Consider the following 458,087-nt stretch of genomic DNA (forward strand, 5'->3'; position numbering starts at 1 on the left):
CATCGCCAAAGTCGGGCTGGGCGATATCGGCGATGCCCAGCAGCGCCGGCTCGCCGACATGCACCGGGGCGCCATGCACGCCGGGGTAGCGCGCGGTGATGCGCGCAGCGTCTGCCACACGCTCCGCGGGTACCGGGCGCATCGACACCACCATGTTGCCCTGCAGGCGGCCGGCTGGGCGGCAGGCCCGGTTGCTGCGGTACATCGGCACGTTGCAGCCTTCGCTGATGTGGCGCACATCGATGCCGGCTTCGAGCAGGTCGTTTTCGAAGGTGAAGCTGCAGCCGATCAGGAAGGTGACCAGGTCATCGTGCTCGGCCCACAGTTCACGCACGTCGCTGACTTCTGCTGCCAGTTCACCATCGCGCCACACCCGGTACAGCGGCAGGTCGGTGCGCAGGTCTGCATCGGCGGCCAGGAAGGTGCTGAACTCGCCAGGCTCGGTCACATCCAGCACCGGGCAGGCCTGGGGGTTGCGTTGGGCGAACAGCAGAAAATCATAGGCCCAGTCGCGCGGCAGGCAGATCATGTTGCATTGGGTCAGGCCGGGGGCGTGGCCGGCAGTGGGCGACACCAGCCCGTCACGGTAACGGGCGCGGGCGGCAGCGGCGGCTTCGCGGGCTTGCTGGAATGGGTTCATGGGCGAGCTCCGGTGAATGCGCGCAGGGTGGTGCCGGCTTCGAGCAGGCGGCTTTTGACGGTGCGGGCGATGCCGACGGCATCGGGGCTGTCGCCGTGCACGCAGATCGAATCGGCGTCGAGCTTGATCAACTGTCCATCTTCGGTCTCGATCACCCCGTCACGCACCAGGCGCAGCATGCGCTGGGCGATCAGCTCGACATCGTGCAGCACAGCGCCCGGGCGACTGCGCGCCACCAGCGTGCCTTGGGCGGTGTAGGCGCGGTCGGCGAAGGCTTCGGCGACGCAGCTCAGGCCGGCTTCAGTGGCCCAGCCGATCAGCGGCGAATTGGCCAGGCACACCAGCTTCAGCTGCGGGTCGACACGCAGCACGGCTTCGATCACCGCAGCCGCTTGCACCGGGTCCTGGGCGATGGTGTTGTACAGCGCGCCATGGGGTTTGACGTAGCTCACCTGGGTGCCGACGCTCCGCGCCAGGCCTTGCAGGGCGCCGATCTGGTAGATCACGTCGGCGCGCAGCTGCGCGGCGGGCACCGCCATGTTGCGCCGGCCGAAACCGACCAGGTCGGGGTACGACACATGGGCGCCGATGGCCACGCCGCGGGCGGCGGCGGCTTCAAGGGTGGCGAGGATGCCGGCGGGGTCGCCGGCATGGAAACCACAGGCAACGTTGGCACTGGTGACGATGTCGAGCATCGCGGCATCGTCGCCCATGCTCCAGGCGCCGAAGCTTTCGCCGAGGTCACTGTTGAGGTCGATGGCAGGCATGAAAAAGGTCTCCGTGGCAGTCTCAGGCTGCGTTGATGAAGGCGAAGATGGCACCGGCGGACTTGAACGCCATGTACCACGACAGCAGGCAGGTCAGCACGCCCAGTACCAGCAGCCAGCGCGGGTAGTGGTAGCCGTCCATCAGGTCCGAACGGCGCCAGCCGACGTACATGAAGATGCTCAGGCCCAGCGGCAGAATCAAACCGTTGAAGCCACCGGCGAACACCAGCAGGGCGGCCGGTGGCTTGCCTGCTGTCAGGTATACGGCGACCGCGACCAGAATGAAACCGACCGTGGCCAGGTGGCGGGTGCGCTCGGTGATGCGGCTGGAGAATACCGTGATGAACGACATCGACGTATACGAGGCGCCGATCACGCTGCTGATACCGGCTGCCCACAGCACCAGGCCGAAGACCATCAGGCCGGTTTCGCCGGCGGCGGCGCCGAAGGCTTGCGCGGCCGGGTTGGCGCCTTGGCCCGAGACGTCGATGACAACGCCGCTGGCAACCACGCCGAGGATGGCCAGAAACAGTACGTAGCGCGCGACACCCGTGACCAGGATGCCGGTCAGCGCGGCCTTGGACACCACGTCGATGTTCTCCACGCCCACGGTGCCCTTGTCGAGCAGGCGGTGGGCGCCGGCGTAGGTGATGTAGCCGCCCACCGTGCCACCGACGATGGTGGTGATGGCGGCAAAGTCGACGAAGTCCGGCCACACCGCCTGGCGCAGCGCCTCGCCCAGCGGCGGGTGGGTGGAACAGGCGGCGAAGATGATCAAACCGATCTTGAGCGTGCCGAGCACGATCATGATGCGGTCCATGGCAATGCCCGCGCGGTGCGAGGAGAAGATGCCGATGGCCACCAGCGCGCTCAGTGCGCCGCCCCATTTAGGGTCCAGGCCGATCAGGGCATTGAGGCCCAGCCCGGCGCCGGCAATGTTGCCCAGGCTGAACACCAGGCCGCCGAAGATCACCAGCACGGCCAGGACGTAACCGGAACCCGGGATGGCGGTGTTGGCAAGGTCGGCGGCGCGCATGCGGGTCAGGGTGACGATGCGCCACACGTTCAGTTGCACGACGAAGTCGATCAGGATCGAGGCCAGGATACCGAAGGCGAACGCGGCGCCCAGGGTGGCGGTGAAGGTGGCGGTCTGGGTCAGGAAACCCGGGCCGATGGCCGAGGTGGCCATCATGAAGATCGCGGCGATCAGCGACGATCGCCGGGCCTTGCTGAACTCTAAAGCGGTCTGTGTCACGGCAGCATTCCTACAATGAGAGATGGTTTGGCTGAGCAAAGGCCATGCCATTATTCACAAATATCGCTGAAAGTTAGGGTTTACGCGGCTTGGATTGTTGAACAATCCAGTGTGCATGAGTGAGCATTGTGCGCCAGATTGTTACACTTTCACTCAGCAGTGCTACCTTTTGGAGCACGTAACCCCCCTTGGGCCTTGCCTCGCGCACAGCTCTCGGGGAACATCCACAGGGTTACCTTCACTCAGGACTGCACATGAACGACACCGCCGGCGCCCTCCCTAAAACATTGGGCGAGACCATCACCCAGGACATCCGCCGGATGCTGGTCGAAGGCGAACTGGTGCCGGGGCAGCGCCTGTCCGAGGCGGCATTGGCAGAAACCCTGCAGATTTCCCGCAACACCCTGCGCGAAGCGTTTCGCGTGTTGACCCGCGAAGGCTTGCTCAAGCACGAACCCAACCGCGGCGTGACCGTGGCCGAGCCGGACATGGCCTCGATCATCGACATTTACCGGGTGCGCCGCTTTATCGAATGCAAGGCCATCGCCCAGGGCTTTGCGCTACATCCAGGCGCGCTGAACATGCGCCAGGCGGTGGATGCCGGCATGCAGGCGCGTGAAGCCCGGGACTGGGTGGGCGTGGGCACCGCGAACATGCTGTTCCACCGGGCCATCGTCGAGCTTGGCGACAGCCCGCGGCTGCTGGTGTTCTATGAGCAGATCTCGGCCGAACTGCGCCTGGCGTTCGGCGTGCTCAACGACCCGGAGTTTCTGCACCTGCCGTACCTGGACATGAACGCCGCGATTCTGCGCTGCGTCGAGGAAGGGCGGTCGGAGGAGGCCACGCGCATGCTGGAAGGGTATCTGGTGCAGTCCGAGCGGATTGTGCTGGCGGCGTATGAGCGGCGGGTGAAGCGCTGAGCCTTGTCGCTTCACAGAGACTGAGCCGCTGGTGACGAATCTCTACGCTTCCGCCACTAATTTCCATTAAAGCCCTGATTTTTTCGGGGCTTTTTTGTGCCTAGACGTTTTTGGTCCCCCATCTGGTCCCCCATTTTGGAATTGGATTCAACGAGCGTTCTGCGGAACACGACGGACGGACAAGGCATAGTTTTTAGGCAAATGTGGGTGGCAGGAAGCTCCTACCTACACCTGCTCGGTGACAGTCGCATGCTTGTAGAAGGATTCTGCCTCGAATTGGTGATCAGCACTGTATCAATGCTGATGCGGACTCTTGTCTCTGGGCGAGACGTCCGCAGCATTGGTGAATCTAGAGCTGGGAGGGGCGTGACGACTATCAAGTCCAGGGTCACGGATGTCTTTCGTATCCAGCTCAAAGGGACTTGCTCATCGTCGATTTCAGCAGACGGTGAGTTCATCTCGGTGGCTTTAAGGCCTTGACGGTTAGGTACTACAATCGTGTGGTCGTTTCCGAATTTCTAGTGATCTGCGATTTATTTGTGAATGAGGATCCGGTTGGTTGCACCCCGCATAATGTCATGGGGTCATGAGGTGCCTATCATACACGCCTTTCATGAGTAGTCTTCAAATCGAAATAAATCGTACGAAACTACAGGCAAGGCGTTCTCGTGCGCCATTAGTCGACCTTTTTCTTTCTGGGTTTTGGAGTCTTCGATGACATCGAAGATGGAGAGGTGAGATTGCCGGGTACTCTGAAAATAATCAGGTGGCGCGCGACACTGCTGTTTATTGGCACTACGGCGTCGTACCAGATACATTCCTCAAGACTTGGTGGCGGGCCTATGCGATCCGCAATCTCCAGCACACCTAAAAATCCGAGTTTGACGTTTGTGTTCTGATAGCTGGCTGCTTGGTTGCAATAATCTCTCGCAGTAGTACGATCCACATGTCCATGATGGCGCTTTAACTCGATGACGAACCTATGTCCACCGAAGCCGGCGTAGAGATCCGCTCGGCCTGTCGCTATACCTTCTACCTCATCAAGTATTTCTCCATGGCGAAAGTTTCCAGATAACCATTGCCATAGGTCTTGTTGAAGGTGGAACTCTGTAGCATCTCGGTCACGCAAATATTTGCCCCGGTCCCGCAACTCTTTTGTTCCCCCATCTTGACGGCTTTTACAGAAAAGGATGATCTGAGCCAAAAGCTCATTGAAATGGAATTTTATTTCTCCTGAGTAGTCCCCGCAGGATGCGAGATTTGATGTGGCTTCCTGAAGAAGTCGCTGTATCACAGGATTGCTGAAATCGTGCGACGGATTGTAACGGTCCTCCAGCGCCGTTTCTAAAAGTTGCAACACATCGGAAGACCAATCAGAGGGAATCTCGGGGGGCCCGAGCAGCCGCTGCAGAATTGGGTAGCTCGCGTTAGCCGAATACTTTCCCAAAGTAATCCCTTTGGCCTCCATTTGGGTGATGCAGGCACGAAGGGCAAGTGCTGTATTCTTATGTTTTGGTTCCCACTCTGGCTCATCAAGTAGTTCGTCAAGATGCGCTAACTGTCCCCTTTCTCGTACGAAGCTGGCTTCTATCTTGGGACGAAGAAGCTGACCAAGCCCACCTCTTGTTCCGAAGCTGCGGTCAGCGTCAAAGACTTCCAGCAAATTTTCAATGACTGCGCCTGCTTTTAACCAGCTTGGACGCGTCAAATCTTTGCAAGCCTGTTGCACCGACCTAACTAACCGTATCCATTGAATTTCACGGTCAGCCCGTGGAAGCAGCCAATCCGGAAGGTACTGTTTATCTAATACCACCGCGCGGTCCTGAACGGCTCTGGCAAGAGCCTCCATACGTTCATTCATGAACGCCGCTTCTGCACTTGCGTGAAATCCTCTAATGATGTCTATGGCTGCTGTATAAGCAGCAGCGTCGGCTCGGTCTTCGTCTGCTGCTTGGGCGTCACGCAAATATACTCTTGCAACTTCGAGGTGCTGATTGATTTCTTCGAGGGATCCGGCATCCAACGCTTTGGATAGGTTAGCCAGTGCAAGTTCGAAGGCTGCTTCTCCCTCTACGCCGTCAACTTTTCTCAGCTCGTTCAGAGCGTTGATTAAGTCTGGCTCTTGCCAGGTACTAAACGCAGCGCCTGCTAGCTTCGTCGCATGCAATGCATATAGGCTGTTGATTTCTGGTTTAATGCAGGCCAGGATCTTGAGCGGGATAAATTTTGTGATACAGGAGGCCAGGGCAAGGCGGAACAGCGCCTCAAGTGCGTAGGCAGCTATAAGTGCCTGTTTATCATTATTCTGAGTTTCAATGCGTTGTTCCAGTATTGCGGCAAGACGTGCGCTGACTCGCAGGCGCACTGGGGGGGCGCAGATTACGATATCTGCCGCAGCACGAATTGCGCAAGGATCTTGGCAATTCGCAAAACCTTCAAGTAGCAGACTGTCCATCTCCATCGCCTCATCAGACAGCGCGCAGCATGCTAGTTCTGCGAGTACGTCAAGGAACGGAGATGCCACGAGCGACTTGGCCTGTGCCATCAGAACAGCCATCCCTCCCAGAGACTCAATCGTCAGTGGTGTGTCTGATGTTAGATGTCTCTCTATGATATCTAACAGACGGGGATGCTCGTTACCAGACATAGCCGCCTTCCGGCGCCACTCGGCATTGGCTTTCTCCTAAGGCATTGATTACAGCGGGCGCGTTCGCACTTGCAATGAATATCTGCAGTCCTTGCGTTTCATTAGCAACCCGTCGAAGTTCGGTCAAAAGTTTGGCGAGGTCCCCCTCGCTTGTTTCTTCGGATCCAGGGGAGTCGATGATCAATAGACCAGGATGACGCCCGACACCTAGGCTCTGGCCAACCCGTAGTAGTGCGATGGCCGTCGCAATGCGAAGCCTGAGGCGCTCACCAGGAGTCAGCTTACTAAACGGTGACTTCTGATTTCCTTTGCCTACAGTCATTTTTGCGTCGGATCCAAGCTCAATGGACTCGAGTCCCAGCGCACCAAACTCATTTGCCAGTCGAAGGATCTCCTGGTTGAGTTTAAACATCAGATCAACCTTGCCCCCATCAAAGGCTTTTCTTGCGGTTTTTAAAGCAATATCAATCAAACCGGCATCTTCGGGCAGCTTAGGCGCCTTAAGGGGAGTGTTATGTGCTTGGAGTTCTCCCTCCAGACGCGCTACGAGAATTTCGGCAGTCCGCTGTTGCTGATAGCTCAGACTGTTGCTCGCGTTTGTTAGAGCTTGTTGGGCAAGAGAGAGTTGATTCGACGCCGATTTGACCTTGGATTGAATATCCTTGTGGATCGCCTTCGCTGCTTGATAGGCAGCTTGCGAAGCTGCTGCCCGCGTCTCTGCTGCACTCAACCGTTCGGAGCTATCGTCTTGCTCGTCTAGGCTAATAGGCTCTGAGCACAACGAGCAACTCTGCTCTACACTTTCTCGCTTGATCCTTGTCTGTGGCACTGCTTTCTCACAACGAGGGCAGCAGCTAGGCTGTAAGCCTGTGAAGAAGGCTGTAGTGACTAGATGCTCTCGCAGGTCTCGAAGAGCTCGTTGGTCGTTATCTGATTCGCTTCTAAGTATTGCTAGCTCCGCCGTAGCTTGGGCTTCTGCTTGCTCAAGCTGTAGCGTCTGAGTGGTTATCTCCCTCGCGTCTTTAGTCAACTTATCTAGAACTTCTGCAGTAATGGCTGTGCTACTGAGGGAGGCGAGATCGCGACGGGCCTGCTCAAGCTGAGCTGAGATTCGCACTCTTGACTCTGTCGATTGATGATTTTGAGCGAGATGAGTTCGATTGGCATAAGCTAGTTGCTGCTCGATTTCCTTCTTGGCAGTACCTGCTTGCATCACGGTGCTCGCCCACGGTAAACCGATATACAGTTGGAGCATGCGTGCGGGTAGTCCCGCCATCAGCACGTCACCCAGAAGTGCCTTGTGGTCCCCGCCAAAGTAAAGCGCCCCGGATAGCGCTGGCCATCCATGGGAGACGGTGCTGCCGCCTTCATTGCTATCCTTTCGCGATGGAATCGACTGAAGATCAAAGGCGCTCATCATGAAGCGAGACATAGCTGCAGCAAACCCATCATCGCTGCTAAATCGGTCTATGGTGTCGGTGACTCCATTAGGCCGGGTGACTTTGAGCACCCCATTGGGCCTTTTATCTTTGACGTCGAACTCAATGATGTGGGGGCGATCATCAAGATTGAAGCTGAGTTTCACCCATGAAAGCCAACTGCGAACATCCTCCTGCAGGCCTTTCACCTCACCCCGTAGACACCAAAGGATGATTTCGAGGACGCTCGATTTGCCCACAAGATTGGACTTTCCAAGACTTCCGTGACTGGTGACGGCCCATACGCCAGGGCTTAAGTCTGTCCAGCTGAAATCGATAGCGCCTTCGACTTTTCCGACCTTTTGACCTTTGAATGCAATAGCCGTCACGCTTAGCTTTGGGGTCGGTCTGACGGGCCGATCTACGTAAACACCACGCTGCTGAAGGCGTGACTCTGCGTCTGTTACTGACAGTCCGGCGTCATTGGCGACTGTTTCAAGCCAACTCATGGTCATGCGGCATTTCCTTGCAAAAGAGCTTCCAATCGTTGACGTACGCGGTCCGTAATCGGTGCAATAATGTGCTTTAGTGCTGTGTCGGCGTACTCAGCCTGAAGATACTGGCGGTCCTTTAGTGCCTTACCTCCCGCACCACCGGCTATTCGGGCTACCACGCAGGCCCTATCTCTATACCAGGCGATCTCCTGAGACATGCCAGACAGCTCGTTCATTGCATTCCTACCTTTGAGTGTCAACAGGTAGATATGCTCTTGCACCTTACCGGGAATTCCGTGACGCTTGATTTTGATGAATTCGGCAGCGCGCAGAATTGATAGCGCGTTATCCAGCGGTTCAAAGGCGCCAAAGCGATAGCGGATCATCGGAACACGGCTCAAGTCCGGCTCGCGGGAATTAAGTATATTCTGCGCCAGAACTAATGACGCCGGATCACCACCTGCCTCGAACTCGGTGAGCAACTCGTTGGCAAGATAGTCAGGATTTCGCATCCAGAAATCTAGGGCCTGAAGACGCGATTGAGCACGCAGGGCTGCGACAATTTCGCTCCCCCAGGAGTCATCGGTGACGTCAGTGGACCCGGCGTCAATGCAAGCAAGCAGTCGTACGGCGCTCTGGCGATCGCTGGCTACGTGAATAGAACTCAACGGAAGGTGCCTCCCTATTACACCAGGCGCGTCAATGCGCAGATGATTTCTTGGCTAAGGTCTACTGCCTGGTGGCACATTAGCATGATTTTGTAGGGATCTGTCAGAATGGGGAGACTGAAGGATGATTTTGAAATTAGAACAGGCTGCAACCAGCTGTACCGACCGTTTGGCCCGGCCTTGCTCGTAAGAAACTATGCTCGCGATTTCCAGCAGGCAAAGACCATGGCACACGAGGGGCTCTGTTCTCGCCGTCTGGATGTTCAGAGTTCAGGGCATCAACGTCAAAAACGGATTATTGGCGGGGAGCTCACTCGAAATTGACCTGGCGTCGCGCAGCAAGTAGCCATTCAATGGGCTGGCTTTTCGGGGGCCTCTAACTCTGCAGATCCAAATATTCCGACCATTAGGCTTTCTCAGATGAACATCCAGCTTCTCAAATTGACGCTGTAGGCGTCGCCAGGCGTCGATTTGAGGATCTGCTTTGGTCAACACTGGGTGTTCGGCTACGTAGCGTTGGAAAATGCTTGGGGTGACCAGGAAAAAAGTGCCGTCCACGGTGTGGACCTTGGCTTTGCTGTCGTTGATCACCAAGCGATGACTGAGAACTCCTTTGCGCAGCCATTCGAGGAAGGCCAGCCCTTCGGCATCCTTGGGTGACGCAGTGGTGGATCGCAGGCCTCCAGCGCATGCTCCAGTCTCGACCTCGCTCGGTTCTTGGTAAGCGCTCCATGAACCCCACATTCAAAGCGCTTACCTGATCCTCGATGCTGTGCTCCCGATTTCTTTCTGGAGCTCGCCGACCATGATGCGACCCGACGCCAAAGTCGAAAAAGTGTACCTCTACCCCAAGCCTGTCGACTTTCGAAAATCCATCGATGGCCTGGCCGCATTGGTCGAACTCGATATCAAAGTGGCGGTGTTCGACCCAGTGCTTTTCGTCTTCCTCAACAAGCCGCGCAACCGCGTGAAGATCCTGTATTGGGAACGCAACGGCTTCTGCCTCTGGCTCAAACGCCTGGAGTCCGAACGTTTCAAAACTTCACCTGATCCGACTGACGTCGCCATTGTCCTGACCGTTCAGGAACTGAACTGGCTACTCGATGGCTTCGACCTCTGGCGCAACCGTCCGCATCAGGTTTTGACGCCTCGATACGTCGCCTGATTCGGTATAATCCGCGGCATGATTTCCATGCCCGAAAACCTCCCTGACGATCCTGTTCTGCTCAAGCAACTGCTTGAGCAGATGATCCACGAGCGCGCGTCCGACAAGGGCAAGATCGTTCATCTCGAAGAGGAAGTTGCGCTGTTGCGCCAGCGCTTGTTCGGGCGCAAGACCGAGCAGACTGGCGATACGGCGACACCACAGTTGCCACTCTTCGACGAAGCGGAAAGCCTGGCCGAGCCCTTGGATGAGGCTGACGACGAAGAAGTCGTTGCGCCAACCAAACGCCGTGGCAAGCGCAAGCCGCTGCCAGCTGATTTGCCGCGTATCGAAGTTGTCCACGAACTGCCCGAGCATGAACTGACCTGCGCTTGTGGCTGCCGTAAACATGCCATCGGTGAAGAAGTCAGCGAACAACTTGAAATCGTCCCGATGCAGATTCGCGTCATCAAACATGTTCGCAAGGTGTACGGCTGCCGGGACTGCGAGTCAGCGCCCGTAACGGCGGACAAGCCCGCCCAGATGATCGAGAAAAGCATGGCCAGCCCGAGTGTGCTGGCCATGCTGCTGACCACCAAATACGTAGACGGCTTGCCGCTTCACCGCTTCGAAAAAGTGCTGGGGCGTCACGGTATCGATATCCCGCGCCAGACCCTGGCACGCTGGGTGATTCAATGCAGCGAGCACTTTCAGCCGCTGCTGAATCTGATGCGCGAAAGCCTGTTGAACAGTCGGATCATCCACTGTGATGAAACACGTGTGCAGGTGTTGAAAGAGCCTGGTCGTGAGCCCAGCAGCCAATCCTGGATGTGGGTGCAAACCGGCGGCCCACCTGATCGCCCGGTGATCCTTTTCGACTACGCCACCAGCCGAGCGCAGGAGGTGCCGGTGCGCCTGCTGGACGGCTATCGCGGCTATGTCATGACCGACGACTACGCCGGTTACAACGCGCTGGCCGCACAGGACGGGCTGGAGCGATTGGGCTGCTGGGCGCACGCGCGCCGCAAGTTCGTCGAAGCGCAGAAAGTACAGCCCAAGGGCAAAACAGGACGCGCTGACATCGCATTGAACCTGATCAATAAGCTCTATGGCGTCGAGCGCGACTTGAAGGACAGTGACGACGAAGATCGTAAGGTTGCCCGCATGGAGCGCAGCCTGCCATTGCTGACTCAGCTGAAAAACTGGGTAGAGAAAACGCAACCTCAGGTCACGACGCAGAATGCCTTGGGCAAGGCCATCGGTTACTTGGCCAGCAACTGGAGCAAATTGGAACGCTACGTCGAGCACGGCTACTTGCCGATGGACAACAACGCGGCCGAGCGTGCGATCCGCCCGTTTGTCATCGGGAGAAAGAACTGGTTGTTCAGTGACACGCCCAAAGGTGCCACTGCCAGCGCACAACTTTACAGCTTGGTAGAAACGGCCAAAGCCAACGGCCAAGAACCCTATGCGTGGCTGCGCCACGCACTGGAACGCCTGCCGCAGGCGTGCTCAGTCGAAGACTACGAAGCGCTACTGCCATGGAATTGCACACCTCACATACACAGCTAGGTGCGCTGCCCATCTTTGGTTAGGTGGGGTTTATGGAGCGCTTACGGTTCTTGCAACATTTCCATAAAATCGTCGAGATAGTCGAAATCCTGATTCATGTGATTGGCAATTAGCTGTTTCTCTTCCGGGACTGGTTGCAGCTGATCCGGGGCCGACTCGCTGGTTTCACTAGTCGGCACGGGATCGTCCATCATCGATTTAACCGTGCCACTGAAACAGTCTGGCCGTGATTCATAGGCCCAAACCAGGCTCGGCTGCAGGCGGAGGAAGGTAAAGCGATGTTGCCAGTCACCGTCTACTACGGTGGCGTTCCACACGGCTTTCCCTTCCGGTGTTGCGTCGACCAATCCATGTGACTGCAGCTCATCGAACAAGGCGATGTTGGAGGAGGGAATGCCGTCCACCGATTGGGCCAGTAAGTAGGCACGCAGCTTGTCGGTAGCAGTTTTGCTGACCAACCACAGATGGTCCGGGGTGAGCCAGCCGGCAGCGCCAGGCTGGTTGAGCTTGAACTCGTTTTTGACCAGGTAGCGTAGCCCCATGAGCAGGTGATGCTGCAGCGAATATTTAGGTGCCTGCAGTGCTTTGGTGGGGTTGGCCCCGATGTTCTGTGCCGTGGATACCCGGTCTGCTTGCAGGACCAACTCCCCGAGTGTGCCGGCGTGCTCGTAGTGGTCGGCCAGCAAGGACAGCAATTGTCTCCACAATTCTGGGTAGCAGCTGAGCCAGTCGAGTAGGCCAGGCCTCAGGATCTGCATATACAGCAGCCCTGCGGCGGCACCGTGTAGTTGGTAATCCCGGTCGGGGTCGTAGCGGAAGCGGTAAGGCTGGTTCAGGGGGCCGTGCCAGGGGTGCCAGCGTTCACCATTCTGGAACTCCACCTGGAGATCGACGGCAATTTTACCCACGTCATGGAGCAGGGCGCCGTAGGCAATGGCGGCGCTCCAGGCATCAGCCTGCGCGGCCTGGTCTTCCGGTGCGGCACCACTGGGGAGCAGGTAGGACTGGCGCAGCTTCAGGCTGCACGCCACCAGCTCCAAGCCGTGGTCGAGCATGCCACCTGGATAGGCATGGTGATGGCTCTCACTGGCCGGTAGTTGCTGTACATAGGTGGCGTAGCGACGAATCGGTTCGAGGTAAAGTTGTTCGAACTGTAGCGGGGAGAGTGCTGTGTATTGCCAGATGCGCTCGAGCAGCCTTTTCCGGTGGCTGGCAGCGAGCAGTGATTCCGCCGACAGTGGTTGATGAAAGCCCTCGGCGGCGGGGGTGGTCTCTTCGGGAAGGCCTTTTTGCGGTTTGAACCACCAGCGTTTCATCGCAGTACCTGCCTTGCGTTCTAAAGGTCCTTTTGCCTTTTCGGATAAGCCTCTTACCCTTGCGCCCCCTTCCATTGACGCCATTACCCTTTACCGCCTTGGCCTTTTTCGCGAGTGCGATAATCCGAAGTCTGGCGCGTCGGGTTAGCCGGCCGATCGGCATAGCCGACCCTTTCGCGTGGGGGTAGACTGCCCGGCATCATATTTCTGAGCTGGGGCGCTGATGACGCTGAGTGATGCTGTATTGATCGTGCTGTTGGCGGACCGAATTCATGGCACAGATGCTGCCATTCGGTCTGCCGCCAAGCGCTGTGCGAAAAAGATGCCGCGCAGCCAGCGAGACATCATGTTCAAGATTGGCAACAGCGCGGCGCCTCGCGAAGTGGTGGCGCACCTCTGTCAGAACTTGGCTGACTGATTTGTCACAGAGTTCTGCAAGTAATGAGCATGAAATGACTCTTAGATTGGGAATTAATACTCGGATATCGAGTGTTCCTCAGTTACCATGCCTTCACATGTCTCATACCTAGGAAAGATTTCTCATGTCCAAACTTGCCGAATTCAAAGCACTGGAAGCGCAGCTGGCCGCACAACTTCAACAGCTGGATGCGATGAAAAACGATTCCGGCCTGAAGCAGGAAATCGAGTTTGAACAGAAGCTCAAGGCCTTGCTGGAAGAGTACGGCATGAGCCTGCGTCAGGTGATCACCATTCTGGATCCGTCCAAAGGCGTGAGCGTGAGTGCGGCTAGCGCGTCGAGCGGCGCTCAGCGCAAGCCGCGCGAGGTCAAGCGCTACAAGAACCCGCACAGCGGCGAGGTCGTGGAAACCAAGGGTGGCAATCACAAGATCCTCAAGCAGTGGAAGCAGGAACACGGCTCGGATACCGTCGAGAGCTGGCTGCAGTAATCGACTGCGCATTTTCAGTGGCCGATACTTGGCGCTGCAGGCAAAACAAAGGCCCCAAGCGGGGCCTTTTTGCTGGGTGCGCCAGGCATGGCGCGTTGCGCGTCAGCGCAACCCGCTTGGTTGTGGTGACCAGGCGGGTGACTTGGAGGTGGAAGTCCTCTACACACCCGGCAAGGGGAAGTGTTAGCCAGAGGCAAGGGTGTCGCGGGTGACTGCGAATCTGAAGGAAGCCCGAGGCAAAATGCTGGCCTGACGAACAGGAAGCGGATAGAGGCGGCACAGCGGGGTAAGGCGGCCCAAATCGTCGAAGCCCAATACTTGCACGGAACGCTGTGACGTAAATCCGACAGGCATAAGCAGGAAGGTCACGCGAATTACCCTGGGAGATCTGCACACCTGCCTTTGTGCTACCGAGCGTCGAGAGGCGACGGGATGGGCGTGCAGAAGTCAGCCGAGGCCGTAGTAAGTGGCGGTTAACCACGCTACCAAGGGCCGAACAGGTTATGCCGCCAGTAGGCGTCACTGTCTCGTTGGTAGCCGTAATGCAGAAATTTCCCACAGCGGAAACTATCATCCTGAGTCCCGGCCAGAAGCCGAGGATGATGCCTGACAGTGCAAAGGTATCGATGGCGTCAGTGGCGTGGACGAGCGCGGAGTCGGGCACGCTGATGGAGCGGGTGCTTGCACCGGCCAACCTCAGGCGTGCGTATCAACGCGTAGTCAGCAACAAGGGGGCGCCGGGTGCCGATGGCATGACGGTGGCCGACTTGGCGGGCCACGTGAAACAGTATTGGCCAACACTCAAGGCCAGGTTGATGGCCGGTGAATACCATCCTCAAGCAGTGCGAGCGGTTGAAATTCCCAAGCCGCAGGGCGGCACACGGCAACTGGGAATCCCCAGCGTCGTAGATCGCCTGATCCAGCAAGCCCTGCAGCAACAGCTTACGCCAATCTTCGATCCGCTGTTTTCGGACTACAGCTACGGCTTCCGTCCGGGCAGAAGCGCTCACCAAGCTGTCGAGATGGCCCGCGCTCATGTGGCGTCGGGGTATCGCTGGTGCGTGGAACTCGACCTGGAGAAGTTCTTCGATCGGGTCAACCACGACATCCTCATGGCTTGTATCGAGCGCCGTATCGGAGACAAGGGCGTGCTCAGGCTGATACGTCGCTATCTCGAAGCCGGTGTCATGTCGGGCGGTATCGTCAGTCCGCGGCAGGAGGGGACGCCGCAAGGCGGCCCGCTCTCGCCGTTGCTGTCGAACATCCTCCTGGATGAACTCGACCGCGAGTTGGAGCGACGGGGTCATCGCTTCGTACGCTACGCCGATGATGCGAGCATCTATGTTCGCAGTCCTCGGGCAGGCGAGCGGGTGTTGGCCAGCATCGAGCGCTTCCTGTGCCATCGTTTGAAATTGACGGTGAACCGGAAGAAGAGCCAAGTGGCAGAGGCCTGGAAGTGTGACTATTTGGGCTACGGGATGAGCAGGCACCAGCAACCAAGACTGCGCGTGGCAACGATGAGCCTGGGGCGCTTACGCGACCGACTCAGAATATTGCTGCGCAGTGTAAGGGCCCGCAAAGTGGCGACTGTCATCGAGCGAATCAACCCTGTCCTGCGAGGCTGGGCTGGCTATTTCAAGCTCAGCCAGAGCAAACGCCCGCTTGAGAAATTGGACGGCTGGGTCAGGCACAAACTTCGCTGCGTCATCTGGCGCCAATGGAAACGGCCCTCAACGAGGGCGCGCAACCTGATGCGCCTGGGCTTGGGCGAGGAACGTGCCTATAAATCGGCCTTCAATGGCCGAGGCCCGTGGTGGAATTCGGGGGCATCTCATGTGAATCAGGCGCTACCGAAGAAACTATGGGATAGACTCGGACTGGTCTCGATACTGGATACAATTAACCGGCTTAGCCGCATAACCTGAACCGCCGTGTACGGAACCGTACGCACGGTGGTGTGAGAGGACGGCGGCTGTGAAGCCGCCTCCTACTCGATTTGATGGAAATTACGCCGTGAGTCGCTCCGTCACTTCAATGGTGTGATCGGCCTGCAGCGCCAGTAGATACTCCGAGGCCTCACGGGCCTGGCCACTGGCGCGGAAGATCGCGCGCTTGTCTTCCTTGAGGATCTTCAGCCAGGAGGCTAGATACTCCTCGTGGCGCAACTCTCCCTGGGTTCCGGTCAGCGCGCAGAGAAACGCTGCACCCATTTCCGCGACCAGTTCCTCGAAGGCATAGGCTGCGGAACCGAACGCGTGCCCGCCGGTGATGCCATCGCGGTTCAGGCGCGATCGGTGACCCGACCAGTGAGTCAGCTCATGCAGGGCAGTCGCATAGTAGCTGCCGACGTCCTCGAACTGGGCCTTGGTGGGTAGTTGGATGCGATCGCGCAGCGGCTGATAGAACGCGCTATCGCCGTAGCAATGCTCGATCTGCGCGCGGCTGGCTAGCAGCAGTTGCTCGGCCGGGGCATGGTCGATAAACGCGGGCGGCTCGATGTGCTCAGCTGGGTCTGATTCCTCGTCAGGCAAGCCCTCGGTCTGCTCGATGTTGAACAGGCAGTGCGTTCGCAAGAGGGCAAACTGCACCATCTTGATATTGCCCTGGTCATCGCGAACGACCTGGCCGTCCTCGTCATGCGCCTCCTTGCTCATCGGTTTGTACAGTACCGCGAGGGTGGATTGCTCGCCCTTGCGTACGTGGCCACCAGCTTTGCGTGCCTGGTTGAAGGTCAGCCAGCGATCCTGGCTGAAACCTCGCAGGCGCGCCTCGGCCCACAGCAGTGGAATGTTGATGCCGGCGTAGGGCCGTCGGGTGATGGCGTTGATGGGAAAAGGGGAGTCAGCACTTGAACCAGTGGTGGTCCAGGGTTTGATCCAGGGGATCACGCCTTGGCTCAATGCGCTGACGATCTTGTTAGTGACATCCAGATAGATATCGGACATGGCGTTCTCCGGGCATGTAGGGGGAACGCTGCCCAGCCGGGAAGGGTTCCCGGTGGGGTAAGTGAGGCAGTAGCGGTGCTGACAGGGTCAGAGGGCGGCGATGTCTACTACGATTTCGCCGGATAGCCGGATAAGCAGAAAAGCCGGGCCGCTGCGTGGCGTGATGCGAGCCAGCTGAAGCTGCGGCAGGTGAGCAGGCACTGAAGTGCCGTTGCTCCACGAACGGTCGAGTTGCAGCTCGATGGGGCAGTGTGAGGTACGCGAAGCCGAGGTCAGGATGCTGTTGAGCAGGTCTGCCAAGCGCAGGCCTGACTGTCCGATCGGCTCCTCACCTGTGGCAGGTGCAATGAATTGCTGCCAAACGCCTGGGCTCAGTACAACGGCGTTGGAAAAGCGCTTCATCCTGGGCATTGGGACCTCCGCGTAGCTAATCCCGCGACACCTGTAGTGAGCTTCGTGCGCGGACCTGCTCAATCCGAACAAGGCATTGAGCAGGGGACGTCCATGTATTAAACCGAGCTTGGCCGTGAGGTCAATCTCCGATCCCTAACTCCAATGGAGGTCTCTATCCAGGGTGTTCCAGGGGAGACTTTCGGCCTTGAATTCCTGACAAACGGCGCTCTTCAATTGACTGAAACGTGATGCGAGAGGCGTCCAGAGAGGCACGGTTAAGGTGCCGCTCTGGATGCGCGTGGAGCTCGCTTGTGCGTTCAAGATTTGCCTGCGGGGTCAACCTCGGCGGCCAGGTACAGGTGGGTGGGGGTGGCCTCCACCACTAGCGATCCCGCAGTACCGCGAAGGCTGGCGAGGACAGGATCATCGATGTCGAAGTACTCGGCAAAATCATCGCCGCCGAATTCATCGCGGGCGCGATTCCACCAGGTGTCGAAGTCGTCGACGTTGGGGTTGCAGCCGGTGGCATAAGCAACGCGTTTGCGGACACCGCCATCCGGTTTGCTTTCGCCGATTTCGGACATGAGGTAAACACCGTGGTCCTTCACCAATATCAGTCTGCAACCATTGATACCGGCCTCGGCCAACACAGCGTGAAGTTCAGTGCCTGTGAAACGCAGCATGATGAGATCCTCCAGAGGGTGCGGAGGAACGCCATCCCGTGTGGGAGAGTTCCCAGCACTGGAATGGATGTGAGTAGGGTGCAACGAAAACGCAGGTTCAGTGAACCCGGGGGAGTAGAAAGCGTTCATCACCGGGGAACGGTGACCATGCGAGCTGCCGAACGCGAATCGCATTTCGGGGTAACCATCACATGCGTGACGTAGCCTCAAAGGTCATGGCTACCTGGGATGCTGGAGAACCAGCGATTGCATAATTGGTTTACCAAGCGAACCGATATAGCGTCAATGACGTTTTTCAGTGGAGGCAATGTTCCCTATCCAATGAGCGCCACCGGCGATAATTCGCGTTGTCCAAGTGATCAACGGTCATGGAATTTAGCGACGGAGGAGTAAGCTAAAGCTTGGATCCAAATTAGCAGCAGCGGCTTGGTCTCGATCGCAGTGACGGGTAAGGGAGGCAATCCAATGTCGACTCCAGCATCTTCGACTTCTGGCCGGACCGGCGTCGGCAGGCATCTCATCAGTGCTGCGATTGGTGCTGGTCGGATGGTGCGCCGCCTCGAATTGTCAGTGTTGCACTCCAACATATTGGCTTCAGTGCCGTTCAAATATCGGCAAATCGCTTTGCAGCTTTTCAAGCTGCTCCTGTTGCTCGCTGTTGCGTCATTTGCGTTGGTCATAGCAATCGGAATGGTTGCTTTGTGGACCATAGCGGCACTGCCTATTTCTGCACCCGACAATGAGCCCGATTTCTTTGAGGTAAGCCATCCTCGTCATCGTTTCAAGTATCCTGAAATGTACGATGATCACGGATCACTTCGTTAGTTTTCATTACTTGAGCTTTTGGGCGCCTCCAACGATTTGGGACGATCCTTTTCCTGCTTGGAGTTTGGCGCTTTCTGCGCCTTGAGTTAGCAAGCTTTGAACGTTGCTGCCAACGTTGTAACCCGCCCAGCTCATCGCGCCGAGAAAAAACATCGGTAGTACCAAAAACATTGCGCCCATGACGTATTCGATCACCTGCGCGGTAACTGTCCCGTCCATGAAGCCTGCTGTCGGCAACGACAACAGCGCCTGGTCTGTGGCCGATACCTGGTTGTACAGCGTTTCCAGCATGCTCGAGTCGATCCAGCGTGCGAGCTCCCACCAGAAGGTGAGCATGTGCAGGGTGAACAGCGCGAACGTGATCGTCATGAGCGCCTTGAGCTGGTAAGTACTGATCAGCAGCACCAGCGGCAGACTGATGATCGTGCCCATGATCAGAAAAGCCTGGACCATCGGCAATGCCGCGCGTAGCGCATTCATTGCCGGGAAGTTGCTGAATGAGCCCAGGGCCAGGCCGGTGTTGGTGGCTAGGTTGTTCAGCCCTTGCGTCAGCGAACCGCCGCGGGCGCTGCTGCCGTAGTCCTGGAACACCTGCCCAGGCGCCATGCTCAATGACTGCTGCCGTGGGCTCACCAGCTCGCGCAAGGTGGCGTCTTCGACCTCCGCAGAGGTGTGCCCCGTCAGCCAGCCGCGCAGTTGCGATAGCAGCGATGGATCAATCGCGGCCACCAAACGATAACGCAGTCCGATCGTGCCGTCGCCCCACCACTGCTTGCAGGTGGGGTAGCCGGCGCCGTTGTCGAGCCGGGGCAGGGAGGTATCCCGCGTCTCGTCGTATGGCCAATCCACTCGGGGCATTCGCGATCGGTCGGTATCGTAGTAGCCCGGCGTGTTGAGCAGGTAGGTCGAGCCTATCCAGGACGCATCGTAGCTTTGCGACTCGTCCAGCTCGGGGCGATTGGTAAACAGCCGCGAGCGCGAAAAGCCGTAGCAGTCCCGCGTGAAGTCGGCGACTTCCTGCAGCAGTACCTGGTCGTTGATCCGCGAACTGTCGATCTCCATGCGCATTGCACGGATATCGGGTGCGCAGGGAATCGACGCGGTCGCTGCGGCGGTGATGCCTTTGCTCATGGCATGCACGAGAAACCACCACACCGGCACGTTCGCTGACTTCTCGCCGATGGTGTTGAAGGTCGTGGCCCAAGCCGTGTCGGCGGGCCTAGCCATGGATACACCACAGCGCTGGCTCGCGGCATCGTCGAAGGTCACGGATGAAAGGCTCAACGGGAAGAACGGCATGCAGCCGAACAGAATGACCACGTAGCTCATCCACAGCCGGTTCTCGACGCGAGGGATCGACAGCAGGCCCTTGTTGCCTTCGTCGGCCCCCTGTTGGCGGGCCGACAGCCATTCCTGCAGGATGATCGCACCGAAAGGGGCGGCGAACAGCCCGGTGTCCGCCAGCGTGTTCCAGATGCCGTTGTTGATGATCCAGGCCAGCAGCGACAGGTAGTACTCGAGGTAGCTGTTGGTGCTCATGTTCATGGCTGCACCTCACACGCGAGACAGTTCGACCAGGATGATCGAGCTGAAGCCAATCAATCCCAGACGCTTTAGCCGTTGCTGGTCCACAGGCGCAGGCCGCATGCGCAACGCTGCGGTCCAACCGGTGAAGATCAGGGTGTACAGCAGGACGCGCCACCACGTGAAGTAGGTGGCAGTTGCCCGCGTTGGTGCGAGCCAATCCAGTTGGGCGGCGGGCAGTTGTAGTGCCATCCAGGCAATCAGCAACATGATCAGCATGGTGCCGAGGATCAGCAGCACGTGGGCGATCATGGACCTCACAGAAATCGGCATCATGGCTTGCTCCTTTCCTGTTCAGCCCGACGCAGTCGATCCGGTACTGGGTCGCGCTGATCAATGCTGCGTGAGGCGTCGGCGCCTCCGGCGTGGCGATCGAGGACCAGGCTGGCGGTATTGGTGGCCAGCGACTGGCGTACCTGCAGCTCGGTTTGCAGCAGGCGGATCTCCCGTTCCAAGGTTTCGACGTTGCTGTTGAGGGCGGTGGTGGCGGGCTGCGCCGACGCCACGTTCGGTTCGTGGCTGCCGGCGAATAGCGTGCGCTGTAGCAGCATCGCCTTGTAGATCACGCTGGACAGCGCGGTCTCACTGGCCAGGCGCCGGGCCAGCAAGTTTTGGTCGGGGTCATCGCGCAGCCCCTCGATAACGCCGCGCGAGACCTGCAGCAAGGGGCTGGAGACCTTGCTGAGGTTCTCTGAGGTAGGCTGGTCGGCGCCCGAGACCATGCGTTGCAGGCCTTCCAGGTGTTCCGTGTAGGTTTCCTGGATCAGCGGCGACAGGCCCATACCGGCGGTGACGCGCAGCGTCTCGCAGTCATCGCAGGTTTCCACCTCGGTTTCACCGAGCACCCGTGTCGCCCATTCCGAGGCCTCCTCGGAGCTCGACCAGGCTTGGCAGATGGCACCATTCTGGCAAGCCGACCCGACGGCGGAGGTGTCCTCGACGGCCCGGTTGTGCAGCAGGTTGTAGCCGGCCTTGACCACGTCCGATGTCACCCGGATGGGTTGCTGGCCGTTGCCGCCAGCTTTCTGCCCACCGACCCAGCTGACGCCGTTGTTGCCGTTGTTCGACTCGGTATCCTTCACCGCCATGACGGCATCGCCGCCGGACTGCTCAAGGTTGTGCTGCATCTCCTGGTTCTGCGCCAGCGCACCCCATCCGGCCTGGTCGACCTTGTCGGCCATTTTTGCCGCCATCGCCTGGCAGGTGAGCTTGGAACGATCGAAGTCGATGCGCCCCTGAAGCACGCCATTGCTCAGCAGCTCATACAGCCCCGGATTGGCGCGCTGGATGATCATTGCCGGCAGCGACATGACCGCCTGCGTGGCGTTCTGGATGACATTGCCCATGATCTGCTGGAAGCCCTGGGTGGCGCCATTGAGTTGGTTTTGCAGGGTGTTCGAGAGGTTCATGTTTCCGCACATCATGTTGGCGCGCCAGGACATGCCCACGCCGAGGCCATTGGGACGGTAGAGCGAGGAGGGCGCACCGGCTGCTGAGCCGCCACCGATGGTGTACATCACGCGGTCGTCCAAGACCGGTGCCTGGTCACTGAGGTGGTAGCCGTTCTCTGCGGCATGGCCTGCGGCACACACAAGGAAGCACACCAACCCGAGCGCGAGGTTATTCATCACTAGCCTCCATCAAAGTCGATGCTGAACAGGAACGTCTGGCCCATGCGCTGGCAGCAGCGGTAGGGCCGCCACAGCGACCAGGCATAGGCGCCGTCGGCGCTCTGGATCGTTGGGCTGGGGAAGATGGCGCAGGTGTTCTGGATCACCGGAGTGAGTAATTGCCAGCGGTGGTTGTTGACGTTGTTCTCCATCACCGGCTGCGGCGGCCAATAGCCGGGAGCTGGCATCGGCTGCAGCGGCAGATAAACGTGCGGCTGGCCGACGCGGGTAATGAAGTCGCTGGCGCGCTGGGCCATCACGGCAGCCGCCTTGAAATCATCAGGCTGCACCAGAAAGCCGTGTCGCGGATACACGCTGCCCCACATGTCTCCGAGTGCCTGGTCGCCGATCTCGCGCATCCCCGGGACCAGTGCCTGTGGGTAGACGGACTCGGGGATCGCCTGGCGCCACGCCAACGGGTCGAGCGTGCTGAGGTAGTAGGGCGCAAACGGTACGGCTCCGCTTGGGCACGCATAACCGAATGTATGCGCGAGAGCTGTGAGGGCTGCCCCGCCGGGATGGCCAATGCCGTCAACATTCTTGAACCTGGGCAGGTTATCGCGCTGCGGCGAAGGCGTGATCAGGTTGCCACCCCCTTGCGACGCCGGCGTCGGCATCGACAGCGCGGCCATCTCGCTCCAGGGATTGGCCCCGGTGTCGGCATAGCTCGATACCACCAACTCGGGAATGAAGTGACGGATCTTCGGTGAAGTCCGCACCGTGCAGCCGAACGGTGTGCAGAGCAGCCAGTAGCAGATGCCGACGACCCGATACTCCAGGCACTGCGGTGAAGTGACGGAGGCGATAATGGTAGGCGTGGTCAATGCCAGGCACTGCTCGGCGGCGATCAGTAGAGTTGCTGCGGTGAAGGCACGGCCACGGCGAACCGTTCTGGGTTTCGGCGCTTTGCTTCGGGTGAAGGCGGTGACGTTCATGGGCAACGCTCGGCAGGTGGCAGCGGTGTGCGTCCGTGCGCCAAGTTTCAGCATCCCGGATCCGGTGCTGGAGGAGGGCGGACAAACCGAGTCCGGGGTGATCGGTTTCGTCGGGGCTAGATTTAGCGGCGCGAGATGAGCAAACTGCCAGTGGAGTACAAATGTACTCTTTCCGATTTTTACTGAGCAGAACGGCTCGGATAGCCCTGACGGTGTCGTTCACGAGATGCCGCGCAGACGATCAATCTCCGCCGCGACCTGCAGGGCGGCTTCCAGCTCGGACTGCTGGTGCTCTTCCATCAATCGCCAACGCTGGGCTTTTTCCTCGGGCTCGGTCATGGCCAGTGCGAGGTATAGGCTCGGTGGTACCGCGCGGAACAGTGTCTCCAGATTTTTCGACAGGACCACGCCTTCGGTGTATTTGCCCGAGGCCTTACTCGCGGAGAGCAGCAGCGCCTTCTGCGCCGGCGTGAGTTTTTTGAAGCGGGCGATCTCCTCGATCTCCGCTGGTGGCATGTTCAAGCAGATCCACCACTCGATCATGTTGAGCATGGTCTCCGCCGCATCGGGCAAGTCGGCCATATTCTGCGTTGCCAGCCAGAACCAGGCGCCGAGCTTGCGCCACATCTTCGTTCCCTTGACCACAAAGGGTGCCAGCAGCGGATTCTTGGTGATGATGTGGCCTTCGTCGGTGACCATGATGATCGGGCGGCCGAGGTACTGGTCGCGCTCAGCGATGTTGTTTACCGTGTTCATCAGGCTGATGTAGCTGATCGACATCTGCGCCTCGTAACCCTCACGGGCATAGGTGGCGAGGTCGACGATCGTCACGTCGCTCTCCGGCCAAGGTGTGCCGGGCCGGTCGAACAAGGCACCTTCGAAACCCTGGCAGAACAGGTCGATCGACTCGGCCATCTCCTGCGCGCGCTCGCGGCGTTTGTCAGGCAGGTGGGTGTCGCTGGCGACCTTACGCAGGGCGTCGCGGACATGCCGGGTCAGCACTTGCTGCTCAGTCGTCGCGCAGTGGCGGGCGGCATCAAGGATGCACTCGCGGATCAGGCTGCGGTCCGCCCGGGTCAGGCGCGCCTCTTCCTTGGCTTCGCCGCCGGTGATCATCAGTCGCGCGGTGATCTCCAGCTCGCCCAGCACATCGCGCTGCTCGTCACTGTCCGGCGCGGCCTCATCCAAGTCTTCGGTCGACAAGCTGGCGACTTGGTCCGGATGGTCGATCAGGCGCCGGGCATGGGCGAACGGTGCCAGGCTCACATCACTGCCTGGTTTGAGCTGAACCTTGTTGACGGTTAACCCGAGAGTGGCGAAATAGTCGCCCTGCAGGCCAAAAGAGTTGCCCGCTTCGACGATAAACAGTCGTGGCCGGTACACGGCCATGACCTGCATGAGGATCGAGACCAGGGTTGCCGACTTGCCGGCGCCGGTCGGGCCGAACAACAGCAGGTGGCCATTCATCGAGCGGTCGAAGCGTGACAGCGGATCGAACGACAGCGGTGCGCCACCACGGTTGAAAAAGGTGATGCCCGGGTTGCCTGTACCGATGCTGCGGCCCCAGAGGGGAAGTAGGTTGGCGACGTGCTGGGCAAACAGCAGTCGGGTGTACCAATTGCGTGTGTCCCGCGCGGGGTTGTAGACCATCGGCAACCAGCGCAGATAGCTGTTGCAGGCGGCCACTTCATCACCCTCGCGTACCGGCTGCAGGCCGGCGCCGAGTAGTACGTTGGCAGCCTGGACCGAACGCTGGCGCAGCTGCTGTTCATCGGCACCGCGCAGGTACAGCGCCAACGTGCCGCGGTACAGTTTGTGTTGGCGGCCAATCAGCGCGCGGGCCTCTTCCACGTCCTGGCGGGTCTGGGTCGAGGCGAGGTTCTCGCCGATGGCTTTGCGCGCCAGTCGATTGAGCTGCTCCTCGAGCACATCCTGGGGCGTTATCACCAAGGTCAGGCTCATCACCGCCTGCTCGGGCAACTGATCGAACAAGGCATTCAAGGCCTCGCCCTTGCGCGTTTCGCCGGTCAGTTGGCCGATATGCGGTGGCCTGCGCAGCTTGTCGACCACCATCACCGCGTGGGGCTGCTGATCGAAGTACCACAGACCCTGCTCACTATCGGAGCGCGGTTCTTGGAAGAACAGCCGCTCGGCGAAATCGTGGTCGAACGGCAGTGGGAGATCCTCGCCGTCATCCACCTCCGGGTAGGGCACGCGCCGATAGAACGCGGCAGGGGATTCGCCAGTGAGGGCAGGAGCGGGATTAAACCAGGGCAGCAACCAGGCGTAGAAATCGCGCCCGGTCAGCCGTCGAGGGCTGACCCCGCAGACCTGCAGCGAGGCCACTAGACGATCGCAGGTGCGGCTCAACAGTTGGGCTGGACTCTGCCCATCCTCGTCGGCCTGCTCCCCGAGCCAGCGGTAGACCACCAGGCGAATCCGCCGATTGCTGCCGCGCCAGGGTAGGTGGGACACCACATGGTCGTCGAACAGCCCGCCCGGTTTGCTGACGGCGTCGAGATGACGCTGCATCGACGCGAGAAAGGCCTCGGTGAACGGCGTACCTCGTGCGCGCGGCGCGATGTAGCGCTCCAGGCCTTCAAGGTACGGGGCAAAGTCACTGTCGTCCTGGCAGAAGAACTGCACCACCCAGGGCGCCTGATCGAGCTCGTCGAGGCTGTCCTGCAGCGCATCTTCCAGCGCATCGCGAGCGGCCATCAACCATTCGGGTTCACGCCCCTCAGTCCCGATCGGCTGCAGCTCGAACACGGCGCCCACAGAGCGGTTGTCGTCGAGCAGAAAGCACTGCTCATCCTCGAGGTATTCGACCCAGGGCAGGTGGTCGGCGAAGCTGGGGTTGTGCGCATACTGGGCAGCCTCGTCGGTCAGCGTGGCGCGCCGACGCTGCGCCGCGCGCCAGGGCTTCCAGCGGGACGGATTGCTACTCGCGTCATCGTCCATCACAGATCATCCAGGCGCTCGCCGGGCAGCGCGTACTGGACCTTCTCGTGCAACGGGAATACGGTGGAGTAGCCAGGCACCGGCGTCTGTTGGGTACCGGCCAGGTGCGGGTAGACGTACATGACTAGGTCTGGGTTAGGCAGACGCGGAAACTGGGCACGGATTTCGTTGGCCGCCGTGCGCGTATAGGCGCTTTGGTCGTTGATCAGGCGCTCGGGACCCAGCACCGGGCGACGCAGTTCCCCACGCGCCTCCAGCAGCTGTTGCTGAGTACCGACCGAGCCACCGCCGTTCCAGATATCCAGCATGGTGTGATCGCCATGGGGCAGCATTTCCTCCTTGCTGGTGGAGCAACCGGCCAGGTGCAGGCCGAGCAGCAGGCTAATCCAGATCCAGTACCGAGACGGATGGGCTTTCATGGTTCACTCTCCGGCCTTTGGGTTCGTAGTCGATGCTGATTTCGTGGTCCAGGTGTAGAGCCACCTTGGCCCCAGGGGGCACGTAGATAGCGGCGAAGGCTTCGCCGTAGAGCTTGTTGATCCACTCACGGATGTCGCCAATGCCCCCGCTGATCACCGAGTTCAGCGCGCTGTTGCCGCTGTTCTGGGTCAAACCCAGGCTACCGCTGGCCGAATTGATGAACGAGGTGTTGGTCTGCTCGCTGCCCAAGGCTGCGGCGAAGCCGGCGCCGGCTGCAGTGATCAAGCTCTGGCTGCCCAGGTATTGCTGGGCGTTGGAGCGGCGCTCGCCGGAAATGCAGGGAACACCGTAGGGGTCGGAGATGTAGCCCAGGCCGCCGCGGATCTTCTCGGTGTCCGAGGTCTGGGTGCTGCTGCGATTGCGGCTGACGACTTTCTGTGGCTGCGGCACCGTGCGAACGGTGCCGTCGCCGAAGACAAAGGTGATCGACTCGACCTGACCACGCACGCAGGACAGCGTCCAGTCACCGGCGGCGGTGCCGCTCATGACCGCGCCAACCACGTTCGGCAGCTCGATGCCGTTGGCAGTGAGGTTATCCGGCCCCACCAGCACCTTGAACGGATAGGGATCGTTCACTGTGCCGTCCACCGGCACCCGGCCAATCAGTGCTGTCATGGCGATCGAGCCCATCAGCGTCGAATTCTCGGGGATGGTGTAGACGGGCCGGGCACCTTCGGTACGGTCCTGAACGTTCTCCATGTCACGTTCGCCTTTGGCGACGGCGCGCAAGCGGTCCTGGCCACGGTCGATGGCGTTGTTGTCCAGGCCGTGCAAGTCCTTGAACTTGGCTGTCAGCGACGACAGCGGCCCGTCGGCTTTGCCGATGTCCTCTTGTCCGGCGCGTGCATTCGACGGTTCGATCCACTGCATCGCATCTGCGGGTGCCTGAGCACCGGCAAACTGCTGCTCGTCGCCCGGCTCAAGACCGAAGCCCGCAGGTACATCCGACTTTGCGGCTGGCTTGCCGGTGAGCTGGTCCTTGAGTCTGGAGAGCAGCCCCTGGGTCTCGCGGTGCTGCTGCTCGGCCTTCTGCCGGGCATCGTTGGCCTGCTGGCGCTGCTCGGTGACCTGTTGGGTGACACTACTCAGCGTGCTCTGGATGCGCGTGTCGATGTTGCCTTCGCGTGTGCGCAGCCGGCTGTTTTCAGTCTGCAGCGCATCGTTGCCTTTCTTCAGCGTCTGCATCTCGCTGCGCATCGCTTTGACCTGGCCGATCAGCGTGGCAACGGTATCGCGCGGGGTGTCGCCGGCGATGCCCAGGGCCTTGGCCTGTTCCGCGCTGAGCGTGGCATTCTCCGGATCGTGAGTGGGCTGGCCATCCGGGGTGGTCACCCAGGACTTGATGATGATCAGCACGATGCCCAGCAAGACCGCAGGCACACACCATTTCAGCAGGCCGTTAGCTTTCATGATCGGCAGCCTCCGGTTTTGGCGGGGGCAACAGCAGCGCGTGCTTTAGATCGCCGCCACGGGTGACGAGGTACGCCACGGTGGTATCTTCAGGTGTGCCGGTGATACCTAAGTCCGCGTGCTGGAAGGTTGCGGCGAACAGCGTGGCCTGCAGGTGGCGCGGGTCCAGCACCACCTTGCCAGGACCGCGATTCACGATCTTTACCGCCGTTACCCAGTAGTCGCCCAGCCGCCAAGCCGCGAGGGCCTTGATCGAAACCCGCTCGGTCGGCAGCAACATGCTGAACGCGGCGGAGTCGCTCAGCGGCACCCGCCGCACGCCGGGCAGTGGCGCCACGGTACGCAGCGGCGCATAGAGGTTTTGCGCCGCATAGCGGGTGAGTACCACCGGTACCGGTGTCGCTGCAGGTGCTGCATCCTTAGCAGTTTCCATGTCCGATGCCGGAGCCTGGGCCACGATCTTAACCGGCTCCAGCACCTCTTTGCCCTCAAGCGCCTCGATGTCGATCAGGATGATGTCGCCTGACTTCACCGACTGCAGCTGCAGCCGGGTAGGGGGAAGGGCTTCAGCAGCACGCAAGTACACTGTGCCACCGACGGACTGCACACGAAGATTACTGGCGATCGCACCCGGCACTCCCACGCGCACGTCCTCATCCAGCATCAGGACGCGCTCCTGGCCCACCGCTAGTGGAACGGCCAGCGGCAGGCGGTCCCAGTATTTGACCTCGACCGCACCGACTGCAGAACACCAGCCTGCGGCTACCGCCAGCATCATGATCAAGACTCGCATCATCCCCCACCTCCAGGCAGCGTCAGCTTCTGCGGCGTGCCTTCGTAGCAGTCCAGGGCCAAGCCCCACTTGTTGTGCTCGGGGTCGACGTCGAAGCGCACCACGCGCAGCGGGTAGCGCACGACCACGCGCTTCACCGGCTCGGCGGCGTAGTACTCGTCGGCGTTGAGGTCGAGCTTGACCAGCCAGCTGTGCTTATCCAGCTGCTTCACCCGCAGGTCGGGGTCGTCGCTGTAGCCGCGGCCCAGCACCTCGTATACGCCGCGCACCCGGCCGCGCAGTTCGCCGGCAGCCTTGCGGTACTCGAAGTCGCCGTCGAAGAAGGTTTTGCACGCCGGTGTCAGGTAGGGCTGCAGGGCAAAAATGGCGCGGTGATAATCGACCTCGCCGTCGGTGGGCCAGCGGTTGAGCTGGCCGAAGATGTACAGCGCGAAGGCGTAGATGTTTTCTGGCGGTACATCCCACCATTTACGTGTGCTGCCGGAACGTAGATCGGGCGGCACATGGATGGTCAGCTCGGAGGGCGCGGACTGCCAGCCATACCACAGTCCGCAGCACAGCAGTGCCAAGATCGAAACGGCCAGGCGCAGGCTGAAGATATGCGCCTGTTGCGCATCCACCTTGTTGCGGAAGCGGCTCATGGGGTGGCCCTCGCATGCCGACGAGTACGGCGGACGGTCCAGGGCCCCGAATGCAGGATTAGCTGGTGGGTACCGATGCCCCAGTGCACCGCCAGGTGCCACTGTAGGCGTCGGTACAACCAGGTTTCCGGGCGGGCGCGCTTGGCTCGGCGCATCAGCTTGCCGCCTCCCAGCAACACCAGCGCCATGCAGATGAACATGCAGGTGGGGAGGGTCGCGATGGAGACGGTGGCCACGGCCAGCGGCGCGCCGAGAATCACACCTAGCCCAGCGCCGATGATCAGCGCGACCCACATCTCGTCGTTGGTGAGCCCACGGAGAACGGCCGGGTCACGATTGAGGCGCTCTGGGAGGAAGGTCAACGTACCGTCAGGCAGGGTGGCAGGGGTGTCGGACATGGTGACCTCACAGGATCGTCGCGGCTTTGGTGAGAAACCACAGGATCACTACCACCAGCAGCGCGCCTACTCCGACCACGGCGCCGAGGTCCTTCCAAGTCTTGCGCTGATTTTGCACGTCGGCGTAGACGGTGAGCGAATGCCAGGCCACACCGAGGAAGGCGAGGGTGGCGATCAACAGGCCGAGTAGGATGCCGCCATCGTAGGCGTAGTTTTTGATGGTGTCGATCAACCCAGAGCCTTCGCCGCGAGAGGGTGCCTCCATGGTCGGCAGGTCAGCCCAAGCCAGCGTCGAACTCAGCAGCACCAGAATACCGAATAGGACTCGGGAACAGGACTCCCGCAACAGAGCGAGCGGGCGATGGCAACGAAGGGAGAGGTTCATGGCGAGGTCTCCTGGTTACGACAGCATGAAAAACATCAGCACGATCAGGGCGAGGGCCAGGCGCAGCGTGCTACCGCCGAGCGCACCAAAATTGAGGTTGCCGGCCGCCCAGCCGCGGTAGCCGGTCCACAACGTCCAGGCGCACCAGAGCAGCGCCAGCACCAGCACTGATGAGCGCCACAGCACCGAGCAGAGCTGCGGAGTAAATCCGGCAACGGCCGAGAACGCGCTGAGTTGGGCGTTAGTCATGTTCATCGGAGGGTCTCAAGTGAGGCGCTTCAGCGCGGTAGTCACCGGTGAGCTCGACCAGGTCAGTTGGTTGCGCGCGGGAAGGCGAAAGGTACTCGTGGATGCCTCGACGCATACGCTTGAGGTCCGCAGCGAGCCTCGAGTAATCGAATCGATAGCGGGCCCCTGCGGCATCGACTGAGCTACTACTTGCGCGGTCGGCCAACAGTTGGATGGACGTGATCTGCCGCTGCGCGAGGTCCAGATCAGAGCGCTCGGGCGCGTCTTGAGCGGCGGTACCGAGCGACACTAGGCAGACAAGCAGCAGGGTGGAAGAGGTGGTCTTCATGGCGATATCCAGCCGGGGTAACTGGTATTCACCCTGAGGAGTCAGGCAGCTTTTGGCATGGAATAAAGGGATCTGCGAGCCTTCGCTTTAGATGCGAAGGCTGCAGAGAGTGCGTCGCGTGCCACTGGGGCCACTGTTTGGGATCGGCTACGAACTACTCACCAATGTCTGCAATCGCCCCAGGCTGTATGAAAACCTCCCGACCGATGTGGCTGTTCAAAAAACATCCTAAAAATCGCGCGTCTACGAAAAGTCTGGGTCTGCTGAGCAGCTATCTCTTTTCAGATTTCACGTACGAGCGCGATCATCGAAAAGCTGCGGGGGTTTTCACACAGCCTGGACCCAAGGCTGCTGTTGGCGGAGGGCAGCTCACGGCTAGAAGCGGACTCTGGGCTTTCCACTTAGTGCAATAAGCAGTGTTGACTACTGAAGAATTCGCTTCAATTTTTACGCATTGCCCACCATGTTGCAGCCCCGCTTGGGCGGAAATTTATTACCGCTCAAGCGGGGGACCATATCAGCCAGGATGACTTAGTTCATTGAGCAACTTATATAAGTCGGCCACTCCCCACTTTGCTGCATGTGAGCGGATGAAAGTTTTTCGACCATCTGCAAAGCCTGTTCGTGAGGGGAAGCGTTGAAGTCAAAGCCCATCTGATCCCTGTACGGCATCCGTCCACGCCAGTAGCCCATGCCCTGATCCAGCAGGATCTTGCTGATCTTGCCCGACATCCAGTTCACAGTGATGACTCTGCAGTGCAGCAGATCGCGGGGGCTGTTCATAACGTGGATGCGCGGAGCGATATCGAACTGACTCTTCAGCCAGAGCTCGAGAATCGCCTCTTGATCGTCTACGCGCATCCAGTCATGGCTGAGAAGATAGCTTGGCTGGCTACCGCTCGGCGCCAGAGTCTGCACGGCTAGCGACTGCAGCTGATCATTCCGGAAAAGTTCCAGGAAGCTGCTCAGGAGCATCAGCGACCAGGGCGACTTCAGGTAGCGATCCGAGTAGCTTACGGAGACGGCCTGATCATTGGCGAGCAAAGAGGCCAACTCCGGCATCTGGTCGTCGATTAACGTGGCGATGCGTTTTTTCAGAGTGTTGACGGGGCCGTCGAGCTGAGAAGTGACTTCGACGATGCGCGCGCCTTGCGGAGGCTGGCTCCAGTCGCTGCAGTTGATGCTGTTGCCCGCAATCGCAGGCATCAGTTTGCTGGTAGCCCAGACCACATCGGCATGTCCTTTTAGCCAATCGGCTCCGGGCACTCCGACGTTGTTCATGTTGCTGTAAAGGCTCCGGGCGCCAGCCTGGGATGACACTTGGGCAACCAGATAAGGAGCTTGCAACGTTCCGGTTTGCAACTCGACTAGCTCAACGCCCAGACGGGCAAGTAGTGCCAGGGTTTCTTTTTGCTCCGCGTTCAACCGTGCCGACCCAGCAATACCGAGGCGGACCTTGAGTCGTTCGGCAATGGCCCAGGTCAGCACCTGTTCCCGGAAACGAGGATGGTCGAGATCCCAATCCGCACAGTCGCCGTGGAGGCACAGCAGAATCGCTGCTGTCGGATCTCGGCGATCCAGCAAGTTGATGGCGGCACTCAGTTCGCGCAGTGGGCCAACCGAGCAATAGCGTGCGCCATGCAAGCCAGCAAATGTATCGGGCAGCCCCAGATGCTCAACCAGCCGGGATTCGTACAGCCACCGCAGTGCCAGCTTGCGATCCAGCTCTTCACGCTCGACACGGCTGTCCTGGCTGGCCAGGCAGTGCGAGCAGACATTCTCGCAGTTGGCCGGGCACTGCAGCCGATCCAGAGCCTTGCCCAGCAGCAATGCGATATCGCTCAGGCCAGCCAGCACGAATCCGGCCCCCCCGCTGACTTCATCGAACAGCTGAATGACCGAGCGGCCTTGCCGGGTGTCACGGTCGCGGTCGAGGCGATGGCTGAAGCCCATTTCGCTGCTGGCGATACCGAGCCGGTCGGCGATCACGTCGCGCATGGCAACGCCGAGCGTTGTCGCAATCAGACGGCCCTCGGGAGTGTCGGGAAGCCATTCACCTGTAAGTGGATTCCTGAGGAAGACCTCCAGCACATCGGTACGGATCTGGTAGCCCAAGTGCAGGCTGGCCTTGACCGCTTCGCCCGAACAGTCGCGTTCCTTGCGGCTGCCGGCCAGTCCACCAACCGGGCGATGAGCTTTATCGGGTTGCAGATCTCTGGGCACTTCGCCCGAGGCAAGCATGGATTCCGCGCGTCCACAGGTCATGCAGACGGCATAACCCATTTCATGTTCGCCGGACGAATGATGAAAGACGCTGCCGTCATGGCCGAAGCGCATGAAGCCGCAGCGCTGGTCGGGTAGGGCGATGCTTTCGCCATTCAGCTGGATGCGCGGTCGCTCGACGCGGATGAACTTCTGCGAAGTGACGTCGTTGGTGGTTTCCTCGTAGAAGTCGGTCACGAAGCCACCCGGACGCAGCACCATGCGGCGCTCGCTGGGTGGAATGGGAGTCGTGCAATGCGAGCAGGACAGCCCCTCGTTGTTGGCATAGGCGTTTTCGATCACTCCCGTGTTGCCGCATTCAGGGCAGCGCCAGGCGATGTCGAATTTCTGTGCTTCGTTGACCTGCCCGTCGGCATGCCACTGCAGGCTGACACCGGCAGAGCGGTATACGCGGCCATCGATCACCACCTGAGCGCCGGGAGCATATTCGCGAATGGCGATGTTCAGGCTGCGCGAGGGCATTTCCTTGTTGTCGAAGATGCTGTCCTCGCGACTGGCATCGCTTTTCTGCTGCTGATGCAGGAAGTCCTCGACGTTGTAGGTCTTGAGGCTCACCACGTCAGTCGGGAAGCCATAGCCCGGCAGGAATGCAGACGACGCTAGATAGCGGAGCAGGTACTCGTTTTCGTGGCGCTGCTTCTCCAGCGCCAGGGCCTTCTTGTATGGCCCGTCGCTGGCGGCCTGCAGCTTGTGGTTGATATTGCGATACTCGCCCAGCCAGCGCTCCTCGAGGTCGCGCAATGCCAGCCGAGTTTCGCCGGTGATCGAGCTGAGCGAGCGACCTTCCAGGCAGGTGCCGCGCACCAGCTGCTTTACGGCACGGTCAAATTCATTGGGGCTTGCCGCGAGCCAGGCCATGAACTGCTGAACGGGTGAGTCGTCTGGAGCAAAGAACCAGTGCAGGGTCAGCTTGGTACGGTCGCCATCATTGCTGCTGTGCATGCGCAGGAATAGCGCCAGTAACAGCGAGTTGACGTGCCGCTGCACGATCCGCGCAGAGTTGAGGGTGATGCTCGGTGCCGGAATAGCAGTCACGAACGGCCATTTGGGATTGGCGAAGGCGCGCTGGTTATGCGGATCGGCCTTGCACAACGTATAGGCGATGGCCCGAGCCTCGCTGCGTCGCCCTGCTCGACCGGCGCGCTGCAGATAGTTGGCCGGATGTGGCGGCAGGTTGTTCATCACCACGGCAGAGATGCCGCCGATATCCACGCCCATCTCCATGGTGGTGGAGCAGTTCAGCACGTTGATATCGCCGCGCTTGAAATCCTCGACATAGTCATCCAGCCGTTTTGCCGACTGCTGCGCCGAGTGTTCTGCGGTTCGGTAGTAGAAGCCACCCTCGACCGTGCGGTCGCTGATATCCGTCCACAGGCTACCCTGGCGCAGCTGGGCAATGACGGGATCTCTTGCGACCAACTGACGGATCTGTACCTGCTTGGGTACCGGGGAGCCGTCCGGCATCAGTGTACTCAGGGCGGGAAGCTGGATCTTTTGGCAGCGGTAGTCCTGGCTCAGCAGTTTTTGCGGCAGATAGGGTGTCAAACCACGGAAGGTGGTATCGAAAATGCGCCGGGTCAAGGGGCAGACCCAGCCCTCGTTAGGCAACGAGAAGGTGAGGGTTTCCAGGCGCAATCGATGGCCGGTGTCGGAGGACTCCAGAATGCCGGCATTGACCAGCGCCAGCCACGCTGCTTCGAGCCAGCTGTTGATCTTGTCTGCATCCGCATTCATGGCGCGATTCAGGCCGGTTGCCAGTTCGAGCAGCTTGATCAGGCGGTGGGGCGTGCCCGTCTTGATCTGCGGCCACTTCCTGATGGTGCTGCTTTCCTGCACGTCGCTCTTGGGCGAGTAAAGCGCTTTGGGACTGAAGCGGCTACCCATCCAGCGGCGCATCTTGTTTTCCATCGGGATGAAGGTGTTCTCGCGGACGTAGAAGTCGAGTGCCACCTTGAGGAAGTCGCGCCAGTCGTCCAGCGTCAGAGCACTTCTGGAATCATTTGCAGCGCCCAGGGCGGGAATGGCGCGGGTATCGACCCACAGCGGTGGAGCCGTCGACACCTTCTCCAGCCCCTGGTAGCCGACCTTGATCAGTCCCAGTGTTTCCGTGCTGTTCTGGTTCTTGGGGCGCCGGGAGAACTCGCGGGCCAGCAGCAGGCGCGCCATAGTCAGACCACCTTCACTGCCATCGAACAGCGCCGGATTGGCATAGCGGTTGTAGCGCAGGATGAACTTGTCGATATCCCTGGCTGCCGCGATGGTGTCGGCCATCTGCGGCCAAGGAATGGTCTCGGCCTGATTGGTAGGCGCAGCGCCGCTCTGCAAAAGTTCAGCCTGGTTGCGCAGTACTGCCGCCATGCCAGCCAAGCCTTGTTTTTCCAGATTTTCAGCCAGAGTGAGCAGTTCGGCTGGACTGCCGTTGGGAATGTCCCTCGGAGCGGCATCGGCCTTGGCCTGCGCATTCCTCAGTGTTTCAAATACCAGCCCGCGTAGCCGGGAGCGCTCCGCTTCCTGTTGCATCCTCACCGCAATGCGTGCGGTGCCCTGGCGGCTGTCGGTGAAGGTGATCAGCTTGCGCCCGCGTCCCGGTAGCTCTTCGGGTGAGCGGCCTTCGCAGTCTTCCTTGTCAGGATCAGGACAGAACTCAAGAACGGTCGGAACGGCGTTGGCGATGTAGAACGGTGCACCAAGGTAGGCCTTTCTCAGGAAGTCGTTGGTGCCAAATGACGAGTTGTCGCAGAGGCTGCAACAGCAGTCCTTTTCCTCAGTGAGCATAATGCCGATGTTGCGGGTAGCATTCACTGCTCCCAGCTTCTGGCTTTCCAGATCGAGGCTGATCGAGAAATAGGGGCCATGCGCCGCCGGCAATGCGGCAATGATCAAACGCGTGCTCATGGCATTCGCCGTCAGCAGTTCGACTGGCGCGTCTTCGCCACCGATTTCGTGATTGAGGGCGAACTCATCGCCGGCGTAGGGGCTGGGCTGGTGCAGTTCGCCATTGCGATCTTCTGCCAGCAGGTGCGGCGTCTTGCAGTCGTCGCAGAAGCCCAGCTCGTACACTGGGGCATTGCACTCGCAGCGCGCACGCTGGGTCACATAGACGTTACCGAAGGGCCAGTCCTGCAGATGAGCAGATTTGGCACTGCACTGTGGGTCGACGCAGGACCAGAGGCCATGCAGCATACGCTGGAACAAGTGGGCTCGCAGCTTAAGGAACGGCAGCTGCTGCTCGGCCGGATGAGTACCGGTCATGGTATCGAGCCAGTCGAGCACCTCCTGCTGCTGCTCGAGGGGGCTGCCTCCCTGCAATTGGTTAGAAACTGCGCTAATCAGGTCATCAAGATCTAGGGGTTTGCCGGAGCTGACTACTGCATGGCGCAGGCTCCTAGCGGTGGTGCTATCGCATAGGGCCTTGAAGCGTGCAGCGGACACTGCCGTTTCCGGCTCAATGTCCCTGATAGCCTGCAAGGCGATATTGTTGCCTGGCGAATCAAACTCAAGGTCGGGCCAGACACGCGATCCACCAATTACTTCTACCTGGTCAAGCGGGACGCCCGCCAGGTTGGCCAAATAGCGTTTCAGTCGATCTTCCGCATCGGCCCCGGCGATGGTCGCCGATGTGGCGATGAAGCGAATCTGCTCGGATTGCCGGCCGAAGGCCTGGACCACCCTGCGCAACAACAGAGACATTTCGGCCGCCTGGGAGCCCACATAGGTGTGTGCCTCGTCGAGGACGATCCAGCGTAACGATTTCTGCTGCCTGGAAATCTCCAGAATCGAGTTGTCGACCTGACGCACCAGCATGTACTCCAGCATGGTGGCGTTGGTCATCAGAATCGGTGCAGGCTCCTTGCGCAAAAGTTCCCGCGACAGGATCTGGTTGAGCTTCTTTTGCTGCTCCTTGCGGACCTTGTCGGCGCGCTCTTCAGTCTTGCCGTTGTACAGGCAGAAACGGATGTTGCTGCCGTATTTTCGAGTCCAGGCGTCGAGACGCTCCTGTTGGGAGTTGATCAGGGCATTTAGCGGGTATAAGAATAGAGCGCGAACTCCCACTAGGGCTGCCTCGTTTCGCTCTTGCTCCCGGATCAGATCCTCAAGGATCGGCACCATAAAGCATTCGGTCTTGCCCGAACCGGTGCCGGTGGTGATGACCGCCGAGTGTGGTGTTTCGTCGAGTAGAGTGCGCCAGGCTTGTAGCTGGTGGACATAGGGGTGTGCCGTTTTCGGGAATCGGTAGGCTGGCGCACATGCCAGTGTGTCGAGCAGGCTGGGCGACAGCAAGCCCTCTGACGGCAGATCCTGCAGGCGCAGCTCGGCTTCCTGCCAGCCAAAGGTATGCTCGAATACCGGCGGGGCAAGGAAGCAGCCCTCAGCCCCCAATGTGTTCACCATGCTTTCGTTCAGGTGACGACGTAGGCCCGGATGATTGATGCCCAAGACCCCGAGCGTTGCCTCACGGGTGCGCTCAAGGCTTTGCTCGATCAGATTCCTGAAAAAGCGCATTGCAACTCCTTATGCCTCATCCTGCGAGGCGAGCAGATAGGACACCATCAGGGCGTGCACCGGTATAAACCAGCCCTGACGGTCAAAATCGGAAACCAGGCGAATGGCAAATTTCAGATAGGCCGGTGTCGCCGGGAGGTCGGTGATTCTAGCTTTGCCGGCGGTGACGAAGGCCATGAAGATCGGCAGGTAGGCCACGGCGTCGGTGAACTCCACCAGCGAAAGGGCTTTCACCAGAGGGGGGAGCCGCTGCCTGTCAACCCATCTGGAAAGCTCGCTGCCGAGCAGGGTGGGCCAGTTCCGATTGGACTCGTGAAGACGCCGCAGATCCTGGTACCAGATAGGCAGAACACTTTCCGGTGGCAGCTTGGTCAGCGACCTGCGATTGCCGGTGCTCAGATAGTCGCCCAGGTAGTCGAACCCGGAAACGATGCAGCGCAGCACGTTGGTCCGGTTCGAGACGAGATTGTTGACCAGCGTTTCAGGAAGCCCGGTCAGGCGCATGCTGTCGTGGAAGAGTCGGTAGGCCTGTACCCATAGCGGAAGCGGGACGGCCTCCCAGATGACAGCAAGCTCGTCGCGTATGCGTGCGCAGAACCACTCATCCATTTCCAGCCGGAATACCGCAAAGCTCAGCGCCTCCCGATTGCGCGACAGGACTTTCCAGGTTTCGAATGACGACAGCGGCAGGTGGCGGTAGTGCTGCTTCAGGTCGGCCAGATACTGCCAGCCACTGTGGTTGAAGTTGGCCGCCATGGCGGCAATCTGCTGCTCGATGACATGCGGATTGTGCTGAGGGTGGAAAAGCTCGGCGGCGCGGTGCAGCGAGCACACCTCCGACTCGGAGTCGAAAATGTTGTCCGGCGTGATATACAGGCCCGGACGGAAGCGAACGCTCGACTGTTCGCCCGGATAGATCAGCCATGGCCCCTGAAATTGCATTTTTTGCGGAATATCGAAGCATCCGGTGCCCACCGTCTCGCTGGTCTTTTCGGTCAGATGCAGCGGCGTGCGCTTGGGATCGGACAGCAGCATTGCCTCGGCCTGAACGCCATCCAGCATTGCGGCATTAGAAGTATTGCAGATATAGAAGGCATACCGTCCCTCCCACTGGAGTTGCCCGCCATAGCGGCGGATATCGAGTTTCAGCAGTGGTTGCTCGGTTTCCAGGGAAAGCCTGATATAGGCATCCTGTTCGTCAACTGCGCTAAGCATGTTCTGCATGTCGCTCAGGTAGCTGAACAGGTTGAGCATGACAGGCGCCGTGCCTACCCGGATGCTGAAGGCGCGTTTCGGGTGCGGTTGCTCCGTACAGATCAGCTCCAGCTCCATGTGGAATGTCTGGCCCTGTGGAAGACCGGAGGTCAGCGCGATGCGGTAGCCGATCAGCTCGACCAGTGTCAGCTCGCGGGTCCGCGACGGATTGCCGTACTGGTCCAGAAGATGTGCCCCCTGGTAGGGGTAGGGTAGACGGAGCTGAATGGGAGGCAGGTCCTGGCCGGCCTCCAGAATGAAGGTCGTGGGGGGATTCTCCTCATGGTGGCGCAAGTGCAGAGCATGTTCGGATTGCTCCACTGCCAGGCTTTTGCTGACGACCTGCAGATCAAGCAGCTGCGCGCCTTTGGGTAGGAGGCGTGCGGACTGCTGTCCCAGTCCAAGGAACAGGGAAAGGCTGAACTCCTTGGGTAGGACGCCGAAGCGGCGCTGCAGCAGCGTTTTGCCAGAGCGGTTGCGCAGGGTGTAGCGGGCGAGGCCATAGCTGCTGTTGCGCTGGCGGTCCAGCAGCTCGCCGTTAACGAACTCGACCAGCTCATCCCGGGGGTGGGGGTAGCCTTCGGGCAGCTCAAGGCGTGGCCAGCCCAGGAAGACGATCGAGGGGGAGCTTTCGTAGAGTGCGAAAACGCCCGTCAGGGTGGGTTTCAGGTCGTCGCCGCCTGCTCGATTCAGCTCTATCTGGTAGTGGTCGGCCCCCTTGGCCAGAGACAGGTCTGAGAGTATCTCCAGCCAGCGACCATTCTCCGCGTCCTGTGCTAGAGTGTCTGGCGCGGCACCTTCACTGGTGATGAAAAAATCCTCAGGAATACGAAGCCGAGCCAGTCCGGAGACCACCGAGCAACTGGAGGTGGCCACCAGTTGCCAGCGCTCGGAGCGATTCTCGAAAACCAGGGGAGCCTCCCGGTAATCGAGTGCGCTACCGTCGAAGAACAGGCAATGGACCGTGCGGCCGTTTTCCAGCAGGCGCAGGCTCAGTGGCTCCTCGAGCGCGCGCCGCTCCACGGTGACCTGAGGGTTTGCGAAACGGACCTTGATACCCTCTACGGTGAGCTGGCCATAAACGGAACCACCACGGGCCAGTAGCCGGTCACCTTCGTAATAGGCTAGCTCCAGGCGGGTGCTGCCCAGAGTCGTCGGATCTACCGCAAATGTTTCTTCGGGTGGAAGGGTCAGATCGGTGCGTATTGACCATTGGGGGAGCGAGCCATGCAGAAAGTGCTCGCAGATAAACGCCTGCCTCTTCTCGAGAGCCTCCTTGCGCTCCTGACGTTTCTGGCCGGCATCGCGTAGCCAGTCGTTGAGCAGCGTGCGGGCATTACTTTCATCCAGCGGGATCGGGAAGGCATCCGTCCAGCCGGGAGCCTGCTGGTCGAGGTGGCTGACTGGGTCGTGGTGATCCTTGAGGGGATAGTGCTCAACCAGATACATGAGCTGGTCGACGATGCCTGCCAGCAGCCGGCGCGTTTCCAGGTTGCGGAAAGCGGTCGGAAGGCCCTCCTCGAAGTCGGCCATCAGATCAGCCGTGGTCCTACGATTGCCCTCGGTCCGGTAGAAGTGTTTGATGCCCCGGCGTACAGCCCGCCCGAAACCATGTGACTCGCTTTGCACCAGCGGCCAGGGCAGGCCGCCCTCGGTGAACAGCGAACCCAGCCAGTCTCGGCCACTGTCCCGGAAACGTATCGGTCTCTTCCAATAGGCCAGCCCATCGTTGGTCAGCGCTGCATGCTGTTGCGGGGTCAGCGAAATCCCTAGTTCCGTCTCGGCCCCGGACCAGGACCATAAGCTGTTGTAGTTTCGGCGATATTGTTCACTGACGAAAAGGCAGAAACAGGCCCCCAGATGAATGGCATGCAAGGGGTTGCCCACTCTTCTGAGTTGCTCTTTCAGCAGCTCAAGGAGTGATTTGTACTCTTCCTCGGACACTTGATAGCTATAGAGGGGCTTGCCATGTGGTCCTTTGAACAGCTCACGATCGAGTAGGAACTCGCTGATCCAGGCTTTAAGTGGATTTGGAGCATTCGACGTTTTTGTTGTAAGCATCAAGGAAGTCCTTTTGGAATCCATGAGTCCTGAAGGACTCATGGGATCACTTGTCCGAAAACGGTGAACTTATATTCATCTGGTCAGGGGTGAGCGATCCTGCCACTACAACGTTTGCCGTGGCGAGGTCAGCTCTGCTCTGATTAAAATCTCCCGAAATGAGACAATATGCCAGCATTCAGTTGGAAGCGTTACATTTTCACCATACAAATGCTCTCTCTGCAAAGGCTCACCAGACATGGCTAGCTCATCCCTCCCTTCAGCCTCTCACACCAGGAGGCATGTGGCTTGCGCAGGGCTGCAACTGCCACTCAACTAGGTTGCGGCTCTAGATTGGTAGTTAGAAATGCAGCGGTTTCAGCTGGATATGCAAGTTGTAAATAGTATTCCGGCGGTAGAGGATGGTATGCGTTTGTACCCAAGAGTCAGCATGTGCCTCGAGGTTGACCAGTGCGCTCCGGGGGCGCCGAAATAGTCCTGACGCGGCTGTCCGCTTTTGACCGTTAGCGGCGCTTCGCCACGTGCCGCTGAGGGTCGGAGCAGACGGTCAAAGGTATTTTTTGAACGTGGCGGCCGTGATTGCCACCATCCATCCAAGTACCGCAGCGCATGGTAGTAGAACCCAAAAGGGATTCACCGATAAGGGAAGGGAGAGGTAGATCACCCAAGGACTTACCATCAGCGGCAGCAACGTACGCTTCGCTCGGTGGTACACAAAACTGCTCTCCCGGCCTGCTCCGAACTTGCGCAAATCACGACGCATCAGCCCATCGACCGCGCCGGTGATCACCGCAAGCAAGAACAGAGGGGTGGCCAAGGTTAGAACGGCCAGTCGTACGACGAAAGTAAAGACCGTAAACAAGCCAGCCAGCAGATAGTCCTGTATCACAACGTAGACCTGCGCGAACTGCCCCTGCATTGACGCTTCTCGACTGAGCAGTTTCAGCTGTGCGTCGGAATGCGCCCATCCAGAGCGCACTACGACCCAGTTGTTGAGGTATTCGAGGACCTTGGCGGTCGCTTCCGCCGGTTCTTGCACGAGCAGCGAATTCTTGAAGTGATAGCTGAGCCAGCCGAGTTCACTCAGCCACATGGCATGGCTGTGATGCCAGCCCTGCTCGGGCCACAACCAGAGCATGCCCACGAACTCCAGCACGATGGAGAAGATCAACGAAGCGAAGAGCAGGCCGAGCAGTCGCAGACACAGCTCGAGCATGCCGAAGATGAGCCCCGGACTTCGCTGCGGGGGAGGTGTGCTGGCTGGGGTGGTCGACATATAGGCTCCAGAGTATCCGGTTGCACACAGCGTGCTCATCAGGAGTGCCTGCGCCCGGGTGGAGGCATCTCGGGATCAAAATCGACTGTCGGCGCACCGCCAGCGCTGCTCCACCAACTCCCCGCATTGGCGTTGTAGGACTCGCGCATGCGCGCGGCCAGGGCCTGCAGATCCGCAGGCATCGCATCGTCGCTAGCAGGCTTCGGTAGCGGCATACGCACTTTCCATAGCTGTCCCCCTTCCTGGAACGAGAACATCTGCCCCTTGGGCAGGGCGATGATGTGCGCCGGTTCGATCAGTGGCACGGCTGTCGTGGTAACCCGGTCCTGCGAGGAGGAGGTGAAGTCAGTCCTGGCATCAGGATCGGCGGTGTCCGTCGCGCCGGAGACCAGGGTGCGGGTCTGCACATTGACCTTGGGCAGCTGGTTGGTCAGCAATTGGGCGGTGGCGGTTTCCCGCACGCGAAGCATCTGCAGGGTGTTGAAATTGCCGATGACCTGGCCGGCCTTGGCCCGGTTGCCGATACGCGCCTCAATGTCGCTCAAGGTCTGGGTGTAGGCGGTGACCTGGATACCGGCGCCACCACCCTTGTTGATCAGCGGAATGAACTCGTCGCCCATCAGTTCGTTGAACTCGTCGGCGTGCAAGTTGATCGGCACCTTGTCCGCGGCGCTGGAGGAGCCTGGCAGGCCGTGGTCAATGCCGTGCTTGTAGATATGGCCGGCGACGGAGACCAGGTCGGCAAACATCGAGTTGCCGACGGCAGCCGCCACCTCGGCATCGGACAGCGCATCCAGACCGACGTAGACAATGCCGCGTTTGCGGATGACCTGCAGCCAGTCAAAGATCGGCCGCGGATCGTCGAGGTCGGTGTAGTTGGGGGCGAGCAGTTGCGCTGTCTTGCCGCTGGTGAGCTTTTCCAGCAGCGGCAACAGCGAGGCTACGATCTTGTCGAAGTAGGTGCGGTCGTAGCGCACCGCCGAGCGCAGGCCGTCCATCACCGGATCGAAGATGCGCTTGGCGGTCAGGTACTGCTCGATGGCGACCACACGCTTTTCTCGGCCGATCATGTGCCGCGGGATGTTCTTTTCGTTCAGGCGACCTTCGATTTGCACGATGGCTTCCCAGGCCTGTGGATCATGGCGGGCGAAGAAGTGCTGGGCGTATTCGACGAACAGCGCATCGATGTTCACCACGTGCCGCTGGATCTGCAGGTAGTCCGGGCGCCGGCCGAGCTCGATCAGGGCCCGGGCGATGATGTTGACGAAGCGCCAGGCAAACTCGCGAAACGCCGCTGAGTTGCCTTCGCCGCTGAGCTGGCCGGCGATCCGAGTGGCGACTTCGGATATGCGGCCGAAGCGGCCGATGGCGTTGTAGCGGGCGGAGATCTCCGGCCAGCCTAAGTGGAACACATAGAACTCATGTTCGCGGCCGGCGCGTCGCGCTTCCACGTACGTGCGCTTGAGCAGGTCGGCATCGCCCTTGGGGTCGAATACGATCACCACCTCCTGGCTGGGTCGGTGGATGTCCTGGGTGATGTACACCTCGGCCAGGCGCGTCTTACCGACCCGCGTGGTGCCCAGCACCAGGGTATGCCCGACGCGTTCGCCCAGCGGCAAGCTGGCTTCCTGTTCCATTGGCTCGACGCCGTGCAGCAATGGTGAACCACCCACCGGCGGCAGTGGCCGTACCGGGTTAAATGGACTATCCCAGGCAGTCAGGCGGGGCAGCAGCGACAGCCCGGGTGGGGCCTTCTCCAGCAAGTGTTCCATCCGCCGCGCCCACTGGTGGGCAGCCGATTGATTGACGTAGCGGGCCAGCGCCGGGTCCTGCGCCTCGAGCAGGCGCTGGGTGTGCAGGCGGGACCAGCGAAAGCCGCGGCCCATGAACAGGCGCTTGCCGCTCACCGGAATCTGGCGACTGGTCAGCGCATAGCGCGGCAGGCGGCGGATGTTGCGCCGGTAGCGCAGGACGATCCGTGCCTCGTTAAGCCGCTTCAGGCCGAATGCGGTGTAGGCCAGGGCCATGCCTGCGCCTACCTCGGGCGACAGGGCTACTGCCCAGGGCGAATACAGGCACAGAGCGCCGGCACCGGCGCAGATGCCCACGGTGTACAGTTCCACCGCAGGGCGCAGCAGGGATTCCATCGCATGCTCGCCCATGGTTCACCCTCACTGTTCCAGGCCGGTGGGCGTGATCAGCACCGGGTAGTACTGCAGCTCCAGGCGTTCGGCGATGTCGTTACCACTCACCGGCCAGATTTCCAGCCCCGGGGCTGACGCCTGGATGCGGCGCAACGCCTCGGCGTCGGCCACTTCAACCGCCAGGCCGCTGGCGCCCAGCTCCTGCAGCCTCTGTGCATGCTGTGCCAGCCATTCCATGGACGCGGGGTCTTGCCCTACCAGGAACAGCGGCGTGAACCCTGGCAGGTTTAAGGTCCTCGGCGGCACGGCACCGGGCGACAGGCGTGTGCTGTGTACGGGCAGGGCCCACGTCAGCGCGCGGGGATCGGGCCGCTGGCTGGGGGCCGCGAGCGCGGCAAACGTCCACCACAGGCACGTGCACAGCGTTACCCAGCACCGACGGTTCATGGCCGTGGCCCTCTCGGAGATCCCACAACTGCCTGAACCCGCTGCCAGTGCTGGCTGAACTGTCGGCGGTACTGCGCTGCGGGTTTACCGCCGGCAGGACGGTGATAGCGGCCTGCCGCCACGACCCAGTCACCGCTGTCGGCATAGTGGGCGCGCAGCAGCTCGGCAGTCACAGCTAGGTTGGCGCGAGGATCGAGAGCCTCGCAGGCACTGCGGTAGCGGTCCGGGTGGTAGCCGAGGTTGGTCTGGCCCAGACCGACATCGATTCGCTTGGGGTCGTGGCTGATCAGCGCCTGCTTGAGTGCGGCACACGCCTCATCACGGCGGGCGAAGCGCAGCGGTGTGCCGGCGACATTCAGGGTCCAAGGCCAGGGCATGAGGTGACCCCGCAGCGGCGTACCGCTCTCCTGCAGGGCGATGGCGAACAGCACTGACGCTGGGATGCCAGCGCGCTCGGCGGCCAGTTGATACGCCGGAGGCGGCAGCGAGCCCGCATGAACGGCCGTAGTGCCGGTCAAGGCCAGCGCCAGGATCAGTCGATACGCTGCCATTTGCCGTCCACCTGCTGGAAGCGCGCTGGCAAGGGGCGGCTGGCGCCCAGGGCGAACCAGCGGCCGCGGTCATGGTTGAGGGTGACCTGGCCACTGCTGACCTGGGCGGGGGTAATGCCGGCATCGCGTGCCCACTGGCGTAGACGCCCATCGTCACCCTGGCTGCCGACCAGGTACACATCGAGGTGTGCGCCGCTACGCAGCCACTGCTGGGTGTTGGTGGCGCAAGCAGTACAGTGTTCCTCCACAAACAGGGCAAAGCGGCCGGCAGGGGTAGCCGCTGGATCTTCGGCCATGCCCTGCACGGGCAGCATGCCCGGGAACAGTCGTGCCCAGGCGGCGGTGTAGGCCTTCTGGTAGGCCAACTCGCGCTCGGCACGTTTGGCTTCGAGACGGACCTGCAGCTCGGCGTAGCGTTGCCGTTCCTGGTCCGAGTCGGCCTCTACGCCAAGGGTGGTGAGTGGGTCGAGCTGCGGTGACCAATAGTGGCGAGGCCCAGCCTGCAGGCGCTCGAACTTGGCCCACTCATCATCGGTCAGCCCCCAGGCCTTGGCCCGAGCCGCAGCGGATACGTGTCGATCCAGCGGCGTCTGTTCGCTGAACTGCGGGGCCGAGTCGACCAGCTCTGGCGCGCTCCACGCCGCACCTGAAAACAGGTAACTGGGGAGCAGGATGAGCCAGAGAAAGGAGATCCGAGTCATACGCACCTCGTCACGGCAGTGGCAGTGTGAGGTCGCCCTGCCCGGGGACGTGGAACACCACCTGGTCTGCGCGAATCGCGCGCAGTTGCCAGCTGTTCAAGCTGTCGCCAGGCTGTAGCAGGTGTACGGTCGTGAGCGAATTGGCGCCGGCGGGTAGGGCTGCCACGAACCTGACGTCACCTCGGGTCTCGATACCCAGCAGGGTGAAGGGCGGGGTCAGAGGCTTGGCCTTGGCTTTCTCGCCCCTGAAGGCCTGCGACTGTGTGTTGGTGGCCGCAGGCGCAGCAGGGTGGACCGACAGTTGCTCTAACGTCGCCTCTGCCGAGACCAGCCGTTGTTCCAGCGCCTTCAGATCGTTGCTGCTTGGACCTGCCGGTGCTGCCTGGAGCGTCTTGAGCGAGGTGGCCAGTTCATCCTGCTGCTGGCCGAGGGCGACCTGCGACGCGGTGTGTCGACCTTGCGCCTCGCTCAGCGCAACGACCTGCGGCTGCAGCGTCGTGAACTTGGAGGACAAAGCATCGATATCGCGGCGCAGTGCTGGCGCTGGATCCGCCGGGGCATTACGGGCCTCGGCTTGAAGTTCGGCCAACTGCTGGTGATGGTTGTACGTTTCGGCGGCGAGCACCGCAGCGCCCAGGCACAGGGCACCGACCACCAAGGCCTGAAAATGGAGGACCTTCATGGCGTGAGCTCCAGGGTCGAGAAAGGGGGAACGGGCGACGGCACGCGCAGGGCATAGCACACGCTCCGTTCGACTGGATCGATGTCGAGTTGCCAGGCTGGGCCGCCGATGATGGTCAGGGCGTCCAGCAACGAGATCGGCCCGAGCTGGTGCTGCACCGCGGGCAGCGGGCGACGGAACAAGCGATCCACCACTGGGCTGTCGGCACACAGCGCGTAGCCCGAGCGGTGCAGCACGTGACGCAGGGCTTCACCGACGGTGGCATTCAGGGCTGGCGCGATCTGCACGTTGACCAATTGATACAGCGGCTGGCGCTGCTCCAGCGTGGGACGCGTGGTGACCAGGGTGTAACGGTCCTGGCGGACCCAGGCCGGAAGCTGGGTTTTCGGCTTGGGCGATGTCGCCGGCAAAGCGGGTGGTGCTGCGGGTGCAGGAGCCGGAGGTGGGGTGCTGCAGCCAGCCAGGGCGATCAGCAGACCGAGGGTGGGAAGTAGGGATGTGTCCATGACCGAGTCTCGACAAATGTTGCCGATACCATGGCGAAGGCGCGAGGCGAGTCCCCACTGGAAAACCGAATCTGTCGAGCTAGTTTTTCTATCAGCCACCACAAAAAAGGCGCCCGGGAGGGCGCCTTGGTCAGTCTTCGGTGAAGAGCGGTAGCTCCGCCAGTGGTGCGGCGTCAGGGTCAAAGATCAGCAAGCGGGTGTCTGCCTGGCCTGCCAGCATCAGCAGCTGGAGTAGCACCGGCGGGACATGGTCATCGCGCATGCGCGCACAGACTTCGCTGGCGCCCCAGCCGATCCTGCTGGCTTCATGTACCGCTACCCAGGGTGTCGAGTACAGCTTGCACCCCACGGCATGGTTGCTGTTGAGCTCGAAGCACTCGAAGAAGCTCGCCGGTGAATTGCACCAAGCGCGCACCTGCAGGTACTCGAAGTCGTCTGCGGGCAGGTGCGCGCTGCTGATTTCCCAACTACGGCTGTAGTGCCCGGTGGCAAAGGACAGTTGTTCGATCAGGTTTTGCGCAGCCTCGACGTTGCCGAGGTCGCCGATATGCATCGGGCGTCCGAGCTGATTGCCCAGGATCTGGTAGAGCACCGTGCTGACCAGGCCGTCGGCAGGGCAGCGCATGCGCACAAACTCGGGTACGCATACACCGTCGGTGATCACCGCGACGTCGTCATCGAACAGGCACGGTTGCAGGCTAATGACCTCATCGGGCAGCTCGTTCTGAGCCGGGTGCAGCGCGCGGTAGCACGGTGGGCAATCGTCGGCATAGCTGATCTGCAGGATACGCTCGTAGCGCAGGTCTTGGAAACCGCGAAGAAACGGATTGGTAAGGGAAGGGGGCATGGTTGTTCTCCGAAAGCGCCGAGGCCACCCCGAACGGGCGGTGACCTCTGGGGCAAAGTGGGCTGTCAGATCCAGCCATACTCGGCCAACGAAAGCGGAGTGCCTTCGCCGACGATGATGTGGTCCAGGACGCATACCTCGACCAGGGCCAAAGCCTCGGTCAGGCGGGTGGTGAGCACCCGATCGGCGCCGCTCGGTTCCGAGCAGCCGGAGGGGTGGTTGTGGCTGAAGATCACGGCGGCGGCATTGTGTTCGAGTGCCTTGATCACCACCTGGCGGGGATACACGGATGCACCGTCAATGCTGCCGGTGAAGAGGATGTCGAAGCTCAGCACACGGTGGCGCGAGTCGAGGCAGATCAGGGCAAACACTTCGTGGTGGTAAGGGGCGAGTTGCAGTTTCAAGTAGGCTGCGGCATCGGCGGGGGTTATCAGCACCTCGCCGCGCTGGAAGTGACGTTGGTCCAGCAGCTGCAGGGCCTCGCTGATCAGCGCATCCTCACGGACGCGTTGAGCCAGTACGGGATCGATCGGGTCGACCAGGTTCAAGGCGGGGTTCATGGGCAGTTCCTCGTGGCTAATGGAGCGCCCCTGGGGGCTTGCCCCAGGCTGGTTAAGGTGTGTGATCAAAGGCGCGTGAAGCGATGTCGCGTGCCGTGCAGTGGGCTTAGGCAGCCTTCGCACGGTTGCGTGGACAAGGCCTCGATACCGGCGCCGGTATGGGGATCGAAATCGGCGCTCAGGGGTAGCAGGGCCTGCAGTTGGGTGCGCATAAGGGCGATGCGTTGCTCGACGTCAGCCTCGCTGTAGTACAGCGACAGCGCGCTGAAGTCGTCGTAGGCGACCGCCTGTAGGCAGTCATCACAGAGCCAGAAGCTTTCCATGGCGACCTCCGACGTGAATGAACAACAGGCGCTCATGAGAGCGCCTGCTGCGGGTGGTCAACCTGCCTTAGGCAGACTGACGTGCGGCGGTGGATTTACGTGCAGCGGGTGGGGTGGGCTGGCCTTGGTCAGCGCTACCGTCAACCTGTTCCGACCCTGCTGATTCAGCAGCCTCAGGGGCTGCAGCAGCGTCGGTCCGAGCCGGCGCACGGTAGCTGAACTGACCGTCGACCTTGATCCACTCGATGAAGATCAATCGGCCTTTGAGGCTGGCGCCGGGTTGCCCCTTGCGCTCGCCTTTCTCGTACATGAACGGATCGACCCAGAGGTCGCCGATGCGAAACGCGATGAGGACTTTGCGTTCGGCACGGACGTCTTCCAGGTGTTCACGGATCAGCCGGTCGGCCTCACCGCTGGCGACCTTGCAGTCGAAGCGGGTGTACTCGACGTCGTCCGAGGCACCGTGCAAGGCAGCGATGTCACAGGCCATGAACGCTTGGCCGCGGCGAACCGGGACTTCGCGAACCCGGTTCAGGTAACCGATGCCTTGGGTGTGCAGGTTGAAGTAGGTGGTGGGGGCGTTATTGCTTGCAGTAGTCATGATGGAGCTCCTGTTCAGCAGAACGCGGACATCCACCGGCCCTGGCGGCTGGTGAGTTCCGCAAGGGGAGGTGCAAACACATGATCGGTTGAGAAGGCGCTCATCACCGATGGGGCGGTGACCGTGCGAGCTGCCGAGCGCGAGTCGCACTTTGGGGGAGAACCACCCGAAACGGGCGTAGCCTTGAAGGTCCCGGCTACCTGGGTGCTGTCAACGACAGCGAGGTGCAGCTCATCTATAAAACGCTCCAAAAGACCCGTCAACGGTGTTTTTCAGGCAGTCTAGGAGGGCGGAATCGGGTGGCTTGCTATGGATTCTCGGCGGCGAAAAAATAGCCCGACGGTCATCAGGCTAGGAAGAGTTGGACCACCCTTGACCGGCGATGTGGCACCGGAGTCCGTCGCAGACCCCCACTGCCGATCCACCTGGATCAACCGACCCTTGTCGTGGCCTGGGTCGGAATCAACTGGCACGCATCCGCGCACAAAAGGTGCCCAGTGTTTCGCCGGCGGGCACCGGAGCTGAGCATCGTCGCCGAAGCGGATGACCCCTAAGGCCTGGGACAAGCCGCACGGGTCATCCACCTGGGAGACTTGCAACGCTGAGAAGTCATCCGCAGATGCGCTGAAGTGTGGCTCCGAACTCTAGGAGTCTGACCGAACTGCCCGGAGCGAATCGGTCTAAGTCGCCAAGCGGCGAGGGGCCAGATCACTACACCAGCGCTGTGGTGTGCCGTCAAGTCATGCGTTTTTTCGCCCGTTTGGATTTTGCCACCGGTTTGGTGCCCTTGCATTCGGGGTAGCGGATACACGACCAGAAGCTGCCGGTGCGACCTATGCGCTGGCGCATGGCGCTGCGGCAAACCGGGCAGAAGGGCCCTTTGCTGGGGGGCGGGCGCAGGGTGAGCGTGGCGTTAATGCGCACCAGTCGAGTCAGCCACTCTGCCTGCTTGGCGAGAAAGGTCTCGACGCTCAGCTGGCCCGATTCGATGCGGTCCAGCGCCTGCTCCCACAGCGCAGTCATGATGGGGTCGGCCACCTCTGGTGGCACCGCTTCGATCAAGGTATGGGCCGCAGCTGAGGCAGCCAGGCTGCGTTTCTTCTTGGTCAGATAACCGTGGTCGATCAGGCCCTGGATGATCGATGCCCGGGTTGCCTCGGTACCAAGACCGCAGCTGTCCTTGAGCTTCTGCTTGAGCCGCGGTTCGGCCACCTGATTGGCGATGGTCTTCATCGCTTTGACCAGCGTGCCTTCGGTATACGCCTTGGGCGGTTGTGTGCGCTGTGCGTTGAGCGTGGCGTCGATCAGCACTGCCGTCGCGGATTCACGCAACGTCGGCAAACGCTGCGCCTGTTCGGCCGGCTCGGTGCCGTCGGCCTCGTTGATCACTGCCTTCCAGCCGCGAACCAGGATCTGCTTGCCGCGCGCCAGCAAATGGTCGGACTGGCTGTGCAAATGCGCCTGGGTTTTCAGGTACTCGTGCTCGGGTATGAGCTGCGCGAGATAGCGGGCGCGAATCAGTGTGTAAACCGCCCGCTCGCGCTCGGAGAGCTGCGCCAAATCCAGCGTGACGGCGGTGGGAATGATGCCGTGGTGCGCGGTGATCTTGCTGCTGTTCCAGGCACGGGAGCGGCGGCTGGGGTCGACTTCCTTGAGCACTGCCCCCAGCGAGGGTGCGGCTGCGGCCAGGGCGTGAAGCACGCGCGGCACCTCATCGAGCATACTCTCTGGCAAGTAGCCGCAATCCGTCCTCGGGTAGGTCGTTGCCTTGTGGGTCTCATACAGGGCCTGGGCGGTGGCCAAGGTCTCCTGTGCACCCAGTCCGAGCTTGGCCGAGCAGATCTCCTGCAGCGTGCCCAAGTCGAACGGCAGTGGCGGACCTTCGCGCACGCGCTCGACTTCGACGCTGTCGACCTGTGCGCTGCCAGCTTGAGTGAGGCGCCTGAGCGCCTGCTGCGCGGCGGTTTCGTCGATACAGCGTCCAGCCGCATCGCTGACCGCGGTCGGGGCCTGCCAGCGCGCTTGAAAGCGGATCCCGTCCTGCTCCAGGTGTGCATCGACGGTCCAGAATGGCTGCGGCACAAAGCTGGCGATCGCCCGGTCGCGCTCGACCACCAAGCGCAGGGTGGGCGTCTGTACGCGTCCCACCGGCAGCAGTCCATCGAAACCAGCGCGGCGGCCGAGCAGGGTAAATAGCCGGCTGAGGTTGATGCCGACCAGCCAGTCGGCACGGGAGCGAGCGAGGGCACAGTGGTACAGCGACAAGGTCTGCTCTCCTGGTCGCAAGGCGCTCAAGGCCCGTCGGATCGACGCTTCATCCAGTGCGGACAGCCATAGGCGCAAAATCGGCCCCTGGTACTGACAGCGATCGAGGATCTCCCGGGCGATCATCTCGCCTTCGCGGTCAGCATCGGTAGCGATGACCACCTCGCTGCAGGTGCGCAGCAGATGACTAATCACTTTAAGCTGACTGGCGACCTTGGGCTTGGCCACCAGTTGCCAGCGGCTGGGAATGATTGGCAGATCGTCCAGCGACCAGCGCTTGTAATCGCCATAGGTTTCAGGCGGCGCGGTCTCCAGCAGATGGCCGACGCACCAGGTGACGGTGACGTTCTGACCCTTCAGGCAGCCATCACCGCGATTGCTGGCCTGCAGCACCCGGGCGATATCGCGGGCTTGGGATGGTTTCTCGCAGATGAACAGGCGCATACACGTGCCCTCTCGGTGGGTACCGACAGGGTGGGGGTGTGGTTGCGAAGCGCCAGGGGAAATCCGAAGGTGCCGCGTTCATATCGGCGGACGGGTGTTACTTGCGTTGCGCGAGGTGGCTCGCCAGCGCTTTCAGAGACTCCAAGGCGAACTGCTTATCCGCTTCATCCAGCTCTTTGATGATCGAGTTGATTTGCACGCCCAGGTCCTGCGGCCGAGGGCTGATCGCCAGCAGCAACTCATCGGCGGGGCAGCCGTACAAGTCGGCCAATTGCAGCAGCTTGGACACCGAGAGCTCAACGAAGCCTCGCTCCAGGCGCGACACCGCTTCGCCGGAGATCTGCAGGTGCTCGCCGACCTGCGCCTGGGTCAAGTGCTGGGCACGACGATACTTCGCCAGCTGGCGACCAATGTGATGTGGACTAGGCTCTTTGACGGGCAATGGGGGCGCTCTCCAATTCGACCTATATGGTCGAACAGCACCCCAAAGATATGAACGACTCAGAAGGTTGACTAACAACCTTACGGGGCGTATTACCAAGAATAAGATGGATGACTCGACCGTCACCACGGAGGCAACAACTTGCACGGAACCCACCAGAGTGAGGCAGATGCGTTAGCGATCAAGGCCTATGAGCTGTTCATGGCCACCCATCTGGAACCGGACAAGGAGCAGGCTCGCGCCCGGCTGATTGCATGGGTTCAGGAGAGTCCGCTGCACTGGCGGGCGTTCCTTGCCCTGGACCAGTATTTGGCGGAAGTGAAGCAAATGCTTGAGCATGAGCGGAAAAAGAGTGCCCGGCGGGAGTAAAGCAACGGCAGTAGCCAATGTTGCCCGCTGAGCTGACTGTATGGCTCCAGTGATATCGCGCTGCGGGCGGCGATTCCACTGAGTACCACGCACTTACCCGGACTTGCGTGGCGCTTTATTGCCTCCCCCTTTGCGCGATGAGCTGGCGTTGTCGCTGGCTTTCTCGCGCATGGTCACCGAGGCCAGGCGGTGCGGCAGAATACCGATGCGCCGCGCTTCCACCTTGAACGTCACGCGCGCGTTGTCCTCGCTGTCCTCCCATTCTTCCTTGACCGTGCGCCCTTCAACCAGAACGCGCATGCCTTTCTGGTACAGCGTGGCCCAGTGCTCGGCGTCGCGGTTCCAGAGCTCGACGGGCGCCCAATAGCCGCCGCGATCCTCGTAGCCGCCTTCGCGAGGTACCGGGTTGTCGAAATAAACGTTCAGCCGCAGCAGGCGCCGCGGTTCATCCGGATTGGTGTTGAACTCCTGGTACTCCGGCACACTGCCGATGTTGCCTTCACCAACAAACAACGTACTCATGGGGGTTACTCCTCGGTGGGGGAACGGGTTACGGCGAGCTCGGCGGCCTCGAGCTTGCTGACGCCGGTGATGGCCTGGCGATACAGCGACTGCAGGCTGCTCATCTGCAGGTTCAGCACCACGCGATTGGTCTCCAGCTGATACAACGCCTGCCGCAGTTCCGGGTGCAGCCGCGGCTGAACCACGGCCTCCTGCCACACTTGCACGCCCATGCGCAGAAAATCCGGGCTGCGCCAGCGCAGGAAATCAGTGCCCGTCGCGCTGTGCTGGACGACCAGGCGCAGCTCCAGCAACGAGAAGGGTGGCTGGGCCATGATCGCCAGCATCACCGCCATCAACTCGGCGACCTGGGTGCGTAGGCGCAGGATCGTCTGGGCGAACTGCTGCAGCTCCCCCTTACCCTTAAAAGGCTTTAAAAGGCCTTTTAGGGAGGCACCTTGTGCGAATTCGCGATAGGCATCCGCTGACAAACGCCGGGTGATGGCTTCGGCCAAGGTCATGCCTCACCCCCGTCGTTCGCGGTGTCCGCTGTTGGCTGCTCCTCGGCTTCCGGCGGATTCGGGCCTTCGATCTCGGAATGCGCGTGGCTGCGGGCAATCGGTGGGGCGAACTGAGAGCGGCGCGTCCCTTCGAGAATGTCCTGCGGCAGGGTGCCGAACTTGTCGATGGCGTCGCGGGCGCGGGCGTTGTTAGCGGCCATGTCGTCGCGGCTCACCCCGGCCAGGCGGTAGCGCTGCGCCAGGCCGAACAGGCTGCGCAGCAGATGCGCGCCGCCATCGATCCAAGACTCCATGTCGGCTCGGCCGATCAGCGCCGTATGGTGGGCAAGCAGCACCCGCCGGACCAGGGTGTCGTAGTCGGTGAGCAGGTAGATCGCGAGAAAGCCCAGCTGGCTGCCAATGAACAGCGGCAGGGTGACGGGATGGATGTTGAGGTTGTCGCCGACATCGACCTGCGTGGGCAGGGCCCGTTCCACGCGGCTCATTTGCTGCGTCAGCGTGGCCATGTCCAACCTGGCTTGCAGCAGCTTTTCCTCCAGTTGCAGCATGAACCAGTCTGCATACGGATCACCCTGGCTGCTGGCGTGCTTGAGCAGGTTGGTGACGCTGATGTAACCAGGCATGCCCAGAATCGGGTGTACCCCATCGCGGCCGCTGCGCCCCTGCCACAGCCGCGCCGCATGATGCGTGTGCAGGGTGAGGGTGATGCTGCTGCGCAGGGAGCCCAGGTTGAGTTGGTAGTGATCGACCATCGCCAGTACCTCGCCGTCGGAATGACGCCGACGATGGGCCTAACCCTTGCCGGCGACGCGAATCATCGCGAAGGTGGATTGCTCGCATTTTCCCGAGAGTGGATCTCCATGGAAACGATGGCATCGACATTAGATCCACCGAGTTCCAGCCCTATGTAGCCGCAGTGATCCCTCGGCAGCGTTGTTTCAGTTCCTCCAGGCAGGAGAGGGCAAGTGGCGACGCGGTGCGCTGACCGCTGCGCTTGGATCGCTCGCGGGGCGGTTGCTCCGACGTAGGCTTGGCTGTGCGTGAGGGAGGGGTTGAGGATTTCTCTTCCTCGGTACGCGCGGCCCACAGGGTGAACTCGCCCTGGCAGGCGCGCTTGATCAAGCCCATCAGGTAGGCGACGGGTTTTCGGATCTCACCGCGGGCGCAGCGCACCGCCGCTTCATTGATCACCGCTTGTTGCTGTTCCGGCTCGAGCTGACGCATTGCCTGGGAGGCCATGCGCCGCTCGTTCGGGTTCAGCGGTAAATCTTCGGGCCATCGCGCACGACCAAACTCCACCTGCCCCAGTACCGTACTTTTTTTGCTTTGGTCTTTCTGTACTGTACGGCCAGCGTCGGCATTCCGAACCACAGCCAAATCCGCTGCATTGCCGCAGGGTTCGGGATCTGTTGCGCCAGCCGAAGAATTCCGAACGAGGTCGTGTGCGCCAGGTTCGGAATCCTCTGTCTTTGTTTCATCGTTCATCAGCGGCAGTGTTTGCTGTTGGACTAGCGGCAGCGAGCCGAGCCTGTCCTTGTCGAGCTGGGACACCTGGGGGTCGGCCTGGATTTCGGCGATCACATGCTGCGCCACGTCCCGGACCCCTTTGGTGGCATGAGAGAGGTTCTGTCGCAGCAGCGCCGCATAGCCGCTGTCCAGCTCCAGTTGCTCGGCCGCGGTCAACGGATCACCGTGCAGCACGTAGACGCAACCGCGCAGGCAGCCGTTGGCATCGCGTGAGCGCTCCACCAAGCTGAGCCAGCGGGTGCTGCGCAGGACATTGAGTGCGCGGGCGATGGTTTCCCGCGAGGCCTGCGCGCCGCAGGGACTGGTCGCCAGGTAGGGCTGCAGGTCCTGGTAGCGTGGCGTCTTGACCTTGCGTTCGGTGATCAGCCAGCGCAGTACCTGCCAGGTGTTGCGCTCCAGTGGCGTCAGGCGGCGGTCCAGCAGCAAGGTCTGCGGCAGCGGGTTGTTGTCGCCGTAGTAGATCGTCCGCACCGCGGGCTCCTGGGTGGGGACAACCAGTTTGCCGTTCGCCGCGTACCACTCATTTCGGCGCCGAAGGGCGTCGTAGCACTGACGCACCACGTCCTGCCAGTCGACCTCGTAAAAGCTCAGCATGGTGTGCCTCCGTACAGTTCGACCTGTTGCCAGACCAGGGTCAGGCTGATGTGTTGCTCCTCGGCCAGCATCATCATGGTGTCCAGCGGATCGTTGTCCGGATCCTCTGTGCGCAGCTGGCTCCAGCGATTCCACACGGCATGCTCCTGCGCTTCACTGAGCTGGACCGGCCGACCGCGGTGCGTCTCGATCTTCAGCACACGGCGGCGCAACGCGGTCTCCGAATGGTCCAGGCCGAAGCAGCGGTACATGATGTTGGAGCTTGCGCCCAACTTGAGCGCCCGGTTGATCAAGCGCTCGTTCTGTTCGTCGCGCTCGGCCTGAACGATCAGGCGGCGCAACACGGTGATGTCGACCTTCACTTCGACCCAGGCGATCGACGAGTGCGCCAGGTGGGACAAGGTGGTCGGCGGCAGCGACTGCAGCACCTCGATGTCTTCATCGGCTAGGCCCAAGGCTTTGCAGCGCTGTAACCGGCCAAGGCGCAGCTCATGCAGCACCTGGTTCAACATGGCATGGTTCAACAGATTGAAAGTCGTGTTCATGAGGTAGCTCCTCACGTTATCGAGTGGACGACAGCGTCAGTTCGATCAACTGCCGGGCGTGGCGGATCAGCGTGAACAGCTGCTCCAGCTGGGCATCAGGAAGGCGTTTAAGGCCCACCGTCAGGGCTGGGCGGTCGGTGAAGGGCAGGTCGTAAACGCCGATCAGCAGCTGACCAAACAGTGCTGCCGGCAACTGCTGGCGTTCCTTCCAGGCCACGTCGTCCTGCAGGCGCAGCAGGGCCGAGAGCAGCAGCTGGATACCGGTGTGCCGCGGGCTGAGTCGCTCGCCATGCCCCGGTGAAAGCGTGAAGCCCAGGCCGTCCACGAGCGGGCTGATCATGTCGCGGGCGTCTGCGTAAGCGGCAAGGTCGGCAGCCAGGGCGGCGCATCTCGCGCGCAAGTCGCTGATATCGTCCAGTGGCCCGGGGCATGATGGTGACGCGACGATCGGGCTCGGAGCATCCTCGAGCTCTTCCAGGGGCTTGTCTGGCAACGGTTCGTCACCCAGCGCTTGGCGTATATCGGGTAGGCGTGGTGCCTGCAGTGGCTGGAGGGCCTCAGCTGGCTCCGGATCTGGCTCTAGCTTGGGCGCCGTGGTCTGTCTTCCCGGCGCATGGACAGGTGTTGGTGAGGCTGCTGGGGACTGGCCAGACAGGGCGGGTAGCGAGGGACGTTGTCCCTGGTGCAGCTCCAGTGCCAACAGACGAGGTGTTTGCTCCAGGCTCACTGCCATCCTGGCAATCAATTCGTCCTGCAGCTCACTCGAGTCCAGCTCGGGCTTTTCACCGTCGAACGCTGATAGCACTTCAAACCACAGCAGCGGGAACTGCTCGGGGCTGCCGAAGTACCGGTTCCAGATCGCCTCAGCCCGCCGTCGCAAGCTGATGAGGCGCCCGATGGCGTTTTTGCCCAGGCCCGCGTACAACACCTGCGGGATGACGGGGAGCAGGTACTCGAGTGCGTCGAACATGCGGCTGATGTGTGACTGCGAGATGGGATAGCCACCCTCGCTCAAGCGCGTCGCGAGTTCGCGCTGGGTGAGGTGGGCGTCGCTGGGCTGAAACATGTCCTGCAGCTTCGCCACGGCCAGCGCCCGCTCGATAAACGTCAGCTGGCCATGCAGGTCACTCTCGGCCAGGTGCCCGAGCAAGGCATGCGCTTCCGATTGCCAAGGGCGGAACAGGCAATGGATGCGGAAGAACCGCTCTTCGCGCGTTTCCTGCCACAGCTCACCGAGGATGCTCAGGCGAGTGTTGCCGCCATTACGGATGATGAAGTGCGATTCATCGGGCCGGCGGGTGATGGCGGGCGGTTGATCCAGGCCGCGCTCACGAATTGAAGCCTTGATATTGTCATACAGCGGGTTGCGCACCACACGCGGGTTGAGCTCGTAGGGCCGCAGTTGCTCGAGACTGACCACCATCGGTGTATCGCCGACGAGGACTGCCGGGAGGTCGCGTCCGTGCTTCTGCGGAAAGTGCGCCTGCTGCAGTTGGCGTGTAATGTCTTCGGAGGTCGGCGGCTTCATCACTTATTCTCCGGTCAGCCGCGGCGGATCAACTGGTGCTCGGCGGTGGCCGGGCGGCCAGATGCAAGCGCGGTAAGAGCACCGAGCTGCTCGGCCCATTGCGGGAACAGCTCAATGGCCAAGCCACACATGATCTCGGCGGCACAGGGGTTGCGGCTGCCGGGCGGTGGAACTGGCTCTACGCGGTGCACAGGCAGGCCGAGCGAGGCGGCATTGGGATAAGCCACGCGGTCGGGGAGCACCGAACTGCAGACGCTGACATGGGGATCGTCCTGAAAAGAGGCTTGCAGGCTTTGCATGATCAAGCGCGTATCACGGCGATTGGCGTTGACCTGGTTGAGCAAAAGCTTCACTGACGGCAAGGCAATGCCCAAGTAGCGGTAGGGCTCCAGCTCTTCGAATAGGCCCAGCGTGCCGCGACGCAGCTCGCGCGCGGCAAGCATTTCTGGAGGGACTGGGCACAGAGCGCAAGCGGAGGCGAGGATGACCATTTCCACCACTACGCTGCGTGCGCCTTGGGTGTCGATGATCAGCACATCGTAATGATTCTCGAAGGTGGGTAGCAGGTTGCGCAGGCGCAGACGGCCATCGGCCGCGTGCAGCAGCAGGGTGCTGATGTGCCCGGCACGGTCGTTGGAGACGATCAGGTCCAGGTGCCGGATGACTGTGGTGGAAATGATCTGCTCAGGCGCCGTGAGCCGTTGAGCGATCAGCTCGTAGCTGCCGGCACCACGGGACTCGCTCAAGGCGTAGTAGCTGGATAGCGTCGGTTGGCTGTCCAGGTCCAGCAGCAGGACGCGAAGGCCGGCATCGGCGAGCACACCGCCTAGGTTGGCGGCGACGGTGGTCTTACCCGCGCCGCCCTTGGTCGAGATCAGCGAGAGGACGTCCATGATTCAGTCCCTCGTGGAGAGCCGGTCTTGGACCCACTGTTCGATTTCCAGTGAGTCCCAACCGACGGCGCGCGTGCCGATGCGCCGGCACTGCGGGAACTGACCAGCCTTCATCAGGTTGTAGATGTGCGAACGCTTGAAACCGGTTTTCTGCTCTACTTCGTCGCGGCGCATGATGTGGCGGTCGGCAGGCAGAGGGGCAGGGCTGGTCGGTTGCATGATGTCACTCCGTAGCGCCGGGTGGCGCGTGGTGGGATGTGACAGTCAGTGAAGGCCGGCAGTGGCGGAAAAGCATTGCCAGGCAATGCTCGGCATTGCCTGGCAATACGGCTTCAGCCCTGTAGGGCTTGGGCCAAACGACGACGCGCTTCGGCAAATCTCCGATCAATGGTGTGTTTTCTAAGGCCGCTTACGCCGGGAAACCGGAGGGTAATGGCCGCGACCAAGGCGGCCTGGCTTGGATAAATCGACAGCACTTGGCCGCTCTTCGATTTGCCCAGCGTGACCTCCAGTACGGCGCCGACGAGCAGGTCGTGCGTGTCTTCAGTTACCTCGGAGGATATCCCCCTGGACTCAAGCCGGGCTGACAACTCGTTATTGAGTGCGGTGAGAGCCGCCAGTTCTTCTGTCGTCGTGGAATACGTTTGCTGCATCCTTTCTATCGTACGCTGGGCAACTTCTAGCTCTGCTTGCTGAGCAAGATAGGTATCCAGCCTGATGCAACTTGAATGATCAACACTCTGCGGGAACAGGAACGCGGGCCTCTCATCCGGAAAGGTGCGTAGGAACCAAACCAGAAGATCGGCACGTCGAATGGACCAGTACAAACGGTGCGCCTGGTTCTCCGAAGAGATCGGGCGCCCCAAGTAGGTCGCAGGTAGCTCACCGCAGACGATGGCGTCGTAGATGTATTCCGCATACTTGTGCAGAGAGGGCCATTGCGGGAAATGCTTGAGCAGGCTGCCGGGGTGTGAGAGATCGACACGCAAAATCTCCTCTTCATAGTCGGCAAGGTCACACCAGAGAATGGCGGCATCGATAGGGTGGTAACAGCTTTTGATTGAGATCATGGCACACAGCCTCCTGCTGCGTTCGTCCTAGAATCGCCGGCGGGGGCGTTGCTGGGCCTTCGTCGAGCGAGCCAATTACCAAGAGACCATTTTCAGATCCAGTGCAGGAGACCTTGCGAGGGACGATTGGTTCGGTGCGCGCGATTTTGGTGCGACAAGTTTTGACGCGAAGGTGTTTATTGGGACTGAGGCACAAAGATAGACCATCACTGACCTGGAATACCTGATGCTGGAGGGTAGCTTCGTCCGAGTTCATCAGCATGGTACCGCAAAAAAACAGCACAAGCCGCCGAGACCATGGGGAAGTCCCGAGGTGGCTTGAGCACCAAGATTCACGCAACTGTGGGTGCTCTCGGTAACCCCGCAGTATAGCCTTTGTGTTGAAGTGCCTGCTGCAGCCAGCCACCCAGCCACCCACCCACCCCACGCCCCTGCCCCTGCGCTCTGGGTGCAGGGGCGTGGGGTGGGTGGGTGGCTGGGTGTGTTCAAAGTTAAATATCTCAGGTCAGCGTCTTGACGACTCATTCGAAGCGTGCTCTCAAAACGCCCCGCCGCACTAACCTTTGTCATCGAACTCCATCATGCGCTGGGCAACGAATTGGTCGCTTGCTAGAGCTGATCAGCATTTCCCCTCTTTCTTAAACGGCTAAGTCAATGCCATAGTGGGGCTGGTCATCGTGCTTTGCTGGGGAAAGTTAAGTTCGCAAAATCATCGCTGGCCAAGTGCCACGATTTTCATCCGATTTTGGCCGTTGAGCTTCTTAGGCTGGTTCAATTACACCGCTTCCTGGGACACTATCAGTGAAACCGACCGTTTGTTGTTGGATTATGCATTTCCGAGGGGCGCTGCTATGTTGATTCGAGGTGTGGGCCGCGCCGTGGGGGATATCTTCTACCAGCGCTGTTTCTATTTGTTCCTCATGCTGATGGCCTTCATTGCCGTGGTGTCGTTCATCGAGCCGACGCCGGTGGGCCGCATCACCATCGCGGGCGCCAATGCCTTCCTGATAGTGGCGACGGTCGCGTCGGTCGGCCGCACCACGCTCTCTTTCGTGCTGGCGCTGGTGCTCGCCGTCCCGGCACTAGTCTATCAATGGGTTGCTCTGCGATCAGGTGATCTGCACGCGCTGATCGTGTCGCGCTGGATTGCTGTTGCGCTCTATGCCACCGCGATCGGTTACCTGATGCGTTACGTGTTCCAGCGCGAGGTGATGACGGCTGATAAACTGTTCGGCGCTGCCTCGATGTACCTGTTGATCGGCATCTTCTGGGCGTTCCTGTATGCGATGGTGGACAGCTACCATCCCGGGTCATTCACGTTGGGCGGCCAGACGACGACCCCCGACTTTTTCGACTTCGTCTATTTCAGCTTCACCGTATTGACCAGCACCGGCTTCGGCGACTTCGCGCCGCTCGGCCGGCAGGCGCGTGGCATCTGCACGGTGGAGCAGATTGTCGGATCGTTGTTTGTGGCGATACTGATTGCGCGGCTGGCCGGGGTTTACCCCCCGGGGGTGAAGGCGCAGTGATTGTGGCGGTGTCGAAGAGTGGATGAGAGCCAGCCATTGCGCGGCTTGAGTTCAAAAAACTACGGGCTGTAGGTATCGTGAAACACTAACGTCCGGTCTTCTTGGCAATGTCCAGCTGCGCCAGCTAGTGTTCTGTCTCCGATAAAACGTTCTCTTTGTTCTCGCGCGCCATGGCCTTTCGGGCAACCTGGATCTTGCGCAAGATGTCTTCACCTTTCGCGCTCCAGACGTACCGGCAGGGCTGGGCGTTGTGCAGCGCTAAAAACGTGGTAATGGAGCTGGCCAGTTCACGTGTGGAACTGAAGCTGCCGTCGCGCAGGTAAACGGTGATATCCCGGAAGAAGCGCTCAAGCATGTTCATCCAGGAGCTTGAGGTCGGGGTGAAATGCAGGTGGAATGGTGGATGCCGCTTAAGCCATTCCTTGACCACCGGATGCTTGTGAGTGGCGTAGTTTTCCACGATCAAATGCAATTGAAGGCCTTTGGGTGTTTCTCGGTTGATCTTTTTCAGGAAGGCCAGTCACTCCTGATGCCGATGCTGGGTTTCGATGCTGCTGATCAACCGACCTTGCAGATAGTCCATGGCGGCGAACAACGTTCGCGTGCCGTGACGGACATAGTCATGGGTTTGCGTGCGGATGTGGCCGCTGCCCAATGACAAGCCTGGTTGCGTGCGTTGCAGAGCTTGAACCTGGCTCTTTTCATCACAGCAGAGCACCAATGCCTTATCCGGTGGCGCCAGGTACAGGCCGATAACGTCCCAGAATTTTTCTTCGACTGAGGATCATTGGATAGCTTGAAGGTGCGGGTGAGGTATGACTTGATGTCGTTGGCAGCCCAGATCCGCTGAACGCTGGCAGGAGAAATGCCAGCGACACGCGCCATGCTACGGCAGCTCCAGCGTGGCTGACCGATGCGCGGTTGAGTGACCTGCTCGAGTGTTCGCTTCAAGGCTTCGGCAGGCAATGAAGGCTTGCGGCCTCGCCCCGGCAAATCCACCAAACCCTGAAGACGCAGTGCTTGAAACCGCTTGCACCAGCGCGTGACGGAAACCACGGAGAGGCCCGTCAGTTCAGCGATTTCATTACGTGAATGACCTTGAGCGGCCAGCAAAATTACACACGCTCGACGGCCATCGCGTTGCCTGATGGTGGCAGACCGAACTCATCGGCTCAGCTCAACTTGTTCATCGTCACTGAGCACGATGTCTTGAGAATTCATCGCTCCCCCCCGCGTCCTATCTGACCAAGGAAGCCCACTCTAATTGGATACTTATTTTTGAGACAGAACACTAGGGCCTGCGATCAGGAGGGGCTTTCTTGATTTGGAGTAAGTGCATCTCAACGTTAGCTGCTATGGTGCATGACCATCATCGGTCTCATTCTCCAGCTTGATGATCTCATGCTCTATTGCTGTCATCTGGAGCCGAAGGTCAGCAAGCTTTCTGTACAGAATTTCAATATGCTCATCTTTGCTTTTCGGAGGAGTTCTTTTTGCCAAGTCATCAATTTTACCGATGTTCGTGGCAGAATTTTTGCTGTGTGAGGCGATGGTGCTATCAGCAATCCATGCCTTCATAACCTGATAAGACGGATTACCTTCTTGCTTGCAGAAATTGCTCAGGGATATGCGAGAGTTGCGGAAGTTCTCTATCGCAGCGACACGTTCTTTATCGCTATATCGTTTGGCTTGCTTGGCGGTCGCGATCAGTTTTACGGGCGTGTCACAGAGGCTCATTTGGTTGTCCAACTTGGTGCAAGTGATCAGATAAACCAGTGTAGCAGTACCGTTATTACGGTCACGCCTAGCAAGGCCGCAACGATGAATACCCAATCTAAGAATGACAGATGATTGCCCATATCAATTGCACCTCGGACGCGTCGATGGCCATCCAGATGAATAGGGCGGCAGCTGCGATTGCGATAAATGCGTAATACAACTCATTCTTATCTGTCGATGAGTTCATGATTAAAGCTCCATTCAGATTGAGCAATTGAAGTGGAACTTTCAAAGCGTAGCACTGTCTCTCCGTCTCGGCATTACAATCGCTCATCAAAAACCGAGCGAGACTCATGGCTGCAAGTCGTAATCGAAGTAAGAATCACCCAATTTTTTGTGAAGAGAACCGCCTGTAACGTGCTGGTGCTCTAAGTAGTGAGCGTTTGCATTAGCTCTCATTACCAGATAAAGGTGCATTGCCCGGACATTGGAGTCTTGGCAACGTCTCCTCTGCCAGTACAAGCCAACGTAATTTCATCGCCCGGCTTTAGAGAGACTGCGAATTTCTCGTCACTTTCTGCGATTGCAAACTGCGGCTCCTGAAAGCGATTCGCCCCGCCCTTCATGGTGACGTAGGGCTTGCCTCGGAAATCGGTATTGATGCTAGCCACAGTGCCCGTAACCTTGAAATCTCTTCCTTTGAAGGTCTGGTCGGCTGCGTAGGTGTTCTGGCTGTACGCTTTGGCAATTTCGGATGCGGTGAATGACTCCAATGCAGCAACCCGCTCTGCCTCAATCTGCCGCTTCTCCATACCCGCCATGACAGCCTGCTTAACGGGGTCAACCTCAACGGATTGAGTGCTAGTAGCGCGGGTGTCAGGAGCATTAATCATGCCCTTAACGACGATGTACGCACACCCTACTGCAAGCGCAATTCCGATTTTTCGCTTCAATGACACAACACTTTCCTGGATTTGGTGGTAACGGGACATGGTGTCATAGCAACATTGCGCACGTCCAGAGGCGGCGGAAAAGCACAGCAGGACGGTTTGCCAGCACCTTCGTTACCCCAGTCTTCCCTTGTATGCTCTACTGCTGGCTCAGTTTATCGCGAGGCAAACGGCCATGGGTTTGCTAGACGCTTGTGAACACTTCGACAAGGCGCTGGTCAGCTTGCTGGGCATGAATGACATTCTGCGGGAGGACTTGAATGCACTCCTCGACGCTTTCCCAGATCAGTCCAGTCAAGTGCTCCGGCGTAGTTTTGTTCAAGCATCGTGGGCTTATGTTGAGGCCATCACGCACGCTCTTAAACTCATGGCGTCGATCATGGTGGATGCAGCGACATGTAGGCTGGAGGCTGACGAGATAGCGTTTCTCAGGGCTCAGCGAGCGGGGACGCTTTGTAACATCAAGCAGACAATCCATGTAGTTACCAAGGTCTTCGGTCTGCGTGAACGTAACCTAGGGGGCGGGAGCGACTGGCGACTAGTAAAACCGAGTATTAAAATTAGAGATCGCTTGGTTCATCCCAGGGCCGTTGAGAGCTTGCAGGTGGGAGACACCGACTAACCAAAGAGAACAACTGCTCCGAGGCTTGGAGCAGGGCGCCCAGGCCGCATCCGACGGCACCAATAAGGATGAGGTCAGACAGAGCTGCACCTGCCATCCCGAAGGAAGCTATACGTATCCCATTGGAGGCTCCGTTGCTGAGCGCCAGGAGCATCGATGGTCCGGGCGTGATCATCACTGCGCTGACCGTAATGACGTAAAGAAAAAGCGTAGAGGCGTCCATCCAATAAATGCTCCTGCGGCCATGTGAGTGCATGCAAGACCGGCAATTTAACCTGGCGCTGATTCGGCAAGCAACGCTGCCTGGGCGAGGTCGTGCCTCAATCGTTCATGAGTTTAGCTACACCGCGGGTGATGAACTCCAGGTTGTCATCCAGCTTCGCCAGTGACTGACGGATCTTGATCGACCCGTCGGCGGGCCCATGAATTTGCTCGATCCATTTGGAAAGCTCTTCGACGGCTTCGGCGATGGCGAGTTGGTTCTCGTTGAGCTTGAAGATGAGAGAAGGGATGAGGTCGTTGGTAGGCATGACGCGATCCTCCATGTGGCAAGGAAAGCGTAGCAGGCATAAAAAAGCCCACCGAAGTGGGCAGAGAGGGATCTTTAGCCTGGTCAGCTCAATCTGTTTCGTCGCTCTGGCCATCAGGTTTCCACCTAGCAATTAGGTCCACCAGCAGCTCGGCTATGGCGTCACTGTTATCCGAAAGCACTTCAAGATGCTCGCTTATCCGCTCGGACGTATCAATCGATCCCCGCTGGTCGATCCAGATTCCAATCTCCTCGATTGCGGCGCCGAGAGCATTGATGTTTTGGTTTAGTCGGCCGAGGAGGGCTGGAGTCGGATCATCGGGAAGGTCGGTCATAGTGGCTACTCATGGTGATGAGGGAAGACTAGCAGGCAGGGAAAACCAGCGGTAGGCCGGCCTTTCTGTAAGCGGGTCTGATGGTCAACTGATCGGCGGCAGTCGGTCGACCACCTCAGACATGAGGTCCGCAATGATCTGTCCGTTGCTTTCAACCAAGCGGAGGTGCTCCAGGGTCTTTAGGGATGTCTGGATGTCACCGCCGTGCTCGATCGACATACGAATCTCATCTACGGCAGAGCCTAGCGCCATTACGCTTTGATTCAGACGGTATAGAACAGCAGTAGTAGGGACGGCTGGCATCTCTGATCCTCCATCTAGATTGAAGGTTAACAGGGCTAGCAGAGTTGGCAGCCTGCTCAGAAATGCTCAGATCTGAGCTGACCTACAGGCGAGCCCGGCAGTCGTCAACATCAGTCATTCATCAGTCTAGCGACACCACGAGTAATGAACTCCAGATTGTCGTCCAGCTTTGCCAGTGACTGACGGATCTTGATCGAGCCGTCGGCGGGCCCATGAATCTGCTCGATCCACTTGGAAAGCTCTTCGACGGCTTCGGCGATGGCGAGTTGGTTCTCGTTGAGCCTGAAGATGAGAGATGAAATGAGGTCGTTGGTAGGCATGACGCGATCCTCCATCTGGCAAGGAAAGCGTAGCAGGCAGACAAATCGCTGCCGAGTCTCAATTCTGCGCGATCAGACTCTGAGGCGATCAATGCAGCTTGCCTTGCGTGTTGGCTAAGTCAATGGATGTCCTGATCTGGGCGATCAACGCCTCGATCTGCTCCAGAGCCTCGGAGATTCTCTGAAGATCCTCATCAGGGTACCCCTGACATGCAGTCGTTACCCCTTTCATCAAGGTGGCCAGCTCCAATTGAGCATCAGCCAGGCGCGAAAGCAGCGCCAGTGTGAGTTTGTCCGTGACCATGGCTTAAACCTCCAAGGGTCACGACAGGATAGCAGGCATGAAAAAGCCCGCTCAATGGCGGGCTCTCTGCGAAGCGCGCTGATCTCTCTACCGCTGGACTTCTCTAGCTAGGGATACCAGATCAAGCGCGGCGTACCTGTCGCTTGCTTTTACCGGGTAGGTTGAATAAACATAATCAATGAAAGAGCTGAAATACTATTGACTTCGTTTTTTCAATTACAGCATCCAGTATTTCTTCATCCCTGTCAGAAAGATCAATATCCCGAGCGTCGCCACAAAAACTCTATTAAGTGCTTGGAGGAGTCGTAATGGTTTTCTTGGTGAAGGATATTGAAGGATCGAATACCTTTGGCTGAGTCAATTACGTCATCTACGTATGGGTCGTAGTGATTAAATGCCCATCGGATATCGGTTGGCTGTTCGTCGTCAAGCAATGCGGAAAACCAATCAGCCAAATACACTGGATTTGTGAGTCTGGCTTTGGATAGCTCGTGCTTGTACGGGTAATTGCTGCAGAGCTAGGCCACTATGTTTTGAAGTCTGTTCATTTGGCGCCTGCTTTTTTGAAGTCTTTAACAAAGTCTTTCTCTGCTGAGTTCGGTGCAGATTTAATGTGCGCCTTTCTGCTCAGCTCTAAGCCATCACGCAGGAATTTTGAATGTATTCCTTGGTGCTCAGAGCAATAAGCGATAATCTCGGTTTCGATGCATTTTTCTGAGAAATTTAGATAATTCTCGTTGGTGCTTTCAAAGACGATAACCCCTGTATGAGAGTCTGCATCAGCATATAGCTATGGCCACATATCTGCAGCTCTTCATGGCGAAACCTAGGGCTTGAGGCTCCTTAAAACCGTAGGTTTTCCATGTGCTCAAGGTAATCTGCCCGGTTTTGGTATCCGGGGCAATGCCTTTCGACGTGCTGCTGGTGCTGCCAGGCCTGACCGATGACCCCTTGGTTAAGGGCGTATTTTTGCCTGTGGGATTTTGCGTAAACCGGATTTTTCGAATGCCTTGCGAGAAGATAGAAGTCATTTCCATGCTCATAATATATTGACACCCGGTCATGAGTTGTTAGTCCTAGGCTCTTATAAGCGGCCTTTAGGTGAGTTGTAACCAGCTCTGTATGTAAGGTCTGAGCGAAGACTTAAGTGGCTCTATGGTTTCTTGGTAGCTGATTATTTCATTATTCAGGTCGGGGATGGAATTATTTTGTGGTTTTAGAGATTCAGTAGTGGGTCTCAGGGCGTTCGAATCGATGCAGTTACCTATTCCTCCAAGCACGGAAAGCCCTGTGACTGCTATCATCCATGCTACAGGGTAACGAAAAATCACTGAGGTATAGCTCCACAATGTAGTCGTCCCCCCCCCCCCCCCACACACACTCTCTCTCTCTCTCTCTCTCTCTCTCTCTCATCGTCAATCTTAAACCCGCTGGCAAATGCACCGCCAAAGGCCAATGGCACGGTGCCGATCACTGTCATGGCAATATATAGGCTGCCATTAAGCTTCGTGCCAAGATCTCCTAGAAGATTGCTTTCTCCAGCAAATCCAAAGGCTTTAAAAAATCCCTTTATTATGGTTATTCAGGTTCTGTTAGTCGGCTTTGTCTATCTATCTGGGTTTGGTTTCAGGTATTAGCAACTCCGACCAATCAATGTGCTCCAACCGATCTTCCCGAGCCTGCATCACCTGGCAGATCCGACTATTGATCGTCATCTTGCGAGGCGTGCGGTGCTGCTTCAATCTCATCTGCCAGCCTGTCGCTGAACGATCTGACTGGTATGCCGCTAATCTCCTCGAACGCTAGTGCAATCGCTATGGTAAGCGGTCGCTTTCCAGTCAGGTAGTTGCTCACCGTCATAGTACTGACGCCCATCGCTTCTGCCAGCTTACGCAGTGTGATTCGATCAGCTGGCGATGCCGCCTGGTTGAATTCATCGAGAGCCTTACGCAATGCATTGCGTTCGTCCTCTTCCCAAATCCACAAATTTTCACGAGCCATTGATCTCAATATTCCTGACTATGAGCATCAATGGCTCGACCTGGGCGTCGCGCCCGTATCCGATTGGGTTCGGTCTCGCAGCTATGCGCATTAGTTCGACCGCCGAGCGCAGCTGCTGGTTGGGCTTGGTGAGGGGCATATGAACCTCCTAGAAAAACGAAGCACCCCAGAAAACTCGGCCGATAATCGATCTCTTCATCGACTAGTTGCTCTGCTGTGTACTCCTCGTCTGGGTGTTCATCACGGTTGAAGCTGCGCAAGCGCAACCCCCCGCGCGCCAGTCTGTATAGCTGCTTAACTCGGACGTGCCCGGCATGGTTCAACGCGTACATCTTTCCGTCGACCACATCAGCCACCTTGTTTTTGCCTCGATCCACCGCAACGGTCCCGCCGTTTTGCAGTACCGGCTCCATAGAGTTTCCTGAGATCGACACACATACGGCCTGGTCTGGCTGAACGCCGAGATTGCGTACGGTGTATTTGCCAAATCGCAGCTTCCTGGTTCCGCTTACCTCGACCACTGTCTTACCGCCTCCTGCAGACAGCTCAACTTCCTTTAGGAATGGCAGTTCGATCTCGTCATCATCCAGCGGCGTATCATCCGCCCACTGATCGATGCCTTCGGATTCGATCCTGGCATTCGTCTCAACAGGTCGCTTGCCAGGGGTGTGGTCGTGCGGCTGGTCAAGCCACCCATGCTCAAGACCCGCGGCCGCCTCAATCTTCCTGGGCAGCTGCGGACCCAGGTTGCGCTCAGGGTTTGATGAAATGATCAGGCTGATTACGGACGGCGCCGTACCGCACGCCGCAGCGAATTCAGCCTGAGTGGGAGAGCGCGCCGCAAGGGCTCGCAGGTTTTCGCGTCGAATGGTGTTGGTATCCATGCGCGGATGATCGCCGCTTTTATCCATGTGATAAATAATCTTCTTGATCAATATTAGGTCGCCTATAAATTATCAAAGAGATAAATTTGCTTTATCTCCTGGAAAGGTAACTCAGATGAAAACCCCCAACCCTGAAATGCAGACTTGGCTGTCCAGCGCGAGCGCAGATGAGCGTCAGCGCGTGGTCGATGTTTCGGGTATCTCGGTCGGCTACCTGTGGCTGATTGCTGGAGGGCATCGGAAGCCATCCAAGGACGTCGCCTGTCGGCGCTGATTGAAAATTGAGGCGGGCGTCGATGTGCTCGGTCGGTTTGAAACCCAGCATGAAGTCGACCAGGGTGTAGCCATCCTGCTCGATCATGTAGGTGGTGCCCTTGTTGTAGATGCGGTTCTGATGATACAGCGAGGTCACTACGCGCCACTGATTGAATTGCCCAGGCAGGGTGTAGGAGGTGCTCATCTTGAACAGATGGCGGGGAATGTCTGTGTCGAACAGGCGGCCTTCGTTCGCCTTGTTGACATCCTTGAGATACTTGGCCTCGGCGAAGGTATAGCCAGCGGCCAATTCCCAGTTCGGGGTCAGCTGGCCCTGCACCTCCAGCTCAATACCCTTGCTGCGCACCTTGCCCGCTGCCTCGTAGCACGAGGCGGTAGGATAGGAGGGGCACAGGCTTTGGTCGGTGATGGCCTTGGCGCGGTTTTCCTGGTCGATCTGGAAAATCGCCGCCGATGCGTTCAGCGCGCCGTCGAAGTATTCGCCCTTGAGGCCCAGTTCATAGTTCTTGCCAGTGATAGGCGATATGGTGTTACCCGAGGTATCCAGGCTGCTCTGCGGTTTGAAGATATCGGTGTAGCTGACATAGACGCTGTGATGCTCATCCAAGTCGTAGATAAGGCCGGCGTACTTGGTGACATGTCGAGTGACCTTCAGCTCGCTCTCGGTTCCCTTGTAGGGCGCGCCGGTCTCGTTGTCGTACCAGTCCAGTCGGCTGCCGAGAATCAGTTTCAACGGGTCGGCCACGCTAAGTCGGGTGCTGGCATAGAAGCTATTGAGCTTGGCATTGGTGTTTTGCCAGCCGTATTTGTCCTGACCCTCCGGTTTCGGTGTGGCGCCGGAATCCCTGTTGTAGATGTCGATGTTGCTCTTCAGCAGGATATTGTGGGGCACGTCACCGTTGAACACCACGCGCCGGTGGCTGGCACCTACCACCAGTTCGTGATCGCGGTCCATCAGGCGAAATGGGCCACTGGCGTACGCGTCGAAGCTGTTTTGGGTTTCCCGGTAGTGCCCGGCACCGACGAACTGATCATAAGTTTGCGTGGCGGTGCGGCCGAGCAGGTAGGTGCCGAGCATGTCCAGATCGGCCCAGGTCTTGGTGGCAGAGACGTTGAGTTTCCATCCGTTGTCCAGGATATGCTCCAACGCGGCATAGGCTGAGGTGCTGGTCTTGTTCCAGTACTCCAATCATTGCTCAACGATGTCGAGCGAGATAGGTGCAGGTCGCTGCCGTCGAAGCCAACCGGCAGGCCGGTCCATCCGTTGCCGTTGTTGTTTGTCCTGCTGTCGTGAGGCACTCAGGCTCAACGTGGTGTTGTCGTTGAGGTCGGCTTCCATGATGCCGTAAAAAAGGCTGCGCTCGTTGTCCAGCGTATCGCAATAGCTGTTGCCGGTCTGGTGCGCCGTCACCATCCTGCCGCGAACGGAGCCCGTGTCGTTCAGGGCGCCGCCCACATCGACCTCGGTGCGGTACCGGTCCCAGGTCCCCATGCTGCCTTCCATGCTGGCCTGGAACTCGCGGGTCGGTAGCTTGCGGATCAGGTTGATGGCCGCCGAGGGATTTCCCGCCCCTTGCATAAGGCCGGTGGCGCCGCGCACCACTTCGACCCGGTCATACATAGCCATGTCTGCTGACAGCAGATCCTGGGACACCTGGGAGCTGTCGAGGCTGGTGGGTAGGCCGTCGTACATAATGTTGTCGAGGGAGAGTCCACGGGCGTAGTACGAGGAGCGTTCCGGCCCGGTGCGGCGAAGGGTGAGGCCAGGGGTGTTCTGCACCACCTCATTGAGATTGGCCAGGCTCTGGTCTTCGATGCGTTGGCGGGTGATGACCGTCACCGATTGCGGCGTCGCGCGCAGCGACATTGGTAGCTTGGTCGCGCTCGCCATGCGGCCAGTAGTGTAGGCGCCAGTGTCCTCGGTAACTTCGCCCAGCCCCTTACTTGAAATGGTCGTGCTGCCCAAGGTCACCGCGCCTTTCGGGATGTTGGCTTGGCGCACCAGTTGGAATTCTCGCTCGCCGGTGCGCACAGCTTCCAAGTCAGTGCCCGCCAACATTTGCTCCAGTGCCTGCTCCACGCTGCTGTCTGCAAAGTGGGGCCGAGCACGTCGCCAGGGTGATGGGCAGTAGTCACGACCTGACCAATACCACTGCAACCCGACTAATGCTCACGTTCATGGCAATCGCGGCAAACAGCGCAACCCAAGCCAGCGCTAGGCGTGCGTTCCCCCCGATCATCATTGGCCGGGAGTATCAGGGATTTCAGATGAGTATATATACTTGCTTGGTCACCGAAGGCGAGTTGGTCAAGCTGGCCTACGATGCATTCGGCGTGCTTCTCCGCAAGGAAGCCAGTCATGATGAAATCGATTAGACGCAGAAGAAGGCCATCTAAAAACAGTTGGAGAGACTGTCCCAAGAAGAAGGGGGCTTGCTCGACTTGTCCAGATAGAGAAGTAGCTGAGAGGGAAAAACATTAGCTCGATAGTTGGCTGCCACCAGTCGGATGGCGTGGGGCAGCGCATAAAGGTAATGGGTAGAGTGGTAATGTTATATAATATCCAGTCGTTGGAGTTTACGGGAGGGCATTTCTATACTTCGGCCTGTTGATGGCGGTCATTTCGCTGTTGAGTGAGTGAACATGACCGTTTTCAGGTAGCATCATTACAAATTCCCGGAATTTTCTTCTGTATGCTTGCTGAGACTCAACCGCATGCGCTATTCGGTCATGGTATAGGAGCAGAACTGATATGTCCCTACTATTTCTAAAGTTAATATTTTCGGCGAGCATTGACGCCGTGGTACAGTCCGATATTTTCATGCGCGAGCCAGTCATAGGGCGCCAGATGCAGCGCCTGGCGGGTGTAGAGCCTTGAGCTTGACCCTTAATGAAATCCTGCACCTGCCCGGCTTGGAGGGCATGAGGGTCCGCGCAGGCGAGCGTTACTTGCAACGTCGAGTATGCTGGTCATACGTGGCGGGCAATGAGGGTATCACCGCGTGTAAAATGGGCGGCGAACTAGTATTTATCTCGGAAATCAATTACCTATGTGACGAACTCAAGCTGCTCACTTTGGTCGAGGTTGGTGCTGTGTCGGGCATTGCCGGGATAGTGGTTCTTACTGGTGGCTCGTTTCCCCAGTGCATTTCGTCCTCAGTGATCGTTCGTGCTGAACAGTTGGGCTTGCCGCTGATCGAGCAACCCTCTCCGCTGAGGTTGGTGTTTGTGACCCACCTGATCGATAGGGCCCTGATGCATATGACTCAAGTACGACACTCACGCAACCACATTCTCGGCCAGTTGCTGACCGGAGATTACTCGAGCTTAGCCATTGCACGACAGCGGGCTGCGCATTTGCAACTGACGCTTGATATCCCACGGCGACTGGTAGCGCTGCGCTTGTTTGGTATCGAGACACTGTTTGAGCGCCAAGGCCTGGCTCAGGGCGAGCAGTTGTGGCAAGCCACTCGGCAGGCCTTGGAAGACCAACTTGAAGCCTGGAGCCGCAGCCGCCCAGGAACGGTGACGGTAGAGATGCCAGGCGACCTCTTCGTGCTGCTGCTAGTGGATGCCGATGACCTGCCGGCAGCCTTGACCACGTTGCGTCAGCAACTGATCGGAGTGGCAGGGGAGTTGGAGGTGTACATGGGCCTGTCGAGCCTGGCTGAAGACTGCGGACATTACCGCCGAGTGCTCAACGAAGCGCGTCAGGCGCTGAATGTGGCACAGAACCTGCGCCCGGACAGCGGTTACTGCGATTTCAACGAGTTGGGCGTGCTGGGTTTGCTGCAGGGGATAGTCGACCACACGCTAATCGATGACTTCGTCGAAATGACACTTGGCCCGCTGTTCGTGCCCGGCCGTAAACACTCTAATGTACTCGTACATACCCTCGATGCTTTGCTCAAGGAAAACGGCAACGGACTCAAGGCTGCCCAGCGCCTTGGACTTCACCGAAACACCATCAATCAACGTATCCAGCGCATCGAACAACGGAGTGGGAAATCCTTGGGCGATCCACTTTTTCGTATGAATGCTTCGATCGCTATTATGGTATGGCGCATGTCTGTAGCTCGAGGTAAGGAATAATGACATGAATATCATCAATGCGCGCTTGCGTGGCAAGCGTAGTCCGCTTCGCCCTGAATGGCATGACATCTAGCCAGATCGAAGTGATAGCGCAAGTCAGGATGGGATGACCTCGATTTCCGGGAGAACAATGGTGGTGGCGCCTTCATGGAGCGACATATCCTGGATGTCCCCCCGCATTGCAGGTCAGCTGAGGGGGGGGAGCATGGCGAGGGCCCCTGGACCGCGCGAAAAAACTAACGACAGGGTTGTTCAGTGATGTGAAGAGGCTTCCTTTTTCCGCTCGCCGATGGGGGAGACACCAAAGAAGCGACTGTAGCACTTTGAGAAATGCGCTGGCGAAATGAAACCACAGGCGAGGGCGATATCACGTACTTGGGATTCACTGTGTAGCAATAGTTGCCTGGCCCGTGTCAGGCGTAGTTCCAAGTAATACTGACTCGGTGTGTTTTGAAGATGCTTGTGGAACAAACGCTCCATTTGCCGAACCGAGATCTCATTCAGTTCTGCAAGCTCTTCCAAGGTCATCGGGTCTTCAAGGTTGGCTTCCATGATTGTAACAATCTGACTGAGTTTGGGCTGAGAGGTGCCGAGCTTTTGCCGCAAAGGCACGCGCTGGCGCTCTTGCGATCCACGTACTCGATCACATAACAGCAGTTCAGCCGCATGACTGGCAATGTCCCGCCCGCCAGGTTCTCGGGCAATCAGTTGTAGGATCATGTCCATGGACGCCACGCCGCCGGAGCTCGTGAAACGGTCACGGTCAAGCTCAAACAGTTGGTTGGAAATGATAATGCCGGGAAATCGCTCTTTTAGCGCCTCGATATCTTCCCAGTGGATGGTACACCGATAACCAGTGAGCAGATTGGCGCGTGCTAGCAAATGGCTGCCTGTGCAAATACCGCCCAATGGCACCTGGTCATGTGCCAACTTGCGAAGCCAGTTGAGGATGGGGCGGGTATTGTGGTCGGAGACTATCGGGTTTGGCCCCACCACGAACAGCATGTCCAGCTTTGGGGCATCCTTGATACTGAAATCGGGCAGGATGCGCATGCCGTTACTGGCACTCACTGGCTCCATGTCGGCTGCAATGATCAGGGTCTGGAACATGGTTTTGCGTGCTGCCAGGTTGGCCATGCGCAAGGTTTCCACCGCCGAGGCGAAGCCAATGGTGGTGAAATTGGGAATGATCAGGAAACCGACGACTTTCAGCGGCGGGGCATCATTGACAGGGTATGCCGGTGCCAACGGCGAGGATTTTAACGTACCCATCAATACGACTCCTTGAATGCAAAAAAATGACGTGCTCTGCGTCTGGTTGCCGTAAATCGGCAATTCATTGTGTTTAGGTTGATGCATTTGTCAGAGTGATAGTACACGCAGTGCCTAAGCATTGGGAGGCGCCCCGGTGAAAAGCAAAAACCCTGCGAAAGCAACACCTTCACAGGGTGGGTAACGACTCGGCCTGGTCAGGCAGGCTTGCTCGCCACGGTGGCCGAAGTGCTCTTTTTAGACGAGAAAATGGCGCTCACGCAGACGATGGACAGCGCCAGCGCACCAGTTGCCACCACTTCCATGCGATGCCCTGGCATCACCAGCATCATCGTCAAGATACTGATGATGGAGAAGATGACCAGGTAGCTGAGCCAGGGGAACAGCCACATCTTGAAGTCCAGCGCAGTACCTTGGCTATCCATCCGATTACGCAGAACCAATTGCGAAACAGCGATTGCCAGATAGACTAGAAGCGCTACCGCCCCCGAACTTGCCAGCAGGAAGGAAAACACCTCGTCGGGAGCGAAGTAATTGAGTGCTGTGGTCAAGAAGCCCACTGCGGTGCTGGCTAGCACTGCAATCACTGGCACGCCCGTCGCTGAGGTGCGCTGCAGAACGCGAGGACCGTCGCCGCGCTTGCTCAGCGAATAGACCATGCGCGATGCGGTGTAGATGGCCGAATTGAGGCAACTGGCAACGGCAATCAGCACGACGATATCGACGATCATCTTGGCGTGCGGGATGTTCATCAGCTCAAGGGCCCGTTGATAGGAGCCGACCTGTACTAGCATGGGGTCGTTCCAGGGCACGATGGAGATGATCAGGAACACCGAGACGATGTAGAAGATCCCCATTCGCCACACCACGGAATTGGTGGCACGGGTGATTTGCTTGGAGGGGTTTTTCGACTCGGCGGCGGCAATGGTGACAATTTCAGTACCCATGAAACTGAACACGGTGGTGAGCATGGCACCGATGACAGCGGTCATGCCGTTGGGCATGAAACCACCAAACTCATGACTCAGGTTGACCACGCCGCTAACTGAAATATCGGGCAGCGCGCCTGTCAGTGCCAATGCACCCAGAGCAATGAACCCTAGCACCGCGATAACCTTGAGCATCGCAAACCAAAACTCGAATTCACCGTAGCGCGCCACACTGAACAGGTTAGTTACGGTCAGCAAACCGGTAACCACCAGTGCGAATTCCCAGGTTTCTATCGCAGGGAACCAGGCATGCAGAATGGCCGCTGCTGCAATGGCTTCGATTGGAATGACCAGCACCCAGAACCACCAGTACAGCCAGCCAATGGTAAAGCCTGCTGTACGTCCCATTGCGCGCTCGGCGTAGGTGGAGAATGACCCGGTATCTGGCGAGGCCACCGCCATTTCTCCGAGCATGCGCATGACCAGAACGACCAGTGTGCCAGACATGATGTACGCGAGAATTGCCGCAGGACCGGCTGCAGCAATGGCATGCCCCGAGCCGATGAAGAGGCCGGCGCCAATAGCGCCGGCGATTGACAACATGGTGACGTGGCGCTGCTTGAGGCCGGGGGCCAGAGTTGAGTTGCTGGACATGCTAATTACCCTTTTTATTCTTGAAGGAGGGTGAACTGCGAACGGCGGTGCTGCTCTGGGCTGGAGATCGGTGTTATTTCTGCAGGTCGAAGGCCTCCCGCACAGCGCTGCTAATGCCCTCTACGCAAACTCGCAGAATCAACTCGCCTTTTTCTCGGTTGGCGCCCTTAGGCGAGGAAAGCGTTCCGCAGGCGGGGGTGCGTTCAGGGATGATGGGGAAGACATCGTAAGGTGGGAATTTTGCCGGAGGGTGGTCGACGGCGCGGCTCAGGTCGACCTTTTCAGGGTGCAGGGCCAGCATCAGTGACGTTTCGAAAACGCCACCGTGTTCGATGTCCCAGCCGAGGAAACCTTCGGGGTAGAGCTCTTCGATGACCGCCGGCGCGTTGACGAAATCCCAGTAGGACAGAACGACCACCTTGAAATCGGTGATACCGCCATAACGCAGTTCGCGCAGCGCCAGGTCGATGCCTTCGACGATGAACATCGAGTTTTCATAATGGCCATTCATCAAGACCAGCTTGCGCGCCCCATGCCGGGCGAGTTCGCGGATGATGTCCTGGATGGTATGGGTCAGTGTTGCGCCATCCAGGCTGGTGGTGCCGGGAAAGTGGTTGCCACCTCCCGACTTCTGCTGTGACTTGTAGCCATAGGCCAAGGCGGGTAACACCAAGCCGTCGACTTCTCGCGCTACTGCCTTGCACAGGGCGGTAGGCAATAGCACATCCACCTCCATGCACATGTGATGACCGTGCTGCTCCAAGGCGCCCACCGGCAAGAAAATCGTGCTGCCGGAAGCTACCTTCTGTGCGTACTCAGGCCAGGTGAGTTCGCCAACCACTACGCTTTCGTTCATCGGTTATCTCTCTTTATTCTTGTATTCGTTGAAGTAGTCCGTTTGCAGCGAGCCAGTACATGCAACGATTTGATCAGATCACAACGACATTCACTTGTCAGTTCCCGACCTGAATTTGACAAATGCTGACGGACCTGCGATCCAGGTGGGTCGGGTGGGGCAGGGGGCGAATTTGACAAATTACAGGTCGGAAAAACACAACTTGCCCTGATGGCAATCTGCTGCAATCGGTAATCACACAGGCGGTGAAAACCTTGGGGAAGCGGGGCGAAAGCGCGGCTGGGCCAAGGCACTTTTGATTACCGAGGGTATCTCCATGACGCGTCGCGCCGATTTTTCACGCCGTACATTCATCAAGAACAGCAGCATTTTGGCCGGTGTGGCGGCGCTCTCCGGGGTACTTCCGAACAGAACCTTTGGCGCAGCCGAAAAAGAACTGGTGATACTGGCGTGGGCAGGCCACGCCGCGCCCGACATCGTCGCGGATTTCGAGCGCGAGCATGGGGTCAAGGTGCGGGCCAAGTACTACACCGGCGGCGATAACATGCTGGGGCTCATTTCGCAGTCACCACCGGGCACCTTCGACCTGATCCTGTCGGATGCCGAGTATGTGCAACAACTCAACGCCGCCGACTATATCGAGCGACTGGACCTTGCCGATTATCCCTTCGATGACTTCTACCCAGAGTTTCAGCACTTTCCAGGGCACTGGCAGGGCGATGAACTGTATTCGGTCATGGTCCGCTTCGGCTTTCTCGGTATCGCCTTCAATACCCAGTTGCTGCCGGAGTCCAAGGCGAAAAGCTACCAGGTGTTCTGGGACGATAGCCTCAAGGGCAAGGTCGGCCACTTCGACTGGCACCTGCCAAACCTGGGCCAGATCAGTTTGCTCAATGGCAACAGGCTGCCCTACGACATCGACGCGGCGCACTGGAAGAGGCTCCAGGACAAAACCATGAGCCTACGCGGACAAGTGGCCGGGTTCTTCGATTATGGCGGTACCTTCTCCTCCCTGAAAAACGGCCAGATCCACGCGATGTGTGGCATTGGCGACTGGATTACCGGGGTCTTGCAGCGTGCCGGGGCACCGGTAAAAACAGTGATACCCGAGGAGGGCGGCCTGCAATGGACCGAGTCTTATTGCATCGCCAAGAAAGCCCACAGCCCGGAACTTGCGAAGAAGTTCATTCAATACATCACCTCCCCTGAAGGCCAGGTGAAGTCGGCGAAGATGGAGGCTTACCCGGCGCTGATTCCCAATAAGCGCGGCTGGGAGTTGCTGAACAAGACCGACCTTGCCGAAGCCAGACGCCAAGGCATGGTACTGGGCCAGCGCAATGTCATGGACGACATCCGCGAGGGGCGTATTCAGTATCGCGCGCTCCCCGTGCAGCAGAGCCTGGAGGACTGGAACGACTTCTGGTCGCAGTACAAGGGCGCTTGATGGCGCCTACACAGGAGCGGCGTAATGATTTCGAACAAGCTATCGCCCCCACTGCCCGCCAGTGAGGAGCCTGCACGCACGCGTGGGCAGTTCGGCAAGCGCACCTGGCGCTTACCGGGGTATGGGCTGATCCTGTCGCTGCCGATACTGGTCTGGCAGCTACTGTTTTTTGTAGCGCCCTTGCTGTTTCTGCTGACCATCAGTTTTTGGCTGGTGCGCAACTTTCGCATGGTCCCTGCGTTCGAGTGGCTGAACTGGAAGTACCTGTTCAGCCGCGAGTACTTCTGGGATGCCTACTTGCACACCTGGGCGATGGCGGCGGGGGCCAGTGTGCTGATCAGTGCCGTAGCCTTTCCGTGCGCCTATACAATTGCCTTCAAGTTCCGCGAATCGACCCGGCAATGGTTGGTGCTGTTGTTGATCACGCCATTTTTTACCAGTTACCTGGTGCGCACCTATTCCTGGCAAGTCTTTCTCAGTGACCAGGGGCTGCTCAATAGCGCCCTGGCGTTGCTGGGGATTGGGCCGTTGCCCTTGCTCAATACCAGTTTTGGTAGCTATGTGGGTTACTTCACCCTGTGCCTGCCGCTGGTAGTGTTGCTGCAGTTGTTCAGCCTCATGTACATCGACCGCACGCTGATCGAAGCTGCCCACAACTTGCGCGCGGGCCGTCTGCGCACGGTATTTGGGGTAGTGATTCCATCGGCGCGGGTCGGCATCGTCATCGCCGCACTGTTCTGTTTCATCATGACCTTCGGTGACTTTGTCAGCCCGCTCTATCTAGGGGGCGGCCAACCACCAACCTTGAGCACCCTGATTACCGACACGACCAAATCGGGGCAGCAATGGCCACGCGCGGCGGTTATTGCCACGACGATGATCGTGACCTTGCTGGCCACGGCGTTCCTGATGGTTCGCCACGCCTACAGGAGGCGCGCATGAACGAACATCGTGTCATCAACTTCATGCTGCGCAGCTTCGTCGTCCTGGTGTTCTTGTTCATCCTCACGCCTATCATTGGCAGCTTCGTGTTTTCCTTCAACGTCGACCGCTTCCCATCCTTGCCCCTGGGTGGCTTCAGTTTGCGCTGGTACGAAGCGATTGCCGCCGACCCGCAAGTCTGGCAAGCCTTCAACAACAGCCTGGTCGTCGGTGTGGTGGTATCGCTGGTTTCCACGCTGCTGGGCTTCACTGCCGCCTATACCGACTTTCGTTATCACTTTTTTGGCAAGTCGGTGTACATGGCATTGGCACTGCTGCCTCCTACCATTCCGGTGGTGATTCTGGGCCTGGCGATGCTCGCGTTCTTGTCGCGAATCGGCCTGTCCGGCGAGCTGTATGCCGTCATGATCTGCCACATCGTCATGTGCTCACCATTCGCCATGGCGGTGATTCGCATGCGCCTGGCGCAGATGGCCCCGCAACTGGAGGCCGCCGCCTGGAACCTGAGCGCCAGCCAATGGCAGGCCATGCGCTACGTGATCCTGCCGTTCACCGCCCCGAGCATTTTCGCCGCACTGTTCGTGACCATGGCCGTGTCGTTCGACGAGTTCGCGGTGGCCTGGTTCGTTTCGGGCCTTAACGAGACAGTCCCGGTACGCATCCTCAATACTTTGCAAGGGCAGGTCAGCCCGACCATCAATGCGATAGGCACGATCGTTTTCATCACCACGATCACGCTGACGATCGTTGCCCAGGTTTTGCTCATGCGCCGGCAGAAGAAACCGGCTGACGGCAAAAAAAGCTGAACATCCCATGCCGACGCAGGAGCTCCCCATGACTCAACCGTTAGTGGTATTCGATAACGTGACCAAACAATTCGGCAGTTACGTCGCTGTCGAACCGATGAACCTGGAAATCTACAAGGGCGAGTTCGTCGCGATCATGGGCTCCAGTGGCTGTGGTAAAACCACCACGCTGCGCATGCTTGCCGGGCTCGACAAGCCCAGCAGCGGTGAAATTCGCTTGAACGGCGAGCGCATCAACGACCTGTATTCCTGGCAAAGGGACACCCCGCTGGTGTGGCAGAACCTGGCGCTGTTCCCCTTTCTGAGCGTGCTTGAAAACGTTGAGTTCGGTTTGCGCATGCGCGGCATGGGCAAAGCTGAACGGCGCAAAAAAGCCCTGCACTGGCTAGAGCGCCTGGACCTGGGCGAGTTTGCCAACCGTGATATAAGCATGCTTTCTGGCGGGCAACGGCAGCGGGTGGCGCTGGCGCGTTCACTGGTCACCGAGCCCCCGATACTGCTACTGGACGAACCGCTCAGTGCCCTCGATGCGCACTTGAGCGTGCGCATGCAGGCGGTGTTGACTGGGTTGCAGAAGGACCTTGGCATCACCTTCGTCTATGTCACCCACAGCCAATCCGAAGCCTTCGCCATGGCTGACCGCGTGGTGATCATGAGCCGTGGCCGGGTTGAGCAGATTGGCACGCCCAAGGATATTTTCTTCGAACCGCACAACCGTTTTGTCGCTGAATTCGTCGGCGGCAAGAACATGCTTGGCGGCGTTGTGCTTGGCTTCGACGACACCGGGCTGGTGCAACTGGACTCGGCGTATGGTCGCTTTCTGGCACGCTTGCCCGAAGACCGATCTGTTGCGGTAGGGGAAGAGGTCACCCTGTGCATCAGTGCCGAACATATCAACCTCGCCGCGCAACCGACCACAGCCAGCCGCCTGGCGTGTACCGTGATGGGGGAGGAATTCATTGGGTCAATGGTCAACATATACCTGGAAGTCGCCAACGGGCTGGAACTGCAAGTGCAGAAGCCGTACGCGGATTACGACCTACTTGGGCTCAAGAGCGGGCAGAGGGTGCATGTCGGGTGGGACGATGCGCGGGCGCTGATTTTACGTGGCAATTAGAGGTCGATATCTGACATCTGCGCAGGGGCGGCAGCGTGGACAATTGTAGACGTACCCACGCCCAGTTGACCCGAAGGAGGCAGTACATGCAGCAATTGACTGAAACCAGCGAAAACCTGGCCAGCGCCGTGCGTATTGGCTTCCTGCTGGCCGAAGGGTTCGATTTCTATGCCTTGGCCGCTGCGCTGGAACCCTTGCGCCAAGCCAACGACGTGGCCCGCTGCGTGGTCTGCGAATGGCAGATACTGAGCCTTGAGGGCCAGCCGCTGAAGGCCAACAATGGCATCGTGGCGGCCACCGTGCAACTGAGCCAGGCCAAGCCCCTCGATGTGCTGATTCTGTGCCTTGGCAGTGAATTGCAGTTGTGTACCGACGACAGTGTCCGCGAATCGCTGGCGCTGCTGACCAAACCGACCTGCCGCACGCTCGATGTCGGCGAATTGGCCGAATTCATCGGCGTTGCCCGGTTGTCCCCGTAGCGCGTGTTCACCCGCTACCAGAGCTGAACCTGCCTCGATAATTATCTTGATCCGCGCCTGCAATGGGCGCGACATCGCGCGTTTCCTCTCCTTCATTCCCCCTCATCTATACCTCTGCCTGTTCTTGCCGCAGCGAGGCCTGTACGGCAGTGGCGGGCAATATTGTCCTTTCCATAGCGGCGTTTACAGCAAGGCGGATCTGATCATCTAGGGGTCGGATTCGCGCAAAAAAGGCCGCCTTTTATCTGTTCGAATGATCTCCAGTGGCACCCAAAACAGGGCCTCTCTACTGATCACCTACCAAGGACTGAAGACATGCAAATGCCGAAAACAATACAGATTCACAACGGCGAAAAAGTTAAGCCGACGTTCTCGCACCAGGAATACGCCAACCGTCAATCCAAGTTGCGCAGCTACCTGGCCCAGAACAATATCGATGCCGCCGTCTTCACGTCTTATCACAACATCAACTACTACAGCGATTTCCTGTATTGCTCGTTCGGCCGTCCTTATGCCCTGGTGGTGACTCAGGATGCCGTGGTGTCGATCAGCGCCAACATCGACGGTGGCCAGCCATGGCGGCGTACCGTGGGCACCGAAAACATCATCTACACCGACTGGCAGCGCGATAACTACTTTGTCGCGATTCAACAAGCCTTGCCCAAGGCCGGACGTATCGGTATCGAGTTCGACCACCTCAACCTGGTCAACCGCGACAAACTGGCCAGCCGCTATCCGCAGGCCGAGCTGGTGGACGTTGCCGCGCCGTGCATGCGTATGCGCATGATCAAGTCGGCTGAAGAACACGCCATCATTCGTCACGGCGCCCGGGTTGCCGATATTGGTGGTGCAGCGGTGGTCGAGGCCTTGCGAGACCAGGTGCCTGAGTACGAAGTGGCGCTGCACGCCACCCAGGCTATGGTTCGTGAAATTGCCCGCACCTTCCCCGATTCCGAACTGATGGACACCTGGACCTGGTTCCAGTCCGGCATCAACACCGATGGCGCGCATAACCCGGTCACCTCGCGCAAGGTCAACAAGGGCGACATTCTGAGCCTCAACTGCTTCCCGATGATCGCCGGTTACTACACCGCGCTGGAGCGCACACTGTTCCTCGACCATTGTTCCGATGAGCACCTGCGCCTGTGGGAGGTCAACGTCAAGGTCCACGAGGCCGGCCTGAAGCTGATCAAGCCTGGCATGCGCTGCAGCGATATCGCCCATCAGTTGAACGAGATTTTCCTCGAGCACGACCTGCTGCAATACCGCACCTTCGGTTATGGCCATTCGTTCGGCACCCTGAGCCATTACTACGGTCGTGAAGCGGGCCTTGAGCTGCGCGAAGACATCGACACCGTGCTTGAACCTGGCATGGTCGTGTCCATCGAGCCGATGATCATGCTGCCCGAAGGCCTGCCGGGTGCCGGTGGTTACCGCGAGCATGACATTCTGATCGTCAACGAAAACGGCGCTGAAAACATCACCAAGTTCCCATACGGCCCGGAACACAACATCATCAAGAAGTAAGCGAGCACGCCGCACAGGAAACTGTGCGGCTTTTTTTATCTGCATGGCTTTGTCATTGCCCAAGGTTCAAGGAGTACACGCGTGGAGCACACAGCAGCGCACGCTGGCAATGAACAGGAGCTGCCGCAACCTGGCGCAATTGCCAAGGGCTCGCGGCTTTTTTATTTTGCCTGCGGCATTATTTTCGTAGCCTTCAACCTTCGCACTGCATACCCAAGCCTTGCGGCTGTGCTTGCCGATATATCAAGCAATTTGGGCCTGACGCCTGCCGCCGCCAGTGCAATCACCACGCTGCCGGTACTCTGCCTGGGGTTGTTCGCGCCCGTGGCACCCTGGCTTGCCCGCAAAATGGGCACAGAACGCACGATATTGGTGTTGATGGCGGCGTTGTCCGTAGGGCTATTGATACGCGGCGTTGGGAACGTCAGCGGCCTGGTGGTCGGTTCGATCGTTATCGGCAGCGCCATCGCCATCATCAACGTATTGCTGCCTGGGCTTATCAAGCGCGACTTCGCCAAGATTACTGGGCTGATGGCCGGCCTATACTCCATGGCGCTGTTGAGCGGTGCGGCGACTGCCGCAGGGTTCACCCTGGCGCTGCAAAGCACCTTGGGCGGTGGCTGGACGACGGCGTTGGCGCTGTGGTCCGTGCCGGCAGCGGCAGCCTGTGCCTGCTGGTTTTTCCAACTGCCCAAGGGAACGGCGCTGGCACCCAAGGCTGCGCCGCGCGTACGAGGGGTGTGGCGCTGCGCGCTCGCCTGGCAACTCACGCTGTTCATGGTGCTGCAAGCGATGTATTCGTTCACCGTGTTCGGCTGGCTCGCCCCGTTTCTGAATGGCCGGGGGATGACGCCGCTACAGTCCAGCGTCATCGTCTCCAGTTCAATCCTGCTGCAAATGGTCGCTTGTCTGCTCGGGCCGCTGATCGCCACACGCTTGCCGAATCAATCCTGGTTCAATGTGCTTGTGGTGGTGCTCACCACGGTCGGTTTCCTTGGATGCCTGTCCGCGCCGCTCGACACGGTATGGCTGTGGGCCGGGGTACAAGGCGTCGGGCAGGGTGCCTTGACCTCCATCGCCATCACCATGATTGTGCTGCGCTCGGCAAACGCACAGGTAGCGGCGGAGCTTTCGAGCATGGTGCAAGGCATCGGCTACAGTCTGGGTGCACTCGGGCCGTTGCTCGTCGGAGTGCTTTATACGCCGGCCATTGGCTATGCGCACGTTGAGATATTTCTTAGCGTGGTAGGCGTAGCGATGCTGTATTTTGGATATACCTCAGGTCGACGCCGGCTCGTGGCAGCTCATTTTTAGCGCCATCTTCAAGCTGACACCTGGTCACTGTGGCGCCCCCAGCGGTAAGAAACACCATTCCGCGGCGCCTTTGGAGAACAGCGGCGATGGCTTGCGCCTGGGCGAAAGCATGCAACATGAAAGCGAAGAGACTGTCTGCAAGCGTACCAATAGCCTGGACTTGGGTTTGGTCGAGGCGCTGACGCAGCAGATCCTGCTTGGGCGGTTTCCCCCTGGTGAAAACTACCCTCAGTGACCGCAGTTGTAAGTGAGCATGGGGCCAGTCGAATGGTAGTGCGCGAAGATGTTTCCAAACTGCAGGCGTCTGGTTATTCCGAGGCTCGTCATAATATCGGTACTTTGTACTAGGGCGGGAGAGTCAGTTAGGTCTTCAGCTGAAACTCGACACTGCGGCCAGTGTCAGGGCGTTGCTGGGGAAATTTATGTCCACAAACTCAACGCTAGCCAAGCGCCACGATTTTTATCCCCTTTCTCCCGCAGGGCGTCCTCGGCTGGTTCAATTACACCGATTCCCAGGACGCAATCAGTGAAGCCGACCGCTTATTGTTGTGTCATACATTTCCGAGGGGCGCTGCTATGTTGATTCGAGGTGTGGGCCGCGCCGTGGGGGATATCTTCTACCAGCGCTGTTTCTATTTGTTCCTCATTTCATTGCCGTGGTGTCGTTCATCGAGCCGACGCCGCTGGGCCGCATCACCATCGCGGGCGCCAATGCCGTACCTGTTGATCGGTATCTTCTGGGCGTTCCTTATGCGTTGGTGGACAGCTACCATCCCGGGTCATTCACGTTGGGCGGCCAGCCGACGCCCCCCGACTTTTTCGACTTCGTCTATTTCAGCTTCACCGTATTGACCAGCACCGGCTTCGGTGATTTCGCGCCGCTCGGTCGGCAGGCGCGTGGCATCTGTACGGTGGAGCAGATTGCCGGATCGTTGTTCGTGGCGATACTGATTGCTCGACTGGCCGGGGTTTACCCCCCCCTCGGGGGGGGGGGGGGGTGAAGGCGCAGAGATTGAGGCGGTGTCGAAGAGTGGATGAGAGCCAGCCATTGTGCGGCTTGAGTTCAAAAACTACGTGCTGTAGGTATCGTGAATCACTAATTCCGGTCTTCTTGGCAATGTCCAGTTGCGCCTGCTAGTGAGCAATCCGGTTGTCCAGCTTCTCTTCCTGGCGCTCGAGCTGTTTCAAGCTCAAATCACGACTTGAGGACGCGACCGCCTGATACTTACTGCTATCAGTTGCGATTAGGTCATCAGCAATCAAGCCGGTAGTTGGGCAGAACAGTATGAAGGCTTGGCAATCGGACACCAACGTGGCTGCGATGTTTGATAACCGGTTCTGGATGAGCTAGTCCGCGATCTCTTCCATGGCGCGCCAAGCTTGGAAGTCGACCGGCCAAGTCATCTGGTTGGGGAGCAATGAAGCCATTGCCAACCCTCGAGAATGAGTCCAGAATCAAGGCTATCCCAGTTTAAGGGATGGCTAAAAAGCCTTAAATTTCAACGGCTCGGAAGGCGGATGTGAGTCTCGTTTCCCGCTCCAAATAAAGATCTACAGGTTTCACTCGAAGTCTGTAAGTCGTTGAAAAAAGGCCCTTCGGGGCCTTTTTTCGTTCGAATGCATTCTGCCTCAATCCCCTCCCTCCACGAAATTCAAGTACAAACACCACAACGCGGCGCCCTGGCCGTGACGCCGTGGGCTACCTGGACATATCGCTGATCACGTCAGCGGGCATTTCAAAAATCTCGGGTGCGCTCAACAGGTCCACTGCGGACAGCAAGGCATCGGGATCGATTGGGTCTTCCAGGATCAGGGTGTGCTGGGTGTGATTGTCGGTCAGGCGCAGCGTGGGGGTGGCGTTGAATCCGTTCTCCAAGGCTTGCGCTTTTTGCGTGTCCACGACTTGGGCAGCCCGTTCGCCGGCCAGGCAGCGTTGCAGGGACGGGCCGATGTCCGGATAGTCGTGTCCAGCAGCCAACCCACGGCCGTTGCCTTGGGTATGCAGGTAGACCCAGAGCATCGCCCCCCAAACGCCTTCGCGACCCTCTCGCTGGCCCATGCATTCGATCAGTCGCGCTTCCCGACTGGCGGCCGGTTCATGCTGGGGGAGGGGCAGGTGATGCCAGGCCAGGTTGACGTGATCGTTGGTGACGATCCAGCGCTGCAATTGCGGCAGGTAGGCCTGGCAGTGCGGGCATTCAAGTTCGGCGTAGAGGGTGAGGGTGAAGCGCGCTTCGGGGTTGCCGTAGATCCGCGGCGGGCCATCATCGGCGGTGGAGCGAAAAGGTAGCGGCAGCCACCAGCACAGTGCCAAAACCGCGGCTGCGAGCCAGCCGCAGGCCCACTTTAGGTTGGTTGCACTCATCCGTTTGCGCATGTTGTTGCTCCTGGCAATTCCAGATCGAACGGCTCGAAACCGTTGAGCCGTCTCCATCCTGAGTCATGCGGATGGCGGCATCGAGTCCACTGATGCCGAGTTGCTGCATGAGGCTATGACGCTGGCTTGCTCTTCAGGTTCCGTCATCGCCAGTGCCAGATATGAACGGGTGGCACGGTGCGGAACAACGGCTCCACCTTTGTTTCAACGATGGACGCCGCGGGGTTAAACGCTTTCGATCGAAGTGGCGCCGCGGCGGTTTGGAAGTAAATTCACACAATCTCCCTCTACCCCTTGAAACGCATAGCCTGCAGGCAGCATGCGTCAGCGCAGGTGCAAGCCTGAACCTGGGAAGCCCTGCTCAATCAGCCAGCTTTTCTGAGCTTCGGTTTTGCTGGCGAGGGGATTCGCGGTTTGATTCCTCAGGTAGGCCAAGGCGAATCGGGCAAGCGGCTGAAGCGTTACTCTCTGGTCCTGGGCCCTTGTCTTGCGTATCTGGATTGACGCACGAATCAACGGATTTTCCAGGCGATGACGGCGAGCAGATGATTGTGCAGGTTCTTAAGGAGCATGGCATTCTCGCTGATGTTTGCCATTGCCACTTTGGACGCCCCCCTATCCTGAGCGAGTTTACTGGTGCAGTACGGAGAGTCCGCCTTGCATTGAGTATGTAGGACCTCGTCGTGCACCGCATCACGCTCGAAATCGCTGATCACCCGGCCGTTCAGGTTGATTTGGTGCAGGTGCCCGCTGCCGTAGTACAGGTGGTTGAGTTCGCGTTGGTCGGGCAGGACTAGCGTCTGCAGGTTGCCCAGTTCGTCGTAGCGGTACTGCAGCAAGCCAGCACTATTGGTTTCGCTGAGCAGTTGTCCGTTGGCGTCGTAGGTGTAGTCGAGTTGCTGTTTTTCTCCTTTGTTGTTTGTGAAGGTGATGGACAACAGATTGTCGGCCGCGTCGTAGCGGTAGTCGGTGGTGCCATCTTCGGTGCGCTTGCTGACAAGCCGGCCGATTGCGTCCCGCTCGAAGTCGTGGCGGATGGCGGTCGTTCGTTTGGGGCATTTTATACATGCCCCGAAATGGGCTGGCGAGTCGTGGTGCCTTACGATTTTTTACGCGGGGTAGCGACGAAATAGGTTAGGAAGTTATTAGTTAGATATTTACCATTGTCGCCATTGTATTTTTCTGCAGCGTCCGGCCATGCAAAAAAATGGAGTTCAGGTTTGTCATCTGTCTGTCCGGTTTTACGATCTACTAGATAAACTCTTCTGGCTCCTGTTCTTAGTATTCTGAATGTTTCTTTTACAAAATAGTGAGTCTGCGGGTCAGTTTTTGGATCGTAGGATGATGATAGGCGCCCATTGCGGAGGGAAAGATTATCATAATCTGCGATGCTCGGTCTGATGTACTGAATTAGGCCAGGTCCAATAGTTGCTCCAAAGTAGGCATTATTAGTTTCGTTGTGAAAAATAAAATTTTCTATGTAATCGGTTGTGGGTAATATTGCTTTGTTCCATATGGAGTGCTGGGGGCTATCGCTACTGCAATCGCCTAGAGTGTTTTTCGTGAGGGGTTTTTTTGTAGGCCAGTCACCGATGTTAAGAAAGGTTATCTCGGGTAAGGTTGAGACTAATGCCTGAGAGAACTTGGCCTCATCCACTTTAGTCATGAATATTAGAAGGGTTGGGGTTTGGTTTGCCATGCGCGGTTACCTTATAATTATTTGGCCCGTAGGCATGTTTGTAGTATTTAGCGTGCCGCTCGGCACAACCTTCCCCTTGATGACGGTAATTACAATGGAGTTTGGGTCTTGTTGGATAATTCGACTTGCATTATCCCATTCGCGTTTGGACATTCCGTTCACACTCCCTTTATCAACTGTTTGAATGTATACTGTTCTGCCCTTGGAGTCTATGAATGTCATGTCTGTGTAAGAACCGCCGCTTCGGCCGGGGCTGCCGTGAAGGGGTCTCAAATATGTTTCTCTCAGCTCAATACCAGTGCCTACCTGTCGTCCACCTTCAGAGTGGTGGTGTGGAGAGAGTTTGTTGTCACGCAGGAATTGGTCTCTGACAGCATCCATATGTCGTTTGGTTGCTGCATTTCCTCGACGACACAATCCAAGCGGGTCAATCCACGTGAGTGGGTTGGGAGCATATTGATAAAGGTTGAGCCCGCCGCTGAGTCCTATCGGATCTGTAGTAGCGAATCGACCAATGTCAGAGTCATAGAATCTGAGTGTATTGAAGTGTAGCCCAGTCTCACGGTCATAATACTGCCCTTGACGATGCAAGTTTTGCTCGCTGGCTTGTTGCAGGCTATGCCACTCATCAAACGGTTGTCCCCAACCTTTAAAGTCACTTCGCCAGATCGCGTTGCCAACAGAATCAGTCAGTTGTACCGGCAGGCCGGCCAGGTTGGTGTGAAAGTAATGTGTCGTTTCACTACCCAATTTGCCGTCTATGCGTGCCAGCGGTTCATAGCTATCCCGATTCGCATACACATACAAGCTAGCCAGCCCACTCTGCACTTCTTGCAGCAAGCGCAACCCTTGCCAGTGAAACAACACCCGCCGACGCGGCTCTGGATAGTCCTTCTGATAAACCTCCTTGCTGATCCGCCTCGTAGCGGTAGTCGGTGGTGCCATCTTCGGTGCGCTTGCTGAGAAGCCGGCCGATGGCGTCCCGCTCGAAGTCGTGGCGGATGGCAGTCGTTCGTGTCGGCGGGGCATTATCGGACAGGGGCGGCTGCTCGTCAGGCGAGGGCACATGGGTAAGACGAATGACCTCATCCAGCACGTTGTAGGCATAGAGGCGGCCACTGCCATCCAGGTCTTTTTGTGCCACCAGCCGGTCCAGTTCGTCCCAGCCGAAGCGGTATGACTCGTCATTCTCGTTGGTGAGTTGCAGTAGCCGACCATAGGCGTCGTAGCGGAACTTCACGCTGTAGCCCATGGCGTCCGTACGCTCGACCAACCGGCCGCTGGGGTCGTAGCGAAATTGCAGGGTTTTCTGTGCAGGGTCGACGTAGCGCGTCAGCTGGCCGGCAACATCGACCTCATAACGGTCAATGCGACCGTCCGGACGTTCGCTTTCGACCAGATAGCCACGTGCGTCGTAGCGAAAGTGGGTGTGTTCACCCCGGGCATTGATGCTTTCACGCAAGCGGCCATGGGCGTCGTAGTGATACAGCGTCTGCGCATTGCTGCAGTCGCGGTAGCTGAGCAACTGACCGCACGTGTTCCAGCTCAGGTACTTGCTCTTTTCGAGGGCATCGGTGACCTGGGTGAACTCGCGGCATATCTGCTAATTTCTTCGACTGCCTTGGATTTGAGTGTAGAAATCTAAAAAGCTTGGTGCTACTAATATTGCATTGTTGGGGCCTATATCATCTTCCATCGCGGTGTATTTCACACTGCCGGTTACGGTGTCAAGCCAGAAGTCATTGTCTCCGCAATTTCCGGCGAACGGGATGTTGTTTTGGAAAAATTCAGGGTTTCGTGGATAGCTGATTTTTTTGTTGTTAATAACCTCGGTTATCGACAGGAGTCTTGGATGTTGGAGAATGCCTGGTGTCTCAATGTAATGGAAAGACTCTATTTCAAAAAGATTGGGATCTTTGGTTGTTATTTTGTAAAATAAATCTCTGTATATGAATGCTCCTCCATCAAAGTATCCTCCGTTGTACCTTGAGTAGAAGTCGATAAAATGCTCCCTGCCTTTAAATTTTGAGGGTAGCATTGACTCAATTGTGGTGATATCCAGTCCTGGGTAAGAGTCGTTGAATGTAAGTTTGTTAAGGGCAAATATTTTTGGCTGTGCCATGCTGTGCTCCTTTCGGCCTAGTGTAGGTGGCGTTTCTTTTTGTTGCCTCAGCTATAGCTTCGGCTGTTCCATATTTAAAGCCAGTGATAAAGCTGAATTCATGTGCGCCACCTATGTGGGGATGCCGATGATACTTTGGATTAACAAGTTGCATGGACATTTCATTGGATTTTGGGTGATATTCAATGTGGTGGCCGATCCATCGTGAAGACATTGGTTCATTGATTTTTGCCTTTTTGTAGAGAGCTGCCTTATCGTCAGCATAATTTCCAGTAGCTTTGATTTTGTAAATCCCTTCCGGATTACCAGGGTTAACTGACCCCGGATGAAGAACATCTCCGCCTTCGGGAAGGAAAATTATCGGTAAGCGGTTGAGTCCGAGTGGGTCGATATAGATTAAGCGGTTCGGCCCGTATTGGTAAAGATTTGTGCCTCCCTTGAGGTGTATGGGGTCAGGTTGTGTAAAGCGTCCTATGTCTGAGTCATAGAATCTAAATGTATTGTAGTGTAGAGCTGTTTCTCTATCTAGATATTGGCCTTGAAGTCGTAAATTCTGCTCTCGCGCCTGCTGCGGGCTGCCCCACTCATCAGGTGCTTTTCCCCAACCTTTATAATTGCTCTGCCAGATAGTCAGGCCACTAGGATCAGTTAGCTGCTCTGGTAGACCTGCCAAGTTGGTGTGAAAGTAGTAAATCGTTTCGCTACCCGATCTACCGTCGACCCGTGCCAGCGGCTCATAGCTGTCCGGAGTGGCATACACATACAAGCTAGCCAGCCCACTCTGCACTTCTTGCAGCAAGCGCAACCCTTGCCAGTGAAACAACACCCGCCGACGCGGTTCTGGATAGTCCCTCTGATAAACCTCCTTGCTAATCCGCCTCCCCAACGGGTCATAGGCAAACACCACCCGCTCACGCTCGCCACTGCGGTACTGCTCCACGCAAACCAGTCTCTGCTCGGCGTCATACTCGAAATACTGCACCCAATTGCTGCCGATCCGCTTCTCGCACAGCCGCCCAAAGCGGTCGTAGCGGTAGCGCTTGCGGGTTCATGCAGAATGGCATCCATCTGCTTGCTGAGGACCCGATCCAGCTCGGCAATCATCTGGTCGACGCGATGTTTGTTGATCAATTGATCTGGGTCATGACTTTTTAGAATTTCGGCAATGAAGGCGGATACACCCTGCCTGGCCACTTGGTAACCCTCTTGTGTGGGAACCAACTTGGTCTCTGCCATGATCTGGTCGAGCAAGGTGGCATTGCTCAGTGTTTCGGCCTGTGTTTCAACAGTGACAGTTGTGCTTGGCTTTGGCATGGGGACGCTCCGTTGTCTCAGTCGGCTTTTGGCGCTTCAAGCACCAGGTCCAGTTCTTGCGCGAGTTGCTTGCGGGCATGCGCGTCGTTCAGAAGGTGCTGCAGCTGTTTGCGGAAGGTGGGCACGTTGCCCAGCGGGCCTTTCAGGGCGACCAGCGCTTCACGCAACTGCAGCAGCTTGTTCAGCTCGGGCACCTGGCGTGCGATGCGGTCTGGCCCGAAGTCCTGGATGGACTTGAATTGCAGGTTGACTGCCAGCTCTGCATCCGGAGTAGCGCCAAGCGCGGAGGGCACCGACATGGCCAGGCTCACATCGGCGTCGTTCAACACGTTGTTGAAGGTGTGTTTATCGATGCGCATGACCTGACGGTCTTCGAGGGAGCGGCTGTCATCGAGGCCGAAGTCGCCCAGCACCATCATCTTGTGCGGCAGCTCTACCTCGGCCTGCTCGTCACCGGTGGCGGGCACATATTTGATGTTGATGCGTTCTTTGGGTGCAACGGAGTCGGAGGGTTTAGTCATGGTTATATATCTTTTTTAGTGTGGGTTTTATATGCAGGACGCTTCCTACAAGTAAGCTTGCGCGTTAAACGCTTAATAAACATGATTCCTGAGGTTTGAATTGTGCGTTGCGTAAAAACCATGCGCTGGATAATCGTCGAGCGTCGAGTTCAAATATGTAACAAAATAATTTCTTGAATAAAGTTGAATGTATGTACTAGCCTCTTTTTCGCGGTTGGAATGGCCGGGTTAATGCAGGGGCATGTGTACGATTGAGTGGGAGCGTTAAGGTGCGATGATTATTCGTTATGCAGGTGGCCTCGGCGTTTCATTACTGTTTTTATTAATGCCTGCCTTAACCTGCGCATCGCAGGACTGCCCACGGATCGTGTCCAATATTGAGCGCCTGGCGTGTTTCGATCAGGCGGCGGGTACGCCGGGATTCACGCCGCAGCGACAGTGGTCAGCGCAGGAGCTGGAGGCGCCCACGGTGCGTCGCGTATTGATCCATGAGACGGGGCGGGCGCCCGAGGACTTGATGTTTCGCCTCAGGTCTGAAGAGGGCGGGCTCCTGATCTCAGCACCTGCGATTGCTTCAGTTGCACCGCACCCCTACCTGATCATCAGCTGCGTGCAAAACATCTCGAGGTTGCAACTGGTCACCGCCCAACCCGTCGATGCCAGCCGAGTGCAGGTGCAGTTGCGCGGGGAGCGGGGCGCTACTGCACCCACACCGTGGCAAGTGATGGAAAACGGCCAAGTGCTCGACGCCGGCAGAGGCTTGCCGGGTATCGAGCAGATCAAGCAATTGATCGGGGCCCATCGCATTCACGTAGAGAGCGACAACCCTGCTGTTGATGGGCTCGTTTTTGACGCTCAGGGGCTGGACCCGCTTATCGACGAGGCTCGCAAGACATGTCGCTGGTAGCTGAGGTCGAGGCGCAAGAAATCACACGCTTGCTCGCACCCATTGATACCCAGGTGCCGGCGGGGCTGTTCGATGTGGAAGACGAAACCTACCAAGCCATTGACCAGGAGATGGTCAAGCTGGGTGGGCTACAGGAAGCCTCTATCGATTGGGACTACATCGAGGAGGCCTCTGGTCAGTATCTGGAGCGACAGTGCAAGCATCTGCGGATCGTCGCGCACTTGAGCGTTGCGTGGCTGCGCAGTGGTTGTTGGGAGCGCTGGGGGTTCACCTTGGCGTTACTGGGCGGAATGATCGAGGGCTATTGGGAAACCGCTCATCCAGCGCCTGGTCCGAAGGGCTTCCTGACCAAGCGCAAGGTCGTTGGCCTGGTGCTCAATCGCTTGATCGATGCGCTGCCGCGCCTTGATCGTTTCACGTACACCCCGGCTCACGCCGCAGCGGCGAAGGGTGCATTGGCCCGTTTGCTACGTCAGCAGGAAGCCGCCCAGCTTGACCCGGCTGTTCTGGTTGAGCTGGAGCGCCTTTTGCACAAACACACGGCGCTTGCCAACGGTATTGGTGAGTGCGATGCGCCCAAGGCCCCGGTGGAGAGCCCCCAACCTGCGCCGCTGGCGGATGTCATCGCCACCCCGAAACCCTGCTTGTCGGGCGGTAACGAGCGCGAGACGCGCCGAGCCATCTTGAGCATGGCCGAGCTGATCAATCAGCAGGACCCTTACGACCCGACCGGCTATCAACTGCGGCGCTTTGGTCTGTGGGCCCACATTCAGGCCGCACCGCAAACCCGGCAGGGCAACCGTACAGAGTTGATGGCAGTGCCGCGGGATATTGCCAGCGACTATGAGGAGGCCATCGCCGGCACGGTAATCGACGCAGCGTTGCTCCAGCGGGTCGAAAAAAGTGTGTCGGCTTCGCCTTTCTGGATTCGCGGCAGCTTTCTTGCCGCAACCGCCGCGTCGCGGCTGGCGATGGGCGAAGTGGCTGAGGCCATCCGTGCGGCGACCGCTCGTTTCGTGCTGCGCATGCCAGCGCTGCAGCAGCTGTGCTTCAGCGACGGTCGGGTGTTTGTCGACGACCAATGCCTGGCCTGGCTCAAAGGGGCAGACGGGCAATCCGGGCAAGCCGGAGCTTCCCAAGCGTTCACCAACCTTCGCGAAGAACTGGTCAGCCAGCTGGAAAGCGGCGGCGTAGAACCGGTGTTGCTAAGGCTGCAGGGGATGCAGGCAGATTTTCGAGCCCCTCGCGAGCGCTGCCATACCACCGTCATCGCAGCTGACCTGTTGGCCGCACGAGGCGTGTCCTGGTTAGCCCAGGACCTGTGCGCTGGGGTAGTGCGCACGATGCAGCAAACCACCGCCAGCGACTGGGAGCCCGAGGTATTTGAGCGGCTTCAACAATACGCGTCCTCCCACGTGCTGGCCGATAGGAACAAGGAGCAGGAGCCTCGATGAATCAACTCTGGAAGTACCTCAAACGTTGGGGCTGGCCGCTGATGACCCGTATCGGTCTGGCAATGCCGCTGCTACTTGGGCTTGGCGCTGTGCTGATGCTGGTCGCCATCTGGTGGCTCGGCCCGCAATGGACATGGCGCGATCAGCAGTCGTTGGCCAGTGTGGCGCATCGTAGTGTGGCCAGCCTGGTGTTCGTGTTGGTGGCGCTGTTGTGCTGGCTGATCGTGTTGAGAACGCGCTTTCGCCGGTTGCAAGCAGAGCGTCAGCAGGCGATGGCTGCCGAGGTGGATCCGGCGCAACCGTTCGTTCATGCACAAGAGAAGGCGTTGAGCCAAGCGCTTGCACGCTACCTGGACAATGCCGGTGGGCGTCGCGCGCTGTACCGATTGCCGTGGTACCTCGTGCTGGGCGCCAGGCAGGTCGGCAAGAGCAGCTTTATTGACTGCACCGATCAAAGTTTCTCGTTGACCCGCATCGACAAGGCGCAGGCACGGGGCCGGTCAGCGCAGGCGCTCGCCTACCCCGTGGGGTGGTGGATCAGCAATGATGCGGTGATCATCGACCCGCCCGGTGCCTTTATCAGCCAGACCGGCCTCGTAGATTCGCTGGGCAGTGACTCCACAGACGTTGAGTCTTCGGTACCGTCTGGAACCCAAGCCAAATTGTGGCAGCATCTGTTGGACTGGCTGCAGCGCAATCGAAGCCAGAGAGCCCTCAACGGCCTGGTGCTGGTTGTCGACCTGCCCGCGCTACTGCACGGTACCGTCGAGCAACGCACGGCACTTGCCCACCTGCTGCGCACACGTCTTTATGAGGCGAGCAGCCAGTTGGGCTCGCGCTTGCCGCTGTATGTCGTGTTGAGCAAATTCGATCTGCTGGACGGCTTCGACCCATTCTACAGCAAGCTTTCGGCCGACAAGCGCAACAGCCTGTTTGGATTCACGTTCAAGCTGGATGCCGTCGACACCTTCGACGCTTGGCTGGGCGAGTATGGCGAACATTACGATCGGTTGCTGGAGCAGCTGTTCGAGTAGGTGATCGATCATCTGGACGTGCAGGGTAGCCCTGGGTTGCGTTCACGTCTCTACTCACTGCATAGGCAGTTGCTTGGATTGCGTCCAATCCTGTTGAGCTTTCTGCGCGAGACCTTGGCAAGTGACCGTTTCACCACCCCGGCGCTGGTGCGCGGTGTGTATTGGTCGTCGGTCGTACAGCACGGTGACGTGCGCAACGCCTTTGTCCGTGAGGCGGCGCAGCCTTACAAGACCAGCCTCCCCTTGCTTGAGGGCAAGCCGCAGGCCAAGGCGTTGGCCTACTTCATTCAACAGGCCTTTGGGCGGGTCATCTACAAAGAGGCCGGCCTTGCCGGCGACAACGTCAGGGTGGCACGGCGCAAGCGACAATTGCTGTGGGTGGGTGCTTCTGTAGGCGTCCTGGCCTTCTGCGTCGCCATCGCCAGCTGGCATCGTTACTTCGACATCAATGGCGTCAAGGCCGCCAGCGTGCTGGCCAAGAGCCGGGAATACAGCCATCACGAAGTGGATCAGCGTCTGGACCCGACCGGGCGCAACTTGCTGGCGCCGCTGGACCAGATCCGCGATGCGGTAGCAGTGTTTGGCGACTACCGCGCTGCGTGGCCGGGTGTTGCTGATCTGGGGCTGTATCAGGGCCGTGCCATCGGGCCTACCGTGGATGAGGCGTACCTCAGTTTGTTGTCCAGGCGCTTCCTGCCTGCGTTGGCCAGTGGCGTGATCGATACCATGGATGCGGCGCCCCCCGGCAGCGAGCAGCAAATGGCCGCGCTCCGGGTTTACCGGATGCTCGAGGATCGCCGGAACCGCCGAGCGGAATGGGTCGAGGAATGGATGGCGCGACAGTGGCAACAGGCCTTCCCCGGCCAGGGGCAGCTGCAACGTGACCTCATGCGGCACCTGAAGTATGCCCTGGCCTACGCGGATACCGACCTGCCGCAGTATCGCCAGCGGGTCAGCGACGTGCAGCAGACCCTGCGTAAGGTGCCGTTGCCACAACGCGTGTATGCGGGCCTGAAGCAGCAGGCCCAGGAGCAGTTGCATACTGGTCTGGACCTGCGTCATCAGGTGGGCCCTGCGTTCGATGTCGTTTACCAGCCGTCTTCCGGCTCGAGCCAGGGCGACAACGGTGTTTTGCTGGCGGCCATGCTCACCGCCAAAGGCTTCAAGGAGTATTTTGAACCGCGTAGTCAGCGCTTTACGGAAATGGCAATGATCGACCAGTGGGCACTGGGGGAACGTGCTCAACTGGACTACTCCGATGCCGACCAGGCTGCGCTGAACGAGCGCCTGCGCAACCTGTACAGCGCCGACTACATCGACAGCTGGCGCCGCGCCTTGAACGCATTCTCCGTGGCGGATTTTCGAGACCTGGATCATGGCGTCACGATCCTTGAACAGTTGGCCGGGCCAGCGGCACCGGTGCACCGATTGCTGGAGACGGTTCGCGACAACAGTTCGCTGTCATCACCGGTGAATGTTGGCGTGGCGGATGAGGCCCCCTCGCTTGTTTCGGTCAACAGCAAGCCCGAGCAACAACACGCGCTGGCCATCCAGCGGGCGTTTGCAGGCTTGAGCGCCATGTTGCACGCTGCAGGCGAAAAACCGAGCTACTACGATGAAATGCACGCAGCCATAGCCGCCGTCCACGACTATGCCAAGGCGGTACAGGGTAGCCCAGACCGGGGCAAGGCCGCGCTGCACGCGGTGCATCAGCGCTTTTCAATGACCGGGCACGACCCCATCGGCACCTTGCAACGCATCGCCACTGGCTTGCCGGAGCCAATCAACCATCACGTCAGAAAGGTGGCAGAGCAAACGGCGCAAGTGCTGAACGTTGAAGCGCTGCGCGAGCTGGAGCGACGGTGGGATGCTGAAGTCTACAGCTTCTTCCAGCAGCGCCTGGCCGAGCGCTACCCATTCGTCGTCAGGGCACCCGACGCTTCGCTGGAAGACTTTGAAGCGTTCTTCGGACCGAAGGGGCGACTGCAGCATTTCCAGGATCAATACCTGAAGCTTTTCCTCAAGGACAATCTGGAAGCCTTGCAGGCTGGTCTGCAGGGGCGTTCCCTGATCCGTCCCGATGTGATCGAGCAGCTGGCACTGGCTGATCGCATCCGCGAAACGTTCTTTGATCAGCGCGGTAACCTCAGCGTGCAGTTCAGCATCGAGCCTTTGGGGCTCAGTGCAAATCAACGCACCAGCCTGCTGGATCTGGATGGCCAGCTGATTTCCTACACCCACGGCCCAAGTCAGATCACCGGCATTGTCTGGCCCAATACCTTGGGGCAACACGTGCGCAGCAACCTGACCCTGCTCAGGCAGAACGGCAATAGCAGCAGCCTGGAGTATCGAGGGCCTTGGTCGATGTTCCGCCTGCTCAGCCGCGGTTCGCTCAATGGACGTACGGCAACCAGCGTGGACCTGAGCTTCAGGACGGGTGATGGTGTGATGCGCTATCGGCTGAACGCGGAAAAGGCCTTCAACCCAATTACTCAACAACCGTTCAAAGGTTTTCGGTTGCCCCGAGGGTTGTTGCAACAGCCAGCCAGGGTGGCGTTGGTCGAACAGGCGGATGTGCCTGTCATGTAAGCAGGAGGCGGTGCGAAACGAAGAGCGCGTCCAGGCACTGCATGACTGTACCCACGCTATCGAGCAGCTGAAGTCGGACATGCGCACGGTGCATGCTCAGGGGCGGGGACGTACAGGCATGCTGAAGCGCTGATCAAGCCCAGAACCCAACCAGCACCAACGCCGCCACACCCAGCCCGACCGCAACCGAGCAGCCACCCAGCGACAGCGCCGCCCGGCCTTGCCGATACCAGCCGTCATGGCCCAGTTGCCGTGCCGGCGCCAGCAGGCTGCGCCACCGCAGTTCCGTATCGTGAAACGCCTGCAAGTTTGCCGTATCGGCATCCAGCCAGCGGCGGAAGTCGATACGCTCGCACGCCGTCACCTGCGGGCTCTGCAAGCGCACATACCATTGCCCGGCCACGCTCGCCAGCACATCCCGGCGCGAGCGGCCAGCCTGCAGCGCCTGGCCCATGTTGCGCTCGATAGTCGCCAGTGGCAGGTCAAGGCGCGCAGCGATGCTGGCGAAGTCCAGCTGATCGAGGCGGTTGAGCAGAAATACTTGCTGTACGCGCCGTGGTAGCCGCTTCAGTGCATGCAGCAGGGCATCGTCGGCATCGTGTTCGGCAGCAGGCGTGGGGTGCTCAAGGGGCAGCAGCAGACGGGTCATGGACAGCTCCTTGCTCTGTAAAGGGGAGGAGGGGGCATCTTCCTTGATGCGGAAACAGCGTAGGCGAAACGAGATTGATTCTCAAGTGCTGATTCCGCAAAGTTTTGTAACGAGCGTTCACGCCCTGAAACACCTTTGCTATCATGCGCGCCATCACGATCTTCATTAGCCTGAAGAGCCAAAAAAAAGACCCGGCAAAAAAGCCGGGTCAAAAACCGTGATTAGCCTGATGAGGAGATAATCTGAGAGCGACCTAAGCTTTCAGGTTATCCAGCGGATCTCGCGATCAGCTGAGTGCAATAATAATCGTTATCATTTGCCAGTCAAATGAATTTTCGCTAATCCGGTAAAAAAGTTTTACCGGCGCGCTTCCTTGTCCCGGCAATCGGGGCCTTTGCCGTTACCTGGCCATCACGTTCTCTCCCTTCTTTTTTGTCTATAAACCCGCTCACTCGGTGCGTTTGTGCTCCAGCAGTGCGCGAGCCATGTCCATCATGTGCATCAACGCGAACGTCAGTTCTCGCTGGCTGCCGTGCTGGTGAGTGGCGGTTTCCTGGGCGGTGGCTGCAGCGCAGCGCAGCAGGGCGATGGCGTGTTCCTGGGCCTGGTCGCCGGTTACGCCTTCGTGCAGGGTCCAGATTCTGTTGTCCAGGGTGGGCCGCGGTGGGTTGGGGTTGAGGTAATAGTCGAGCGCGCGGCGTGCGGCTTCGCTGTCGAGATCTGTTTCGTCGTTTTTCGATGGTTTCATGGCAATACCTGCTGATTTCCCTTCAAGCACACTGGAATCACAGAATAGGTCAAGCTGTACTATGTAGTGCCAAATAAATAATTCAGATTGTGTATTGCAGCGGTTAATACAGTCCGTATTGTTGCCGCTCATGGAAAACTGGAACGCATTTCTCAAGCGCTACAAGCGCGAACATAACCTCAGTCAGCTCCAACTGGCCGAGCGCCTGGGCATGACGCAGGGGGGCGTGGGGCATTGGCTGCGTGGCACGCGTCGGCCGACGCTGGAAACCATCAATGAAAAGCTGGAGAAGCTTGGGCTGGTGTTTCTGGAAGCCCAGGTCATGGTGGTCGAGCGCGACATCGTGCGTGAAGCGCAAGGGCTCTATACGGCCGAGCAGCCGGTTTCAGCCGAGGCGCTGCTCTATGCCAGCTTCCGCTTCCCGGTGCTGAGTTGGGCTGACCTGCAGGGGCCATTGCCTGAAACGAGCACGTCCCATGAGCAGACGGACTATATGCCCGCCGGCAATGCGTTCTGGCTGGTGGTGGAAAACGACTCGATGAACGCGGCCAGTGGTAAGAGCGTGCCCGAGGGCATGCGCGTGCTGGTGGATACCGGGCTGGAGGCACAGCCCGGCAGGTTGGTCATTGCACGGCAGCCGGGGCGCCCGGCGGTATTGCGGCAGTTGGTCGAAGAGGGTGGAGACAAGATGCTCAGGCCACTGAATACGCGCTATCCGACGGTTTTGTGTGAAGAAGGCTGCGCGTTTCTGGGAGTGGTGGTGCGGGTACATGGGGCCTTCTAGGCTGCCGGGTTGCTGCGAAGCTGTGTCACGCCACAAGGCCGCTATACGTGAGGGGCATGCCAGCCATGAACATGGATAAGTGGATTGCCCTCGTTCGCGACCGGATGGAGGAATTAGGGCTTACCCAAGAGCAGCTTGCCGAGCGCGTAGGCGTGTCGCAAGGCAGTGTAGGACATTGGGTGAACAAGCGGCGCCAACCGAAGCTCGAGTCGATGAACCGCACTTTGGTTGAGATTGGCATGCCCCACTACTGCGTCCGCTTGCAATTGCGTATTCACGGGCAGGCTGATGGTGAACGTTGTGTTTCTGGGGGGGATGACGATGATGACGAACCCGACCTCATGCGATACATCGTCTGCTTCCGTTACCCGGTGCTGGGTTGGAGTGAGTTAGAGGCTGCAACGGCTGTAGAGCCTGCTGTTTTCGAGCAGACTGACTACCTGGCACAGGGCAAGGCGTTCTGGCTAACCGTGGAAAACGATGCCATGAGCGCTGTCAGTGGCCGCAGTGTGCCGCAGGGCATGCGGATGCTGGTGGACCCAGGTGTAGAGGCTGAGGCGGGGCGTTTGGTTATCGCTCGTCAGCCCGGCAAACCGGCGATTTTCCGCGAGCTGGCCGAGGAAGGTGGGCAGCGTTATCTGAAGGCATTGAACAGTAACTACCCGGCGCTGTTGTGCGAAGAGGGTTGCGAATTTCTTGGGGTGGTCGTGCGGGTGCATGGGGCCTTTTGAAAGGGTTTGAGTAGCGGCGGCAACGGTGAACGGCGGATGGAGATTGGCCAGCAGGCACGGCCTCTTCGCGGGTGAACCCGCTCCTACAGGACGGGCTGTGTCCAACCTCCGGTGTGTGTCCACCACCAATCTGCGTAGGAGCGGGTTTACCCGCGAATACGGTAGCGGCGGCAACCGTGAACGGCGGGTGGAAAAGGCCAGCAGTCACGGCCTCTTCGCGGGTGAACCCGCTCCTACGGGCTGTTGCAGGGGCGGCCTTGTGTTGCGTTAGGGCCGCAAAGCGGCCCTACGGCACCGTTATTCCACCAGTTCGACCAGCACAGTCCCTTCGCTGACCATGTCCCCCTCCAGGCAGAACAGCGCCTTCACTGTGCCGGCATGCGGCGCACGAATGCTGTGCTCCATCTTCATGGCCTCCAGTACCACCAGCGCAGTACCGGCTTCCACCACCTGCCCAGGTTCGACCAGCACCCGCACGATACTGCCGTTCATGGGCGCACCCAGCCCACCCTGATGGCTGTGGCTGGCTTCGGCCTCGGCAATCGGGTCGAAGGCTTCGATGGCATGCATTTCGCCATCCCAGTGCAGGTACAGCGTGCCACCCCGACGGATTGCCAGATGCTGGCGACGCACGCCGTTCTGGTCATGCACCAACTGCTCACCTTGCAGCTGCCAGGTAGAAGCAGCGCTGCGTTCCAGGGCCACTGCCTGATCGTGCCCAGCACTCACCAGATGCAAGCTGCTGCGTGCCGGCAGGCCCAAGCGCAGTCCATTACGCCCGCTCCACGGCGAATGGCGATCGTCTTCGCGCTGATGCCCCGCCTGGCCCTGCAGCCAGGCTTCGGCTGCCGCCTCCCAAAAGCCGGCCGGCAGCGCACGTGGCGCCGGCAGCAGCACATCCTGGTGGCGGGGAATGAAGCCGGTGTCCAGCTCTGCCGCCGCGAACGCAGGGTGCGCGAGAATGCGGCGCAGGAAGGCGATGTTGGTCTTCAATCCGCCAATGGCAAACTCGTCGAGCATGGCCAGCAAGCGCAGGCGTGCCTGTTCGCGGTTTTCACCCCAGGCAATCAGCTTGCCCAGCATCGGGTCGTAGAACGGCGACACCACATCGCCTTCGCTGACCCCACTGTCCACCCGCCGACCTTCGCCAGGTGCCGATTCACGGTACAGCGCCAATTTGCCGGTCGCGGGTAAAAAATCGTTGGCCGGGTCTTCGGCATACAGGCGCACTTCGATGGCATGGCCGATCAGCGGCACCTGTTCCTGTGTGATCGGCAGGGCTTCGCCGCAGGCCACGCGAATTTGCCAGGCAACAAGGTCCAGGCCGGTGATGGCCTCGGTGACCGGGTGTTCCACCTGCAGGCGGGTGTTCATCTCCATGAAGAAGAATTCGCCACGTGCATCAAGCAGAAACTCCACGGTGCCAGCACCCACGTAACCGATAGCCTGGGCGGCACGCACCGCCGCTTCGCCCATGGCCCGGCGCAGTTCGGGCGACAGGCCGGGGGCAGGGGCCTCTTCCACCACCTTCTGATGGCGACGCTGAATGGAACAGTCGCGTTCGTTAAGGTACAGGCAGTTACCGTGCTGGTCGGCAAACACCTGGATTTCGACATGGCGCGGCTTGAGCACGTACTTTTCCACCAGCATGCGCGCATCGCCGAACGACGACTGTGCCTCACGCTGGGCCGACGCCAGGGCGTCGGCCAACTGGCTTTCTTCCTCGACCACTTTCATGCCCTTGCCACCGCCGCCAGCGCTGGCCTTGAGCAGCACCGGGTAGCCGATGCGTTCGGCCGCGGCGCGGAAGGTGTCCAGGTCTTGGGCCTCGCCATGGTAGCCCGGTACCAACGGCACGCCGGCGGCCTCCATCAGCGCCTTGGCTGCCGATTTGCTGCCCATGGCGTCGATGGCGCTGGCCGGTGGGCCGAGGAATATCAGCCCGGCCTGCTCGATGGCGCGGGCGAAACCTGCGTTCTCGGACAGAAAGCCATAACCTGGGTGGATGGCCTGGGCGCCGCTGGCCTTGGCGGCGGCCAGCAGCTTGTCGACCAGCAGGTAGCTTTCGGCAGCCTTGGTGCCGCCCAGGTCGACGCGGATGTCGGCTTCGCGGCTGTGACGGGCGTCACGGTCGGTGGCGCTGTGCACGGCGACAGTGGTCAGGCCCATGGCCTTGGCGGTGCGCATCACCCGGCAAGCGATTTCGCCGCGGTTGGCGACCAGCAGGGTGGTCAAAGCGGGGCGGCTCATGGGCGCGGCTCCTTCTTGTCAACGGTTTGCCAGGCAGGGCGGCGTTTTTCCAGGAAAGCGCGCAGGCCCTCCTGGCCTTCGGCGCTGACGCGGATACGGGCGATGGTGTTTTCGCAGTAACGGCGCAGGGCCGGGCTGAGTTCGCCGTCGTCCACTTCGCGCAGCAAGTCCTTGGTGGCGCGCAATGCTTGTGGGCTGTTCTGCAGCAGGTTGCTTACCCAGGCTTCGACGTGGTCGTCCAGTTCGCTGGCGGGGTACACCTCGGCCAGCAGGCCCAACTCGCGGGCGCGCACGCCAGTGAAGCGCTCGGCGGTGAGGGCGTAGCGGCGCGCGGCGCGTTCGCCAATGGCCTTGACCACGAACGGGCTGATGACCGCCGGTGCCAAGCCGATGCGCACTTCCGACAGGCACAGCTGGGCGTCTTCGGCGCCGATGGCCATGTCGCAGCAGCTGATCAGGCCCAGCGCGCCGCCAAAGGCTGCGCCTTGCACCACGGCCAGGGTCGGGGCCTTGAGGCGATGCAGGGCGTACATCAGCTCGCCCAGTTCGTGGGCATCATCCAGGTTGGTGTTGAAGTCCAGTTGCGCCGACTGCTGCATCCAGGCCAGGTCGGCACCGGCGCTGAAATGCCGGCCACGGCCACGCAGCAGCACAAAGCGCAGGCTGGCGTCTTCGGCCAACTGGTCGATGGCCACGATCAGCTCGCGGATCATCTGCGCGTTGAAGGCGTTGTTCTTGTCCTCGCGGCTTAACCACAGGGTGGCAAAGCCGCGCGGGTCGCGGATCACTTCAAGGGTGCTGAAATCGCTCATGGGTCACATCCGGAAAATGCCGAAGCGGCTCTGTTCGATCGGCGCGTTCAGCGCGGCAGACAACGCCAGGCCGAGGACGTCGCGGGTCTGTGCCGGGTCGATGACGCCGTCGTCCCACAGGCGGGCGCTGGAATAATAGGGGTGGCCCTGACGCTCGTACTGGTCGAGGATCGGCTGCTTGAGCCTGGCTTCGTCTTCGGCACTGAATGGCTGGCCGCTGCGTTCGCTCTGCTCGCGCTTGACCTGTGCCAGCACCCCGGCGGCCTGTTCGGCGCCCATCACGCCAATCCGTGCGTTGGGCCACATCCACAGGAAGCGCGGGTCGTAGGCGCGGCCGCACATGCCGTAGTTGCCGGCACCAAAGCTCCCGCCGATGATCACCGTGAACTTCGGCACCTGGGCGCAGGCCACGGCGGTGACCAGCTTGGCGCCGTGCTTGGCGATGCCGCCTTCTTCGTACTTCTTGCCCACCATGAAACCGGTGATGTTCTGCAGGAACAGCAGCGGGATGCCGCGCTGGCAGGCCAGTTCGATGAAGTGCGCACCTTTTTGCGCGGCCTCGGCGAACAGGATGCCGTTGTTGGCCAGGATCGCCACCGGGTAGCCATGCAGGTGGGCGAAACCGCACACCAGCGTGGTACCGAACAGCGCCTTGAACTCATCGAACACCGAGCCATCGACCAGGCGGGCGATCACCTCGCGCACGTCGAACGGTTGCTTGGCATCGGCCGGCACCACGCCGTACAGCTCATCGGCCGCATACAGCGGTGCCACCGGTGCCAGGCGTTGTAGCTTGCCCTGCTTGTGCCAGTTGAGGTTGGCCACGCTGCGCCGGGCCAGGGCCAGGGCATGTTCGTCGTTGTCGGCATAGTGGTCGGCCACGCCGCTGGTGCGGCAATGCACATCGGCGCCCCCCAAGTCTTCGGCGCTCACCACTTCACCGGTGGCGGCTTTTACCAACGGCGGCCCGGCGAGGAAGATGGTCGCCTGCTGGCGCACCATGATCGCTTCGTCGGCCATGGCCGGCACGTAGGCGCCGCCAGCGGTGCACGAGCCCATCACCACGGCGATCTGCGGGATGCCTTGCGCGCTCATGTTGGCCTGGTTGAAGAAGATGCGCCCGAAATGCTCGCGGTCGGGGAACACTTCGTCCTGGCGTGGCAAGTTGGCGCCGCCGGAGTCCACCAGATAGATGCACGGCAGGCGGTTCTGCAGGGCGATGGTTTGTGCACGCAGGTGCTTCTTCACCGTCAGCGGGTAGTACGAACCGCCTTTTACCGTGGCGTCGTTGGCCACGATCATGCATTCCACGCCTTCCACGCGGCCGATGCCGGCAATCACGCCCGCCGCTGGCACGTCTTCGCCGTACACCTCATGGGCGGCCAACTGGCCGATCTCGAGGAACGGCGAGCCCGGGTCCAGCAGGCGGTCGATACGCTCGCGCGGCAGCAGTTTGCCACGCGAGGTATGCCGTTCCTGGGCTTTGGGCCCGCCGCCCTGGGCAACCTGGGCGAGCAAGCCGCGCAGGGCCTGGACCTGTTCGAGCATGGCCGCGCTGTTGACGGCAAATTCTGCCGAACGCGGGTTGATCTGGGTGTGCAAGGTAGCCATGTGCGCCCGTCCCTTATGTTCAGCGGGTTTCGTTGAACAGTTCGCGGCCGATCAGCATCCGGCGGATTTCGCTGGTGCCGGCACCGATTTCGTACAGTTTGGCGTCGCGCAACAGGCGCCCAGCCGGGAATTCGTTGATATAGCCGTTGCCGCCAAGAATCTGGATCGCCTCCAGGGCCATTTGCGTGGCGCGCTCGGCGGTGTACAGGATCACCCCGGCAGCATCCTTGCGGGTGGTCTCGCCACGGTCGCAGGCCTGGGCCACGGCATACAGGTAGGCGCGGCTGGCGTTCAGCTGGGTGTACATGTCGGCAATCTTGCCCTGGATCAGCTGGAACTCGCCGATGCTCTGGCCGAATTGCTTGCGGTCGTGGATATACGGCACCACCAGGTCCATGCAGCTTTGCATGATGCCGGTCGGGCCGCCGGACAGCACCACACGTTCGTAGTCCAGGCCGCTCATCAGGACGCGCACGCCGCCGTTAAGCTGGCCCAGAATGTTCTCTGCCGGCACTTCCACGCCGTCGAAGAACAGCTCGCAGGTGTTGGACCCACGCATGCCCAGCTTGTCGAACTTGTTGCTGCGGCTGAAGCCCTTCCAGTCACGCTCGACGATGAACGCGGTGATGCCGTGCGCACCCTTGTCCAGGTCGGTCTTGGCGTAAATCACGTAGGTGTTGGCGTCGGGACCGTTGGTGATCCAGGTCTTGCTGCCGTTGAGCACGTAGTGATCGCCGCGTTTTTCTGCGCGCAGTTTCATCGACACCACGTCGGAGCCGGCATTGGGCTCGCTCATGGCCAAGGCGCCGATGTGCTCGCCGCTGATCAGCTTGGGCAAGTACTTGAGCTTCTGCTCGTGGGTGCCGTTGCGGTTGATCTGGTTGACGCACAGGTTGGAATGGGCGCCGTAGGACAGCGCCACCGAGGCGGAGCCCCGGCTGATTTCTTCCATCGACACCACATGGGCCAGGTAGCCCAGGCCAGCGCCACCGTACTCTTCCGGTACGGTGATACCCAGCAGGCCCATGTCACCGAACTTGCGCCACATGTCAGCGGGGAACAGGTTGTCGTGGTCGATCTGCGCGGCACGCGGGGCCAGTTCGGCGGCGACGAAGGTGCGCACCTGGTCGCGGAGCATGTCGATGGTCTCGCCCAGGGCGAAGTTCAGGGAGGGGTAATGCATGCTGGGGCACCTTCTTGTTCTTGGAAATTGGGTAACACCGTAGCTCAAAGCCTAACCGCCGACCCCTGTAGGAGCGGGCTTGCCCGCGAATGCGTCAGCAGGACCACCGTCATTGCCTGGGTGATCGCATTCGCGGGCAAGCCCGCTCCTGCAAGGGTCGGCGTCATGCCGGAGGTTCCGGTATCGTTCATCACCTTTACGTTAACGTAAACCTGCGGGGAGGCACTGTCAATCCACTCGTCACCTTTACGTAAACGTAAATCTGCGCCAGAGTATTCCCGCTTGCTTCAGCCGTGCCCAAAACAACCACAAGAAGGGACACCCATGAGTCAACCGAGCTATACCCGCGGTCGCCAGGACCGACCCTTGCTGACCCAGACCATCGGCCAGGCTTTCGATGCCACCGTGGCCCGCTGTTGCGACAGCGAGGCCCTGGTGTCCCGCCACCAGGGCCTGCGTTACAGCTGGCGGCAGTTGGCCGAACAGGTCGAAATATATGCCCGCGCCCTGATCGCACTGGGCGTGAACACTGGCGACCGTGTTGGCATCTGGTCGCCCAACTGCGCCCAGTGGTGCATCTTGCAGCTGGCCAGTGCCAAGGTCGGTGCCATCCTGGTCAACATCAACCCGGCCTACCGTGTGGGCGAACTGGAATACGTGTTGCGTCAGTCCGGCTGCCGCTGGCTGGTCTGCGCTGAAGCCTTCAAGACGTCTGATTACCACGCCATGGTGCAGGCGCTGGTACCTGAGCTTACCAGCGCCCGGCCTGGTGAGCTGGCCAGTGAATGCCTGCCCCAGTTGCGTGGCGTCATCAGCCTGGCCGCCAACCCGCCTGCCGGTTTCCTGCCCTGGCACGCACTGGCCGAGCGGGCAGGGCAGACGTCTGCCGAAGCCTTCACCGCCCGTCAGCAAAGCCTGCAATTCGACCAGCCGGTGAACATCCAGTACACCTCAGGCACCACCGGTGCGCCCAAAGGTGCCACGCTCAGTCACTACAACATCCTCAACAACGGTTTCATGGTGGGTGAAAGCCTAGGCCTGACGGCCCGCGACCGTATGGTGATCCCGGTGCCGCTGTACCATTGCTTCGGCATGGTCATGGCCAACCTCGGCTGCATCACCCACGGCAGCACCATGATCTACCCCAACGACGCCTTCGACGCCGAGCTCACCCTGCGCGCCGTGGCCGAGGAGCGTGCCAGTATCCTGTACGGCGTACCGACCATGTTCATCGCCATGCTCGACCACCCGTCGCGCGCGCAGATGGACCTGTCCACCCTGCGCAGCGGCATCATGGCCGGCGCCACCTGCCCGATCGAGGTGATGCGCCGGGTCATCGACCAGATGCACATGGCTGAAGTGCAGATCGCCTACGGCATGACCGAAACCAGCCCGGTGTCACTGCAGACCGGCCCGGACGACGACCTGGAGCTGCGCGTGACCACCGTCGGCCGCACCCAGCCGCAGCTGGAAAACAAACTGGTGGACGCCGATGGCTGCATCGTCGCCCGCGGCGAGATTGGCGAGCTGTGCACCCGCGGCTACAGCGTGATGCTGGGCTACTGGGACAACCCCCAGGCCACGGCGGATGCCATCGACCCGGCCGGCTGGATGCATTCGGGTGACCTGGCGGTGATGGATGAGCAGGGCCATGTGCGCATCGTCGGGCGCAACAAGGACATGATCATTCGCGGCGGCGAGAACATTTACCCGCGTGAGCTGGAAGAGTTTTTCTACACCCACCCGGCGGTGGCCGATGCGCAGGTGATCGGCATTCCGTGCAGCCGCTATGGCGAAGAGATCGTCGCCTGGATCAAGCTGCACCCAGGGCACAGCGCCACGGCCGAGGAGCTGCAGGGCTGGTGCAAGGCGCGCATTGCCCACTTCAAGGTGCCGCGGTATATCCGTTTCGTTGACGAATACCCGATGACAGTGACGGGCAAGGTGCAGAAGTTCCGGATGCGGGAGATCAGTGTCGCAGAAATTTCGGCTGTTTCTGCAGGTTGATGCACTGGGTTATCCGGCCTCTTCGCGGGTGAACCCACGATGAGGCCAAGCCATGCCAGCATCAGATTCCGGATCTATTACATTGGCTCGATATTGAGGTCACTGCATGCCAGGAATATGGCGATGTTGCGCGTGCACCTGATGTAGAACTGGTTCGGTTACAGCGATCCTGCGATGGAGGAAGCGCTGTACGAACCCCCCATCCTCAACTTCCGTCGTCTGCTGGAGAACCATAAGTTGGCGTACGGAATTCTGGCCGTGATCAACGGCCACCTGGGGGATCGCGGCGAGGATTGTCAGAGAATGCGGCACAGATGGTGACGCTGTTTGCCCTGTCGAATCTGTGGATGGCCCGCCGACATTTGCTGGCCAACGCAGCAGAGGTGTGCCTGGCGCTTTTGAAATCGGCAGATACTGCAGTCAGCCAGAAATGTATGACTACTTCAGACTATCCTTAACTCCGCGGTAAAGTGGTGAATCACCGACATCGAGCAATAATTTAGCGTCCCTTATTGCCCATTGTGCCAGGAACAGGGGTGTATCCCTTATCCCCTCAATATGGTACCCAGGATGGTACCAGTCGCTCTGATGCTCCCGGTACGGAGCGTAGGCACTTACCAATGCTGAATCGAGGGTGCTCAGGTATTTTCTATGCGTATCGGTTAAAATAACATCATCAGCATACCGTCGCCTCTCGCCGGCTAATACATTCTTCATATGGTCTGTAAACGCCTCAGTACGAGCCTTGATGAGCTTTTCCCGGACGAAGGGGTTTCTACGAACGGCGGTATTATCCAATTTTTTCAGATCCTTTGTCACGGCATTGAATAGATCAACTTTATGATCTAAGAGGTCCAGAGCGATATCGACTCCCTGCACCTTCTCATTCTCCCGCATTGCGTTCCTATAGGATTTTACTTGATGCGATGTGTTGCCAATACCAAATTGCCCTTTCGCGGTGACCCTCCCAGAACGAGGGGTGTTCCCAGTCCGCCCAATCGGCACCCCGGCTGTGCCCTGGGGGTCGCCGTAGTTAACAGGGTCGCCATTACAATAGGCATACGCGTTCAGTCCACCGAGCCCAAACGGGCTCAGGCTATCGGGGCTGGAGAATCGCATTAACCCAGGAAAGAATGCCCGATAGCCCTGGCCTAAGTGGTAGCAATTGGCGTGAATATCAAACGGAACACCATTGAAACCAGTGGCGATGGCCGCGTCGCCGATCCCCCCACTGTGGCCATAGGGGGTAAAGCATATCGGCTGAGGGCTTTGAGTGTGTGGCGTTGATGGGGGCATTCATGACTCCTTTGCTTCGCGCAGTTGTCGGCTTGCTTCTTGAAAGTGCTGTGATTTCGCCTCGGTCTATGTACGGCCAAGCCAAGCCGCTTTTAGTAGGGTAATCACGGGAAGCATGCTCTAAAGTAGAGCACCTGTGCTACTGGCAGAAATGTCAGTTGTATTGAACTCTGTGTAAATCCTAGGCTAATGGATTTAATAGCCGTCGCGACTCAGTGATCCAGTAACGGTCACTCGTAGCGGCGAGCACAGTTAAACCGCGTCAACATGGATGATGTGCTGGGCTGTCCGGCCCCTATTTCGCGGTTAAACGTGCACACAATGATCGCGCTCGACCCAGGCCACCGCGGACGCTATCGACCCGGCCGGCTGGATGCATTCGGGTGACTTGGCGGTGATGGACGAGCAGGGCTATGTGCGCATCGTCGGGCGCAACAAGGACATGATCATTCGCGGCGGCGAGAACATTTACCCGCGTGAGCTGGAAGAGTTTTTCTACACCCACCCGGCGGTGGCCGATGCGCAGGTGATCGGCATTCCGTGCAGCCGCTATGGCGAAGAGATCGTCGCCTGGATCAAGCTGCACCCGGGGCATAGCGCCACGGTCGAGGAACTGCAGGGCTGGTGCAAGGCGCGCATTGCCCACTTCAAGGTGCCGCGGTATATCCGTTTCGTCGACGAATACCCCATGACAGTGACGGGCAAGGTGCAGAAGTTCCGGATGCGGGAGATCAGTGTCGTGGAGTTTATGGTGGGATCGACCGAGTAACGTTGTAGCGGTGCCGGTCCGCAGGGCAAGACCCGCGAATGGCCGGCACAGCTAGCCCGTTTTGGTCAAGCCATCCTAACTAAGACCAGAGTTCCGGATGTTCCAAGATACTACGAATAATATTTATATGTCCCATTAACTTTCTATATCGCTCCTGTGGGCTGATATAGTGATCTGAATCTCCGAAATAACTAGGGTTTTGCATTTTTCTTACCTCTGCTTCTATTTTGTCAAGGCTGAATATATCTGCTATGGTTAGCAAGCCATCGTTCCGATAGTCGGTTACTTCTCCACCCATGATGTTTGCAGCTTGTTTCAAATATCTTTCTGTTGTGATGCGGTGGACGATTCTTGGCGTTACACCGGTTTTGAAGGGGTCTGAGGCTGCTGCTGCTGCGGTTAAATCCCCAGGTGCTAAATATTGGCCTATTTTTTCTACTAGGTGGGGGGCCGGCTTGGAGAGTTTATTCAGTATGCGTAGGCCGTCTCCCATAGCTATCAACCTGAGCCGTGCAGTTTCTTCAGGGCTTTGGCCGGGGAGCTGTACATTCTGCTTGTTAAAATTAACGTTTATATTTGGTTTTTTGAAAAAGATTTTGTATGCCCAATTCAGGGGGCGTAAAGCGAGATGAGCGAGTCGAGCGAAAGCAACGGCTCCACTTGGGTCTGTGCGGTTGACTGGATCGCCATTGCAATAGGCGTAGCTATTAATTCCTCCACGTCCAAAGGGGCTAATACGATCCGGGGAGATGAATCTCATTAGTGTAGGGCTGAAGGCGCGATAGCCTTGTCCCAAATGGTAGTAATGTGCGTGAGGGTCAAAATGTGCGCCATTAAAGCCGGTTAGGCGAGGTTTCAGGGTCAGCGCTTTGCTGTAGCCGTAAACGCAGTAGCTGACATGAGTGTCAGGGATGACAGTGTTGGATGCTGACATGGTATTGCTCCGTGTGAAAATCAATATTGTCGAAACTTCAGTCTAGTAATGAGGCGTCTGACAAGTTTTATTGGCGCTGAATAGGTGGTGTTCATCGGTTCGGCGAGTTCACGAGTTTGAGCAACAAGGCGGTGGTCGCTCTCCCGACGGGTGTTGTGTGGTTTATATAGCGCAAGCAGCGATCTTACGAAACTGGTAAAAATAACAGTTGTAAAAGGGGACCACAGATCCCGCGTTGCGCGGGCGTCGAAAATAATTGCCCTGATGGGGCGAAGTGCATGCCGCCGCACGCCTACCGTATAGCGTAATTCAAGCAGCGATAACGTATAGTCCAGATTGCCCGGGATGAACCCGCGACGCCAAACTGCGAAAGTTGGCCCCTCACGTCATCCCGTGCTACTTGATGTAATCGCGCGCTTCTGACATGACTCAACCACCTCCGGTTTGAGGAGGCCCGATGATCATACGAGCTCCAGTTGAACGCAACTGACAGACATATCAGTTCCGTGGTCTACCCTTAAGCCTTCACCGGTGGGTCCTGGCTCGGTGGGTCGCCCACTGTCGGCGGCACGGTCGGCTTGATCGGCAGCTCGTCCGGGTCTTCTTCCGGTACGGGTGGCGGCAAGCTCGGGTCGTCGATGTTGGGATCGGGTGTCTCCGGTGGAATGGGAATGTTCATGGCCTGACCTCGCGTGGGTGGGTGAAGAGGTGCTGTAGGCTCTGACCGCTGGCAGCTGCCGTTCGCTCAATTATTTTGAACCCCCCGCCTGTGCCCGGCTCTGAACCCTTACCGCCACCAGCCTGAGGGAGCAAGGTCGATGTCACGAAACGAGCCCTTTGAAAGCGTGCCCATGGCGAACGATCACCCGGACCAGGCCATTAGCCTGGCCCAGGCGCTGTTGGCGCCACGCATCGTGATCGAAGACACCCAACCCGTGCTCGACGCCGGCAGCTTCGCCGCCAAGGCCGTCAGCGGCCAGCCTGTGGCAGTCAGCACCAAGGCCTATAGCGACGGCCACGACCGCCTGGCGGTGATGCTCAACTGGCGCCAGGCGCACAGCAGGCGCTGGCATTGCGTGCCGATGCAGGCGGCGGGCAACGACCTGTGGCAGGCCGAATTCACCCCCACCGAGCTGGGCCCGCACTTGTTCAGTATCGAGGCCTGGATCGACCCGTTTGCCACCTATTGCCACGACCTGGAGAAGAAGTACCACGCCGGCGTCGAGGTGAAACTGGAGCTGGAAGAAGGCCGTTTGATGCTGGGCAAAGGCATCGAGCTGTGCAGCGGCGCCCTGCGCGAAGAGCTCGAGGCCGTGGAACACCGCCTGGCCACCCTCAGTACCGATGACCAGGTAGCCGTCTTTCTCGACCCGACCACCGCCCGCCTGATGGGCGAAGCCGAACACCGCAGCTACCTGACCCGCAGCCCTGAGTTTCCCCTTGATGTCGACCGCCCGGCCGCCCTGTTCGCCAGCTGGTACGAGCTGTTCCCGCGCTCGATGACCGACGACCCGCAGCGCCACGGCACCTTCAACGACGTGCACGAACGGCTGCCGATGATCCGCGACATGGGCTTCGACGTCCTGTACTTCCCGCCCATCCACCCCATCGGCATGCAGCATCGCAAGGGCCGCAACAACGCCCTCAAGGCCGAGCCGGGCGACCCGGGCAGCCCTTATGCCATCGGCAGCCCGGAAGGCGGCCACGAGGCGATCCACCCGCAACTGGGCAGCCGCGATGACTTCCGCCGTCTGGTGGCGGCGGCGGCGGAACACGGCCTGGAAATCGCCCTCGATTTCGCCATCCAGTGCTCCCAGGACCACCCTTGGCTCAAGGAGCACCCGGGCTGGTTCAGCTGGCGCCCGGACGGCACCATCCGCTACGCCGAAAACCCGCCGAAAAAGTACCAGGACATCGTCAACGTCGATTTCTATGCGCCAGAGGCCGTGCCTTCGCTGTGGCTCGCCCTGCGCGATGTGGTGGTCGGCTGGGTCGAGGAGGGCGTAAAGACTTTCCGCGTCGACAACCCGCACACCAAGCCGCTGCCGTTCTGGCAATGGCTCATCGCCAATGTGCGCAGCCAGCACCCCGACGTCATCTTCCTTGCCGAAGCCTTTACCAAACCGGCGATGATGGCGCGCTTGGGCAAGGTCGGCTACGCACAGAGCTATACCTATTTCACCTGGCGCAACCACAAACAGGAGCTGCGCGAATATTTCGAGCAGCTCAACCAGCCGCCGTGGAGCCAGTGCTACCGGCCCAACTTCTTCGTCAATACACCGGATATCAACCCGTTTTTCCTGCACACCTCAGGCCGCGCAGGTTTCCTTATCCGTGCCGCGCTGGCGACCATGGGCTCAGGCTTATGGGGCATGTATTCGGGCTTCGAGCTGTGCGAGGGCACGCCGTTGCCGGGCAAGGAGGAGTACCTGGATTCGGAGAAGTACGAAATCCGCCCACGCGATTTCACCCAGCCCGGCAACATCATCGCCGAGATCGCCCAGCTCAACCGTATTCGCCGGCAGAACCGCGCCTTGCAAACCCACCTGGGCGTTGCCTTCTTCAATTGCTGGAACGACAACATTCTGTACTTCGCCAAGCGTACGCCCGAGCGTGACAACTACATTCTGGTGGCCGTCAGCCTCGACCCGCACAACGCCCAGGAGGCGCACTTCGAGTTGCCGCTGTGGGAGTTGGGGCTGGACGACAACGCCGAAACCCAGGGTGAAGACCTGATGAACGGCCACCGCTGGTCGTGGTACGGCAAGACCCAATGGATGCGCATAGAGCCCTGGCACCTGCCGTTCGGCATCTGGCGCATCGAGAAAGCCCGTTAACAAGGCTCAGACTTTGCCCCTGTAGGAGCGGGTTTACCCGCGAACACCGGCGAAGCCGGTGCCATGCACCTCGGCACCGCGGTGTCATCTTCGCGGGTAAACCCGCTCCTACGGGGGATCGAGCAAGCTCGGATGTCTGTGCATGCAATTGAAAGGAGTCGCACATGGCCAAGCGTTCCCGCCCGGCAGCCTTCATCGACGACCCGCTTTGGTACAAGGACGCTGTCATCTATCAGCTGCACATCAAGTCATTCTTCGACTCGAACAACGATGGCATCGGTGATTTCGCCGGCCTGATCAGCAAGCTCGACTATATCGCCGAGCTGGGCGTCAACACCCTGTGGCTGCTGCCGTTCTATCCCTCGCCACGCCGTGACGACGGCTACGACATCGCCGAATACAAGGCCGTGCACCCCGACTACGGCAGCATGGCCGACGCCCGCCGTTTCATCGCCGAGGCCCACAAGCGCGGCCTGCGGGTGATCACCGAGCTGGTCATCAACCACACCAGCGACCAGCACCCGTGGTTCCAGCGCGCCCGCCACGCCAAGCGCGGCAGCAAGGCGCGTGAGTTCTACGTGTGGTCGGACGATGACCAGAAGTATGACGGTACGCGCATCATCTTCCTCGACACCGAAAAGTCCAACTGGACCTGGGACCCGGTCGCCGGCCAGTACTTCTGGCACCGGTTCTATTCCCACCAGCCGGACCTCAATTTCGACAACCCGCAGGTGCTCAAGGCGGTGATCGGCGTCATGCGCTTCTGGCTCGACCTGGGTGTAGATGGCCTGCGGTTGGACGCGATCCCTTACCTGATCGAGCGCGACGGCACCAACAACGAAAACCTCGCCGAAACCCACGACGTGCTCAAGGCGATCCGCGCCGAGATCGACGCCAACTACCCCGATCGCATGCTGCTGGCCGAAGCCAACCAGTGGCCGGAAGACACGCGCCCGTACTTCGGCGAAGGCGACGGCGACGAGTGCCATATGGCTTTCCACTTTCCGTTGATGCCGCGCATGTACATGGCCCTGGCCATGGAAGACCGCTTCCCGATCACCGATATCCTGCGCCAGACCCCGGAAATCCCGGCCAACTGCCAGTGGGCGATCTTTTTGCGCAACCATGATGAACTGACCCTGGAAATGGTCACCGACCGCGAGCGCGACTACCTGTGGAACTACTACGCCGAAGACCGCCGCGCGCGCATCAACCTGGGCATTCGTCGGCGCCTGGCGCCCCTGCTGCAGCGCGACCGTCGGCGCATAGAGCTGCTGACCAGCCTGCTGTTGTCGATGCCCGGCACGCCAACCCTGTATTACGGCGACGAACTGGGTATGGGCGACAATATCTATCTGGGTGACCGCGATGGCGTTCGCACACCCATGCAGTGGTCGCCAGACCGCAACGGCGGTTTTTCCCGCGCCGACCCGCAGCGCCTGGTGCTGCCGCCGATCATGGACCCGCTCTACGGTTACCAGACCGTCAACGTCGAGGCGCAAAGCCACGACCCGCATTCGCTGCTGAACTGGACCCGGCGCATGCTGGCGGTGCGCAAGCAGCAGAAGGCCTTTGGCCGCGGCAGCCTGCGTACCCTCACGCCCAGCAACCGGCGCATCCTTGCCTATATCCGCGAGTACACCGACGCCGACGGCAATACCGAGGTCATCCTCTGCGTGGCCAACGTGTCCCGCGCCGCCCAGGCTGCCGAACTCGAATTGTCACAATACGCCGACAAAGTACCGGTGGAGATGCTGGGCGGCAGCGCGTTCCCGCCAATCGGCCAACTGCCGTTTCTGCTGACCTTGCCACCTTATGCCTTCTACTGGTTCCTGCTGGCCAGCCGCGATCGCATGCCCAGCTGGCACATCCAGGCCACCGAGGGGTTACCCGAATTGACCACATTGGTACTGCGCAAGCGCATGGAAGAACTGCTGCAAGCCCCCGCAAGCGATACGCTGCAAAGCACCATCCTGCCGCAGTACCTGCCCAAGCGCCGCTGGTTCGCCGGCAAGGAAGGGCCGATCGACGCCGTGCGCCTGTGTTACGGCGTACGTTTCGGCACCGCCGCCACGCCGGTGTTGCTCAGCGAAATCGAAGTACTCAGCGACGGCACGGCTACCCGCTACCAGCTGCCTTTCGGCCTGCTGCGTGAGGAACAGATCCACACCGCGCTGCCGCAGCAGCTGGCGTTGTCGCGGGTGCGCCGTACCCACCAGGTTGGCTTGATCACAGACGCCTTCGTCCTTGAGCCGTTCATTCACGCTGTGATGCAAGCCTGTCAGGATGGCCTGCGTCTGCCGTGTGGCGACAGTGAGGGTGAATTGCGCTTTGAATGCACAGAGCAGCTGGCCGGCCTGGCGCTCGACGACGAGAGCGAAGTGCGCTACCTCAGTGCCGAGCAGTCCAACAGTTCGGTGGTCATCGGCGACCGCGTGGTGCTCAAGTTGATCCGCCGGGTCAACCCGGGCATCCATCCAGAGCTGGAAATGAGTGCCTACCTGACCGCCGCCGGCTTTGCTAACATTTCGCCGCTGCTGGCCTGGGTCAGCCGGGTGGACGAGCAACACGCGCCGCACCTGCTGATGATTGCCCAGGGTTACTTGAGCAACCAGGGCGATGCCTGGGGTTGGACCCAGAACACGCTGGAACGGGCCATCCGCGACCAGATGGAGCCAACCCGCAACGACGCCGAAGCGCACACTGACGCGTTGGCCGAACTCAGCGGCTTTGCGGCCTTGCTTGGCCAGCGTCTGGGCGAGATGCACCTGCTGCTGGCCGCCCCCACCGAAGACCCGGCCTTCCAGCCGCGCCCCAGCGATGCGCAGGACAGCGAGCGCTGGCGTGCACAGATCAGCACCGAACTGACCCACGCCCTCGACCTGCTGGCGCAGCATCGCGACACGCTGGACAGCGACAGCCAGTCCTTGGTCGACGACCTGCAGCAACAGCGTGACGGCCTGGCCCAGCACATCGACACCCTGAGCAAGCAGGCTCAGGGTGGCCTGCTGATGCGTGTGCACGGCGACCTGCACCTGGGCCAGGTGCTCGTGGTGCAGGGTGATGCCTACCTCATCGATTTTGAAGGTGAACCCGCCCGGCCCCTTGAAGAGCGCCGGGCAAAACACAGCCCCTACAAGGATGTCAGCGGCGTGCTGCGTTCCTTCGACTATGCTGCTGCGATGATCTTGCGCAGCGCGTCTGCGGTGGACCTTTCCGAGCCGGCGCGGCAAGCCCGGCAGCGGGTTGCCCGGCAGTACCTGCACCAGTCCCGGCATGCCTTTGTCGAAGCCTATGGGCTGGCCACCGCCGCCATGCCTCACGCCTGGCAGCACGCCGAGGGTGAGCGCGCTGCGCTGGAATTGTTCTGCCTGGAAAAAGCCGCCTACGAGATCACATACGAAGCCGAAAACCGTCCGAGCTGGCTGGCCGTGCCTTTGCATGGTCTGCATGGACTGATCAGTACCTGGGGAGAGTCAGAATGAACGTTACAACGCGTGAAAACGGTGGCCTTCGGCAACGGGACCTCGACGCCCTGGCCCGCGCCGAACACGCCGATCCTTTTGCGGTACTCGGCCCCCACGGCGACGGCGCAGGCGGGCAGGTGGTCCGCGCCTTTCTGCCCAATGCCCTGAAAGTGCGCGTTCAGGCCCGGGATGACGGGCGGGTCCTTGCCGAAATGGAGCAGGGCAGCCTGCCTGGGTTGTTCAGTGCGCACCTCGATGAGGCACAGCCCTACCAGTTTCATATCGTCTGGGCCGGTGGCGAACAGGTTACCGAAGACCCCTACAGCTTTGGCCCGCAACTGGGTGACATGGACCTTCACTTGTTCGCGGAAGGCAATCACCGCGATTTGTCCGGGCGCTTCGGTGCCCAGCCGACTCAGGTCGATGGCATCGACGGTGTGTGTTTCTCGGTCTGGGCGCCGAATGCCCGGCGGGTGTCGGTGGTGGGTGATTTCAACAACTGGGATGGCCGCCGCCACCCCATGCGCCTGCGGCATGGCGCGGGGGTGTGGGAGCTGTTCATTCCGCGCCTGGGCGTGGGCGAAACCTACAAGTTCGAAGTGCTTGGCAAGGACGGCATACTGCCGCTGAAGGCCGATCCGCTGGCCCGTGCCACCGAGCTGCCGCCGAGCACGGCGTCCAAGGTAGCCGGTGAACTCAGCCACGCCTGGCAGGATCATGACTGGATGGCGCAACGCGCCCAGCGCCATGCCTACAACGCGCCGTTGTCGATCTACGAGCTGCACCCAGGGTCATGGCGCTGCGAGCTGGACGAAGCGGGCGAAGTCGGGCGTTTCTACAACTGGCGCGAACTGGCCGAACGGCTGGTGCCCTATGTGCAGGAACTGGGCTTTACCCACATCGAACTGCTGCCGATCATGGAACACCCGTTCGGCGGCTCCTGGGGCTATCAACCACTGTCGATGTTCGCGCCCACCTCGCGCTATGGCAGTGCCGAGGATTTCGCCGCGTTCATTGACGCCTGCCACCAGGGAGGCATTGGTGTGCTGCTGGACTGGGTGCCGGCGCATTTTCCCACCGACGAACATGGCCTGGCGCGCTTCGATGGCACTGCGCTGTACGAATACGATAACCCCCTGGAGGGCTACCACCAGGACTGGAACACGCTGATCTACAACCTCGGGCGCAATGAAGTGCGCGGCTTCATGATGGCTTCGGCGCTGCACTGGTTGAAGCATTTCCACATCGACGGCCTGCGCGTCGATGCGGTGGCCTCGATGCTGTACCGCGACTACTCGCGCAAGGCTGGCGAATGGGTACCCAACCGTCACGGCGGGCGCGAGAACCTGGAAGCCATCGACTTCATCCGCCACCTTAACGGCGTCGCTGCCCACGAGGCCCCGGGTGCGCTGATCATCGCCGAAGAGTCCACCGCCTGGCCTGGGGTCAGCCAGCCTACCCAACAGGGCGGCCTGGGTTTTGCCTACAAGTGGAACATGGGCTGGATGCACGACACCCTGCACTACATCCAGAACGATCCGGTGCACCGCACCTACCACCACAACGAGATGAGTTTCGGGCTGATCTATGCCTATTCCGAGCACTTCATCCTGCCCATTTCCCATGATGAGGTGGTGCACGGCAAGCATTCGCTGATCGACAAGATGCCCGGCGACCGCTGGCAGAAGTTCGCCAACCTGCGTGCCTATCTCACCTTCATGTGGGCACACCCGGGCAAGAAGCTGCTGTTCATGGGTTGCGAGTTCGGCCAGTGGCGTGAGTGGAACCACGACAGCGAACTGGACTGGTACCTGCTGCAGTATCCCGAGCACCAGGGCGTGCAGCGCCTGGTGGGTGACCTCAACCGCCTGTACCGCGAAGTGCCGGCGCTGCACGAGCAGGATTGCCAGCCGCAGGGCTTCCAGTGGCTGATCGGTGACGACGCGCAAAACAGCGTGTACGCCTGGCTGCGCTGGAGCAGCAGCGGCGAGCCGGTGCTGGTGGTGGCCAACTTCACCCCGGTACCCCGTGAGGGTTACCGCATTGGCGTGCCGTTCGGCGAGCGTTGGCAGGAGCTGCTGAACAGCGATGCCGAGCTGTATGCCGGGTCGAACGTGGGTAATCTGGGGGCGGTGGCCAGTGAGGCAGTGGCCAGCCACGGGCAGCCATTATCGCTGGCCCTGAACCTGCCGCCGCTGGGGGTGTTGATCATGAAGCCCGCCTGATCGGTTGGCTGTACGGGCCCTTTCGCGGGTAAACCCGCTCCTACGCAGGCCGCACCCGGCGGTGATCGTTGTAGGAGCGGGTTTACCCGCGAAGAGGCCGGCCCTGCCTACCACCGCATCCGCACCCCAAGGCTGCCAATCAACCCGTTCAGGTCATTGTCATCCACATCGCTGCTGTAATCGGCGCTGACGAACATGGCCACCGAAGGCGTCACCCGCGCCACCAACCCCAACCCTAACTCCACGGTAGTCGAGTAGCGCGAGCTGGAAATTTTGTCGACCTGGTCCAGCTTCACCTCATCGGCATTGCTGAAGTCATACCACACGTTGGTCCGCACATAGGGTTCGATGGGCATGCCGCGCACTTCGTAGCGCCCGGACAACTTGGCACCGACCCGGCCGCTCCAGCTCGGCTGGCTGTCGAAGGCTTGCAAGGTCTCCTCCTGCACCTGGTTGCCAGGGAAGAACTGCTGGTTGATCAACTGTGCCTGGGGTTCGATGACCCAGTTGCCACCCAGGCGGATCGGGTAACCGCCCTCTACCGAGAAGGTCATTGCATGGCCACTGTCGTCCAGGCGCTGGCCGTTTTCGCCACGGCCCATCACGTCGATCCGCGAGCCCATGGCCACGGCATCCAGGTGCCAACCCTGTTCATGGGTCATGCTCCAGTACACCCCCAGGCTTTCTCCGCTCAAGTTCACCGCTTTGCGCTGCTTGTCGCCCAGCAGAGGGCGCATGCCTTTGAAGCTGCTTTGCAGGTTGTTGTGCCCCACGAAAATCCCTGCGCGGTGCACATCGCCCGCTGCAGTTTCACGCACGAACAGGTCCGGGCCGATCATCAGTTGCTGGCTGGGCGCCTCCAGCTGTGCCGGGGGCAGCGCGCGGCCGCGCGCACGGGTGGGGAAGAACTGCGCCCATTGACTGGCAATCAGGTCGGGTGGCGCCTGCCGGTGGCGTTCGCTCATTTGCTGCGAAAACGCATTGAGGGTGCCGAGGCTCAACCCACTGGCACTGAGCCGGTCGAGCGACAGTTGCGCCGCCACGGGTTGCTGCAGAAAGCCGGGGGAGGTGGGGTCACCCTGCAGTTCGTACGCGATCGTTTCCACCGGGGTTGCCAGAAGCAGCGACGTGGAAACCGCGTAGAAAATGCTGTCGAAGCGCAAGGGGTTCGAGGTGCTTTTCATGGCGGATCTCCTTTGTTTTGGTGGTGCAGCCCGAGAAAACTGGCCTGTTGTCACGAGCTGTACGGCAAAAACAGTGGGCGACCCAAACCAGTACGCCAGTTATCGCAAGCGCGCACGAAGGCGCGAGCTAGAGGCCCGGCGCAAGTTTTTTACAGCTTGGTATCGTTCAGCTAAGGAGAGGTCACCGCTTGCGTCAAGAAAGCGTGAAGGAAGTGTTCAAGGTATGTCGTAACGCTCAACCTGTTGTTTTATTGGTAAAAACAGCAGGGTATAGCGGGGATCGCTATTTGCCGTGCCGTGGCTATGAAGAATGATTGCTAAAGGCGCACTTCCACTGCCAGTGGCAGATGATCTGACAGGTGCGACCAAGGTTTGTGCCCCAGAATCCGCGGCCCATGGCTTTCGGCATTACGCAGGTAAATGCGGTCCAGTCGCAGCAGTGGCAGGCGGGCAGGATAGGTGCGGGCGAGGTGGCCGTGGTGGCGTTCGAAGGCTTCGTGCAAGTCGCGTTGCAGGCCAAGGGTGCGGTTGCCGTGGCTTTTCCAGTCGTTGAAGTCGCCGGCGATGATCACCGGGGCGTTGGCCGGCAGGGCGTCCAGCAGTTTACGCAGCAACTGCAGCTGCTTTTGCCGGTGGCTTTCCAGCAACGACAGGTGCACGCAGACCGCATGCACCTGGCCTTGCCCCGGCACCTCCAGCACACAGTGCAACAGGCCGCGGCGTTCGGGGCCGGTGATCGACACGTCCAGGTTGCGGTGCTCGATGATCGGGTATTTGGACAGCAGCGCATTGCCGTGGTGGCCGTCAGGGTAGACCGCGTTGCGGCCGTAGGCAAAGTCGCTCCACATGCTGTCGGCGAGGAATTCGTACTGCGAGGTCTGCGGCCAGCCGGGGTAGCGCGCGGCGTGGCGGTCGTGGCTGCCGAGCACTTCCTGAAGGAAGACAATGTCGGCCTGTGTGCTGCGCACGGCCTCGCGCAGCTCCGGCAAGATAAAGCGCCGGTTGAAGGCGGTGAAGCCCTTGTGGGTGTTCACCGTCAGTACCCGCAGGCGTTTCACGGCTGGGGCCTGGCTGACGCTGGCGAAACCATTACTGCCGGCTTCGAGGCTCACAAATCCTCCTGAAGTTAACCCTGCCTTACTGTCGCCGCTAAAACCTGTGGCAGCGGGCAAACCCGCGCTCACAGGTATGGCGTAGCGATCAAAACGTAAGACCTGCCTGGGTTATCACGGTTCACTCCTCGTCGCGCTGCAACACCATCAGCAGCATCGACCGGCCCTTCACCTCGAAGGTACTGTCGAACTGCAGGTGCTGCCCCTTGCGCAACTCCGGCCGGTCGGTATCGACCAGGCAGCTCCAGTAATCGCCTTCGGGCACGGCCGGCAGCTTGAATGGCACCACGTCATGGTGGGCATTGACGATCAGCAGCACGGTGGCCTCGGCACCTGGCCGGGCGATACCGCTGACCTGTGCCCGGCCATCTATCAGCATGCCCAGGCAACGCCCGTGTGGGTCTTCCCATTGCTCAACACTCATCTCGTTGCCATCGGGTGCCAGCCAGGTCACGTCCTTGACCCCAATTGCCTCATTGTAGTCACCCACCAGAAAGCGTGAGCGGCGCAGCACCGGGTAGGCCAGGCGCAGACGCGTCAGGCGCTTGACGAAGGCCAGCAGCTCCTGGCCTTCCTCGTCCAGGTCCCAGTTCACCCAGCCGATCTCGCTGTCCTGGCAGTAAGCGTTGTTGTTGCCGTGCTGGGTGCGGCTGAACTCGTCGCCGGCAACGATCATTGGCGTGCCCTGGGCCAGCAGCAGGGTGGCGAAGTAGTTGCGCATCTGGCGCATGCGCAGGGCATTGATCGCCGGGTCGTCGGTCGGCCCTTCGACGCCGCAGTTCCACGACAGGTTGTTGTCGGTGCCGTCCTGGTTGTTTTCGTCGTTGTCTTCGTTGTGCTTGTGGTTGTAGGACACCAGGTCGCGCAGGGTGAAGCCGTCGTGGGCGGTGATGAAGTTGACCGAGGAATAGGGCCGGCGCCCGCGGTTGTTGAACATGTCGCCCGAGGCGGTCAAGCGGGCGGCAAAATCGGCCAACTGGCCTTCGTCGCCTTTCCAGAAGGCGCGTGCGGTATCGCGGAAGCGGTCGTTCCATTCCGCCCAGCCCGGGGCGAAGTTGCCCACCTGGTAGCCGCCGGGGCCGCAATCCCATGGTTCGGCAATCAGCTTGACCTGGCTCAGCATCGGGTCCTGGCGGCAGGCGACCAGGAAGCCATGACGCTCGCTGTAGCCATCGTGGTAACGGCCAAGGATGGTCGCCAGGTCGAAGCGAAAGCCATCCACGTGCATTTCGCCGGCCCAGTAGCGAAGCGAGTCGGTGACCAACTGCAGCACGCAGGGGTGGCTCAGGTCCAGGGTGTTGCCGGTGCCGGAGTCGTTGATGTAGTAGCGCTTGTCGTCCGGCATCAGGCGGTAGTACGAGGCGTTGTCGATGCCGCGCATCGACAGGGTCGGGCCGCGCTCGTTGCCTTCGGCGGTGTGGTTGTAGACCACGTCCAGGATCACTTCGAGCCCGGCGTCGTGCAGGTGCGCGACCATCTCCTTGAACTCGGCGATCTTGCCGCTGGCCAGGTAGCGCGGGTGCGGGGCGAAAAAGGCGATGCTGTTGTAGCCCCAGTAGTTGTTCAGGCCCTTGTCCAGCAGGTGCTGGTCGTTGACGAAGGCGTGAATCGGCAGCAGCTCGATGCTCGACACGCCAAGGTCCTTGATGTGTTTGAGCAACTCGTCGTTGGCCAGGCCGGCGAAGGTGCCGCGCAGTTCTTCAGGCACAGCCGGGTGGCGCATGCTGATGCCGCGGGCATGCGCTTCATAAATGATCGTGCGCTCCCATGGGATCTGCACGCGCTGGTCGCGGCCCCAGGTGAACGCCGGGTCGATGACCTTGCATTTGGGCACGAAAGGCGCGCTGTCGCGCTCGTCGAACGACAGGTCACCGTCGGGGTGGCCGATGGTGTAGCCGAACAGTGCCTCGGACCATTTCAGGCTGCCGACCAGTTGCTTGGCATACGGGTCGATCAGCAGTTTGTTGGGGTTGAAGCGGTGGCCGTTTTCCGGCTCGTAGGGGCCGTACACCCGGTAGCCATAGACCAGGCCGGGGTGAGCGTCGGGGAGGTAGCCATGGTAGATCTCATCGGTGTATTCGGGCAGCTCTATGCGCTCGATTTCCTGCTCGCCGGTGGAGTCGAACAGGCACAGCTCGACCTTGGTGGCGTTGGCCGAGAAGAGGGCGAAGTTGACCCCAAGGCCATCCCAGGTGGCGCCGAGGGGGAAGGGCATGCCTTCGCGGATGCGCGATGGTGCGACCGAGCGGGTTTTCTTTGGGGTGCGGGGGCTCATGACGATCCTCGAGTGGCCGTGATGGAAGGGGAATTGTGCTGTCCTGCATTGGCCTCTTCGCGGGTAAACCCGCTCCTACATGCGCCTGTGATGAACCTGTAGGAGCGGGTTTACCCGCGAAGAGGCCCGGACAGGCTTAACCGGCAGTAGGCTTTTTCACCGCCCGGGGCTTTTTCGCTGCAGCGGGTTTAACCCCCGGCAGGGCAGCCGCCTTGGGTTCTGCAGGCGCCTTCGGTTTGGCCGCTGCTTTCTTGCGCGGGGCTGCCTTGGGCGCCAGTGCTTCGGCCTCGGCCAGCTTGCGGGCCATTTCCCAGTGGCGTTCTTCCTCTCCTACGGGCTTACCTTCGGATTCCCAGATCTGGTAGGCAAATTCGCGAATACGCTTTTCATCGACACTCATCATGACGCTCCTGATGCTCAAGATTGTTGTATCAACACGTTGACCGGAAACTCCGCCAGCACGGCGCTCAACAGCAACTCCTTTGAAGAGCTGACCGCCGCACAGGCGAAAAGTCCCGTCGAGTTGGCAGGTGACAAGGCAAACGGCAATACCAGCCGGGTGTCGTCCCAGTTCTGTGCCGGGATCAACGGTGTAGCGGCACCTCCGAGCAGGCCGCTGGCCAGGCGCGGGGCGACGACGATGGCGTGCTCGCCTTCCCACAGGCGAGCAAAGGCAATGACCTTGTCAGCGTGCCGGCCCTGTACGGTCAGTGGCAGGTAGGCACCGCGGCGGAACAGCTCGGCGTGGGCCTGGCGGCAGTCCAGCACCCGCGCGATCAAGGCCTGTTTGACGCGGCCGTCGCGCCAGTGCGCCAGCAGCTCGGCTGCCGGCGTGGCGTCGTCCAGCGTGCGACGCCTCGACGCGTAGTCCACGGCACGGCGGTTGTCCGGGTCGACCAGGCTGAAGTCCCAGTATTCGTTGCCCTGGTAGAGGTCGGGCACACCGGGTGTGGTCATGCGCAACAGGGCCTGGACCAAGCCATTGAGTGCGCCGGGGCAGGCCAGCAGCTGCGCCGCGTCGGCCAGCGACTTGCGCAGTTGCTGGTTCTCGCTGTCCAGCAGCAGGCCGTCGAGGTAATGAGCACAGGCGCCTTCGTAGGCCTCGTTCGGTGCGCTCCAGCTACTGCGCAGCTTGCCCTCGCGCAGGGCCTTCTGCTGCCACTGGCGAACACGCTCGGCGTATTGGCGCAGGGCATTGTCGTCGTTCAGGTCGAGGTCCAAGGGCCAACTGCCGAGCAGGGTCTGTAGCAGCATCAACTCGTCGCCGGGGCTGGGTGCCAGCCCGTCGTCCAACTGCGCGCGCAGGGGGGCGGCCAGCTCACGCCAGTGCTCCACCCGGCTGGCCAGCCACGTGCCGCGCTCGCTGAGTACGGCCAGGCGTGCACGCGTGTCTTCGCCGCGCTTGTGGTCGTGGGTGGCGGTGGTCAGCAGGTTGTCGGGGAAATCGCGCAGGCGCCGCTGGGCCTCGTTGTGGAAATGCATGGGGGGGGCGCTGAAGCGCTCGGCGTCGAAACCCACGTCGTTGCGCGACAGCAGCCGCGCGCTGCGATAAAAGGCGGTGTCTTCCACGGCTTTGGCGGCGCTGGGGGCAGTGAGCTGCTGGAAGCGCACGCAGGCGTGGCGCAGTTGCTTGCGGGCGCGCCCGGGTGGCAGGTGCCGCCAGGCTTGCCCGCCCAGCCACCGTTCAAGTTGGTCCAGTAGCGGCCAGTCGGCTTCGGCAAGGTCTTGCCGGGCGTTGGTCAGGGCCTGCTGGAAGAACGTTTCGTCCTGCGCCGGGCGCCCGCAGGCATTGAAGTAGGTTCGGTAAACCGGGTAATGCGCCACCAACGCCTGCAAGGCCCGGCGAATCGCGCCCAGGGTCAGGTCACGGGTCATCAGGTCGTTGCGCGCCACCTGCAACAGTGCCTGGGCCACCGACTCGCAGTCACCGGCCAGGCTGGCGTTGAGCACCAGGTGACGGGCCTGGCGCACTTCTTCGGTGAACGCCGGGCGCTCGCTGACGTTGCTCCACAGTTCGCTCAGCGGCGCTTCGCCGGCCGGATCATGTTGCAGCAGCGACACCTGGTTCATGAACTCGTAGCCGGTGGTGCCGTCGGTAAGCCAGTCGCGGTGCAGGTGCTCGTCGGCACCCAGGATCTTTTCCACGTACAGGGGGAAGTGCTCCAGCCCTGCATTCAGCGGCCGCCGCGTCAGCAGGCCATCAACCCGCCGGCGCAGTTTGCGGCAGTAGCCACGCGGGTCGGCAAGGCCGTCGATATGGTCGATGCGCAGGCCGTCCACCAGGCCACGTTCGATCAGTTCGAACAGCTTGGCATGGGTGGCTTCGAACACCACGGCGCGCTCCACGCGCAGGCCGCCCAGCTCGTTGATGTCGAAGAAGCGCCGCCAGTTGATGTCGTCGGCGGCGGTGCGCCAGCTGGCCAGGCGGTAGGTCTGGCGCTCCAGCAGCAGGTGCAGGCGCTTGAAACCGGCCTCGCTGCGGCTGTCGAAGGCCACCAGGGCCGATTCGAGGTCGGCACCTTCGCGCACCAGGCGTGCCAGTTCGGCTTGGAGCGGCAGGCTATCGGCCAGCGGGGTGGCCGAGTCGCCCAAAGCAGTGAAGCGTTCGGCCAGAGCCTTTAGCGCAGGCTCTGGGCTGAGCGCGAGAATCCAGCCGTAATCGACCGGGCAGATCGGGAAACGATGCGCGTAATGGGCCACCTGCAGCAGCCCCTGCTGTTTGTCGAACTGCAGCGGTATCTCACCCTTCTTGAGCGCCACGCCGTAGTCGCTGCCGAGGAACGGCAACAGCAGTTGCCCGGCCAGCAGTGGGTCGCTGGAGTGCCACTGGATGTCGAAGAACGCTGCATACGGGCTGCGCCGTCCCCAGGCCAGCAGGCTTTGCCACCAAGGGTTGTCGGCACCGCCCACGGCCATGTGGTTGGACACCGTGTCGAGGATCAGCCCCATGCCATGCTGGCGCAGGGCGGCAACCAGGCGCTCCAGCGCAGCCTCGCCGCCCAGCTCCGGGTTGACGCAGGTAGGATCGACCACGTCGTAGCCATGGCGCGAGCCAGCGCGGGCCTTGAGGATGGGCGAGGCATACAGGTGGCTGATGCCCAGCTGGGCGAAATACGGCACCAGCGGTACAGCGTGATCGAGGGTGAAGTCGCTGTGGAATTGCAGGCGCAGGGTCGCGGTCAGTGGCTTCATCGGTCACGCTCCCACGCCTGTTCGCGGGCCTGGGCCAGCAGCTCCAGGCGCCGTGCGGCGTCCTCATCGTCGAGCAGTTCGCGTACTGGAAGGGCAAAGCGCCGCCGCCAGTTGGGATGGCCATTGGTGGTGCCCGGCAGGTTGGGTTGCTCGTCGCAGCCCAGCAGGTCTTCCAGCGGTACCAGCACCAGCGGCGCACGGGTATGGCCAACGAAGCGGATGGCCGCATCGATCAGCGCGTCGTTGTCCTTCAGTTCGCCGTAGTTGGCCTCCAGGATGCGGCGCAGGCCGTCGCGTTCTTTCTGACGCTCGTGTCGCCAGTGCAATTCGGCAGCAGCATCAATCAGTTGCAAGCGGTGTCTCCAGTCGATGTCGCGGTTTGCCAGCCAGCCGGCCAGTGGCGCCAGGTCGTGGGTGCCGGTTGTGGCCAGGGCGTTGTCTGGCCAGTCGAGAATCGGCTTGAACTGGCCCGGCTGGGTCTGCTCGAACGGCAGCACGCGCATGCCCAGCACCGCCTTCTCGGCCAGCTTTTCACGCAGGCTGTCGGGCACGGTGCCCAGGTCTTCGCCGAGGATGATCGCCTGGTGACGCACCGACTCCAGCGCCAACAGGCGCAACAGGTCGTCTAGCGGGTAATTGAGGTAGGCGCCTTCGCTGGGTTTGGCCCCCTGCGGGATCAGCCATAGCCGGCGCAGGCCCATCACATGGTCGATGCGCAGGCCGCCAGCGTGGGCGAGGTTGGCCCGCAGCATCTCGATGAAGGCGCGATAGCCATTACGCTTGAGGCCCTCGGGCGAGAAGGCGCAAATGCCCCAGTCTTGCCCGACGTGGTTGAGGATGTCGGGCGGCGCACCCACGCTCAGGCCGGCCAGCAGTTCGTCCTGGCGGCTCCAGGCCTGGCTGCCGGCACCGTCGGCGCCCACCGCCAGGTCGGCGATCAGGCCCACGGCCATGCCATTGCTGCGGGCCGCTTCGTGAGCACGTTGCAGGCCACGTTCGGTCAGCCACTGGCAGAACGCGTGGAACTCGACCTTGGCCGGGTAGGCATTGGCTAAAGCCTCCACTTCCGGGTGGTAGGGGTCATGCCAGGCTTTGGGCCAGTTGCGCCAGTCGGCACCGAGGCCGTGCTCCACCGCCTGGGCCTGCAGCACCTCGAAGCGGCAGTGGTGCTCCAGCGTCTGGCCGCCGGCTTCGCGGAAGCTGTCAAAATCAGTGCGTAGTGGGTGGTCGCCTTGGCTGAAGCCTTGATAAAGCGCTTCAAGCAAACGCAGCCGGGCGCTGGCGGCGCGTGGCCAGTCGACCAGAGGGCGCTGCTCCAGCTCTTCGAGTTGTTGCTCCAGCCCGCAGGCTTCGATGGCCATGCGCACCTCCCGTTCACCCAGCAGGGCTGCGGGGCTGGTGTACAGGGTGTTGAGCAGCAGGCGACTGGAAGGTGAGTAGGGGCTGTAGTGTTCCTGGTCGATGGCCGACAGGGCGTGAATCGGGCTGATAGCCAAGGCATCGGCGCCGCGCTCGGCGGCCGAGCGGGCCAACTGCTCCAGCGCCAGGCAGTCGCCGAAGCCACCATCGCCGGGGCGGCGCAGGCTGTACAGCTGCACTGCCAGGCCCCAGTAGCGTGGTGGCGGCTGTTGCACCTTGTCTTCCAGGCTGTGGCAGCGTGTTGGCGCCACCGCCACGGTGAAGCGGCGGCTGTCGATCTCCACCTGGTGATAGCCGATGGGCAGCTCGCCGGGCAGGCGCGCCTGGTCATCGAGGCTGAGGGTGACCGAGGTGTGATCTTCCAGGGTGCAGTGGGCCACGCTGGCGGCACTGAAGTAGCGCACCAGCGCTAGCGGCTGGCCTAGGTCGGCGGTCAGCAAAGGCGGCAGGTGTTCGCTGTCTTCGGCGGTTTCCACCGCACGCAGGCTGGCGGCAACGGCTGCGTCATCGCCGGCCGGGTGGCCAAGGCCTTCGAGGACGTTGCGCAGCACGTCGTCGCTGACACGCTGGGGCCTGGCATTGGCGTCAATCCAGTCGCGGTTCAGCCCGACGCTGGTTGCCAGACGGTGCAGGGCGGTTTCGCTCATGGGCGCTCCTGGGCAGGGGGAAGCAGGCTGACCACGCAGCTGTAGGCAGCCAGGTGGGTATCCGGGTGGCGGGTGTCGCTGCTGTCGAACAGCCGTGTGGTTGGCGCGGGCAGTTCGACGGCCTGCGGGGTGTCGGCCAGGTTCAGGTCGATGCGCAATGTGTTGCCATTGCCCAGCCGCCAGCGCGCGGTCAGCGCTTTGTCTGCGTGCACCTCGGCGCCCAGCGCACGGCTGCCGGGCAAGTGCGGGATGACGTGGCGGCGGCGCAGGTCGAGCAGTTGCTGGTAAAGGCCGTGCCAGCCGGCGATCACCGCCTTGTTTTGCGGGCGTGAGGACGCGAACGTCTGTTCGGCATTGGGGTCGGGAATGTGCTCACGCTGCGTGGGGTCGGCGAACGCGGTGAAGTGGGCGAACTCGCCACGACGGCCTTCGCGGACGGCGTCGGCCAACGCGTCATGGAAGTCGGTAAAAAACAGGAACGGCTGGCAGCTGCCGGCTTCGTCGCCCATGAACAGCAGCGGAATCATGGGGGCCAGCAGCAACAGGCCGGTGGCTGCACGCAAAGCTGGCGCGGGGCATAGGCGGGTCAGGCGCTCACCCAGCGCGCGGTTGCCGACCTGGTCGTGGTTCTGCAGGAACAGCACGAAGGCACTGGGCGGCAAATGCCCGCTGGGTTCGCCGCGTGATTTGCCATGCCGGTTGGCCTGGCCCTGGAACACGAAACCTTCGCCAAGGCACCGGGCCAGTTGGTCGATGGGGCGATGCTGGTAGTCGGCGTAGTAACCTTCGGTTTCACCAGTCAGCAGCACGTGCAGGGCATTGTGGCCGTCGTCGTTCCACTGGGCATCGTAACCCTGTTCCAGCAGGCCTGCCTGGTTGTGCTCGTTCTCCAGCACCAGCCACACGTGCCGACTCGGTTCTACGGCGGCGCGTACCCGTTGGGCCAGTTCGATCAGGAAATCGGGCTGGTCGATGGCATGCACGGCATCCAGGCGCAGGCCGTCGCAGCGGTAGTCGCACAGCCACATCAGGGCATTCTGGATAAAGTACTCGCGTACCTGCGGGCGGCGAAAATCGATGGCCGCGCCCCACGGTGTCTGCCGGTCTTCACGGAAGAACGGGCTGGCGTACTGGTGCAGGTAATTGCCGTCAGGTCCGAAGTGGTTGTACACCACATCGACCAGCACCATCAGCCCGTGGCCGTGGGCCTGATCGATCAGTGCGCACAGCTGCTCGGGGCTGCCGTAGGTGTTCTGTGGGGCGTAAGGCAGTACGCCGTCGTAGCCCCAGTTGCGTTCGCCGGGGAACTGCCCCAGCGGCATCAATTCGATCGCGCTGATGCCCAGTTCGGCCAGGCGCGGCAGTTGCCGGGCAACCCCGGCATACCCCCCGAGCAGGCCGACATGCACCTCCTGGATCACGGCCTCATGCCAAGGCCGGCCCTGCCACGGGTGCTGCCAGGCATAACCGGCCACATCCACTACCTGGCTTGGCCCCTGTACGCCGTCGGGCTGGTAGCGCGAGGCCGGGTCGGCCACCTGCAGCTCGCCGTCGATACGGTAGTGGTAACGGTCACCGGCCTTGCATGGCACTACGCCGCTGTACCAACCCTCATCATCCGGCAGCAGTTCGATGGCCGGCTGCTGCTCCAGTTCCACGCTCACGCTGCGCGCATCCGGCGCCCAGAGGGCGAAGCGCGCCGACGTGGCGTCCAGCAAGTGTGCGCCATGTCTGTGCATCTTCTGACCCCCGCTCAGTAGTGGCTCAGTTGTGTCTGCTTGACCAGGTCCTCGTACAGGCGGGCATAGGGTTCAACCGCCTGGCACCAGTTGAACGGCTGGGTCATCGACAGGCAGCGCATGGCGTTCAGCAGGTCCTTCTTGCCGTAAACATAGAAGGCGCGGCTGAGTGCGTCGCGGTAGCTCTCGACGGTGGACTCGTTGAACAGGAAGCCCGTCACGCCGCACTCGATGGTGTCGGCCAGGCCACCGGTATTGCGTGCTACCGGCAGCGAGCCGAAGCGTTGCGCGTACATCTGGCTAAGGCCGCACGGCTCATACCGAGACGGCATCAGCAGGAAATCGCTGCCGGCGAACATGCGCCGGGCATCGGTTTCATTGAAGCCGATACGCACACCGATGCGGCCCGGGTGACGCAGCGCCAGCTCGCGCATGGCCTGTTCTTCTTCCGGCTCGCCGCGGCCGATGATCGCGATCTGCCCGCCTTGCTCGACGATGTAGTCGGCCACGCCCAGGGTCAGGTCCAGGCCCTTTTGATAGACCAGGCGGGACACCACGGCGAATAGTGGGCCTTCGGAATCTTCCAGGCCGAACAGCTCGCGCACCTCCTGGGTGTTACGCGCTTTGCCCTCCCAGTCATTGATGCTGAAGTTGTGTTGCAGGTGCTTGTCGGTAGCCGAGTCCCAGCTTTCGTCGATGCCGTTGGGGATGCCACCGAGCAGGCCTTGCTGGGCCTTGCTGGCGAGGAAACCGTCCAGGCCGCAGCCGAATTCCGGGGTGGTGATTTCCCGGGCATAGGTGGCGCTGACTGTGGTGATGTGGCTGGAGTAGGCCAGGCCGGCCTTGAGGAACGACAGCTTGCCGTAGAACTCCATGCCTTCTTGCTGCATGGCATGTTCGGGTATCGCCAGCTCCGGGCTGCAACCGCGGCTGTACACCCCTTGGTACGCCAGGTTGTGGATGGTGAACAGCGTGGGCGTATTCAGGCCACGCCAGTGCATGTAGGCCGGGGCCAGGCCGGCCGGCCAGTCATGCGCGTGCACCACTTCCGGCGTCCAGTGGATCTTGCCTTCGCCGGCAGCGATTTCGGCGGCAGCCAGGCCCAGGCGGGCGAAGCGGATGTGGTTGTCGGGCCAGTCGCGGCCATTGTTGGCACCATAGGGTGTGCCGTCGCGCTGGTACAGTTCGGGGCAGATCAACACATAGATGACCAGGCCGTCGGCCATGTCCATGCGCCCGATCTTGCAGGGCGGCAGGGCCGCGTGACCACCCAGTTCACCCACGATATGTATAGGGTTGTCGCTTTCCATCACCTGGCGGTAGCCGGGGATAAGTACCCGCACATCGTGCAGGTGCGCCAGGGCACGGGGCAGGGCAGCGGACACGTCACCCAGGCCACCGGTTTTCACCAGATCAGCGATTTCCGAGGTCACGAACAGAATCTTGCGCATGTTCGGGTTTTGCTGGCGCTGGGCGCCGGGTGCCTTGCCTGTCGTGGCGAAGTCCGGGGTGAGCGGCTCGCGGTTATCCGGTTTGAAAGCGTCTACGTGAGGCTCGACAGCGGCACTGATCATACTTCTCTCCGTCCCTATGCTTGGTCGGGTGCTGGCACCCGTGGCGATGTTTCGTGCTGGTTCTCTCTAGTTTGAATCTGCTTAGTGCGTTCCATGCCCCAGGGTCGTGCGCGCAGGCACTACGCGATCAGCATTCCGGCCGAAGGCGCTTGGACTGGTTGGGGTGTGTGGGCCGAGGATCGGGAATAGCCCAATGCGTCTGGCCTACTTATGTTCATGACCTGCCGGGTTTCCTGAAAGTTCGACTTTTTTGGGGTCACTCTTCCATTGAGCAAATGGCGGGCCGAAAACTGAGTGTAGGAGAGAAAGTGCTAAAAAGGTGACCCACTGGTCACTATTGTTATGTGCGCAATAGACGCAAACGTTGGCGTTTGTGACGGGTTGCGAAAAGGGGGGGGCGAGTGTGGGGCAGAGGGGTTTCGAGCTGCGCCAAATTGTGGCTCGTTACGCGCAATGCACCTTTTGGGTGCGTAGGCGTAAGCGTGGCTTTAGGCTGCGAAGAGGTGGGTATGGGCGCAGGATTCTGCTTTCAGTGCTGGCCCTTTTTGGGCACAAGGCCGCTTCGGTTGCCCGATAGGGTTCAAAGACGGCGACTGGATTCAGGATCGGGTGGGAGCCATGCAGCCCCCACAGGCGAAAAAGGAATCGATCAGAGGCTGACCGCTTTATCGCCAGCGCGTTGCTGCGCCAACAGCAGGTTCAACTGGGCGACCTGCTGACGCAACTGGTCACGTTCGTCCTTAAGTTTACGCAGCTCATCACGGCGCACGGAGACATAGAGGGTCTGGGGTGGGGTTGCAGGCATCAATGTACCCATGAGCACACCTCGCGGTTTTGGCTGGTGACAAGTCAAAGCGTAGACGCTTCACGCGGTGCGCATTCTGAATTCTTTCACCGGGCTTGGGAACTTTTTTGTTTATTGTGGTCTTGCCGTTCGTCGCTGAACCCTCGGGCGGCATGCTGGACTAATCTGAAAAGCTGGACTGTCGTCATCCATTTCGAAAAGGGAGCATTGGCTCATGCAACTGGGAATCATCGGGCTGGGCCGTATGGGCGGTAATATCGCAAGGCGCCTGATGCGCGCCGGTCACCGCACCGTGGTGCACGACCGCAACCGTGAAGCCATCACCGGCCTGGAGGGCGAAGGCGCCCAGGGCGCGCATGACCTCGGTGCACTGGTGCAAAAGCTGAAAGCGCCGCGCGCGGTCTGGGTGATGCTGCCGGCTGGCGACGCCACCGAGCAGACCATCGCCCAGCTGGCCGAATTGCTGGAACCGGGCGATGCGATCATCGACGGCGGCAACACCTTCTACAAGGACGACATGCGCCGCGCCGCCGAACTGGCCAAGCGCGGCCTGCATTATCTGGACGTCGGGACTTCCGGCGGCGTGTGGGGCCTGGACCGGGGCTACTGCATGATGATCGGCGGCGAAAAGGACGTGTTCGAGCGCCTCGAGCCGCTGTTCAAGGCGCTGGCGCCGGGCGTGGGCGACATCCCGCGTACCCATGGCCGCAGCGGCGAGCACCAGCGTGCCGAGCACGGCTATATCCATGCCGGCCCACCGGGCGCCGGGCACTACGTGAAAATGGTGCATAACGGCATCGAGTACGGCCTGATGCAGGCCTATGCCGAAGGCTTCGACCTGCTGCGCAGCAAAGGCGGCAACGAGCTGCCCGAAGACCAGCGCTTCGACCTGAACGTGGCCGAAATTGCCGAAGTGTGGCGACGCGGCAGCGTGGTGACCTCGTGGCTGCTCGACCTTACCGCCGATGCGCTGGTGGCCGACCCTCAGCTGTCGCAATTCAGTGGCTCGGTGTCCGACAGTGGCGAAGGCCGCTGGACCATCGACGCCGCCGTCGAGCAGGCGGTGCCGGTGCCGGTGTTGTCCAGCGCACTGTTCGCGCGCTTCCGTTCGCGCCAGCAACAGGGCACCTACGGTGACAAGATCCTCTCGGCCATGCGCCTGGGCTTCGGTGGCCACGTCGAGAAGAAAGGCGAATGACTAAACAGACCCTTGCGGCCGCCCCTCCTTGTACCCTGTTCCTGTTCGGCGCCAATGGCGACCTGGTCAAGCGCCTGCTGATGCCCGCGCTGTACAACCTCAGCCGCGACGGTTTGCTGGACCGTAACCTGCGCATCGTCGGCGTTGACCATAACCCGGCCAGCGCCGAGGATTTCGCCGCGCGCCTGCACGCGTTCATGGTCGAGCGTGACAAAGGAAGCGAGGGCAGCGCCAAGTGCCTGGACGAGAAACTATGGGCCCGCCTGGCCAAGCGCCTGGATTACCAGACGGGCGACTTTCTCGATCCGGCCACCTACCAGGCCCTGGCCAGGCGCATCGAAAAGACCCGCCACGGCAATGCCATTTTCTATCTGGCCACGTCGCCGCGCTTCTTCCCCGAGGTGGCGCAGCGCCTGGGGCAGGCCGGCCTGCTGGACGAGTCTGCCGGCGGCTTTCGCCGGGTGGTGGTTGAAAAACCGTTCGGCACCGATCTGGCCAGTGCCGAGGCGCTCAACGCCTGCCTGCTGAAGGTGATGGGTGAACGGCAGATCTACCGCATCGACCATTACCTGGGCAAAGAGACGGTGCAGAATATTCTGGTCAGCCGCTTTTCCAACGGCCTGTTCGAATCGTTCTGGAACAATCACTACATCGACCACGTGCAGATCACCGCAGCGGAAACCGTTGGTGTCGAGACCCGTGGTGCGTTCTATGACAGCACCGGCGCCCTGCGCGACATGGTGCCCAACCACTTGTTCCAGTTGCTGGCGATGGTGGCCATGGAGCCGCCGGCCGCGTTCGGCGCTGATGCGGTGCGCGGTGAAAAGGCCAAGGTAATCGGCGCTATCCGCCCATGGTCGGCAAAAATGGCCCTGAAGAATTCCGTGCGAGGCCAGTACAGCGCTGGCAAGCAGGGGCGCAAGCCGTTGCCAGGCTACCGTCAGGAGGCCAACGTCGCGCCGGATAGCCAGACCGAGACCTACGTGGCGCTGAAGGTGATGATCGACAACTGGCGCTGGGCCGGCGTGCCATTTTACCTGCGCACCGGCAAGCGCATGAGCGTGCGTGACACCGAGATTGCCATCTGCTTCAAGCCCGCACCGTATGCGCAGTTTCGTGAGTCGGAGCTGGAACGGCCCAAGCCCAACTACCTGAAAATCCAGATCCAGCCCAATGAAGGCATGTGGTTCGACCTGCAAGCCAAACGGCCCGGGCCAGAGCTGGTGATGGAGAATGTCGAGTTGGGTTTTGCCTACAAGGACTTCTTCAAGATGACCCCGGCCACTGGCTACGAGACGCTGATCTATGACTGCCTGACCGGTGACCAGACCCTGTTCCAGCGGGCTGACAACATCGAAAACGGCTGGCGAGCGGTGCAGCCGTTTCTCGATGCCTGGGCCCAGGGCGGCGAAGTGCATGAGTACTCGGCTGGCGAAGATGGGCCTGAGGCCGGCAATGAATTGCTGACCCGCGACAAGCGGGAGTGGCACCGGTTGGGGTGAGAGTTTTGCAAGCCTGTGCCGGCCCTTTCGCGGGCAAGCCCGCGCCTGCAGGGCATTCCATTCCCTCAGGCACCTGCGAAGAGGCCAGCACAGGCAACCACTCAAAGGAGACTCAATGCCTGCCCACATCGAAGACTACGCTCTGCTGGGCAACTGCCGCAGTGCGGCGCTGGTCAGCCGCGATGGCGCGCTGGACTGGCTGTGCCTGCCACGCTTCGACGCCCCCGCCGTGTTCGCGGCCCTGCTGGGCAACGAAGAAAATGGCCGCTGGCGCCTGGCCCCTTGCGACCCGGTAACGCACAGCAGCCGCCAATACCTGGGCGACACCCTGGTGCTGGAAACCACCTGGGTCACCGCCAGCGGTCGTGCCCGGGTGCTCGACTTCATGCCCTTGGGCGAAGTCAATTCGGTGGTGCGCATCGTCGAAGGCTTGTCCGGCGAAACCCATTTCGAAATGGACCTGGTCATGCGCTTCGACTACGGCCGCAGCGTGCCCTGGGTGGAACGGCTCGACCCACTGACCCTCAGTGCCGTCGCCGGCCCTGACCGTTTGATCCTGTGCAGCACCGTGCCCCCGCAAGCCCGCGACCACCATACCGGCTGCCGCTTTCGTGTCAGCACGGGCCAGCGCCAGGTCTTCAGCCTGCGTCACCAGCCCTCGCACTTGCCGGTGCAGCCTGACTGCAACATCGACCATGCCCTGGCAAACACCTGTGAGCAATGGCAAGCCTTCGCCGACCGCTGCCCGCAGGTAGGGCCATATACCGCCCTGGTGCGTCGTTCGCTGCTCACCCTCAAGGCCATGACCTACGCCCCCACCGGCGGTATTGTCGCTGCCGTCACCACGTCGTTGCCTGAGCGTGTGGGTGGCGAGCGCAATTGGGACTACCGCTTCTGTTGGCTGCGCGACGCGACCATGACCCTGCTGGCCTTCATGAACCTTGGTTACTTCGACGAGGCCCAGGCTTGGCGTGAGTGGCTGCTGCGCTCGGTGGCCGGCAACCCTGAGCAGATGCAGATCATGTATGGCCTGGCTGGCGAGCGTGACCTGCAGGAGTACACCTTGCCGTGGTTGGCCGGTTATGAACATTCACAGCCGGTGCGGGTGGGCAACGCCGCCTCGGCGCAGACACAACTGGACATCTATGGCGAACTGGCCGATGCGATGACTCAGGCGATCAGGGGCGGGTTGCCCCGTCACCCGCGCAGCGCCGCCATTTCGCGCTTGATATTGCCTTATGTCGAACGCATCTGGCGCGAGCCGGACGAGGGCATCTGGGAAGTGCGTGGCGGCCGGCAGCAGTTCGTGCACTCCAAGGTGATGGCCTGGGTCGCCTTCGACCGCGCCGCAGGGCTGGCCGACACCACAGAAGAAGGCCGCGAGCGCGGGCAGCATTATCGCCAGGTGGCGGACGAAATTCACCGCGACGTGTGCGAGCACGGCCTGGACCCCAGCGGCCGGTTCTTCGTCCAGGCCTATGGTTCGACCGAAATGGACGCCAGCCTGTTGCAGATCGCCCTGACCGGCTTCCTGCCGGCGGATGACCCACGCTTCATGCGCACCCTCGAACAGATCGAACAGCGTCTGATGAAGAACGGCCTGCTGCTGCGCTATGACAGTGACAGCTGCAGCGACGGCCTGACGCCGGGAGAGGGCACCTTCCTGGTGTGTTCGTTCTGGCTGGCTGACGTATATGTATTGCTGGGGCGCCAGGCCAAAGCCGAAGCGCTGTACCAACACCTGACCGGCCTGTGCAACGACCTCGGCCTGCTGGCCGAACAGTACGACTCGGCCGGCCAGCGCATGCTCGGCAACTTCCCCCAGGCCTTCAGCCAGATAGGCATCATCAACACTGCGCTGAATCTGCACCGCGCACAGTGCCCGGCACGTGACCGGGCGCGTTGTGGGTAGCGAATGAGTAGGGCGACTGCCTTGACCGGAGTAGACTAGGCCAAACCCTTTCGGCACGGAGCATACATGGGCATTCGCGGTACTGACCGGCAGATCGACAATATCGAGTTCAATGTCAGCGACATCTCACGGAGCAAGGCCTTCTATGGCAGTGTGTTTGGCTGGGCGTTCACCGACTACGGGCCGACCTACACCGAGTTCAGCGATGGCCGGTTGACGGGTGGCTTCACCACGGGTGAGCCGGTGCGCCCGGGCGGGCCGCTGGTCATCCTGTACGCTGACGACCTGGAGGCCACGCAGCAACGGATCGAAGCTGCCGGGGCGAAAATCAGCCGGGCGACCTTTGCCTTCCCCGGCGGGCGGCGCTTTCATTTCATCGACCCGGACGGTTATGAGCTGGCGGTGTGGACGGCGCAAGCCTGATGGCCAATCACAAGATCGAAATCCGCCGACGCAATATCGAAAAAATCCTGCAAGCGGCGGAAAAGGTGTTTGCAGAGAAGGGCTACGGCGCCACCTCCATGGGTGATATCGCCGAGCAGGCGGAGCTGCCACGCTCCAACCTGCATTATTACTTCAGCACCAAGGACGAGCTGTTCCGCGCGGTGCTGCAGGACCTGCTGGATGTGTGGAAGCAGGACGCCCTGTGCTTCGAGAACTTCGACGACCCGCGTGTGGTGCTGACCAGCTACATCCGGGCAAAGATGGGCCATTCGCGCTCGCGGCCGCTGGGCTCGAAAATCTGGGCCGAAGAGATGCTGCACGGGGCGCCGGTACTGGGGGTGAACCTCGACGAAAGCCTGGTGCCCTGGGCGAAGATGAAAGAAGCCAAGATCCGCTGCTGGGTGGAAGAGGGGCGTATTCTGCCGGTAGAGCCTTCGGCGTTGCTGTACATGATCTGGGCGTCTACCCAGCACTATGCTGACTTTGGTTACCAGGTGCAGTTGCTCAACGGCGGCGAGGCGCTGTCTGACATGGCCTTCGAGAATGCGGTGCAGACGGTGACCAGCGTGATCTTGCGGGGAATAGGGCTGGCGCCGTGAACCGGCATTCCAGGTGGACGTGGTCTTTTTGTGGGAGCGGCCTTGTGTCGCGATTGGGCCGCGAAGCGGCCCCTCGATGTCTGTATCGCGGCAAAGACTGCTGGGGCCGCTGTGCGGCCCAATCGCGACACAAGGCCGCTCCCACAGGGATCGCGCCAGCTTTTAGAAATTGAGCAAGACAGTTGCTCCCACAGGGGGCGCGTCAGCTGTTCAGGCGGTGACCCGCTTCAACTGGCCTCACGGTAGGGGTTACGCGGATCCTGCGTCCAGTTCAGGTACGGCTTGCCGGTGTCCTGTGCCTCCATTTCGATGCAGTTTTCCACCGGGCAGGTGATCTGGCACAGGTTGCAGCCTACGCACTCCTCTTCGATCACACTGTAGGCATGCGTGCCGTCAGCCTTCAGCGTGCTGGCAATCGCCTGGTGCGAGGTATCCTCGCACGCAATGTGGCAGCGCCCGCAGCCAATGCACGCCTCCTGGTCAATGTGCGCGACCGACTTGTAGTTGATGTCCAGGTATTTCCAGTCGGTGGTATGCCCCACCGCTTGCCCGCGGAACGCTTCGATAGTGGGGTGCCCATGCTGGTCCATCCAGCGTGCCAGGCCGTCCTGCATGTCCTCGACGATACGGAAGCCATGCAGCATCGCCGCCGTGCACACCTGCACGGCGCCACTGCCCAGGGCCATGAACTCGGCGGCGTCACGCCAGTTGCCGATGCCGCCAATGCCACAAATCGGCAAGCCCCGCGTTTCCGGGTCGCGGGCGATTTCCGCCACCATGTTCAAGGCGATCGGCTTCACTGCCGAACCGCAGTAACCGCCATGGGTACTCTGGTCCCCGACAATCGGGTGGGCCACCATGCGGTCCAGGTCGACGCTGGTGATGGAGTTGATGGTGTTGATCAACGACACCGCATCGGCCCCGCCCCGGTGCGCGGCGCGGGCCGACTGGCGGATATCGGTGATGTTCGGCGTAAGCTTCACGATCACCGGCAGCGCGCAGTAGGTCTTGCACCAGCGGGTGACCATTTCCACATATTCCGGCACCTGGCCGACGGCCGCCCCCATGCCGCGTTCCGGCATACCGTGCGGGCAACCGAAGTTCAGCTCGATGCCATCAGCCCCGGTGGCTTCCACCAGCGGCAGGATGAACTTCCACGACTCCTCTATGCACGGCACCATCAGCGAGACGATCAATGCGCGGTCGGGCCAGTCCTTCTTCACCTGGGTGATTTCACGCAGGTTGATGTCCAGTGAGCGGTCGGTGATCAACTCGATATTGTTGATCCCCTGTACCTGACGGTTGGGGCCATAGTGCGCCGAGTAGCGCGACGACACGTTGACCGCCGCAGGGTCTTCGCCCAGGGTCTTCCAAACCACGCCGCCCCAGCCGGCCTCGAAGGCGCGGACCACGTTGTAGGCCTTGTCGGTTGGCGGTGCTGAGGCCAGCCAGAAGGGGTTGGGTGCCTTGATGCCGGCAAATACGATAGACAAGTCGGCCATTTACGCTGCCTCCACGTTGAGCATGAGTTGGGCATGGATGGCTTCGGCGGCCAGCTTGCCGTGTTGCACGGCCTGCACGGTAAGGTCCTGCCCCAGCGCGGTGCAGTCGCCGCCTGCGTACACGCCCGGCAGGCTGGTCTGCAGGTTTTCGTTCACGCGGATGCGCTCACCCTCGCGGGCCAGTTGCGCAGCCACCGGGTCGCCGAGGCTGGCATCGTCAAAGCGTTGGCCAATGGCCTTGAAAATGGCGTCCGCGGCCAGCTCGAAGGTTTCGCCGGTATCGCGCAGGCGGCCTTCCGCCAGCTCGGTGCGGGCAAAACGCATGCCGCGGACCTTGCCGGTGTCATCCAGCAGCACGGCATCAGGGCGGGCCCAGGTGTGCAGGCGTACCTGGTTGGCCTTGGCAATGTCCTGCTCGTGGCCGGTAGCGCCCATGTCGGCGTGGCCACGGCGGTACACCAGGTTGACGTCGCGGGCCCCCAGACGGCTCATCTGCACAGCCATGTCGATGGCCGTGTTGCCAGCACCGATCACCAGGCAGCGGTCGGCCAACGGTAGCTGGCTCAGGTCATCGGCCTGGCGTAGCTCACGGATGTATTCGGTGGCGGCGACCACACCGGGTGCTTCCTCGTCGGGCAGGCCCAGCTGGCGCACGGCATTCAGGCCGAGGCCCAGGAACACCGCGTCGTACTGATCGCGCAGTTCGCCCAGGCTGAGGTTGCCACCCAGGCGCTGGCCATGGCGGACTTCGATACCGCCAATGCCCAACAAGAAATCCACTTCACGTTGGGCATAGTCGTCTACCAGCTTGTAGCGGGCGATGCCGTACTCGTTGAGGCCACCGGCTTTGTCGCAGGCCTCGAACACCACCACGTCATGGCCGTGCATGGCCAGGCGGTGGGCGCAGGACAGCCCTGCCGGGCCGGCGCCGACCACGGCGATTCGCTTGCCGGTGGCTGCCGAGCGCTTGAACGGGTGTGCGCTGAACTGGGCGTTGTCCAGGGCGTAACGCTGCAACTGGCCGATCAGCACCGGCGCGCATTCCTGGGCATTGTTGCGCACGCAGGCTTGCTGGCAGAGGATTTCGGTGGGGCACACGCGGGCGCAGCTACCGCCCAGAATGTTGGCCGAAAGAATGCGCTCGGCGGCGCCTTGCAGGTTTTCGTCACTGATGCGGTGTATGAACGAGGGGATGTCAATTTCGCTGGGGCAAGCGTTGACGCAGGGGGCGTCGTAGCAGTACAGGCAGCGTGCACTTTCCAGGGCGGCCTGACGCGCGGTGAGGGGTGGGGCCAGGTCGCTGAAGCGCTCGGCCAACTGGTCGGCGCCGGCCCGGGGGCGCGGCAAATGGTTCAGGGCGTTGGTCACGGTTGTAGCCTCTCTATTTTTTTTGGTGCAGGCGACAGGTATTGCGGTCGATTCTGGGGCCGCTCCCACAGGCGATCGCGGTCCTTGTGGGAGCGGCCTTGCGTCGCGATGGGCTGCACAGCAGCCCCAATGGCTTCAGCGCTGAACAGGCATCGGCCGCTGATGCTCGGCCCGGCGCCCCAGCACCTCATACACCGACGGGTACGCCGGCCGTTCCACATACCGCCCCGCGCCCGGCTCGGCGCGCAGGTCGCCATCGGCCCAGAGCACCTTGCCCTGGCTGATGGTGTGGCTTGGGATGCCGCGCACGGTGCGGCCTTCGAAGATGTTGAAGTCCACCTGTTGGTGGTGGGTTTTGGCGGAGATGGTGCGGGTGCCCTGCGGGTCCCACAGCACCAGGTCGGCATCGGCACCCACGCGGATAGCGCCCTTGCGCGGGAACAGGTTGAAGATTTTCGCCGTGTTGGTAGAGGTCAGCGCGACGAATTCGTGCATCGACAGACGCCCGCTGTTGACCCCGGCATCCCACAGTACTGCCATGCGGTCTTCGATGCCGGCGGTGCCGTTGGGGATGCGGCTGAAGTCGTCGCGGCCCATGGCTTTCTGCTCGGCGCAGAAGCAGCAGTGGTCGGTGGCGGTGGTGTGCAGGTTGCCCGATTGCAAGCCGCGCCACAGCGCCTCCTGGTGCTCGCGTGGGCGGAACGGCGGGCTCATCACATAACCGGCGGCGGTGGCCCAGTCCGGGTCACGGTAGACACTGTCGTCCAGCAGCAGGTGGCCGGGCAGCACCTCGCCATACACCGGCTGGCCCTTACCTCGCGCATAGGCGATTTCATCCAGTGCCTCGCGGCTGGAAATGTGCACCAGGTACAACGGCGTGCCGAGGGTTTCGGCAATGCGGATGGCGCGGCTGGCCGCTTCGCCTTCAACCTGCGAAGGGCGCGACAGCGGGTGGGCTTCCGGCCCGGTCATGCCCTGGGCGAGCAGTTTTTTCTGCAGGTGGTACACCAGCTCGCCGTTTTCGGCATGCACGGTGGGCACCGCGCCCAGTTGCAGGCAACGCTCGAAGCTGGCCACCAGGGTATCGTCGGCGGCCATGATCGCATTTTTGTAGGCCATGAAATGCTTGAAGCTGTTCACCCCGTGCTTGGCCACCAGCTCGCCCATCTCTTCGGCCACCTGCTCGCTCCACCAGGTGATGGCGACGTGGAAGCCATAGTCGCTGGCGCTTTTCTGCGCCCAGCCACGCCAGGTGTGGAAGGCCTCCAGCAACGACTGCTGCGGGTTGGGAATGACGAAGTCGATGATCGAGGTGGTGCCGCCAGCCAGGCCCGCAGCGGTGCCGCTGAAGAAGTCCTCACTGGCCACCGTGCCCATGAACGGCAACTGCATGTGGGTGTGCGGATCGATGCCCCCGGGCATCAGGTACTGGCCGCTGCCGTCGAGGATCTCGCAGTCGGTGGGCGGTTCGAGGTTTTGCCCGATGGCACGGATCAGGCCATCGGCACACAGGACATCGGCGGGATAACGCTCTTCGTGGGTAACCACGGTGGCGCCACGGATCAACAGGGACATGCCGTTTTCCTCGCAGGCTGACCGGTCTTGGCCGGTTCTTTGCATTGTCATGGATGCCAGGGCGGGCAGGGCGGTCAATCCTGTCAGGCCTGACAAGATTCGAGGCTAGATGCTGATTCTGGATTCAGCAAGAAAATTTTCCCATTAAATCTGTGGTTTTTAAGTTACTGATATTTAAAGGAAAAAATTAACGAGCGAATGGGCGACGGGGTTTTCAGGGTATTTGACTAACTTGACAAGATGAAAATCTGGTCGAGATTTCTAAGCACAATTCCGCGTGCGAACTCCGGTCATCGAATCAGCCTGATGAGCGAAAAAATAGAAGAAAAAACTGGAGAAGGGCCTATGCAACAGAGCAGATCGGAAGTGGTCGAGCAAGATGGCCTGTTAGAGCTGTCCGAGGGCAGCGATGTTCTCGACAGCCCGCGCTACAACCCCGACATAGCACCGACCAAGGTGCACCAGCGCACCTGGAACAAATGGCACATCACCGCCCTGTGGGTGGGGATGTCCATCTGCGTACCCACCTACACCCTCGGCGGTGTCCTTACCGCCTACTTCGGCCTCAGTGTTGGCGAAGCGCTGCTGGCGATCCTGCTGGCCAACGTTATCGTGCTGATACCGCTTACCCTCAATGCCTTTCCCGGTACCAAGTACGGCATCCCGTTTCCGGTGCTGCTGCGTTCGTCGTTCGGCATTCTTGGCTCCAACGTACCGTGCCTGATCCGCGCAGTGGTTGCCTGTGGGTGGTTCGGTATTCAGACCATGTTCGGCGGGCTGGCCATTCACCTGTTCCTGGGTTCGGTGTTTGACGGCTGGAAGGCGCTGGGCGGGACAGGCGAGGTGATTGGCTTCATGATCTTCTGGTGCCTGAACCTGTGGGTGGTGCTGCGCGGCGCCGAGTCGATCAAGTGGCTGGAAACGCTGTCGGCACCGCTGCTGGTGGCAGTGGGCGTCGGTCTGCTGTTCTGGGCCTTGCCGCACATGTCGATGACCGAACTGTTGGCACAGCCGCCCAAGCGCCCAGAAGGGGCGAGCGTGGTCAGTTACTTCTGCGCCGGGCTTACGGCCATGGTCGGCTTCTGGGCCACACTGTCGCTGAACATTCCCGACTTCAGCCGATACGCCCGCAGCCAGAAGGACCAGATTCTCGGGCAGATCTTCGGCCTGCCGCTGACCATGTTCCTGTTCGCTGCGCTGGGTGTGGTGCTGACCGCCGCTTCGGCGTCGCTGGTGGGCGAGACGGTGTCCGACCCGGTCACCCTGATCGGCAAGATTCAAAGCCCGTTCTGGGTGGCCCTGGCCATGGCGCTGATCGTGATTGCCACGCTGTCGACCAACACCGCGGCGAACATCGTGTCGCCCACCAATGACTTCCAGAACATTGCCCCACGCCTGATCGGCCGAAGCCGCGCGGTATGGCTGACCGGCTTTATCGGCCTGGCGCTGATGGGGCATGAACTGCTGAAGAAACTGGGCCTGATTGTCTCCGACCTTAGCCTGGAGAGCGTGTATTCCAACTGGCTGCTGGGCTATTCCAGCTTGTTGGGGCCCATTGCCGGCATCATGGTGGTGGACTACTTCCTGATCCGGCGGCAGAAGCTGGACCTGGCCGGGCTATACCGCGACGACGTGTATCCCGCGTGGAACTGGGCCGGTTTTGCCGCCTTCGCCTTGCCAGTAGGGCTGACGGTAATGGCGATTGGCAACAGCAGTTTCAGCTGGTTCTACGACTATGGCTGGTTCACCGGCTCGTTGCTGGGCGGTGCACTGTACGCCGCGCTTGGCGGTTTGGCGGCACGCAACCCGGTGCGGTTGGTCAAACCCTTGCCTTGAGGCCTCGAAGAGGCCCGTACAAACAATAAGAAGCCTGAAGGAGAAGCCCGTGACCCCCGTCAAAGAGATCCTGAAGACCAACGCCCGTCACGTCGACAGCACCCGCCTGTGGCAGTCGCTGATGGATCTGGCCCGGCTCGGCGCCACTGCCAAGGGCGGTGTCTGCCGCCTGGCCTTGACCGACCTCGACCGCCAGGCCCGCGATCTGTTCGTGCAGTGGTGCGAGGCGGCCGGTTGCTCGGTCAGCATCGACGCTGTCGGCAACATATTCGCCCGCCGTCCGGGCCGTAACCCCAAGCTGCCGCCGGTGATGACCGGCAGCCATATCGACACCCAGCCCACCGGCGGCAAGTTCGATGGCTGCTTCGGGGTGATGGCCGGGCTGGAGGTGATCCGTACCCTCAACGACCTGGGCGTGGAAACCGACGCGCCGCTCGAAGTGGTGGTGTGGACCAACGAAGAAGGTTCGCGTTTTGCGCCGTGCATGATGGGTTCAGGGGTGTTCGCCGGCAAGTTCACCCTGGAAGACACCCTGGCCAAGCGCGATGCCCAGGGTGTCAGCGTTGGCGAAGCGTTGAACACCATTGGCTACGCCGGTCCGCGTGCCGTGTCGGGGCACCCGGTGGGGGCGTATTTCGAAGCGCATATCGAGCAGGGTCCTATCCTTGAGGACCAGGCCAAGACCATCGGCGTGGTCCTCGGCGCGCTGGGCCAGAAGTGGTTCGACCTGACCCTGCGCGGTGTTGAAGCCCATGCCGGCCCTACGCCGATGCACCTGCGCAAGGACGCCCTGGTGGGGGCAGCCGCTGTGGTAGAGGCGGTCAACCGCACGGCGCTTGCCCACCAGCCCCACGCTTGCGGCACGGTGGGTTGCCTTCAGGCGTACCCGGGCTCGCGTAACGTGATCCCGGGCGAAGTGCGCATGACCCTCGACTTCCGCCACCTGGAGGGCGAGCAGTTGAATGCGATGATTGCCGATGTGCGCGGGGTGATCGAGGCGACCTCTGCCAAGCATGGCCTGAGCCATGAGCTGGTGCCCACGGCAGACTTCCCGGCACTTTACTTCGACAAAGGCTGTGTCGACGCCGTGCGCGAGTCGGCCAAGGCGCTGGGCCTGCCGCACATGGACATCGTCAGTGGCGCGGGGCATGACGCGATCTTCCTGGCCGAGCTGGGGCCGGCGGGGATGATTTTCGTGCCGTGCGAAAACGGCATCAGCCATAACGAGATCGAGAACGCCACGCCCGATGACCTGGCGGCGGGCTGCGCAGTGTTGTTGCGGGCGATGCTGGCGGCGTCGGAGGCAATTGCCAGCGGGCGGCTGGCGGCCTAGGCACTGGCCTCAAGACGGCCGTTACGGCCAAGGTGATAGCGCTGCAGGTCCTGCGCCAGGGTCAACTGCCCGCTGTAATGGGCGAGGGCCTCGTCGCGCACGGTGTCGATGTGCGGGCTGCGCCGTGGGTCGTTCTGGTAGCGGGCGCTGAAATGCGTCAGTACCAGGTTGCGCACGCCAGCGGCCTCGGCAAAGCGTGCCACCTCAGCGGCGGTGCTGTGGCCGAACGTGCCCCCGGTGCGTTCGACCACCGCCTGGGTGAAGGTGGCTTCGTGCACCAGTACATCCGCACCCCTGGCGACGGCTGCCAGCAGCGCTGGTTTGTCGTTGTCCCCGCACACGATCACCCGCTGGGGCGGACGCGAAGGGCGCAGGTAGTCGTTGCCGTTCAGCAGTTGCCCATTGAACGTCACGGTCAACCCCTTGGCCAGCTCGCCCCACAGCGGACCACGCGGTATGCCCTCGGCGTCCAGGCGCTGGATGTCCAGGCGTGGCTCAGGGTTGATTTCGGTGAATACGAAACCCACGCTGGGCACCCGGTGCGACAGTTGCACGGTGGTCACCTGCAGGGTCTCGCTGCGCCATGCGATCAGCGCTTCCACGGGCAACAGGCGTAGCTCGAACGGCAGGAAGGTGTCGCTGGCAACCAGGCCCTGGCGTACCCAATCGTGCAGTACGGCGGGCAGGATCACTTCCAGCGGCTGGGTGCGCCCGCTCATGCCCGCGCTGGCCAGCAGGCCGGGCAGGCCGAAGCAATGGTCACCATGCACGTGGGTGATGAAGATCGCGCGCAGGTCGCGGATCGAAAGCGGGGTGTGCAGCAGGCGGTGCTGGGTGCCTTCGCCGCAATCGACCAGATACCAGTGGCTGCCACTGGCTTCGATCACGGCTGTGGCGCTGACATTGCGTGCCTTGGTGGGCACCCCGGCGGAGGTGCCGAGGAACAGCAGGTCCATGCTCAGGCTCCTGTTTCAGGCCAGAAGCGGCCAAGGTGATACGGGGCGCACACCTTAGCCGGATTGCCACCCGCCGTCGACGGCCCGCTAGTTATCCTGTCGCCAGATGAGCTTGCTGGTGTCATACCCTTGCTCCCGGGCGATTGTCAGCAGTTGCTCGCGCTGCTGGTCGGTGACCGCTGGCGTGCGCGAAAGCAGCCACAGGTACTCGCGGTTGGGGTGGCCAACCAGTGCCACGCGGTAGTCCTTGTCGTGGTACAGCACCCAGTACTCGCCCTTGGTCAGGCCCGGTGCCAGGCGGCTGAACCAGTTGTCGAAGCGCACCCACAGCTTGTCGGTACTGCCCGGTTGCTGAGCCTCGGCGATGCCCTTGGCTTCATTCCACTGGCCGTCCTTTTCCTGGCAGCGGTTGGTTACATCGATACGGCCGTCCTCGCGCAAGCCATAGCGCGCTTCGGACTTCACGCAGTTACGCTGGAAGAACATCGGCAGTCGCGCCAGTTCATACCAAGTGCCCTGGTAGCGTTGCAAGTCGACCTGCTGGGTGCGCGGCGGTGCCGGGTGATCGTTGCCGGCGCAGCCGAGCAGGGCCAGGGTCATGCAGGAAAGCAGCAGTGTAGTGCGCAGCGCCATGGGTGACCTCCTTGGAGCGGATGGGGCGTACCTGTGTTTCGACGCCTGTGCGGGGAAAAAGTTGTAGGCGATATTGCCTGCGGGTAAACCCGTGCAGGAGCGGGTTTACCCGCGAAAGGGCCCGCACAGGTCCGCACAGGCCTGCCTCACAGCCAGTACGTCACCGCCCACCATCCCAACCCGCCCATCACCACGGTATAGGGCAGCGCCATCCACACCATCCGTCCATACGACAGCCGGATCAGCGGCGCAATGGCCGAGGTCAGCAGGAACAGGAACGCCGCCTGCCCGTTCGGCGTCGCCACGCTTGGCAGGTTGGTGCCGGTGTTGATCGCCACCGCCAGTGTTTCGAAATGCTCGCGGCTCATGCTGCCGTTGAGAAATGCCTGCTTCACTTCGGTGATGTAGATGGTGGCAACGAACACATTGTCGCTGATCGCCGACAGCAAACCGTTGGCCAGATACAGCATGCCCGGTTGCTGTTCGGCCGGCAGCGTCAGCACCCAGCTGATCAATGGGCTGAACAATTGTTGCTGATGAATCACCGCGACCACGGCAAAGAACACCACCAACAGCGAGGTGAATGGCATGGCGTCCTGGAAGGCACGGCCCAGGCGGTGCTCGTCGGTGATGCCGGTGAAGGCCGTGATCAGTACGATCACCATCAGGCCGATCAGGCCGACCTCGGCCACATGCAGCCCCAGGCAGATGATCAGGATCAGGGCAGCAAGCCCTTGTACCCACAGCGCGATGCGCTGGGCCTGGGTGCGTGCGGCATCGTCCTCGGCGGCATAGGCAGCCAGTACCTGGCGCACTGTTTCAGGCATCAGCGTGCCGTAGCCGAACAGGCGCAGCTTCTCCAGCAACACGCAGGTCAGCAGGCCGGCACCCAGCACCGGTATCGACACGGGCGCCACCTTGAGGAAGAAGTCAGCGAAGTGCCAGCCCATCTCGTGGCCGATCAGCAGGTTCTGCGGCTCGCCCACCAGCGTGCACACGCCACCCAAGGCGGTACCCACTGCGCCGTGCATCAGCAAGCTGCGCAGGAACGCGCGGAACTGGTTCAGGTCGTCACGGTGTAACTGCGCCACTTGCTGGTCGCTGTCCAGTGCGCTGTCTTCACGCGGGTTGGCGCCGGACGCCACGCGATGGTAGACCGCATAAAAGCCGACCGCGGCGCTGATGATCACGGCCGTCACCGTCAGCGCATCGAGAAACGCCGAAAGGAATGCCGACAGTACGCAGAACAGTAGCGACAGCATGGCTTTTGAACGCACACCCAGCAGAATGCGCGAGAACAGGAACAGCAGCAGTTCCTTCATGAAATGGATACCGGCGACCATGAACATCAGCAGCAGGATTACCGGGAAGTTGTGCTGCAGTTCTTCGTACAGTGCCTGCGGCGTGGTCATCTGCAACAGCAGGGCTTCGATCAGCAACAATCCGCCGGGCATCAGCGGGTAGCACTTCAGCGCCATGCCCAGGGTGAAGATGAACTCGATTACCAGCGCCCACCCTGCTGCAGCCGGGCCAATGGTTGCCAGCAGAAGCGGATTGAGCACCAGGAACAGGCAGATGACCGCTTTGTACCAAAGCGGCGACTGGCCCAGGAAACCGTGAGCGAGGGCGCCGGTCAGGGAGCGCGACATGAATATGTATCCTTATGATTCAGCGATGGCGCACGGTGCCGGATCATTGCGCCTTAGGCAAGGCATACAGTCCCGTTTTTGGCACAAGTACGGTCATCGGCATGAGTTAACATCCGGACCATGAACTTTTCGCCCGCAGGAGTGCCGCCCGTGACCGAGTACAGTGCATTAAAGGTCGAACTGACCGACAGCGTCGCCCATGTTCAGATCAATCGCCCAGAGAAGGTCAACGCAATGAATGCGGCCTTCTGGGAGGAAATCGTCGACATCTTCCAGTGGATCGATGACACCGATGCCGTGCGCGCGGTGGTGATCAGCGGCGCTGGCAAGCACTTTTCCGCCGGTATCGACCTGATGATGCTGGCCTCGCTGGCTGGGCAGATGGGCAAGGACGTGGGCCGCAATGCACGCTTCCTGCGCAAGACCATCCAGCGGCTGCAGGCCTCGTTCACCGCTGTGGACACGTGCCGCAAACCCGTACTGGCGGCCGTGCAAGGCTACTGCATCGGCGGCGCCATCGACCTCATCTCGGCGTGCGACATGCGCTACTGCAGCAGTGACGCGCAGTTCTCGATCAAGGAAATCGACATGGGTATGGCGGCCGATGTTGGCACATTGCAACGTTTGCCACGCATCATTGGCGACGGCATCATGCGGGAGCTGGCGTTTACCGGGCGCAATGTCGAGGCCGACGAGGCGCTGCGCATCGGCCTGGTCAACCGAGTCTATGATGATCAGGCCGCACTGATGGACGGCGTCTTTGCCATCGCCCGCGAGATTGCCGCAAAATCGCCGATCGCTGTGGCCGGCACCAAGGAAATGCTCAGCTACATGCGTGACCATCGCATCGACGATGGCCTGGACTACATTGCCACCTGGAACGCCGCAATGCTGCAGTCCGAAGACCTGCGCGTGGCTGTGGCGGCGCACATGAGCAAACAGAAACCGACGTTCGCCGACTGATCGGGCCGGGGGACGCGCAGTAAAGGAACCCCCGACATGTCAGCACGCTGGACTACTGCAGTACTCGACCCACAGATGACCGGGGGGCTGGCCGTGGCCCGCAGCCCTGAAGGGTTTCTGGTGGACGCCAACGGCGCGCTGTTCCCCCGCGACTGGCTCAAGCGCCAGGACCTCGACGTGCTGTGCGAGCACGGCATCGGCCACTTTGACGGCCAGCCGGTGTTCCTGCTGGAACTGCGCAGCGCCACTGATGTGCCTGGCTGCAGCTGGCGCGGCCTGCGTGCGTTCATGCTCGAAGGCGACTTCGACACCTACAAGGTGCTGGGCTATGCCGCACAAATCGGTACCTGGGCGCGCGAGCATCGCTTCTGCGGCAGTTGCGGCCAGGCGATGACGCAAATTCGCTGGGAGCGGGCGATGTACTGCCAGCCCTGCGACCTGCGCAGCTATCCGCGCATTTCACCCAGCATGATCGTGCTGGTGACCCGCGGTGATGAAATCCTGCTGGCGCGTTCGCCACGCTTCGTTACCGGGGTGTACAGCACCTTGGCAGGTTTTGCCGAGCCGGGTGAATCGGCCGAAGACTGCCTGGTGCGCGAAGTGCGCGAAGAAGTGGCGGTGGAGGTGCGGAACATCCAGTACGTCGGCAGCCAGTGCTGGCCGTTCCCGCATTCGATGATGCTGGGTTTCCATGCCGAGTATGCGGGGGGCGAGATTGTCATGCAGCCGGACGAGATCGAGGACGCCAAGTGGTTCAGCGTCCACGACCTGCCGCCGCTGCCGGCCGGGCGGTCCATCGCCCGGTACCTGATCGACCTGTATGTTGCGCGGCGCCTGGGCCTTGATATCCCTGCTTTCCCGTCCTAGCTGCAGTGAGAAGTGTTCTCCGACCCTCACCGACAGGCCCTTGCACAGGCCGACGATGTAGTCCACCTGCCCGGAAATGATGAACACCGTCAGCGCCGAAATGTTGCTGACAAAGTTCATGCTACGCGCCACGTCGTTGGCGCGTACCAGGTCGATAGGTATTCAGGAAATCGTTATTCTGATAACTGGTATATGCGCGGGAAATTTGCTGTCGCTTGGGGGGGACCCCCTGCGGCACCTCTGATATTAATTGTTGGCCAAAAAGGGTTGGGGAGACCTAAGCTATCTGGGCTAGTTTCGGAATACGGCGGTGGTGGAAGACCTTGATTTTGTGGGGTATACGGATTTAATGGTTGATGGGGCACCTTCACCCCATCAATCTGATACCACCCTCAGATGGTTGATAGATCGACTCCGTAGTTGAGTTCCTCTGCGAAGTCCGGCAGTCCGTAACCGATGGTTTTCTTGTAGAAAGGAGAGACCTTCGCAGTCGGTGCCTTCTTCTTGTGCTTCGTGGTGTAGAGCATTCGTGCCCGCATCACCTCGAAGGAGTAACCGCGCCCTTCACGGTTCTTGTCCTTGGCCAGTCGGTTGATGGACTCCGTGTAAGCGTTGGTGACGGGCATGTCCGTCTCGAAGTAGGTCATGGTCTCTTCGCGCCAGTTTCCCACTGCCCTGACCAGATCGCTCCAGACTTCCTTTTGGCCCTTCGGGATGGTGGCTATCCACTCGTCCAGGGCGGCTTCTGCCTGGAGCCGTGTGGTGGCGTCCCAGATGCCGTAGAAGCGCTCCTTGTGCTCGTAGGCGGCCAGCAGTTGCGGGAACGCGCCTGTCCAGGTCTCCATGATGAGGCGCTCCCGGTCTGAGACTTCGTGAGCGCGTTTCAGCAGGATTTTCCGGTCTCCCTTGAGAGTCCGGCTCTGGGACGGTTTCAGCTCCTTTCTGAGGCCCTTGCGCACTCTCTCTAGGGCATCGTTGGCCATGCGCACCACATGGAACTTATCGACCACGATACGGGCCTGGGGCAGCACAGCCTTGACCGCTGCCCGGTAGGGGTTCCACATGTCCATGCTGACGATCTCGACCTTCTGCCGGTCTTTCAGCTTCATCAGGTAGTTGGTCACCACGTCCTGGCGGCGGGTGGCCAGCAGGTCGAGCAGGGTTCGCTCCTCAATGTTGGTCAGAATGCAGCGGTAGCGCTTGTTCAGGTATAGCTCGTCAATGCCCAGGATGCGGGGCGTCTCGAAGCGGTGCCAGCGCCCCAGGAACTCGGCGCGGGCGTTGAAGATGTCGCGCACCGTCTTCTCGTCCAGGCCGGTCTGTGCCGCCACAAAGGTGTAGGGGTGGTTGAAGGATTCCTTCTCCACGTACTCATGCAGCCGCAGTGTCATACGGAATCCGTCCACCATCTCCGGTAGCTGGGGCCTGAATGTTGTCTTGCAGGCCCGGCAGGTGTATCGGCGGCGGACCACCCAGAGAGTGACCCGCTTGCCGTGGATGGGCAGATCACGATAGGGAACGTCACGCTTGCCGAACCGTACGAACTCACCCTGCACGCCGCATTCCTCGCAGGCGATGGGATCGGGCACGTCCACCTGGAAGTGCATTTCGTCGTCGGTTGATTTGCAGCCCAGTACTTGGTATTGCGGCAGGTGAAGGATGTTGTCGGGAAGTTCGGTCATGGTGTTGTATAGGCGTAGGTGTCAGTCAGATCCATCCGGCTCGGCATTGGTGTTTGCTTTTTTACCCAACAAGCTGCTGGAAACGAAAAGTAAGGCACCGAGGACAATTGCAATATCAGCCAGGTTGAAGGCCGGCCAATGCCAGTCTCGCCAATAGAAATCAAAGGAATCCACAACATAGCCGCGAAAGACCCGGTCAATCAGGTTGCCCATGGCGCCACCGAGGATAAGACTGTAAGCGATGGCTTCTCCTTTATGACGATTTTCAAGGATCAGCTTGATCAGAAAAATCGAGACCACTACCGCGATTCCGATAAAAAAGTAGCGCTGCCAGCATCCACCATTCGCAAAAAGACTGAATGCGGCACCGGTGTTCCATAGGTGCACCCAGTTAAAGAACGGGGTCACCGAAACATACTCGCCATAGGCCATTGATTGCTGCACCAGCCACTTTACAGCCTGATCAGACGCTGCCAGCAGGCCCGATATGGACAATAGGGCATACGGCGAGAGCTTTTTGCCAATAATGAGCATTATTTAACCCTTCAACGCCAAAATGCGTCTGGCACCGTTAAGTACAATGCCCCCCGCGATGGTGCCGATAATCAGATCCGGATAATTGGAACCGGTCCACGCGACCAGGGCGCCGGCGGTGATGACCCCCAGGTTGATCACCACGTCGTTGGCCGAGAATATCCAGCTTGCCTTCATGTGCGCCCCGCCTTCCCGATGTTTGGATATGAGCAGCAGACAACTGGTATTGGCAATCAATGCGACGAATGCGATAGCCATCATCACCAGCGATTCAGGCTCACTACCGAATACAAAGCGTCTCACCACCTCTACGAGCACGCCCACAGCCAAGATCAGTTGCAGTACACCAGCAAGATGCGCGGCACGTACCTGCATTTTCACGCTATGTCCAACCGCATAAAGGGCAAGCCCGTACACCGCCGCATCGGCAAAATTGTCCAGGGATTCTCCAATCAGGCCGGTGGACTGGGCGATCAGACCGGCAGTCATTTCCACCACGAACAGAAGTGCATTGATGCCGAGCAACCAGCGCAGGGTCCCGGATTCTTGCTTAGCAGAAGCTGCCGAAAACTCGGCGGCCTTGATGGTCTCCGGATTTGCAGCGACGGTTTCCTGAAGCGAGGCGCCTAGCCCCAAGGTCTTCAGTTTCGAGGTGACGGGCTCGACCTCGCCGTCATGCACGACCTTCAGCCGGCGGTTCGACAAGTCGAAGGACAGCGCCCGAATCTCCTCAAAGCCGTTCAGGGCTAGGCGAATCATTCGTTCTTCTGATGGACAGTCCATCTTCGGCACGGCATAAACACTGACCCATCTCCCTGGCGCCTCGGAGGAGGCCTGTATATCGGTATCCGCTGCGGACGTTGCATCACCGCCACAGGCGCCACCACAGGATTTGCTCATGATACGACTCCACTTGAACAATGTTGTGGTACCATTTAAAACTATAAAGCTACTATAAGGTCAATAGAGTAAAGAATCCGTTGGGGAGGAGGCTGATGCGCATTGGTCAGTTGGCGCAGTTGGTAGGGGTCGAAACACAGACGATCCGCTTCTATGAACAGCAGGGCTTGTTGCCGCCGCCTGATCGGCAGGACAACGGTTACCGTGTCTATACCGAGAAGCATGGTGAGGGGCTGGCCTTCATCCGTCGCTGCAGAATCCTGGGCCTGTCACTGGCTGAGATTCACGAACTACAGAGCTATGAGGACGACCCTCATCAGCCTTGTACCGCCGTCAACGCCTTGCTCGATGATCACATCTCTCATGTGCGGTCGCAGATAACCGCTCTGCAAGCGCTTGAGAAACAACTCGTTTCACTGAGAGCGAGTTGCAACGATGACCGGGAAGTTGAGGCGTGTGGGGTTCTTGCTGGAATTAGCGAAGGAAACATGCACCAGCAGTAGGTGAAGCATCAACCAGATAATCCGATGAGATGCCGGTCTGTCTCACTCTCATGCAAAGGTAAGATCAACCATTTAATCCGCTTACCCATTTTGTGAAAGAGCAGCAGCTAATTCGTGCGGGGTCAATCCAGACTGTAGTTCTGAAAGCCTGCTGCCAGTGGCTTCGATCTTAGCGGTGACATACTGTAATCGCTTTACCAGCTTTGGGAGGAGGTTATGCGATCGAAGTTGTGCTGCTTCTGGTATGTCGCGCTCAAGCTGAGCCTTTTCTGCCAGTCGTTTTGGTAGCTTTTTCGCCATTTTAACATCCCAGCCAGTTGCCTTGCTGCTGAAACGCCACCCCGAGTACTTTTGCAGTTCTGGATGGTCGTGAGCGGCTATTATCTCTGTCATCGTATAAGCAGGTTCGGGGCGACTGAACAGTTTCTTGATCCAATTCTGGCCTGAATGATCTAGCCTGTTTATTGGGTCGGCAGAGCAATAGGCGTAGGCGTTTATGCCTCCTTTGCTAAAAGGGCTTAGGCTGTCGGGCGAGAGGAACCTCATCAAATTCGGGTTATAAGTACGCTTGCCGTTTCCCAGTAGGTAGCAGCCTGTCCATAGGTCGCGAGGTGCTCCCGTGAAACCCAGTACGTAAATATTCCCTGGCTTAGCTGAGGCTCCATAGCAGGTATATTGGAAGGAAATAACCTTGCTTTGCATTTAGATATTTCCGTTGATGAGAGGCGTCATATATTTACAATTCCTTGCGCCCCCCCTCAACTGGCATAAATGATAGTACGGCTGATGGGCCTCATGATCGGGTACAAAGGTTCAGGCCTGCCCGAACCAGTGTTGCCACGCTAGGCGCACGGTCAACGCCAGCACCACGGTGATGAACACTGGGCGGATGAACTTGCTGCCGCCGCTGATCGCCGTGCGTGCGCCGAAAAAGGCGCCGACCATGACCGACAGGCCCATGCACAGGCCGACGATGTAGTCCACCTGCCCGGAAATGATGAACACCGTCAGCGCCGCGATGTTGCTGACGAAGTTCATGCTGCGCGCCACGCCGCTGGCGCGTACCAGGTCGATGGGGTACAGCAGCAGGGTACTGACCGTCCAGAACGCCCCGGTACCCGGGCCGGCTACGCCGTCGTAGAAGCCCAGGGTGAAGCCTTGCGGCACTTGCCACTTTTTCTTGATCGGTGCATCGGCATCCAGCGGCGCCTTGGGCGTGCCGCCGAACAACAGGTAGATGCCACAGGCGAAGACGATCACTGGCAGCATCTTGTTCAGCCATTCGGCTGGCATGTAATGGGCGATGACGGCGCCGAGCAACGCCCCGGTCAAGGTGGCGAACAACGCCGGGCGCCACTGCGCCGGGTGGAACAGTTTGCGTTTGTAGTAAGTGAAACCTGCAGTGGCCGAGCCGAAGGTGGAACTGAGCTTGTTGGTGCCCAGTACCAGGTGCGGTGGCATGCCGGCAGTGAGCAGGGCCGGGGTGGTGAGCAGGCCCCCGCCACCGGCGATGGCGTCGATGAAACCGGCGACGAAAGCGACCAGCGCCAGGATGAGTAGGGTTAGGGGTTCTACGGTGAGTTCGAAGGGCATGGGTTTTTGGCAGGCGGGGAGGCAAGGAGGCGGCAAAGTGCTGCACTAGAAGGGACACATGGTAATCCTGGGGAAGGTGTGTTGCCAGTGCCGGCCCTTTCGCGGGCAAGCCCGCGTAATCCCGTAGGAGCGGGTTTACCCGCGAAAGGGCCGGTACTGGCGAAAACATCAACTACGGATAAACGCCAGCAAATCCGCATTGATCACATCGGCATGGGTGGTGGGCATGCCATGCGGGTAGCCTTTGTAGGTTTTCAGCGTGCCATTGGGCAGCAGCCTGGCCGACAGTACCCCGGAATTTTCGTATGGCACGATCTGGTCATCGTCGCCGTGCATCACCAGCACCGGCTGCTGGATGCCCTTCAGGTCCTCGGTGAAATCGGTCTGGGAAAACGCCACGATGCCATCGTAATGGGCCTTTGCACTGCCGATCATGCCTTGGCGCCACCAGTTGCCGATGATGCCTTCGCTGGCTTCGACCCCTGGGCGGTTGTAGCCGTAGAACGGCCCTGTTGGCACATCCCGGTAGAACTGCGCCCGGTTGCTGGCAACCTGGGCCTGGAAACCGTCGAATACCGACTTGGGCAGGCCACCGGGGTTGTCGGGGGTTTGTACCATCAAGGGGGGGACGGCCGCGATCAGTACGGCCTTGGCCACCTTGTCTTCAGGGTGCCGGGCCATGTAGCGCACCACTTCGCCGCCGCCGGTCGAGTGGCCGACATGCACGGCGCCCTGGGTGCCCAGGTGGGCGACCACGGCGGCTACGTCGTCGGCATAGTGGTCCATGTCGTGGCCGTCCCATACCTGGCTGGAGCGGCCATGGCCCCGCCGGTCGTGGGCGACCACGCGGTAACCCTGGGCGAGGAAGAACAGCATCTGCGCGTCCCAGTCATCGGCACTGAGCGGCCAGCCGTGGTGGAAGTGGATCACCGGTGCATCGCGCGGGCCCCAGTCCTTGTAGAAAATCTGTACGCCGTCCTTCGTGGTTACATAGCTCATGGTCGTGTCTCCTGGGTGCAGGAAGCGAAGGGAGCTATTGAGAATAGGAGGGTTTTTGGCGGGTATCAGGAAGTTGTGGTGCCTGTGCGGGCCTCTTCGCGGGTGAAAGGGACCTCACAGTGTAGGAGCGGGTTCACCCGCGAAGAGGCCCGCACAGGCAATACTGATGCCCTTCAGACGCGGTCGCGCATGCGGTACCAGGCCTTTGCCGCCGCTTCCAATGGCGCAGCCAGCAGGTCGCCACCGGGGAAGCGGCCGTTGTCGATGCCTTGGTACAGCGCCAACAGGTCTTCATCGCCGAGAATGGCATCGCTGACCGCACGCGCCGCCGCCAGGGTCGGCAGTACACCATGACCGGAGAAGCCCTGCAGCCAGTAGCGCTGGCCCTCGCGACCGACGTCCGGGGTGCGCTTGATGCTGCAATCGATATGGCCGCCCCAGGCATAGTCGATGGCCACCCCGGCCAGTTGCGGGAACACCCGCTCCAGGTACGGGCGGGTGGCGCTGGCGACGTCCTTGGGAATGCCGCCCAGGTAGGTGCAGCCGCCACCGAACAGCAGGCGGTGGTCTGGGGTGAGGCGGAAGTAGTCGGGTACGAACTGGTTGTCGATCACGCAACTGTTGCGAGGTAGTAACGAATGGGCCAAGTCGGCATCCAGAGGCGCAGTGGCGACCTGGTAGGAACCGACTGGCAACAGGCGACGCGACAGGCTGCGGTCAAGGCGGTCGATGTAGGCGTTGCAGGCCAGCACCAATACCTGGCAGCGAACTTCGCCACGGTCGGTACGGGCGACATAGCCGTCGCGAGCCTGCTGGTAGCTGAGCACCTGGCTCTGTTCGTAGATTTGCCCGCCGGCAGCCTCGATGGTACTGGCCAGGCCCTGTGCCAGTTTCAGCGGGTTGAGGTGGGCACCTTTGGCGTCGTACAGCGCGGCCTGGTAGCGCGGGCTGTCGATCCATTGCGGCAACTCGTCACGGCCGATCAGGCGCAGGGCGTCGTAACCCCATTTATGCTCGGCATCATGCAGGGCCTCTTCGAGCATTTTTACCCGGCGCGGCAATACCGCAGTCCACAGGCTGCCCGGCCGGTAGTCGATGTCGAAGCCGTGGCGCTGGGGCAGTTCGCGCATCTCGTCGGCGGCCCAGCACATGCTGGCCCATAGCCGTTGGGTGCGTTCGATGCCAAGGGCCTGCTCCAGCGGCGGCATGTCGCACGACCAGCCCAGCAGCGCCTGGCCACCGTTGCGTCCGGAGGCCGCCCAGGCAACCCGGCTGGCTTCCAGCAGCGTTACGCGTTTGCCGGCCTGGGTCAGGCGCAGGGCAGTGTGCAGGCCGCTGAAACCGGCGCCGATGATCAGCACATCGGTGTCCTGAGTGCCTTGCAGGGTAGGGCGTAATGGGATGTTGGCGGGGTAGGTCTGGGCGTAGTAACTGGCGACGTGCTGGGCGGATTGTTTGAACATGCGGGATTTCCGTGAAAATTATTATGTTTATTTTCATGAAAAGTTAGCAGTTAAATTTCACGTTGCCAATGTGTTGGTCGGGGTTTGTGGTTTGCCTGTGGTTAATGTGTTGCCTGGGCTGGCCTCTTCGCGGGTGAACCCGCTCCTACAGGGGGGCTCGCTTTTTCCGCGCCTGACGTGGCTTGCTCGGAGTTGCCTTGTTTCCGGCCGCTTTGCTTTTGCCACCTCCACCGCGACGTTTCTTCTTCCAGGGCGGGGCCGCCCCGGCCGCTGGCCCGCTGATGGTCATGCGCATGCCGCTGCAACGCTCTACCAGCTTGCCCATCCACGCCGACTGCCGGGCGACGAACTCGTCCAGGGTCATCTCGCCGCTTTGCACCATGTCCAGCGCCTGCTCCCAGATCGCCGTGGTGCCGGGGTCGGCAATCGCGCGGGGAACGGCGTCGATCAGGCTGAAGGCCGCAGGTGTGGCCGACAGCGCCTTGCCGTTCTTTACCAGGTAACCGCGGTCGAGCAGACCCTGGATAATGCTGGCGCGGGTGGCCTCGGTGCCGATGCCGGTGGTTTCCTTGAGTTTCTGCTTCAGCCGAGGGTCATCCACCAGCTTGGCCACGTTTTTCATCGCCTTGATCAGGTCGCCTTCGGTAAACGGTTTGGGTGGCTGGGTCCACAGGTCTTTCAGTTGCAGGCTGTGTACGTTGCAGTCCTGGCCTTCGCGAAGCGCCGGCAGCACCTGGGCCGGTGGTGCCTCGCGGCCTTTGGCCGGGGTGAGCGCCTCGGGCAAGGCGCGGCGCCAGCCCGGCTCGACGATCTGCTTGCCCACAGCACGCAGCGCATGACCGGCGCAGTCGAAGTCGGCCTGGGTGCGGTCGTACTCATGGTTGGGCAGGAACTGCGCCAGATAGCGGGCGCGGATCAGGGTATACACGGCCTTGTGCTTGGCCGGCAGGCGCGAGGGGTCGCTGGCGGCGGCGGTGGGGATGATGCCATGGTGAGCGCTGACTTTGGCGTCGTTCCACGCCCGCGAGCGGCGTTGCGGCTCCAGGTAGGGCTGCAGCGGTGCCAGGCTGGCATCGGCCCGTTGCAGGGCGGCGAGGATGGCGGGTGCCTCGGCGTGCTGGCTTTGTGGCAAATAGCCGCAATCACTGCGCGGGTAGGTGATCAACTTGTGTGTTTCGTACAGTGCCTGGGCAATGTCGAGGGTTTCCTGGGCGCCGAGGCCGAACTTTTTCGAGCACAGCTCCTGCAGGGTGCCAAGGTCGAAGGGCAGCGGTGCTGCTTCGCGCACACGCTCGGTCGCTACCTTTACCGCTCGGGCAGTGCCGGCATGGCCGATGTCGGTGGCGGCCCGCTGTGCCAGGTCTTGCTTCAGGCAGCGGCCTTGGTCATCACAGGCGTCTTCGGGGGCACGCCATTGGGCATTGAAGCGTTGGCCGGCGTGTTCCAGCTGGACGTCGATGGCCCAGAACGGCACCGGTACGAAGTTGGCGATGCTGCGGTCGCGGTCGACCACCAGGCGCAAGGTCGGCGTTTGCACGCGGCCTACTGGCAGCACACCCTGGTAGCCGGATTGGCGGCCCAGCAAGGTGAACAGCCGGCTCATGTTCATGCCGATCAGCCAGTCGGCGCGCGAGCGGCCCAGCGCCGAGTGGTACAGATTGAACGTCTCGTGGCCTGGCAGCAGGCGCGCCAGGGCCTTGCGGATGGAGGCGTCATCCAGCGCCGACAGCCACAGGCGCTGCACCGGGCCTCGGTAGCGGCAGTGCTCGACCAGCTCGCGGGCAATCATTTCGCCTTCGCGGTCGGCGTCGGTGGCAATCACCAGCTCCCGCGCTTCACCGAGCAGGCGTTTGACTGCCTTGAACTGGCTGGCGGTCTTGGGCTTTACCAGCATCTTCCACTTGTCTGGAATGATCGGCAGGTCGGCCAGGTTCCAGCGCTTGTAACGTTCGTCGTAGCTGTCGGGCGGGGCGGTTTCCAGCAGGTGGCCAATGCACCAGGTGACGCAGATATCGGTGCCTTGCCAGCAGCCGTCGCCTTTGCGGTTGGCGCCGAGCACTTTGGCAATGTCTTTTGCCTGGGAGGGTTTTTCACAGAGGAACAGGCGCATGGCCGGGACGCTTCATCGGGGTGGTGGGCCATAGGATGCGCAAGCGGGGGCGCAGAGGCAAGTTTTATCTGGATGGATGTACAGGTTTTTTGTCAGCGGGGATGTATATCGCCTGAGCCGGCCTCTTCGCGGGTAAACCCGCTCTCATCAAACAAAATGCAACCCATTGTTTTCTAAACACTCAAGCGGCCACCAGTTGATACCCCAGTTTCCGGGCTTTGCGAAGCAAAGCCCGGACCTGCCGGTCTTGGCTTCTGGTTTCAAACTCCTCAAGACCTTGTTCAACATAAGCCTGCTTCTTGGTTAACAGGTTGTACACCAGACGTGCCAACTGATGCGCAGTGGCCTTGATGGCGCAGCTGGTATCCATTCGAGTCAGTCTGGCTCGGTGTGATGCACCAATGAAACCCTTGTCGTTACGGGCATTGGATGCGGCCTGCTTGAGTGCTTGAGCTGCTCGATTGACTATTTTGGGCCCGCCACCTGCCAGTCGATGACCGCCGGAAATTCGGGTAGGGGGAGCCAGTCCCAACCAAGAGCAGAAGTGCTGTGAGGACGGGAAGCGTGATAGATCTGTACCGATCTCCCCTGCCAGCACTAATGCAGTGTCCACCCCAATGGTTGGAATTGCGGTTAGGTCCACGCCAAGAACTTTCCACAATGTCTGATGCAATTCAGTCTGTTGGACACCGTTTCGGTGTGGGCTCCGTAAAGGCTTATTGGATGGCTCTGGCTTGTTTTGCAGCACCGGCAACTGCTCTAACGCGGCTTTTATGGCGTCGTCACAATCAGCAATTTGCTGCTCCAGGAAGTCATAGGCAGCCAATTCCTGAGTTAGCGCATGCAAATGCTCGCGCCGCCAATTGCCATGAAGACTCCGAGCGACAGCCTCCTTGCCTGCCTTGATGCGGCGGTCGGTCAGTTCAGCCAGTTGCACTGGGTCCCGTTCACCTGCGCAGATGGCTCGCAAAATCTTCATGCCAGTTACACCGGAAATATCACTGATGACATTGGCCAGCTGGATGTTCATTTGGCTCATGGCCTTTTGCATACGGTTCAGCGTCTGCGCCTGGTCTTTCACTTTGGAAGCACGCTGCCTGACCAATGACCGGACGCAGCAGGTCAGATCATCGGGGCGGAATGCGCCTCTGAGCAGTCCATGAGTCATCAGCTGCCAAATCCACTGGCAATCCAACACATCTGATTTACGGCCCGTGATTTGCCGAGTTGCTCTGGCATTGACGAGATAAACCTCAAAACCGCGCTCGCTGAGAATCTCGTAAATTGGAATCCAATAAACCCCCGTGGATTCCATGGCAACGACCTTGATCCCCAGGCTTTCAAGCCAGTTAGCCATCTTGAGTAGGTCGTCAGTAAAGGACGTGAACGACTGGACGGGATTTTCGTGCCGGGGATCGACCGCCACGAAATGTTCTCGACCACCGACATCGATCGCCGCGCAATCGGGATGGACGACGGTAAAGCGTTGCTTGGAAGGCTTGCGCGCCATGATGAATCCTCGCAGGATAAAGGGCGCGCGGGGCACACGGTGGCGAAAGGGTTCACTCTCTCATACGTGGTCACAGCTGAATCAGCTGATGCCTACAGGGACTTCACGCCGATACCGTGCGGATCACTCTCCTACGCGGGTGTGCGGACACACACCAGTGCTGGCTACGATCTCTGTCCCGCGCACACGAACCCTAACAAAGCAAAAGGCGGCTGGCCCTACCGGGCCAACCGCCTTTTCTTTTTCAAAATGTCAGCGTCGCTGCGGAACTGAAGCCGTACACCTCATGTTTGCTGCGCGACAGCGCAGCCCGGAAGGGCTGGGTGATCTCCTACAGGGACGCGTGGTGCTTGTAGGAGCGGGTTTACCCGCGAAGCGGCCGGCACAGGTGATGGATCAGGCGCGCGAGTCGCGCACCATGTCGACATGCGGGATGCCAGCTTCGAGGAATTCCTCGCTGACTACGCGAAAGCCCAGCCGCTCATAGAACGGCGTGGCGTGTACCTGGGCGCTGAGCATCTGCTGTTTCAGGTCGCGGTTCTGCGCTTCGACGATGACCGCATTGACCAACGCATCGCCCACCTTCAGGCCGCGCCAGTCCTTGAGCACCGAGATGCGCCCGATGGTGCCGTCGGCCAGCAGGCGCGCAGTACCGATCGGATAGTCGCCTTCCAGGGCCAGGAAGTGCAGGGCATCCTGGTCTTCAGAATCGAACTCCAGCTCTGGCGGAATGTGCTGCTCGGCGACGAACACGGCTTCACGGATACGGCGGATGTCGGCGTTGTCTTTGTGCCAATCGGCGAGGCGAACGCTGATCTTATTCATTGGCGAATCCCAGGCTCCCTTGTTTGACCAGCTGCTGTACCAGCATAAGGCCATCTTCGTCCTGCAGCCACTCGGCCAGGTTGTCGATGTGCAAGGCGTCGGCCGCACATACCAGCTTCAGCAGCTCTCGCAGTTTGCCGGGCAGTGGGCAACTACGGCCGCTGGCGAACAGCAGCAGGTCGTCTTCGAATTCCGACCAGGCCAGGCGTGCGCTGGGGTTGCGGATCAGGATGGCGCCCTGCTCAAGGGCGTCGATCAGCTCTTCCTCGCTCAGCTCTTCGCCAACGATCTGCTCGGGGTAGCGCGGCTCGGTCATGAACTGGCCGAACCAGGTCAGCAGCAGGTCCTTGTCGCCCATGTGCTTGTCGAGCAGCGCCTTGAGGCGGTCGAGGGCATCGTGCTGGATCTGGTGCGGGTCGCTGACCGGCTGGGCGTCGGCGTCGCTGTAGCGCTCTTCGTCGGGCAGGAACTGGCCGAGGAAGTCGGTGAAGTGGGTCAGCACTTCGGCAGCGCTCGGTGCGCGGAAGCCGACCGAGTAGGTCAGGCAGTCATCCACGGCCACACCGTAGTGGGCCAGGCGCGGTGGCAGGTAGAGCATGTCGCCGGGCTCCAGGGTCCACTCGCCGCTCTGCTCGAACTCGGCCAGGATACGCAAGTCGGCGTGCTCCAGCAGCGGGCTGTCACTGCTGCACATCTGGCCGATCTTCCAGTTGCGCTGGCCGTGGCCTTGCAGCAGGAACACATCGTAGTTGTCGAAGTGCGGGCCGACGCTGCCACCCGGGGCGGCGAAGCTGATCATCACGTCATCGATACGCCAGCTGGGCAGGAAGCGGAAGTTTTCCAGCAGTTCGGCCACTTCCGGAACGAACTGGTCAACGGCCTGTACCAGCAGGGTCCAGTCTTTTTCCGGCAGTTCGGCGAAGGTGTCTTCGCTGAACGGGCCGCGGCGCAGTTCCCACGGGTGCGCGCCGTGCTCCAGCACGATACGCGACTCGACCTCGTCTTCCAGGGCCAGGCCGGCGAGCTCGTCGGGGTCGATCGGGCTGATGAAGTCCGGGAAGGCCTGGCGTACCAGCAGCGGCTTCTTCTGCCAGTAGTCGCGCATGAATTCGCGGGCCGAGATGCCGCCGAGCAGCTGCAGTGGAGTATCAGGATTCATGTTCAACCTATTGAAAAAACGTAATTTTCGTACGGGAATAAAAACGCCCGGCCAGGCCGGGCGTTGTACGCGACGCTCAGCTTAGATGCGTTTGGCCTGGGCCGCCGCGTTACCGATGTAGGTAGCGGGGGTCAGCTGCTTGAGCTCGGCCTTGGCTTCGGCTGGCATGTCCAGGCCGTCGATGAAGGTCAGCAGCGCTTCTGGGGTGATGCCCTTGCCACGGGTCAGCTCTTTGAGCTTCTCGTAGGGGTTTTCGATGTTGAAGCGGCGCATCACGGTCTGGATCGGCTCGGCCAGCACTTCCCAGCAGGCGTCCAGGTCGGCGGCGATGCGAGCTTCGTTGACTTCCAGCTTGCCGATGCCTTTCAGGCTTGCCTCGAAGGCGATCACGCTGTGGGCAAAGCCCACGCCCAGGTTGCGCAGCACGGTGGAGTCGGTCAGGTCACGCTGCCAGCGCGAGATCGGCAGCTTGCTGGCCAGGTGCTGGAACAGCGCGTTGGCGATACCCAGGTTGCCTTCGGAGTTTTCGAAGTCGATCGGGTTGACCTTGTGCGGCATGGTCGACGAACCGATTTCGCCGGCAACGGTCTTCTGCTTGAAGTAACCCAGGGAAATGTAGCCCCACACATCACGGTCGAAGTCGATCAGGATGGTGTTGAAGCGGGCGATGGCGTCGAACAGCTCGGCGATGTAGTCGTGCGGCTCGATCTGGGTGGTGTACGGGTTGAACTGCAGGCCCAGTTCGTCTTCGATGAAGGCGCGGGCGTTCTCTTCCCAGTCGATCTGCGAGTAGGCCGACAGGTGGGCGTTGTAGTTGCCCACGGCGCCGTTGATCTTGCCCAGCAGCGGCACGGCGGCAACCTGGGCGATCTGGCGCTCCAGGCGGTACACGACGTTGGCCAGTTCTTTACCCAGCGTGGTCGGCGAAGCCGGCTGACCATGGGTACGCGACAGCATTGGCACTTCGGCGTGGGCGTGGGCCAGGGCGCGGATGGCGTCGGCGACCTGGCGCATCAGCGGCAACAGCACTTCGTCACGGCCAGCGCGCAGCATCAGGGCGTGGGACAGGTTGTTGATGTCCTCGCTGGTGCAGGCGAAGTGGATGAACTCGCTGACCTTGGCCAGCTCAGGCAGCTTGGCGGCCTGCTCCTTGAGGAGGTATTCAATGGCCTTGACGTCGTGGTTGGTGGTGCGCTCGATTTCCTTGACGCGCTCGGCGTGCTCCAGCTTGAAATCGTTGGCCAGGCTGTCCAGCAGGGCGTTGGCTTCGGCGGAGAACGCCGGCACTTCGCCGATTTGCGGGTGGGCGGCCAGGCGCTGCAGCCAGCGCACTTCGACCAGGGCGCGGAAACGGATCAGGCCGAATTCGCTGAAAATGGGGCGCAAGGCCTGGGTTTTGCCGGCATAACGGCCGTCTACAGGGGAAACCGCAGTGAGCGAAGAAAGCTGCATGGGGTGTTCTCGGACAGTCAGGCTTTTGGAAGGGCGCATATCATACATGAAAATTGCGCCTGGGTCGGGTGGCTGACCAAAGGTCGGCCCAATTTGGATCTGGTGGCAGCCCCTGTGGGAGCAGGCGTGCCCGCGAACACCGGCGTAGCCGGTGCCATACACCGCGTCGCCTGCTTCGCGGGCACGCCCGCTCCCACAAAGGGCAGCCCAGCCCGTCAGGTGGGGCTGCGCATCATGTCGTACAGTTCGTTCAGCAACTTGCGCCGGCTAAACACCAGCTGCCAGCGGTGCCCGCCCAGCTGCCGCCACAGTCGCGCGGCGCGGATGCCGGCCAGCAGCAAGGCGCGGATCTTCGAGGCGTTGTTGGGCTGCTGCAGGAAGCGCATGTCGCCGTGCACCTGAATGCGCTGGCGCAAGGTGCTCAGGGTGTCTTGATACAAGGCTCCACTGGAAGCGATGACGTTTTCGTGAACCAGGCCGAAATGCTCGGCCTGCGACTGGATTTGCGGCAGTCGGTTGCCGATGGTGTCCAGCAGGTCACCACGCTTGTTCAGCTGGCGTTCCAGGCCCAGCATCGACAGGGCGTAGCGCAGTGGCTCGCGCTGCAGGCTGTTGGGGTCGCGCTCGAGGGCGCCGATCAGCGCTCGGTAGCCGTCGCGCAGGTTCAGGTCGTCACCGCCGAACACCTCCAGGGTGTCCTTGGGGTCACGTACCAGCAGGCTGCCCAGCATGCAGCCGATATTGGCTTCACTGGCCTGGCCGGTGCGGGCGATGCGGTCGACAAGCACGGCGGCCTGGAACACACCGCCCAATGCGATCAGCTGCTCCTGCAGGTTGCTCATGCGCGCGGGCTCCACGGCTCGGCAGCCTCGATCACGCCACCGCCCAGGCACACTTCGCCGTCATAGAACACCACTGACTGGCCCGGCGTTACGGCGCGCTGAGGCTCGTCGAACACGGCGCGGTAGCCGCTGGCGGTGCGTTCCAGGGTGCATCGCTGGTCGCTCTGGCGGTAGCGCACCTTGGCAGTCAGCTGGCGTGGGCTGCCGAGGTCGACCGGGTTGACCCAGAAAATGTCCGAGGCCAGCAGGGCGCGGGAGAACAGCCATGGGTGCTCGTTGCCCTGGCCGACCACCAGCACGTTGCGGGCCAGGTCCTTGTGCAGCACGTACCACGGCTCGTCACTGGCATCTTTCAGGCCGCCAATGCCCAGGCCCTGGCGCTGGCCGATGGTGTGGTACATCAGGCCACGGTGGCGGCCGATCACTTCACCTTCGGTGGTTTCAATGTCGCCCGGCTGGGCCGGCAGGTACTGCTTGAGGAAGTCGCTGAAGCGGCGCTCGCCAATGAAGCAGATGCCGGTGGAATCTTTCTTCTTGGCGGTGGCCAGGCCGTGCTTTTCGGCGATGGCGCGTACTTCGGGCTTTTCCAGTTCGCCGACCGGGAACAGCGTGCGGGCGATTTCCTGGCCGCCGACGGCGTGCAGGAAGTAGCTCTGGTCCTTGTTCGGGTCCAGGCCCTTTAGCAGTTCGGTGAGCGCGCCAGTGTCGCGGCGGCGCACATAGTGGCCGGTGGCGATCAGGTCGGCACCCAGCGACAGGGCGTAGTCGAGGAACGCCTTGAACTTGATTTCGCGGTTGCAGAGGATGTCGGGGTTGGGGGTGCGGCCAGCCTTGTATTCCTCAAGGAAGTGCTCGAACACGTTGTCCCAGTATTCGGCGGCGAAGTTGGCGGTGTGCAGCTTGATGCCGATACGGTCGCACACGGCCTGGGCGTCGGCCAGGTCTTCACGGGCGGTGCAGTATTCGGTGCCGTCGTCCTCTTCCCAGTTCTTCATGAACAGCCCTTCCACCTGGTAGCCCTGCTCGATGAGCAGAAGGGCTGAGACGGAAGAGTCCACGCCGCCGGACATGCCGACGATGACGCGGGTCTTGGCGGGGTCTTTAAGTGCTGGGCTGGTCATGGGTACCGGTGTGTATCAAGGGGGAAAAACGCCGATTCTATCAAAACCGTGGCGCCGCGTCAGTCGCGTAGCAGGTCGAGGCTGTGCAGCGGGCCTTTGAGGTAGTCATCCAGGCAGCGCGGCACCAGCTCGCTGCGCCAGCGAGTGGGGTCGGCCAGCAGTTCGTCGCGGGTCAGCCACACGGCGCGGACGATGTCGCTGTCCAGTGCCAGGTCGGCGTGATGGCGCACGGGTCGGGCGGCGAAGCAGATGCGCTGGTAGGTCACGCCGTTGCTGGGGGCGGTGTACAGGTAGATGCCGACCACGCCGGTCAGCTCGACTTCCCAGGCGGTTTCCTCCAGGGTTTCGCGCAGGGCGGCCTGGGGCAGGGTCTCGTTGGGCTCGAGGTGGCCGGCCGGCTGGTTGAAGACGTGCTGGTTGGCTTTGAATTCCTCGACGAAGAGGAACTTGCCTTCGTGCTCGACGATGGTCGCTACGGTGATGTGGGGTTGCCAGGTCATGAGCATCTCCTCAACGGTCTGCAGGGCCCTGTAGAAGCGGGTTAACCCGCGAATGGGTCAGTGCTTTCACCACCGTATTCGCGGGTAAACCCGCTCCTACAGGGACCGCGCTTGTTTTCCAGAAAGCACAAACCCCGGTGCGTGGCCGGGGTTTGTGCTGTTACTTCAAGCGAACCTTACAGGGCAGCGATGGCGCTGTTCAGGGTCTGGCTTGGGCGCATCACCTTGGCGGTCAGCTCGGCATCCGGGGCGTAGTAGCCGCCGATGTCGGCTGGCTTGCCCTGAACGGCGTTGAGCTCGGCGACGATGGTCGCTTCGTTCTCGGCCAGGGTTTTTGCCAGTGGTGCGAAGCGTGCCTGCAGGGCAGCGTCGTCCGTCTGAGCGGCCAGGGCCTCGGCCCAGTACAGGGTCAGGTAGAAGTGGCTGCCGCGGTTGTCGATACCGCCGACTTTGCGCGACGGCGACTTGTTGGTGTCGAGGAACTTGCCGGTAGCCTGGTCCAGGGTGTTGGCCAGAACCTTGGCGCGCGGGTTGTCGTAGGTGTTGCCCAGGTGCTCCAGGGAAGCGGCCAGGGCCAGGAATTCACCCAGCGAGTCCCAACGCAGGAAGTTCTCTTCAACCAGCTGCTGCACGTGCTTCGGAGCCGAACCGCCGGCGCCGGTTTCGAACAGGCCACCGCCGCTCATCAGCGGTACGATCGACAGCATCTTGGCGCTGGTGCCCAGCTCCATGATCGGGAACAGGTCGGTCAGGTAGTCACGCAGCACGTTGCCGGTCACCGAGATGGTGTCCTTGCCTTCGCGGATGCGGGCCAGGGAGAACTTGATGGCGTCGACCGGTGCCAGGATGCGGATGTCCAGGCCGGTGGTGTCGTGATCTTTCAGGTACTTCTGCACCTTCTCGATCATGACGCCGTCGTGGGCGCGAGCCGGGTCCAGCCAGAACACCGCCGGGGTGTTGCTCAGGCGGGCACGGTTGACGGCCAGCTTGACCCAGTCCTGGATCGGCGCGTCTTTGGTCTGGCACATACGGAAGATGTCACCGGCTTCGACGTTCTGCTCCAGCACCACGTTGCCCTTGCCATCGACTACACGAACCACGCCGTCAGCCTTGACCTGGAAGGTCTTGTCGTGGGAGCCATACTCTTCGGCCTTTTGCGCCATCAGGCCAACGTTCGGCACGCTGCCCATGGTGGTCGGGTCGAAGGCACCGTTGACCTTGCAGTCTTCGATGGTGGCCTGGTAGATGCCGGCGTAGCAGCGGTCCGGGATCACGGCCTTGGCGTCTTGCAGTTCGCCTGCGGTGTTCCACATCTTGCCCGAGTCACGGATCATGGCCGGCATCGAGGCGTCGACGATCACGTCGCTCGGCACGTGCAGGTTGGTGATGCCTTTGTCGGAGTTGACCATGGCCAGGGCCGGGCGCTCGGCGTACAGGGCCTGGATGTCGGCTTCGATCTCGGCCTGCTTGTCAGCTGGCAGGTCCTTGATGCGGGCGTACAGGTCGCCGATACCGTTGTTGGCGTTGAAGCCTACTTCGGCCAGGGCAGCGGCGTGCTTGGTCAGCACGTCGTTGTAGAACTCTTCGACGATGACGCCGAACATGATCGGGTCGGAGACCTTCATCATGGTGGCTTTCAGGTGCACCGACAGCAGCACGCCGGCGGCCTTGGCATCGGCGATCTGCTCGGCGATGAAGGCTTTCAGGGCCTTGCGGCTCAGGGTGGCGCAGTCGATGACTTCAGCGGCTTTGACGGCGGTTTTTTCTTTCAGCACGGTGGTGCTGCCGTCTTTGGCGACCAGCTCGATGCGCAGGCTGTCGTCAGCTTCGATCAGCGCGGCCTTTTCGCTGCCGTAGAAGTCGCCTTGAGTCATGTGGGCAACGTGCGACTTGGAGTCGGCGGCCCAGGCGCCCATCTTGTGTGGGTGCTTGCGGGCGTAGTTCTTGACCGACAGCGGCGCGCGGCGGTCGGAGTTGCCTTCGCGCAGCACCGGGTTCACGGCGGAACCCTTGATGCGGTCGTAGCGGGCACGGGATTCTTTTTCTTCCGCGGTGGCCGGCTCGTCGGCGTAGTCAGGGATGTTGAAGCCCTTGCCTTGCAGTTCCTTGATCGCGGCTTTGAGCTGCGGTACCGAGGCGCTGATGTTCGGCAGCTTGATGATGTTGGCTTCAGGGGTGGTAGCCAGCTGGCCCAGTTCCGCCAGGTGATCGCCTACTTGCTTCTCTGCGCCCAGTTGCTCCGGGAAGGCGGCAAGGATACGGCCAGCCAGGGAGATGTCGCGAGTTTCGACAGCGATGTCAGCCGAAGCGGTGAACGCTTCGATGATCGGCAGCAGCGAGTAAGTGGCGAGGGCGGGGGCTTCGTCGGTGAAGGTATAGATGATCTTGGAACGGGTGGGCATGCGGGTTAACTCTCTGTGTGCTGAGCGTGCTCGAGTCTCGTGGTGCGCAGGGTAGGCGCATCGCCCTGGCAGCGCCATGAGCGGAAAGTCGAGAGGCTGCGAGCGGTGATGGTGGATGCATCAGTCGAGCGTCAAGTGCTGAGCTGCGGTAACAACCCAGGCTTTATGGCCATTCATGGCCTAGGGCGGTCCGCATTTTCCTGGGATTCGCCCCGATGACCCTTCGGTCGCGGCGGAGTATACCAAACCATTCGGGCTAATCAGCAAGGCCAAGTGATATCGGCCCATTTATAAGACCAAAGACTAAGCGGCAATGCGGCGGGTTGTCGCATGCCTTGCAGGTCGGCAGATGTGGTTTAGGCTCAGTGGATCGCACGATGTCCAAACCACACCCGACAGCGGAGTAGTGCAAGCATGGGATACCAGAAAATCAAGGTTCCGACCGACGGCACCAAAATTACCGTCAATGCAGACCATTCGCTTAACGTGCCTGATCATCCGATCATTCCTTACATTGAAGGCGACGGGATCGGCGTCGATGTTTCGCCGGTAATGATCAAGGTGGTCGATGCCGCCGTGGAGAAGGCCTACGGCGGCAAGCGCAAGATCGCCTGGATGGAGGTATACGCTGGCGAGAAAGCCACCCAAAAGTATGACCAGGATACTTGGTTGCCGCAGGAAACCCTCGATGCCGTGCGTGATTACGTGGTGTCGATCAAGGGCCCGCTGACCACCCCGGTCGGTGGCGGCATCCGCTCGCTCAACGTGGCCCTGCGCCAACAACTGGACCTGTATGTATGCCTGCGGCCGGTGCTGTGGTTCCAGGGTGTACCGAGCCCGGTGAAAAAGCCGGGCGACGTCGACATGGTGATCTTCCGCGAGAACTCCGAAGACATCTATGCCGGCATCGAGTGGAAGGCCGGGTCGCCCGAGGCGAACAAGGTGATCAAGTTTCTCAAGGAGGAAATGGGGGTCACCAAGATCCGCTTCGACCAGGATTGCGGCATTGGCATCAAGCCGGTGTCTAAGGAGGGTACCAAGCGTCTGGTGCGCAAGGCCCTGCAATACGTGGTGGATAACGACCGCGAATCGCTGACCCTGGTGCACAAGGGCAACATCATGAAGTTCACCGAGGGCGCGTTCAAGGACTGGGGGTACGAGGTGGCGCGTGACGAGTTCGGCGCTGAACTGCTCGATGGTGGCCCATGGATGAAATTCAAGAACCCCAAGACCGGTCGCGAGGTCATCGTCAAGGACGCCATTGCCGACGCCATGCTGCAGCAGATCCTGCTACGCCCGGCCGAATACGACGTGATCGCCACCCTCAACCTCAACGGTGACTACCTGTCCGATGCCCTGGCGGCGGAGGTGGGCGGTATCGGCATTGCGCCGGGCGCCAACCTGTCCGACACCGTGGCCATGTTCGAGGCCACTCACGGCACGGCGCCCAAGTATGCCGGGCAGGACAAGGTCAACCCGGGCTCGGTGATCCTCTCGGCAGAGATGATGCTGCGCCACATGGGTTGGACCGAGGCCGCCGACCTGATCATCAAAGGCACCAATGGTGCCATTGCGGCCAAGACCGTGACCTACGATTTCGAGCGGTTGATGGAAGGCGCCAAGCTGGTAAGCAGCTCAGGCTTTGGCGATGAAATGATCAAACACATGTAAGGCAACAGAAAACCGGCCGTCTCCTTTAAAGAAATGGCCGGTTTTTTCGTCTATCGGCACAGCGCAGGCAGTCAGGCTTTTGCAGTTTCGCTTTGCGGCTCACCCAGGGGTCTGGCAGCCTCTGCCGCGGCGGCCGCAGCATCTTTGATTTCAACGGCGTGCAAGCCTTTGGGGCCCTGGACGATGTCGAATACCACGGCCTGGCCAGCCTTCAGGGTCTTGTATCCGTCCATTCGGATGGCGGAATAATGGGCGAACAGGTCATCGGATTTACCTTCCTCATTGATGAATCCATAGCCCTTGGCATTGTTGAACCACTTGACTTTACCGCTTGCCATCCCTATGTCCCTCTGCAAAGGACTCCATCACTGGAGTATCATCCACTTCATCCGCATACGAACCTTGCGAAAAATCTGGTTGACTGCGCGGATCTTTATCGACCACGGTGGGTTCTTATTGGTTGTAACACCGTTTTGCCGATAGTCAAGGTCACGCGGCGCCTGCGCCGGCGGTGGCCTGTGCAGTCAACCCGCAACCTTAACCTGACGCTCATGATGAAATTCTTTCCATGCATGCACCTAGTGAGATTCGACTAACATTCAATCAGGATCGCCCGCAATCGAATGAGGACGACGGCTCAGGTCTTGCAGTTCAGGAAGCCAAGCCGATCCTGCAGGCGCCACCGATGTACAAGGTGGTTTTGTTCAACGATGACTACACACCAATGGATTTCGTCGTCGAAGTGCTCGAGACGTTCTTCAGTCTGAACCGCGAGCTGGCGACCAAGATCATGCTGACCGTCCATACCGAGGGGCGGGCAGTGTGCGGATTGTTTACCCGTGACATCGCCGAAACAAAGGCCATGCAGGTCAACCAATACGCCAGGGAAAGCCAGCATCCGCTACTCTGTGAAATCGAGAAGGACGGTTAATCGCCGACCACTTGGGTATGAGGTGAAGCTATGTTAAACCGCGAGCTCGAAGTCACCCTCAATCTTGCCTTCAAGGAGGCTCGTTCGAAGCGTCATGAGTTCATGACCGTCGAGCATCTGCTGCTGGCACTCCTTGACAATGAGGCTGCCGCGACCGTTCTGCGCGCCTGTGGCGCCAATCTCGACAAGCTCAAGCATGACCTGCAAGAGTTCATCGACTCCACCACGCCGTTGATCCCTGTCAACGACGAAGACCGTGAAACCCAGCCAACCCTGGGCTTCCAGCGCGTGCTGCAGCGTGCCGTGTTCCACGTGCAGAGCTCTGGCAAGCGCGAAGTGACCGGCGCCAACGTGCTGGTGGCGATCTTCAGCGAACAGGAAAGCCAGGCCGTGTTCCTGCTCAAGCAGCAGAGCGTGGCCCGTATCGACGTGGTCAACTACATCGCCCACGGCATCTCCAAGGTGCCAGGGCATGGTGCGCAGTCTGAAAGCGAGCAGGACATGCAGGACGAAGAGGGCGGCGAAACCTCCTCTTCGAGCAACCCGCTGGACGCCTACGCCAGCAACTTGAACGAGCTGGCCCGTGCCGGCCGTATCGACCCGCTGGTCGGTCGTGAGCAGGAAGTGGAACGCGTGGCGCAAATCCTGGCCCGTCGGCGCAAGAACAACCCGCTGCTGGTGGGTGAGGCTGGCGTGGGCAAGACGGCCATCGCCGAAGGCCTGGCCAAGCGCATCGTCGATGGTCAGGTGCCTGACCTGCTGGCGCAGAGCGTGGTGTACTCACTCGATCTGGGTGCCTTGCTGGCCGGTACCAAATACCGTGGTGACTTCGAGAAGCGCTTCAAGGCGCTGCTCGGTGAGCTGCGCAAGCGTCCGCAGGCCATCCTGTTCATCGACGAAATTCACACCATCATCGGCGCCGGTGCGGCGTCGGGCGGGGTGATGGATGCCTCCAACCTGCTCAAGCCGCTGCTGTCGTCGGGTGAAATCCGCTGCATCGGTTCGACCACGTTCCAGGAGTTTCGCGGCATCTTCGAGAAGGACCGTGCCCTGGCGCGGCGCTTCCAGAAGGTGGATGTCAGCGAGCCATCGGTCGAAGACACCGTGGGCATTCTGCGCGGCCTGAAAGGGCGTTTCGAAAGCCACCACAACATCGAGTACAGCGACGAAGCCCTGCGCGCCGCCGCCGAACTGGCTTCGCGCTACATCAACGACCGGCACATGCCTGACAAGGCCATTGATGTGATCGACGAGGCTGGGGCCTACCAGCGCCTGCAGCCAGAGGCCAATCGCGTCAAGCGCATTGATGTGCCGCAAGTGGAGGACATCGTCGCCAAGATTGCGCGAATTCCGCCGAAGCACGTCACCAGTTCCGACAAGGAGCTGCTGCGTAACCTTGAGCGCGACCTGAAACTGACCGTGTTTGGCCAGGACCAGGCAATCGACTCGCTGGCCACCGCGATCAAGCTGTCCCGTGCCGGCCTCAAGTCGCCAGACAAGCCGGTGGGTTCGTTCCTGTTCGCCGGCCCTACCGGCGTCGGCAAGACCGAAGCGGCGCGGCAACTGGCCAAGGCGCTGGGTGTGGAGTTGGTGCGTTTCGACATGTCTGAGTACATGGAGCGTCACACCGTGTCGCGTTTGATTGGTGCGCCGCCGGGTTATGTTGGTTTTGACCAGGGTGGCTTGTTGACCGAGGCGATCACCAAGCAGCCGCACTGCGTATTGTTGCTCGATGAAATCGAGAAGGCCCACCCGGAAGTCTTCAATCTGCTGCTGCAGGTGATGGACCACGGTACCTTGACCGACAACAACGGGCGCAAGGCCGACTTCCGTAACGTGATCCTGATCATGACCACCAACGCCGGTGCAGAAACCGCGGCGCGGGCGTCGATCGGCTTCACTCATCAGGACCACGCGTCCGATGCCATGGAAGTGATCCGCAAGAGCTTCACGCCAGAGTTCCGCAACCGTCTGGATACCATCATCCAGTTTGGCCGCCTGAGCACGGAGACGATCAAAAGCATCGTCGACAAGTTCCTTATCGAATTGCAGGCGCAACTGGAAGACAAGCGTGTGCTGCTGGAAGTCAGCGATGAAGCGCGCGGTTGGCTGGCGGTTTCGGGCTATGACGTGCAGATGGGCGCGCGGCCAATGGCGCGGCTGATCCAGGACAAGATCAAGCGGCCGCTGGCCGAGGAGATCCTGTTTGGCGAGCTGGCCGAGCATGGTGGCGTGGTGCATGTCGACCTGCGCGATGGCGAACTGGTGTTCGACTTCGAAACCACCGCTGAGGTCGCGTGATGTGCAGGGGCTGCCTTGCAGCCCCTGCAGTTTCAAAAGGCACAAAAAAGCCCGGCACCTGGCCGGGCTTTTTCATGGCTTGAGTTTAGCGCGCACGGTAGGTGATGCGGCCCTTGCTCAGGTCGTACGGCGTCAGCTCGACGCGGACCTTGTCGCCAGTGAGAATACGGATGTAGTTCTTGCGCATCTTTCCGGAGATGTGCGCGGTTACGACGTGCCCGTTTTCCAACTCCACGCGGAACATGGTGTTGGGCAGGGTGTCGACGACAGTACCTTCCATTTCGAAGCTGTCTTCTTTCGACATGCAGTTGAGCCCTCGGATCCAGTGTTAGCCCGACGCATATCCGCACCGGGCAAAAAAGTGGCGTGGATTATGCCGGAAAACTGCGTGTCAAGCCAATGCTTTCAGTTGAGGGTGACCCAGCGCTGGTTTATCAGCAGCTCGATAGGTCGGTACTGCGTCTTGTAGTTCATCTTCTTGCAGTTCTTGATCCAGTAGCCCAGGTAAACCGCCTCCAGGTTCTGGCGCAGCGCTTCGGTGATCTGCCAGAGAATGGCGAAACGGCCGAGGCTGCGGCGCTCCTCGTCCGGCTCGTAGAAGGTGTACACCGCTGACAGGCCATTGGGCAGCAGGTCGCACACTGCCACCGCCATCAACCGGCCTTCCAGGCGAAATTCGTAGAACCAGCAGAACGGCAGGTCGCGTACCAGGAAGGTGGAAAACTGATCGCGGCTGGGCGGGTACATGTCGCCATCGGCGTGGCGCGTTTCGATATAGCGCCGGTACAGCTCGAAGTACTCTTCCTTGAACGCCGGGCGCGCTGCGGTTACGGTCAGGTCGGCGTTACGTTTGAGTATGCGACGCTGCTGGCGGTTGGGGATGAAGCGCGCCGCCGGGATGCGCGCCGGCACGCAGGCGTTGCAGTTCTGGCAGTGTGGGCGGTACAGGTGGTCGCCACTGCGGCGAAAGCCCATTTCCGACAAATCGGCGTACACGTGCACGTCCATCGGCTGGCTGGGGTCGAGGAACAGCGTGGTCGCCTGCTCCTCCGGCAGGTAGCTGCAGGAGTGGGGCTGAGTGGCATAGAACTTCAACCGCGCCAACTCTGTCATGATCAACCCCTTCGGTGAGACTTTGTTTTAAGTGTAAGCCAGCTACGGGAACTCGCCTAGGCAACCCATGAAGCACTGTTGGGTTGGTCAAGGTGGCGTGCCAGGTAGCTGGCGAACTCGGCACGGCTGATGGCGTGGGCGCCCAGGCTGTGCAGGTGGTTGGTCGGCATCTGGCAGTCGATAAGCACGAAGCCGGCGTCTCGCAGGTGGTTGACCAAGGTCACGAAGCCGACCTTGGAGGCGTTGTCGGCGCGGCTGAACATCGATTCGCCAAAGAACAGCTGGCCCATGGCGAGGCCGTACAGGCCCCCGACCAGTTCGCCGTCCTGGCGAACTTCGACCGAATGGGCGATGCCGCGGCGGTGCAGCTCGCAGTAGGCGTTGCGCATGGTGTCGGTGATCCAGGTGCCGTCAGCGTAGTCGCGAGGCGCGGCGCAGGCGGCGATCACGGCCGGGAAGTCGGTGTCGAAGCTGACCTGGTAGCGGCCTTGGCGCATCAGCTTGGCCAGCGAGCGTGACACATGCAACTGGTCGGGCAACAACACCGTGCGCGGGTCGGGTGACCACCACAGGATCGGTTGGCCGTCCTGGTACCACGGGAAGCAGCCATGGCGATACGCCTGCACCAGGCGCTCGGGGCTCAGGTCACCGCCGGCGGCCAGTAGGCCGTTGGGGTCGTGCAGCGCCTTTTCCAGGGGCGGGAAGGTCAGCGAGTCGCGGGTCAGCCAGGTGAGCATGGTCTATCGTGCGGTGGGGGAGGGGAGAGGGCAGCATGGCTTGGGTCAAAAGCGGGGTCAATCTCTTTGGGTGCCTCAAAGCCAGCGCCGTAACCTGCACAAGCTACCCCCTACAGGGAGGTGAGGCCGTTTTGCGGCAATTCAGGGCAATTTCCTACACATTCATCAAACCGCAGGCACCATCCGCTACATTTGCTGTCACACCTGTGCAAAAACACAGCATAAGCCTTTGTCACAAAAGAAAATGCATGCTCAAATTGCAGCTATATGAATTCGCCCCCGGCCAAACCCCCATACGGCGTGCCGCCATGGCGGCTGGCGGGCAGTAATGTTAAAAGTAGTGGTTCGTTGGTCGCGCAGCGGCCGATCACTATTGGACGCGCACCACGCGCAGGAATAGACGCGTTTTGAAGAAATCCACCGCAACTCCAGCTCCATTGCCTGTGCCACTGTGGCGGCAGCAGCTGCATTATCGCCTCAAGGAAGGTGCGTTGATCGCTGTCGGCGCGCTGTGCCTGTACCTGTGGATGGCGCTGCTGACCTACGATACGTCGGACCCGGGCTTCAGCCACACCAGCAACGTCGACCAGGTGCAGAATGCGGCCGGGCGTGCCGGTGCCTACTTCGCCGACATCCTGTTCATGGTGCTGGGTTACTTCGCCTATATTTTCCCGCTGCTGCTGGCGGTCAAGACCTGGCAGATTTTCCGCGAACGCCACCAGCCGTGGGATTGGAGCGGCTGGCTGTTCTCCTGGCGGCTGATTGGCCTGGTGTTCCTGGTGCTGTCGGGGGCAGCGCTGGCGCATATCCACTTCCACCCGCCCGCCAGCCTGCCGTTCTCCGCCGGTGGTGCACTGGGCGAAAGCCTGGGCGACCTGGCGCGCAACCTGCTGAACGTGCAGGGCAGCACGCTGATGTTCATTGCCCTGTTCCTGTTCGGCCTGACCGTCTTCACCGACCTGTCGTGGTTCAAGGTGATGGACCTGACCGGCAAGATCACCCTCGACCTGTTCGAACTGGTGCAAGGGGCTGCCACCCGCTGGTGGGAAGCGCGCAACGAGCGCAAGCGCCTTGAGGCACAGCTGCGCGAGGACGAACCGGTGTTCAAGGCCGCGCCGATGGCTGCCGAGAAGCGCGAGCCGGCCAAACCGTCACTGCGCGAGCGCATCCTCAAGCGTGAAGAGCCACCCGCTCAGCCGGTCGAGCCACGTGAGCCAACCCTTGCACGCGAACCGATTGTGCCGCCACGTGAAACGGCGCCTGAGGCATTGGCGCCGCGTGAAACCGTGGTGCCCCGCCAGCAGCACGCAGCGCCCACCATTGTGCCGCCGTCAGCCGCCAAGGCGCCGGAGCCGAGCAAGCGGGCGATGAAGGAAAAGCAGGCGCCGCTGTTCGTCGACAGCGCCGTGGAAGGCACCTTGCCCTCGATTTCCATCCTCGACCCGGCCGAACAGAAAAAGATCGAGTATTCGCCAGAATCCCTGGCCGGCGTCGGTCAGCTGCTGGAAATCAAGCTCAAGGAATTCGGTGTGGAAGTGGCGGTGGACTCGATCCACCCAGGCCCGGTAATTACCCGTTACGAAATCCAGCCGGCCGCCGGCGTGAAGGTCAGCCGCATCGCCAACCTTGCCAAGGACCTGGCGCGTTCGCTGGCCGTGACCAGTGTGCGAGTGGTCGAGGTCATCCCTGGCAAGACCACGGTAGGTATCGAGATACCCAACGAAAACCGCCAGATGGTGCGCTTCTCCGAAGTGCTGGCCACGCCGCAGTACGACGAGCAGAAATCGCCCGTCACGCTGGCGCTGGGCCACGACATTGGCGGCAAGCCGGTGATCACTGACCTGGCCAAGATGCCGCACCTGTTGGTGGCCGGTACTACCGGCTCCGGTAAGTCGGTGGGTGTGAACGCGATGATTTTGTCGATCCTGTTCAAGTCCAGCCCGGAAGACGCGCGGCTGATCATGATCGACCCGAAAATGCTTGAACTGTCGATCTACGAAGGCATCCCGCACTTACTGTGCCCGGTGGTCACCGACATGAAGGACGCCGCCAACGCCCTGCGCTGGAGCGTGGCCGAGATGGAGCGGCGCTACAAACTGATGGCGGCCATGGGCGTGCGTAACCTGGCCGGTTTCAACCGCAAGATCAAGGACGCCCAGGAAGCTGGCGAAATCATCCATGACCCGCTGTATCGCCGTGAGAGCATGGACGATGAGCCGCCTGCGCTGAAAACCTTGCCGACCATCGTGGTGGTGGTGGACGAATTCGCCGACATGATGATGATCGTCGGCAAGAAGGTTGAAGAGCTGATCGCCCGTATCGCGCAGAAGGCACGGGCGGCCGGTATTCACCTGATCCTCGCGACCCAGCGCCCGTCGGTGGACGTGATCACCGGCCTGATCAAGGCCAACATCCCGACCCGTATGGCGTTCCAGGTGTCGAGCAAGATCGACTCGCGTACCATCATCGACCAGGGCGGTGCCGAACAGCTGCTGGGCCATGGCGACATGCTGTACATGCCGCCGGGCACCAGCCTGCCGATCCGGGTGCACGGCGCATTCGTGTCCGACGACGAAGTGCACCGCACGGTCGAGGCGTGGAAGCTGCGTGGCGCCCCGGACTACAACGACGACATCCTCAACGGCGTCGAAGAAGCCGGTAGCGGCTTTGATGGCGGCGGCGGTGGCGAGGGTGACGATGCCGAAACCGACGCCCTGTATGATGAAGCGGTGCAATTCGTGCTTGAGAGCCGTCGCGCCTCCATTTCTGCCGTGCAACGCAAGCTGAAGATCGGCTACAACCGTGCCGCGCGCATGATCGAGTCGATGGAGATGGCCGGCGTTGTCACCCCGATGAACAGCAACGGCTCGCGGGAAGTGATAGCCCCGGGCGGCCCGCGCGACTGATGAACACCCTGCCGGGCGCCAACGGTGGCGCCCGGCCTTTTCAACGCTCAATGAGGATTCCCATGCGCGCGATTCGCATGCTGTTGGTTTCTGCCCTTACCCTGGGCTCGGTTACTGCTTATGCCGGTGAGCAAGACGTACAACGCCTGACCCAGTTGCTGGAAAAGTCGCAGACCATCGAGGCCAACTTCTCCCAGCTGACCCTGGGCGCCGATGGCACCAGCCTGCAGGAAACCTCGGGCAAGATGACGGTCAAGCGCCCGGGCCTGTTCTACTGGCACACCGATGCACCGCAGGAGCAGGTGGTGGTGTCGGACGGCAAGAACGTCACCCTGTGGGACCCGGACCTGGAGCAGGCCACCATCAAGAAGCTCGACGTGCGCCTGAACCAGACCCCGGCGCTGCTGCTGTCGGGTGATGTGTCGAAGATCAGCCAAAGCTTCGACATCGCCTCGAAGGAGCAGGGTGAAGTGATGGACTTCACCCTCAAGCCAAAGACCAAGGACACCCTGTTCGACTCGCTGCGCGTGTCGTTCCGCAAAGGCCTGATCAATGACATGCAGCTGATCGACAGCGTCGGCCAGCGCACCAATATCCTGTTCAATGGCGTCAAGGCCAACCAGGCGGTGCCGGACAGCAAGTTCAAGTTCGACATCCCCAAGGGCGCGGACGTGATCAAGGAGTAACCAGAGCTCGCCATGGACCTGTTTCGAAGCGAACCTGTCGCCCAGCCCCTGGCCGCCCGTCTGCGCCCGTCCAGCCTGGATGAGTACGTCGGCCAGGAGCACCTGCTGGCGCGCGGTAAACCGCTGCGCGAAGCGCTGGAACAAGGTGCGCTGCACTCGATGATCTTCTGGGGGCCGCCTGGGGTCGGCAAGACCACGCTGGCGCGGTTGCTGGCGCAGTTCTGCGATGCGCACTTCGAAACGGTGTCGGCGGTGCTGGCCGGGGTGAAAGAGATCCGCCAGGCGGTGGAGGTGGCCAAACAGCAGGCTGGCCAATATGGCCGTCGCACCATCCTGTTCGTTGACGAGGTGCACCGCTTCAACAAGTCGCAGCAGGACGCCTTTTTGCCCTATGTCGAGGACGGCACCCTGCTGTTCATCGGTGCCACCACCGAAAACCCGTCGTTCGAGCTGAACAACGCGCTGCTGTCGCGGGCGCGGGTGTATGTGCTCAAGAGCCTGGACGAAGCGGCCTTGCGCAAGCTGGTCAACCGTGCGCTGACGGAAGCGCGTGGCCTGGGCAAGCGCAACCTGCGGGTGGGCGACGACGCCTTCAAGATGCTGATGGCCGCCGCCGACGGCGATGGCCGGCGCATGCTCAACTTCCTTGAGAACGCCTCGGACCTGGCTGAAGACGGCAGCGAGATCGACGTCGAGATGCTACAGAGCCTGCTGGGTGACAGTCGCCGTCGCTTCGACAAAGGCGGCGAGGCGTTTTACGACCAGATATCCGCACTGCACAAGTCGGTGCGCGGCTCCAACCCCGATGGCGCCCTGTACTGGTTTGCACGCATGCTCGACGGCGGCTGCGATCCGTTGTACATCGCCCGCCGCGTGGTGCGCATGGCCAGCGAGGACATCGGCAACGCCGACCCGCGTGCGCTTAGCCTGTGCCTGGCAGCCTGGGATGTGCAGGAGCGCCTTGGCAGCCCCGAGGGCGAGTTGGCGGTGGCACAGGCCATCACCTACCTGGCCTGCGCACCCAAGAGCAACGCGGTGTACGTGGGGTTCAAGACCGCCCTGCGCGAAGCGGCCGAGCATGGTTCGCTGGAGGTGCCGTTGCACCTGCGCAATGCCCCGACCAAGCTGATGAAGCAGTTGGGCTATGGCGACGAGTACCGCTATGCCCACGATGAACCTGATGCCTACGCCGCCGGTGAGGATTACTTCCCCGACGAGCTGGAACCGCGCCAGTACTATCAGCCGGTGCCCCGTGGCCTGGAACTGAAAATTGGCGAGAAGCTGCGCCATCTGGCCGACCTCGACCGCAACAGCCCCCGCCAGCGGAGAAAACCGTGATTGCACTCATCGCCGCAGTCAGCGCGGGTGGTATTGCCGGCACCTTGTTGCGCTTTGCTACCACCAACTGGGTAGCGGCCCACTGGCCACGGCACTTCTATGCCGGTACGCTGGCGGTCAACCTGGTTGGCTGTCTGCTGATCGGCTTGCTCTATGGCTTGTTCTTGCACAAGCCGCTGGCGCCGGTCGAACTGCGCGCCGGCCTGATTGTCGGCTTCCTCGGGGGCCTGACGACCTTTTCCTCCTTCTCGCTCGATACCGTGCGCCTGATGGAAAGCGGGCAAGTGCCCCTTGCCTTGGGCTATACCAGTATCAGCGTAGTGGGCGGGCTGCTCGCAACCTGGGCTGGCCTGTCCCTGACCCGATTCTGAACCAACACCTACATATAACGAGAGAACGATATGCTCGATTCCAAACTGTTACGCGGCCAACTTCAGGAAGTGGCGGATCGCCTGGCCTCCCGTGGCTTCAGCCTGGATGTCGCGCGCATCGAATCACTGGAAGAGCGCCGCAAGGCGGTGCAGACCCGCACCGAACAGCTGCAGGCTGAGCGTAACGCCCGTTCCAAGTCCATCGGCCAGGCCAAGGCCAAGGGTGAAGACATCGCCCCGCTGATGGCGGACGTCGAGCGCATGGCCAACGAACTGGCTGCCGGCAAGGCTGAGCTGGACGCCATTCAGGCCGAGCTGGATAGCATCTTGCTGACCATTCCCAACCTGCCGGACGCCAGCGTGCCGGTCGGCGCCAGTGAAGACGACAACGTCGAAGTGCGCCGTTGGGGCACGCCGAAGGCGTTCGACTTCGAAATCAAGGACCATGTGGCCCTCGGTGAAATCAGCGGTGGCCTGGACTTCGAAGCGGCTGCCAAGCTGTCCGGTGCCCGTTTTGCTGTGCTGCGTGGTCCGGTTGCCCGTCTGCACCGCGCCCTGGCGCAGTTCATGATCAACCTGCACACCGGCGAACATGGCTACGAGGAACACTACACCCCGTACATGGTGCAGGCGCCGGCGCTGCAGGGCACTGGCCAGTTGCCGAAGTTCGAGGAAGACCTGTTCAAGATCACCCGCGAAGGTGAGGCAGACTTCTACCTGATCCCGACCGCCGAAGTGTCGCTGACCAACCTGGTGGCGGGTGAAATCCTCGACGCCAAGCAGCTGCCGCTCAAACTGGTTGCCCACACCCCTTGCTTCCGCAGCGAAGCTGGCGCTTCTGGCCGTGACACCCGCGGCATGATCCGCCAGCACCAGTTCGACAAAGTCGAGATGGTGCAGGTGGTAGAGCCGTCCAAGTCGATGGAAGCCCTGGAAGGCCTGACCGCCAACGCCGAGCGCGTGCTGCAGTTGCTTGAGCTGCCATACCGCGTGCTGGCCCTGTGCACTGGCGACATGGGCTTTGGTGCGGTGAAAACCTACGACCTGGAAGTGTGGGTGCCGAGCCAGGACAAGTACCGCGAAATCAGCTCGTGCTCCAACTGTGGTGACTTCCAGGCGCGCCGCATGCAGGCTCGCTGGCGCAACCCGGAAACCGGCAAGCCAGAGCTGGTGCACACGCTCAACGGCTCCGGTCTGGCCGTAGGCCGTACCCTGGTTGCTGTGCTGGAAAACTACCAGCAGGCCGACGGTTCGATCCTGGTGCCGGAAGTGCTGAAGCCTTACATGGGCGGCGTCGAGGTCATCCGCTAAATGGATTACCTGCCGCTGTTCCACAAGCTGCAGGGCGGCCGCGTGCTGGTCGTCGGTGGCGGTGAGATCGCCTTGCGCAAGGCACGCCTGCTGGCCGATGCCGGCGGTGTGCTGCGCGTGGTGGCGCCGGACGTCGACGGCCAGTTGGCGGCGTTGGCCCGGGAAGGTGGCGGTGAGGTGCTGGTGCGTGGCTATCAGGCAGCCGACCTGGTCGGTTGCCGGTTGGTGATCGCGGCGACCGACGACCCTGGGCTGAATGCCCAGGTGTCGGCTGATGCGCAGGCGCTTAGCGTGCCGGTCAATGTGGTGGATGCGCCGGCCCTGTGCACGGTGATCTTCCCGGCGATCGTAGACCGCTCGCCGCTGGTTATTGCTGTTTCCAGCGGCGGTGACGCCCCGGTACTGGCACGCCTGATTCGCGCCAAGCTCGAGGCATGGATCCCTTCGGCCTATGGTGAACTGGCCGGGCTGGCGGCACGCTTCCGGCACAAGGTCAAATCCCTGTACCCGGACGTCAACCAGCGTCGTGGCTTCTGGGAAACCGTGTTCCAGGGGCCGATCGCCGAGCGTCAGCTGGCCGGGCAGGGCGCGGAAGCCGAACGTCTGTTGCAGGCGATGGTAGACGGCGCACCGGTGCAGCAGGGCGGTGAGGTGTACTTGGTTGGTGCCGGCCCGGGTGATCCGGACTTGCTGACCTTCCGTGCCTTGCGCCTGATGCAGCAGGCCGACGTGGTGCTGTACGACCGCCTGGTCGCACCCACCATCATCGATATGTGTCGTCGTGATGCCGAGCGTATCTACGTAGGCAAGCGCCGCGCTGATCATTCAGTGCCGCAGGACCAGATCAACCGTCTGTTGGTCGATCTGGCTCGGCAGGGTAAGCGGGTGCTGCGCCTGAAGGGTGGCGACCCGTTCATCTTCGGCCGGGGCGGCGAAGAGATCGAAGAGCTGGCCGAGCATGGCATTCCGTTCCAGGTGGTGCCGGGCATTACCGCGGCCAGCGGTTGCTCGGCGTATGGCGGCATTCCGCTGACTCACCGCGACTATGCCCAGTCGGTGCGCTTCGTCACCGGGCACCTCAAGGACGGCACCAGCAACCTGCCGTGGAATGACCTGGTTGCGCCGGCGCAGACCTTGGTGTTCTACATGGGGTTGGTGGGCTTGCCGACCATCTGTGCCGAGCTGATTCGCCACGGGCGTGCCGCGAGTACCCCGGCGGCGTTGGTGCAGCAGGGGACCACGCGTAATCAGCGCGTGTTCACCGGCACCTTGGCGGACTTGCCAGACCTGGTGGCCCAGCACGAGGTGCATGCGCCGACCCTGGTGATTGTGGGGGAGGTGGTGCAGTTGCGTGACAAGCTGGCCTGGTTCGAAGGTTCGCAGAACAGCTGAAATCGTGGGGGCCGCTTTGTGGCCCATCGCACATGCCCCAGGCATTGCAAGGCCCTTGTGTGTGGGCCTTGTGTCGCGATGGGCTGCAAAGCAGCCCCGGCTTTCTCAAGCCTGCCAAATCCCTTTGCCCACCAACCGCTCTCGATCATGCGGCAAGCCAAAGTCCTGCAAAGGCCCTTTAGGCACAATCCCGTTCGGGTTGATGGTCTTGTGGCTCATGTAATAGTGCTTCTGGATATGCTCCATGTTCACCGTGCCCGCCACCCCGGGCCACTGGTACAGCTCACGCAGCCAGTTCGACAGGTTGTGGTAGTCGCTCAGGCGGCGCAGGTTGCACTTGAAGTGCCCGTGGTACACGGCATCGAAGCGCACCAGTGTAGTGAACAGGCGTACATCAGCCTCGGTCAGGTACTCACCCGCCAGGTAGCGATTGCGGCCTAGCAAGGCTTCCAGGTAATCCAGTTCGTTGAACACGTCGTCGAAGGCAGCCTCGTAAGCGTCTTGCGTGGTAGCAAAGCCTGCGCGGTACACGCCGTTGTTCACCGCGGGGTAGATACGTGCGTTCAGTGCTTCGATGGTCGGGCGCAGCGATGCGGGGTAAAGGTCCAGGGTATTGCCGGTCAGCTCGTTGAATGCGCTGTTGAAAATGCGGATGATTTCTGCCGACTCATTGTTGACGATGCGCTTCTCTTTCTTGTCCCACAGTACAGGCACCGTCACGCGTCCTGTGTAGTGCGGATCATCCTGGGTGTAGCGCTGGTGCAGGTACTGCAGGGCGTCTAGGTGGTCCCCGCTGGAGCCTTGCTGCTGATCGAAGGTCCAGCCATGGTCCTGCATCAGCCAGCTGACCACCGACACGTCGATCAACGGCTCCAGGCCTTTCAGCGCGCGAAAGATCAGGGTGCGGTGGGCCCACGGGCAGGCCAGCGACACATACAGGTGGTAGCGGCCGGCCTCGGGGGCGGGCAGCTGATTGCGGCGCTGGGCATTCTCACGCTTGAACGTGCCATCCTTGCCGTTTTCATACCACTGGTCGTGCCAGCGGCCGTCGATCAATAGGCCCATTGTGAGCTCCTGAAACAAAGTTGTTTGTCGTTGGAGCCCAGTCTAGGCCAAATCGTTCGAAGAAATAGCGCAAAGATCGCGGTTCTATTATCGGCTAAATCGATCTATTTCGAGTGTCCCAGTAGCCTTGCGCTGTGACGAACGCCTGCTCGCGGTGCTGTCCCAAACCACGCAGGGCCAGCGCCATGGTCGCAATCAGGGCCTTCTCGCCATAACTGTCTTCCACTTCGCCACGCCAGAACGCCAGCAAGTGTTCTGCCTGCAGGCTGGGCGGCTTGACATGGCGACGTTCGCTCAGCGCTGGCCACTCTTCATCCCACGCCTCACCCGCCGTGGTGCCGTAGAGATGGCTGATGACATCGGGATTGACCTCGATTTCGCCGCCATCACCCTTGATCACCACGGCATGGTCGCCCAGCAAGCGGCTGGCCTCGCGGTGCACGGCCTGGTAACCGGGGTGAAAGATGCTCTGCAATCCACAGCGAGCGCCCAGCGGGTTGATCACTCGCGCCAGCGAGTGGATGGGCGAGCGCAGGCCCAGGGTGTTGCGCAGGTCGATCATGCGTTGCAGCTGCGGCGCCCAGTCGTGCAGCGGGAAGAATGCCAGCTGGTGCTGGTCCAGCGCGTTGCCGACGGCGGCCCAGTCGCGGCACAGCGGAATCTGCAGCGGGTTGAGCAGTTGCTCTGTGTACATACGCCCGGCAGTGTGTGCGCCACCGCCGTGCATCAGGATGCGCACGCCATTGTTGGCCAGGCACTTGGCGGCCAGCAGGTACCAGGGCAGGTGACGCTTCTTGCCGGCGTACGTGGGCCAGTCCAGGTCAACGGCGATGCGCGGCGCCTGCAGGTGGGCGCGCAAGGCCTCGGTGAAGCCGGCCAGCTCTTCGGCGCTTTCTTCCTTGTGCCGCAGCAGCATGAGGAAGGCACCGAGCTGGGTGTCTTCAACCTTGCCTTCCAGCAGCAGGGTCATGGCTGCACGGGCCTCCTCGCGGGTCAGGCCACGCGCGCCGCGCTTGCCTTTGCCGAGAATGCGCACGAATTCGGCGAACGGGTGTTCGGCGGGGGTTTCCAGAGTGAGCGGACGAGGTTCAGTCATATGCAGTTGGTCGGCTTGGGCAGGCCCGCCAGCTTGGCGGCAAGTTTGGCGGGGGTGCCGTTGAACAGGCGGTTAAGGTGCGGGCTGTTGCCCTTTTCAGGGCCCAGCTTGAGGGCTGTGTACTTGATCAGCGGGCGGGTGGCCGGAGACAGCTGGTATTCCTGGTAGAACTGACGGAGCAGTTCGAGGATTTCCCAGTGGTCCGCCGTCAACGGGATACCCTCGCGCTTGGCCAAAGCCTCGGCGGCGTCGTGGGACCAGTCTTGCAGGTCGACCAGGAAGCCATCCTTGTCCAGGGCGATCGCCTGATCGCCAACGGTGAGCGTATTCATAGCCAGCTGTTGACCTTGTCGTATTGCAGCGACAGTTCGACGAACCCGGCGTAGTCCACGGCCTTTGCCAGGTCGTTGCCGACCGCGCGGGCCTGTACATCCTCGTCCAGGGCGAACAGGCGCTGGGCCAGGCCGGCGGCTTGCAGATGGCCATGCGGCTCGCTGCCGCTGCGCAGGGCATACACGGCATCGCCGCACAGCAGCAGGGCATCTTCGGCACCGAGCAGGCGCAGGCAACTGGCCAGGCGCTCGTCGCCAAACGGGGAATGGGCAATTACATGCAGGGTCTTCATCAGAGCGTTATCACCTGGTCGAAACGGGCTATCAGCGCGGTCAGCGCTGCGTCATCGAGCACTTGCACCGGCAGCGCCAGGGTCTCGGCTGCCAGGCCGCGGCGGGCCAGGCTGTGGTTGCAGGCGAACAGTTCTTCGACACCGAACATCGGCAGCGCCTGCAGGTTGGCGGCCAGGTTCTTCTGTTGCACGGCGGCGGGTTGCTGGTCCGGCGCGAGCTGGAACACACCATCGTCGAGGAACAGCATGCCCATCGGCAGGTCGAACGCGCCGCCGGCCAGGGCGATGTCCAGCGCCTCGCGGGCAGAGGGGCCATTCCACGGTGCCTGACGGCTGATGATCAACAAGGACTTGGCCATATCAGTCGCCTCCGAAGCAGACAAGGCGATCGGCCACTTGCGCGGCCTCGTGCAGCTGGCCCAGCCCCGACAGTTCCCAGGGCTTGGGCAGGTTCACGGCTGGGCGCTGGTAGCGGTTGGCCTCGGCTTCGTCGAGCACGCCACGGCGCAGGGCGGCGGCGATACACACCACGGCGTCCAGCTGATGGGTCTGTATGAACGTGCGCCACTGGCCAGCCACGTCCAGTTCGTCCTGGGGGGCGACGACGTTGGCCGAGGCACTGTGCACCCCGTCCTGATAGAAGAACAGTCGGGCAATCTCATGCCCGCCGGCCAGCACCGCCTCGGCGAAGCGCAGGGCGCGTCGCGAAGAGGGCGCATGGGCCGGGGAGAACACCGCGATAGCGAATTTCATGGCTAACTCATGCAAAGGAATGGTGCCATGATAAAGCAAAAAAGCCCGCACCCGCTTGTGCAAGCGGGCGCGGGCTTATCATTCACTCTCCAGGTTCAAGCCTGCTCCTTGCCCTCCGGCAAGAACCAGTTCAGCACCAGCGCACAAATCCCCCCGGTAGCCACGCCCGACTCCAGCACGTTGCGAATCGCCGCCGGCATGTGCGCCAGGAATTCCGGCACCTGCGCCACGCCCAGCCCCAGCGCCAACGACACCGCAATAATCAGCAGCGCCCGACGGTCCAGCCGGGTGCTGGCCAGAATATTGATACCCGACGCCGCAACCGCGCCAAACATGACCATCGCCGCGCCGCCCAGCACCGGCTCCGGCACGGCCTGAATCACCCCGGCAACACTCGGGAACAGACCCAGCAACACCAGCATTACGGCAATCCACATACCGATATGACGGCTGGCAATACCGGTCAGCTGAATCACCCCGTTGTTCTGGGCAAAGATCGAGCTAGGGAAGGTGTTGAACAGACCGGCCAGCAGCGAGTTGGCGCCGTTGACCAGCACGCCCCCCTTGATCCGCTGCATCCACACCGGCCCTTCGACCGGCTGGCGCGACACCTTGCTGGTGGCGGTAACGTCACCGATGGCTTCCAGCGAAGTGACCAGGTAGATCACCAGCATCGGAATGAACAGCGCCCACGAGAAGCCCAGGCCAAAGTGCAGCGGTGTCGGCACCTGGAACAGCGCGGCCTCGTGCATGCCGGTAAAGTCCAGGCGGCCCAGGAAACCGGCCAGCGCATAGCCGACCGCGAGGGCGATGACGATGGCGCAGCTGCGCATCCACACCACCGGGATACGGTTGAGAACGACGATGATCGCCAGTACCACGCCCGACATCAGCAGGTTTTCGCCATTGGCAAAGGTGCCATTGGCCATGGCACCAAAGCCGCCTCCCATGCTGATCAGGCCGACCTTGATCAGTGTCAGGCCGATCATCAACACCACGATGCCAGTCACCAGCGGGGTGATCAGGCGTTTGACGAAGGGCAGGATGCGCGACACGCCCATCTCGACGAACGAGCCTGCGATTACTACGCCAAAAATGGCTGCCATTACGCCCTCGACCGGCGTGCCTTGCTTGACCATCAGCGCACCACCGGCAATCAGCGGGCCGACGAAGTTGAAGCTGGTGCCCTGAACGATCAGCAGCCCCGCGCCAAATGGGCCGAAGCGTTTGCACTGGACGAAGGTGGCGATACCCGAGATCACCAGCGACATCGAAACGATCAAATTGGTATCACGTGCAGATACACCCAACGCCTGGCAGATCAGCAGGCCAGGGGTGACGATAGGTACGATGATCGCCAGCAGGTGCTGCAGGGCTGCCAACAGGCCGATCAACAGCCGTGGCTTGTCCTCCAGACCAAGCACCAGTTCATTGGCAGGCGCCGCTGCGCCTGGGCTGTGTTCGTGTGAGCTCATTGCTGAAAGCCGCCCCGGAAGAAAAAAGGAGCGCATTCTACGGGGTGATGAAAGATAGCGGTAGAGAAAAGCAGGATGGCGGCATGATCGGCGACCATTTGCCTGGTTATCTGACTTTTTGGTCAGTTATTGTGATTGCAGGAATAGTTGGCTCGAAACTGATGTAGGAGCGGGCTTGCTCGCGATGCGCTGCGCGGGCGCCGCTCGATCTATCAGGCGCTGAACCTCTTCCGACGAACATCCCGCAGCCCGCCCCATTTCCAGCGCCTACAAAAAAGCCCGCCTAAGCGGGCTTCTTGCGGTACAGCAATCAATCAGTCGTCACGCCCCATGATGCCAAACAACTGCAGCAGGCTGACAAACAGGTTGTAGATCGACACATACAGGCTGATGGTCGCCATGATGTAGTTACGCTCGCCGCCATGAATGATCGCGCTGGTCTGGAACAGGATGCAGACCGACGAGAACAGCACGAAGCCAGCGCTGATTGCCAGTTGCAGGCCGCTGATCTGGAAGAAGAAGCTGGCAACGACAGCACCCAGCAGAACGAAGAAACCTGCAGTGATGAAGCCGCTGAGGAAGCTCATGTCCTTGCGGGTGATCAGCACGTAGGCCGACAGACCACCAAATACCAGCGCAGTCATGGCGAACGCGGAGCTCACTACCTCGGCGCCACCGGCCATGCCCAGGTAACGGTTGAGGATCGGGCCGAGGATGAAGCCCATGAAGCCGGTAAGCGCGAAGGTGGACACCAGGCCCCAGGCCGAATCACGCAGTTTGTTGGTAAGGAAGAACAGCCCGTAGAAGCCGATCAGCACCACGAACACGTTCGGGTAGCCGACGCGCATCTGCTGGGCAACGAAAGCCATGACACCGCTGAAGGCGAGAGTAAGCGCCAGCAGGCTGTACGTGTTGCGCAGGACCTTGCTGATCTCCTGCTGCTCGACCTGCTGGCCGTGGTGGACGGCGTAATCCTGTTCGCGCATGGCGACACTCCTTGGTAAACCTGTGGTTTCGGACGTTCAGATGCTAGGAGTCTACCATTGCTACTGCAACCCGCGACACAGAGAGTTTGACAGCGTGTTTCATTAAGGTATTATGGCGGCCGCAAAACGAGCTGGAAGCGTGGCCGAGTGGTTTAACGCAATGGTCTTGAAAGCATCGATGAGCAACTATCCTAGAGCTCTTATCTCAGGTAGTCGCCAGGTTCAGGCTTCAGGACACCCTAGCGGTAGTATCGGGGAATTGGCAGAGTGGTTGAATGCACCGGTCTTGAAAACCGGCGAACGTGAGAGCGTTCCCAGGGTTCGAATCCCTGGTTCCCCGCCAAAATCGTTGAAAAAAGGGCTAGAATGTTATCTAGCCCTTTTTTTTAGCTCATTTTTTAAGCCATCGCTATTGACCTGAAGGCACAAGGTGTATAGCAGCTGCGCGCTAATGCACATTTGACTGAGGCCTGGTCTCACACCACGTCAGGCTGCCATGCCTTAAGAAGATAGCCTTCTCTAGTCTGCGCTGTAAAAGCGGTACTTTCTTTTCACAGCTCCTTCAAACCCATCATGCTCAGATCCCAACCCTGCTCAGGCAATAGGTTGTTCAAATGTAGCCCACCCTCTCTATACCGGGCACCGAAAGGGGCTACACGCACTCACCTCTTCACTTTCGCGATGGTGTGAAGTCCATTTCTGAAAAACAGTTTTTCGCGTCGGGAGTTGGTTGGTCATTCCGCACTGTTAGATTTGACGCCAAAGTCATGACCTGTTTTTGCTGGCAGGCGCTATGTCACAGGCTGAAGGTTACACATCAACGGCGAAGGAACTTCACTGGATCAGCGGCATCATTTGGATCGTGGCTTGGGTCATCGGCTTCTTGGCCGTGCACTGGCGAGACGAGTTGAATCCTGCCCACTTTCTGACCTTCCTGCACAAGGCCATGGCAGCACGCTTATTTTCCTGGTGATTCTGCGACTGGCCTGGCGGGTGACTCGTCCTGCGCCAGGGATGCCAGAGACAAGGAGTCGCTCGATGCAGCAAGCAGCGTCAGTGGGGCATTGGCTCCTGTATGGAGTAGCTTTGATCGCACTGCCTGTATCCGGTTGGTACTGGAGTTCGGTTGCGGAGAGGCCAATCATGGTTGCCGGCTTGTTCCCGCTGCCGCCTCTGGTAGATGCTGATGAAGGAATGTATGCCACGGCCAAGGCGATTCACACCTATGTGGGTTGGTTCTGCGGGGTGCTCGTTGTAGGGCATATTGCAGCTGCTCTGAAGCAACATTTCATCGACAGGGACGCCGTACTGAAGGGGATGCTCCCAGGCGGAAATCACTGAAGCAGGAGTGGGCCTGTTTATGGCCGCTCTTCACTGCCTGTGATGCCCTGCAGAGGGACTAGCCATTGCCGGCTTAGTCGGTCGTTCGTATGTCGAGCAGCTTGCGGCTTGTCTGTAGACCGCGCGCTACCCACGGGCGCTAGGATTTGTCGGAGAAATCTTCGGGCGAGGTGTGGTGGAGCCCCACTGGATCCAATCATTCGTTTCTGAAACAAAAAACCTCCCATCATCCGTCAGCTTTTCATGAGGGAAAAACACATTTCCCTTTCGCCTGTTTTTTTTTGCATGTTGCGGGGATAGCCTCCCACTACCAACTACATAAATCTAAAAAAGGTAGATGCTCATGCAACCTGGCGACCATGCCTTGCCTAGCCAAAAATCCAAGATCCTCTGGCGCGTAGCGGCCATCGCAACCATGGGTTCTCTTGCCTTCGGTTACGACACCGGCGTGATCTCGGGTGCTCTCCCATTCATGACCCTCGATCCGAGTGAAGGTGGTCTCGGTCTGACTCCTGTCACTGAAGGTGCGGTTGCATCCTCTTTGATTTTTGGTGGTGCGGTAGGCGCGTTCGCTGCCGGTCACCTTGCAGACCGCTACGGTCGTCTGCTGGTACTGAGGCTCCTCGCGCTTCTGTTCGCCTTCGGCGCTATCGGTAGTGCACTGGCCCCAAGTATTTGGGCCATGATCATGATTCGCTTTGCCTTGGGCATCGCTGTCGGCGGCGCTTCTTCTATCGTTCCTGTATTCATCGCCGAGCTTGCCGGGCCCAAACACCGGGGGAGGCTGGTCTGTCAGAGTGAATTGATGATCGTCTCCGGCCAATGCCTGGCCTACATCTTGAGCGCTCTCCTGGCTCATCTGTTTGAGAACCCAGCTATTTGGCGATACATGCTGGCGATTGCTTTGATCCCCGCTGCCCTGTTGTACATAGGCACGAATTTCGTCCCGACTTCACCTCGTTGGCTGGTGACCAAAGGGCGCGTTGATGAGGCTCGCAAGGTATTGCTGGGCCTGCGCGATACCGAGAAGGAAACTGATGAGGAGGTGAAGGAAATCGTCGAGCAGTGCAGTTACGAGCGCACTCATACCACGATGGTCAGCAAGCTCAGTGAGCCATGGCTGATGAAGCTGCTGCTGGTGGGGATTGGTCTTGGCTTTGTTATCCAAGCGACCGGCGTGAATGCATTCATGTACTACACCCCGAGCATCCTCAAATCCACCGGCATGGGAACCAGTGCTGCCCTGGTAGCTACCATTGGTAATGGTGTGATTTCGGTAATTGCTTGCATGATCGGCATGTGGGCCATCAGTCGCATGGGTCGTCGGCCAATGCTGATCTTGGGGCTGGCGGTTGTTGTCCTGACCCAGATCTTCCTGGGTGTTGTGATCAACTTCATGCCTAGTTCGCTGACGCAGAGCTATCTGGCACTGTCTGGTATCCTCGTGTTCCTCTTCTTCATGCAAATGTGCATCGGCCCTGTCTACTGGGTACTGATGTCGGAAATTTTCCCGACCCACTCTCGCGGCGTCATGAACGGGATCGCGGTGGGACTGTTCTGGATCTTCAATGCCATCGTAGCTTTTGCCTTCCCAATTACCTTGAGCTACTTCGGTGGCATGACCTTCTTCCTGTTCGCTGTGGTTAATGTGTTCTCGATTATTTTCTGTCTGCGCTGTGTTCCAGAGACCAGGGGGCTTTCGCTGGAAGAAATCGAGCGACTCATGGAGCGTCGCTTTGCTGGCAAAAGTGACTCACGTCAAGAAGCAAGCGTTGAAGCCAAAACAAGTATTTCTTGGTAATCCTGCGTAAATAGTTGTACCTGCAGTGGCACTACCTAAGCAGTGGTGCCACTGCATATAACCTCCAGCCAGCTTTGAATTCTTACGCTTAAACCCTCTTGATCATTGCTCGCTTTCAGTGCTTGGCACGTGGAAGTGGGCTCGTTTGCGTGTCGTTCCAGCAGTAGAGCTTCTGCTCATAAGCTCGCACTTCGTAAAATAATAAAAGTACAGTAGGAGAGTATATGCCAGTCGTTTATCTTCACCCGGTTAATCCCCGCGTTCTGCTTGGTGTTACTGTGTTGGGTCTGATTGGTTTAATTTCAGATCATGTAAGGGCGGATGAAAAGTTTGAGGCGTCGAACTACTTGACTGGCGACTGGGGTGGTTTGAGGTCTGAGCTGCATGACAAGGGGGCTGATATCACAGTTGAGTATGTGGGGGAGGCCGCTGCAAATTTGCACGGTGGGTACAATCAGGACAAGACTGCGCGCTACACCGACCAACTCGCCCTGGGGACGACGTTGGATATGAACAAGCTTGCCGGGTGGCAAGGGGCGAAGTTCCAGCTGATGATTACCGAGCGCAGTGGTCGCAACCTAGCGGGTGACCGGATTGGTGATCCCCGCGCAGGCATGCTCAGCTCGACCCAGGAGGTTTATGGGCGTGGGCAGACTTGGCGCCTCACGCAGATGTGGCTGAGTCAGGAGTTTCTGGATGGTGATCTGGATGTGAAATTCGGGCGCTTCGGTGAAGGTGAGGACTTCAACACCTTCCCCTGCGATTTCCAGAACAATGCCTTCTGCGGTGCCCAGGTGGCGAACTGGGCGGGCTCCGTTTGGTACAACTGGCCTGTAAGCCAGTGGGCAGCGCGGGTGAAATACAAGATCACGCCAGAGATCTATGCGCAGGTGGGGGCCTTTGAGGTCAACTCTTCCTACCTTGAGACCGGCAATGGCTTCAAGCTCAGCGGCAGTGGTGCTGAGGGGGCCTTGTTCCCTGTAGAGCTGGTCTGGACGCCGAAGGTAAATGGCCTGCCAGGCGAATATCGAGCTGGGTATTACTACAGCAATGCAAAGGCTGACGATGTCTTCGACGGCGCCGACGGCCAGCCACAGCCGGTCTCAGGCGGGGCATTTCAGAGCCACGGCAGCAAGCACGGCTCTTGGATTGTCATCCAGCAACAGTTGACGTCTCGCGGTGGCTCCACTGATCGCGGTCTGTCTGTCTTCTTCAATGCCACGATGCATGATAAGGAAACTAACCTGGTCGACAATTTCGTTCAGGCAGGTGTGTCGTATAAGGGCCCGTTCGACTCACGTCCGAAGGATGACTTCGGCTTTGGGGTCGCACGTATCCACGTCAACCCAGCGGTCGCCAAGCATGCCAGTCTCACCAACCAGCTTGCGGGCATCAACAACTACGACAACCCGGCGTTCATGCCCATACGTGATACCGAATACGATGCGGAGATCTACTACGGATTTGCCGTAACGCCCTGGCTCACCCTGAGACCGAACCTTCAGTACATCCGTCACCCGGGTGGTGTGGATGAGGTCGATAGTGCGGTTGTTGCAGGCTTGAAGATGGCAGTCAAATTCTAAGAATTTGCATAAACCAATAGCCCGGCTCATATGTCGGGCTTTTTTATTTGGTAAGTCGCTAGGGTTGGTTGTTTTGTTAGAAGAATCCATTTAATTTCAGGGAGCATTTTTGCACGGCGAACGTGACGAATCCGCTCAATACGAGCAGAGCTCTGTCAGTCTTTTCTTTAGTTTCTAGCTGAAGCTGCGCATAGAAGAATACCCGCAACAGCCCCTATGCTACCAAGTCCACCACTTAGCTCGGTTCTTAAGTAAGTTGCGATGCAGCACACAAGTGAGAGTGTGCCGAGGATGATCAAGAATTTATTGCTAAAAACTTTGCGACTTGCTCGGAATCCTTTTCTATATTTCGGCCTATTTTATCTGAAGGGTGGAGTACGCCTTTGAGTTTATTCAGGCAAGTGCCCTAGTCTAGGTAGAGGGCAGGCGCCATCTAGCCTTCTATGATGGCGCTTTGCTAGTCGTGGCGTCTAGGTTAGGATTTTGTCGCGTTCGATAATGGAGTGAGGAGCCGTCATTTCATTTGATCCGTGGGCTCGACTCGAGCATTCGTTGCGACCAAAGTGCTCTTGTAAGGGGGCTAAAAGCAAGCTGGATTTTCCTGGCACCTGCTCACTCTGCGTGTGAATAGCCCGTCGTTGCAACGGGCTATCGTGGAGACGTCTTAGCCTACGTAGTCGACTTGGTACCGATGGGTTCGCAGGTTGCCCAGAGCCTCTTTCACGCGGATGTGGGCGGGGTGGGTTGCGTAGTCCTGGAGCGCCTGAACCGACTCGAACTCCGAATACAGCACGACATGGCATGCGTAGTCGATTTTGCTGAAGTCGACACCGATTTCGAGAAGCTTGAGGCCTGGGATCTCGTGTCGGATCGACTCGAACTCGCTCTTCACTTTGTGAATGTTATCGGTGCGTTCTTGTTCACTGTCACCGCGTAAATTCCACATAACAATGTGTTTTACAGGTTGCATTTGGGAGCTCCAGGGAAGGGCAACGCCCGAGCTAAGGCTCGGGCTGGAGTGGATTTTTGTTATCGGGTGACTGGGTTCAGAACAAAGTCAAAGTCGAGAGTGAAGTACGGGGTTTCGACTTTCTCACCGTATGGATCAACGCCAGGCTGATGCTCTATCCAGTCGGCGATGAGTGAAGAGCGGACACCGAATACGGCGTCGGAATCCAGGTACTCACCATGCTCACGGAAGACGTGGGTTACCAGGCGTTCGTGATTCGGCGAGATGATCATGAAGTGCAGATGCGCCGGCCTCCACGGGTGGCGGTCTAGCGCCTGGAGCATTTTGCCTACCGGGCCATCGTGGGGAATCGGGTAGCACTCAGGAACGATGGTTTTGAAGTGGTAGAGGCCTTCGCTATCGGCCTGCAGGACGGCGCGGCCCTGATAGGTTTCTTGGCCGACCTCGGGTTTCTGGACGTCGTAGAAGCCGGCGTCGTCAGCCTGCCATACCTCGATGACAGCGTGAGGCACTGGGTTGCCATCGATGTCTTTAATAGAGCCACGCACATACCATGGCACGCCCGGCAAACCATCGCTGATGTCGGTGCCGAGGTCGTACTGTGGGGCATTCTGCACGTGGAATGGGCCGAACACGGTGGCTTCAGTGCAGCCGTCTGGCTTCTTGTGGTTCTGTGCCGTCACGAGGGTGGACAGGCCAAGCGTGTCCGAGAGAAGGATGAATTCCTGGCGCGTCGGAGAACAGATCTGGCCCACTGCGGTCAGGAATTCGATGCCTTTCTCCCACTCTGGCTCGGTGAGTTTTGTCTCACGAGCGAAGGCGTGGAGGTGCTGAACCAGGCTGGTCATGATCTCGCGCAGGCGCGCGTCATCAGCGTTGGCGTTTCGAGTCAAAACGGCCTGGGTAATAGTGTGTTCGTCCAGATTTCTCATTGGTTGCCCCTGGTTCCTTCATTCTTGTAATCGGCGATGTTGGGGGCTTCCCCAGCATTTTCGAATTGGTGTAACTACGCTAAAGTGCTTCCCAGTGGAATAAAATACTGACAATGAAATTCTTTGTTTCACCCGTGAAAAACTGAGAGGCGTCCCGTGGATCGCTACACCGAGATAGAGCTCTTCGTTCAGACAGCAGAGCTGGGAACGCTGAGCAAGGCCGCTGAAAAATTGGACATCTCCAATGCTGCAGCGAGCCGACACCTGGCAGCGCTCGAGAGTCGGCTTCGAGTGCGTCTGGTCGACCGAAATACTCGGCGCTTAGCGTTGACCAACGCGGGGCATGATTTTTATGGGCGTTGTAAGGCCTTGCTTGCTGAATGGGCTGAGGCCGAAGCATCGGTGAATGCGGCGTTGGTCGAGCCCACCGGTACCCTGACTATCACGGCGACGATTTCCTTCTCCATGCTTCACCTAGCGCCTCTGGTGCCGGCATTTAAGCGTCTGTACCCAGGTATCAAGGTGAAGATCATCGGTGCCAACCGGTACTACGACATCATGGATACGGAGATTGACCTCGCGATTCGTACCCGAGAATTTGAGGCTGACTCCAACATCACGATTCGGCGCTTGGCGGAAACGCGGAGAGTGCTTGCAGCATCCCCGTCATACTTGGCCCAGCGTGGGTATCCAAAAACAGTGGCCGACCTCGAGAATCACGACCTGCTTATCTATAGCCACGCGAACCATCCCAACTCGATGGAGTTCACCAGAGGGGAGGAGAGGGCTTCGGTCAAGATTCAGCCTTCGATGGAGTCGAACGACGGGCAGATAGTTAGAGCTGCGGCGCTTGCCGGTGCAGGGATTTTGGTTCAGCCCAAGTACATCATCTACGACGACTTGGTTGCTGGCAGATTGCTCCCTGTTCTTGATGACTGGGATTTGCCGCGATTGACGATAAACCTTGCCTTCCAGGATCGTCGCTACATGCCTGCGAAGACCCGACTGTTCATCGATTTCCTGCTAGAGCATTTCAAGAAGGAAGGCTACGAGCGGTATTGGACGAGGTAAAAAAAGACCCACTCAACCCCCCGCACGAGGATTGAGTGGGTTAAGGCAAATCCGCAACTTAAACTGGGCGGTTACCTTCATAAGCGTTCTGAAGCAGCTCGCGGATCGCACCACGTTCGATTGGGCGAGGGTTCCAGTAAGGGTTGGCCAGCGCAATTTCAGTAGCGCGATCCATGTCGGCTTCGTTGACGCCCAAGGATTTCAACGCCAGGGGCGCACCCAAGGACTTGGACAGGTCGTACAGCGCTTGGCCTGCCGAGGCAGATTTCCCACCCAGGGCCCGAACGATGCGGGCAGCCGCATCAGGTGCCGCTTCTGAGTTGTAGGAAATAGCGTGCGGCAGCACGATAGTGTGCGTTGGTGCGTGAGGCAGATTGAAGCTGCCGCCCAGGGTGTGGCAGAGCTTGTGGTGGAGCGCCATCCCGACGTTGCCCAGGACGGTGCTGCACAGCCAGGCTCCGTACAGGCAGTCCGAGCGAGCATCCAGATCTTCCGGATTCTCGAGAATCAGTTTCAGGCCTTCGGCCATTGCGCGGATGCCTTCTTCGGCGATCAGCGACATCACAGGGTTGCCGTCCTGCGCATACAAGCCTTCCGCTGCGTGAGCGATGGCGTTCATGCCGCTGGTTACGGACAGCTCAACTGGCAGCGTTGCGGACAACTCTGGATCGTAGATCACGGTTTTCGGCAGGACGCGCACATCCTTGCCAGTCCGCTTAATGCCATTTTCAGTCAGACCATAAACCGAGGTCATCTCTGAGCCGGCATAGGTGGTAGGGATAGCCAGGATTGGGAGACCGGATTCCAGGGCAATTGCTTTACCCAGGCCGGTAGTCGACCCTCCGCCGATAGCAACTGCGCAGTCAGCCCCCAATTCCAGGGCGACCTGGCGAGCCTCTCGAGCAGTTTCAATTGGGACGTGCATGACGGCCTTGTCGAAGATGCCGGCAGCGCGAGAGCCCAAGATGTCAGCGATGCGCTCTGCCTGGCTACGCTGTTCTGGAGTCGAGAGTACCAACGCACGGCGCGATCCCAAGTGATCAATTTCAGCTTCGAGTTGCTGAAGAGAGCCTTTTCCGAAGATGACGCGGGAAGGAAGACCGGTGTAGGTGAAATTCGCGATAGCCACGGGTTCTAGTCCTATTGTTGTTGACTGCAAATGGCAGCAGGCGGAGCGCTGCAGATGAATTACGGTGCGCTATTTGATGGGGGTCGGCTGGTAGGCCAGAAACTTCCACTCGCCACCCAATGACGACCATATGGAAAGAGTGCGGTTATTCAGCGTTTTGTGAGTGCCGCCGGCTACGATCTCACCGGCCATTCGACCGTGCACAATCGCAACGTTGCCGAGGACTTGAATGTTGTCGATGGGGACGTCGAGGTTGAGGTACTGGTAGTAGCCGTCCATGCACTTGGCCACATAACTCGATAGCGAGTCGACGACACCTGTGGAGTGGGTATAGGTGAGGCCCGGGTGGGAGAGGGTGATAAAGGTGTCGATATCGCCCTCAAGCATGGCGCGATATCGACGACCTTCCAGATCATGAATGTGAGATCTGATCTCTTCGGTGATGTGGATCATGCTGGCTGACCTGAATCTTGTACTTGGTCGGGTCAGCGTATATTTACCGTAATCGGTTAAAAACCGGTTTTCGGGAAATCTTTATTTCACCTGTGAAAAACTGGTCACTTAGTCCAGAGTCGCTCGTAATCATTTTTTCGGAAGCGTTCTGCTAAGGCCTCAATGAAGAGTCGAACCTTTGCGGGCATGTGCCTGCGAGTCTGGAAAGCGATGTTCATCGTCAGGCGAGGTAGATCCCAGTCGTCCAACACCGAGACGAGTTCTCCACGCTCCAGGTGATCCTGCACGATGTATTTCGGCTGGATCAAAATCCCGAGATCATCGAGTGCTGCCTTCAATACAAACTGGCCGTCATTGGCAGAAATGAATGATCTCACATTCACTGTTGCGGTTTCATCACGCCGCTTGAATGGCAGCTCGGTCGGGTTGATCGCATAGTCGTAGACCAGCATCTTGTGGCGGATAAGATCCATCGGATGCTTGGGGATGCCGTTCTTCTCGAGGTAAGCGGGGGAGGCGGCGAGGATCCTACGGGTTTCTGCCAGGCGCCTGATCGTGAGGTTGTTATCTGCTTCGAACTGCCTGGTGCGGATGGCGACGTCTACGTTGTTTTCCATCACGTCCAGGTATCGGTTGGCAGCAATCACGTCGACACTGATCTCGGGGTAGCGCCGAGTGAACTCAGGAAGCAGCGGTTCGATGTGGAGCAGGCAGAATGAAAGGGAGGCAGTAACCCGGAGCACACCACGTGGCTGCACTACCGCGTCCCTGGCCACGCTCTCGGCTTCTTTCAGGTCTGCCATCACAGACCTGGTGCGCCTGTAGAACTCCTCTCCCACCTCGGTGAGTGACAGTTGCCTTGTTGTGCGCTGCACAAGGCGAACACCCAACCTCGTTTCCAAAGCGATTAGGTGCCGGCTTGCCGCAGAGACAGATAATCCAAGTCGCTCGGCTGCCTTGCTGATGCTGCCTGCCTCGGCCACTTGGATAAAAAACTCGACTTCTTTGAACGGATCCACGCGATTCTCCCGCTAGGTGGGAAGCTGTATCCCGATCTTACGGGTTTTTTCCTTCCATGGGAGAAATTAGACTCACCTCAACGTCACAAAAACAAGAATTGGTACAAACCATGAGACGCCAAGCCCAAGCTTCGTGCACTTCATATTTTCGCGGTCAGCCATTCCGAGGCTTCCGCTCGTCCTTCTTGTTGCTCGACCTCAACAACTTTCATCTTCCTGAACGCCTTACCCAGCTTCCCGTGGGCGGTATTCACCTGGATGGAGCTTCGTGCTTCGCGAACACCGTTCGCTTTTCTCTCGTAATTTGAGTGATTCGACATGCCTAGTAATCAAGTTGATCTGATCGCCTCCTACTGGACTATCGCAGGTGACACCTACCCAGGTGCGCAGAGTGAAATCAGTCCTTACACCTTGCAGGAACGCGCCGAAGCAGCTTCCAAAGCCGGCTGGCGGGGCATGGGGTTGGTGTACTCCGACATCGTTCACTCCATCGAAAAACTTGGGCTGCCAACCGTTCGCCAGATTTTCCAAGACAACGGCATGAAGCACCTGGAGGTCGAGTTCCTGATCGACTGGCACCTGGCTTGCGAGCGTCGTTCGGTGTCGGATCGTATGTGCAAAGAGCTGCTCGACATCGCTGCAGATGTCGGCGCCACTCGCCTGAAATGTGCGGCAGGGCTCTTTGAAGAGGGCGATGTAGATGTGCCTCTGATGCGTGATTCGTTCGCAATCCTGTGCGACAAGGCTGCTGAGTACAACGTCAACGTAGCTATCGAGTTTCTGCCGTTCTCCAGCGTTAACACCATCGATAAGGCGCTGGCTGTATCCGAAGGCGTTCGCCCTAACGGTGGCCTGATGGTCGATAGCTGGCACATCGCTCGTGGTGGTATGGGCTTTGATGAGATCAGCAAGATTCCTCTTGAGCTGATCAAAGGCGTCGAGATCGATGACGCTGACCTGGCCTTGGTCGGTGATGTGTTCAACGACTCCACCCACCACCGTAAATGCTGCGGTGAGGGGCAGCTGGATCTCCCGCACTTCGTTCAGGCAATTCTCGACACCGGCTATCGCGGCCCATGGGGTGTGGAGCTCATCTCGGCTGAGCTGCGCAAGCTGCCCTTGGATGTCGTGGCCAAGCGTGCCTTCGACTCGACGATGGCCCAATTCGTACACGCGCGTTTCTGAGCCCGCGTTTAACCATCACTTTAAGAACAACGAGGAATTCATCATGGTTGGAATTGCAGTTCTGGGCGCAGGCCGTATCGGCAAAATTCACGCAGCCAATGTTGCCGCAAACCCAAATGCTCGTCTGATCGCTGTGGCCGATCCCTATGCTTCCGCAGCTCAGTCCCTGGCCGGCGCTCTGGGTGCTGACGCGATGACCGATTGCGAAGCCGCAATCGACCGCAATGACGTTGACGCCATCGTCATCGGTACCCCAACCAATACCCACATCCAGCTGATGATGCGTGCGGTTCGCCAGGGTAAAGCTGTTCTGTGCGAAAAGCCGATTGATCTGGACCTGCTGAAAAGCCAAGCAGCCGTCGAAGAAATCGAAGGCCTGAACGGTCGCGTCATGCTGGCCTTCAACCGCCGTTTTGAAACCACCTTCGCAGCGATGCGTGAAGCGATCATCGCCGGTGAAATCGGTGAAGTGCGCCAGGTCATCATCTCCAGCCGCGACCCTGGCCTTGCTCCAGAAGATTACATTCAACACAGCGGCGGTATCTTCCGCGACATGACCATCCATGACCTGGATATCGGTCGCTGGCTGCTGGGTGAAGAGCCGGTGGAAATCACCGCCATGGGTAGCCGTTTGGTCGACTCCCCCCTGATGGAAAAGTACGACGACTACGACACCGCGATGGTGCACATGAAGACCGCCAGCGGTAAGCAGTGCCATATCAACAACTGCCGTCAGGCCGTTTACGGCTACGACCAGCGTATCGAAGTCTTTGGCTCCAAAGGCATGCTGCTCCAAGACAACCTGCGCCCAACCACCATGCGCCGCTGGACTCAGGAAGCAACTGACTCCCGTGAGCCGCTGCTGAACTTCTTCCTGGAGCGCTACCAGCAGGCCTACAAGTCCGAACTGGACGCCTTTGTTGCAGCTCTGGTGCAAGAGAAGCCGCTGCCGGTTACTCCGTTTGACGGCCTCCAGGCCCTGCGCCTGGCTGATGCTTGTGTCGAGTCCGTAAGCACTGGTCGCGCTGTAAAGCTTTGATTGACGACGGGCGCCTTCGGGCGCCCGATTTCGTGAGATAGGAGAACAACAATGTCGCTGAATCTGAATGGCAAACCACTGGGCGTCGCTTGCCTGGGTATTACCCACCCGCATACTTCGGGACGCGTCAAAGCCTTCAAGCGTATCCCAGGCGTTCGCTTCCTCGGCGCCTATGACGACAGCCCGCTGCTGCAGCCGTTCGTTGATGCGCTTGAGCTCGAGGCTCGCACCAAGGACGAAATCCTGGCCGACCCTGATGTTCACGTAGTGCTGGTTCACCCGAAGAGCTACCTGATGGCCGACTGGGCAATTGAAGCTCTGGAAGCAGGTAAGGCTGTGCTGTGTGAGAAACCAGCTGGTCGTGGGCCGCAGGACACCCAGCGCATCGTCGAGGCCGTTGAGCGTACCGGTGGTCTGTTCCAGGTCGGCTACTGCTGGAGGTTCGCTCCTTCGGTGGAAAAAATGCAGAAGGTTCTCGAGAGCGGAGAGATCGGCAAGGTACTTCAAGTACGTGCCCACGCCGGCTGCTCCCATGATGAAGCTGATACCAACCACATGAAGCAGCCAGGTGACCGTGGCGGTGCGTTCTATGTGATTGGTTGCCACACCATCGACCGGATCCTCCTGCACTTCGGCATGCCGCGCTCCGTGAACGCCCGCATTAGCAAGTTCGCTGGCCAGATGAGCGATTCTGCTCGTGAAGATGCGGCTGCCGCTGTTCTGAACTACGACGACAAGATGGTCACCATCGACTTCATGTCGTGGGATCCGATGCCGTGGACTGAAACCTGGGACATCACTGCCTACGGTACCCATGGTGTGATGCATTCCACTCCAATGCCGGCGTCCTACAAGCTGTACCACGACGGCAAAAATGGCCATCCGCAAGGTTGGACTCACTGGAATGAAACCAGCTTCCCCGAAATCTGGGCGGTACGCAAAACCGTGTACTCCCCCGAGATCGCTGAAATCGGTAATCCGGTGTACTTCGACCGTGAAGCTGCGGCGTTCGTCCAGGCCTTGCAGAACGGTACTCCGTCGCAAGTGCCAGCCAGCCAGGCTCATAACATCAACATCCTGCTGGAGGCAATTTTCGAGTCCTCCGATAAAGCAGGTCAGGAAGTTAAACTCGGCTAAGTAGTTACTCGCTCCACCTTGCTGTACCGCCCCCGCAATGGGGGCGGTTCTGAGTAAAAAGAAAAATAATGGCTACAGTAATAGGTGAACGTTATGAACAAGTTCATGAAGCTTGCTGCGTCTCTGTGCGTAGCGGTTGCGGTTGTCGGCTGCTCAAAGAAAGAAGAAAACACTAAAGGGTTGATCGGTATTTCAATGCCCTCTAAAGCGGAGGCACGTTGGACCTCCGATGGTCAAAGCATGGTGGATGCGCTTACCAAGCTTGGCTACAAAACCGATATTCAATATGCCCAGTACGAAGTTTCCACTCAGTTGTCCCAGCTGGAAAACCTGCTGGTAAAAGGCGTCAAGGGATTGATCATCGCTCCTATCGATGGCACCACGATGACGGACTTGCTTCGCCAGGCCAAGGAAAAGGGCATCACGGTCATTTCCTATGACCGTCTTATCCGAAACTCCAAAGACTTCGACTACTACGCTACTTTCGACAACTATAAAACTGGCGTGCTCCAGGGGGAGTCCATTGTCAGTGCCTTGAAGTTGAACGAAGGTACCGGGCCATTCAATTTCGAAATCTTCGCGGGCTCCACTGACGACAACAACGCTCACGTCGTCTATGCCGGGGTGATGTCCGTTCTGCAACCTTACATTGATAGCGGCAAGCTCGTGATCCGTAGCGGGCAGGTCAAGCTCGACCAGGTCGCCACGCTGAACTGGGATGGGGCACTTGCCCAGTCCCGGATGGACAATATTCTCAGCGCCTTCTACGGCAAATCTCATCTCGATGCCGTGCTTGCGATGAACGACCAGCTCGCGGTGGGTGTGGTCTCTTCGCTGCGGGGGGTTGGCTACGGTAGCGGCGGCAATCCGATGCCTGTCGTGACAGGCCAGGATGCGGAAATTCCTAGCGTGAAAGCGATCATCCGGGGTGACCAGCATTCGACCGTGTTCAAAGACACTCGCGCCTTGGCTGAAGCTGCAGCCGTGATGATGGACAGCTCCCTTCAAGGCAAGGATGTGCTGGTAAACGACACGACCTCGTACAACAACGGCTCCATGGTCGTTCCTACCCAGCTTCTCTCGCCAGTTTCCGTAGAAGCCAAGGATGTGCAAAAGGTTCTGGTCGATTCCGGCTACTACACCCAAGACCGTCTGCAGTAATTGCCCAATGTCAGCGGCTCGGCTTCCGGGCCGCTTTTGAGATAGGAGGAGAGCCATGTCACCTCATCTTCTTGACATGCGCGGCATTCAAAAAAGTTTTGGCCAGGTTAAAGCCCTCACCAGTGTGAATCTTCAGGTGGGCAAGGGTGAAATCCACGCCATTTGCGGTGAGAACGGCGCTGGGAAATCCACCCTGATGAAAATCCTGAGTGGTGTTTATCCTGCCGGAAGTTACGAAGGGTCGATAAGGTTTGACGGTGAGGTACGCCAGTTCAGCGACCTGCGTGACAGCGAGGCCTTGGGGATCTGCATCATCCACCAAGAGCTTGCACTTGTGCCGATGCTCTCGATCACTGAAAACCTTTTCCTTGGGCACGAAGTTGCAACCAGGGGAGTTATCGACTGGTCGCATGCACATCGCAAAGCGAAGGTTTTGCTGGAAAAGGTAGGCCTGGAGGTTTCGCCCCAGACCCGTGTAAACCAACTGGGCATCGGTCAGCAGCAACTCGTCGAGATTGCAAAGGCGCTCGGCAAGGACGTTCGCCTTTTGATCCTTGATGAGCCTACCGCCAGCCTCAACGAGAAGGATAGCGAGCGGCTTCTGGAGCTCATGCTCGAGCTGAAAGCGAAGGACATCACCTCGATCATCATCTCCCACAAGCTCAACGAAATATCACGTGTAGCTGACGGGGTTACGGTCATCCGGGACGGGACGACGGTGGACGTCATTGATTGTCGTGAGTCGCCGTTGAGCGAAAACCGGGTCGTGCAGGCGATGGTTGGCCGTGAGCTGGCCGACCGTTACCCGAGCAGAGAGCCAAACCTCGGTGAGAAGCAGCTTGAGGTGGAGAACTGGTCGGTGGAGCATCCGGAGCGCCCGGGCGAGGACTTCATCCGCAACGTGAGTTTCTATGCTCGCAAAGGTGAGGTGGTGGGTATTGCAGGCCTCATGGGCTCTGGTCGTACAGAACTCGCAATGAGCATTTTTGGTGGTTCTTTCGGCAAGAACATTCGAGGAACCGTTCGCCTGAATGGGCAGGAGCTTCGCGTGCGCAGTGTGCGTGAAGCCATTGATAACGGCATCGCCTACGCCACCGAAGATCGCAAGGGCGCTGGGCTATTGCTGGCCGATGGCATCGGTCGGAACGTAAGCCTGGCCAGTCTGAAATCCCTGGCACGCCGTTGGATCATCAACGAAACCGAGGAGCTCGGTGTTGGTGATGGCTACAAGAAGACCCTGCGCATTCGAAGCCCCGATCTTCGCCAACCTGTAGAGCGTCTCTCTGGTGGCAACCAACAGAAGGTGGTTCTCGCGAAATGGCTGTTCTCCGACCCCGAAGTCCTGATCTTGGATGAACCCACCAGGGGTATCGACGTGGGTGCCAAGTACGAGATCTATGGGGTGGTTAATCAGGTAGTGGCGAAGGGCAAGACCGTGATCATGATCTCTTCGGAGATGCCCGAACTGCTCGGCACCTGCGACCGGATCTATGTGATGAACGAGGGAAGGTTCGTCGGGGAATTCCCAATCAAAGAGGCGTCTCAAGAGCGAATCATGCACGCCATCATGAAAAATGAGGTCATCCAATGACTGATGTCATCGCCCCTGTGGCGGCAAAACCGAGCTTGCTTCCTGCTATCAAACGAGGTGCCCGCGAGTACGGGTTGTTGAGCTCTTTGCTCGTCATCATCGTGTTCTTCCAAATCGCCACGGGCGGCGCATTGCTCCAGCCTCTCAACCTGACCAACCTGATCTTGCAGAACAGCTACATCGTGGTCATGGCCTTGGGCATGCTCATGGTCATCGTCTGCGGTCACATCGATTTATCAGTTGGCTCCATCGTTGGGGTTATCGGTTCGATAGCAGCTGTGTTGATGGTGCAGTACCAGTTCGACTTCATCACGGTATCACTGCTTTGCTTGTTCATCGGCGGCCTCATAGGTGCTGCCCAAGGCTACTGGGTGGCGTTCTGGGGAATGCCCTCATTCATCGTGACACTGGGCGGCATGCTGATCTTCCGTGGGGCCACCATCGCCATTGGTGAAGGGCAGTCGATTGGGCCATTCCCGGCAGAGTTCGTCGCCCTGAGTGCGGGCTTCCTGCCTGACCCCTTCCAAGGCCAAGGTCTCAAAGTCACCTCCCTGGTGCTTGGTGTATTGGTAGTTGCGTGCTTCCTTTGGATTGAATGGCGTGCTCGTAGGAGGGTCAGCAAAGCTGGTGGAGAGGTTATGCCCCTGTCTTTGTTTGCGCTCAAGCATGGCATCCTGGGTGGGGCCATCATCGCCTTCTGCTTCATGTTGGCGACTTACCGAGGGCTTCCTACGGTACTGGTCATCATGTGTGCGCTCATCGGCCTGTACACGTTCATCATGAATCGGACGGTGATCGGGCGTTGGATCTACGCAGTGGGCGGCAACCTGAAGGCCGCGAAGCTTTCCGGTATCAACACCGCTCGGGTCACCTTCTTCACATTTGTGAACATGGGTGTACTGGCTGCTGTGGCAGGCCTGATCTTTGCGGCACGCCTGAACAGCGCAACCCCCCGCGCCGGCAGCGGTTTCGAGCTGGACGTCATTGCCGCCGTATTTATTGGGGGAGCCTCGGCATCCGGTGGGGTAGGGAAGGTGATGGGCGTGGTGATCGGTGCCTTCATCATGGGGGTGCTGAACAACGGCATGTCGATCATGGGCATTGGCGTTGACTACCAGCAAATGATTAAGGGGGCAGTATTGCTGGCCGCCGTGTTTGTAGACGTGTACCAGAAGAACAGGGCGTAGAGGCTCGGATCTGATGGAAAAATCCCGGCTACTGAGCCGGGATTTTTTTCTGCTGTGTAGTGGCGGAAAAGCTAGTTGCCGTGGTTAGGCCCTGAGCTCCGGATACGCCAAAAGCGATTGCTTGCAGAGTCTGGCAACGTCCTCTGCCGTCATATTTTGGTTCAGCACAGAGAAAACCTCTGGCCCGACACCATTCAGGCCACCGATCTTGTGCAGACCGGAGACAATGTCCGCCAGTGGGAAGTTACCGGCGCCAGGCCACATGCGTTCAAAGCAATCGGCCTCCAGGGTCACGCCGGATTTCAATGGATGGATGCCATCGCAGATCTGCACGCAGTGAATCGAGCTGCCTGGAATCGTTGCCAGCGTCTCGAGCTTGGATTCACTGCGAACAAAATGGAGCGTATCGAGCACAAGGCCGCCGTTAGGGGCGCCGGCACGCTCGACGATCTCCCAGCCTTGCTCAAGGGACGTAACGCCCCACATAGGGATCGGTTCAAGGTCGCAAACTATGCCTTCCTCGTGGGCCAGACGGCAGATCTCGGCGTAGTGCGAGACCAGTTCATCCAAAACATAGGTATTGGCTGTGAATGTAGCGTTCAAGCTCATGTGGGTGCAGCCAAGCTCGCTCGCGATCTCGAAAAATTCCAGGGTAGTAGTCGAGTGATCCGCGATGAAGCTGTCATCCATGTTATTGGGGTACCAATTAGGATTCCATGTGCAGAGAGGATCCAGGCGGCTGATCTTGATACCGTTGTCGTCAGCGATCAGTCGCATGTTCTGAATGGAAAGACCGGATGCCGCGATCCTGGCTACCTCCTGTGGTTGGATAGCAAGTTCGTGGAAACCCGCCAACCGAGTAGCTCTTACCTTGTCCGGAAAGGGCAGGTGGAGGACATTAGAAAACGGCATGGTGAATGTCAGGCCGGGCTTCAGGTCTTCTTCTCTGTGCGTCATCCGTGCGTCTCAACATAAAACCCCAATGTATTCGCGCGGTTCAGGGGATGTAAGGCCCGGATTTGGAAAACAATTTTCCACAAAAGAAATGGAAAAGCCCGCCTAGCTATGCGCAGCTAAGTCCTTGCTCAGGGTGTGTGTTATCCTCGGCCCGAACACTGTTAAGCCTAATTCTCGGCTCACGCGTCCAGCGACGAAGCCTGCGGGCATCATGATCGGAGCTGTCTGTAGATCATGGCCAAGCCTTTCACTACCCTTGATGACGTAGCTAAAGCTGCTGGGATGTCACGTGCTCAGGTGTCGAGGGCGCTTCGAGGGGGTCCTGGTGTTCGGCCTGAAACGCGTGAGAGGATCGATCAGATTGCTTCTGAGCTGGAGTATCGTCCGAACCTGGCTGCTCGGAGCTTAGTCTCCGCCCGATCATCCATTGTTGGGTTGGTGATCGGAGACCCCAACAACGCTTTCCATATCCAGTTGGCTCAGTCGGTCGACAAGAGATTGCTGGCTGCGGGCTTCGAACCTGTCACACCTGTTGGCTGGCCTAGCCATGACGGCCAGGGTGGATTTGCTCCCAGGCCGCTTTTGTTCAGGCAAGTCTTTCCAGGTAGCTAGGTGCATCAGGCTCTGGAAGGACTGAGAGCACCTTGAGTCGCTGGAGCGTGCGCTCGCGGGCTTTGGATAGATGATCGCGCAGGCATGAACAGGCAGATTCAACCGTTCCATACAACAATGCTTCGAAGATCAAGCGATGTTCCATCAGCATGGCTTCGTCGTTGCTGGACTGCAGTGCTTCATGCAGTACCCGTCCGACATTCATCGGGATCTGACATTGGCGAATCACTGCTGCCATACGGGTATTACTCACCCCGGCTATGCAGGTGACGTGCAGATCCTGCTCAAGCTGTTCGATGTCTGCGCGCTGAACCAGGCGACCGGCTTCCTGGGCTTTGACGATGCGGCTCAACATTGCTTCAAGATCGCTCCGAGGCATCTGATCGACACCTTGGCGCAGAGCATCGGGCTCCAGGAGCATCCGTAGCTCGTAGTCATGCTTCACGGCCTGGGCTGTTAATGGCCCGGCCAACCAATGTGAGTACGGTTCTTTTTCTACTAGCCCTTTGTCCCGCAGTCGCATCAATGCCTCTCTGACTACGTTCCGGCTTACGTTCAATTCTTCGGCTGCGCTCTGTTCATCGATCCGGTAGTGGCCGAAGACCATGAAACGTATGACCGCCTGGGCAAGGTGGTCGTAAATGCGCTCACCCAGCGGACGGTAATCGAGAAGGTCTTCTTGCGGCTCGATTCCCAAGAGCTTGCGAGTCAGGGGGACTCGGAGCGGTGTTTCGGTGGTGCCTTCAGGGTCGATCAGAAAACCCCGCCCATCAAATCGCCGTATCAGTCCTTCCTCATGGAGAAGATTGAGGGCCTGACGAACCGGCACGCGGCTTGTGCCGAAGAGCTCCGCTAACGGCCCCTCTACCAACACGAGTCCAGGAACCGTCTGCCCGCCGAGGATCGCATCGCGCAGCGTATTGCGGATTGTCTCGTAGCGAGAGGCTGGACGGTCTTCCGTTGGCTGTGTGGCAGACATCAAAGGGTTCTCATGAAGCGTGGAGGGTAAGTTTCTCACAAGCGAAGCGAGATGTGATCGAACACCGGTAACACTTCTATGAACGATTTTGGGGCAGGCTGTTACCGAAAAACCCAAAATGGATCATTTATTAAAACATACATTTTCTGGGCCGGCCTGACGTGTGGGGTCCTCTCACCCGTCTCCCTCAAGGCCCAGAGCTTTCAGGAGGTCGTAGAATACTCGCTACGAAAACTTGGCACGTTCGATGCTTTGTGAAATGTATGTATTATTAAAATGTACATTTTAGAGGTGTGCCATGCTTGCCGATGCCCATTCCTTAGCTCAGCAATTCGCCGACGGAACGACCGACCCTGTCGCCGCCCTTGAAAATGCGCTTCTAAGGGCGGAGCGGGTGCCCGAAGCATTTATCACCTTATGCGAGGAGCGAGCGCTACGCGAAGCGGCTGCGGCTAAGGCGCGCTGGCAAGCAGGTCAACCCTTGTCACCTTTTGATGGCGTACCAGTAGCGTGGAAAGACCTCTACGACCTGGCCGGCTGTGTAACAACGGCTGGTGCGAAAGTACGTTTGCACGACCAACCGGCATCACGCGATTGCTCACTGGCGACAATGCTCAGCCGGGCGGGCATGGTGAACATCGGAAAGACCAACCTCAGCGAACTGGCATACTCGGGGCTGGGCCTTAATCCCCATTTCGGAACGCCAGCCAACATTAGCTTTGTCGGCGAAGTACGTGCACCGGGAGGGTCGTCCTCCGGCTCGGCTATAGCCGTTGCGCAGGGGTGCGCGCCTATCGGTATGTCGACTGATACCGCTGGCTCCATTCGAGTGCCAGCAGCTTTCAATGGACTTGTGGGTTACCGCAGCAGTGCAAAGCGTTACTCGTTCGAAGGTGTCACGCCCCTTGCAAGTTCTCTTGATTCGCTTGGGCCGATCACCCATAGCGTTCGTGATGCCATCGTTGTCGATAACCTCCTGTTAGGTGATCAGAATGGCATGCCGCTGGACACCTCAGGCCTTCCCGCTGCAGGGCTAAAGCTGTGCGTAGATATTGATCTGCTTAATGACTCGCGCATTCAGCCTGAAGTACGCGCAAACCTTCTCGCGGCGCTTGATCGATTGGCTGCGGCGGGAGCAGTGGTCGAGCGAAAAAAAGTTAAAGCATTTGAACAAGCGCTGGACGTCATCGAGCAGATCGGATGGCTCGGGAGTGCGGAGGCTTTTGCCTACTACCAAGCGCTTCTCGATAGCACGGATGCTGAGCAGCTAGACCCGCGTGTTCGCAAGCGGCTTGAGGCCGCGCGAGCGTTTCCAGCCAGTAAGCAGGTTCGCTTGTACCAAGCTGCCGAGGCACTGAAAGCACAGATTGCGCGTGAGTTAGATGGCGCATTCCTGGTGACCCCGACAGTCGGTCACGTAGCTCCGCTTCTGGCACCGCTTGAAGAAGACGCCAACCTTTTCGTTGCTACTAACCTGGCAACGCTGAGGCTGACAATGCCCGGCAGCATGCTGGACATGCCTGGCATTGCGTTGCCAAGTGGGACTGGGGAGGCAGGGCTTCCCACGAGTCTCCTTCTTTCAAGTGTGAGTGGAAATGATAAGGAACTGCTCCGAGCAGGCCTGGCAATCGAGCCTTATGTTCGAGGCGTGAATTAACAGGCAAACCGGAGTGCGGGCAATGTTTGCCTGTGAATAGTTGAATAACAAAGAGGTATTGACCATGAAGAAAGAAATTTTTGTATCAATTGGCGTTGATGTCGATGCGGTAGCCGGTTGGCTCGGTTCCTATGGGGGGGAGGATTCGCCTGACGATATCTCTCGCGGTCTTTTTGCTGGCGAAGTTGGCGCCCCCCGCCTTCTGAAGCTTTTCGAAAAATATGACCTGCGCACAACGTGGTTCATCCCTGGCCACTCGGTAGAAACCTTCCCCGAGCAAATGAAAGCTGTGGTTCAGGCAGGCCATGAAATTGGCATTCATGGTTACAGCCATGAGAACCCGATCGCGATGACGCCTGAGCAAGAAGAAATCGTCCTGGACAAATCGATTGAAGTCATCACCCAGCTTTCAGGCAAACGGCCGACCGGCTACGTGGCACCTTGGTGGGAATTCAGCAATGTCACCAATGAGCTGCTTCTGAAGAAGGGTATCAAGTACGACCACAGCTTGATGCACAACGACTTCCACCCTTACTACGTCAGGGTGAAGGACAGCTGGAGCAAGATTGACTACAGCCAACATCCCGATACATGGATGAAACCGTTAGTTCGTGGCGAAGAAACCGATTTGGTTGAGATTCCAGCCAACTGGTACCTTGATGATCTTCCGCCGATGATGTTTATCAAAAAATCGCCTAATAGCCACGGCTTCGTCAATCCTCGCCACTTGGAAGAAATGTGGCGCGATCAATTTGACTGGGTTTACCGCGAACATGACTACGCAGTGTTCCCAATCACGATTCACCCTGATGTGTCCGGTCGACCTCAAGTACTACTTATGCTTGAGCGCTTTATCGAGCATATGAAGAGTCATGAAGGTGTGAACTTCGTCACGATGGACGAAATCGCTGACGACTTTATCCGGCGTCAACCGCGTAAGGGTTGATTAAATACTTCGGTTCGCACGTTTATAAGCGGATCAACAACAAGAGAAATGCCGATATGACCACTACGCCAGCCACCACCACGACGCCAGTTACCGAGTCTGGTACATGGAAGCCGGTACAACTGGAATCCAAAGATGTCAAATATGCGACTTGGATTGCCTTCTTTGCTTGGGTTTTTGCAGTTTACGACTTCATCTTGTTTGGCACCCTGCTGCCGGTCATGGGCGGGCATTTCACTTGGAGCGAAACTGAGCAGGCGGAAATCGCCACGTGGGTAGCGGTTGGCGGTGCTGTCGTTGCGTTCGTCGTCGGCCCTCTCGTAGATAAGATCGGTCGACGTGGCGGGATCATCTTCACAATCGGCGGTACAGCGCTCTGCTCGGCGCTCACCGCTGTGTGTGCCGGTATGGGGAAGGGGCCGTTGATAGCTGTTCGCTCGGTCGCAGGCCTCGGTTATGCCGAGGAAGGGGTCAACGCGACGTACCTTACCGAGGTGTATGCAGCCTCGACCGATCCAAAGCTGATCAAGCGCCGGGGGTTTGTCTACAGCTTGGTGCAAAGTGGTTGGCCGGTAGGGGCTTTGATTGCTGCAGGCCTTACTGCACTGCTGCTGCCCCACATTGGTTGGCAGGGTTGTTTCATTTTTGCTGCGGTGCCTGCGCTGGTTGTGGCGATTCTGGCTCGAAAACTCAAAGAAAGCCCTCAGTTCCAGGTGCATCAGCGGATCAACCAATTGCGCAAGGCGGGAGATGATTCCGCCGCACGCAGCCTGGCTCGTGAATACCACGTTGACTATGACGAGCATGCCAAGGCAGGCGTTGCAGCAGCATTTCGTGGTGCAGCACTGCGGCCTACATTGGTTCTGAGCTTGGCGATTCTCCTCAACTGGTCGGCCATTCAAGTCTTCAGCGTTCTGGGCACGTCAGTCATCGTGAGCGTTCACAAGTTGTCGTTCGAGAACTCGTTGTGGATCCTTGTTCTCTCCAACCTGGTTGGGTTCATCGGTTACCTGGTTCACGGTTGGCTGGGCGATCGAATTGGACGCCGCAACACAGTGGCTCTCGGTTGGATGTGTGGTGGATTGGCATTCTTCGCCATGATTCAAGCGCCAAGTGATCTGATCACGGTTGTTGCCTTGTACAGTTTGGGCCTGTTCTTCCTGACCGGCCCGTATTCCGCGATGTTGTTCTTCATGGGCGAAAGCTTCCCCACCAGTATCCGTGCAACAGGGGGCGCAATTGTCCATGCCATGGGCCCTATCGGCGCCATTGTTGCTGGTCTGGGAATCACCAGCGTGCTGTCCACCGGTGGTGAATGGCACAGTGCTGCCCTTTGGTTTGGAGCGCTGCCTTGCTTCCTTTCGGGCTTGATTATGTTCGCCGCCCGGCACGTCGAACCCCATTCAGTCAAATAACAGGGATTTGTAACTATGTCTCAACCCGTAGCGTTGGTTACCGGGGCTGCCAGTGGCATTGGCCAGGCGGTTGCAATTGCGTACGCGAAGAAAGGTGTGCGCGTGATTGGTGGCTATTTGGCAGGTGACCCACATGACCCCTCTCAGACTCAGCGACTCGTAGAGGAGGCAGGTGGCGAGTGTTTAATGGTGGCGATGGACGTGACCAGCAGCGCCTCGATGGACGCCATCGCCGCAGTGGCAGTCGAACACTTCGGTCGGCTCGACTATGCCGTCGCGAACGCTGGGCTTTTGCGCAAAGCTCCGCTACTTGAGATGTCGGATGAGCAGTGGAATGAAATGCTCAACGTCGACCTTACGGGCGTGATGCGCACTTTCCGAAGTGCGAGCCGTTACATCAGTGAAGGCGGAGCCATGGTTGCCATTTCGTCGATTGCAGGTGGTGTATACGGATGGCAAGACCATTCTCATTACGCAGCTGCCAAGGCCGGCCTTCCAGGGCTCTGCCGCTCTCTTGCGGTGGAATTTGCGCCGAAAGGAATTCGCTGCAACACCATCATTCCCGGTTTGATTGAGACACCTCAATCGCTGGACAGCAAGAATTCGCTAGGGGCTGACGGTCTGGCCAAGGCGGGCAAAGCGATTCCTCTGGGACGGGTAGGGCGAGCAAGTGAAGTGGCTGACCTGGTTTGCTACTTGACCGGTCGTGAGTCGAGCTACATCACGGGACAGAGCATCATCATCGATGGCGGTCTGACCGTACGCTGGCCTGAGTAAAAAATCACAACACCGCAAGGTTTCCTTGCGGCTGCGAGGAGAAATGACAATGAAGCCATTGCAAAACCGACGTGCCGTCATTACCGGTGCAGCTAGCGGTATCGGTGCGGCGATCGCCTATGCGTATGCCGATGCAGGCGCCAAGCTTGTGTTGTGTGATCGAGACGCCGAGCGCTTGGCTGTCGTTGCCAACCACTGTCGTGACCGTGGCGTCTTGGTGATCGAGTGTGTTGCTGATGTCGGTAGCAGGGAAGGGGCTCAAGCTGGCGTAGATGCCTGCGTAGATGCGCTCGGTGGCATCGATGTTCTGGTGAATAATGCCGGTATGCTGACTCAGGCTTCCTGCGTGGATCTTACTCAGGAAATGTGGGATGAGATGCTGCGGGTCGATCTGACCAGCGTATTCGTCGCAAGCCAGCGTGCTCTACCTCATATGCTGGAACAGAAATGGGGCCGCATCATAAACATCGCCTCTCAGCTCGGCATCAAAGGTGGCGCTCAACTGACTCACTATGCTGCCGCGAAAGCAGGTGTAATCGGATTCACCAAGTCCCTGGCTTTGGAAGTGAGCAAGGACAACGTCTTGGTCAATTCTGTTGCTCCTGGGCCGATTGAAACCCCGCTCGTTGAAGGGATCAGTCAGGAGTGGAAGGCTGCAAAGGCCAGAGAGTTGCCATTGGGTCGGTTCGGTAAGGTTGAAGAAGTGGCACCGATCGCGGTGCTGCTTGCCTCTGAGCCTGGCGGAAACTTGTTCGTCGGCCAAACTCTTAACCCGAATGCCGGCGACGTAATGCCTTGAGGTGAGCTATGTGTGGACTTTGTGGCCTGATCGGTGAGGATGTTCACTGGAGCGATCCTATAGACACAAGCCTTCCCGGTCGCCGCGAGCGCTTACGTCGAATTGCCTCAATTAACCAGGTGATAGCCCCCTTCAGGCTCAAAGTCAGTGACGTCCAGGGCGCTTCTTATCTGGTCCAGGGCCCCACGGGGAAGCAAGGTATTGCCTCCGGTTTGGAGCAGCTCTGGCAGACAGCCGAGGAGATTCTGGGGCGCAAGCTTGACCCCCTTGATCCAAGAATTCTCGATCACTTGGAGATGCAGGCATGAGCCTTCAGATCAATGTCCTGACCGGTTTTCTGGGCAGTGGGAAAACTACTTTGTTGCAGCGGGTGCTGGCCAATGAAGAGATGGGCGAGACGGCTCTGCTCATCAATGAATTCGGCGAGGTTGGCATCGATAATCTTCTCGTGCAGGAAATCGCGCCCAACACGGTGCTGCTGCCAAGTGGGTGCGTCTGTTGTTCGGTGCGTGGGGATCTGAAACAAGCGCTCATCGATCTGCATGACAAGCGAAATCGTGGGGAGATCCCTGCTTTCCGTCGAGTGCTTTTGGAAACGACTGGCCTTGCGGATCCTGCGCCGATTCTTGCGACTTTGCAGCGGGATCCACAACTTCGAGGTCGATACCATGTTGGGCTTATGGTGACCGTTGTCGACGCCCTGCACGCCGCTCTTCAGGAACGAATCCACCCCGAGTGGCTGGGCCAGGTAACAGCTGCTGATCGCCTTTTAGTGAGTAAGGGAGATCTGGTTAGCTCAGAGATTCTTGATCTGCTAGTGGATCACCTGAAAACCCTTAACCCGTCTGCCTCGGTCGCGCTGGCAAGTGCCATTGGGGAAGGCGATGAGCAGATGCTTGGCGAAGGGCTCAGAAGCTTGGAGCCTGATGATGAGGTCGCGGTGTGGCAGCTCTTTGCACCTACGAAGCAACCTCGGCACGGGGGCGCACAAGTTTGCGTGCTTGAGTATGAAACGCCGCTGGATTGGCTTGCCTTCGGGGTTTGGCTATCGATGCTGTTAAGATGCCACGGAGAACGTATTCTTCGGGTCAAAGGTATCTTGAGCGTGATCGACTCTGAGCAACCTATCGTGATTCACGGTGTGCAGCACTGCCTTCATTCACCGGTGCATCTTGCCAGTTGGTCTGATGGGCAGCGGCGATCACGTCTGGTGATTATCGTGCGCGATTTGGACACCAAGCTTCTAAGTAGATCGTTCGAAGCCTTCTTGAACCGTCTGGGGCGTGCTGTATGAGCGGCCCTGTCACGTTGAGAGTACTGGGTACCTCTGTGACCTTGCTCGAGTCTATTCGCTTGCGCGCGGAGCGAGAGCTGGGCATTCGAATTGAGTACCAAGTCCATGACGTTCAAACGGTTCAGCGCATTGCGTTGATGCACCCCGAGAGCTATGACCTTTACGATCAATGGTTCCATAGCATGGATTTTGTCTGGCCCGCAGGCGCAATCCAGCCCATTGATATCAGGCGAGTTGCTTTGTGGGATGAGATCAATGACCTGGCCAAGCGGGGCCGGCTTCATGCTGGCGATAAGCTAGCGGGCGGTAGCCTGCCTTGCGACCGTTTGTATGTTCAGCATGATCGTAGCTTGGCCAATCACCCAACTGACTCAATCAGTATGTTGCCGCTCACGCACAATGCGGACAGCTTTGCCTACAGGCCAGACCTGCTTCCCCCTGGGTTTGGTATCGAAAACGAAAGTTGGTCCTGGCTTGTTGATCCTGGCTGGTGCGGTCATGTGGCTTTGCAGAGCGATGCAGCTATCGGGGCGCTGGACGCGGCGCTGGCAGTGCAGGCTAAGGGCCTGGCCAAGTTCGACGTAATTGGCAACCTTCGGCTGGATGAGATCGATGAGCTCGCGGATGTGCTCATCAAGCTCCAACGCCAAGGGCATTTTGCGGCTTTCTGGTCGGATGATCGTGATGCCAGTAAGCTAATGCTTGGCCCAAGCGTTCACATTGAGAGTGTCTGGTCTCCAGCGCTGATGCAGCTGCATCGCGAAGGCATTCAGTATCGCCAGGCAGTTCCTAAAGAAGGCTACCGGGGCTGGTTCGGCGGCTTATCGTTGTCTCGGGCTGTTGATGGGGCAGTGAAAGATGTGGCTTACGCCTATCTGAACTGGTGGTTGGCAGGTTGGCCAGGCGCGATGATGGCGCGACAGGGCTTCTACATTTCCAATCCACTGCGAGCTCGAGATCACCTGTCGGCTGCGGAATGGGATTACTGGTACGAAGGCAAGCCAGCCAGCGAACAGTTGCTTGGGAGTGATGGTGAACCACTCATTGGGCCTGGAGAAATAAGGGAAGGGGGCTCCTACGCCGAGCGAGTGAGCCGAATCAGCGTCTGGAACTCGGTGATGGATGAGCATAACTACCTTGTCCGCAAATGGGCTGCATTTCTTAGAGCGGGCCGCTCGAAGGAGCTGTCATCCACATAGCGATCCTAGCTGATGGCACTCAGGCTGCCTCTGTCAGGATTTATCCTAATTTGTCGAAGAACGCTTTGACCCGGTAAGGCACCCGCTGCCGTGTGGGGAGAAGGGCGGTTATGGATAAATTTTACCGGGCCGGCGTAGGCTAACTTGATCGCCTGCAGGCAGTCATCTGCCAAGTCGGCGCGAACATCCCAGTAAGAAAGCACCACAATTCCAAGCCGCAACTTTCCAGCCGCCCTCACAGCATCAACACTGTCACGAGCTTGGCAATACTCTGTGTGGTTTCCCCGCTACAAAGCTTGTTGCCAGTACGTCGTCGAGCGGTTCCCCACCGCGTAGGCGCGCCAGTAAGTCGGGTTCAGCGAGATCGGACTGCAGCGCCGTGTCAATCACTGGAGTCAGCTCTTCCGCAGGCAAAATCAGCACACCATTATCGTCGGCCATAACGATATCTCCCGGATGAACCTCTACCCCTGCGCAATTCACCGATACATTCAGCTGGCACTTAGTGCTGTCGATCAGTTTGGTGGTGAGCTGAGTAGTGCCTCGAGCGAACACGGGCAGCTGGCAGGTACGCAGTTCGTTGATGTCGGTTACCACGCCGTCGACGATGATGCCAGCGGCACCCGCGCATCGAGCCGCGAATTGGGTCACTGCCCCTACACAGGCGTGGGCATGGTCACCCACCATGTCGATCACCAAAACGTCTCCTGGCTTGAGTGATACCAACGCTCGGTTGACCGCGATTGCATCGGGCTCAGCCAGACGCAGGGTCACGGCACGGCCCACGATGCGTCCGCCAGGCACCATGGCTCGGACTGCGTAGTTGACGAATCCACGCTCGAGGAAATGGCCGAGTGTGGCGAAGCTGACCTCTAGCAGCTTTGCGATCAAATCGTCGTCCTTCATTTCCCACGCTCCATGTCGATCAGCTCGGCCACACAGTCGATTTCCAAGCTCACTCCCCACAACTGCACGCAGACGGTTGTACGCGCAGGTGGTGCATGGCCAAGGATTTCCTTGTACACCTCGTTAAAGGGCGCGAGTTGATCGGGGGCTGTCAGGTAGGCGTTCACCTTGACCATGTGGGAAAGGCTGGAGCCGGCGGCTTCCAGGATCGCGGCCAGGTTGGCGAAGGTCTGCCTGACCTGATCTTTGAAGCTTTCGGGCTGTTCTTCCAGGCTACCCAGCGATGGGATCTGGCCCGCGGTGAACACCAGGTGGCCACTGACCACGGCTTGGGAGTACGGGCCTACTGGGCTGATGGTGCCAGGGGCGCTGTGGATGCGTTGCATTGAAAACTCCTTGTAGCGAAGGTGTGCCGCCGGCTCGCCGGCAGCACTTGGTCAGAGATTAGAAAAGCGCCAGGGTGTAGCTGACGATGAGTCGGTTCTGTTGTTGGTTGGGGTCGATCTCGGAGTGCAGCAACCCATGGCGCCAAGCCAGGCCGAGCCCTTTCAACGCACCGTCTTGGACGACATAGTCCAGCCCCACATCCCGCTCCCATTCGGAGGCGTCTTTACCGCTGGTGGTGTGAATGTCATCACCCTTCAGGTACATCAGGGAGAACTTCAGGCCAGGCACGGCGGCAGCTGCGAAGTCGTAGCTGTACTGGGCGAACGCGGTACGTTCGCCTGCTCGATTGAAGCTCGCGAGCATCCGGTCGGTGTAGAGATAGACACTGGCACCGCCCGCGCCCTTGCCGCTGAGGGAGCCTTGGTTCGGCTGGACGAAGTTGCTTCCATCCGACACCTGTTGATAGCCGGCCATGAGCGCGTGCCCCTGGACGGAATAGGTCAGTGCGGCGCTCCAGGTGTGGTTATCGATCTTGCCGTCACCCTCTTCGGTGTAACCGCCCACGCGATATCCACTTGCGCGACCAGCCGCGGAGTCGTTGGCCCCCTCGGCAACAGTACGGAAGTAGCGCAGATCAGTCCGCAGCGATTGCCCCTCGGAGAGGGGCAGCGTGTGGGTGAGGCCTACAAAGTGCTGGGTGTAATAGTCCTCAAGGTTGGCAACGTAGTACTGGGCTGTGAGTTGTTTGCCGATCCGGTAGTCGCCACCGGCGAACAGGAACTGGTCGCTCTCACGGGTGCCACCCGCTACCGCCAGTCCAGTGCGGTCACTGGAGGCGCGGCCCGTAGCACGGTTTAGGCGCCCGCCGGTAAGGGTCAGGCCATCCAGGTCGGTTGAGGTGAGCTGGGCACCCTCGAACGTCTGGGGCAGCAGGCGACCATCGTTGTAGGTCAGCACCGGAAGCTTGGGCATCAGCGTGCCGTATCGCAGTTCGGTGTTGGCGACTTTCAGCTTGGGTGTCAGGCCAAGGCGACTCCACTGGTGAGCCCCGCCACTGCCGTCGTCGGGGATCATGCTGCTACCCCGGTGGCGACCATCGCCGCTATCGAGCGTCACACCCATCAAGCCCAGGGCATCCAGGCCAACGCCGATTGGCCCATCGGTAAAGCCGGATTTGAAGTCGAGGACGAAGGCCTGGGCCCACTCTTCGGTTTTGCTTTGGCCGAGGCTACCGGCCTGGTCGCGAAAGTCGTTATTGAAGTAAAAATTGCGCAGGCCAAGGTTCGCGTGGCTGTCGTTCACCAAGTCGGCGTGAGCGATGGGGGACAAGGCGAAAACGCCAGCACTCATCAAGTATTTTTTCATCGGGAAGCTCTTCAAACGGAAGTAGAAAACACTCGCCTGTTGGGCGAGAGAAAGCTCAAGGGGGACAGCACGGAATTACTGCCGTGCTTGGTCGATATCCCGTTTGAAGGTTTCGGTGAGTAGCAGCAGCGCAACCAGAGAGACAACTGCTGAGCCGATCATGTACCAGGCAATCGATGAGCCTTTGCCAGTCCACGAAAGCAATGCGGTGGTCACCAGAGGCGTTGCAGCGCTTCCGAGGAGGCCGGAAAGCATGTAGCTGATCGACAGGCCCGAGTAACGCACTCGAGTGCCGAACAACTCGGCGAGGAATGTGGCGATAGGGCCGTAGTTGGCCGCGAACGCCGTCATCATCAGCATGTAGCCGGCAAATGCCAGGCCTAGCACTTTGGAATCCATCAGCCAGAACATCGGGAATGCGACGAGCGCTTCTGCGATGATCCCGCCGATGATGATGGGTTTACGACCAACCTTGTCGGACAGGGCGCCGAAGAACGGCAGCATGGCGATGCAGGCAGCGCAGGAAACCAATACTACCGTGAGCATTTCGCCACGCGTGAAGCCCAAGGTCTGGGTGCCGTAGGTGAGACCAAAGGCTACGATCAGGTTGTAGGAGGTGCCAGTGGACATGGTGGCCACACCACCCAGGACAACCTGTTTCCAGTATTTGCGGAACACCTCGAAGAGCGGCACTTTGACCTGGGTGCCTTTGTTCTCTACGGCTTTGAACGAAGGCGTTTCATGAATGTTCAAACGGATGTACAAGCCCAGTCCGATCAGCAGAACACTGAGCAGGAATGGGACACGCCATCCCCAATCCAGCAGCTGTTCGTTGGTCAGCGTTGTGGCGAACATCAGGAACACAAGGTTGGCCAGCATCGTCCCCGCCGGTACGCCGATCTGAACCCACGAGCCGTACAGTCCACGCTGATGTTTGGGAGCATGCTCCACGGCCATCAGTACAGCGCCGCCCCATTCCCCACCCAAGGCCAGGCCCTGGATGATGCGCAGTGTCAGCAACATGATCGGCGCCCAGATGCCCACCGACTCATAACTCGGCAACAGGCCGATTGCGAAGGTGGCCGCACCCATGGTCAGCAGCGAGATGAGCAGCATCGATTTACGGCCCAGGCGGTCACCGAAGTGTCCGAATAGCGCGGCGCCGATCATGCGTGCACCGTAGGCTGAAGCAAACGTGCCGAAAGCGAGGAGGGTGCCGACCAGGGGGTCAAACCCTGGGAAGAAGATTTTGTTGAATACCAAGGCTGAAGCCGTGGCGAAAAGGAACAAGTCATACCACTCAACGGTGGTTCCGATCACACTGGCGACCGCGACTTTTTTCATGTCGGCGGTGCGTTGTGGTTGCGCGCTGGCAACCTCGGTGTACGCAGGACTGGTCATTGCCATTTTCTCCCGAAAGATGGGTTCTCGTTGTTTTTGGCAGCTGAAAGCGAAGCGGCTATTTCTTGTTTTTTGGCAAAGCGTGCCCGTGGCCCCAGCTTTCTTGAATTGGCTGGGCGCCTGGGTATATCTGGCTAGTCAGCGTCTGTCGGCGCGGGTCAGCACGGCGTTGAGCAGTACGTCGCAACCCATGGTCACGTCGTTGGGCAAGGCGTCTTCAGCTTCGTTATGGCTCAGGCCGCCGACGCAGGGGATGAACACCATGGTGGTCGGGCAGTGGCGGGCGAGATGAATTGCGTCATGGCCGGCGCCGCTGACGATTGGCTGGTACGGATAGCCCAGGCCTTCGATGGCTTTGCGTACTGCATCGATGCAGGCCGGGTTGAAAGGCGTGGCCGGGCTCAGCCAGTGGCGGTTGATCTGAACTTCCAAGCCACGCTTGGTGGCGACCTGGTCGATGAGTGCACGCGCGTTGGCCTCCATGTCAGCGATGGCGGCATCTTCGTGGTGGCGAAGATCAAGGGTAAACGCCACGTGGCCAGGGATGGTGTTCCGCGAGGAGCGAGCGATCTGCAGTTGACCAACTGTGACGAGGCCTTTGGGGGCAAAGTCGCGAGACAGTTGTTCCAGTGCAGTGATCATTTCGCCAACGCCAAACAGCGCGTCATGTCGAAGAGGCATTGGAGTGGTGCCAGCATGAGCGGCTTGGCCACGGACTTCGATGTCCAGCCAGCAGATCGCCTGGCCGCCAGTTACCAGTCCAACGGGAAGGCCTGCATCCTCCAGGATTGGGCCCTGTTCGATGTGTGCTTCGAAGTAAGCGTCGAACTCACGGCCCAGTGGCAGATCCCCAGCGTACCCAGTTTGTTCAAGCGCTTCGGCCACACTGATGCCGTCAGCATCACAACTGGCCAGTGCTTTTTCGAGTGGCAGCTCACCTGTGAACACCGCCGAGCCGAGCATGGCAGGGGTGAAGCGGGCGCCTTCCTCATTCGTCCACACTGCAACTTCCAGTGGGCGCTCGAGCTGGATGCCTTTGTCCTGGAGGCTGCGAACTACTTCTAGGCCGGCGAGAACTCCATAGATGCCGTCGAAGCGACCCCCTTTGGGCTGGGTATCCAAATGGCTACCCATGACCACGGGTGGCAGTGTGTCATTGCGACCGGGCAGGCGAGCGAATAGGTTTCCGATGGCATCGACATGAATGCTCATGCCGGCTTCTCGGCACCATCCTGCAAAGAGCTCGCGCCCTTCGCGGTCTTCTTTCGAAAGTGCCAAGCGGCAGTTACCGCCTTTGGCTGTAGGGCCGACCTTGGCCATATCCATAAGGCTGTCCCACAGCCGTGTGCCATTGCATGTATGCATGATGTGAGTCCTCAAACAGACGGTGGGTCAGTATCCGAGCGCGGGGTCTACCCGGTTCAGCAGCGGTTCGGCGCATGCCAGGCGGCGGGCGTTTTCGGCCACCTGCTGGGCGATGCAGTCATGAGAGGCACAAGAGGCCATGTGGGGTGTGACGATGATTCCTGGAGTGCTCCACAGACGGCTGTCCAAAGGCAGAGGCTCCTTCTCGAAAACATCGAGCAGGGCGCCACGAAGCCGTCCACTGTCGACTGCCCTGATCAGGTCATCGATTTGTACATGTTGGCCGCGCCCGCAATTGATGATCGCTGCGTTAGGAGCCAAGGCTTCGAAGGTGTCTTGGCAGAGGATGCCGCGAGTGACATCGGTCAATGGCAACAGATTGATCAACAGGTCGAGGCCTTGCAGGAACTCATCGAACTTTGATGGACCTGCATAGGTACGAACACCATCAAGCTGTCTCGCACTTCTTGACCAGCCTCTAACGGCATAGCCTGCATCTGCCAGCTCGGTAGCGATCGTCCCTCCTAGAGAGCCCAAGCCCATGACACCGATCTGATACTCGGCCGCGGGTCGCTGTGGGTGCCGCAACCACACATGTTGATGCTGTTGGGCCAATGCCCGGTCAAAATCTCGGTGGTAATGAATGACTGCCCAGCGGACATACTCCGCCATGCCTTGCCGGTGAGCGGGGTCAACCACACGACACACGGGTAGGGCGGGTTGGCTCGGATCGTTGGCCAGGTGATCAACACCGGCGGCCACCGAGTGGATCAGCTTCAGGTTGGGTAATGCACTGAGGCTGCCTACGGGAGGGAACCAGCAGGCGGCTACTTGGGCTTCCTGAGCCGCAGGATCATTGGCCAATACGACACGCAGTTGGGGAGCGCTACGGGCGAAGGCCGACTGCAGTTGGCTCAAAAGCGCGTTGTCAGTTGATAGCAAAACCAGCGGACTCATGAGCAGTACGACTCACGTTGGTGTTCGATCAGGGTGAGTGCTGCGTCCCAGCTGAGGCTGATGATCTGCGCTGACTCGTCGCGTTGGAATTGTGCTGCGGTATGACGGCAGACTTCTTCACTTGGGTAGACCAGCTTGCTGCCGCCGGACAACGCATGAACTTGTGCTTGGCAGGCGCGCTCCAGGAAGTGAATCTCATGGAAGGCCTCGGCAACACTGGCACCGCCGGCCAGCAGACCGTGGTTACGGAGGATCATCGCTTTGTGCGTGCCGAGGTCGGCGATCAGGCGTTCGCGTTCGTCCAGCGAGAGAGCGATGCCTTCGTATTGGTGATAGGCCAACTTGCCATAGAACTTCAATGCATGTTGGCTGATCGGCAACAGCCCCTGCTCCTGAGCTGACACTGCGATGCCTGCAGATGTGTGGGTATGGATCACGCATTGCATGTCAGGGCGGGCCATGTGAATTGCAGAGTGGATCACGAAGCCAGCGGCATTCACCCGTCGATCACCAAATGCCTCATCAACAACGTTGCCGTGCTGGTCGATACGCACCAAGTCACTTGCGCGCATTCGATCGAAGATCACCCCGTATTGGTTGATCAGGAAGTGATGCTCTGGCCCTGGGATACGCAGGGTGATGTGGGTATCGATCAAGTCGGTCATGCGGAAGTGCGCCACCATTCGGTACAGCGCGGCCAGTTCGCAGCGTGCTTGCCATTCGGCATCGCTGATGTTGTGCGGCTTGCTCATGGATACTCCTGGTTTAACGTGCGATGGCGGGGGTGGATTCCTGCTGCTCACCACGCAGGCGAGAGAGGCCACAGACGCCGATCAGGGAAAGTGTGGAAAGCGCCGTGAAGAACACTGCAAGTGGCAGCCACTGACCGGCGAAGCGGTCAGCCAGCAGGGTGCCGATGATCGGCGTGCTGCCCCCGGCGATGGCGCATATCAACTGGTAGGCCAGAGAAATCCCGGAGTAGCGCAGGTGAGCGGGGAACGCCTGTGTCATGTAGCCAGCGATTACCGCATAGAGCGCCGAAAGGGTTACCACCGCCAGGGCGATTCCTGCTGTCATCAGAACCAGATTCTGCGTGCCTACCAGCATGAACATGGGGTAGGGCACGGCCATGCACAGCAGGGCTGCCAACTTGAGGAAGCGGCCCTCGCCAATGCGCTCCGCAAGAAGCGCCGCCAATGGCTGGGTCAGGAACTGGAGAATGGTCACCAGGAACAGACAGTCGAGGATGGTAGCCCTGGGGATACCCTGGTAGGTGGTGACGTAGGTGATCATGAAGGTGTTGGTGAAGAAGAAACCGGCGGAGCCGATGGTCACCGCGAGGGCCGCGAACAGGATCTGTCTCCAGCAGTCGCGCACCACTTCTAGCACCGGGTATTTGACGACCTCTTTCTTGGCTTTGGCAGCTTGGAACTCAGGGCTCTCTTCCACGCCAAATCGGATTGCCAGGCCAACCAGCATCAGCACCCCACTGGCCAAGAACGGAAGGCGCCAACCCCAGCTTAGGAACTCTTCAGGTTCCAAAGAAGACACCAGGCGGAATGCGATCAGTGCGAGCAACAGGCCAGCAGGGCTGCCTAACTGAGCAAATGAGGCGTAGAAGACTTTGCGTTTGGCCGGAGCATGCTCACTTGCCATCAGCACAGCACCACCCCACTCACCGCCGACGGAGATCCCCTGGACAATTCGCAGGGCAATCAGACCGATGGGGGCCCAGATGCCAGCACTGGCGTAGCTGGGTAGCAGGCCGATGCCTGTGGTGGCCAGGCCCATGAGAACCATGGTGACCAGCAGCATTTTTTTACGACCCAGGCGATCGCCCAGATGGCCAAACACCATGCCTGCCATTGGTCGGGCGATGAATCCGACGGCGAAGGTGCCGAATGCCGCCAGGGTGCTAAGCAACGGATTGTTGCTGGGGAAGAACACCTGACCGAGCACAAGCGCAGCCGCCGTGGCGTAGATGTAGAAATCGTAGAACTCGATGGTGGTGCCGACAAATGCGGCAGCCGCCGCTCGACGCGGTTGGTTGGACGTGTGCATGCAAGGCCCTTCTTAGAGTTATAGGCAGGTGGGCAGGTTTGGCTAAGCCGGTCGCGCTCTTTGGCGCTTTCGGGTTTTATCGCCTTGGGGCTATGATTAGTCAATTTGCTAATTCTTATCCGTCGTATTAGCAGCGCTACTAATGAGTACTCAAATGAACCCGTCAAGCTCTAGATCTGACGCATTGATCAACAAATGGGAGGGACGACGATTCCTCAACGATCGCCTGGACTGGAACCTGCTGCGCACTTACCTCGCCATTGGCCAAGAGGGCAGTATCAGCAGGGCCGCAGCGAGATTGCATGTGACCCAGTCGGCGGTCAGCCAAGCGCTCCGACGACTGGAGGAACAGCTCGGTTGCGCTCTGATTATCAGGGGTGGGCCGCGTTTCGATCTGACTGCTGCGGGAGAAGAGGTGCTGCGTATTGCCATCGATATTTATGGCGATGTATCGCGTATCAGCGCAGCGGTCGAGCAAGAGAGTGACGGCGTAGCTGGCAAGGTGAGGTTGCTGAGCGTCAGCCGAGTTCAGTCACAGGTTTACGATGACTTCCTCGGTGATTTCCATGAGGCGCATCCACGTGTGGAGCTGGAAATCGATGTCATGCGCAGTGCTGACATCATCAGCTCTCTGCTGCAGAAAACGGCCACAGCTGGCGTTGGCTTGTGTCGAATTCCACAGCCCAAGCTGGAGCAGCGCTTGCTGATCAGCCAGCGTTATGCGTTCTTCTGTGGTGTGCGACATCGTTTATTCGGGCGCAGCGATGTGACCCTCGAGGCGCTACGTGGAGAGAATTTCGTGAGTTTCGTCAGTGATCAGTTGGGGGGTAACCTGTCGCCGCTTGCGATGTTCCGTGATCAGCATGGGTTCACCGGGCGCATTGTTGCTTCCTCTCCTAGCGTTGAAGAGGTTCAGCGGCTTGTCTGCGCAGGTTTCGGAGTAGGCTGCATGCCTGAGCACCTCCTCCATGAGGATGTTGAGAAGGGGTTGCTATGGCGTTTGCCTCCAGCCGAAGGCATCGTCAACGCGGATTTGCACTTGCTCTGGAACAGGGAGCAGAGGATGACCATGGCGGAGACAGTGTTCCTGGAAAGCTTCCAGCACTGCCTCGCTCAGGCATCGCTGGTTTGAACCCAACACGTTTCGCAATTACGGCTGCTTTTCAGCCCAAATGAAACGACCGCAGTGTTTGGCTGCGGTCGTCATCTTTCAGTTAGTCGACGTTTAGCAATTGCCGTCGGCTCAGGACGCTGTTCAATCGATCATCGTTGTCTAAGTCGGTCTCGCTCAGCATGTCCGCAACGCCGGCACCGGACTCGACTCTCTCCAGCCAATAGAGCACCGCCTTCTTCATAAACCAGTGAGGAGTGCGATCCAGGAGGCCAGCGGCCTCCTTGATACGCTCCTTGGTCGGCGCGTCGAGTTTGATGCCTGTCGTTGTCGAGCTCACGAGCGCCTCCTTACGATGCAGTCACAGCCACATGGCCTTGCGTTTTGGCGCTTCGTTGATAGGCCAGCAGCAGTCCGATGTACCAGAACGGCATGATGTAAAGGGCCGTCCGAGTATCAGCCTCCAGGGAGAGCAGGCAGAGTACGAACAGGAGGAAGACCAGAGACAGCACCGCTGTGAACTTACCACCAGGCAGCTTGAAGGTTGAGCGTTGGTGAGCTTCTGGGTTTGTCCGTCGGTAAGCCAGGTAAGAGAGCAGGATCAACGACCAGGTTACAACCACCATGACCGCCGAGATTGTCGAGACCAAGGTGAAAACACCCATGACATCTGGAATGACGAACAGCAGCGTCAGCGCGATAGTCATGCACAGACCTGAGAACATCAGTGCCCGGATTGGAGTGCCCGAGCCGGACAAGCGTCCGAAGGCATGTGGTGCCTGTTTGTTGTGAGACAGGCCGTAAAGCATGCGTGAGCCAGAGTAAACGCCGCTATTTGCTGAGGATGCAGCTGAGGTCATGACTACAAAGTTGATCATCCCAGCAGCAGCAGGCAAGCCTCCCAAAAGGAAGAGCTCCACAAAGGGGCTACGGTTTGCTGGCACATGAGACCAGGAAATCACACTGATGATGCATGCGAGAGCGGCCACGTAAAACAGCAGGATCCGCACAGGGATGGTGTTGATCGCTTTGGGCAACGTCTTTTCGGGATTGTGAGCTTCAGCAGCTGCGGTGCCAATCAGCTCAGTCCCCACGAAAGAGAAGATGGCGATCTGGAAGCCCGCGAGGAAGCCGAGCACCCCATGCGGCATCATCACCCCTGGTTCAACCAGGTGGCTGAACGTCGCAGTGACACCATCGGGAGAGGTGTAGGAGGTAGCAATCATGAAGAGGCCGGTCAGTACCAGCGCGACGATTGCAATGATCTTGATAAGCCCGAACCAGAACTCGACCTCACCAAAGGCTTTCACTGCCAGCATGTTGAGCGCTACGAGCAGGAACATGGTTCCGAAGGCTGGTATCCACGTAGGAAGGTCGGGGAACCAGTACTGCAGAAAGCCTGCGACTACCACAACGTCGCCTACGGCAACGACAACCCAGCTTAGCCAGTACGACCAGGCGAGGATGAACCCGGCACGGGGGCCCATATGGTGGTGGACGAGCTCTGCAAACGAGCCCATTTCCAGGTTGGCGAGGAGCATCTCACCCATCGCCCGCATGATGCAGAAAACAAAGAAACCGATGATCGCATAGACAAGTAGGATCGAAGATCCAGACAGGGCTATCATTTTTCCCGACCCCATAAAGAGGCCTGTCCCAATAGCACCACTGATGGCAATCAGCTGAATATGTCGATTTTGCAGTCGACGCTTGAGTTCTCGGCCATCACCGCTATTCGCTTCTTTTGAGTTGCACGTCTGATGCATATATAACCTCTTATTCTTTTTCTGTGAGCAACCGCTACCCGCCCTCTGATTAGAAGGTGCAGTGCTAAGTGGGCTATAGACGTTGAGCCCCTCATAGCGGAGGGTGGGGCAGTACATACGCAGGCGATGAAGAAATAAACTCAGCTGAGTTCCTTCATCAAGCTGGTTAAGTAATTAGAAGTAGTCAAAAACTAGGTGCTCATTCCCCTGTGAGATCCCGCAGCGGCGGTTCAGAAGCGCCATTCTGCCAGTCATAGTTGCCAATCGGAACGCTACAGATTGGTATACCATCAGCTAATAGTTATCAGATTGCTCACAAATCAGAGCAAAATGCCGGTTTGCACTGACATGGTGCAAAACAGGGCGCATTGACTACATCTTGATGCTCGATAGAAGGATGCTGGTCTCGGTGTTCTCGATGTGCTGGATCGAGCGGATGGTATTCAAAGCTTTGTCAAAGGCCTCCAGCGTATCGGCTCTCAGCTCCGCCATCAGATCCCAGCGACCGTTGGTTGTATGTATGGCAAACACGTTGGGATGCCCGCGTAGCGCGTGTTTGACCTCTGCGGCGTGGTGGCCGCTGATGCTGATGCTGGTGATGGCTCTGACCCCTCGGTCTATCTCATCGGACTGGAGGCGGATGGTATAGCCCATGATGATGCCTTGCTCTTCCAGCCTGGCGAGTCGGTTTTGAACCGTGGCGCGGGCCACCTTCAATTTCTTAGCTAGCGTCATCACAGGGGTACGAGCGTTGTCCCGCAGAAGCGCGATGAGTTGCCGATCAGTGTTATCCATGAGCTCCGACCATCCACATTGCTTTGAAGTGTGAGCAGATTGTCTAGAACCTTGCGAAATATGGCAACCTGTACACTTCAATTTGCACCAATATTTCATCAGAATTTCGGAGGTCGAAAATTCACAATTAGCGTTCGCCCATGCACTGGCTTGAGGCGCGCGCACTTTCAAGGTGCATAACATGACGCATTTCATTGATGTCCCTACAATGTCCGATCTGGTTAGCGATATCGGTGTAGTGGATTTCCTGGGTGAGCTCGCGGCCGTCATCCGTGATGATTTCAAACGCTGGCCTGAGTTTGATAAGTCTGCCCGAGTGGCCAGTCACTCCGAGGTCGGTGTGATCGAACTTATGCCTGTGGCTGATACGAGCCAATATGCGTTCAAGTATGTTAATGGTCACCCCTCCAACACCTTCAAGGATCTTCACACCGTGATGGCCTTTGGCGTGCTGGCCGATGTCCAAACGGGGTATCCGGTGCTTCTTTCTGAGCTGACCATCGCGACAGCTCTGCGTACTGCGGCAACATCTCTGATGGCCGCCAAAGCGTTGGCTCGTCCAAATTCGCGCAAAATGGCTCTCATCGGTAACGGCGCCCAGAGTGAGTTCCAGGCCCTTGCGTTCCACAAGCACCTGGGCATCCAGGAAATCGTCGCGTACGACGTCGACCCTCAGGCGACCGCCAAGCTCGTTCGAAACCTGCAGGAATACACCGACCTCAAAATCACCCGTGCCCAAAGCGTTGCTGAGGCAGTACGCGGTGCTGACATCGTGACTACCGTCACCGCCGATAAAGCGTATGCCACGATCATCACTCCGGAAATGCTGGAGCCTGGCATGCACCTGAATGCTGTCGGTGGCGACTGCCCAGGTAAGACCGAACTGCATGCCGACGTGCTGCGCAAGGCAAGGGTCTTCGTTGAGTACGAGCCGCAAACTCGTATCGAAGGTGACATCCAACAACTCGAAGCCGACTCTCCGGTAGTTGATCTGTGGCGTGTCCTGACCGGCGAGCAGGAAGGCCGTCAGAGCGATGAGCAGGTTACCGTCTTTGACTCGGTTGGTTTTGCCTTGGAAGACTACTCGGTGCTGCGTTACGTCCTGGAGAAGGCCGAGAAACGTGGTGTCGGCACCAAGATCGATCTCGTCCCGTGGGTTGAAGATGATCCGAAAGACCTGTTCAGCCACACGCGTGGCCGCTCCGCCAAAAAACGCATTCGACGCGTTGCATAATTCTAAGATCAGCATCCCAAATCGGTATTACTGAATGGCACTTCCTACTCGTTCGATTCAAGCACCTGCAGCAGTGGTGATGGTCAGGCCGCACGCCTTCACCCCTAATCCGGAAACCGCTGCTGACAACTCGTTCCAAAGCTCAAGCCCTGACATTGCAGCGCACACTGTCTCCGAGATTGCTCGAGATGAGGTCACCCAGGCTGTGGGTCGCTTGGAGGCGGAGGGAGTTCGTGTCCATGTGTTTGATGACTTCGGCGACAACGACACCCCTGATTCAGTGTTCCCGAACAACTGGTTCTCTACGCATCCGGGCGGTCACATTGCAATCTACTCCATGTACTCGCCGAACCGTCGACGGGAAAGGCGTACTGACGTGATTGAGATGCTCAAGCAGGAATACCGGGTACAGGATGTGATCGACTACTCTGGCCTCGAGCAGGATGAGCTTTTCCTGGAAGGCACCGGGGCGATGGTGTTTGATCACATGTCTCGTGTGGCCTACACCGCCCGTTCCAACCGTGCCGACCCGATTGCGCTGGAGCGGTTTAGCACCCACTTCAACTTCGAGCCTATGGTCTTCGACACTGCAGACGAGAAGGGGGCCCCGATTTATCACACCAACGTTCTGATGTGCGTAGCCACTGAATTCGCACTGGTGGGTTTTGGCACTTTCACGAACAAGGCCCGTGCTGAAGAGGTTCGCATGCGGCTGGTGGAGTCCGGTCGAGAAGTCATCGATTTGAGCAACAAGCAGATCGCGGAGTTTGCTGGTAATGCCATCGAACTGTCGGGCCGCGATGGCCGGATTCTGGCGCTGTCTCGTCGGGCCTTCAACAGCCTGACGCAAGATCAGCGCGCTCGCATTGAGCGTACCGCCAGACTGGTGCCGTTGGATGTACCCACTATCGAAATGGCAGGTGGCTCGGTACGGTGCATGATCGCTGGGATTCACCTGTCTCCTCGCACGTAACGCAGTAACAAGATCCCCACCCAGCAAGGTGGGGATTTTTTTGGCCGTTAGCGAGCGTGGCTGTCGTATCCCTGTAGCGTGTTGACCGCGTTGATGCCGATCTCATCAACCATGTAGCCACCTTCCATCACAAACAGCGTTGGAATCCCGGCCTTTGCGATGGCCTCGCCCATCTGGATGAAGTTGGTGCTGGTCAGGCGGAAATGACTGATCGGATCATGCTCGAAGGTATCCACACCCAAGGAGATGACCAGGCACTCAGGTTGGTGGGCCTGGACGCGTTTGAGAGCATCTGCCAAGGCCACGCTGAAGGTGTCCCAAAGCGTGCCACGAGGCAGTGGATAATTGGCATTGAAGCCCTCACCGTTACCCACCCCTTTCTCATCAGCAAAGCCTGAAAAGTACGGATAGGACACGGACGGGTCGCCGTGGATTGAGGCGAAGAACACATCGCTGCGGTCGTAGAAGATGTTCTGCGTGCCGTTACCGTGGTGGAAGTCGACGTCCAGGATGGCCACTCGTTTTGCACCCCGGCTGAGGCAGCGCTCAGCAGCGATTGCCGCGTTGTTGAGATAGCAGTACCCGCCCATGTACTCACGAGCCGCATGGTGCCCTGGCGGTCGGCACAGAGCGAAAGCACCTCTCTCGCCATCAATGACCCGCTCGATGCCGGTCAGGGCGACATCCGCGCTGCTGCGCACGGCTTCCCACGTACCTGAGGTGATCGGCGAACCGGCATCCATGGCGTAGAAGCCAAGCTTGCCATCAATGAAGCTCGGTTCTTGGTCAATGGCCAGGTCTCGAACCGGCCATACCAGGGGAAGTGCGTCGTGCGTCTTCCCTGTTGCCGCCCACTCTTGCCAGGCATTCTCGAGGAACGTCACATACCGCTCGCTGTGCGCCCGCACATAGTTGGATCGGTCATATCGCTGCTCAGCGATGACATCCCCCAACCCTACACTCTTCACACGAGCGAGAACCGTATCGGCGCGTTGCGGGTTTTCGAAGGAGGGCTTGAGTGATCCGTCTTTGAGTTCGGAGCCGTGGTGGAGGCGATGATTGGAGCTAAATATCGTGAGCACGAAAGGTCTTCCCGTCAGCGTGAACGTTACAGAAAATGTTCGCTGTTGCGGGTAGGAAATGCTTTGCTTTAGGCCATGACAGGGACGTGATGGTTGAATTTTCTTTTTAAAATTTTGCCATACGTGAGAAAGAACTTTTCGCGGGTAAGGGGTGGCGTTATACCACCCACTTGCGCCGCGACAGAAAGGGTAGAAATCAGAGCTCTTTGAGCGTCGGATAATCGATATAGCCTTTCCCGTCACTCCCGAAGAAGGTCATGCGATCAGGATCGTTCAACGGTGCGCCCGTGCGAACGCGCTCCACGAAGTCGGAGTACCGTCTGGCTTAGCGCGACTATGTGTCATAGGTTCCATTAACAGGCGGTTCTTCAGGGTGTACTGACCCAGCCGATAGGATTCGAAAACACAGTTCATGAGCTTTCCTCTTCGTTATGCGGCAGTGGAGGTTTCTGTGGGAAGCTGCACACCAGTGCGAGCCACCAGGGCTTCCGAGCCCTTCAGGAACTTGGAAACGTGACTTGGCGTTAGGCCTGCCGAAGGGTGGATGGCTTGTCCCTTGCGATTGAACAATGTGCCGGTGTGCTTCTCGAGCGCTCGGGCAAGCAACAATGGAGAGATGCGCGCTGCGTACTGCTCAGCAGTTGGGGTGAAGAAGCCAATCAGTGTTTCGGCAATCTTGGATTTCAGCGATCCCTTGCCCAAGAAGTTATCTCGAATGTTGGTTTTCACCAGGCCTGGATTGAGGCCAAACACGCTCAGGTGTGGGTAGCGTTTCGCCGCGTCCACCACCAGCATTTCGTTGCCTGCGACAGTGTTCATGTGGACGGCGAACGACTTGTACTGACGCTCAGCGTTGAGGTCGTCCAGATCGGTGCCAGTTTGCCCACTGCCTGGGTAACCCATGATGAATACCCGAGGCTTGAAGGCTTTGGACTGGCGCTCAGTGCCAAGCCGTGGTGCGGCCAGGCGGAGAATAGTCAGCCGGCTCAGGTAGCTCACAGCCATATCCTCTTCAAGCCCTTCAGTCGTTTCCTGGCGCTGAGATGCGGCGAAGATACCGGTCGTAAACACCAAGGCATCGAGTTGCTCGACCTGCAATTCATCCACTACTCGTACGGCCTCGCTCATCAGGCTGAGGTCTCCCTGGACGAAGCGAATGCCTGGAAGGCTTTGGTCGCGGAAGGTACGACCTACGACTGTGACGCTGGCACCTTGCTTAGCCAGAGAGTGGCTCAAGGCACGTCCCAAGCCACCAGTTCCGCCGATCACGGCAATACGCATATTCTCGGCTGGGAGCTGGCCGAAGTTGGCGACATTCCAATTGAAGGATTTATCCACTTTCATGGTGAGGTACTCAGAAGGTTATGGGCACCATGATCTCGCTTACGTTAAATGGGATAAATACGGTATTCTGGATAATATTGATCCGCTGATGGAGCAATCGTGTGGAGTACCTCAATGACATGGCCCTCTTCGTGGAAGTGGTCAAAGTGAAAGGCTTCCGCAATGCGGGTGAAAGCCTGGGCATCCCGAACTCCACTGTCTCTCGGCGTATCTCTCAGCTGGAGAAGACGATTGGCCTGAGGCTTCTGCACCGAACTACCCGGCGCATCGAGCTGACCGAGGCAGGGCAAATCTACTACGAGCGCTGCCGGCGTATCGTGGACGAGGCACGCCTGGCCCATGAGCAGTTGGGCGACATGCTGACCGAGCCGAGTGGTGTGTTGAGGGTGTCGCTACCGGTGGATTTCGCGGTGACTTATCTGGCACCACTGTTCGCCGAATTTGCTGCTCTGCATCCCAAACTCACCTTCGATTTCGACCTGACGCCGAGAAGAGTAAACCTGGTCAGCGAACCCTTTGACGTGGCAATACGGATGGGCGAATCACCCGATTCTCACCTCATAGCGCGACCTCTAACGTCATTGACGCCGTCCTTGTACGCCTCGCCTGGTTATCTGGAGAAGTACGGTGAACCCTCGACCCCGGATGAGCTCAATGGCCATCAGTGCCTGAACATCACCAAAGGTGGGATATGGGCAGTGAAGCGCGGCCAGGAAACCGTTTCGATCACTGCGCAAGCTCGGTTCGTGGTGAACAGTGTTGGGATGATTAAGCGGTTAGCGATGCTCGATCAGGGGATTATGCTGATGCCCCATGAGATCGTTGCGGATGACGTTGATGCCGGTAGACTCTGCCCCATTCTCACGGAGTGGACTGGCCAGCCAATGATGGTTTACGCCCTGACCGAGACCCGTTTGCTGCCAGCCAAAACCCAGACATTCTTGGAGTTCTTACGCGCACGCTTGGCGTCGCATGGCGGATCATAGGCTGTTTCCCGCAATACCGTCAGGGCTCCTATGCTGCCGTTTGCGGTCAATGCCAACTCTTGGACTTGTAGTTGACTGCATTTTGTTGGCGCAATAAGGTCATTTACTAGAAAGCTTCTGCTAAATGTGCGTGGAATATGAGTCGGATTATCCTAGACAACGTTGATCGCTCCATGCTCAGGCTGCTGCAGGCTGACGGCGCTATGTCCAGTATTGCTGTGGGAGAAAAGCTGGCGTTGAGCACCACGCCGACCTGGCGTAGGCGAAAGCGTCTAGAGGATGAAGGCGTCATCACGGGGTATGAAGCGACTATCGACAGGAAGGCTATCGGCCTCAACCTGACGGCGTTCGTTCAGATCAGCTTCCAGATGCACACGGATCAGTCGGCTGATGATTTTGAGGCCGTTATGCGTGGCAACCCCTATGTCCTGTCGTGTCATAAGGTCACCGGTAACGCGGACTACATCCTGCAGATCGTCGCAGCCGACCTTGAGGCTTATGGGGAGTTTGTTGAGCGTGTTCTGCGCGCACAGCCAGGCATCTCGGCCATCCATTCCAGCTTGGCGCTGAAGGAAATCAAGGACAGCCACCGGCTTCCCATACCTGACATTTGAGTAACCGGTGATCTCGCCGGCCAGCACCATTCCTTAGCGTCAGCGTATTCGGCTCATGGCATTTGGAACACGCAGGGCGGAACACCAAGTTCCTTTCGAAATATCGAGGAGAAGGCGCTTGGGCTTGATGGGCCTGCCCCGTGACAACGGACGCCAAGAAGCGATACTTACATCGCTATCTTGGAGGTTGTCATGTACCCAACCACTCGCCGCAATTACACCGATGAGTTCAAGATTCAGGCCGTTGCGCTGGCTGAAACGCTTGGCAGGACGGAAGCTGCTCGCCAGCTGGAGATGTCTGTGAAGTCGTCCCATTCAACGTCACTGGCGTCGGCGGCTGGAAGCTTGGGCATTCCTTAGCTCCTGTTTCGTGTAAGACAAGCAAAGTGTCGACCTGAGGGATTTCTACGCAGACTGTTCTGATGCAAACACGCTATAGGGTGACCGACTGTGATCTGCAGGAGGTGTCATTCCAGTCATCGATCTTCAACGTATCCAAGGTCGGCGCTAATCTTTGTGCTGCACTCCCGTAGCAGCGCCTCAAACTTCCCCGTAGCACCCTCGGGATCCATCACGGCATCCGGGCCTGACAGATTGATTGCAGCCGTCACTTCTCCCCTGTGGTCTTTGATAGCCATCGCAATCGCAGTGGAGTAATCCGAACGATGCAGCACCCATCCTCGCGCTCTGTCACCCTCGATCATATCTTGCAGCTCGAGCTGAGTCCGTGGGGCAGGGGCTGGGTAATCGTCTAAACGGATGTGTTGGTAAAGTGCGGCAAGTTCTACCTGGTCAAGGCCGGTGAGTAGCATGCGGCCAATCGCCGTGCAGTGGCATGCGATGCGGGTGCCAACCGGAATGTTGACGGACAGCCGCTGAGCCGCAAACGCTCGGTAGACATACAGGCTTTCCGTATTCTCCCGCACGGCCAAATGGCAGGAGAGAGAAGTGCGATCTCGCAATTGATTCAGGTGAGGCATGGCGACATCGACAATGTCGCGGCTGGCGAGGTAACTGAAGCCATCGCTAATGACTCGGGCTCCGAGCTCGTATTGACTGTTGTGTTTGTTCAAGTAACCCATATCGGTCAACGTGAACACTATCCGGTACAGCGCCGAGGTGCTGACGTTCAATCGCTCGGCGATCTCCTGCATGCTCAGACTACGCGTTCGAGCGTTGAACAGGCCAAGCACCGCGAGCCCTCGGGCCAGGGCAGGTACGCTGTAGTCGGCATCCTTAACGGGGGCGTCGATCATCGTTCGTTGCTCATCCGGGATCTGGGAAGCGATATCATGTGTGCCGGCCACGACCGCAGTGGACATGGTCTGCTTCAGCGCGTAGTCAGCACAGCATGATCTGTATCACTTAATACAGCGCGTCGATCTGTAGGGCTCGTCCATCAAACTCGGCCATCGCATCCATTAGTGCGCCCTTGAAATACTCGAGCGAAGCGCGATCACACAGGATGTGAAAGATCGGGTGCGATTCAGCACTGATGTTGATGACGATCACGTTGATCCTTGCAGCCGATGTTTGTGCAACGGCGCCATGCGCAAATGCAGCGCTGCGTAGATCAACCCCACACAGTTTGGCCATGACTTCAGCCGCGTGAGCGCCGCTCAGCTGCATCCACGCATGGCTGTCTTCGCGAGGCAAAAGGTAGTTGGCCAAATGATCCATCTCCCAGCGAGCTTCTTCATCGGCGATGCGCTCACCTCTGTCTCGCAGGCTGCCCAGGAGCAAATACTCTGTCTGCGACAGACGCGCCACGTGGCTACCGTCCGGTTGGGTAATGGCCTGGTTTGGCTTATCAGGAAGGCTGAAGCCGCGGGACTGCAGGTATTCGCCACTCTGAGCGCCGCGAAAACCAACCCTTGGAAGCCCCGTCAGGTCGACCACCGCACATTGCTGAAGTGGGCCCGGCCCGATGTCATTGAGATTGGACATGTCAAAGCTCCTGGCGCTGGTTGTCTGGATCGAAGAAGGGGAGCTTTACGACGGTTGCCTGGACGACCACACCATCTTCAACTCGGATCGGAATCTGCTGCCCCGGAGTGCTCTGATCAAAGGCGGCGTAGGCCAGGCCGATGATCTGATCAAGGCTTTGCGAATACTCACAGGACGTCACATTACCGCTGATGTCCGGCCCCTTGAGAACCAGATGGCCCTCGAGCGGTTGCGGGCTGGTCTTGGGCAGCGTGAAGCCCACCAGCTTGCGTTTCTGTGGCTGCGCTTCAAGGATGTCGACGGAGCGACGACCGACAAAGAACGGCTTGTTACGGCTGACCGCCCACCCCATGTCGATTTCGCCAGGATGGGTCATGCCGTCGGTGTCCTGGCTGATGATCACATGGCCTTTTTCCAGGCGCAGCAGGCGCTGGGTCTCGACACCAAACGGGCGAATGTCGAATTCCTTGCCGGCCTCAATCAGTGCATCCCAAAGCTTCAACGCATAACGTGCAGGTACGTGGATTTCGTAACCCAATTCCCCTACGAAGCCTACGCGCAGGAGCCGTGCCTTGATCCCGGCCACGGTGCCCAGGCGAACGCCCAGGTATGGGAATCCTTCAGCGGACAGATCAAGATCCGAGCACACTTTCTCCAGCACCTTGCGTGAGTCGGGCCCCGCTACGTTGACTGCCGAGATCGCGGCAGTGACGTTAGCGATGTCGACGTTCAGGCGCCATTGCGCGTTCCACTTGAGCATCTGCTGATAGATTCGATCCACGCCGCTGGTGGTGGCAGTGACGTAGAAGTGGTTTTCGGCAAAGCGCGCGCAGACGCCATCGTCGATCACCACGCCATGTTCGTTGGTCATCAGCGCGTAGCGTGAGCGACCCACGGGCTGCTTGAGAAATGCGAAGGTGTACATGCGGTTGAGAAGTTCGGCAGCGTCAGGGCCGCGCACGTCCAGACCGCCCAGCGTCGAAACGTCGATGATGCCGACCTTCCGGCGCACGTGCAGCGCCTCGGCCTGCATGCATTTATCCCGCTCGCTCGGTTTGCCGTAATAGGCAGGGCGCTGCCAGATACCGGCAGGCATCATTTTTGCGCCGGCTTCCAGATGACGGCGGTGCATGGGTGTCTGGCGGTACGGATCAAACGCTCGCCCCGCGACATGGGCCAGCTTCTCCGCCTCAAAGGGAGGGCGCGCTGTGGTTACGCCTGTTTCGCTGACGCTGCGCTGAGTGGACGCTGCCACCAGTCGAGCTGTTGGCAGGGCTGAGTGGCGCCCTTGAGAAGGCCCCATGCCCACGGTGGAGTAGCGCTTGACCAGTTGCACATCTCGATAGCCGATCTTCGTGGCGTTAATGATATCGCGCACCTGCAAATCTTCGTCGAAGTCGACAAAGTCCTTGCCTTTGGGGTGCGGGAAAATCGGCCATGGAAAATTGACTTGCGCTTCTGGGCGCAGCGGCAGGGGCTTGACGTTGATGACCAGGCCTAGCGCTGTAATGATTTCGGTGGCTGTGCGAGTGGCATCAGCGAGCACGTTGTCCAGTGCGTGGAAACCATGGGCGGAACCTGCAACGCTGAGATTCTTCGGCAGGCCGCTAAGGGTGAACTCAGCCAGTTGATCGTCATAAGACAGCTTGCCGCCGGCTTGGCACAGCAATTGATAGACCGGCATGTAGCCGCCGGACATGCAGAGCAAATCGCAATCCAGGTGCAAGCTGCTATTCGCGACCTGGCCGAGGCCGGTGATTTTTCGGATGTCGACGCCGCTGACATGGCGCATGCCTTTTTCATGCAGCGCTTCAAACACCGTGCTGTTCAGATGACAGGGGATTCCGCGCTTTTCCAGCGCGATCAGCAACGCGCGATCAGCGGGATTGGTACGCATGTCCACCAGCGCTGCAACCTGAACACCTTGCTCGTGCAGATCGAGCGCTGCGTAGTAACCGTCGTCGTTCCCCGTGAGTACCACTGCGCGTTTGCCAGGCTTTACGGCGTAGAGTTTCATCAGGCGTTGGGCTGCGCTGCTAAGCATCACCCCAGGCAAATCGTTGTTGCGGAAAATCACTGGCTGATCAAACGAGCCGCTGGCGATCAGGCATTGGGTGGCGCGCACCTTGTACATGCGTTTACCCTGAATCACCGGCAGATAGTTATCGGTGAACCATGCATTGCACGTAGCTTTCTTCAGCACTTGAATGTTGGCGTGGCCTTCAACAGCGTTGATCAGCTCGCGGCGTAGGCTATCAGCACGATTGTTTTCGACATCGAAACGGGCATAGGTCAGTGAGCCGCCCAGAATGGGTTGTTGCTCAATCAACAACACCTGTGCGCCTGCATTGGCCGCAGTCAGTGCCGCCTGCAGTCCAGCAGGGCCAGCGCCGACAACCGCGAGGTCAGCGAACAGGTAGGCCTTGTCGTAGTACTCGGGCTGGAATTTGAGATCCAAGACGCCGAGTCCGGCCTTTTTGCGAATGATGGGCTCCCATAGTTTCCATGCACCCTTAGGCTTGTAGAAAGAGCGGTAGTAGAAACCAACCGGCATGAATTTGGAGAACTTGCCAAGATAGGCGTCTTTGTCGTTGTCCAGAGAGCCGTTGAAGTTTTGCCCGGTCACCTGCGCACCACTTTCCAGCAGGTGAGTGTCCGCCAGGACGTTGGGCTCGCTCGGCAGCTGTACCAGGGTATTGGCGTCTTGACCTGCCATGGTCAGCGGGCCGCGCGGGCGGTGATACTTGAACGAGCGGGAGAGCAGGAAGCGACCATTGGCGAGCAGGGCACTTGCGATGCTGTCACCTGCAAACCCTTGATACGCTTTGCCATCAAAGCTGAAATGAAGAGGCTGATTGCGGTCGATCAACAAGCCCATGGGAGCGGGTAGGCGGCTCATTGCGCGGTCTCCTTGGCAGTCGTGAATTCAACACGGGTGGTGAACAGCTCTTTGGGATCGAAGGTGCGCAGAATTTCATCGCTGCCAGTGTGGCGTTCGGCCAGGAACCAATAGCTGGAGGGGTTGTGCATCCACCACTCGCAAACCACGCCCAACGTGTCATCGCTGTTGAACACGTAGTCGGCCCATTCGGCATCGGTACACGTCTGCGGATCGGGCATCTGCTTGAACTCACCGCCATAGGTGAACTCACTGATGTTGCGCGGCCCGTTGAGTGGGCAATTCATCACTTTCATGTCTTGCTCCTCAGTGGCTGGCCGCTGTCGCGCCCATCTCGTTGACTTGCTGGAAGGTTGAGAAACGCTCGAGGCCGAACGGCTTGATCAGTTCAGGTACCTTGCCCCCGCTGGCGACGAGTTCGGCCATGGTCTTGCCGCAAATGGGCGTAGCCTTGAAGCCCCACGTGCCCCAGCCGGCATCCAGGTAATAGTTCTTCACCGGGGACAACCCCATGATCGGGCTGTAATCCGGAGTCATGTCGGTGATCCCGGCCCACTGACGCATCAGCTTGGCATTGGCCAAGAACGGGAACATCTCGATCGCGTGTGCCAGCAGGCTTTCCTTCAGATCCAAAGTTGAGCGGGTGTTGAACAGCGGGTACGGATCCGAGCCACCGCCAAACACCACTTCGCCACGGCTGGTCTGTTGCACGTAGCAGTGCAGGGCAGAGGAGCTCACCAACGGGTCGAGGAACGGCTTGAACGGCTGGGTCACCATGGCTTGCAGAGGGAAGGTCTGGATCGGCGAGCGGATACCCGCTTTCTTCATCAACTGCGAACTCATGCCCGCCACTGCCTGCACCGCGCAGCCGCACTGGATGGTGCCGCGATTGGTTTTCACCGCCTTGATGGTGCCGTTCTCGATCACCAACTCTTGGACTTCAGTGAGCTGATGGATTTCCACGCCACGCTTAGCCGCCTGTTTGGCGTAACCCCAAGCCACTGCGTCATGCCGGGCAGTTGCGCCGTCTATGTGCCAGAGACCTGCGATCACCGGGAGATGCCCAGGGTCGAGGTTGAGTGTCGGCACGAGCTCACGAATCTGCTGACGGTCAAGCATTTCGGTGCGCCCGCCGAAGTGTTTGTTGACCTCTGCACGCTGACGGAACGAGCGCACGGTGGCGTCGGTGTGGGCGAGCGTCAGTTGGCCACGATGGGAATACATGATGTTGAAGTCGAATTCATTGGACAGCCCTTCAAACATCCGTACTGACTCGGCGTAAAAGCGCACCCCCTCGCTGGTGAGGTAATTGGAGCGGATGACCGCTGTGTTGCGCGCCGTGTTGCCGCCGCCCAGATACCCCTTCTCCAGCACCGCGATATTGGTGATGCCGTGGTACTTGGACAGGTAGTAGGCGGTTGCCAGGCCATGGCCACCGCCGCCGATGATTACCACATCGTAGGAAGGTTTGAGCGCCTTGGGAGCAGGCAAATCCACTTCGACCGGGTATTCAGAGCTGAGCCCGTATTTCAGGAGATTGAAAGGCATGCGGCCTCCGAGGAAACGCGTTGTGCATGGGCCTGCTGAACCGCAGCGGTAACGGTGTTCTTCATCAGAAAGGCAATGGTCATCGGCCCAACACCACCAGGAACTGGTGTGATAGCTGAAACTTGGGGCAGGGCGCTGTTGAAGTCGACATCCCCAACAAGCTTGCTGCGGCCATCCTCTTCAATGCGATTAATGCCGACGTCGATGACCACTGCTCCTGGCTTGAGCCAACTTGCATCGATCATCCGTGGTCGTCCGACGGCGGCAACGACAATGTCTGCCTGCCGGCACAGGGCCTTGGCATCGACGCTGCGCGAATGCACCACAGTGACCGAGCAATGCGCCTGCAGCAGCAGAGCGGCCATGGGTTTGCCGACGATGTTGGATCGCCCGATGACAACGGCGTGCTTGCCGCTCAGGTCGCCGCAAGCCTCTTCAAGCAGTTGCATGCAGCCGCTGGGGGTGCACGGCGTCAGCACATCGCGACCCTGGCTTAAGCCGCCGACATTTTCACTGTGAAACCCATCGACGTCTTTGCCCGGGGCAATGGCCTGTAACGCACGCGCTTCCTCGATGTGCTCAGGCAATGGGAGCTGCAGCAGAATGCCGTTCACGGCGTTGTCTGCATTCAAGTCTGCGATCAGCTGGAGCAGTTCACCCTGCGAGGTTTCCGCACTCAGGCGGTACTCGAGCGATTTGATTCCCGCTTCTTCTGCACGGAGGATCTTGTTGCGCACATAGACCTGGCTGGCAGGATCTTGCCCGACGAGTATTACAGCGAGCGCAGGGAAGACGCCGTCGGCGCTCAGTCGGGCGACCTCGTCTCGAACCTGCTTCAGCACACGGGCTGATGCCGCTTTGCCGTCAATCAGTTTGGAAGTACTCATCGGAAGATCACCGTTCTGTCTTCGTTGAGGAATACCCGATGCTCCAGGTGATATTTGACCGCTTTGGAAAGCGCCACGGTTTCAGTGTCGCGTCCGATGGCAACCAGGTCGTCTGGCAGATAGGCATGATCGACGCGCTGGACTTCCTGCTCGATGATCGGGCCCTCGTCCAGATCGCTGGTGACGTAGTGAGCCGTCGCCCCAATCAGTTTCACGCCGCGCGCATAGGCCTGGTGATAAGGCTTGGCGCCCTTGAACCCGGGCAGGAATGAGTGATGAATATTGATCGCACGGCCCGATATCTGCTTGCAGAGATCATCAGAAAGGATCTGCATGTAGCGGGCGAGGACGACGAGGTCAGTCCCGGTCTCATCCACAACCTTCATCAGCGCTGCTTCCTGCTGAGCTTTGGTCTCCTTGGTCACCGGCAAGTAGATAAAACGAATGCCTTCGCGCTCGGCCATAGGACGTAGATCAAGGTGGTTGGACACGATGGCCGTGATGGTCATGTCCATTTCGCCCTTGTGGTAGCGATAGAGCAGGTCGGTGAGGCAGTGGTCGAATTTGCTGACCATCAGCAGTACGCGCATCGGCTGGCGAGTATCGTAAAGCTCCCACTGCATGCCGAAAGCTTGAGCGACGTCTTCGAAGCCGGCTTTCAGCCGAGCGATGTCGCCTTCGTGGCCATCGTTGAAACGAAACACCGCCCGCATGAAAAATTTGCCGCTCAACTCATCGTCGAACTGCGCCATCTCACCGATGTAGCAAGCGTTGCCTGCGAGGTAGGAGGTCACTGCTGCAACGATGCCGGAAGTCGCAGGACAGCTGATTTTGAGAATGAAATGGTTTTTTTCATGTTGCATGGTCAGTCCTCAGAGGTGCGCGGCGTGATTTCCGGCAAGTGATTCATCGGTGAAATGCAGATTCGCCCGTGAATAAATATTCTCTTAGGGAATTAAATATTCCGGATGGCGAATTTATAGGCGAATTCAGCCGACACGTCTACACGTATGGGAAAGATTTTTTACTGACAGGAAATGTGGGGCGTGGGCGTGGGGAGGAGGAGAAGGCGAGTCCAGGTTCAGCCTGGACTCGTGGCAACCTGAGTGGTCAGGCCTCTGCGGGGGCGTAGTTCATGATCGACAGGAGGCGGATCGGGACGCTTATCAGTTTTTCCGGGCCGTGGGGAATGTCAGCATCGAATGTCAGGCTGTCACCTGCTTCCAGGTGATAGAGCTGGTTCCCGTGGCGGTAGACCATCTCGCCCTCCAGCAAGTGAAGGAACTCAGTGCCTGGGTGGGAGAAGGTCGGAAATTCCTCGCTAGCGTCATCCATGCTCACCATGTACGCCTCGAAGCTTTTCTTGGGCCCACGGGTGTGGTTCAGCAGGTGGTAGGTATGGCCTTTTTCCGTGCCACGGCGAACGACTTCCAGCCCTTCATCGCGTTTGACCAGAATCGCGCTGCTGCCTTGCTGGTCATACTGGCTGAACAGTTTTGACATCGGCATGCCGAGCACATCGCAAAGACGGCTCAGGTTTTCAAGGCTGGTCGACACCTGAGCGTTTTCAATCTTGCTAAGCATGCCCTGACTGATTCCAGCTATGCGCGCCACGTCCGCAAGCTTCAGATCCTGCGCTTGGCGCTGACGTTTTATCTGGATGCCCAGGTACTGCTCAAGCTTGAGCTTGGGTTGGCTTTCGTGTGTGTTCATGGCTTGCACTAATTCCGCACAGTAAATTTATTTTCGCACTGAGAATGTGCAAATGTGGCCGCGCCGGATAGGGTCGCTTGGCGTTATTCATCACGGGAAAAATATTTTCCCATAAACAAAGCAGAAAGGCTCCCCTCGAATCGAGTTTTTCCGCGACAGCAGCGAGTTGGCAAGCTCATTGCATTCCTAGTGGGAAATTAAGTTTCCTGTTCGTAATAATCAGATCGGGCGACTAATCGACCTCCCCAACACGAATTGCTACAGCCAGGAGTCATGTCCATGTTGCCACAAGAAACACAGCGCCTGATCGAGACACACGGGATCAAGTATGTCCTGGCCCAGTTCGTAGATATCCATGGTTCGGCCAAGACCAAATCGGTACCCGTATCGGGTCTCGAGATGGTTGCCGAAGCCGGGGCGGGGTTTGCGGGTTTCGCGATCTGCGGTATGGGCATGGAACCGCATGGCCCCGATTTCATGGCCAAGGGTGACCTGGCTTCACTCACGCCAGTGCCATGGCAGCCAGGTTACGGCCGCGTGGTATGCATTGGTCATGTTGAGAACAAGCCTTGGCCATACGACAGCCGCTACGTCCTGCAGAAGCAGGTGGAGCGATTGAGCGATCGTGGCTGGACGCTGAATACCGGACTGGAGCCAGAATTTAGCCTGTTCAAGCGCGATGGACAGGGCAAGCTGCAGATGGTCGACGCCAGCGATGATCTGGACAAGCCGTGCTACGACTACAAAGGCCTGTCCCGCTCGCGCGAGTTTCTTGAGCGGCTGACCGAAGCCTTGCAGCCAGTGGGTTTCGACATTTACCAGATCGATCACGAAGACGCCAACGGCCAGTTCGAGATCAATTACACCTACAGCAATGCCATGGAATCAGCTGATCGGTTCACCTTTTTCCGCATGGCTGCCGGTGAGATTGCCAACGACATGGGCATCATTTGCTCATTCATGCCAAAGCCTGATCCCAAGCGGGCGGGCAACGGCATGCACTTTCACCTGTCGATCAGCAGCGCGACCAACAAAAACTTGTTCCACGATGCGAGCGATCCGAGCGGCATGGGCCTGTCGAAAATGGCCTACCACTTCGCCGCAGGCCTTCTGGCGCATGGCCCAGCCTTGTGCGCCTTCGCAGCGCCGACGGTCAACTCCTACAAGCGCCTTGTTGTGGGCAATTCCTTGTCCGGGGCGACCTGGGCACCAGCCTTTATCGCGTTTGGCGCCAATAACCGCTCGGCCATGGTTCGAGTTCCGTATGGCCGCCTGGAGTTCCGCCTGCCGGATGCTGGCTGCAACCCTTACCTGGTCAGCGCAGCAATCATCGCGGCGGGACTGGACGGCATAGACCGCAAGCTGGAAATCGACCAGGTGTGCAACGAGAACCTCTACAAGTTGAGTCTTGAAGAAATCGCCGCGCGCGGCATCAAGACCTTACCTCAGTCGCTCAAGGAAGCCTGTGATGCCCTTGAGGCTGACCCACTGTTCGCCGAGGTACTTGGCAGCGAAATCGTGGGTGAGTTCATCAAGCTCAAGCGCATGGAGTGGGTGGAGTACAGCCGCCACGTCTCGGACTGGGAAGTGAAGCGCTACACCGAGTTCTTCTGATCTAGCCAGTTTAAACAACCCTTTCTGACACCCTGCCAATGGGTAGGGGGTCTTCTGCCCAGGAGTTAACGATATGTGTGGAATTGTGGGGCTATACCTGAAAAATCCGGCGCTGGAGCCCCAGCTCGGCAAACTCTTCGAACCCATGCTGGAAGCCATGACTGATCGCGGCCCCGACAGTGCCGGCTTCGCCATTTACGGCGATGAAGTTGCTGATGGCTGGGTGAAGTTGACCTTGCAAGCAGCAACCGATGACTACGACTTCAAAGCGCTGGTGGGCGCACTGGAAGGCAAGCTCGCGGCGTCTTTGGACTGGTTCCAAAATGCGAGCGCCATCGTGTTGAAGATCAAGGCTAAGGAAGCTGCCGTACGTTCCGCTTTGGCCGAGCTGGCCCCGGACGTGCGCATCATGAGCGCCGGCAAAAGCATCGAGATCCTCAAGGGCATGGGCTTGCCTAAAGAGATCTCCGAGCGCTTCGGTTTGGGTTCGATGAAAGGCAGCCACATCATCGGCCATACCCGGATGGCGACTGAAAGCGCCGTAACCATGGAAGGCAGCCACCCGTTCTCTACCGGCGCTGACTTGTGCCTGGTGCACAACGGCTCGCTGTCCAACCACTTCCGTCTGCGTCAGGAACTGCGCCGCGAAGGCATCCAGTTCGACACCGAGAATGACACTGAAGTCGCGGCCGGTTACCTGGCCTGGCGTCTGCAGCAAGGCGACAGTCTGAAGACCGCCTTGGACAGTTCGCTCGAAGCACTGGACGGCTTTTTCACCTTCGCAATCGGCACCCGCAATGGATTCGCCGTGATCCGAGATCCGATTGCTTGTAAGCCCGCAATTCTTGCCGAAACCGAGGACTACGTCGCGATGGCTTCGGAGTATCAGGCGCTGTCGAGCCTGCCGGGCATCGAGAAAGCCAAGGTCTGGGAACCTGTTCCGGCCACCATGTACATCTGGGAACGCGAGTCGGCTTAAGGAGCACGCACATGAAAACCATTGATCTTGGCAACACCACCGTGCGTGACCTTAACCAGGCGCTGCACGATCAAGCAAAGACGCTTGAGGAAAGAGAGTGGGTCGTCACTCACCCTGACGGCGCGCACAACATCGCGGTCGGCGTAAACGAAGCGGTTTCCGTGGATATCCAGGGGCATGCCGGCTACTACTGCGCCGGTATGAACCAGAAGGCTTCCATCACTGTGCACGGGAACGTCGGCGTTGGTTGCGCCGAGAACATGATGTCTGGCTACGTCCGAGTAAAAGGCAGCGCTTCGCAAGCAGCGGGCGCTACGGCGCATGGCGGTCTGCTGGTGATCGAAGGCGACGCCGGCGCCCGTTGCGGGATCTCGATGAAAGGGATCGACATCGTGGTCGGCGGCAGCATCGGCCACATGAGCTGCTTCATGGGGCAGGCGGGACGCCTTGTGGTATGCGGTGACGCCGGCGATGCGCTGGGTGACTCCCTGTACGAGACGAAGATTTTCGTCAAAGGAAAGGTCGAGTCGCTGGGTTCTGACTGCATCGAAAAAGAGATGCGCCCGGAGCACATTGAAGAGTTGCAAGCGCTTCTGAACAAAGCCGGCTTCAACGAGAAAGCCAGTGACTTCAAGCGCTACGGCTCGGCTCGCCAGCTGTACAACTTCAAAGTCGACAACGCCTCCGCGTACTGATTCAGGAGCAAGAAAATGAGCGAAAAAACCCCTCCAGTCCTGCGCGAGTCGGCCACCTTTGATCGTCTGACTATCCAGGAAATCCAGCGTGCCGCCGAGACCGGCATCTATGACATTCGCGGCGGTGGTACCAAGCGCAAGCTGCCGCACTTCGACGACCTGCTGCTGCTCGGTGCAAGCGTCTCGCGCTACCCGCTGGAAGGCTACCGTGAGAAATGCGGAACGGATGTAATCCTCGGTAACCGGTTCGCCAAGAAGCCGATCCACCTGAAAATTCCGGTGACAATCGCCGGCATGAGCTTCGGTGCATTGTCGGCCAATGCGAAAGAAGCCCTGGGGCGCGGCGCCACTATTGCAGGCACCAGTACCACCACGGGCGACGGTGGCATGACGCCGGAAGAACGCGGCCAATCCCAGCACCTGGTTTACCAGTACCTGCCTTCGCGTTATGGCATGAACCCTGATGACCTGCGCAAGGCCGATGCCATCGAAATCGTCTTGGGGCAGGGCGCCAAGCCCGGTGGCGGCGGTATGCTGCTGGGCATGAAGGTGACCGAGCGTGTTGCCGGTATGCGTACCTTGCCCATCGGCGTTGACCAGCGCTCGGCATGCCGTCATCCGGACTGGACTGGGCCTGACGACTTGGCGATCAAGATTGCCGAGATCCGTGAGATCACCGATTGGGAAAAACCGATTTACGTGAAAATCGGGGCCAGCCGTCCTTACTACGACGTCAAGCTGGCAGTGAAGGCCGGCGCGGATGTGATCGTGCTTGATGGCATGCAAGGCGGTACCGCTGCGACTCAGGAAGTGTTCATCGAGCACGTCGGTATCCCCATCCTGCCAGCCATTCCCCAGGCGGTTCAGGCGTTGCAGGAGATGGGCATGCACCGCAAGGTGCAACTGATTGTCTCCGGCGGCATCCGTAACGGTGCAGACGTTGCCAAGGCAATGGCGCTGGGTGCCGATGCCGTGGCCATCGGTACGGCCGCATTGATTGCTCTGGGTGACAACCATCCACGCCTGGACGATGAGCTCAAGAAGATCGGCTCTGCGGCTGGCTTCTACGATGACTGGCAGAACGGTCGTGACCCGGCAGGTATCACCACGCAGGATCCGGAGCTGTCAAAACGTCTTGATCCGATCGAAGGCGGGCGCAGGTTGGCCAACTATTTGCGTGTTCTGGTGCTGGAGGCGCAAACCATGGCTCGAGCCTGCGGCAAATCCCACCTGCACAACCTCGACCCTGAGGATCTGGTGGCCTTGACCGTAGAATCCGCCGCTATGGCTCGCGTGCCATTGGCAGGGACTTCGTGGATTCCAGGCAGCCAGTACTGAGCATTACCTGATGCAGGAGCGCGTGTGCCCGTGGCGGCGATCTGTCTGCAACTGAATTGTTGTCTGACACGCCGCCGCCAAGGGCAGGTGCGCTCTTGCGTTCAGGCCATTCTTGATTTGACCCATCCAAGAGGCCTCAACGGCCCAGCGCTTCACCGCCTCGCTTTCTGCCAGACACTTTTCCATTCATCGCAGGAGCTTCCACAATGGTTAATCGTCTACCCGGCAAATCACTTCTTGCGTTGCTCGCGCTCAGTGCATGTATACCGCTGGCACAGGCGGCTGATGCCCCAACATTGAACACCGGCAGCACCGCCTGGATGGTAACGGCGGCGGTTCTGGTGCTGTTCATGTGTCTGCCAGGCCTTGCGCTGTTTTACGGCGGTCTCGTGCGAGCCAAGAACATGCTGTCACTGTTCACCCAATGTTTTGGTATCGCCGGACTGGTGGGGGTGCTGTGGGTGGTTTATGGCTACAGCATGGTGGTCGATACCACCAACATGGTTGAGGGCGAGGTTAGCTTCAATAGCTTTGTCGGCGGCCTGAACCGCGCATTTTTGGCAGGCATGACGTCTGAAAGCCTGGTTGGCGACATTCCGGAAGGGGTGTTTGTTACCTTCCAAATGACCTTTGCCATCATCACTCCGGCGCTCATTGCCGGGGCTTTTGCCGAACGTATGAAGTTCTCGTCGGCGCTGCTGTTCATGGCCATCTGGTTCACCCTTGTCTACGCGCCAGTGGCCCACATGGTATGGGGTGGAGCAGGGGCTTTGATGCACAACTGGGGCGTGCTGGATTTCGCTGGTGGTACTGCAGTTCACATCAACGCCGGTGTAGCTGCGCTTGCCGCCTGTTTGCTGCTTGGCAAGCGTAAGGGTTACGAAAACGCTCCAATGCCTGCACATAACCTGAGCCTCACGATGGTCGGCGCGGCGATGCTCTGGGTCGGCTGGTTTGGATTCAACATCGGCTCCGGCGGCGGCCTCACTGGCCTTTCAGGCATCGTGATGCTCAACACTCAGCTCGGTGCGTGTGCCGGTATTCTGGGCTGGATGTTCACCGAGTGGCTCAGGGTAGGTAAACCGAGTGCGTTGGGGCTAGCCAGTGGCGCCTTGGCCGGCCTGGTCGGGATTACCCCAGCCTGTGCGTATGTAGGGGTTGGCGGCGCGCTGGCCATCGGCCTGCTTTGTGGCGTGTTCTGTTATCTCAGCGTGACGGTGCTCAAGACGCGCCTGGGCTATGACGACAGCCTGGATGTATTCGGCTTGCACGGTATCGGCGGAATGATTGGCGCCGTGTTGACGGGCGTTTTCTGCGTGCCGTCGTTGGGCGGGTTGGTCGAGAACGTCACCATGGCTGACCAGGTGATCGCGCAGGTCAAAGGGGTGGCATTCACAACGGCCTACTGCTTCATTGCGAGCTGGATCATTCTCAGAGTGTTAAAGGCCGTCGTCGGGTTGCGGGCACATGACGCTGTTGAGGAAATGGGGCTTGACCTCGGTGAGCATAACGAGCGGGCTTACAACCACTAAGTGAGGAGAGCGCCCCGGCAGTTTGCGCCCAGGAGAGTCGACAACTGGGGCCCTGGCATGGGGCGTAGGACGTGCACGATGCCTTGCAACTAATCAGCAGCCTGTTGAGCGGCAAGCAGCATAAGGATCATGCCGGGAGGTGGCGGCAATTACTGGCCGCCACCCAGCTGATTCCACTCGCTGTACGCCGACGTCAGACCTTGGGGAAGCCGAGGCAGATCATGTCTGATCTCACTCAGCGCATTGGGGCTTCGAATCCATTCCGTCAGCCATGCGATCAGCATCGGTCGGGTAGCGTTGCAGGGTGCGACTTGCTGTTCAAGCTCGTCGGCTATTGGTCCCAAAAGCGCCAAATACGCGTCCAAATCGGCAATTTGATTGACCAAGGTATTCTTCCTCTCTCAGATCCGGATGAGGGCTGGCTCTGATGCCCTCAATGCTCAAATTTCAGCAAGTGTGTGCCTTTTTTCTGTGCCTCAGGGCATGGCCCTGGTAAGCCAACGTCAGGCTCCAGTTTCTCAATTCCGAGCGAAGTTCGTCGATGAGCGCAGTTGAGTATTTCCAGGGCTGAACGCCATTTGAAAATCGGAACAGCCGCGTCGGGAGTGGCGATCCGCTTGCCCAACTGCAAGGGATCGCCAGTCCGGAGTGTAGCTAGGTGGGCGAACCTGCTTTGGTAGCAGACGCTGCGCTACGCAGGCTCCACACCCCCCAGGTCAACCCCAGCACGGCCGCGATCAACGACGCGGATAGCACGCCGAGTTTCGCTGCCCCAAGTGAGCCAGGGTCGACGAACGCGAGGTTGGCGATGAAGATCGACATGGTGAAACCGATGCCGGCCAGCAGCCCGACCAGGACAATGCTACGCCAGTTGACCTCGGCGGGAAGCACGCACCAGCCCAGGCGGACCATCAGCCAGCTGACGCTGACGATGCCCAACGGCTTTCCTGCTACCAGGGCGACAGCGACGGCGATCATGACCCACTGGGGGCCTTCAACGGACAGGTCGACACCCGAAAGGCTGACCCCGGCGTTGGCCAAGGCAAACACCGGCATGATGCCGAAGGCTACCCAGGGGTGCAGGGTGCCTTGCATGCGCACTACCGGCGGCAGCAGTTCGCGCTGGGCCAGGCGCAGTCGTTTCAACGGGTCCATGAGGTCGCTGGCATCTTGCTCAGGCGCCTTGGCGCGCCCCAGCAATTCGCCGGTGAAGCGGGTAATGGCATCCAGTGGGCGCTCACGCATCGGCATTGCGGTGACAGGTGTCATCAGGCCCAGCACGACGCCTGCGAGGGTCGGGTGGGCGCCGGTCAACAAGATGCCCAGCCAGACGATCGCACCGGGAAGGACGTAGGCGTAGGCTGAACCCACACCGATCTTTTGAAGCCCGATCACCATTAGCAGGCCGATCAGTGCAACGCCGAAACCGGTGTAATCAAGGCCGCCTGAGTAGAAGAACGCGATGATCAGGACTGCGATGATGTCATCGATGATTGCCAGGGCGAGGAGGAACACACGTACGTTGGACGGGATCGACTTGCCGAGCAGTGCCAATACGCCCACCGCAAAGGCGATATCCGTCGCCGTTGGCACGGCCCAGCCTTGCTGGTCTGCCGACGCGTGACCAAAACTCAGGTAGAGGAGTGCGGGTACCGCTACGCCGCCGACAGCGGCTGCCATGGGGAGTGTGGCTTGGCGCAGGCTGGACAGTGCACCCTCGTGGATTTCGCGGCGGATCTCCATGCCCACGACCAGGAAAAAGATGGTCATCAAGCCATCATTGATCCAGAAATGCAGAGACTGCGAATAGACATGCGAGCCTACGCCGAACGTCAACGGCGTATGCCAAAGGGCTTCATAACTGTCGGCAGCCGGGGAATTCGCCCAAATCAATGCAGCGACTGCGGCAATCAACAGAACGATGCCGCTGACCGCTTCAATGTGCAAAAAGCGTTCAAGGTTGGCGAAGGCACGCTCAGCCAGTTTCTGGGCGCGAGGTAATTCTATTTTATGCATAGGCACAGGTACTCCCGCATGGCGGCCCGACCTGCGCTGTTCTTTAACCTGCCCCACTGCACCGTGCAGCTGGCACCCGTCCGGTAGTCTACCGAATAACCACTCTCAGATGAACAACAAGCGCCAAACCATTCACTCCCATGGGGCGTCGGTCTGGGATTTTTCCCTGCGGACGTTACGGTTTATGGTGATTTCCGAGCACGCGGGGCTTGGCGAACGGCAATTTATCCAACTGATCACCGCCACCTGCACATTGTGAAGACAGTGCGCTCGCCTTGTTTGCTTTCCTGGAGCATTTTCCGTTCTTCAGCATCATTGTCGTTGGGCGCGGTACTTAGGGTGGTCGTGTTCTGTCTCAAGGTGCTGTGCACGCTGCGACATTGGGGTTCGGTAATGCCTTCGCCCAGCGTTCGACACCGTGCTGCCACGCGAGGGTAAAATCGAGCAGTGGCAGGCTGGCTCAGGCTACACCACCTAGCCCACCGCAAAGGCGGGGCATGCGGGGAGTCCAGAGGTCTTCTGGCTGATTGGTTGTATGACCTCAGGCCTAGAATCGCCAGAAGGCCGGCGAGACAAGTACCAGTACGGTGAGGATCTCGAGCCGTCCAAGCAGCATGCCAACCGTCAGCAACCATTTCGCTGCGTCCGGCAACGAGGCGAAATTACCTACAGGCCCGATAATCGTCCCCAGGCCTGGGCCGACGTTGCACACCGCGGTGGCCGCCCCGCTCAATGCCGTCATCCAGTCGAGCCCTATCAGAGAGAGGCCAAGGGCGATGACTGCGATGGTGACGGAGAAGAAGAAGGAGAACGTCAGCAGTGACCGTACGATCTCTTCATCGATGGGGTGCCCATTGTATTTCTTCGAGATCGTTGCCCGTGGATGGATCAACTGCTTCAGGCTGCTGACAAGCAAGGCAGCGGCCACCTGGAAACGGAATATTTTCAAACCGCCGGCGGTGGAGCCCGAGCACCCGCCGACGAACGTCAGGTAAAAGAACAGCATGATGGCGAAGCTGCCCCAGAGCGTGTAATCACCCAAGGCAACGCCTGTGGTGGTCACCACCGAGGTCACATTGACCGCAACGATACGAAACGCATCCCACCAAGCCAGGTCGCTGTGCAGGCAGAGCCAGGTTCCGACGGTGAGCCAGACGAAGACGAGAAAACCAATGAAACCGCGAACTTGATGGTCCGTGAGCAGGATGCGTCGATGGCCACGCAGCGTGGCGACATAGAGTGTGAAGGGCAGGCTGCCGAGTATCATGATGACCACAGCTACCCAATGCACCGCAGGCTGTGGCCAATGAGCCAGCGAGGCATCCGAGGTCGAGTAACCACCGGTTGAAATCAGCGACATCGAATGATTGATGGCTTCGAACGGGGTCATGCCGGCAGCCCACAACGCCCCTGTTCCCAATGCTGTCAGGGCCAGGTAGACCAGCAGTATCATCTTGGCAGCCACATGCGAACGTGGCGTCACTTTGTCAGACCAATCCGAAGACTCGGTCTGGAACAGGCGCATGCCGCCCACGCGCAGCAGTGGCAGGATCGCCACGGCCATGCCGATAAATCCAATGCCTCCCAGCCAGTGCAGCAGGGAACGCCATATCAGTAGCCCCGGTGATGCACTGTCCAGGCCTGTCAGCACGGTCGAGCCGGTGGTGGTAATTCCCGACATGGTTTCGAAGAACGCGTCCGTGTAACTGATGTCGCGAATTAACACCATCGGCAGCGCCGCAAATGCACACACGATGACCCAGCTTGCCGTCGTGAGGAAATACATGTCCCTGGTCCGCAGTTGCGGTATGTCGGGGACGCCCCGGGCTACCGGAAGCAGGCCGACGCACAGAACGATCAGGCTCGACCAGACGAATGCGCCGAGGTCGTCGCTGCGGTCGTACCACAGCAACGTCAGCATCGGAATCACCATGCTGACGGCCAATGTGATCAGGAATACGCCAATAATGAAGGCAATGAAACGCAATGCAGGCAGCGGCATTGAGGGAGCTCGTTGGGACAGTGCCGGCAGTATTGCTTGCTTTACGGTAATGTCGAGTAAAAAAGGCGTAAAGTCGCGGCCGGGGATTTTGCACGCCGCTGTCTGGCTCTCGCTCGATGGCTCATTGGGCTGATCTCTACGCGTGTTCCCGTCTGTCAGCTCCCAAACGGTTGGAAGAGAGGCCTCAACGCCGCGCGCCCCTTCGCGGGTTGGCGAAAACAGCGCAAGCCTTGTGTCGCGAAAGGGCTGCGGAGCAGCCCCTGGATTTCAGCGTGGATACACGAATTGCCGGGGCTGCCGTGCAGCGCTTGTGCGGCACTGTTGAGAGTGCCGCAGCGGGCATGGAAAGCCCGCGGGCTTTCTGGATTACTTGATTAGCGGCACGCCACTGAGCTTCTGCAGCTCGTCAAAATCGATGTCCGCGCAGATCTCGACCACTTTCAGCCCTTCAGGTGTCACTTCTAGTACGGCCAGGTCGGTGTAGATGCGGCTGACGCAAGCGATACCGGTCAGCGGGTAGGTGCACTCGGGCACCAGCTTGCTTTCGCCGGTCTTGGTCAGGTGGTCCATCATCACGAACACCTGGCGGGCGCCGGTGGCCAGGTCCATTGCACCGCCTACGGCCGGGATCGAACCTTCGGCGCCCGTGTGCCAGTTGGCCAGGTCGCCCTTGACCGACACCTGGAAGGCGCCCAGTACAGCGATGTCCAGGTGGCCACCACGCATCATCGAGAACGAATCGGCATGGTGGAAGAAGGCACCACCGGTCAGCAGGGTGACGTGCTGCTTGCCGGCGTTGATCAGGTCATCGTCTTCCTCGCCCGGCGCAGGGCTTGGGCCCATGCCCAGCAGGCCGTTCTCGCTGTGCAGGAACACTTCCTTGTCGCCCAGGTAGTTGGCCACCAGGGTCGGTGCGCCGATACCCAGGTTTACATACGCGCCTTCCTGGATGTCTGCGGCCACGCGTTGGGCCATCTCGGTGCGGGAGAGCTTTTTGGTGATGGTCATGGCAGGCCTCAGACAGCTTTGGCAATCGAAGAGGCGGCAGCACCGGTGACGGCGACCACGCGCTGGACGAAGATACCCGGGGTGATGATGTGTTCCGGGTCCAGTTCACCAAGTTCGACGACTTGGTCGACCTGGGCGATGGCGGTCTTGGCAGCCATGGCCATGATCGGGCCGAAGTTGCGGGCGGCCTTGCGGTAGGTCAGGTTGCCCCAACGGTCACCCTTGTGCGCCTTGATCAGTGCGAAGTCGGCGTGCAGCGGCATTTCCAGCACGTACATGCGGCCGTCGATCTCACGGGTTTCCTTGCCCTCGGCCAACAGGGTGCCGTAGCCGGTCGGTGAGAAGAACGCACCAATGCCGGAGCCTGCGGCGCGGATACGCTCGGCCAGGTTGCCCTGCGGGACCACTTCCAGTTCGATCTTGCCGGCGCGGTACAGTTCGTCGAACACGTAGGAGTCGGACTGGCGCGGGAACGAGCAGATCACCTTGCGCACGCTGCCTGCCATGAGCAGGGCGGCCAGGCCGATCTCGCCGTTGCCGGCGTTGTTGCTGATGATGGTCAGGTCGCGGGCACCGGTGGCAATGAGGCCATCGATCAGCTCGGACGGCATGCCAGCCGTGCCGAAGCCACCGACCATGATGGTCGAACCGTCGGTGATCCCTTCCACCGCGCTGGCGATGGACTCGTACGTTTTATTGATCAAGGCGAGCTCCTGGTTGTTCCTGGAGTTGTGGTTGTCGGGCTGGCCGGAGCGCGTGAAGCGATGGGGCCTGTCAGCACATGAAATGGCTTGCTGACTTTCGCTATAGCGTGCCGCAAGATAGGGCAACAGTAGAGAGGGTTTGGCTGAATTTGTGCGATTATCGAACTGTTGTGCGATCTGCGAGCAGTTCTGGAGGCTATTTGTCTCATTTCAGTTGAATGCTTAAACCCCTCATTTTTGCCCCTGCCTGGTGCGCTCCGGGGTTTACCGGCCGGCACCTTGCACTGATGAAGTGCATCCACTCCGCGGGACGGCCGATTAATCACGCCTCCCGCCGTTGGCGTGCGACTTGCTATCAGATTGCCATTCGATGTCGCGTATGGTGAAGATAATGTCGCTTTCCAGTGGTTCGATGCAGTTATCGTCGAGTGAAAAGGGTTGGCTGCCGTGGTTTGGCAAAACCGGCAAATTCAGCATGGGCTGGGCGTGCCGCCTTAATCGGGCCAGTTACCCGCAGGTCGAGCAAACGTTCGAAGCCATCGCCCAGACCCGCGTGCAGTTGCTGCATGAGTGGGTGCGCGAGCAGTGGGAACACCTGGCCGACCTGGCCGAGCAGGTGGCGCCCGGGCTCGCTCAAGTCGATAGCGCAATGTTGCGCAACACGCTGGCCCAGGCTGAGGACTTTTCCGAGCTGTTTGTCGTCGATGCCCACGGCATCGTCATCGCTTCGACCTGGCCCCAGCGTGGCACGCCACGCATCGAGCACTTGGCAGCCCTGGCGCAAGGGCTGAAAGCACCGTTTCTGCACGGGCCCTACAGCGACCCGCTGACCTTGCAGGTCGGCCCGTCTTCCTCGCGCTTCCACGATGAAGTCACGTTGATGTTCTACCAGCCCCTGATGCACGAGAGCAAAGTGCTAGGTTGTTTGTGTGGGCGGGTGCCCAACGATGTGCTGGGTGACCTGATCCAGCGCGAGGCAGGGCACATTTACCCCGAGTCGGGCGACAACTACCTGTTCATGGCGCAATCGCGCTTCGACCCTGGCATACAGCCCGGTACCGCGTTGTCCCGCTCGCGCTTCGAGGACGCCACCTTCACCCATGGCGAAAACCTCAAGAACGGTGTGCACACCCCCTGGACCACCGTGCAGGTCCAGCGTCATACCGAGCTGGAGCTTCGTTTCACCGACCCTTCCACGCGGGAACTGCACCCAGGCGTGAGGGAGACGATCAGGCGGGGTGCCAATCTGTTCGTGACCTACCCCGGCTATTCCGACTACCGTCATGTGCCAGTGGTGGGCAAGGGCGTGACCTTCCAGTTGCCAGGCTCACCCGACCGCTGGGGCATGATGTGCGAGGCAGACCTGGAGGAGGTCTATCGCCGGCGTTCGCTGAGCTACGGGTTGATGAAACCCTATGTAGCGATCATGGCGGGGCTGTTCGGCTGCAATTACTGGGTGCAGCACTATGCAGGCCTGCCGCAAGGGCTGACTGACGCGATCGAGGCCTTGAGCATGCTGGGCGCCACCTTGTTGTTCGGCGTGCTCGGGCCCAAGCGCCTGGCCGCCAGGTTGAATGGCATGAGCAGTGTGCTGTGCACCATCGCCGAGGGTGAAGGCAACCTGCGCCAGCGCCTGGATACCAGTACCTTGGCCAATGATGAGAGCGGCGACATGGCGCGCTGGATCAACAGCTTCATCGACCGCCTGGACACGGTGGTCGGGCAGGTGGTCAAGGCCAGTCGCACGGTTGGCAGCACCAACCAGATGATGCTCGGGCGCAGCCAGGAGGCCAGCGTAAGCTCCGCCGACGTGGCCGACGCCGTGCACCAGATGATGATCATCATGGAAGAGCAACTCGGCGAACTGCAGCAGGCCTCGGTCAGCGCCGAGCAGATGAAACAGGCCATGGACGAAGTGGTCAGCCGCGCACGCGCGCAGTACCAGGCGGTGCAGGCGGGCACCCAGTCGATCCGCGATGTGGTGGCGCGCTCATCATCCAGCGTGCAGCGGCTCGACAGCCGCATGGTCGAGATCGACAACATCACCGGGTTGATCAGCGAAATCACCAACCAGACCAACCTGCTGGCGCTCAATGCCGCTATCGAGGCGGCGCGGGCCGGGGAGCATGGTCGTGGCTTCGCGGTGGTGGCCGACGAGGTACGCAGCCTGGCCGCACGCACCTCGCGTGCCGCCGACGACATTCGCCATATGGTCGAGAGCCTGCAGGGCGAAACCCGGCAGGCGGTAAGCTTCATGGAGCAGGGCGTGCAGGATGTCGACAACAGCCTGCGCCTGGCGGAGGACGCGTCTTCCGAAAATGTGCAACTGCACCAGGCGGTGGAGGGCATGTTCGCCATCATCCAGCAGCTCAACCGTCGCAGCGTGGAATACGGCAAGACGATCGAGCAGGTCAACCAGTCCTCCAGCGAGATGCGCCAGACCGCTCTGGTGCTGCAAAGCAGTGCGCAGAAGGTGAAGGTGGATGCTGGCAAGTTGCAGAAGCTGGTGGGGCAGTTCGAAGTCAGCGATGATGGCGAACGAGGCGTCGCTGCTTGAGTAACGCACCTGTCCGGTAACCCGGGAGTCCGTCATGATCCGGCTGGCTGTACGTGCCACTCATCAGGTGCAAGCCAGCCCCGATGGCTGCTGACTTCCAGGCCGGTAGCGGACGAAGGGCGGGTTTGCCCGCGAAGAAAGCAAAACGATCAATGGTAGCGGCTCTGCTGGTGTGAGCCGGTCCGCCATCTCCGCCATCTCCGCCATCAGCCCAGCCGAAAAAGCCGCGCAATGGCTCAAGGTCTGTGGCAGTGTTGGCTATCTGGCCAGCCCCACAGGGACCGACATGCAAACTCGCAAAACCGGTGTTCGCGCCCAGCAGGCCGACCGCACCCGGGACAATATTCTCAAGGCCGCAGTGAAGGTCTTCAGCAAGGAAGGCTTCACTGGTGGGCGCATCGAGCAGATCTCCACACTGGCCAAGTCCAACGACCGGATGATCTATTACTACTTCGGCAGCAAGGAAAAGCTGTTCATCAGTGTGCTGGAGCACATCTATGCCAGCTTCAACCAGGCCGAAGCGAAGCTGCGCCTCGACCTCGCCGACCCTGAGCAGGCCCTGCGCGAACTGGTGGCATTCATCTGGGACTATTATGTGCGCCACCCCGAATTCGTCACCATCCTCGCCACCGAAAACCTTCACCAGGGCTTGCACGCGCGCAAGTCGCAAAACCTCAGGGCGCTGTCCGGCGAGGCGGTCGGCGTGCTGCGGCCGATCATCGAGGCCGGACAAGTAAAGGGCCTGTTCCGCGACGATATCTGCATTACCCACGCCTACCTGATGATTGCCTCGCTCTGCTATTTCTATAACTCCAACCGCCATACGCTCAGCTCGTTCCTGGCCGTGGACCTGGCGGACAAGCAGGCCAAGGCCGATTGGCTGGCCTTCATCAGTGACCTTGCGCTGCGCGGCTTGCGCCGCTGAGCCTCAGTGGCTGCCAGGGTTGGCGCGTACCTGCGCAGCCTTGGACGCCAGCCCTTGCCAGGCCGGTTTGTCGGCGGCAAAACGATGGCGCAGGTAGGCCGCGAGGTCGGCTACCTGGCGGTCCGACAGGCTGTCCTTGAAACCGGGCATGTAGCCCAGGTCGCGGGTTGCCGGGGTCGGAATGCCGTGCAGCACCACGCGCAGCAGGTTGTCCGGCAGGTCACTATGGACGTTGCTGTTGACCGCCATCGACGGGCTGACGCCAAACAGCTTCGGCCCCAGCCCATCACTGTGGCAGGCCAGGCATGCACCTTTGAATACCCGCTCGCCGTTGCTCAGCGACACTGGCGAGTCCACCTGAGGCGCGGCATTGGCCGCCAGTGCCTGCGGCTCGCCATCCAGGGAGCTGAGGTAGTGGGCGATGGCGCGCACGTCGCTTTTTGGCAGGGTGGCAAGCTCACTGACCACCGGGCCCATGGGGCCGGCCGCCACGCCGTGTTTTTCGGAGAAGCCGGTGCTGAGGTAGTTGAACAACTCGTCTTCGCTCCACGGCGTCGATGACTTGCCCAGGGCATTCAAGGCCGGGGCCTCCCAGCCATCGACCATGCCGCCAGCAAGGTAGCTGCTACCGCCTTTTTCTGCGCCCATCAGGTTGCGCGGCGAATGGCAGGCCGTGCAGTGGCCCAGGCCGTCGACCAGGTAGGCACCGCGGTTCCACTGCGCGCTGCGCTGCGGGTCGGGCTGGTATTCGCCGCGTTGCAAAAACAGCGCATTCCAGCCGGCCATCAGCGGCCGCTGGTTGAACGGGAAGCGCATCTGGTTGGCGGGCGCTTCCTGGCGTGCCGGGGTTTGCGACATCAGGTAGGCATACAGCGCTTGCAGGTCGGCGTCGTTGATGTTGCGAAACGAGGTGTAGGGAAACGCCGGGTACAGGTGCCGGCCATCGCGGCTGATACCTTCGCGCATGGCCCGCTCGAAGGCAGCGAAGGACCAGCGGCCGATACCGGTTTCTGGGTCGGGGGTAATATTGGTGCTGTACAACGTGCCAAAAGGCGTATCCATTGCCAGCCCCCCGGCATTGACCTTGCCGCCGCCGACCGTATGGCACACGGCGCAGTCGCCGGCCGCCGCCACCTGGCGCCCGCGCTCGAGCATGGCGGCGCTCCAGCTGCCGACGCCAGGTGGCGTTACCGGGGCGATTTCGGCGCGCCAGGGCAAGGCGGTGGCAAGCATGCCCAATGCGGCGCCGAACACCCCGGCCAGCGAGCCGAACCACCACTTCGAACGCTTGGTTGACGGCTGCGCTGGCGCGGGTGCATCTGGCCCTTGGCCTTCGCCACCGAGCGCAGCGCGCACGCGTTCGGCAGTGATCGGCAGCTCGCGAAAACGAATGCCGGTGGCGTCGAAAATGGCATTGGCGATGGCCGCTGCGCTGGGTACCGAGGCTGACTCGCCACTGCCCATTGGCGGCTCGTGCTGGCGCGGCAGCATCATTACGTCGATAGCTGGCACCTCGGGGAAGGTCAGGATCGGGTAGCCGCCCCATTCCTTGCTCGCCACCGTCGACTCTTCGAAGCTGACCTGCTCCTTGAGCGCCCGGCTGGTGGACTGGATGACGTTGCCGTGGATCTGGTGACGCACACCCTCGGGGTTGACCATCATGCCGGCATCGTGGCCGATCACCACGCGGGTGACGGCCACTTCGCCCGTGCGCCGGTCCACTGCGACATCAGCCACCCATGCTGCCCAGGCCGCGCCGAAGCCGGGGAATTTACTGTGGATATAGCGCGCATAGGCAAAACCCCGGCCGCGCAGCACATCACCTTCGGCCTGTGTCTGCATGGGCCGGGTATGTGGCTGCCATTGCGCGCGTTCAGCGGTGGCTTTGACCAGGTCGATGGCGCGCGGGTCGGACAGGTGCTTGAGGCGATATTCGACCGGGTCGACGCCAGCGGCGAAGGCCAGCTCATCAATGTACGACTCGTGGGCGAAGCTGTTGGGCATGGCCGACACACCCCGCATCCATGAGGCACGCACCAGTGGCGTCATGTCATTGATGGTGACGCGCATGTGTTCGTAATCGTAAGGCGGGATCGACGTGCGATCGCCCATCTCGAACAGCGCCGGCACCGGTTCCACGGCACCGGTCAGCAGCAGGGCCAGGGTGGGCGCGCCATTGGACGGGTAGCTGGTCTGGAAGTCATAGGCAGCCACGCTGCCATCGGCGTTCAGGCCACCGTCGATTTCCATCAACTGCGCGGTGCCCTTGGGCTCCCACACGTGTTCCTGTTCGCGGGTCAGCTGCACCCGCACCGGGCGCTGCACCGCACGCGACAGCAGCACCGCGTCGGCGCACACGTCATCGGCGCAGTTGCGGCCATAACAGCCGGCTGCCTCCATGCGAATGATCTCGATGCGTGCTTCGTCGCACGCCAGCAGCCAGGCCAGGTCTGCGCGCAGCAGGTGCGGGTTCTGCGTACCTGACCACACGCGGATCTGCCCTGCGGTGAAGTCGGCCAGCGCACATGATGGGCCGATCGATGCGTGCAGCTGGTACGGCCACAGGTAGCTGCGGCTCAGGCGCTGGCTGGCATTGGCGATGCCGCCGTCGACATCGCCCTGGTCCAGCACGGTGCGCTGCACGCGCGGGTTGTCGCGGATGGCCTGGGCGACATCGCTAAGGTCAGGCAGCTTGCCTGTGAATGGCTTCCAGCTGATTTTCAGCTCATGGGCTGCACGGATGGCTTGCTCTTCGCGCTCTGCCACCACGCCGACGAAGTCGCGGATGACCACCACGGCGACCACGCCGGGTAGATGGGCGATGGAGGATTCATCCACCGCCAGCAGGCTGTTGCCGACAAAGTCGCCGCTGTCATGGCCGGCATAGGGCGGGCGGATGACCCGACCGTGAAGCATGTCGGGCAGGCGCATGTCGTGCACATAGGTCAGCTCGCCGGTGGCCTTGCCTGGGATGTCTACCCGTGGGGCGCTGCGCCCGACCAGGCGGTAGTCCTCGATGGCCTTGAGCGGGGCGTCGTCGGCAATGTGCAGCCGGAGGTTTTCACCTTGCACCAGTTCGGCAAAGCTCAGCGTGCTGCCGTTACTGGCGATAACCGTGCCGTCTTCAATGCGCAGCATTTCGGGCGGGCAGCCAAGGCGTAGGGCGGCCTGTTGCAACAGATAGCGTCGCGCTGTGGCTGCGGCCTTGCGCAGCGGTACCGCGGAAATCTGCAGGGTGGCGCTGGCAATGGTCGCGCCCTGGTTGGGTGCCCGCTCGGTGTCGCCCAGCACCATGTGCACCTGGTCCATGCGCACGTCCAGCTCTTCGGCGACGATCTGCGCCAGCGAGGTGCGGATACCAGTGCCCAGGTCGACATGGCCATTGAAGGCGTAGACCATGCCGTCGTCGCTGACCGCGATGAACAACGCCAGCTCACGTTCCTTGGCTGGAGGTGTCACGCCCTTGGCCACAGGGCCTGAGGGTGGGGTGATCTGGTCGACGATCAGCAACACGCCGGTCTTGGCCAGCATTTGGTCGCGGCTGGGCACCTGTTGTGAGTGGTTCATGGCTTTCTCCGGGTCTCGGCAGCGCGGCGCACGGCGCGCAGGATTTCGACGTGGGTGCCGCAGCGGCACAGGTTGCCGGACAGCTCATTGCGAATCTGTTCGTCGCTGGGCTCGGGAATGCGGTCGAGCAGTGCCTTGGCAGTCATGATCATGCCGTTCATGCAGTAACCACACTGGGCCGCTTGCTCATCGATGAACGCCTGTTGCACCGGGTGCGGCGCGGCCTTGCAGCCCAGCCCTTCGAGGGTGGTGATATCGCGGCCGGCGGCGCCGGCCAAGGGGATGACGCAGGAGCGGGCGGCCACGCCATCGATGATCACCGTACACGCCCCACACTCGCCCAGGCCGCAGCCGTACTTGGGGCCGTTCAGGCACAGGTCGTTGCGCAGGATCAGCAGCAGCGGGGTGTCAGGCATGGCGCTGACTTCGACGGGCTGGCCGTTGACCTGCAGGGAGATGGTTGTTTGCATTATTGGCTCATCTCTGGAGGTTGCTTGCGCTACCAAAGGACTCAAATGACGCGAGCGTTTCGGTAAGTACTCACTACATGAAATGAGTGAGCAAGAAGCAGGCCAGAGATGAATCTGCAGAGAACTGTGATGGGGGGCAGGGAGGAAGATTGTCGGCGCCCGGGAAATCGAGCGCCGCCCGCGCGGCGCATCGCGCTGTGCCGAACCCCCGATGCGTGTGTGTAGGAGCGGGTTTACCCGCGAATACGGTAGCGGCGGCAACGGTGATCGGCGGGTGGAGATTGGCCAGCAGGCCCGGCCCATTCGCGGGTAAACCCGCTCCTACGACGACCTGTGCCCAACCACCGATGCGTGTGTAGGAGCGGGTTTACCCGCGAATACGGTGGCGACGGCAACGGTGAACGGCAAGTGTAAATTGGCCAGCAGGCCCGGCCCATTCGCGGGTGAACCCGCTCCTACGACGACCTGTGCCGAACCCCCGATGCGTGTGTAGGAGCGGGTTTACCCGCGAATACGGTGGCGGCGGCAACGGTGAACGGCAAGTGTAAATTGGCCAGCCGACCCGGCCCATTCGCGGGTAAACCCGCGCCTACGACGGCCTGTGCCGAACCCCCGATGCGTGTGTAGGAGCGGGTTTACCCGCGAATACGGTGGCGGCGGCAACGGTGAACGGCCGGTGGAAATTGGCTGGCAGACCCGGCCCTTTCGCGGGTAAACCCGCTCCTACGACGGCCTGTGCCTAACCATCGATGCGTGTGTAGGAGCGAGCTTGCTCGCGAAGCGCCGCGCGGGCGGCGCTCGATCTCTCAGGCCGCGTATCTGTGACGGCCACTGCGGCAGTCACAACAAATTTCAGCCCGCGTTTTCGTCGCTGTCGATCATCTTGCGCAGCAAGTACAAAATGGCTACACGTTCGCCGGCATTCAAGCTGCCCATGCTCAGTTCGCTGATCTGCCGGGCGCAGGGGATCATTGCATCGAGCAATGCCGCGCCGCTTTCGGTGAGTTCGACGATGACCTTGCGCCGGTCGCCTGGGTCTGGCGAAAGCTGCACCAGCTCACGGGCCTTCAGGCGCTCGACGATGCCGCGGATGGTTGCCTGGTCCACCGCGGTGGCCTTGATCAGCTCAGCCTGGGAGCTGGGGCCGTGGTCGCGCAGGGCGCACAGGGTGACGAACTGGATCGAGGTAAGCTGCGGGTCGCAGGCCTGCTGCTGGAAAATCGCCGTGTGCCGTTGGTAGGCCTTGCGCAGCAAGTGCCCGACCTGTTCGGTAACGTCGTAGGGGGTGTTGTCGAGCGGGGCGCTGCTGGGGGTGGTTTTTTTCGACATAGGATGGCTTGGGCTGGGTGGAAAGAGGCTGGCCGGCCGCCAATAGCGGAGCGCCCGGCCAGTATAACCCCTATCGCGCTCGCGACTCCTCTGGTGCAACCACGTCGCCGGCCAGCACGACCGCCTTGTCATCCAGGTAGATATCGCAGTTGCGCAGCGGGATGTCCAGGTGGCACGGGGTCTTGCGCTTGCCACCGACCTCGGTGTTGGGGCCAGTGGAGAACAGGAAGTTGCCGTAGAACGCACGGGCATCCATGCACATGCCGTCGTTGCGGTCGTGCAGGCCCATGGCCGTCCATTGCGCGCGCGGCTGCAGGCCCCAACCTATGTGCGAGATGCCGTATACCTCGGGGTCGTTGAAGTACTTCATGTAGTCACGCAGGTACTCGGCCTCGAAGCCGCCATGTATGCCGGTGATGAAGCCTTTTTCGATTTCCAGGGTGATGCGCTCGCGGCAATAGTTCTTGAACGGCAGGATGATGTCGCCCACGTCCAGCACCAGCGTGCCCTCGGCGCTGTCCTCGTTCGGCCAGGTGAACAGAAAGCCGCTGGGCCAGTGGTCCCAGCGCCCCGGTTCGTCGGCATAGCCGTACTCAGTCACGGCCGGGTACTGGCCGAGCGGGGCGTGGAAGTCGCTACCGGCCTTGGACCGCACATGCAGGCTGCGCGCCTGTTTCAACAGGGTTTCGGCAGCCAGCACCCGGCGTTTGTCGTCTTCGGTCGGCAGCATGCGCGCCAGCACCTCGGGTGGCTCCACGGCCAGCAGGATGCGCGTGCCGGTCTTGAGAATCTGCTCCTGCTCGGGTGAGTGCAGCAGCATCATGGTGTCGACGACCAGGTCGGCTGCTTCCAGCGCCCGCTGCGCCGCCAGGTTGCCGGTCAGCGCGGTGTCGCCGCAGTAGGCCGTCATGTCGTTGCCCATGGCGGTCGGGTGGTTGAACGCCGGCAGCTCTACCGCATACACCTTGGCCTTCAAACGCTGGGCGGCCTCCATGGCGGCGTTGACCGTGCGCGGGTCGGAGTAGTGGCTCTTGAGCACGGCCACGCTCTGCGTTTCGTCCACGCGAGACAGCTTCAGTACGTGCTCGAACATCTGGGTCAGTTGTGCATTGCTCACCGGCATCGGGGTTCTCCTGGGTGGCGTTGACAGGGGCGCACCATGGCAGTGCCTGGTGCTTCATCTCGGTGCAAAATAATAGTGTGTACACCCTATTTTTGCAGATGAAAACGCATCCTGCCAGCGAGCGCAAGTTATCTGTTCAAACGTTACCTATCCACACATAATCCAGTATTTACGGTAACAATACGCTGAGTGCTGTTTCGATCAGCTGTTTGAAAAATATTTTCAGCGGGCTCTTTTCAAAGGTCATTTGTAGCGTATACGCTCTAAATCGTCAGGCGGTTGAACCGCTGGCCACCTATCAGAACAAGAGGAGACATACCCATGCGGGGTAGGCAGAAAATCGCAATCGTCGGTGCAGGTCTGGGTGGGGCAGCCGCCGCCACGTTGCTGCAACAGGCCGGGTTCGATGTCGAGGTATTCGAACAGGCTCCGGCGTTCACCCGCCTGGGCGCGGGCATTCATATCGGCCCTAACGTGATGAAAATCTTCCGCCGCATGGGGCTGGAGCAGAAGCTGGAGCTGATGGGCTCGCACCCGGACTTCTGGTTCAGCCGCGACGGCAATACCGGTGATTACCTGTCGCGCATTCCGCTGGGCGAGTTTGCCCGCCGCGAATACGGCGCCGCTTACATCACCATCCACCGTGGCGACCTGCACGCCCTGCAGATCGAGGCCATCCAGCCGGGCACCGTGCACTTCGGCAAGCGCCTGGAAAAGATCGTCGACGAAGGTGATCGGGTACGCCTGGACTTTGCCGATGGCACCCACACCGTGGCCGACATCGTCATTGGGGCCGACGGCATCCATTCGAAGATCCGTGAAGAGTTGCTGGGGGCTGAAGCGCCGATCTACAGCGGCTGGGTCGCGCACCGTGCACTGATTCGCGGGGTGAACCTGGCACCGCATGCCGATGTGTTCGAGCCCTGCGTCAAATGGTGGTCCGAAGACCGCCACATGATGGTCTACTACACCACCGGCAAGCGCGACGAGTATTACTTCGTCACCGGCGTGCCACATGAAGCCTGGGACTTCCAGGGTGCGTTCGTCGACAGCAGCCAGGAAGAAATGCGCGCAGCCTTCGAAGGCTACCACCCCACCGTACAGAAGCTGATCGACGCTACCGAATCGATTACCAAGTGGCCGCTGCGCAACCGCAACCCGTTGCCGTTGTGGAGCCGTGGCCGCCTGGTGCTGCTGGGCGACGCCTGCCACCCGATGAAGCCACACATGGCCCAGGGCGCGTGCATGGCCATCGAGGACGCGGCCATGCTGACCCGCTGCCTGCAGGAGACCGGGTTGTCCGACCACCGCACGGCGTTCGCCCTCTACGAGGCCAACCGTAAAGAGCGGGCATCGCAGGTGCAATCGGTATCCAACGCCAACACCTGGCTCTACACCCAGGAAGACCCAGCCTGGGTTTACGGCTACGACCTCTATGGGCAGCAGCTTAAAAGCGGGGAGGCGGCATGAGCACCTTCGTCGCTGGCGGTAACGTGAGCGCCAATGGCATCCGCCAGCATTACCTGCGCTATGGCGGCAAGGGCCATGCGCTGATCCTGGTGCCGGGCATCACCAGCCCAGCGATCACCTGGGGCTTTGTTGCCGAGCGCCTTGGGCAGTATTTCGACACCTATGTGCTGGATGTGCGCGGGCGCGGCTTGTCTTCAAGCGGCCCCGACCTGGACTACGGTACCGACGCTTGTGCTGCGGATATTCCCGCCTTTGCCGCCGCGCTAGGCCTGGATGGCTACCATCTGGTCGGGCACTCGATGGGGGCGCGTTTTGCCATCCGCGCTGCCGCCCAAGGGGCACCGGGACTGCAGCGGCTGGTGCTGGTCGACCCACCGGTGTCCGGTCCGGGCCGCCGCGCCTACCCGAGCAAGTTGCCGTGGTACGTCGATTCGATCCGCCAAGCCACGGTTGGCATGAGCGGCGATGACATGCGCGCCTTCTGCGCCACCTGGAGCGACGCGCAGCTGGCCCTGCGTGCCGAGTGGCTGCACACCTGCTACGAGCCGGCGATCGTGCGGGCCTTCGATGATTTCCACGTGGTCGATATCCACCAGTACCTGCCCGCGGTGCGCCAGCCGGCATTGCTGATGGTGGCTGGGCGGGGGGGAGTGATCGAGCCCCGTGACATTGCTGAAATGCGCGAGCTCAAGCCGGATATCCAGGTCGCGTACGTGGACAACGCCGGCCACATGATTCCCTGGGATGACCTGGACGGTTTCTTCGCCGCCTTTGGCGACTTCCTCGACCACCCCCTCGTCTGACGGAGCACGAGACATGACCCAGCTATACCGCATCGGCCAGATCGTGCCGAGTTCGAACACCACCATGGAAACCGAAATTCCGGCGATGCTCAACGCACGCCAGGCGATCCGCCCCGAGCGGTTCACCTTCCATTCCAGCCGCATGCGCATGAAGCAGGTGAAGAAGGAAGAACTGGCCGCGATGGACGCCGAGTCCGACCGCTGCGCAGTGGAGCTGTCCGACGCCAAGGTCGATGTGCTGGGCTATGCCTGCCTTGTGGCGATCATGGCCATGGGGCTGGGCTATCACCGCCAATCTGAAAAGCGCCTGCAGCAGGCCACCGCCGACAATGATGCGCTGGCACCGGTGATCACCAGCGCCGGGGCGCTGGTCGAGGCCTTGCATGTGATGAAGGCCAAGCGCATTGCCGTCGTCGCGCCGTACATGAAGCCGCTGACCGAGCTGGTGGTGAACTACATCCGCGAGGAAGGCTTCGAGGTGCAGGACTGGCGCGCGCTGGAAATCCCCGACAACCTCGCCGTGGCCCGTCACGACCCGGCCAACCTGCCGGGCATCGTCGCCGGCATGGACCTTGAAGGCGTCGATGTGGTGGTGCTGTCGGCGTGCGTGCAGATGCAATCGCTGCCGGCAGTGGCCAAGGTCGAGGCGCAAACCGGCAAGCCGGTGGTCACCGCTGCAATCGCTACCACCTACGCCATGCTCAAGGCGCTGGACCTGGAGCCGATCGTGCCGGGCGCCGGTGCCTTGCTGTCGGGCGCCTACTGAAATCGGGAGACGGACATGAGCGACGCACAAAGCGCCCGTGACAACTACCAGGGTGTGTGGGGCCAGCGCATCGGCTTTGGCCGCAAGCCGGCCCTGCTGATGATCGACTTCATGCAGGGCTACACCACCCCGGGCGCACCGCTGTACGCCCCGGGCGTGGTCGCAGCGGTCGAGCAGGCCGCCGGCCTGCTGGCGCTGGCCCGCGACTGCGGTACCTTGGTGGTGCATACCAACATCCGTTACCAGCCGCCGCATTTTGCTGACGGCGGCGTGTGGGTGCGCAAGGCGCCGGTGATGAAGGACATGGTCGAAGGCAACCCGCTGGCAGCCTTTTGCGAGGCCGTTGCGCCACAGGCAGGGGAGGTGGTGCTGAGCAAGCAGTACGCCAGCGCTTTCTTCGCCACCAGCCTGGCCCCGCTGCTGCATGCACAGGGGGTAGATACCGTGGTGCTGGCTGGCTGCTCGACCAGCGGCTGCATCCGCGCCAGTGCGGTGGATGCCATGCAGCACGGGTTTCGAACCATCGTGGTGCGCGAGTGTGTCGGTGACCGCCACAGCGACCCGCACGAAGCCAACCTGTTCGACATCGACAGCAAGTACGGTGATGTCGTCACCCGGCAGGATGCCATGCAGCAACTCAGGCACCTGGCCGGCTGAACGCCGGGCAGCGCCTATCCAATAACAATCAAGGACCGGTGCGGGAAGCCCGTCCATGACCGCCTGCTGTCCGGGTGGTCGCCCCGCAGGAGCACTCGGGGTCTTCAGGCGCTGTCCAGGCCCGCCGCGTAGAATGCGCGGCGTGCCCGGCGCGTCGAAAACTGCTGGCCTTAAAACAACCACAAAGTCGCCCGCCAGGAGACAGGAAATGCCAATTGCGAATGCAACCACGGTCCACAGTGACATCGACCATGGCACGAAAGCGCTGTACAGCAAGATCACCTGGAGGCTCATCCCCTTCTTGTGTTTCTGCTACCTCGCAGCTTATCTGGACCGCATCAATGTCGGCTTCGCGAAGCTGCAGATGCTCGAAGACCTGCAGTTCAGCACAGCGGCCTATGGCCTGGGTGCAGGGCTGTTCTTCGTCGGCTACATCATCTTCGAAGTGCCGAGCAACCTGATCCTGCAGCGCGTTGGCGCCAAGCTGTGGATCGCCCGCATCATGATCACCTGGGGCCTGCTGTCGGCCTGCACCATGTTCGTCACCAGCACCACCCAGTTCTATATCCTGCGTTTCCTGCTGGGTGCGGCCGAGGCCGGCTTCCTGCCAGGCGTGTTGTACTACCTGACCATGTGGTACCCCACCTATCGCCGCGGGCGCATCATTGCCCTGTTCATGATCGGGCTGCCGTTGTCGAGCGTGATTGGCGGGCCGATTTCTGGCTGGATCATGGGGCATTTCGACCAGGTTCAAGGTTTGCATGGGTGGCAGTGGCTGTTCCTGCTGGAGGCGATCCCCAGCGTTTTGCTCGGCATCCTCACGTTCTGGGCATTGCCTAACCATTTTCAGCAGGCCAAGTGGCTGTCGGCTGACGACAAGGCACAACTGGCGGCAGACCTGGCCGCCGACGATGCCGAGGGCAAGGACAGCAAACACAGCTTCCGCGATGGCTTCTTCAACCTTAAGGTGTGGATGCTTGGTGGTATCGACTTTTCGATCCTGCTCAGCGCCTATGCGATGGGCTTCTGGATGCCGACCTTCATCCGCGATGCGGGCGTCAGCGACACCTTCCATATCGGCCTGCTAACGGCCATTCCAAGCCTGGCCGCGCTGGCTGGTATGCTCATGATCGGGGCCAGCTCCGACCGCCACCGCGAGCGCCGCTGGCACATCATCGTGCCGTTCATCATTGGTGCAATCGCCATGGCCAGCAGCACCTTGTTCAGCCAGAACCTGGTGATGACAGTGGTGCTGTTCGCCATTGCCTCGGCGGCGATCATCGGCGCGGTGCCGGTGTTCTTCAGCCTGCCGGCGACCTTCCTCAAAGGCACCGCAGCCGCCACCGGCTTTGCCCTGGCCTGTTCGGTAGCCAACATCGCCGGCCTGGTGAGCAACTCACTGATGGGCGTGGTCACCGACCTCACCGGCACCTCGCACGCTGCGCTGTGGGTGTTTGCCGGCTGCCTGATCCTCAGCTGCTTCCTGGTCATCGCCTTGCCGGCCAAGCTGGTCAACCGCTAGCGGCCCAGCGCTTCACGCAACGGCAGGGCAGGTGGGCCGAGGCCCGCCTGCCGACCTCTCTCGATGCAACCCGCACGCCGGTGGCCATGCAGTGCCGCCGCGCCGGGTTGCTGTTGCCCAAATCCAGGAGTAGCCCTATGCAAGGTTTCACTGCGCCGCGTTTTTCTTCGTCTGCACGCCTGGCCGGCGGTTGTATTGCCGCCGCTTTGTGTGCAGAGGCCACGGCAGAAGAGGCCGGTTTCATCGAAGGTGCCCGCGCCACGCTGCAGGCGCGCAATTACTTCTTCAGCCGCGACTATGCCGATATCAAGGGCGCCAGCACCCAGTCGCGCACCCAGGAATGGGCGCAGGGGTTTATCCTCAATGCCAGCTCCGGTTATACCCAGGGCACCCTTGGCGTGGGTGTGGATGTTACCGGCCTGCTGGGTTTCAAGCTCGACAGCAGCCCGGAACATGCCCGGTCCGGGTTGCTGCCCAGCCTGGACAGCGGCAAGTCGGCGGACGAATACAGCCGCCTGGGTGCGGCGATCAAGTTCAAGGTGTCGCAAACCGAGCTGAAGGTGGGCGAGTTGATGCCCAACCTGCCGGTGCTGCTGTTCAGCGATTTGCGCCTGTTGCCGCCGACTTACCAGGGCGCGATGCTGGAGTCGCGCGAGTTCGCCGGGTTGACCCTGAACGCCGGCCAGTTCCGCTCCACCAGCCTGCGCGACTCGTCCAACAGCCAGAAGATGTACGCGTTGGTCAACGACCCGATCAACCCGGCGCGGCTGGCGCGCTTTACCAGCGACCGGTTCAACTACGTGGGTGCCGACTATGCCTTCAACGACAACCGTACCAGCGTCGGTGTCTGGCAGGCGCAGTTGGAGGATATCTACCAGCAGCGCTTCTACAGCTTCAAGCATGCCGAGCCGATCGGGGGCTGGACGCTGGGGGTCAATGCCGGTTACTTCGATGCCCGCGAGGACGGGAGCAAGGTGGCTGGCGACTACGATAACCATGCGCTGTTCAGCCTGTTCTCGGCCAAGACCGGCGGGCATACCTTCTATGTGGGCTATCAGCAGATCGGCGGCGATGACGGCTTTATCCAGGTAGGCGCCAACACCAACCCGATGGGTAATACGCTGCCGACCTATGAGTTCTCGGCGCCGGGTGAACGCTCGTGGCAGGTGCGCCATGATTACAATTTTGTCGCCTTGGGGCTTCCGGGGCTGACGTCGACCCTGCGTTATGTAAAGGGGCGGGACGTGGACACAGGGCTGGGCTTTGAAGGGCGTGACCGCGAGCGTGACCTGGACCTGGCCTACGTGGTGCAAAGCGGGCCGTTGGCCGGGCTTGGGATACGGGTGCGCAACGTGATGGCGCGCTCCAACTACCGGACAGATATCGATGAGAACCGCTTGATTCTGAGTTACACGATCAAGGTGTTCTGAGGAGGTAGATGGCCCGGCGCCAGCTCGGTTCCCGAAGCAACCCTGTGCTGTGAAGAAGCAATCACGGCCTAAGGCAGTCGTTTGCCTGACCGCCCTCTTCGCAGCGCAAGGCTGCTCCTGCACGGTGATGGGTAGGTTTGAGCTGTGGAGCATGACAATTGCCCTTGCAGGTCACTGCAAGGTGTCGGGCTTCAGGCTATCTGGCAGTTGCCGAAGGGCCTCCTCAAGCCGCGCGATCGGCCCAGTGAGTTGATCCGCTTCCTTGTCCTTGCCTTCACCTCTTAAGCGCTCACGCTCAACGCGTAGGTTAAGCAGATTTTTCTGCAACTTCAGTGCAGAGGTTTTGAACGAGTCCATGCTTTTCTCACGCTGTAGGCTTCCGTACCGTTGTAGGAAAAATGGACCGTAGCAGCTCGAATTTGCCGGAGAAACTGATGTTTCATACAGGCAAGACTCATTGCCACGCCATTTCCTACAGCATGCGGTAAACAATCCTACAAGCCGTGTTTCAGATCGTGTCCTCCCAAACAAGCTCAATCTACCGTATTGGCTGGGTTCAGGCGCTTTCGAGGGGCAGCGCACTTAACGCAGGTACTGCAGGCGTGTTTAGAAACTTCATGTATCAATTCCCGGCCCGCGAGCGACAGGTGCTCAGCGTCAACCACTGCGGCTGAATTCACCCCAGCGGCATCTGCGCATCACATCTGATCCGCTTTTTTTCCATAAACCTGAATCTGTAACCGTATCAGCCCAAGCTCGACAATGTGCCCATTCCCGCATCACAACTGTAGAGGTTCCAATGGGCAAGCTGGCGCTGTTCCTGGGTGGTTTTCTGCTGCTGACCATTCTGATTGGTATTCTTGGCACCATTCCGCCAAGCTGAGTTCACTGCTTTTTCCCCTGCGCGGCCCGTCCACTTCAAGCGACGGGCCTAATCTATTGGCCAATGGCCGGTCATCTTTTTCATCGCACTGTTGGATCAGCATCAGGTGCAAGTCATTCTCAGGGCAGGAGCGGATCGAGCTGGTCAGTTTGGCCAATTCGCCTTTCTCCTTGTGCGATAAGTCGTTCTTTACGCTGGGAAATCTGTCCACAAAAAACGTGGGTAGGTCTGTGGATAAAGTGCTGCAAGCCAGACCCGCGGCGGGCTCTGTTAAATTGAGCAGAAATTGAACAGTTGTTTTATGGCCTGTTTCAGTGGAGCGGGCCGGCTCGGCGTATGGCTGCCAGCAAGTCACGTACCCGCGTCGGCAACTCGCCGGCAGGGTACACAGCGTGCATCTGTGGGTCCTGGCCGCTGCTGGACGTCAGGCGGTACTGCGGACACACCCGCACCAGGCGGCCGGCCTTGACCTGTGCTTCGCCGACCCAGGCGGCAAGGCGGGCGATGCCGGCGCCAGCCAGGGTGTTGTGGTATACCGCGCCTCCTGAGCCCAAGCGAAGCCTGGGCCTGGGGCGCAGGCTGGTGATCTGGTCATCGTGGCAAAAGTGCCAGGCCTTGAGGATGCGTGGCGCGGTATGCAGGATCAAGGTGTGTCCCTCCAGGTCTTCCGGGTGTTGCGGTGTACCAGCCAGGGCCAGATATGCCGGGCTGGCATACAGGTGGCGCTGGTAGGGCCAAAGCGGGTAGCCGATCAGCTCGCTCGATTGCGGGAAGGCACCGCGCACCACGAAATCGAATTTACCTTGCAGCGGGTCAAGGGCTTCGTCGCTGTACTGCACGTCCAGGGTCACCTGAGGGTGGCGGCGGGAAAACTCGGCAAGCACTTGCGGTAGCACATGCTCTCCCAGCAGTTGCGGCGCGGCAAAGCGAATCCAGCCTTGGGCGCTGCCGCTGAGCGCGGCCAATTCGTCGGCTGCATCGCGTTGCACATCCAGCAAGCGTTCGGCATGCGGCAGCAAGCGCTCGCCGGCCTCGGTCAGGGTGACGGCGTTGGCGTTGCGGTTGAGCAGTTTGCTTCCCGCATTGTCTTCCAGGGTTTGCACCGCGCGTGTAACTGCGCTGGGTGAACGCCCCAGGGCGCGGGCGGCAGCAACGAAGCTGCGCTTGTGTGCCACGCTGACGAACGCCTGGATTTCCCGCAGCATGTCCAGTGCCATTGCCGGCTCCTCGTTGCAGTTATCGCAATATGGCATTTCAACACAAGTGTGCCACTTTGATTAGCCTTGCAGGCGTCTTCACTGCCTGGAACCGCGTCATGATGGATATTGCTGTGCTTTCTGTGTTCGCTTTCGCCGCTGGGTTGATCGACGCTGCGGTGGGTGGCGGCGGGCTGATCCAGATCCCGGCCTTGTTCAACGTATTGCCCTCCGCGCAACCGGCCGCCTTGCTCGGCAGCAACAAATTGGCGTCCGTGTGCGGCACGGCCTTCGCGGCCCGCTCGTTCATCCGTAAAGTGACGCTGGATTGGGGGTTGATCGTACCGGCGGCACTCAGTGCCTTTGTCATGTCGTTCGCGGGGGCCGCCACGGTGTCGCTGGTACCCCCCAGCGTGATGCGCCCGGCAGTGCTGGTGCTGATTGTGCTGATGGCTGTCTACACCTTCTGCAAGAAGGATTTCGGCACCTTGCACACACCTGCCCAGGTCGGCCGCAAGGAGCAGTGCCTGGCAGTGCTGATCGGCGGCGCTATCGGCTTTTACGATGGCCTGTTCGGTCCGGGCACCGGTAGCTTCCTGATCTTCCTGTTCATCCGCTTCTTCGCCCTGGACTTCCTGCACGCCTCGGCTTCGGCCAAGGTGGTGAACATTGCCACCAACCTGGCGGCGCTGGTGTTCTTCGTGCCGACAGGCAACGTGCTGTACGCCATAGCCTTGCCCATGGCGGCGTGCAACATTCTCGGTGCGCTGACCGGTACCTGGCTGGCGGTACGCAAGGGTGCCGGTTTTGTCCGCGGGCTGTTCCTGGTGCTGTTGTGTGTGCTGATCGCCAAGCTGTCGTGGGACTTGCTGGTTGGCTAGATCAGATGACCAGGCGCTGTACTTCGGCCTGTTCGACGCGGTTGCGGCCCCGGGCCTTGGCCCGGTACAGCGCCTGGTCGGCACTCGCCAGCAGTTCGTCGAGGCTGGGGGCCGGCATGTCTGCGTCGCAGCCTGCCACACCGATACTCACGGTAATCTGCAGGCGCTGGTCGGCCTGTACCACGTGCAGGTCTTGGATGGCGCGGCGCAGGCGTTCGGCGATGAAGTTGGCCCGCTCTGGCGCAAGTCCGGGCAGGATGACAACGAATTCTTCGCCACCCAGGCGTGCGATCAGCTCATCGTTGTGCAGCTGGTCCTGGAGGGTGCTGGCGAATTGGCGCAGCACCTGGTCACCGACTGCATGGCCGTGGGCATCGTTGATTGACTTGAAGTGGTCGATGTCCAGCATCATCAGGGTCAGCGGCAGCGCCTGGGCGTGCTGTTGGCGGCTCTCCAGCAGCGCGTTGGCGCGGCGTGTGAAGGCGCTGCGGGTGAGCACGCCGGTGAGGTGGTCGACGGTGGCCTGGTGCGCCAGGCGGGCCATGAGGCTACGGTTGGCCTGGCTGACGCAGGCCACCACCAGCGGCCCGAGCACCAGCATGGCGATGCCCAGGCGCGCCGACATCAGCGTGGTAACCCCAGGTTCGCTCTGCGGCACGCTGAAATGCATGAGGTTTTGCGCCACGGCCACGATCAGCGTACTGCCGGCCGTGAGCGTCAGCAATGAAACCAGGAACGGTGAGTAGGTCCAGGCACACCACAGTAACGCAGCAATCGGGAAGGCAATGGCCCCAGGGCCACCAAAGGCGATGCTGAATGCCAGCGAGGCCAGCAGCACCAGCAACGGCGCCAGGCGGATGGGTTGCGCGCCGCCGCGCACCAAGGCCCGCACCGAGGGCGCTGTAAGCAGCACCGGCAGTACCAGCACACCGGTCGAGAACTGTTCGCTGAACCAGGCTAGCCAGGTGGCGCGCAACGACTGTTCGAACCACGGTGCGGCCATTACCGCTGCCATGCTGGCCGCCACCATGGCAGCGGCGGCGCAGGCAGCGAACACGCTAAGCACGCCGCGCGGGCTGCGCATGCGCCGGTGCATGCGAGGCAAGCGCGACATCAGCTGCCAGAGGGTGACCACCACGCCAAGATTGCACAGGTTGAACCACAGAGCCGGCCCCCAGGCGCTGCCACACAGCAGGTCGGCCCCGACCATGGCCAGCCACACCAGGCTAAAGCCCGTAAACGTGGCTTGACGGGGGTAGCGCAGGAGTACGCCGGCCAGTACCGCATTCACTGGCCAGAACAGCGACAGCGATTCGATCGGGCGTGCCAGGATGCCGCCCAGGGTGAGGGCGAAGGTCACGCCAAGTACAACGACATAAGGCAACACGCGCGATTGGGCTGGAAAAACCATGAACTCGACCGGCAAGCGGAAACGAAATCCAGGACAACGCGATAGAGCACCTGGGGCAATTACCTGCAGTGTGTTGGCTCAGGGTGGTTGATGTCAATCTGCCGCGATTGGTTGCGATAATGTCAAATTGCCTCTATTTCTGGCCACTTTCCTCACAGCCCGAAGAACCACGGCACCATCACGACGGTAACCAGCATCACCAGCACGGTGAACGGCACGCCAATCTTGACGAAGTCAGCAAAGCGGTATTGCCCGGGCCCAAGTACCAGCGTGTTGACCGGTGATGACACCGGCGTCATGAATGCCGCCGACGCGGCTAGCGCGACGGTCATGGCGAACGGGTAGGGCGACATGCCCAGCTGCGCCGCAGTGCTGACAGCCACCGGCGCCATCAGAACCGCGGTGGCGGTGTTGGAAATGAACAGCCCGATCACTGCGGTGACGGCGAACAGGCAGGCAAGAATGGCGCTGGGGCCGGCACCACCCAGCACGTTCACCAGCCCACCCACCGCCAGGTCGATGCCGCCGGTTTTCTGCAGCGCCTGGGCGAAGGGCAGCATGCCCACGATCAGCACCAGGCTTTGCCAGTGGATGGCGCGGTAGGCACTGTTCATGTCAATGCAACGGCCTGCGCCCATCAGCAGGCAGCCGATCAACGCTGCCATGACATTGGGTACGGCGCCGCTGACCATTAGCCCGACCATTACCGCCAGGCTAAGCAACGCTTGCGGCGCGCGGGTGCGGGCTGGTGCGACCAGGTCGATCTCGGCGGGCAGGCTCAGGACCAGGAAGTCTTTGGGCTTGCTCTGCAACTGGCGTACCGCCTTCCACGGGCCGACCACCAGCAGGGTGTCGCCAAGGCGCAGCTTTTCTTCCACCAGTTGCTCTTCGATAGCGGCCTGATCGCGGCGCAGGCCGACCACGTTGAGGCCATAGCGGGTGCGGAACGCCAGTTCGAGGATAGTCTTGCCGATCAACTGCGAGCCGGGCGGCAGCGAGACCTCAGCCATTCCCAAATCCTGGGATTGATCGATGAAGTAGGCGGCCTTGAAGTGCAGCGGCTCCAGTTGCATGGTTTGGCACAGGCTGCGCAGGTCGTCATGCTTGGCGAACAGGTCGAGCAGCAGCACGTCGCCCTGATGCAGCACGGTGCCCGAGTCGGCCGCGATCACGCGCGTGGTGAACTTGTGTTGGCGCTCGATACCGATCACGTTGGCGCCGTGTCTGGTGCGCAGTTTCAGCTCGCCAAGGTTGTGGCCGATCAGCGGCGACTGAGGGCGGATGCGCAGGCGTCGTTCACGGCCGTTGAGCTTGTAGTCCAGTACCAGGTCCAGCAGGGTGCGGCGGCTTTCCACCCGGCCGTCCTTGCGCACTTCACCGTTGAGCCAGTGGCGGGTCAGCAGCATGTACCCGATGCCCAGCACCAGCACCACCAGGCCGAACGGGGTAAAGCTGAAGAAGCTGAACCCTGTTTCGCCATGGCGTACCAGCTCGCTGTGCACCACCACGTTGGGCGGTGTGGCGACCAGGCTGAGCATGCCACTGATGAGGCCGGCAAAAGCCAGTGGCATCATCAGGCGGCTGGGTGACAGCTGCAGGCGCGCAGCGATGCTCAGCACCACCGGGATGAAAATGGCCACCACGCCGGTGGAGCTCATGATCGATCCCAGCCCGGCCACCGCCACCATCAGCAGTACCAGCAGGCGCGCCTCGCTATTGCCGGCCCGCTCGCTCATCCATTCGCCGATGCGATAGGCAATTCCGGTGCGCACCAAGCCTTCGCCAATCACGAACAGGGCGGCGATCAGCACCACGTTGGGGTCGCTGAACCCGGCCAGGGCCTGTTCCACGGTAAGGATGCCGAGTAGTGGCAGGGCGAGAATCACCAGCAGCGCGACCACGTCCATGCGTGGGCGGTTGATGACGAACAGGGTAATCACGATGGCCAGCAGGCCGAGGACCCAGAGCAACTCATGGTTCATGGGGAGGGGGTGTTCCTTCACACGGGGCACGATAGACAGTAGCAGTCAGTGTGCCAGCTTGTCGTGAAGGGGGTGTTGATGTGCTGCAACAAAAAGGGCCGCTATGCGGCCCTCCGGTCACGGGGTCAGTGACGGTGGCGGTGGTGCTTCTTGCTGCCGCGGTTGTCGTCGCCCAGATGGTTGCCGAGGGCACCACCGGCCGCGCCGCCCAGGCCGGCACCCACGGTCGAACCGGTCTTGCCGCCTACTGCGCCGCCCAGCAGCGAGCCGCCAGCCGAGCCCAGGCCACCGCCAATGGCGGCTTCGGTACGGTTGCCCTTGCGCGCACCGACAGCGCTGCCGGCTGCGCCGCCAACGCCGGCACCGATGGCTGCGCCGGTCTTGCCGCCGAGCTGTTGACCAACAACGTTGCCCAGGACACCCCCCAGGCCACCGCCAATGGCGGCAGTACCGTCACCGGCGAAAGCGCCCTGGCACAGCAGCAGGCCGAGGGCAAGGGAAGGCAGAGTCAGACGCATGATACGAACCTCAAAGGAATCATCAGGATAAGTTGCCGCGCAACGAGCGGCAGGTCAGGGCTGAAAGGACGCTTCAGCGGTAGTAGCGGTCACCGCGGTATTGCCGATCGTCATCGTCGTCGCGGTCATGGCGGTGGTGGTGGCGATGGTCACGGTCGCGGTCACGCCAGCCGTCGTCATCATGGTAGCGATGGCTATGGCAACCTGCGGTCAGCAGAACAACAGCAACCAGAGAAAGGCTTGCAAGACGCGTGAGCACGATATAGGTCCTTGATCCGCATAGGTTTACGGGGCACCTTTTAAGACTGGGGCCGATCGATTTGGTTTCCTGGGTGGGCAAAAAAATTGTGCGTCCAGCGATCAGCGCCAATGCGCCCGCCTGCAACAATGGGCTGTGGCGCTGACCGGCATCGACCAGCCCTGGCGTATCGACGCGTTCCAAGCGCACTTGGCCGGCGGCGAGGTGCTCTGCAATGGGTCGCCTTGGCCAGGGCATGTTGAATCAGGATGCCGGTTGAATCGCCAGCACCACGCCATTGGTGATCTGCACCAGCACGTAATGCTTGCCCATGCGCACCCAGTGGCTTTCCTTTTCCGGTTCGGGCAGGCCCTTGGCTTTCCAGTCTTTGACGGCCTGGTCATCGCGTTTGTACTGGTCCGGGGCCTTGTCGCCGACGTTCAGTTCACGGTTGTGGGTTTCGGGGGCGGTGATGCTTTCTTCGCTCGAGGGGGCGGCGCTGACGCTCAGGGGCAGACAAGGCAGGGCGGCGAGTAGCAGGTAGTGCAGTTTCATGATGCGTTCCTCGTGATGGCATGTGTTATCTGCGACAGCGGCAAGTGCGTGGCAATTCACTCGGGATGCCTGCCAGTGCTAGAGTCGCCTTCTTTTTCGCGACCCCGAGGATGGAACATGCGTGCGATTCTGCCGTTGGCTGCGGTGCTGATGCTGGCCGGTTGTGCTTCTGCGACCATGGAAACGGCGCGTGGCGGCAAGCCGACTGCGCAGCTCGACTCGCACAAGGCGCCAGAGCTGGTGGCCCAGTGCATCCAGTTCAGCTGGCAGGAAGAGAAGGTGTTCGGTAATGACGCCAGCGGCTACCTGGAACCGCGCAAGCAGGGCGGTTTCACCGTGTTTACCCGTGAGGCCGAAGCGTTCGTGGACGTTTACCCGCAATCGGGCGGGACGCGTGTGGATTACTACGCGAAGCAGAACGACGGCGTGGCCCTGCAACGCCGAGCGGCTGCTGCAACCTGCCTGTAACGGCTGGCGCTATCGCCGCTCCTGTAAGGGCCCGTGCATTCAGGGTACTGAGCAAGGCAGTTGTGGCCACAGCAGAGGCGCGCGGGCTTTACAATTTTTTTCAAGGCAGTTGTGTCGCAGCGCGCGCGGTGGCGGCTAGCATAAGGTGCTTCCACGCAAGGACGACACCATGGACCGTTCACTGCAACTCAACCGTATAAGCTGGGATGAGCGTGCCCCGTTGCACGCCGCTTCAAAGGACTACGAGGTCGAACGCCTGGTCCAGCAACACGGGCACTTGTCCGAAACCGTACGCTTCGACCTGCCATTGCTCGGTGACATCGACGGGCTCGATACGGTCCACTTGCAGTGCCACATCGGCACTGACACCCTGTCGCTGGCGCGCCTTGGCGCCAAGGTTTGCGGCCTGGATTATTCCAAGGCTTCGCTGGCCGAGGCACGGGCATTGGCCGAGCGTTGCGCGCTGCCCATCCGGTATGTCGAGTCTGACGTCTACGCCGCCGACAAGGTACTGCCGGCGGGTACGTTCGACCTGGTCTACACCGGTATTGGCGCGCTCTGCTGGTTGCCCCGCATCGAGCCGTGGGCGCGCACCGTCGCGGCACTGCTGAAACCGGGCGGGCGGCTGTTCCTGCGCGACGGGCACCCGATGCTGATGGCTGTCAACGAAGATCATCAGGACCGCCTGCAGCTCGAATATCCGTATTTCGAACACGAAGCGCCGACGGTGTGGCACACCGACCAGACCTACGTCGAAACCGATCAACGGCTGACCCACACCGAAACCCACGAATGGAACCACGGCCTGGGAGAAGTGATCACTGCCTTGCTGGCCCACGGCCTGCAGCTGACAGCACTGGTCGAGCACCAGAGCATCCCCTGGGAGGCGCTGCCGGGGCAGATGGTCAAGGGCGAAGACGGCGAATATCGCCTGCGCGAGCAGCCTGCACGCCTGCCCCTGAGTTACACCTTGGTCGCCGTCAAAGCCTGATCAGGACAGGAAGCCACCGTCGACATTGAGCGTGGTGCCGGTGGTGTAGCTGGAGGCATCGCTGGCCAGGTACAGCACCGCGCCCGCCATTTCCTTGGGGTCGGCCACGCGCTTGAGCGGGATCTGTTGCAAGGCGGCGTTGAGGATGGCTTCGTTCTTCACCAGTGCTGAAGCGAACTTGGTGTCGGTCAGCCCCGGCAGTAGCGCGTTGCAGCGAATACCGAAGGGGGCACACTCTTTGGCGAACACCTTGGTCATGTTGATGACCGCCGCCTTGGTCACCGAATAGATGCCTTGGAACAGCCCGGGCGAAACACCGTTGATCGACGCCACGTTGATGATGCTGCCGCCGCCGTTCTCGCGCATCAGCTTGCCAGCCTCCACTGACATGAAGAAGTAACCACGGATGTTCACGTCCACGGTCTTCTGGAACGCCCCTGGGTCGGTGTCCAGCACATTGCAGAATTGCGGGTTGGTGGCGGCGTTGTTGACCAGCACGTCCAGTCGCCCGAACTGTTCGCGAATGCCAGCGAACACCTGCTGAATCTGTTCCAGCTCACCAATGTGGCAGGCCACAGCCGTGGCCTTGCCGCCGGCGGCAATGATGGCGTCGGCCACCTGCTGGCACCCATCAAGCTTGCGGCTGGAAACGATCACATGGGCCCCTTGCTGCGCGAGCAAGTGGGCGATGGCCTCGCCGATGCCTCGGCTGGCGCCGGAAACAAAGGCAATCTTGCCGTCGAGGTCGAACAGGTGGGTCTTGGACATGCTGTTTTCCTTGTTATCCGTCGTCGTGGGCTGTGCTCAGAGGCTGGACTTGGAAATGACCTGCAAGGTCATTTGTTCCAGCAAGCGGTTCATGTGAATGAACTGGGCGAAACGCTTGTCCTGGGTCTGGCCGTGGTAGTAGCGGTAGTAGATCTGCTGAACGATCCCTGCCAGGCGGAACAGGCCATAGCAATAGTAGTAATCGAAGTTGTCCAGGCGGATGCCGGCGCGCTCGGCGTAGTAATCGACGAACTGGCGACGGCTGAGCATGCCCGGCGCGTTGCTTGGCTGGCGGCGCATCAACTGCACTGGCGCCGGGTCGCCGGCTTCGATCCAGTAGGCCAGGCAGTTGCCCAGGTCCATGAGTGGGTCGCCCAGGGTGGCCATTTCCCAGTCCAGCACACCGATGATGCGCATGGGGTTGTCTGCGTCCAGGATGACGTTGTCGAACCGGTAGTCGTTGTGCACGATGCTAGGGCGCGGGTGGTCGGCGGGCATTTTTTCGTGCAGCCAGGCGGTTACCGTTTCCCAGCGTGGCGCATCCGGTGTCAGGGCTTTTTCATAACGGCTGGTCCAGCCCTCGATCTGGCGCTGCACGTAGCCCTCAGGCTTGCCCAGGTCGGCCAGGCCGCAGGCGGTGTAGTCCACCTGGTGCAGCTCGACCAGGCGGTCGATGAAGCTTTTGCACAGGGCTTCGGTCCGGCTGGCGTCCAGGTTCAGTTCGGGCGGGATGTCCGAGCGCAGGATGATGCCCTTGACCCGTTCCATCACATAGAACTCGCCGCCGATCAGGCCGGTGTCGGTGCAGTGTGCGTAGGCCTTGGGGCAGTAGGGGAAGCCGCTGTTCAGCTGGTTGAGGATGCGGAACTCGCGGCCCATGTCGTGGGCCGACTTGGCCTTTTGACCGAAGGGGGGGCGGCGCAGCACGAAGTCGCGGCCCGGGTAGCTGACCAGGTAGGTGAGGTTGGAGGCGCCGCCAGGAAACTGGCTGATGCTCGGCAGGCCGTGCAGGCCGGGGATATTGGCTTTGAAGTAAGGGTCGATGACGGCCGCGTCGAGTTCTTCGCCGGGGCGTACCTGGGTGGACTGGTCGGTGAGCGTCATGCGTCTTCCTTATTCTCGATAGCAAGTACTATTGGGTAATTTAATGGTCCGTCAGGATTGGAACAATCGTCCCATGTGCCAAATAGGTGAGGGTGTTGCTGGTGGATCACTGCACCGAATGCAGGGCAAAAAAAACCGAAGCCGTCAGGCTTCGGTTTTTCGATCATCCGGTATTCCCAGCCCTCAGGACGGGAACAGCTCGCTGAGTTTCATCGACAGCATCATGTCGCCCTCAACCCGCAGCTTGCCGCCCATGAAGGCCTGCATGCCGTCGGTTTCGCCGCTGACGATACCTTTCAGGGTTTCGGCGTCCATCACCAGGGTGCAGTTGGCATCCGGGTTCTCGCCTTCCTGCAGGTCGCAGGTGCCGTCCTTGACGATCAGCGCGTAGTGCTTGTCTTCGTCGGTGATGTTGAAGCCGAACACCAGGTCCAGGCCGGCGGCAGCGGATGGGTTGAATTTCTCTTGCATCTTTTTGACGGCATCAGCTACGGAGGTCATGGCGCATTCCTTATAGAGTGATTTACACGTCCCCGCAGGGACACAACAAGCCGGGCTTATCGGTAAGTGACAAGCTCCGGCGCCCTCAACAGCTGCACATGGGCCTGGCTGTTGAAGGAGGCCAGTGCCACGTCGCGGCCGCGAAACTTCAGCTGGCTGAGCGACGTGTTGATGATCTGCCAGTTCAGCGCGAACGCCTGGCTGGGGGTAATGCCGGTAACCAGGTGGAGCAGGGCGGCAATGGTGCCACCCGAGGTGAAGATAGCAACATGATCGCCGCTGCCGGCGGTATCCAGCACGCGTTGCAGCCCACCTTGTACGCGGGATGTAAACGAACGCCAGGTTTCCAGGCCATTATCGGCATGCTCGCCATCGTGCCAGCGTTGCACCATCAACGCGAACAGACGCTGAAACTCGCTGCGGTGCTGCGGAGCATTGCGCAGCACATGCAGGGCATCGGGCTCTTCCGGCAGCAGGTCGGGCAACAGGGCGCGGATCACACCGTCGGCATCGAACTCATTGAATGCGGCGTCGGTCTCAACCGCCGGCACCGGGCAGCCGTTGGCGTGCAGCGCCTGCAGCGCCAGCCGTGCGGTATCCTGCTGGCGGCGCAGGTCGCCAGCCACGCAGCGGTCCAGCCGCACGCCCAACTGGGCCAGGTGTTCACCCAGGGCCTGGCTCTGGCGCACGCCCACGGGCGAGAGGACGTCGTAGTCATCGGCACCGAAGGAGGCTTGGCCATGTCGAATCAGGTAGAGATTGCCCACGAAAGGTTCCGGCCTGTTGGAGGTTGCTGCGAGGTTAGGATGCGGCTCACGGGCTGTCAACGAAAAAACATACAAGCGTTTGAAAAGGTTGTTTGAAAGGTGTTGCCAGCGTTTACACCGGCTGGCAGCACCACAGGCGCAACGGTATGCTTGCAACAGTGACGCGCCGTAGTGGCGCAGGTATTTAAGGAGTCAACGTGGAGTTTCTTGCCGAATACGCAAGCTTTCTCGCCAAAACCGCCACCCTGGTCATCGCCATATTGGTGGTGCTGTCGGCGATCGCCGGGCTGCGTGGCAAAGGTCGGCGCAAATCGGGCGGGCAATTACAGGTCACCCGACTGAACGATTTTTACAAGGACCTGCGTGAGCGCCTGGAGTCCGGCCTGCTCGACAAGGCCCAGCTCAAGGCCCTACGCAAGCAGCAGGCCAAGGCGGAAAAACAGCAGAAGAAGGGCAAGGCCGAGGACAAGAGCCGGGTATTCGTACTGGACTTCGATGGCGACATCAAAGCCTCGGCCACCGAAAGCCTGCGCAATGAAATCACCGCGCTGCTGACGCTCGCCACCGCGCGTGACGAAGTGGTACTGCGCCTGGAAAGCGGCGGTGGCCTGGTGCACAGTTACGGCTTGGCTGCGTCGCAACTGGCGCGTATTCGCCAGGCGGGCATCCCGTTGACCGTGTGCATCGACAAGGTGGCTGCCAGCGGTGGGTACATGATGGCCTGCATCGGCGAGAAGATCGTCAGTGCCCCATTCGCCGTACTGGGGTCTATTGGCGTGGTGGCGCAGTTGCCCAACGTCAACCGCCTGCTGAAAAAGCACGACATCGACTTCGAAGTGCTGACTGCTGGCGAATACAAGCGCACCCTGACCGTCTTTGGCGAAAACACCGAGAAGGGCCGGGAGAAGTTCCAGGAAGACCTGGACATCACTCACCAGTTGTTCAAGGATTTCGTCTCCCGCTATCGTCCGCAGTTGCACATCGATGAAGTGGCCACTGGCGAAGTCTGGCTGGGCGTGGCCGCCTTGAATCGCAAGCTGGTTGACGAGTTGCAGACCAGTGACGAGTACCTGAGCGAGCGCGCACGCAACGCCAACCTGTTCCACCTGCACTATGCCGAACGCAAGAGCCTGCAGGAGCGGATTGGCATGGCCGCCAGCGGTACCGTGGAGAACGCGGTGGTAGGCTTGTGGAGTAAACTCAGCCGCCTGCGCTAACACCTTGAACCCGTTGAAATTTTTTTTCGTTCAGGGGGTTGCAAGGTTAAAAGAATGAAGACATAATGGCGCCCATCGAAACGCAGCAAACCTTGAAAAAGGTTCAGCGTTTCAAGGAGATAGCAAAGCGCAAGCAGCTAGATCCGACCTTTGAGGCCGAGTAGCAAAGTGGTTATGCTCCGGATTGCAAATCCGTCTACGCCGGTTCGATTCCGACCTCGGCCTCCACCATTCGAAAGCCCCGCAGCCATTGAGGTTGCGGGGCTTTTTTAATGCCTGCGTTTTTCAAGTTTGGGACACCTTGGCGCTGGTGAAAAGCTTAGGCTTCGGGGGCTTCACGCCCTGCCTGTTCACGCAGAACAGACCGTTGCGAGCGATGTTGACCTCCCTTACGACGAAACCCTCGCCCAAGGTGTAGGCCTTGGACGGAATCGTTATGGCTGATCCTCAGGCCGTGAAGTGATATCCGACCTGCGCCGCCCGGGCGGCTTCCTCGGTGCGGAACATAAGCCGTGTTTTGCTGGTGCTGCCCCAGCTGTCGTATTCGACGTGGACCCACCCGGCGCCGAACTCTCGGTACGGCTCGCCAAGGATCTTCGTGATGTAGCAGTCGATAAGGTTCATGGGCATAGCTCCCGCGGGACGCTCACTGTTTCGCTGCGGGCGTGGTACATGGCCGCTCGGGTTGCAGCTTCTGCCCGGGTATCGCCGGGCTTGCGGTCAAGTGGGTGACCTGACACGCAGGCCAGCCAGGGCCAGCTGCTGCCTCGGTCAATCCAGATGCTGTGCTTTTGGATGAGATACTCGCCGGTCGCGCCGTCGATGGCCTGGCCACCGATCGGCAGTTGCAGTTGGCCGGCCGGCGGCGGGATAGGGCCGTCGACCATTTCGACAGCCCAGAGCAACGCCTTTCCGGCCAGGTCGCAGGTGGGAACTTTGATCATGCTGGGAATTTGATCAGCTTCTTGGGCTCCTGGACGATATCGCCGAGCTCAAACGCCGACCAGAGATACCGTGCTTATCAGTTGTTGAAAGCGCTCGATAAATTGCCTGCGGCATTGATGAATCGAGTGGCCTACAGCCACGGGGGTAAGATTTGCTGGGAGGAGGATCTCGAAGCTCAGCGTAAAATGAGAATTCGAGGACCGATATATTGGGGCTGGGCCGACCCAAAGCTTCACCATCGTACCCATGGCGAAATTCTCGACGACGGCACCCATGATTGATGTTCAGGTCAGATTGTCCCGCACAGGCCTACGCAGATGTTCATCGGCGCCTATGCGCCGGCTGGAAGTGCTGAAGAGGCCTTTGGCGGGGCGATGACTGGGGCGTTGGGCGTGCTCACGTGCTCGCCACTGAGGGGGCTGCAACGGAAAAGCTCTCAGCCTGCTCGAAATAGAGGGGAGAGGATTACAGCTATGCGGAGTACAAGCGTGCTCCACATGAATCGAACGGATTTGGAATTGCAATGTGACCTGCTCGATTTGATGTCATAGTGAAGGCATAGGGACATCGGCACATATTTTCGAGCCAGCCCTTCAGGACTCGTCCAAATGCTAAGCGACGATGATTTTTGCTATATGGCTCGTCGGCCTCTCCTTGTGTTGGAAGCCTGTAATTCAAGGCTAATGCGCCTAGTTTCTGCAGGCGGTATCTGCGGCGTCATCTGGGATGATTCTGTGGTCTACCAAGCGAAAACGCATGAAGCCTGGATTCATTTTTGAGCCAGAGATCTCAGCGTCTGCTACCAGTGTGATCCGGAATCTCGGATGGAACTGCGATTTTCAGCGGTGACTCTCCGTTCCTGCAGGGTGCATTAAAGCGGGAGCTGACACCTGTTGGGGCGCTCGCTTTGCATAAGGTAATGCATGTCCTTTTTGTCGAGGTGCTTCAGTCGTCCTTAAATCAGAGTCGTCGGATGACGATCACGGTTCCTGGTCCTATAGCTATTTAATAGCTGGCTGGGAATTTTTTCATGCCCCGTCCGTATACCCACAGTGATGAAATCAAAAAATGACTGGGTGCTCAAGAAAAAAGGCCTGTGTCGATATTTTCTTAATCAGAAAACTTGGAGCCTTTTATGTTCAACCGTAATCTTAAAAAACGCTGCAAGAGCAGAACGCGGAGCTGCTACTGCTGCGTCAGCAAGTCGAGCAAATGGACAGAGGGATGCTCTCCATGAGACTTGATGCACAGTTTCGTATCTGCTCATTTAACCGACTTTTCTCAGAGACTTTGGGGTATTCCGACGAGCGCCTGTATGGTCGCCCGCTCTCTGAAATCGTTCCGCCTTACGTTAAAGAACTACCTTGCTTTCACGCCTTTAACCAAGCTGTAGCGCGATTTGAACCCGTAAATGACGAATATCGCTACCTTCGCGCTGACGGTACTCTTGCGTGGTTGAAAATCTATTGGTTCCCCATTCGAGATCAAGAGGGCAGCCTCGCCTATGTTCAGGGTTACGGAAGTGAGATAACTCGTACCGTGGAGCAGGCGAAGGAAAATGAGGCTCTCATCCAGGCGCTGGTTCGCTCCACTGCCGTCATTGAATTCAACTTGGATGGAACTGTAATCACAGCTAACAAGCAGTTTCTCGAGGCCATGGGGTACTCATTAAGCCAGATTGTTGGCAAACATCATCGTTTGTTTTGCCCCGTTGAAGAGGCTGCATCTCCCCAGTATGAAAATTTCTGGAAGACGCTCAATCGTGGCGAGTACGTCGCGGATCGTTTCAAACGAGTCGATGCCCGTGGTAGCGATATCTGGCTCGAGGCTACCTACAATCCTGTGCATGACACTGAGGGCAGGCTGTCTAAAGTTGTAAAGTTTGCGAGCGTTGTTACGGACCAGGTCGCACGTGAGCAAGAGGTCAAGGATGCAGCTGGAGTTGCATTTGATATATCCCAGCAAACTGATTCGAGCGCAGAGCGGGGTGCGGTGGTAGTGACGCGTACAGTCGACACCATGCGCAGTATTGCTGAACAAATGAAAGCGGCAACCGAGAGCATTGAGGCGCTTGGCAAACAGTCTGCGTTGATTAGTTCTATTGTTCAAACCATTGGCGGTATTGCTTCACAAACAAATCTATTAGCACTAAATGCCGCTATTGAAGCTGCGCGTGCTGGTGAGCAAGGTCGAGGTTTCGCTGTGGTTGCTGATGAGGTGCGCAAACTGGCTGGTCACACCAGCTCGGCTACCGAGGAAATCGTTAGCGTTGTCCACCAGAACCAGGCGCTTGCTGATCAAGCTGTTAGCGAAATATTCAGCAGCCGAGCAAAAGCTGAGCAAGGCCTAGTACTCGCTAACGAAGCTGGTACCGTTATCTTGGAAATTCAAAACGGCGCTAAACAAGTGGTCGGGGCGGTTGGTCGCTTTGCGAATGAGGTGAGGTAGTTTTCCGTCAAAGGATTCGTGTCGAAAATTGCTCAAGCCAGCTAGTGTCGGTATATCACACTGGTCACTTGGTGCGCTCTGTATCGATTTTCTGTGGGCATGTGGAGATCTCTAGCTGGCTAGGTGCCAGCTGCATGGGTTAGGCACCTCCAGCTCGCGGGCGACCAGTAGGGTGGCCGTGCTGTCTTTACCGCCGATCATGCTGACGATGTTGTATCCGGCCATCGTGTAGTTCTTGCGTGCAGGCGCCGCCCTTGCCGGGGACGCGTTATCGTTGAATTAGAGGTGATATGCTTCGCCGCTTACCAAACAGGGAGGGTGGTAATGAAACTGCGGGAGAGGCACAAGGCGTTTCAGGAATGGTTCACGCCGAGGCGGCGTAGGCGAGCGGGCGGAACCTTACTCGCCATCTGGGCTGTCGGCATCTTCATCTACTCTGGCCAGCACTGGATCTATGTATTGACGCCAGGAGTCATGTGGTTCTTCAGCGCTTGGCCGCCCGAGTTTCACGACAAGCGTTGAGTCTTTGGCGGGGCTGCTGAATAGCCGATTGTCCGATTCAGCTCACAGATGAGTCAGACGAATTTGCGTAAAACTGCACGTTCGCTATGGTGGCAATAAACCACCTGACTACAACTAAAGTCGTAGGAGCGTCTCATGAGAATACGCGGTGATGTTTTCTGGGCCTGGGCTGACCCGACGCTTCATCACCGAACTCACGACGAGACACTCGACGATGGGACATACATTGATGTTCAGACGCGGCTGTCGCGGACAGGCAAAACGCAGATGTTCATCGGGGTGTACGCCCCAGGTGGCATGGCTATCCTTGAAGAGGCCTTCGATTCTCGCCCTGGCGAGTCGATGACCAGGGCACTGGCGTGGGGCGTTGGCCGGGCCCGACGGGTCGCCACTGAAGGTGCGCCTGCTGCAGGCTTTATGGCTGCCTCGAAATAGCGGCCAGGCGCGCAGCGCCGGAGGTCAAGCGGCGACCTATTGTCATCAGCGAAGACACCGTGCATGAAACCTCTGCGTCTCCAGACTTCCAGCAATCCGGCAGGGAGGCTTCATCAGCCTGGCCCGTCATCCTCGCTGGCCTGCGCCCTCACTTTTGGATTTTTTCATCAAGGAGCCGTTGACATAGCGCACCGTGTTTTCCAAGGCCTGCGTCATGTCGGGATGGGTAAACGCGTACTTGCGCTCCAATTGCCTGCTGTTTCCCATGTCGAAGCGCTGTGTCTGAATAAAGTTCAATGACTCGGCGCTGATCGCCAGTCGGGTCGCCAGTCCCGGAATTGTCAATATCGACCTGAGCAACCCTATGGGTATATGGCGGCGGGGTGCCTTGACCTTTAGCGTGTCTGCGATCTGCACAAGCATTCCCTGCAAGTTTGGTGTTCGCTCATACAGCGCCAGAACTTGCCGGTTGGCCATGGCGGGGTCGAACGCCACGCAAGTTATCATGTTCACCAGATAATCGACGCTGACCAATGGCAACCAGTGACTGGCGGAACCGGGAACAGCTTTGAACCGGCCTTGTGCCAGATTGCGAATGAGTTCGGCAAGCGGTTGTCCGTCCAGGATATGCCCGTTCTCGCTGTGGCCGCACACCGTAGCAGGGTGAACAATCGTGTAATCCGCATCCGCGTCTTGCATATAGCGGATCACTGCAAAATGGGACTCGAGTTTGCTGCCTTCGTAGCCGCCTACCCGGGCGTAGACCGCGGGCCAGTTTGTGTTTTCAGGGCACTGAACATCAACCCCGATACTGGCAAGGTGGTTGAGGTTTTGCAGCATGAAGCCGCCTACCATGAGCAATCGGATGCGCTGGCTGGCCGCAAGCCTGGCCACGCTCAGAGCACCTTGGACATTGACTGTGCGGGCGCGCTCCGGTGTCAGCCCCCAGGAAAATTGCGCCGCGAGATGGAAAAATACAGCGGCCGAAGTGACGCGTTCTTTGTCTGCTTCGCTGAGGCCAAGCCCCTCCTGGCTGATATCGCCTTCAACGGCATGGATATACTCAGGGTTACCCCCCAGTTGGCCTACCTGCTCCTTGAGGCGTTCGATGTTACCGGGGCTGCGCATCAGCACCCAGGTCTTGTGCCCTTGCGCAGTAAGAGCGGCCAGCAAATGTTGCCCCACAAAGCCGCTGCCGCCGGTGACAAAGCATTCCACACTCATGTTTGAACCCTTGTTTGGATAATGGGCGCAGGCTAAGGTGTAGAGCCTGCTCTACAGTCAAGGATTTTTAACGTGAATATTGGAGAGTTGGAGCGCCGGAGTGGGCTCAGTCGCCATGCATTGCGCTATTACGAACAGCTCGGGCTTATCGAGCCACACCGACAAGCCAACAACTATCGCAGTTACAGTGAACAGACCGTAGCTGACTTGGCCTTCATACAGAGCGCTCAGGGCGGGGGCTTTTCACTTGCTGAGATTAGGGACATTCTTGTGGCCAGGCGGGGTAACACGATCGATTGCGCGCAAGGCGCCGTCTTGGTCGCCGCCAAGATGGCCGAGATTCAAACGAAGATCACCACGCTACAGGCCGCTTATGTTTTTCTGGACGCGGAGCGTGCCAAGCTTGAAGCCAGTGCTATTGCCAATGGGCAGATAATGCCTTGAAGTCCTGTCAGTGACTATTTTCGATCGAGCGTCAGCCTTCAGGTAAGGTGACACCGCAGATAAATTCATGCGTCCCCAAGCGGTGTGAGCCGAATTCCACCACGTAGCCGTCTCCTCTGCGCTGCGCCTCTGCCATCGCCGTTTTCTGGTCAGCATAAACGTCGACGAAATGCCATGGATGTCGGTCTCTCAGGACCCCCCATCCGATGACCCAGCCTTCCCGCGAAGGGTCTGGTGGCAGGTTCTTCGCCAAACTTCGAATGGACATACCGATCTCCTCATATGCACAGGCTCGCCATTGCAGGTTGAGCACTTTTCTTGAACCACACCTCGCGGGCGTCGGTCTTCAGCATAAAGGATGAGTGATATTTCCAGGTTTGCTCATCAAATATTGAAATGTTCGCAGTCTAGGGTTGGGCTCAAGCCAATTCCACCATCGAGGGAGTCAGGAAATGGATTATTCCAGCATGGTTGAATCGTTGGACAAGATGCTGAAGGCAACGGCTGTAGGCAAGGCCTGCCTCCAGCCGTCAGATACAGAGCTTCACCCATACCTCCGTAGCCATTCGTCCGCGACGTCACCCATGGTTGATGGGGTACCACTCTTGATCCAAAGCATGAGTCCACGGTCGAACTTGAATGCCGCGCCGCACTCGCTGAGCAGAAACTGACGAACCTTCTGCGTGTTGCGGTAATGCTTGTCCAGTGGAGTCGTACGGCTAATCGGCCCGGCGTGCCAGTCGACGGTCATGGTCTGTTCCTTTGACAATTGAGAAGGCAAAAAGCCCGTAGAGGGTCATCTACGGGCTTTGCTGTGGTTCCACACGACCTGGCTCGGCCTGTCAGCCTTCGAACTGTATCACCATCCGGCCTTTGATCTTGCCCTCCAGCATCTCGTCAAAGATCTGGTTGATATCCTCGATCGGTCGCAGCGTTACCTTGGGCACCACTTTGCCTTCAGCGGCAAACTGGAAGGCTTCCTGCAGGTCCTGGCGTGTACCTACCAGCGAGCCCACCACTTCGATCCCATCAAGCACCAGACGGGGAATATTCAGGTCCATGGACTCCGACGGAAGCCCGACGGCCACCAGTCGCCCGCCAGCGCGCAAGGCATCGACAGCCGAGTTGAACGCGCCTTTGGCCACAGCAGTAACGACGGCAGCATGTGCACCGCCGGTTTTGGCCTGGATGACCTTCGCGGCATCTTCGTTGAGCGGGTTGACCACCAGGTCCGCGCCCATCTCGCTGGCGAAGCGCAGTTGCTCTTCGTTGACGTCGATGGCGATGACTTTGGCGTTGAACACATTCTTGGCATATTGCAGGGCCAGGTTGCCCAGGCCGCCGAGGCCGTAGATCGCGACCCATTGGCCGGGGCGGACGTTGGAGATCTTAACTGCCTTGTAGGTCGTGACGCCGGCGCAGGTGATGCTGCTGGCGGCAGCGGAGTCGAGGCCGTCGGGCACTTTAACCGAGTAGTCGGCCTTGACGATGCAGGCCTCGGCCATGCCGCCGTCCACGGTGTAACCGGAGTTCTTCACGTCGCGGCACAGGGTCTCGTTGCCGCTGTTGCAGTATTCGCAATGTCCGCAACCCTGGTAGAACCAGGCAACGCTGGCACGGTCGCCTGGCTTGAGCGAGGTGACGCCCGGGCCAACTTCCTGAACCACGCCAATACCTTCGTGGCCCAGTACTACACCGGTCTTGTCACCAAAGTCGCCATTTTTCACGTGCAGGTCGGTGTGGCACACACCGCAGCACTGCATCTTCAGCAGCGCTTCGCCGTGTTCGAGAGGGCGCAGGGTTTTCTCTACCACGTCCACGCGACGGCCTGGTGCAACGACAGCAGCTTTCATGAGAGCCTCCGTGTCTATCCGATATGAGCTTGGGTTATCGCTGGGACAGCATAGACCTCGCCTGGCCAGGCAAAACTGCTTCAGGTCATGGTCATGGTGGACGCTTGCGCAAAATACCGACGGATGCCTGACTGGCATTTGCGGAAAAAAGAAAAGCCCGCGGCAATGATGCGGCGGGCTGCAAGAACGTACGGAGCAGGGTCAGTGTGCTCACTCGGATGTCGGCATTTCGTGAAGGTCAGGTCATGGGGCTGTCATCATCTGCACCGAAGTGCGCAGGGCCATAAAAAAGCCCGCCATAAAGGCGGGCGAAAGACGTTTGAAGGGAGAGCCTGCAGGTTGCGCCGGGCCGGTTAACCCAGGATTAAGCGACAACGCATTGACCCAGCATCCTGATCAGCCTATACAGGCCTGCCATTATCCCAGGAGCCAGCATGCGCGACGAAGACGACCTGCACGAACCCGAGCACGATCACCTGCTTGACCACGAATTTCTCTACGACGACGTGGAGCCCGAGGCAGATGCCCAAGGCGCCGAGGATGAAGTGGAGGAAGACGAGGAGACGCTGGATGACCTCGATGATGAAGAGCGCGATCACCCAGCCTGGTTCGACGACTGCGACGACTGACTCAGCGACCATCCACCGAGAACCGCCCGGGCCCGCTTACCGCCAGCAACAGCAGGCCGCCCATGATGCTGAGGTTTTTCAGAAACTGGGTCATGTTGGCGCTGCGTTCGGGGTCGACCATGTTCCAGAACGGGTGGCCCAGCAGCGCCGTGCCCAGTACGAACAGCGCGAATAGAAAGGCCAGCGGCCGCGTGTAGAAACCGAGGATCAACAGGATTGCGACGACGAACTCCATGATGACGGCAATCCCTGCTGCCAGCATCGGGGCAGGGGCGCCGAGCGAGGTCATGTAGCCTACCGTGCCATCGAAGCCGGTCAGCTTGGCCCAGCCAGACAAGACGAAGAGGACCATCAGCAGTACGCGGGCGATCAGGATAATGATGTCGCGTTGACCATCGAACAGGGAGTAGCGCATGGCGGCGTTCCAGTGGACGGGGACAAGCTCCACTTTAGCAGCTGCGCCAGACATTGCTGTCAGGCAGCAAAAAGGCGCCGCAGGGGCGCCTTTTCAACGAAGTTTGGTGCGAGTGGCGGGACTCGAACCCGCAAGGCTCACGCCGACAGATTTTAAGTCTGCTGTGTATACCAATTCCACCACACTCGCACGTTTGAAGGGGTCGCAACGACCAGCTCGCTTCTAAGCAGAAGGGCTTCGCAATCAAGCGCGCTTTATAACCCATTGTTATAGTTGAGTCAACTGCAGCACCTATGATCAACAGATAGAAGAGGCGATCGAACGGGCAATTGACACCTTGCTGTCGTTACGCCACTGTTGCCCATGATTGGATCCAAGCGTGTTCCGCAATGACTTGGGGCCGAGTTGGCGAAGGTGTGGTGCGTCCACGGTTATTCTGGCGGCTGTTGTTCGCGCAGGTGCTCGTGTTGGCCTCTGCCGGCGGTGGTATGATCATGCGGCTCAGCCTGTGATTGCTGAAAGAGGCCATGCCGCGGCGCATCAGCCCGGCGCTGGCCGAGCCGGAACGCTGACAGCCTGTAGTCGTTCAGCTGTCTACTGGCAGACACTCCAGGCTACGTTCATTTTCTCCCTCCTGCTGTGCCAGTGGAGTTTGCATGGTTTCAGCCGACTGCCTCGACGCTTCCCTCATGCCCGCCCATCGTTATGAACAGCTGGTTCAGTCGGTGGTGGATTATGCCATCTACATGCTCGACCCTTCCGGCCATGTGGTGTCTTGGAACGCCGGCGCGCAACGGATCAAGGGTTACCGTAGGGATGAAGTGATCGGCAAGCATTTTTCGTTGTTCTTCACCCCACAGGATTGTGCGCAGGGCCGCCCCGAGTGCCTGCTGCGTCAGGCGCTGGAGCAGGGTGTGGCGCAGGACGAAGGCTGGCGGGTGCGCAAGGACGGTTCGCAGTTCTGGGCCCTGGCGGCATTGGATGTGATCCGTGATGAAAATGGCCAGATCATTGGCCTGGCCAAAGTCACACGCGATATCACTGACCGTCGCGAGTCGGCGCTGCAGCTCGACGCAGTGCGTGCCCAGCTGTTCCAGGCGCAGAAGCTTGAAGCCCTCGGCCAGTTGACCGGTGGTCTGGCGCACGACTTCAACAACATGTTGACCATCATCATCAGCTCCGCGCGCCTGGCGCTGGCCACCCAGGACCCGGCACGCACCCAGCGCATGTTGCAGCACATCCTCGATGCCAGCCAGCGTGGCACCGAACTGACCCAGCAACTGCTCAGCTTTGCCCGTCACCGCAAGCTCGATGTGGCCAGCGTTGCCCCGGCAGACTTGGTTAACGCTACGCGTGGCCTGCTTGAGCATGCATTGCCAGGCTCGATTGACTTGAACGTATTGCTGCAACCGGACCTGCCGCGGATCGAGGTGGATGCCGGGCAACTGCAGATGGTGTTGCTCAACCTGTTGTTCAATGCCCGTGATGCCATCGACGGGCATGGCCGCATCAGCCTGACTGTCGATGTGGTCGAGCTGTTCGGCGAAGTTGAAGGGCTGAAGGGCAGCTTCGTGCGCTTCGAGGTGGAAGACACCGGCGCAGGCATACCCACAGAGATACTGCCGCGTATCTTCGAGCCGTTTTTCACCACCAAGCCTTTCGGCAAGGGTACCGGCCTGGGGCTTAGCCAGGTCTATGGGTTCGCCCGGCAAAGTGGTGGTGCCATTTGTGTCGACAGCGAGCCTGGCCGGGGAACTTGCATGCGACTGTACTTGCCAATGTATCAGGACCAGACGGATAGCCCACTCGACAGGTAGACATCATGGCACAGGCACTGAAGCGGCTGGTAACGGGGATCGACGGGCTCGACGCGTTGCTCAAGGGTGGCCTGATAGCTGGCGCCTCCTACATTATCCAGGGGCCGCCGGGGGCCGGTAAGACCATCCTCGCCAATCAGCTGGCCTGCGGCCATGTGCGTGGCGGTGGTCGGGTGCTGGTGGCCACCTTGCTGAGCGAGTCGCATGAACGCTTGTTCCAGTACCTGTCCACGCTGGACTTCTTCGACCCGGCGCTGGTCGGTGACAAGATCCAGTTCGTCAGCGCCTTTGATACCCTCGAGCAGGACGGGCTGGATGCGGTGGTGCGGTTGCTGCGCCAGGAAATTGCCCGGCAACAGGCCAGCCTGCTGATCGTCGACGGTGTGCTCAATGCCCGGGTACGCGCGGAAACCGCGCTGGACACCAAGAAGTTCGTTTCTGAGCTGCAGGGGCATGCCGCCTTCGCCGGTTGCACCGTACTGTTGCTGACCAGTGCCCGGCTGGACGAGGGCAGCCCGGAACACACCATGGTCGATGGCGTGATCGAACTGGGTGAGCAACTGGTGGGCAGCCGCGCCGTGCGCCACGTCCAGTTGCGCAAGACCCGCGGCAGTGGTGCGTTGTCGGGGCGTCACGAATGCCTTATCGATGAGTCCGGCATGCAGGTCTATCCTCGCCTGGAAGCGTTGTTCAGCCACCCTAGCCAGTTGGGCAGCGGCACCTTGGCGCGTATCAGCAGCGGTGTACCCACCTTCGATGAAATGCTTGGCGGTGGCTTGGCCACCGGGTCAGTCAGCCTGTTGATGGGGCCTTCGGGGATTGGCAAGACGTCATTGGGCCTGGCCTTTCTGGGTGCCAGCACGCCGCAGGCGCCGGGGTTGCATTTCGGTTTTTACGAAACGCCCGAACGCCTGCGCAGCAAGGCCGCTTCGCTCGGCTACGATTTTGCCGCGATGGAGCAGGGCGGTAGCTTGCAGCTGTGCTGGCAGCCGACCACCGAGGGCTTGCTGGACCAGGTTGGCGCGCGGCTACTGGAGCGTGTAGCGGCGCAGGGCAGCAAGCGCGTGGTGATCGACAGCCTTGGCGCATTCAGCCGCCTGGCTATTGACCCGACGCGGCTGAATGCGTTTTTCCGCGCGCTGGCGGGTGAGTTGCGCGCGCGCGATGTCAGCGTGGTCCTGACCTGGGAGATGCGCGACATTTTCGGCGCGGAAATCAGCGCCCCCGCGCCGGACCTGTCGAGTATCGTCGACAACCTTATGCTGATGCGCTTTGTCGAACTGGACTCGCAACTGCGGCGCATGCTGTCGGTCCTCAAGGTGCGTGACAGCCACCATGACCCGGCCTTGCACGAGCTGCTGATCGGGCCGCAAGGCATTACCTTGCGCAAGGCATTCGAAGGTGCCTGCGGTGTGCTTTCGGGAACGCCGACGCCGCAGGGGAGCGGGTGACGGACGAGCCGATGAACACCATCCTGATTGTCGATGACGAGTACCTGATCGCCGATATCCTCGGTTTTGCCCTGGAGGACGAAGGTTTCGTGGTGGAAAAGGCGAGCAATGGCTGCAAAGCACTGGAGGCGCTGAAGGAAAAACGCGTGCAGCTGGTGATTACCGACTACATGATGCCGCTACTCAACGGTGAGGAGTTGGCACGTGCCATACGCCAGGACCCGGCGTTAAGCGAGTTGCCGGTCATCCTCATGAGCGGCGCACAGGCCAGCCAAGGATGCCCGGCCCTGTTTGCCGCAATATTCGACAAGCCGTTCGACATGGATGAGATGATCGCCACGGTGCATCAGTTGATGGGCACCTGAGGCTGGCGGTCGAGCGCATCCATGCCCCTCGGGTGGCGCTAGTGTGAGTCTTCGTGTTTCTCCGGAGCCGGGTTGCCGGCCTGGATGCGTTTGAAGATCTCTTCTCGATGGACCTGAACATCTTTCGGTGCATCGATACCGATTCTCACCTGCATCCCTTTGACGCCCAGAATGGTGACTTTGATGTCATCGTTGATGACGATGCTTTCGCCAACCTTACGGGTGAGTATCAGCATGTAATTCTCCTTGGTGATGTAAAAGTCCGCAGGGCTAGTTGCCGCTGCGGCGGGAGCTTGTCCCTCTTCCTTCTCATTAAAGACGCTTTCGGCGGATAGTAATTCCCCGACAGACAAATTCTGTTGCGTGTCTTCAGTTGCAGGTGCCAAAGCAAACCGTCAACGGTTTGTCGGCCAAGGTGCTCGCTGGCAAGAATAGGGGGCTTGGCGACTAATGGGAAATTTCTTCGCATCATGGGCTGAATAGACAAGCTCAATGGTCCTCCTGTTCCTCGAGTGCCTGAAGAAACAGCAGCAAGGCCACTTCCTCCGGGTCCAGGCCTTTGCGCACACGGTTTTTCGGTAAATTGGCCAGGCGCCCCAAGGCATAGTGCTCCAGGACTGCCGGGTGGATGTAACAGCGCCGGCACACGGCCGGTGTATTGCCCAGGCGTGTGGCCACCTGGCGGACTATCGCGGCAACCTGGCGTTTGGCTTCACTTTCCGGCTCCCAGGCCAAGGGCTTCAGCAGGTTCAATGCCAGGCTGCTGCCGGCCCAGGTGCGATAATCCTTGGCGGTGAAGTCGGCCCCGGTCAGTTGCTGCAGAAACTGATTGACCTCGCTGGAGCCGACACTATGGCGCTGGCCGTCTTCATCCAGGTATTGAAACAGCGCCTGCCCAGGCAGTTCCATGCAGCGTTTTAGCAGGTTGGCCAGGCGCCGGTCGTTGAGGGTGACGTTGTGCTCGACGCCGCGCTTGCCGCGGAACTGGAAGCGGATAGTGCTGCCTTTGACCTGCACATGGCGATTGCGCAGGGTGGTCAACCCGTACGACCGGTTATCGCGCAGGTAGCGCTGGTTGCCAATGCGGATCAGGGTGTGATCCAGCAGGCTCACCACCAGTGCCATGACCTTTTCCCGGTCCAGCCCTGGCCGCGCCAGGTGGGCTTCCAGCTGTGTGCGCAGCTTTGGCAGGGCCTGGGCGAACGCAAGCATGCGCCCATACTTGTGCTGGTCGCGCAGTTGGCGCCACTGCGCGTGGTAGCGGTACTGCTTGCGGCCGCGGGCATCGCGGCCGGTGGCTTGCAGGTGGCCTTGCGGGTCGGCGCAGATCCACACATCCGTGTAGGCCGGGGGAATCACCAGTGCGGCGATGCGCGAGAGGGTGTCGCTGTCACGTACCCGTTGGCCATCGGCATCCAGATAGATGAAACGGTCGCGCCAGCGCCGACGGGTCAGGCCCGGCTGACTGTCGTCAACGTAGTGCAGGGTGCGCGGCAGGGGGCAGTCGAGCATGGGCAGCAGGCCTCGATCAGGTCACTGATCAATGGACAATACGCGCGCTAAGGATGCTCAACCCAAAAGGGCCACGGACTTGATCTGGGCGAACAGTATCTGCCCTGTGTGCAAGCCGAGCTGGTCTGCCGAGAAGCGGGTGATGCGTGCAAGCAGGGCATTGCCGCCAGCATCCAGGCTGACCAGCACATGCGCCGGGTTGGCCGCCGGGCAGCTCTCGCGCACACGCACCGGCAGGCGGTTGAGGATGCTCGATGCGCTGTCCGCCGCCAGTGCCAGGCTGACATCCCGGGCCTGCACCTTGACGCGCAGGGTGCTGCCCATCACCTGCGCCGCGTGGGTGATGCGCAGCAGCGGCCCGTCGCTGCCGGGCAGGCGCAGGTCAAGCAGGCCGTAGTGCGGGTCGTGCCCTACCACCTTACCCTCGAACACGACGCCGGCGTCGTTGCCCTGTGCCAGCGACAGGTCAAGGCGAGCCAGGGTTTCGCCGATCGGGCCGCTGGCAATCGCCTGGCCTTGTTCCAGCAACACCAGGTGGTCGGCCAGCCGCGCGACTTCATCCTGGGCGTGGCTGACATATATCAGGGGGATGTCCAGTTCGTCGTGCAGGCGCTCCAGGAAGGGCAGTATCTCGCGCTTGCGCGGGCCGTCGAGGGCTGCCAGCGGCTCGTCCATCAACAACAGCCTTGGGCTGCTGAGCAGGGCGCGGGCAATACCTACCCGCTGCGCCTCACCACCCGACAGGGTTGCCGGGCGGCGCTCCAGCAAGTGGCCGATACCCAGCAGTTGGCACGCCTGGTCGAGGCTGACCTTGCGTTCAGCGGGCGCTACTCGGCGCCAGCCGAACGTCAGGTTGCCGCGCACCGACAGGTGCGGGAACAGGCTGGCCTCCTGGAACACGTAGCCCACCGGGCGCAGGTGCGGTGCCTGGAAGTAGCCACGGGTGCTGTCTTCCCAGACTTCGCCGTTGACCTCGATATAGGCGCTGGCGGCCCGTTCCAGCCCGGCCAGGCAGCGCAGGCAGCTGGTCTTGCCGGAGCCAGAGTGGCCGAACAGTGCGCTGATGCCGCGCCCGGGCAGGTGCAGGTTGACGTCCAGGGTGAAGTCGTCGCGCGCCAGTTTCAGGCGCGCCACAATCGATGCGCTCATTTCAGCTCCAGCCAGCTTTGCCGCGGCGTCCAGCGTACAGCAAGAGCAGCACCAGGAAAGAGAACACCAGCATGGCACCGGCCAGCCAGTGGGCTTGTGAATACTCCATGGCTTCGACGTGATCGAAAATTTGCACCGAAACCACGCGAGTCTTGTCGGGAATGTTGCCACCGATCATCAGCACGACGCCAAACTCGCCCACCGTGTGGGCAAAGCCGAGGATGCTGGCAGTGACGAAGCCAGGGCGGGCCAGCGGCAGCACCACATGAACGAAGGTGTCCCAGGGGCTGGCGCGCAGGGTAGCGGCGACTTCCAGGGGCCGCTGGCCGATCGCGCCAAAGGCATTCTGCAGGGGTTGCACCACGAACGGCATGGAGTACACCGTCGAGCCAATCACCAGGCCTGTGAAGCTGAACACCACACTGCCCAGGCCTAGCGCCTGGGTGGCCTGCCCGAGCCAGCCGTGCGGGCCAAGGGCAATCAACAGGTAAAAGCCGATCACCGTCGGTGGCAGTACCAGGGGCAGTGCCACCACCGCACCCACCGGCCCGCGCAGCCATGAGCGTGTGCGCGCGAGCCACCAGGCGACCGGTGTGCCGATGACCAGCAGGATCAGGGTGGTCAGGCTGGCCAGTTTTACGGTCAGCCAGATGGCGCCCAGGTCACTGGCATCGAGTGGCATCAGCGTTCATAACCATAGGATTTGATCACTGCTGCGGCTTTCGGGCCTTTGAGGTATTCGACCAGTGCCTTGGCGGCCGCATTGTCCTTGCCTTTGTTGAGGATGACGGCGTCCTGACGGATCGGGTCGTGCAGGTTGGACGGCACGATCCAGGCCGAACCATGGGTCAACTTGCCGTCCATGTAGATCTGCGACAGGGCGACAAAGCCCAGCTCGGCGTTGCCGGTGGAGACGAACTGGAAGGCCTGGGTGATGTTCTGGCCTTCGACGATCTTGCCTTTGGTGGCTTCGGTTAGCTTCAGCCTGTCCAGTACCTGGGTGGCGGCCAGGCCGTAAGGTGCCGCTTTCGGGTTGGCGATGGACAGGTGTTTGTATTCGTTCTTTTTCAGCACTTCACCCTTGGCATCTACGTAGCCTTCCTTCGCAGACCACAGGGCCAGGGTGCCGATGGCGTAGGTAAAGCGCGAGCCGGGTACGGTTTCCTTTTCTGCTTCCAGCTTCTTGGGGGTGGTGTCGTCAGCGGCGAGGAACACTTCGAACGGTGCACCGTTCTTGATCTGCGCGTAGAACTGCCCGGTGGCGCCATAGGCCGCGACCAGTTTGTGGCCGGTGTCTTTTTCGAAGTCCTTGGCGATGGCCTGGATAGGGGCTGTGAAGTTGGCTGCGACCGCGACCTGGACTTCGTCGGCCCAGGCAGTGTTGAAGGCGAACAGGCTGGCCAGGGCAGTGACGGCCAGCTGGGGCGAGCGGATACGCATGAAGACAGCTCCTTGAGGTTATCGTTATAGCCTTAACTATATAGCGATAAGCCATTGGCCGGGAAGAGGCCAGGCCTGCCTGTCAGAATGCCTGGTGACCGATCACTGCCAGTGCCTTACCGGCAATCTCCCGGGTCAACTCACCCGCCGGCATGTGCCGGCCCAGCCGTAACGCCTGCCCCGACCACAGATTGCTGAAATCACTCTTACCCTGCGGATCGGTGATCGCCCTTAAAGGCATCAATGCCCCGCCCGCCAGCGGGAAGCGCGGTGCGAGCTCGCTCATCGGCCCCAGCTCGCGCATGATGCGATTGTTGATGCCGCGCGCCGGTCGGCCGGTGAACAGGTTGGTCAGCGCGGTGTCGCTGGCAGGCGCGCTGTCCAGCGCCCGGCGATGCGCTGGCGACACCTTGGCCTCGGGGCAGAACAGGTAAGCCGTGCCGATCTGCACTGCCGAGGCACCCAGGGCCAGTGCCGCCAACAGCCCGCGGTGGTCGCCGATACCACCGGCGGCAATCACCGGCACGCCGACGGCATCGGCCACCTGCGGTACGAGCGCGAAGGTGCCTATCTGGCTGGTGATGTCATCGCTGAGGAACATGCCGCGATGGCCACCGGCTTCATAACCCATGGCGATGATCGCATCGCAGCCATTGCGCTCCAGCCAGGCCGCTTCTTCCACAGTCGTGGCGCTGGACAGTACCTTGGCACCGCTGGCCTTTACCCGCTGCAGCAGTTCGGCCTGCGGCAGGCCGAAGTGGAAGCTCACCACCTCCGGGCGCAACGCTTCGACCAGCAGGCAGCTCTGCTCGTCGAAAGGCGCGCGGTTGGACACCGGCGTGGGCGCCGCGAAGTCGGCGCCCACTTCGCTGTAATAAGGCTCAAGTGCCTGCTTCCAGCGCGCATCGCGCTCGGCATCGGGCGCTGGCGGCTGGTGGCAGAAGAAGTTCAGGTTCAGCGGGCGCCCCGGGCAGCCGGCGCGGAATGCGGCGATCTCGGCGCGCACCTGCTCGCCGCTGAGCATGGCGCAGGGCAGGGCGCCCAAGCCACCTGCCAGGCCCACGGCAATGGCCATGGCCGAGCCGGTCGCCCCCGCCATGGGTGCCTGCAGAATGGGCAGCTCGATGCCCAACAGGTCGAGGATACGGCGGTCGGGCCAATAGCTCATGCGATTCTCCTTGCGTGGGGCGAGCGATGCGGCGGGGGCTTGCGGCAAGTCTTAGAGGGCCTTGCTGACCTGGATGTCGCTGATTTTCTCGGCGTCGTCGCCGTGGATCTTGCGCAGGGCCTCAAGGGCTTGCTCTTGCGAGGCATCGGGCATCAGCGCGAAATCCCAGCGACGCTGGCCGTCGAGCTTGTATTTGATGACGTACTTGATGGTCTGGGTCATGGTGGCCTTATCTGAGTTTCGACGACGAGCGACGGATGATCTTGATCTTGTGGGTCAGCGTTGGCTTGCGGGTGACCGAGATCGGGCGAGTGGTGACGGTATCGATGGTGATGTTCCAGAAGCCGGTGCTGGGTACGGTGATCTTCGCCGGAAACTTCTCGAAATGGCCGCCGTGGTAAGTATGACGGCCGCCGTTCTTGAAGCTGCGGAAGTTGGCGTCGTTCATCAGGCGGATATTGCAGCGCTGGGAGCACTCGATGACGACAATATCGTCCTCGTTGAGGTGCTCGCGCTGGTGTACGAATTTCATGTGATGCTCCGCAAGGTTTGGATCTGCAAAAGCAAAAGATACCACGATGTGCCGTTACACTGCCGCGTTGATCGCCAGGCGTAGATAATTCTGCCAAAGCAGGGAGCAAAACCGCCTGGATGTGGTCGAAGCGAATTCCTGAAGGCAGAGGTGCAGCAAATGAAGTGGATGGTGGCGGCGTTGTCGGTTGCGCTCGGTGGCTGCGTGAGCGTCGCGGAGCTGGAGCAATCGCGTGAAACGATGGATGTGATCTCTGGCAAGAGCCCACGCGCCTATGCCGATTGCGTAAAGGAAAAGCTTGCCGATACGCGTGACCCGCTGACCGAAGAGCAGCGTGGCGACGGCCTGCGGCTGATCGTACCGCAGAAAATCACCTCAGGTGCCGGCCCGGCGGCGCTGGTGGATATCGACAAGCGCGGCAGCGGCAGCAGCATCAAACTGCACGAGCGGCTGAATAACTTCCCGCTGCGCCTTGGGGATGTGCGCACTGCGGCAACGCAGTGCATCTCCGGAAGCTGATCTGAAGCAACGGGTCCTCCTTTCTCTGCTTATATGTTTTAAGCCTAAACATATAACAAAAGAAAAGGAGATTCGTGATGACACCGTTGAGACGCGTGATGATCGGCAGCTTGCTGATCCTGATCTGGCCCACGGCACATGCCGCTGAGGGTCAGAAGGTCTTCACCCAGGGTGGGGCCAACCCTGCAGCCATGGCCTGCCTGGGTTGCCATGGCCCGGACGGCAATGGCATTGCGGCTGCCGGCTTTCCACGTTTGGCCGGGCTACCGGCCGGTTACCTTGCCAAGCAGTTGCAGGACTGGCGCAACGGCAGCCGCAAGCAGCCGGTGATGGAACCTTTGGCCAAGGCCCTGAGCGACGACGAAATCAAGGCCGTCAGTACCTACCTGGCCAGCCTGCCGGCAGCCCCCGCTGGCGACCTGCACCGCCAGCAGATTGCCGATGACCCGACCACCCGCATGGCCCTGTACGGCGACTGGAGCCGGCAGATTCCAGGTTGCGTGCAATGCCACGGACCGGGTGGCGGCGGGGTGGGCGAACACTTCCCGCCCTTGGCCGGCCAGCCCGCCAGTTATCTGGTGGCACAGCTCAATGCCTGGCGCGACGGCAGCCGCAGCAATGACCCCAACCAGCTGATGGTCGGCGTGGCCAAGGCCATGACCGATGAGGAGATCAAGGCCGTTGCCGAGTTCTTCGCCCGCCCCGCCAGTCAGGAGGTCACGCCATGAAAACCTTGATTCCCGTCTTGTTGCTGCTGGCCGTGGGCAGCGCCCAGGCCACGCCGATCGCCATGGAAGACCAGTCGCAGTTGAAGGTGCCCGGTGTGCAGGCTGCACCGCAGTTTGTGCCGCCTGCTGAGCGTGAGTTGCCCGATAATGCCTTTGGCAAAATGGTGCGTGAAGGCCATGCCTTGTTCGTCGACACCCGCCGATTGATGCCCGAGGCGGTGGGCAACGGCATGAACTGCAGTAACTGCCACCTCGATCAGGGGCGGTTGGCGCATTCGGCGCCGCTGTGGGGTGCCTACCCGATGTATCCGGCCTATCGCAAGAAGAATGACAAGGTCAACACCTTCGCCGAGCGTATCCAAGGGTGTTTTCAGTTCAGCATGAACGGCAAGCCGCCGGCCGCTGACAGCCCGCAGATGACGGCGTTGGCGGTGTATTCATACTGGCTGTCGACCAAGGCGCCGACCGGCGTGGAGATTGCCGGACGTGGTTATCCGGAGGTGGCACAACCCAAGGGTGGTTATGAATTCAAGCGCGGCCAGCAGGTTTACCGTGAACAATGCGCGATTTGCCATGGCGATAACGGTGAAGGGCAAAAGGTCGCCGGCGAGTACGTAATGCCGCCGCTTTGGGGCAAGGACTCCTACAACTGGGGGGCTGGCATGCACCGCATCAATACCGCTGCGTCGTTCATCAAATACAACATGCCGTTGGGCAAGCCGGGCAGCCTCAGCGATCAGCAGGCCTGGGATGTGGCGGCGTGGATCAACCGCCACGAGCGGCCACAGGACCCGCGGTTGGTAGAGGGATCCATCGAGAAAACGCGGGTGAAATTTCATGCCAATGATGGGGTGAACCTGTATGGTCAGGAGGTTGATGGGGTGCTGATCGGAAAAGGGACGGGTAGCTGAGGTCAGCCAGTGGCGGTCTCTTCGCGGGTGAGCCCGTTGAAAAGGCCGCCACTGGCACGCTGATTTTCCTGTCATCCAACGGTCATGTATGACAGCAATATTTACGATCCCCCGGAACTATCTACACTGGGATATCTCTATGATGGCAACGGTCGTTAACGGGGGCATTGTAAGGTGACTGCCGCCTGATTAGACTGCGCCGAATTCCACAGGCCTAGCCTTTTGTAAGGACGTATATGATCAAAAAATGCTTGTTCCCGGCAGCCGGCTACGGCACGCGCTTCCTGCCTGCTACCAAAGCCATGCCCAAGGAAATGCTGCCGGTGGTCAACAAGCCACTGATCCAGTATGGCGTTGAAGAAGCATTGGATGCGGGTCTGAACGAGATCTCCATCGTTACCGGGCGCGGCAAGCGCGCCCTGGAAGACCACTTCGACATCAGCTACGAGCTGGAAAACCAGATCAAGGGCACCGACAAGGAAAAATACCTGGTCGGTATTCGTCGTCTGCTCGACGAGTGCTCCTTCTCGTACACGCGCCAGACCGAAATGAAAGGCCTCGGCCACGCCATTCTCACTGGCCGCCCACTGATCGGCGACGAGCCGTTCGCGGTGGTGCTGGCGGACGACCTGTGCGTCAACCCGGAAGGTGACGGCGTGCTGACTCAGATGGTCAAGCTGTACAAACAGTACCGCTGCTCGATCGTCGCCATCCAGGAAGTCGACCCGCAGGAAACCAACAAGTATGGTGTGATCAAAGGTGAGATGATCCGCGACGACATCTTCCGTGTAACCGACATGGTCGAAAAACCGGCCCCGGAAGACGCGCCTTCGAACCTGGCGATCATCGGCCGTTACATCCTGACCCCGGATATCTTCGACATCATCGCCAACACCAAGCCAGGCAAAGGCGGTGAAATCCAGATCACTGATGCCCTGTTGCAGCAGGCGAAGGATGGCTGCGTGATTGCCTATAAGTTCAAGGGCAAGCGTTTCGACTGCGGTGGCGCCGAAGGCTACATCGACGCGACCAACTTCTGCTTCGAGAACTACTACAAGACTGGCAAGGCTTACTGATAAGCCCTGCTGGCCTCAAAGCCATCCTTCGGGATGGCTTTTTTGTTTGCGGCGGCCAACGGCGGTATGCTGGACGCCTGCCTGGGAGAGTGAATACATGGCCTTCGATTTTGATCTGTTCGTGATTGGCGCCGGGTCCGGTGGTGTGCGCGCAGCGCGTTTTGCTGCCGGTTTTGGTGCAAAAGTGGCAGTGGCGGAAAGCCGCTACCTGGGGGGGACCTGCGTCAACGTCGGTTGTGTGCCGAAAAAACTGCTGGTATACGGCGCGCACGTTGCCGACGAGCTGGAGCAAGCCGCGGGTTTCGGCTGGACGTTGGAAGAGGGGCATTTCGACTGGGGCACCCTGATTGCCAACAAGAATCGGGAAATCGAGCGCCTTAACGGCATCTACCGTAACCTGCTGGTCAACAGCGGGGTGACCCTGTTGCAGGGCCACGCGCGTCTGACGGGTGCCAACGAAGTGGAAGTGGACGGTCAGCGCTACACCGCCGAGCATATCCTCATCGCTACCGGAGGCTGGCCGCAGGTACCGGACATCCCCGGCAAGGAACTGGCCATCACCTCCAACGAAGCCTTCTACCTCAAGAACTTGCCGCGCCGCGTGCTGGTGGTGGGTGGGGGTTATATCGCCGTCGAATTCGCCGGCATCTTCCAAGGCCTGGGGGCCGACACCACACTGCTGTACCGTGGCGACTTGTTCCTGCGCGGCTTCGATGGCTCGGTGCGCACCCACCTGAAGGAAGAGCTGGAAAAACGCGGCCTCGACCTGCAGTTCAACGCCGACATCCAGCGCATCGACAAGCTTGAAGATGGCCGCCTGAAAGCCACGCTCAAGGACGGCCGCGAGCTGGTCGCCGATTGTGTGTTCTATGCCACTGGCCGGCGCCCGATGCTGGACAATCTGGGCCTGGAGAACACCGGCGTCGAGCTGGATGCGCGCGGCTACATCCGGGTTGATGAGCAGTACCAGACCACCGCGCCCTCGATTCTCGCCATTGGTGATGTGATCGGCCGCGTGCAGTTGACCCCAGTGGCCTTGGCTGAAGGCATGGCCGTGGCGCGGCGCTTGTTCAAACCCGAGCAATACCGCCCGGTGGATTACCAGAACATCCCCACTGCGGTGTTCAGCCAGCCACCCATCGGTACCGTAGGCTTGACCGAAGAGCAGGCGCTGGAGGCCGGGCACAAGGTGCAGGTATTCGAAAGCCGCTTCCGGGCCATGAAGCTGACCCTGACCGACATTCAGGAAAAGACCCTGATGAAGTTGGTGGTCGATGCCGAGACCGACAAGGTGCTGGGCTGCCACATGGTCGGTCCTGACGCTGGCGAGATCATTCAAGGCCTGGGCATTGCACTTAAAGCCGGTGCGACCAAGCAGCAGTTCGACGAAACCATCGGCGTGCACCCGACGGCGGCCGAAGAGTTCGTGACCATGCGCACCGTCACCCGCTGATGACGTGGAGCCTGCTCTACAGCCTGTAGACGCAGCCTTGTGCTGCGACGAGGTCCTTGCTGACACCGGAATGTTTCTGTCATTCGGGCCTCGTTGCAGCACAAGGCTGCTTCAGAGGTGTGTACAAGGCCGGATCAATACACCCACACCTCGACCCGCCGGTTGCGCAGCCGGCCTTGCTCCTGTTCATTGCCGGCCACTGGCAATTCATCGCCCATCCCGGTCACCTGCAGCACCTCCACGCCACCACGCGCCAGTTCGCGGCGCACTGCTTGCGCACGCAGGCGGGAGAGCAGGGCTGCGCGCCCGGGCGTTTCCTTGGGGTCGCCGAACCCCACCAGCACTGCCTTGCCCTGCAGCTTCCCGGCCTGGCGCAGGTACTCTGCCACCCGCTGCACATCGCGCAAGGCCTTGTTGTCCAGCCTGGCGCTTCCTTCCTGGAAGCGGAAGTTCACACTCAGCCGCTGCGCCTGCAGGGCCAGGATGCGATAGCGCGGTGGCATGTCGCTTTGGGGGGCGACAGACAGGGCCTTGATCTGCTGCGAAACGAAACCCTGCTGGGCGATGATCGCCTGGCCGGCCGGGCTCTGAGCGAAATCGACCAGGGCCTTGGCCTGGGGCTTGGGGTTGGCCGGCAGGTAAAAGTACAGGCGCCGTGAGAGCGGGTAGTCCTCGCTGGCCACACGTGCACGCTCTGGCAGCATGGCCGGCGCGTCGCCTTCGGCCACCGCCAGCACCTTGGCCCCGTGTACGGCGGCCAGGCTGCTGAAACCGATGGCCTGGCGGTCGGTACCCACGCGTTGCGCCAGTTCGTCGCTGGACTCGAAGCGCCTGGCCTTGGCCGAAAGTTCGCCGTGCTGAGGTTCCAGCACCAGCGCCTTGAAGGTCTCGAAAGTGCCGGAACGGTCGTCACGGGCATACAGATGAATGGCCCCGCCAGGTATGCCCAGTTGTTCCCAGCGCTGGATCTGCCCGGAGAAAATCTGCGCCAGTTGCCGGGTGTCCAGTTGGGGTATTGGGTTGTCGGGGTGGATGATGATCGCGACGCCGTCGAGGCCGATCACTTGTTCTGCGCCGGCTGCGCGCAGGTCGCCCAGCGCCTGCAACTGGCGCACTTCACTGTCGTTGATCGGTCGCGAGGCGGCGGCCAGGTCAGCCTCGCCACGGCCCAGCGCGACAAAGCCTGTGCTTGAACCGTGGGCGGCAATGTCGATGCGCAAGGGCTGACCATGCACGTCGCGGGCGGTAATCACCCGCTCGTTGGCGACCTTGCCTGGCCGTTGTTCGATGGCGGTGGCCTGCTGCGCGCGCAATTGCCCCTGCACCAGCGCCGGTATCAAGGCCGCGCCGATGGTGTTGGAGCCTTGGACACGCAGATGCAGGGGCTCAGACAAGGTCGCTAGTGGAAGCAAGGTGAGCAGCAAGACAAGCAGGCGGAGCATGCCGGGTGGCCTATGGCACAGTGTTGGCCGGCAGATTACGACAGTGGCGTGATGATAATGTGACGGGGGCGTACACCTTCCAGCGTGCAGCGCCTGCCCGATCGTGCGCCGCGCGGGCGGCGCTCGATCTGGCAGGCGCTGCAACGCTGAAGAGGTTAATGTGCCCCGGCCGACTTGCTCAGGTCGCTCTCGGCCCATTCGGTATAAATGCAAGCGTCGGCCACTGCCCAACGCACCTTCACGCTGTCGCCCGGCTGCATCGGCATGCCCGCGGCCGACAGGGCCTTCACCGTCAGCTCGGTACCCCCTGCAGTCACCACATGACAGGTCTGGCTTTCACCCAGGAACAGCACTTCGCCCACCTTGGCACTGACCTCGTTCCAGCCCGCCGGCAATGGCTCGCGCGCCGCTTGTTCGGCGGTCAGGGCCAGGGCTTTTTCCGGACGCACCATGATCAGCGCATCCTGCTCGGCGGCCAGGCCTGGGGTGAGGCGGATGGCCACTGGTTGGCCCTCGAAGCTGCCTGCGCCATTGCTGCTGGCCTTGATCCGCAGGAAGTTGGAGTTGCCCAGGAACGACGCAACAAAGGCATTCGGCGGATTCTGGTACAAGTCGTACCCGGTGCCCAGGCCGACGATCTTGCCGTGGCTGAAGATGGCGATGCGCTGCGACAGGCGCATGGCTTCTTCCTGGTCGTGGGTGACGTAGACGATGGTGATGCCCAGGCGGCGGTGCAACTGGCGCAGTTCGTCCTGCAGGTCTTCACGCAGCTTCTTGTCCAGCGCGCCGAGCGGCTCGTCCATCAGCAGGATACGCGGCTCGTACACAAGCGCCCGGGCGATCGCCACGCGCTGCTGCTGGCCGCCCGACATTTGCGAGGGTTTGCGGTGCGCGAACGGCTCCAGTTGCACCAGCTTGAGCATGGCGTCGACGCGCTTTGCGGTTTCGGCAGCGCCGAGTTTGCGAATGGCCAGTGGGAAGGCGATGTTGTCACGCACATTCAGGTGCGGGAACAGCGAATAGCGCTGGAACACCATGCCGATGTCACGCTTGTGCGGTGGCACGTTGACCAGCGACTGGCCGTCGACCAGGATCTCGCCGCTGCTGGGTGTTTCGAAGCCGGCCAGCATCGACAGGGTGGTGGACTTGCCCGAGCCGCTGGAACCGAGGAAGGTCAGGAACTCGCCGTCCTGGATCTCCAGGTCGAGGTTGTCCACGGCGGTGAAGTCGCCGTAGTGCTTGTTCAGGCCGCGCAGGCTGACCAGGGTTTTGCCGTGCGCGTTGTCTTTGATCACTGCACTCATTGTTGTTTTCTCCGCGCTCAGGCGTTTTCGGTGCGCCGGCGCAAGGCGGCGGCAATGAACATGACCAGCAACGACAGGCCGATCAGCAAGGTCGAAGCCACGGCGATGACCGGGCTAAGGTCCTGGCGCAAGGTGGTCCACATCTTCACTGGCAGGGTCTGCAGGTCGGGGCTGGCCATCATCACGCTCAGCACCACTTCATCCCAGGACACCAGGAAAGCGAACAGGCCACCGGCGATCATGCCGGGGCGGATGGCCGGGAACGTGACCTTGAAAATGGCCTGCAGGCGTGATGCACCGCAGATCACCGCAGCATCTTCGATCGACTGGTCGAACAGCTTCAGCGAGTTGATGATCGAGATGATCGTGAACGGCAGGGCGACGATCACGTGGCTGACCACGAAGGCGAACAGCGTGCCGGTGTAACCTAGCTTGAGGAACAGTGCGTATACCGCCACGGCAATGATCACCAGCGGCACGATCATCGGCATGGTAAACAGCCCGTACAGCAGCTCGCGGCCCGGGAAGCGGCCACGCACCAGGGCGAATGCGCTGGGCAGGCCCAGCAGCACGGCGGCGATGGTGGTCAGCACGGCCACCTTCAGGCTGGCCAGTGCGGCGTCCATCCACTCCGGGTTGGAGAAAAACTGGCCGTACCACTTGAAGGTCCAGCCCGGTGGCGGGAACACCAGCCACTGTGACGAGCCGAATGACAGCAACACAATGAAGACCACCGGCAGCAGCAGGAAGGCCGCGATGACCCCGGTGGTCAGGTACAGGCCCGTACGCAGCGGGCGGCCCATGGCATTGGGAGACAGGAGCATGGCGGTTTACCTCGCGTTGCCAACCGGGGATTCCGGCTGCAGCTTCAGGTACAGGTAGAAGAGCACCAGGGTGATCGCCACCAGCAGTGCGGCAGCGGCGCTGGCCAGGCCCCAGTTGAGGAACGACTGCACCTGCTGGATGATGAATTCAGGCAGCATCATGTTCTGCGCGCCCCCCAGCAGCGCCGGGGTGACGTAGTAACCGAGCGACATCACGAACACCATCAGCGCCCCGGAGAACAGCCCCGAGCGGCACAGCGGCAGGAACACCTTCCAGAAGTTGGTCCACGGGCTGGCACCACAGATCGAACCTGCCTGCAGCACCATCGGGTCGATGGCGTGCATGGTCGCCTGCAGTGGCAGCACGATGAACGGGATCATGATGTAGCTCATGCCGATTACCACGCCGGTGAGGTTGTGCACCATTTCCAGCGGGGCATCGATGATGCCCATGGCCATCAACGCCTTGTTGATCACGCCCGAGCTCTGCAGCAGCACCAGCCACGAGTAGGTGCGCGCCAGCAGACTGGTCCACATCGACAGCAGCACGATGTTCAGCAGCCAGCGGCCCCAGCCCTTGGGCACCAGGGTGATTGCCCAGGCCAGCGGGAAGCCCAGCAGCACGCTGATCAGGGTAACCACGCCGGCCACCGAGAAGGTGTTGAACAGCACCCGTGCATAGGCCGAGTTGGCGAACAGCTGCTCGTAGTTACCCAGCCCTGGCGTTGGCTCCAGCACCCCGCGCAGCAACAGGCCGACCAGCGGGGCGAAGAAGAACAGGCCAAGGAACAGCAGGGCGGGCAGCAGGTTGCGGCTGCCTTTCCAGCGCTGGCTCAGGCTGGCACGGCGCGGTGCGGTGCCCGGGGCGCCGGCGCCCGTGGGGGCACCTTGCGCGTTTTGCAGGGCGTTGATGGCGACTTTCATTTGACCAACCACTCATTCCAGCGGGCCGCGATAGCTTGACCGTTCTTGGCCCAGTAGGCGAAGTCGAGGGTGACCTGGTCCTGGGCGTAGGCAGTTGGCAGGTTTGGCGCGAGGTCCTTGTCCAGCTTGGCCACGCTGTCGACGTTGACCGGCGCATAGGCGGTTTTGTTGGCGAATTCGGCCTGGCCTTCGGCGCTGCTGGCGTTGGCCAGGAATTTCATGGCCGCTTCCTTGTTCTTGGCGCCTTTGGGGATGACCAGGAAGTCGGCCATGACCAGGTTCTGCTTCCAGCTCACACCCACCGGTGCACCGTCTTGCTGCAGGGCGTAGACACGGCCATTCCAGAACTGGCCGAGCGAGGCTTCACCTGAGGCCAGCAACTGCTGTGACTGGGCGCCACCGCCCCACCAGACGATGTCTTTCTTGATGGTGTCGAGCTTCTTGAAGGCGCGGTCCAGGTCCAGCGGGTACAGCTTGTCGGGGGCTACGCCGTCGGCCAGCAGGGCCAGTTCCAGCACGCCGGGGCTGGGCCATTTGTACAGGGCTCGCTTGCCGGGGTAGGCCTTGGTGTCGAACAGCGCGGTCCAGTCCACCGGCTTGTTGGCCCCGAGCTTGCCTTCGTTGTAGCCGAGCACGAAGGAGAAGAAGAATGAGCCGACGCCATGGTCGGAGACGAAGCGTGGGTCGATCTTGTCGCGCTTGATCTGGTTGAAGTCGAGGGGTTCGAGCAGGCCTTCGCTGGCGGCACGCAGGGCAAAGTCGGCTTCGACGTCGACCACGTCCCACTGCACGTTTCCGCTCTCGACCATGGCCTTGAGCTTGCCGTAGTCGGTGGGACCGTCCTGCACGACCTTGATGTTCGTGGCTTTGGTGAACGGTACTGCCCACGCTTCTTTCTGGGCGTCCTGGGTCGTACCGCCCCAGCTGACGAAGTTGAGGCTATCGGCGGCCTGGGCGGCCTGACATGCCAGGGTCAGCAGGCTGGCGGACAGCACTGCGGTTACACGTTTGCTTAACAGCATGGTTACGCCCTCGTTGCTTTTGTTATTCGAGGCGGGGCTTGTGGTGCGCCCGCCAATAGTGTTCGGGGAGCAGCTAAAACAAAGTGTTCTGATGGCCGTTTTTAATTGTAGGTGCCGGCCTGCAGGTTTAAGGTCTACGGGATATCATATTATGGTATTCCAAGATTTTGGCAAGAGGTATGAGGCGACCGGCCATCACTCCGCCCTGTCAAAAGCACCAAGGGCCCTGTAGGCGCGGGTTTACCCGCGAATGCGTCGGTGGTGTCACCCTCGCATTCGCGGGTAAACCCGCGCCTACAGGGCCCCGCTAAATCAATTGCTTGTGTGTTCTCAGCCATTCATCCCCGGGTCGAACGGGATGCTCTGCACCACCTCCAGCTCATAGCCCGCCAGCCCCGCGTATTTCAGCGGTGGCCCCAGGTGACGCAGCTTGCCCACGCCAAGGTCCTGCAGAATTTGCGCCCCGGTACCCACTTCGGAATACACCTTGGACTGGCCACGTTGATAGGGCCGCACAGGGTGGGTCAGTTGTGGCACACGCTCAAGCAAGGCCTGGGAGGATTCGTGGTTGGCCAGGATCACCACCACGCCAGTACCTTCCTCAGCCACCTTCTGCAGCGCCGCCCACAGCGTCCAGTTGGCGGGGCCGGCGTACTCGGCACCCACCAGGTCGCGCAGCGGGTCAATCACATGCACCCGCACCAGGGTCGGCTGTTCGCGGCGAATGTCGCCCATGACCATGGCCATGTGCACGCCACCTTCGATGCGGTCTTCATACGTGACCAGGCGGAAGGTGCCATGCACGGTCGGTAGCTCGCGCTCGCCGATGCGCTTGATGGTCTGCTCGGTGCTCAGGCGGTAGTGGATCAGGTCGGCGATGGTGCCAATCTTGATGCCATGCCGGGCGGCGAACACTTCCAGGTCGGGGCGACGGGCCATGGTGCCGTCGTCGTTCAGCACTTCAACGATGACCGAGGCCGGACTGAAGCCGGCCAGGCGTGCCAGGTCGCAGCCGGCTTCGGTATGGCCGGCACGGGTCAGCACGCCGCCTTCGCGTGCCCGCAGGGGGAAAATGTGGCCAGGTTGTACCACGTCTTCGGGGCGGGCGTTGGGGGCCATGGCCGCTGCCACGGTGCGTGCCCGGTCAGCGGCGGAAATGCCGGTGGTGACCCCGGTGGCCGCCTCGATCGACACGGTGAACGCGGTGCTGAACACGCTACCGTTGGCCGGAACCATCTGCTCCAGGCCCAGGCGCTGGCAGTGATCGTCGGTCAAGGTCAGGCAGATCAGCCCGCGCGCCTCGCGGGCCATGAAGTTGATGGCCTGGGCGTCGCAGCGCTCGGCGGCGATCAACAGGTCGCCTTCGTTTTCCCGGTCCTCGTCATCCACCAGCAGGACCATCTTGCCTTGCCGGTAGTCCTCGAGAAGTTCCTCGATGGTGTTGAAAGCCATGGTGCACGCTCACTGTGGTGGGGTGAATTTTATGGTATACCATCATACACAAATATCGCCGTAACAGGAGAGCTGCACATGAAGGCCTACTGGATCGCCCATGTGGACGTGACCGACCCCGAGCAGTACCAGCAATACACCCAGCGCGCCCCGGCTGCCTTCAAGGCATTCGGCGGGCGCTTCCTGGCCCGTGGCGGGCGCAGCGAGGCGATGGAAGGGAGGGCTACGCCTCAGCGTAGTGTGGTGATCGAGTTCGATTCGTACGCGCAGGCCGTCGCCTGTTACCGCTCCGCGCTGTACCAAGAGGCATGCAGTCATCGCCAAGGGGTGGCGAAGGCTGAGGTGATCATTGTGGAAGGGTTTGAGCCCTGAGCAGGATTTGCCGGCCCTTTCGCGGGTAACCCGCTCCTACACAGGCCACCACAGAATTTGACGTTTGTGGTGGCCTGTGTAGGAGCGGGTTTACCCGCGAAAGGGCCGGACCTGCCGCACCGATGGCAGATTCATTGAAGCCTGCGGGCCGTTTCCGCAAATAGAAGCAAAAGACCCGCCCAGGCGGGTCTATTGCTCATTGCCTCACTGCAGATGCACTTTAAGTTCGTTGCCCGCCTGCCGCAGCGCCGCCTTTACTGCCGGCACTTGGCTCAACGGGTTGAGCAGCCCATAGTCATGAATCATTCCGTTGTAGCGCACCGAGGTTACTGTCACGCCCGCCGCATTCAACTTGCGGGCATAAGCCTCGCCTTCATCCCGCAACACATCGAACTCAGCCGTTTGCACCAGCGCTGGCGGCAAGCCCTTGAGCTGTTCACTGCTGGCCCGCAGCGGCGAGGCGTAGATCTGCGCCCGCGCCTTTGCATCAACGGTGTAGTTGTTCCAGAACCACTTCATCATCCCGGTGGTCAGGAAGTGTCCTTCGGCAAACTGCTTGTACGATGCTGTCTCGAAGCTGGCATCGGTCACCGGCCACAGCAGCAGCTGGAAGCGCAGGGCAGGGGTGCCGGCCTCTTTGGCCTTGAGTGCAACCACCGCCGCCATGTTACCGCCAACGCTGTTGCCGGCTACAGCCAGGCGCTTGCCATCCACGCCGATCTCCTTGCCATGCTCGGCCACCCAGCGAGTCGCGGCGTACGCCTGGTTGATCGCCGTCGGGTAGTGCGCTTCCGGTGACGGGGTGTAGTCCACATAGACCGCCACCGCACCCGAGCCGACCACCAGGTCGCGGATCAGTCGTTGGTGGGTCGGGAAGTCGCCCAGCACCCAGCCGCCGCCGTGGAAGAACATGAACACCGGCAGATCACCTTTGACGTTAGTCGGGCGTACCACTTGCAGCTTGATCGACTGGCCATTGGCCTGAATCGTGCGTTCCTTCACTTCGATCCCCGAGAGGTCGACCTTTACCGAGGCCTGGGCGCCGGTCAGTACCGCGCGGGCGTCGTTTGGTGTGAGCTGTTCCAGCGGCTTGCCACCCCCTTTCTCCAGGGCTTCGAGGAAGGCCTGGGTGTGTTGTTCGACACCGGGGCTGCCTGCGGCGAAGGCAGTGGAAACGGACAGGGCCAGGACGGAGGCGGTGAGGGCTTTGTGGACAATGTTCATGAGCGAATCCTTTTCTGTGCAAGTGTTGGTAGTGGGCGTCTTGCCTGGCCTGAGGGGCCATCGCTGCGACTTGTGCGTAGATTAGGCAGATGCACTCGTGGGAAAAAGCCGCTATAAAGTGTTTGACTGTCAGCAAGAGCGAGACAATGAACCCTTACGAAGACATGCGGATCTTTGCCCAGGTGATGGAGGCCGGTAGTTTCACCGCTGCCGCCGACCGTCTGGGCATGTCCAAGCAATCGGTCAGCCGGCGTCTGATGCAGCTTGAAGAGCGCCTGGGCGTGCGCCTGCTCAACCGCTCCACCCGGCGCCTCGATGCCACGCCACTGGGGCAGCACTACTACCAGTCGGCCCTGCGCCTGCTGGGTGAAGTGCAGCAGGTCGAACACGACATCAGCGGCCAGGCCCAGGTCCTGCGCGGCACCTTGCGCCTCAGCGCGCCGCTGTCGTTTGCCATGGCGCACCTGGGTTGCCTGCTGACCGAGTTTCTGCAGTTGCACCCCCAGGTTGATGTAGAAGTAGACCTGAGCGACCGCGCCGTGGACCTGATTGGTGAAGGCTATGACCTGGCGCTGCGGATTGGTGCATTGGAGGACTCCAGCCTGATTGCCCGGCGTATCGCCAGTGTCGAGCGGGTCTACTGTGCGAGCCCGGCGTATTTGCAAGCACGAGGAGCGCCGGGAAAACCGGATGAGCTCGCCGCGCATGATTGTCTGCCCTATGGGCATTCGCGGCAGGTGCAGTGGCAATTCCACAAAGGTGGCAAAACCCAGGCAATTCAGGTGACCGGGCGCATGCGGGCGAACAATGGCGAGTTGCTGCGGGGGGCTGCGATTGCCGGGATGGGGGTCACTTACCTGCCGACCTTTATCGTTGGGCAGGCGTTGGCGGAGGGGCAACTGGTGACGGTTCTGGATGAGTGGCGCCCGCCCGCGCTGCAGCTCTCGGCGGTGTATCCGCAGCACCGGCAGGTGGCGCGGCCGGTGCAGGGTTTTGTCAGCTTCCTGCGTACGCGGCTGGCGCAGCTCTGACGGTCGGTACAGGCTATGCTTGCCCTATGAGTACGCCCGTTCCTTTACGCCAACCTTGCCCCCCTGGCGCCTGCGTCTGCGGCCGCGAGCAATTGGCCGACCATCCGCAGGCCGCCCAGCGCATCCTCTTGCTGACCCGGCAGGAAGAAAAACGCCTGCTCGAACGCCTGGAAAACCTGAGGGACCTGGAAGACCTTCAACGTCTGCAGCAGCGCCTGTACGAAAACCTCGGCATCCGCGTGCACATCGCCCCCGGTTACAACGAGGTACGGACCATGCGCGGCATCGTCATCGAGCTGGACGAGCAACCCGGGCTGTGTCGCAAGACCCGGCAGTCTATCCCGGCGGCAATCCGGCGCGGGCTGGAGCGTAATCCGCAGGTTGCGTTCCGGTTGCTCGATACGCACGACTTGTTGCGCGATACCTGAGCGTTGACACCTGTACCGGTCGATCCCACCTGGGGGCGCGTCAATTCCGTTAATTTTTACAGCGCTTGCTACGTCTACTTGAAAGCCACCCTGCGCCAGGCGCGCAGCGGCATCATCATTTAAGGAGACAGGCAATGACTTCCGTTTTCGACCGCGACGATATCCAGTTCCAGGTAGTGGTCAACCACGAAGAGCAATACTCGATCTGGCCCGACTACAAAGCCATCCCCAACGGCTGGCGTGCCGTGGGCAAAAGCGGCCTGAAGAAGGACTGCCTGGCCTACATCGATGAAGTCTGGACCGACATGCGCCCGTTGAGCCTGCGCCAGAAAATGGCTGAAGCTGCCGCCCAGTGACCGTGCTGAACCTGCTGTGCCTGCCGTACTCCGGGGCCAGCGCCATGGTCTACAGCCGCTGGCGGCGCAAGCTGCCGGCCTGGTTGCAGGTGCGCCCGGTGGAATTGCCTGGGCGGGGGGCGCGCATGGCAGAGTCGCTGCACACTGACATGCAAGTGCTGGCTCGGCAACTGGCCAGCGAGCAGCGCCTGACGGCAAGCGCTCCTTATGCGCTGCTCGGTCACAGCCTGGGTGCACTGCTGGCCTTCGAGCTGGCCCATGAGCTGCAGGCATTGGGCTGCCCGGCGCCGCTGGCCTTGTTCGCCTGCGGCACCGCGGCACCTACCCGGCGTGAGGACTACGACGGCAACAACTGGCGCGAGCCCAAGAGCGACGCCGAGCTGATCAGCGAGTTGCGCGCGCTGCAAGGTACGCCTGAGGAAGTGCTGGCCAACGCTGAGCTGATGAGCCTGACCTTGCCGACCTTGCGCGCCGATTTTCTGTTGTGCGGCACTTACACATACCGGCAGCGAGCGGCGTTGCAGTGCCCACTGCATGTGCTGGGTGGCGTGGATGACCGGGCCAGCGATGAGCAACTGCAGGCATGGCGCTGTGAAACCCACGGCGCGTTCTCGCTGCAGATGTTCCCGGGTGGTCATTTTTTCATCCATGAGCAGGAAGACCGTGTGCTCGCTGCGCTGACCGCGTCGCTGCAACCGCTTCGGCTGTCCGCCTGATTGACGTCACCGCTTGCCTGGGGGAGGCTAGGGTTTTTCCCAGGCAAGAGGCAGACAATGCTGATCGATCCACTCAAGGCCACGCTGCTGGTCGTCGACATCCAGGAAAAACTGATCGGTGCCATGAGCGACCCCGAAGGCACTCGGGCACGGGCCCGCTGGTTGCTGGCGGCGACTGCCGAGCTGGCGCTGCCGACGGTGATTTCCGAGCAGTACCCCAAAGGCCTGGGCCATACCCTGGCCGAACTGCTGGCCGTAGCGCCGGCAGCCGAAGTGGTGGAAAAAAGTCACTTTTCCTGCGTGGCCGCCGAGTGCCTGCCGGCCAGTTTGATGGCGCGCGAGCAGGTGATCGTCTGCGGCATGGAAACCCATGTCTGTGTGCTGCAGACCGTGCTCGGCCTGCTGGCGCTGGGCAAGCAAGTGTTCGTGGTCGAGGATGCCTGCGACAGCCGCACCCCGGCCAGCAAGGCCGCAGGCCTGGCGCGCATGCGTGCCGCCGGTGCGCAGGTAGTGACCCGCGAGATGGTGCTGTTCGAATTGATGGGCAGTGCCGGGCACCCGCAGTTCCGCCACATCAGCAAAACCTATCTGGTCGGTGAACAGCCCTGAACGGCCGGTTACTGGCCATTTCGGTGATGGCCCTGGCGCTGTTGCAAGGCTGTGCCGGGCGCCGCGAAGAAGCACCCGAAACGGACCCGGCCAAAATCCGTGCGCAGCTATTGCGGCTGTTACCCGCCCAGGTCAAGGACCGCGAGGGTTGGGCCAACGATATCCAGGCAGCCTTCGAAGCCCAGCGCATAGCGCCCAGTAAAAGTAACCTGTGCGCAGTGCTGGCGGTGACCGAACAGGAGTCGACTTTCACTGCGGACCCGCAGGTGCCCAACCTTGGGCGTATCGCCCGCCAGGAGATCGACCGCCGCGCTGCGCGTCTGCATATTCCCAAACTGCTGGTCGACGGTGCGCTGAAGAGGCCGTCGGGCAACGGCAAGAGCTACCAGCAGCGGTTGCAGACGGTGCGCAGCGAAAAGCAGTTGAGCGAACTGTACGACGAAGTCGTTGCTCGCGTGCCGCTGGGCAAGACCTTGCTGGGCGGGCTGAATCCGGTGCACACCGGCGGGCCGATGCAAGTCAGCATCGATTTTGCCGAAAAGCATGCGAGGGATTACCCCTACAGCCATGAAGGCACGATTCGCCAGGAAGTGTTCAGCCGGCGCGGCGGCATGTACTTCGGTATTGCCCACCTGTTGGGCTACCCGGCCAACTACGAGCGCCAGCTTTACCGTTTCGCCGATTTCAACGCAGGCTGGTACGCCAGCCGCAATGCGGCATTCCAGGCGGCATTGAGCAAGGTCACGGGGGTGAAGTTGGCACTGGACGGCGACCTGGTGGCGCCGGGGGCGATCATGCCGGGGACGACTGAACTGGCCGCGCGCAAGCTGGGGGTGAAGCTTGGGCTGCGTAACCCGCAGATCCGAAGCCAGCTGGAGGAGGCCGACAGCCTGGCGTTCGAGGACAGCAAGCTGTACAGCGGGGTGTTCGCCCTGGCGGATGCCAAAGCCGGCAAACCGGTGCCCCGCGCAGTGTTGCCGGGCATCGAGCTGAAGAGCCCGAAGATTACCCGCAAGCTGACCACGGCCTGGTTTGCCGGGCGGGTGGATGAGCGCTATCAGCGGTGCATGAAGCGTTAGCCTGGCAGCAACCGCGATCCTTGAGCGGGTTTACCCGCGAATACGGTGGTGGCGGCAACGGCGAACGGCGGGTGGAACTTGGCCAGCAGGGCCGGCCTCTTCGCGGGTAAACCCGCTCCTACACGACGGCCTGCGCCCAACCACCGACGCGTGTCCAATGTAGGAGCGGGCTTGCCCGCGAACACGGGCGAAGCCCGTGCCATCCACCGCGCGGGCCTGTCCGATCAGCGCCCGCCCAATGCCCCAACCACTTGGTCAACGCTGGCTTTGAGCCCCGCAATCGCATCTTCAGGGTCACTCTCCACCACCACCAGCTTGGCCCCGGCCGCCTTGATCACCTCGGCCACTGCCGCTTCAGGCTGACGATGGTCCAGCACCAGCGCCACGTCCTGCGCCTTCAGGTTCTCCCCCAGCGCCTTGAGGGCGGCCGCATCCCATTCGGCCGGCAGTGGCTGCTCGACCGCATCCAGGTTCAACCCGTTGACCAGATATCCCAGCCGCTCCGACAGGCTCACCACCGTCAGGTTGTCGACTTTGGCCAACCGCGTCTGGCTGCTGGCCGAAAGCTCCAGCAACTGGCGCTTGAGCCCTGCCAGGTTGCCCTGGATCTTTGCCTTGTCGTCCGGCGCCAGGCGCTCCAGGTCATTGGCCACCACGTCGGCCATGCGCCCGAGGTTGGTCGGGTTGAGCCAGGGGTAAGCACCATAGGCATCGTCACCGTTCACCGCAATGCCCGGCAGTGCGCCATCCACCGGTCGCGCGGCATCGATCTCGACAATGCGGATATTGCTGCGTCGGGCCATCGGGTACAGCGGGTCGTCACGCCAGATCGAACGCACCCCGATCACCGCATCTGCCTGCTGGGCGGCCTTGTGCAGGCCTGCGCCACCACGCCCGCTGAAATATGACGGTTGGCGGCTGGCAGGCAGGTTGGCCGGTGCTGCCTGCTGGAGCTGCACCGCAGTGCCGTCGAGCAGGGCGCTGGCCAGGCTGTGGGTGACGGGCAGGGTCGTCAGCACTTGCGTGGCGAAAGACAGGGACGGCAGGCCGGCCAGTGCCAGCGCCAGGGTCAGGTGTTTGAAGTTCATGCCGGGTTTCCTTGCAGGCGGGGAACGAGGGCGCGGGCCAGGGCGGCCAGGGCAAAGCAGATGCCGGCGACCAGGATGATCGCGGCCCCTGACGGCACCGGCAGGTCGAAAACGATCGGCAGCAAAATACCGAGCAGGGTACTGATGGTGGCAATCAGCACCGACAGGAAGAAAAAGCCCTTGAGCGACTGACTGACCAGGCGAGCGGCGGCGGCCGGGATGACCAGCAGCGCACCGACCAGGATGGCCCCGATCACCTTCACCGCAGCTACAGTCACCAACGTCACCAGCACCACGAACAGATAGTCCAGGGTCTTCACCGCTACCCCGCGCACAGCCGCCAGCTGCGGGTTGAAACTGGCCAGCATGATGCGGTTGTACAGCGGCAGCGCCAAGGCCAGCACCAGCGCCGCGACGATGCCCAGCACGAGCAAGTCCTGGGCGCTAACGGTCAGCACCGAGCCGAACAGCACGTTTTCGAGGATGTGCACGTTGATCTTGCCTGCCAGCATCAGCAGCAGGCTGGCGCCCAGCGCCAGCGACACCGACAGGAACACGCCAATCAGTGTGTCCGGCGACAGCCCGGTACGGTTGCGCAGGAAGTTGAGCAGGATGCCGAACAGCAGGCAGTAGCCGAACAGGCTGCCGTAAGGGCCGGTATAGGGCTCACCCAGCAGGATACCGATGGCCACGCCGGTCAGCGCCGCATGGCCGACCGCTTCGGAGAAGAAGGCAAAGCGCTTGACCACCACCAAGGTACCCAGGCCGCCCAACACCGGGCCGATCATCAGGCCAGCCAACAGGGCGTTGACCACGAAGCCGTAGGCCAGCGCCTCGGGCAGATAGCCGGCAGTGGCCCAGTCCTGGACCGTTTGGCGAAAGATTTCAAAACTCATCAGGCAAGGCTCTCGCTACGCGGGTGAACGGAGAACAGGCCGAGCAGGCGCTCCGGAGTCAGGGCCTGGGCAGGCGGCGCATCGAACAGCACCTGGCGGTTCAGGCCTGTTAACCGGTCCGCCAGACGCAACACGGCTTCCAGGTCGTGCTCGATCCACAGAACGGTAGTGCCGGCCTGGCGCCAGCCCTGCAATAACTGTTCGAACACCTGGATTCCGGCTTCATCGAGGGCCGACATCGGTTCGTCCAGCACCAGCAACTGTGGCTCGGGGATCAGGCCCTGGGCCAGCAGCACGCGCTGGCGCTCACCGCCGGACAGTGCACCCATGCGCCGCGTGCGCTTGTCGAGCATGCCAACCTGAACCAAGGCTGCATCAATGGCTGGCTTCACGCGCCGCGACAGGCCGAGGAAGGCCGGGCGGCGCTGGCACATGGCGGCCATGAAGTCGTCCACGGTCATGGGCAGGCCGCGGTCGAACTCCAGTGCCTGCGGCACGTAGCCAATCACTTCGCGCTCACCAGGCCAATGCAAGGTCAGCTGGCCCTGGTGTGGCATCTGCCCGAGCAGGGTCTTGATCAACGAGCTCTTGCCGCCGCCGTTGGGGCCGACGATGGCGTGCACGCTGCCTGCTGCCACGCTGAAACTGACCTGTTCGAGGATGCGCGTACGCCCCAAGGTCAGGTCGATGCCAGTGAACTCGATGCGCGGCCCGCAGGCTGTCACCCGCTTGGCGGCAGCGGTCATGCGCGGTTCTCCTGAATGGCGCGGACCACGGTGTCCAGGTTGCGCTTCATTTCCACCTCGTACTTGTCCTTGGTGTAATCGCCGTAGGAGATATGCGTCAACGGATACAGGCGTACGCCGGACTCACGCTGAATGGTTTCGACATAGGCCGACGGGAAGTCCATTTCCGAGAAGATCACCCGCACGTCCAGTGCCTTGAGCTGGTCGATGGTTTTTTTCAGCTGCGCCGGGCTGGGCTCGATGCCATGGGCCGGCTCGACGACGGCGGTCACCTCCAGACCGAAGTCGCGCACCAGGTAGTCATAGGCAGCATGGATGGTGGCGACCCGGAACGTTGCGCCAGGGGCTTCGGTGACCTTGGCCAGGGCCTCGGCACGCAGGGCGCGCAGGCGCTTGGCGTAGGCACGGGCGTTTTGCGTGTACAACTTGGCGTTGTCCGGGTCGAGCTTGCCCAGTTCACGGGCGATGTTGTTCACCTGGGCGATGGTGGTGCTGATCGACAGAAAGGTGTGCGGGTTGACCACCTTGCCGGCACCGCGCGCGGCGATGCCAGTGGCCGCCAGCAGCGGCACGTTCTGATTGGCTTCGATAGTGGCAATGTCGGGTTTTTCGCTGGTGGCGATCATGCGGTCTGCGAAATCGTCATGGCCAACACCGTTGAGCACCACCACGTCCAGCGTGCCGATGCGCTTGATGTCCTCGGCCCGCGGCTCGTAGGCGTGCGGGTTGAAGCCCGCCGGAATCAGGGGAACCACCTCGGCCTTGTCGCCGACAATATTGCTCACGTAGCTGTAGTAGGGGTGCAGGGTGATGCCGATTCGCAGCGGCTTGCTGTTATCGGCCAGGGCCATTGCCGGCAGGGCAAGGGACAGGAGCAGGGCGAGGGCGGAGCGAAACATGGGCGGGTCCTTGGGTTCAGTGACGGTGTTCGCGGGTGACCCCGGCGTCGTAGTGGCTGACCACCTGTTGCCAGCCAGCCGCGATCAGAGCGGCCAGGCCGAGGTCGTCCGGGATCACGGCGGCGCTGTCGCGGCGCAGCCAGATATCGGCTTGGCCTGTGCTGTCGGGTGGCAGGATCAGCAGCAGGCTGCCGGCCACTTCCGGGGCCTGGCTGCGGCCCAGGTAGGCGCCGGGTTCCAGCCATGACCATTGGTGGCCGCCACGGCTTTGGCTGCCGGCATCGACCACGAACGGCGGCAGGCCTTCTTCGGCCAGGGCCTTTACGCTGGGCGTGACGGCGTTTTCTTCGCGCAGGAGCTGGATCTCGTCGAAGGCTACCCGCAGGTCGGTGTACAGGCCTTGCTCGGCGGCGGTGAGGTCGCGGCGGGCGTCGATCTGGTGGCTGGCGATGGCCTGTTCGTCCTCGCGCTCACCGCGCAGCAGCACCACGCTGGCGGCGAGCACCACGATCAGCAAGCTTGCCAGCAGCACGTACAGGGTTTCGTGCCCGGCACCGGCCGGGCGAATGACGTGGGCGCGGCTCATGGCTGGGCGATATCGGCGTAGTCCACTTCCACCACGTGCCCGGGGCCAGCATCGAACAGCACGTAGAATTCGCCGTCCGGGCGTTTGAAGGTCAGCGTCGAGTCGTTGCCAAGCTTGCCGCCGACCAGCACCTGTTCGTCATAACCAATCACGTCCAGGGTCACTCCGGGGGCACCGCTGCCGTCCGAGAAACCGCCGGTGCACTTGACCTGGCCGCTGGCCAGTTCTTCGCATTCGCACATCGGGTTGTGCGCAAGCGCAGGGCCGGCGACCAGTACCAGCAAGGGCAGCGCCAGGGTGCGCATCCGGTGATTCATTTGTTTTCTCCTTGTTTCTCGAGCCATGCCACAGTGGCTGGCGATGCCTTGGTCAGGGGGATCGACGCCTGGTGCATGCTGCCGTCCCAGCCTTCCAGGGTGATCCAGATGTGCGCGTCGGGTTTGGTACGCGGCGGAATCGGCAACGAGGTGCCCATGTTGTAAGGTGCACCGAAGAAAATGGTGCCGGCGGCGCGCAGGCTTCTTGGCTTGCCGATGCGCAGGTAGGCTGCCTTGACGTTTTTTATGCAGGCCTTGCACAGCGATGCATTGAACGATTTGAAGTAGCCGGCGGGGCCGTCGGCGTGTGGCGCCTCGTCACGCAGTTCCGCAAGGTCGAGGCTGTAAGGGCCGACCTGGATGTCACTGATCACGTTGGCGCCAAGGCCGGCGTCGCCGCGGAACAGCCTGGCGTCGGCGAAGTACTTGGGCATGAAGCCCAGCGGGATCAGGATCAGCAGGATGTTCAGGTGAAAACGCCACTTCAGCCAAAGCTGCTTCAGCGGGCTGGCGGGCAGGGCCTGGGCCTGGCTCATGAATGGATCTCCACGGTGGTTTCACTGTGTACTGCACGCGGAGCGCGCTCGCTGCGCTTGAGGGCCGCGGCGGTGGCCTGGGCGGTGCGCTTGGTCCAGATCAGCAGGCCGCTCAGCACCATCAAGGTGAGGATCAGGCCGAAGAAGAACCACACCAGCTTGATCGGCAAACCGCCAAAGTCGCCGGTGTGCAGCGGGCGCATGGACTCGGTGACGAACTCCAGGGCCGAACGGTCGCGGATCAGGAACTGGCTGTCGACATTGCGTGTGTACGGATTTACCGACGCACTCTGGAACATCAACGGGTACCAGCCCGGGCCAGACAGCATGACGTGGCTGTAGGCAGTGGCGGGGAGCGAGATGGAGGTCACTTCCAGCCCCGGGATCGCCAGCCCGGCAAGGCGTGCCGCCTCATCCAGGTCGATGCGCGAGGCGGGGCTGCCATCTGGCGTTTGTGGCACTTCCTCACGGGCGATCACCGGCACGATGGGCTGGCTGGAAAGGGTGATGTGGTTGTCAGACAGGATCGCCTGGATCAGGAACCAGGTGCCGGTGACGGAAATGACTGCAATGAACCAGATTGACCACACCCCGGACAGACGGTGCAGGTCACCCCAGAAAATTCGCGAACCATGGCCGGTACGCACGGGTTTGAAAAAGCCCTTCCAGAACTTCTTGTAAACCACCAGGCCGGTGACCAGCGAGGCCAGCATCGGCAGGCCGAGCAGCGAGACCAGGTACCAGCCCCAGCTGAAACCGTTGGTGAACGGCACCAGCCACCAGCCGTGCAGGGCGCGGGTGAAGGCTTCGAAGTTGAAGTCCGGGGTCTTGCCCTGAATGGTTCCGGTGTAGGGGTTTACATACAGCGTCGGGCGGGTGCCGTCAGGCAGGGTGACATTGGCTTTCACCGCGAAGTGCGAACCATCTGGCTGGCTCAGGCGCTCCACCACCATGTCCGGCTCGGCCTTGTTCAAGGCCTCCAGTACCTGCTGAAAGCTCATGCGCTCGGTGTCCGCGTCTGGCTTGTTGGCGCGCACAGCCGGATCGGCGAGCCAGACGATTTCCTGGCTGACCACGGCGAGCATGCCGGTGAAGCAGACGATCAGGACAAAGAACCAGATCGGCAAGGCGAGCCAGCTGTGGACCAGGAACCACAGCTTGGATTTGGATTTTTTCGGTGATTGGGCCATCAGACGGTCTTCTGCTATGGGTGGTCGAGCGTGTGCCAACCAAAGAGTGCTGTACTGATAAGGACGAATGAGAATCGAAAACCTGCAGGTTAAAATGAAAGCAAATGTTTCAAAGCACAAACACCGGACTGCGCACGAGGCACCAGTCCGGCCTTGATGGCTGGTTGTAGAGAGGGGTCAGGCGCGGGTCAGTGCCACGGCTGCTTGGGGCTTTTCGTGCAACTGCTCCAGGTCCTGGTACAGCGCTCGGCCAATTTCCGCAGCGCGTGCCGGCAGGACCGAAAGCAGGGTGTCACTCAGGCCGTGGCTGTTTTCGCAGAAGCCCTGCAGGTACACCGAGGCTTGCAGGTCCGGGCTGGCCAGTACGCGGTAGTTGCGGTCGACGCTGAAGTCCTCCAGGTAATCGGCCAGCGGCGCGAGCAATTCACGGTGCGAGCGGCGCTCGTAACCGGTGGCGAGGATAACGGCATCGTAGCGGTGGGTTTGCTGCTGGCCGGTGGCGAGGTCGCGCAGGGTCAGTTCCAGGCCTTCGCGGGTGGCCACCACCGCTTCCACCTGGCGCCGGCACAGCACGTTGTGGCGGTGCTGATGGGCAACCTTCTGCCGGTAGAGGATGCCGTAGATGCGCTCGATCAGGTTGAGGTCGACCACCGAGTAGTTGGTGTTGTGGTATTCGCCCAGCAGTTTGCTGCGCTGTTCGGCCGGTTCGTTGTAGACCAGGTCGGTATAGTCGGGGGAGAAGATCTCGTTGACGAAAGGGCTGTCGTCGGCGGGCTTGAGGGCCGAGCCGCGCAGAATCATGTCGACCTTGACTGACGGGTAGCTGTCGTTGAGGTCGATGAACGCCTCGGCGGCGCTCTGGCCTGAGCCGATCACGGCAATGCGCATGGGTTTGCCAGCCGTGCACGGCAGTTTGGTCAGGCTGCTCAGGTACTGCGAGTGGTGGAAGACTCGCGGGTCGTCCTTGAAGGCGCCGAAGTTTTCCGGGATTTTCGGCGTGCCACCGCTGCCCACCACCACTGAGCGGGTGGCGCGGCTGTATTCGCGGCCTTGTTTGTCACGCGTGATCACGCACAGGTGTTGGACCCGGCCTGCATGCATGTGCGGTTCGATGCGCAACACTTCCTGCCCATACACCGCCTGGGAGGCGAAATGCTCGGCGGCCCAGCGCAGGTAGTCGTTGTACTCCAGGCGGCAGGGGTAAAAGGTGCCGAGGTTGATGAAGTCGGCCAGGCGCTGCTTCTGGTGCAGGTAGTTGACGAAGCTGTAAGGGCTGGTTGGGGTACGCAGCGACACCAGGTCCTTGAGGAACGAGATCTGCAACTCGCTCTGGGTAGCCAAGGTCTCGCCGTGCCAGTGGTAGTCTTGCTGCTTGTCGATGAACAGTGCGTCGAGTGCATGGCCCCGGGATTCGGCGAGTTCTTCCAGGGCGATGGCCAAGGCCAGGTTGGAGGGGCCGAAGCCCACGCCGATCATGTCTTTGATGGTTTCCTGCTGTGAAGACTGGCTCATGGCTGCGATTCCCTGAATGGTCGAATATGGACGCCCGCCGGGGCTCCGGCTCCTGCGCAAGTACATGAGTTGGAACGAGCCAGCCGAGGGGGAATTTAAGCGGGCTAAAGAACAGCGTGAGGCGGCCGATGTGTTGGTTACGGCAAGGACCAATTTTTCAGGCAGGGAATCAACATGAGCGGTATCACGGCAAGCAACCTGATGATCAATGGTGTTTCAGCGCAGACGCTGAGCGCGAACGCAGCAACCGAGCGTGAGCAGGCGAAACAGGCCGGTGAGGCGGTGGGGCCCTTGAGCATCAGCAGTGACAGCATGAAGGTGTCGGCGGGTAGCCCGGCGCAATCCACCGACACAGAAGGCAGTGGCGAGTCGGAGGCTGTGAGCGAGCTGCGTCAATTGATCAAGGATCTGCAGAAGCAATTGGCAGAGGAACAGAAACAGTTGGCTGCATTGCAGAACAGCAAGATGGACGAGGCTGCGAAAGCAGCAGCGGTTGGTGCCAAGCAGGCGAGCATTGCTACCCTCAATGGGCAGATCATGGCGGCCACGGCGCAGTTGCTGGAACTGTTGCAGCAAGAGGGCGGCAGCAGTGCGGGCGGGATGGTCAGCGCTACGGCCTGACTGGACATGCACAGGCCGCTGTAGGAGCGGGTTTACCCGCGAATGGGCCGGCCCTGCTGGCCAGTTTCCACCCGCCGTTCACCGTTGCCGCCTCTACCGTATTCGCGGGTAAACCCGCTCCTACACCTGATCAGGGTTGGACACACACATTGGTGATCGGGCGCAGGCCGTCGTAGGCGCGGGTTTACCCGCGAACACGGGCGAAGCCCGTGCTATCCACCGCGTTGTCTGTTTCGCGGACAAGCCCGCACGCGCCAGGAAATGGCGGTCATTCGGCCGCCAACCGCCCCTTGTTCTGCCGGTCGGCCTTGTACTGCATGGCCACCGCCGGTGCCGGTTTGGCGGCACCGGTTTCCAGCCATTGACGCATGCGGCTGGCATCGGCGAAGTGGGTGTACTTGCCGAAGGCATCGAGAATGACCATGGCCACCGGGCGGTTATCCATGCGGGTCAGCAATACCAGGCAGTGCCCGGCCTCGTTGGTGAAGCCGGTCTTGGTCAGCTTGATATCCCAGTTGCTTTTGTTCACCAGGTGGTCGGTGTTACGGAAGCCCAGGGTGTAGTTGGGCTTGCGGAAGGCGACGGTCTTTTCGCGGGTGGTCGACAGCTCACTCAGCATGGGGTACTTGCGCGAGGCCATCAGCAGCTTGGCCAGGTCGCGGGCAGTGGATACGTTCTGCGTCGACAGGCCAGTCGGCTCAACATAGCGGGTGTGGGCCATTCCCAGGCTGCGGGCTTTGGCATTCATTGCCTTGATGAACGCCGGATAGCCGCCGGGGTAGGCGTTGGCCAGGCTATTGGCCGCACGGTTTTCCGACGACATCAGGGTAATCAGCAGGGTTTCGCGGCGGTCCAGCTGGCTGCCCAGGCGCACGCGCGAGTACACACCTTTCATTTCCGGGTTGTTGGCAATGGTCATGGTGAGCATTTCATCCATGGGCAACTTGGCATCCAGCACCACCATCGCCGTCATCAGTTTGGTCACCGAAGCGATCGGCACCACGCGGTCGGCATGGCTTGAATACAGCTCTTGGTTGCTGTTCAGGTCGATCAGCAGAGCGCTGCCTGAAGCCAGATGCAGTTTGGAGGGGTCACGTTGAACCTGGGCCGGGGGTTGTGCAGCAGCAGTCGACGGAAGGGTCGCGGTACCTGTGAGCAACAGCAGCAGGCTGAGGATGGACAGGGATGTTTTCACGTTGAGGCTCACTAAAAGTTGGTATGTCGTTGGCTGTGCAAGGGTTTTCCCCCTAAAACCGATGCATTCTGGAGTATGGCTGAATTGCTGTCGAATGCCTTATGCCTAAAGGGCGCAAAGTGAACGATATTTAATCCTGTACCCATTACGTTCTTTCCCAGCTTCGCCAGTTCCGTCCAATCGTTGGCAGAATTCAACCACTTGGCGTAGGTCGAGAGAAGCACCTGCACCGAGCGCCCAAGCTGCCAAGCAGTGAACGCTGGATTTGTGGTGACGAGCCAGAAGGTTGGAAGATGAATGGCGACTCCGTCGAGACGCGGCGCTTCTGCTTCGAGCGGTATTGGGTCGGTTAGCGCCTCTGGATTGGGTTGACCATCCTTGTCCTACCTCACATGGAGGACAAGCCATGAACGCCATTACGACCAGCAGCCATCAGCCTTGGAACAAAGGAAAATTGGTCGGGCAGAAAGCTCCGCTCCGACTGAAAGATATCTGGGCCATTCGGGTAAGGCTCCAAATCGCGGAGGAAACTCGTGATTTAGCCCTTTTCGATCTGGCCATCGATAGCAAGCTACGAGCCTGCGATCTGACCAAGCTTCGCGTACGCGACGTTGCTCATGGGGAGCACGTGTCATCTCGGGCGATAGTGATGCAGCAGAAAACCCAACGTCCCGTACAGTTTGAAATTACAGAGCAAACGCGGCTGGCCCTACAGGGCTGGATACATCAAGCCCAACTCCACAGCGAGGATTGTCTTTTCCCAAGCCGGCTACACGCCTCAGTGCATCTCTCCACCCGGCAGTACGCCCGAATCGTCAAAGCGTGGATAAAGTCTATTGGGCTAGATCCTGCTATGTACGGCACCCACACGATGAGACGTACAAAGGCATCGCTGATCTATCGCAGGACAAAGAACTTGAGAGCAGTTCAGCTCCTGCTCGGCCATACAAAGCTTGAAAGCACAGTGCGATACCTGGGCATTGAAGTCGATGACGCATTGGAGATGGCAGAGCAGACGGAGGTCTGACAGCGTCCAGCGACGGTCGAGGTATGACCGTCGCGATTCGACCCAAAGCGGACCCTGACAGCTAAACCTTCTGTTCGCGTCTCGTCATGCTCGGGCGAGATCCACATACTCGTTGCTAATATTCATTGAGTGCTTCACCAAGCCTTTGATGAATGGCAGTCGAGCCTGCTCATAACGCGCAAGCACAGTAGCAAGTGTTTCCCCGGGGCTTCGCCTTGCCAGCAGATGCGCCACGGTCGAAGCGTCCTCCATGCCAGTCAAAAGCCCTCTGCCTGTCATCGGCGTGATGACGTGCGCAGCATCACCAATGATCGCCATGTTGCCTCGGGCAAGCCGTTGCGGAAGGTATTCAGCGATGGGAGAGCCACTAAGCGTGTTGGGAGAGCGGATACCTGCCAGCACCACTTCCCGCCACCTTTCAGGCCAGATGTTGTGAGCACGACTCTCTAGTGCTGACCTAACGCTGTCATCGATCATGCCTCGGGCGAGAGTTCCGACAATATGCCCTTCTGCGGTCAAGCAATCAGTACGACGCAACAGCTCATCTTGATGGGCATCAAACCAGGCAAATGTGATTTGTCGCTGTCCAGGCTGAACAGAGCCGTCGCGACCTGGCAGCGTTGCTGCAACAAGTCGGTAACCGTCTACGAACTCGATCCAAAGGCCACCATCCGAGGGCCAGGACACCGGCTTTTGCAGCGCTTGCTCTTCAACAAGCCCTCGCCAAACGAGATAGCCCGCGTAACGTGCAAACGGGGTCTCAGGTGATATAGCTCGTCGAACAACGCTGCGATAGCCATCCGCCCCAATAACCACTGGTGCCGTTTGCTGATGGCCGTCTGCGAAGGTAATTTGCACTGAGTCGTGTAGGTCAGAGACAGAAGACACGCGTCTACCGCCTTCAAGCACTATGCCGGGAGTCTCGTTCACGCGATCTCGTAACCACCCATAAAGCGCTGGCCACGTAGTGAGATCTCTGTACGCCGGGACGACGGGGAGCGCAGGTGACACACGGGGATCGTACCCGGTTGTTGCTGGGAGCAGAGCCAGGTCGACGGTCAGGCTGTCGCCACCTGAGGCGTGTCCTTCGGACTGCTCAAGTACACGAACTCGAAAACCTGATGCTGCGCATGCGAGTGCCAGGGTGAGTCCTGCGAGCGAACCGCCGATGATGGTGATCTCTTCGTCTGAAGCCATTGATTCAAGATCCGGTGATGAGGACAACCATGAAGGCAGGTGACGTCATGTCGGCGGCATTGCAAAAAGGCGACTCATTCGTCGCCTCAATTGCTGAGGAACCAGAGGAGCGATCTCCGGTTCCTCTGGTCGAGTGCAGAGAATCAGTCGCCAAATGCTTCCATCAGCACCTGAACCAATTGACCGCCTTCCGGGGTGGCCCAGCTGCCCGCCAATTCGGCGATCAACTGATTGGTGGTGGTGAGGGTCACACCGGCTTTTTCCATACGACGCAAGGCGATGTCGTCAGCCATTTTAGTAGGCGAAGCACCACCGTCAGCCACGACCTGGACTTCGTAACCATCACGTACCAGCGACAGCGCCGGGTATACCGTGCAGACGTCGTTGGTCACGCCAGCGATGATGAGTTTTTTGCGGCCTGTGGCTTTCACGGCAGCGGCGAAGTTTTCGTCGTCCATTGCGTTCACGATGCCCAGACGCTTGATGCGACCGGCGAATTCGGTCGGAAGGATCTCTTCCAGCTCGCTCAGCAGAGGGCCTTGTGCATACTCCTCCATACTGGACGTCAGTACGACAGGGAGCTTGAGGATGCGAGCTGCTTTAGCGAGCATCAAAGCGTTGCGTTTGAGTTCTTCAAACGGCATGGACTTCGCCCACCCCATGGTGCCGACCTGGTGGTCGATCAGCAGGAGTGCAGCATTGTCGGCACTGAATTTTTCGTACGTCATGGTCTTTCTCCTAGCGATTGTATGGGGTGCATCACCCCGGTTGGGGATCATTAACTTCAATTGACTGCTTGCAGAGTTCCAAATGCACCGCGCTGGTATCCACTGACTGCCTTGGTCAAGGCCTCTGCGGAAGCAAGCGCCAGGGGCCCTTGCCAAAACACTGGCTGGTTCAACGGAACGCCCGAAAACATGACCGCTTTGGCGTTGCCTTTCTTGGCAGCCAGAGTCACAACTCGATCCGCTGTCTGTGGCAGATCTACAGCAGCCTCGGGCTTGGTCAGGTCGAGGGGTTTGCCGTCGACCAAAACCTCACCGTCGATGGGCATTACAAAAGCGACATGCCCTTCTGGAATAGAAATCGCGACTTCGCTCCCATCCTCCAATGAGATGTCCAGAAGGCGAACCTCGGTCGGCACTGCCAGTGGCGACACAGCACCCTCGAGGCATCCGAAAGGCACGCGGATCTTTGCTCCTGGTTTGTAGACGACAGGCACATCCTGAGCTTCGAGACTTAACGCAAATGGCGCAGCGTCCTGCTTTCGCTCCGACAAATTGATGAATATCTGAAGCATGTGGACGGTCTTGCCGGGTTCAGCTGGAACCTCCTCATGCACGATGCCTTGACCTGCTGCTGTCCAGTGCAACCCACCTGGTTGGATCAGATTGCGGTTACCCAACGAGTCTCGGTTGTCGATGCCCGTTTCAGAGTCCAAAAACAGGTACGAGACCGCTGAAAAACCTGCATGAGGATGAGGTGGGAACGTCGGCCCACTGATCCACGCGTGATCGACACCCAAAAATGGATCGATTGGTTTTGCGTACTGGTCACCACGCAGGCTGAACGCCCTGAATTGGCTGCCATGGTTCATACGTTGCAAACGTGCACTGGATGACATGACGGTCTTCTTATGCCTGTTCGGACATGGCTGGATAGTCGATATAGCCTTCAGCGCCAGGGGCGTAGAAGAGGTCTTTGTTCGGCACGTTCAATTCAGCGTCGGCCAGGAAGCGTTGCGGCAGGTCAGGGTTGGCCAGGAACGCGCCACCGAACACAGCTGCGTCAGCCTTGCCATCTGCGATCAGAGATTGAGCGCTTTCTTTGGTCTGGCCACTGCCGACCAGGTAGCTGCCGTCGAACAGAGGACGCAGGGCTGCGTGGTAGTCGAACTGGGCACCGAACAGCGCCACATGCAGGTAGGCGAGGTCCAGACCGCGCAATTGCGAGACCAGATAGGTGTAGGTTTCCTGCGGGTTGGCATCGACGATATCGTTGAAGTTCATCTCCGGCGAAATCTTGATACCTACACGGTCACCACCTACTTCACTGACCATGGCAGCCAGTACCTCCAGGACGAAGCGGGTGCGGTTTTCGACCGAGCCACCGTATTGGTCGTCGCGCTGGTTGCTGCCGGAGGACAGGAATTGCTCTGGCAGGTAACCGGAAGCTGCATGCAGCTCGACACCGTCGAAACCGGCTTCAATCGCCAGGCGGGCCGCGTTGCGATACCCAGCGACAACATCAGCAATTTCCGAAACGGTTAGTGCATGCGGGGTGACGAAATCTTGCAGGCCAGTTGCAGTATAGGTCTGACCCGCTGCCTTGATCGCCGAAGGAGCTTGAGGCTGTGCGCCGTTTGGCAGGAGCGATGGATGGGACACTCGTCCACAGTGCATCAGTTGCATGAAAATGCGACCGCCGTGAGCATGAACGGCGCTAGTGACTTTCTTCCAGGCGGCCACTTGGTCAGGGGTTTCGATACCAGGGGTGCGTACGTAGCCTTTGCCCATGGCAACCGGGAATACGCCTTCGCTGATGATCAGGCCTGCCGAAGCACGCTGAAAGTAGTAAGTAGTGACCAGATCGGAAGGTACGCCAGCATCGTCAGAGCGCGAGCGAGTCATTGGCGCCATGACCATACGGTTGGAGAGGGTGTAACGACCTACTTTGACTTCGGAAAAAAGAGAGTTCATTGCGGTGTTCCTCAGTGGTGATGTGCCTATGATTGATCAATCCGTATCCGGAATAAATCCGGTAAAATTGAAATCACTGATCCATTGATGGAGCAATGCGTTGGAGTATTTGAATGACATGGCGTTGTTTGTCGAGGTTGTGAAAGTCCACAGCTTTCGAAAAGCTGCTGAGGGACTGGACATGCCCAACTCAACGCTTTCGAGGCGAATCAGTGGCCTGGAAAAAGCCATTGGCCTGCGGCTGCTGCATCGCACAACCCGGAAAATTGAACTGACCGAGGCGGGGCAGCTGTATTACGAACGCTGCAAGCGGATCGTCGATGAGGCGAGACTCGCTCATGAGCAGCTGGGAGAGATGCTGGCTCGTCCTAGCGGCCTATTGCGAGCGTCACTTCCAGTGGATTTTGCCAATGTCTACCTGGCACCACTGATCGCTGAGTTCGCTCGGCTTTATCCGGGCATCAGCTTCGATTTCGACCTCACGCCCCGGCAAGTAGATCTGATCAGCGAACCAGTCGACGTAGTGATCCGCATGGGTGAACCCCCAAGCTCTAATCTGATTGCGCGGAAGTTGGCGAGCCTGCAACGTTTCCTGTACGCCTCACCGCAGTACCTGGAAGTCTCGGGAGAGCCACAATCCCCTCTGGAATTGACTCACCATGAGTGTTTGCGGTTGCGCGGCCCGAGTTCGGATCGCTGGACTCTTTCAGGCAAGGGTGAAACGGAGCAGGTCGATATCGGCGGGCGATTCGAACTCAACAGCGTAGGGATGTTGAGACGTATGGCGTCGCTGGATCTGGGGGTTACTTTGCTGCCAGAGGGAATCGCCGCTCAGGACGTGGCGGAAGGGAAACTGCGAAGGATTCTCCCTGACTGGCAGGGATCACCTGTCTCGGTGTATGCCCTAACTGAAACTCGATTGCTTGATCGTGTCCCGGGAAGTGGTGTAACTGAACCAGCCGAAGGCGCCCTGCGGGCGAAAGAGGATGGTCATCGTGGTTCTTGGCTAACGTTGAGTTTGCGAAGACCAAACACTCACCAGAGAAACCACGATGACCAAGCCCACTATCGCATTGACCGAGTTGGTTGAGAAAGGGGCAGACGCTGATCTGCTCAAGCAAATGATCCAGTTCGTTGCCCAGCGCATGATGGAGTTCGACGTCGAAGGCCTGTGCGGCGCGGGCTTCGATGTCAAAAGCCCAGACCGGACAAATAGCCGTAATGGCTACCGCGATCGTCTTTGGCAAACCCGCGCAGGCGACGTCGACCTTAAGATTCCCAAGCTGCGCCAAGGCAGCTATTTCCCTGGTTTCCTTGAACCTCGACGCACCGCTGAGAAAGCCATGGCGGCAGTCATCCAGGAGGCCTACATCCAAGGCGTTTCAACACGCTCAGTGGACGAGCTGGTCAAAGCCATGGGCATGACCGGCATCTCCAAAAGCCAGGTCTCACGGCTAGCTGGTGAGATCGATGAGCGCGTTCACGCCTTCCTTGACCGCCCGCTTGAGGGCGACTGGCCCTATCTCTGGATCGATGCCACCTACGTCAAAGTGCGGGAGGCCGGACGCATCGTCTCGGTCGCCGTAATAATCGCCGTGGCCGTGAACACCGACGGTGGCCGCGAAGTCCTGGGCATGCGGGTTGGGCCGTCAGAGGCTGAGCCGTTCTGGACAGACTTCCTGCGCAGCCTCACGCGACGTGGCTTGCGGGGCGTGAAACTGGTCATCTCCGACGCCCACGAAGGGCTCAAGGCGGCTGTTTCCAAGGTCTTCAACGCGACCTGGCAGCGCTGCCGTGTGCATTTCATGCGTAATGCCATGGCCCACGTCGGCAAAGGTCAGCGCACCATGGTGGCGGCCCTACTGCGCACAGTCTTCGCCCAGGACAGCCGTGCCGAATGCCATCAGCAATGGCGTTTGGTCGCTGATCAGCTACGCGAAAAATACCCCAAGATCGCGACACTCATGGACGGCTGCGAGGATGAAGTGCTGGCTCACATGGCGTTTCCAAAAGCGCACCGACAGCAATTACACAGCACCAATCCACTGGAGCGGCTTAACGCGGAGATCAAACGCCGCACCGACGTCGTAGGCATCTTTCCCAACGATCCTGCAATCACACGGCTGGTAGGCGCGATGCTGCTGGAGCAGAACGACGAGTGGTGCCTGCAACGGCGTTACATGCAGTTGGAGGCCTTTGAGGCAGTCAGCGATAATCCACAGGCCAAGCTGTCGGCCGTGATCAACTAAACGGCGAACTCAGCGGCCAGAACCATGATGAGTTACACCACTTCCCGGGACACGATCGATTGCTTCCTGCCAAAACCCAGCGCTTCATCGAATTTGTGCGCGATAGGCTAGCCACCCAATAGCGAAACCGGATTGCTATTTTAATGGCGGGAGTCCGCTTTTGGCCGTTAGCTGCCTGCCGCGAACGGCAGTTTTGGGTCGACAGCGGACGGTGGGAGGTGGGTGTAGCTGACGACCCAGGACGGATCTTGGTTGGCTGAACGCCTGGATGGGGGAATAAAGCTGTCTAAAACCGCCCGAAAGCGTCTCGGTTTTATTGGGCCAAAGTCGCTGAAACTGGCTGAACCCTATTAGACAGGCCAGATGCTCAGGCCGCTTGCGGTGCGGTCTGAGGCTAGATACCCACGCTACTGCTGCATTGCCGGGATGTGCTGGATGGACGTACAGCCGGCGCGTACCAATTTTTGTACCAATAGTGGGATGCAGTTCAGCGAAAAGTTCCGGTATTGAGGTTCTCGCCCGTGTCCGGTGATCTGATATAAAACCTTTCTGGACAGGGTAAGCGCACACTTGATGTAGCTCAGAGCTTCTGAGCATTGAGAGGTGCGTATGACCATAGATAGGGATGGAATGGATTGTGATCAGCAGGTTAGCAGGCCGGCTGAAAACAATGGTCCGCCAGGCGGTCAAGACTCGGAAGGTAAACGGGAGCAGCCCGAGGATCGCGACGATTCCGCACATAATCGGCCCTTTCGAGGCAGGCAGAGATCAGGCCCGCCGGACCCATCGCGGGCATCCAATGCCGAGCGTTATAGTTATCACAAGCGCCCACTGGAGTAACTTCCAGTACAGTGTGTAAAGGCTGGCGGAAGTACTGTTCAGCCCAGCTGATAGAAGCCCAGCCCCGCGCTGGGCTTTTTGCATTCATGCGACGCCCTGAGGGATTTTGATAGCAGGGCTGGGCATCGACGTTCAGCGATGGATGAGCGAGAGTTCGCTGATGATGCAGATCGAGCCGTCCTCGGCGGGGGTTGCGTCGGTGTAGTCGACCTGGTTGTAGACCCCGCCGTGGAACTCGAACAGGTGCGAAGCCCAGGTACTGTCGAGCTGCGAATCGCCCGACGAGGCGGATACCCCGTTGCATTCGGCCGTCACGGTTACCACGCCTTCAGACGTGGTGTGAATGCTGATGTGGAACGTCGCACCCAGTGGCACCCCCTTCAGGACTGTGGAATTCACCGGGTCGGTCTGGTTGAAGGTGCGTCGAAACCCCAGTGTGATGTTGCCCTTGTTCCAGAACACCTTTACTGGCGGGCCGTCATCCCCGCGTACGTGCATCTGGGCGATGACCACCTTCTGCGCCGAGTTGACCTTGGTCAGCGTCATGGTCTGGCGATTCCAGTGATCCTGGGCGCTGGCCAGCGTCCAGTCTTGCGTTTCTGTCCATTCGCAGCGTGTCCTGTGGGTGCTTTTACTCGAAGCACCTTTGGTTGGGGCTGAGAACTGGATCGAGCCATCGCTGAGCACTGTCACGATGCTGGGAAAGCGGGCAATCGCTTCAGCACCGTTCAGCTCCAGAGCAACGGGGTTGGTTGAGGAGACGGCTACCGGCGTGGCGATGGTGAGGTGGCTGATATCTACGGCCATGGGGAACTCCTGGCGAAAAGGTTTGAGTGGCATAGCCGCCGTACAAGCGACGGCCGAACACAAAGTTAGCCTCAAGCTAAAATACGGTCAATAGCTTATGGCTAAATTAATTTCGCTTCACGGGAAATTACCTGCTGGCGAAATTTTTCCGCAGTGGGGGCTTTACGCAGGATTTGGCGGTGAGATAAGCTTTCGCCGAGTACTGTACGAATATACAGCTATCGGGATGAGAATATGGCTAGCCACATGAAGTCGGAAACCCAACAGCGCCAGGAAATGACCGGAATAGAGCGGCTTAGCCTGCGGGTATCGTCAATGATCAACCACCCGCTCGCACAGACGCAGCGCTGGGTAGTGGTGCACCGTCTGGATACCGACGGTGAAGCGGAATGGGAGGAGGTGATGGGCCAACTGCTGGAAATGCCCGAGTTGCAGCTTACGTTCAATGATGACGCCAGCGTGACGGTGCGATGGGCGCGCAGTAGCGTGGAAGAGCGTGATGATTTTATCGTCGAGCGCGACTGCGAGGCTCAGGTCGAGGAGGCTGCACCGTTCTGAGCTTCAGCAAAAGCCCGCCGGTCAGGGCGGGCTTCGGTTTATACAAGGTGGGCATTCCACACCAGCAGGACCCTGGCCTGTATGTAGGTCTCTTCCCGACGAATCATGCGGTCTTTGTGCCGCGAGTTGTCGGAGATCATCTCGAAGTGGTCCTCGTCTGCGATCTGTAGCCGCTTGATGTAGATGTGGTCGCCCCAGGAAAAGAAGTAGATGCCATCGCCGACGAACTCTCGGATGCTGACGTCGACGATCAGCGGGTCGCGGTGCCTGATGGTCGGCTCCATCGACTGGCCCCAGCCGGTCACCATCTTCAGGTGATGGTGCTCGCTGAACGTCACGCCCAGTTCGCGCAGGTGGCTGGGGCTGACGCGAACGTCCTTGAACATCTCGGGGTAGTCGTGGGGGATCTGGCCGCCGCCCATGGCTGCCCGCACGTCATAGTGGGCAATCCACACTTCGTCACCGACCAGGCCGGGGCGCAGCGGCTCGGCTTCCAGCAGCGTGGCATCTGCAGGCTCTTGCGCCGCAGCCAGCAGCCTTTGCCGGGTTTCTTCAGCGATACCTTTGCCGCTTCGGGCAAGCATCTGTTTGACCAGGTCGGCTGCAGAGAGCTTGTTGTCACCTGGCTCGGCAGCCGCTTGTGCGTGTTCGCCTGGCGACAGCGCGTCGAACCAGCCCCGTGGCAAACCTTCGATGCCCTCGATGCGGCGGGCCACGTCATCGCCCAGGTTTTTCACGGTCTTGTCGGAAAGGATCTGGCTAAGGTGTGCAGGCGCCATCCCCCAGCGCTCTGCGCAGGTGCCCTTTCTCTGGCTGCCGATCAGCTTCACCAGGTTGTGCTTGCGAATTTGGTAGATGTCCATGGGGTGAAGCATGCCAGTGTTTAGCTTGCTGCTAAATGTGCGCATGGCTAAATCTGCTCTTGTGGTGTTGTTAGCTGTAGGCTAAATTAAGCGCGCAAACAAGGAAAGCTAGCGAGACATTTTTCTCCAGGGCTGATCACATCATCATCTGTAATGAGGTTCACATGGATCCGACCGACCTCGGCCCGGGCACCGTCACTTGGCTGGGCGGTACGGGGACTGTACTGCTGGGAGCGTTTCTGTGGCTGCGTAAATGGTTGTCGAGGGATGCAGTCGACCGCGCGATGGACAACGCTGAAATTGCCGTCATCCGCCACCTGACAGAGCTGCTGGACATCGAACGGGATGCCCGAAGGGAGGCGCAGGCAAAAGCTGAACTGCTCGCCAAGGAACGAAACGAGCTGGTGATGACCGTAGGCCAGCTGCAAGGCAAGGTCATGGTGCTGACCAGCAAGCTGGGCAGTAGCGGCCAAACATGAGGTGGCAGCCCGGGCGATCTGTGAAGAAAAAAAGCCCGCCAAATTGGCGGGCGACAAGGGCGTAGGGAGCAACGCACAACAAATTCGGTTCAGGCAGCCAAAGTACCTGGTTGCAATTGTTCGGCCAGTGCCTGGGCTGAAGCGAGCGTCGGCATCGGGCCGCTCACGGCTTCACCGTTGCGAACCAGGTACCAGCACGCCAGCAGGCCCTGCTCACGCAGTGAGGCGGGAACGGCGCTACCGACAACGGACATGATCTGGATAGTGGCCATGGGGACCTCCTGTGAAACATGGCTCTACCATACGCAGCAGCCGGGATTGTTTGAAATCAACTTCCTCGATAGTGATCATTGCTCCTATCAACCATTACCAGCGCGGTGGCCCGTAGTACACCGGTGGCGGCCCATAATAGGTGCGGTAGCCCGGTGGCGGTGGGGGTGGTGCGTAGTAGGGCTGGTAGTACACCGGCTGTGGTGGCGGTTGTACGTACACCGGCGGCGGCGCGTAATAGACCGGCTGGCGTTCGACATACACTGTGCGGTCATGGCCACCATAAACCGTCGCCCCAACCACGGCGCCGACCACAGCCGCACCCAGCAGTGGACCCGGCCCGTACCAACCACCGTGCCCATGGCCGCCATAGCCGCCGTGAGCTGCTGCAGGCCCGCTGATGGCCAGGGCGCCGACCAGCAGGACGATTCCGGGAATGAGACGGTTCATAAAGCAACCTCGCAGGAAAACCCCACGTCCGGGGCCCTGTTACTATGACTCCGGTCTCTGTCAGCTGAGCGCAGGGGAACGGTAAAGGTTGTGTAAGGGGCGACCAGTGGTTGACTCTGTTACGCTGAATAAACGTTTCAGTCATGACTAAGGGGCCTGTTATGCCGACAACTCCAAGCCGGGACACCGTGCTTTGCATCTCTCTGGCCGGTCGTCCCGGCACCTTCGGCGTGCGCTTTCACAACCACCTGTACCAGCAGTTGGGCCTGGACTTCTACTATAAGGCCATGCGCACCGATGACCTGCCGGCGGCGGTGGCAGGGATCCGCGCCTTGGGTATTCGCGGCTGCGGGGTGTCGATGCCGTACAAGGAAGCCTGCATGGCTTTGGTCGACGAAATTGATCCCTCGGCGGCGGCCATCGACTCGGTCAATACCCTTGTCAATTGCAATGGCCACCTGAAGGCCTACAACACCGATTACCTGGCCGTGCGCCAATTGCTGGTTCAGCATCAGGTCGATCCGGGCACGGCCTTTGCCCTGCGAGGCAGTGGGGGCATGGCCAAGGCCGTGGCCAGCGCCTTGCGCGATGCCGGGTTTGCCGAAGGCATCATCGTTGCACGCAACGAGCAGGCCGGGCGTCAGTTGGCGGATGTCTGTGGTTATCGCTGGGTGCCAGAGCCAGGCGACCTCTGCCCGCCGATGCTGGTGAACGTGACGCCGATCGGTATGGCAGGCGGGCAGGAGGCAGAAGAGCTGGCGTTTCCCGAGCACGCCATCGCGGCGGCGGAGCGGGTGTTCGATGTGGTGGCAATGCCGGCGCAGACGCCGTTGATTCTCCGGGCTCAGGCGTTGGGCAAGCCGGTGATCACTGGGCTGGAGGTCATTGCGCTGCAGGCGCTGGAACAGTTCGTGTTATACACCGGGGTAAGGCCGACGCAGGCGCAGGTGGATGCGGCGGTGGCATACGCGCGGGCTAGCTAGTTAATGCCACCCCCTTCACAGCTTCGGCGGCGAAGGGGGTACAGGCGAAACCCGGATCAGAACACCTCGTGCCCGTTATCCAGCTGTTTGTCGACCAGTGCCCGGCCATGGGCCAGCGACACACGCTGCGCATTCTCAAGGTCGGAGAAGAACTGCATGGGCATCGACATGCGCTTGCTGGTGTGCCCGTCAGGTGCCGTGATCAGGCAGCCGGCGGCATAGGGCAGGGGGGAGTCGGGATGGGGCATCACGCTGGCAGTGATGGTGTGCTCGCGGTATTCACAGTGAAGAGATTGCATCGTCCTTACCTCGCTGTGGCATGTGAAGCAGTTACCTTCATATACCACAGCAAGAGGCCGGGAGTTCCCGGCCCGACGAGCGCGCCGCGACGAACGCTTAGCCTTCGAGCTCGGTTGGCTGGATCACTTCGACCCAATAACCGTCCGGGTCCTTGACGAAGGCCAGGTGGTTCATGCGGCCGTCCTGCAGGCGTTTCTGGAACGGTACTTCCAGTTCCTCGAAGCGCGCGCAAGCGGCGCGTACGTCGGGTACCGAAATGCAGATGTGGCCAAAGCCGCGCGGGTCGGTGTTGCCATTGTGGTAGGCAAACTCGGCATCGTTTTCGGTGCCATGGTTGTGGGTCAGCTCCAGCACGCCGGGGATCGCCTTCATCCACTGGTGGCGGGCGGTGTCATCAGCGGGGATCTGGGCAGGGTCGACCAGGGCCAGGAAGTACAGGCTGAAAGCGGCTTCAGGGAAGTCACGCTTGTCCACCAGGCGGAAGCCCAGCACGCGGGTGTAGAAGTCCAGCGACTTCTCGATGTCCTTGACCCGCAGCATGGTGTGGTTGAAGACGAACTGGGCGGTGGCGGCGTCAGGTTGCGCGGTGACGCCAGGCAGGGTTTGCAGATCGTGCAGGCTCATGGGAACTCCTGAGACGGGGCCGGGCACAGGGCGCCGGCAAAACAGACAGGCTGGCCATGATACGGCAGTGCGCCGATTGCGCAAATGAAAGCGCCCTGCAAAGGCAGGGCGCTGAAATTAGAGGCCCGCATGTGCGGGCGCGTGATGGGGTCGCTAATCCTTTAGCTGTTTCGATACTGAGCCAGTCCTTGTGAAAAAAGCGTGAAGCCTTTGTGGGCATTTCATCAGCGTACCCAGCTGTCTACCGTGGCGGCCCCATATTGTTCTTTCCAGGCCTTGAGGCCGCGGTGGTTGCCGCCTTTGGTCTCGATGCGTTCGCCGGTGTGCGGGTTCTGATAGACCTTGACCACCCGTGGGCGGCGTTGTTGCTTGGGGGGTGTGCTGGAAGCGCGGGCCACAGCCTTCGGGTCGAGGATGGCGATGATATCGCGCAGGCTCTTGTCATAGCTTTTCATCAGGCCGACTAGTTTCTGCTCGAATTCGATTTCGCGTTTGAGGCCGGCATCCTTTTTCAACGCTTCCAGTTGCGCCATCTGTTCCTGGAGCGCTTTTTCGGCAGCACGAAACTCTGCAAGTCTGGACACTGTAATCACTCCTGTACGTCGGTCGTGGCAGGGCGTGACGAACATTGAAGAAGAGTAAAAACGCCGGCCACGCAGGTGGGTTCCACTGTTCGCTGATATCGAGTGTAGTCATTCATGTCTACTGGGTAAACTGCTAACTTTTTGCAAGTAAGCCGGGAACTTTCCTAGTTTTGCGTGCGCTATTTTGCGGTTTTTCTGCGGTTGCGCGACAGGGGGGCTAGACCATGGTCCAATGGCCCGCGCCAGAGCCTTTGCGCGATCATTTCAGATGATGGCCGACTCATGTTCGGACCTGCCGCAGTGCCGTGGCCAACCCGTGCCACAGGTTGTTAACTCGTCTTCATTCTGGATGTTTCCTCGCATGTTTTCCCCTTTCCCCCTCGCCCCCGGGCGCCGTGTAACCGGCCTGGTTCTATTGTGTGCCGGTGTCAACGCCCAGGCTGCCGGGTTTCTTGAAGACGGCAGTGCCAAGATCGAAGCACGCAATGTCTATTTCAACCGGGACTTCCGGGACGGTTACAGCAGTTCCAGCCAGGGCGCATCCAAGCGCGAAGAGTGGGCACAAGGCTTCATCCTCAATGTGCAATCGGGTTATACGCAAGGCCCCGTAGGTGTTGGTGTGGATGCGCTGGGCATGTTCGGCTTCAAACTGGACTCCAGCCCGGCCGACAGTAACAGTGGATTGCTGCCCTCGTCTGGCCACGACCCCCGGCACTCGGCCGACCAGTATGCGAAGATGGGCCTGGCGGCCAAGGTCAAGGTCTCCAATACCGTGCTCAAGTACGGCTCAATGATGCCGGATGTGCCGTTGCTCAAGTACAACGATGGCCGTCTGCTGCCGACCCTGTTCCAGGGTGCCATGCTCACCTCTGAAGAACTGCACGACCTGAAGTTCACCCTGGCTCGCCTGGACAACTACACCGCTCGGGATTCCACCGATCGCCAGGACATCCGCGTGCACTGCAAAAACAAGCGTTATGCCTGCGATACCGAAGCCGACCACTTCGACCTGGCCGGTGTCGACTACCGTTTCAACGAGCGTTTCAGCGCCCAGTACCAAGTGGCCAAACTGGAGAATATCTACCGTCAGCACTTCCTCGGCCTGGTGGCCAGTCAGCCGCTGCCGGTGGGCAGCCTGTCGGCTGACATGCGCCTGATCAAGAGTGATGACATCGGCAATGCCCGTGCCGGTGAAATCGACCATCGCGCCTTCAGCGGCATGCTTGGCTACAGCCTCGGTGGCCACAAGCTCAGCGCCGGCTGGCAGCGCATGTATGGCAACAGTGCCATGCCGTACCTGGATGGCAGCAACCCGTACTTGGTCAACTACGCCCAGGTCAATGATTTTGCCGCTGCACAGGAGCGCTCCTGGCAAGTGCGCTATGACTACGACTTCAAGGCGCTGGGTGTACCCGGCCTGACCTTCTTCACCCGTTATATCAACGGCGACAATATCAAGGTGCCGGGCAGCGGTGCCGAAGGCAAGGAGTGGGAACGCGACACCGAGTTCAAATACCAGGTGCAAAGTGGCTCTTTCAAGGATGTCAGCGTACGCCTGCGTAATTCCACTTACCGCAGCAACTATGAACAGTGGGCGCGTGACATGGATGAGACGCGGGTCATTGTCAGCTACAACTTCTCGATCTTCTAAGCGGCTGCTTTGCCAAATACCGGTAGCCGCCTGACAATGGTGGCGGGTTCCCGCAAAGGGCAGGGCAATGAAAGACCTGTTGTTGATCGGCATCGGCGCGGGTGACCCGCGCCAGGTCACCTATGAAGCAGTCGATGCGCTGCGTAGCGCTAGCGTGTTCTTCGTGCTCGACAAGGGCGACGACAAAGATGAACTGGTACGCCTGCGCAAGGCCATTCTGCAGCGCTACCGCCCCGAAGGTGGCTATCGCCTGGTGCCGGTGGTCGACCCTTTGCGCGATGGGCAGGCGGATGACTACCTGGGCGCGGTGCAGCACTGGCACCGGCAGCGTGCTGCGCTGTATGCGCGCCTGATCGAGGAGGAAATTGGCGACGGGGAAACAGGTGCCTTCCTGCTGTGGGGCGAGCCCACCCTGTACGACAGCACCCTGCGCATTCTCGACCTGGTCCGCGAACAGGGCGTGACGTTGCGCTTGCAGGTCATCCCTGGCATCAGCAGTGTGCAGGCGCTGGCGGCGCGGCACCAGGTGCCGCTCAACCGCATCGGCGAGCCCCTGACCGTGCTGCCTGGGCGACGCCTGGCCGAGCAGGGGCCTGTCGACAATGTGGTGGTGATGCTCGACGGGCAGTGCGCCTTTGCCGGGCTCGATGACCCGGCGTTGACCATTTATTGGGGCGCGTACCTGGGGACCGAGGATGAAGTGCTGATCGCCGGGCCGTTGCAGGCGGTGAAGGCACGGATACTGGAAGTGCGCGAGCGGGAGCGGGCGCGCAAAGGGTGGATCATGGATACCTATCTGCTGCGCAGAGAGCTGTGAGGTGGGTTGCCTGTGTCGGCCTCTTCGCGGGCAGGCCCGCTCCGGCAAGCGAAACAGGCAACGCCGTGCTCAAGGGTTACCCAGAATGCCCACCACCGTGTCCCGCAACTGATCGATGCTGAACGGCTTGCCGATCAGGTGCATGCCCTCCGGTACAGTGAGGCTGTCGGCGTAGCCGCTGGCGAACAGCACCGGTAATAGCGGCCGCAGTTCGCGCGCTTTGCCCGCCAGCACCTCACCTCGCATGTCCGGCAGCCCCACATCGGTCATCATCAGTGCCAGCGTCTGGCTTGGGTCTTCAAGTACACGCAGGGCGGCTGCGGCGTCTTCTGCCTCGATGACCTTGTAGCCCAACTCGTCGAGCACTTCGACCGTCAGCATACGTACGATGTCGTCGTCTTCGACTACCAGAAGGTGCATGGTTCAAATCCTGTACAAATGAGTGTCTTTAATCTGTGCACCGCGCGGCATCAGAAGTTCCCGAGGATACCGCTCCATGCAAATAGATGGAACGATTGCCGAATGCAACCTTCAAATACTGGCTAAATGCCCTGCCAGACCCGTGAAAGCTGGTTAGACTCGCTTATCAGGACAGCGCAGTGGCAGATAACAATAACGACTGATCGGCCACTCTTTTCAATGGACTTTTCTAGCTCGGGCGTTTTCTCATGATTCAAGCAGCCTCGATGGACCAGCGAAGCTTTCGCAAGCTGTTGAGCCGTAACATCGGCCTCCCCCTGGGGGTTGGCCTGCTGGGGGCCGTGGCCTTCGTCGCGGTGATCAACTACCTGCTTTCGGCCATGCAGTGGGTCGAGCACACCGACCGGGTGATCGGCAACGCCAACGAAACGGTCAAGCTCTCGATCGACATGGAAACGGGCATGCGCGGCTTCCTGATCACGGGCGACGAGCGCTTCCTTGACCCTTACGAGGTGGCCAAGCCACGCATTCTCGGCAGCCTGCAAAGCCTGCGCAGCATGGTCGAGGATAACCCGCAGCAGGTTGACCGTATTGACCGGCTGATGGCCTTGCAGCGGGCCTGGAACGACTTCGGTAACGAGATGATCAGCCTGCGCCGTAGCCAGGGCGATTACCAGGCCTCGATCGGCAATGGCCGGGGCAAGCGCATCACCGATGAAATCCGCAAGGAGTTCGATGACCTGATCATTACCGAACAACAACTGCGCATGGCCCGTACCGAAAAAGTCAGTACCGTCACCGTGACGGCGATTTCGGCTTTCGTGCTGTTCATTGTCGGTCTCAGTGCATTGCTGGCCTACCTGGGCCGTCGTGACCTGCTGGCACTTTCGGCCAACTACGCTGAAAACCTGCAGGCCCAGCAGCGTTCGGCGCAGCGCCTGGAGCACCAGGCCTGGCTACGCAACGGCCAGACCCAGCTGGCGCAGCAGGTGCTCGGGCAGCTGACCTTGCCCATGCTCGGCGAGAACATCCTGCGCTTCTTTGCCTCTTATCTGGGCAGCGTGGTGGGCGCCGTGTACGTGCGCGACGAGCATGGCCGGCTGGTGCGTGTGGCCTGTTATGGCCTGAGTACCGAAGCGCAGGCCCGCGAGCAGGTTGAGTCGGACCACCATGGCCTGTTGGCCCAGGCGGTCCGCGAAGGCCGCTTGCTGCGCCTGGACGATCTGCCCGAAGACTACTACCGCCTCAGTTCCGGCCTGGGCAGTGGCTTGCCGCGCAGTGCATTGCTGATGCCGGCGACCGAAGACGGGCAGATCAACGGGGTGATCGAGCTGGGTTTCCTGCGCCCTTTGCAAGAACGGGATGAAGAGCTGCTGGAGCGGGTCGGCGGCAACCTGGGCATGTCGATTGAGAGCGCCCGTTATCGTCAGCGCCTGCAGGAAGTGCTGGCCGAAACCCAGCAACTCAATGAAGAGCTGCAGGTGCAGCAGGAAGAACTCAAGACTGCCAACGAAGAGCTCGAAGAGCAGTCACGGGTGCTCAAGGAGTCTCAAGCCCATCTGGAAACCCAACAGGCCGAACTCGAGCAGACCAACGAGCAGTTGTCGGAACGCACCGATGCGCTGGACCGCAAGAACGATGAGCTGAGCCAGGCGCAGCTGGAGCTGCAGGCCCGTGCCGACGACCTGCAGCGATCGAGCAAGTACAAGTCCGAATTCCTCGCCAACATGTCCCATGAGCTGCGCACGCCGCTCAACAGCTCGCTGATCCTGGCCAAGTTGTTGGCTGAGAACGGTGAAGGCAACCTCAGTGAGGAGCAGGTCAAGTTCGCCGAATCCATCTACTCGGCCGGTAACGATCTGCTCAACCTTATCAACGACATTCTCGATATCGCCAAGGTCGAGGCCGGCAAGCTCGAAGTACGGCCCGAGACCACCCAGGTCGAGCGCCTGGTCGAAGGCTTGCGCGGCATGTTCCAGCCGCTTGCCGGTCACAAGGGGCTGGCCTTCGAGGTCAAGGTCGAGCCGCAGGTACCGGTCACGCTGTTCACCGACCGTCAGCGCCTGGAGCAGATCCTCAAGAACCTGTTGTCCAACGCCATCAAGTTCACCGAGCGTGGCCAGGTCAGCATGAACGTCAGCTTCCAGGCTGGCAGCGGTATCGTGTTCGCAGTCCGTGACACCGGCATCGGCATTGCGGCCGATCAGCAGCAGGCGATCTTCGGCGCCTTCCACCAGGTCGATGGCACCAGCAATCGCCGTTATGGTGGCACTGGCCTGGGGCTGTCGATCTCCCGTGACCTGGCGCATTTGCTCGGAGGCCAGATCAATGTCGACAGCAGCCCCGGGCAAGGCAGCGTGTTCAGCCTGATTCTGCCGGAGCGCTATGCCGCCGAGGCCGAAGACGTCGAGCCGCAAAGCCTGCGCCCGGCCGTCGATGCGTTGCCGCCCGCACCGCAAGCGCCGTTGGCCGCCGCTGTCATGCGCCCGGCGCCGGCCTTTGCCGACGACCGCGAGCGGGCCCCTTTCGATACCCGTTGCATTCTGGTGATCGAAGACGAGCCCAACTTTGCCCGCATCCTCTTCGACCTGGCCCATGAACTGGGCTATAGCTGCCTGGTGGCCCATGGCGCCGACGAAGGCTTCGAGCTGGCGGCCCAGTACATTCCGGATGCGATCCTGCTGGACATGCGCCTGCCCGACCACTCGGGCCTCACCGTCCTGCAGCGCCTCAAGGAGCAGGCCAGCACCCGCCATATCCCGGTGCACATCATTTCGGTGGAAGACCGCGTCGAGGCGGCCATGCACATGGGGGCGGTGGGGTATGCGGTCAAACCCACCAGCCGCGAGGAGCTCAAGGAGGTGTTCGCTCGCCTGGAAGCCAAGCTTACGCAAAAGCTCAAGCACATCCTGCTGGTGGAAGACGACGACCTGCAGCGCGAGAGCATCGCCCGGCTGATCGGCGACGACGATGTCGAGATCACGGCCGTGGCCATGGCCCAGGATGCCCTGGCGCTGTTGCGCCAGAACATCTACGACTGCATGATCATCGACCTCAAGCTGCCAGACATGCTCGGCAACGAGCTGCTCAAGCGCATGACCGCCGAGGATATCCGCGCCTTCCCGCCGGTGATCGTGTATACCGGCCGCAACCTCACCCGCGAGGAAGAAGCCGATCTGCTCAAGTACTCACGCTCGATCATCATCAAGGGCGCACGTTCGCCGGAACGCCTGCTCGACGAAGTGACGCTGTTCCTGCACAAGGTCGAATCGCAGCTGTCCAACGAGCGTCAACGCATGCTCAAGACCGCGCGCAGTCGCGACAAGGTGTTCGAGGGCCGCAAGGTGCTGCTGGTGGATGACGATGTGCGTAATATCTTCGCCCTGACCAGTGCCCTGGAGCACAAGGGCGCCATTGTCGAAATCGGCCGCAACGGGCGCGAAGCCATCGAGCGCCTGGAGCAGCACGACGACATCGACCTGGTGCTGATGGACGTGATGATGCCGGAGATGGACGGCTTCGAGGCCACCCGCCTGATCCGCCAGCAACCGCGCTGGCGCAAACTGCCGATCATCGCCGTGACCGCCAAGGCCATGAAGGATGACCAGCAGCGTTGCCTGCAAGCCGGTGCCAATGATTACCTGGCCAAGCCGATCGACCTGGACCGCCTGTTCTCGTTGATCCGTGTCTGGCTGCCGCAACTGGAGCGAATTTGACTAGCGAACGCAACACCGACATCGAGATCCGACTGCTGATCGAGGCGATCTACCTCAAGTACAGCTACGATTTCCGCAATTATTCCGGCGCTTCGATCAAGCGTCGGATCCTCCACGCGCTGCGTCAGTTCGATTGCCTGACGGTGTCTGCGCTGCAGGAGCGTGTGCTGCACGACCCGGGCATGTTCATGCAACTGCTGCAGTACCTGACGATCCCGGTCAGCGAGATGTTCCGTGACCCTGACCACTTCCTTGCCGTGCGCAACGAAGTGGTGCCGCTGCTGCGTACCTGGCCCTCGATCAAGGTCTGGATCGCGGGCTGCAGCACGGGGGAAGAGGTGTATTCCATGGCCATCCTGTTGCGTGAGGAAGGGCTGCTTGAGCGCACCATCATCTACGCCACCGACATCAACCCGCATTCGCTGGACAAGGCCAAGCAGGGCATCTACTCGATGCAGAGCATGCGCGAATACGAGGAAAACTACCGCCTTGCCGGTGGCCGCCGAGACTTCGCCGAGTACTACACCGCCGCCTATGGCAACGCCATCATGGACAGCAGCCTGCGCGACAATGTCACCTTCGCCGACCACAGCCTGGCCACCGACAGCGTGTTCTCCGAGACCCAGTTGGTGTCGTGCCGCAATGTGCTGATCTACTTCAACAAGGACCTGCAGGATCGGGCGCTGGGCCTGTTCCATGAGTCGCTCTGCCACCGTGGTTTCCTGGTGCTGGGTAGCAAGGAGTCGGTGGATTTTTCGGCCTACAGCGATCGTTTCGAGCCGCTGGTCAAGCCCCAACGGATCTTCCGTAAATCATGAGCGGCTTACGCGCAGTGGTGATCGGCGCCTCGGCCGGTGGCGTGGCGGCATTGTTCCAGGTGCTCGGCACGTTGCCATCGGCGTTCGCCATACCGGTGCTCTGCGTGCTGCACCTGCCGGACGACCGCCACAGCCAGCTGGCCGGCGTGCTGCAGCGGCGGCTGCATCGGCCGGTGTGCGAGGCACGTGACAAGGAGAGGATCAGCGGCGGGCAGATCTATGTGGCAGGGCCGGGTTACCACTTGTCGGTGGAGCGCGACCTGACGCTGTCGCTGAGCCAGGAAGAACCGGTGCATTTCTCGCGCCCAGCGATCGACTTCCTGTTCATCTCGGCGGCCGATGCCTATGGCGACAGCCTGCTGGGTGTGCTGCTTACCGGCGCCAACGAAGACGGCGCCAGGGGCCTTGCCTACATCAAGAACAATGGGGGGCGCACGATTGTCCAGGACCCTCGTGACGCACAGGTTGCCCTGATGCCGGAGGCCGCCCTGGCCCTGCACCAGCCCGACCATATTCTTACTCTGAGCGGTATCGGGCAGTTGCTCGCGACCCTGGAATACAGCGCATGCTAAGCCACACCATCGCCAAACTGCTGATTGTCGACGACTTGCCGGAAAACCTGCTGGCGCTCGATGCCCTGATCCAGGGCGAGGACCGCGAGGTGCACCAGGCACAGTCTGCCGAGGCTGCCTTGTCGTTGCTGCTCGAGCACGAGTTCGCACTGGCCATTCTCGATGTGCAGATGCCGGGCATGAACGGTTTTGAACTGGCCGAGCTGATGCGCGGTACCGACAAGACCAAGCACATCCCGATCGTCTTCGTCAGCGCGGCGGGTCGCGAGATGAATTATGCCTTCAAGGGCTACGAGAGCGGGGCCGTGGACTTTCTGCACAAGCCGCTCGACACCCTGGCGGTGAAAAGCAAGGTCTCGGTGTTCGTCGACCTGTTCCGCCAGCGCAAGGTGCTTGGCCGGCAGCTGGAAGCCCTGGAGCAGAGCCGCCAGGAACAGGAGCTGCTGCTCAGCCAGTTGCAGGTGGCACGGTGTGAGCTGGAGCACGCCGTGCGCATGCGGGACGACTTCATGTCGATCGTCTCCCACGAGGTGCGCACGCCGCTCAATGGCCTGATCCTGGAAACCCAGTTGCGCAAGATGCACCTGGCACGGGGCAACCTGGACGCCTTCAGTGTCGACAAGCTGCAGGCCATGGTCGAGCGCGACGAACGGCAGATCAACAGCCTGATCCGGTTGGTCGAGGACATGCTCGATGTTTCGCGCATCCGTACCGGTAAACTGTCGCTGCGGCCCAAACTGTTTGACCTGGGCCAACTGGTGCGTGGGCTGGTGGAAAACTTCACGGCGCAGGCCATGGCCCTGGAAACACACATCGAATTGCAGCGTTGCGAAGCGCTGAAGGGGGAGTGGGACGAATTCCGGATTGAACAAGTAGTGGCCAACCTGTTGTCCAATGCAATGCGTTACGGCGAGCGCAATCCGGTGCAGGTACGGGTGTTCGAGCAGGGCGGCATGGCCTGGGTGCAGGTGCAGGACCACGGCATCGGTATCAGCGCCGTCAACCAGCAGCGGATCTTCCAGCAGTTCGAGCGGGTCTCTGCCCAGCAGGCCAGCGGAGGGTTGGGCCTGGGGTTGTACATCTCCGAGCAGATCGTCCAGGCACACGGTGGCCGGATACAGGTTGAAAGCGAGGAAGGCAAGGGTGCCACATTCACCCTGCAATTGCCGATGGCAATATTCAAAGAACAAAACGACCAGGCGCGGGCAACCTCTGTGTAAGCCTGGGGTCTGATGGCCAACTGTAAGTATTTCAAGGCGTTAACATGAGTGAAGATGCACAAGATGTGGTTCTGGTCGTCGAGGATGAACCAGCGATTCGCATGATTTTGCGCGATTACCTGGCGGGTGAGGGGTACCACGTCCTGGTGGCTGAGGATGGCGAGCAGGCGTTTGCCATCCTGGCCAGCAAACCGCACCTGGACCTGATGGTGACAGACTTCCGTTTGCCGGGGGGGATCTCGGGGGTGGATATTGCCGAGCCCGCGGTGAAATTGCGGCCCGACCTGAAGGTGATTTTCATCAGCGGCTACCCGGCGGAGATTCTCGAATCTGGCAGCCCGATCACCCGCAAGGCACCTATCCTGGCCAAGCCGTTTGACCTGGATACCTTGCACGAGCAGATCCAGTCGCTGTTGCGCTGAGGCATCCGGCCTTTTCGCGGGGCAAACCCGCGAGGAGGCCGTTGCAGGCTATCGCAGCGTCCGCTCAATCCCGCCGACCAGCAAGTTTTCCATCAGCTCCAACCCTTGCGCTTCAGGCAGTGCTTTGAGCAACCCCGGCAGCTGGTTGAGAAACGTCGCCAGTACATGCGCTGTAGCGTCCAACGCCTGCCCCGGCAGTTTCGCTTGCGGTGCGATCAAGCGCAGCAAACCCGCCTCATAGCGCTTGCGCAACGATGCCAGGTGCGCCTGTTGCGCCTCACTCAAACAACACAAATCCCGCTCGGCCAGCCGAAACTGCAGCGGCCGTTCGGCATGCAACTGCCAGTGCGCAGCAATCAGGCAGCTCAATGCCGATGTCCCCCGGGCCATGGCCCGGCGGGCCTGGTCCAGGGTGGCCTGCAGCTCTTCGTACAACTCTTCGATCAAGTCGTACAGCAGGTCCTGCTTGCTGGGAAAGTGATGGTACAGCGAGCCGGCGGTCAGCCCCACATGGGCCGCCAGCTCGCGCATGCTGACCTGGCCAAAGCCCTTTTCGGCAAACAATGCCATGGCCTGGTCACGTCGCTCCTCAAAGTTGGCACAGCGCATTGCGGCATTGACCGGGGGCATGGCGCTTGGTCCTCAGTAGGTGAAGAAACCGCGACCGCTCTTGCGCCCCAGCCAGCCGGCCGCGACCATTTCCTTGAGCAGCGGAGCAGGGCGGTACTTGCTGTCGTTGAAGCCTTCATGGAAGGCCTCCATGATCGCCAGCAGGGTGTCCAGACCGATCAGGTCGGCCAACGCCAGCGGGCCGATCGGCTGGTTGCAGCCCAGGCGCATGCCGGTGTCGATGTCCTCGGCACTGGCCAGGCCTTCCTGGCGCACGAAGATCGCCTCGTTGATCATTGGCACCAGGATGCGGTTGACCACGAAGCCCGGACGGTTGCCGGCGGTGATCGGGGTCTTGCCGACTTTTTCGGTCACCACCAGCGCCTGGGCGTAGGTGTTGTCGCTGGTCTGCAGGCCACGAATGATTTCGACCAGCGCCATCATCGGTACTGGGTTGAAGAAGTGCACACCAATGAAGCGCTCGGGGTGCTCGATGCTGGCGGCCAGTTGAGTCACCGACAGCGACGAGGTGTTGGTGGCGATCAGGCAGTCGGCGGCAACGTTGGCTGCCACCTGCTGCAGGATGCGCTGCTTGAGCTGCAGGTTCTCGGTCGCCGCTTCGATCACCAGGTGTGCAGCGCTGAGCTGGGTGTAGTCGGTGCTGGTGCGAATGCGTGCTTTGGCGGCTGCGGCCTTGTCGGCGTCGAGGGTGCCTTTGCTGACCTGGCGCTCGAGGTTCTTGCTCAAGGTGGCCACGCCGCGCTCGAGCGCTGCGTCGGAAACATCCACCAGCAGCACCTGGTAGCCGGCAATGGCGCACACCTGGGCAATGCCGTTGCCCATGGTGCCCGCGCCGATCACGGCGATCTGTTCAATGCTCATGTGTCAGTCTCCCTCAGACGCGCTCGAACACGACGGCGATGCCTTGGCCACCGCCGATACACATCGTGGCCAGGGCGTAGCGGCCCTGGATGCGCTGCAGCTCATGGATGGCCTTGGTGGCGATGATCGCACCGGTGGCACCCACCGGGTGGCCCAGGGAAATGCCCGAACCGTTGGGGTTGACCTTTTCCGGGTCGAAGCCCAGCTCGCGGGCCACGGCGCAGGCCTGGGCAGCGAAGGCCTCGTTGGACTCGATCACATCCAGGTCTTGTAGGTTCAGGCCGGTTTTTTCCAGCACTTTGCGGGTGGCCGGGATCGGCCCCAGGCCCATCAGCTCGGGCTCCACCCCGGCGTGGGCATAGCCCACCAGGCGTGCCAACGGTTTCAGGCCCAGGCGGCGCACTGCGTCACCGGTGGCCAACACCAGGCCGGCGGCGCCATCGTTGATACCGCTGGCGTTGCCGGCGGTGACGGTGCCGTCTTTCTTGAATACCGGCTTCATACCGGCCAGTTGTTCGGCGGTCACATCAGCACGCACATGCTCGTCGACACTGAACTGCACGCTGCCCTTGCGGGTTTTCAGTTCCAGCGCAACGATCTGGCTGGCGAAGCGGCCCTCGGCGATGGCACGCGCGGCGCGGCGCTGGCTGGTCAAGGCCAGTTCGTCCTGCATTTCGCGGGTAATGCCGTGCTTGGCCGAAACGTTCTCGGCGGTGATGCCCATGTGGAAGTGCTGGAACGGGTCCTGCAGCACGCCGACGGTATAGTCGATGCCTTGCAGGTCACCCATGCGTGCACCCCAGCGCGCCTGTGGCAGCAGGTAAGGGCCACGGCTCATGGATTCGGCGCCGGCTGCGACGGCCACATCGGTGTCGCCCAGCAACAGGCCCTGGGCCGCAGAGACAATAGCCTGCAGGCCAGACCCGCACAGGCGGTTGACGTTGAATGCCGGCGTTTCCTTGGGGATGCCAGCGTTCATTGCCGCTACCCGTGCCAGGTAGGCGTCACGCGGTTCGGTGGGGATCACCGTGCCCATCACCAGGTGGCCGACTTGCTCGGCGGCCAGGCCCGAACGCTCGATGGCGGCGCGGGTCACGGCGCTGGCCAGGTCGGCCAGTGGCAGGTCCTTGAGGGAACCGCCGAAGCCACCAATGGCTGAACGGACGGCACTGACGACGTAGATTTCTGCGCTGCTCATGAGGGCTCCGATTGCGAAGGCGTGGCGGGACCGGGCCAGGCTCTGCGAGAATGGTGGGCGGCCCCGGAGTGGGATCGAGTCTAGGCAAAGGCTCTGTTGCCGCCTATGCCGGATCTGTTCAAACAACCTGGCACTTTTTGCCACTCAGCATAGACAGCGAAAACCGCCATGCGCGAAAGCGATTCAGTCGCCGTGTACTTCCTCAACGCCATGCTCCACGCCCTGCGCGACACGCCCGCCGAGCGTGATGCCCAGCTGCGTGCGGTGGGCATTGCCCCGCAGCTGCTGGATCAGCCTCAGGCGCGGGTGCCGGCCAAGGCGTTCGCCCAGCTGTGGCTGGCGTTGATCCAGCGCCTGGACGATGAGTTCTTTGGCCTCGACAGCCACGGCATGCCGCTGGGCAGTTTTGCCCTGATCTGCCGGGGTTTGATCCTCGAGCCGAACCTGGAAAAGGCCTTGCGCCAGTGCATGGGGGGCTTCGGCCTGTTCCTGCGTGACCTGCGTGGCAGCCTGACGGTACGTGGCGGGCGGGCGCTGATCAGCGTGCAGTCGAACATTGCCGACCCATTGACCCGGGTCTATGCCGAGGAAACCTACCTGGTGCTGATGATCGGCATGCTGTGCTGGCTGGCCGGGCGGCGGATTGCCATCGACCGCACGGAGCTCGCGGTGTCGCGCCCGGCCCAGGAGGACGACTTGCTGCTGTGGGGGCCGGACCTGCGCCTGGGCAGCGGACGCACCGAGGTGGAGTTCGACAGCGCTTACCTGCGCCTGCCGGTGGTGCAGGACCGGGCGGCTTTGCAGACCTTCCTGCGCAGTGCGCCACAGGGCCTGGTGATCCGCTTTCGCAATCAGAACGGGCTGGTGGCTGAGGTGTATCGGCACCTGCGGGCATTGCGCTATGGACAGTGGCCGACATTGGCCGCGCTGGCGCAGCAGCAGGGGGTCAGTGCCAGTACCTTTCGCCGGCAGTTGGAGCGGGAGGGGCGTTCGTACCAGCAGATCAAGGATGAAGTGCGCCGGGCCATGGCCTTCGAGCGGCTGCGCGAAGGCGCGTTGAGCATTGCCGAAATTGCCGAGCAGGCGGGGTTTCAGGAACCGAGTGCCTTCCACCGGGCGTTCAAGAAGTGGACCGGGCAGAGCCCAGGAAGCTACCGGGCGCGGCTGGCCGGCCTGCGTTCTACCTGTGGGAGCGGGCATGCCCGCGAAGAAACCAACGCGGTGGATGGCACCGGCTCTGCCGGTGTTCGCGGGTAAACCCGCTGCTACAGGGCGCAGAATTGTAGGAGCGGGCTTGCCCGCGAATAGGCCTGCACAGGCCGCCCGAAAGGATCAGGCCGGCACCATGGCAAAGCCAACGCCGAACCGGTTCCAGGCATTGATGGTGGCAATTGCCAAGGTCAGGTTGGCCACCTCGGCCGGCTCGAAGTGTTCCAGCAGGGCTTCATATTGCCCCTGCGGCGCCCCTTGTTCTGGCAAGCGGGTCAGGCTCTCGACCCAGGCCAGCGCAGCACGTTCACGCGGCGTGAAGTAGCTGGTTTCCTGCCACACGCACAAGGTCTGCAGGCGTGCTTCGGTCTCACCGGCCTTGCGCGCATCGTTGGCATGCAGGTTGACGCAGTAGGCGCAGCCGTTGATCTGCGAAGCGCGCAGGCGTATCAGCTCCAGCAGCGAGTTTTCAAGGCCGCTGTTAGCCAGCGCCTGCTCCAGGCCGACCATGGCTTTGTAGGCTTGCGGCGCGTGTTTGGCCCATTCGATACGGTTGTGCATGTCAGTCTCCAGGCGTGTGGGGGGGGATATGGCGCTACTGTAGCGCCGCTCATTGGCCACCCCGATAGCCAATTTTGCGCATAAGCGGGAGGCCAATCGTCCATTCAGGTGGCCACTGACCTGCATCCAATCTCTTCATTTCTGCCAAGCCAGCCGAGCCGGGATAATGACCAGTTCCTGCTAAAAGAGAACCGACTCACAATGAGCGCTGTACTGAACCTGTTGCTGGTGATCCTGCTGGCGTTGAACCTGCGGCCGATTCTGACCAGTATCGGCCCGTTACTCGAACCTATGCGCGCCAGCACCGGCCTGGGTTACCAGCAGGCCGCCTTGCTGACGGCGCTACCGGTGCTGTGCATGGGCCTGGTGCCCCTGTTGCAACCGTGGCTGCGACGCTGGGTCAGCGAGCACGGCGGCATGCTTGGGGGCCTGACCGCCATTGCCTTGGCCTGCCTGTGGCGCCTGCAACTGGACAGTGCCTGGGCGCTGATCGCCAGTGCGCTGGTCGCCGGCCTGGGCGTGGCGGTGGTGCAGGGCATGATGCCGGGGCTGGTCAACCGCTGGTTCCCTGGCCGTCTGGCCGGGGCGATGGGGCTGTACTCGGCGGCGCTGATGAGCGGCGGCGGCTTGGCGGCAGTACTCGGTCCACACATCAGCGGCCATTTCGGTTACTGGCAGGCGGGCCTGGGCGTTTGGGCGATCCCGGCCGTGCTGGCGGTGCTGGCCTGGGCCGTGCTGCGGCCAAGGCAGGAGGCGCCAAAGCTGTCCGGGGCCGCAGGCGGGCACTGGTTCGGCACCCGCCGGGCGTGGTTGCTGGCCCTGTACTTCGGCCTGATCAACGGCGGCTACACCAGCATGGTGGCCTGGTTGCCGGCTTACCACATCGAGCACGGCGGCAGCGCTCAGGGCGGTGCCGACCTGGTGGGCCTGATGACCGTCTTTCAGGTGCTCGGTGCGCTTGGCCTGCCGCTGCTGCTGCGACGTTGGGCCGACAGGCGCCCGGGTTTGTGGCTGGCGCTGGCGATCCAGCTGGCGGGCTTCCTGGGGCTTTTGCTGGCACCTGCGGCGGCTTCCGGGCTTTGGGTCGCCATGATCGGCTTTGGCTTGGGTGCCTGCTTCAGCCAGTGCCTGACGTTGACCCTGGAACACCTGAAAACGCCTGCCGAGGCCGGCAGCCTGGCGGCGTTCGTACAGGGTATCGGCTTTATCATCACCGGCATCGTGCCGTATATCACGGGTTGGCTGCGGGATGTCAGTGGCGACTTCCAGGCTTCGTGGACGCTGTTGACCGTGACCGTGATGGCAATGCTGCTGGTGACCGCGTGCTTCAACCCGCGCGGCTATGCGGCGGCTATCGCCCGGCCGGCCGCAACCGGCAAGGCCGCACCGGTCAACTGAGGCGTTGCAGGGTATCGCGTACCCGGTCCAGCGCCGGGTCGATATCCAGCAGTTCGATGGCGCCGAAGCCCATCAATAACCCCGGGCGGACCGGCGCCTCGCTGAAGAAGGGTGCCAGTGAATACAGGCCGACCTCTACCTTGCGCGCGAGGTTGGCCAACAGTTCCACATCCACTGCGGGCGTAGCCAAGGCACTGAGGTGGAAGCCTGCGCTGGCGGGGATGGCGCTGAACCACGGTGCCAGATCGCCGCCAAGGCGCGCCAGGATGCGCTCGCGGCGTGCACTGTAGACCTCGTGGCAGCGGCGGATGTGCTTGTTCAGGTGGCCTTCGCCAAGGAAGCGCGCCAGCGCCCACTGCAGCAGGGTCGGGCTGTGCCAATCGCTAAGGTGCTTGGCCACGCAAGCGGCCTGCAGTACGGCAGGTGGTAATACGGCATAGCCCAGGCGCAGCTCGGGCAGCAAAGTCTTGGAGAAGGTCCCGACATAGGCGACCAGCCCATGCCGGTCCAGACGCTGCAGCGCGTCCGAGGCTGGCCCGTGGTAGCGGAACTCACAGTCGTAGTCGTCTTCGATGATCAGTGCACCCAGCTCGGCGGCCCGCGCAAGCAGGGCATGCCGGCGTGGCTCGCTCATCGGCATGCCCAGCGGGAACTGGTGCGAGGGTGTGACGTAGATCAGCCGGGTGCCATCGGCGATCTGTTCCACGCACAGGCCCTCATCGTCCACCGGCACCGATTGCAGGCGTGCACCCAGGGCCAGGAACAATTGCCGTGCCGGTGGGTAACCAGGATCTTCCATGGCCACCTGGCAGCCCGGTTCGACCAGCACCCGGGCGATCAGGTCCAGCGCCTGCTGGGCGCCGTTGCACACCAGCAGGTCGGCTGCGCTGCAGTGCACCCCGCGCGAGTAGGCGATGTGGTGGGCAATGGCTCCGCGCAGTTCCGGCAAGCCCTGGGCCGGGAATTGGCGCTCGGGGTGGCGCTGGCTACGGCGCAGTGCGTAGTTCAGGCAACTGCGCCACTGGTCGAAGGGGAACTGTGCCTTGCTCGAAGCACCACCGACGAAGTCATAGCGCGATGGCGCCTGCACCTGGCGTTGGCTGAGCACGGTGGCGCGCTGCTGCCAGCGCTCGAGGGAGGCGGCGCCGGCCAGGGGTATGGTGGCTGATTCGTTACTGCGCAGCGGATGGCGTGGGGTGACGAACGTGCCACGGCCGACCACGCCGCTGAGCAGGTTATCGTAGGTCAGCCGCGAATAGGCCTCGGCCACTGTCTTGCGCGATACGCCCAGTTGTTCAGCCAGCAGACGGGTGGGCGGCAGTTGGGTACCGGCGGCCAGGTGGCCGCTGTCGATACCGTCGCGCAGTTGCTGGTAAAGCTGATCGGCCAGGCCTTTGCGGCCCTCCAGGCGAATGTGCAGTTCCATGGGCGGGTCCGGAGCGGAGGATTGCTCAGGATAGCGGATCGGCTGCGACTCAGGTGCTTGTCACAGGCTACGATGATGCCAAGCCAACCGCTCAGAGCCGGGCGGTGCTGACAGTGATATAGCCTTTTTCTGCCAGGGCAATGCGTATCACGGTTTCATCCTCCGGCGCGTTGCGGTTGCGCTTGATGCGCACGCCTTCAACCGCCGAAGCTTTCATATGCTCTGAAATGGCCCGCCCGTTCGCGTCGAAGAACACCTCGCTGGCCAGCAACTCGATGCGTTCGATCAATTGCCGGGAATGTTCATCGGTGGCGCAGAAGAACATGACCCCCGACAAGTGCGGGTCGTTGTCGGGGTTGGTCATGTCATGGGCCAGCATTTCGCGCAGGCTGCTGCGCAGTTCGGCGATGGGGCGGGCGTACGGGTGCATGCGGAGCCTCCTCTGGATCGCGACCTTGCGTCCTCCAGTGCCGATCATGTTTTCTGTGGGCAGAGGCAGCAAGTAGGGCGCTTCTGAGGGCGGCGTAGGAAACGTCTTAAGATGCTGGGCGGTGGTCGAACCCCAGGGTCTACAAGGCAGCAGCCCCCGCCTTGGCCACCTGGGCATCCTGTTCGGATTTGACGCCGGATACACCAATGGCGCCCACCACCTGGCCTTCCACCCGCAGCGGCACGCCACCTTCAAGGCTGGTCAGCAGGGGGGCGGTCACGAAGGCCGTGCGGCCGCCATTGACCATGTCTTCATAATCCCGCGTCTCTTTGCGCCCCAGTGCGGCGGTGCGGGCCTTTTCCATCGCGATGTAGGCACTGGCCGGTGCGCAGCCGTCCAGGCGTTCCAGGGCCAGTGGGTGGCCGCCGTCGTCGACCACGACGATGGTCACGCTCCATTGTCGGGCCTGGGCTTCCTGGCGGGCGGCGGTCAGTACGCGGGCGATTTCGGTCTGGCCGATAACGAATTTGCTAAGCATGGGCGGGCTCCGGGTTCAAGGCTGCTTCGACGATTTCGACCCAGTGGCGCACGGGCGTGCGTCCAGCCCCATCGAGGTGGGCCTGGCAGCCTATGTTGGCTGTGGCAATGAGGTGCGGTTTACCGCTTTCCAGCGCGTTCAGACGATTGTCGCGAAGTTGCAGTGACAGTTCAGGTTGGGTCAGCGAATAGGTGCCTGCCGAGCCGCAGCACAGGTGGCCATCGGGCACCGAGGTCAGGGTAAAGCCAAGCCGTGTCAGCAACGCCTCTACCGCGCCGCCCAGCTTCAGTGCGTGCTGCAGGGTGCATGGGCAGTGGAAGGCCAGGCGCTGTTCGGCGCCCAGGGCCAATTGTTCGATCGGCTCATCGCGCAGGATTTCCACCAGATCGCGGGAAAGTGCACTGACCCGTGCGGCCTTGGCAGCGTAATGGGGGTCTTTCTCCAGCAGATGGCCATAGTCGCGGACAAACGCGCCGCAGCCGCTGGCGGTCTGCACGATCGCCTCGGCACCCGCTTCGATGGCGGGCCACCAGGCGTCGATATTGCGCCGTGCCCGCTGCAGGCCTTGCTCCTGAGCATTCAGGTGATAGTCCACCGCGCCACAGCATCCGGCCTGCAGGATGGGTTGCACACTGATGCCCAGGCGGTCGAGCAGCCGCGCAGCCGCGGCATTGGTATTGGGTGACAAGGCCGGCTGCACGCAACCTTCTAGCATCAGTACCCGGCGCGCATGGCGCACTGCCGGACGCTGGCCGGGTGTGGTGACCTGCGCCGGCAACTTGCGTTTGAGTGAGGCCGGTAGCAGCGGGCGCAGCGCCTGGCCGCTGCGGGTCAGGGCCTTGAACAATGCCGGGCGCGGCACCACCGCACGCAGGCCCAGGCGCAACAGGCGCTGGCCGAGTGGGCGTGGCACCTGCTGCTCGACCACTGCGCGGCCGATGTCCAGCAGGTCGTGGTACTTCACCCCCGATGGGCAGGTGGTTTCGCAGTTGCGGCAGGTCAGGCAGCGGTCCAGGTGCAATTGGGTGCTGGCGGTGACCGGCTCGCCTTCGAGCATCTGCTTGATCAGGTAGATGCGCCCGCGAGGGCCGTCGAGTTCGTCGCCCAGCAACTGGTAAGTGGGGCAGGTGGCGGTGCAGAAGCCGCAATGTACGCAGGTGCGCAGGATGCGCTCGGCTTCGTCGGCGCGGGCCAGGCGGCGCGAGGTTTCGCTAAGGTTGGTTTGCATGGGCTGGCCTCACAGGTCCGGGTACAGGCGACCAGGGTTGAACACCCCCTGGGGATCGAGCTGCTGCTTGAGGGCGCGGTGATAGCGCATCAGTGCAACCGGCAGCGGCGGGCTGCTGGCTGCACCGGGGGCGTAGCAGGTGGCGTGGCCGCCCACCCTGGCGACCTGGTCGCGAATGGCCTGCGCCGGTGCGCAGGTCTTGAGCCAGCGCTGGGCACCCCCCCAGTCGATCAGTTGCTGGCCGGGCAGGTCCAGCTCGCCGGTGACGGTGGGTACGGACAGGCGCCACAGGGGGGCGGCGTCGGCAAAGAACGCCAGGCGCTGCTCGCGCAGGTCGCTCCAGAAGCGGTTATCGAGCGTTTCGCCCCCCAACCGCTGGCGTGCCGATTGCACCGACCCTTCGCCGCCTTCCAGGCGCAGGTACAGCGTTTCGCTGTCATGGCAGGCGGCGCTGATCGGGAGCGGTTGCTGGCCCCATTCGGCCAGCTCGGCCAGCGCTTCATTGCGGCCCATCGGCAGGCGCAGGCTCAGGCACAGGCGCGGCCGTGGCAGCACTTTCAAAGAAACCTCGGTCAGCAGCCCCAGGCATCCGAAGCTGCCCGCCATCAGGCGTGACACATCGTAGCCGGCGACGTTCTTCATCACCTCGCCACCAAAGCGCAGCAGCTTGCCGTGGCCGGTGATCACCCGTGTACCCAGTACAAAGTCGCGCACCGACCCGGCCCACGGCCGTCGCGGGCCAGACAACCCGGCCGCGACCATGCCGCCCAAGGTGGCCTCGGGGCCCAGGTGGGGTGGTTCGCAGGGCAGCATCTGGCCGGCCTCGTGCAGGGCGGCCTCGATCTCGCGCAGGGGGGTACCGGCGCGGGCCGTGAGTACCAGCTCGGTGGGGTCGTAGCTGACAATGCCGCGGTGGTTGCGGGTGTCGAGTACTTCGCCGGCCACCGGGTTGCCGAGCATCGCTTTGCTGTTGCTGCCCTGGATACGCAGCGGCGTACCTTCGTTCAGCGCCTGGTTGACCTGCTCCAACAGCGCCTGGCTCATGTCGCGGTCCATGCTCATCAGAAGCGCTCCAGCTCGGGGAAGGGCAGTTGCCCTTGGTGCACGTGCAGGGCGCCGAATTCGGCGCAGCGGTGCAGGGTGGGAATGTTCTTGCCGGGGTTGAGCAGGCCCTGGGGGTCGAAGGCGGCCTTCACCGCGTGGAACAGGGTAATTTCGTCGCTGTTGAACTGCGCGCACATCTGGTTGATCTTCTCGCGCCCCACGCCGTGTTCACCGGTGATGCTGCCGCCCACCTTCACACACAGTTCCAGAATCTTGCCGCCGATCGCTTCGGCACGCGCCAGCTCGCCGGGCAGGTTGGCATCGAACAGGATCAAAGGGTGCATGTTGCCGTCGCCGGCATGGAACACATTGGCCACCCGCAGGCCGTACTCTGCGGACAGGTCGCTGATGCCCTTGAGCACCCGTGGTAACTCGCGGCGCGGGATGGTGCCGTCCATGCAGTAGTAGTCCGGGGAGATGCGCCCCACGGCCGGGAAGGCGTTCTTGCGCCCGGCCCAGAAGCGAACGCGCTCGGCTTCGTCGCAGGCCAGGCGCACCTCGCGGGCCCCGGCTTGGGTCAGCACGGCGGCGACGCGCGCGCAGTCGTCGTGAACATCGGCTTCCACGCCATCCAGTTCGCACAGCAGGATCGCCGCCGCGTCCACCGGGTAGCCGGCATGGATGAAGTCTTCAGCGGCGCGGATCGCCAGGTTGTCCATCATCTCCAGGCCGCCAGGAATGATGCCGGCAGCGATGATGTCGGCGACTGCCCGGCCGGCGTCCTCGACGCTGTCGAAACTGGCCAGTATCACCCGCGCCACCTGGGGCTTGGGCAGCAGCTTGACGGTGACTTCGGTGACGATACCGAGCATGCCTTCGGAGCCGGTGAACAATGCCAGCAGGTCGAAGCCGGGGCTGTCCAAGGCATCGCTGCCGAGGCTCAGGCGTTCGCCCTCGACCGTAAGGATGTCCACCTTGAGCACATTGTGTACGGTCAGGCCGTACTTGAGGCAGTGCACGCCACCGGCGTTTTCGGCGACGTTGCCACCGATCGAGCAGGCAATTTGCGAGGAAGGGTCGGGTGCGTAGTACATACCATGGGGTGCGGCGGCCTGGGAGATGGCCAGGTTGCGTACGCCCGGTTGCACGCGGGCGTAACGCCCCTGCGGGTTGACCTCGAGGATACGGTTGAAGCGCGCCATCACCAGCAGGATGCCCTTGGCCAGCGGCAGGGCACCACCAGACAGGCCGGTACCGGCGCCACGCGCAACCACCGGTACGCCGCGCTGGTGGCAAAGCTTCAACAGCGTCTGCACCTGCTCCAGGCGCTCGGGCAGCGCCACCAGCAGTGGCACGGTGCGGTAGGCCGACAGGCCGTCGCATTCGTACGGTTTGAGGTCTTCATCGCGGTGCAGGATTTCAAGATCCGGCAGGGCATCGCGCAGCGCCTGCAACAGGGCGGCCAGGTCCACGTTGGGCAGCGCGCCATCGACGCGTTCGTCGTACAGGATATTCATTGGCTCACTCGCAACGGTTTTTGTTGTTGTTGGCGAAGCGGTCACCGATGCAGCGTGCGCGTGCTAGCGTTTGGGGTCGAGTGAGATGTTGACTGGTCCTACCAGTTTCTTCGGGCAGTACTGTTTATTCACGGTTCTGTCTGGCTAGATTGGCGCTATAAGTCAAAGTGGTCCTACCAGCAGGGGTGTGCGCAGTGGGTACTGAAGGCAAGGCCAAGGTCGCCGACCAGGTGGCCGAACGGGTCGAGCGGCTTATCGTCGAAGGCGTGCTCAAGGTGGGCCAGGCGCTGCCATCGGAGCGGCGGTTGGTGGAAAAGCTTGGCTGTTCACGTTCGGCCTTGCGCGAGGGCCTGCGCATTCTGCGTGGGCGTGGCATCATCGACACCGAACAGGGGCGGGGTTCGTTCGTCGCCGATCTCACCGGGCAGGCGGGTGCTACGCCTTTGATGCACCTGTTCAGTTCGCAACCGCGCACGCTGTTCGACCTGCTGGAGGTCAGGGCGTTGCTGGAGGCTGAGTCGGCGCGGCTGGCAGCGTTGCGGGCTACCGACGTCGACCGCCTGCTGATCCGCCGGCGCTACGAAGAAATGCTGGCTGCGCACGAGGCTGCGCAGGCGCTCGATGCCCGTGAGCATGCCCGCCGTGACCATGCCTTTCACCGGGCGATCAGTGAGGCGTCGCATAACCCGGTGCTGGTGCATACCCTGCAATCGCTCAGTGACCTGACGTTGAGCACGGTGTTTGCGTCGGTCAACAACTTGTACTGCCGGCCAGCGCAGAAACGCCAGATTGATCGGCAGCATGCGCGGCTGTATCGCGCAGTCATGGAGCAACTGCCCGAGCAGGCGCAGCGGGCGGCGCGTGAGCATATCAACGGCATACGCGACAGTTTGCGGGAGATCGAGCAGGAAGAGCAGCGCCTGGTCAGGGCGACCATGCGTATGGATGGCTGGGGGTGAAGCGGCCCTGTACCGGCCCTCTCGCGTCGAACCGCCGCGAAAGGGCCGGTACAGGTTTACTCAATGGTCAGCCACAGGGTCATCTTGCGACAAGATGGCCCGGGCCAGCTCTTCATCGTTGGCCTGCAACCCAGGATGGTCCTTGCGGACCTGTTCAAGCGCCGACTCCACATAGGCGCCGCGGATGGCACCGCCGCTGGCGACGAACGCTGAAAGTTCGTCACGGGCCGGGATGATCCGTTTGTCATCCTTGAAGGTCGAATACAGCGAAGCGGAAATACCGGCCGAGGTGGCGACGTCGCCCGCATCGACGCGGGCCAGGGCAGCACCGGCAGGCATCAGGAGCAGCAGCGCAGGGGCGAGCAGTAGGTGGCGCATGTCGTGTTCTCCAGTAACGTGAAGCACAGGGAAATAAACCACTCAGTGTCTAAGACGGTTGAGGCGTTCGGGTAGTTCCCTTCTGCTGGCAGGAGCGTGGCGGGGATGAAGGTGAACCTGCCGCTGACGATATGGCTGAACGCACGGTTCGCAAGGTGTCGACGGAGCGCGTCATGGATTGACCGCGTCGGGACGCGCGTGATTTGCTTGGGTGGAGGGGCTTCGCGGGCAAACCCGCAGAGCGCCCTGCCGATCATTCAAAGGGAACTGAAGGTTCGCCCATGTCCGACTACAGGCTGCATTGCTTCGCCGAATCCGGCAACGCCTACAAGGCTGCGCTCATGCTTGAACTCACCGGCCAGAACTGGCAGCCGGTGTTCGTCGACTTCTTCCATGGCCAGACGCGTGAGCAAGCCTGGCGCGATGAGGTGAACGAGCAGGGCGAGGTGCCGGTGATGGAGCATGCTGGCAAGCGCTTCACCCAGTCTGCGCTGATTCTGGAATACCTTGCCGAACAGACCGGCCAGTTCGGGCCCCGTGATGAAGATGAAAAGCGTGAGATCTGGCGCTGGATGCTGTTCGACAACCATAAGTTCACCAGCTATTACGCTGCGCTGCGCTTTCTGTTCTGCCTGAAGAACACCGGCGAAACCGATGTCACGCGGTTCCTGCGCGAGCGTGCCACGGCGGCTTACCGTATTGTCGACGCGCACCTGGCGAAGACGCCATTCATGGTCGGTGGCCGGTTGACCATTGCCGACCTGTCGTTGGCGGGGTATGTGTTCATGCCAGAAGACACCGGTATCCCGTTGGCAGCGTTCACGCACATCGAGGCCTGGAAAGCCCGTATCCAGGCGCTGCCGGGGTGGAAACACCCGTATGAGCTGATGCCGCGCACGGCATCCTGACTCATTCGCGACTAAAGCCGCCTGCACAGCGGCTACGCCAAATCATGTGTGTGGCACACCCCGAGTGGGTGCGCCGCCCGCATACTCCGGCTTCAGGTGCCCTTGCTCATCCAGCAGATAAGCATCCATCACTTCCCGCACCACCGGCCCTGCGACCCGGCCTCCAGCCTCACCGTTCTCGATCATGACCGCCACCACCACACTGGGGTGCTCAGCCGGAGCAAAGCCGACAAACAGGGCGTTGTCGCGGTGGCGCTCCAGGGTCTTGTTGCGGTTGTAACGCTCACCCTGTTTGATCGCCACCACCTGCGCGGTACCACTCTTGCCGGCGATCCGATACTGCGCGCCTGCTGCTGCTGCGCGGGCAATGCCGCGCGGGTCGTGCATGACCATCTGCATGCCCTGGCTGACCTGGTCCCAGGCATGCTTGTCGTGCAGCACGATGTCGGGCATGGGGTTTGGGTCGATCGGCGTATCGCCACCCACGGTCATGGCCAGGTGCGGGCGGTGCCACACGCCCTTGCTTGCCAGCAGGCTGGTGGCCTGGGCCAGCTGCAGGGGGGTGACCTGCATGTAACCCTGGCCAATGCCAAGGATCAGCGTCTCGCCCGGGAACCAGGCCTGGCGTCGTGTGGCGCGCTTCCACTCGGCCGAGGGCATCAGCCCGGAGGCTTCCTCGAACATGTCCAGCGACACCTTCTGGCCCAGGCCGAACTCGGCCATGTAGTCGTGCAGGCGGTCGATGCCCAGCTTGTGCGCCAGGTCGTAGAAGTAGGTGTCGTTGGAGCGCATGATGGCGGTGTACATGTCCACCCAGCCGTCGCCGCTGCGGTTCCAGTTGCGGTACTTGTGGTCATAGTTGGGCAGTTCGTAGTAGCCCGGGTCGAACACCCGGCTGCCAGGGGTGATCACCCCGCTGTCGAGGCCAGCGATGGCCACTTCAGGCTTCACGGTCGAGCCAGGCGCATACAGGCCGCGCAGGACGCGGTTGAACAGTGGGCGGTCGATGGAGTCGCGCAGCGCGGCATACTGCTTGAAGCTGATGCCCTTGACGAACAGGTTGGGGTCGAAGCTGGGGTTGCTGACCATCGCCAGTACGTCACCATTGGCCGGGTCCAATACCACCACCGAGCCACGGCGGTCACCCAGCGCTTTTTCTGCGGCTATCTGCAAATGGGCGTCCAGGGTGAGGACTATATCCTGCCCTGGGGTCGGGTCCTTGTGGTTGAGCACGCGCATCACCCGCCCCTGAGCGTTGGTCTCGACCTCTTCGTAGCCCACGTGGCCATGCAGCTGGCTTTCGTAAAAGCGCTCGATGCCGGTTTTGCCAATCGATTGGGTGCCGCGGTACTCCGTGCTGTCGAGCGTCTTGGCTTCTTTCTCGTTGATGCGTCCCACATAGCCCACTGAATGCGCGAAATGCCCGGCCAGTGGGTACTCGCGGATGAACTGCGGCTCCACCTCCAGGCCCGGCAGGCGGAACTGGTTCACCGCTACCAGGGCGATCTGCTCCTCGCTCAAGCCCACCATAAGGGTCACGGGCTCGAACGGTTTGCGGCCACGGCGCAGGTCCTTGTCGAACTGCTTACGGTCGTCTTCGGTCAGGCCCAGCACCTGCGTCAGGGTGTCGAGCACCTTGGCCGAGTCGCCGCCTGATCGCTCGCGGGTCATGGTCAGGTCGAAGCTGGGCTTGTTGTCGGCCAGTACCACGCCGTTGCGGTCATAGATCAGCCCGCGTTCGGGGGCGATGGGCAGCACGTGCACGCGGTTGTTTTCCGACACGGCCGTTTGTTGGTCATGCTGCAGCACTTGCAGCACATAGAGCCGGCCCGCCAGGACAGCACACAGGCTGAACACCATGGCAGCGCAGGCCAGAAGCCGACGGTTGACCAGGTGTTTTTCCTTTTCGTGGTCCTTTAACGGGATGGGTTGCGGCATCTGTGAATCGATCCTGAGGAGTGGCAATACGCGCGCGATCGGGCCGCGGATGCTACGCAACCCGCACCGCACCCTCAAGGCGAGTCCCGGCTGCCGGCTGGCTGGCATCGGCTGTGCGCCCCATGATCAGGGCGCTGAGGGGGAACATGAAGATTTGTTCATTGCGTAGTCATGGTGGTGAGTCAAGGGGTGGTTTTTGATGGTTTGTGGATCCATAATTTGATTGTGTTCGTTAATCGAACATCAAGTTTCTTTGGTTGTAAATTTATAACCTACTGAATTTAATTATAAAAAATATGATTTTTCCTAAGGATGCTCCGATCAACTTGTCGTGCAGCCGCGGCAAGTTGCAATTTTCCAGGCACCTACAGCGTCATTGGACGAAAAGTGACCGAAAAATCATGTACGGAGAGCTTTTTCGACCGGTTCTCCGTGTTAAACGCGAACCTCACCCATACCCATGAGCTGTTTTCGAACCCTCCACAGGTTTGCCAGGGCGAACAGCGTGGTCAACTGAGCCGTGTTTTTCATCAGCCCACGAAAACGTACTTTCACGTAACCAAACTGCCGCTTGATCACGCGAAACGGATGCTCGACCTTGGCCCGTGTCTGAGCCTTGCAGAACTCGATCTTGCGCTTGGCTTTGTACAGTACGCTGCGCTGGTTCAGCTTGGAATAGGTGCTGCGACGCGCTGCAATCTGCCAGATCACCCCCCGATTTTCATGCTCTTCGCGCCTTTCGACACCGGTGTAACCGGCATCTGCATACACGGCGTTTTCTTCGCCATGCAGCAGTTCAGCCACCTGCGTGACATCGGCCACATTGGCAGCGGTGCCATGGACGTGATGCACCAGGCCGGACTCGACATCGGCACCGATGTGCGCCTTCATCCCGAAGAAATACTGACCGCCTTTCTTGGTCTGGTGCATCTCGGGATCACGCTTGCCTTCTTTATTTTTGGTCGAGCTGGGGGCATGAATAATGGTGGCATCGACGATGGTGCCTTGGCGCAGCGACAGGCCTTTTTCCTGCAGATAACCATTGATGACCGCAAGGATTGCCGGTGCGAGCTGATGCTTCTCCAGCAAGTGCCGGAAGTTCATGATCGTGGTGTCTTCGGGGATTGGCGCGCTCAGCGTCAGGCGTGCGAACTGGCGCATGGGCGTGATTTCGTAGAGCGCTTCTTCCATGGCCGGGTCGCTCAGGGAGAACCAGTTCTGCAACAGATGGATGCGCAGCATGGTTTCCAGAGGATAGGGTTTTCTACCGCCGCCGGCCTTGGGGTAGAACGGTTCGATCAGCTCCAGCAGGCCTGCCCAGGGCACCACCTGATCCATTTCGGCGAGGAAGCGCTCTCGGCGGGTCTGCTTGCGCTTGCCGGCGTACTCAAAGTCGGAAAAGCTCATCTGGCTCATGGGCGGCTCGGATCAGGTGTTGCGGGGATTCTCGCATAACTGAAGGCTTGTTCGGAGATTCCCTAACGATGAGCTGAATTTGGTCGAGCCTGATTGATAGGCAGTGCTTTCGTAACGTTGTTTGTGGATCCATTATCTGGTTGATTAGCGCCTGACAACGGCCGGAGCCCTCCTGCCGTATGCGATAACAATTACAAAAAGGGTCCAGTCATGAATGGCTATCCAGCGGCACTGAACCGTCAGGGTTCCTCCCGTTGCGCCTGCGCGTGCGCATCGTTCCTCTCGCCTGTGGCCAAGCCTGGCTGGCAGGTGACCCCATGAATACCGATCTCAAGCAACGTCTGGACAACGACCCGATGGGGCGCTTTCAGTACCTGGCCATTGGTATTTGCATCATCCTCAACATGATCGATGGCTTCGACGTGCTGGTCATGGCCTTCACCGCCGCCTCGGTGTCTGCCGAGTGGGGCCTGAATGGGGCGCAGGTCGGGCTTCTGCTCAGTGCCGGCTTGTTCGGTATGGCGGCCGGGTCATTGTTCATCGCGCCGTGGGCTGACCGCTTTGGCCGACGCCTGCTGATCCTGCTGTGCCTGGCGCTGTCCGGTATCGGCATGCTGCTCTCGGCACTGAGCCAGAGCCCGCTGCAACTGGCGCTGCTGCGTGGCCTGACCGGGCTGGGCATCGGTGGCATCCTGGCCAGCAGCAATGTGATTGCCAGTGAATATGCCAGCAAACGCTGGCGCGGCTTGGCGGTGAGCCTGCAGTCCACTGGCTATGCGCTGGGTGCGACCCTGGGCGGTTTGCTGGCGGTATGGCTGCTGGGGCATTGGGGCTGGCGCTCGGTATTTCTGTTTGGCGGCATCGTCACCGTACTGGTGATCCCGCTGGTACTGCTGTGGTTGCCAGAGTCGCTGGACTTTCTGCTGGCACGCCGGCCGGCCAATGCGCTGGCCCGGGTCAACCGCCTGGCCGTGCGCCTCGGCCAGCCGGCATTGGCACAACTGCCGGCTGTTGCCGCACGGGCAGAAGGTGCCAGCAGGGGTTTCAAGCAGCTGCTGGCGCCGGCCATGCGCCGCACCACGCTGGTGATCTGGTTGCTGTTCTTCCTGGTCATGTTCGGCTTCTACTTCGTCATGAGCTGGACGCCGAAACTGTTGGTGGCCGCCGGCTTGTCGGCCCAGCAAGGCATCACCGGCGGGGTGCTGTTGAGCGTGGGCGGCATCCTTGGCGCGGCGCTGATCGGCGGCCTGGCTTCGCGCTGGCCACTGACGCGCGTGCTGGCGTTGTTCATGCTCATTACCGCCGCGCTGCTGGTGCTGTTCGTGGCCAATGGCGCCTCGGTCACTGCGGCGCTGGCGTTGGGCCTGCTGATCGGGCTGTTTTCCAACGGCTGCGTGGCTGGGCTGTATGCCTTGTCGCCGGTGGTCTATGACGCGTCGGTACGCGCCACCGGCGTGGGTTGGGGGATCGGCATCGGCCGCATGGGCGCAATCCTGTCGCCGACCGTGGCTGGCGTGCTGCTCGATGGTGGCTGGCAACCCCTGCATCTGTACGGCGTGTTTGCCAGCGTGTTCGTGCTTGCCGCGGGTTGCCTGCTGCTGTTGCGCCCAACGACAAAGCCTGCGTCCGCCTTGCCTGCTGATGCACTGAGTCACTGAGTGCAACCCGGCCTTGCCGGGTATCTGAATGCAACTTACTGCTCCGGGTCATGCTGGCCTGGGGCGGTCTGCTGCGCCTATTGAACGCGGAGAACAATAATAATGATGGACACAACTTGCACGCTGGCCCGTTCGGCCCTGGCAGTTTCGCTGGCGTTTGGCCTTGGTTTGCCGGCCTGGGCGCAAGAGGGGGGCTTCTTTGAAGATGCCAAGGGTGGGCTGACACTGCGCAACTACTACTTCAACCGCGATTTCCGCGACCCGGGGGCCGCCAAGGGCAAGGTTGAAGAATGGGCCCAGGGTTTCATCTTCAAGTTCAGCTCGGGCTACACCCCGGGGCTGATCGGTTTTGGCCTGGACGGTATCGCCCTGTTCGGCGTGAAGCTGGACAGCGGCGGCGGTACCAGCGGCTCAGAACTGTTGCCGGTGCACGATGACGGGCGGGCGGCCGACGACTACGGGCGGGCCGGGCTGGCGGCGAAGCTGCGTAGGTCCGCGACCGAGCTGAAGGTCGGGGAGTTGTTGCCGGATATTCCACTGCTGCGTTACGACGATGGCCGCCTGCTGCCGCAGACCTTCCGTGGTGCCATGCTCGACTCGCGGGAAATCGAAGGCCTGAGCCTGCAGGCCGGCCAGTACCGCGAGGTGAGCCTGCGCCACTCTTCGGACATGCAGGACCTGTCTGCCTGGGCCGCGCCCGGGGTCACCTCGGACGGCTTCAACTACGCCGGCGCCGAGTACCGCTTCAACCAGCAGCGAACACTGATCGGCGCCTGGCACTCGCAGTTGGAGGACATCTACCAGCAAAGCTACTTCAACCTGCTGCACAGTCAGCGGGTAGGGGAGTGGACGTTGGGGGCCAACCTTGGCTACTTCATCGACCGGGATGACGGACAGGCGCGCATCGGCGACATCCAGAGCCGCACCGGCTACGCCTTGCTGTCAGCTTCGTACAGTGGCCACACGCTGTACCTGGGGTTGCAGAAGGTCAGTGGTGACAGCCAGTGGATGTCGGTGTATGGCAGCAGTGGGCGAACCTTGGGCAACGACATGTTCAACGGCAACTTCAGCAATGCTGACGAGCGTTCGTGGCAAGTGCGTTACGACTACAACTTTGCCGCGCTCGGTGTGCCAGGGCTGCTGGCCATGGTGCGGTACGGGCATGGCGAGAACGCCACCACGGCGGCGGGCAGCAATGGCAAGGAGTGGGAGCGCGATACCGAGGTGAACTACACCTTCCAGAGTGGGTTATTGAAGAACCTCAACATCCGGCTGAACAACGCGACCAACCGGCGCAGCTTCAACAGCGATTTCGACCAGACGCGACTGATCGTCAGCTACCCGCTGACCTTGTAGGAACGGGTTCAGCCGCGAACACCGGCGCAGCCGGTGCCATGTTCCGTGTTGCCTGCTTCGCGGGTAAACCCGCTCCTACATCTACGGCGCCTGTTTCGAGACAGGTTGGTTTCTTGGCGCGCGCTCTGCCCGTAGGAGCGGGTTCACCCGCGAACACCGGCAACGCCGGTGCCATGCACCGCGTCGCCTGCTTTGCGGGTAAACCCGCTCCTACATTTACGGCGCATATCTTGAGACAGGTTGGTTTCTTGGCGCGCGCTCTGCCCGTAGGAGCGGGTTCACCCGCGAACACCGGCAACGCCGGTGCCATGTTCCGTGTTGCCTGCTTCGCGGGTAAACCCGCTCCTACAACAGGTCAGCAGCAACCCCACGGCTTGCGCTAAGATGCCCGCTCATGTCTTTGGAAGTCGCCTGGATGAGCAAACCCGGTCAAATGGTGCTGGTTGCGTTGCGCAAGATGATCGCTTCGGGCGAGCTGGCGGCCGGCGAGCGCTTGATGGAAGTCCCAACCGCCGAACTGTTCGGCGTTTCACGCATGCCGGTGCGCATGGCATTTCGTACCCTCGAACAGGAAGGCCTGCTGGTGCGCTTTGGTGGCCGGGGGTTTCAGGTGCGTTCGGTCAGCGCCGATGACATCGCGGGTGCGGTCGAGGTGCGCGGTGTGCTGGAGGGGTTGGCGGCGCGTCAGGCTGCAGAACGTGGCTTGTCGGTGCAAGCACGCGCTGCGTTGCAACAATGCCTGGTCGACGGCGATCAGCTGTTCGACAAGGGCTTTGTGAGCGAAGACGACTTGCAGGTCTATCACGACCTGAACATGCGCTTTCATCAGGTGATCATCGACGCCAGCCACAACCCGGCCATTGCCGTTGCCCTGGCGCGCAACGATCACCTGCCATTCGCCTCGGTCACCGCACTGGCGGTGGACCGCCATGATCTGGCTCGCGAGTACCGGCGCTTCAACTTCGCCCATATGCAGCACCACGCCGTGTTCGACGCCCTGGTCAACCGCCAGGGTGCCCGCGCCGAAGCGATCATGCGCGAGCACGCCAATGCCACCTTGCGCTATGCCGAAACCTTTGGCGGGGCAGCGGCGGACGCGGGCATGAAAGTCATCCTGCCCTCGTCGTAAGCCGGGTCAGATGTCCAGCACCAGCAGCGGCGTCTTCGAGCGCGAGCAGCAGGGCGTGAACTGATCGTTCAGGGCCTGTTCCTCTTCAGTGAGAAACAGATCGCGATGGTCCGGTGTGCCCTGCAGCACGCGTGTCAGGCAGGTGCCGCAAATACCCTGCTCGCACGACATGGCGATCTCGATACCGTTCTCTTCCAGCACCTGCACCACGGTCCGGTCGGCTGGCACCTCGAACACCTGGCCCGTGCTGCCCACCTGCACCGAGAAACTGCCGTCGTTGCTGGCATCCACCGGTGCTGCGGCGAAGTACTCGCGGTGCAGGTTGGCCTCCTGCCAGCCCAAGCCCTTCGCGCTGTCCAGCACATGCTGCATGAACCCGCCTGGCCCGCATACATACAGGTGCACATCAGCTTGCGGGTTGCCCAGCACCTGGGCGATGTCCAGCGCCGTTTCCGGCTGCTCGTCAAAATGCACGAACAGCCGATCAGCGAACGGCGCGCTGCGAATCCGCTCGACAAACGCCGCCCGCTCGCTGGAGCGGGCACAGTAGTGCAGCTCGAAGGCCTGGCCGCAGTGGGACAGCTGCTCGGCCATGCACAGGATTGGGGTAATGCCGATGCCGCCGGCAAACAGCACACTGCGCTGCGCCCCCTCGGCCAGCGGGAACAGGTTGCGCGGCGCACTGATACGCAGCCGGGCACCGGCCTGCACCTGCTCGTGCAGGCTACGTGAGCCGCCCCGCGAAGCAGGGTCGTTGAGCACGCCTATCAGATAGCGATGGCGTTCTTCGGGGTGGTTGCACAGCGAATACTGGCGCACCAGCCCGTCGGGCAGGTGCACGTCGATATGGGCGCCGGCGCTGAACGCCGGCAGCAGGCTGCCATCTGCCGCGGCCAGCTCGAAGCTGCAGATACCCTGCGCTTCATCGTTACGGGATACCACTACGGCATCGATCATGTCGGCTGTTCCTCAGGCAGGGGTGGCGCTGGTGGCGATCAGTTGCGGCTGCGGCGCCCGCTCTTTGGCGATGATCCGCTCCAGCACTTTGCGTGACTGCACGCCGCCGGCATCGATGTTCAGCTTCAGCAAGTTGCGCTCGGGGTAGGCCAGCAGGTTTTGCTGCTGACGTTCGAGCATTTCCAGGTCTTCGCTGAAAATCTTGCCCTGGCCCTCACGAATGTTGTCGGTCAGGGTCTGGTCGTGCGCAGCGAAATTGCGTGCCATGCCCCAGAAGTACCAGATCGAGGTATCGCTTTCCGGGGTGATGAAGTCGACGACGATGCTCGATGCCTTGTGCTGTGCCTCGGCGTGGTAGCCGCCCTTGCCGGCATGCGCTACACCCACTTCGATCAGCACATGACTAGGTGGGGTGAAGCGGCAGATCTGCCAGCGGTCCACCGGTACATCGTCGGCCAGGCCGTTGCCACGCAAGGCCATGCGCCAGAACGGCGGCGCCATGAGGTTTTCCATGTGCCGGGCGGTGACCACTTCGTCGCCGGTGACGGTGGTCACCGGCGGTGCCTCGTCGATCTCCTTCTGGCCGATGCTGGAGGCGTGCACATAGGTTTCATGGGTGAGGTCCATGAGGTTGTCGATCATCAGGCGGTAGTCGCAACCGATGTGGAACAGCCCGCCGCCGTAGGCCCAGTCATCATTCACCGCCCATTCCAGATGCGGAATCAGCGCCGGGTCGGCCTGCGCCTGGTCACCGGGCCAGACCCAGATGAAGCCATAGCGCTCGACGGCCGCAAAGGTCTTGTTGCAGGGGAAGCCACGCACCCGTTGGCCCGGCATCGACACGGTCTTGCCGTCGCAACCCATCACCAGGCCGTGGTAGCCGCACACCAGGTTGCCGTCCTCGACATAGCCCAACGACAACGGTGCGCCGCGGTGCGGGCAGAAGTCCTCGACGGCGGCGACTTGGTTCTCTCGGGCGCGGTAGAACACGATTTTTTCCCCGCAGATCTGCCGGCCCAGGGGTTTGGTGGCGATTTCGTCGGGGGTGCAGGCGACGTACCAGGTGTTTTTAGGGTACATGGGAGGCTCTCCGGGGTTTTGTTTTTATTTAATGGATCCATTAAGGCTGCGACTGGCGGGCCTGGTCAATGCATTTTGCTTTGTTAATGCGGATTCTGTGCGATTATCGGTTTTTAGTGGATCCATTGAGAGGCGCCCCTGCGATTCTAGGGGGCGGCCGCAGCAGCACGTCGTCTGAACAGGAAGGCACCGGCGAGATCGATCAAAGCGGCCGGTGCAGGAGCAGGCTTGGCCGAACCTGCTATGCCTAAAGGGACACCCCACCCATCAAGGCCACTCGATGCTAGCCATCGAACAACTCTACAAATCATTCCCCACCCCCCAAGGCCCGCTTCCCATATTGCAGGGGGTGGACATGCGCCTGGCGCGGGGCAGCAGCCTGGCGCTGATGGGCGAGTCGGGCAGCGGCAAGAGCACTTTGCTGCACCTGGTGGCTGGCCTGGACCGAGCGGACAGCGGCCGTATTCTGATCGACGATGTTCCGCTCGATGGCCGTTCGGAAGCGTCGCTGGCGCAGTGGCGGCGGGAGGGGATCGGCCTGGTGTTTCAGCAGTACAACCTGATCAGCAGCCTGGACGTGGGCCTGAACCTTACCTTCCAGGCCCGTCTCGCCGGGCGGCATGACCCGCAGTGGGCGGCTTACCTGGCGCAGCGCCTGGGCCTGGCGGACCTGCTTGAGCGTTACCCGGAACAACTGTCTGGCGGCCAGCAGCAGCGGGTCGCCATCGGCCGTGCGCTTGCCGGGCGCCCGGCCTGGCTGTTGGCTGACGAACCGACCGGCAGCCTTGATGAGGCCAGCAGTGACGAGGTGCTGAGTTTGTTGTTGCAGTTGGTCGCCGAAGCCGGCAGCGGGGTACTGATGGTGACCCACAGCCCGCGGCTGGCGGTGCGTTTGCAGCACCGTTGCTACCTGCAGGCCGGCCGTGTGCGGCCCGAGCAGGGCTGATGAAGCTTTTGTCGCTGGCCCTGTTGGCGCTGCTCAGCCACTGGCGGCGCCATCGTGTGCAGTGCTTCAGCATCTTCACTGGCCTGTGGCTGGCCACGGCGCTGTGGACCGGTGTGCAGGCATTGAACAGCCAGGCACGCCGCGACTATGCCCGGGCCAGCGCGGTATTGACCGGGCCGTTGCAGGCGCAACTGATCGCGCGCAATGGCGAGCGCTTCGATCAGGCGTTGTACGTGCAACTGCGCAGGCAGGGCTGGGCTGTTTCGCCGGTGCTGGAAGGGCGCTTGCGCTTGCCGGGCGAGCCCGCACGCAGTGTGCGACTGATCGGCATCGAGCCGTTGAGCCTGCCGCCTGCCGGCAGCATTGCCGGGGTGCAGGTGCAGGCATTCGACCTGCAAGCGTTCATCGGCACGCCCGGGCAAGCCTGGGTTGGGCCAGACACCTTGCGTCAACTGAACACAAGCCCCGGGCAGCCGACCCGCGACAGTGAAGGGCAGTTGCTGCCGCCTATGGTTTTGCAGCCTGCGTTGGCACCCGGGGTCATCGTGGTGGACATCGGCCACGCGCAGGCGTTGCTGAACGCACCGGGGCAGTTGTCTCGTCTGCTGCTGGCTGATACGCCCGGGCCGTTGCCTGCGGATATTGCCCGCCACCTTGAACTGCAGCCGCGGCAGGACGATGGCGGCTTGCAGCGCCTCACCGACAGTTTCCACCTCAACCTGACCGCCCTCGGCCTGCTGGCGTTCGTTGTCGGCTTGTTCATCGCCCACGCCGCGATCGGTCTGGCGCTGGAGCAGCGCCGTGGGCTGATCCGCAACCTGCGCGCGTGCGGCATCAGCCTGAAGACCCTGCTGGGTGCCCTGGTGCTGGAGCTGGGCCTGTTCGCGGCAGTGGGTGGGCTGGCCGGGGTGGTCAGTGGTTACGCATTGGCCGCGTGGCTGTTGCCCGACGTGGCCGCCAGCCTGCGTGGTCTGTATGGCGCCCAGGTCGCCGGTACGTTGAGCCTGCCGGCGGGGTGGTGGCTGCTGGGTGTGCTGGTAAGTGTACTCGGGGCATTGCTGGCAGGGCTGGAGAGTGTAATGCGTGCTGCCCGGTTGCCTTTGCTGGCGCTGGCGCAACCCCAGGCCTGGCGACTGGCGCAGGGGCCATGGTTGCAACGGCAGGCTTTGCTAGCGGGCCTGCTGCTGTTGCTGGCCTTGGGCTGTGGTGTCTTCGGGGCTGGCCTGCTTAGCGCGTTCGGCATGCTGGCAGGGTTGCTGCTGGCGGCGGCGCTGCTGTTGCCGGCCTTGCTCGATCGGGTACTGGCCTGGCTGGCGCGTCGTTGCCACCGGCCCTTGGCGCAATGGTTCGTGGCTGACAGCCGCCAGCAACTGCCAGCCTTGAGCCTGGCGTTGGTCGCCCTTTTGCTGGCGCTGGCTGCCAGTGTTGGCGTGGGCAGCATGACCGAGGGTTTTCGCAAGACGTTTGTCGGTTGGCTTGACCTGCGCCTCTCCGCCGACCTGTATGTCACCCCACGTGATACGGCCCAAGGCTTGCAGATAGTCGAGTGGCTCAAGCAGCAACCTGTGGCCAGCGTGGTCCTGCCTGGCTGGCGCGCAGACATGCAGCTGCAAGGTTGGCCGGTGCAAGTGCAGGGCATTGTCGATCACCCCGCCTATGGAACGCGCTGGCCATTGCTGGAACAGCATTCGCGCGCCTGGCAGCGACTGGCCAGTGGACAAGCCGTGATGCTCAGTGAGCAGTTGGCCAGGCGACTGAACCTGCAACTGGGCGACAGCCTGCAGCTGCCCGCAGACACGCCAGCCTTGCCCGTGGTCGGGATCTACGCCGATTACGGCAACCCCAAGGGGCATGTACTGGTCAATGCCGGCTGGTTGCGCGCCCACTGGCCACAGGCAACCCTGGCCGGCTTGAGTGTCGACCTGAGCGCTGAACGGGTGCCGGTGCTCAAGGCCGCGCTGCAACAGCACTTTGCCCTGGATGACAGCCGGGTGGTCGAGCAGGCGCGCCTGAAACGCTGGTCAACCGACGTCTTCAACCGCACCTTTGCCGCCACCGCAGCCCTCAACAGCCTTACCCTTGGCGTGGCTGGTGTGGCGTTGTTCATCAACCTGCTGACCCTGGGCCAGGCCCGGCTGGGCCAGTTGGCACCGCTGTGGGCGCTGGGGGTGCGGCGCATGCAACTGGTCTGGCTGAGCCTGGGGCAGACACTCATGCTAAGCAGCTTCACCGTGCTGCTGGCAATCCCGCTTGGGTTGCTGCTGGCCTGGTGCCTGGTCGCGGTGGTGAACGTGCAGGCATTCGGCTGGCGTTTACCGCTGTATGTGTTCCCCATGCAACTGCTGCAGTTGACCGTGCTGGGCATGTTCACCAGCCTGCTGGCCTGCGCCTGGCCGCTGTGGCAACTGGCGCGCCGCCAGCCGCGCGAACTGTTGAGGCCGTTGGCCGATGAAGCTTAATGCGTTGCTGTTGCTGAGCGGGTTGTTGTGCGGCTGTGATCAGCCAGCACCGCAGAGCTATGCCGGGCTCGGGCAGCAGGCTGGCGAATTCAGCCAGGTGACCCGCGATCATCGTCTGGTCTTCCCGCATGACCACGGTCCCCACGACGGCTTTCGTATCGAGTGGTGGTATGTCACCGCCAACCTCAAGGACGCCCAGGGCCGAGATTGGGGCGCCCAGTGGACACTGTTCCGCTCGGCCCTGCGCCCCGGCCCGGAGACCACCGGCTGGAACAGCCCGAACCTGTGGATGGGGCATGCAGCACTGACCGGGCCGGGTGGCCATCAGGCTGCTGAAACCCTGGCGCGGGGGGGTATCGGCCAGGCCGGCGTGCAGGCCCAGCCGTTTCGTGCATGGATCAATGACTGGGTGTTACAGGGCCAGGGCGGTATTGAACAGCTACAGATGGTCGCAAGTGGCGACGGTTTTCGCTATGACTTGCAGTTGCACAGCGATCTTCCCTTGGTGCTGCATGGGGAGCAGGGCTACAGCGAAAAATCAGGCAAGGGCCAGGCTTCGTACTATTACAGCCAGCCGTTCTACCAGGTCCAGGGGCACGTCCAGCATGGCAGCCTGTGCATCGCGGTTACCGGGCAGGCCTGGCTGGACCGGGAATGGAGCAGTCAGCCGCTGGCGCCCGGGCAGACCGGCTGGGACTGGTTTTCCCTGCACCTGGACAGTGGCGCCAAGCTGATGCTGTTCCAGGTGCGGGAGGCCCACGGGGAGCCGTATCGCGCCGGAACCTGGGTAGGGCCACAAGGTGACGTGGTGGCACTGGACGCCGCACAGATCAAGCTGCAGGCGCTGGCCTGGTCCGCGCAGAAAAACGGCAAGCAGGTGCCGACGCGCTGGCGGGTGCAAGTGCCGGAGCATGGGGTGGATGTGCAGGTCGATGCCGTTGAGCCGCAGGCGTGGATGCAGACACGGTTCCCGTATTGGGAAGGGCCGGTACGCTTGAACGGGAGTGCGGGCGGGCGCGGGTATCTGGAGATGACGGGTTACTAGGCTCTGTGTGTAAAGTCTTGAGACGAAGAGCTGGTTCCGGCGAGTTAGCATGCAAGCCTCAGCCAGCCATACCCATATCACACGATGCGCTGAGCCCACTTTCCGGCATAGGCACTGTCGACAAACAGGGTATTCACTGACGGGTACCTGCTCATCAATGAAGCTCAGGAAGAATTGGCTGTTTTAATTGGGGGGTATCATTTTCTGGACTTGCCTTTGGTGGGTTTAGATTAATTGATATTTGTACGGCGGTGGTCCGCGCGGTCTGTTGGTTAAATTCGTTGATATGGATCAATGCATTGCTGGTGCATTGAGTGCATCTGTTTGGCGCTACTCGATTGGGGGGCAAGCAGAATCCTGGTCGAAGGTTTTCCTGTCGCTTGTAGGAAGTTTCCTAGTTTTGTGCGGGGGGTGGCGAAATGTGAAGAATTGGTGCATGTTTGATCTGGAAACATTTCAAGTGTTGCCTTGGGGGAGCGGTAGTTGCTGGCAATGAATTGAATTCCATTGCAGTTGCCAATGGGCCTGAAATGGATCGTTGTCAGTGATGTCACTTTCGTCGAGGCCGTTTCCAGTGGCTTCAGGAGGAGTTATGGCTTCAGGCAGTTTTCAAAGTGAGGTGCCGAGGGCGCGCGTCAATATTAAACTTGATCTTCATACGGGTGGGGCCCAGCGTAAGGTTGAGCTGCCGCTTAAGCTCATGCTGATGGGGGATTACAGTAACGGAAAAGAGCAGCGTCCGCTGTCCGAACGGAGCAAGGTTAATGTCAATAAAAATAATTTTGACAGTGTGCTCTTGGAGTTTTCACCGAGCCTCAAACTGGTCGTTGAAGATACGCTGGCCAGCGAAGGTGGAGAAACGCCTGTTGAACTGAGTTTTCAGCGGATGAAGGACTTCGAGCCCGAACAGGTCGCTCGACAGATACCCCAATTACGTGCGCTGCTGGCGATGCGCAACCTGCTGCGTGAGTTGAAAGCCAATCTCTTGGATAACGCCACGTTCCGTGCCGAGTTGGAACGCATACTGAAAGATGAAGCGCTGAGTAATGAACTGCGTAAGGAACTGGCTGCCCTTGCCCCTCAAGGCGGATGCTAGAAAACCATCATCTCTACAGACGGGAAGCTAACAAATGTCCGAAGAGCAATCCTCTGCGCAATCGCGTGGCGCCACTGTGCGGGTGGAAGACAGCCAGAATGTCTATCACACATTGTTTGAAAAAATAAATCTCGAACCCCTTGAGCAGATGGGCGGTATCGACGCCTACCAGAGTGTGGATGTTCTGTCTGAGGCAACACCCAATCAGCGTGTTACTGCGTCTGTAAGTGTTTTTCTTGAGCGGCTCAAGCAAGTCTCCCCGAAAGTGGAGCGTCTGGACAGGGCCCTGCTGGACGAACACATTGCCTCGATTGATGCCCAGATCAGCAGTCAGCTGGACGAAGTGATGCATCATCCTGACTTTCAGCGTGTAGAGTCGATCTGGCGTGGGGCGAAGTCGTTGATTGATCAGACGGACTTCCGCCAGAACGTCCGCATCGAGTTGTTGGATATCAGTAAAGAGCATCTGGCCCAGGACTTCGAAGATGCGCCCGAAATCGCTCAAAGCGGCATGTACCTGCATACGTATACTCAGGAATACGATACGCCGGGTGGTGAGCCTATTGCGGCGGCGGTCTCAAACTACGAGTTTGGCCGTGGGGCGCAAGACATTGCACTGTTGCGGAATATCTCGAAAGTTGCGGCCTCCGCTCATATGCCATTCTTGTGCTCGATGGGCCCTGCGTTCTTTGGCAAGCAAACAATGGAGGAGGTCGCCGCGATCAAGGATATCGGCAACTACATGGACCGTGCTGAGTACATCAAATGGCACGCATTCGCTGAAAGCGATGATGCCCGCTATGTCGGCGCCACATTGCCCTGTACGTTGGGGCGACTGCCTTACGGGCCTGATACGAGTCCGGTTCGGCTGTTTAACTATGAAGAGCGAGTCAAGGGGCCGGATCACAGCAAGTACCTCTGGGTAAGCTCGACGTTCGCGTTTGCAGCCAATATGGTCAAAAGCTTTATAGCCAATGGTTGGTGCGTACAAATTCGAGGGCCGCAATCAGGGGGGGCTGTAACGAATCTGCCGATCCATCTCTATGACATGGGTACGGGCAGTCAGGTCAAGATTCCTTCGGAAGTGATGATTCCGGAAACCCGCGAGTTTGAGTTTGCCAATCTTGGGTTGATTCCGTTGTCGTACTACAAGAATCGCGATTATGCGTGCTTTTTCTCCGCGAACTCAGCGCATAAGCCGGCGATCTATGACACACCTGAGGCCACGGCCAACAGTCGTATCAACGCTCGGCTGCCTTATGTCTTCCTGCTTTCGCGCATCGCTCACTATCTGAAACTCATCCAGCGGGAGAACATCGGCACAACCAAGGATCGCCGCCTGTTGGAACTGGAATTGAATAGGTGGATCAGCGGCTTGGTTACCGAAATGACGGACCCCGGCGATGACTTGCAGGCGTCTCATCCGCTGAGGGAGGCAAAGGTGGTTGTCGAAGATATTGATGACAACCCAGGCTTCTTCAGAGTCAAGCTGTTTGCGGTGCCGCATTTCCAGGTTGAGGGTATGGACATCAACCTGTCGTTGGTTTCGCAGATGCCCAAAGCTAAATCCTGACGGCGAACCCGGGAGTTACTAATCGTGAAGATCGATCGGCCTATGTGGGCGTCCGGTGTGGTGTTGTCTGCGCAGCAGTTTCAGCAGCAGGCCCGCTTTGAATCGTGGACCAACCAGGCAGTTGCTTCCTTGGCATGGGTTCATCCGTGGGGTATTCGCGCAGTCGCATTTGATGCGGACGCACTGCAGCTAGGCAAACTCCTGGCCACTCGGCTGCAGGTGTGCATGCCCGATGGAACGCTGATTGACACGGATCGATTGGATCGGCTTCCCAGTGCCCTGGAGCTATCCCGGGCGCTGCCTGACGACAGTCAAGCGGTAACGGTGGTGCTCGCTTTGCCGCTGGAACAGGCCAATGGCAACAACTGTCTGTTCGAGGGGGGCCGAGTTGAGCGCCCGGTCAGATACCGCCAAGTGTGGCGGGATGTACAGGATCACTATACCGATGAGGTGCAGTCGATCAGCGTACTCGAACATGCACTGAGCTTGCGCCTGAATGAAGATGACAACGCAGACTTCCTCACCTGCCCAGTGGCACGCCTTGTCCGGGATGGGCGGGGGCGTTGGGAAATTGATCAGGATTACATCCCCCCGTTGCTGAGGTTTGATGCGCACGCTGGATTGTTACTTCAGCTGGATAACTTGCTGACCCAGCTGTCCTCCAAACGTGAGCGGCTGATGGGGATGCGTCGCGAGAGCAACCAGCGCATGGCAGATTTTGCTGTCGCTGATGTGACATTGTTCTGGTTGCTCAACGCGTTGAATACCTATCAGCCGGTGCTGGCAGACCTTAAAGCACACCCTGCTCGGCATCCGGAGTTGGTGTACCAGCAGTTGGTGAAATGCGCGGGGGCGCTGTTGACGTTTTCGTTGGACCAGAGTGTCGAGGACATTCCTGCCTATCAGCATACGCACCTTGAGTCTGTTTTCCCGCCGTTGATGCGTACGCTCTCCACATTGCTGGAAGCGAGCCTGCCGTCACGTGTGCTGGCTTTGGTACTCGAAGCGCGCAGTGCCAACCGATGGCAGGTGGCCCTGAACGATCCTCGTTTGCTTGAGCCAGACGGGGCTGACTTTTACCTGTCGGTGCGCTGCCGGCTGCCAGCCGTGCAAGTGCAAAGCCAGTTCCCACGGCTGTGCAAGATCGGCTCGCCTGATGATGTGGACTATCTCGTCAATGCAGCACTCGATGGCGTGCCCTTGAAACCCCTCAGCCATGTGCCTGCGGCGATACCGCTGCGTTTGGAAAACCAGTACTTCGCACTGGATCTCGGGCATGAGAAAGGGCGTGCCATGTTGGAGGACGGCGTATGCGCGCTCTATGTGCCGAGCGTGTTCCAGGACGCCACACTTGAGCTGTTCGCGGTGCTGCGCTCATGAGTCTCGCTCAGCAGAAACCCGGCACAGCCAAGGTGGATATCGACGCCTTGTTACAGGATACCTACTTGCTGGTGGTCGAGTTGCGACATGGCACAGGTGTGCACAGTAGCCCGGAACTTTGGCCGCGTTGCGTGGCGGATGTCGAGCATGTTCGGGCCTCTCTTCAGGAGGAGGGCCTGGATCGCCATAGCATCGAGCTTATCAGCCATGCGCAATGTGCCTTGCCCGACGCGCAGAAGCTGCCCACGACGATTGCCAGCCTGTTGCTGCAAAGGCCCGAATGGAATGAACAGCTGAGTGTCATGTGGGTCGTGGATCCCTCCGTCCATACAGATGTTGCAGTGTTGGCGAATGAACTGCGCAATGTGCACCGTCAGATTGTGAGGTTGCGCGAACGTGGTACATATGGTCTGCGGGTGCTGTACTACCTGGTACAACAGCACAATGCCGATGGTTGGGACGCTGCTCGCGCAATTGATCTTGATTGCAAGCGAAGTCAGGGGCGGCGCCATCAGCAGGTATTAGCGATCAGTGTATATACGGCCTTGCGTACGGAACAAATGGATCCACTGTTACAAGTGGATGCCATTCTTGAAGGGACTAACGCGCTCAAGGCGCAACCGTCTAGATCAGCTGGGGAAACGGTGCGCCATTCCCGTTTGCCGGGCGATGTGAATGAGAACCCCGAACGGGCGCTTCTGAGGATCCTGAAGAAGCTACTCAATGACCTCGCGGTTCAGCTCGCAGAACTAGCAGATGATTTGGAGCTTGCGTTGTCGCTAGAGATCGATAGCTCGCTGCGCGAAGGCAGGCAGGGCAAGGCCTGGCAGAAAGCTTTAGCCGAGTCGGGTATTCGGCAAACCGTTACGCCTATTACCTGGAGGGGGCTGGAGGCGGTGGATCAGTGGCTCGACCAACGCAGCGATGATCAGGCTCTGCTCTTGCTCGTCTCAGTGGTGATAGCGCCAGACGCGCCTCAAGGCACGGCTGAAACAGCGGTAGGGCTGTTGTTAGGTAACCCCGGGACTCAACTTGCATTACTGCCAGTGGCCAACCTGCATAGGCCGGAACAGGCTCGTGGCGAGTCTGCCGGCGCATTGACCCGTGCCACGCAACAGGCGCTGTGCTGGGCGTCCTTGCAAACAAACAGTATCGAGCATATTTGGCGATCAGGTATCGGACAGAAGTACCACGCAGCAGTAACGACCGTAATGAGTGGGGTCGAGTTGCCGCTGCGCGCTGATCGGAACGTTCATAACTTGGACGCGTTACTTGGCCATCCGGGTGCGGCAGCCCCGTGGGTGGCAATAGCCCTGGCTGCGCAGACGGTTCAACGTGGTTGCGGACCACAACTAATTTTGAGTGGCGTGTGCTGCGCTGATGCGCCGCTGTGGGGAACGGTACTGACACCCGTTCCGCCACTCATGACGTAGGGTTTTCATATGCAATTTAAGCGGGTGCGGTTGCTGATTGTTGTACTTTCCTTTGCATTACTGATTTTCGGGCTGGCGGGACTGGTGTTCTGGCTTTATCCATCAGTTGTGAAATTCGCGTTCGGTAGCGTTCAAGGGTGGAATCTATCAGTAGTACTGCCTGGGGTCACTCTTCTGATTGTGCTAGTTGCGGTTGGTGGCTTGGTGCTTGCCCGTCGCTTCGGTGCTTCCAATTACCGCCATCTCACCGAGGGCGGCGCTCAGTCAGTAGCAGAGATTCGATCCGAAGCCTCGCTTGCATTCTATGGTGCGGCTGCAGACAGCCTTCCCTTGAGTCGAATGCATCTTCGCCAGCAGTACGGCTGGTTTTGGTCGCGAAAAATACAATTGCTGTTGGTGGTCGGCGAGCCTACTCACGTCAATGCCATCGTCCCTGGTCTGACTGATCGACAGTGGCTGTATGGCCGGGCAGTTCTTCTTTATGGCGGCAGTCTCCTTTCTAAACCAGACACAACGTTGCTCGATAAATGGAAACGGCAGTTTCGCTGGCGCGCCATTGATGGTGTCGTTTGGGTGCTGCGCGAACGCCAGGTCGACGACGCTGCTTCAATGAGTGCGAGCATCCATCACCTGCAGGATCTGAACCGTTATCTTGGCAGACAGTTGCCTGTGCATATGTGGCAAATCCGTGAAAGCCAATGGGGCCAGTCGGGGCGCGGCATCGAGGCGGTCGGCTGTTTGCTTCCCACTCGGCGGGCCGCAGTTCATTGGGAAGAGCATTTGGGCGCCCTGCAGCGCTCGCTGCGCGAACGAGGTTTGGCGCAGATGCAGAACCGCATGTCCCACGATTTCTTACTGCGGCTTGCTCGCGATTTGCAAGTTGACGGCGCTGCTCGATGGTATCGCGTGCTTGAGTCCCTTTCAGGAAGGTCAACACGTTGCATCCAAGTACGTGGCGTCTGGTTCAGCTTGCCAGTTCATAGGTCAGGATCGGCGACAGCAATTGAGCACTACTGGCCTGAAGACCCTGCTTGGTCTGGAATTCTCAGTGACCGTTCTGCCCGACCTCGCAGATTGGGTTGGCACCCAGGCAGAATCGTCTACACCTCCGCGCTCGGGCTTGCAGCTGTCTGGGGAATTGGCTTGTTGGTTTCATTCACCAGCAACCGTGTCGAAGTCGGCCGAGTGGAAGCTGCATACCGAGCGCTACTACAGCCCGAGGCCGCTAGTGATCCAGCGTACGCCCTGGCCGAGTTGGTTCGTGAATTGTCCCGCCTGGACTACCGTGGCGAGCACGGAGCGCCCTGGTATCAACGCTTTGGCCTGAACCGCTCAAATGACCTGCGTGAGGCGGTGTGGCCGCTGTATGTCGAGGCCAATGACCGCCTTCTTCGGGACCCGGCCGCATCCGACTTGGAGAGACAACTCACCGCGCTGGTCAAGCTCGCACCGGGTAGCCCGGCCCGCGCCGAGAGAGCGCAGCAGGCCTATGATCAGCTCAAGGCCTACCTGATGCTAGCCCGCCCGGAAAAGGCCGATGCAGATTTCCTGGTCGATAGTGTGGGTGCAAACCAGCCTGGCATGTGGCGATTCTACGCTGAGCATTTGCCTGATCATCCGGAATGGGCGATCAAGGCCAATCCCAGACTGATTGGTCAGGTTCGCCAGGTGCTGCTCGGCGAGTTGGGCCAGCGCAACGCCGAAGCCACGCTGTACCAGCACGTCCTCGACACTGCGGCGAACCACTATCCGCCCATGGGCTTGCAGCAGATGGTCGGTGACACTGATGCGACCTCCCTGTTCACCAGTCGCGAGCAAGTCCGCGGGGTCTTCACCCGCGAAGCCTGGGAGGGTCAGGTACGTTCGGCCATTGATGACGCCGCTAAGGCGCGTCGTGAAGAGATCGACTGGGTATTGAGCGACAATGTGGGTGATGTGGGGGGCGAGCTGAGCCCTGAGCAACTTAAAGCGCGGCTGATCGCGCGCTATTTCCGGGATTACAGCAGCGCTTGGCTGGCCTTTCTCAATAGCCTGCGCTGGCAGCAGAGTACCACTCTGCATGATGTGATCACCCAGCTGACGGTGATGAGCGATGCACGCCAGTCGCCTTTGATCGCCCTGATGAACACCCTGAGTTACCAAGGGCAGGCGGGTGTCCGTGGCCAGGCTTTGGCTGACTCACTGATCGAATCGGCGCAGAAGCTGGTTGGGCAAAAAGCAGCACCGATGGTTGATCAGCTGGCTCAAGTGCCTGGCGGCCCACTCGATAGCACGTTCGGCCCGCTGATGGCCTTGTTGGGGAAAGATGCCGAAGGCCGATCCGGCAGCGACCATTTAAGCCTGCAAGCCTTTCTCACGCGCGTCACCAGCGTGCGGCTGAAGCTGCAGCAGATCACCCATGCCCCAGACCCGCAGGCCATGACACAAGCGCTCGCACAGACCGTGTTTCAAGGCAAGGGCGTCGATCTTACTGACGCGCAGTCCTACGGCAACCTGATTGCCGCGAGCCTGGGCGCAGAATGGGGCCCTGTGGCCCATGCGTTGTTCGTGCAGCCACTAGCGCAGGCCTGGCAGCAGATCCTGCAGCCTTCATCCGCAGGCCTCAACCGGGATTGGCAACGCGCCATCGTCGATGAGTGGCATGGTGCATTCGACAATCGTTACCCGTTCGCCGCTTCCAGCAGTGATGCATCCCTGCCCATGCTCGGGCAGATGATTCGCGCCGACTCCGGGCGCATCGAGCAGTTTCTGCACCAGCAGCTCAATGGGCTGGTGCGCAAAGAGGGGAGTCGGTGGGTGATCGATCCCCGCCAGAGTCAGGGCTTGCGCTTCAATCCGGCCTTTCTGGAGGCAATCAACCAACTCAGCCAATTGGCGGATCTGCTGTACACCGACGGCGGCATGGGCATGAGCTTCGAACTGCGGGGCAAACCCGTGCAGGACGTGGTGCAGACCAGCTTCGTGCTCAACGGCGAGAAGCATCATTACTTCAACCAGCGTGAGCGCTGGCAGCGCTTTCGCTGGCCAGGGCAGGGTGACCACCCGGGCATCAGCCTGACCTGGACCAGCGTGCATGGCGGAGAACGGTTGTATGCGGACTACCAGGGTACCTGGGGTTTGATACGCCTGCTGGAGGAGGCCAATGTCACCCCTCTGGATGACGGCGACAGCCGTTTTCGGGTGGTGCTAAGTGCGCCGGACGGCCTCGGCCTGACGTGGCACCTGCGTACCGAGCTGGCTGAGGGCCCGCTGGCATTGCTCAAGTTGCGCAGCTTCCGCCTGCCCAGGGACATCTTCCTTGTGGACGATGTGCGTTACGCGCAGAACGGGGGCCCTCAATGACTCTGAAAAGCCTGGTCGCAAGCTGCCTGCCGGAGCGTGATGCCATCGCCTTGGCCCGAGAGCATGGCCAACGCTGGGAAGCCTGGTTGTCCCCCATCAGTGCTGACGCGCCTGTCGGTGAGGACCCTGGCTATGACGACGATTTTCAGCGCATGCGCGAAGAGGTCAACCGGCTCTCCGGGGCTGATGTAGACCTAGTCGCACAGCTTGGGCAGAGGCTGCTGCAACATGCCTGCAAAGACCTGCGCGTCGCGACGTACTACCTCTGGGCCCGCCTGCACACGGATGGGGAGCCAGGGCTGGCAGACGGCTTGAACCTGCTGGCCGCGTTGCTGGAGCGTTATGCTGCGGACATCCTGCCAACGCGTCCCAACAGCCGGAAAATGGCCCTGGAGTGGCTGTCCGGTAACCGGGTGTTGGCCAGCCTGTCGCTGTATCCCCAGGTGGTCAAGGCCGAGGCCCAGCGCACCGTGGCTGCACTGGTGTGGCTGGAGCAGGGATTTGGCACCTGGCCAGAAGACCACCGGCCACGCCTGGATGGCCTATACACCGCGCTGTCTGCGCGCCTGGCAGTGGCGGGTGGCCTGGACGCGATTGTTCCGCAGACCAGTAACGAATCAGCGCCGAACGACCCTGCCAGCAGCCCGAAGTCGCCGCCGATCAAGTCCGGGCGCGACCTGCTGGACAGTGGCCGTCAATTGGCGAGCTACCTGCGTGACCAACCAGAGGGCTGGCTGGCCGCCCATCGGCTGATGAAGAGCCTGCGCTGGGACACCGTGCACCAGGTGCCACCGCAAGACGCACAGGGCATTACCCGGCTGGCGCCCCCGCGCGGTGAATACCGTGCCCAGTTAAAACGCCTGCACGTGCAGCAACGCTGGAGTGAGTTGATCGACCAGGCCGAGCGGATGTATGCCGAGGGTGTCAACCATTTCTGGTTGGACCTGCAATGGCATCTGCATCAAGCCTTGAGCAAATCACCCCAACCGCAGGGTAGCTGGGCAGCCATCGTCAAACATGACCTGAACATGCTGCTGCAGCGCTTGCCTGGGCTGGACATGCTGTATTGGAACGATGGCTCGGCCTTCGCGGATGAAACCACACGCGAGTGGATCAACCAGCACGTCAGCGACAGCCGCTCCGCCCAATGGCTGCCTGCTGCAGCCTCGGCAACCACCACGGCAACCTGCGAAATCCTTGCGCTGGAACCTGAGGCACTGGCGCAAGCCGATGCTGAGGGTGTCGAGCAAGCGCTGGCGTGGCTTGCAAACCGGCCTGATACGCAGGCCGGGCGGCAACGCTGGTTGCTGCGCCTGCTGATGGCCCGGGTGGCCGAGCAATACGGCAAGGCCGAACTGGCCATTCATTTGTTCACTGAACTGGATACCGCCGCGCACCACCACGCACTGACCGACTGGGAGCCCGAGCTGATCTTTGAGGTCAAGGCGCGGTTGCTCAAGCTGCTGCGTTTGAAAGCCCAGCGCAACGATGCCGATCGGCCAGCCCTGGCGCTGCAGATGGAACAACAGCTGGCGGCGCTGGTAGCCATTGACCCGGTACGCGCTGCGGTGCTGTGCAGCTAACTCACATTGATCAGGATCCTGTTTTGAGCAAGGACAACCCAACCCTACGGTACTTTGATGCCGAGATGCGCTACCTGCGTGAAGCTGGTAAAGAATTTGCCCAGGCGTTTCCGGACCGCGCGGCGCAGCTGAACCTGAATAAACCTGGGGCGCAGGACCCCTATGTGGAGCGCCTGTTCGAAGGCTTCGCGTTCTTGATGGGGCGCCTGCGCGAAAAACTGGACGACGATTTGCCCGAACTGACCGAAGGGCTGGTCAGCCTGCTGTGGCCGCACTACCTGCGCACCATCCCCTCGCTGGCAATCGTTGAGCTCATGCCTGATGTCAGCCAGATGAAAGGCACCGAATCCATTGCCAGGGGGTTTCAGGTGTTGTCTCAGCCAGTGGGTCCGCAACGTACCCGCTGCCGCTACTCCACGACACAGGACCTGCCGCTTCAGCCGCTCACGCTCGACACCGTGCGTCTTGATCACGAGCCTGATGGGCGCGCGGTGCTGCGTTTGCGTTTCTTGTGCGGGGAAATGGCAGATTGGAGCCGGCTGGATCTTGCTCAGATACCGCTGTACCTGAACGCCGATGCCGCATTGGCCAGTGCACTGCATCAAGCACTGACTTTGAAGGTACAGGCGTTATATGTGCGTATGCCGGGCGAGGCAGAACGCCAAACACTTGAAGGCCATTTCAAGCCCAAGGGCTTCGCCGATGATGACCGTCTTTGGCCCAAAGGTGATAGTGCGTTCAGCGGCTACCAGCTGCTGCTTGAGTACTTCACCTTCCGCGAGAAATTCATGTTCGTGACGCTGTGCGGTTTGGAGTCGTTGTCATTGCCACTGGGCGCTACTTGGTTCGAGCTTGATGTCGTGCTGTGTGAAGCATGGTCGCATGTCTTCACGCCCAACGAGGAGCACATCCGTTTACACGCGGTCCCCGTGATCAATTTGTTCCCGCTGGATGCGGACCCGCTCAACCTGGACCCGCTGCAGAACGAGTACCTGCTTCGCCCGATGCGGCTGCAGGACGGGCACACGGAAATCTATTCCGTGGACAGGGTGTCCGGTTCCAAGAACAGTGTCCGTCAGGACTACGTGCCTTTCAGCAGCTTTCGCCACAAGGGTGGCATGCTCCGCGATGAAGCCCCCGAGCGGTATTTTCATACCCGCCTCAGGCAGGGCGCCAATGGTCTTCATGACACCTGGCTGATCCTGGGCGGGGAAGGCTTTGACAAGGATGTGCTGCTCAAGCGCAAAAGCCTGTCACTGCGCCTTACCGGGACCAATGGCCAACTGCCGCGCAAGGCCCTGCGCAGTACATTGCTCGACGCGGCCTCGCAATCCACCCAGGCGGGGCTGCAGGTGCGCAACCTGACCTCACCCACGCTGCCATGTTATCCGCCGAATCGTGACCGGTTCCACTGGCGGGTACTGAGCCACCTGGGCTCGAACTTCTTGCCCATGCTCAATAGTGCTGAAGTGCTGCGTGGCACGCTGGCGTTGTACGAGTGGACGGGTAGCGAAACCAATCGCCGTCGCTTGGAGGCCATCGTTGAGGTCAAGCATCACCTTATCCAGCGGTTCGAAAAAGGGTTCTTGCTGCGCGGCGTGGATATCGAGGTGACGCTCGACAGCAATGGTTTTTCGGGGGAGGGGGACATCTGCCTGTTCGGTGAAATGCTCAGCCGGTTCTTCGCGCTGTATGCCGACATTCACTTGTGCACGCAACTGACGTTGATCCTGCAACCGACGGGGAGGTGCCTGCGATGGAGCGAACATCACAGTCAGCGTATTCCAGGCTGAAGGCAGAAGGGCTTTTGCAGGTGCTGGAGGGGCAGGTTGCCTCGGCCAACGTGTATCGCGTCTGCCAGTTGCTCGAGCAGGTACTGGTCGATCACCCACCGCTGGGCAGTACCGCACACCCGGTTGATGACGGGGTCCGCTTTCGGCCCGACCCAGGCATGGGCTTTCCCGCCAGTGAGCTGAAGGCCATAGAGTTCGACGACGCCTGTCCCGAACGCCCTATTACGATACGAACGCGGCTACTTGGTTTGTATGGTGTCGATTCGCCGCTGCCAACGGCCTACCTGGACGACATCGCCCAGCGCCGTGAGGGCCACGAAGCTGTAGAGGCGTTTCTCGATATCTTCAACCACCGGGTATTCACCCAGTTCTATCGGATCTGGCGCAAATACTCGTATCCCGCCACCTTTGAGGCGGGCGGTAGCGATGCGACTTCACAGTGCCTGTTGGGCTTGATCGGCCTTGGAGTACCCGGTACTGCCGAGCGTATCGCCACGCCCATGTCTCGCTTTTTGGCATTGCTCAGCGTGATGCGCTTGCCGACCCGCAACGCTGAGGGCATTGGCGCGTTGGTCAAGCTGCTGGCGCCGAGCACGGAGGCACATGTCACCGGGCATTGGCCGCAACGTGTCGTGCTTGAGCGACCAGCCAGCCTGGAAACGAAAAGCCCGGTAAGTCTTTCCCAAGGCATGCCGCTAGGCGCTGTCGGAACGGATGCGAACAGCCAGTTGCGCCTGTTGCTGCACACCAATGATCCGGAAGAGGCGCGCGAGTGGCTTCCTGGGGGGCAGTTGCTGCTCGACTTGCGGGTGCTGCTGGAGGTGTACCTGGGGTGGCGCTGTACGGCCAAGCTACAGCTGTCGATTCCGCTGCGTCTGCTGCCCGTGCCGGTACTGGGCCGTGCGCAAGTCAGGTTGGGAATGACGGCAGTACTGGGGTTGCCGACCGGTGAAGAGGCTACAGCCAACACCGACACCATCACAGTCAACCTGGGCCGCTATCAAGGCCTACAACTGAATCCTTGCGACAGGGAGGTATCGCATGTGGCGTACCGCTTCTAAACGCTTCACGGTCGTGGCGCTGGTGACACTGCTGGGCGGCTGCGGCCTCACCCAGAAGGTTGTGGAGGGTACGGCTTCCACGGCCCGTGCGGTTTTCTACAAGCAAGTCAAAACATTGCATCTGGATTTCACCGGCCGGTCAGCGATGAATACCGACAGCATGGAGATGAGTGGGTTGTCCGTTTCGGTGCTGGTGCGTGTCTACCAGTTGCGGGATCACAAGGCTCTGGACAAGGCAACTTACGACGATCTGGTCAGCCACGGCGAGCGCGTGCTGGGGGGCGACCTGTTGAGCGAAAAAGCCGTAGTGGTCAAACCTGGTGAGGCGGCTCAGCTCAGCACGCCTTTGCATAGGGAGGCTCAGTACATTGCCGTGATTGCGTTGTTCCGAAATCCGGACATGGAGCAAGACGCGTGGCGTTTGACCTTGCAGCGTGATGACCTCGATCCGGACCAGCCCAGGGTTGTCGAGTTGGGTGATAACCGCTTGAAGTTGCGGCCGCGCAGCGAGGACTGAGCACATGATCGAACCAAGCCCTTCGCTTTACGAAACGCTGCTGCAGAATTTCAGTGGCGAGTTGGAGCTGGATCGGGTCAGTGATGATGATCAACTGACGCTTTCGGTTCTGGACAACCTTCAGCGCATTCTAAACAGCCGGGCCGGCACACTCGCGCATCTGCCGGACTATGGCTTGCCGGATATGGGCACGGTTCTTCAAGGGTTGCCGGCCTCGGCCCATGGTTTGATGAATGACATCGTGAGCACGTTGCGCAGGTATGAGCCGCGGCTCGCAGAAGTACGCATCGAGCTGGTGCCGCAGCGACGGCCCGGCCATTTGGAATACGCACTCGATGTACGCATCAAGGGCGGTGGCCGCGCCACCTTTGGGACCACGCTTGCACCTGACGGGAGGGTGGTTGTACGTCACCTGAAACAGGAAGGCTATCTCGCCAAGCTATAGACCTACGGACAAGGAGGCCAGATGACGGCGCTTTTTGAAATGCGGATTCGCTTGGGCGGCGACCCAGGCAGTTTTGATGAGTTCAACGTGTTGCGCGGCGAGTTGGCCAAGCTTGATCATCCTGCGTGTCCTGACGTTGACTGGGCAAAAGTTGAAGCGTTGTGCTTGAGGCTCTTCGAACGGAACGGGGTGGAGCTGCAGACCGCAGTGTCCTTTATCCTGGCGCGTAGCTACCGTACGGGGCTCGCTGGTTTGACCGAGGGGGTGGCATTGCTCGCCACTCTCACGGACGAGTGGCCGCGCTTGTGGCCGGTGCAGGCTTCAGCTCGGATCGAGCTCATCGCCTGGTTGTTTGCTCAGCTACATCCCCTGGTTCGAATGCTGGAATGGGGCGGATCGAGTCTGGCGACGCTGAGGGAACTGATCGTTGAGCTGGGGCGGCTTGAGCACCGTTTGGAGCGGCTTGGCCATGCTTCCTTGGCTTCGCTGAAGGTGTTTCGACAGCAGATCAGTAGCGTGATGCAGCGGATGTCGGGAAGCAGGGACGTGCCGATGCCGCTTCCGTTGCAACCATGGGCATCACCAGCCGAGCCAGCGCTTAGCCCTCCGATCGCTGCGGTTGTCTCAGCACCACCGACTTACACCTTTGTAGTTGAACCAGCGGCGCAGAAACGCGCGGTGTTGCCGTGGTTGCTGACACTGACGGTCACCAGTGTCTTTGTGGGGTGGCTGGGCTGGCAAGAATGGGCATCCAGGCAAGTCAAAGAGCCGCCCACGCCTGAGCCGATCCAACTCGACAGTCTGAATCTGTTTGATCCGGGCAGTGCCGAACTGAAGCCCGGTTCAACCAAACTGCTGATAAACGCACTGGTTGGCATCAAGGCTCAACCGGGTTGGCTGATTGTTATCTCCGGGCATGCGGATGCACGGGGTGACGCGGCCAAGAATCTCGACCTGTCCCGTGCCCGTGCTTCAGCCGTGCGCGACTGGATGCAACGGATGGGGGATATCCCGGACAGTTGTTTTGCTGTTCAAGGTGTCGCGGCCAGCCAGCCGGTCAGCAGCAACCACACATTCGATGGGCGGGCGGAGAATCGTCGTGTGGACATCCGGCTATTGCCGCAGAGCAGTGCGTGCGGGGGGGAGAGCGATGACATTCGCGTTGAGCCGCGTAGCGATAGCATCTAACCCCAATATCCCGTCGATGCCGCCGCTCCCTTTCAGCGCGGTCTTGTGCCGCGAAAGGGTCGAGTCACCCTTTCAATCCTTGATCAGCCCTCGCAGCACTGCCCGCGCTTCTTCAGTACGCAAGCACTCGATGAACAGTCGGCTTTCCCGCGCCACCGTGGCCTCCAGCTCCGCCCGCTGGCTGTCCTTGAGCAGCCGCTTGCTGATCCGCAGTGCCGCCTGCGGGTAGCCTTGCAGCTGCCGCGCCAGCGTGCGGGCAGCGTCCAGGCACTGTTCGCCGTTTTCATGCAGCTCATTGGCCAGCCCCCAGGCCAGCATCTGTTCGCCATCCAGCAATGCATTGGTCAGCAGCAAGCGTGCCGCCCTGGCCTGGCCAAGCACACGCGGTAGCAGCAGGCTGGAACCAAACTCCGGGCACACACCCAGCGGCGCGAAAGGCATGCGCAGCTTGGTCGAGCGGCTGACCAGCACCTGGTCGCAGTGCAGCAACAGGGTGGCCCCGATGCCGATCGCCGCACCACTGACCGCTGCGATCAGCGGCTTGTCCAGGCCCATGACCACCCGCATCAGGCGGAACACCGGGCTGTCCAGGTCGCTGGGCGGGTTGTCGAGGAAGTCGCGAAGGTCGTTGCCAGCGCTGAAGCAGTGCGGCCCACCGGTGATGATGATGGCATCGACAGCGGGGTCTTCACTTGCCGCCAGCAACAGGTCGCCCAGCAGCTGGTACATGGCAGTGTTCAGGGCATTGAGCTTGTCGGGGCGGTTGAAGGCCAGGGTCAGCAGGCCTTGGTCCAGCTCGCGTGTGATCAGGTCGTTCATGGCAGCCGCTTTTGTTGTTGTGAGGGGGCCCTGCCGGGCAGTGGCGCTTAGGGTTTATCACGCAGTCCGGCTTGTTGTACAGTCGTTCAGTCCAGCCCCTAACCAGAGACCCACCGATGACTCAGGAAGCCCGCTACCACCGCATGCTGCCGGAACTGCGCAAAGCCAACCTGGTCGAGGCGACCCTGGTGTGCCTCAAACGCCATGGTTTCCAGGGGGCTTCGATCCGCAAGATCTCGGCCGAGGCCGGGGTCTCGGTCGGGCTGATCAGCCACCATTACGCGGGCAAGGACGAACTGGTGGCAGAGGCTTACATGGCCGTCACCGGTCGGGTGATGGGCCTGTTGCGTGAGGCCATGGCCCAGGCCGCGCCCAATGCCCGCGAGCGGCTGTCCGCGTTCTTCCGTGCCTCGTTCTGCGCCGAGCTGCTCGACCCGCAATTGCTCGATGCCTGGCTGGCCTTCTGGGGCGCGGTGAAGACCGCCGACGCGATCAACCAGGTGCACGACCACTCCTATGGCGAGTACCGCAACGAACTTGGCCGGCTACTGGCCAGACTGGCCGAGGAGGAGGGCTGGCAGGGCTTCGATGCCGACCTGGCGGCCATCAGCCTGAGCGCCTTGCTCGACGGCCTGTGGCTGGAGTCGGGCCTGAACCCCGGCACCTTCACCCCCGAGCAGGGCGTGATCATCTGCGAGGCCTGGGTCGACGGCCTGCAGGCCGGTGGCCGGAGGCGCTTCAGCCTGTCCGAGGGCTGTTGATCACCTGTTCAGTAACGAGTACGCTGCTGTCGCGAGTGTGTAGAACAACACCAATAAAAAGAGACAACACGCAATGACGCCTCGGGTATTGATCGTCGATGACGATCCGCTTATTCGTGACTTGCTGCAGGCCTACCTGTCCCAGGAGGGCTACGACGTACACTGCGCCGACACTGCGGAAAGGGCCGAAGCCCTGCTTGCCAGCCAGGATGTCGACCTGGTGCTGCTGGACATCCGCCTGCCCGGCAAGGACGGCCTCACCCTGACCCGCGAACTGCGGGTGCGCTCGGAGGTTGGCATCATCCTCGTCACCGGGCGCAATGACGACATAGACCGCATCGTTGGCCTGGAATGCGGTGCAGATGACTACGTGATCAAACCACTCAACCCCCGCGAGCTGGTGTCCCGGGCGAAAAACCTGATCCGCCGCGTGCGCCATGCCCGCGAGGCGCACCCCGCCCCGGCCTGCGCGCAATCGCTGAAGCAGTTCGCCGACTGGGCGCTGGATACCGACCGCCGGCGCCTGATCGACGCCCGTGGCGGGCAAACCCTGCTGACCCACGGCGAGTTCCAGTTGCTCAGCGTGTTCCTGCGCAACAGCGGCCACACCCTCAGCCGCGACCAGTTGATGGACCAGATTCGCAACCGCGAGTGGGTGCCCAACGACCGTTCCATCGACGTGCTGGTCGGCCGCCTGCGGCGCAAGCTGCATGACGACCCGGCCGAACCGCAGTTGATCATCACCATTCACGGCACCGGCTACCTGTTCACCGCCAGCGTGGCAGCATGATTCCTCGCGCCTGGCAGTTGGCGCTGGCCTTGACGTTGCCCACCCTGCACGCCAGTGCCAGTGAGCCCGTGCGTTACTGTGACTACCCGGTGTACCCGCCCATTTCCTGGAGCGACGGCCACCAGGTGCGCGGCCTGGCCCCAACCGTGGTGCGTGAACTGTTCGCGCGCATGGGCTACGAGGTGCAAACCGTGGTGCTGGGCAACTGGAAGCGCTGCCTGATGGACGCCGCCGCCGGGCGGGTGGACGTGGTCCTGGCCTACAACAGCGACCAGCGTGATCAGCGCATGCGTTTTTCCACGGAGCCGGTGGTGCGCGAGGAAGTGGCCGTGTTCTACAACCGCAAGCGACCGGTGCAGTTCCAGCAGTTGGAGGACCTGGCGGGTTACCGTGGCGGCCTGTTGTACGGCGAAAGCTACGGCGCCGAATTCGACCGCTTCGTCGCCCGGCATCAGAACATCGAGCGGGTGTCTTCCAGCCAGCAGAACTTCGGCAAGCTGATCCGCGGGCGCATCGACTACGTGATCCAGGAGCGGCGTACCGGCCAACTGTTCATCGAGCACCTGCCCGGCGCGCAGGACATCCGCGTATTGCCCAGCGCGCTGAGCGTGGACTACCTGCGGGTAGCCGTATCGCGGCAATCACCCCTGAGCCAGCACATGGACGAAATCGACGCGCAGTTGCGGCGCATGAACCAGGCTGGCGAGATCGCGCGCTGGCTGGAGCAGAGCGAGGTCACCTACCGCGACATGATCAACCTGCCGGCAGATGCCCGATGATTCGCCTGCACACCGATGGCCTGCTGCGCCGCCTGCTGCGGTTCATCCTGTTGTTCAGCCTGTGCTTTACCGTACTGGCCAGTAGCGTGCAGCTGTATTTTGAATACCGCCGCGAGATGCGCGACATCGAGGCGCGCATGGCGTTGATCCGCGTAGGCTACCTCGCCAGCCTGGAGCGCAGCCTGTGGGACTTGGACGAGGCGCAGCTGGATACGCAATTGCGCGGCCTGGTGGATTTTTCCGACGTGGCCCGGGTGCGCTTGGTTAGCGACGATTTTCAACTGCTGCGAGGGGAGGCCGAACCCAAGGGGCCGCTGCGCATCGAGCGCTTCCCCCTGGATTATCAGCCCCCCTCGGGCCCCGCCAGGCACCTGGGTGAGCTTGAAGTGAGTATCGACTTGGGTGCGGTGCACCATAGGTTGTATGCCACCGGCCTTGCCAGCCTGCTGTGGATGGGCGTGTTCCTGTGTGGCCTGGCAGTGGCGCTGTCGGGGCTGTTCTATCGCCTGGTCACCCGCCATCTGCAAGTGATGGCCGAGTTCGCCCGGCGTATTGGCGCCGGCCAATGGCAGGAACCGTTGCGCCTGGGGCGCCGCCGTTCATCGCGCCCTGACGAGATCGACACGGTGGCCAATGCCCTGGACGATATGCGCCGCGCCATCCTCAGCGACATTGAACGCCGCGAGCGCGACCGCCTGGCGTTGCAAGACAAGCGCGACGAACTGCAGGCCATGGTCGAACGACGTACCGCCAGCCTGGCCCGGGCCAAGGATGACGCCGAGGCCGCCAACCTGGCCAAGTCACGCTTCCTGGCGACCATGAGCCACGAACTGCGCACCCCGCTCAACGGTATCCTGGGCATGGCCGAGCTGCTACGCGGTGGCCGGCTGGAAGCGGCCGACCGTCAGCGCCTGGAAGCCTTGTACAAGGCCGGCGAGGGGCTGTTGGCGATTCTCAACGAAGTGCTGTATTTCGCCCGGCTCGAAGAAGGTGAGAGCCGCGCCGAGCTGGTCGGCTTTTCGCTGCGCCAGTTGTGCCAGGAAGTGCTGGCGCTGCTCGAACCCATGGCCGCGGACAACGGCGACACACTGCATCTGGAGATTGATGAGCAATTAGCCGGTTACCAGCACGGCGCCGAGCAGTACCTGCGTCAGGTGCTCAGCAACCTGCTGGCCAATGCCATCAAATTCACCGAGCACGGCCAGGTGCGGCTCAAGGTGCAGGTGCTGGTCAGCGAGGCGACCACGCAGCGCCTGCGGGTGTCGGTCAGTGACAATGGCATCGGCATCGAGCCGGCCGTACAGGCAAAAATCTTCGACCGCTTCGTCCAGGCCAGCGAGGCCGTGGCACGCCGCTACGGCGGCACCGGTCTGGGACTGGCGATCTGCAAGCACCTGGTGGAAAAGCTGGGGGGCTGCATTGGCCTGGACAGTGTACAAGGGCAGGGCAGCTGCTTCTGGTTCGAACTCGACATCGCCCTTGGGCAGCCGGTTGCGGCCAATACCCCGGCCCAGTCGGTCAGCGCCAGCCTGGATATCCTGGTGGTCGAGGACGTCGCGCTGAACCGTGAGGTGGCGAGCGGCCTGCTGGTGCGCGATGGCCACCGGGTGAGCTTTGCCGAGGATGCCGGGCAGGCCCTGCAGTTGTGCGCACAGCGGCGCTTCGACCTGATCCTGCTGGACGTTCACCTGCCCGGCATGAGCGGGGTGGAACTGTGCCGGCAGCTTCGCGCCACCCCCGGGCCTAACCACCACAGCCGGATAGTGGCGCTGACCGCTGGCGTGCAACCGGGGCAACTGTCGGATTACCTGGAAGCCGGCATGCAAGGTGTGCTGGCCAAGCCCCTGCGGCTGGCCAACCTGCGCCAGGCGCTGGCCGACGCAACGCCGACTGAAGAGGCCGGTATTGACGCAAACATGGACTGGTCGCTGCTGGCCACCCACCGCTCGCTGCTGGGCGAGCAGAAGCTGCAGGGCCTGCTGAATGTGTTGCGCCAGTCACTGGAGCAGCACGCCACGGCGTTGGCCGAGGCGCTGCCAGCCCAGGACTTTACCGAGGTGCTGCACCTGGCCCATCGCCTGGCCGGCAGTTGCGACTCCCTGGGTTTTTCTGGCCTGGCTGCGCTGTTGCGACGCCTGGAAGACGCAGCCCGCCAGCATGATGGGCAGGCGCTGAACGCACTGGCCGAGCCACTGGCAAGCCAGCTCGGCCAGGCCCGTGCGACCCTGGAACAGCTGATTCAGAGCTGACGTACAAAAAACTTACGACTTTTTACATCTTCGATCCGTTCGTACAACGGCACCTTACATCCGTTTCCAATAATCCATGGCAACCGTGTTGCACGCGGTCCATGAGGCTTATTGGAGACAAGAATAATGACATGCCGTAGCACTCAGCCCCTCATTCGCATCGCCACACGTACCTGCCGCAATGGTGAGGTGCGCCATGACTGACAACGTTGAAAAGATCCAGCTCACCCGCGCCCTGAAAAGCCGACACATCTTCATGCTGTCGCTGGGTGGGGTTATTGGAACCGGCCTGTTCATGGGCTCGGGCGTAACCATCAATCAGGGTGGGCCGGTGGGCGCGATCCTGGCTTACCTGGTCGCGGGCTTGCTGATGTACCTGGTGATGGTCTGCCTGGGTGAGCTGTCGGTGCAGATGCCGGTGTCCGGTTCGTTCCAGGCCCACGCCACCAAGTACATTGGCCCGGCCACCGGCTTCATGATCGGCTGGGTGTACTGGATGAGCTGGGCCACCACCGTAGGCCTGGAGTTCACCGCTGCCGGCATGCTGATGACCCGCTGGTTCCCGGAGGTGCCGATCTGGTACTGGTCGGCGCTGTTCGTGGTGGTGCTGTTCGGCCTCAACGCCCTGGCCACGCGTGCCTTTGGCGAGGCCGAGTACTGGTTCTCGGGCATCAAGGTGGCAACCATCCTCGGCTTCATCGTCATTGGCCTGCTGGTGATCTTCGGTGCCATCCCCCTGAGCAGCGGGGCACCCGCACCGATGCTGAACAACCTGGTGGGCGAGTCGCTGTTCCCCCACGGCCTGTCGGCAGTGTTCGCGGTGATGATGACCGTGGTCTATGCCTTCCAGGGTTGCGAAATCATGGGGGTGGCGGCTGGTGAGACCGAGCACCCGGAAAAAAGCATCCCGCGGGCGGTGCGCAATGTGGTGTTCCGCGTGCTGATCTTCTATGTGCTGGCGATTGCCGTGCTGTCGGCCATTGTGCCGCACGAGCAGGCCGGGCTGATGGAAAGCCCGTTCGTGCAGGTGTTCGACATGGTCGGCATCCCTTACGCCGCCGACTTGATGAACTTCGTCATCCTCACGGCCATCCTCTCGGTGGGTAACTCTGGGTTGTATGCCTCCACGCGCATCCTCTGGGCCATGTCCAAGACTGGCATGGCACCGAAAAGCCTGTCGCCGCTGAGCAAGCGTGGCGTGCCGCTGCGGGCGCTGAGCATCACCCTGTGCTTTGCGCTGATTTCGCTGATGACCAGCTTCGTTGCGGCTGACACGCTGTTCATGGTGCTGATGGCGGTAAGCGGTATGTCCGGCACCGTGACCTGGATCGTCATCGCCCTGGCGCAGTACCGCTTCCGCAAGGCCTGGCTGCGCGACGGCGGGCAACTGCAGGACCTGAAGTACAAGGCGCCGCTGTACCCGCTGGTGCCGCTGCTGTGCATCACCCTGTGCAGCTCGCTGTTCGTGTTCCTGGCGCTGGATGAAACCCAACGACCGTCGCTGTACTGGGGCTTTGGCTTCATTGCCCTATGCTACGCGGCGTACTTCTTCGTCAACCGCCGCCGGCAGGGGGCCTTCGCACCCAGCGCACCAGGGGTTTGACACCGCAGCTCGTCGCCGGCGGGTGTCAATCGCTGCATGTTCAGCACCTGTGAGATCGAGCACCGCCCGCGCGGCGCGCGATCTCACAGGCCATAAAGCCGTCACGACGAACGCCCTTGTGTAACGCCAAACACCGAGTTGTGCGAAGTTGTAACAGCCCATCCCGTCTTGTTGAACACTCGTTTAGTATCTTCCTCGTCAAGCCCTCCAAAACCATCACAACAACACCGAGGCCCCCATGACTACCCCGTCGTCGCCACTGTTGAGCAAGGTCGAAGCTGGCGTTGCCTGGATCACCCTCAACCGCCCCGAGCAGCGCAACGCGCTGGACATTCCCACCCTCAAGCAACTGCACGCCTTGCTCGACAGCCATGCCGACGACCCCGCCGTACGCGTGGTGGTGCTGACCGGCAGCGGCCGCAGCTTCTGCGCTGGCGCCGACCTGGCCGAATGGGCTGCCGCCGAAGCTGCCGGCACCCTGGAAAGCTATGGCTGGACCGAAACTGCCCATGCCCTGATGTTGCGCCTGCACAGCCTCGACAAACCCACCATCGCCGCCATCAACGGCACCGCCGTGGGCGGTGGCATGGACCTCAGCCTGTGCTGCGACCTGCGCATCGCCGCCGCCTCGGCGCGCTTCAAGGCCGGCTACACCAGCATGGGCTACAGCCCCGATGCCGGCGCCAGCTGGCACCTGCCACGGCTGATCGGCAGCGAGCAGGCCAAGCGCCTGCTGTTTCTCGACGAGCTGTGGGGCGCCGAGCGTGCCCTGGCGGCTGGGCTGGTCAGCGAAGTCTGCGCCGACGAGCAACTGCCCGCCGTGGCGGCCGAGTTGGCCGGGCGCCTGGCCAATGGCCCGACGTTCGCCTATGCGCAGACCAAGCAGCTGATCCGCGACGGCGCCCGGCGCACCCTCGCCGAGCAGCTGGAGGCCGAGCGCCACGCCGGCCTGCTGTGCGGCCGCAGCCAGGATGGCGCCGAGGCCCTGCAAGCCTCGGTTGAACGCCGCGCCCCCCGTTTTACTGGCCAGTAATCCGATACCCGACCCTCATCAGGACCTTCGCAGATGAATTTCCAACTGACCCAAGAACAAGAAATGTTGGTGGAAGCGGTACGCAGCTTTGTTGCCAAGGAGCTGCTGCCCCATGAGGAAGCGGTGGACCGCGCCGACGCCGTGTCACCCGAACTGGCCGCACAGATCCGTGGCAAGGCCATCGCAGCCGGTTTTTATGCCTTCAACATGCCCGAGGAAGTGGGAGGGGGCGGTCTGGACTACCTGTCCCAGGCGCTGATCGAACGTGAGCTGTCCAAGGTGTCCTGGGCGCTGCATGTCTTCGTTGCACGGCCGTCGAAAATCCTCATGGCCTGCAAGGACGAGCAGATCAACGACTACTTGCTGCCTTGTGTGCAGGGCGAGAAAACCGACTGCTTTGCCCTCACCGAACCGGGTGCCGGTTCCGATGCCAACGCCATCAAGACCCGCGCCGTGCGCCAGGGCGATGACTTTGTCATCAACGGCAGCAAGCACTTCATCAGCCACGCCGGCCACGCCGATTTTGCCATCGTCTTCGCGGTCACCGACACCTACGAGCACAACGGGCGCAAGCGCAATGCGGTCACCGCCTTGCTGGTCGACCGGGGTACGCCGGGCATGACCATCCGCCGTGGTCCCAAGTGCGTGAGCAACCGTGGTTATCACACCTACGAGCTGTTCTTCGACGACTGCCGGGTGCCGGCCAGCAAGGTGCTGGGCGAAGTCGGCAAGGGCTGGGAAGTGGCCAACGCCTGGCTTACCGCCGGCCGGGTGATGGTCGCCGCCAACTGCGTGGGCCAGGCCCAGCGCGCCCTCGACCTGTCACTGCAATGGGCCGCCGACCGCAAGCAGTTCGGCCAGGCCATCGGCAGCTACCAGGGGGTGTCGTTCAAGCTGGCCGACATGGCCACGCAGATCCGCGCGGCCGAGATGCTCACCCTGCACACCGCCTGGAAGATGGACCAGGGCAACATGACCGACGGTGAAGCCGGCATGGCCAAGCTGTTTGCCAGCGAAGTGCTGGGCAAGGTCGCCGACGAAGCCGTGCAGATCTTCGGCGGCATGGGCCTGATGGACGAAGGGCCGGTTGAGCGCATTTGGCGCAACGCGCGTATCGAGCGCATCTGGGAGGGTACTTCGGAAATCCAGCGGCACATCATCGCCCGCGAACTGCTGCGCCCGCTGCTGCGCTGAGCGCCAGGAGAACACCCATGTCGCAATCGATTCGTGACAACCTCAAGCGCCTGCTGGCGCCCCGGCACCTGGCCTTCGTTGGCGGGCGCAGCATGGCGCGGGCGCTCAAGCGCTGCGCCGAAGGCGGCTTTGGCGGTGAGCTGTGGCTGGTCAACCCGCAGCATGAAAGCCTGGAAGGCATCCCTTGCGTGGCCCGCGTGGCCGACTTGCCTTACGCCCCGGACGCGGTGTTCATCGCCACCAACCGTGAGCTGACGTTGCAGTGCGTTGCCGAGCTGGCCGCGCGTGGCGCCGGGGGTGCCATCTGCTATGCCTCCGGCTTTGCCGAAAGCGGCGAAGAGGGCTGCCAGTTGCAGCAGCGCCTGCTCGCTGCGGCCGGCAACATGGCCCTGCTCGGCCCCAACTGCTATGGCCTGCTCGACTACCTGCACGGTGCAGCCCTTTGGCCGGTGGCCCATGGCGGCCAGCAGGTGGAGAAGGGCGTGGCGATCCTCACCCAGAGCGGGAACTTTGCCTACAACCTGTCCATGAGCGACCGCTCGCTGCCGGTGGCCTACATGGCCTCGGTCGGCAACCAGGCGCAACTGGGTGTGGCCGAGCTGATGGATGTGCTGCTCGACGACCCACGGGTAACGGCCATCGGGCTGCACCTGGAAGGCTTGAAGAACGTGCCGGGCTTTGCACGCGCCGCCTACAAGGCATTGCAGCAGGGTACGCCGATCATTGCCCTGAAGACGGGCGTTTCGCAGATCGGCGCTGAACTGGCGCTCAGCCACACCAGCTCGTTGTCCGGCTCCGATGCGTTGTACGACAGCTTGTTCCAGCGCCTGGGGGTGATCCGCGTCAGCGGCCCGGTGAGCTTTGTCGAAACGCTCAAGGCCGCAGCCTGCGGACGCTTGCCGGCAGATGGCGAGCTGATTGCGCTGGCCTGCTCAGGCGGCGATGCCGGCCTGATTGCCGACTATGCCGAACGCCACGATCTGCAACTGCCGAAGCTCGAGCAAGGGCAGGTGGCGGCACTGGCCGAGGTGTTGCCGGGCTATGCCAACCTGGTCAACCCACTGGACTTCACCACAGCCATCTGGGGCGATGAGGCCGCCCTGCAACGCATGCTCGACAGTACCCTGAGCGGCGCCGCGGGCGCGGCGATGCTGGTGCTGGACTACCCGGCGGCGTTCACCGGCGAGCGCAAGGAATGTGACCTGCTGCTGGGGCTGTACTGCGATGCCGTTGAACGCCACGGCAAGATCGGCTTCGTCACCTCGGCTTTCCCGGAACTGTTGCCTGCCAGTGCGCGTGAGCGCCTGCATGCGCGGGGCATCGCTGCCCTGCAGGGCGTGGAAGACGGCCTGGCGGCCTGGGGGCGCATCGTCGCTTACCAAAAGAACCGCCAGCGGTTACTGGACCAGGGCGAGGCTGCGCGGGTACCGCTGTGCCCCCAGGCCCTCACGGGCGAAAGCCGACTGTTGGACGAATGGCAATCCAAGCAGGCCCTGCGCGCCTTCGGTCTGCCGGTGCCTTCGGGCGTGCTGAGTGCGCCCGAACGCGCCGTGGCAGACGCCGCCCGCGTCGGTTACCCCTTGGTACTGAAGGCGGTCAGCGCGCAGTTGCCGCACAAGACCGAAGCTGGCGCTGTGGCGTTGAACCTGCGCGATGCCCGCGCCCTGGAAGCTGCACTGGTGCAGATGCGCCAGTGCATCGCTGACTACGCCCCGCAGGTTGCGTTTGATCAGGTGCTGCTTGAGCCCATGGCCGAGCCGCCCTTGGCCGAGCTCATAGTGGGCATCAAGCGTGAACACGACTTTGCCCTGGCCTTGGTGATCGGTGCCGGCGGCGTGCTGGTCGAACTGCTCAAGGACAGTGTCAGCCTGTTGTTGCCCACCACCGACAGCGCCATCCGCGCCGCACTGCTGAAGCTGCGCAGTGCCAGCCTGCTGCAAGGCTTCCGTGGCCGCCCGGCTGCCGACCTCGACGCCTTGGTCGCAGCTATCCGTGCGGTGGCCGACTACGCCTGCGAAAACGCCGGGCAGCTGTTGGAGCTGGATGTGAACCCATTGATGGTCGGTGCCCATGGCACCACCGCGGTCGACGCGCTGATCCGCCTCGGCCAGGCGCAAGGAGAACGACATGAATGACCTTACCCTGACAGCCGGCCAGGCGCTGGTGCGGTTGTTGGCCAACTACGGTGTGGAGACCGTGTTCGGCATCCCTGGGGTGCACACCCTGGAGCTGTACCGTGGCCTGCCGGGCAGTGGCATTCGCCATGTACTGACCCGCCACGAGCAGGGCGCCGGCTTCATGGCCGACGGCTATGCGCGGGTCAGTGGCAAGCCGGGGGTGTGTTTCGTCATTACCGGCCCAGGCGTGACCAACGTCGCCACCCCCATCGGCCAAGCCTACGCCGACTCGGTGCCGATGCTGGTGATTTCCAGCGTCAACCACACCGCCAGCCTGGGCAAGGGCTGGGGCTGCCTGCATGAAACCCAGGACCAGCGCGCCATGACTGCGCCGATCACCGCGTTCTCGGCCGTGGCGTTGCGTGGCGATGACCTGCCCGAGCTGATCGCCCGCGCCTGGGCCGTGTTCGAAAGCGAACGGCCGCGCCCGGTGCACATTTCGGTGCCGCTGGACGTGCTGGCCGCACCCGTCAGCCGTGACTGGAGCGATGAGGTGGTGCGCCGCCCCGAGCGTGGCCAGCCGTGCCGCGAAAGCCTCGACCAGGCTGCCCTGAAGCTGGCAGCGGCCGAGCGGCCGATGATCATCGCGGGTGGTGGTGCGCTGCATGCGGCCGAACAACTTGCGCAGTTGAGCGCCCGGCTGGCGGCACCGGTATTCACCAGCGTGGCCGGCAAGGGCCTGCTGCCGCCGCAGGCGCCCCTGAATGCCGGTTCCAGCCTGTGCGTGGAACCCGGCTGGCAACTGATCAGCCAGGCTGATGTGGTGCTTGCCGTGGGCACCGAAATGGCCGACACCGACTTCTGGCGCGAGCGCCTGCCGATCACTGGTGAGCTGCTGCGCGTGGACATCGACCCGCGCAAGTTCAACGACTTCTACCCCTGTGCCATTGCCTTGCAAGGTGATGCCCGGCAAACCCTGGCCGGCTTGCTCGAACACCTGCCAGCACTCGACCGAGACCCTGCTCAGGCGAGCGAAGCGGTGAGCAACCTGCGCCAGGCCATTCGTCATGGGCATGCACCGTTGCAGGCCACCCATCAGGCGATTCTTGACCGCATTGCCGCCGTGCTGCCCGACGATGCGTTCATCAGCAGCGACATGACCCAACTGGCCTACACCGGCAACTACGCCTTCGCCAGCCGGGCGCCGCGCAGCTGGCTGCATCCGACCGGCTACGGCACACTCGGCTACGGCCTGCCAGCCGGTATTGGTGGCATGCTTGCCACCGACCATCGCCCAGGCCTGGTGCTGGTGGGCGACGGCGGTTTCCTTTATACCGCCCAGGAGCTGGCCACGGCTGTAGAGGAACTGGACCGGCCGTTGGTGGTGCTGCTGTGGAACAACGACGCCCTCGGGCAGATCCGCGATGACATGCTCGGCCTGAACATCGAGCCGGTCGGCGTGCTGCCGCGTAATCCGGACTTCATCGGCCTGGCCCGTGCCTTTGGTTGCGCGGTGCGCCAGCCGCGTGATCTGGGCGCGCTGCAGGCCGACCTGGCCAGCGGTTTCGCCACACCCGGCGTGACCTTCATCGAACTCAAACACACCTGCGTCTGTTAAGCCGCGAACAACCAAAAGAACAAGAGAAACCCACATGCCATTTCGCCGTACACTTCTGGCCGCATCCCTGGCCCTGCTGATCACCGGCCAAGCCCCACTGTATGCCGCCCCCCCGCTGTCGATGGACAACGGTACCAATGCCCTGACCGTGCAAAACAGCAATGCCTGGGTCGAAGTCAGCGCCAGCGCCCTGCAGCACAACATCCGCACGCTGCAGGCCGAGCTGGCCGGCAAGTCCAAGCTGTGCGCCGTGCTCAAGGCCGATGCCTATGGCCACGGTATCGGCCTGGTAATGCCATCGATCATCGCCCAGGGCGTGCCCTGCGTGGCGGTGGCCAGCAACGAGGAGGCCCGCGTGGTCCGCGCCAGTGGCTTCACCGGGCAACTGGTGCGGGTACGCCTGGCCAGCCTCAACGAGCTGGAAGATGGCTTGCAGTACGACATGGAAGAGCTGGTGGGCAGCGCGGAATTTGCCCGCCAGGCCGATGCCATCGCCGCGCGCCATGGCAAGACCTTGCGCATTCACATGGCGCTCAACTCCAGCGGCATGAGCCGCAACGGGGTGGAGATGGCCACCTGGTCCGGCCGTGGCGAAGCGCTGCAGATCACCGACCAGAAGCACCTCAAGCTGGTCGCGCTGATGACCCACTTCGCCGTGGAAGACAAGGACGATGTCCGCAAGGGCCTGGCGGCCTTCAACGAGCAGACTGACTGGTTGATCAAGCACGCGAAGCTCGACCGCAGCAAGCTCACCCTGCACGCCGCCAACTCGTTCGCTACGCTGGAGGTGCCGGAAGCGCGCCTGGACATGGTACGAACAGGGGGCGCGCTGTTCGGTGACACCGTGCCGGCGCGCACCGAGTACAAGCGTGCGATGCAGTTCAAATCGCACGTGGCTGCGGTGCACAGCTATCCGGCTGGCAACACCGTGGGCTATGACCGCACCTTCACCCTGGCCCGTGATTCGCGCCTGGCCAACATTACGGTCGGGTACTCCGATGGCTACCGCCGGGTATTCACCAACAAGGGCCATGTGCTGATCAACGGCCACCGTGTGCCGGTGGTGGGCAAGGTGTCGATGAACACGCTGATGGTCGATGTCACCGACTTCCCGGACGTGAAGGGGGGCAACGAAGTGGTGCTGTTCGGCAAGCAGGCCGGGGGCGAAATCACCCAGGCCGAGATGGAAGAAATCAACGGCGCGTTGCTGGCCGACCTGTACACCGTGTGGGGCAGTTCCAACCCGAAGATCCTCGTCGACTGAAACCGCCAAAGAAGGGAGATTGCCATGCGCTACGCCAAGCTTACCCAACGCATCGCCGGCGACGGGGCTGCGGCCTGGGACATCCACTACCGCGCCCTTGCGCTGCAGGCCGAGGGTAAGGACATCCTGCTGCTGTCGGTGGGTGACCCGGACTTCGACACCCCCGCGCCGATTGTCGAGGCGGCCATCGACAGCCTGCGCGCTGGCCATACCCATTACGCCGATGTACGCGGCAAGCTGGCGCTGCGCCAGGCCATCGCCAACCGTCACCGGCAGCGCAGTGGTCAGGCGGTGAGCGTCGACCAGGTGACCGTGCTGGCGGGTGCCCAGTGCGCGCTGTTCTGCGTGGCCCAGTGCATACTCGACCCAGGCGATGAGGTGATCGTTGCCGAACCGATGTATGTCACTTACGAGGCCGTGTTCGGCGCCTGTGGCGCCAAGGTGGTACCGGTACCGGTCAAGCCCGAGAATGGCTTTCGCGTGTGCCCGCGTGACGTCGCCGAGCGCATTACCCCGCGCACCCGCGCCTTGGCGCTGAACAGCCCGCACAACCCTTCGGGGGCGAGCCTGCCGCGCGCCACCTGGGAGGCGCTGGCCGAACTGTGCATTGCCCATGATCTGTGGCTGATCTCTGACGAGGTCTACAGCGAGCTGCTGTATGAAGGCGAGCATGTCAGCCCCGGCAGCCTGCCGGGCATGGCCGAGCGCACTGCAACGTTGAACAGCCTGTCCAAGTCGCATGCCATGACCGGCTGGCGCATGGGGTGGGTGGTCAGCTCGACAGCACTGGCCACGCATCTGGAAAACCTCGCCCTGTGCATGCTCTACGGCTTGCCGGACTTCGTCCAAGATGCCGCCGTGGTGGCGCTGGAACAGCCGTTGCCCGAGCTGGACGCCATGCGCGAAGCCTACCGCGAGCGGCGCGATCTGGTGTGCGAGCAGCTGGCCGGCTGCCCGGGCCTCAAGGCATTGAAGCCCGATGGTGGCATGTTCGTGATGGTCGACATCCGTGAAACCGGCCTTAGCGCCCAGGCTTTCGCCGACTACCTGTTGGACAGCCAAGGCGTGTCGGTGCTCGCCGGCGAGGCATTCGGCCCGAGCGCTGCCGGGCATATCCGCCTGGGCCTGGTGCTGGGCAATGAGGCGCTGGCCGATGCCTGCCAGCGCATCGCCCGCTGCGCCGACGAACTGAAACGGGAGTACGGCCATGCGTGAGTACGCGCGGCTGTACATTGATGGCGCCTGGCAGGTGCCGAGCGGGCAGGGCATGGCTGAGGTGATCGACCCGGCCACCGAGCAGGCCATTGGCCGGGTACCCTTGGGCGCCGAGGCCGATGTCGAGCGGGCGGTGATGGCGGCGCGGCGGGCCTTCGATGGCTGGTCGCGCACACCGTCCAGCGTGCGCGCCGGGTACATCCGGGCATTGGTCGCACAGCTGAAAAACCGCGCGGCGCAAATGGCCGAGGTCATCACCGACGAGTTGGGCATGCCGGTGCAGTGGTGCCAGGCGGTGCAGGTCGAAGGCCCGATTGCCGGGTTGGAGCAATACGCCGAACTGGCCGGGCTGATGGACGAGGTGCGCGAAGTCGGCAACTCGTTGGTGTACCGTGAGGCCGTTGGCGTGTGCGCATTCATCAACCCGTGGAACTACCCGCTGCACCAGATGATCGGCAAGCTGGCGCCGGCCCTGGCTGCCGGGTGCACGGTGGTGGTCAAACCCAGCCAGGAAACGCCGCTACACGCATTTGTGCTGGCCGAAATGATCGACGCCATCGGCCTGCCGGCAGGGGTGTTCAACCTGGTCAGCGGCCCAGGTGCCAAGGTCGGTGAAGCCCTGGCCCGGCACCCGCAGGTGGACATGGTGTCGTTCACCGGCTCAACCGGTGCCGGGGTGCGGGTGGCACAAGCGGCTGCGCCGACGGTGAAGCGGGTATGCCTGGAACTGGGGGGCAAGTCACCGTTGCTGATTACCGCCGATGCCGACCTGCACGCTGCGGTGCGTTATGGCGTGCAGGACGTGATGATCAACTCCGGGCAGACCTGCACGGCACTGACCCGCATGCTGCTGCCGGCCAGCCGCTATGCCGAGGCGCTGGAAATCGCCGAGGCCGAAACCCGCGCACTGGTCATGGGCGACCCGCGTGACCCCGCCAGTTTCCTAGGGCCGATGTGTTCGGCAGGACAGCGGCGCACGGTGCTCGACTACATTCGCCAGGGACAGGAGGAGGGCGCGCGCTTGTTGTGCGGTGGTGATCACGGCGGCTTCGAGCGCGGGTTCTACGTGGCGCCCACGTTGTTCGCCGACGTCGACAACCGCATGCGCATTGCCCAGGAAGAAATCTTCGGTCCGGTGCTGTGCCTGATCCCCTACGCCGACGAGGCCCAGGCGCTGGCGCTGGCCAATGACTCGCCGTTCGGCCTGTCCAGCGCGGTGTGGGCGGGCAGCCGCGAGCACGGCCTGGCGCTGGCGCGGCAGATACGGGCCGGGCAGTGCTTCATCAACGGGGGCGGGTTCAACTACCAGGCGCCGTTCGGGGGCTACAAGCAGTCGGGCAACGGCCGTGAGTGGGGCGAGGAGGGCCTGGCGGAGTTCGTCGAGGTCAAAGCGGTGCAGTGCTGAACCACTGCGGCAAGATAACCTGTTTTGTGTGAGGAGAATGCTTGTGAATGTACTGATCGTCCACGCTCACCCCGAACCGCAATCGTTCACGGCAGCCCTGCGTGACCAGGCTGTGGAAACCTTCCGTGCCCAAGGTCATCAGGTGCAGGTCAGTGACTTGTACGCCATGGGCTGGAACCCGGTGGCCAGTGCCGATGACTTTACCCAGCGCGAGAACCCCGAGTACCTCGTGTATGCGCTGGAGCAGCGTCAGGGCGTCAAGCGCGGTGCCATTGCCGCAGATATCCAGCAGGAGCTGGACAAGCTGTTGTGGGCCGATCTGCTGGTGTTGAACTTCCCGATCTTCTGGTTCTCGGCCCCGGCCATGCTCAAGGGCTGGATCGACCGGGTGCTGGTGTCGGGGGTGTGCTATGGCGGCAAGCGCTTCTACGACCAGGGCGGGTTGGCGGGCAAGAAGGCGCTGGTGACCGTGACCCTGGGCGGGCGCGAGCACATGTTTGGCGATGGCGCGATTCACGGGCCGTTGGAAGACATGCTGCGGCCTATCCTGCGGGGCACGCTGGCCTATGTCGGGTTCGAGGTGCTGCCGCCGTTCGTGGCTTGGCATGTGCCTTACATCAGTGCTGCTGCGCGGCAGGACTTTCTGCAGCAATACCGGCAGCGTCTGGAGCAGCTCTCGGACGACCAGCCACTGGTGTTCCCGCGCCTGGCGCAGTTCGATGAAGCGTTGTACCCGCTGACGTGACCTTTCTCCTGTACTGAGCACTGGGGCCGCGTTGCGGCCCTTTCGCGACACAAGGCCGCTCCCACAGGATTACCGCCAGCTTCGAAGGCTGCGCCGTCCTCCCACAGGATTACCGCCAGCTTCGAAGGCTGCGCCGTCCTCCCACAGGATTACCACCAGCTTCGAAGTCTGCGCCGTCCTCCCACAGGATTACCACCAGCTTCGAAGGCTGCGCCGTCCTCCCACAGGATTACCGCCAGCTTCGAAGGCTGCGCCGTCCTCCCACAGGATTACCACCAGCTTCGAAGGCTGCGCCGTCCTTGTGGGAGCGGCCTTGTGTCGCGAAAGGGCTGCAAAGCAGCCCCAACATTTTGTCGGCATACGATGTTCTGCAAACCTTCCAGCGCCACCTGCCCAAAAACGACCACCCACACATTCGGGGTATGTCACCCCTGGACGAATCCACCGATAGTGAACCCATCGGCTCGATCCGGAGCACTCACACGATGGAGTTGCCATGCGCAAGGTACTGAAGGTGATTGGCGGTCTGCTGCTGGCGTCTGGCGCCAGCCTGGCCCAGGCGGCAGAGGTGGACAGTGGTAACACGTTACGGTTGTACAACTGGACCGACTACATCGGTGAAACCACCCTGGCCGACTTCGAGAAGGCCACCGGCATCAAGGTCATCTACGACACCTTCGATGGCTACGAAACCGTGCAGACCAAACTGCTCACCGGCCGTTCCGGCTACGATCTGGTCATGCTCAACGCCTCGCTGGTCCCCCCGCTGATCAGCGCCGGCGTGTTCCAGGCACTGGACAAGCAGCAACTGCCTAGCTGGCAAAACCTCGATCAGCAGGTGGTCAACAACCTGCAGGGCTACGACCCTGGCCTGAAGTACTCGGCGCCCTATACCTGGGGCAGCTCGGGGGTCACCTACAACGTCGACAAGATCACCGCGCGCATGCCCGACGCGCCGATCGGTTCGCTGGCCATGCTGTTCGACCCCAAGATCGTCTCGCGCTTCGCCGACTGCGGCGTCACCCTGATGGACGCGCCCACCGAGGTCATTCCGCTGGCCCTGCAGTACCTGGGCAAGGACCCACGCAGCGCGTCGCCTGCCGACCTCAAGGCGGCCGAGCAACTGCTGCTGGGCATCCGCCCCTACATTCGCAAGTTCGACTCGGTCAACTACCTCACCAGCCTGCCCAACGGCGATGTCTGCCTGGCGCTGACCTGGTCCGGTGACTACGCCACCGCCCAGGCCCGCGCGGTGGAAGCGAAGAAGGACATCAAACTGTCGTTCTTCATCCCCCAGGAAGGTTCGCTGATCTGGTTCGACAACCTGTACATCCCCAAGGATGCGCCGCACGCGGCCAACGCCCACCGCTTCATCGAGTTTCTGCTGCAGCCGCAGACCATGGCCAAGGTCACTGACTACATCCACTACGCCAACAGCAACGCCGCCGCCACCGCGCTGGTGCGTGACGACATCCGCCAGGACCCGGCCATCTACCCCGACGCACAAACCCGTGAGCGCCTGTTCGCGCAGAAAACCCAGAGCCCCAAGGACATGCGCGCCATCACCCGGGTCTGGAGCACGGTCAAGACCGGTTTCTGAACACTGCCCAAACATTCTCGCCAAGGAGCTGCCCATGGCCACCCCAAGCAAAGCATTCGCTATCGCCCACGACCCGCTGGTGGAGGCCGACAAGGCCCACTACATGCACGGCTACCATGTGTTCGACGAGCACCGCGAGCAAGGTGCGTTGAACATCGTCGCCGGTGAGGGCGCCTACATTCGTGACACCCACGGCAACCGCTTCCTTGATGCCGTCGGCGGCATGTGGTGCACCAACATCGGCCTGGGCCGCGAGGAAATGGCCCTGGCCATCGCAGACCAGGTGCGCCAGCTGGCGTATTCCAACCCGTTCTCCGACATGGCCAACGACGTGGCCATCGAACTGTGCCAGAAGCTTGCGCAGCTGGCGCCGGGCGACTTGAACCATGTGTTCCTCACCACCGGCGGCTCGACCGCTGTCGACACCGCCTACCGGCTGATCCAGTACTACCAGAACTGCCGCGGCAAGCCACACAAGAAGCACATCATCGCCCGCTACAACGCCTACCACGGCTCCACCACCCTGACCATGTCGATCGGCAACAAGGCCGCCGACCGGGTGCCGGAGTTCGACTATCACCACGACCTGATCCACCACGTCTCCAACCCCAACCCGTACCGTGCCCCGCACGACATGGACGAGGCCGAATTCCTCGACTACCTGGTGGCCGAGTTCGAGGACAAGATCCTGTCGCTGGGTGCCGACAACGTGGCGGCGTTCTTCGCCGAGCCGATCATGGGCTCGGGCGGGGTGATCATTCCGCCCGAGGGCTACTTCCAGCGCATGTGGCAGCTGTGCCAGACCTACGACATCCTGTTCGTCGCCGACGAAGTGGTGACCTCGTTCGGGCGTCTGGGCACCTTCTTCGCCAGCGAGGAACTGTTTGGCGTCATCCCAGACATCATCACCACCGCCAAAGGCCTGACCTCGGCGTACCTGCCGCTGGGCGCGTGTATTTTTTCCGAGCGCATCTGGCAAGTGATTGCCGAGCCAGGCAAGGGCCGTTGCTTCACCCACGGGTTTACCTATAGCGGCCACCCGGTGTGCTGCACGGCGGCGCTGAAGAACATCGAGATCATCGAGCGCGAGCAACTGCTCGATCATGTCAAGGATGTGGGTGGTTACCTTGAGCAACGCTTGCAGAGCCTGCGCGATCTGCCGCTGGTGGGGGATGTGCGCTGCATGAAGCTGATGGCCTGTGTCGAATTCGTCGCCAACAAGGCCAGCAAGGCACTGTTCGCCGATGAGGTGAACATCGGCGAGCGCATCCACAGCAAGGCGCAGGAAAAAGGGTTGCTGGTGCGCCCGATCATGCACCTGAACGTGATGTCGCCACCGTTGATCATCACCCATGCGCAGGTGGACGAGATCGTCGAGACCCTGCGCCAGTGCATCCTCGAAACCGCGCGTGAACTCACGGCGCTTGGCCTGTACCAGGGCCGATGAACCTGGCGCAAAGGGCTGTGCGCGGGCGTGCCTGGCAGGCTAGACTGCCGGGCATGACCCAGGCCTCCCCCGATACCCCGCTTACCCTCACAATGGGCGCGCTGCAGCAGTGGCACGTGGCGTTGCAGCGCGCCCTGGCCCATGGCGAAACCCCCGAGGCGCTGGAGTATGTGGCCGCTGCCATCGGCCAGTTGGTGCAGGTGGAGTCGATGATGATCAGCCTCGAGTGCCAGGGGCGGGCACCGCAGTTGCTGTACCAGCAAGGCATTCCTGAACTGCACCGGGCTGCCGTGCTGGAGCGCTATTTCAGCGCCGGCTACCTGCTGGACCCTTTCTGCCTTGCCGTGCAAAGCGGCCTGGCCGAAGGCTTCTACCACCTGCAGGAAATCGCCCCCGACAACTTCTTCGACAGCGACTACTACAAGGCTTATTACCTGGGTACAGGTTGCAGTGAAGACAGCTACTACATCGTCGACCTCAGCGCAGGCCGCAAGCTGTCGCTGAGCCTGTTCCAGGGCTGCAGCGGCACGCGCCTGAATGCCGGGCAGGTCGACCTGTTGCGTGCGCTGGAGCCGATGGTGCGCGAACTGCTTGGGCGCTATGCCCGGCACAACCTGGAACCGGGCGCTGCATCAACCGAGCGCGGCAGCCTGCAGGCAGCGTTCGACAGCTTTGGCTGCCAGGTGCTGACCGACCGCGAGCGCGAAGTGGCCCACATGATCTTGCGCGGGCACTCGGTGAAATCTACTGCGCAGGAGCTGGGTATCTCGCCGGAGACCGTGCGCATGCACCGCAAGAACCTGTACATGAAGCTCGGGATCAACTCGCAATCGGAGTTGTTTGCACGGTTCATCGACTGGTTACGCGGTGATCAGCTGGAAATCCTTAGCGTAACGCGGTGATCAATTTTCTATACCTCCCGGTATATGGACAGCCCTGCACCTTGCCGCATAGCTTAACCCTCGACGGGGCGCGCCATGCTCAAGCCATAACAACAACGATGCCCCGTTACATTTCAGTCCTGCCAACCCAAAACTCTAAAAATGAGGCGGCAAATGGAAAGCATCGGCACCTATGTCATCTACGTCATCATGGTGTGCGCGGTACTGGGTGCCGTGGCATCCATCTACAACCCCGAAGGCGAACTGGGCCAGGAGTTCATCGCCGGCCTGCACAGCATCGGCCCCATCTTTATCCCGGTAGCCGGCATCATGGCGGCGATCCCGTACATTTCAGCTGGTATCAGTCATGTGATCGCGCCACTGTTCCAGGCCATCGGGGCCGACCCTGGCATCGCCGGTCCCATCTTCATCGCCTCGGACATGGGCGGCTACCAGTTAGCCAAAGCGCTGGCGCAAAGCCAGGAAGGCTGGATCCTCGGCCTGATCACCGGCTTTCAGTGCGGCGCCACCATCATCTTCGTCATTCCGGTCGGGTTGGCCATGCTGCGCAAGGCCGACCACAAGTACATGGCACTGGGGATCATGGCCGGGCTGCTGACCATTCCGCTGAGCATCATGATCATTGCCATGACCATGCAGGCGCTTGGCCTGAGCGTGCGTCCGGACATCGCTACCACTGGCGCCGCTACCCAGGCACTGCACTTCACCTGGGCAATGCTGCTGCGCAACCTGATGCCGTTGATCCTGTTTTGCATTGCCCTGGCAGCAGCATTGCGCTACTTCCCCACACTGATGGTGTACCTGTTCCTCAAGCTCGGCCAGTTCATGTACATCGCCGTGGTTCTGGTGCTGGTAGCGTCCATCGTGCAGTACTTCACCGGCCTGTTCAGCCACCTGTTCGGCAGCTGGGGTTTTGCGCCGATCATCGCCGATGCCGATGATCAGTTTCGCGCCTTGGAAATTGCTGGCTACATCGGCCTGATGCTGTGCGGGGCGTTCCCCATGGTGCACTTGCTCAAGCGCTTCCTGGCGCGGCCAATCGAACGGGTGGCCTCGCGCTTTGGCATGTCTGGTGTCGGTGCGGCCGGGGTATTGGCGGCCTCGGCGAATATCCTGGCCATGTTTCGCTTGGTCAGCGAAATGCCGCCCAAGGACAAGGTATTGGTGATCGCTTTCTCTGTGTGCGCCGCGTTCACCTTTGGCGACCACATGGCCTTCTCCGCCAACTTCCAGCCCTCGCTGATACTGCCGTTGATGATAGGCAAACTCAGTGGCGGCCTGATCGCCATGCTGCTGGCCAGTTGGCTGGCGGTGCCCAAGGCGCAGGAGTTGGGGCGTCAGGACGCTGCCGCAGGTGTCTGCAAGGGGGTGGCCGAGCCGTCCTGAGCAAAAGCGTCATGCGCATGATCCGGAGCGTCCTGGGCGCTCCGGATTTTGTGTTTTTAACCGATCAAGGCGGTAAGGTCATGCAGGCCTTCGGTGCATGAGCGTGTGGTGAACAATGACAAAAGATGAGGCAAACGAGTTGGCAGCGGTGATCGAGGCGATCGGCAGCGAACAGCTGGGACCGGCGCTGGATGCGTGGCTGCGCAGCAAGCTGACGTTCGACATGAGTTGCGCCTACCTGTTCCAGTTCAATCAACCAGCACTGCTGGTGCATAACGGGTACAACCGTACGGTCACGGAGCGTACGTTGAACGCCTACGTGCGCGGCGGCTACCTGCTTGACCCGTTCTACGTTGCTTGCGTCAACGAGCACCCATCCGGGCTATGGCGCATGAGCGAACTGGCACCTGACTGCTTCTTCTCTTCAGGGTTTGCCATTTCCAAGGACATCCACCCCTGCGTGTCGTCCGACTATGGGACGGCGGTGGATGAGGTGGGCTTCATCATTCCCCTTCGGCCCCGGTTGGCGATCGTCTATTCGCTGATGCGCAACCACGGCAGCGGGGATTTCGGTGCAGGAGAAATGGACCTGTTGGCTGCAATGTCGCCGCTGCTGGCTTCGGTTTTTGGTCAGCACTGTCGATTGCGTTACGCTGATATCCTGCGCGCAGCACCAGAGGGGGTGGTGCTGGAGGACGCCTTCGTAGAGATCTTGCAAGGGCAACTGACTGAAACCCAGCGCCTTATCGCCAAGTTGTTGTTACAGGGGCACAGCAATGCGTCGATTGCGCGGCAGCTGAATATTTCCGATGGGACGGTAAAGGTGCACAAGCACAACATCTATCAGCGCCTGGAAATTTCATCCAACGCCGAACTGTTTCGCCTGTTTATCGATTATCTGGCCAAGGGCTGATACAGCAAGGGGCTGCAAAGCAGCCCCTTGCTGTATCAGGTACAGGTCACCTGAACAGCGGACTCAGGTGCTCGCTGAGGTAGATCCCTTGCGGATCGAGCTGGCGGCGCAGCTTACGGAAGTCCTCGGCCCGCGGGTATATTGCACTCACATCTTCACCCGTCAGGAAATGCAGCTTGCCCCAGTGCGGTCTGGCGCCATAGGAACGCAGGATCTGATCCACCACCCGCAGATAGTCCCAATAGTCGGTACCCGGCTGGCCGGACACCGAAATGGTCACGCTGTCCTGCTCGAAGAATGGGCTCATCCACGCCCCGTCACCGGCAGTAAAGCGGTACTCGATGGGGTAGATGGCCTTGGGGAAGTCCTCCAGCATCAGCTTGCGCACGGCCCGCAACGCTTCCTTGCTGTGGCGCAACGGCACAGCGTATTCCAGCTCGTGAAAGTTGGGCAGGTACTCGATCGGGTACACATCCGAGCTGTAGGCCACTTTCTCGAACTCGCTTTCCCAGATCGGGTGGCCGGTGATGTCCATGACCTTCACTTCGCAGACATCGGTGGTGCGCCCGCTTGTAGAGGTGGCGGCGGTATCGGGTAGGCAATAGCAATGCCGGCTTTGCTCGTAGGGGCACCAGAAGAAGCTGAAGTGGCGGTGTTTGCGTGCCAGTTCGTCGTGCTTTTCCATCACGCTTTCGAAGTCTTCGCGCCAGATGCGCTCGTGCAGGTTGAAGCTGTCGGTCACCTGCAAGGTCAGTTCGGAAACAATGCCCAGTACGCCCAGCGACACCCGACCCGCTTGTAGCAGGTCAGGGGTGCTTTCGTCGACCACGAGTATTTCGCCATTGGGTTGCACCAGCTTCATGCCGACAATCGACGAGGCCAGGTTGCCGAGGGTCAGACCGGTGCCGTGGGTACCGGTAGTCAATGCGCCTGCAATCGACTGGCTGTCGATGTCGCCCTGGTTGACCATTGATAACCCGGCGGCACGCAATGTCTTGCCCAAGGCATTGATGGTGGTGCCGGCGGCAGCGGTGACGCGCTTCCTCTCGTGGTCGATATGGCGTACGCCGCTCATGTTGGCCAGGGTCAGGTGCAGGCCATTGGTCAGTGCCACCGGGGTGAAGGAATGCCCCGAGCCGGCCACGCGCACGTTCATGCCATTGCTGCTGGCCTGGCTGACCATTGAGCACAGTTCGTCCTCGCTGGCCGGTGCTCCGCGTGCTGTACGGATGCAGGACTGGTTACCGGCCCAGTTGCGCCAGTGCGCGTGTTCAAGGCCGAATTCGTTGATATGCATGTTGTTGGAAGAGGTGCTCACATCGTTCTCCTGCCGGTTGTTCTTGTAATCAGAGGGCGGTGTAGCCATTGTCGGCAAACAGGTGCGCACCGTTTACGAAACTGGCGTCGTCACTGGCCAGGAACAAGGCTGCGCTGGCGACTTCCGAGGGTTGGCACAAGCGCCCCTGGGCGGCAGCGATGGCCTGTTCGCTGACGTCCACGCCATGTTTGCGCAACATATCGATCTCGCGCAGGCCGTGGGCGGTGGCGATGAAGCCCGGGCAGATGGCATTGGCGCGAATGCCTCGGTCGCGAAACTCCACAGCGATAGCCCGGGCGAACATATGGGTGGCACCCTTGCTGGTGCAATACAGCACCTCCATCGGCGTGCCCACCACTGCCGAGATGGATGAAGTGCAGACGATACTGCCGCCGCCGGCCGCGAGCATGCCCGGCAACACCGCGCCGGTGACCAGGAACATGCTCTTCACGTTCACGGCCATGATCCGGTCCCATTCTTCTTCACTGGTTTCCAGGAAGGGCATGGCCGACAGGATGCCCGCGTGGTTCATCAGCACGGTGATGTGGCCGAATGCCTCTTCTACGGCCGCCACCGCGGCCTTCACTTGTTGTGCGTCCGAGACATCGGCGGCGGCGAAGATGGCCTGGTAACCTGCATCACGCAATCGCCTTGCAACTTCGGCGCCCTTGCTGCCGGGCAGGTCGACAATGCCTACCATTGCCCCTTCTGCCGCGAACAGCTCCGATGCGGCCAGCCCGCAGCCACCCGCACCGCCAGTGATCAGCGCCACCTTGCCGTTAAGACGTCCAGCCATGTTCGACTCCCGATGATTTTTGATTGACTGTCTTGAGCCCGGGCGTTTCGCGATTCGCGTGCCGGAGCATGAAACAGATCATCGGGAACATCCATATACCGATGGGTATACGGGGCACGCATAGGCAATGGGGTAGGGCTATAGAGTCCCTGTGGGGCCTGCCCGCGAAGCAGGAGAACCGGTGCATAGCACGGGCTTTGCCCGTGTTCGCCGGCGCGTCCGCTCCCACAAGGTGCATGGTGTGTTCAGAGTGCCTGTTGCTCGATCAACGTCAGGCACCGCTGCACGATCGGGCTTACATCACCCTTGCGCCGGCTGAGGATGATGGGGCTGACGGCGCCGCTATCAAGCAGGCCGACATACTCGATATCGGGACGGTGCTGCTGCTGTACCGATGCTGGCACCAGGGTCACACCGACGCCAACCGCTACCAAGCCGATGGCGGTCTGCAGTTCGTTGGCCCACTGGCTGACACGAATGCTCATGCCGTGGTGGGCGAACAGCGCCAGCACGTGGTCGGCATAGCTGGGCCGGGGATTGGCCGGGTAGAGGATGAACGCTTCGCCAGCCAGCTGGGCCAGACTGAGCGGGCTGCCCGCCAGGGGGTGGCCCTTGGGCAGCACGGCCACCAGTGGGTCCTCGCACAGCACCTGCTGGTGAATCACCGGGTCGTCGATGCGAATGCGGCCGAAGCCAATGTCGATACGCCCGCTTTTCAGCGCCTCCACCTGTTGCAGTGTGGTCATCTCGTTCAGGCCCAGTTCCAGCTCGCTGTCCTGGCGAAGTTCGCGGATCAGCTCCGGCAGCACGGTGTACAGGGTAGAGGGCGCAAAACCGATGCCCAGCCACTGGCGCTGGCCCTGGCCGATGCGGCGGGTGTTGTCGCTGATGTTCTGCAACTGCTGCAGCACGGTGCAGGTCTGCTCGTAGAAGAAACGGCCGGCCTCGGTCAGCCGCAGCGGACGTTCGCGCACCACCAGCAGGGTGCCGAGCTGGTCCTCCAGCTGGCTGATCTGCCGGCTCAGGGGTGGCTGGGCGATGTGCAGCAGCTCGGCGGCGCGGGTGAAGTTCAGGGTCTCGGCCAAGACTTTGAAGTAACGCAGGTGGCGCAGCTCCATCAGACCTCCAGGGTATGGTGGGAGATTCATTTGATATTGGACGGTCGTCAGGGTCTCGCGCAATCCTTCAACAATCAAGTAAACGCATCACTCGGGCCTACGACTGTAAGCCCGACCTGACGGGACCTGGCAACAATGACAAGCGCGCTGATTGAACACATAGATGCAATTATCGTCGATCTCCCGACCATTCGCCCGCACAAGCTGGCGATGCACACCATGCAGCAGCAGACCCTGGTGGTATTGCGACTGCGCTGCAGTGATGGCGTGGAAGGCATCGGTGAAGCCACCACCATCGGTGGCCTGGCGTATGGCTACGAAAGCCCCGAAGGCATCAAGGCCAACATCGACGCGTACCTCGCCCCGGCGCTGATCGGCCTGCCGGCAGATAACATCAATGCCGCCATGCTCAAGCTGGACAAGCTGGCCAAGGGCAACACCTTCGCCAAGTCCGGCATCGAAAGCGCCTTGCTCGACGCCCAGGGCAAACGCCTGGGCCTGCCGGTCAGCGAACTGCTGGGGGGCCGCGTGCGTGACAGCCTGGAGGTGGCCTGGACCCTGGCCAGCGGCGACACCGCCCGCGACATCGCCGAAGCTCAGCACATGCTGGACATTCGCCGGCATCGGGTGTTCAAACTGAAAATCGGCGCCAACCCGGTGGCGCACGACCTCAAGCACGTGGTCGCGATCAAGCGCGAGCTGGGTGACAGCGCCAGCGTGCGGGTCGACGTCAACCAGTACTGGGACGAGTCCCAGGCCCTCCGCGCCTGCCAGGTATTGGGCGACAACGGCATCGACCTGATCGAGCAGCCCATCTCGCGCATCAACCGCGGTGGCCAGGTGCGCCTGAACCAGCGCAGCCCGGCACCGATCATGGCCGATGAGTCGATCGAAAGCGTCGAGGACGCCTTCAGCCTGGCCGCCGACGGCGCCGCCAGCATCTTCGCCCTGAAAATCGCCAAGAATGGTGGCCCGCGCGCGGTGCTGCGCACTGCACAGATCGCCGAGGCCGCTGGCATTGCCTTGTACGGCGGCACCATGCTCGAAGGTTCGATCGGCACCCTGGCTTCGGCCCACGCATTCCTCACCCTGCGCCAGCTCACCTGGGGTACAGAGCTGTTCGGGCCGCTGCTGCTGACCGAGGAGATCGTCAACGAGCCGCCGCAATACCGCGACTTCCAGCTGCACATCCCCCATACCCCAGGCCTGGGCCTGACGTTGGACGAACAGCGCCTGGCGCGCTTCGCTCGTCGCTGACAAGCAAGGAGATAACCATGTTGTTCCACGTGAAGATGACCGTGAAGCTGCCGGTCGACATGGACCCGGCCAAGGCCGCCCAGCTCAAGGCCGATGAAAAGGAACTGGCCCAGCGCCTGCAGCGCGAAGGCACCTGGCGCCACCTGTGGCGCATTGCCGGGCATTACGCCAACTACAGCGTGTTCGATGTGCCCAGCGTCGAAGCGTTGCATGACACGCTGATGCAGCTGCCGCTGTTCCCGTACATGGACATCGAGGTCGACGGCCTGTGTCGGCATCCCTCGTCTATTCACAGCGACGATCGCTGATTCGCACCTGTATGCCTGACAAGAACAATACGAGGTAAGCACGATGACCGTGAAAATTTCCCACACTGCCGACATTCAAGCCTTCTTCAACCGGGTGGCTGGCCTGGACCATGCCGAAGGAAACCCGCGCTTCAAGCAGATCATTCTGCGTGTGCTGCAAGACACCGCTCGCCTGGTCGAAGACCTGGACATCACCGAGGACGAGTTCTGGCACGCCGTGGACTACCTCAACCGCCTGGGCGGCCGTAACGAGGCAGGCCTGCTGGCTGCTGGCCTGGGCATCGAGCACTTCCTCGACCTGCTGCAGGACGCCAAGGATGCCGAAGCCGGCCTTGGCGGCGGCACCCCGCGCACCATCGAAGGCCCGTTGTACGTTGCCGGGGCGCCACTGGCAGAGGGCGAAGTGCGCATGGACGACGGCACTGACCCAGGCGTGGTGATGTTCCTTCAGGGCCAGGTGTTCGATGCCGACGGCAAACCGTTGGCCGGTGCCACCGTCGACCTGTGGCACGCCAACACCCAGGGCACCTATTCGTACTTCGATTCGACACAGTCCGAGTTCAACCTGCGTCGGCGTATCATTACCGATGCCGAGGGCCGTTATCGCGCGCGCTCGATCGTACCGTCGGGGTATGGCTGCGACCCGCAGGGGCCAACCCAGGAATGTCTGGACCTGCTCGGCCGCCATGGCCAGCGCCCGGCGCACGTGCACTTCTTCATCTCGGCACCGGGGCACCGCCACCTGACCACGCAGATCAACTTTGCGGGCGACAAGTACCTGTGGGACGACTTTGCCTATGCCACCCGTGACGGGCTGATCGGCGAACTGCGTTTTGTCGAGGATGCGGCGGCGGCGCGCGACCGCGGCGTGCAAGCAGAGCGCTTTGCCGAGTTGTCATTCGACTTCCGCTTACAGGGTGCCAAGTCGCCTGACGCCGAGGCGCGAAGCCATCGGCCGCGGGCGTTGCAGGAGGGCTGAGTTCAAGGTTGTGTCACTGTGATTTTGCCTGGGGCTTTCCGTGCGGGGAGGTCCCGGGCTTTTTGTCGCCAGGGGCGGGTGATCTAGAATCGTCTTTTTGTTCAGGCCTCCCACACCATGCTCCCCATCGCGCTGCTGCCAACCACCCTCGACCAGGCTTTGCTGATCCGCAATCTCTACCAGTTCTATTGCTACGAGTCCTCCGACTGGGAGCAGGAAGACGTCGAGGCGGATGGCCGTTTCTACATCCACGAGGAGCACCTGCAACGTTACTGGCAGGACGACGGCTGGGGCGCGTATCTGGTGCTGGTGGACGGATTCATCGCCGGTTTCGTCCTGGTCGAGCGCAGCGAACTGCCTGGCATCGATGCGCAGGAACTTGCCGACCTGTTTATTTTGAAGAAGTACCGTCGCCAGGGCATCGGCCAAGCGGTGGCGTTGCAGTTGCTGAGTGGCGAGGGAGACTGGCTGCTGCGTTGCTACGCGCAGGATCTGCCCGCCGTGGCTTTCTGCAATGCCGTGCTGGCGAGCCTGCCGCGGCCGGCGCAGGCTATCGCCTTGGGGGATGAGCCGGACTTGCTCAATTTCCTGGTGACCGGCACCCGCCATTGAGGGGGCGCCTTTTCGTTGGTGCGGATAAGGGATAGTGCCATTTTTGTGATGTGCTTCACAAAATGCTCACGAGCGGCATAATGCCACCATTGCTTTCCAAGACCCGGCCGCCGCTTGCCGGGGTCCCTTTTCATGCGCTTCGAAGGTTCAGGTAAAGTTCATGTCGCTCGCAGCAAACCCCGACATCATGTACCGGCTGTTGATCCAGAGCGTGGTGGATTATGCCATCTACCTGCTCACCCCTGAAGGTATCGTCGCCAACTGGAACCCCGGCGCCCAGCGCGCCAAGGGGTACCGTGCCGAGGAAATCGTCGGCCAGCATTACTCGTTGTTCTACACCGATGCCGAGCGCGTAGCCGGGTTGCCGGCGTTAAACCTGGAGCAGGCGCGCAGCACCGGACGCTTTGAAGAAACGGGCGCACGCCTGCGCAAGGATGGGACGGTCTTCCACGCCCATGTGGTCATCGAAGCGGTGTACGACGATGCCGGGCAACTGGTGGGTTACGCCAAGGTCACCCGCGACATTTCCGAACGCCACCGCCAGGAGCTCGAACTGCTGCAGGCCAAAGAGCTGGCCGAGCAGTACAGCCAGGAGATGGCCAAGCTTTCGCAGTTTCTCGATTCGGTGATTGCCAACATTCCCGCGAGCGTCATCGTCCAGGACCTGGAAAGCCAGCGCATCCTGTTGGCCAACCAGCAGGCCGAACGCCTGTTCGGCGGGCCGCAGCGCAGCATGATCGGCCAGTTGCCCAAGGAATGCCTGGCGCCGGCTGCCGGTGACTACCTGGAGCAGCAATTCGTGCGGGGTGCCCGCAGCACCAAGGGACACGCCGCCGAAACGCGCGTCGAGACCGCCCGTGGCCCTCGCACCCTGCGCAGCCGTACCCTGCTCAGCCAGAGCCGCGAAGGGCAGGCCGATTACGTGTTGTTCGTGGCTGAAGACGCCACCGAAGAGCTGGCCGCCCATGCGCAGATCCATCACATGGCGCACCATGACGCGCTCACCGGGCTGCCCAACCGTACGCTGTTCCACGAACGGCTACGCCAGGCCCTGTTGCGCGGCAGCGAAAACGCCAAGCTGACGGCTGCCCTGTGCCTGGACCTGGACAACTTCAAGAACATCAACGACTCCCTTGGCCATGCGTTTGGTGACAAGTTGCTACGCGAGTTGGGCAAGCGTCTGCGCCGCGAACTGCGTGAGCACGACACCTTGGCCCGCCTGGGTGGCGACGAGTTTGCCGTGGTGCTGACGGGCCTGGAGGGGCGGGATGCCGCGTGTAATACCGCGCAGCGCCTGATCAAGGCCATCAGCCCGCCATTCCAGATCGAAGGGCATCAGTTCGTGGTGGGGGTGAGCATCGGCATCGCCATCGCGCCTGATGACAATGACCAGGCAGAGCAACTGTTGGGTTACGCCGACATGGCCCTGTACCAAGCCAAGCGTAACGGCCGTAATCGTTATGAATGCTTTGATGTCGAACTGGACGTTGCCGCCCGTCAGCGCCGCCTGGTGGAAACCGACCTGCGCACAGCGCTGCACCTGGGGCAGTTGCAGCTGCACTACCAGCCGGTAGTCGATCATCAGACCAGCAGCGTTACCGGTTATGAGGCGCTGCTGCGCTGGGAGCACCCGACCCGTGGCATGGTCATGCCGATGGACTTCATCCCCATTGCCGAAGAAACCGGGTTGATCCACGAGTTGGGCAACCGTGCGCTGAATCTGGCCTGCCAGGAGGCGGCCAGTTGGGAGAGTGAGCAGACGGTGTCGGTCAACCTGTCGGCGGTGCAGTTCAAGAACGGCGATCTGGTGCATACCGTCGCCCTCGCGCTGGCCGACTCGGGCCTGCCGCCGCAGCGGCTGGAGCTGGAAATTACCGAGTCGGTACTGCTGGGCAACAGCGAGGAAAACGTACGCACCTTGCGCGCGCTGAAAGACCTGGGCGTGTCCATTTCACTGGATGACTTTGGTACCGGCTACTCATCGTTGGGCTACCTGCGTTCGTTCCCGTTCGACCGGATCAAGATCGACAAGTCGTTCGTGCATGACATGTGCGACAGCCGCGAGGCCATGTCGATCATTCGCGCCATTACCGAGCTGTCCAACAGCCTGATGATCAAGACCACGGCCGAAGGCGTGGAGTCGGAGGAGCAGATGCGCCGGCTCGCGGCGGAAGGCTGTTCGCACTTCCAGGGCTACTTTTATGGGCGGCCGGCACCGGCGAGCGAGCGGTTGAAGCAGGTCATCACGCAAGAACAATGACTTGCGCGGCGGCCTCAGCTGTTCCAGTCCGGCGCAAACGGCGGGCTAACCACGCGCTGGTCTTTCGGCAGCCCGGCAATGGCTGCGCGGTCTTCGTCATCCAGCTGCACGCTCAACGCGGCCAGGTTGGCCAGCTGGTTTTCGCGGCTGCTGGCTTTGGGGATCGCCGCCACGCCGTCCTGGTCCAGCAGCCATTTCAGCGCGACCTGGCTGGGCAGTACGCCATGCTTGCGGGCAATCGCCTGGATCACCGGCTGCGCCGCTGCCTGGCCGCGTGCCAGCGGGGTGTAGGCGGTGAGCAACAGGTCATGGCTGCGAGCGAAGTCGAGTAGCGGTTGCTGGCTGAGCAGAACATGGTATTCCACCTGGATCGCCGACAAGGGTGCGCCCAGGGTTTCCATCACCTGGCGCAGTAACCCCAACGGGAAGTTGGCCACCCCAATATGGCGCGCCTTGCCTTCGTCACGCAGGGCTACCAAGGTGTCGATGCTGCGGGCCAGGTCCCAGTCTTTGCCTGGCCAGTGGATGTGGAACAGGTCGACCTGTTCGGTACCCAGCGCGCGCAGGCTGTCTTCCAGCGACTGACGCATGGCGTTGGGCTCCAGGCGGTCCCACCAGACCTTGGTGGTCAGGTGGATCTGCTCGCGTGGCACGTCGCTGTCGCGCAGCGCCTGGCCAACGGCTGCTTCGTTTTCGTAGGCGGTGGCAGTGTCGATGTGCCGGTAACCCACGTCCAGTGCCTGGCGCACGGCCTGGGTGCATTCACTGCCGGTCATTGGCCAGGTGCCCAGGCCGATGGCGGGCAGGTCCAGGCCGGTGCGGGTGCTGAGCCTTTGCATGTAAATTCCTTGTAGGGTGTGCAGGGTCGGTCGATGGTCGGCGATCAACCGTGCACGGGCCATGCAGACAAGGTGGAAAGTGGTCGATCAGCGAACACAAATTGCACTTGACCGGGTCAAGCGGCAAATGAACTTCCTTATGCTGCGGCATCTCTTCTAGAATCCCAGCTGTCACATCCGCCAGGCAATGCCTGCGCGGCCTTCCTTGGGCGGGGCATGTTGCCGCGCCGTCATCGAGAGAGCCATGAGTTCCAGCACACCGCTGTCCGGCGTCAACCAACCCCTGCGCGGCATCGCTTTGGTGGTGGTGGCGACGTTCCTGTTTGCCAGCCACGATGCCTTGTCCAAATTCCTGGGTGGCCTGTACCCGATAGTCATGGTGGTGTGGGCGCGTTATGTGGTGCACACGTTGCTGATGGCCGGTATCTTCCTGCCCAAGTCTGGGCTCAATGTATTGCGCACACGCCGGCCGGTACTGCAGACCTTGCGGGCCCTGAGCCTGCTGAGCACCAGCCTGCTGTTCACGACCGGTTTGCAATACCTGCCACTGGCCGAGGCCACGGCCGTCAACTTCCTTGCCCCGGTGCTGGTCACCGCGCTGTCGGCGCCGCTGCTCAAAGAGCGAGTGACAGTGGGGCAGTGGGTGGCGGTGGTCATGGGCTTTATCGGCGTGCTGGTGGTGGTGCACCCGGGTGGGGCGATGTTTACCCCGGCCATTCTGTATCCGTTCGGTTCGGCGTTGGGCTTCTGCTTCTATCAGTTGCTGACGCGGATTCTGGCGGCGCATGACAGCCCGACCACCAGCAACTTCTACGCGGGGCTGTGCAACACCTTGGCAATGAGTGCGCTGGTGCCGTTCTTCTGGGAAGTGCCGCGCTGGGACCATGCCCTGTTGATGCTGGCACTGGGGGGCTTTGGCATGACTGCGCACCTGCTGCTGACCCAGGCCTTCCGCCATGCGGCGCCGGCGTTGCTGGCGCCGTTCAGCTATTGCCAGATCGTGTTTGCCGGGTTGCTTGGCTTCGTGGTGTACAGCCAGGTGCCGGATACCCTGAGCCTGGTGGGGATTTTGGTGATCTGCCTCAGTGGGCTTGGCGCAGCGTGGATGCAGCGCAGCAAATAGCAGTTGCGTACTTCAGGCTTTACGGCCGGTAGCAACAGCGTTGTGCTGCGAAGAGGGCATCACGGCGTGGCCATGAACTGCAGGATGCGGTCGCGCAGCCAGCGCTCGGCGGGGTCGTTGTCCTGGGCGCCGCTCCAGACCATCGACAGCTCGGCCTCGGTGATGTCGAACGGCGCCGGGTCGGCGCGCAGGCTGCCGTCGTCGGCGAGGGCACAAGCGGCATAGTCCGGCACCGTGGCGATCAGCTCGGTGTTGCGCAGCAGGGCGCGCAGGCTACCGAACTGCGGCACCGCCAGCACCACCTTGCGGCAACGACCGATGCGTGCCAGGTCGAGGTCGATGTTGCCGCTCATGTCACCGGAAAACGACACCATCACATGCGGGCGGGCGCAGTATTCGTCGAGGGTCAGCGGCCCCGGGCGGTCGTCGGCGCGCAGCACCCGTACACCGATGTCGCGCAGCTTGCGGCGTTTGGCGGTGGCCGGCAGGTCGGTGGTATAGCTCACACCTACCGAGATCTCGCCGCTGGCAAGAAGGCCCGGCATCAGCAGGAAATTGGCCCGCCGCACTACCACGCTAATGGCGGGGGCTTCTTCACGCAGGGCCTGCAGCAGGGCCGGAAACAGGCCGAACTCGGCATCGTCAGAAAGGCCCAGGCGGAACACGTTGCAGCTGTTGGCCGGGTCGAACTGGCGGGCGCGGCTGATGGCGGCGGAAATCACGTCCATGGCCGGGCCCAGTTCGGCAAAGATCTGCATGGCCCGTGGGGTGGGTTCCATGGCCCGGCCGCTGCGGATCAGCAGCGGGTCGTCGAACAGCTCGCGCAGGCGGGCGAGGGCGGCGCTGACGGTGGATTGGGTGATAAACAGCTTTTCACCCACGCGGGTCAGGTTGCGTTCGATCATCAGGGCTTCGAACAGCACCAGCAGGTTCATGTCGACGTGGCGCAGGTCGTTGCGGTTCATGAGGGCTCGGCGTCCTGGGCAAAGGGTATGGCTGTGTATTGAAGCATGGTGCAGGGCCCTGTGCCTTGTATGGATGTGCCGGCCTCATCGCGGGCTTGACCGCGATGAGGCCGATACAGGCCTGTGCCTGACAGAGCCAGCCTATCAGGCTCCAACAGCCACTCTATTAGAACTCTGCCCAAGCTCGGCTAGTCTTTCTCGTGGCCCCGCGAATTCCGCGACAGGGCAGCGCGTCAGCACCTGCGTGCAAGACCGTGCCCCCCCCCGCCGTGACAGCTTCGCAAGCCCCGTGTACACCTGATGAGGGGTAGTACGAGCCCACCCGCTCGGCTGAAAGAACACTGGCATAGACCGGAAATCTGGATAACCGACCCAAAGGTACCCGCAGATGTCGAACGAATCGAAATGCCCGTTCCATCAAACCGCAGGTGGCGGCACCACCAACCGTGACTGGTGGCCTGACCAGCTCAACCTGAGAATTCTTCACCAGCATTCCTCCAAGTCCAGCCCCGACCCGGACTTCGACTATGCCAAGGCGTTCAAGAGCCTCGACTTCCAGGCCCTGAAGAAAGACCTGGCTGCCCTGATGACCGACTCGCAGGATTGGTGGCCGGCCGACTTTGGCCACTACGGCCCGCTGTTCATCCGCATGGCCTGGCACAGCGCGGGCACCTACCGCATTGGTGATGGCCGCGGTGGTGCGGGCTCTGGGCAGCAACGCTTCGCCCCGCTCAACAGCTGGCCGGACAACGTCAGCCTGGACAAGGCCCGGCGCCTGCTGTGGCCGATCAAGCAGAAGTACGGCAACAAGATTTCCTGGGCCGACCTGATCGTACTCACCGGTAATGTTGCCCTCGAGTCCATGGGCTTCAAGACCTTCGGCTTCTCCGGCGGGCGTGCCGATGTGTGGGAGCCGGACGAAGACGTGTACTGGGGGTCGGAAAAGGTCTGGTTGGGCGGCGATACCCGTTACGGCAAGGAACAGGTCAAGGCGCAGCCGCCGGGGCAGGGTGACCTGGTGGCCGAGCCGGCCAAGCATGGTGAAGAGCAGAATCGCGACCTGTCGGCCGAGCGTAACCTGGAAAACCCGCTGGCCGCCGTGCAGATGGGCCTGATCTACGTGAACCCGGAAGGCCCGGAAGGTAACCCCGACCCCGTGGCTTCGGGCAAGGACATCCGTGAAACCTTTGGCCGCATGGCCATGAACGATGAAGAAACCGTGGCCTTGATCGCCGGTGGCCACGCGTTCGGCAAGACCCATGGTGCCGGCCCCGCCGACAACGTCGGCCCCGAGCCGGAAGCGGCAGGCCTGGAAATGCAGGGCCTGGGCTGGCACAACACGTTTGGCTCCGGCAAAGGCGGGGATACCATCACCAGTGGCCTGGAAGTGACCTGGACCTCCACCCCGACCCGATGGAGCAACGAATACCTGAATAACCTGTTCGACTTTGAGTGGGAGCTGACCAAAAGCCCGGCCGGCGCGCACCAGTGGCGGCCAAAAGAGGGCAAAGGCGCCGGAACGGTGCCCGATGCACACGATCCCGGTAAAAAGCACGCACCGTCGATGTTGACCTCCGACCTGGCATTGCGCTTCGATCCGATCTACGCGCCGATCGCCCGCCGTTTCAAAGACAACCCTGAGCAACTGGCGGATGCTTTTGCCCGTGCATGGTACAAGCTGATTCACCGCGACATGGGCCCGCTGGCGCGCTATCTGGGCCCGGAAATGCCCAATGAAGAGTTGCTGTGGCAAGACCCGTTGCCCAAAGCTGACCCATCCACGATCAGCGAGCAAGACATCGCGGCCCTCAAGGCCAGGATCCTGGCCTCGGGTTTGAGCGTGGGCGAACTGGTCTCCACCGCCTGGGCATCCGCGTCGACCTTCCGCGGCTCCGACAAGCGCGGTGGTGCCAACGGCGCACGTTTGCGCTTGGCGCCACAGAAGGACTGGGCTGCAAACCAGGGCGTGGACAAGGTGTTGGCGGCATTGGAGAAGATCCGGGGCGAGTTCAACAACGGCGGCAAAAAGGTTTCCCTGGCCGACCTGATCGTGCTGGCCGGTACCGCGGCAGTCGAAAAAGCTGCCAAGGATGCGGGTTACAGCGGCAGCGTAGGGTTCCGCCCGGGCCGAGTCGATGCGTCCCAGGAGCAGACCGACGTCGAGTCGTTCGCCGTGCTGGAACCGCTGGCCGACGGCTTCCGCAACTTCACCAAGGCACGCTACAGCGTCAAGGCCGAGAAACTGTTGCTGGACAAGGCGCAGTTGCTGACCTTGACCGCGCCGGAACTGACCGTGCTGATCGGTGGCCTGCGGGTGCTCGGCGCCAACCATGGTGGCAGCAACCTCGGCGTGTTCACCGACAAGCCGGGGACGCTGAGCAACGACTTCTTCCGCAACTTGCTGGATATGAGCGTGGAATGGAAACCGACCTCGGCGGACAACGAAACCTTCGAAGGCCGCGACCGCAAGACCGGGCAGGTGAAGTGGAGCGGTAGCCGGGTCGATCTGGTGTTCGGTTCGCATGCCCAGTTGCGGGCGTTGAGCGAGGTGTATGGCAGCAGTGATGGGGGTGACAAGTTTGTCCGCGACTTTGTGGCCGCCTGGCAGAAGGTCATGGAGCTGGACCGCTTTGATTTGAAATAGCGTTGCCTGGCGGGGGGCGCTCAGCGCCCCCTTGGCCAGTGGTTATCCCGCCAATTCCAGGTCGGATAGATACAAAAGTGTCCTCGTCGGTTCTGTTGCAATGCTTCTCAGGCGGCCGGCCTGAACAGCGTGCTCACAACGACAAGGAACCCCGACCATGCAAATGCCCAAGACCCTGAAAATCCGCAATGGCGACAAGGTGCAGCCAACCTTCTCCGCTCAGGAATACGCTGCTCGCCACGCCCGGCTGCGGGCCTATATGGCCGAGCAGGACATCGAGGCGGCAATCTTCACCTCGTACCATAACGTCAACTACTACAGCGATTTCCTCTACTGCTCGTTCGGCCGCCCCTATGCGCTGGTGATCACCCAGGACAAGGTGGTCTCGATCAGTGCCAACATCGACGGCGGGCAACCTTGGCGGCGCACGGTCGGTACTGACAACATCGTCTACACCGACTGGCAGCGCGACAACTATTTCGTCGCCATCCAGCAGGCGTTGCCGCTGGCCTCGCGCATCGGCGTGGAGTACGACCACCTGAACCTGCAGAACCACGGCAAACTCGCCGCCTGCTACCCCAAGGCCGAGCTGGTGGACATCGCTGCGCCGTGCATGCGTATGCGCATGATCAAGTCGGCCGAGGAGCAGGCACTTATCCGTCACGGTGCACAGGTGGCCGACATCGGCGGTGCGGCAGTGGTCGAGGCCCTGCGTGAGCAGGTGCCCGAGTACGAGGTGGCACTGCATGCCACCCAGGCGATGGTGCGCGAAATTGCCAAACGCTTCCCCGACGCCGAGCTGATGGACACCTGGACCTGGTTCCAGTCCGGGCTCAACACCGATGGCGCACACAATCCGGTCACCAGCCGCCGTGTGGGCAAGGGCGAGATCCTCAGCCTCAACTGTTTCCCCATGATCGCCGGCTACTACACCGCGCTGGAGCGCACCCTGTTCCTTGACCACTGCCCGGACGAGTACCTGCGCCTGTGGCAGGCCAACGTCGAAGTGCACGAAGCCGGGCTGAAACTGGTGCGCCCGGGCATGCGCTGCAGCGATATCGCCCGCGAACTGAACGAGATCTTCCTGCGCCACGACCTGCTGCAGTACCGCACCTTCGGCTATGGCCATTCGTTCGGCACGCTCAGCCATTACTACGGCCGCGAGGCGGGGCTGGAGCTGCGCGAGGACATCGATACCGTGCTGGAACCGGGCATGGTGGTGTCGATCGAGCCGATGATCATGCTGCCTGAAGGGCGGCCGGGGGCGGGCGGTTATCGCGAGCATGACATCCTGATCGTCAACGACAGCGGCGCCGAGAACATCACCAGGTTCCCGTATGGGCCGGAGCACAACATCATTCGCAAATAAGCATCGGCGTCGGCTGCTTCGCGGGCAAGCCCGCTCCTACGGGGATTTCACCGTTGTCGTAGGCGCGGGTTTTCCCGCGAAAAGGCTGGCCCAGACAACAACAAGATCCCCGTATGACCACCAGACCCTGCCTCCAATTAAAAGAACCAGAGGGTACCCGTCATGTCCAGCACCACCCTAGACCCATCCGCCATCGCCGGCCCCGCGCACAACGCCGAACGCCAGGCGCTGCGCAAGGCCGCCCGGGCCAGCTTCATGGGCAACTTCGTCGAGTGGTTCGACTACGCCGCCTACGGCTATCTGGCCACCATCATCGCCGCCACCTTCTTCCCGCAAACTGACAAGACCACCGGCCTGCTGGCTACCTTCGCGGTATTCGCGTTGTCTTTCCTGGTACGCCCGCTGGGCGGCATTGTCTGGGGCCATTTCGGCGACCGACACGGTCGGCGCAACGCGTTGTCCTGGTCGATCCTGATCATGTCGGTATCCACCTTCTGCATCGGCTTGTTGCCGGGCTATGCGCAGATCGGGCTGTGGGCGCCGGCCTTGCTGTTGCTGATCCGCCTGGTACAGGGGTTTTCCGCCTCGGGTGAGTACGCCGGGGCCGCTGCGTTCCTGGCCGAGTACGCGCCGCCTGGGCGGCGTGGCTTGTACACCAGCATCGTGCCGGCCAGCACGGCGGCGGGGTTGTTGTTCGGTGCGGCGTTCGTCGCGGTGCTGCATGAGCTGCTCAGCAGTGAAGCCCTGCATGAATGGGGCTGGCGCCTGCCGTTCCTGCTGGCGGCGCCGTTCGGCCTGGTAGGGCGCTATATCCGCATGAGCTTGCAGGACACGCCCAAGTTCCTGGAGATGGAGCAGCGCCTGGAAACCAAGGCCGGCATGGCCACGACGCCGCTGCGCGAACTGCTGGGCCAGCACCGGCGCAGTCTGGCGATCGGCATAGGTGTCACCTGCCTGAATGCGGTTGCGTTCTACCTGTTGCTCAGTTACATGCCGACCTACCTGTCCAGTGAAATGGGCATGAGCGAGCGGGATTCGTTCATCGCCTCGACGGTGTCGCTGGCCACCTATATCGGCTTGATCTTCCTGATGGGGCGGCTGTCCGACCAGTTTGGTCGCAAGACCATGCTGGTGGTGGCCTCGCTGTTGTTCCTGGGGTTGACCGTGCCGTTGTTTCGCCTGCTGGACGGCCAGCCGCTGCTGGTGATTCTGGCCATCCAGATCCTTTTCGGTGCGATGCTGGCGATGAACGATGGGACCTTGCCGTGCCTGCTGGCCGAAATCTTTCCGACCCGGGTGCGCTTCAGCGGGTTTGCCCTGAGCTTCAATGTGGCCAATTCGCTGTTTGGCGGGACTGCGCCGTTCATTGCCACCTGGCTGATTCAGGTGACGGGCAGCAAGCTGGCCCCGGCAGGATACCTGCTGGCGGCAGCACTGGTGGCGCTGGTGGCCATGCTGATGTGTCGGGAGACGGCGCACGGGGCCCTTGAAGATTAGTTGACCTGCACTGGCCTCTTCGCGGGCAAGCCCGCTCCTACAACGGCCTGTGGCGGACCACCGATGTGCGTGTAGGCGCGGGCTTGCCCGCGAAGAGGCCAGCAATGCCAATACCTGACCCCCGTCAGTGGAGAGAGGCCTGCCGCCGCTCCCCTAAAGGCGACAGCCCGAAGAACCGGCTATAACTCTTGGAAAAATGCGCAGGCGAACTGAAGCCGCAGGCCAGCGCTACCTCACGCACTTGCACGTCGCTGCGCAGCAGTAACTCCCGCGCCCGCGACAGCCGCAGCTCCAGGTAATACTGGCTGGGCGTGCGCTGCAGGTACTTGTGGAACAGCCGCTCCAATTGGCGCACGGTCACGTCGTTGAGGCTGGCCAGTTCCTCCAGCCCCAGCGGCTCCTCCAGATTGGCCTCCATGATCGCCACCACCTGGCTTAGTTTGGGCTGGGCGCTGCCGAGCAGGGTGCGCAGCGGCACACGCTGCCGCTCACGCTCACCGCGTACGCGGTCGCACAGCAACAGCTCGGCGGCCTTGGCCGCGATGTCCTGGCCGCCCGTGTCGCGGGCCACCAGTTGCAACATCATGTCCATGGCTGCCACGCCGCCTGAGCAGGTGTAACGGTCGCGGTCCAGTTCGAACAGCTGGCTGGAGATCACGATACCGGGGAAGTGTGCCTGCAACGTCGGCAGGTCTTCCCAGTGGATGGTGCAGCGGTAACCCTTGAGCAATTCGGCCTTGGCCAGCAGGTAGCTACCGGTGCAGATACCGCCTAGCGGCAAGCGCTGGCGGGCCAGTTGGCGCAACCAGTCGATCAATGGGCGGTTGCTACGGCTTCGGTCGATCGGGTTGGCGCCAACCACCAGCAAGGCATCCAGCGCGGGGGCGTTGGTGATGTTGTAGTCGGGCAGTACGCGCATGCCGTTGCTGGCGACCACCGGCGCGTCGTCTGCGGCGATCAGCACACTGCGATACAGTGGCTTGCGCGCGGCCAGGTTGGCCATGCGCAGGGTCTCAACCGCCGACGCAAGGCCGATGGTGGTGAAATTGGGCAAAATCAGGAAGCCAAAGGTCTTTGCCGAACAATTCTTTACACTAGACGGCGATAGGTTTGCAGAAGCGGGGTGGACCATTGCGCTGTTCCTGTGCAAGCTGAGGCCTGGTTGGGCAGGGGCAGTGAGAAAGCAGAGCCTCGCGTGGTTCTTGTTGTTATGGGTCGTTGCCGGGTCGATCATACACCCCGGATGCAGCGGCCAGGAATGGCCCCGCCGGCTGGCTGGGCCGACAGTGATTGCACAGAGAAGGTGAGCGTCAGTGAACCCCGAAACCATGCTGGCGGGCTTGCCAGGCTATGCCATGGCCCCCGAAGCGATCCAGGTGCTGCCCGATGCCAGGGCTTACCGCGCCTGCCTGTTCGAGCGCATCCGTACGGCGACTCGGCGCATCGTTATTGTCGCGTTGTACCTGCAGGAGGATGAGGCTGGCCAGGAAGTGCTGGATGCCTTGTACCAGGCCAAGGCCGAGCGGCCAGGCCTGGAGATCACCATCGTGGTCGACTGGTTCCGCGCCAGGCGCGGGCTGCTGGGGGCCGGGCGTCAGCCGGGCAATGCCGCCTGGTATCAGGCCCAGCGTCAGTTGCGCGGGCTGGACATCGCGATCCATGGCGTGCCAGTGCAGACCCGCGAACTGTTCGGGGTGTTGCACCTTAAAGGCAGCATCATCGACGATTGTGTGATCTACACCGGCGCCAGTCTGAACAACGTCTACCTGCATCGTTTCGACCGCTATCGCCTGGATCGCTACCACGTGTTCCAGTCACCGGCACTGGCTGATGCCATGGTCGGCCTGGTGCAGCGTTTGCTGCACCACACCGCCACACCGCGCCTCGACCTGCCGGCGCCACCTTCCACCCGCAGCCTGCGCGGCGACATTCGGCGTTTGCGCGCAAGGCTGCGACGCATGGCCTACGAGGTACCTGCCAGCATGACGGGGCAGGGCTTGCAGGTGATCCCGCTGCTGGGTGTGGGCCGTGGCAATCCACTGAATCGGGCGCTGTGCGCCTTGCTGGCAGTGGCGCGCACGCAGATCATCATCAGTACGCCGTATTTCAACCCGCCACAGGTCGTGATGCGCGAACTTGACCATGCCCTGGCACGGGGGGTTGGGGTGGAACTGATTGTCGGTGACCGCACCGCCAACGACTTCTACATCGCCCCTGGCGAACCGTTCAGTGCCAGTGGTGCATTGCCCTATCTGTATGAGGACAACCTGCGCACCTTCGCCCGCCGCCGCCACGCCGCGATTGCCAGCGGCCAGCTGCAAATACGCATCTGGAACGATCCGGGGCATACCTTCCATGCCAAGGGCGTGTGGATCGACCAGCGTTATTCGCTGCTGACCGGCAACAACCTGAACCCGCGCGGGTTCAACCTGGACCTTGAGAACGGCCTGCTGATCGACGACCCGCAGGGGCAATGGCTGGCGCCACGGGAAGCGGAGTTGAGCGAACTGCGGCGCTTTGCGCCGAGAATCGGTTCGGCAGAGGCGCTGGGGGAGAAGGCCGAACATCCCAAGCAAGTGCGCAAGTTTCTGCGTCGGTTGCGCTATAGCCGGCTGGAACCGTTGATCAAACGGGTGCTCTGACGTCGCCTGTAATGGCCCTGTCGCCGGCAAGCCAGCGACAGGGCCAGAGTGGTGCGCACCGCGCATTGATGTCATTATGATATTGCTGCCCACGGCCCTTTGTCAGGGGCTGGATTACAATGTGCAGGCAACCGTGCAAGGCCCCTCTGAACGTGATCACGATCGCATACAGTCGGGCCTTTTCCCGTTAACCAGACAGGCCAATGCGTATATGGCGTTAGATCCACCCACGATGCTGACTATTTCAGTCGCTTTGGCCGCTGCGGCCGCCTTGTACCTGGCGATTGAATGGCGCAGTGTGCGCGAAACCTCATTGCTTTACTGGAGTGCGGGTTTCGCCACGATTACGGTTGGTAGCACCCTGGCATTGTTGCGCGGGGTCGGCTTGCTGTTCATCGGTATCTGGTTCGCCAATGGCTTGCTGGTGGTGGCCCACGTTTTTTTCCTGATCGGCGTGCTGCGCTTCACCCAGGAGCGCTTGTCACGTGCCTGGTTGATGATCGTGCTGGTCTGGTTCGCCTTGCTGCTGCTGCCCGTGGGCCCGCAGTGGTCGAAGGTGATGCTGATGGTCAACTCGTTGTTGGTGGCCTCGCTGACGCTCAAGGCCAGTTTCCTGCTGCGGCCACATGGCAAATCGCTGAGTGTCGGGGCCGTGCAGCTGCGCTATGTGTTGCTGATCCATGGGCTGTTCTATGTGGCCAAGGCGGCCATCGCGATCACGCCAGGCACGCTGATTGACCTGGCGACCTTTGGCGGGCTGATCATTCAGGTTTCGCTGGTGGAAGGCGCGATGGCGATCATGCTGATTGCCTTGTCGATGACCGGCACCGTACGTTACCGGCGTGAAGAGCGGATTGCCCGGCTGGCCGCCCGTGACCCGCTGACTGCGCTGTACAACCGGCGTGCACTGGAGGTACGGGCGGGGCATTTCTTCAAGGACGTGAGCCCGGCGCAACCTGGGGCATTGCTACTGATCGACATCGACAACTTCAAACTGGTCAACGACCTGCACGGGCATATCGCCGGCGACCGTTTGCTGATTGCCTTGAGCGAGATGATCCGGACGGCGCTGCCCGAGCGTTCGCTGGCGGCGCGGTTGGGCGGGGATGAATTCGTCATCTTGCTCAGTGGCGCGAGCAGTGAACGGGTCATGGAACTGGGTAGTGGGCTGCGTGAGCAGTTCCAGCAGTACGCCGACAAGACCGTGCCTACGCCCCAGGCGGTGACCTTGAGCATTGGTGCCAACGTGTTCGACCAGCCGCCGGCGAGCCTGGCGGCGTTGATCGAGCAGGGGGATGTGGCGTTGTACCAATCCAAACGTGGGGGGCGCGACAGCATTCGGTTTTTCGAGCGGACGGTGGTTGAACTCCGGCAGTGAGCGAGTCACCTAGGTGGGGGCGCTTTCATGTAACCCATGTGGGTGATCCGTACAGACGCTCCCGTCACCCGGCCCCCGCGTTTGACGGGCATCCATGCCCGTCCTCAGTAAAGCAGCGTGGTCAGGTTGCCACCTGATAGCACGGTACATACGCCGCGCCGCCGGGCAGCTTCATCCGGTGCTGGTCGACGAATGCCTGCAGCAGCCGGCCCAGCGGGTCCAGTACGGCGCTGTCACCGTGGATCTGATACGGCCCGTGTTCCTCGATCAGGCGGATGCCTTTGTCCTTGACGTTGCCTGCGACAATCCCGGAAAACGCCCGGCGCAGGTTGGCCGCCAGTTCATGGGGCGGCAGCTCGCGACGCAAGTCCAGGTCGGCCATGGCCTGGTGGGTCGGGTCGAACGGTCGCTGGAAGCTCTCCTCGATCTTCAGCAGCCAGTTGAAGTGGAAGGCATCGTTACGCTCGCGGCGGAACTGCTTGACCGCTTTGAGGCCTTCGACCATGTGCCGGGCGACTTCCGCCGGGTCATCAATGATGATTTCGTACAGGCGATGGGCCGCTTCACCCAGCGTGGCGCCGACGAAAGCGTGCAACTGTTGCAGATAAGGCTCGGCGCTGCGCGGGCCGGTGAGCACCACCGGGAACGGCAGGTCGTGGTTGTCCGGGTGCATGAGGATGCCCAGCAGGTACAGGAATTCCTCCGCCGTGCCGGCACCGCCTGGGAAGATGATGATGCCGTGGCCGACACGCACGAAGGCCTCCAGGCGCTTCTCGATGTCTGGCAGGATCACCAGTTCGTTGACGATCGGGTTGGGCGCCTCGGCGGCGATGATGCCGGGCTCGGTGAGGCCCAGGTAGCGGCTGCCATGCATGCGTTGCTTGGCGTGGGCGATGGTGGCGCCCTTCATCGGGCCTTTCATCACGCCCGGGCCGCAGCCGGTGCAGACATCCAGCTTGCGCAGGCCCAGTTCGTGGCCGACCTTCTTGGTGTACTGGTATTCCTCGGTGCTGATCGAGTGGCCGCCCCAACACACCACCATCTTCGGCTCCACGCCCGGGCGCAAGGTACGCGCGTTGCGCAGCAGGTGGAACACGTAGTCGGTGATGCCCTGGGAGCTTTCCAGGTCGATGCGCTGGCTGGCCAGCTCGCTTTCGGTGTAGACGATGTCGCGCAAGGCGCTGAACAGCATTTCACGGGTGCTGGCGATCATTTCGCCATCGACGAAGGCGTCGGCCGGCGCGTTCAGCAGCTCCAGGCGCACGCCACGGTCCTGTTGGTGGATACGCACCTCGAAGTCTTTGTAGGCCTCAAGGATAGTCTTGGCATTGTCGACATGGGCGCCAGTGTTGAGGATTGCCAGGGCGCACTGGCGGAACAGTGTGTAAAGGCTACCGGTACCGACTTCACTCAGTTGCTGCACTTCACGTTGTGACAGCGTCTCCAGGCTGCCTTTGGGGCTGACGGATGCATTGATGACATGGCGTTGAGGCATCTAAGTCTTTCCTGTGCGGGTAAAACATCCTTCTTTGACACCACCATACCGAGAAATGTGGACGGCAACGAGGGGGGCTGTGAAAAACCTTGAGACCGGGCGGCCTACTTCGCGAGTAAACCCGCTCCTATACAGGTACAGCGCAAGCCTTGATGGCGGTGCGGACCTGTGTAGGAGCGGGTTTACCCGCGAAGCAGCCGACTCGGTCTCCCGTCAGCCCAACAGCTTCTGCACCCCCAGGGTAATCGCCAACCCCCCGCCAACCAGCCACAGGTTGAGGATCGCCCCGGTCGCCAGCGCCCGTGGCCCGGCCTGGCGAATCTGGCTGAAGCGGGTCTCCATGCCCAACGCCGTCATGGCCATGGTCAAGGCAAAGGTGTCCAGGCTGTTCACGGCCTGGGTCACGCTGCCAGGCAGCACTTGCAGTGAATTCACCAGTACCAGTGCCAGGAAGCCGAAAGCGAACCAGGGCATGGCAATGCGCCCGTTGCCCTGCGCCTGGCCAGCCTTGCGCGAACGGCTGATCCACAGGCCCACCACCAGCAGTACCGGCACCAGCAGCATGACCCGGGTCATCTTGACGATGGTGGCGATATGCGTGGCTTCGGGGCTGACATTACTGGCCGCGCCTACCACCTGCGCCACTTCGTGGACTGTGCCGCCCAGCAACAGCCCGGCGCCCATGGTATCCAGATGCAGCCAGCCGGCATTGATCGCCAGCGGGTAAAGGAACATCGACAAGGTACCGAACAGCACCACGCTTCCGACTGCCATGGCGCTTTTATGGGGGGCGCTGCGCAGCGCCGATTCAAATGCCAGCACGGCGGCAGCGCCGCAGATAGCGCTGCCGGCGGCGGTGAGCAAGGCGGTATCGCGGTCGAGCTTGAACACTTTCATGCCACACCACAGGCCGATCAGCAGGGTACTGGTGACTACCAGCACCGACACGATAAGCCCCGACCAGCCGACTTCGGCAATTTCCTGCAGGCTTACCCGCAGGCCAAAAAATGCCACCGCAATGCGTAACAGGCCGCGAGCGGAAAAATTGATGCCTGCCGCCCAGCTTGCCGGTACGCCGTCACGCAGCGCGTTGCCATACAAGGCACCTGCGACGATACCCACGATCAGCGGGCTGATGCCCAGGTTGGCGATAGCGGGCAGGGCCGCCAGTTGAGTGACTGCGACCGCGAACAGCGCGACGAACAGAATGCCATTGAGCCGCCCTCGGGTGGAGAGGGTAGGGGCAAAGGCAGGGTTGGACGGAACCGTGGCCATGTGAGTCCTCCGGAAAAGGTGTTTCGACAAGGCCTACGTTAATCTGGTTATAAGCTTATAAAAAATCGTAATTTAGGATGGCAAATATCCGAAAAGCTGATAGTTTTCAAAAATGACCCCAGAACAGCTGATAACATTCGCCACGGTTGCCGAACACGGCAACATCAGCCATGCCGCTCAAGCACTGCACCTGTCGCAGCCGGCGGTGTCCGGCCAGCTCAAGCTCTTGCAAGAGGCGTTTGGCGAACCCCTTTACCAACGTGCCGGCCGCGGCGTGCGGCTGACAGCGGCCGGTGAGCAGTTGCTGGCGCATGCCGAGCGCCTGCGCGAAACCTTCCGACAGGCGCAAGCATTGCGCGAGGCCATGCGCGGGCTGGAGCGCGGCACCTTGCGCATCGGCGCCAGTACCACGCCCGCCAGTTACCTGCTGCCTTACCTGATCGCCGATTTTCACGGGCGTCATCCGGATGTGCTGGTCAGCACCTCGCATGGCAACACGGCGGAGATCGTCGCCGCCCTGGACAGTGTTGATATTGCCCTGATCGAGGGGCCGCCCGGGCAGGAGTTGCCGTTGGGTACGCAAGTGACGCCGTGGCGCGAGGACGAGATCGTGGCGATTGTGCCCCGTGGGCATCCCCTGGCAAGCAGTGACCAGCAGACACTGGCGGCGCTCGGCACCTACCCCTTGGTACTGCGTGAAAGCGGCTCGGGTGTGCGGCAGATCGTCGAGCGGGCGTTTGTCCGTGATGGCGTGGCAATGCGAGTGGCGCTGGAGATCGCTGGCGTTGAAGGGGTAAAAGAGGCGGTCCGGGCCGGGATGGGGGTTGGCTTTGTGTCGGCGATGTCCATTCGTCATGAAGATGGGGCGCTGCACCGGCTGCAGGTTGCGCCGCAGGCGCTGGTGCGGCGTTTTTCCATTCTGTTGCCGCATGGGGCTACGCCTTCGCGGGCTGCCTCGCGGTTTCTTGAATTGTGTGCTGCCATGCAAGAGGTGGGTTGACTGTGCTGGCCTCTTCGCGGGCGTGCCCGGTCCCACAGGTTACAGCACAGATGTTGAAGACTGTGCTGTACCTGGACTGCCCGCCAAAATTTGAAAGCCTGCGCGCTGCGCTTGCTCAGCCGCTTCGCGCAATTGCGACCCTCTGACGGCGGTACTTGAGAGAGATGTTTGGGGGCTTCTGAGCAATGAGGATTGGTCAAATGGATCGGCGTCGGGGTCATTTTGCTCGTGCGATTAGCACGGTCAGGTCGTAAGTCAACACCGAACCGGTGCCGGCTACCTGCACAGCAATCGCGAGCGTGACCCAGCCGCAATCGTCTCGACGAGCGTGCTGTGAGACATTCATCACCTTTGCCGTCAGGCTGAGCCTATCTCTCGGCTTCACAGGTCGATGCATGATGAAGTTTTCAATGCGGTGCCCGGCCACGACATGCGTCACCGAAAACAGCGCATCACACAGCATTCGCTGAGCCAGTGCGAAGGTATGCACGCCGCTTGCACAATGTACGCCCAGGGGGCTGGAAAGCGCCTGAACAGGATCAGTGTGCATGTATAGCGGATCGTATTGCTTTGCGAAGGCGATGATTTCGTCTTGCGCCAACGCTTCATCTCGATGGTGCGTCCACGCCTGGCCGACAGAAAACTGCTCCCAGAACATCTCGCTGGCACTCATGGAAAGGACCTTAAACAGGTGGGGTGACTATCCTGGATGCAGGGGCGAGAATGAAGCAATGCCCGCTTACCTCAGGTGTTGTGACCTCTCTGGGCGGTAATCCAAAACGTGTTGCAATAAAAAACAAGGGGCGTTGACACCTGGCACAGTGATATTGGTACGGTAGATCTTCTACGGGTGTGTCTGCTTTGCAAGGCAGCCTTTGGTATCGAGTTAGCAACGGAGCCCCAGATGGAGTTTTCTGCCCACAAAGGCACCACGTCGATCAGCCTCGTGCGGGACGCACTTCAAGGAGCAGAACTGCGTGGCCTGGATGTTGCTACTGTGCTCAGCCACGCGCATATTGATCCACGCCTGCTGGACCAGCGCTATGCCAGGGTACCTGCTGGTACGTTCTCCAGATTGTGGATTGCGTTAGCGGATTTGCTCGACGATGAGTTTTTTGCGGCAGACAGTCACCCTCTTCGCAGAGGTAGCTTCAAGCTGATGGCGCAGTTGGCCCTCGGCTGCGACACCATTGGACAGGCGCTCAAGCGGATTCTGGCGTTTCTCAGGACTGCCCTTGATGACATCTATGGGTCGGTGGAGTGCGATGGAGAGTATGCTGCAATTGTCATCCATGATCATGGTGAGTCGCGAAGGGCGTTTTGTTATGGTGCCTGGCTGGTCCTCGTGCATGGTCTGCTTTGTTGGCTGTGCGACAGGCGCATCCCTGTTTTGAAGTTATCGATGCGTCCTCCTCAGCCAGAGGACGACAGCGACTATCGAATGCGTTTTTGTGAGGAAATCGAGTGGCGGGCCGAGAGAACCTCCGCTGTTTTCGAGAAGAATGTTCTGGAGTACAAGGTTTGCCAAACGCTCAGCACACTGCCTTTGTTTTTGAAGGGAACGCCAAGTAACTTCCTTGTGAAATACCGTAACGACGACAGCACGAGCATTACGATCCGGCGGCGACTAAAACTGCTCTCTCCACACACATGGCCTGAACTCGATGAACTCGCACGCGACTTGAGCATGTCCAGTTCCACCCTACAGCGAAGGCTCTACGCTGAGGGTTTCACCTACCAACGGCTCAAAGATAATCTAAGGCGGGATATTTCCATCAGTCTGCTCTGCCGGGCAGGTATGACGGTGGATGGCGTTGCGTCAGAGGTTGGCTTCATTGAGACCAGTGCGTTCCACAGGGCATTCAAAAAATGGACGGGTATCACCCCTGGTGCTTACCGACGCTCGTTGCGTAGCCCTCGAGGGGACTAGTCCTCTGCGCTTGGGCTGATCACCCGCTGATTGAAGCCATCTGGTTTTCCAAAACTGCCCGTTCCGGTCAAGCAGAATGATGCCATTGGGCATGGTTGGGCCTTGCCATTAGGCCTACGATTTTTCTCGGGCGCCTTCTAGGGTCTCTCAACTCTTCCGACTTACACGCGGAACCATGCGTACCTGCGCGTGTGGTCGAGTTGTGCCAGATCGCTATACGTATGTGGACTTCAAAAACACAACAATAAGATTGAAGGAGACACGGTATGAGTTCTTTGAATATGTACACGTTGACCGAAGAGTCGAAGTTTAACCGCTTTCATGGGATTATTCTGTTCTGGTGCGTGTTAATTCTGATTATCGATGGCTACGACTTGGCAGTGGTGGGGGCTGCCTTACCGGCCATCATGGCCGATATGCAAATTGATGCGACCAGCGCCGGAGTAATGGCTGGCTCAGCATTGTTTGGGACAATGCTGGGCGCCATTTTTTTAGGCACATTGGCAGATCGAATTGGCCGGCCGAAAATGATCGCGATCTGTGTAGCGCTGTTCAGCGTTTTCACCGCTGCGGCAGGGTTCACTGACAGCCCGCTGACCTTCAGTATCATGCGCTTTATCGCCGGCTTGGGCATCGGCGGTGTGTTGCCCATCTGTACGGCGCAGATGGGTGAGTTCTCGCCCTTGAAAGTTCGCACCCGGCTGGTGACCATCGTTTTCGCAGGCTATTCGGTGGGCGGAATTCTGGTAGCCCTGACGGGTAAACAACTGATCGAAAGCTACGGTTGGCAATATGTGTTTTACGTGGCCGTCCTGCCAGTGGTTTTGATTCCTTTCATTCTCAAGTCAATGCCCGACTCTATCGGCTTTATGTTGAAGCAGGGTCGACAAGACGAGTTGAAAATCATCGCGCGTCGCCTTCGTCCTGACCTTGTGATCACGGATGACACGCAGCTCGTCGGCAATCCTCAGATTATCTCTGCTCAAGATAAGCCAGTACGAAGCCTTTTCCTGGAAGGCCGTGGATACAGCACGGTCATGATCTGGATGGCATTCATGACCGGGCTGTTCATGGTGTATGCGCTCAATTCGTGGCTCACCAAGTTGATGGCCATGGCGGGTTTCAGCCTCGGTTCAGCCCTGAATTTCGTCATCGTGTTCAACCTCGGTTCGATCTTCGGTGCAATTCTGGGTGGATGGCTTAGCGACAAATTCAGCATCAAACACGTCTTGGTGGTGTTCTATGTAGTGGGCGCGGTCGCACTCACGTTGCTGGGATATACCCGCTCCACCGAACTGCTCTTTGTCGTCGTGTTCATCGTGGGGGCCTCGACCCTTGGCACCCAGCTTCTGGCCTATGCATACGCCGGCGATTTCTATCCCTCCACCATCCGCTCAACTGGCGTCGGTTTTGCCTCGGGCGTCGGTCGCGTCGGGGCGATTGTCGCACCTGTTTTGATTGGTGCCTTGGTGTCGATGGCGTTGCCGCTGGAGCAGAACTTCATGGCAATCGCGCTCGCCGGCCTGGTAGGGGCTGTTGCAGTGACCATGATCAACCAATCTCGCTCGGACTCGGCTGTAGTGAGGAAGAAGGCCACGGTTGCCCACGAGCTGACCTGACCATAATTCTGCGAGACAGGTGCCAAGTATGCTTATTGATCGCTTGCGCAAATCACCGGTAGGTTCGGACGAAACTGCCCGTTTGATCGACTGGGCAATCGTCTCACGTCGGAGCATCAGGTCGTTCTTCCCAACCCCAGTTCCGCGAGAGGAAATTGAAGCGGTTCTGAACGTTGCGCGCTATAGCGCAACAGGCGTCAACCTGCAGCCCTGGAACGTGCATGTTGTTACCGGCGATATGAAGGCACGGTTGTCCGCAGCAATTACTGAGGTTGATGACCATCCGGCTGATGACCAACGCTTTTCTGATCCCTACGCGTATTACCCCAGGGAGTGGACATCTCCCTACATCGAACGGCGCAGGGAGGTAGGGTGGGGGCTCTATAGCTTGTTGGGCATCAGTCGAAGCGATAAACAAAGGATGCACGAGCAACACGGCCGGAATTATCGCTTCTTCGGGGCGCCTGTTGGCCTGTTCTTCACGATTGACCGCGTGCTTCAGGAAGGGAGCCTGCTGGACTATGGCATGTTCCTGCAAAGCCTCATGATTGCCGCACGGGGAAGAGGCTTGCACACCTGCCCGCAGGCAGCATTCCTTAAATATCACAGCATCATCACTGAAATGCTGGCAATACCGAAGAGCCAAATGCTCGTCTGTGGGATGAGCTTGGGTTATGCCGATGATGGCAGCATTGAGAACACGTTGGTTACTGGCCGTGAACCCGTGCGTGCATTCACGACCTTTCACTCAGAATAAAAAACCTGGCGTGCGCCCTGTCCAAGTTTAGCGCCGGGCAGGGTGATACTGTTTCGATCATTCCGCTAAAGCGGGCCTTCACCCATTTGTAGGATTGGCATTGCATGGGGCGCTTCGCTGCGCTCCATGTTCAAGCACACAACAAGAACAAGGTGCCTGTGATGTCTATTGCTTTAAAAAAATCGTTGGCTTGTTCAGCAGCATTGCTGGTCGCGCCTTATGCTTCTGCCGCGTTCGTGGAAGACTTCAAAGGCAGTCTCGAACTCCGTAACTTCTACTATAATCGCGATTTTCGCAATGATGGCGCCACTCAGTCCAAGCGCGATGAGTGGGCGCAAGGCTTTATTTTGAACTTGCAATCGGGTTTTACAGAAGGGCCCGTGGGCTTCGGTATTGATGCGATGGGCTTGCTGGGGGTGAAGCTTGATTCCAGCCCGGACAGAACGGGATCAGGGCTGCTGGCCTACGATTCCGACAGGCAGGTTGAGGATGAATACGGTAAGTTCGTAGCCACCGCCAAAGCAAGGATGGGTAAGACGGAGTTGAGGATAGGGGGGGTGAACCCTCTGATGCCTTTACTCTGGAGTAATAACAGCCGCCTGCTGCCTCAGGTCTTTCGCGGTGGTTCGCTGACCGTCAACGACATCGATAAATTGACGGTAACGGCTATAAGGGTCAACGCCGTGAAGCAGCGTAACTCCACCGATTTCGAATCACTCACAGCCACGGGCTATGCCCCGGTTGAGGCGGATCACTACAACTACCTGGCATTTGACTTCAAGCCCACGAAGGACATGACCTTCAGCTTGCACGCCGCCGAGCTTGA

416 protein-coding genes, 3 tRNA genes and 15 pseudogenes (2 of these 434 running past the window's edge) are annotated in these 458,087 nt (G+C 60.7%); 188 read left to right on the forward strand and 246 right to left on the reverse strand.

From position 1 onward, the window contains the following. The 3 genes in view from KW568_RS09500 to KW568_RS09510 are tightly spaced (at most 22 nt apart) and all read right to left on the reverse strand, a layout consistent with a single transcriptional unit that may run on beyond the window. Positions 1-640, reverse strand: the 5' portion of a protein-coding gene (locus KW568_RS09500) for a putative hydro-lyase (RefSeq protein WP_004575631.1). It extends 155 nt beyond the left edge of the window; 640 of the gene's 795 nt are visible here — the first part of the coding sequence; it begins with the start codon at positions 638-640; the stop codon falls past the left edge of the window. Continuing rightward, positions 637-1,407: a LamB/YcsF family protein gene (locus tag KW568_RS09505; protein ID WP_004575630.1), complete on the reverse strand. Its 771-nt coding sequence runs from the start codon at positions 1,405-1,407 to the stop codon at positions 637-639. Before KW568_RS09505 ends, KW568_RS09500 begins: the two co-directional genes overlap by 4 nt. A gap of 22 nt (positions 1,408-1,429) precedes the next feature. Continuing rightward, the gene (locus KW568_RS09510; RefSeq protein WP_004575629.1) at positions 1,430-2,662 is read right to left on the reverse strand and encodes an NRAMP family divalent metal transporter; all 1,233 of its coding nucleotides are present in this window, start codon (positions 2,660-2,662) and stop codon (positions 1,430-1,432) included. A gap of 254 nt (positions 2,663-2,916) precedes the next feature. On the opposite strand from KW568_RS09510, the gene KW568_RS09515 reads away from it, so the two are divergent. Beyond that, positions 2,917-3,582: a GntR family transcriptional regulator gene (locus KW568_RS09515; protein WP_004575628.1), complete on the forward strand. Its 666-nt coding sequence runs from the start codon at positions 2,917-2,919 to the stop codon at positions 3,580-3,582. Positions 3,583-4,258: 676 nt separating this feature from the next. Here the strand turns inward: KW568_RS09515 and KW568_RS09520 are convergent. The 4 genes from KW568_RS09520 to KW568_RS09535 all read right to left on the reverse strand — a co-directional run bounded on the left by KW568_RS09520 (position 4,259) and on the right by KW568_RS09535 (position 9,553). Continuing rightward, the gene (locus KW568_RS09520; protein WP_231115632.1) at positions 4,259-6,037 is read right to left on the reverse strand and encodes a hypothetical protein; all 1,779 of its coding nucleotides are present in this window, start codon (positions 6,035-6,037) and stop codon (positions 4,259-4,261) included. A gap of 181 nt (positions 6,038-6,218) precedes the next feature. Next, positions 6,219-8,162, reverse strand: coding sequence for a hypothetical protein (locus KW568_RS09525; RefSeq protein ID WP_004575626.1), 1,944 nt, complete (start codon positions 8,160-8,162; stop codon positions 6,219-6,221). Further along, a complete protein-coding gene (locus KW568_RS09530) occupies positions 8,159-8,809 on the reverse strand; it encodes a hypothetical protein (RefSeq protein ID WP_004575625.1) in 651 nt (216 codons plus the stop codon). The genes KW568_RS09525 and KW568_RS09530 overlap by 4 nt, the downstream gene beginning before the upstream one ends. Before the next feature lie 270 nt (positions 8,810-9,079). After that, the gene (locus tag KW568_RS09535) at positions 9,080-9,553 is read right to left on the reverse strand and encodes a conjugal transfer nickase/helicase domain-containing protein (protein ID WP_310796040.1); all 474 of its coding nucleotides are present in this window, start codon (positions 9,551-9,553) and stop codon (positions 9,080-9,082) included. 61 nt (positions 9,554-9,614) lie between these two features. Between KW568_RS09535 and tnpB the strand changes: the two genes are divergently transcribed. Then, the gene (gene tnpB, locus KW568_RS09540) at positions 9,615-9,974 is read left to right on the forward strand and encodes an IS66 family insertion sequence element accessory protein TnpB (RefSeq protein WP_010954006.1); all 360 of its coding nucleotides are present in this window, start codon (positions 9,615-9,617) and stop codon (positions 9,972-9,974) included. Between the two features lie 18 nt (positions 9,975-9,992). Then, entirely contained in the window at positions 9,993-11,525 is a 1,533-nt protein-coding gene (locus KW568_RS09545; RefSeq protein ID WP_029885958.1) for an IS66-like element ISPpu13 family transposase, read from the forward strand. Between the two features lie 44 nt (positions 11,526-11,569). Here KW568_RS09545 and mobH read toward each other — a convergent pair. Further along, positions 11,570-12,841 (reverse strand): annotated as a pseudogene (gene mobH / locus KW568_RS09550) (MobH family relaxase); the annotation flags it as partial. A 223-nt stretch (positions 12,842-13,064) separates the two neighbouring features. On the opposite strand from mobH, the gene KW568_RS09555 reads away from it, so the two are divergent. The 3 genes from KW568_RS09555 (at position 13,065) to ltrA (ending at position 15,674) form a co-directional block, all read left to right on the forward strand. After that, complete coding sequence (locus KW568_RS09555; protein ID WP_004575623.1) at positions 13,065-13,259, forward strand: hypothetical protein; 195 nt, start codon at positions 13,065-13,067, stop codon at positions 13,257-13,259. A gap of 124 nt (positions 13,260-13,383) precedes the next feature. Next, positions 13,384-13,749 (forward strand): histone-like nucleoid-structuring protein, MvaT/MvaU family, encoded by a 366-nt coding sequence (locus KW568_RS09560; protein WP_004575622.1) that lies wholly within the window; start codon positions 13,384-13,386, stop codon positions 13,747-13,749. A gap of 503 nt (positions 13,750-14,252) precedes the next feature. Next, positions 14,253-15,674, forward strand: coding sequence for a group II intron reverse transcriptase/maturase (gene ltrA / locus KW568_RS09565; protein WP_004575621.1), 1,422 nt, complete (start codon positions 14,253-14,255; stop codon positions 15,672-15,674). An 81-nt stretch (positions 15,675-15,755) separates the two neighbouring features. Here the strand turns inward: ltrA and KW568_RS09570 are convergent, their stop codons facing one another. The 3 genes from KW568_RS09570 to KW568_RS09580 form a co-directional block, all read right to left on the reverse strand. Beyond that, a complete protein-coding gene (locus KW568_RS09570) occupies positions 15,756-16,694 on the reverse strand; it encodes an ArdC family protein (protein ID WP_004575620.1) in 939 nt (312 codons plus the stop codon). Positions 16,695-16,781: 87 nt separating this feature from the next. Then, positions 16,782-17,105, reverse strand: a complete 324-nt coding sequence (locus tag KW568_RS09575) for a hypothetical protein (RefSeq protein WP_231115655.1) — start codon at positions 17,103-17,105, stop codon at positions 16,782-16,784. Between the two features lie 299 nt (positions 17,106-17,404). Then, positions 17,405-17,770 (reverse strand): DUF3085 domain-containing protein, encoded by a 366-nt coding sequence (locus KW568_RS09580; protein ID WP_004575618.1) that lies wholly within the window; start codon positions 17,768-17,770, stop codon positions 17,405-17,407. Positions 17,771-18,235: 465 nt separating this feature from the next. Between KW568_RS09580 and KW568_RS09585 the strand changes: the two genes are divergently transcribed. Further along, on the forward strand, positions 18,236-18,595 hold the full coding sequence (locus KW568_RS09585) for a hypothetical protein (protein ID WP_033726464.1): 360 nt from the start codon (positions 18,236-18,238) through the stop codon (positions 18,593-18,595). Positions 18,596-18,601: 6 nt separating this feature from the next. Here KW568_RS09585 and KW568_RS09590 read toward each other — a convergent pair whose 3' ends face one another. From KW568_RS09590 to KW568_RS09725, 28 genes are all read right to left on the reverse strand, one after another. Next, the gene (locus KW568_RS09590) at positions 18,602-20,140 is read right to left on the reverse strand and encodes a conjugal transfer protein TraG N-terminal domain-containing protein (RefSeq protein WP_004575616.1); all 1,539 of its coding nucleotides are present in this window, start codon (positions 20,138-20,140) and stop codon (positions 18,602-18,604) included. 9 nt (positions 20,141-20,149) lie between these two features. Next, on the reverse strand, positions 20,150-20,455 hold the full coding sequence (locus tag KW568_RS09595) for a hypothetical protein (protein ID WP_004575615.1): 306 nt from the start codon (positions 20,453-20,455) through the stop codon (positions 20,150-20,152). Then, the gene (locus tag KW568_RS09600) at positions 20,452-21,807 is read right to left on the reverse strand and encodes an integrating conjugative element protein (protein ID WP_004575614.1); all 1,356 of its coding nucleotides are present in this window, start codon (positions 21,805-21,807) and stop codon (positions 20,452-20,454) included. The genes KW568_RS09595 and KW568_RS09600 overlap by 4 nt, the downstream gene beginning before the upstream one ends. A 2-nt stretch (positions 21,808-21,809) precedes the next feature. Next, positions 21,810-22,784: a TIGR03756 family integrating conjugative element protein gene (locus KW568_RS09605; RefSeq protein WP_004575613.1), complete on the reverse strand. Its 975-nt coding sequence runs from the start codon at positions 22,782-22,784 to the stop codon at positions 21,810-21,812. A gap of 219 nt (positions 22,785-23,003) precedes the next feature. Continuing rightward, positions 23,004-25,745: a conjugative transfer ATPase gene (locus KW568_RS09610; protein WP_004575611.1), complete on the reverse strand. Its 2,742-nt coding sequence runs from the start codon at positions 25,743-25,745 to the stop codon at positions 23,004-23,006. Then, positions 25,745-26,164, reverse strand: coding sequence for a TIGR03751 family conjugal transfer lipoprotein (locus KW568_RS09615; protein ID WP_004575610.1), 420 nt, complete (start codon positions 26,162-26,164; stop codon positions 25,745-25,747). The genes KW568_RS09610 and KW568_RS09615 overlap by 1 nt, the downstream gene beginning before the upstream one ends. After that, positions 26,127-27,635, reverse strand: coding sequence for a TIGR03752 family integrating conjugative element protein (locus KW568_RS09620; RefSeq protein ID WP_004575609.1), 1,509 nt, complete (start codon positions 27,633-27,635; stop codon positions 26,127-26,129). The genes KW568_RS09615 and KW568_RS09620 overlap by 38 nt, the downstream gene beginning before the upstream one ends. Continuing rightward, positions 27,625-28,431 (reverse strand): TIGR03749 family integrating conjugative element protein, encoded by an 807-nt coding sequence (locus KW568_RS09625; RefSeq protein ID WP_004575608.1) that lies wholly within the window; start codon positions 28,429-28,431, stop codon positions 27,625-27,627. The genes KW568_RS09620 and KW568_RS09625 overlap by 11 nt, the downstream gene beginning before the upstream one ends. Further along, positions 28,428-29,069 (reverse strand): PFL_4703 family integrating conjugative element protein, encoded by a 642-nt coding sequence (locus tag KW568_RS09630; protein ID WP_004575607.1) that lies wholly within the window; start codon positions 29,067-29,069, stop codon positions 28,428-28,430. Before KW568_RS09630 ends, KW568_RS09625 begins: the two co-directional genes overlap by 4 nt. Continuing rightward, a complete protein-coding gene (locus KW568_RS09635; protein WP_004575606.1) occupies positions 29,066-29,467 on the reverse strand; it encodes a TIGR03750 family conjugal transfer protein in 402 nt (133 codons plus the stop codon). Before KW568_RS09635 ends, KW568_RS09630 begins: the two co-directional genes overlap by 4 nt. A gap of 7 nt (positions 29,468-29,474) precedes the next feature. Continuing rightward, complete coding sequence (locus KW568_RS09640; protein WP_004575605.1) at positions 29,475-29,852, reverse strand: TIGR03745 family integrating conjugative element membrane protein; 378 nt, start codon at positions 29,850-29,852, stop codon at positions 29,475-29,477. A gap of 15 nt (positions 29,853-29,867) precedes the next feature. Continuing rightward, a complete protein-coding gene (locus KW568_RS09645; protein ID WP_004575604.1) occupies positions 29,868-30,107 on the reverse strand; it encodes a TIGR03758 family integrating conjugative element protein in 240 nt (79 codons plus the stop codon). Next, the gene (locus tag KW568_RS09650) at positions 30,094-30,429 is read right to left on the reverse strand and encodes an RAQPRD family integrative conjugative element protein (protein ID WP_004575603.1); all 336 of its coding nucleotides are present in this window, start codon (positions 30,427-30,429) and stop codon (positions 30,094-30,096) included. Before KW568_RS09650 ends, KW568_RS09645 begins: the two co-directional genes overlap by 14 nt. Before the next feature lie 531 nt (positions 30,430-30,960). Next, a complete protein-coding gene (locus tag KW568_RS09655) occupies positions 30,961-37,215 on the reverse strand; it encodes a DEAD/DEAH box helicase (RefSeq protein ID WP_004575602.1) in 6,255 nt (2,084 codons plus the stop codon). Positions 37,216-37,224: 9 nt separating this feature from the next. Beyond that, positions 37,225-40,530, reverse strand: a complete 3,306-nt coding sequence (locus KW568_RS09660; RefSeq protein ID WP_033726462.1) for an STY4851/ECs_5259 family protein — start codon at positions 40,528-40,530, stop codon at positions 37,225-37,227. A gap of 547 nt (positions 40,531-41,077) precedes the next feature. After that, positions 41,078-41,806, reverse strand: coding sequence for a TIGR03747 family integrating conjugative element membrane protein (locus tag KW568_RS09665; protein ID WP_004575600.1), 729 nt, complete (start codon positions 41,804-41,806; stop codon positions 41,078-41,080). 38 nt (positions 41,807-41,844) lie between these two features. Then, on the reverse strand, positions 41,845-43,968 hold the full coding sequence (gene traD / locus KW568_RS09670; RefSeq protein ID WP_004575599.1) for a type IV conjugative transfer system coupling protein TraD: 2,124 nt from the start codon (positions 43,966-43,968) through the stop codon (positions 41,845-41,847). A 9-nt stretch (positions 43,969-43,977) separates the two neighbouring features. Then, positions 43,978-44,397, reverse strand: coding sequence for an integrating conjugative element protein (locus tag KW568_RS09675; RefSeq protein WP_050562513.1), 420 nt, complete (start codon positions 44,395-44,397; stop codon positions 43,978-43,980). Beyond that, entirely contained in the window at positions 44,394-44,948 is a 555-nt protein-coding gene (locus KW568_RS09680; protein WP_004575597.1) for a hypothetical protein, read from the reverse strand. Before KW568_RS09680 ends, KW568_RS09675 begins: the two co-directional genes overlap by 4 nt. After that, on the reverse strand, positions 44,930-45,649 hold the full coding sequence (locus tag KW568_RS09685; protein WP_004575596.1) for a TIGR03759 family integrating conjugative element protein: 720 nt from the start codon (positions 45,647-45,649) through the stop codon (positions 44,930-44,932). Before KW568_RS09685 ends, KW568_RS09680 begins: the two co-directional genes overlap by 19 nt. A gap of 10 nt (positions 45,650-45,659) precedes the next feature. Continuing rightward, positions 45,660-46,331, reverse strand: coding sequence for a hypothetical protein (locus tag KW568_RS09690; protein WP_004575595.1), 672 nt, complete (start codon positions 46,329-46,331; stop codon positions 45,660-45,662). Then, on the reverse strand, positions 46,328-46,837 hold the full coding sequence (locus KW568_RS09695; protein WP_033726461.1) for a PilL N-terminal domain-containing protein: 510 nt from the start codon (positions 46,835-46,837) through the stop codon (positions 46,328-46,330). Before KW568_RS09695 ends, KW568_RS09690 begins: the two co-directional genes overlap by 4 nt. Positions 46,838-46,967: 130 nt before the next feature. Beyond that, positions 46,968-47,684 carry a hypothetical protein gene (locus KW568_RS09700; protein ID WP_004575593.1) on the reverse strand — a complete coding sequence of 239 codons (717 nt, stop codon included), beginning with the start codon at positions 47,682-47,684 and terminating at the stop codon, positions 46,968-46,970. A gap of 65 nt (positions 47,685-47,749) precedes the next feature. Beyond that, the gene (locus KW568_RS09705; protein WP_004575592.1) at positions 47,750-48,244 is read right to left on the reverse strand and encodes a JAB domain-containing protein; all 495 of its coding nucleotides are present in this window, start codon (positions 48,242-48,244) and stop codon (positions 47,750-47,752) included. Between the two features lie 65 nt (positions 48,245-48,309). Continuing rightward, entirely contained in the window at positions 48,310-48,567 is a 258-nt protein-coding gene (locus KW568_RS09710; protein ID WP_004575591.1) for a hypothetical protein, read from the reverse strand. Between the two features lie 67 nt (positions 48,568-48,634). Continuing rightward, entirely contained in the window at positions 48,635-49,168 is a 534-nt protein-coding gene (locus tag KW568_RS09715) for an STY4534 family ICE replication protein (RefSeq protein WP_004575590.1), read from the reverse strand. Between the two features lie 735 nt (positions 49,169-49,903). Beyond that, positions 49,904-51,877 (reverse strand): DNA topoisomerase III, encoded by a 1,974-nt coding sequence (locus tag KW568_RS09720; protein ID WP_004575589.1) that lies wholly within the window; start codon positions 51,875-51,877, stop codon positions 49,904-49,906. A gap of 97 nt (positions 51,878-51,974) precedes the next feature. Next, entirely contained in the window at positions 51,975-52,319 is a 345-nt protein-coding gene (locus KW568_RS09725) for a helix-turn-helix domain-containing protein (RefSeq protein WP_004575588.1), read from the reverse strand. Positions 52,320-52,460: 141 nt separating this feature from the next. Between KW568_RS09725 and KW568_RS09730 the strand changes: the two genes are divergently transcribed. Continuing rightward, positions 52,461-52,688 (forward strand): hypothetical protein, encoded by a 228-nt coding sequence (locus KW568_RS09730; RefSeq protein WP_004575587.1) that lies wholly within the window; start codon positions 52,461-52,463, stop codon positions 52,686-52,688. Between the two features lie 93 nt (positions 52,689-52,781). Here KW568_RS09730 and KW568_RS09735 read toward each other — a convergent pair whose 3' ends face one another. The 9 genes from KW568_RS09735 to KW568_RS09775 form a co-directional block, all read right to left on the reverse strand. Next, on the reverse strand, positions 52,782-53,210 hold the full coding sequence (locus tag KW568_RS09735) for a single-stranded DNA-binding protein (RefSeq protein ID WP_004575586.1): 429 nt from the start codon (positions 53,208-53,210) through the stop codon (positions 52,782-52,784). Between the two features lie 5 nt (positions 53,211-53,215). After that, positions 53,216-53,710: a DUF3158 family protein gene (locus tag KW568_RS09740; protein ID WP_004575585.1), complete on the reverse strand. Its 495-nt coding sequence runs from the start codon at positions 53,708-53,710 to the stop codon at positions 53,216-53,218. Further along, entirely contained in the window at positions 53,707-54,462 is a 756-nt protein-coding gene (locus KW568_RS09745) for a PFL_4669 family integrating conjugative element protein (protein ID WP_004575584.1), read from the reverse strand. Before KW568_RS09745 ends, KW568_RS09740 begins: the two co-directional genes overlap by 4 nt. 151 nt (positions 54,463-54,613) lie before the next feature. Beyond that, positions 54,614-55,831: an STY4528 family pathogenicity island replication protein gene (locus KW568_RS09750; protein ID WP_004575583.1), complete on the reverse strand. Its 1,218-nt coding sequence runs from the start codon at positions 55,829-55,831 to the stop codon at positions 54,614-54,616. After that, the gene (locus KW568_RS09755) at positions 55,825-56,376 is read right to left on the reverse strand and encodes a DUF2857 domain-containing protein (protein ID WP_004575582.1); all 552 of its coding nucleotides are present in this window, start codon (positions 56,374-56,376) and stop codon (positions 55,825-55,827) included. Before KW568_RS09755 ends, KW568_RS09750 begins: the two co-directional genes overlap by 7 nt. A 16-nt stretch (positions 56,377-56,392) precedes the next feature. After that, the gene (locus KW568_RS09760; RefSeq protein ID WP_004575581.1) at positions 56,393-57,904 is read right to left on the reverse strand and encodes a ParB family protein; all 1,512 of its coding nucleotides are present in this window, start codon (positions 57,902-57,904) and stop codon (positions 56,393-56,395) included. A 14-nt stretch (positions 57,905-57,918) separates the two neighbouring features. After that, a complete protein-coding gene (locus tag KW568_RS09765; RefSeq protein WP_004575580.1) occupies positions 57,919-58,797 on the reverse strand; it encodes a ParA family protein in 879 nt (292 codons plus the stop codon). Positions 58,798-58,800: 3 nt separating this feature from the next. Then, on the reverse strand, positions 58,801-59,016 hold the full coding sequence (locus tag KW568_RS09770; protein ID WP_004575579.1) for an AlpA family transcriptional regulator: 216 nt from the start codon (positions 59,014-59,016) through the stop codon (positions 58,801-58,803). A gap of 113 nt (positions 59,017-59,129) precedes the next feature. Beyond that, positions 59,130-59,867 (reverse strand): hypothetical protein, encoded by a 738-nt coding sequence (locus KW568_RS09775; RefSeq protein ID WP_004575578.1) that lies wholly within the window; start codon positions 59,865-59,867, stop codon positions 59,130-59,132. Positions 59,868-60,075: 208 nt separating this feature from the next. Between KW568_RS09775 and KW568_RS31090 the strand changes: the two are divergent. Continuing rightward, positions 60,076-60,230, forward strand: a pseudogene (locus KW568_RS31090) (IS5/IS1182 family transposase); the annotation flags it as partial. A 488-nt stretch (positions 60,231-60,718) separates the two neighbouring features. Beyond that, positions 60,719-61,396, forward strand: coding sequence for a potassium channel family protein (locus KW568_RS09780; protein ID WP_004575577.1), 678 nt, complete (start codon positions 60,719-60,721; stop codon positions 61,394-61,396). A 124-nt stretch (positions 61,397-61,520) separates the two neighbouring features. Here KW568_RS09780 and KW568_RS09785 read toward each other — a convergent pair. From KW568_RS09785 to KW568_RS09795, 3 genes and pseudogenes are all read right to left on the reverse strand, one after another. Next, positions 61,521-62,617: pseudogene (locus tag KW568_RS09785) on the reverse strand (IS630 family transposase). Between the two features lie 132 nt (positions 62,618-62,749). Then, on the reverse strand, positions 62,750-63,133 hold the full coding sequence (locus KW568_RS09790; RefSeq protein ID WP_004575574.1) for a hypothetical protein: 384 nt from the start codon (positions 63,131-63,133) through the stop codon (positions 62,750-62,752). Between the two features lie 440 nt (positions 63,134-63,573). Then, positions 63,574-64,107 (reverse strand): OB-fold protein, encoded by a 534-nt coding sequence (locus KW568_RS09795; RefSeq protein WP_177333904.1) that lies wholly within the window; start codon positions 64,105-64,107, stop codon positions 63,574-63,576. Between the two features lie 133 nt (positions 64,108-64,240). Between KW568_RS09795 and KW568_RS09800 the strand changes: the two genes are divergently transcribed. Further along, a complete protein-coding gene (locus KW568_RS09800; RefSeq protein WP_004575572.1) occupies positions 64,241-64,687 on the forward strand; it encodes a hypothetical protein in 447 nt (148 codons plus the stop codon). Here the strand turns inward: KW568_RS09800 and KW568_RS09805 are convergent. From KW568_RS09805 to KW568_RS09850, 10 genes are all read right to left on the reverse strand, one after another. After that, a complete protein-coding gene (locus tag KW568_RS09805; protein WP_310796041.1) occupies positions 64,626-64,943 on the reverse strand; it encodes a LysE family transporter in 318 nt (105 codons plus the stop codon). The two genes, KW568_RS09800 and KW568_RS09805, sit on opposite strands and share 62 nt — an antisense overlap. A 64-nt stretch (positions 64,944-65,007) precedes the next feature. Beyond that, positions 65,008-65,217: a hypothetical protein gene (locus KW568_RS09810; RefSeq protein WP_004575571.1), complete on the reverse strand. Its 210-nt coding sequence runs from the start codon at positions 65,215-65,217 to the stop codon at positions 65,008-65,010. Positions 65,218-65,305: 88 nt separating this feature from the next. After that, on the reverse strand, positions 65,306-65,551 hold the full coding sequence (locus KW568_RS09815) for a hypothetical protein (protein WP_004575570.1): 246 nt from the start codon (positions 65,549-65,551) through the stop codon (positions 65,306-65,308). 84 nt (positions 65,552-65,635) lie between these two features. Beyond that, positions 65,636-65,770, reverse strand: coding sequence for a hypothetical protein (locus KW568_RS09820; protein WP_256221612.1), 135 nt, complete (start codon positions 65,768-65,770; stop codon positions 65,636-65,638). Positions 65,771-65,964: 194 nt separating this feature from the next. Beyond that, on the reverse strand, positions 65,965-66,174 hold the full coding sequence (locus KW568_RS09825; RefSeq protein ID WP_004575568.1) for a hypothetical protein: 210 nt from the start codon (positions 66,172-66,174) through the stop codon (positions 65,965-65,967). An 88-nt stretch (positions 66,175-66,262) separates the two neighbouring features. After that, positions 66,263-66,478, reverse strand: a complete 216-nt coding sequence (locus KW568_RS09830; protein WP_004575567.1) for a hypothetical protein — start codon at positions 66,476-66,478, stop codon at positions 66,263-66,265. A gap of 1,701 nt (positions 66,479-68,179) precedes the next feature. Beyond that, a complete protein-coding gene (locus tag KW568_RS09835; RefSeq protein ID WP_004575565.1) occupies positions 68,180-68,479 on the reverse strand; it encodes a helix-turn-helix domain-containing protein in 300 nt (99 codons plus the stop codon). A 5-nt stretch (positions 68,480-68,484) separates the two neighbouring features. Next, entirely contained in the window at positions 68,485-69,414 is a 930-nt protein-coding gene (locus KW568_RS09840; protein ID WP_050562512.1) for a helix-turn-helix transcriptional regulator, read from the reverse strand. A 40-nt stretch (positions 69,415-69,454) separates the two neighbouring features. Further along, positions 69,455-70,828 carry a TonB-dependent siderophore receptor gene (locus KW568_RS09845; protein ID WP_050562511.1) on the reverse strand — a complete coding sequence of 458 codons (1,374 nt, stop codon included), beginning with the start codon at positions 70,826-70,828 and terminating at the stop codon, positions 69,455-69,457. Next, on the reverse strand, positions 70,829-71,719 hold the full coding sequence (locus KW568_RS09850; RefSeq protein WP_231115656.1) for a TonB-dependent siderophore receptor: 891 nt from the start codon (positions 71,717-71,719) through the stop codon (positions 70,829-70,831). It lies immediately after the preceding gene. A gap of 794 nt (positions 71,720-72,513) precedes the next feature. Here KW568_RS09850 and KW568_RS09855 point away from each other — a divergent pair. Then, complete coding sequence (locus KW568_RS09855; protein ID WP_004575562.1) at positions 72,514-73,731, forward strand: PucR family transcriptional regulator; 1,218 nt, start codon at positions 72,514-72,516, stop codon at positions 73,729-73,731. A gap of 252 nt (positions 73,732-73,983) precedes the next feature. Here the strand turns inward: KW568_RS09855 and KW568_RS09860 are convergent, their stop codons facing one another. The 3 genes from KW568_RS09860 to KW568_RS09870 all read right to left on the reverse strand — a co-directional run bounded on the left by KW568_RS09860 (position 73,984) and on the right by KW568_RS09870 (position 77,442). Further along, the gene (locus KW568_RS09860; RefSeq protein ID WP_259538149.1) at positions 73,984-75,003 is read right to left on the reverse strand and encodes a GlxA family transcriptional regulator; all 1,020 of its coding nucleotides are present in this window, start codon (positions 75,001-75,003) and stop codon (positions 73,984-73,986) included. 197 nt (positions 75,004-75,200) lie between these two features. Then, positions 75,201-76,586, reverse strand: a complete 1,386-nt coding sequence (gabP, locus tag KW568_RS09865) for a GABA permease (protein WP_016488026.1) — start codon at positions 76,584-76,586, stop codon at positions 75,201-75,203. 73 nt (positions 76,587-76,659) lie between these two features. Beyond that, positions 76,660-77,442, reverse strand: coding sequence for a creatininase (locus KW568_RS09870; protein ID WP_016488025.1), 783 nt, complete (start codon positions 77,440-77,442; stop codon positions 76,660-76,662). 316 nt (positions 77,443-77,758) lie between these two features. Here KW568_RS09870 and KW568_RS09875 point away from each other — a divergent pair, with 316 nt between their 5' ends. From KW568_RS09875 to KW568_RS09920, 9 genes are all read left to right on the forward strand, one after another. Continuing rightward, positions 77,759-78,886 (forward strand): spermidine/putrescine ABC transporter substrate-binding protein, encoded by a 1,128-nt coding sequence (locus KW568_RS09875; protein ID WP_016488024.1) that lies wholly within the window; start codon positions 77,759-77,761, stop codon positions 78,884-78,886. 24 nt (positions 78,887-78,910) lie between these two features. Next, positions 78,911-79,828 carry an ABC transporter permease gene (locus tag KW568_RS09880; protein WP_024717429.1) on the forward strand — a complete coding sequence of 306 codons (918 nt, stop codon included), beginning with the start codon at positions 78,911-78,913 and terminating at the stop codon, positions 79,826-79,828. Next, entirely contained in the window at positions 79,825-80,634 is an 810-nt protein-coding gene (locus KW568_RS09885) for an ABC transporter permease (protein ID WP_016488022.1), read from the forward strand. The genes KW568_RS09880 and KW568_RS09885 overlap by 4 nt, the downstream gene beginning before the upstream one ends. 28 nt (positions 80,635-80,662) lie before the next feature. Beyond that, the gene (locus KW568_RS09890) at positions 80,663-81,751 is read left to right on the forward strand and encodes an ABC transporter ATP-binding protein (protein WP_259538168.1); all 1,089 of its coding nucleotides are present in this window, start codon (positions 80,663-80,665) and stop codon (positions 81,749-81,751) included. An 86-nt stretch (positions 81,752-81,837) separates the two neighbouring features. Beyond that, entirely contained in the window at positions 81,838-82,230 is a 393-nt protein-coding gene (locus KW568_RS09895) for a hypothetical protein (protein WP_016488020.1), read from the forward strand. Positions 82,231-82,545: 315 nt separating this feature from the next. After that, entirely contained in the window at positions 82,546-83,757 is a 1,212-nt protein-coding gene (locus KW568_RS09900; RefSeq protein WP_004575553.1) for a M24 family metallopeptidase, read from the forward strand. Positions 83,758-83,838: 81 nt separating this feature from the next. Then, a complete protein-coding gene (locus KW568_RS09905; protein WP_054882025.1) occupies positions 83,839-85,071 on the forward strand; it encodes an MFS transporter in 1,233 nt (410 codons plus the stop codon). A 109-nt stretch (positions 85,072-85,180) separates the two neighbouring features. Further along, the gene (locus KW568_RS09910; RefSeq protein WP_259538174.1) at positions 85,181-85,306 is read left to right on the forward strand and encodes a hypothetical protein; all 126 of its coding nucleotides are present in this window, start codon (positions 85,181-85,183) and stop codon (positions 85,304-85,306) included. 424 nt (positions 85,307-85,730) lie between these two features. Then, positions 85,731-86,072 (forward strand): potassium channel family protein, encoded by a 342-nt coding sequence (locus KW568_RS09920; protein ID WP_238739377.1) that lies wholly within the window; start codon positions 85,731-85,733, stop codon positions 86,070-86,072. Positions 86,073-86,211: 139 nt separating this feature from the next. Here KW568_RS09920 and KW568_RS09925 read toward each other — a convergent pair. From KW568_RS09925 to tssB (KW568_RS09975), 10 genes and pseudogenes are all read right to left on the reverse strand, one after another. After that, positions 86,212-86,373 (reverse strand): annotated as a pseudogene (locus KW568_RS09925) (IS5/IS1182 family transposase); the annotation flags it as partial. Positions 86,374-86,770: 397 nt separating this feature from the next. Next, complete coding sequence (locus KW568_RS09930) at positions 86,771-87,448, reverse strand: DsbA family protein (protein ID WP_004576451.1); 678 nt, start codon at positions 87,446-87,448, stop codon at positions 86,771-86,773. Between the two features lie 656 nt (positions 87,449-88,104). Beyond that, positions 88,105-88,503, reverse strand: a pseudogene (locus tag KW568_RS09940) (RHS repeat domain-containing protein); the annotation flags it as partial. Positions 88,504-88,547: 44 nt separating this feature from the next. After that, complete coding sequence (locus KW568_RS09945; RefSeq protein ID WP_140400444.1) at positions 88,548-89,147, reverse strand: hypothetical protein; 600 nt, start codon at positions 89,145-89,147, stop codon at positions 88,548-88,550. Positions 89,148-89,153: 6 nt separating this feature from the next. Continuing rightward, complete coding sequence (locus KW568_RS09950; RefSeq protein WP_232435451.1) at positions 89,154-89,987, reverse strand: RHS repeat-associated core domain-containing protein; 834 nt, start codon at positions 89,985-89,987, stop codon at positions 89,154-89,156. Next, positions 89,956-90,672, reverse strand: coding sequence for an RHS repeat domain-containing protein (locus KW568_RS09955; protein WP_033726723.1), 717 nt, complete (start codon positions 90,670-90,672; stop codon positions 89,956-89,958). The genes KW568_RS09950 and KW568_RS09955 overlap by 32 nt, the downstream gene beginning before the upstream one ends. 78 nt (positions 90,673-90,750) lie before the next feature. After that, entirely contained in the window at positions 90,751-91,269 is a 519-nt protein-coding gene (locus KW568_RS09960) for an SMI1/KNR4 family protein (protein WP_004576454.1), read from the reverse strand. Beyond that, positions 91,241-92,209 (reverse strand): RHS repeat domain-containing protein, encoded by a 969-nt coding sequence (locus KW568_RS09965; RefSeq protein WP_232435452.1) that lies wholly within the window; start codon positions 92,207-92,209, stop codon positions 91,241-91,243. Before KW568_RS09965 ends, KW568_RS09960 begins: the two co-directional genes overlap by 29 nt. 104 nt (positions 92,210-92,313) lie before the next feature. Continuing rightward, positions 92,314-92,583: pseudogene (locus KW568_RS09970) on the reverse strand (type VI secretion system contractile sheath large subunit); the annotation flags it as partial. 17 nt (positions 92,584-92,600) lie between these two features. Then, complete coding sequence (gene tssB, locus KW568_RS09975; protein WP_004576457.1) at positions 92,601-93,104, reverse strand: type VI secretion system contractile sheath small subunit; 504 nt, start codon at positions 93,102-93,104, stop codon at positions 92,601-92,603. Between the two features lie 274 nt (positions 93,105-93,378). On the opposite strand from tssB (KW568_RS09975), the gene vasI reads away from it, so the two are divergent. The 3 genes and pseudogenes from vasI (at position 93,379) to tssM (ending at position 99,088) form a co-directional block, all read left to right on the forward strand. Beyond that, positions 93,379-94,011 carry a type VI secretion system-associated protein VasI gene (vasI, locus tag KW568_RS09980; protein WP_004576458.1) on the forward strand — a complete coding sequence of 211 codons (633 nt, stop codon included), beginning with the start codon at positions 93,379-93,381 and terminating at the stop codon, positions 94,009-94,011. Beyond that, entirely contained in the window at positions 93,999-95,465 is a 1,467-nt protein-coding gene (tssA, locus tag KW568_RS09985) for a type VI secretion system protein TssA (RefSeq protein ID WP_004576459.1), read from the forward strand. Before vasI ends, tssA (KW568_RS09985) begins: the two co-directional genes overlap by 13 nt. After that, a pseudogene (tssM, locus tag KW568_RS09990) lies at positions 95,462-99,088 on the forward strand (type VI secretion system membrane subunit TssM). Before tssA (KW568_RS09985) ends, tssM begins: the two are co-directional and overlap by 4 nt. A 133-nt stretch (positions 99,089-99,221) precedes the next feature. On the opposite strand, the gene KW568_RS09995 reads toward tssM, so the two are convergent. Then, positions 99,222-99,737: a DUF4880 domain-containing protein gene (locus KW568_RS09995; RefSeq protein ID WP_004576461.1), complete on the reverse strand. Its 516-nt coding sequence runs from the start codon at positions 99,735-99,737 to the stop codon at positions 99,222-99,224. A 448-nt stretch (positions 99,738-100,185) separates the two neighbouring features. Further along, positions 100,186-100,485, reverse strand: a complete 300-nt coding sequence (locus KW568_RS10000) for a DUF6124 family protein (protein ID WP_003251328.1) — start codon at positions 100,483-100,485, stop codon at positions 100,186-100,188. A gap of 130 nt (positions 100,486-100,615) precedes the next feature. On the opposite strand from KW568_RS10000, the gene KW568_RS10005 reads away from it, so the two are divergent. Then, positions 100,616-101,269 carry a LexA family transcriptional regulator gene (locus KW568_RS10005; protein ID WP_003251326.1) on the forward strand — a complete coding sequence of 218 codons (654 nt, stop codon included), beginning with the start codon at positions 100,616-100,618 and terminating at the stop codon, positions 101,267-101,269. A 65-nt stretch (positions 101,270-101,334) separates the two neighbouring features. Next, on the forward strand, positions 101,335-102,000 hold the full coding sequence (locus KW568_RS10010) for a LexA family transcriptional regulator (RefSeq protein ID WP_004576462.1): 666 nt from the start codon (positions 101,335-101,337) through the stop codon (positions 101,998-102,000). A 297-nt stretch (positions 102,001-102,297) separates the two neighbouring features. Here the strand turns inward: KW568_RS10010 and KW568_RS10015 are convergent, their stop codons facing one another. The 4 genes from KW568_RS10015 to KW568_RS10030 are packed head-to-tail and all read right to left on the reverse strand — an operon-like array spanning position 102,298 to position 107,856. Beyond that, on the reverse strand, positions 102,298-104,250 hold the full coding sequence (locus tag KW568_RS10015) for an acetyl/propionyl/methylcrotonyl-CoA carboxylase subunit alpha (RefSeq protein ID WP_004576463.1): 1,953 nt from the start codon (positions 104,248-104,250) through the stop codon (positions 102,298-102,300). Further along, positions 104,247-105,062 (reverse strand): gamma-carboxygeranoyl-CoA hydratase, encoded by an 816-nt coding sequence (locus tag KW568_RS10020; protein WP_003251320.1) that lies wholly within the window; start codon positions 105,060-105,062, stop codon positions 104,247-104,249. The genes KW568_RS10015 and KW568_RS10020 overlap by 4 nt, the downstream gene beginning before the upstream one ends. Positions 105,063-105,065: 3 nt before the next feature. Further along, positions 105,066-106,673, reverse strand: a complete 1,608-nt coding sequence (locus KW568_RS10025; protein ID WP_004576464.1) for a carboxyl transferase domain-containing protein — start codon at positions 106,671-106,673, stop codon at positions 105,066-105,068. A gap of 19 nt (positions 106,674-106,692) precedes the next feature. Next, positions 106,693-107,856 carry an isovaleryl-CoA dehydrogenase gene (locus tag KW568_RS10030; RefSeq protein ID WP_003251317.1) on the reverse strand — a complete coding sequence of 388 codons (1,164 nt, stop codon included), beginning with the start codon at positions 107,854-107,856 and terminating at the stop codon, positions 106,693-106,695. Between the two features lie 324 nt (positions 107,857-108,180). Between KW568_RS10030 and KW568_RS10035 the strand changes: the two genes are divergently transcribed. Continuing rightward, positions 108,181-109,863 (forward strand): AMP-binding protein, encoded by a 1,683-nt coding sequence (locus KW568_RS10035; protein WP_004576465.1) that lies wholly within the window; start codon positions 108,181-108,183, stop codon positions 109,861-109,863. A 117-nt stretch (positions 109,864-109,980) separates the two neighbouring features. Then, a pseudogene (locus KW568_RS10040) lies at positions 109,981-110,151 on the forward strand (IS5/IS1182 family transposase); the annotation flags it as partial. Between the two features lie 150 nt (positions 110,152-110,301). On the opposite strand, the gene KW568_RS10045 reads toward KW568_RS10040, so the two are convergent. Further along, entirely contained in the window at positions 110,302-111,159 is an 858-nt protein-coding gene (locus KW568_RS10045) for an RHS repeat-associated core domain-containing protein (RefSeq protein WP_004576467.1), read from the reverse strand. A gap of 337 nt (positions 111,160-111,496) precedes the next feature. On the opposite strand from KW568_RS10045, the pseudogene KW568_RS10050 reads away from it, so the two are divergent. Further along, a pseudogene (locus KW568_RS10050) lies at positions 111,497-111,928 on the forward strand (AMP-binding enzyme); the annotation flags it as partial. A 79-nt stretch (positions 111,929-112,007) separates the two neighbouring features. On the opposite strand, the gene KW568_RS10055 reads toward KW568_RS10050, so the two are convergent. Then, positions 112,008-112,862 carry an RHS repeat-associated core domain-containing protein gene (locus KW568_RS10055; RefSeq protein WP_004576088.1) on the reverse strand — a complete coding sequence of 285 codons (855 nt, stop codon included), beginning with the start codon at positions 112,860-112,862 and terminating at the stop codon, positions 112,008-112,010. Positions 112,863-113,379: 517 nt separating this feature from the next. Further along, the gene (locus KW568_RS10060; protein ID WP_004576087.1) at positions 113,380-113,541 is read right to left on the reverse strand and encodes a hypothetical protein; all 162 of its coding nucleotides are present in this window, start codon (positions 113,539-113,541) and stop codon (positions 113,380-113,382) included. 139 nt (positions 113,542-113,680) lie between these two features. Here KW568_RS10060 and KW568_RS10065 point away from each other — a divergent pair, with 139 nt between their 5' ends. From KW568_RS10065 to glgB, 3 genes are all read left to right on the forward strand, one after another. Continuing rightward, positions 113,681-115,699 carry an alpha-1,4-glucan--maltose-1-phosphate maltosyltransferase gene (locus KW568_RS10065; protein WP_004576086.1) on the forward strand — a complete coding sequence of 673 codons (2,019 nt, stop codon included), beginning with the start codon at positions 113,681-113,683 and terminating at the stop codon, positions 115,697-115,699. A 164-nt stretch (positions 115,700-115,863) separates the two neighbouring features. Then, positions 115,864-119,184, forward strand: a complete 3,321-nt coding sequence (gene treS / locus KW568_RS10070; RefSeq protein WP_103518097.1) for a maltose alpha-D-glucosyltransferase — start codon at positions 115,864-115,866, stop codon at positions 119,182-119,184. After that, complete coding sequence (glgB, locus tag KW568_RS10075; RefSeq protein ID WP_003251302.1) at positions 119,181-121,391, forward strand: 1,4-alpha-glucan branching protein GlgB; 2,211 nt, start codon at positions 119,181-119,183, stop codon at positions 121,389-121,391. Before treS ends, glgB begins: the two co-directional genes overlap by 4 nt. 107 nt (positions 121,392-121,498) lie before the next feature. Here the strand turns inward: glgB and KW568_RS10080 are convergent, their stop codons facing one another. The 9 genes from KW568_RS10080 to KW568_RS10120 all read right to left on the reverse strand — a co-directional run bounded on the left by KW568_RS10080 (position 121,499) and on the right by KW568_RS10120 (position 135,350). Further along, a complete protein-coding gene (locus KW568_RS10080) occupies positions 121,499-122,575 on the reverse strand; it encodes an autotransporter outer membrane beta-barrel domain-containing protein (RefSeq protein ID WP_004576084.1) in 1,077 nt (358 codons plus the stop codon). A gap of 317 nt (positions 122,576-122,892) precedes the next feature. Next, positions 122,893-123,687 carry an endonuclease/exonuclease/phosphatase family protein gene (locus KW568_RS10085; protein ID WP_003251297.1) on the reverse strand — a complete coding sequence of 265 codons (795 nt, stop codon included), beginning with the start codon at positions 123,685-123,687 and terminating at the stop codon, positions 122,893-122,895. 121 nt (positions 123,688-123,808) lie between these two features. Next, the gene (glgX, locus tag KW568_RS10090; protein WP_004576083.1) at positions 123,809-125,962 is read right to left on the reverse strand and encodes a glycogen debranching protein GlgX; all 2,154 of its coding nucleotides are present in this window, start codon (positions 125,960-125,962) and stop codon (positions 123,809-123,811) included. A 136-nt stretch (positions 125,963-126,098) separates the two neighbouring features. Then, complete coding sequence (locus tag KW568_RS10095) at positions 126,099-126,365, reverse strand: DUF2934 domain-containing protein (protein ID WP_012051796.1); 267 nt, start codon at positions 126,363-126,365, stop codon at positions 126,099-126,101. Between the two features lie 14 nt (positions 126,366-126,379). Continuing rightward, on the reverse strand, positions 126,380-129,154 hold the full coding sequence (locus KW568_RS10100; protein WP_004576082.1) for a malto-oligosyltrehalose synthase: 2,775 nt from the start codon (positions 129,152-129,154) through the stop codon (positions 126,380-126,382). Continuing rightward, positions 129,151-131,220, reverse strand: a complete 2,070-nt coding sequence (malQ, locus tag KW568_RS10105) for a 4-alpha-glucanotransferase (RefSeq protein WP_004576081.1) — start codon at positions 131,218-131,220, stop codon at positions 129,151-129,153. Before malQ ends, KW568_RS10100 begins: the two co-directional genes overlap by 4 nt. Next, positions 131,217-132,959, reverse strand: coding sequence for a malto-oligosyltrehalose trehalohydrolase (gene treZ, locus KW568_RS10110; protein ID WP_004576080.1), 1,743 nt, complete (start codon positions 132,957-132,959; stop codon positions 131,217-131,219). The genes malQ and treZ overlap by 4 nt, the downstream gene beginning before the upstream one ends. 14 nt (positions 132,960-132,973) lie before the next feature. Continuing rightward, complete coding sequence (gene glgA, locus KW568_RS10115; RefSeq protein ID WP_004576079.1) at positions 132,974-134,533, reverse strand: glycogen synthase GlgA; 1,560 nt, start codon at positions 134,531-134,533, stop codon at positions 132,974-132,976. 649 nt (positions 134,534-135,182) lie between these two features. After that, a complete protein-coding gene (locus tag KW568_RS10120) occupies positions 135,183-135,350 on the reverse strand; it encodes a DUF6026 family protein (protein WP_003251280.1) in 168 nt (55 codons plus the stop codon). 202 nt (positions 135,351-135,552) lie between these two features. Between KW568_RS10120 and gnd the strand changes: the two genes are divergently transcribed. The 5 genes from gnd to KW568_RS10145 all read left to right on the forward strand — a co-directional run bounded on the left by gnd (position 135,553) and on the right by KW568_RS10145 (position 140,993). Beyond that, positions 135,553-136,536 (forward strand): phosphogluconate dehydrogenase (NAD(+)-dependent, decarboxylating), encoded by a 984-nt coding sequence (gnd, locus tag KW568_RS10125; protein ID WP_003251278.1) that lies wholly within the window; start codon positions 135,553-135,555, stop codon positions 136,534-136,536. After that, on the forward strand, positions 136,533-138,038 hold the full coding sequence (gene zwf, locus KW568_RS10130; protein WP_003251276.1) for a glucose-6-phosphate dehydrogenase: 1,506 nt from the start codon (positions 136,533-136,535) through the stop codon (positions 138,036-138,038). The genes gnd and zwf overlap by 4 nt, the downstream gene beginning before the upstream one ends. A 73-nt stretch (positions 138,039-138,111) precedes the next feature. After that, the gene (locus KW568_RS10135) at positions 138,112-139,950 is read left to right on the forward strand and encodes a glycoside hydrolase family 15 protein (RefSeq protein ID WP_254913438.1); all 1,839 of its coding nucleotides are present in this window, start codon (positions 138,112-138,114) and stop codon (positions 139,948-139,950) included. A gap of 66 nt (positions 139,951-140,016) precedes the next feature. Then, positions 140,017-140,373: a VOC family protein gene (locus tag KW568_RS10140; RefSeq protein WP_003251273.1), complete on the forward strand. Its 357-nt coding sequence runs from the start codon at positions 140,017-140,019 to the stop codon at positions 140,371-140,373. Then, positions 140,373-140,993, forward strand: coding sequence for a TetR/AcrR family transcriptional regulator (locus KW568_RS10145; protein WP_003251271.1), 621 nt, complete (start codon positions 140,373-140,375; stop codon positions 140,991-140,993). The genes KW568_RS10140 and KW568_RS10145 overlap by 1 nt, the downstream gene beginning before the upstream one ends. A gap of 227 nt (positions 140,994-141,220) precedes the next feature. Here KW568_RS10145 and preA read toward each other — a convergent pair whose 3' ends face one another. From preA to hydA, 3 genes are all read right to left on the reverse strand, one after another. Next, on the reverse strand, positions 141,221-142,495 hold the full coding sequence (gene preA, locus KW568_RS10150; RefSeq protein WP_003251268.1) for an NAD-dependent dihydropyrimidine dehydrogenase subunit PreA: 1,275 nt from the start codon (positions 142,493-142,495) through the stop codon (positions 141,221-141,223). After that, a complete protein-coding gene (locus KW568_RS10155; RefSeq protein ID WP_004576982.1) occupies positions 142,496-143,863 on the reverse strand; it encodes an NAD(P)-dependent oxidoreductase in 1,368 nt (455 codons plus the stop codon). Positions 143,864-143,998: 135 nt separating this feature from the next. Continuing rightward, positions 143,999-145,438 (reverse strand): dihydropyrimidinase, encoded by a 1,440-nt coding sequence (gene hydA / locus KW568_RS10160; protein ID WP_004576981.1) that lies wholly within the window; start codon positions 145,436-145,438, stop codon positions 143,999-144,001. Between the two features lie 345 nt (positions 145,439-145,783). Between hydA and KW568_RS10165 the strand changes: the two genes are divergently transcribed. Together KW568_RS10165 and KW568_RS10170 are read left to right on the forward strand one after the other, a co-directional pair. Continuing rightward, positions 145,784-147,274, forward strand: a complete 1,491-nt coding sequence (locus KW568_RS10165) for an NCS1 family nucleobase:cation symporter-1 (RefSeq protein ID WP_004576980.1) — start codon at positions 145,784-145,786, stop codon at positions 147,272-147,274. Positions 147,275-147,323: 49 nt separating this feature from the next. Then, on the forward strand, positions 147,324-148,607 hold the full coding sequence (locus KW568_RS10170) for a Zn-dependent hydrolase (protein WP_004576979.1): 1,284 nt from the start codon (positions 147,324-147,326) through the stop codon (positions 148,605-148,607). Here the strand turns inward: KW568_RS10170 and KW568_RS10175 are convergent. The 3 genes from KW568_RS10175 to nhaB all read right to left on the reverse strand — a co-directional run bounded on the left by KW568_RS10175 (position 148,604) and on the right by nhaB (position 151,845). Beyond that, positions 148,604-149,563 carry a ribonuclease Z gene (locus KW568_RS10175; protein WP_004576978.1) on the reverse strand — a complete coding sequence of 320 codons (960 nt, stop codon included), beginning with the start codon at positions 149,561-149,563 and terminating at the stop codon, positions 148,604-148,606. The two genes, KW568_RS10170 and KW568_RS10175, sit on opposite strands and share 4 nt — an antisense overlap. Before the next feature lie 87 nt (positions 149,564-149,650). Beyond that, positions 149,651-150,196, reverse strand: coding sequence for a lipocalin family protein (locus KW568_RS10180; protein ID WP_003251256.1), 546 nt, complete (start codon positions 150,194-150,196; stop codon positions 149,651-149,653). A 146-nt stretch (positions 150,197-150,342) separates the two neighbouring features. Further along, a complete protein-coding gene (nhaB, locus tag KW568_RS10185) occupies positions 150,343-151,845 on the reverse strand; it encodes a sodium/proton antiporter NhaB (protein WP_003251254.1) in 1,503 nt (500 codons plus the stop codon). Positions 151,846-151,995: 150 nt separating this feature from the next. On the opposite strand from nhaB, the gene KW568_RS10190 reads away from it, so the two are divergent. Both KW568_RS10190 and nudC read left to right on the forward strand, forming a co-directional pair. After that, positions 151,996-152,808: a crotonase/enoyl-CoA hydratase family protein gene (locus KW568_RS10190; protein WP_004576977.1), complete on the forward strand. Its 813-nt coding sequence runs from the start codon at positions 151,996-151,998 to the stop codon at positions 152,806-152,808. A 36-nt stretch (positions 152,809-152,844) separates the two neighbouring features. Beyond that, positions 152,845-153,675 (forward strand): NAD(+) diphosphatase, encoded by an 831-nt coding sequence (gene nudC, locus KW568_RS10195; protein WP_003251250.1) that lies wholly within the window; start codon positions 152,845-152,847, stop codon positions 153,673-153,675. Between the two features lie 9 nt (positions 153,676-153,684). Here the strand turns inward: nudC and KW568_RS31095 are convergent. The 4 genes and pseudogenes from KW568_RS31095 to KW568_RS10210 form a co-directional block, all read right to left on the reverse strand. Beyond that, positions 153,685-153,834 (reverse strand): annotated as a pseudogene (locus KW568_RS31095) (hypothetical protein); the annotation flags it as partial. A 233-nt stretch (positions 153,835-154,067) separates the two neighbouring features. Continuing rightward, complete coding sequence (locus tag KW568_RS10200; RefSeq protein WP_004574636.1) at positions 154,068-155,357, reverse strand: ISL3-like element ISPpu12 family transposase; 1,290 nt, start codon at positions 155,355-155,357, stop codon at positions 154,068-154,070. Positions 155,358-155,378: 21 nt separating this feature from the next. Further along, positions 155,379-155,891 carry a signal peptidase II gene (lspA, locus tag KW568_RS10205; protein WP_004574638.1) on the reverse strand — a complete coding sequence of 171 codons (513 nt, stop codon included), beginning with the start codon at positions 155,889-155,891 and terminating at the stop codon, positions 155,379-155,381. Between the two features lie 3 nt (positions 155,892-155,894). Further along, entirely contained in the window at positions 155,895-156,791 is an 897-nt protein-coding gene (locus KW568_RS10210; protein ID WP_004574643.1) for a cation transporter, read from the reverse strand. Between the two features lie 95 nt (positions 156,792-156,886). On the opposite strand from KW568_RS10210, the gene cadR reads away from it, so the two are divergent. Beyond that, complete coding sequence (cadR, locus tag KW568_RS10215; protein ID WP_009403731.1) at positions 156,887-157,294, forward strand: Cd(II)/Pb(II)-responsive transcriptional regulator; 408 nt, start codon at positions 156,887-156,889, stop codon at positions 157,292-157,294. An 81-nt stretch (positions 157,295-157,375) separates the two neighbouring features. Here the strand turns inward: cadR and KW568_RS10220 are convergent, their stop codons facing one another. The 13 genes from KW568_RS10220 to KW568_RS10280 form a co-directional block, all read right to left on the reverse strand. Next, entirely contained in the window at positions 157,376-157,996 is a 621-nt protein-coding gene (locus KW568_RS10220) for an RHS repeat-associated core domain-containing protein (RefSeq protein WP_259538216.1), read from the reverse strand. 111 nt (positions 157,997-158,107) lie between these two features. Further along, positions 158,108-158,887 carry a TSUP family transporter gene (locus KW568_RS10225; protein ID WP_003251244.1) on the reverse strand — a complete coding sequence of 260 codons (780 nt, stop codon included), beginning with the start codon at positions 158,885-158,887 and terminating at the stop codon, positions 158,108-158,110. Between the two features lie 168 nt (positions 158,888-159,055). Further along, complete coding sequence (locus KW568_RS10230; RefSeq protein WP_004576974.1) at positions 159,056-159,886, reverse strand: alpha/beta fold hydrolase; 831 nt, start codon at positions 159,884-159,886, stop codon at positions 159,056-159,058. 173 nt (positions 159,887-160,059) lie between these two features. Then, on the reverse strand, positions 160,060-161,349 hold the full coding sequence (locus KW568_RS10235) for an FAD-binding oxidoreductase (RefSeq protein ID WP_004576973.1): 1,290 nt from the start codon (positions 161,347-161,349) through the stop codon (positions 160,060-160,062). Between the two features lie 145 nt (positions 161,350-161,494). Next, positions 161,495-163,459 (reverse strand): DNA topoisomerase III, encoded by a 1,965-nt coding sequence (locus KW568_RS10240; protein ID WP_004576972.1) that lies wholly within the window; start codon positions 163,457-163,459, stop codon positions 161,495-161,497. Positions 163,460-163,640: 181 nt separating this feature from the next. Continuing rightward, a complete protein-coding gene (locus tag KW568_RS10245; protein ID WP_004577239.1) occupies positions 163,641-164,969 on the reverse strand; it encodes an IS110-like element ISPpu9 family transposase in 1,329 nt (442 codons plus the stop codon). A 396-nt stretch (positions 164,970-165,365) separates the two neighbouring features. Then, positions 165,366-165,794 carry a GNAT family N-acetyltransferase gene (locus KW568_RS10250; protein WP_003251237.1) on the reverse strand — a complete coding sequence of 143 codons (429 nt, stop codon included), beginning with the start codon at positions 165,792-165,794 and terminating at the stop codon, positions 165,366-165,368. Next, a complete protein-coding gene (locus KW568_RS10255) occupies positions 165,787-166,953 on the reverse strand; it encodes a cupin domain-containing protein (protein WP_004576096.1) in 1,167 nt (388 codons plus the stop codon). Before KW568_RS10255 ends, KW568_RS10250 begins: the two co-directional genes overlap by 8 nt. 81 nt (positions 166,954-167,034) lie before the next feature. Beyond that, complete coding sequence (gene purB / locus KW568_RS10260; RefSeq protein WP_003251234.1) at positions 167,035-168,405, reverse strand: adenylosuccinate lyase; 1,371 nt, start codon at positions 168,403-168,405, stop codon at positions 167,035-167,037. 215 nt (positions 168,406-168,620) lie between these two features. Continuing rightward, a complete protein-coding gene (gene hflD / locus KW568_RS10265) occupies positions 168,621-169,247 on the reverse strand; it encodes a high frequency lysogenization protein HflD (RefSeq protein ID WP_003251232.1) in 627 nt (208 codons plus the stop codon). Then, positions 169,244-170,368 (reverse strand): tRNA 2-thiouridine(34) synthase MnmA, encoded by a 1,125-nt coding sequence (gene mnmA / locus KW568_RS10270; RefSeq protein WP_259538223.1) that lies wholly within the window; start codon positions 170,366-170,368, stop codon positions 169,244-169,246. Before mnmA ends, hflD begins: the two co-directional genes overlap by 4 nt. 59 nt (positions 170,369-170,427) lie before the next feature. Further along, positions 170,428-170,868: an NUDIX hydrolase gene (locus tag KW568_RS10275; RefSeq protein ID WP_003251227.1), complete on the reverse strand. Its 441-nt coding sequence runs from the start codon at positions 170,866-170,868 to the stop codon at positions 170,428-170,430. Positions 170,869-171,044: 176 nt separating this feature from the next. Next, complete coding sequence (locus KW568_RS10280) at positions 171,045-173,270, reverse strand: NADP-dependent isocitrate dehydrogenase (protein ID WP_003251225.1); 2,226 nt, start codon at positions 173,268-173,270, stop codon at positions 171,045-171,047. Positions 173,271-173,684: 414 nt separating this feature from the next. On the opposite strand from KW568_RS10280, the gene icd reads away from it, so the two are divergent. Further along, positions 173,685-174,941: an NADP-dependent isocitrate dehydrogenase gene (icd, locus tag KW568_RS10285; protein ID WP_003251224.1), complete on the forward strand. Its 1,257-nt coding sequence runs from the start codon at positions 173,685-173,687 to the stop codon at positions 174,939-174,941. A 71-nt stretch (positions 174,942-175,012) separates the two neighbouring features. Here icd and cspD read toward each other — a convergent pair whose 3' ends face one another. Beyond that, positions 175,013-175,279 (reverse strand): cold shock domain-containing protein CspD, encoded by a 267-nt coding sequence (cspD, locus tag KW568_RS10290; RefSeq protein ID WP_003251222.1) that lies wholly within the window; start codon positions 175,277-175,279, stop codon positions 175,013-175,015. 230 nt (positions 175,280-175,509) lie between these two features. Between cspD and clpS the strand changes: the two genes are divergently transcribed. Beyond that, positions 175,510-175,872, forward strand: a complete 363-nt coding sequence (clpS, locus tag KW568_RS10295) for an ATP-dependent Clp protease adapter ClpS (RefSeq protein ID WP_003251220.1) — start codon at positions 175,510-175,512, stop codon at positions 175,870-175,872. Between the two features lie 30 nt (positions 175,873-175,902). After that, a complete protein-coding gene (gene clpA, locus KW568_RS10300; protein ID WP_003251217.1) occupies positions 175,903-178,173 on the forward strand; it encodes an ATP-dependent Clp protease ATP-binding subunit ClpA in 2,271 nt (756 codons plus the stop codon). Positions 178,174-178,258: 85 nt separating this feature from the next. Here clpA and infA read toward each other — a convergent pair whose 3' ends face one another. The 3 genes from infA to aat all read right to left on the reverse strand — a co-directional run bounded on the left by infA (position 178,259) and on the right by aat (position 180,023). After that, positions 178,259-178,477, reverse strand: coding sequence for a translation initiation factor IF-1 (infA, locus tag KW568_RS10305; protein ID WP_002553999.1), 219 nt, complete (start codon positions 178,475-178,477; stop codon positions 178,259-178,261). Between the two features lie 101 nt (positions 178,478-178,578). Further along, complete coding sequence (locus tag KW568_RS10310; protein ID WP_003251215.1) at positions 178,579-179,286, reverse strand: arginyltransferase; 708 nt, start codon at positions 179,284-179,286, stop codon at positions 178,579-178,581. A 56-nt stretch (positions 179,287-179,342) separates the two neighbouring features. Then, on the reverse strand, positions 179,343-180,023 hold the full coding sequence (gene aat / locus KW568_RS10315; RefSeq protein WP_003251213.1) for a leucyl/phenylalanyl-tRNA--protein transferase: 681 nt from the start codon (positions 180,021-180,023) through the stop codon (positions 179,343-179,345). 407 nt (positions 180,024-180,430) lie between these two features. Between aat and KW568_RS10320 the strand changes: the two genes are divergently transcribed. The 6 genes from KW568_RS10320 (at position 180,431) to cysG (ending at position 188,027) form a co-directional block, all read left to right on the forward strand. Beyond that, a complete protein-coding gene (locus KW568_RS10320; protein WP_167398634.1) occupies positions 180,431-182,929 on the forward strand; it encodes a DNA translocase FtsK in 2,499 nt (832 codons plus the stop codon). A 62-nt stretch (positions 182,930-182,991) separates the two neighbouring features. Continuing rightward, positions 182,992-183,615 (forward strand): outer membrane lipoprotein chaperone LolA, encoded by a 624-nt coding sequence (gene lolA / locus KW568_RS10325; RefSeq protein ID WP_003251209.1) that lies wholly within the window; start codon positions 182,992-182,994, stop codon positions 183,613-183,615. 12 nt (positions 183,616-183,627) lie between these two features. Further along, a complete protein-coding gene (locus KW568_RS10330; RefSeq protein ID WP_003251207.1) occupies positions 183,628-184,953 on the forward strand; it encodes a replication-associated recombination protein A in 1,326 nt (441 codons plus the stop codon). Continuing rightward, entirely contained in the window at positions 184,950-185,324 is a 375-nt protein-coding gene (gene crcB, locus KW568_RS10335; protein WP_003251205.1) for a fluoride efflux transporter CrcB, read from the forward strand. The genes KW568_RS10330 and crcB overlap by 4 nt, the downstream gene beginning before the upstream one ends. A 30-nt stretch (positions 185,325-185,354) precedes the next feature. Beyond that, positions 185,355-186,635 (forward strand): serine--tRNA ligase, encoded by a 1,281-nt coding sequence (gene serS / locus KW568_RS10340; protein ID WP_003251204.1) that lies wholly within the window; start codon positions 185,355-185,357, stop codon positions 186,633-186,635. Next, positions 186,636-188,027, forward strand: a complete 1,392-nt coding sequence (gene cysG / locus KW568_RS10345; protein ID WP_004576097.1) for a siroheme synthase CysG — start codon at positions 186,636-186,638, stop codon at positions 188,025-188,027. 105 nt (positions 188,028-188,132) lie between these two features. Here the strand turns inward: cysG and KW568_RS10350 are convergent, their stop codons facing one another. From KW568_RS10350 to KW568_RS10380, 7 genes are all read right to left on the reverse strand, one after another. Beyond that, positions 188,133-189,092, reverse strand: a complete 960-nt coding sequence (locus KW568_RS10350; protein ID WP_004576098.1) for a glutathione S-transferase family protein — start codon at positions 189,090-189,092, stop codon at positions 188,133-188,135. A gap of 94 nt (positions 189,093-189,186) precedes the next feature. Then, the gene (locus KW568_RS10355) at positions 189,187-190,188 is read right to left on the reverse strand and encodes a glycosyl transferase family protein (protein ID WP_004576099.1); all 1,002 of its coding nucleotides are present in this window, start codon (positions 190,186-190,188) and stop codon (positions 189,187-189,189) included. Continuing rightward, a complete protein-coding gene (locus KW568_RS10360) occupies positions 190,185-190,520 on the reverse strand; it encodes a TusE/DsrC/DsvC family sulfur relay protein (protein ID WP_003251195.1) in 336 nt (111 codons plus the stop codon). The genes KW568_RS10355 and KW568_RS10360 overlap by 4 nt, the downstream gene beginning before the upstream one ends. Further along, on the reverse strand, positions 190,517-190,813 hold the full coding sequence (gene tusB / locus KW568_RS10365; protein ID WP_003251193.1) for a sulfurtransferase complex subunit TusB: 297 nt from the start codon (positions 190,811-190,813) through the stop codon (positions 190,517-190,519). The genes KW568_RS10360 and tusB overlap by 4 nt, the downstream gene beginning before the upstream one ends. Beyond that, a complete protein-coding gene (tusC, locus tag KW568_RS10370; RefSeq protein ID WP_003251191.1) occupies positions 190,813-191,172 on the reverse strand; it encodes a sulfurtransferase complex subunit TusC in 360 nt (119 codons plus the stop codon). The genes tusB and tusC overlap by 1 nt, the downstream gene beginning before the upstream one ends. A 1-nt stretch (position 191,173) precedes the next feature. Continuing rightward, positions 191,174-191,566 (reverse strand): sulfurtransferase complex subunit TusD, encoded by a 393-nt coding sequence (gene tusD / locus KW568_RS10375; protein ID WP_003251188.1) that lies wholly within the window; start codon positions 191,564-191,566, stop codon positions 191,174-191,176. Between the two features lie 95 nt (positions 191,567-191,661). After that, the gene (locus tag KW568_RS10380; RefSeq protein WP_003251186.1) at positions 191,662-193,041 is read right to left on the reverse strand and encodes a nucleobase:cation symporter-2 family protein; all 1,380 of its coding nucleotides are present in this window, start codon (positions 193,039-193,041) and stop codon (positions 191,662-191,664) included. Between KW568_RS10380 and KW568_RS10385 the strand changes: the two genes are divergently transcribed. Next, positions 193,032-193,208 (forward strand): hypothetical protein, encoded by a 177-nt coding sequence (locus KW568_RS10385; RefSeq protein ID WP_162996115.1) that lies wholly within the window; start codon positions 193,032-193,034, stop codon positions 193,206-193,208. The two genes, KW568_RS10380 and KW568_RS10385, sit on opposite strands and share 10 nt — an antisense overlap. A 147-nt stretch (positions 193,209-193,355) precedes the next feature. Here the strand turns inward: KW568_RS10385 and KW568_RS10390 are convergent, their stop codons facing one another. Further along, on the reverse strand, positions 193,356-194,027 hold the full coding sequence (locus tag KW568_RS10390) for a Bax inhibitor-1/YccA family protein (protein ID WP_003251184.1): 672 nt from the start codon (positions 194,025-194,027) through the stop codon (positions 193,356-193,358). A 253-nt stretch (positions 194,028-194,280) separates the two neighbouring features. Between KW568_RS10390 and KW568_RS10395 the strand changes: the two genes are divergently transcribed. The 5 genes from KW568_RS10395 to KW568_RS10415 all read left to right on the forward strand — a co-directional run bounded on the left by KW568_RS10395 (position 194,281) and on the right by KW568_RS10415 (position 198,752). After that, positions 194,281-194,370, forward strand: a tRNA-Ser gene (locus KW568_RS10395). A 450-nt stretch (positions 194,371-194,820) separates the two neighbouring features. Continuing rightward, a complete protein-coding gene (locus tag KW568_RS10400) occupies positions 194,821-195,000 on the forward strand; it encodes a hypothetical protein (protein WP_004576100.1) in 180 nt (59 codons plus the stop codon). A gap of 20 nt (positions 195,001-195,020) precedes the next feature. Continuing rightward, positions 195,021-195,368, forward strand: coding sequence for a cytochrome b (locus KW568_RS10405; RefSeq protein WP_232435441.1), 348 nt, complete (start codon positions 195,021-195,023; stop codon positions 195,366-195,368). 337 nt (positions 195,369-195,705) lie between these two features. After that, entirely contained in the window at positions 195,706-197,169 is a 1,464-nt protein-coding gene (locus tag KW568_RS10410; RefSeq protein WP_033726603.1) for a sugar porter family MFS transporter, read from the forward strand. Between the two features lie 224 nt (positions 197,170-197,393). Beyond that, positions 197,394-198,752 carry a carbohydrate porin gene (locus KW568_RS10415; RefSeq protein ID WP_004576103.1) on the forward strand — a complete coding sequence of 453 codons (1,359 nt, stop codon included), beginning with the start codon at positions 197,394-197,396 and terminating at the stop codon, positions 198,750-198,752. 664 nt (positions 198,753-199,416) lie between these two features. Here the strand turns inward: KW568_RS10415 and KW568_RS10420 are convergent. Both KW568_RS10420 and KW568_RS10425 read right to left on the reverse strand, forming a co-directional pair. Further along, positions 199,417-199,722, reverse strand: coding sequence for a Dabb family protein (locus KW568_RS10420; RefSeq protein ID WP_004576104.1), 306 nt, complete (start codon positions 199,720-199,722; stop codon positions 199,417-199,419). 59 nt (positions 199,723-199,781) lie between these two features. Beyond that, the gene (locus KW568_RS10425; protein WP_004576105.1) at positions 199,782-200,654 is read right to left on the reverse strand and encodes an intradiol ring-cleavage dioxygenase; all 873 of its coding nucleotides are present in this window, start codon (positions 200,652-200,654) and stop codon (positions 199,782-199,784) included. 156 nt (positions 200,655-200,810) lie between these two features. On the opposite strand from KW568_RS10425, the gene KW568_RS10430 reads away from it, so the two are divergent. Beyond that, positions 200,811-201,725 (forward strand): LysR family transcriptional regulator, encoded by a 915-nt coding sequence (locus KW568_RS10430; RefSeq protein WP_004576106.1) that lies wholly within the window; start codon positions 200,811-200,813, stop codon positions 201,723-201,725. Positions 201,726-201,783: 58 nt separating this feature from the next. Here KW568_RS10430 and KW568_RS10435 read toward each other — a convergent pair whose 3' ends face one another. From KW568_RS10435 to KW568_RS10445, 3 genes are all read right to left on the reverse strand, one after another. After that, positions 201,784-202,848: a maleylacetate reductase gene (locus tag KW568_RS10435; RefSeq protein WP_371044591.1), complete on the reverse strand. Its 1,065-nt coding sequence runs from the start codon at positions 202,846-202,848 to the stop codon at positions 201,784-201,786. 75 nt (positions 202,849-202,923) lie between these two features. Further along, entirely contained in the window at positions 202,924-203,307 is a 384-nt protein-coding gene (locus KW568_RS10440; RefSeq protein WP_004576109.1) for a nuclear transport factor 2 family protein, read from the reverse strand. 104 nt (positions 203,308-203,411) lie between these two features. After that, a complete protein-coding gene (locus KW568_RS10445; RefSeq protein ID WP_004576110.1) occupies positions 203,412-204,326 on the reverse strand; it encodes a LysR family transcriptional regulator in 915 nt (304 codons plus the stop codon). A 318-nt stretch (positions 204,327-204,644) separates the two neighbouring features. On the opposite strand from KW568_RS10445, the gene KW568_RS10450 reads away from it, so the two are divergent. The 6 genes from KW568_RS10450 (at position 204,645) to mmsB (ending at position 211,626) form a co-directional block, all read left to right on the forward strand. Beyond that, complete coding sequence (locus tag KW568_RS10450; RefSeq protein ID WP_004576111.1) at positions 204,645-205,511, forward strand: sugar phosphate isomerase/epimerase; 867 nt, start codon at positions 204,645-204,647, stop codon at positions 205,509-205,511. A 43-nt stretch (positions 205,512-205,554) separates the two neighbouring features. Beyond that, complete coding sequence (gene iolG / locus KW568_RS10455; RefSeq protein ID WP_004576112.1) at positions 205,555-206,550, forward strand: inositol 2-dehydrogenase; 996 nt, start codon at positions 205,555-205,557, stop codon at positions 206,548-206,550. 51 nt (positions 206,551-206,601) lie between these two features. Further along, positions 206,602-207,687: a Gfo/Idh/MocA family protein gene (locus KW568_RS10460; protein WP_004576113.1), complete on the forward strand. Its 1,086-nt coding sequence runs from the start codon at positions 206,602-206,604 to the stop codon at positions 207,685-207,687. 93 nt (positions 207,688-207,780) lie between these two features. After that, a complete protein-coding gene (chvE, locus tag KW568_RS10465) occupies positions 207,781-208,848 on the forward strand; it encodes a multiple monosaccharide ABC transporter substrate-binding protein (RefSeq protein WP_004576114.1) in 1,068 nt (355 codons plus the stop codon). Positions 208,849-208,903: 55 nt separating this feature from the next. Continuing rightward, the gene (mmsA, locus tag KW568_RS10470; protein WP_004576115.1) at positions 208,904-210,439 is read left to right on the forward strand and encodes a multiple monosaccharide ABC transporter ATP-binding protein; all 1,536 of its coding nucleotides are present in this window, start codon (positions 208,904-208,906) and stop codon (positions 210,437-210,439) included. Then, complete coding sequence (mmsB, locus tag KW568_RS10475) at positions 210,436-211,626, forward strand: multiple monosaccharide ABC transporter permease (protein ID WP_004576116.1); 1,191 nt, start codon at positions 210,436-210,438, stop codon at positions 211,624-211,626. Before mmsA ends, mmsB begins: the two co-directional genes overlap by 4 nt. Before the next feature lie 84 nt (positions 211,627-211,710). Here mmsB and KW568_RS10480 read toward each other — a convergent pair whose 3' ends face one another. Then, positions 211,711-212,583, reverse strand: a complete 873-nt coding sequence (locus KW568_RS10480) for a sugar phosphate isomerase/epimerase (RefSeq protein ID WP_004576117.1) — start codon at positions 212,581-212,583, stop codon at positions 211,711-211,713. 234 nt (positions 212,584-212,817) lie between these two features. Between KW568_RS10480 and KW568_RS10485 the strand changes: the two genes are divergently transcribed. Further along, positions 212,818-213,195, forward strand: a complete 378-nt coding sequence (locus tag KW568_RS10485) for a LacI family DNA-binding transcriptional regulator (protein ID WP_080634957.1) — start codon at positions 212,818-212,820, stop codon at positions 213,193-213,195. On the opposite strand, the gene KW568_RS10490 is transcribed toward KW568_RS10485, so the two are convergent. After that, positions 213,170-214,174, reverse strand: a complete 1,005-nt coding sequence (locus tag KW568_RS10490) for a GntR family transcriptional regulator (RefSeq protein WP_004576118.1) — start codon at positions 214,172-214,174, stop codon at positions 213,170-213,172. The two genes, KW568_RS10485 and KW568_RS10490, sit on opposite strands and share 26 nt — an antisense overlap. 298 nt (positions 214,175-214,472) lie before the next feature. On the opposite strand from KW568_RS10490, the gene KW568_RS10495 reads away from it, so the two are divergent. The 8 genes from KW568_RS10495 (at position 214,473) to KW568_RS10530 (ending at position 222,261) form a co-directional block, all read left to right on the forward strand. Beyond that, a complete protein-coding gene (locus KW568_RS10495; RefSeq protein ID WP_004576119.1) occupies positions 214,473-215,831 on the forward strand; it encodes an amidase in 1,359 nt (452 codons plus the stop codon). A gap of 64 nt (positions 215,832-215,895) precedes the next feature. Continuing rightward, complete coding sequence (locus KW568_RS10500) at positions 215,896-216,777, forward strand: polysaccharide deacetylase (RefSeq protein WP_003251175.1); 882 nt, start codon at positions 215,896-215,898, stop codon at positions 216,775-216,777. A gap of 56 nt (positions 216,778-216,833) precedes the next feature. Next, a complete protein-coding gene (locus KW568_RS10505) occupies positions 216,834-218,192 on the forward strand; it encodes an MFS transporter (protein ID WP_004576120.1) in 1,359 nt (452 codons plus the stop codon). 15 nt (positions 218,193-218,207) lie between these two features. Beyond that, positions 218,208-218,969, forward strand: coding sequence for an SDR family NAD(P)-dependent oxidoreductase (locus KW568_RS10510; RefSeq protein WP_003251170.1), 762 nt, complete (start codon positions 218,208-218,210; stop codon positions 218,967-218,969). A 49-nt stretch (positions 218,970-219,018) separates the two neighbouring features. Beyond that, complete coding sequence (locus tag KW568_RS10515) at positions 219,019-219,768, forward strand: SDR family NAD(P)-dependent oxidoreductase (protein WP_003251169.1); 750 nt, start codon at positions 219,019-219,021, stop codon at positions 219,766-219,768. 8 nt (positions 219,769-219,776) lie between these two features. Beyond that, positions 219,777-220,076, forward strand: a complete 300-nt coding sequence (locus KW568_RS10520; protein ID WP_003251167.1) for a hypothetical protein — start codon at positions 219,777-219,779, stop codon at positions 220,074-220,076. Continuing rightward, complete coding sequence (locus tag KW568_RS10525; protein WP_004576121.1) at positions 220,073-221,062, forward strand: GTP-binding protein; 990 nt, start codon at positions 220,073-220,075, stop codon at positions 221,060-221,062. The genes KW568_RS10520 and KW568_RS10525 overlap by 4 nt, the downstream gene beginning before the upstream one ends. Beyond that, positions 221,059-222,261, forward strand: coding sequence for a PotD/PotF family extracellular solute-binding protein (locus KW568_RS10530; RefSeq protein ID WP_004576122.1), 1,203 nt, complete (start codon positions 221,059-221,061; stop codon positions 222,259-222,261). The genes KW568_RS10525 and KW568_RS10530 overlap by 4 nt, the downstream gene beginning before the upstream one ends. Positions 222,262-222,513: 252 nt before the next feature. Here the strand turns inward: KW568_RS10530 and KW568_RS10535 are convergent, their stop codons facing one another. The 8 genes from KW568_RS10535 to KW568_RS10570 all read right to left on the reverse strand — a co-directional run bounded on the left by KW568_RS10535 (position 222,514) and on the right by KW568_RS10570 (position 230,703). Continuing rightward, a complete protein-coding gene (locus KW568_RS10535) occupies positions 222,514-223,167 on the reverse strand; it encodes an RraA family protein (protein WP_004576123.1) in 654 nt (217 codons plus the stop codon). Beyond that, positions 223,164-223,553, reverse strand: a complete 390-nt coding sequence (locus tag KW568_RS10540; protein ID WP_004576124.1) for a RidA family protein — start codon at positions 223,551-223,553, stop codon at positions 223,164-223,166. The genes KW568_RS10535 and KW568_RS10540 overlap by 4 nt, the downstream gene beginning before the upstream one ends. A gap of 58 nt (positions 223,554-223,611) precedes the next feature. Beyond that, complete coding sequence (locus KW568_RS10545; RefSeq protein ID WP_004576125.1) at positions 223,612-224,919, reverse strand: OprD family porin; 1,308 nt, start codon at positions 224,917-224,919, stop codon at positions 223,612-223,614. Between the two features lie 75 nt (positions 224,920-224,994). Continuing rightward, positions 224,995-226,320 carry an MFS transporter gene (locus tag KW568_RS10550; protein ID WP_004576126.1) on the reverse strand — a complete coding sequence of 442 codons (1,326 nt, stop codon included), beginning with the start codon at positions 226,318-226,320 and terminating at the stop codon, positions 224,995-224,997. A 138-nt stretch (positions 226,321-226,458) separates the two neighbouring features. Then, positions 226,459-227,685 (reverse strand): Zn-dependent hydrolase, encoded by a 1,227-nt coding sequence (locus KW568_RS10555; protein WP_004576127.1) that lies wholly within the window; start codon positions 227,683-227,685, stop codon positions 226,459-226,461. Positions 227,686-227,712: 27 nt separating this feature from the next. Continuing rightward, positions 227,713-228,642 (reverse strand): glyoxylate/hydroxypyruvate reductase A, encoded by a 930-nt coding sequence (locus KW568_RS10560; protein ID WP_004576128.1) that lies wholly within the window; start codon positions 228,640-228,642, stop codon positions 227,713-227,715. Beyond that, a complete protein-coding gene (locus KW568_RS10565) occupies positions 228,639-229,394 on the reverse strand; it encodes a class II aldolase/adducin family protein (protein WP_004576129.1) in 756 nt (251 codons plus the stop codon). Before KW568_RS10565 ends, KW568_RS10560 begins: the two co-directional genes overlap by 4 nt. 13 nt (positions 229,395-229,407) lie before the next feature. Then, a complete protein-coding gene (locus KW568_RS10570) occupies positions 229,408-230,703 on the reverse strand; it encodes an MFS transporter (protein WP_004576130.1) in 1,296 nt (431 codons plus the stop codon). Positions 230,704-230,857: 154 nt separating this feature from the next. On the opposite strand from KW568_RS10570, the gene KW568_RS10575 reads away from it, so the two are divergent. Next, complete coding sequence (locus KW568_RS10575) at positions 230,858-231,835, forward strand: LysR family transcriptional regulator (protein ID WP_004576131.1); 978 nt, start codon at positions 230,858-230,860, stop codon at positions 231,833-231,835. 82 nt (positions 231,836-231,917) lie between these two features. Here KW568_RS10575 and KW568_RS10580 read toward each other — a convergent pair whose 3' ends face one another. The 3 genes from KW568_RS10580 to KW568_RS10590 all read right to left on the reverse strand — a co-directional run bounded on the left by KW568_RS10580 (position 231,918) and on the right by KW568_RS10590 (position 234,375). Then, complete coding sequence (locus KW568_RS10580; RefSeq protein ID WP_004576132.1) at positions 231,918-232,154, reverse strand: hypothetical protein; 237 nt, start codon at positions 232,152-232,154, stop codon at positions 231,918-231,920. A 10-nt stretch (positions 232,155-232,164) separates the two neighbouring features. Then, positions 232,165-233,580 (reverse strand): amino acid permease, encoded by a 1,416-nt coding sequence (locus tag KW568_RS10585; protein ID WP_004576133.1) that lies wholly within the window; start codon positions 233,578-233,580, stop codon positions 232,165-232,167. 372 nt (positions 233,581-233,952) lie between these two features. Next, entirely contained in the window at positions 233,953-234,375 is a 423-nt protein-coding gene (locus KW568_RS10590) for an Lrp/AsnC family transcriptional regulator (RefSeq protein WP_004576134.1), read from the reverse strand. Positions 234,376-234,556: 181 nt separating this feature from the next. On the opposite strand from KW568_RS10590, the gene KW568_RS10595 reads away from it, so the two are divergent. Further along, complete coding sequence (locus tag KW568_RS10595) at positions 234,557-235,609, forward strand: ornithine cyclodeaminase (protein WP_004576135.1); 1,053 nt, start codon at positions 234,557-234,559, stop codon at positions 235,607-235,609. Positions 235,610-235,643: 34 nt separating this feature from the next. Next, positions 235,644-236,582: a citrulline utilization hydrolase CtlX gene (gene ctlX / locus KW568_RS10600; protein WP_050562523.1), complete on the forward strand. Its 939-nt coding sequence runs from the start codon at positions 235,644-235,646 to the stop codon at positions 236,580-236,582. A 47-nt stretch (positions 236,583-236,629) separates the two neighbouring features. Here the strand turns inward: ctlX and KW568_RS10605 are convergent, their stop codons facing one another. Together KW568_RS10605 and KW568_RS10610 are read right to left on the reverse strand one after the other, a co-directional pair. Continuing rightward, positions 236,630-237,664 carry a histone deacetylase family protein gene (locus KW568_RS10605; protein WP_004576137.1) on the reverse strand — a complete coding sequence of 345 codons (1,035 nt, stop codon included), beginning with the start codon at positions 237,662-237,664 and terminating at the stop codon, positions 236,630-236,632. A 429-nt stretch (positions 237,665-238,093) separates the two neighbouring features. After that, a complete protein-coding gene (locus KW568_RS10610) occupies positions 238,094-239,008 on the reverse strand; it encodes an SDR family NAD(P)-dependent oxidoreductase (RefSeq protein ID WP_004576138.1) in 915 nt (304 codons plus the stop codon). A gap of 101 nt (positions 239,009-239,109) precedes the next feature. Between KW568_RS10610 and KW568_RS10615 the strand changes: the two genes are divergently transcribed. Both KW568_RS10615 and KW568_RS10620 read left to right on the forward strand, forming a co-directional pair. Continuing rightward, positions 239,110-239,994: a LysR family transcriptional regulator gene (locus KW568_RS10615; protein ID WP_004576139.1), complete on the forward strand. Its 885-nt coding sequence runs from the start codon at positions 239,110-239,112 to the stop codon at positions 239,992-239,994. 137 nt (positions 239,995-240,131) lie between these two features. Next, complete coding sequence (locus KW568_RS10620; protein ID WP_004576140.1) at positions 240,132-240,608, forward strand: Lrp/AsnC family transcriptional regulator; 477 nt, start codon at positions 240,132-240,134, stop codon at positions 240,606-240,608. 476 nt (positions 240,609-241,084) lie between these two features. Here the strand turns inward: KW568_RS10620 and KW568_RS10625 are convergent, their stop codons facing one another. From KW568_RS10625 to KW568_RS10660, 8 genes are all read right to left on the reverse strand, one after another. Further along, positions 241,085-241,864, reverse strand: coding sequence for an IclR family transcriptional regulator (locus KW568_RS10625; protein WP_033727036.1), 780 nt, complete (start codon positions 241,862-241,864; stop codon positions 241,085-241,087). 109 nt (positions 241,865-241,973) lie between these two features. Beyond that, the gene (locus KW568_RS10630; RefSeq protein WP_004577292.1) at positions 241,974-242,555 is read right to left on the reverse strand and encodes a sarcosine oxidase subunit gamma; all 582 of its coding nucleotides are present in this window, start codon (positions 242,553-242,555) and stop codon (positions 241,974-241,976) included. A 1-nt stretch (position 242,556) separates the two neighbouring features. Further along, entirely contained in the window at positions 242,557-245,454 is a 2,898-nt protein-coding gene (locus KW568_RS10635; protein ID WP_004577293.1) for a 2Fe-2S iron-sulfur cluster-binding protein, read from the reverse strand. Further along, complete coding sequence (locus tag KW568_RS10640; protein ID WP_003251157.1) at positions 245,451-245,750, reverse strand: sarcosine oxidase subunit delta; 300 nt, start codon at positions 245,748-245,750, stop codon at positions 245,451-245,453. The genes KW568_RS10635 and KW568_RS10640 overlap by 4 nt, the downstream gene beginning before the upstream one ends. A 10-nt stretch (positions 245,751-245,760) precedes the next feature. Continuing rightward, positions 245,761-247,002, reverse strand: a complete 1,242-nt coding sequence (locus KW568_RS10645; RefSeq protein ID WP_003251155.1) for an FAD-dependent oxidoreductase — start codon at positions 247,000-247,002, stop codon at positions 245,761-245,763. After that, entirely contained in the window at positions 246,984-247,889 is a 906-nt protein-coding gene (gene folD / locus KW568_RS10650; protein ID WP_004577294.1) for a bifunctional methylenetetrahydrofolate dehydrogenase/methenyltetrahydrofolate cyclohydrolase FolD, read from the reverse strand. The genes KW568_RS10645 and folD overlap by 19 nt, the downstream gene beginning before the upstream one ends. Next, positions 247,886-248,752, reverse strand: a complete 867-nt coding sequence (gene purU / locus KW568_RS10655) for a formyltetrahydrofolate deformylase (RefSeq protein WP_004577295.1) — start codon at positions 248,750-248,752, stop codon at positions 247,886-247,888. The genes folD and purU overlap by 4 nt, the downstream gene beginning before the upstream one ends. Positions 248,753-248,999: 247 nt before the next feature. Beyond that, complete coding sequence (locus KW568_RS10660; RefSeq protein WP_003251150.1) at positions 249,000-249,602, reverse strand: helix-turn-helix domain-containing protein; 603 nt, start codon at positions 249,600-249,602, stop codon at positions 249,000-249,002. 279 nt (positions 249,603-249,881) lie between these two features. Between KW568_RS10660 and glnT the strand changes: the two genes are divergently transcribed. The 5 genes from glnT to KW568_RS10685 all read left to right on the forward strand — a co-directional run bounded on the left by glnT (position 249,882) and on the right by KW568_RS10685 (position 255,760). Beyond that, positions 249,882-251,216, forward strand: coding sequence for a type III glutamate--ammonia ligase (gene glnT, locus KW568_RS10665; RefSeq protein ID WP_003251148.1), 1,335 nt, complete (start codon positions 249,882-249,884; stop codon positions 251,214-251,216). Positions 251,217-251,289: 73 nt separating this feature from the next. Further along, positions 251,290-252,195 carry a glutamine amidotransferase family protein gene (locus KW568_RS10670; protein WP_004577296.1) on the forward strand — a complete coding sequence of 302 codons (906 nt, stop codon included), beginning with the start codon at positions 251,290-251,292 and terminating at the stop codon, positions 252,193-252,195. Between the two features lie 11 nt (positions 252,196-252,206). Next, entirely contained in the window at positions 252,207-252,890 is a 684-nt protein-coding gene (locus KW568_RS10675) for a protein glxC (RefSeq protein WP_003251145.1), read from the forward strand. 15 nt (positions 252,891-252,905) lie between these two features. After that, entirely contained in the window at positions 252,906-254,228 is a 1,323-nt protein-coding gene (locus tag KW568_RS10680; RefSeq protein WP_003251143.1) for an FMN-binding glutamate synthase family protein, read from the forward strand. Between the two features lie 206 nt (positions 254,229-254,434). Continuing rightward, positions 254,435-255,760 carry an ammonium transporter gene (locus KW568_RS10685; protein ID WP_004577297.1) on the forward strand — a complete coding sequence of 442 codons (1,326 nt, stop codon included), beginning with the start codon at positions 254,435-254,437 and terminating at the stop codon, positions 255,758-255,760. A 149-nt stretch (positions 255,761-255,909) separates the two neighbouring features. On the opposite strand, the gene KW568_RS10690 is transcribed toward KW568_RS10685, so the two are convergent. Further along, positions 255,910-256,146, reverse strand: a complete 237-nt coding sequence (locus KW568_RS10690; protein ID WP_033727035.1) for a hypothetical protein — start codon at positions 256,144-256,146, stop codon at positions 255,910-255,912. 268 nt (positions 256,147-256,414) lie between these two features. Beyond that, positions 256,415-257,776: a Na+/H+ antiporter NhaA gene (nhaA, locus tag KW568_RS10695; protein WP_004577299.1), complete on the reverse strand. Its 1,362-nt coding sequence runs from the start codon at positions 257,774-257,776 to the stop codon at positions 256,415-256,417. 109 nt (positions 257,777-257,885) lie between these two features. Here nhaA and KW568_RS10700 point away from each other — a divergent pair, with 109 nt between their 5' ends. After that, positions 257,886-258,035 (forward strand): hypothetical protein, encoded by a 150-nt coding sequence (locus KW568_RS10700; RefSeq protein ID WP_014756020.1) that lies wholly within the window; start codon positions 257,886-257,888, stop codon positions 258,033-258,035. Beyond that, positions 258,034-258,127 (forward strand): annotated as a pseudogene (locus KW568_RS31100) (hypothetical protein); the annotation flags it as partial. The gene KW568_RS10700 and the pseudogene KW568_RS31100, both read left to right, overlap by 2 nt. A 196-nt stretch (positions 258,128-258,323) precedes the next feature. Here the strand turns inward: KW568_RS31100 and KW568_RS10705 are convergent. The 3 genes from KW568_RS10705 to KW568_RS10715 form a co-directional block, all read right to left on the reverse strand. Beyond that, entirely contained in the window at positions 258,324-259,778 is a 1,455-nt protein-coding gene (locus KW568_RS10705) for a TrkH family potassium uptake protein (RefSeq protein WP_003251133.1), read from the reverse strand. A gap of 366 nt (positions 259,779-260,144) precedes the next feature. Beyond that, positions 260,145-260,786, reverse strand: coding sequence for a 3-oxoacid CoA-transferase subunit B (locus KW568_RS10710; RefSeq protein WP_003251131.1), 642 nt, complete (start codon positions 260,784-260,786; stop codon positions 260,145-260,147). Positions 260,787-260,794: 8 nt separating this feature from the next. Further along, the gene (locus KW568_RS10715; protein WP_003251128.1) at positions 260,795-261,490 is read right to left on the reverse strand and encodes a 3-oxoacid CoA-transferase subunit A; all 696 of its coding nucleotides are present in this window, start codon (positions 261,488-261,490) and stop codon (positions 260,795-260,797) included. A 1,906-nt stretch (positions 261,491-263,396) separates the two neighbouring features. On the opposite strand from KW568_RS10715, the gene KW568_RS31105 reads away from it, so the two are divergent. Together KW568_RS31105 and KW568_RS10725 are read left to right on the forward strand one after the other, a co-directional pair. Continuing rightward, the gene (locus KW568_RS31105; protein ID WP_370626975.1) at positions 263,397-264,047 is read left to right on the forward strand and encodes a methyl-accepting chemotaxis protein; all 651 of its coding nucleotides are present in this window, start codon (positions 263,397-263,399) and stop codon (positions 264,045-264,047) included. A gap of 286 nt (positions 264,048-264,333) precedes the next feature. Continuing rightward, positions 264,334-264,972: a TetR family transcriptional regulator gene (locus KW568_RS10725; protein ID WP_014590411.1), complete on the forward strand. Its 639-nt coding sequence runs from the start codon at positions 264,334-264,336 to the stop codon at positions 264,970-264,972. 3 nt (positions 264,973-264,975) lie between these two features. On the opposite strand, the gene KW568_RS10730 is transcribed toward KW568_RS10725, so the two are convergent. From KW568_RS10730 to KW568_RS10745, 4 genes are all read right to left on the reverse strand, one after another. Next, positions 264,976-268,539 (reverse strand): molybdopterin cofactor-binding domain-containing protein, encoded by a 3,564-nt coding sequence (locus tag KW568_RS10730; RefSeq protein ID WP_004577302.1) that lies wholly within the window; start codon positions 268,537-268,539, stop codon positions 264,976-264,978. Then, positions 268,536-269,009: a (2Fe-2S)-binding protein gene (locus KW568_RS10735; RefSeq protein WP_004577303.1), complete on the reverse strand. Its 474-nt coding sequence runs from the start codon at positions 269,007-269,009 to the stop codon at positions 268,536-268,538. The genes KW568_RS10730 and KW568_RS10735 overlap by 4 nt, the downstream gene beginning before the upstream one ends. Positions 269,010-269,861: 852 nt before the next feature. Then, positions 269,862-270,338, reverse strand: a complete 477-nt coding sequence (locus KW568_RS10740) for a MarR family winged helix-turn-helix transcriptional regulator (RefSeq protein WP_003251120.1) — start codon at positions 270,336-270,338, stop codon at positions 269,862-269,864. Between the two features lie 70 nt (positions 270,339-270,408). Further along, entirely contained in the window at positions 270,409-271,461 is a 1,053-nt protein-coding gene (locus tag KW568_RS10745; RefSeq protein ID WP_004577272.1) for a 2,5-dihydroxypyridine 5,6-dioxygenase, read from the reverse strand. 321 nt (positions 271,462-271,782) lie between these two features. Between KW568_RS10745 and nicC the strand changes: the two genes are divergently transcribed. The 6 genes from nicC to KW568_RS10775 all read left to right on the forward strand — a co-directional run bounded on the left by nicC (position 271,783) and on the right by KW568_RS10775 (position 278,109). After that, positions 271,783-272,931 (forward strand): 6-hydroxynicotinate 3-monooxygenase, encoded by a 1,149-nt coding sequence (nicC, locus tag KW568_RS10750; RefSeq protein WP_003251117.1) that lies wholly within the window; start codon positions 271,783-271,785, stop codon positions 272,929-272,931. Further along, positions 272,928-273,734, forward strand: a complete 807-nt coding sequence (nicD, locus tag KW568_RS10755; protein WP_004577271.1) for an N-formylmaleamate deformylase — start codon at positions 272,928-272,930, stop codon at positions 273,732-273,734. Before nicC ends, nicD begins: the two co-directional genes overlap by 4 nt. Positions 273,735-273,747: 13 nt before the next feature. Then, positions 273,748-274,500, forward strand: coding sequence for a maleate isomerase (locus KW568_RS10760; RefSeq protein ID WP_004577270.1), 753 nt, complete (start codon positions 273,748-273,750; stop codon positions 274,498-274,500). Positions 274,501-274,515: 15 nt separating this feature from the next. Next, a complete protein-coding gene (locus KW568_RS10765) occupies positions 274,516-275,157 on the forward strand; it encodes an N-carbamoylsarcosine amidohydrolase (protein WP_003251109.1) in 642 nt (213 codons plus the stop codon). A gap of 208 nt (positions 275,158-275,365) precedes the next feature. Continuing rightward, entirely contained in the window at positions 275,366-276,679 is a 1,314-nt protein-coding gene (locus KW568_RS10770) for an MFS transporter (RefSeq protein WP_003251108.1), read from the forward strand. 137 nt (positions 276,680-276,816) lie between these two features. Then, on the forward strand, positions 276,817-278,109 hold the full coding sequence (locus tag KW568_RS10775) for an OprD family porin (RefSeq protein ID WP_004577269.1): 1,293 nt from the start codon (positions 276,817-276,819) through the stop codon (positions 278,107-278,109). 171 nt (positions 278,110-278,280) lie between these two features. Here the strand turns inward: KW568_RS10775 and KW568_RS10780 are convergent, their stop codons facing one another. The 3 genes from KW568_RS10780 to KW568_RS10790 form a co-directional block, all read right to left on the reverse strand. Continuing rightward, on the reverse strand, positions 278,281-278,466 hold the full coding sequence (locus tag KW568_RS10780) for a hypothetical protein (RefSeq protein ID WP_004577268.1): 186 nt from the start codon (positions 278,464-278,466) through the stop codon (positions 278,281-278,283). 422 nt (positions 278,467-278,888) lie between these two features. Then, positions 278,889-279,149 carry a hypothetical protein gene (locus KW568_RS10785; protein ID WP_146034139.1) on the reverse strand — a complete coding sequence of 87 codons (261 nt, stop codon included), beginning with the start codon at positions 279,147-279,149 and terminating at the stop codon, positions 278,889-278,891. 154 nt (positions 279,150-279,303) lie between these two features. After that, entirely contained in the window at positions 279,304-280,209 is a 906-nt protein-coding gene (locus KW568_RS10790; protein ID WP_004577267.1) for a LysR family transcriptional regulator, read from the reverse strand. Between the two features lie 98 nt (positions 280,210-280,307). On the opposite strand from KW568_RS10790, the gene KW568_RS10795 reads away from it, so the two are divergent. Continuing rightward, a complete protein-coding gene (locus KW568_RS10795) occupies positions 280,308-281,069 on the forward strand; it encodes a TSUP family transporter (RefSeq protein ID WP_004577266.1) in 762 nt (253 codons plus the stop codon). A gap of 1 nt (position 281,070) precedes the next feature. Here KW568_RS10795 and KW568_RS10800 read toward each other — a convergent pair whose 3' ends face one another. The 5 genes from KW568_RS10800 to KW568_RS10820 all read right to left on the reverse strand — a co-directional run bounded on the left by KW568_RS10800 (position 281,071) and on the right by KW568_RS10820 (position 285,773). Further along, on the reverse strand, positions 281,071-282,495 hold the full coding sequence (locus KW568_RS10800; RefSeq protein WP_004577265.1) for a GGDEF domain-containing protein: 1,425 nt from the start codon (positions 282,493-282,495) through the stop codon (positions 281,071-281,073). A gap of 137 nt (positions 282,496-282,632) precedes the next feature. Next, entirely contained in the window at positions 282,633-284,462 is a 1,830-nt protein-coding gene (locus KW568_RS10805) for an SLC13 family permease (RefSeq protein ID WP_004577264.1), read from the reverse strand. 125 nt (positions 284,463-284,587) lie between these two features. Further along, positions 284,588-284,980, reverse strand: a complete 393-nt coding sequence (locus tag KW568_RS10810; protein ID WP_003251091.1) for a glycine zipper domain-containing protein — start codon at positions 284,978-284,980, stop codon at positions 284,588-284,590. Between the two features lie 73 nt (positions 284,981-285,053). Beyond that, positions 285,054-285,239, reverse strand: coding sequence for a hypothetical protein (locus tag KW568_RS10815; protein ID WP_004577263.1), 186 nt, complete (start codon positions 285,237-285,239; stop codon positions 285,054-285,056). Between the two features lie 243 nt (positions 285,240-285,482). Beyond that, a complete protein-coding gene (locus KW568_RS10820) occupies positions 285,483-285,773 on the reverse strand; it encodes an RcnB family protein (protein WP_003251088.1) in 291 nt (96 codons plus the stop codon). Positions 285,774-285,890: 117 nt separating this feature from the next. On the opposite strand from KW568_RS10820, the gene KW568_RS10825 reads away from it, so the two are divergent. Together KW568_RS10825 and KW568_RS10830 are read left to right on the forward strand one after the other, a co-directional pair. Beyond that, positions 285,891-286,241, forward strand: a complete 351-nt coding sequence (locus tag KW568_RS10825) for a hypothetical protein (RefSeq protein ID WP_004577262.1) — start codon at positions 285,891-285,893, stop codon at positions 286,239-286,241. A 169-nt stretch (positions 286,242-286,410) separates the two neighbouring features. Continuing rightward, a complete protein-coding gene (locus tag KW568_RS10830) occupies positions 286,411-287,232 on the forward strand; it encodes a bifunctional 2-polyprenyl-6-hydroxyphenol methylase/3-demethylubiquinol 3-O-methyltransferase UbiG (RefSeq protein ID WP_004577261.1) in 822 nt (273 codons plus the stop codon). Here KW568_RS10830 and KW568_RS10835 read toward each other — a convergent pair whose 3' ends face one another. The 4 genes from KW568_RS10835 to KW568_RS10850 form a co-directional block, all read right to left on the reverse strand. Further along, positions 287,233-288,000: an SDR family oxidoreductase gene (locus KW568_RS10835; protein ID WP_003251082.1), complete on the reverse strand. Its 768-nt coding sequence runs from the start codon at positions 287,998-288,000 to the stop codon at positions 287,233-287,235. Positions 288,001-288,036: 36 nt separating this feature from the next. After that, complete coding sequence (locus tag KW568_RS10840; protein WP_004577260.1) at positions 288,037-289,104, reverse strand: phosphotransferase family protein; 1,068 nt, start codon at positions 289,102-289,104, stop codon at positions 288,037-288,039. 183 nt (positions 289,105-289,287) lie between these two features. Beyond that, a complete protein-coding gene (locus KW568_RS10845) occupies positions 289,288-289,605 on the reverse strand; it encodes an SCP2 sterol-binding domain-containing protein (protein WP_003251077.1) in 318 nt (105 codons plus the stop codon). Between the two features lie 56 nt (positions 289,606-289,661). Beyond that, positions 289,662-290,372 carry a histidine phosphatase family protein gene (locus KW568_RS10850; protein WP_004577259.1) on the reverse strand — a complete coding sequence of 237 codons (711 nt, stop codon included), beginning with the start codon at positions 290,370-290,372 and terminating at the stop codon, positions 289,662-289,664. A gap of 197 nt (positions 290,373-290,569) precedes the next feature. On the opposite strand from KW568_RS10850, the gene sohB reads away from it, so the two are divergent. After that, positions 290,570-291,589, forward strand: coding sequence for a protease SohB (sohB, locus tag KW568_RS10855; protein WP_004577258.1), 1,020 nt, complete (start codon positions 290,570-290,572; stop codon positions 291,587-291,589). A 154-nt stretch (positions 291,590-291,743) separates the two neighbouring features. After that, positions 291,744-291,817 (forward strand) — tRNA-Cys (locus tag KW568_RS10860). 219 nt (positions 291,818-292,036) lie between these two features. Here the strand turns inward: KW568_RS10860 and KW568_RS10865 are convergent. Together KW568_RS10865 and KW568_RS10870 are read right to left on the reverse strand one after the other, a co-directional pair. Then, entirely contained in the window at positions 292,037-292,213 is a 177-nt protein-coding gene (locus tag KW568_RS10865; protein WP_004577257.1) for a hypothetical protein, read from the reverse strand. Further along, a complete protein-coding gene (locus KW568_RS10870; RefSeq protein ID WP_004577256.1) occupies positions 292,210-292,533 on the reverse strand; it encodes a hypothetical protein in 324 nt (107 codons plus the stop codon). The genes KW568_RS10865 and KW568_RS10870 overlap by 4 nt, the downstream gene beginning before the upstream one ends. 186 nt (positions 292,534-292,719) lie before the next feature. Here KW568_RS10870 and KW568_RS10875 point away from each other — a divergent pair. The 4 genes and pseudogenes from KW568_RS10875 (at position 292,720) to KW568_RS10890 (ending at position 295,939) form a co-directional block, all read left to right on the forward strand. Beyond that, a pseudogene (locus KW568_RS10875) lies at positions 292,720-292,988 on the forward strand (hypothetical protein). Positions 292,989-293,767: 779 nt separating this feature from the next. Next, positions 293,768-294,397 (forward strand): annotated as a pseudogene (locus KW568_RS31110) (PAS domain-containing protein); the annotation flags it as partial. 108 nt (positions 294,398-294,505) lie between these two features. Further along, positions 294,506-294,982: pseudogene (locus KW568_RS31115) on the forward strand (methyl-accepting chemotaxis protein); the annotation flags it as partial. 657 nt (positions 294,983-295,639) lie between these two features. Further along, positions 295,640-295,939, forward strand: a complete 300-nt coding sequence (locus KW568_RS10890) for a hypothetical protein (RefSeq protein WP_003250941.1) — start codon at positions 295,640-295,642, stop codon at positions 295,937-295,939. Between the two features lie 126 nt (positions 295,940-296,065). On the opposite strand, the gene KW568_RS10895 is transcribed toward KW568_RS10890, so the two are convergent. Then, the gene (locus tag KW568_RS10895) at positions 296,066-297,163 is read right to left on the reverse strand and encodes an SDR family oxidoreductase (protein ID WP_004576581.1); all 1,098 of its coding nucleotides are present in this window, start codon (positions 297,161-297,163) and stop codon (positions 296,066-296,068) included. Positions 297,164-297,235: 72 nt separating this feature from the next. On the opposite strand from KW568_RS10895, the gene KW568_RS10900 reads away from it, so the two are divergent. Beyond that, entirely contained in the window at positions 297,236-297,607 is a 372-nt protein-coding gene (locus KW568_RS10900) for a MerR family transcriptional regulator (protein WP_003250937.1), read from the forward strand. Positions 297,608-297,638: 31 nt separating this feature from the next. Here the strand turns inward: KW568_RS10900 and KW568_RS10905 are convergent, their stop codons facing one another. The 3 genes from KW568_RS10905 to adhP all read right to left on the reverse strand — a co-directional run bounded on the left by KW568_RS10905 (position 297,639) and on the right by adhP (position 299,460). Next, the gene (locus tag KW568_RS10905) at positions 297,639-297,875 is read right to left on the reverse strand and encodes a hypothetical protein (RefSeq protein ID WP_003250935.1); all 237 of its coding nucleotides are present in this window, start codon (positions 297,873-297,875) and stop codon (positions 297,639-297,641) included. 276 nt (positions 297,876-298,151) lie between these two features. Next, positions 298,152-298,358, reverse strand: a complete 207-nt coding sequence (locus KW568_RS10910; protein WP_003250934.1) for a DUF6434 domain-containing protein — start codon at positions 298,356-298,358, stop codon at positions 298,152-298,154. A gap of 91 nt (positions 298,359-298,449) precedes the next feature. Then, positions 298,450-299,460, reverse strand: coding sequence for an alcohol dehydrogenase AdhP (adhP, locus tag KW568_RS10915; protein WP_003250933.1), 1,011 nt, complete (start codon positions 299,458-299,460; stop codon positions 298,450-298,452). Between the two features lie 434 nt (positions 299,461-299,894). On the opposite strand from adhP, the gene KW568_RS10920 reads away from it, so the two are divergent. Beyond that, entirely contained in the window at positions 299,895-300,089 is a 195-nt protein-coding gene (locus KW568_RS10920) for a hypothetical protein (RefSeq protein ID WP_003250932.1), read from the forward strand. Between the two features lies 1 nt (position 300,090). On the opposite strand, the gene KW568_RS10925 is transcribed toward KW568_RS10920, so the two are convergent. Further along, on the reverse strand, positions 300,091-300,504 hold the full coding sequence (locus tag KW568_RS10925; protein ID WP_003250931.1) for a DoxX family protein: 414 nt from the start codon (positions 300,502-300,504) through the stop codon (positions 300,091-300,093). Between the two features lie 104 nt (positions 300,505-300,608). Beyond that, positions 300,609-300,693, reverse strand: a tRNA-Leu gene (locus tag KW568_RS10930). 467 nt (positions 300,694-301,160) lie between these two features. Here KW568_RS10930 and KW568_RS10935 point away from each other — a divergent pair. The 3 genes from KW568_RS10935 to KW568_RS10945 are packed head-to-tail and all read left to right on the forward strand — an operon-like array spanning position 301,161 to position 304,137. Continuing rightward, the gene (locus KW568_RS10935; protein ID WP_004576582.1) at positions 301,161-302,321 is read left to right on the forward strand and encodes a nitrogen regulation protein NR(II); all 1,161 of its coding nucleotides are present in this window, start codon (positions 301,161-301,163) and stop codon (positions 302,319-302,321) included. 5 nt (positions 302,322-302,326) lie between these two features. Further along, positions 302,327-303,772 carry an ATPase domain-containing protein gene (locus tag KW568_RS10940; RefSeq protein ID WP_003250928.1) on the forward strand — a complete coding sequence of 482 codons (1,446 nt, stop codon included), beginning with the start codon at positions 302,327-302,329 and terminating at the stop codon, positions 303,770-303,772. Between the two features lie 11 nt (positions 303,773-303,783). Then, complete coding sequence (locus KW568_RS10945; protein WP_003250927.1) at positions 303,784-304,137, forward strand: response regulator; 354 nt, start codon at positions 303,784-303,786, stop codon at positions 304,135-304,137. A gap of 38 nt (positions 304,138-304,175) precedes the next feature. Here the strand turns inward: KW568_RS10945 and csrA are convergent, their stop codons facing one another. The 8 genes from csrA to KW568_RS10985 form a co-directional block, all read right to left on the reverse strand. Continuing rightward, positions 304,176-304,373 (reverse strand): carbon storage regulator CsrA, encoded by a 198-nt coding sequence (csrA, locus tag KW568_RS10950; protein WP_003250926.1) that lies wholly within the window; start codon positions 304,371-304,373, stop codon positions 304,176-304,178. Positions 304,374-304,626: 253 nt separating this feature from the next. Next, positions 304,627-305,649: a DNA topoisomerase IB gene (locus KW568_RS10955; RefSeq protein WP_004576583.1), complete on the reverse strand. Its 1,023-nt coding sequence runs from the start codon at positions 305,647-305,649 to the stop codon at positions 304,627-304,629. 57 nt (positions 305,650-305,706) lie between these two features. Beyond that, complete coding sequence (modC, locus tag KW568_RS10960; RefSeq protein ID WP_004576584.1) at positions 305,707-306,798, reverse strand: molybdenum ABC transporter ATP-binding protein; 1,092 nt, start codon at positions 306,796-306,798, stop codon at positions 305,707-305,709. A 1-nt stretch (position 306,799) separates the two neighbouring features. Beyond that, on the reverse strand, positions 306,800-307,480 hold the full coding sequence (gene modB, locus KW568_RS10965) for a molybdate ABC transporter permease subunit (protein ID WP_003250923.1): 681 nt from the start codon (positions 307,478-307,480) through the stop codon (positions 306,800-306,802). Beyond that, positions 307,480-308,238: a molybdate ABC transporter substrate-binding protein gene (gene modA / locus KW568_RS10970; protein WP_004576585.1), complete on the reverse strand. Its 759-nt coding sequence runs from the start codon at positions 308,236-308,238 to the stop codon at positions 307,480-307,482. Before modA ends, modB begins: the two co-directional genes overlap by 1 nt. 82 nt (positions 308,239-308,320) lie before the next feature. Then, a complete protein-coding gene (locus KW568_RS10975; protein WP_004576586.1) occupies positions 308,321-309,406 on the reverse strand; it encodes a nitronate monooxygenase family protein in 1,086 nt (361 codons plus the stop codon). 51 nt (positions 309,407-309,457) lie between these two features. Further along, positions 309,458-309,628 (reverse strand): hypothetical protein, encoded by a 171-nt coding sequence (locus tag KW568_RS10980; RefSeq protein WP_003250919.1) that lies wholly within the window; start codon positions 309,626-309,628, stop codon positions 309,458-309,460. Positions 309,629-309,635: 7 nt separating this feature from the next. Then, positions 309,636-309,938, reverse strand: a complete 303-nt coding sequence (locus KW568_RS10985) for a DUF1883 domain-containing protein (RefSeq protein ID WP_003250918.1) — start codon at positions 309,936-309,938, stop codon at positions 309,636-309,638. Between the two features lie 159 nt (positions 309,939-310,097). Here KW568_RS10985 and KW568_RS10990 point away from each other — a divergent pair, with 159 nt between their 5' ends. The 5 genes from KW568_RS10990 to gorA all read left to right on the forward strand — a co-directional run bounded on the left by KW568_RS10990 (position 310,098) and on the right by gorA (position 314,625). Continuing rightward, on the forward strand, positions 310,098-310,457 hold the full coding sequence (locus tag KW568_RS10990) for a hypothetical protein (RefSeq protein ID WP_003250915.1): 360 nt from the start codon (positions 310,098-310,100) through the stop codon (positions 310,455-310,457). Between the two features lie 77 nt (positions 310,458-310,534). Then, positions 310,535-311,185 carry a cytochrome c gene (locus KW568_RS10995; RefSeq protein WP_004576587.1) on the forward strand — a complete coding sequence of 217 codons (651 nt, stop codon included), beginning with the start codon at positions 310,535-310,537 and terminating at the stop codon, positions 311,183-311,185. Next, positions 311,182-312,096 carry a c-type cytochrome gene (locus KW568_RS11000; RefSeq protein WP_004576588.1) on the forward strand — a complete coding sequence of 305 codons (915 nt, stop codon included), beginning with the start codon at positions 311,182-311,184 and terminating at the stop codon, positions 312,094-312,096. The genes KW568_RS10995 and KW568_RS11000 overlap by 4 nt, the downstream gene beginning before the upstream one ends. 236 nt (positions 312,097-312,332) lie before the next feature. After that, positions 312,333-313,172: a UTP--glucose-1-phosphate uridylyltransferase GalU gene (galU, locus tag KW568_RS11005; RefSeq protein ID WP_003250908.1), complete on the forward strand. Its 840-nt coding sequence runs from the start codon at positions 312,333-312,335 to the stop codon at positions 313,170-313,172. Positions 313,173-313,269: 97 nt separating this feature from the next. Then, positions 313,270-314,625 carry a glutathione-disulfide reductase gene (gorA, locus tag KW568_RS11010; RefSeq protein WP_004576589.1) on the forward strand — a complete coding sequence of 452 codons (1,356 nt, stop codon included), beginning with the start codon at positions 313,270-313,272 and terminating at the stop codon, positions 314,623-314,625. Positions 314,626-314,759: 134 nt separating this feature from the next. Here gorA and KW568_RS11015 read toward each other — a convergent pair whose 3' ends face one another. The 6 genes from KW568_RS11015 to ribBA form a co-directional block, all read right to left on the reverse strand. Further along, on the reverse strand, positions 314,760-316,067 hold the full coding sequence (locus KW568_RS11015) for a substrate-binding domain-containing protein (RefSeq protein WP_004576590.1): 1,308 nt from the start codon (positions 316,065-316,067) through the stop codon (positions 314,760-314,762). 155 nt (positions 316,068-316,222) lie between these two features. After that, entirely contained in the window at positions 316,223-317,371 is a 1,149-nt protein-coding gene (locus KW568_RS11020; protein WP_004576591.1) for an ABC transporter ATP-binding protein, read from the reverse strand. Positions 317,372-317,388: 17 nt separating this feature from the next. Then, complete coding sequence (locus KW568_RS11025) at positions 317,389-318,195, reverse strand: ABC transporter permease (protein WP_003256236.1); 807 nt, start codon at positions 318,193-318,195, stop codon at positions 317,389-317,391. A gap of 6 nt (positions 318,196-318,201) precedes the next feature. Further along, positions 318,202-319,119: an ABC transporter permease gene (locus tag KW568_RS11030; protein ID WP_004576592.1), complete on the reverse strand. Its 918-nt coding sequence runs from the start codon at positions 319,117-319,119 to the stop codon at positions 318,202-318,204. Beyond that, entirely contained in the window at positions 319,116-320,141 is a 1,026-nt protein-coding gene (locus tag KW568_RS11035) for an ABC transporter substrate-binding protein (protein ID WP_004576593.1), read from the reverse strand. Before KW568_RS11035 ends, KW568_RS11030 begins: the two co-directional genes overlap by 4 nt. A 330-nt stretch (positions 320,142-320,471) precedes the next feature. Continuing rightward, positions 320,472-321,593: a bifunctional 3,4-dihydroxy-2-butanone-4-phosphate synthase/GTP cyclohydrolase II gene (ribBA, locus tag KW568_RS11040; protein ID WP_004576594.1), complete on the reverse strand. Its 1,122-nt coding sequence runs from the start codon at positions 321,591-321,593 to the stop codon at positions 320,472-320,474. 78 nt (positions 321,594-321,671) lie between these two features. On the opposite strand from ribBA, the gene KW568_RS11045 reads away from it, so the two are divergent. Further along, positions 321,672-321,965 (forward strand): DUF1330 domain-containing protein, encoded by a 294-nt coding sequence (locus KW568_RS11045; RefSeq protein ID WP_003256229.1) that lies wholly within the window; start codon positions 321,672-321,674, stop codon positions 321,963-321,965. Between the two features lie 204 nt (positions 321,966-322,169). On the opposite strand, the gene KW568_RS11050 is transcribed toward KW568_RS11045, so the two are convergent. Next, positions 322,170-323,189 carry an alpha/beta hydrolase gene (locus tag KW568_RS11050; RefSeq protein WP_004576595.1) on the reverse strand — a complete coding sequence of 340 codons (1,020 nt, stop codon included), beginning with the start codon at positions 323,187-323,189 and terminating at the stop codon, positions 322,170-322,172. A 146-nt stretch (positions 323,190-323,335) separates the two neighbouring features. On the opposite strand from KW568_RS11050, the gene KW568_RS11055 reads away from it, so the two are divergent. The 6 genes from KW568_RS11055 to KW568_RS11080 all read left to right on the forward strand — a co-directional run bounded on the left by KW568_RS11055 (position 323,336) and on the right by KW568_RS11080 (position 327,408). Next, positions 323,336-324,220 (forward strand): LysR family transcriptional regulator, encoded by an 885-nt coding sequence (locus KW568_RS11055; protein WP_004576596.1) that lies wholly within the window; start codon positions 323,336-323,338, stop codon positions 324,218-324,220. 26 nt (positions 324,221-324,246) lie between these two features. Beyond that, positions 324,247-324,648 carry a hypothetical protein gene (locus KW568_RS11060; protein WP_003256224.1) on the forward strand — a complete coding sequence of 134 codons (402 nt, stop codon included), beginning with the start codon at positions 324,247-324,249 and terminating at the stop codon, positions 324,646-324,648. 134 nt (positions 324,649-324,782) lie between these two features. Continuing rightward, positions 324,783-325,004, forward strand: coding sequence for an MbtH family protein (locus tag KW568_RS11065; protein ID WP_003256222.1), 222 nt, complete (start codon positions 324,783-324,785; stop codon positions 325,002-325,004). After that, positions 325,001-325,720 carry a thioesterase II family protein gene (locus KW568_RS11070; protein ID WP_004576597.1) on the forward strand — a complete coding sequence of 240 codons (720 nt, stop codon included), beginning with the start codon at positions 325,001-325,003 and terminating at the stop codon, positions 325,718-325,720. The genes KW568_RS11065 and KW568_RS11070 overlap by 4 nt, the downstream gene beginning before the upstream one ends. Positions 325,721-325,777: 57 nt before the next feature. Then, complete coding sequence (locus KW568_RS11075) at positions 325,778-326,329, forward strand: hydrolase (RefSeq protein WP_004576598.1); 552 nt, start codon at positions 325,778-325,780, stop codon at positions 326,327-326,329. A gap of 26 nt (positions 326,330-326,355) precedes the next feature. Beyond that, positions 326,356-327,408: a DUF1615 domain-containing protein gene (locus KW568_RS11080; RefSeq protein ID WP_004576599.1), complete on the forward strand. Its 1,053-nt coding sequence runs from the start codon at positions 326,356-326,358 to the stop codon at positions 327,406-327,408. Positions 327,409-327,632: 224 nt separating this feature from the next. Here KW568_RS11080 and KW568_RS11085 read toward each other — a convergent pair whose 3' ends face one another. From KW568_RS11085 to KW568_RS11125, 9 genes are all read right to left on the reverse strand, one after another. After that, a complete protein-coding gene (locus tag KW568_RS11085; RefSeq protein ID WP_004576039.1) occupies positions 327,633-328,496 on the reverse strand; it encodes a metal ABC transporter solute-binding protein, Zn/Mn family in 864 nt (287 codons plus the stop codon). Continuing rightward, complete coding sequence (locus KW568_RS11090; protein ID WP_003256215.1) at positions 328,493-329,392, reverse strand: metal ABC transporter permease; 900 nt, start codon at positions 329,390-329,392, stop codon at positions 328,493-328,495. The genes KW568_RS11085 and KW568_RS11090 overlap by 4 nt, the downstream gene beginning before the upstream one ends. Beyond that, positions 329,392-330,138 carry a metal ABC transporter ATP-binding protein gene (locus KW568_RS11095; protein WP_004576038.1) on the reverse strand — a complete coding sequence of 249 codons (747 nt, stop codon included), beginning with the start codon at positions 330,136-330,138 and terminating at the stop codon, positions 329,392-329,394. Before KW568_RS11095 ends, KW568_RS11090 begins: the two co-directional genes overlap by 1 nt. Beyond that, positions 330,135-331,037 (reverse strand): metal ABC transporter substrate-binding protein, encoded by a 903-nt coding sequence (locus KW568_RS11100; RefSeq protein WP_003256213.1) that lies wholly within the window; start codon positions 331,035-331,037, stop codon positions 330,135-330,137. The genes KW568_RS11095 and KW568_RS11100 overlap by 4 nt, the downstream gene beginning before the upstream one ends. 16 nt (positions 331,038-331,053) lie before the next feature. Continuing rightward, complete coding sequence (locus KW568_RS11105; RefSeq protein WP_004576037.1) at positions 331,054-331,623, reverse strand: DUF6162 family protein; 570 nt, start codon at positions 331,621-331,623, stop codon at positions 331,054-331,056. Then, positions 331,620-331,940: a hypothetical protein gene (locus KW568_RS11110; protein ID WP_004576036.1), complete on the reverse strand. Its 321-nt coding sequence runs from the start codon at positions 331,938-331,940 to the stop codon at positions 331,620-331,622. Before KW568_RS11110 ends, KW568_RS11105 begins: the two co-directional genes overlap by 4 nt. Next, positions 331,937-332,476, reverse strand: a complete 540-nt coding sequence (locus KW568_RS11115; RefSeq protein ID WP_004576035.1) for a hypothetical protein — start codon at positions 332,474-332,476, stop codon at positions 331,937-331,939. The genes KW568_RS11110 and KW568_RS11115 overlap by 4 nt, the downstream gene beginning before the upstream one ends. Then, positions 332,473-333,666: a PepSY domain-containing protein gene (locus KW568_RS11120; protein ID WP_004576034.1), complete on the reverse strand. Its 1,194-nt coding sequence runs from the start codon at positions 333,664-333,666 to the stop codon at positions 332,473-332,475. The genes KW568_RS11115 and KW568_RS11120 overlap by 4 nt, the downstream gene beginning before the upstream one ends. Before the next feature lie 177 nt (positions 333,667-333,843). Then, positions 333,844-335,178: a lysine N(6)-hydroxylase/L-ornithine N(5)-oxygenase family protein gene (locus tag KW568_RS11125; protein WP_003256208.1), complete on the reverse strand. Its 1,335-nt coding sequence runs from the start codon at positions 335,176-335,178 to the stop codon at positions 333,844-333,846. A 174-nt stretch (positions 335,179-335,352) separates the two neighbouring features. Here KW568_RS11125 and KW568_RS11130 point away from each other — a divergent pair, with 174 nt between their 5' ends. Beyond that, the gene (locus tag KW568_RS11130) at positions 335,353-335,799 is read left to right on the forward strand and encodes a hypothetical protein (protein ID WP_003256207.1); all 447 of its coding nucleotides are present in this window, start codon (positions 335,353-335,355) and stop codon (positions 335,797-335,799) included. A 268-nt stretch (positions 335,800-336,067) separates the two neighbouring features. On the opposite strand, the gene pbpG is transcribed toward KW568_RS11130, so the two are convergent. Further along, positions 336,068-336,994 (reverse strand): D-alanyl-D-alanine endopeptidase, encoded by a 927-nt coding sequence (gene pbpG / locus KW568_RS11135; RefSeq protein ID WP_012051929.1) that lies wholly within the window; start codon positions 336,992-336,994, stop codon positions 336,068-336,070. A 406-nt stretch (positions 336,995-337,400) separates the two neighbouring features. On the opposite strand from pbpG, the gene KW568_RS11140 reads away from it, so the two are divergent. Next, the gene (locus KW568_RS11140; protein ID WP_003256204.1) at positions 337,401-338,021 is read left to right on the forward strand and encodes a tyrosine-type recombinase/integrase; all 621 of its coding nucleotides are present in this window, start codon (positions 337,401-337,403) and stop codon (positions 338,019-338,021) included. A gap of 84 nt (positions 338,022-338,105) precedes the next feature. Here the strand turns inward: KW568_RS11140 and KW568_RS11145 are convergent, their stop codons facing one another. From KW568_RS11145 to KW568_RS11160, 4 genes are all read right to left on the reverse strand, one after another. Continuing rightward, positions 338,106-339,218: an FAD-dependent monooxygenase gene (locus KW568_RS11145; protein WP_033726575.1), complete on the reverse strand. Its 1,113-nt coding sequence runs from the start codon at positions 339,216-339,218 to the stop codon at positions 338,106-338,108. A 143-nt stretch (positions 339,219-339,361) separates the two neighbouring features. Next, a complete protein-coding gene (locus KW568_RS11150; protein ID WP_004576032.1) occupies positions 339,362-339,946 on the reverse strand; it encodes an isochorismatase family protein in 585 nt (194 codons plus the stop codon). Positions 339,947-340,002: 56 nt separating this feature from the next. Then, positions 340,003-340,842 (reverse strand): pirin family protein, encoded by an 840-nt coding sequence (locus KW568_RS11155; RefSeq protein ID WP_004576031.1) that lies wholly within the window; start codon positions 340,840-340,842, stop codon positions 340,003-340,005. Between the two features lie 10 nt (positions 340,843-340,852). Then, positions 340,853-341,917 (reverse strand): alkene reductase, encoded by a 1,065-nt coding sequence (locus KW568_RS11160; protein ID WP_004576030.1) that lies wholly within the window; start codon positions 341,915-341,917, stop codon positions 340,853-340,855. A 100-nt stretch (positions 341,918-342,017) separates the two neighbouring features. Here KW568_RS11160 and KW568_RS11165 point away from each other — a divergent pair. Together KW568_RS11165 and KW568_RS11170 are read left to right on the forward strand one after the other, a co-directional pair. After that, positions 342,018-342,842: pseudogene (locus KW568_RS11165) on the forward strand (LysR substrate-binding domain-containing protein); the annotation flags it as partial. A gap of 127 nt (positions 342,843-342,969) precedes the next feature. Next, a complete protein-coding gene (locus tag KW568_RS11170; protein WP_004575957.1) occupies positions 342,970-344,166 on the forward strand; it encodes an IS256 family transposase in 1,197 nt (398 codons plus the stop codon). Between the two features lie 972 nt (positions 344,167-345,138). Here KW568_RS11170 and KW568_RS11175 read toward each other — a convergent pair. Then, a complete protein-coding gene (locus KW568_RS11175) occupies positions 345,139-345,813 on the reverse strand; it encodes a polysaccharide lyase family 7 protein (protein WP_004576028.1) in 675 nt (224 codons plus the stop codon). Positions 345,814-346,047: 234 nt separating this feature from the next. Here KW568_RS11175 and KW568_RS11180 point away from each other — a divergent pair, with 234 nt between their 5' ends. Beyond that, positions 346,048-346,371, forward strand: a complete 324-nt coding sequence (locus KW568_RS11180; RefSeq protein ID WP_033726573.1) for a DUF1654 domain-containing protein — start codon at positions 346,048-346,050, stop codon at positions 346,369-346,371. A 38-nt stretch (positions 346,372-346,409) separates the two neighbouring features. Here KW568_RS11180 and KW568_RS11185 read toward each other — a convergent pair whose 3' ends face one another. Then, positions 346,410-347,234: a S24 family peptidase gene (locus tag KW568_RS11185; RefSeq protein ID WP_014861141.1), complete on the reverse strand. Its 825-nt coding sequence runs from the start codon at positions 347,232-347,234 to the stop codon at positions 346,410-346,412. 164 nt (positions 347,235-347,398) lie between these two features. Between KW568_RS11185 and KW568_RS11190 the strand changes: the two genes are divergently transcribed. Further along, positions 347,399-347,713, forward strand: a complete 315-nt coding sequence (locus KW568_RS11190; protein ID WP_003256195.1) for a hypothetical protein — start codon at positions 347,399-347,401, stop codon at positions 347,711-347,713. 89 nt (positions 347,714-347,802) lie between these two features. Here the strand turns inward: KW568_RS11190 and KW568_RS11195 are convergent, their stop codons facing one another. After that, positions 347,803-347,985, reverse strand: a complete 183-nt coding sequence (locus KW568_RS11195; RefSeq protein ID WP_003256194.1) for a hypothetical protein — start codon at positions 347,983-347,985, stop codon at positions 347,803-347,805. A 94-nt stretch (positions 347,986-348,079) separates the two neighbouring features. After that, entirely contained in the window at positions 348,080-348,433 is a 354-nt protein-coding gene (locus KW568_RS11200) for a hypothetical protein (protein ID WP_003256193.1), read from the reverse strand. A gap of 161 nt (positions 348,434-348,594) precedes the next feature. On the opposite strand from KW568_RS11200, the gene KW568_RS11205 reads away from it, so the two are divergent. Beyond that, entirely contained in the window at positions 348,595-349,416 is an 822-nt protein-coding gene (locus KW568_RS11205) for a shikimate 5-dehydrogenase (RefSeq protein ID WP_003256191.1), read from the forward strand. A 56-nt stretch (positions 349,417-349,472) separates the two neighbouring features. On the opposite strand, the gene KW568_RS11210 is transcribed toward KW568_RS11205, so the two are convergent. From KW568_RS11210 to KW568_RS11220, 3 genes are all read right to left on the reverse strand, one after another. Then, positions 349,473-349,715, reverse strand: coding sequence for a hypothetical protein (locus KW568_RS11210; RefSeq protein WP_003256190.1), 243 nt, complete (start codon positions 349,713-349,715; stop codon positions 349,473-349,475). A 97-nt stretch (positions 349,716-349,812) separates the two neighbouring features. Then, on the reverse strand, positions 349,813-350,340 hold the full coding sequence (gloA, locus tag KW568_RS11215) for a lactoylglutathione lyase (RefSeq protein WP_003256188.1): 528 nt from the start codon (positions 350,338-350,340) through the stop codon (positions 349,813-349,815). A 224-nt stretch (positions 350,341-350,564) separates the two neighbouring features. Next, complete coding sequence (locus tag KW568_RS11220) at positions 350,565-350,924, reverse strand: histone-like nucleoid-structuring protein, MvaT/MvaU family (RefSeq protein ID WP_004576027.1); 360 nt, start codon at positions 350,922-350,924, stop codon at positions 350,565-350,567. Positions 350,925-351,285: 361 nt separating this feature from the next. On the opposite strand from KW568_RS11220, the gene KW568_RS11225 reads away from it, so the two are divergent. Then, positions 351,286-352,575 carry an OprD family porin gene (locus KW568_RS11225; protein WP_004576026.1) on the forward strand — a complete coding sequence of 430 codons (1,290 nt, stop codon included), beginning with the start codon at positions 351,286-351,288 and terminating at the stop codon, positions 352,573-352,575. A gap of 67 nt (positions 352,576-352,642) precedes the next feature. After that, positions 352,643-353,392, forward strand: a complete 750-nt coding sequence (gene cobF / locus KW568_RS11230) for a precorrin-6A synthase (deacetylating) (RefSeq protein ID WP_003256183.1) — start codon at positions 352,643-352,645, stop codon at positions 353,390-353,392. Between the two features lie 69 nt (positions 353,393-353,461). Here the strand turns inward: cobF and KW568_RS11235 are convergent, their stop codons facing one another. Next, entirely contained in the window at positions 353,462-353,812 is a 351-nt protein-coding gene (locus KW568_RS11235) for a response regulator (RefSeq protein ID WP_003256181.1), read from the reverse strand. A gap of 248 nt (positions 353,813-354,060) precedes the next feature. Here KW568_RS11235 and KW568_RS11240 point away from each other — a divergent pair, with 248 nt between their 5' ends. Genes KW568_RS11240 through KW568_RS11260 form a run of 5 tightly spaced genes read left to right on the forward strand, consistent with a single transcriptional unit; the run spans position 354,061 to position 360,560 of the window. Beyond that, positions 354,061-357,528, forward strand: coding sequence for a response regulator (locus KW568_RS11240; RefSeq protein ID WP_003256180.1), 3,468 nt, complete (start codon positions 354,061-354,063; stop codon positions 357,526-357,528). Further along, entirely contained in the window at positions 357,525-358,346 is an 822-nt protein-coding gene (locus tag KW568_RS11245) for a protein-glutamate O-methyltransferase CheR (RefSeq protein ID WP_003256179.1), read from the forward strand. Before KW568_RS11240 ends, KW568_RS11245 begins: the two co-directional genes overlap by 4 nt. Then, on the forward strand, positions 358,343-358,918 hold the full coding sequence (locus tag KW568_RS11250) for a chemotaxis protein CheB (RefSeq protein WP_003256178.1): 576 nt from the start codon (positions 358,343-358,345) through the stop codon (positions 358,916-358,918). The genes KW568_RS11245 and KW568_RS11250 overlap by 4 nt, the downstream gene beginning before the upstream one ends. Continuing rightward, positions 358,912-360,138, forward strand: coding sequence for a hybrid sensor histidine kinase/response regulator (locus KW568_RS11255; RefSeq protein ID WP_003256177.1), 1,227 nt, complete (start codon positions 358,912-358,914; stop codon positions 360,136-360,138). The genes KW568_RS11250 and KW568_RS11255 overlap by 7 nt, the downstream gene beginning before the upstream one ends. 44 nt (positions 360,139-360,182) lie before the next feature. After that, positions 360,183-360,560, forward strand: a complete 378-nt coding sequence (locus KW568_RS11260; RefSeq protein ID WP_003256176.1) for a response regulator — start codon at positions 360,183-360,185, stop codon at positions 360,558-360,560. A gap of 48 nt (positions 360,561-360,608) precedes the next feature. Here the strand turns inward: KW568_RS11260 and KW568_RS11265 are convergent, their stop codons facing one another. The 3 genes from KW568_RS11265 to KW568_RS11275 are packed head-to-tail and all read right to left on the reverse strand — an operon-like array spanning position 360,609 to position 363,249. Beyond that, positions 360,609-361,190, reverse strand: coding sequence for a TetR/AcrR family transcriptional regulator (locus KW568_RS11265; RefSeq protein ID WP_003256175.1), 582 nt, complete (start codon positions 361,188-361,190; stop codon positions 360,609-360,611). 12 nt (positions 361,191-361,202) lie between these two features. Then, the gene (locus tag KW568_RS11270) at positions 361,203-362,051 is read right to left on the reverse strand and encodes a 3-hydroxybutyryl-CoA dehydrogenase (RefSeq protein ID WP_003256174.1); all 849 of its coding nucleotides are present in this window, start codon (positions 362,049-362,051) and stop codon (positions 361,203-361,205) included. A 13-nt stretch (positions 362,052-362,064) separates the two neighbouring features. Further along, the gene (locus KW568_RS11275) at positions 362,065-363,249 is read right to left on the reverse strand and encodes an acetyl-CoA C-acyltransferase family protein (protein ID WP_003256172.1); all 1,185 of its coding nucleotides are present in this window, start codon (positions 363,247-363,249) and stop codon (positions 362,065-362,067) included. A 168-nt stretch (positions 363,250-363,417) separates the two neighbouring features. Here KW568_RS11275 and KW568_RS11280 point away from each other — a divergent pair, with 168 nt between their 5' ends. Further along, on the forward strand, positions 363,418-364,506 hold the full coding sequence (locus KW568_RS11280; protein WP_004576025.1) for an AraC family transcriptional regulator: 1,089 nt from the start codon (positions 363,418-363,420) through the stop codon (positions 364,504-364,506). Positions 364,507-364,581: 75 nt separating this feature from the next. On the opposite strand, the gene KW568_RS11285 is transcribed toward KW568_RS11280, so the two are convergent. Beyond that, a complete protein-coding gene (locus KW568_RS11285; protein ID WP_004576024.1) occupies positions 364,582-365,019 on the reverse strand; it encodes a carboxymuconolactone decarboxylase family protein in 438 nt (145 codons plus the stop codon). A gap of 201 nt (positions 365,020-365,220) precedes the next feature. Between KW568_RS11285 and KW568_RS11290 the strand changes: the two genes are divergently transcribed. Next, positions 365,221-366,417, forward strand: coding sequence for a CynX/NimT family MFS transporter (locus KW568_RS11290; RefSeq protein WP_003256168.1), 1,197 nt, complete (start codon positions 365,221-365,223; stop codon positions 366,415-366,417). Here KW568_RS11290 and KW568_RS11295 read toward each other — a convergent pair. From KW568_RS11295 to glcD, 6 genes are all read right to left on the reverse strand, one after another. After that, on the reverse strand, positions 366,410-367,843 hold the full coding sequence (locus tag KW568_RS11295; protein ID WP_004576023.1) for a PLP-dependent aminotransferase family protein: 1,434 nt from the start codon (positions 367,841-367,843) through the stop codon (positions 366,410-366,412). The two genes, KW568_RS11290 and KW568_RS11295, sit on opposite strands and share 8 nt — an antisense overlap. A gap of 91 nt (positions 367,844-367,934) precedes the next feature. Continuing rightward, a complete protein-coding gene (locus tag KW568_RS11300) occupies positions 367,935-368,273 on the reverse strand; it encodes a hypothetical protein (RefSeq protein ID WP_004576022.1) in 339 nt (112 codons plus the stop codon). A gap of 139 nt (positions 368,274-368,412) precedes the next feature. Continuing rightward, positions 368,413-368,811, reverse strand: coding sequence for a heme-binding protein (locus KW568_RS11305; protein ID WP_003256164.1), 399 nt, complete (start codon positions 368,809-368,811; stop codon positions 368,413-368,415). Next, positions 368,804-370,039, reverse strand: coding sequence for a glycolate oxidase subunit GlcF (gene glcF, locus KW568_RS11310; RefSeq protein WP_004576021.1), 1,236 nt, complete (start codon positions 370,037-370,039; stop codon positions 368,804-368,806). Before glcF ends, KW568_RS11305 begins: the two co-directional genes overlap by 8 nt. 9 nt (positions 370,040-370,048) lie before the next feature. Then, positions 370,049-371,101 carry a glycolate oxidase subunit GlcE gene (glcE, locus tag KW568_RS11315; protein ID WP_004576020.1) on the reverse strand — a complete coding sequence of 351 codons (1,053 nt, stop codon included), beginning with the start codon at positions 371,099-371,101 and terminating at the stop codon, positions 370,049-370,051. Then, positions 371,101-372,600, reverse strand: coding sequence for a glycolate oxidase subunit GlcD (glcD, locus tag KW568_RS11320; RefSeq protein ID WP_003256158.1), 1,500 nt, complete (start codon positions 372,598-372,600; stop codon positions 371,101-371,103). Before glcD ends, glcE begins: the two co-directional genes overlap by 1 nt. Positions 372,601-372,794: 194 nt before the next feature. On the opposite strand from glcD, the gene glcC reads away from it, so the two are divergent. Continuing rightward, entirely contained in the window at positions 372,795-373,559 is a 765-nt protein-coding gene (glcC, locus tag KW568_RS11325) for a transcriptional regulator GlcC (protein WP_003256156.1), read from the forward strand. A gap of 60 nt (positions 373,560-373,619) precedes the next feature. Here the strand turns inward: glcC and KW568_RS11330 are convergent, their stop codons facing one another. Further along, the gene (locus KW568_RS11330; protein ID WP_004576019.1) at positions 373,620-373,937 is read right to left on the reverse strand and encodes a DUF2388 domain-containing protein; all 318 of its coding nucleotides are present in this window, start codon (positions 373,935-373,937) and stop codon (positions 373,620-373,622) included. Positions 373,938-374,218: 281 nt separating this feature from the next. Between KW568_RS11330 and KW568_RS11335 the strand changes: the two genes are divergently transcribed. Next, complete coding sequence (locus KW568_RS11335; RefSeq protein WP_003256153.1) at positions 374,219-374,845, forward strand: glutathione S-transferase family protein; 627 nt, start codon at positions 374,219-374,221, stop codon at positions 374,843-374,845. Positions 374,846-374,887: 42 nt separating this feature from the next. On the opposite strand, the gene mrdA is transcribed toward KW568_RS11335, so the two are convergent. Together mrdA and KW568_RS11345 are read right to left on the reverse strand one after the other, a co-directional pair. Continuing rightward, positions 374,888-376,783: a penicillin-binding protein 2 gene (gene mrdA / locus KW568_RS11340; protein ID WP_004576018.1), complete on the reverse strand. Its 1,896-nt coding sequence runs from the start codon at positions 376,781-376,783 to the stop codon at positions 374,888-374,890. A gap of 435 nt (positions 376,784-377,218) precedes the next feature. Next, positions 377,219-378,199: an IS5-like element ISPa41 family transposase gene (locus KW568_RS11345; protein WP_014003920.1), complete on the reverse strand. Its 981-nt coding sequence runs from the start codon at positions 378,197-378,199 to the stop codon at positions 377,219-377,221. A gap of 317 nt (positions 378,200-378,516) precedes the next feature. On the opposite strand from KW568_RS11345, the gene KW568_RS11350 reads away from it, so the two are divergent. The 3 genes from KW568_RS11350 to KW568_RS11360 all read left to right on the forward strand — a co-directional run bounded on the left by KW568_RS11350 (position 378,517) and on the right by KW568_RS11360 (position 382,342). After that, on the forward strand, positions 378,517-379,857 hold the full coding sequence (locus KW568_RS11350; RefSeq protein WP_033726709.1) for an MFS transporter: 1,341 nt from the start codon (positions 378,517-378,519) through the stop codon (positions 379,855-379,857). A 102-nt stretch (positions 379,858-379,959) separates the two neighbouring features. Then, positions 379,960-381,213 carry an OprD family porin gene (locus tag KW568_RS11355; protein WP_004576416.1) on the forward strand — a complete coding sequence of 418 codons (1,254 nt, stop codon included), beginning with the start codon at positions 379,960-379,962 and terminating at the stop codon, positions 381,211-381,213. Positions 381,214-381,628: 415 nt separating this feature from the next. Then, complete coding sequence (locus KW568_RS11360; protein ID WP_003256147.1) at positions 381,629-382,342, forward strand: GntR family transcriptional regulator; 714 nt, start codon at positions 381,629-381,631, stop codon at positions 382,340-382,342. A gap of 6 nt (positions 382,343-382,348) precedes the next feature. Here KW568_RS11360 and KW568_RS11365 read toward each other — a convergent pair whose 3' ends face one another. Together KW568_RS11365 and KW568_RS11370 are read right to left on the reverse strand one after the other, a co-directional pair. Then, positions 382,349-383,299, reverse strand: a complete 951-nt coding sequence (locus tag KW568_RS11365) for a PDR/VanB family oxidoreductase (RefSeq protein WP_004576417.1) — start codon at positions 383,297-383,299, stop codon at positions 382,349-382,351. A gap of 12 nt (positions 383,300-383,311) precedes the next feature. Further along, a complete protein-coding gene (locus tag KW568_RS11370) occupies positions 383,312-384,379 on the reverse strand; it encodes an aromatic ring-hydroxylating dioxygenase subunit alpha (RefSeq protein ID WP_004576418.1) in 1,068 nt (355 codons plus the stop codon). Between the two features lie 280 nt (positions 384,380-384,659). Between KW568_RS11370 and KW568_RS11375 the strand changes: the two genes are divergently transcribed. From KW568_RS11375 to KW568_RS11440, 14 genes are all read left to right on the forward strand, one after another. After that, the gene (locus tag KW568_RS11375; RefSeq protein WP_004576419.1) at positions 384,660-385,325 is read left to right on the forward strand and encodes an ABC transporter ATP-binding protein; all 666 of its coding nucleotides are present in this window, start codon (positions 384,660-384,662) and stop codon (positions 385,323-385,325) included. Beyond that, on the forward strand, positions 385,325-387,784 hold the full coding sequence (locus KW568_RS11380) for an ABC transporter permease (RefSeq protein ID WP_004576420.1): 2,460 nt from the start codon (positions 385,325-385,327) through the stop codon (positions 387,782-387,784). Before KW568_RS11375 ends, KW568_RS11380 begins: the two co-directional genes overlap by 1 nt. Further along, positions 387,774-388,829 (forward strand): lipocalin-like domain-containing protein, encoded by a 1,056-nt coding sequence (locus tag KW568_RS11385; protein ID WP_004576421.1) that lies wholly within the window; start codon positions 387,774-387,776, stop codon positions 388,827-388,829. The genes KW568_RS11380 and KW568_RS11385 overlap by 11 nt, the downstream gene beginning before the upstream one ends. 592 nt (positions 388,830-389,421) lie before the next feature. Next, positions 389,422-389,925 carry a type VI secretion system contractile sheath small subunit gene (gene tssB, locus KW568_RS11390; protein WP_004576422.1) on the forward strand — a complete coding sequence of 168 codons (504 nt, stop codon included), beginning with the start codon at positions 389,422-389,424 and terminating at the stop codon, positions 389,923-389,925. Between the two features lie 34 nt (positions 389,926-389,959). Beyond that, positions 389,960-391,498 carry a type VI secretion system contractile sheath large subunit gene (gene tssC, locus KW568_RS11395; protein WP_004576423.1) on the forward strand — a complete coding sequence of 513 codons (1,539 nt, stop codon included), beginning with the start codon at positions 389,960-389,962 and terminating at the stop codon, positions 391,496-391,498. Positions 391,499-391,522: 24 nt separating this feature from the next. Next, positions 391,523-392,878, forward strand: a complete 1,356-nt coding sequence (gene tssK / locus KW568_RS11400; protein ID WP_033726711.1) for a type VI secretion system baseplate subunit TssK — start codon at positions 391,523-391,525, stop codon at positions 392,876-392,878. Beyond that, positions 392,875-394,311: a DotU family type IV/VI secretion system protein gene (locus KW568_RS11405; protein WP_004576425.1), complete on the forward strand. Its 1,437-nt coding sequence runs from the start codon at positions 392,875-392,877 to the stop codon at positions 394,309-394,311. The genes tssK and KW568_RS11405 overlap by 4 nt, the downstream gene beginning before the upstream one ends. Before the next feature lie 9 nt (positions 394,312-394,320). Next, positions 394,321-397,653, forward strand: coding sequence for an ImcF-related family protein (locus tag KW568_RS11410; protein WP_033726713.1), 3,333 nt, complete (start codon positions 394,321-394,323; stop codon positions 397,651-397,653). Beyond that, on the forward strand, positions 397,650-399,236 hold the full coding sequence (gene tssA, locus KW568_RS11415) for a type VI secretion system protein TssA (protein WP_004576428.1): 1,587 nt from the start codon (positions 397,650-397,652) through the stop codon (positions 399,234-399,236). Before KW568_RS11410 ends, tssA (KW568_RS11415) begins: the two co-directional genes overlap by 4 nt. Before the next feature lie 23 nt (positions 399,237-399,259). Beyond that, positions 399,260-401,029: a type VI secretion system baseplate subunit TssF gene (gene tssF, locus KW568_RS11420; RefSeq protein WP_004576429.1), complete on the forward strand. Its 1,770-nt coding sequence runs from the start codon at positions 399,260-399,262 to the stop codon at positions 401,027-401,029. Further along, the gene (tssG, locus tag KW568_RS11425) at positions 400,993-402,090 is read left to right on the forward strand and encodes a type VI secretion system baseplate subunit TssG (RefSeq protein ID WP_033726714.1); all 1,098 of its coding nucleotides are present in this window, start codon (positions 400,993-400,995) and stop codon (positions 402,088-402,090) included. The genes tssF and tssG overlap by 37 nt, the downstream gene beginning before the upstream one ends. After that, positions 402,071-402,607: a type VI secretion system lipoprotein TssJ gene (gene tssJ / locus KW568_RS11430; protein ID WP_004576431.1), complete on the forward strand. Its 537-nt coding sequence runs from the start codon at positions 402,071-402,073 to the stop codon at positions 402,605-402,607. The genes tssG and tssJ overlap by 20 nt, the downstream gene beginning before the upstream one ends. Before the next feature lie 4 nt (positions 402,608-402,611). Then, the gene (tssE, locus tag KW568_RS11435; protein ID WP_004576432.1) at positions 402,612-403,052 is read left to right on the forward strand and encodes a type VI secretion system baseplate subunit TssE; all 441 of its coding nucleotides are present in this window, start codon (positions 402,612-402,614) and stop codon (positions 403,050-403,052) included. Positions 403,053-403,073: 21 nt separating this feature from the next. After that, on the forward strand, positions 403,074-404,240 hold the full coding sequence (locus KW568_RS11440) for an OmpA family protein (protein ID WP_004576433.1): 1,167 nt from the start codon (positions 403,074-403,076) through the stop codon (positions 404,238-404,240). Between the two features lie 72 nt (positions 404,241-404,312). Here KW568_RS11440 and KW568_RS11445 read toward each other — a convergent pair whose 3' ends face one another. Beyond that, positions 404,313-405,059 (reverse strand): enoyl-CoA hydratase-related protein, encoded by a 747-nt coding sequence (locus KW568_RS11445; RefSeq protein ID WP_004576434.1) that lies wholly within the window; start codon positions 405,057-405,059, stop codon positions 404,313-404,315. Positions 405,060-405,175: 116 nt separating this feature from the next. Between KW568_RS11445 and KW568_RS11450 the strand changes: the two genes are divergently transcribed. The 18 genes from KW568_RS11450 (at position 405,176) to KW568_RS11535 (ending at position 428,080) form a co-directional block, all read left to right on the forward strand. Beyond that, a complete protein-coding gene (locus KW568_RS11450) occupies positions 405,176-405,820 on the forward strand; it encodes a TetR family transcriptional regulator C-terminal domain-containing protein (protein WP_004576435.1) in 645 nt (214 codons plus the stop codon). A 73-nt stretch (positions 405,821-405,893) separates the two neighbouring features. Then, positions 405,894-406,610: a response regulator gene (locus KW568_RS11455; protein WP_003256139.1), complete on the forward strand. Its 717-nt coding sequence runs from the start codon at positions 405,894-405,896 to the stop codon at positions 406,608-406,610. Then, positions 406,607-407,389 (forward strand): ABC transporter substrate-binding protein, encoded by a 783-nt coding sequence (locus tag KW568_RS11460; protein ID WP_003256136.1) that lies wholly within the window; start codon positions 406,607-406,609, stop codon positions 407,387-407,389. Before KW568_RS11455 ends, KW568_RS11460 begins: the two co-directional genes overlap by 4 nt. After that, entirely contained in the window at positions 407,386-409,638 is a 2,253-nt protein-coding gene (locus KW568_RS11465; protein WP_004576436.1) for an ATP-binding protein, read from the forward strand. Before KW568_RS11460 ends, KW568_RS11465 begins: the two co-directional genes overlap by 4 nt. 196 nt (positions 409,639-409,834) lie before the next feature. Beyond that, on the forward strand, positions 409,835-411,241 hold the full coding sequence (locus KW568_RS11470) for an amino acid permease (protein ID WP_003256132.1): 1,407 nt from the start codon (positions 409,835-409,837) through the stop codon (positions 411,239-411,241). A gap of 238 nt (positions 411,242-411,479) precedes the next feature. Continuing rightward, positions 411,480-412,274 carry an enoyl-CoA hydratase/isomerase family protein gene (locus KW568_RS11475; protein ID WP_004576437.1) on the forward strand — a complete coding sequence of 265 codons (795 nt, stop codon included), beginning with the start codon at positions 411,480-411,482 and terminating at the stop codon, positions 412,272-412,274. 33 nt (positions 412,275-412,307) lie between these two features. Further along, a complete protein-coding gene (locus tag KW568_RS11480) occupies positions 412,308-413,468 on the forward strand; it encodes an acyl-CoA dehydrogenase family protein (RefSeq protein WP_003256129.1) in 1,161 nt (386 codons plus the stop codon). Positions 413,469-413,485: 17 nt separating this feature from the next. Then, on the forward strand, positions 413,486-415,603 hold the full coding sequence (locus KW568_RS11485; protein WP_004576438.1) for an acetate--CoA ligase family protein: 2,118 nt from the start codon (positions 413,486-413,488) through the stop codon (positions 415,601-415,603). Next, the gene (locus tag KW568_RS11490; RefSeq protein WP_004576439.1) at positions 415,596-417,203 is read left to right on the forward strand and encodes a 5-guanidino-2-oxopentanoate decarboxylase; all 1,608 of its coding nucleotides are present in this window, start codon (positions 415,596-415,598) and stop codon (positions 417,201-417,203) included. Before KW568_RS11485 ends, KW568_RS11490 begins: the two co-directional genes overlap by 8 nt. Positions 417,204-417,237: 34 nt before the next feature. Then, positions 417,238-418,467, forward strand: a complete 1,230-nt coding sequence (gene alr / locus KW568_RS11495) for an alanine racemase (RefSeq protein ID WP_004576440.1) — start codon at positions 417,238-417,240, stop codon at positions 418,465-418,467. A 24-nt stretch (positions 418,468-418,491) separates the two neighbouring features. Continuing rightward, positions 418,492-419,682: a pyridoxal phosphate-dependent aminotransferase gene (locus KW568_RS11500; protein WP_003256122.1), complete on the forward strand. Its 1,191-nt coding sequence runs from the start codon at positions 418,492-418,494 to the stop codon at positions 419,680-419,682. After that, positions 419,675-421,087, forward strand: a complete 1,413-nt coding sequence (locus KW568_RS11505) for an aldehyde dehydrogenase family protein (protein WP_003256120.1) — start codon at positions 419,675-419,677, stop codon at positions 421,085-421,087. The genes KW568_RS11500 and KW568_RS11505 overlap by 8 nt, the downstream gene beginning before the upstream one ends. Before the next feature lie 43 nt (positions 421,088-421,130). Further along, the gene (locus KW568_RS11510) at positions 421,131-421,832 is read left to right on the forward strand and encodes an NAD(P)H-dependent oxidoreductase (RefSeq protein ID WP_004576441.1); all 702 of its coding nucleotides are present in this window, start codon (positions 421,131-421,133) and stop codon (positions 421,830-421,832) included. A 496-nt stretch (positions 421,833-422,328) separates the two neighbouring features. Next, entirely contained in the window at positions 422,329-423,432 is a 1,104-nt protein-coding gene (locus tag KW568_RS11515; protein WP_003256117.1) for a polyamine ABC transporter substrate-binding protein, read from the forward strand. 34 nt (positions 423,433-423,466) lie between these two features. Beyond that, complete coding sequence (locus KW568_RS11520; protein WP_004577510.1) at positions 423,467-424,879, forward strand: aminotransferase; 1,413 nt, start codon at positions 423,467-423,469, stop codon at positions 424,877-424,879. Between the two features lie 53 nt (positions 424,880-424,932). Continuing rightward, positions 424,933-425,781, forward strand: a complete 849-nt coding sequence (locus KW568_RS11525) for a helix-turn-helix transcriptional regulator (protein ID WP_004577509.1) — start codon at positions 424,933-424,935, stop codon at positions 425,779-425,781. Between the two features lie 153 nt (positions 425,782-425,934). Next, positions 425,935-427,167: an ethanolamine utilization protein EutH gene (gene eutH / locus KW568_RS11530; protein WP_004577508.1), complete on the forward strand. Its 1,233-nt coding sequence runs from the start codon at positions 425,935-425,937 to the stop codon at positions 427,165-427,167. Between the two features lie 115 nt (positions 427,168-427,282). Then, complete coding sequence (locus KW568_RS11535) at positions 427,283-428,080, forward strand: helix-turn-helix transcriptional regulator (protein ID WP_004577507.1); 798 nt, start codon at positions 427,283-427,285, stop codon at positions 428,078-428,080. 46 nt (positions 428,081-428,126) lie between these two features. On the opposite strand, the gene KW568_RS11540 is transcribed toward KW568_RS11535, so the two are convergent. The 3 genes from KW568_RS11540 to catR form a co-directional block, all read right to left on the reverse strand. Beyond that, entirely contained in the window at positions 428,127-429,398 is a 1,272-nt protein-coding gene (locus tag KW568_RS11540; protein ID WP_004577506.1) for a D-arabinono-1,4-lactone oxidase, read from the reverse strand. 28 nt (positions 429,399-429,426) lie between these two features. Continuing rightward, positions 429,427-430,194 (reverse strand): SDR family NAD(P)-dependent oxidoreductase, encoded by a 768-nt coding sequence (locus KW568_RS11545; RefSeq protein ID WP_004577505.1) that lies wholly within the window; start codon positions 430,192-430,194, stop codon positions 429,427-429,429. Between the two features lie 245 nt (positions 430,195-430,439). Further along, positions 430,440-431,312: an HTH-type transcriptional regulator CatR gene (gene catR / locus KW568_RS11550; protein WP_004577504.1), complete on the reverse strand. Its 873-nt coding sequence runs from the start codon at positions 431,310-431,312 to the stop codon at positions 430,440-430,442. A gap of 135 nt (positions 431,313-431,447) precedes the next feature. Between catR and KW568_RS11555 the strand changes: the two genes are divergently transcribed. From KW568_RS11555 to KW568_RS11575, 5 genes are all read left to right on the forward strand, one after another. Then, complete coding sequence (locus KW568_RS11555) at positions 431,448-432,569, forward strand: muconate cycloisomerase family protein (protein ID WP_004577503.1); 1,122 nt, start codon at positions 431,448-431,450, stop codon at positions 432,567-432,569. Between the two features lie 17 nt (positions 432,570-432,586). Then, entirely contained in the window at positions 432,587-432,877 is a 291-nt protein-coding gene (catC, locus tag KW568_RS11560) for a muconolactone Delta-isomerase (protein WP_003256111.1), read from the forward strand. A gap of 43 nt (positions 432,878-432,920) precedes the next feature. Then, entirely contained in the window at positions 432,921-433,856 is a 936-nt protein-coding gene (catA, locus tag KW568_RS11565) for a catechol 1,2-dioxygenase (RefSeq protein WP_003256110.1), read from the forward strand. A 117-nt stretch (positions 433,857-433,973) separates the two neighbouring features. Further along, positions 433,974-434,468: a GNAT family N-acetyltransferase gene (locus KW568_RS11570; protein WP_004577502.1), complete on the forward strand. Its 495-nt coding sequence runs from the start codon at positions 433,974-433,976 to the stop codon at positions 434,466-434,468. 160 nt (positions 434,469-434,628) lie between these two features. Continuing rightward, on the forward strand, positions 434,629-436,728 hold the full coding sequence (locus KW568_RS11575; protein ID WP_004577501.1) for a bifunctional diguanylate cyclase/phosphodiesterase: 2,100 nt from the start codon (positions 434,629-434,631) through the stop codon (positions 436,726-436,728). A gap of 14 nt (positions 436,729-436,742) precedes the next feature. Here the strand turns inward: KW568_RS11575 and KW568_RS11580 are convergent, their stop codons facing one another. Then, the gene (locus KW568_RS11580) at positions 436,743-437,567 is read right to left on the reverse strand and encodes an aldo/keto reductase (RefSeq protein ID WP_004577500.1); all 825 of its coding nucleotides are present in this window, start codon (positions 437,565-437,567) and stop codon (positions 436,743-436,745) included. A 244-nt stretch (positions 437,568-437,811) separates the two neighbouring features. Here KW568_RS11580 and KW568_RS11585 point away from each other — a divergent pair, with 244 nt between their 5' ends. Then, positions 437,812-438,690: a DMT family transporter gene (locus KW568_RS11585; RefSeq protein WP_003256106.1), complete on the forward strand. Its 879-nt coding sequence runs from the start codon at positions 437,812-437,814 to the stop codon at positions 438,688-438,690. Between the two features lie 59 nt (positions 438,691-438,749). On the opposite strand, the gene KW568_RS11590 is transcribed toward KW568_RS11585, so the two are convergent. Next, a complete protein-coding gene (locus KW568_RS11590) occupies positions 438,750-439,655 on the reverse strand; it encodes a LysR family transcriptional regulator (RefSeq protein ID WP_003256105.1) in 906 nt (301 codons plus the stop codon). A 388-nt stretch (positions 439,656-440,043) separates the two neighbouring features. On the opposite strand from KW568_RS11590, the gene katG reads away from it, so the two are divergent. The 3 genes from katG to KW568_RS11605 all read left to right on the forward strand — a co-directional run bounded on the left by katG (position 440,044) and on the right by KW568_RS11605 (position 445,165). Beyond that, complete coding sequence (gene katG / locus KW568_RS11595) at positions 440,044-442,299, forward strand: catalase/peroxidase HPI (protein ID WP_259538380.1); 2,256 nt, start codon at positions 440,044-440,046, stop codon at positions 442,297-442,299. A 157-nt stretch (positions 442,300-442,456) separates the two neighbouring features. Next, positions 442,457-443,668, forward strand: a complete 1,212-nt coding sequence (locus tag KW568_RS11600) for a M24 family metallopeptidase (protein ID WP_003256102.1) — start codon at positions 442,457-442,459, stop codon at positions 443,666-443,668. Positions 443,669-443,830: 162 nt separating this feature from the next. After that, positions 443,831-445,165, forward strand: a complete 1,335-nt coding sequence (locus KW568_RS11605; RefSeq protein WP_003256101.1) for an MFS transporter — start codon at positions 443,831-443,833, stop codon at positions 445,163-445,165. Between the two features lie 124 nt (positions 445,166-445,289). On the opposite strand, the gene KW568_RS11610 is transcribed toward KW568_RS11605, so the two are convergent. Then, positions 445,290-446,297: a GlxA family transcriptional regulator gene (locus KW568_RS11610; RefSeq protein WP_019751089.1), complete on the reverse strand. Its 1,008-nt coding sequence runs from the start codon at positions 446,295-446,297 to the stop codon at positions 445,290-445,292. Positions 446,298-446,478: 181 nt separating this feature from the next. On the opposite strand from KW568_RS11610, the gene pssA reads away from it, so the two are divergent. Together pssA and KW568_RS11620 are read left to right on the forward strand one after the other, a co-directional pair. Continuing rightward, a complete protein-coding gene (pssA, locus tag KW568_RS11615) occupies positions 446,479-447,807 on the forward strand; it encodes a CDP-diacylglycerol--serine O-phosphatidyltransferase (protein ID WP_004577497.1) in 1,329 nt (442 codons plus the stop codon). 232 nt (positions 447,808-448,039) lie between these two features. After that, positions 448,040-449,185, forward strand: coding sequence for a GGDEF domain-containing protein (locus KW568_RS11620; protein ID WP_004577496.1), 1,146 nt, complete (start codon positions 448,040-448,042; stop codon positions 449,183-449,185). A 121-nt stretch (positions 449,186-449,306) separates the two neighbouring features. On the opposite strand, the gene ppnN is transcribed toward KW568_RS11620, so the two are convergent. Further along, positions 449,307-450,680, reverse strand: a complete 1,374-nt coding sequence (gene ppnN, locus KW568_RS11625; RefSeq protein ID WP_003256095.1) for a nucleotide 5'-monophosphate nucleosidase PpnN — start codon at positions 450,678-450,680, stop codon at positions 449,307-449,309. A gap of 213 nt (positions 450,681-450,893) precedes the next feature. Next, complete coding sequence (locus tag KW568_RS11630; protein ID WP_003256093.1) at positions 450,894-451,955, reverse strand: YeiH family protein; 1,062 nt, start codon at positions 451,953-451,955, stop codon at positions 450,894-450,896. A 112-nt stretch (positions 451,956-452,067) separates the two neighbouring features. Here KW568_RS11630 and KW568_RS11635 point away from each other — a divergent pair, with 112 nt between their 5' ends. Beyond that, positions 452,068-452,955 (forward strand): LysR family transcriptional regulator, encoded by an 888-nt coding sequence (locus KW568_RS11635; RefSeq protein ID WP_004577495.1) that lies wholly within the window; start codon positions 452,068-452,070, stop codon positions 452,953-452,955. Between the two features lie 217 nt (positions 452,956-453,172). Here KW568_RS11635 and KW568_RS11640 read toward each other — a convergent pair whose 3' ends face one another. Further along, on the reverse strand, positions 453,173-453,628 hold the full coding sequence (locus tag KW568_RS11640; RefSeq protein WP_004577493.1) for a MaoC family dehydratase: 456 nt from the start codon (positions 453,626-453,628) through the stop codon (positions 453,173-453,175). A 231-nt stretch (positions 453,629-453,859) separates the two neighbouring features. Between KW568_RS11640 and KW568_RS11645 the strand changes: the two genes are divergently transcribed. From KW568_RS11645 to KW568_RS11660, 4 genes are all read left to right on the forward strand, one after another. Continuing rightward, on the forward strand, positions 453,860-454,885 hold the full coding sequence (locus KW568_RS11645; RefSeq protein WP_004577492.1) for an AraC family transcriptional regulator: 1,026 nt from the start codon (positions 453,860-453,862) through the stop codon (positions 454,883-454,885). A gap of 266 nt (positions 454,886-455,151) precedes the next feature. After that, positions 455,152-456,504: an aromatic acid/H+ symport family MFS transporter gene (locus KW568_RS11650; RefSeq protein ID WP_003256085.1), complete on the forward strand. Its 1,353-nt coding sequence runs from the start codon at positions 455,152-455,154 to the stop codon at positions 456,502-456,504. A 28-nt stretch (positions 456,505-456,532) separates the two neighbouring features. Continuing rightward, complete coding sequence (locus KW568_RS11655) at positions 456,533-457,261, forward strand: nitroreductase (protein WP_004577491.1); 729 nt, start codon at positions 456,533-456,535, stop codon at positions 457,259-457,261. A gap of 104 nt (positions 457,262-457,365) precedes the next feature. Next, positions 457,366-458,087, forward strand: the 5' portion of a protein-coding gene (locus tag KW568_RS11660) for an OprD family porin (protein ID WP_003256081.1). 598 nt of this gene lie beyond the right edge of the window; the window shows 722 of its 1,320 coding nt (coding positions 1-722); the start codon lies at positions 457,366-457,368; the stop codon falls past the right edge of the window.

The organism is Pseudomonas sp. HD6515 (assembly GCF_024971855.1).
Classification (GTDB): domain Bacteria; phylum Pseudomonadota; class Gammaproteobacteria; order Pseudomonadales; family Pseudomonadaceae; genus Aquipseudomonas; species Aquipseudomonas alloputida.

Excerpts from the sequence above, each read along its gene's own strand:
- KW568_RS09505 (WP_004575630.1), bottom strand. The coding sequence starts at position 1,407 with ATGCCTGCCATCGACCTCAACAGTGACCTCGGCGAAAGCTTCGGCGCC.
- KW568_RS09515 (WP_004575628.1), top strand. The coding sequence starts at position 2,917 with ATGAACGACACCGCCGGCGCCCTCCCTAAAACATTGGGCGAGACCATC.
- KW568_RS09520 (WP_231115632.1), bottom strand. The coding sequence starts at position 6,037 with ATGGACAGTCTGCTACTTGAAGGTTTTGCGAATTGCCAAGATCCTTGC.
- KW568_RS09525 (WP_004575626.1), bottom strand. The coding sequence starts at position 8,162 with ATGACCATGAGTTGGCTTGAAACAGTCGCCAATGACGCCGGACTGTCA.
- KW568_RS09535 (WP_310796040.1), bottom strand. The coding sequence starts at position 9,553 with ATGTGGGGTTCATGGAGCGCTTACCAAGAACCGAGCGAGGTCGAGACT.
- tnpB (WP_010954006.1), top strand. The coding sequence starts at position 9,615 with ATGATGCGACCCGACGCCAAAGTCGAAAAAGTGTACCTCTACCCCAAG.
- KW568_RS09545 (WP_029885958.1), top strand. The coding sequence starts at position 9,993 with ATGATTTCCATGCCCGAAAACCTCCCTGACGATCCTGTTCTGCTCAAG.
- KW568_RS09555 (WP_004575623.1), top strand. The coding sequence starts at position 13,065 with ATGACGCTGAGTGATGCTGTATTGATCGTGCTGTTGGCGGACCGAATT.
- KW568_RS09560 (WP_004575622.1), top strand. The coding sequence starts at position 13,384 with ATGTCCAAACTTGCCGAATTCAAAGCACTGGAAGCGCAGCTGGCCGCA.
- ltrA (WP_004575621.1), top strand. The coding sequence starts at position 14,253 with ATGCCGCCAGTAGGCGTCACTGTCTCGTTGGTAGCCGTAATGCAGAAA.
- KW568_RS09570 (WP_004575620.1), bottom strand. The coding sequence starts at position 16,694 with ATGTCCGATATCTATCTGGATGTCACTAACAAGATCGTCAGCGCATTG.
- KW568_RS09575 (WP_231115655.1), bottom strand. The coding sequence starts at position 17,105 with ATGCCCAGGATGAAGCGCTTTTCCAACGCCGTTGTACTGAGCCCAGGC.
- KW568_RS09580 (WP_004575618.1), bottom strand. The coding sequence starts at position 17,770 with ATGCTGCGTTTCACAGGCACTGAACTTCACGCTGTGTTGGCCGAGGCC.
- KW568_RS09585 (WP_033726464.1), top strand. The coding sequence starts at position 18,236 with ATGTCGACTCCAGCATCTTCGACTTCTGGCCGGACCGGCGTCGGCAGG.
- KW568_RS09590 (WP_004575616.1), bottom strand. The coding sequence starts at position 20,140 with ATGAACATGAGCACCAACAGCTACCTCGAGTACTACCTGTCGCTGCTG.
- KW568_RS09595 (WP_004575615.1), bottom strand. The coding sequence starts at position 20,455 with ATGATGCCGATTTCTGTGAGGTCCATGATCGCCCACGTGCTGCTGATC.
- KW568_RS09600 (WP_004575614.1), bottom strand. The coding sequence starts at position 21,807 with ATGAATAACCTCGCGCTCGGGTTGGTGTGCTTCCTTGTGTGTGCCGCA.
- KW568_RS09605 (WP_004575613.1), bottom strand. The coding sequence starts at position 22,784 with ATGAACGTCACCGCCTTCACCCGAAGCAAAGCGCCGAAACCCAGAACG.
- KW568_RS09610 (WP_004575611.1), bottom strand. The coding sequence starts at position 25,745 with ATGGACGATGACGCGAGTAGCAATCCGTCCCGCTGGAAGCCCTGGCGC.
- KW568_RS09615 (WP_004575610.1), bottom strand. The coding sequence starts at position 26,164 with ATGAAAGCCCATCCGTCTCGGTACTGGATCTGGATTAGCCTGCTGCTC.
- KW568_RS09620 (WP_004575609.1), bottom strand. The coding sequence starts at position 27,635 with ATGAAAGCTAACGGCCTGCTGAAATGGTGTGTGCCTGCGGTCTTGCTG.
- KW568_RS09625 (WP_004575608.1), bottom strand. The coding sequence starts at position 28,431 with ATGATGCGAGTCTTGATCATGATGCTGGCGGTAGCCGCAGGCTGGTGT.
- KW568_RS09630 (WP_004575607.1), bottom strand. The coding sequence starts at position 29,069 with ATGAGCCGCTTCCGCAACAAGGTGGATGCGCAACAGGCGCATATCTTC.
- KW568_RS09635 (WP_004575606.1), bottom strand. The coding sequence starts at position 29,467 with ATGTCCGACACCCCTGCCACCCTGCCTGACGGTACGTTGACCTTCCTC.
- KW568_RS09640 (WP_004575605.1), bottom strand. The coding sequence starts at position 29,852 with ATGAACCTCTCCCTTCGTTGCCATCGCCCGCTCGCTCTGTTGCGGGAG.
- KW568_RS09645 (WP_004575604.1), bottom strand. The coding sequence starts at position 30,107 with ATGAACATGACTAACGCCCAACTCAGCGCGTTCTCGGCCGTTGCCGGA.
- KW568_RS09650 (WP_004575603.1), bottom strand. The coding sequence starts at position 30,429 with ATGAAGACCACCTCTTCCACCCTGCTGCTTGTCTGCCTAGTGTCGCTC.
- KW568_RS09655 (WP_004575602.1), bottom strand. The coding sequence starts at position 37,215 with ATGCGCTTTTTCAGGAATCTGATCGAGCAAAGCCTTGAGCGCACCCGT.
- KW568_RS09660 (WP_033726462.1), bottom strand. The coding sequence starts at position 40,530 with ATGCTTACAACAAAAACGTCGAATGCTCCAAATCCACTTAAAGCCTGG.
- KW568_RS09665 (WP_004575600.1), bottom strand. The coding sequence starts at position 41,806 with ATGTCGACCACCCCAGCCAGCACACCTCCCCCGCAGCGAAGTCCGGGG.
- traD (WP_004575599.1), bottom strand. The coding sequence starts at position 43,968 with ATGGGCGAGCATGCGATGGAATCCCTGCTGCGCCCTGCGGTGGAACTG.
- KW568_RS09675 (WP_050562513.1), bottom strand. The coding sequence starts at position 44,397 with ATGAACCGTCGGTGCTGGGTAACGCTGTGCACGTGCCTGTGGTGGACG.
- KW568_RS09680 (WP_004575597.1), bottom strand. The coding sequence starts at position 44,948 with ATGGCAGCGTATCGACTGATCCTGGCGCTGGCCTTGACCGGCACTACG.
- KW568_RS09685 (WP_004575596.1), bottom strand. The coding sequence starts at position 45,649 with ATGACTCGGATCTCCTTTCTCTGGCTCATCCTGCTCCCCAGTTACCTG.
- KW568_RS09690 (WP_004575595.1), bottom strand. The coding sequence starts at position 46,331 with ATGAAGGTCCTCCATTTTCAGGCCTTGGTGGTCGGTGCCCTGTGCCTG.
- KW568_RS09695 (WP_033726461.1), bottom strand. The coding sequence starts at position 46,837 with ATGGACACATCCCTACTTCCCACCCTCGGTCTGCTGATCGCCCTGGCT.
- KW568_RS09700 (WP_004575593.1), bottom strand. The coding sequence starts at position 47,684 with ATGCCCCCTTCCCTTACCAATCCGTTTCTTCGCGGTTTCCAAGACCTG.
- KW568_RS09705 (WP_004575592.1), bottom strand. The coding sequence starts at position 48,244 with ATGAACCCCGCCTTGAACCTGGTCGACCCGATCGATCCCGTACTGGCT.
- KW568_RS09710 (WP_004575591.1), bottom strand. The coding sequence starts at position 48,567 with ATGGAAAGCTTCTGGCTCTGTGATGACTGCCTACAGGCGGTCGCCTAC.
- KW568_RS09715 (WP_004575590.1), bottom strand. The coding sequence starts at position 49,168 with ATGACTACTGCAAGCAATAACGCCCCCACCACCTACTTCAACCTGCAC.
- KW568_RS09720 (WP_004575589.1), bottom strand. The coding sequence starts at position 51,877 with ATGCGCCTGTTCATCTGCGAGAAACCATCCCAAGCCCGCGATATCGCC.
- KW568_RS09735 (WP_004575586.1), bottom strand. The coding sequence starts at position 53,210 with ATGAGTACGTTGTTTGTTGGTGAAGGCAACATCGGCAGTGTGCCGGAG.
- KW568_RS09740 (WP_004575585.1), bottom strand. The coding sequence starts at position 53,710 with ATGACCTTGGCCGAAGCCATCACCCGGCGTTTGTCAGCGGATGCCTAT.
- KW568_RS09745 (WP_004575584.1), bottom strand. The coding sequence starts at position 54,462 with ATGGTCGATCACTACCAACTCAACCTGGGCTCCCTGCGCAGCAGCATC.
- KW568_RS09750 (WP_004575583.1), bottom strand. The coding sequence starts at position 55,831 with ATGCTGAGCTTTTACGAGGTCGACTGGCAGGACGTGGTGCGTCAGTGC.
- KW568_RS09755 (WP_004575582.1), bottom strand. The coding sequence starts at position 56,376 with ATGAACACGACTTTCAATCTGTTGAACCATGCCATGTTGAACCAGGTG.
- KW568_RS09760 (WP_004575581.1), bottom strand. The coding sequence starts at position 57,904 with ATGAAGCCGCCGACCTCCGAAGACATTACACGCCAACTGCAGCAGGCG.
- KW568_RS09765 (WP_004575580.1), bottom strand. The coding sequence starts at position 58,797 with ATGGACGTCCTCTCGCTGATCTCGACCAAGGGCGGCGCGGGTAAGACC.
- KW568_RS09770 (WP_004575579.1), bottom strand. The coding sequence starts at position 59,016 with ATGCAACCGACCAGCCCTGCCCCTCTGCCTGCCGACCGCCACATCATG.
- KW568_RS09775 (WP_004575578.1), bottom strand. The coding sequence starts at position 59,867 with ATGATCTCAATCAAAAGCTGTTACCACCCTATCGATGCCGCCATTCTC.
- KW568_RS09780 (WP_004575577.1), top strand. The coding sequence starts at position 60,719 with ATGTTGATTCGAGGTGTGGGCCGCGCCGTGGGGGATATCTTCTACCAG.
- KW568_RS09790 (WP_004575574.1), bottom strand. The coding sequence starts at position 63,133 with ATGAGCCTCTGTGACACGCCCGTAAAACTGATCGCGACCGCCAAGCAA.
- KW568_RS09795 (WP_177333904.1), bottom strand. The coding sequence starts at position 64,107 with ATGTCCCGTTACCACCAAATCCAGGAAAGTGTTGTGTCATTGAAGCGA.
- KW568_RS09800 (WP_004575572.1), top strand. The coding sequence starts at position 64,241 with ATGGGTTTGCTAGACGCTTGTGAACACTTCGACAAGGCGCTGGTCAGC.
- KW568_RS09805 (WP_310796041.1), bottom strand. The coding sequence starts at position 64,943 with ATGCACTCACATGGCCGCAGGAGCATTTATTGGATGGACGCCTCTACG.
- KW568_RS09810 (WP_004575571.1), bottom strand. The coding sequence starts at position 65,217 with ATGCCTACCAACGACCTCATCCCTTCTCTCATCTTCAAGCTCAACGAG.
- KW568_RS09815 (WP_004575570.1), bottom strand. The coding sequence starts at position 65,551 with ATGACCGACCTTCCCGATGATCCGACTCCAGCCCTCCTCGGCCGACTA.
- KW568_RS09820 (WP_256221612.1), bottom strand. The coding sequence starts at position 65,770 with ATGTCGATCGAGCACGGCGGTGACATCCAGACATCCCTAAAGACCCTG.
- KW568_RS09825 (WP_004575568.1), bottom strand. The coding sequence starts at position 66,174 with ATGCCTACCAACGACCTCATTTCATCTCTCATCTTCAGGCTCAACGAG.
- KW568_RS09830 (WP_004575567.1), bottom strand. The coding sequence starts at position 66,478 with ATGGTCACGGACAAACTCACACTGGCGCTGCTTTCGCGCCTGGCTGAT.
- KW568_RS09835 (WP_004575565.1), bottom strand. The coding sequence starts at position 68,479 with ATGGCTCGTGAAAATTTGTGGATTTGGGAAGAGGACGAACGCAATGCA.
- KW568_RS09860 (WP_259538149.1), bottom strand. The coding sequence starts at position 75,003 with ATGGGTACGTTAAAATCCTCGCCGTTGGCACCGGCATACCCTGTCAAT.
- gabP (WP_016488026.1), bottom strand. The coding sequence starts at position 76,586 with ATGTCCAGCAACTCAACTCTGGCCCCCGGCCTCAAGCAGCGCCACGTC.
- KW568_RS09870 (WP_016488025.1), bottom strand. The coding sequence starts at position 77,442 with ATGAACGAAAGCGTAGTGGTTGGCGAACTCACCTGGCCTGAGTACGCA.
- KW568_RS09875 (WP_016488024.1), top strand. The coding sequence starts at position 77,759 with ATGACGCGTCGCGCCGATTTTTCACGCCGTACATTCATCAAGAACAGC.
- KW568_RS09880 (WP_024717429.1), top strand. The coding sequence starts at position 78,911 with ATGATTTCGAACAAGCTATCGCCCCCACTGCCCGCCAGTGAGGAGCCT.
- KW568_RS09885 (WP_016488022.1), top strand. The coding sequence starts at position 79,825 with ATGAACGAACATCGTGTCATCAACTTCATGCTGCGCAGCTTCGTCGTC.
- KW568_RS09890 (WP_259538168.1), top strand. The coding sequence starts at position 80,663 with ATGACTCAACCGTTAGTGGTATTCGATAACGTGACCAAACAATTCGGC.
- KW568_RS09895 (WP_016488020.1), top strand. The coding sequence starts at position 81,838 with ATGCAGCAATTGACTGAAACCAGCGAAAACCTGGCCAGCGCCGTGCGT.
- KW568_RS09900 (WP_004575553.1), top strand. The coding sequence starts at position 82,546 with ATGCAAATGCCGAAAACAATACAGATTCACAACGGCGAAAAAGTTAAG.
- KW568_RS09910 (WP_259538174.1), top strand. The coding sequence starts at position 85,181 with ATGCAACATGAAAGCGAAGAGACTGTCTGCAAGCGTACCAATAGCCTG.
- KW568_RS09930 (WP_004576451.1), bottom strand. The coding sequence starts at position 87,448 with ATGCGCAAACGGATGAGTGCAACCAACCTAAAGTGGGCCTGCGGCTGG.
- KW568_RS09945 (WP_140400444.1), bottom strand. The coding sequence starts at position 89,147 with ATGGCAAACCAAACCCCAACCCTTCTAATATTCATGACTAAAGTGGAT.
- KW568_RS09960 (WP_004576454.1), bottom strand. The coding sequence starts at position 91,269 with ATGGCACAGCCAAAAATATTTGCCCTTAACAAACTTACATTCAACGAC.
- tssB (WP_004576457.1), bottom strand. The coding sequence starts at position 93,104 with ATGACTAAACCCTCCGACTCCGTTGCACCCAAAGAACGCATCAACATC.
- vasI (WP_004576458.1), top strand. The coding sequence starts at position 93,379 with ATGATTATTCGTTATGCAGGTGGCCTCGGCGTTTCATTACTGTTTTTA.
- tssA (WP_004576459.1), top strand. The coding sequence starts at position 93,999 with ATGTCGCTGGTAGCTGAGGTCGAGGCGCAAGAAATCACACGCTTGCTC.
- KW568_RS09995 (WP_004576461.1), bottom strand. The coding sequence starts at position 99,737 with ATGACCCGTCTGCTGCTGCCCCTTGAGCACCCCACGCCTGCTGCCGAA.
- KW568_RS10000 (WP_003251328.1), bottom strand. The coding sequence starts at position 100,485 with ATGAAACCATCGAAAAACGACGAAACAGATCTCGACAGCGAAGCCGCA.
- KW568_RS10005 (WP_003251326.1), top strand. The coding sequence starts at position 100,616 with ATGGAAAACTGGAACGCATTTCTCAAGCGCTACAAGCGCGAACATAAC.
- KW568_RS10010 (WP_004576462.1), top strand. The coding sequence starts at position 101,335 with ATGAACATGGATAAGTGGATTGCCCTCGTTCGCGACCGGATGGAGGAA.
- KW568_RS10015 (WP_004576463.1), bottom strand. The coding sequence starts at position 104,250 with ATGAGCCGCCCCGCTTTGACCACCCTGCTGGTCGCCAACCGCGGCGAA.
- KW568_RS10020 (WP_003251320.1), bottom strand. The coding sequence starts at position 105,062 with ATGAGCGATTTCAGCACCCTTGAAGTGATCCGCGACCCGCGCGGCTTT.
- KW568_RS10025 (WP_004576464.1), bottom strand. The coding sequence starts at position 106,673 with ATGGCTACCTTGCACACCCAGATCAACCCGCGTTCGGCAGAATTTGCC.
- KW568_RS10030 (WP_003251317.1), bottom strand. The coding sequence starts at position 107,856 with ATGCATTACCCCTCCCTGAACTTCGCCCTGGGCGAGACCATCGACATG.
- KW568_RS10035 (WP_004576465.1), top strand. The coding sequence starts at position 108,181 with ATGAGTCAACCGAGCTATACCCGCGGTCGCCAGGACCGACCCTTGCTG.
- KW568_RS10045 (WP_004576467.1), bottom strand. The coding sequence starts at position 111,159 with ATGCCCCCATCAACGCCACACACTCAAAGCCCTCAGCCGATATGCTTT.
- KW568_RS10055 (WP_004576088.1), bottom strand. The coding sequence starts at position 112,862 with ATGTCAGCATCCAACACTGTCATCCCTGACACTCATGTCAGCTACTGC.
- KW568_RS10060 (WP_004576087.1), bottom strand. The coding sequence starts at position 113,541 with ATGAACATTCCCATTCCACCGGAGACACCCGATCCCAACATCGACGAC.
- KW568_RS10065 (WP_004576086.1), top strand. The coding sequence starts at position 113,681 with ATGTCACGAAACGAGCCCTTTGAAAGCGTGCCCATGGCGAACGATCAC.
- treS (WP_103518097.1), top strand. The coding sequence starts at position 115,864 with ATGGCCAAGCGTTCCCGCCCGGCAGCCTTCATCGACGACCCGCTTTGG.
- glgB (WP_003251302.1), top strand. The coding sequence starts at position 119,181 with ATGAACGTTACAACGCGTGAAAACGGTGGCCTTCGGCAACGGGACCTC.
- KW568_RS10080 (WP_004576084.1), bottom strand. The coding sequence starts at position 122,575 with ATGAAAAGCACCTCGAACCCCTTGCGCTTCGACAGCATTTTCTACGCG.
- glgX (WP_004576083.1), bottom strand. The coding sequence starts at position 125,962 with ATGAGCCCCCGCACCCCAAAGAAAACCCGCTCGGTCGCACCATCGCGC.
- KW568_RS10095 (WP_012051796.1), bottom strand. The coding sequence starts at position 126,365 with ATGATGAGTGTCGATGAAAAGCGTATTCGCGAATTTGCCTACCAGATC.
- KW568_RS10100 (WP_004576082.1), bottom strand. The coding sequence starts at position 129,154 with ATGAAGCCACTGACCGCGACCCTGCGCCTGCAATTCCACAGCGACTTC.
- malQ (WP_004576081.1), bottom strand. The coding sequence starts at position 131,220 with ATGAGCGAAACCGCCCTGCACCGTCTGGCAACCAGCGTCGGGCTGAAC.
- treZ (WP_004576080.1), bottom strand. The coding sequence starts at position 132,959 with ATGCACAGACATGGCGCACACTTGCTGGACGCCACGTCGGCGCGCTTC.
- glgA (WP_004576079.1), bottom strand. The coding sequence starts at position 134,533 with ATGATCAGTGCCGCTGTCGAGCCTCACGTAGACGCTTTCAAACCGGAT.
- KW568_RS10120 (WP_003251280.1), bottom strand. The coding sequence starts at position 135,350 with ATGGGTACATTGATGCCTGCAACCCCACCCCAGACCCTCTATGTCTCC.
- gnd (WP_003251278.1), top strand. The coding sequence starts at position 135,553 with ATGCAACTGGGAATCATCGGGCTGGGCCGTATGGGCGGTAATATCGCA.
- zwf (WP_003251276.1), top strand. The coding sequence starts at position 136,533 with ATGACTAAACAGACCCTTGCGGCCGCCCCTCCTTGTACCCTGTTCCTG.
- KW568_RS10140 (WP_003251273.1), top strand. The coding sequence starts at position 140,017 with ATGGGCATTCGCGGTACTGACCGGCAGATCGACAATATCGAGTTCAAT.
- KW568_RS10145 (WP_003251271.1), top strand. The coding sequence starts at position 140,373 with ATGGCCAATCACAAGATCGAAATCCGCCGACGCAATATCGAAAAAATC.
- preA (WP_003251268.1), bottom strand. The coding sequence starts at position 142,495 with ATGGCCGACTTGTCTATCGTATTTGCCGGCATCAAGGCACCCAACCCC.
- hydA (WP_004576981.1), bottom strand. The coding sequence starts at position 145,438 with ATGTCCCTGTTGATCCGTGGCGCCACCGTGGTTACCCACGAAGAGCGT.
- KW568_RS10165 (WP_004576980.1), top strand. The coding sequence starts at position 145,784 with ATGCAACAGAGCAGATCGGAAGTGGTCGAGCAAGATGGCCTGTTAGAG.
- KW568_RS10175 (WP_004576978.1), bottom strand. The coding sequence starts at position 149,563 with ATGGACCTGCTGTTCCTCGGCACCTCCGCCGGGGTGCCCACCAAGGCA.
- KW568_RS10180 (WP_003251256.1), bottom strand. The coding sequence starts at position 150,196 with ATGGCGCTGCGCACTACACTGCTGCTTTCCTGCATGACCCTGGCCCTG.
- nhaB (WP_003251254.1), bottom strand. The coding sequence starts at position 151,845 with ATGTCGCGCTCCCTGACCGGCGCCCTCGCTCACGGTTTCCTGGGCCAG.
- nudC (WP_003251250.1), top strand. The coding sequence starts at position 152,845 with ATGTCAGCACGCTGGACTACTGCAGTACTCGACCCACAGATGACCGGG.
- KW568_RS10200 (WP_004574636.1), bottom strand. The coding sequence starts at position 155,357 with ATGACCGAACTTCCCGACAACATCCTTCACCTGCCGCAATACCAAGTA.
- lspA (WP_004574638.1), bottom strand. The coding sequence starts at position 155,891 with ATGCTCATTATTGGCAAAAAGCTCTCGCCGTATGCCCTATTGTCCATA.
- KW568_RS10210 (WP_004574643.1), bottom strand. The coding sequence starts at position 156,791 with ATGAGCAAATCCTGTGGTGGCGCCTGTGGCGGTGATGCAACGTCCGCA.
- cadR (WP_009403731.1), top strand. The coding sequence starts at position 156,887 with ATGCGCATTGGTCAGTTGGCGCAGTTGGTAGGGGTCGAAACACAGACG.
- KW568_RS10220 (WP_259538216.1), bottom strand. The coding sequence starts at position 157,996 with ATGCAAAGCAAGGTTATTTCCTTCCAATATACCTGCTATGGAGCCTCA.
- KW568_RS10225 (WP_003251244.1), bottom strand. The coding sequence starts at position 158,887 with ATGCCCTTCGAACTCACCGTAGAACCCCTAACCCTACTCATCCTGGCG.
- KW568_RS10230 (WP_004576974.1), bottom strand. The coding sequence starts at position 159,886 with ATGAGCTATGTAACCACGAAGGACGGCGTACAGATTTTCTACAAGGAC.
- KW568_RS10235 (WP_004576973.1), bottom strand. The coding sequence starts at position 161,349 with ATGTTCAAACAATCCGCCCAGCACGTCGCCAGTTACTACGCCCAGACC.
- KW568_RS10240 (WP_004576972.1), bottom strand. The coding sequence starts at position 163,459 with ATGCGCCTGTTCCTCTGTGAAAAACCCTCCCAGGCAAAAGACATTGCC.
- KW568_RS10245 (WP_004577239.1), bottom strand. The coding sequence starts at position 164,969 with ATGGCGCGCAAGCCTTCCAAGCAACGCTTTACCGTCGTCCATCCCGAT.
- KW568_RS10250 (WP_003251237.1), bottom strand. The coding sequence starts at position 165,794 with ATGAATAAGATCAGCGTTCGCCTCGCCGATTGGCACAAAGACAACGCC.
- KW568_RS10255 (WP_004576096.1), bottom strand. The coding sequence starts at position 166,953 with ATGAATCCTGATACTCCACTGCAGCTGCTCGGCGGCATCTCGGCCCGC.
- purB (WP_003251234.1), bottom strand. The coding sequence starts at position 168,405 with ATGCAGCTTTCTTCGCTCACTGCGGTTTCCCCTGTAGACGGCCGTTAT.
- hflD (WP_003251232.1), bottom strand. The coding sequence starts at position 169,247 with ATGAGCAACCTGCAGGAGCAGCTGATCGCATTGGGCGGTGTGTTCCAG.
- mnmA (WP_259538223.1), bottom strand. The coding sequence starts at position 170,368 with ATGACCAGCCCAGCACTTAAAGACCCCGCCAAGACCCGCGTCATCGTC.
- KW568_RS10275 (WP_003251227.1), bottom strand. The coding sequence starts at position 170,868 with ATGACCTGGCAACCCCACATCACCGTAGCGACCATCGTCGAGCACGAA.
- KW568_RS10280 (WP_003251225.1), bottom strand. The coding sequence starts at position 173,270 with ATGCCCACCCGTTCCAAGATCATCTATACCTTCACCGACGAAGCCCCC.
- icd (WP_003251224.1), top strand. The coding sequence starts at position 173,685 with ATGGGATACCAGAAAATCAAGGTTCCGACCGACGGCACCAAAATTACC.
- cspD (WP_003251222.1), bottom strand. The coding sequence starts at position 175,279 with ATGGCAAGCGGTAAAGTCAAGTGGTTCAACAATGCCAAGGGCTATGGA.
- clpS (WP_003251220.1), top strand. The coding sequence starts at position 175,510 with ATGCATGCACCTAGTGAGATTCGACTAACATTCAATCAGGATCGCCCG.
- clpA (WP_003251217.1), top strand. The coding sequence starts at position 175,903 with ATGTTAAACCGCGAGCTCGAAGTCACCCTCAATCTTGCCTTCAAGGAG.
- infA (WP_002553999.1), bottom strand. The coding sequence starts at position 178,477 with ATGTCGAAAGAAGACAGCTTCGAAATGGAAGGTACTGTCGTCGACACC.
- KW568_RS10310 (WP_003251215.1), bottom strand. The coding sequence starts at position 179,286 with ATGACAGAGTTGGCGCGGTTGAAGTTCTATGCCACTCAGCCCCACTCC.
- aat (WP_003251213.1), bottom strand. The coding sequence starts at position 180,023 with ATGCTCACCTGGCTGACCCGCGACTCGCTGACCTTCCCGCCCCTGGAA.
- lolA (WP_003251209.1), top strand. The coding sequence starts at position 182,992 with ATGCGCGCGATTCGCATGCTGTTGGTTTCTGCCCTTACCCTGGGCTCG.
- KW568_RS10330 (WP_003251207.1), top strand. The coding sequence starts at position 183,628 with ATGGACCTGTTTCGAAGCGAACCTGTCGCCCAGCCCCTGGCCGCCCGT.
- serS (WP_003251204.1), top strand. The coding sequence starts at position 185,355 with ATGCTCGATTCCAAACTGTTACGCGGCCAACTTCAGGAAGTGGCGGAT.
- cysG (WP_004576097.1), top strand. The coding sequence starts at position 186,636 with ATGGATTACCTGCCGCTGTTCCACAAGCTGCAGGGCGGCCGCGTGCTG.
- KW568_RS10350 (WP_004576098.1), bottom strand. The coding sequence starts at position 189,092 with ATGGGCCTATTGATCGACGGCCGCTGGCACGACCAGTGGTATGAAAAC.
- KW568_RS10355 (WP_004576099.1), bottom strand. The coding sequence starts at position 190,188 with ATGACTGAACCTCGTCCGCTCACTCTGGAAACCCCCGCCGAACACCCG.
- KW568_RS10360 (WP_003251195.1), bottom strand. The coding sequence starts at position 190,520 with ATGAATACGCTCACCGTTGGCGATCAGGCGATCGCCCTGGACAAGGAT.
- tusB (WP_003251193.1), bottom strand. The coding sequence starts at position 190,813 with ATGAAGACCCTGCATGTAATTGCCCATTCCCCGTTTGGCGACGAGCGC.
- tusC (WP_003251191.1), bottom strand. The coding sequence starts at position 191,172 with ATGGCCAAGTCCTTGTTGATCATCAGCCGTCAGGCACCGTGGAATGGC.
- tusD (WP_003251188.1), bottom strand. The coding sequence starts at position 191,566 with ATGAAATTCGCTATCGCGGTGTTCTCCCCGGCCCATGCGCCCTCTTCG.
- KW568_RS10380 (WP_003251186.1), bottom strand. The coding sequence starts at position 193,041 with ATGAGCTCACACGAACACAGCCCAGGCGCAGCGGCGCCTGCCAATGAA.
- KW568_RS10390 (WP_003251184.1), bottom strand. The coding sequence starts at position 194,027 with ATGCGCGAACAGGATTACGCCGTCCACCACGGCCAGCAGGTCGAGCAG.
- KW568_RS10400 (WP_004576100.1), top strand. The coding sequence starts at position 194,821 with ATGTCACAGGCTGAAGGTTACACATCAACGGCGAAGGAACTTCACTGG.
- KW568_RS10410 (WP_033726603.1), top strand. The coding sequence starts at position 195,706 with ATGCTCATGCAACCTGGCGACCATGCCTTGCCTAGCCAAAAATCCAAG.
- KW568_RS10415 (WP_004576103.1), top strand. The coding sequence starts at position 197,394 with ATGCCAGTCGTTTATCTTCACCCGGTTAATCCCCGCGTTCTGCTTGGT.
- KW568_RS10420 (WP_004576104.1), bottom strand. The coding sequence starts at position 199,722 with ATGCAACCTGTAAAACACATTGTTATGTGGAATTTACGCGGTGACAGT.
- KW568_RS10425 (WP_004576105.1), bottom strand. The coding sequence starts at position 200,654 with ATGAGAAATCTGGACGAACACACTATTACCCAGGCCGTTTTGACTCGA.
- KW568_RS10440 (WP_004576109.1), bottom strand. The coding sequence starts at position 203,307 with ATGATCCACATCACCGAAGAGATCAGATCTCACATTCATGATCTGGAA.
- KW568_RS10450 (WP_004576111.1), top strand. The coding sequence starts at position 204,645 with ATGCCTAGTAATCAAGTTGATCTGATCGCCTCCTACTGGACTATCGCA.
- iolG (WP_004576112.1), top strand. The coding sequence starts at position 205,555 with ATGGTTGGAATTGCAGTTCTGGGCGCAGGCCGTATCGGCAAAATTCAC.
- KW568_RS10460 (WP_004576113.1), top strand. The coding sequence starts at position 206,602 with ATGTCGCTGAATCTGAATGGCAAACCACTGGGCGTCGCTTGCCTGGGT.
- chvE (WP_004576114.1), top strand. The coding sequence starts at position 207,781 with ATGAACAAGTTCATGAAGCTTGCTGCGTCTCTGTGCGTAGCGGTTGCG.
- mmsA (WP_004576115.1), top strand. The coding sequence starts at position 208,904 with ATGTCACCTCATCTTCTTGACATGCGCGGCATTCAAAAAAGTTTTGGC.
- mmsB (WP_004576116.1), top strand. The coding sequence starts at position 210,436 with ATGACTGATGTCATCGCCCCTGTGGCGGCAAAACCGAGCTTGCTTCCT.
- KW568_RS10480 (WP_004576117.1), bottom strand. The coding sequence starts at position 212,583 with ATGACGCACAGAGAAGAAGACCTGAAGCCCGGCCTGACATTCACCATG.
- KW568_RS10485 (WP_080634957.1), top strand. The coding sequence starts at position 212,818 with ATGGCCAAGCCTTTCACTACCCTTGATGACGTAGCTAAAGCTGCTGGG.
- KW568_RS10490 (WP_004576118.1), bottom strand. The coding sequence starts at position 214,174 with ATGTCTGCCACACAGCCAACGGAAGACCGTCCAGCCTCTCGCTACGAG.
- KW568_RS10495 (WP_004576119.1), top strand. The coding sequence starts at position 214,473 with ATGCTTGCCGATGCCCATTCCTTAGCTCAGCAATTCGCCGACGGAACG.
- KW568_RS10500 (WP_003251175.1), top strand. The coding sequence starts at position 215,896 with ATGAAGAAAGAAATTTTTGTATCAATTGGCGTTGATGTCGATGCGGTA.
- KW568_RS10505 (WP_004576120.1), top strand. The coding sequence starts at position 216,834 with ATGACCACTACGCCAGCCACCACCACGACGCCAGTTACCGAGTCTGGT.
- KW568_RS10510 (WP_003251170.1), top strand. The coding sequence starts at position 218,208 with ATGTCTCAACCCGTAGCGTTGGTTACCGGGGCTGCCAGTGGCATTGGC.
- KW568_RS10515 (WP_003251169.1), top strand. The coding sequence starts at position 219,019 with ATGAAGCCATTGCAAAACCGACGTGCCGTCATTACCGGTGCAGCTAGC.
- KW568_RS10520 (WP_003251167.1), top strand. The coding sequence starts at position 219,777 with ATGTGTGGACTTTGTGGCCTGATCGGTGAGGATGTTCACTGGAGCGAT.
- KW568_RS10525 (WP_004576121.1), top strand. The coding sequence starts at position 220,073 with ATGAGCCTTCAGATCAATGTCCTGACCGGTTTTCTGGGCAGTGGGAAA.
- KW568_RS10530 (WP_004576122.1), top strand. The coding sequence starts at position 221,059 with ATGAGCGGCCCTGTCACGTTGAGAGTACTGGGTACCTCTGTGACCTTG.
- KW568_RS10535 (WP_004576123.1), bottom strand. The coding sequence starts at position 223,167 with ATGAAGGACGACGATTTGATCGCAAAGCTGCTAGAGGTCAGCTTCGCC.
- KW568_RS10540 (WP_004576124.1), bottom strand. The coding sequence starts at position 223,553 with ATGCAACGCATCCACAGCGCCCCTGGCACCATCAGCCCAGTAGGCCCG.
- KW568_RS10545 (WP_004576125.1), bottom strand. The coding sequence starts at position 224,919 with ATGAAAAAATACTTGATGAGTGCTGGCGTTTTCGCCTTGTCCCCCATC.
- KW568_RS10550 (WP_004576126.1), bottom strand. The coding sequence starts at position 226,320 with ATGACCAGTCCTGCGTACACCGAGGTTGCCAGCGCGCAACCACAACGC.
- KW568_RS10555 (WP_004576127.1), bottom strand. The coding sequence starts at position 227,685 with ATGCATACATGCAATGGCACACGGCTGTGGGACAGCCTTATGGATATG.
- KW568_RS10560 (WP_004576128.1), bottom strand. The coding sequence starts at position 228,642 with ATGAGTCCGCTGGTTTTGCTATCAACTGACAACGCGCTTTTGAGCCAA.
- KW568_RS10565 (WP_004576129.1), bottom strand. The coding sequence starts at position 229,394 with ATGAGCAAGCCGCACAACATCAGCGATGCCGAATGGCAAGCACGCTGC.
- KW568_RS10570 (WP_004576130.1), bottom strand. The coding sequence starts at position 230,703 with ATGCACACGTCCAACCAACCGCGTCGAGCGGCGGCTGCCGCATTTGTC.
- KW568_RS10575 (WP_004576131.1), top strand. The coding sequence starts at position 230,858 with ATGAACCCGTCAAGCTCTAGATCTGACGCATTGATCAACAAATGGGAG.
- KW568_RS10585 (WP_004576133.1), bottom strand. The coding sequence starts at position 233,580 with ATGCATCAGACGTGCAACTCAAAAGAAGCGAATAGCGGTGATGGCCGA.
- KW568_RS10590 (WP_004576134.1), bottom strand. The coding sequence starts at position 234,375 with ATGGATAACACTGATCGGCAACTCATCGCGCTTCTGCGGGACAACGCT.
- KW568_RS10595 (WP_004576135.1), top strand. The coding sequence starts at position 234,557 with ATGACGCATTTCATTGATGTCCCTACAATGTCCGATCTGGTTAGCGAT.
- ctlX (WP_050562523.1), top strand. The coding sequence starts at position 235,644 with ATGGCACTTCCTACTCGTTCGATTCAAGCACCTGCAGCAGTGGTGATG.
- KW568_RS10610 (WP_004576138.1), bottom strand. The coding sequence starts at position 239,008 with ATGAAAGTGGATAAATCCTTCAATTGGAATGTCGCCAACTTCGGCCAG.
- KW568_RS10620 (WP_004576140.1), top strand. The coding sequence starts at position 240,132 with ATGAGTCGGATTATCCTAGACAACGTTGATCGCTCCATGCTCAGGCTG.
- KW568_RS10625 (WP_033727036.1), bottom strand. The coding sequence starts at position 241,864 with ATGATCGACGCCCCCGTTAAGGATGCCGACTACAGCGTACCTGCCCTG.
- KW568_RS10630 (WP_004577292.1), bottom strand. The coding sequence starts at position 242,555 with ATGTCCAATCTCAATGACATCGGGCCGGGCCCACTTCAGCAATGTGCG.
- KW568_RS10635 (WP_004577293.1), bottom strand. The coding sequence starts at position 245,454 with ATGAGCCGCCTACCCGCTCCCATGGGCTTGTTGATCGACCGCAATCAG.
- KW568_RS10640 (WP_003251157.1), bottom strand. The coding sequence starts at position 245,750 with ATGAAAGTGATGAATTGCCCACTCAACGGGCCGCGCAACATCAGTGAG.
- KW568_RS10645 (WP_003251155.1), bottom strand. The coding sequence starts at position 247,002 with ATGCCTTTCAATCTCCTGAAATACGGGCTCAGCTCTGAATACCCGGTC.
- folD (WP_004577294.1), bottom strand. The coding sequence starts at position 247,889 with ATGAGTACTTCCAAACTGATTGACGGCAAAGCGGCATCAGCCCGTGTG.
- purU (WP_004577295.1), bottom strand. The coding sequence starts at position 248,752 with ATGCAACATGAAAAAAACCATTTCATTCTCAAAATCAGCTGTCCTGCG.
- KW568_RS10660 (WP_003251150.1), bottom strand. The coding sequence starts at position 249,602 with ATGAACACACACGAAAGCCAACCCAAGCTCAAGCTTGAGCAGTACCTG.
- glnT (WP_003251148.1), top strand. The coding sequence starts at position 249,882 with ATGTTGCCACAAGAAACACAGCGCCTGATCGAGACACACGGGATCAAG.
- KW568_RS10670 (WP_004577296.1), top strand. The coding sequence starts at position 251,290 with ATGTGTGGAATTGTGGGGCTATACCTGAAAAATCCGGCGCTGGAGCCC.
- KW568_RS10675 (WP_003251145.1), top strand. The coding sequence starts at position 252,207 with ATGAAAACCATTGATCTTGGCAACACCACCGTGCGTGACCTTAACCAG.
- KW568_RS10680 (WP_003251143.1), top strand. The coding sequence starts at position 252,906 with ATGAGCGAAAAAACCCCTCCAGTCCTGCGCGAGTCGGCCACCTTTGAT.
- KW568_RS10685 (WP_004577297.1), top strand. The coding sequence starts at position 254,435 with ATGGTTAATCGTCTACCCGGCAAATCACTTCTTGCGTTGCTCGCGCTC.
- nhaA (WP_004577299.1), bottom strand. The coding sequence starts at position 257,776 with ATGCATAAAATAGAATTACCTCGCGCCCAGAAACTGGCTGAGCGTGCC.
- KW568_RS10700 (WP_014756020.1), top strand. The coding sequence starts at position 257,886 with ATGAACAACAAGCGCCAAACCATTCACTCCCATGGGGCGTCGGTCTGG.
- KW568_RS10705 (WP_003251133.1), bottom strand. The coding sequence starts at position 259,778 with ATGCCGCTGCCTGCATTGCGTTTCATTGCCTTCATTATTGGCGTATTC.
- KW568_RS10710 (WP_003251131.1), bottom strand. The coding sequence starts at position 260,786 with ATGACCATCACCAAAAAGCTCTCCCGCACCGAGATGGCCCAACGCGTG.
- KW568_RS31105 (WP_370626975.1), top strand. The coding sequence starts at position 263,397 with ATGGACGAAGTGGTCAGCCGCGCACGCGCGCAGTACCAGGCGGTGCAG.
- KW568_RS10725 (WP_014590411.1), top strand. The coding sequence starts at position 264,334 with ATGCAAACTCGCAAAACCGGTGTTCGCGCCCAGCAGGCCGACCGCACC.
- KW568_RS10730 (WP_004577302.1), bottom strand. The coding sequence starts at position 268,539 with ATGAACCACTCACAACAGGTGCCCAGCCGCGACCAAATGCTGGCCAAG.
- KW568_RS10735 (WP_004577303.1), bottom strand. The coding sequence starts at position 269,009 with ATGCAAACAACCATCTCCCTGCAGGTCAACGGCCAGCCCGTCGAAGTC.
- KW568_RS10740 (WP_003251120.1), bottom strand. The coding sequence starts at position 270,338 with ATGTCGAAAAAAACCACCCCCAGCAGCGCCCCGCTCGACAACACCCCC.
- KW568_RS10745 (WP_004577272.1), bottom strand. The coding sequence starts at position 271,461 with ATGCCGGTGAGCAATGCACAACTGACCCAGATGTTCGAGCACGTACTG.
- nicC (WP_003251117.1), top strand. The coding sequence starts at position 271,783 with ATGCGGGGTAGGCAGAAAATCGCAATCGTCGGTGCAGGTCTGGGTGGG.
- nicD (WP_004577271.1), top strand. The coding sequence starts at position 272,928 with ATGAGCACCTTCGTCGCTGGCGGTAACGTGAGCGCCAATGGCATCCGC.
- KW568_RS10760 (WP_004577270.1), top strand. The coding sequence starts at position 273,748 with ATGACCCAGCTATACCGCATCGGCCAGATCGTGCCGAGTTCGAACACC.
- KW568_RS10765 (WP_003251109.1), top strand. The coding sequence starts at position 274,516 with ATGAGCGACGCACAAAGCGCCCGTGACAACTACCAGGGTGTGTGGGGC.
- KW568_RS10770 (WP_003251108.1), top strand. The coding sequence starts at position 275,366 with ATGCCAATTGCGAATGCAACCACGGTCCACAGTGACATCGACCATGGC.
- KW568_RS10775 (WP_004577269.1), top strand. The coding sequence starts at position 276,817 with ATGCAAGGTTTCACTGCGCCGCGTTTTTCTTCGTCTGCACGCCTGGCC.
- KW568_RS10780 (WP_004577268.1), bottom strand. The coding sequence starts at position 278,466 with ATGGACTCGTTCAAAACCTCTGCACTGAAGTTGCAGAAAAATCTGCTT.
- KW568_RS10790 (WP_004577267.1), bottom strand. The coding sequence starts at position 280,209 with ATGGCACTGGACATGCTGCGGGAAATCCAGGCGTTCGTCAGCGTGGCA.
- KW568_RS10795 (WP_004577266.1), top strand. The coding sequence starts at position 280,308 with ATGATGGATATTGCTGTGCTTTCTGTGTTCGCTTTCGCCGCTGGGTTG.
- KW568_RS10805 (WP_004577264.1), bottom strand. The coding sequence starts at position 284,462 with ATGAACCATGAGTTGCTCTGGGTCCTCGGCCTGCTGGCCATCGTGATT.
- KW568_RS10810 (WP_003251091.1), bottom strand. The coding sequence starts at position 284,980 with ATGCGTCTGACTCTGCCTTCCCTTGCCCTCGGCCTGCTGCTGTGCCAG.
- KW568_RS10820 (WP_003251088.1), bottom strand. The coding sequence starts at position 285,773 with ATGAAACTGCACTACCTGCTACTCGCCGCCCTGCCTTGTCTGCCCCTG.
- KW568_RS10825 (WP_004577262.1), top strand. The coding sequence starts at position 285,891 with ATGCGTGCGATTCTGCCGTTGGCTGCGGTGCTGATGCTGGCCGGTTGT.
- KW568_RS10830 (WP_004577261.1), top strand. The coding sequence starts at position 286,411 with ATGGACCGTTCACTGCAACTCAACCGTATAAGCTGGGATGAGCGTGCC.
- KW568_RS10835 (WP_003251082.1), bottom strand. The coding sequence starts at position 288,000 with ATGTCCAAGACCCACCTGTTCGACCTCGACGGCAAGATTGCCTTTGTT.
- KW568_RS10840 (WP_004577260.1), bottom strand. The coding sequence starts at position 289,104 with ATGACGCTCACCGACCAGTCCACCCAGGTACGCCCCGGCGAAGAACTC.
- KW568_RS10845 (WP_003251077.1), bottom strand. The coding sequence starts at position 289,605 with ATGACCTCCGTAGCTGATGCCGTCAAAAAGATGCAAGAGAAATTCAAC.
- KW568_RS10865 (WP_004577257.1), bottom strand. The coding sequence starts at position 292,213 with ATGAACCTTATCGACTGCTACATCACGAAGATCCTTGGCGAGCCGTAC.
- KW568_RS10870 (WP_004577256.1), bottom strand. The coding sequence starts at position 292,533 with ATGATCAAAGTTCCCACCTGCGACCTGGCCGGAAAGGCGTTGCTCTGG.
- KW568_RS10890 (WP_003250941.1), top strand. The coding sequence starts at position 295,640 with ATGAGAATACGCGGTGATGTTTTCTGGGCCTGGGCTGACCCGACGCTT.
- KW568_RS10895 (WP_004576581.1), bottom strand. The coding sequence starts at position 297,163 with ATGAGTGTGGAATGCTTTGTCACCGGCGGCAGCGGCTTTGTGGGGCAA.
- KW568_RS10905 (WP_003250935.1), bottom strand. The coding sequence starts at position 297,875 with ATGTCCATTCGAAGTTTGGCGAAGAACCTGCCACCAGACCCTTCGCGG.
- KW568_RS10910 (WP_003250934.1), bottom strand. The coding sequence starts at position 298,358 with ATGACCGTCGACTGGCACGCCGGGCCGATTAGCCGTACGACTCCACTG.
- adhP (WP_003250933.1), bottom strand. The coding sequence starts at position 299,460 with ATGAAAGCTGCTGTCGTTGCACCAGGCCGTCGCGTGGACGTGGTAGAG.
- KW568_RS10920 (WP_003250932.1), top strand. The coding sequence starts at position 299,895 with ATGCGCGACGAAGACGACCTGCACGAACCCGAGCACGATCACCTGCTT.
- KW568_RS10925 (WP_003250931.1), bottom strand. The coding sequence starts at position 300,504 with ATGCGCTACTCCCTGTTCGATGGTCAACGCGACATCATTATCCTGATC.
- KW568_RS10935 (WP_004576582.1), top strand. The coding sequence starts at position 301,161 with ATGGTTTCAGCCGACTGCCTCGACGCTTCCCTCATGCCCGCCCATCGT.
- KW568_RS10940 (WP_003250928.1), top strand. The coding sequence starts at position 302,327 with ATGGCACAGGCACTGAAGCGGCTGGTAACGGGGATCGACGGGCTCGAC.
- KW568_RS10945 (WP_003250927.1), top strand. The coding sequence starts at position 303,784 with ATGAACACCATCCTGATTGTCGATGACGAGTACCTGATCGCCGATATC.
- csrA (WP_003250926.1), bottom strand. The coding sequence starts at position 304,373 with ATGCTGATACTCACCCGTAAGGTTGGCGAAAGCATCGTCATCAACGAT.
- KW568_RS10955 (WP_004576583.1), bottom strand. The coding sequence starts at position 305,649 with ATGCTCGACTGCCCCCTGCCGCGCACCCTGCACTACGTTGACGACAGT.
- modC (WP_004576584.1), bottom strand. The coding sequence starts at position 306,798 with ATGAGCGCATCGATTGTGGCGCGCCTGAAACTGGCGCGCGACGACTTC.
- modB (WP_003250923.1), bottom strand. The coding sequence starts at position 307,480 with ATGCCACTCGATGCCAGTGACCTGGGCGCCATCTGGCTGACCGTAAAA.
- modA (WP_004576585.1), bottom strand. The coding sequence starts at position 308,238 with ATGCGTATCCGCTCGCCCCAGCTGGCCGTCACTGCCCTGGCCAGCCTG.
- KW568_RS10975 (WP_004576586.1), bottom strand. The coding sequence starts at position 309,406 with ATGAGCTATTGGCCCGACCGCCGTATCCTCGACCTGTTGGGCATCGAG.
- KW568_RS10980 (WP_003250919.1), bottom strand. The coding sequence starts at position 309,628 with ATGACCCAGACCATCAAGTACGTCATCAAATACAAGCTCGACGGCCAG.
- KW568_RS10985 (WP_003250918.1), bottom strand. The coding sequence starts at position 309,938 with ATGAAATTCGTACACCAGCGCGAGCACCTCAACGAGGACGATATTGTC.
- KW568_RS10990 (WP_003250915.1), top strand. The coding sequence starts at position 310,098 with ATGAAGTGGATGGTGGCGGCGTTGTCGGTTGCGCTCGGTGGCTGCGTG.
- KW568_RS10995 (WP_004576587.1), top strand. The coding sequence starts at position 310,535 with ATGACACCGTTGAGACGCGTGATGATCGGCAGCTTGCTGATCCTGATC.
- KW568_RS11000 (WP_004576588.1), top strand. The coding sequence starts at position 311,182 with ATGAAAACCTTGATTCCCGTCTTGTTGCTGCTGGCCGTGGGCAGCGCC.
- galU (WP_003250908.1), top strand. The coding sequence starts at position 312,333 with ATGATCAAAAAATGCTTGTTCCCGGCAGCCGGCTACGGCACGCGCTTC.
- gorA (WP_004576589.1), top strand. The coding sequence starts at position 313,270 with ATGGCCTTCGATTTTGATCTGTTCGTGATTGGCGCCGGGTCCGGTGGT.
- KW568_RS11015 (WP_004576590.1), bottom strand. The coding sequence starts at position 316,067 with ATGCTCCGCCTGCTTGTCTTGCTGCTCACCTTGCTTCCACTAGCGACC.
- KW568_RS11020 (WP_004576591.1), bottom strand. The coding sequence starts at position 317,371 with ATGAGTGCAGTGATCAAAGACAACGCGCACGGCAAAACCCTGGTCAGC.
- KW568_RS11025 (WP_003256236.1), bottom strand. The coding sequence starts at position 318,195 with ATGCTCCTGTCTCCCAATGCCATGGGCCGCCCGCTGCGTACGGGCCTG.
- KW568_RS11030 (WP_004576592.1), bottom strand. The coding sequence starts at position 319,119 with ATGAAAGTCGCCATCAACGCCCTGCAAAACGCGCAAGGTGCCCCCACG.
- KW568_RS11035 (WP_004576593.1), bottom strand. The coding sequence starts at position 320,141 with ATGCTGTTAAGCAAACGTGTAACCGCAGTGCTGTCCGCCAGCCTGCTG.
- ribBA (WP_004576594.1), bottom strand. The coding sequence starts at position 321,593 with ATGGCTTTCAACACCATCGAGGAACTTCTCGAGGACTACCGGCAAGGC.
- KW568_RS11045 (WP_003256229.1), top strand. The coding sequence starts at position 321,672 with ATGAAGGCCTACTGGATCGCCCATGTGGACGTGACCGACCCCGAGCAG.
- KW568_RS11050 (WP_004576595.1), bottom strand. The coding sequence starts at position 323,189 with ATGAACATTGTCCACAAAGCCCTCACCGCCTCCGTCCTGGCCCTGTCC.
- KW568_RS11055 (WP_004576596.1), top strand. The coding sequence starts at position 323,336 with ATGAACCCTTACGAAGACATGCGGATCTTTGCCCAGGTGATGGAGGCC.
- KW568_RS11060 (WP_003256224.1), top strand. The coding sequence starts at position 324,247 with ATGAGTACGCCCGTTCCTTTACGCCAACCTTGCCCCCCTGGCGCCTGC.
- KW568_RS11065 (WP_003256222.1), top strand. The coding sequence starts at position 324,783 with ATGACTTCCGTTTTCGACCGCGACGATATCCAGTTCCAGGTAGTGGTC.
- KW568_RS11075 (WP_004576598.1), top strand. The coding sequence starts at position 325,778 with ATGCTGATCGATCCACTCAAGGCCACGCTGCTGGTCGTCGACATCCAG.
- KW568_RS11080 (WP_004576599.1), top strand. The coding sequence starts at position 326,356 with ATGGCCCTGGCGCTGTTGCAAGGCTGTGCCGGGCGCCGCGAAGAAGCA.
- KW568_RS11085 (WP_004576039.1), bottom strand. The coding sequence starts at position 328,496 with ATGAACTTCAAACACCTGACCCTGGCGCTGGCACTGGCCGGCCTGCCG.
- KW568_RS11090 (WP_003256215.1), bottom strand. The coding sequence starts at position 329,392 with ATGAGTTTTGAAATCTTTCGCCAAACGGTCCAGGACTGGGCCACTGCC.
- KW568_RS11095 (WP_004576038.1), bottom strand. The coding sequence starts at position 330,138 with ATGACCGCTGCCGCCAAGCGGGTGACAGCCTGCGGGCCGCGCATCGAG.
- KW568_RS11100 (WP_003256213.1), bottom strand. The coding sequence starts at position 331,037 with ATGTTTCGCTCCGCCCTCGCCCTGCTCCTGTCCCTTGCCCTGCCGGCA.
- KW568_RS11105 (WP_004576037.1), bottom strand. The coding sequence starts at position 331,623 with ATGAGCCGCGCCCACGTCATTCGCCCGGCCGGTGCCGGGCACGAAACC.
- KW568_RS11110 (WP_004576036.1), bottom strand. The coding sequence starts at position 331,940 with ATGAATCACCGGATGCGCACCCTGGCGCTGCCCTTGCTGGTACTGGTC.
- KW568_RS11115 (WP_004576035.1), bottom strand. The coding sequence starts at position 332,476 with ATGAGCCAGGCCCAGGCCCTGCCCGCCAGCCCGCTGAAGCAGCTTTGG.
- KW568_RS11120 (WP_004576034.1), bottom strand. The coding sequence starts at position 333,666 with ATGGCCCAATCACCGAAAAAATCCAAATCCAAGCTGTGGTTCCTGGTC.
- KW568_RS11125 (WP_003256208.1), bottom strand. The coding sequence starts at position 335,178 with ATGAGCCAGTCTTCACAGCAGGAAACCATCAAAGACATGATCGGCGTG.
- KW568_RS11130 (WP_003256207.1), top strand. The coding sequence starts at position 335,353 with ATGAGCGGTATCACGGCAAGCAACCTGATGATCAATGGTGTTTCAGCG.
- KW568_RS11140 (WP_003256204.1), top strand. The coding sequence starts at position 337,401 with ATGAACGCCATTACGACCAGCAGCCATCAGCCTTGGAACAAAGGAAAA.
- KW568_RS11145 (WP_033726575.1), bottom strand. The coding sequence starts at position 339,218 with ATGGCTTCAGACGAAGAGATCACCATCATCGGCGGTTCGCTCGCAGGA.
- KW568_RS11150 (WP_004576032.1), bottom strand. The coding sequence starts at position 339,946 with ATGACGTACGAAAAATTCAGTGCCGACAATGCTGCACTCCTGCTGATC.
- KW568_RS11155 (WP_004576031.1), bottom strand. The coding sequence starts at position 340,842 with ATGTCATCCAGTGCACGTTTGCAACGTATGAACCATGGCAGCCAATTC.
- KW568_RS11160 (WP_004576030.1), bottom strand. The coding sequence starts at position 341,917 with ATGAACTCTCTTTTTTCCGAAGTCAAAGTAGGTCGTTACACCCTCTCC.
- KW568_RS11170 (WP_004575957.1), top strand. The coding sequence starts at position 342,970 with ATGACCAAGCCCACTATCGCATTGACCGAGTTGGTTGAGAAAGGGGCA.
- KW568_RS11175 (WP_004576028.1), bottom strand. The coding sequence starts at position 345,813 with ATGGCCGTAGATATCAGCCACCTCACCATCGCCACGCCGGTAGCCGTC.
- KW568_RS11180 (WP_033726573.1), top strand. The coding sequence starts at position 346,048 with ATGGCTAGCCACATGAAGTCGGAAACCCAACAGCGCCAGGAAATGACC.
- KW568_RS11185 (WP_014861141.1), bottom strand. The coding sequence starts at position 347,234 with ATGGACATCTACCAAATTCGCAAGCACAACCTGGTGAAGCTGATCGGC.
- KW568_RS11190 (WP_003256195.1), top strand. The coding sequence starts at position 347,399 with ATGGATCCGACCGACCTCGGCCCGGGCACCGTCACTTGGCTGGGCGGT.
- KW568_RS11195 (WP_003256194.1), bottom strand. The coding sequence starts at position 347,985 with ATGGCCACTATCCAGATCATGTCCGTTGTCGGTAGCGCCGTTCCCGCC.
- KW568_RS11200 (WP_003256193.1), bottom strand. The coding sequence starts at position 348,433 with ATGAACCGTCTCATTCCCGGAATCGTCCTGCTGGTCGGCGCCCTGGCC.
- KW568_RS11205 (WP_003256191.1), top strand. The coding sequence starts at position 348,595 with ATGCCGACAACTCCAAGCCGGGACACCGTGCTTTGCATCTCTCTGGCC.
- KW568_RS11210 (WP_003256190.1), bottom strand. The coding sequence starts at position 349,715 with ATGCAATCTCTTCACTGTGAATACCGCGAGCACACCATCACTGCCAGC.
- gloA (WP_003256188.1), bottom strand. The coding sequence starts at position 350,340 with ATGAGCCTGCACGATCTGCAAACCCTGCCTGGCGTCACCGCGCAACCT.
- KW568_RS11225 (WP_004576026.1), top strand. The coding sequence starts at position 351,286 with ATGTTTTCCCCTTTCCCCCTCGCCCCCGGGCGCCGTGTAACCGGCCTG.
- cobF (WP_003256183.1), top strand. The coding sequence starts at position 352,643 with ATGAAAGACCTGTTGTTGATCGGCATCGGCGCGGGTGACCCGCGCCAG.
- KW568_RS11235 (WP_003256181.1), bottom strand. The coding sequence starts at position 353,812 with ATGCACCTTCTGGTAGTCGAAGACGACGACATCGTACGTATGCTGACG.
- KW568_RS11240 (WP_003256180.1), top strand. The coding sequence starts at position 354,061 with ATGATTCAAGCAGCCTCGATGGACCAGCGAAGCTTTCGCAAGCTGTTG.
- KW568_RS11250 (WP_003256178.1), top strand. The coding sequence starts at position 358,343 with ATGAGCGGCTTACGCGCAGTGGTGATCGGCGCCTCGGCCGGTGGCGTG.
- KW568_RS11255 (WP_003256177.1), top strand. The coding sequence starts at position 358,912 with ATGCTAAGCCACACCATCGCCAAACTGCTGATTGTCGACGACTTGCCG.
- KW568_RS11260 (WP_003256176.1), top strand. The coding sequence starts at position 360,183 with ATGAGTGAAGATGCACAAGATGTGGTTCTGGTCGTCGAGGATGAACCA.
- KW568_RS11265 (WP_003256175.1), bottom strand. The coding sequence starts at position 361,190 with ATGCCCCCGGTCAATGCCGCAATGCGCTGTGCCAACTTTGAGGAGCGA.
- KW568_RS11270 (WP_003256174.1), bottom strand. The coding sequence starts at position 362,051 with ATGAGCATTGAACAGATCGCCGTGATCGGCGCGGGCACCATGGGCAAC.
- KW568_RS11275 (WP_003256172.1), bottom strand. The coding sequence starts at position 363,249 with ATGAGCAGCGCAGAAATCTACGTCGTCAGTGCCGTCCGTTCAGCCATT.
- KW568_RS11280 (WP_004576025.1), top strand. The coding sequence starts at position 363,418 with ATGCGCGAAAGCGATTCAGTCGCCGTGTACTTCCTCAACGCCATGCTC.
- KW568_RS11285 (WP_004576024.1), bottom strand. The coding sequence starts at position 365,019 with ATGCACAACCGTATCGAATGGGCCAAACACGCGCCGCAAGCCTACAAA.
- KW568_RS11290 (WP_003256168.1), top strand. The coding sequence starts at position 365,221 with ATGAGCGCTGTACTGAACCTGTTGCTGGTGATCCTGCTGGCGTTGAAC.
- KW568_RS11295 (WP_004576023.1), bottom strand. The coding sequence starts at position 367,843 with ATGGAACTGCACATTCGCCTGGAGGGCCGCAAAGGCCTGGCCGATCAG.
- KW568_RS11300 (WP_004576022.1), bottom strand. The coding sequence starts at position 368,273 with ATGCACCCGTACGCCCGCCCCATCGCCGAACTGCGCAGCAGCCTGCGC.
- KW568_RS11305 (WP_003256164.1), bottom strand. The coding sequence starts at position 368,811 with ATGCTTAGCAAATTCGTTATCGGCCAGACCGAAATCGCCCGCGTACTG.
- glcF (WP_004576021.1), bottom strand. The coding sequence starts at position 370,039 with ATGCAAACCAACCTTAGCGAAACCTCGCGCCGCCTGGCCCGCGCCGAC.
- glcE (WP_004576020.1), bottom strand. The coding sequence starts at position 371,101 with ATGAGCATGGACCGCGACATGAGCCAGGCGCTGTTGGAGCAGGTCAAC.
- glcD (WP_003256158.1), bottom strand. The coding sequence starts at position 372,600 with ATGAATATCCTGTACGACGAACGCGTCGATGGCGCGCTGCCCAACGTG.
- KW568_RS11330 (WP_004576019.1), bottom strand. The coding sequence starts at position 373,937 with ATGCGCCACCTACTGCTCGCCCCTGCGCTGCTGCTCCTGATGCCTGCC.
- KW568_RS11335 (WP_003256153.1), top strand. The coding sequence starts at position 374,219 with ATGTCCGACTACAGGCTGCATTGCTTCGCCGAATCCGGCAACGCCTAC.
- mrdA (WP_004576018.1), bottom strand. The coding sequence starts at position 376,783 with ATGCCGCAACCCATCCCGTTAAAGGACCACGAAAAGGAAAAACACCTG.
- KW568_RS11345 (WP_014003920.1), bottom strand. The coding sequence starts at position 378,199 with ATGAGCCAGATGAGCTTTTCCGACTTTGAGTACGCCGGCAAGCGCAAG.
- KW568_RS11350 (WP_033726709.1), top strand. The coding sequence starts at position 378,517 with ATGAATACCGATCTCAAGCAACGTCTGGACAACGACCCGATGGGGCGC.
- KW568_RS11355 (WP_004576416.1), top strand. The coding sequence starts at position 379,960 with ATGATGGACACAACTTGCACGCTGGCCCGTTCGGCCCTGGCAGTTTCG.
- KW568_RS11360 (WP_003256147.1), top strand. The coding sequence starts at position 381,629 with ATGAGCAAACCCGGTCAAATGGTGCTGGTTGCGTTGCGCAAGATGATC.
- KW568_RS11365 (WP_004576417.1), bottom strand. The coding sequence starts at position 383,299 with ATGATCGATGCCGTAGTGGTATCCCGTAACGATGAAGCGCAGGGTATC.
- KW568_RS11370 (WP_004576418.1), bottom strand. The coding sequence starts at position 384,379 with ATGTACCCTAAAAACACCTGGTACGTCGCCTGCACCCCCGACGAAATC.
- KW568_RS11375 (WP_004576419.1), top strand. The coding sequence starts at position 384,660 with ATGCTAGCCATCGAACAACTCTACAAATCATTCCCCACCCCCCAAGGC.
- KW568_RS11380 (WP_004576420.1), top strand. The coding sequence starts at position 385,325 with ATGAAGCTTTTGTCGCTGGCCCTGTTGGCGCTGCTCAGCCACTGGCGG.
- KW568_RS11385 (WP_004576421.1), top strand. The coding sequence starts at position 387,774 with ATGAAGCTTAATGCGTTGCTGTTGCTGAGCGGGTTGTTGTGCGGCTGT.
- tssB (WP_004576422.1), top strand. The coding sequence starts at position 389,422 with ATGGCTTCAGGCAGTTTTCAAAGTGAGGTGCCGAGGGCGCGCGTCAAT.
- tssC (WP_004576423.1), top strand. The coding sequence starts at position 389,960 with ATGTCCGAAGAGCAATCCTCTGCGCAATCGCGTGGCGCCACTGTGCGG.
- KW568_RS11405 (WP_004576425.1), top strand. The coding sequence starts at position 392,875 with ATGAGTCTCGCTCAGCAGAAACCCGGCACAGCCAAGGTGGATATCGAC.
- KW568_RS11410 (WP_033726713.1), top strand. The coding sequence starts at position 394,321 with ATGCAATTTAAGCGGGTGCGGTTGCTGATTGTTGTACTTTCCTTTGCA.
- tssA (WP_004576428.1), top strand. The coding sequence starts at position 397,650 with ATGACTCTGAAAAGCCTGGTCGCAAGCTGCCTGCCGGAGCGTGATGCC.
- tssG (WP_033726714.1), top strand. The coding sequence starts at position 400,993 with ATGGAGCGAACATCACAGTCAGCGTATTCCAGGCTGAAGGCAGAAGGG.
- tssJ (WP_004576431.1), top strand. The coding sequence starts at position 402,071 with ATGTGGCGTACCGCTTCTAAACGCTTCACGGTCGTGGCGCTGGTGACA.
- tssE (WP_004576432.1), top strand. The coding sequence starts at position 402,612 with ATGATCGAACCAAGCCCTTCGCTTTACGAAACGCTGCTGCAGAATTTC.
- KW568_RS11440 (WP_004576433.1), top strand. The coding sequence starts at position 403,074 with ATGACGGCGCTTTTTGAAATGCGGATTCGCTTGGGCGGCGACCCAGGC.
- KW568_RS11445 (WP_004576434.1), bottom strand. The coding sequence starts at position 405,059 with ATGAACGACCTGATCACACGCGAGCTGGACCAAGGCCTGCTGACCCTG.
- KW568_RS11450 (WP_004576435.1), top strand. The coding sequence starts at position 405,176 with ATGACTCAGGAAGCCCGCTACCACCGCATGCTGCCGGAACTGCGCAAA.
- KW568_RS11455 (WP_003256139.1), top strand. The coding sequence starts at position 405,894 with ATGACGCCTCGGGTATTGATCGTCGATGACGATCCGCTTATTCGTGAC.
- KW568_RS11460 (WP_003256136.1), top strand. The coding sequence starts at position 406,607 with ATGATTCCTCGCGCCTGGCAGTTGGCGCTGGCCTTGACGTTGCCCACC.
- KW568_RS11465 (WP_004576436.1), top strand. The coding sequence starts at position 407,386 with ATGATTCGCCTGCACACCGATGGCCTGCTGCGCCGCCTGCTGCGGTTC.
- KW568_RS11470 (WP_003256132.1), top strand. The coding sequence starts at position 409,835 with ATGACTGACAACGTTGAAAAGATCCAGCTCACCCGCGCCCTGAAAAGC.
- KW568_RS11475 (WP_004576437.1), top strand. The coding sequence starts at position 411,480 with ATGACTACCCCGTCGTCGCCACTGTTGAGCAAGGTCGAAGCTGGCGTT.
- KW568_RS11480 (WP_003256129.1), top strand. The coding sequence starts at position 412,308 with ATGAATTTCCAACTGACCCAAGAACAAGAAATGTTGGTGGAAGCGGTA.
- KW568_RS11485 (WP_004576438.1), top strand. The coding sequence starts at position 413,486 with ATGTCGCAATCGATTCGTGACAACCTCAAGCGCCTGCTGGCGCCCCGG.
- KW568_RS11490 (WP_004576439.1), top strand. The coding sequence starts at position 415,596 with ATGAATGACCTTACCCTGACAGCCGGCCAGGCGCTGGTGCGGTTGTTG.
- alr (WP_004576440.1), top strand. The coding sequence starts at position 417,238 with ATGCCATTTCGCCGTACACTTCTGGCCGCATCCCTGGCCCTGCTGATC.
- KW568_RS11500 (WP_003256122.1), top strand. The coding sequence starts at position 418,492 with ATGCGCTACGCCAAGCTTACCCAACGCATCGCCGGCGACGGGGCTGCG.
- KW568_RS11505 (WP_003256120.1), top strand. The coding sequence starts at position 419,675 with ATGCGTGAGTACGCGCGGCTGTACATTGATGGCGCCTGGCAGGTGCCG.
- KW568_RS11515 (WP_003256117.1), top strand. The coding sequence starts at position 422,329 with ATGCGCAAGGTACTGAAGGTGATTGGCGGTCTGCTGCTGGCGTCTGGC.
- KW568_RS11520 (WP_004577510.1), top strand. The coding sequence starts at position 423,467 with ATGGCCACCCCAAGCAAAGCATTCGCTATCGCCCACGACCCGCTGGTG.
- KW568_RS11525 (WP_004577509.1), top strand. The coding sequence starts at position 424,933 with ATGACCCAGGCCTCCCCCGATACCCCGCTTACCCTCACAATGGGCGCG.
- eutH (WP_004577508.1), top strand. The coding sequence starts at position 425,935 with ATGGAAAGCATCGGCACCTATGTCATCTACGTCATCATGGTGTGCGCG.
- KW568_RS11535 (WP_004577507.1), top strand. The coding sequence starts at position 427,283 with ATGACAAAAGATGAGGCAAACGAGTTGGCAGCGGTGATCGAGGCGATC.
- KW568_RS11545 (WP_004577505.1), bottom strand. The coding sequence starts at position 430,194 with ATGGCTGGACGTCTTAACGGCAAGGTGGCGCTGATCACTGGCGGTGCG.
- catR (WP_004577504.1), bottom strand. The coding sequence starts at position 431,312 with ATGGAGCTGCGCCACCTGCGTTACTTCAAAGTCTTGGCCGAGACCCTG.
- KW568_RS11555 (WP_004577503.1), top strand. The coding sequence starts at position 431,448 with ATGACAAGCGCGCTGATTGAACACATAGATGCAATTATCGTCGATCTC.
- catC (WP_003256111.1), top strand. The coding sequence starts at position 432,587 with ATGTTGTTCCACGTGAAGATGACCGTGAAGCTGCCGGTCGACATGGAC.
- catA (WP_003256110.1), top strand. The coding sequence starts at position 432,921 with ATGACCGTGAAAATTTCCCACACTGCCGACATTCAAGCCTTCTTCAAC.
- KW568_RS11570 (WP_004577502.1), top strand. The coding sequence starts at position 433,974 with ATGCTCCCCATCGCGCTGCTGCCAACCACCCTCGACCAGGCTTTGCTG.
- KW568_RS11575 (WP_004577501.1), top strand. The coding sequence starts at position 434,629 with ATGTCGCTCGCAGCAAACCCCGACATCATGTACCGGCTGTTGATCCAG.
- KW568_RS11580 (WP_004577500.1), bottom strand. The coding sequence starts at position 437,567 with ATGCAAAGGCTCAGCACCCGCACCGGCCTGGACCTGCCCGCCATCGGC.
- KW568_RS11585 (WP_003256106.1), top strand. The coding sequence starts at position 437,812 with ATGAGTTCCAGCACACCGCTGTCCGGCGTCAACCAACCCCTGCGCGGC.
- KW568_RS11590 (WP_003256105.1), bottom strand. The coding sequence starts at position 439,655 with ATGAACCGCAACGACCTGCGCCACGTCGACATGAACCTGCTGGTGCTG.
- katG (WP_259538380.1), top strand. The coding sequence starts at position 440,044 with ATGTCGAACGAATCGAAATGCCCGTTCCATCAAACCGCAGGTGGCGGC.
- KW568_RS11600 (WP_003256102.1), top strand. The coding sequence starts at position 442,457 with ATGCAAATGCCCAAGACCCTGAAAATCCGCAATGGCGACAAGGTGCAG.
- KW568_RS11605 (WP_003256101.1), top strand. The coding sequence starts at position 443,831 with ATGTCCAGCACCACCCTAGACCCATCCGCCATCGCCGGCCCCGCGCAC.
- KW568_RS11610 (WP_019751089.1), bottom strand. The coding sequence starts at position 446,297 with ATGGTCCACCCCGCTTCTGCAAACCTATCGCCGTCTAGTGTAAAGAAT.
- KW568_RS11620 (WP_004577496.1), top strand. The coding sequence starts at position 448,040 with ATGCTGACTATTTCAGTCGCTTTGGCCGCTGCGGCCGCCTTGTACCTG.
- ppnN (WP_003256095.1), bottom strand. The coding sequence starts at position 450,680 with ATGCCTCAACGCCATGTCATCAATGCATCCGTCAGCCCCAAAGGCAGC.
- KW568_RS11630 (WP_003256093.1), bottom strand. The coding sequence starts at position 451,955 with ATGGCCACGGTTCCGTCCAACCCTGCCTTTGCCCCTACCCTCTCCACC.
- KW568_RS11635 (WP_004577495.1), top strand. The coding sequence starts at position 452,068 with ATGACCCCAGAACAGCTGATAACATTCGCCACGGTTGCCGAACACGGC.
- KW568_RS11640 (WP_004577493.1), bottom strand. The coding sequence starts at position 453,628 with ATGAGTGCCAGCGAGATGTTCTGGGAGCAGTTTTCTGTCGGCCAGGCG.
- KW568_RS11645 (WP_004577492.1), top strand. The coding sequence starts at position 453,860 with ATGGAGTTTTCTGCCCACAAAGGCACCACGTCGATCAGCCTCGTGCGG.
- KW568_RS11650 (WP_003256085.1), top strand. The coding sequence starts at position 455,152 with ATGAGTTCTTTGAATATGTACACGTTGACCGAAGAGTCGAAGTTTAAC.
- KW568_RS11655 (WP_004577491.1), top strand. The coding sequence starts at position 456,533 with ATGCTTATTGATCGCTTGCGCAAATCACCGGTAGGTTCGGACGAAACT.